The organism is Aureisphaera sp. (assembly GCF_059726885.1).
The window spans coordinates 383,530-844,902 of record NZ_AP041051.1 but is presented as its reverse complement, the minus strand read 5'-3'; the positions used below and the strand labels follow the sequence as shown (position 1 = coordinate 844,902).

The following is a 461,373-nucleotide window of genomic DNA, read 5'->3' as shown; positions in this document are numbered from 1 at the left end:
CTTCCTTGATGATTGCAAATGGGAATTCCCAACCTGAGTTAACCGTTAATTTTTTTGATGAAAATGGGGCCGCTATACCATCAGAATATTTCGATTATGAAATTCTGGCTAATGGTATATCGGTAGGAGATAATACGTTTACCACCTTGAATACTGGTCTACAAAGATTGAAGGTGCGGTATAATAATCTCTTCAGTAATGAAGTCACCATTTTGGCCCGGGAAGACAAGGCATATTCCAATGTTTCCATTCCCATTGTTTTTCACGTTGTGCATTTTAATGAGCCTGTTGGGCAGGGGTTTAATCTTAGTCAAGTAGAGGTACAGGAAACACTGAACATAATAAATGATGCCTATGCAAATAGAAATGGGAGCACTAATCTCAATGCTGTAGATATGAAAATTCAGTTTAGATTGGCATTGCGAAACCCAAATGGTGGGACTATGGGAGAACCCGGAATACATAGAATTGGTGGAGTTCCTTATGATATTTCCGGGGATCAAAAATTCAGCCTATCGGAAGTTGTGCCCATGTTCGACCATCACCAATGGAATCCCCGTGAATATCTTAACATTTGGCTATACCCAAGTAGCAATGGAAAATCCTATGGCCTATATCCTTTTGTTTATCAAAGTTACTCGCTAGAAGGTTTGGATGAAGTGCCAGATTCATGTATTTGCTCTCCAGAAAATTTTGAAAAAGGACATATCAGGGTGGATACGGAGAATCGGGATGGCATCATTGCCCATGAGATAGGTCATCGATTAGGAATGTTTCATAATTTTTCGGAAAACGGATGTATATCTGCCGATTATTGTTCCGACACCTATTCGTATGTGCTCGAGGGAGGGGAATGTCAGGATATGAATTTAGGAATAAAGGAATTGGATAATATCATGGATTACAACGGTATTTTTACCACATTTACTTATGATCAACGCGAACGGGCACGTCATGTGTTAGATCATGGCCTTTGGTTTCAGGAGTTGCGAAATTCGAATAAGTAATCCACTACGGTTAGACTATCAAGCCAAAATACTCTCATGCCCAGAATCCTTTACGAACAGACATGAACTGTTCGTCTTGTGAGTCATTTCCTTTACAAATTCAAATCGAAGATCGGCATCCATGCCAAAGATGTTAAGGTCTGCTCGTGGGGCTTGGGTTAATACAGTTCTGAATTCCCCCACATGGACTTCTGTTAACGTATTGGGCAAACGGGCCAGATTTATTAATTTATTGAGAAATCCAGTAGCATTTTGAAGTTCCTTTTCGTCTTCAATGACCATGATCAAGCGAATTTTGGCATTCCAGTTTTTCTTTAATTTGTAGGCTATTAAGGTAGAGAGGTCTAAATTGCCAATATCCCAGCCCAAATTCCAATTGTCCTTACGATCACTCAACCAAACATTAATGGTATTTCGTTGACCCAGTAAGGCGGTGGGATGCGACTGATAGACCAAACACCCGATCTCCAAACGAATGCATTCCCGAATTACGGGTCGCAGTTCGGTTTCATAATCATCATGCTGCTGTAGGTTTAAAAAGACAATATTGGGTCTAAAGAACGCTCCCAATAAAGCCTGATTGCCATAGTTAACGCCCTTTGCAAATTCTGTAGTATTAATGATGGTCCAGCTGGAGAACACACCTTTATCGCGAAAAGCCTGCGCCATGTTTTCCAATTCCAGGGGCATGGCGCTTCTGCTAGAATCAGGTTCAACCCCCAATAGTTTTATAGAGCCTTTCGGGTGTGCAATGTTCCGCAGGAAGTCAAAATTACCACGGGCTCCAGTAATGTCGCGTACCGGTACCATAAGGTTGGGTTTCCAAGCCCGTTGTTGCATTTTTTTCATGCCCCAGGTGTGTTTGGCAGCCCATTCTGCAAAAGAAACAAAGAGTCCGGAACGTACATCTTCAAAAGGTGTTTCAAGATTTTGACGTGACAAGTACCAATACACGGCCAGTACGATTCCAATGGTCACCAAACTAATGGTTGGATTAATAATAAACATAGCCAATACCGAGGAAATGAGTCCCATCCAAGGAATCCAACGCTTTACCTTGAATAGGGGCCTATAGCTTATAAGTCCTAAATTCTGTTCAATAATAACCACGATATTGATCATGGCATAGGTTACCAAAAAGAAAAGCGTAACCAGTGGTGCAACCGCATTAAGATTTCTAAGGAGCATGGTTGCAAAAATCAATATCCCTGTGACAATCATGGCGTTTCTTGGCTGTCCGTTTGCACTTTGACCCGCTAAAAATTTGGATTTGGGCAATACCTGATGCTGCCCCATTGCAAATAAAATACGAGAGGATCCTACCAAGGAGGCCAAAGCAGACGAAAATGTAGCGCCGAGAATGCCAGCTATGATTAAAGGACCTACATAGGCTTTTTCGACAATAATATTGTAGTTGGAAACCAATTCTTGTTCGGAGGCAGACCGTGCCAACCAAAATGCCAGTAACATATAGATTACGAAGCTTACGCCTATGGCCCAGAGTGTCCCAACGGGAATACTTTTGCGTGGGTCTTTTAATTCGCCAGACATATTGGCGCCGGCCATAATACCAGTGGCGGCAGGAAAGAATACTGCAAAGACCAACCAGAAATTACTGCCGTTGAAATTGTTCTCTGGTGACCCCGAAAAACTTCCCCAGCTTAATGCCTTATCCGTTGGGATGGCCATAGACCCATCGTAAGCGGCCAAGACAATAGATACCAAAGAAGCAATAATAATCACCATGATGAGGTATTGGATTTTGATGGCCAAATTGGCACTGATATAGGCAATTGTTAGAAGTCCGGCAAAAACACATATATCCACCAAAAATGGACTGTGGTCCGGGAAAATACCCAACCAACCTTCCCGAAAACCAAAAATGTACATGGTTACGGCCAAGCCCTGGGAGATATATCTGGGTATTCCTAGACTGCCTCCAACTTCTAAACCAAGCGATTGTGAAATGATAGCGTATGCTCCGCCAGCACCAATTCTAATATTTGTAGTGATAGCAGACATGGAAAGCGCAGTGCAAAGGGTAATTAAAAAGGAAATAATGATCACAAGCCACGCACCCAACAAGCCTGCATTCCCTACGACCCACCCCATCCTTAGGTACATGATTACCCCTAAAATGGTAAGCAATGTGGGAGTGAAAACACCCCCAAAGGTTCCAAATTTTTTGGCTTTTGCTAGATCTTGCTCCATGATTACTACAATATTAGCATTTTTAATGAACTATTTAAATAATGGGTATTTTTCTTATCCGAGGCATTTTAAAAGTGAAGTATTCATGTTGGTAAGAAAATATAGGAATGGACTAGGAATACAAAATTCAATAGGATGTCCCTTTAGTGTATAACCGTTGTTTCAGTAATTACTATCTTTAATTCCACATGGAAAATCCTTGTCATGGATCATATACTAGCGGTTCTTAAAAAAGTTTCTTTTTTCGAAAGTCTTCAGGACGATCAGTTAATGTCCCTTTGCGAAGGGCTCGACTTATTGAGCTATCACAAAGGTGAAGTTGTTTTTGAGAAAGGGAGCCAAGGGGATGCATTGTATGTAATTATTGAAGGGGAGGTAAAAGTACATCAAGGGAAGCATGTTTTTGCAACCCTTTCTGAAGGTCAGTATTTTGGGGAATATTCCATGTTCGATCAACAAGAACGGTCGGCCACCGTTACTGCAATCGAGTCCACTCAATTGGTGGGGATTTCTGCGGTTCGTTTTTCACAATGGATGCAAGAAGATGCTGGCTATGTAGATGCTGTGATTAAAGACCTGATACAGCGTCATCGCATGCTGGATAGTGTTCAGCAAGAGCTCGCAGGGTCCAAAACCGCTCTGCAGCGAACCAAAGAGGAGTTGGATGCACTTATCAATGGGGCAAGGGACCCTATTTTTATGATCGATCAAAAAGGTAAAATAATTCTTTCCAATCCAGCTGCCTATTCCATATTGGAGAATGATGATATAGTTGGCAGAAATTTTCTTTTATTTCTTTCCGATACCGGTAAGGAGCTGGTAGCATCGCACTTAGGTAAAGCAGACATTAAAAATGGGGTATTGGAAGAATGGATTGAGCTAATTGGTTCGGAAGGGCGTTCGACCAGGCATGAAGCTACCGTGAGCCAGGTGGAACATAACCAATCGGTATTGTTTGTGTTGATACTTCGAAATATCGAAGATCGTCTTCAGGCCGAGAAAACCATCGAGAAGCTTACTTCGGAGACCCAATACCTAAAATCGGAAATTGACCAGCTTACAACACGGAATGGAATTATTGCCGAAGCACCGGCAATGAAGAATGTTTTGCAGCAGATCGAACACGTAGCCGCAACATCGGCCACAGTATTAATAACGGGAGAGACGGGTACAGGGAAAGAACTTGTCGCTCGAGCCATTCACAATGCTAGCGAAAGGAGAACCCAGTCTTTAATTAGAATAAACTGTGGGGCCATTCCCGAAAACTTGATCGAAAGTGAACTTTTTGGTCATGTTAAAGGTGCGTTTACGGGAGCTGGACAAGATCGTAAAGGGAGATTTCTACTAGCCGATAAAGGAACCTTGTTTCTGGATGAAATAGGTGAGTTGCCCATTTCACTTCAGCCCAAGCTTTTACGGGTTATCCAGGAAGGGGAGTTTGAGCCCGTTGGAAGCAATGAAACTTTAAAAGTTGATGTCCGGATTTTAGCGGCTACTCACAGGGATCTTCTTGGGTTGTCAAAAAAAGGTCAGTTTCGAGAGGATTTATACTATAGGTTGCATGTCTTCCCAATCCATGTGCCAGCCTTACGGGATAGAGGTGGGGATGTTATCCATATTGCGGAATTTATGTTACAGCAAATGGCGATTAAATTTGGCAAGCGACCTATTTCATTGTCTCAATCAATCGAGGAACGACTCAAACAATGTCCTTGGAAGGGGAATGTGCGCGAATTGCAGAATGTACTGGAACGTGCAGTGATCCTTTCAAATCGGGGCAAAGTAGATTGGAATCTTATACTTCCCGAGAATACCGAAGCCATAAATGATGGAGAAACCATACAAACAAAAATCTACACACAGAAAGAACTTCAGACTTTAGAAAGGGAGAATATTGTAAGAGCCCTTAAGCAATGCCAATGGAAAGTGTCTGGTCCTAATGGTGCAGCCGAATTACTAGGAATGGTTCCTACCACTCTTCAATCCAGAATCAAAGCCTTGAACATAGCGCGACCTGTATAATCACGACATTTCGTAAAATACTTAACGATATTTCGGCATTTTACGATATTTCATTAGCTATTGATATTACTTAAATCATTTTAAATATTTGAAAATCAATTAGTTATACTTTTTGGCACAACAAATGCTTATACGTTGTTGTCAAAAATTGTTAACTATTAAAAACTATTGAAATGATTACAACAGACAAAATGAGAAACGGAGTAAACGTAGAACAATTAGGAGCGACTGTAGAAGCCGTTCAAAACGATACTTCATTAGCTAAATTTGAATTTAGGGCCAAGAACAATTGGATTACCGGTGGGCACTGTGTTTCTAGTGTTAAAGGATTCTATGGAGTGGGTCAAGAGGATGCTACCCGTAAAGAAACCTTTACAATGGAAGCAGATCACCCAGAAGTTCTTTTGGGAGAGGATCTTGCAGCGAACCCTGCCGAATTTGTACTTCACGCACTCGGTTCTTGCTTAACCGCTGCGATGACCTATCATGCTGCCGCACAAGGTATCGATATTGAAAGTATGGAATCCAGCCTTAAAGGAGGCGTAGACCTACAAGGTTTTTTAGGATTGGATCCCGAAGTACGTAAAGGATTCAAAGGAATCGAAGTAAAATTCAAGGTGAAAAGTGATGCCTCTGAAGACCAGTTGAGAGCACTTTCGCAATTCTCTCCCGTATTCGACATGCTTACCAATCCTACCCCGGTAAACATCGTTTTCGAAAACTAATCTTAATCTTCATTGGGCTACCTCATGAGGTAGCCCTTTTTTTATTCAACACCATGAGACTCCTAGATGCCAACCAAGCCGTTGCCCGTGTTGCTTATTTTATGAGCGATACCATTCCGGCCTATCCTATTACACCAGCAACCCCAATGATTGATTGGACGGCAAAATGGAGTTCGCAAAATGAAACCAACCTAGAAGGAATGGTGCCCGTGCAAACCTCTTGGCAAAGTGAAGGGGGTGTAGCGGGTGCTCTGCACGGCTCTATTCAATGTGGCGGATTGGGTACGACATTTACAGCCTCGCAGGGGCTATTGCTTATGTTGCCCGCTATGTACCGAATGGCAGGATCTCTATTGCCTAATGTAATTCATGTGGCCACTCGTAGCCTTGCCAAGCATTCGCTGAGTATTTTTTCGGATCATACCGATATCATGGCCGTTCGCGACAGTGGTTATGCTTTACTGGGAAGCACAACAGTACAAGAAGCCCAGGATATGGCATGCATTGCACATATGGCTACACTTAAGAGTAACATTCCATTTCTACACTTCTTCGATGGATTTAAAACATCCCATTCTATTGAAAACATAGATGAACTTACCGAGCAACAACTAAGGGACTTATGGCCCAAAAAGGAAATTCAAAAGCATAGGGTTCAAGGACTTTCTCCCAATAACCCAGAAATAACAGGTGCTGCCCAAAACGGCCCACAATTTTTCAAGGTTCGTAAAAGACATGCTGAATATTATAAGAAGTTGCCTTTGCATCTTGAGAAATGCATGAACGATTTTTATGAATTGACCGGAAGGGAATATCACCTTTTCGATTATTATGGTCATCCAGAAGCCACCCATGTATTCATCGCCATGGCCTCTGCGGTGGGTCCAACACGAGAAACTGTTGCCAAATTGAACAATGAGGGGCATAAGACAGGAGTGATTGTAATTAGGTTGTTCAAACCTTTTAGTCATGAACATTTTTTGAATGTGCTGCCGCTAACCTGTACGAATTTGTATACGCTGGAAGCTGGAGGCGATAATACGTTAAAGGGTGGGCCCGTTTTTCAAGAAGTCTGCGCTGCCGTATCGGAGGCCTTCAGTTCGCATAAATTGCTTGAATTTCCAAAAATGAACAGTATGAGCTATGGGCTGTCGGGTTATCCCCTATCTTCGGATATGTTACTGTCACATTTCAATCGTATTAACGAGGGAAAGAATTCAGTTCCTTTATTTTTAGATACCATGGTATCTAAAACCGAAGACCCCTTCAGCCCTATTTCTGAAGCTATTTTTGTTTCTAGAAAAACCTTTGACTTCGATGTTAAGGGGTTTATGAATGAACTTTTGAAGAATGGATACGACTATGTGCAAGGAAATACCCATGTCACCTACAAGAAGAACGATCCATTACAAAGAATGCAGATACGTTGGTCTAGCGATCCTATATTGCCAAATCATTTAGTTCAATCGACCCATGTCCTTTTTGCGCATTATGAAAGTCTACCATTTTTGGAGTCCGAAATGGAACAACTAAGAAATGAAGGAACCTTATTCGTAGTAGGACCTGGAGATACTAAGGATACCTATGGGAAAGAACTTCAGAAATTACAATCTGTATTGAACACCAAGGATTGTAAAATGATTTGGATTTCTATGCCGGAAACCACGGGCAAACCCATGTGGTCTGATGCTTTTCAGGAATTGGAGCAATATGATATTTCCCATAAGACCTTTGGTAAAACTCACGCCGAATTGTGGCAACCCGGCTATTATGTTCCGGATTGGGATTCTAATGCTTGCACCCAATGTGGACTTTGTAGTTTGGTATGTCCTTCAGGAGCACTGGAAGCCAAGGCATTTGAGCCAACATTTGGTATTATTGCCCCTTCAAAATTTCCTATATCGCGGGCAAACGATTCCATTGGTTTAAAGGAAGAAGGGTCTTTCAGTATTCAGGTCAGTGCCAAGGACTGTGACGGATGCTATAACTGTGTAACCAGTTGTCCCGAAAATGCACTGGGCAAATCAAGTCACTCTGAAGAAGAAAGAGCTAAGCATTGGAAGTTCTTTTCCAAACTTCCTTCTATGACAACAGATACCCTAGATAAAACACATTTGTTCCAACTTCAGTTAGCGCCTTCATTCTACAAATATCCAATGTCTGATAAGGGTTCGGCAGTTTCCGTGTATTTAAAATTACTGTCCCAACTTTTTGGTGATTCATTGGTTATTGCTAATGCAACTGGTTCTTCCTCTATTATTGCTGGAACTGAAGGGTATTCCCCTTGGAAAAAAAATAAAGAGGGAAGGGGCCCCGCTTGGTCTAATTCCCTTTTTGAAAATAATGCGGAGTATGGATTAGGCATGCGACTTCAGTATGATCAGGAGAAAGCCCGGGCTCAGAAATGGCTCAAAAAGTACCATCCAGATTTGCTGCATGAATGGGTGGAAAGGGACATGGACCAAAAACCTGCCGAAGAACAACGATTGCTTATTTCAGGATGGAAGTCAGTACTGAACACTAACGATGAAATTTCAGATACGACCGCGTACAATCTGGATGCATTGGTTAAAAAGACCATTTGGTGCGTTGGGGGCGATGGCTGGGCCTATGATATTGGTTATGGCGGATTGGATCATGCGTTAGCATCTGGAGCGAATGTAAACCTGTTGGTTTTAGACAATGAACTCTATGAAAATACGGGAGGGCAATTTTCTAAAGCGTCTCCTTTGGCGGCAAGCGGACTAAGGCCAAAGAAAGATTTGGGTCGAATGGCCATGATCTATGACCATGTGTATGTAGCTTCGGTATCTTATGGTGCCAATCCAGAACAATTATTGAAAGCTATGAAGGAGGCAGAATCCTATGAGGGACCTTCCTTGATATTGGCGTACGCCCATTGTGAATCGCACGGAATTGATATGAAAGAACCGCATAAATATCATAAGGCCATAGTAGATTCGGGGAGTTGGTTGCTGTATAGGCGCGACCCTCGTTTGCAGCATCCGCTGCAGTTGGATTCCCCTAGACCCAGCATTGCTGTAGCAGAGTACCTAGGCATGGAAGGACGTTTTCAAGAAATTTGTGATCCTTCTTCAAAAAAATACGACCCAGAAATAATGGAACAGTTGCAAAATAGGGTAGATAAGCGCTATAGGTCCTTCGAAAGTCAAAATGTGTCGAGTAGAATATTTGAAACAGCAGAGGTTTTGTAATGATTGGTTCTGGGAATATCCTTATTCTATTCCATGGGCTTTTAGCATTTCTGGATATCTGGGATCGTCGTGAATGCATTCGAAGAAATTGCCATGTTCACGCCTAAATAAGCTGGATCTTTTATTACGAAGTGTATCCAAGTAATAGAAAACACTATCCAGTTCTTTTATTCCAGCAAATGACATGGCTTGTAAGTAGCTTTTTCCATCTTCATCGGCCATATCCAAATGCTTTATGCGATTAATGATTCGGTACACATTGGCAGTATCTCCAATTTTTCCATAACTGTAAGCAAGAAACCTATTGAAAGCAGCTTCTTCCGAAGCCAATTTTTCGAGAGGAGGAATCACACTTTCATAATCATCCATGGCGGTATACAATCTGAAAAATGCACGGTTTATGACAAATTCATTGTTTTCAACATTATTCTGTTCAACCTGCATCATAAGTCGTTCTGCCTCTTCAAATTTGTAATTTTCTACAAGGGCGTTGAAGTATGCATTGGCGGTAACAAAGGAGAGAGGGTCTAGACGATACGCAATTTCTGCTTGTACAAGTTGCTCTTCGTACTGCTTGTTGTAGTAGAAGAATGTGGAAAACTGCCTTCTGGTGGTAACATCATTTGGAGAGATAGAAATAGCTCGTTCGAACGCAGCTTTGGCAGAATCATATTTTCCTTCGATATTATTGATGAGACCTCGAACGGAATAGATGCGGACCACCTTATCATTTATTTTTTCGGCCTTATCCAAATAGATTTTGGCGGTGGTAGCGGCTTCTATTGGATCGCGATCGGCATAATATGTTTCTAAGTAAATTGAATTTGCAATTTCTGCTAAGGCTTCCGCATAATTCGGATCCAGTTGCAATGCTTGCTCGTACAGTTGAATACTTTTAGCAATACTTTCCTTGTTTCGTTTATCAGCTTCTTTACGGCCCATTAGGAATAACTTATAGGCTTCGATGTTTTGTGTCTGAATTTCGGTTAGCTGGGATTGCTCGTCTGAGGTAAGGTTGATTTCCAAAGAATTTACGATCTCCTCCGAAATTTCGGATTGGATCGTGAATAGATCCGTTAATGTTTTGTCGTAGGTGTCTGCCCAAAGTTGTTCATCGTTTTGGGTATTGATTAAATGGGCGGAAACCCTAACTTGATCGCCTTGCTTGCGAATACTACCTTCTAAAATAAGGGAGACATCCAGTTCCTTGGCAATTTCTGCAATGGGTTTATCGGTATCTAAATAGCGGGTAACCGATTTCCTGGAAATAACGCGAAGGGTACTGAGTTTAGACAGTTGTGTAAGGAGGTCTTCTGTAATACCGTCCCTGAATAAATCGGAATCGGGTTCTGTGCTTAGATTTTCGAAGGGCAGTACCGCAATGGAAAGATCTTCGGGTGGTTCTGGACCAGTAAAGAATTGAAAATATAGAAAGAATAGAAGAATGGCCGAAATGGCTCCAATAGCAAACCAATGGCGTCTTCGATATGGCTTTTTCAATTCATTGTCATTCGGTTCTTTTAATTTTCCCTTTATGGATTTTGGGTCCGGAATTTTTATTCCTTCATTAGAAATGGCAAATAGTGGAATGGTGCCTTCTACATTTTTGAAATCATAAGCATCCATAAACTCGGTTGCAATATGAGGTCTGTTCCGGATTTGATCGTGTACCTTATCTGAAATCAGGATACTTCCGGCAATGGCGCACGATTCAATTCGCGAAGCAATATTTACGGCATCTCCCATAATATCCTCTTCAGAATATACAATATCGCCCATATGGATTCCAATACGCACCGGGAGGTTGGCCTCAATAAATGCCAGCTGCATTTCTAAGGCGCATTCTACTGCTTGAACAGCACTTCCGAATACGCTTAAGGTGCCATCGCCAAAATACTGTACTATCTTTCCTTCAAAGGCCGAATTGGTGTGTTCAAAGATACTTCGATGCTTGTTCCGAATGGAAATGGCTTGTTCTTCATTGTTTCCCATTAGGGCAGTATATCCTTCAATGTCGGTAAACATTATGGCTGCCAATTGTCGGGTTGAAGACATGCTGAGAATTTGGTTGAACGTTTTAAAGGTACATTTTAGATGTGTATTCAGCAAACAATAGGTTGATACCTAGTATTTTCCTCCCTTAAGTGCAATTGCAAAGCCATTAGAAATTTTAGATCAAATGACTAGTTGAAGGACTACCGATGTAGAAAGGTGAATCGACCTGTATTATCATTTGGGTTAAGATTGTGGAGGTAGCCATAAAACCATCACAACATTGGCATAGGTCTAAATAATCTTGACAATCCACTAATTATAAAATAATTGGCCTTACATTTGCACCAGTATTAGCGATTACCGTTTATGAAATCGCACCACATTCTGGACTGTAGTGTTATGTTCGTTTGGATTATTTGACAGTAGTATTTTTTCCTAGTAGTAGTTTTTCTTCCCTAGTTTATAGTAATATCCTTTCTTTTTTCCTTTTGATTTTAATCTAGTCTTTTTGAGGTTCAAACCGTCTAGGCGCGTTTTTACGGTATTCCAGATATCACATTTTAAGTGAATTACTAGGAATAGTATTCAAAATTTTAAAAAGTATTTAAATTTTAAAACGCAAACATTATGAAAAAAGGAACTGTAAAGTTTTTTAACTCGACAAAAGGATTTGGATTCATTACCCCAGAAGATTCTAACGAAGATCTTTTCGTACATCAATCTGGACTGATTGATGAAATCAGGGAAAATGATGTAGTACATTATGAAACTGCCCAAGGTCGTAAAGGATTGAACGCAATTAATGTACAATTAGCCTAATCTAAAATTATCGAGGAACTGTTTTAAGGTATTACTTCTTTGGCTCGCTGCTACCCAATTGGCATCAGAAGACCTCCGATTATAGGTATGGCTTCCAAAATCGGGAATGGATGATGAAGTAAAAGGGGAATGAGTATGGTAGATTTTTCAAGAAACGGTATGATTAGTAGCATTTATCATTTTGTTGGATACCTATTCTGTAAAAACCCCTTATCAGTAGGTAAGGGGTTTCAATTGTTTTTTTATGCCCATAGGATTAGTGACAATATCTGAGCAGCGAAAAGAGTAATAAAACTCAATAATACGGATATAGATATCAAGATATGCGTAATTTCCATTGCATGACGGACTGCTTGGACCGAAATGGTAAGCCAGACTGAAACCAGTGTAACTAATACCAGTTTTCACCAACCTCTTTTTTTAGGTTTTACAGTAAAAAAGGAGACCAACAATAATGCCATTGAGAACATATATGGCAGCCTGAGGGATGAAATTCGTCTTTGTAATTTCTCCGCTTGTTATGTACTCCAATACATTTTTAAAGTAATCCCTGTTGATCATAAATTGAAAGAATTTGTTTAAATTTTCCATGATTGAGTTGTTTTTTTGAATTCGAATACAGCTTACCATATAATCATTTAAATGTCAAGGGCGGTGTCTTCTGCATTTATGATATTTACCTTTGTGAAGGTATTTTTTGATATAAGGTCCGACAGTAGTTTTGTGATTCTAAAAATTAAGTTTCATTAAAACTATTTGTATGAAAAATTTTACTTTTAAAGAAGCGATGGGCCTTAAGGGCCTCGTTAGCCATGGCACTTATTCCGTTTCAAATGATACGTTTGAAATCAACACTGAAATACCCAAATTGAATTTGGCAGACGGATTGGGTAACACTTATTCTTTGCAGTATTTTAAATCCTATGATATCTCATCTAGCGGTGTCTCGTGTATTTTGAGTATTTTTAAGCATAACCATCCAACGCACCGAAGTGTGCTGAACTCTGAAAGCCTGATATGGGACAAGCAAAAAGGTAAGTTGTCGGATATAATCCCACCAATGAATTTATGTACCACCAAGATTCTGGTGATAAACATGCATGATGAGGATTTTGAAGAATTACAATTGGAAAAGTACCGGGGTTTTGTTGATGAGAAGGTTACCTTCGATGGACAGACATCAATGTTCAATTACGGTTGCACGGAACTACAACAGTACTTAGGGACAGGAACCGGATCAGGGACTTACAATGAAGAGCCACGAACCTGCGGTGGAGGGGTGTTGGACCCAATCTAGTAGTTTATGGTATATAAAGAGTTCAAGTCATTTTTTAGGGCTATCCATATTGTCTTTATAATGATGAATACCATGGTTTTTTCCCAAGACAAAACCATGGATTCATTATTGAGAAAAGATAATCTCAAATCCTTCGAAAAACACATGGATGCTTTTTTAAGCATAAAAGCTGACAGTAACTATCTTTATTACTATAAGGGCAAGTATCACCTTAGCAAAAGGGAGTTAGGCTTGGCGTTGGATAATCTCTTGAAAGTTGATACCGTAGCATTGAGTGCCCCTTATAAACCATGGTATTTTTATTGCTTGGGCGATGTATATCGCTACCTTAACAGGGAGGAGGATGCTTATCATCTCAAGATAAGGTCACAAGGACTGTTTGAAGAGAACAAAGATGTGAAATTAACAAATAAAGTAAACTATGACCTTCACTATACCCTGATTTCACAAGAGTTATTGGAATATGACGGCTCTTCATATCTGCAGGAATTCTATAAAAATGCCATGGAAATGGAAGACGATGAACAGCTTTTTGCAGCACATTTGGCACTCAGTATGTTAAAAATTGATCCTGATTTCAAGGAAGTTGCCAAGCATCACCTGAATATAGCAGGCGAATATGCTACTGAGCTCGGGACTGTCGAAGTATTCTATAAATACCAAAACTATCTTTCAGTGTTCCATCAGAACTTCACACGTGATTATGGGTTGGCAAGGTCACATGCAGATAGTATGTATTATTATGCCCGTGTTTTGGGTTCGCCAAATAAGCAGGATTCAGCTTTAAAGAACATGGCATACTCAAGCACTTTGGACGGTAAATACTCTGATGCTGTAGAATATTTGCTACGGGCGGATTCATTACCAATAACAGAATATGTTTTTAACAGAAAAAGGGGGCTTTATAAATACCTATCCAAAAACTACGAACACTTGGGTCAGATTGAAGATGCCTTTGGAGCATTAAAGAAGAAATCACAGTTTGATGACAGTGTTTCTATTGCTTCCCAAAATACATCTTTGATTATGTACGAGACCTTGGAAGTAGAGAAAAAAAACTTGGTTTTGGACCAACAACGGATTAGAAACAGGAACCTTCTCATTTTTTCCTTGGTTGCTTTGGCGCTTTTGGCCGTGCTTGCTACAATAGCGATATCAAACCTCAAGAAAAAGAAGCTCTTGGCTGAGAAGGAAAAAGAACTTAAAACAGCTAGGATTGAGAAATTAATCAGGGAACAGGAAGTCATGAGCATAGATGCAAGATATGAGGGAAGGGAGCGTGAGAGACAAAGGATTGCAGCAGATCTTCATGATGATCTTGGAAGCTTGCTTTCGACAATAAAATTGTATTTTCAAAACCTGAAGATAAGGAAAGAACGCTTACGGGAAGAGGAAAAAAAGCTGATGCGGAAAACCAATGAGCTTTTGGATGAAGCATACAAGAAAGTCAGAAATATTGCCCATCTTGAGGATGCTGCTTCCAGTGTGTCAGAGGGTTTAGTGGAGGCTGTCACTAATTTTGCAATTAAAATAAACTCCATTGAGAACACTATCGTGTCGGTCCAAAACAATGGGTTGGATAGAAAGCTTGATCCGATTATGGAAAGGGACTTAAGGAGGATAGTGGTGGAGTTGATAACAAATGCGATACGGCATGCGGATGCTTCCGAAATCAATGTGGAATTCAATTTAATCGATGGGGTGCTAAACATAGTGGTCGAAGACAACGGATGTGGCTTTGATACCAAAGATGCTGATTATACAGAAGGTTTGGGGTTGAAGAGTGCAATCAAGAAAATCAAGGCTGTGGAAGGGGAAATGGTTGTTGAGTCCGTAGGTAATAACGGCAGTAGTATAATTATTGATATACCATTAAAATGATAAGAGTCTTAATAGCAGAAGATCATAGAAGTTTTATTGAGGGGATAGAGCTTTTTTTCGAATTGGAAGATGATATTTTGATTGTGGGTACAGCTGTTTCTGGAAAAGAGACATTGGATTTACTGAAAAGAAAACACGTTGACATCCTAATAACAGATATTCGTATGCCCGATATTGATGGTATCGAGTTGACTAAACAGGTAAGTCAGGGATATCCTGGTATCAAAATAATCGCTTTAACGATGTTTGATCAGCCTGAAGCCGTCCTGAACATGATTCATGCAGGTGCAAAAGGATATATTTTAAAAATCTCCAGTTTGGAATACCTTAGGGAAGCCATAAGGATGGTGAATGGAGGGGAAACCTATTACGACCCGAGTTTGTCGTTCGCTGTGGATTCATTGCCAAGTATAAGTGTAGTCAAGAAGAAAGGGGTTCTTACCAAGAGGCAATTGGAGATATTGGAGCTTATCAGGCAGAGAAAAAGTAATGCGGAAATAGCTGAGATCCTATTTATAGGAAAGCATACTGTGGCTACACACCGTCGTAACATGATTCAAAAACTAAACCTGAGTGGTCCTAATGCACTTTTGAGCTACGCTAAGGAAAAGCGATATAATTTTGAACAGTAATTACCTTCGTGAAGGTATTGCCCACTGTCGTCCACAACCCTTTCTTTGTCAAAATATTTTAATTAAGATATTATGACACTAGAAGAACTTTTGGAAAAAGAAAATCTACGAAACACCCCTTTGGATGTATTCATCAGCTTGAGGGAGAACATAGATGACATCGAGATACTCAGTGAAGTATGTTCCCATATAAATTTTGAAAATGACAATACATTTTTTCAAAGCCTCAAGGATTTTTTGGTATCCTATGGGAAAAAGCTCAGTATGGTCGATGGGCGTTCCATGTTGAGGGATATCAATAATTCCAAATCGAACAAGAACACATATCAGAAGGCCAGTGAGAGTATTATTAGGACCATAAATAGGCCTGCATTTTTAATCCGAAACGATAAAATCGATAGCTCGATCGACATCATCTGGAAAAAACGCCTTGATGAGAGTGAGGCGAATATCAATTCAGCTATTCCGAGTGTGGGCAGGATAGAAATTGGAAATCACCCGCATTATAATTGGGTTGGTACAGGTTGGCTCATAAAAGGGACAAATATAGTGGTGACCAATCGACATGTGGCCTATAATTTTGCATCGAGGCAGGATGACTCTTTTGATATAAATTCCAATCACAAGGGAAAAACCCTTAGGGTTTCAATAGATTTTAAGGAAGAGTATAACGTAGACAATGAGAACACGTTCCGGGTAAGCAGGGTACTGCACATTGCGGAGAATGATGAGCCAGATGTAGCACTCATGGAAATCCTTTCAACAAGTTATGAGGGGAACCCCCTCCCAAAAGGACTCGAAATTGCTAAGCATGAATCCGATCCTAAAGATGCTGTTTTTACAATAGGATATCCTGCGAATTGTTCCATGTTGAACCAAAAAAACCTAGACCCTATTTTTAACGGAATTTATGATGTAAAGCGATTGGCCCCTGGTATCATCTACCCCTCCAGTGCGGCCCCTTTCATTTATATGCATGATTGTACCACCTGGTATGGGAATTCGGGGTCACCGGTCATTGAACTGACTACAGGGAAAGTAGTTGGGATTCATTATGCTGGCTCTAATGAAGAATATGGGGGGATTCTTACCAATTGGGCTGTCCGTTCTACGTATCTACTGGAACTTCTACAGGAACTCCAGATACGCGAAAACCATAAAATACCTTAACCAAGGTATGTTTTGGCTTACCCCTGAGAAATATTTTTGAAAAGAAATCCAAACAAAAATGGAAGAACAAAATCCAATAGGCGATCAGCTAATTTCCAATGCTAAGGAGGAATCCTTTGAAGCAGAAATTTTGGACGACAACCATTCTAATGAGATAAGTGAGGCTGAACCTGACCGGATTTCCCGTTGGGGGTTTTATACCACTATCAGCAATCCAAAATCTGCGGCAGAAGCGTTCAGCGAATTACTGAATCGCAGAAGGAGCCATCAGGAATATACAGCTAAATTAATTGAGGAAACATATAAGAAGGACTTGGAACGGTACAGCCATCAGATAGAAGATCTTAAATCAAGTATCGCTTACCATTCTGCAAAACTCGATGATTATGAAAGTGAGCTCGAACTTTATGAAGAGAAAAGTAAATTGATTAAAGAAGAAATTGAGTCACTTGAGGAGAAAATACTAAAGAACTTGGAGTTGCTGGGAGAAAAGAAAGCTACCCTTATTCAAGATCGTATACGTCAGGCTCGGTTAGAACTACATGAGCTTATCGAAACGCTTGATGGAGTTAAGCATAAGAAGAATGCAATAAACCAAAAGACATTTGATATTAATAAGGAGGCGTTAAAAGAAGAGTCAAAATTGTTCATTCGTATCGCTGAACATTATGAAAACACCTATCAGAAAATAGAAAAGGAATTAATCGGTCTAGCAGGAAAAGGGATTAACAATGGAGTTTCCAAATTCTTTATTTTTTCTGGGGTCTCCTCAACAGGTGTCGCAGGGTGGTTGTTTTCCATTTTTTCATCACAGAGGGGGCTCAACAGTGATGGATGGCTGTTTTTTATTTTGGAGGCTTTATTGAATTTCGGTTCGAATGTCAAAGGGGAACGAGGCATTCCCGAAGCTTTATGGGTGATTATTTTTATTGGGGGGCTCTTACTGATCTTCATAATGGTATTCCTTCTATCATGGGGGTGTCAGATTTTGATAAAAAAGTACTTAAGCGAATCAAAGGGTGAACAGCATATCGCATTGGATGGTTCTTGGGAAAATACCCTGAGGTTCAGTAAGAAAATTAAATCGACATCTTTTGCCGGGATGTGGTTGCAGTTACTCCCTTATATTTTCGTAGCAAGTATAATTTATGTGGTATTGCAATCAGGAAGTAACATATCTGATCTCAACAGTTTGGATGAAGCCCTTTCTGGACAGGTTGCCGGTAGTACACTTGCATTGATGATTGGAGGTATTGGATTTGCATATATAACTTACATAATGGCTCCCAGAAAATATAATGCTGAGAAGGAAAGCCAGGGCCAAGAAAGTTTACACATTACTGATATAGGTTTATTGAGAATGAACATTGAAGTCTTGATCCTTCTGGTTTTGTTCTTGGTCACATTGATAATCATGTATTTGTTCAATGAAAAAGGAGGGGGAGCTTTGGTCGGCTTTGCGATTTGCAGTTTGCTTTCTGGGTTTCTCTTGGGAACGGGACTGCGATATAGAAGTCTTTATCAAACAAGGGATCAGATCGAAAACAATCTGTTGTATCTGCAATATCGGATAAAAAACAATTCTAGGCCTATTCCACTCTATTTAACAAGCTCAGAGAATAGAGTTTTTAAGAGAAGGTTTTTGGAACTCGAAAATGAATTGCTCGAACTTTTGGTTTTGAAGACAGGTCATATCAAGAATCTTTGGCCCAAGCCACTTTGGCAATTAAATAGGTTAGGGAGGAAACTACCTAGGTGGTTGTTCAATCTATGGTTTTGGAACCCATCTCAAAGCAGGCACATGCGTAGTAAGGTTGCTTTGACTTCTTTTGAGGAAGTACAATTCCCATCCGAGAAATTGGTTCTTGACAATTTACAACAAAAATTGTTGCAAAAGGATTCTGAACTTCGAGATTATAAGAGAAACCTAAGAGAATTGAAGGAAGGGCAGACAGCTTACCAAAAAGAAAAGAACACTCTGATTAAGACCCTTAAGTATAGGATAGAGGTATGCAGAAAGTCATATACCGATAGGATGAAAGGGCATAGAAAACAACTGGAGTACCATAACGAAAAGGGAGTTCAGGAAGAGACCGAACTTCGAAAAGGTTATGATTTAGCATTATGGTTCATTAATCAAAATTCATTAAACATTAAGTGATGACAACAAAACTGAATCAATTGAAGAATTGGGGAAAAGGGATCATAGGTTCTGTATTCAAAAAAAAGGATGACAATGGGGAAACTGTAAAAAACCCTTACTCCAATATACCTAGTCCGGAAATGTTTTTCACCAAGACCTATACAATAGAGGCCGTGGATGAGGATATGGAAGCCTCCAAGACATTGAAGAAGATGTTGTCTGAAATTGCCCAGCTCGGAGAATATTTTAGGAAAGTGGGAGATATAGATGGACAGTATGGGGTCGAGGAGAAATCAATGCTGGATATAGTAAGGAATGCTGCCTTAAGGACAAGGGCATATATTGAAACCATTTTTTCGGGACAAAGAGATGGGGTACTCTCAAAACTTGAGAGCAAAAATGCGATCCTAGAGTATTCAAAGAGTGATTTCGAGAGGAATGACAGAAACCTGACCAAGATTCAGAAGGCTCAACAATGGAGACCCAATTCCTATTCCAGACCCTTGGGGTGGATATATACAATGGCTGGGTTGGCATTAATAATTGCTGACTTGATTTTGTCCGTACAGATTACCCAACAGGGGTTTGAACTTGAAACAGGTGTGGAAAAATGGGGGATGGCATTGGGAATTGCCATCTGTACCATTTACGTGAAGATCTATTTCGATATGTATATCCTTCCTTCCCTAGAGAGAAGCATTACTGCATTTAAAAGGGAAAACCTTCCCGGGGTAGAGGACAATGTCAAGGAATTAAAAAGGGTATTTATGGTGTGGAAATACAGGTTTGGCTTCAATACCTTCCTTTTGATCCTTTGCTTGTCTACGATAGTGGTTTTGGGACTGTTCAGGTTTCATCATTTCATATATTCCATCAAGACGGGCGCCTCCCTATTCGGTTGGGAAACAAAATGGGCCTTTATATTGGTATCCCTGTTGTTTCCATTAATTGGGGGTATTTGTTCCGCCTTCGGGATTTATAAGTTTAGTAATGCTGCCACTCTGAGCAAGGCGAAAGCGCGTTTTGAAGAGAGCAAACAAAAATTCAACAATGCCCAACAAGAGGTCAGTTTGATCAGCCAAAGGCTCAAGAACTATGGAAGTTATGTTTCATGGTGCAGTCTAGAAGGTACATTTATAAAGGAAAACACGGATTTCTTTTATGCATGTTACAGGCATGGATATGAATATGGTTTCCAAAAACAGACAGCAGAATTGGATCTTTTCGATAGGGCTAGGGAAATGCGAAAACAATTTGCAGCAAGGAATGCCCGAATCAAGACGATTTCCCTTAGTCAAAATAATATTGCACTAAACAATTAATGAATAATTATGAAAATGAGAAAGATAGTTTTGCCGGTATTGATTCTTTTACTTGTATTGTATGTATCATGCGAAGAATCAAAAAAGGATGATCATATTCCTGTTAAGGTCATTGCCTTTTGTGATATGACCTCGAGTTTGGATTCATTGAGCATATATGATGAATCCAATAAAGTTGTAAAGTTCATAAATGCTTTGCCCTGGGGTTCTGAATTAACTGTATATCCAATAAATGACAATACCTTTTCGAATAACTTTTTCCATTATGAAATTCCTCAGTGCAATACCAATATTGAAAGGAAGATTAAAGAGCTTGAGGATCAGAGGAGTAAATTTGCTGACAGTTTGGGGAGGTATATTGTTGAAAACCATGATAGGACGATTGAGGTCAGCGTTGATGAATTTAGAAGTTGTATAGTCTCAAGTTTAGAGACAGCGTATCAACTATTGAAGACGTTAAATAATCGGGGAAATATTCGATTGGTTTTCTTTTCGGATATGATTGAACAGTGTCCGATTTCCAGTTATGGAAAAATGTATATGTGTAGCAATAATGTTGAGCCGAAAAAAGAAAAGCTTATCAAGCAGATCGAGGACAACTACACACCTAATTTCAATTTGAAGAATTTAATAGATAATAGAATAAGTATTGTCATCAGCACCAATAAGAGGAGACAGGAGAACTGCCTGCAAGAGTATGAAAGAAAGGCCCTTTGGCAAAAGATTTTTGAAAAAATAGGATATTCAAAAGAAGATTTTGAATCATTTCACTACAATCAGGAACTTCCCAATTGGTAGGCGATTTCTGGATTAAGAAAAGGAAAAGGTTATGGAGAAAAATGTAATAGGAGTTAAGCCATTCACAATGGTTTTGGAAGGATCCAATTTCAAACTGGATGATTTTCCAACCCGATCCGTAAAGTTGGGGTTTGTTGATTTGGATGGAGATAGAAGACCAATGGCAAACAAAGAATACAAGATCATTTCTGCTGGGGATGAAAAGTTAGATACACTTGAAGTCCCAAAGACACAATATAAAAGGTTGGACATGGATCTTTACTCGTTTTATGTGGATGATCTCCCAGACTTTTGGTCCAAAAAGAATGAAGGGTTTTTAAAGATATCTGCAACCACGAATGACCCAAGTGACCTAAAGGGGTCCCAAAAGAATGCTACTCTTGCAACAAATTTTAGTGTCAGGGATGGAGATTACGCCCCTTCCTTTATGTACCGTGGTGTGTTCAGGAATATTATTTTTCAGGATTTTATTAACCTAAAATTTGACCTTTACGAACTTGATACGGATGCGAGTCAATATTTTAACCGGGTTAAAAGCGTTATTAATGGTGTGCCTGAAATCAAAAATCTTGATATCCTTAAAGGGATACCATACTTGACGCTTGCCACTCAATTATTCGAAAGCATTATTGCTACTTTTGGAAAAAACCCCGATGACCATGTATGGGGTGAAATACCTGTTATGGATATAAACCCAATAATAGGAGGAGCTTTTTTGAGGGATGGAGTTTATGTTTTGTTTGAGGATAAAAATAGTAATGGGGAATTGGTTTCCAATGCTGATTTTACATATGTTAATGAAAAACTAAAATTAAAAAAGGGCAATGTAAAAAAAGGTTTGCCGAATCATTTAATATTTGGATTGAAATTGAACTCTTATCATGTTTAATAGATTGAAAAGTATGGTTTGGTAGTTGACCAAACTAATGGAAAGCCTGTCCAATTGGACAGGCTTTTTTGCTTTTTGGAGGTAAAATTCACTCATTTCTGCAATATTTTAACCCCTCTAAAATTGCAGTTGTTCCCAAATACGCCCGCCTATTAACCTATACCCGCACTTGTTACTTTGTGCAAGTTTAATTCAAGTTTTTGACTTTACTTTACTTCAGATTTTCATAAAGGATCTTTGACAAATTGGTATAACCCAATGCATGATTTTTGAAGTTTGACGGCACTGTTTCTTCTTTAGCTCGACTGTATTCTAACAGGCCGATTACTTTTTTTAAATGGCATATGCATTTGACCTTACCCATTGGATCTTGGGGGAGTATCCTGGCCATGGGTGATTACACGGCCGTGGGTAAGGTCAAGGGTTATTAACATAAATTCTATTCCTTTCCATTACTTCTTCAAAAGGAACTAAATGGGGGTTTAGGTTCCTTATGGGAAACGGAATTGAATTTTACCGCGAATCGTTGTTTACTGCGATGAGTGTGTAAAGGGGGTGCTGGTTAATAGCACTCCCTTTTTTTATTGCACAGTCTTACATATAAAAGATGTAATGTTTGGAATCTGAAGATGCTAAGCCTGAAGTTATGGTTTATTTACGTAATGAAGTCATTCTTTGAAATGTTAGTATATTTAATGAGCCTAAATCTAAAATCTTTCACCATGAATTCGCCGAAATACTCCCTAAAATTGATCAGCTTAGTGCTGGCAACACTATTTCTTTTGCAAGGATGTACCGTATATAAGGGCTCTGTTACATTGGAGGAGGCTGTAAATGGACAAAAGAAAGTAAAGGTTATAACATCAGATAGCGATACACCCAAGGAATACGAAAAAATAAACTTAGTCGAAGGAGAATACCGGGGTGTTCCTAAAAGATACAGTCAGGGTGCTGAAGAAGTAATCGATGCCGATAAAATTGTGGAAATAAAAGAGCACGACAAAACCATGTCTAATATCATTTCGTTTTCTCCACTTGCCATCATAGTAGGTTTGGGAATTCTCCTTTTTTCCAACGGAAGTGATTAGAATAATCAGGCTCTTGTAGGACTTTTCTTTAAGGGATGATTTAAGAAAATCCTAACACTACTTCATTCTTTATTAAATACCTTCGTTTGTCTTATTTTCCTAATCATAAACATTTTATGAAAGGTAAAAAGGCCAAACTAACTAATTTTATTTATGAAAATCGGGAACCTTTTCTCCGCAGCCGCCCTATTTTTTTCTTTTTGTACCTACGCACAATCTTCTTTCTCCGTTTCGGGCGAAGTGGTCGATATAAATAACGAAGGCATAGCTTTTGCCAATGTACTTTTATTGACCTCGAACGATTCTACTTTAGTGAAGGGAGCTATCACTTCAGAAAATGGCAGGTACGATATTTCCAATGTGGAAGCAGGCGAATACTTCGTTCAAAGCTCTGTTATTGGATATCAAACGACCAGTTCTTCCCCGTTTCAATTGTCCGGTGATTATCGAGTGCCAACTTTGGAGCTAGTAGAAGGAGAATCCTTAGATGAAGTTGTAATTACGGCAGAAAAACCATTGTTTACACAAAAGGTGGATCGTTTGGTAATCAATGTAGAAAGCAGTATTGTATCATCTGGAGGCTCTGCTTTGGAGGTTTTGGAAAGGTCTCCAGGAGTAGTTGTAAATAGACAGAATAATAGTATTTCGGTGGTAGGGAAAGATGGAGTGGTAGTAATGATCAATGGAAAGACAAGTTACGTTCCTGCTTCATCCATTGTTCAGCTGTTGGAAGGAATGAGTTCGGACAATATTGAATCTATCGAGCTAATCACGACTCCACCTGCCAATTTTGATGCCGAAGGAAATGCTGGGTTTATCAATATTGTATTAAAAGAAAACCCCGATTTAGGACTAAATGGTTCCTACTCACTGTCCGGTGGTTATGGTAGGGGAGAGACCACATCGAACAATATTAACTTCAACTACAGAAAAAACAAAGTAAACCTATTTGGGAGTTATTCGTTTTCCTTGGACAAAAGGGAGCAGGTTTTCAAGACCAGTCGGGAATTCAGGGAGAATGACACTTTAAGGGGGACCAATACCCAAACAGATAGGGATCCCAGACAGCGTAACCATAATGCTAGAATAGGGTTGGATTACCAATTAACGGAGAAGACCATTGCAGGTGTTTTAATAAACGGTTTCGACAATAGGTGGTCTATGGATGCTTTTAATGCAAGTTTTGAAAGTGCTAATAATGTTCCCACATCCTTCGTAGATATTGTGAACGATGAAATAAACCAGCTAAAGCACTTTGGTGCTAACATAAATGTGAAGCACAACTTTAATGAGGACGAATTTTTGAGCTTGGATGTCGATTACCTTTTTTATGAGTTCGATAATCCAACAAATTACGCCAATTCATTTTTCGACGCCGATCGTGTTTTTCAGAACACCGAATTTTTACGAAGCGGAAAGTTTACTCCGATCACCACATGGGTAGGAAAGATCGATTATTCCAATAAGTTTGGCGAAAAGTTGAAATTGGAAGTGGGTTTTAAAGGTACACAGTCTGATTTTGAAAATGATGTCTCCGTCGAAAATCTCATTAATGAGGTTTGGGTGTCAGATCTAACCTTGACCAATAAAAGTAATTTAGATGAGTCCATTTTGGCCGGTTATGCAGCTGCAGACTATACGATAGACGATAAGACCAGTATGAAAGCTGGAGTGCGGTATGAGTATACCGATTCCAAATTGGATACCGATACCCAAGGTACCGTAGTGGATAGGGAATATGGGATATGGTTCCCCAGTGTGTTTTTACAGCGAAAGATTACTGAAGATCTTGGGATGAACCTTTCGTATTCGAAACGTATAACACGTCCTACATTTAACGATTTGGCACCTTTTGTCATATTTTTTGATCCCAATACCTTTCTTTCGGGGAATGCTTCGTTGCAACCCGCAATATCAAATACCGTAAAGTACGATATCAACTATAAATCTTATTTCTTGTCCTTTCAGTATACCGATCAGGATGAGTCTATTGCAAACTTTCAGGAGTCTATAGATGAAGAGACTGGCCGACTTATTTTCGAAGCGGCCAATCTTGATTATACGCGCACTTTTTCAATCATTGCCGGAATACCCGTTAAGATAGCGCCATGGTGGCGTACCCAAAATAATGTGAATTATTTTAAACAAAAGGTCAGGGCTTTTTACAATGGGGTTCCCGTTGAACAGGATTTGGGTAATTTTTCTGCGAATAGCTCCCATTCCTTTAAGATTTCCGATAGTTTCTCTGCAGAACTTTCAGGTTTCTATAATGGGCCGGGGTTTTTCGGAACGGCACGTTATAATGAGGTCTACGGTATAAATATAGGTCTACAGAAACAATTTGGAGAAAAATGGGGAACCCTTAGGGCTTCGCTTAATGACGCATTGGACTCGGTTGAGTTTGTGGGAGGAACCGATCTGCCAGACCAAAATATTAGAACCAGAAATACGTTCGACTTTAGCAATAGAACCTTTACCATTACCTATAGTAGAAACTTTGGTAATAGTAAGCTTAAATCTTCCCGAAATAGGGAAACGGGATCTGAAGATGAAAGAAGAAGGGTTAACTAAGGCCTAGTTATTCAATTTTCACATAATTCTCAGAATTGTAACGATTTCCGTCGGCATCGAATGAAATCTGGCTGTATGAATTTGGGCCCATTTCAAGTGCGAAACGAAATACTTGTACTGTATCAACAATTTTCATCATTTCGTTAGAGGCATATTCCAATTGCTCTTCCAAATACCCATCTACTATTTTATATGTGCCATAACCAAACCATTCATTGGTATCTTTTGGGTTAAACCGTGTCCACATGATTTTACCTTTGCTGTACATTTTTACCTGGCGATACCCTTCTAGATTAAATAGGGTATCCTGAATCTGATTGTCATCAAATAAATACTGATGCTGGAGTTCCCAAACGCCTTCAAGCGAAATGGTGTTTTCTGGGGAGTTGCTTTTTGTAGCCGAGCCAAGGAAAAGCAGGGCAATAAGACAACCTGAAATAAGACTAATTCTTTTCATGATGGTAAATCTTTTAGGTTGATTTTTAAAACATTAACACCAATAAGATACGAAAAAATCATGGCTTAATCCAGTGAAGTAATAAATCGACCTCAAGATATTAGCCGTTCATCTGTATTTTGTAGAATACTCTTGCCTTTAGACGAAAACACATTTTCTATGCATGCATATATTTTTTACTCCTGAAAAGTGTTTTTATTTTTGTGCTGTTAAAGAATTGATTACAAGAAAGATAATTGATTTTTTTTCATATTTAAAAATTGGTTAGTTTTTTAGCCTCCACATGTGTTAGCCTGTGGGGGCTTTTACTTTTCCATTAGACAGGGGTTAGCCTCATCTTTCCAAAAGGCAAAATTCCTTTTAATTCCCGATTTTTTGGGCACAGCACATCCATAAAAATATTTAGCCCTAAGGTCAAAGTGCGTGTACCAATTTCCAGAATATGCTGTTTAGACAAAGTCTAAATAATCTTCTTTAAGACTTTTGTGTAGTCTCCATAATTAATTTGGCATAAGCACATTCTAGAGCTAACCCCTTCTCCTTTAAGGTCTAAGAACCGGCATGTTGTTTGGGTGTGTAAAATATTATAAATGAGACTATTATGAAATATTAAAATTCTATTACGTCAAGTAAATTTTTGATAAACTTAAATTAGTTTTCATAACTTTTCCATTACGTTTCTTTTAAATACGGTTTAAGGTTTCATAACACTCCAAATTTACTTTTAAGTGTCTAAAAAATTAACTCGTAAACCTAAAAACGAAACAATGAAACGTACTTTACTTACCTTAGTATTATGTGTAGTCCTGGGGGTTGCCATGACCGCCCAGAATAACTTTCCTTCCCGTGTTGTGGATGTAGATTGGGAAGCCACAGAAGTGGTTATTCCTCCTTCACCATTCCAATTTCAGATCCTTTTTGTTGGAGGAGAAGATATGGTGCAAACAGGAGAGAACGAAGCAGTGCCAGCAAAGCAATGGCATGACTTTATTGGATTCACGCCTTTAACCGATGAAGATTGTGTGGACGATCCCAATGCTATCGGTTGGGTGTCTATTAACCATGAAAGAATCCAAGCGGACGATAAGATTGGTGACGGAGGCGGAATGACTGCCTTTCTTATGGGGAGACAGCCTAGTAATGATTTACTTTATGTAATTCCCCAAGAATTGAGCGACGGACGTAAAGGGGATTTTTTCAATGTAGATTTTAAGAATGTTGGAGAAACAGGGATGAATTGTGGAGGAATTAACTCGATCGTGGATGGTCGTATCTGGACTGCCGAAGAATGGTTTAGAACGGACAACGCCAGTATTTATGCAGATGGTAATGGAGTACGTGATACGACTGCCTATACTATTAAGTATACTGAGTTCGAAATGGCTAATTTCCAAACGATACCTAAGTACCAAAACTTTAACTGGATGGTTGAGATAGATCCTAAAGAAGCAAAAGCAGTTCGCAAGCAATACAATTGGGGACGCCAGCCTTTCGAAGGAGGAACAGTTGCTGCCGATAACAAAACAGTTTACATAGGAGCAGATGCTACACCAGGATTCTTCACCAAGTTTGTTGCCGAAACCGAGGGGGATTTCACAGTAGGGACCACCTATGTTTATAAGCATGATGCTGCAGGTGAGCCTTGGGTGGAGATCGATAATACAGACTTCTCAAAAATGTTGAACTTCAAAGATGAAGCCGTTGCGGCAGGGGCCACCATGTTCAATAGATTAGAATGGGTTACCATAAACAAAAATACGGGGAAGATTTATATGACTGAAACTGGCCGTGACAATCCCGGCGATCGTTGGATCGACGAAGCGGCCGAGGGAGCGGTATATGCGCCCCACCACATTCAAAGGGCGGCCGATCAGGGCGCCACGGGTCCAGATGATGAAAACTACTGGGATTACTACGGAAGAATCCTGGAATTCGATCCAGCTTCTGGTAATGTATCCATTTTCGTTGAGGCAGGTCCATTTTTCCCTGTGAGTCCAAGTGTGAACGATTATCCAACAAAGCACCTTTCAAACCCTGATGGATTGAATATGTTATATGTAAATGTGGCTGGTGAGGATAAAACCTATATGTTGATCAACGAAGATCTTAACGGAACTTCTTTTGGACGTACTCCCATCGAATACCCAGACGATAGAATGTGTGAAATGTACATACTGGATATGGAAGTTGCCAATCCTACGGTCGATGATCTAATTCGATTAACCCAAACTCCAAGAGGAGCAGAAATAACTGGAGCTTGCGCAACTGCAGATGGAAAGTCTGTATTGGTAAATTCTCAGCATCCGGATAGTTCCAATCCGTTCCCGTATAACAACTCATTGACATTTGCCATTACAGGATTCGATGATTCTGGAGCTTTAGAAACCTTAAGTGCACCGGATTTTGATGGGACATCTGCAGATAGTTTTATCATATATCCCAACCCAACCGAGCGTATCGTATACTTTAATAGAGTGACAGACGTAGCATTGTACGACATTACTGGAAAGCGAATCGCAGTATATCGTGATGTGAAGTCCATAGATATTGCTGGAATGGCTCAAGGAACCTACTTGCTGAAGACCAAGGAAGGTGATACCAAGAAACTTTTGGTTAAGTAATTTCTTCATTTCAACTGAAAAGTCGGGCTCCAATTTTGGGTCCGACTTTCTACCTTTTAAATCTAATTAATATGAAAAGCGACACCTTTTTTTTTCTTGGAAGCCTCTTTTTGGTTGGGATGCTTATTCTTGCCAGCAAACCTTACCAAAAATCGGCTCAATACAGGGATAAGGCCATTGGAAGCATTAACGATAAATTTCAAGAAGATTTATCCGGTTTTTATAGTACTACTTTACAATTCCATGAGGTGGCAACAGCTTTTGAAAATAGTACGGCCTCCCGAGAGGAACTGGACAATGTATACCGGAAACTAAGGGATAGCTTTAAAAAAATTGAATTTTTTGTGGAGTACCTAGACAAGGAAGCTTTCGACAAGACAATGAATGGAGCTCCCTTGCCAAAACTTGAGAAAAAAGTAGCAGATGTAAACGTGCTGAAACCGAAAGGAATGCAGGTCATAGACGAATTCATGGGATCTGACCTTGCTTCAAAATCTTCGAAAAGGGAATTGGCGGAAATGATCCTTAAACTGGAGAACGATCTAAAAAAGATTAGACAATTTTTGGGTGTTCGGCGCATCACAGACCGACAGTTTTTTGAAGCTTCCAGACAAGCTTTAATTCGTCTGGCCACCTTGGGGATCTCTGGGTTCGATACACCTGGAACACAAACAGGTATACTGGATGCCGACGTTGTCCTAAAAACACAACAGGAATATGTTCAATTGTACAAAGGGGAACTTGCAAATGTGAATGCAAAACAACTCCTGCATAAATTCAATGACACCATTCAACGGGGCATTTCACAAACCAAAAGTCAAAATTTCAGCAACTTCGACCGACTAACATTTTTAAAAAATGTGTTGCATCCATTGTACAAAAATATCAGGGAAATTCACCTTGCGCTAGATTATGAAACCATAGTGGAAGTTTCTCGATTCCCACTTGCCGTTAACTATGATGCAGATCACCTTTTCGAAAAGGATTTTCTGAATAAATTCTATTATGTTAGTATTGCGAACGACACCAATTTTAGTAAAGTTGCCCAGCTAGGCAAATTACTTTTCTACGATCCAGTACTTTCTAAGAATAATGCAGTTTCCTGTTCTAGCTGCCATGCACCCGAAAGAGCATTTACAGATGGACTCATTACCAGCAAATCTAACACAGGGAGTCCACTTAAACGCAATTCGATGACACTAAACTATTCGGTTTTTGCATCGGCCTATTTCCATGATCTCCGCGCCAAGCGATTAGAAGATCAATTTGAACATGTAGTGCTGGCCAAGGATGAATTCGATTCTTCCTATCCGGAAATCATTCATAAGCTGTATACAAGTGAAACCTACACCGACCTATTTTCTAAAGCCTTTCCAGAATATGATACGCCTATAAAATCTAATAATATCGATTATGCCTTAGCCGCGTACGTAATGCAATTTACCACTTTTGATAGCCCTATAGATGTTTATTTTCAGGGCAATTCAACCACACTTCCGGAAGAGGTAAAGAACGGATTCAATCTGTTCATGGGTAAGGCAAATTGTGCTACCTGTCATTTTCTCCCCACATTTTCAGGCTTAGTGCCTCCATTGTATAAAGAAACCGAAGCAGAAGTGCTAGGTGTGCCGGAGAGCAACCAAGAACCCTGGTTGTTAGATGATGATATGGGTAGGCTAGGAAATGGCATAACTCAAGATGTAGCTTCTTTTTATAAGAATGCCTTTAAAACACCGACTATTAGAAATATTGAGATAACTGGACCATATATGCACAATGGTGTGTATGATTCTTTAGAAGAAGTAATGGAATTTTATAATGTAGGAGGAGGGGCTGGCCTGGGTTTGGGGATGAGCCATCAGACGCTGGCTCCGGATCCTCTTAAACTCACCCAAAAGGAAATTGAGGAGATCATTGCTTTTATGAAGTCATTAAATGATCAAGAGGAATTTTTACCTCCTTCGGATTTACCCCGTGATTTCTCTGAAAAAAAGTTAAATGATCGTGAATTGATAAAATAAGCTGCTTCGGATTTAGTATTTTTCGGGGTATGATTATAGATCTTATCTCAACCCGAAGAGCCGTATTTCCAGTTCAGTATATGGATGAGCCTATCACTGAAAAGGAACTGAAAACCATATTAGAGGCCGCCAATTGGGCGCCCACGCACAGAAGAACAGAACCTTGGCGATTCAAAGTGTTCCATTCGGAGGAGGCACGCAAGAATTTGAGCGAATTTCTAGGAAGTACCTATCGTGAAATCACCGATCCGATTTCTGAAGTGAAATTCCGAAAAATTGTGGACAAACCATTGCAATCTGGTTGCGTTATGGCCATTTGCATGCAACGGGATCCGAAAGAAAGTGTGCCCGAGTGGGAGGAAATTGCATCAACCGCCATGGCCGTTCAGAATATGTGGCTTACTGCTATTTCCATGGGAATTGGATGCTATTGGAGCACGCCCAATCTAAAGGACCATATGGATAAACATATCACATTATCCAGAGGTGAAAAGTGCCTTGGCTTTTTCTATATGGGTAAATACAATGGTTCACTTCCTGAAGGAACCAGGAAAACCACAATTGCCGAAAAGACAGAATGGATATAGGACTATTCCTTTACAAACTGATGGGTTCCCAAGGTTTCATTGTTGCTCTTAAGTACTGCAAAATATATTCCCGAAGGTAGTGCATGTACATTCAGGGATTGGGTGCTGGTATATCCTTCGCTAATAACTTTACTTTGCACCAGTTGGCCATTGGAGGAATACACAAAAAAATCTGCAGTTTGCCAGTGGGAAGCATTCAATTGAATATTGAGCATATGGGTTACCGGATTCGGATACACCGAAAATACAGCACTGGTTTGTTCAGCGTTTCCCAATGTTCCCTCTCCTTCTACAATATCATGTGTGCTATTAATCGTATCTACCTCGAAACTTTCCGAAGTTCCGACAGGCCATTCTACTACTACTTCATCGATTGTAGAGGCATCGCCCAAACCAAAATGAACTACATAACTATTCTGGCTACAATAGCCTGAGGAAGCGGCAATTTTTCTCGTTTGCCATACTTCGTTCCCATTAATGGTAGCTCGTATTTTTACTTTTGCTCCAACGGCCGAGGTGTTCGAATCGGTCCCTACACAATTCAATTTTACCCAGTTATTTCCACTACCGGTATTTTGGTATAAGGAATTGGTCTGATTTTCACTTAACGTATTGGCCAGCACGATATCTAACCATCCATTATTGTCGTAATCCCCAAACGCACAGCCAAAAGTCCATCCCTGATGGTTGGCCAAATCACTACTGGTATCTTGTGTGAAGTTCCCATTTCCGTCGTTCATGTACAAGAAATTTGTGTTCTGTCCGGCTAGGAATGCATTGCATACAAATAAATCCAGGTCACCGTCATTATCCACATCGGCAAAAGAGGAACCAAACGAACTTGTGGAAGGGACGGCTATAGCGGAGGTTAGATCCTCGGTAAAATTGCCATTTTCATTAATAAAGAGCTGATTTGCCTGCCCACCCGTTCCGTAATTAGCTACAAATAGGTCGAAATCTCCATCATTGTCGATATCGCCCCACGAGCTCCCAGCCGAATTACGAAAGCTTAATGTAATGGCGGAATCGGTAATTTGTGTAAAATTATCGGGGCCATCATTTCTGAACAAGGAATTGGTTTGACCCTCTTCGTTGGTCACAAAAAGATCGCAATCCCCATCATTGTCATAATCTATCCAATCTATGGAACGAGAAGGAAGTACATCGTCGGTTATGGCAATGGCAGTAGATCCTTGAAAAGTGCCATCCCCTTGGTTTTCAAAATACATATTACGAAGGTTTCCAACGCTATTGGTGAAGTAGAGATCTAAATTCTGATCATTATTCACGTCTATCCATGTGGCCATTTCGGAATAAGTAAGTGGAATTCCCATGGCAATGGAGGGTTCATAAGTAAAGGAGCCATCCCCATTATTGCGATAGAAGTAATTCTTTTTTCCAACTCCGTTGGCACCAAAAGTCACCACAAAAGCGTCCAAATCCCCATCGTTATCTGTGTCGGCAAAACTGGCCCCGTCGGATCGATCCCCGTCCAGTACAATAGCCTCTCCAGACACTGTGGTGAACGTATTGTTTTGGTTATTGATATATAGCATATTGTCCTGCCCGGCAAATGGCCCATTCGTAATAAAGATATCATCCCATCCATCGCCATTTACATCTATAAAATTAGCACTTCGGGATGCCGAAGCAGTTGTAGTAAGGTCAGGAATAGCGGTCTCTTGAAAAGACTGAGCAATTACTGCAGTATGAGTAATGGTAAGCAATGTGGCTGCAACTAGAATGTTTCTGAAGATCATAGCAATAGGAGTTTATTGCACGAAATTCATCAAAAAAAGAATTTGACCCCATTTGTTTGATACCAAGTCTTCAAAAAATGATATGAATGTAAACTCAGGAACATGGGGATGTTTCAGATATAGGTGCAGTCATCTCAGAATTTATAGGACTGCTATCAATTTTTGGTACCTTGAAGAACATTTTCAGTATCATAGTAGTTTCATAAGAACTTGGAAGATAAACCACCCATAAAAATCCTTATAGCGGACGATGAGAATTTGGCTCGAAAACGCATCAAAAGTTTTCTTGCAGATATCTCATTCCCGATAACCCTATTGGAAGCTTCTAACGGGAAGCAAACGATCGACAAAATCATGAACGATGCCCCCGATCTTGTTTTCCTGGATATAAAGATGACAGATATGACGGGGTTTGATGTGCTTAAGCAAATACCCAAAACATCTATCCCAGAAGTTATTTTTGTAACGGCTTTTGATACGTTTGCAGTAAAGGCATTCGAGGTGCAGGCACTGGATTTTCTATTGAAGCCTTATAAGAAAACGCGCTTTATGGAGGCGTTGGAACGTGGGATACAGCGAGTAAAGCAAAGTCAGAATAAAGGATTTCGGGAAAAAGTGGACAAGCTAATGCACTACATTTCCGAGGGGGTGAACATAACCGACCATCCGCAGGAACATCTTGAAAAAATTGTACTCAAGTCTAACAAGAAATATATTTTCATAGAAACGGAAATGGTAAAATATATTAAGGCTTCGGGGTACTATGCAGAAATTTTTACACAGCAGGGAGACAAGCATTTGTACCGAATCTCTATGACGGCATTATCCCAAAAGCTCAATCCAGGCACTTTTTCAAGGGTGAATCGATCTGCCATTGTAAATCGAAATTTTGTAAAAGAGGTAATAAGTGAGGGTCAGGGTGATTTCAGTATTGTGATGACAGATCGCGAAGCATTTCCCCTTTCAAAAACACAAAAAGCAACTTTTCTAACACAAATGGGGATACGATCCTAATGAAACTGAAAACCCTAGATAGCGCTTTATTAAAATACCTATTGCTGTTCTACAGCTTTGCATTTGGTCTATCCGCATTCAGTGGGGTGCTGGCAAAATGGCAAGAGGTTGCCTATAAGACCTATAGTTGGTGGGGTCTTATATTAAACACCGTATTTCGCTATACCTCAAAGTTTCTATTTATCATCATCGCCTTATTGGTTGTGAGGTATCTATTGCAAAGGAAGAAAATCCCAGAATGGATGGGGTTATTGTTTCACGGTTTCTTTGGTATTTTGCTTACATTCTATTCGGTCACTTCTCAGGTACTATTTGGCAATTGGGTATACGGTTTTGAGGATCCCGTTACTTGGGAATACATTTATCCTAGGGCAATTTTGGGAACGGATTACAATTTCTTTCTGTACTTCTGCTCTGTAGCTATTGTGTATGCGTACTATTACTTCAAGAAACAGCAGGAGTATGCGCTTCAGGAGTCGCAATTAAAAACGCAGTTACTCGATTCTAAAATTCGCTCCCTCCAGAGTCAGTTACAACCTCATTTTTTGTTCAATGCATTGAACGATATTGCTGCTTTGGTAGATGAAAGCCCAGAGAAAGCACAGGATAGTATTGCAGATTTAAGTGAAATGCTTCGCAGAACATTACAGTTAAAAGATACAAAGTTCATTACGCTGGCCGAAGAGTTAGAATTGCTCCAGAAGTATCTGGGGATTGAACGGATTCGGTATGACAACAAGTTGATAGTAAATACGGCGGTTAGTGAAGAAGTACTGCAATTATTGGTTCCTCCTTTATTACTGCAACCCATTGTAGAGAATTCGCTAAAACATGGCTTTTCTTACGACCACGATCGTCTAACCATAGACATTGATATAAAAGAAAAAAGCAGAAAAGTGGTTATCGATATTGGAAACAATGGGCAACGACTCAGCCATGAAAGAGATCATTTTGGCATAGGTCTTAGCAATATACTAACACGATTGGAAACCCTATATCAAGGAGATTTTAGGTTCGAAATGAAAAATAGGGAAGACGGGAATGGCGTACAAACCAGTATCGAAATTCCAATGCGGAAAAAGTGAATACTTTCTAAAATGGGAAATCGAGTAGGCTCCAGTTTTTAATGACGTGGTAAACAAATATTCCGAGGTAGACACAGGTGGCGAAGAACTTCATAAAAGTAGAGGCTAAAAACCCGAAAAAAGAGCCAATAGCTGCTTTAAATGCTTGCGGTCCTTCAGTTTCATTAAATACAAGTTCACCAATTAGGGCACCCACAAAAGGCCCAATTAAAATGCCAAAGGGAATGGGAGCCAGGATTCCTACGATTAAACCAATAGTGGTTCCCCAGGCACCGGCCCTTGATCCTCCAAATTTTTTCGTCCCCATAGCAGGGATCAAATAGTCCAGAATATATATGACAATTGCCACAACTCCTGTAATGCTTATAAAAACCCAATCGAACTCTAGCGAAGGGGAAAGATAAAGAACTACAAGTCCTAGCCAAGAAATAGGTGTTCCGGGTATTACCGGAAGTATACTGCCCGCAATTCCCACGAGCATTAATAAAAGTCCAAAGAAGACAAAAAGTAAATCCATAATCGAACAGTAAGACGCTTTTGAAGATACGATGTTACATTTTTTAAACTAAAAAATTAGTTTAAACTAAATATTTAGTTATATTAGCAATCTAAAACGTGAACAAGTTATGAAACAACTTACGAAGGCCGAAGAAGATATCATGCAGATCCTTTGGGATCTAAAAGAAGGGAATGTTGCATCGGTAATCGAACACCTACCGGATCCTAAGCCTGCCTATAATACGGTGTCCACAATTATTCGCATTCTGGAGAGTAAGGGTTTTGTGGGTTACCGCAAGGAAGGTAGGGGGCATATTTATTTCCCATTGGTGCCAAAATCCGATTATAGTCACGAATCCATGAACAAGTTAGTGGATGGCTATTTTCAGGGCTCTTTTAAGAGTATGGTTTCGTTCTTTATGAAGAAAAACGATATCAGTATCACAGAATTGGAAGCGATTATGAAAGAAATAAATAAAAAGGAGAAATGATACATTATATTTTACAAGTGGTTGCCTGCCAATTGTTATTCTTGGCGGTTTATGATCTTTTCTTGAAAAAGGAAACCTTTTTCAATCTAAACAGGGCATACCTTTTAGCAACACCTTTGGTGAGTATCCTTATCCCGTTTATTGAGATTGCACTTATACGGGAAAGTGTTCCCGAAGTCTATCAAATAAAACTACCGGAAATAGTAATAGGCTGGACTGGAAATACGGAGGAAGTTGCTTCTGGAAGCCTCTCTTGGTTGCAACTTATTTGGATAATTGGGGTATTGGGAAGTCTTGGCCTTTTCGCATTTAAGTGGTTTCGCTACGTACAATTAAGGAAAAAGGGGAGAGCCAGTAAACAATTTGGGTTCACATTAATTGAAATTCCCAACACCACAATGGCTTTCAGTTTTTTTAAAAATATTTTTCTGGGTCAGGATCTTTCGGAAAAACAACGCAAAAGTATTTTGCAGCACGAACAGGTGCATGTAAAGGAAAAACACACTTGGGACTTATTGTGGTTCGAAATACTGCGTATCATCTTTTGGTTTAACCCGCTTATCTATGTATTTCAGAAGCGAATCACAGCTTTACAAGAATACATAGCCGACAAAAAGGCGATGGACCATCATGGTAAAAGGGACTATTATGAGAATCTTTTGTCGACCATTTTTCAAACGGAATCAATTTCATTCATCAATACATTTTTTAATCATTCATTAATCAAAAATCGAATCGTTATGTTACAAAAATCAAAATCTAAAAACATCGCAAAATGGAAATACTTATGGATCTTGCCTGTATTGGGCCTTATGCTCACCTATGTTTCCTGTGCAGAAGGTAATGCCATGGAAGAGGATTCCTCTTTAGATATGGTAGAGGTAGAATCCATAGATGAGCAAGGAACCGATAAGGATAAGCAAAAGACATATGCCTTTACAGAGTTAGATAAGATCCCTGTGTATCCTGGGTGCGAAGACTTGGCACCTGAGGATGCGAAGGGATGTTTTACAAAAAAAATTGCGATGTTCGTTCATGAAAATTTCAACACCAAAATTTCCAATAAGGAGATTAACGGGAGACAAAGAATTGCTGTTAAATTCAAGATTGACAAGTATGGAAATGTTACCGATGTAGATGCCAAAGCACAGTACACCGAATTAATGGACGAAGCCATCCGTGTTGCCAAATTATTACCGAAAATGACACCTGGCGAACATGAGGGCAAAAAAGTAGCCGTTCAATATGCCTTACCTATACTTTTTGAAATAGAATAGGCTAGTGAAAATTAAACTTAGTAAAGCCGAGGGTGATCCTTCGGCTTTATTTTTTGTTAAATTTTTTCAAAATTTCAGGAAAGGAAACCCATCAATTGTTTTATGATCAAGATAACGTATCTGTCAATTAAGCAGCCCTCCCCAAAATGTGGTTTTTTCTTTTACCTATCGAGAATGACCAGATAACATTTTGGGGAAGAGGCTCACAAAGGAGTATGGTATCACTACACTTATTAGAATGGTTCTTTGTGTCTAGTTGGACTTCAATAAACTAATGGATACTGTTGCAAAATCCGTATCTGGAAATTTTCTAAATGTATTCATGTCGGGAGTAAGGCCAGCTTCTCGGATTAATGTTAGAAATTCATCTACCTCTATGATATATTGGTCGGAGTACCCATGTGTGAGGTCATAGGCCGTTGCCGATGTCCTTCCTATGTTTTTAGCGGTCAGTTCTGGTTGTACTGTATGCAATTCAATAAGCAATAATCCAAATTTACCTACATATGGGGTCCACTTTTCAATATGTTCTTTCAGGGATTGTGCTACCAAATTGTTGTCAATTCTTTTACCTTGATGGGAATACGCTCCAGTAGACGTAGTGGTCCTTACAGGAGAATCAATGGGGTTTTCCCAAACCCTGTTGTGATCCAGAAAAGAACGTACGTTCAATAAATCCTCCAAATCGATATCATAATTGTCCTTTAGGTCATTGGCCAAAAGTTCCGGATTGCCAATATCGCCCCAGATTATCTTAGCCCAAATATCTGCTTGAATAAGTCTGGATCTGGACACCTTTAAGGCAGCCCTGTTATAGTCGACACCTATGATTTGCAATGGATACTCGTCGAGAACGGTTCCCCTAAAGGTGCGATTTTCAATTACCGAGAACAAATGCTGAAGAAAGGCCCCATTTCCACATCCCATATCCAATATGCCTTTGGGCTGTTCGTTTATGGGTTTGTTAAATAGATCGATTATAATTTCGTCTACCACCTTAAAATAGGAACTATGGGCACCTCCACTACCCCAAATGTTCATTTCCCTATCTACGTGTATTTCGTCAGACCCTTTGGCGTTGTTTTGTAATATTAAGGGATCCCCAAAAATAAGATCATCCAATTTTCTGAGGGTTGGAATATAAGACACAGTAACGCCATAGGCACTAGCCCTTTTAGCAAAAAACAACCCGTGGTCTGTAAATGCATAGGAGCCATTCTTTATGGTAAACCACCCAAGATCGGAAAGTATGTTCAGCAATCTGTCAAACTCTTGATAGTTCTCATGAAACTCTTCTGGCTTAAATCTAGATTCCATAAAATACTTGTGAAACATACCGCTCATTCCCAAATGGACAATAGTAGGCCCTACAATGATTCCTTCAATATGTGTTAACACCTGTTTTTGGATTGCACTATGAAACGGATCATCAGAACTAACAATACCATAATCATCCTGATATTTTTTGTAAATAGCCTCAAGCTTCAAAAACGGCTCCATTTCAAATTTTCTGGGATGGTAGTGTTCGGACATTTTCAATAAGTCGACTACATCTTTATAGACTTGAAAATAGCTAAAGGCAATTTCGGAACTTTCATTTACTTCATAACTCACAGTGCCATTGGTATTGTCTGTATGATGAACCAACCATCCTTGTGAACTCAATCCCCGGAGGGCTACATTTAAATACCCTTCGTTCGCCTTGAATTTTTGGCTGAGTTCACTAAGTGCGGCTTTTTTATGTTGAAGCAAATAATCGGTTACTCCATGATCTTGTAAGGTATATGCCGTAGGGGCGATCACTATGCCGTCCAGATGCCGGAATAGTTTATTTCTGAGGGTTGCTTTTTGGTTTGAATTCATAGAAATTTATATACAGTACAACGGTCTTGTTTTTATTGGGTTATACTACCCTTGTTTATAAATTGTTGAGGAGGATATTAGCATAAATGTACTATATATTTCGAACAAATCATCAGGATCCTATTCATTGACGTTGGATTTATATTTTATAACAACAAACTCCCGTTTCCCCAAAATTTGTACATTCGGTATCAGGAAACAATTGTATGAGACAGGCTTTTTTTTGGATGGTGTTACTCGGCTTAAGCTCCTGTCAGTGGTTTGAAACCGAGAAGATTTCTTCTGAAACATTTTATGAAGAGGATCTTAAGGCCATTGATTGGAAAGATGTAGACGAGTATCCCGCTTTTAAGGCCTGCGATCATTTAATTGATAAGGAAGCACAAAAGAAATGCTTCGAAACTGCTTTGGTAACCCCAATCTATAAAACCATTTCTTCCAAAAAGCTGGTTACACATCGCGATCTAAATGATACGGTATGGGTGCGATTCAGTATTACCAAGGACGGTGCTTTTTCAAATGTGGAGACTGAAATAGATAGTGCGCTAAAAGCACAAATCCCCCTTTTGGAATCTTGGATACATCAGGGCATCGATTCCTTACCAAAACTGGAGCCAGCCATTAAAAAGGGAATTCCGGTAGAAACCCGGTTCGGACTTCCTATTGTCATAAAAACGGAAAAGTCTAAAGGTTAATTTTATAACCTACCACAAAATCCATGGGGAACTCCCCATTATCATTCAAATTAAGGGCTAAAATGTCGTAATACCCCAAAGTGATATAACCATTGCCCAACGGAATATCTGCACCAATACCTAACGAGAATGGTGCTTGAAACTCACCTCCAGAATTACTAAAGGTTTCGGCCGTATCAGGATTCCCATCTGGGTCGGGGATATTTGGGGAAAGGTAGACGTAGTCTGCAATTTTTGTGTTAATGAAAATGTCCACACTTTCTGAATACACAAATTTGAAACGGTAATTCAACGAAAACTGCGAAGAGCTCACATCGTAATCACTAGAAGCAAATAGTTGACGGAATTGGAACACGATGCTATGCCGTTTAAGCCCTGCCTCGTCAATAAGTTCAAAATCGATACCCGCCTGCGGAAGTAGTGTATTGTCTGGATTAGGGATAAAGGGATAATTTGTCATACCCAGAAAACCACCCAATCGAGTCTTTAAAACGACTTTCTCTTCCTCCATATCGAAATTAGGATCTACTGCCCTATTGTAACGAATATAAAATTTACGGAGGCTAGGAAGGTTGAGATTTACCTTAGATTCGGTCAAGGATACATGATCCGAAGTCTGTTCGGCTAGCACAAGGATATATTCTTCTTGATATTTCTTCCCAGAACGGGTGTTGGTAAGTTCCTGTATGTCATTTCCTTTTTTCGAGAAATAACGGTATTCACCATCTATAATGTTCCAGAGCAATGTTAACTGCCCTTCCACTTCCGTTTGCAAGGAATAGGTGGTGCCATTTACCTCATAATCCTGTTGAGCGTATAGGCCTAAGGTGAGTAAAAAGGCCATTATTAAAAGTAAGCGCTTCATAATTATAGATTTGGATTAGTTAAAGGTAAAAAAATAATTGATACCCCTTATTTGCTGTGGGTTCTTCCCTTCCAGGTATAGGAACCGTTCAGGCCTTTAAATACAACAATCATAGTGATAAATGGATAGACCAAGATGGAAGCCAAGGAATGGAATATGGGCATGCGTTTCTTGAAGAAACTTGCCATTAGTGTTAAAACCACTACATCTAAGGCAAACTTTGAAAACATAAAGGAAATATAAATCGCCCCGCTTCTTGGAAAAAAAATGAAGCCCAACAGGGATACCAGAAATAGCAAGTTGGCTATAAATACAACTCCACCTATTCGTTTCACCCATGGGTTTTTTTGTTCGGTTATTTTAGAAGCCCATCGCACGCGTTGTTGTATGGCATTGGACCATTTGGATTCAGAATCGGTTGTTACTTCAGCGTCTGGATATTTCAGGAATTGAATTTCATCGGGGAAGGCTTTTAGCATCTTTTCGAGAAGGAACACATCATCACCGCTGGCAATATGGTCGTTACCTTTATAACCTTCCACCTCATGGAAGGCATCCTTATGATACGCCAAATTCGCACCGTTATTCAGTAATGGGGCTTTCCAGCCAAAACTTCCCATGGCCACCAATTGAAGACTGAACCCATCCAGCACCTGAAATTGCCCCAATACCGAGACCCCATTTCTATAGCCAATAGGGCCACAGATCATTTTGGGACGCGTTTCTCCTATACATTGATTATAATAATGAAGCCATTTTTTTGGAAAGATGCAGTCGGCATCGGTAGTAATGATCCAATCGTACTTAGCCCTGTCCAAGCCGATGGCTAGGGCATCTTTTTTTGGTGATTTGGAAACCCGATTGTTTTGAAGTAGCTGAAAACTGAACTTAACCTCCCTTTTGGAGGCATTCAATAACGCTTCTCCATTGTCCTCGGACGCATCATTAATAAAAATAACCTCGTACAGATCCTTAGGATAATCCAGGGCAGATAGTGAGCCCAATAATTGTGGAATATTTTTGGCCTCGTTTCTAAAAGGAATAAGAATGGTAAATCTAGTTTTGGGTGCTGTTTTTTTGGGTCGAAACCCTTGAAGCTTAAAGAACCCTTTAATGAGCCAGAGCAGTGTCACCAAATACAAAAACAATCCTATGGAAAGAACTAAGGTCATGCCGTTTTATATGTTAGTACATATGGACTGCCAAGCAATGCGGGTAGTACAAAATTAAGGAACCATGAGGCCATTACGGCGCACACTACAGTGACTTCATTTACCCCAGCCAAAGAAAAAAGCCAAATGGCAACACCGCCGCGAATAACTACATCTAACACTAAAAAAGAAGGTATGACCGAAACAAAAAGGTACATGGTAATGATAAGTGGAAATGCAGTTTCTATATCTAGTCCAGCATTAAAGTAATTGAGTAGCAGAAAGAATAATGTCCCAAAGGAAGTATATCGAATCACAGAGAACAATAGGGTTTTAGTCTTTACAATTGCGGCAAGATTCCTAAAATACTTTGCCACATTACTAAAGGTAAGTCCCTTAACAACCAATGCGCTCTCCTTGAAAAGGTAACCCAAAATAATTAGCGCCAAAACCGCAAGTAGAAGCATCACGATTTTAGTAACTGAAAAAGTGATTGTATCCCCTTGCAAAAGGATAACCATTCCTACAATTCCCATCACCAATGTAACGAACATCTGATTGAGGTTGGAAAAAAGGTTGAGTAATAGCACTCTTTTCCTTTTTTTTCTTTCGAAGAAATAGGCCTTGGCACCATATTCCCCAATGCGGTTTGGAGTAGCCAAGGAAACGGTGTGCGATGTCAAACTTTGTTTCGCTGCCTCGGCAAAGGAAAGTTGCTCTAGGGTATTGGAAAGCGTCCACCATTTTGCGATTTCGAACAACCAATTGCATATGGCAAGACCCAAAAAGAGAAGAATTGGGGTCCAGGGCTTTTCAGAGAGGATCGCAACAAAACTTGAAATGGATAGGGTCTCATTTCTTGAAAATTTCAAATATATGTAGGAGAAAGTGATGCATAAAACCAAAACTTTTAGGGCAATAAGGCCATATTGCTTAGATTTGTTGGAAAGGGCTACCATGAGTGGCTAAAATAACGAAAGTTTTAGACTGATTGGCTTCAGAAAGGATCATATTAGGGATTGACCCGGGAACTACAATTATGGGTTTTGGACTCATAAAGGTAATAGGGAAAAGCATGGAGTTTCTGCAGCTCCACGAGCTTCAATTGTCTAAATACGACGATCATTATGTTCGGTTGAAGCATATTTTCGAGCGTACGATCCACCTTATCGATACGTACCATCCCGATGAAATTGCCATCGAAGCACCATTTTTTGGAAAAAATGTCCAGTCCATGCTCAAATTGGGTAGGGCACAAGGTGTGGCTATGGCAGCAGGACTTTCGCGTGAAGTACCCATTACCGAATATTCCCCTAAAAAAATTAAAATGGCCATTACCGGCAATGGAAATGCTAGTAAGGAGCAAGTGGCAAAGATGCTTCAGAGTACATTGGGCCTAAAGGAACTCCCCAAGAATTTAGATAGTACCGATGGCCTAGCTGCTGCGGTATGCCATTTTTATAATGCTGGGAGAATAGATGTGGGGAAAAGTTACAGCGGTTGGGCCGCTTTCGTAAAACAGAATGAAGATCGGGTAAAAAAATAACTTGGAACCTTCAAACACATATTGCAAGAACTGCGAAACACTTGTAAAAGCCAACTACTGCGGACAATGTGGGCAAAGAGCCACTGTTCATAAAGTAACCTTCAAGGAAACGTTTACCGATCTGATCGCATCCTTATTTACCTTTGAAGCGCCATTTACTCGCACCCTGTACATGTTAATGTCCAATCCGGGCAAAATGTTCAGGGATTATTTAGAGGGAAAGCGGAAAAACTATTTTAAGCCGGTATCCTTCTTCATTTTGCTTACCGTGGTGCATATTTTGACACGTTCTTTGCTCAACTACAATCCCATTAATGATACGTCGTTTCCGAATTTCCCGGGTGCCGAAGCATTTAAGGAGGCGGCCGAATTTATGGTCCGGAACATAAATAACATCCTATTCGTGTTGGTGTTCACGTTATCGGTTTTCATGAAGTTGTTTTTTTTCAAAAGATATAGTTGGGCGGAGTACATGGCGGTAGCGTTCTACATGGCCGGGGTCTACATTCTTGTCGGAACACTTAACCTGTTCCTTATGAAGTTTTTGGACTCCAGTATTCAGTTTCTTTCCATGGTTATCATGCTCTTTTATTTTGTGTATGCCATGATCTCTTTCCTTACCAAACATAAGATTTTGGTGGCTATTGGATCCGTAATAGCCTATGTTCTTGGGATGTTTTGTTATGCAGTACTAGGGTATTTAATTTCTTTTATTATTGTTTCAATACGCTAAGATGGCAGGCATTTATCTACACATACCATTTTGTAAACAAGCATGTCACTATTGCGACTTTCATTTTTCAACTTCGTTAAAGAAAAAGGAGCCGTTGGTAAAGGCGTTATGCCGCGAATTGGTGATGCGAAAGTATGACATAGAGGAAACCATACAAACGATATACTTGGGAGGGGGAACTCCATCTTTGTTATCCCAAAAAGAACTGAACAAGATCTTCAAAACGATTTTTGATCATTATACGGTTTCCGAAACAGTAGAAATAACCTTAGAAGCCAACCCTGACGATTTAACCAAAGACTACCTCATACAATTGTCGCGAGGTATTATAAATAGATTAAGCATTGGGGTACAATCTTTTTTTGAAGAAGACTTGAAATTGATGAACCGTGCACATAGCGCAGAGGAAGCTATAAACTGTATAACAGATGCCAAGGATTTCTTCGAAAACATTAGCATCGATTTAATTTATGGGATTCCAGGGATGACGAAAGAACGTTGGCTAAAAAATTTGCGCAAGGCCATAGATTTAGACATTCCGCACTTGTCTTGCTATGCCCTTACGGTAGAGCCCAAAACCGCATTGAAAACCTTTATTGAAAAAGGCGTAGTTCCTCCAGTGAATGACGAAATGGCTCAGGCACACCATGAAGTGCTATTACAAGCTACAGAACAATCGGGCTACGTAAATTATGAATTCTCCAATTTTGGAAAACCTGGATTCGAATCCCAGAACAATATGGCCTATTGGATGGGGAAACCCTATTTGGGAATAGGTCCATCCGCCCATAGTTTTAATGGTCATACCCGTGCTTGGAATGTGGCAAATAATGCTAAGTACATTAATGAGATAGAAGCTGGAAACCTTCCTCAGGAGAAGGAATCCCTTTCAGAAAAAGATAAGTATAACGAATACGTTATGACCCGATTGCGCACGCAATATGGAATTAATCTGGAAGAGGTAGAAGAGGTTTTTGGGACCAATTACAAAGAATACATGATGCAACAGGCGCAAACACACCTAATTGAAAATAGACTTTTCCTGGATGGGGGTCGTATGCTCGTGACCAAAAAGGGAAAATTCTTAAGCGACGGTATCGCCAGCGATTTGTTCATGATACATTTAGGATGAATGCAATCCAAATACGACCGAATAGGAAAGAGTTATACTTCCCTAAAACAGGCACATCACTTTTAGGGCGATTTTAAAACCTTGTTTTCCCCTGAAACGGGAAAAAGGAATAATGCTATATTGCATAAGTGAAAAGTACTATAGTAATAGGAGGCAATAATTATGAGGTAGATTTATCCAATCCGTATGATATTTCTATTCCACTTCATGCCTCTTCAAGGAATCCCAATGCGTGGTATGTAGATGCACCTGTCATAAAACCTGTTGAATTAGAAGGTTGGGTAGGCAAGGTAAGTGATGGGGCTTCAGTCAATTTTAATGACATTTATTTTAATCCGCATGCCCATGGGACCCATACGGAATGTGTGGGCCATATTTCGGAAGAATTCCATTCGGTAAATAGAACCCTTACTGAATTCTTTTTTTTGGCTCAGGTCATTTCAATCGAACCAGAGAAAAGGGGACAGGATAAGGTAATTACATTAGAAAGCGTTCAGGATTTGTTACAAGGGTCCAAACCTGAAGCATTGGTTATAAGAACACTGCCTAACCCAATGTCTAAAAAGGAGAAACAATACTCCCATAGCAATTGGCCATATATAGACGAAGAATTGGCCAAGTATTTGTGCGAAATCGGAGTGCAGCATTTACTGATAGATCTTCCCTCGGTTGATAAAGAAAAAGACGAAGGCAAACTCTTGGCACATAGGGCATTTTGGAATTACCCCAGAGCCACACGCCCCAGTGCCACCATTACCGAATTTATATATGTTCCGGATAGCGTTGGTGATGGAATGTATGTCTTGAACCTACAGATTGCATCATTCGAAAATGATGCTACCCCGAGCAAGCCCGTACTTTATAAAATTGAATAGCATGAAAACAACACTCAAATTAGAGGAACTCGCACAATTGCTATTTGCAATTGGACTGTTCTCGATGTTGGATTATAAATGGTGGTGGTATCTTGTTTTGTTTTTGGCACCAGATATAGGTATGCTAGGCTATTTGGTAAATACCAAGTTTGGTGCATTCACTTACAACGTATTTCATCATAAAGGGATAGCCATTGGTTTTATGTTGGCTGGAATGTTTTACTTAGGCGATCTTTATACTTTTATTGGGACGTTATTATATGGTCATGCTGCCTTTGACAGGGCTCTTGGATATGGCCTTAAATTTTCGGATAGTTTTCAAAATACCCATTTGGGCCGTGTAGGGAAAGATAAATGAATAAAGGTTTTTTCATAATATGCCTATTGTCCTTCATTCCTTTTATGAATGCACAGGATTATGAACGCATTGATGCGACCATAGAATTGTACCCAAAACGGTTCAGTGCTGCAGAGGAACTTTCAGCGTTTATAACGCGCGATTTTCAAACAGAGGAAGAAAAAGTAAGGGCAATTTATACATGGATCATTCAAAACGTCGTGTACGATCCGGACGAATATAAAAAGTTCAATTTCAATTTTAAAAATTATAGGGAACGGAATCAAAAAGAAGAAAAGACGCGCGAAAAAGTGATTGCCCGAACACTGAAGGAAGGTATAGCAGTGTGTGAAGGCTATGCGATGTTGTTCGAGCGGTTATGCGAATTACAGGGCATTTCGAACTATTTGGTACGTGGGGATATTAAAACGCATTTCGATGATATTGGTCGCCCTTTCCGAAAAAGCCACATGTGGAATATAGCTTTTGTTGATGGCTCACCTTATTTGTTCGATCCTACCTGGGGAGCGGGTAAGTACCGCGAAAGATTTATAAAGGAACCTACCTATTTTTATTACAAAACGCCACCAGAGTTGTTTGTGAATACCCATTACCCACATCAGTCAGAAGACACTTTTTTAGACCCCTCGTTTACCAAGGATGTATTTGCCCAGATGCCTTTTATTATAGCCAAGAATGTAACAATAGAACAATTGAACAGACAAAAGAAAGGGGTGATTTCATCACAGCGGGAAGATGGAAGGATACCTTTTAGTATCGAAGTAGAAGGAATAACCAAAGTATCCTACTCTTACGATTTAGGAAAGGAAGTAAAGGAAATCCAATTTACAAATGAAGAATCACTGGACTTTCAAATACCCATAGAACTGGGAAGTGAAAACCTATTGATTTTTTTCAACGATACACCTGCCTTAGGCTATAAAATTAAGTAAGATGCATATTGAAGAATTCCGGGATTATTGTTTGGCGAAAAAAGGAGTGACAGAATCCTTTCCATTCGATGAACATACCTTGGTATTTAAGGTTATGAACAAGATGTTTGCCGTCTCTGGACTGGAAAGAACCCCATCTCAAGCCAACTTAAAGTGCGATCCTGAGCGATCCGAAGAATTGAGGGCCGAATACGATGGATTAATTATCCCCGGATGGCATATGAACAAGCATCATTGGAATACCGTTATCCTAGAAAGCAATCTTCCACATTCTTTAATTTTTGAATTGATAGATCATTCGTACGATCTTATTGTAAGTAAGCTTCCCAAAAAAGTAAAAGCCGAACTAGATAACCTATAAATGAAATCAAAACGCGAATTGCGGGAGTTCTATCAATCCGAACTTGAAAAGAACCAAATTGCCTCAGACGAATTAAGAAAGAAATTGTTCTTTTCGAGCCTGCTTAGATTTGGTGTTTTCCTGCTTGTAGCCTTTATGTGCTATATAAGTTGGGGCCACATAACAACGGTTGTGGTTTCCCTCGTTTTAGGAATAATAATCTTTATTTTGCTTATTAAAAGGCATGATAGGTTAAAAAAAGAACAACAATACCATAAAGCCTTAGTCGCTATAAATGATAGGGAACTCCAGGTTTTAGAGGGTGAATTTCATCATCTCCCTGAGGGGAATGTTTTTAGTGATCCCAACCATTTTTATAGCCAGGATATCGATCTCTTTGGAAAGGGATCCTTCTTTCAATATACAAATAGAACCGCCTTGGCTAGTGGGTATAACCGATTGGCTAGCTTGTTAACTGCCAATGACTGCAAGGATATTCCCTCAAAACAGAAAGCCATCACAGAATTGAAGGACCTTGCCCATTGGAGACAACAATTTTCGGCTTTGGCCTCCTTGGTAAAAGTGGAGGTAAGAGCAGAAAGAGTAGTGAAGTGGTTAGATCAGTACCAAGGATTCGTTCCTGAACGCATTCCTATTTTATCTGTGTTTTTCTCAGTGGTGTCTGTAGGGCTTCTCGGATTATTTTTTAACGGATCCATATCGGGAATTATAGTAGCTGTTTGGTTTTTCCTTGGCTTGGGAATTGTGGGCTTGTTCCTCAAGAAAATCAATAAATTGGTTTATGACACCTCTCATGTGCAAGCCACTTTCGAACAATTCTATCAGCTTTTATCCAAAATTGAAGAACAGGATTTTTCCTCAGAAATATTGCAGAATAAAAAGGCAAGTATCATCAATGAAACCGAAAGGGCGTCTTCCATACTAAAACGGTTTTCGAAATTGCTGGATGCCTTGGACCAAAGAAGTAATATGATCGTGGGCATTTTTGCTAATGGATTTTTACTTCGCGATTTATGGGTGGTACGAAACATTGAACGATGGATTATGGAGCACCACAAAAAGATCGAATCGTGGTTCGAAGTGATTTCCTTTTTCGATGCCTATAACAGTCTCGGAAACTATGCCTTCAATCACCCTAATCACACCTTTCCAATTATTGAGGAAGGTACTGTAGTGTTGAATAGTGAAAAAGCCGCTCATCCCCTTATTCAGGAAGAAGTGGCAGTAGCCAGCGATTTTCAAATTAACAAAGAACAATTCTTTATCGTGACGGGAGCGAACATGGCTGGAAAAAGTACATTTTTACGAACCGTTGCACTTCAAATCGTGATGGCAAATGTAGGATTGCCCGTATGTGCCACATCGGTACACTATTCCCCAATAAAACTGATTACAAGCATGCGGACCACGGATAGTCTAACGAACGACGAATCCTATTTTTTCAGTGAGTTAAAACGCCTAAAGTATATCGTAGATCGTATAGGTAGTGACCAATATTTCATTATCCTGGATGAAATACTCAAAGGGACCAATAGCACCGATAAAGCCATAGGCTCCCGAAAATTCGTAAACAAACTAGTGCGGTCCCATTCTACGGGTATTATAGCAACGCATGATCTAAGTCTATGCGAAGCTGCCGATCAATTGGAACAGGTGGAGAATTATTATTTCGATGCCATAATTAGGAATGACGAGTTATTTTTCGATTATAAACTGCGAAAAGGAATCTGCCAAAATATGAATGCCTCTTTCCTGTTGAAGCATATGGGAATTGTGGATGACTAGCGGACTATTTTATTGCGGTATTGAAAGGGTGTTTCCTGAATCATTTTTTTAAAGATTCGATTAAAGTTTGAAATATTCCTGAACCCACATTCCTCCGCAACTGCCGCAATAGGCATTTCTGGATGTTCCCTCAAGAGCTTGCACGATTCTTCTATACGTATTTCGTTTAGGAACGCCATATATGTTTTACGGGTGCGATTTTTGAAATATTTACAAAAAGCATTGGGGGTCATTGACGCCTCTTTCGCAATACCTTCTAGAGTTACCCTGTCTTTATAGTGCTCCATGGTATATTGAAATACCGCATTCATACGTTGGCCCTCATTATCTGTATATTTTGTCATTACCTCGCCGGAGTGAAATGAGGAAAGTGCTTCTTGCTTTCCCTTATTCACTTGTTTTAATAATTGCATGAATAGAAGGAAACGATCCAATTTTGGTGATTTAGGGAATCTTTCGAAAATGGAAATGATCTCCATGGAAGGATTTGTAATCTTAAAACCGTTTTGAGCTTTTCCGAAAAAAGAACGTAAGGATTTCATTTCTTCGATCGCAAAAAAGTCTTTCCCAAATGAGTCTGGTGTAAAGAAAATAGTGTTCATGTGGCACTTCGTACCTGTTTCGGAAATACTTCTGAATACATGAGGCAAGTTTCCGCCGAGGACTATAATTTCTCCAGGTTCGAACCTATTAAGGGTGTCACCCACAATCAAGGAACCTTTGCCTTTTTTTATATAGCTTATCTGGTACTCTTCATGCTGGTGTAGAAAGCCATAAAACGAATCGACATGGTCTTCCTGCCATAAAACCGTTTCCTTCCCGGATTTCACGATTGTAAAAGGTAAAACCTTCATAATTATTGAAATATTATTCAAATATCATGAATAATATCATAATATGGATAAAAAAGTATCATTATTGAATAAATCACTATTATCAGCTCATTCCTTTTTCAGATACTTTTGGAGTAAAATCTTATCCTTATGAAATTTGAATGGAAGGGTGTTATGCCCGCAGTAACAACAAAATTTACGGAGAACGATTCCTTGGACATTCCTTTGTTTCTCCATAATATCGATGCCCAAATCGAGGCAGGGGTTCACGGAATTGTGCTGGGCGGCACCTTAGGGGAAGCAAGCACTTTGGAAGATGAAGAAAAACGTGTGCTAACACGTGAGACCGTACAAAAGGTTTCAGGAAAGGTTCCCGTAATGATGAACATTGCCGAACAAAGTACCAAAGGCGCTATAGCAGCAGCCCAAAAAGCAGAAGAGGATGGAGCCTCAGGGCTCATGATGCTTCCACCTATGCGCTACAAGGCCGGAGATCGTGAAACCGTGGAATATTTTAAGGCCGTTGCCAACAATACCTCCTTGCCCATTATGGTGTATAATAACCCGGTAGACTATAAGATTGAAGTAACTTTGTCTATGTTCGAAGAACTACTGAAATGTGATAATATAGAAGCCGTAAAGGAATCTACAAGGGACATTTCTAATGTAACACGAATTAAAAACCAATTTGGAGATCGCTTAAAAATATTGTGTGGGGTAGATACTCTCGCTTTAGAAAGCCTATTGATGGGTGCCGATGGATGGATTGCCGGTTTGGTATGTGCATTTCCAGCGGAAACAGTCGCCATTTATGAGCTGCAAAAGGCAGGACGAATAAAAGAAGCCATTGCTATTTATCGTTGGTTCCTTCCTTTGTTAGAATTGGATATTAACCCTAAATTAGTACAAAACATTAAGCTGGCCGAAGTAGCCACAGGAATAGGCTCCGAAACTGTTCGTGCCCCTAGGTTGCCACTTTTTGGAAAAGAACGTGAACATGTACTAAAAGTGATTGCGGAGGGTATGGCAACCAGACCGAAATTACCAGAATATAAAAATTTATAATGCTAGAAATAAGACCCACATGCGAGCACTGTAATAAAGCACTTCCATACGATAGTAAGGAAGCTATGATCTGTACTTTCGAGTGTACTTTTTGTTTGGATTGCGTTGAGAATGTGCTTAAAAGTGTATGCCCAAATTGTGGTGGAAACTTTGAGAAACGACCCATTAGACCCCAAAACCTTTTGGAGAAGTATCCCGTTTCGGAAAAGGTTGTTCACAAACCAGTAGATGTGGAAGCACATTTAGAAAGAATAAAAAACAAAAGATGACAGGACATAATTATATAGGTTTTCAGCTAAGAGCAGAAGGAGATAAGGTGTATCGTACCTTCAACCCTAAAACCAACCAAGACAATGCTTCCACATTTACAGAAGCTACTGATAAGGAAATTGAGGATGCCGTTCAATTGGCGTCCGAGGCGTTTCCAGTTTATAAAAATTTATCAGGAGCGAAACGAGCTGAGTTCTTACGCACCATTGCAGAGGAAATCTTGGCATTGGATGATGTGTTGGTGCAAACCTATTGCAGCGAAACGGGATTACCCGAAGGCCGCGCAAAAGGAGAACGGGGTCGAACCGTAGGACAGCTTCGAATGTTTGCCGATCTCATAGAGACAGAGGATTGGAGACAGCCTACCATAGACAATGCGATACCAGATAGACAACCTATGCCCAAACCAGATTTGCGTCAGTTTTTAATACCGTTGGGTCCCGTAGTGGTGTTTGGAGCCAGTAACTTTCCGTTGGCGTATTCCACCGCAGGAGGTGATACGGCCAGTGCGCTGGCTGCTGGATGTCCTGTAATTGTAAAATCGCATCCCATGCATGCTGGCACAGGAGAATTGGTTGCCTCGGCCATTGTCAGGGCGGCCCAAAAAACAGGAATGCCAGAAGGGGTCTTTTCAAATTTGAATAGTTCTGGAATAGAGGTTGGACAAAAATTGGTACAGCACCCAAAAGTCAAAGCCGTTGGGTTTACCGGTAGTATTCGTGGAGGACGGGCCTTATATGATCTAGCAGGACAACGCGAAGAGCCCATACCCGTATTTGCAGAAATGGGTAGTATTAACCCAGTGGTAATCACTTCTGGTGCCATAGCTGCGAGAAGTTCCGAAATTGCCTCTACCTATGCTGGTTCCATCACGCTGGGAACCGGACAATTCTGTACCAATCCAGGTCTTATTTTAGGGATAGAAGGAAAGGGATTGTCAGAGTTCATAATGGATTTAGGTGAAAAAGTGAGTCAAATTGATGCACAATGTATGCTGCATCCAAATATCCAAAAGGCATATGCCGCAAATGGGGAAGAGGTGGCCGCTCAAGAGGATACAAAACTTGTGTCTGCCTATGGCGGTTCCGTTCCAGACAATTATGCCCAATCAAAAATTGCCACTACGTCTGGCGATGCCTTCTTAAACAATAAAAAGCTGCACCAAGAAGTATTTGGGCCTTTTTCTTTGGTGGTACAATGTAAAGATGAAGCACAGCTTAAACAGGTGATTTCAAGTCTGGAAGGTCAATTAACCGGGACGATCATAGCAGAAAAAGAGGAGTATGCAGGACTTAATGGAATTGTTGAAGCTTTACAAGACCGTGTGGGGCGAATCATTTTTAATGGGGTTCCCACGGGAGTTGAGGTGTGCGATGCCATGACCCATGGAGGTCCATACCCTTCTTCTACCGATAGTCGATTTACGGCAGTGGGGAATCACAGCATAAAACGATGGGTAAGGCCATTTTCATTTCAGGACTTTCCTGAGGAGCTCCTTCCTACTTTCTTAAAATAAAACTCATGAAGCACTGTTTAAAAATTGTCTTATCACTTTTCGTTTTCTGGGGTTTCGGTGAGCATATTTCAGCCCAAAACGCTTCAGAAGAATTAGCGTCAATCATTAAAACCGTGGAAGACCATAAGGGATATGACAACAAAGCCTATCCTCTGGGACTGTTCACTAGGGAGTATTTTAAAGCAGAAGCCGATTTTGCAGAGATACAACTCAATAAGTTAATGACGATTTCAACCAATGGTCTGTCCGAAACCGAATCCATTTCCCTTGAAATGCTAAAGTTCTTACTACAGGATCAGATTGAATATTATGAGTTCGACAGATTTTTGAACCCGCTATTATCTGATTCCGGATTTCATGTTAGCTTTCCCTATATGGTAAGACCCTTAACCAATTACAACCAGGTTATTTCCTATTTGAATAAATTGAATGCCATTCCTGGGGTCGTGGACAGTTATTTACCCCTACTACGCGAAGGATTGGAAAAGGGAGTATCTCAACCGCGGGTTATTTTTAAAGGATATGAGTCTACCTACGATACTCATATTGTTAATAGTTATGAGGATAGTTTTTTTTATGGCCCGTTTAAAAACTTACCGGAATCACTTTCAGAAACCCAGAAAGATTCAATTTTAAAAGCTGCTAGAACGGTGATTTCCGAGAAAGTGATACCCCAATTTAAGAGGGTGAAAAAGTTTTTTGAAGAAGAGTATTTTCCAAAGACCAGAAAAACCATTGGAGTTTCAGAAACCCCTAATGGAAGGGAATATTACCAGAATAGGATCAATTACTATACAACAAGTACGCAATATACGGCAGATGATATCCACGCCATTGGATTGCGTGAGGTAGCCCGAATAAAGGCAGAAATGAATAAGATCATTGAAGAACTTGAATTTAAAGGAAGCTTTGCCGAATTTTTGAATTTCCTAAGAACCGATCCGCAGTTTTATGTAGATACCCCAGAAAAATTGTTAATGCATGCACGGGACATGGCAAAAAGGGCGGATGCCCAATTGCCTAAATTCTTCAAAACATTACCAAGAAAGCCATATGGTGTGGCTCCTGTGCCAGACGCTATTGCCCCAAAATATACAGGTGGGCGGTATATTGGAACCAGTAAGAACAGTACAGACCCGGGGTATTATTGGGTGAATACCTATGACCTTCCCAGCCGACCCTTATATACATTACCCGCTTTGACAGTGCACGAAGCCGTTCCCGGACATCATTTACAAGGAAGCCTGAACAATGAATTAGGAGATAGTATACCTCAGTTCAGGAAGAACACCTATTTATCCGCTTATGGCGAGGGATGGGGGTTGTATACGGAGTATTTAGCAGCAGAAATGGGCATGTATACCACACCCTATGAACGATTTGGACAGCTTACTTATGAAATGTGGAGGGCTTGCAGATTGGTGGTCGATACGGGTATTCATGCCAAGAATTGGACTAGGGAACAGGTTGTAGATTTTATGGCATCCAACACTGCACTTTCCTTACATGAAGTAAATACGGAGACCGACCGTTATATCTCTTGGCCGGGTCAAGCCCTTTCCTATAAGATTGGGGAACTAAAAATTAGGGAATTGCGACAGAAGGCGGAAACCGAATTGGGATCCAAGTTCGATATTAGGGAGTTTCACGAGGTGATTCTTGAACAAGGAACTGTGACCCTTTCTATCTTGGAGGAAAGGATGAATGCCTATATTAAAAAAACGAAGGATGGGTCGTAGTACATTTCATTGTATAGACGGTCATACCTGTGGTAATCCGGTACGGGTTGTAACCACTGGTCACCCTCCGCTCAAAGGGGATTCCATGAGTGAGAAACGCCAACATTTTTTAAAAGAGTACGATTGGATACGAAAGGGATTAATGTTCGAACCGCGGGGTCATGATATGATGAGCGGGAGTTTCTTTTTTGAACCCCAATTTCCTGAGAATGATTTTGGAATCCTTTTTATTGAAACTTCCGGGTGCCTTCCCATGTGTGGCCATGGAACGATTGGAGCTATCACTATTGCCATTGAAGAAGGACTCATTGAGCCCAAAATAGCCGGTCAGGTGAGAATGGAAACCCCTGCAGGCTTGGTCGAAATAGAATATGCTGAAAAAAACGGAAAAGTAGTCTGGGTCAAACTGAAAAATGTCACCTCTTATTTGGCGGCCGAAGGGTTGACGATTGATTGTCCAGAACTGGGGGAAATTGTATTCGATGTCGCTTATGGAGGTAATTTCTATGCCATTGTAGACCCGCAGAAGAATTTTAGGGGAGTACAGGAGTATACAGCGAGCAAACTCATTCAGTATTCTCAAGTGGTTCGAAAGCGAATCAATGAAAAGTATCCAGATTATTTTATCCATCCCGAGAATGCAACCATTCGGGATGTAAGCCATATGGAATGGACTGGAACACCTATTCACAAGACATCTTCTGGACGCAATGCTGTGTTTTATGGAGATAAGGCGATAGATCGATCCCCTTGTGGAACGGGAACATCTGCAAGGATGGCTCAATTATATGCCAAGGGAAAGCTTAAAAAAGGGGAGCCCTTCATACACGAAAGCTTTATTGGGTCTACCTTTGAAGGGCGCATAGAAGAAGAGACCGAAATTCATGGAAAAAAAGCCATTATCCCGTCCATTAAAGGATGGGCAAAAATTTATGGGCGCAATAGTATAACCATAGACCCAGAAGACGATCCGTACGCCTATGGGTTTCAAGTAATCTAGATGAGCAAAAAAATTGTCGTCATAGGAGGAGGAATCATTGGGCTTTGTACCGCTTATTACCTGCATAAAGGAGGCCATGAAGTGATTGTGGTCGATAAATCTAAAATGAATGAAGGCGCCTCCTACGTAAATGCGGGCTATATAACCCCTAGCCATATTATACCTCTCTCAGCCCCGGGAATGATTACCAAAGGATTGAAGTGGATGTTAAATCCAGCGAGTCCATTTTACATTAAACCCCGTTTGGATAAAGAATTTCTTAAATGGGGATGGGCGTTTAAAAAATCGGCGACTAAATCAAAAATGGAGCAGGCGATTCCGGTGATTAAGGATATCAATTTATTGAGTAGGGAATTGTATGAGGAAATGAAATCTACCAGTGACTTCACTTTCCATTATGAACGTAATGGTTTATTGATGCTGTGCAAGTCTGAAAAAGCACTGGAGGAGGAATGGCAGGTAGGAAATAGAGCAATTTCTGAAGGCCTTAATGTGACGCGACTCACCAAGTCGGAAACACAGCAATACGAGCCAGAAATCGATTTGGATATTGCAGGTTCGGTTTACTTCGATTGTGATGCCCATATGACGCCTTCCGAATTTATGGGCGGGATGAAGGATTATTTGAAAAAGGAAGGAGTTACTTTTTATATCCAGGAAGAAGTAAAGGATATTAATTTTTCTGAAGCCATCATATCCGGAGTGATCACTTCGAAAAGAACGATTACTTGTGATGAGGTGGTTTTGGCTGCGGGTTCTTGGAGTCCCATGTTGGTTCAAAAGCTCGGCCTAAGTATTCCCATACAAGCAGGAAAGGGATATCGCATCAATGTAAATCGCCCAACAGGAATAAGGACTCCAGCTGTTTTGGTAGAATCAAAGGTGGCCGTAACCCCAATGAATGGTTTTACCCGTTTTGCAGGAACCATGGAAATTGGAGGCATAAACCACCGTATTAATCCGGTACGTGTAGATGCCATAGCTCAATCTGCTTCCAAATACTATTCAGGATTAACAATTACACCACAGGAAAAGCAATCCGCCGCTTGCGGGCTAAGACCTTGTACACCCGATGGACTGCCATATATTGGACGTTCTTCAAAATGTAATAATCTAACAGTTGCGACAGGTCATGCCATGATGGGCTGGAGTCTAGGACCTGCCACTGGCAAATTGATTTCAGAAATTATTGATAGTAAGAAAGTATCCTTGGACCTAACGCCTTTTAATCCGGATAGAAGATTTTAGTGGGGACTAAAAATCCATGTGTTCAATATTCATACGCATATTAATCAGGTTTTTTTCAAAACCTGCTTTTTCGTAGGCTCTTATGGCAGCAGGATTTTGGTCATATACATCCAATTTAATTTCGAATACCCCTCTTTCTTTGCACCACGCCAATAATCCATTCACAATTAGTTTGTTATAACCGTTGCCCCTATGCACAGGTGGAACAAACATAAACCCTAGATATCCTTGTTTGTGATGTTTAAGATAAGGCCTGTCATCCATGATTTTCGCATAACCCGAAGCAACAATTTCCCCATCTAAATCGACCACAAGAACTTCCGACTCTGGGTTTTCAATCAATTCTTCGATGTCATAATAACTCGTCGTATCCTCCTTTATGGTGGGATCCATAGGTAACTCTGCCTGAATAAGTCCCAGTTTAAACTCCTTTAAAACATCGATATCCAAAAGTGTGGCCTTTCTTACAATAGGAATTGGTGTATTGCTCATGTAGGGAATCTAATCTTAAGTTAGCTACTCATGTCTGCTACTATTTTCCATTCGCCATTTATCTTTTTGAAAATGATCAGGAAATTGCCATTGGCATCACCCACGCTTCTTTTTAAATGATATTGGCCCATCACCCAATAACTGTGGTCTTCAATTTTAGAGATATCATCAATTACAAAGGATAAGGTTCCACTATGTTCTTTGGTAGGATACCCTTTTTTATAGTTTGCCAAGGTCTGGTCCCAACCTTTTGTGAGCCCTCGGCTACCATAGAATTTTAGAGAGTCACTTTTCCAATAGCCCTGCATAAAACCTTCCAAATCATTGTTGGACCAAGCTTCTTCCTGAACTTTCATAACCTTCAGTATGGCGGCTTTATCCTCTTTTTCGGTAGTTTGTGAGGTACATGAAAAAAGGGCGGTGAAACAGCAAAGGATAAATAATGTTCTCATGATATGGTTGTTTTGTGATTAAAATCAATAGGTCTACATAAAATCCTCCGAAAAGACTTGATGGAGTCTAAAGATAAGCTCTTTTGCGTTTTCTTTACTGAAAACCATCGGCGGTTTTATTTTGAGCACATTGTGATCTGGTCCGTCTGTACTCATTAAAATTTGCAGCTCTTTCATTCGGTTGGCAAGGTAAGATGCATGGTTTGGAAGGGGTTGTCTAGATGGATTGACCAATTCGAATCCCAAGAACAAACCTTCCCCGCGAACCTCACCAATAATGGGAAACTCCTTTTGCAGTCTCTCCAACTCAGATTTCAAATAACTCCCGGTTTCCAACGCATTCTTCTGAAGACCTTCCAATTCAATAGTTTCCAGTACTGCTCGGCCAATAGCACAACTCACGGGATTTCCTCCAAAGGTGTTAAAGAACTCCATTCCGTTGGCAAATTGCTCCGCTACTTCTTTGGTACATATTACAGCGGCCAATGGGTGCCCATTACCAGCAGGTTTTCCTATGGTTACGATATCCGGGACCACATCATGCAGCTGAAAGGCCCAAAAGGATTTGCCGACCCTTCCGAATCCTGTTTGTACTTCATCCGCAATGCAGAGACCGCCCGCATTGCGGACATGTTGGTAGACTTCTTTGAAATAGTTCTTTGGCGGAACAATCTGTCCACCACAACTTAAAATGGGTTCGCCAATAAAAGCGGCAACCTCAATATCTTTGGCAAATGAGGCATAGCGGGATCCCGAGTCTGGGCCTCTTTCAATACCGCGATATGGGTCGGGCATAGGCAGGATATGGGTATTTTTTGGCTTACCTTTTCCGCCTTTTCCATCAAATTTATAACTGCTTACGTCAATGACCGCATTGGTGTTTCCATGGTACCCAATTTCCATTGCCATCATCGTATTTCTTTGGGTTACTGTTTTGGCCATTCGTATGGCCAATTCGTTGGCTTCGCTGCCCGAATTTACAAAGTGCGCTACACATAGTTCTTCGGGAAAAGTATGTAAAAGGGCCGTTGCGTAGCGATTTATTTCCTCATGTAAATAACGGGTGTTGGTATTTAGAATTGACATTTGTCGTTGGCCCGCTTTCACCACATTTGGATGTTCATGGCCCACGTGGGCTACATTATTTACGGTATCCAAATATTTTCTTCCCATGGAATCGAGCAAATAAATGCCATCTCCCCTTACAATGTGCAGGGGTTCGGCATATGAAATACTCAATCCTTTGCCCAGATGCTCATTTCGATAGGCAATGATATCTTCAGGATCCGCTTCATACTGTGTAACAAGATTTTCGTTTTTGAATAGGAGATTGGGGTCAGGGCAAATACTTTTCCATAGCGGTAATTGGTTAGGGTAACAAACACCCGGGAAATCGATTTCATAATCAAGGAGCGTTAGCATGACTTGAAAATGAAGATGAGGTGACCAATCGCCATTTTCATTCGGAGTTCCTAGCACGCCAACTTGATCCCCTTTCAGAATGCGATCCCCAACTTTAGAGGCATTTGCGCTTGCTACGGCAAGGTGCCCGTGAAGGGTATAGAAAGCAATATTGTTTTCTTCGTGTTTCAATATAATAAGTCCTCCATATTCTTTGTATCCCTTATCATTCACAGCGACAACAACTTCCCCGTCAAATAGTGCATGCACGGGAGTCCCAGCTGGCAGCCAGAAATCGACACCTAGATGAACCGCTCTGCTCTCTGGTCCATTATTTCCTTCTTTGTCATAAGTGGAGCTAGTATAAATGGGACGGGGTTCCAAATAGCCCCCAGCTATGAGGCTGTTAGGATGATCTTGTTGCAGTTTATTTATTTTGAATTCAAACCAATCTAAATCATTGAATTCATGTCGACTGCCTATCCAGGTACTGGAAAGTTTCAGATCCAGCAAATGAACTTCTTCTTTGCCTACTGTAGGGAAAAGACAGGAAAATTCGATCTTCTGTTCCGAGGCCCATATTGCAAAATCATTTTCATTGGGATGTGCGGTGTATCCGCAAGTTAGTCTGAAGGCATGTTCGGCAAAATCGGGATGAATGGCATACCATTTTTTCAACACATCCCAGGCTGGCTTCTCGCTAATTACATGATATTTATTGGTAGGGTCTTCGGCCTTCCGGATGGCCGCCTTGGTGATCGTAGTGACAAGTCGCATAGCAACCAAAGGGTATAAACAACTAAGTTCCTCTTCCGTAATTTTATGGGAACGAACATAGCCTTTTAAAACATCCAACGAGGCTTCCAATGGATCTGGAGTGTCCATGATGGCATAGGCAAGCATAATGGCAAGATCATTAATGGTCTGTGTATATACTGCATCGCCAAAGTCGATGATACCATTAACTTTTGGGCTTTTTAAGTCGTCCGAAACCAAGATGTTATAATCGTTTACATCATTATGCACAATGCTTTTCGGAAGGTTTTCATAGTAAGGTTGTATTTCAGAATAAAGCTTTTGAAAATAGGCGATGATCCCGCGGGCTTCGTCCTTAAAAAGGTCAATGTGGTCCGAGGTCCAGGAAGCATCCGCTAGGTTCCAATGAAACGATCTGTTGGCCATAGGATGTTGGAAGCCCTGAAGCGATGCTGTTAATAGACCAGCTTTTAAACCAAGGTCATATCGCATACTTTCCCTTTTCGGATTGCACTTGGCCCAAATCCTTCCGTCTATCCAGCTAAGAACCCGTAATGCCCTGCCAGTTTCATTTTCGGAAGGAGGGCACATGAGACTCCCTTTTATTGTAGGTATTACCACGGGAAGGTCAAGGTTTAGTTCTTGTGTCTGCAAATACCGCAACAGCTCATTCTGAAATTCTAAAAAGGATAGGTCTGATTCCTTCGGCGAGATTTTGAAAATGTATTGATCGCCAGATACTGAGGTGATCTTAAAATTCTCGTCTTCATCTCCAGGAAGGGTGCTGATCTCCCCTTGAAGACCAAAATGCAAATGGGCAAGTGTTGCGACTTTTTCTAAAGCTGTTTTTGAGGACATGATTGGCTACTTGGAGTAACAATATTAAAGAAAAAGAGCGAATGTAATAGCTTATTAAAAGGTCAAAATCTGGAAACTTTTCATAGGAGAGAAAGTTCTACCGTACATTCATTTGATGTCTCCGGTTTGAGAATCATTTTGCCAATACCATTATTAAATGCATTGGCCACGCAGGTCATGGGTTCTATAGCAATAGATTTTCGATCTTCGGGTATAAACAACTGAAGGAAATCGAAACCTGGGGTTTGCATTTTCAATTGATATTCTTTTGTCTTTAAAATGACTTCAGGATGATCTAGATGGAAAGCAGTATCCAATAGAGCGTCCTTCAATGGAAGTGATTGGATGGAGACATCTTGGGCTTCTTTAGGAATCATCTTGGCATCTGTAACATAGGTAGTGTTGGATTTGAAAAACAGGATACTTTCTGTATCGTCTTTCAAATTAAAATAGGGATGCCAACCCAATCCAAACGGAAAGGATTTGGGGTCAAGATTTGTTGCTCGGAACGTAACGGACATGCCTTTGAGGGAGAATTTATATCCTACTTGCAGGCTAAATGCAAATGGAAAGTCTGTGTTAAGCGTATGTTCGTATTCCAAGGAGATTGAAGTGTCCGAAACCTCCGAAACTGTGAAGGTGCGATTACTCACACAACCATGAATTGCATTCGCATGGCTCACTTCATTCATAGGAAGGTCATAACGATGGCCCTCATGGGAAAATTTCCCGTCTTTCAATCTATTGGGGAAGGGGAACAAGATACTGCTTGCGTAGAAGGCTTTATAATGATCATAACCCTCATCGCTAATGGGAAAAGGGGAGAGGATATGTGTTTCATCGTGGATCCATTCCAATAGACTACCTCCTAAATGAGGAAAAACCCTAAAGGAAGTTGCTCCATTTTCAAAATGATAGTGAGAAAGCTTGGGGTTAACGTGGGAAATAAAATGGTGGGTCATATATGTATTTAGACCCACCAAGTAACAAAAAATTTATGAGTTGAATGGCTATAGTATACTTTGTTGCTTTTTGTAAAAGGCGTTGGCCTGTTCCTGCATTAATTGTCGGGCAATGCGTCTTTTGTATTCGTATAATTCCTTTTCCTCAGCAATGTCTGCGTACACTCTGTTGTTTACATCGCGATCGGTCTCAACCAGGATATCCCTTTGGGTTTTTTGCTGCACGGTCCATGAAGTAATGGCTCCTTCCTGTTCGGCCAATTTAAGGTCGTACGCTCCTTTTGGAGATAGTAGTTTGGCAAGTATGGGAGAAGTTTCTATGGCTAAGAACAAAAGAAAGATGAAGAAAGAGGGCAGCCAGGGTAGTTTGCCAAGGGCATTTACACGGGCCATAAGACCATCAAAGCCATCAATGACCGGCTGGGTATTGGCGACTTTTGTTTTATAGTCGGTAGTTAATTGGGCTATTTGGGCTTCAGCAGCTTCAATTTTGCCTTTATTTTCAGTTCGCAGTGCTTGTAGTGCAGCCAATTCGGAATCGTGTTTTTCCCTTTTTTCCTTGTAAACGGGTCCTTTGCCAACGATTTCCGTCCCTTTTCTTCCTTCGGCTTCAGCGATATAGGTTTCGTACAGATCATTAACCGCCGTTTCTTTAGTGATAACCTCGTTTTTCAGGTTGTCAATTTCTGTATTCAATGCTTCTATGGAAGGAGTGTATTGCAAAGCCAACTGTTCTTGGTTTTCTAGGGTCATCTGGTTCTTTTCTTCTAAAAGTACCTGATCTATTTCCTTCTCAAAAATTTTCAATTCCAAGGGTTTCGAAATAACAATGGCAATGATAATAGCCAATAAAATTCGAGGGGAAGCCTGAATGAGTTCGTCGAAAAAATTATCTCTTTTTTTGATGGTAGATACAATGAAGCGATCTAGGTTAAAGATGAGCATACCCCATATGATTCCAAAGAAAACAGAGGGCAAAAGACTATCAAAAACAGTATAGAGCGCATAGGATCCAGCAATGGTGGCCATTACCGCAGTGAAGAAAACGGTAGCGCCAATGCCTGCATATTTTGTTTGTTCCCCAGGAGAACAATCGTCTAAAATGTCGGTGTCGGCTCCTGAGCAAAAAATGAAAAATCGTTGTAACATAACTAGTTGGATGAAGGATTGATGAGTTAGTTAGAACGTAGATTATCTGAATTTGTTACATAAAAAAGCCCCCAAATTGGTTGGGGGCTTGGCTTTTTCACAAAAGTTTAGCAACCATTAAGGTGTACTTCCATAGTTCCGTCTTCATTTTGTCGCAGGTCAAGCTGCAACACTTGATCTTCCCGAATCAACTTTTTGGCTTCTTCCCCCGAAATGGATTTGCCGCTCAAAAAGAACAAGGCTCCTTCCTGCATCATTTCGGAAATAATCTTGGCAGGATCTTCAGAAGGGCCAAAGGAAGTCTTTGTGGTCTTTAGGGTGCCTTTTTGAGCCTTGCTCCAAAAATAAACCTTGGGCTTTCCATCGTCCCCTTTTACCACACTTACCCGTTCTATGGCATCTGGCTTTTTTGTAAGCTCCACCGCTTTTTCTTGGCTAATTCGCTTGTCATTGAGAAAGAAAATAGCTCCTTTAGAGATCACATCTGTAAGATCAATAAGTGGATCTTGGGCTTGCTGATTTGGATTATGCGTGTTTAAATCGGTGAGTAGCACAGCATATTCTCCATTGCTATACTCTTTATTGGTCACCTGAATCGATCGGTTATTACTCAATAACTGATTGGCCTTTGCTGCAGATATTTTTTGCCCATTTAGGTAATATGTAGGTGTTCTTTTAGTGGGCTTAGCAAGGGGTTTTCCATCCGAATCTACAGGCTCACCATTTTGATTGAAGTAGCTCGTTACTCCATTTTTTGTAGTATAGAAATAGTCCTCTCCATTTATCTCAACATTGCCGGTTTTTAGGGAAAGGTTAGACGTTTGGATATTGATATTGACGGGCTTCCCCTTAATACTATTGCTCATTGATGGATTGGGACCATGTTCGTTCCCGTCCTCTTTTACCTCTTGTTTCCTCAGATAGATGGGTTCCTTTGATATCTTTACTGTCGGTTTGCTGGAATTGTATCCGCTTGACTGGATATTTAACTGATCATTATCCTGTTTTACTAGAGAAATGGCTTTACTTGCCGTTATCTTTTTCCCTTCATAGTAGAATATGGCTCCTTTTCCCGCCATCTTCTTAACATGCTCTAATGGGCTTTCGGGTGCTGGTGGTGGCGGTGGTGGCGGAATGTCTTTAACTGGATCCGGAACCCATGTGTTGGCCTCGGGAGCGTCAATAGCATCGGGTGCAGGAGGTGGTGGCGGTGGTGGCGGGATATTTGGAAATGGTTCGGCCGAAGCACGTTGTTTTTCCGTCATTTTATCGTAGATATACTTGAGACGTTTTATCTCTTCTTTTACAATAAACATATTATCCCTTGGCATCTCATTGTATTTCTTCGCCAAACGATTGTATTCCCTAATTTCCTTGTCTGTGGCTTTTAGGTTTTGTTCGGACACCAAGGTGGTGTTGTCGCCTTCATTTATTAGAACATCTTCAACATAGGAGTTTCGGGTATCGCTATTGGGTGGGGCAAAGGGTGTGTTGCCCTTTCCACGGACTACTTCTTGATTTGGAGCAACTAGCCTATAAAAACCATAGTCCCATAAGGTATCGAATATAAACTGCACCTCTTCATTAAGAACTTCCTTCGGTTGTACTATATGAATGTTTAAGATTCTATTCCGATCGGCCGCATTTATATCTTGATGAAAACCAGCGGCAACGGAGGCCAAGGTACTTCTGGTCGCTTGTATTCCGTCTACTAGATAGGTGCCGTCATCCAGAATGGCGATTTCCATACTGCGGGCTGTTAATTTTGAAGATTCTGTGTTTTCTGCAAATACGAAGTCGTTTTCTTTCTCTACTTGTTGGGTGCTGCTAAAACCATATACTAGCAACGCCAATAAAGGGATGACTACTAGACTGCGCACCCAAGTGCCTGTCTGTGATGTGTGTTTTTTCATAACTGTAATTCGTTTTTTGATGAATGAATAATTAATGGAGTTCGCCAAAGATGGGGAACAGGCATTTGATGAGAATGCCAACAATGTATTTTGATAGTCCGAAGCGTCGATACCGGTTTTCAACACTGCGCGGTCTGCCAAAAATTCGTGATTCAATTTTATGCTACGCCTAATAAGATGAAGTAGGGGATTGAACCAGAATACGATGAGTAATAGTTCAATAAAAAGGACATCCAAACTATGTAATTCCCTTGCATGTACCTCTTCATGATCCAGAACTTCCTTAGGAATTTCATTGGCCTCAAAGGCCGTCTGATTCAAGAAAATATAACTGAAAAATGTATGGGGTGTCGTAGGTGCCTTCAATAACACCTTAAAGATATTTTTGTCTTTAAATCTGGGGTTTTTCCGAATTTTTTGAATGATGGCAAAGATGTTTTTTCCAAACCTACCTCCAAAAAAGGTCACTCCCCCTATGAAAATAACCCACAAGGCCATCATGAGATAATTGGGCTGGGTTTCTTCAATAATAGTAATAGGGATATAATCACTGGTAATAATGGGTGTAGTGAGCACTGGCTGTGCTTCTACGTATTCTGTGAATGTAATAAAGGGGATAGTGTATGATACCACCAGGATTCCCAATAAATAGAACCGCTTTAAGGTATGCATGTTTTCACGCTCTAGGAATAACTTATAAAATGCGTACAGGATGGCAAGGCAGGCAGCCGATTTCAGCAGATACATTTCCATAATCACTTCTTTTTAATTTGTTCGTCAATTAAACTACGTAGGTCTTCCAACTCCTCCTTGCTCAGGTCTGTAGTTTCCGTGAAGAACGAGGCGAATTGAGAGGCACTATCATTGAAAAAATTCTTGATAAGCCCATTTACATGACGGGAAAAATAATCCTTCTTCTTTACCAATGGAAAGTACTCCCGGGATCGGCCAAATTGTTTGTAGTCTACAAAATTCTTGTCCTGCATACGCTTTAGCAATGTGGCTATGGTGGTAGTGGCAGGCCTAGGTTCTGGATAGCTTTCAATAAGGTCTTTCATAAAGGCCCTTTTCTGTTTCCAGAGGATTTGCATGAGCTGTTCTTCGGCATTGGAAAGTTGCATGTTCTTCTACGTTTTTAGAATTTACTCTACAAATGTAGAATAAATATTTTAATTCTACAAACGTAGAGTAAAAAAATAATTCATTTATTCTGCTACCTTTGCCGAAATTGCATACCCTATGAGTATTGAGAGAGCATTACATAAACGTGCCGAAAACAAATGTGAGCTTTGTGGAGCTGCAGAGAAGCTAATTGCCTACGAGGTTCCAAGCTCTCCATCGGTTGGTTTGGAAAGTCATATACTAACCTGTGAAACCTGTACCTCTCAATTCGATATAGAGGAAAGGGATGCCAATCATTGGCGGTGCCTTAACGATAGCATGTGGAGCCCCGTTCCCGCCGTACAAGTTATGGCTTGGCGTATGTTGCACCGACTAAAATCGGAAGGTTGGCCACAGGATCTGCTGGATATGATGTATCTAGATGAAGAGTTGGAAGCTTGGGCCGCAGCGGCTGGGGATGCAGAGGACAAAAGCAATGCTATTGTGCACAAAGATGCTAATGGCGCAGTACTCCAAGCTGGAGACAGTGTGGTGCTCATTAAAGACTTAAAGGTGAAAGGGTCCAGCATGGTAGCCAAACAAGGTACTGCCGTTCGACGGATTTCCTTAGATCATGAGAATTCTGAATATATTGAAGGGAAGATAGATGGTCAGCACATTGTTATTGTGACCAAATATGTAAAGAAATTGTAGTTTATTCTTTCGAAGAATTTCCACCTACAAAAATAGAAGCCACCCCTGCGATCATTCCCACAATCAATAGAATATCGCCATAGCCCCAATGCAGAATTTTTAAGATAGCTCCCAGTACGATCCCAACGCCCGCAACGGTATAGAGCAGTATCTCCAAGCCATTCTTTTTAGAGGATTTTTCATTTTGAGAAATATAAGCGATGATCAGTACGACCAAGGATAGCTGTGCCAATCGGGTAAACACATGGCCATAACTCCAATGAAACACTGCAAAAGCATAATGTAGGGTTGCGAATATGGCAAAGAAAAGCTTTGCATAATCCAGAAAGGACTTTTTACCCTTATTGAAAAAGTGCAAGGGATAAAGGATGAGTATTCCGGCCAAGCCTACCATTAGGACTTCCTCATCGTATGCCATATGAAGCAACTTGAGTAATATCCCTACCAAAACCACTGCCACTGCAATTCGCCATGGTTGATGGACACGCAGCCTAGCCATACCTTATTTGCTCATTTCAGTAAAGTAGTGATAGAACATGGGAATGGTTTCAATCCCTTTTAGGTAATTCCAAATCCCGAAATGCTCATTGGGCGAATGTATCGCATCGCTATCCAACCCGAAGCCCATAAGTATGGTTTTGCTTTTTAGTTCTTTTTCGAACAAGGCCACAATAGGAATACTTCCCCCGCTTCTTTGTGGTATTGGGGTTTTGCCGAAGGTAGCTTCGTAGGCCATAGAAGCCGCTTGGTAGCCCAAACTATCTATAGGTGTCACATAGGCCTGTCCTCCATGATGTGGGGTTACCTTTACTGTCACCCCTTTAGGGGCAATGTTTTCGAAATGGTTTTTGAAAAGTTCCGTGATCTGTTCCCAATTTTGATCGGGAACCAAGCGCATGGAAATTTTGGCATAGGCCTTACTGGCGATAACCGTTTTGGCACCTTCGCCTATGTATCCGCCCCAAATTCCGTTTACATCCAGAGTAGGGCGAATGGAATTTCGTTCATTGGTCGTATATCCTTCTTCCCCATAGACATCTTCAATATCCAAAGCCTTGGTATAGGCCTCTTTGCTAAAAGGCGCTTCCGCCATTTTATCACGCTCTTCCCTAGACAGTTCTTCCACATCATCATAGAATCCGGGAATGGTAATATGTTTGTTTTCGTCGTGAAGGGAGGCAATCATTTTTGTTAGAACATTGATGGGATTGGCCACGGCACCACCGTACAATCCGCTGTGCAGATCTCGGTTGGGACCGGTAACTTCTACCTCTACGTAGCTCAAACCACGGAGTCCAGTGGTTATGGACGGAATGTCGTTGGCAATCATGCCCGTATCGCTAATAAGGATAACATCGTTAGATAGTTTTTCCTGATTGCGCTCCACGAACCATCCCAGGCTTTCACTACCTACTTCTTCTTCACCCTCTATCATGAACTTTACGTTACAGGGAAGTTGCCCTGTATTGGTCATATATTCCAAAGCCTTTACGTGCATGTACATCTGTCCCTTATCGTCGCAACTTCCGCGGGCAAATATGGCTCCATCGGGATGCAGCCCTGTCGTTTTAATAACAGGCTCAAATGGCGGACTGTCCCATAGGTCTAACGGGTCTGGTGGTTGTACGTCGTAGTGTCCGTATACCAGTACAGTGGGTAGGTTGGGATCTATGAGTTTTTCACCATAAACGATGGGGTATCCCGGGGTTTCGCAAATTTCTACATGATCGCAACCAGCATGTATGAGACTTTCCTTAATCGCTTCCGAAGTTTTAATCACATCCTCTTTGTAAGCCGAATCGGCACTAATGGAAGGAATTTTAAGCAATTCGATCAGTTCGTTGATAAATCGGTCTTTGTGTTGGTCTACGTAGGCTTTTGCGCTGTTCATTAAAAAGGTATTTGTAATGTATAATGATAGAATGACGAAGGTACGAAAAGATGTAATTTTTGAATAAAAGTTTGTTTGTTAATTACAAATCTTCCTTATATTTGCCGTCCCTAAGAAGTACTATACTTTTTATCACGCGGCTGTGATGGAATTGGTAGACATGCTAGACTTAGGATCTAGTGCCGCAAGGCGTGGGGGTTCGACTCCCTTCAGCCGCACAAAGCCCTCGAAATCTCGGGGGCTTTTTTTTATTGGATTATAGCAAGGAAAAAATATCCATTGTAACCATTCCAGCCTACGGACGTACCGCATAGATCCCCACTTCGTCCTGTTTACCCTTAAGCGGGATATTGCCTAACAACTCGAATTGAAAGGCGCTATAGCTCAGGGCGTCTTTTAGGTTTTCCGAGATGAGCAGCTCCTGGCCATACTCATTGCACTTATTCTGTATTCGGGATGCCGTATTAATGGTGTCGCCATGATAGGCGATCTCCTTTTTGTACTTGCCTACCTCGGTGGCAATAACCACCCCTCCGTTTAACCCGGCCTTAAAAAAAGGCATGCAGTTGTACTTTTTTAGGTAATAGGCTTCCTTTTTCTGCAATCGTTTCTTGAAGTTATAAAAGGCGTGTATACAGTTTGCCTTGCGCAATCCTGTCTTCAAATTCCAGGTGAGGACCGCCTCATCGCCCACATATTGATAAATCTCTGCCTCATTTTCTATCACAACACCCAGATCGTTAAAACAATCCTGTACCAGCCTACTATACTTTATATGTCCCAATTGCTCGGCCAGTTTGGTAGAGTCCTTTAAATCGAGGAACATAAAAATGCGCTTCTCTTCGTGGGGTTCGTAAAACTTGCCTATGAGTATTTTCCAAAGATTGTTTCCTCCCAACATAAGGTTTACCTGCCATAGGGCCGCCATAAAAAAATCGGTGGTGAGGATAAAAAAGTAGATGGCACTGCTTCCCTCATCGAATATGAAATCGCGCAAACTAATATCTATTCCTAAAAGGGGAGGCACAATGATATAGGAAACGGTTATCAATAACGCTAGGATGACTACCGAAAGGGCCAAACGAATAATTAACAACCTTCCTGCAGAAATGCGTTTGTAGAATCGTTCGCCCGTAATGATTTGGGCATATCCCGAAATGGCCCCGAACACGGGTCCCATAGTGATACTATAGAATAAACTGGTGGCAATATCGAAATCTACAGCCCCGTCCTCCGTGGCTCCGACCCCACGTATAATGGTTAGGAACATAAAAGCCAGGGTCCACCCTGCGGAGAAAGTGGCAATAATCTTTAGTCTGCGAATGTTGGTAAAAGTCACCCGTTTTCTTGCTGGTTGTGTATTGTTATTCAAATGTAGGTAATTAAACGGAGGTCACCTCAATGCCCCAAATTAGGTCGCCGAGTGGTTTCCAGCAGGGAAATTGTATCGAGGGGACGAGTTCCCTTATGACCTTACTCCCTTTTATGGAGAATAGACGCGGCCAAGCTCCGAGATTCAGGTCTGTCATGGGCAGGCCGCGGAGTTGGCAAGTCGGTTTTCGGCGCAGCTGAAAAATTCCTTATAAAAGGCCTCGTTTTTTTCGTTCTTTTTTTGGAGGGGCAAAAAAAGGACAGGAAGAAAAATATATTGTTTCCAATGTTTTAATACACATTGCAAATTGTATCGAGGTGACAGCCATCCCGACACTTCGATACACTTCTCACTTTGTTCGAAGCACTCAGTGTCCCAAAGTAGGTCGCCGAGTGATTTCCCGGAGGGAAATTGTATCGAGGTGGCATGTTTCCCTTCGGGGATTTCCCTACATTTTGTTTCCCCTCGATACGTTTTGCTTCGCAAAACACTCGGGGAACAGCAAAACACTCGGGGACCCAAAAAACAAACCCTCCATCACCCAATTCAATCATTACCATAAAATCCCTACCTTTATACCACTCCCCAGCTTTTACTCCAGAAAATCCCGAACTGGAATGTTCTATAGCATAGTAAGAACATAATTTAAAAGCTATATACCCATGAAAACCAAACCCACACTCCGATCCGCAACCCGAGCGGTTAAAACCCTGTTGTTAAGTAGTATACTAGTTACCCTCTTCCTGTTCGCAAGCTGTAAGGACAAGGCCAAAACCCAGGAAAACGATAAGGATATCATATTGGCGACCCCAGAAGTGAGCCAGAAAGTACATGTGGCCTTTGCCGGAGGGGGTTGGAGAGCCCATACCGGACACTCTGCCTGGACCATTGGGCTTCTGGAAAACGGCACCTATTCATTGAACAACGTATTTGCCAATGTAGGAACCATGTCTTCCAACTCTGGAGGAAGTTGGTTTAGCACCATGCTCATGTATTCCAGCGATTTTGTGTCCGATATCGAAGCCAAGGATGCTTCCACCACTTGGGCTACTTCCAGTGGTTGGATTGGCAAGCAAAGAAAACTCTTCGATGCCGCTCCCTGCGGAAGTGAACCCGAGGGTATTTATTTGGAATGTGTATTCGATTATTACACCAATAAATCCTACACGGGCGGAACCTATTGGAAACTAATGGTCGAAAACCTAGTGTTTAAAAGTTATCCGTTGGGCAGTACCACACTCGGCGATCCACATCAGTCCTGGGCCGCGAACAAACCCCTTTTATTGGCCTCTACGCTACTCACCAATACCGTGGTGTTAAATAGTGAAGATAATGTTACCAATAACCATCGCTACTATCAGGCGTGCCTTGCCCCCAGCGAACCACAGTTAAATGGCGATTCCGGATCCAATTGTACCGATGGAAGACCAGCCGATGTTACCCCAGCCACCTTTTCCAGCATTCCTTCGGGCAGTAGTTACCAGCCTTCGCCCTTCTTTGCCGAATTGGGAACCAATACCCAATCCTGTACGTTTAACCTAGGGTACACGGCCGACTATGTCGTAGAAAGCGCCCCCAAGTTTACAGAACCATTAAAGTTACCCTTAAAAGACAGCAGTGTACCCGTAATGACGGCTGCTGCAGCGTCCAGTGCAGCCGCAGGATTTGGAGCCAGCGAGCATATTACGGGGGCTTTCGATCTTTCCTACCTGTTCCAGGACAATGCTGTAAGCTTTGGCATGTCTGGTGGTTCTGTGGACTATGTCGATACCGAAGGTTTGGACCTTCAAACATTGTCTAACCAGAAAGTAGTGCGTCTGGCCGACGGAGGTGCAGCCGACAATTCTGGAGTAGCCCAGTTGGTACGATCCTTACAACTGAACAACCAGGCAGATGGCTTTAACATTGTAGCATTCGACAATGTATCGGACATTACTGTCATCACGGGCGCGGCCAATGTGGGGGTAGACATTGCCAGTCTGTTTGGGTATAAAGATCCCCTTTGTGTAGATTTAAAACTCATCGAATACTGCATCACGACCCCCGATTTGCAAATCTTTGAAGCTACCCCCTTAACCAGTACTAACCACACCTGGGCCTATACCCCGAGTGCCAATCAGTTGGTGTATACACAATATGCGGTGACGACAAAAGCCAATCCAGCATTGGGCATTGCGGGAGGCACCAAGGGAACCCTGCATTCCTTTACCTGTTCGTATCCCAAGGCGCTTACCGCACCCATAGATGGCGATACCAATTTCGATGGGTACGCCAATATGTTCACCTTTATTAACAATGGTCTCAATGCCAACAATGGAGAAGGGTTAAAGTACTTAAGGACTGCGTTGGGGTTGTAGGTTGATTGCTTTTTGAACTTCGGTACTTTTTGCTTCCCCTCGATACTTTTTGTTTCACAAAACACTCGGGGGTCGACAAAACACTCGGGGAACAGCAAAATAATCAGTGTCCCAAATTAGGTCGCCGAGTGGTTTCCCGCAGGAAAATTGTATCGAGGTGACGAGTTCTCTCATGACCTTACTCCCTTTTATGGAGAATAGACACGGCCAAGCTCCGAGATTCAGGTCTGCCATGGGCAGGCCGCGGAGTTGGCAAGTCGGTTTTCGGCGCAGCTGAAAAATTCCTTATAAAAGGCCTCGTTTTTTTCGTTCTTTTTTTGGAGGGGCAAAAAAAGGACAGGAAGAAAAGTATGTTGTTTCCCCTCGATACTTTTTGTTCCCCTCGGTACATTTTGTTTCACAAAACACTCGGGGAGCAAAAAAAGGAATCCGAAAGCGGGTCGCCGAGTGATTTCCCGCAGGGAAATTGTATCGAGGTGACAGCCACATCCCGACACTTCGATACACTTCTCACTTCGTTCGAAGCACTCAGTGTCCCAAATTAGGTCGCCGAGTTATTTCCGCAGGGAAATTGTATCGAGGCGACAACCACCCCGACATTTCCAAGAAATGTATCGAAGCGACATATAGAAGGAACCAAAAAGCCAACCCTATGACAAAAATTTTTACACATGTAAATTATTTTGTCATTTCCCCAAACGCCCATCCCAACCCAATAGGTGATATGGTGAACGAATGAGGTTCTGAGCTTATCCTGTTGAGTTCCAAGCTGGTCTTTTGGAGCTCTTAACCCATTAATGGAGTCTCCCAACCTAACTCGCTACGTCCCGAACCAAGCCAGCTTCGTTCAAAGCTAAGTGCAATACGTTAGGCAACCTAGTTGACTTCCTACCGAAGCAAGCCGGCTTAGTAGCGCAACGTATCCAGCTTACTTCAGAACCCCACCAGCTTAGTCCTGCAACGTATTGAGCTTAGTAGTACAACGTATCGAGCTTAGTGGTATAACGTATCTAGCTTACTAGAGGAACGTAGTCAGCTTACTAAAGAACGCTATCGGCTTAGTAACACAACGTATCCAGCTTAGCGCCACAACGTAGTCAGCTTACTTCAATACCCTAGCGAACCCGCATCACTCATCACTTTTCACCCATCACCCATCACTTCCTACGGAAACCCACAACCTCATTCCCATATTTTTCCTACATTTATACCTCTCCCCAGCTTTTTATTCCAGTATTTGGTAGGTGATTCTAGTTGTAAAAAACTAAAGTAATGTCTTTAATCGATGCTTGAATAAAATGAATAATGGAAAAATAGAAAAAGGTTCTGAATGGAGAAAATGGGATTTGCATTTTCATACACCTTCATCTTATGATTATGAAGATAAATCGGTAACCAATCAAGAAATTATAGATACCCTTATTGCAAATAACATTTCGGTTGTGGCTATTACCGACCACCACGTTATGGACATTGAAAGAATTGCTGAACTTCAAAGATTAGGGAAAGCAGTGGGAATAACGGTTCTACCTGGAATTGAATTTTTATCTGATGCAAGAGGTAGAGCACCCATACACTTCATTGGAATCTTCTCAGAATATTGCAACTTAACTCATATTTGGGGACAAATTGAGAACAAAACTAACATCTCTAAAATTAAAGGCGAAGGCGCAAAAATCAATGAAGTTTATTGTAATCTTGAAACAACAATTGAACTGATTAAAGAATTAGGTGGACTTACCAGTATTCATGCTGGAGACAAATCAAATACAGTTGAAAACATCACTCATTCTTTACCACACGGAGAAGCTCAAAAAACGCTAATAGCCAAAACTGTTGATTTCTACGAATTAGGTAAACCAGATGATAAAGATGGCTATTTAGATGTAGTATTTCCTGCCATCAAGAAGCATATTCCTATGATTATATGCTCTGATAATCACAACATTAAAGAATACATTTTAAAAGAAAATTGTTGGATTAAAGCAGACACGACATTTGAAGGTCTGAAACAGGTTGTTTATGAACCAAAACAAAGAGTAAGAATTCAAGCATTAAAGCCTCACGAAAAAGCAGGTTACCAAGTAATTGATTCAATCAAAATATCACATAGCGACTTCAATTCTCAAACTATCTATTTTAATCAAAACTTGAACTCAATTATAGGTGGACGTTCAACTGGAAAGTCGATTTTATTGGGTGCAATAGCAAAGAAGTTAAATAGTGATAAAGAAGTAAAAACAGGAAACGAAGATTACATCAACTTTGTAAACGAGGTTGTAGAAAACTTAGTAGTAACGTGGAAGGATGGAACTGTTAATAATAAAAGAGATATTGAGTACTTTCCACAAAGCTATATGTACACATTGGCAAGGAACAAGAACAAAGAACTTGATAACCTTATAGAAAGCATTATAAAACAGGATAGTTCAAAAAATCAACTAATTTCTAAATATGAAACATTTAGTAGCGAGAACAATACTGATATAACAAATAAGGTCAACAAGATTTTCCACTTACAAGAAGACTTGGTCAAAAGACGTAATCTCTTAAAAGAAAAAGGAGACAGAAAAGGAATTGAGGCGGAAATTGAAAAACTCACAAAAGAATTAGCAGAATTAAAAAGTAAATCTCAAATATCAGAAGATGATTTGGAGAATTATTCCAAATTAAGAGCAAAAAAGGATTCAGTATCTAAAGCAAATGAGATTTTAGGAGATGAAATATCAAGAATTAACAATCTCAAAGAGAAGTTCTTCATCAACAAAGAGATTGATTTTGAACTCGTTTCAATTTCTGAAAATAACCGTAAAGAAATCAAGCTAAAATTTGACGAGTTAAGAGCAAAGTTTCAACGAGAATGGGAAGAAGAAATTGATAAAATTCAAGCCACCAACTCATCCGTAAGACAAGCGAATGAAAAAACAATTGATGAAATCAATAAAACCCCTATTTACATTAAAGGTTTAGAAGCCTTTCAGAATAACTCTCAATACCGAGATGTAGAAAGAAAATTAAAAGTTCAAAAAGATAAGCTTGCTGATATACTTGTAATTAAGACAGAAGTTGACAAGCTTAAAGAACAAATTGAATCTTTCAAAACATCTATTAAAGATGCTCATCGAGAATATTTGAACAAAATCGAGGCATTTAAAGAGGATTTAAGTGTTTCAAGAGAAAAACTCGAAATCAAGGCTTCAGCAAAACTTAGCAAGCGTGCCTATAAAGATTTGTTATACAGTAGCATTAACCAACAAAGCTCTCAAGGGCAAAACGTTGTTGGAGTTAAGTTAGAAACTAACGAAAACTATTTTAGTTCTGTCAATCAGCTATTTGAAAAGCTATTAGAGAAAAAAGTTACGCTTAAAGGACAATACAATCATAACTCATTATGTCAAAAGTTGATGGCAAGTAACTTCTTTGAAGTATCATACGATATAGTTTACGATGATATCTTTAATCAGATGTCTGAGGGTAAAAAAGCTTTTGTCGTTCTTCTATTGTTACTTGATTTTAGCAATAAAGATTGCCCAATATTAATTGACCAACCTGAAGATGATTTGGATAACAGAGCTATTTATAAAGATTTAGTTACATACTTGGTGAAGAAGAAAAAAGAACGCCAAATAATACTTGTTACTCACAATCCGAATATTGTGGTTGGTTCAGATTCCGAATTAATTATTGTGGCTAACCAAAACGGAAATGATTCGCCCAACAAAAATGGAATCAAATTTCAATATGTTTCTGGCAGTTTAGAAAATACTCGAGAATTTGACAATTCTATAGTGATTACTCTGGATTCTAAAGGTATTAAAGAACACGTTTGTGAAATACTTGAAGGTGGAAATGAAGCTTTCAAACAACGCGAAATGAAGTATAACATAAAATAATTTTAAGTTAAATGAGATCTGGAGAAAAGCACGAAAATATTTTAATGGAATTATTTGAAGAAGGAAGAAATTGGTTCTTTGAAAAGGAAATTGATAATATTTTGGCTGGAGTCAATGAAAGAAATTTATGTGGGAGGTTAGCAATGTATTTTGAAAAACTGCTTGATAAACATGGATTGTCGGAATATTATTCTGACCCCGAATATAACAGGAAGCAAAATGGTGAAATAAAAACTATCCTTGATAACGAAATGAGGGTTATAAAGATCAATTGTGACATTATAGTGCATAGTCGAGGTAAAAATATTGGAAGAGATAATTTATTGGCTATAGAAATGAAAAAATCTAATAGACCCGAACTTGAAAAGCTAAGTGATAAAATAAGATTGCGGGCATTGACAAAAGAAAGCTATGATAGTGTATGGTCAATTGATGGTAAAACTTATCCTGAACATGTTTGTGGATATGAACTAGGAATTTATATGGAGTTAGATATTGAGAGGAGAATATGTCTTTTTGAGAGTTATGAAAAAGGAACTAAAATTTTGGATTGGAATGAAAAATTTTAATGGTTACTAGAATGAATGGATTTTTACCAAAAGACATAACTCGAATTAAAAATATTACGAATAGGGAAACAGGGAAGGCTTATTTAGATCCCCTGCTAGCGCTCGTCTCCAGACGAGTGCTTCCATACGAGTAAGCGAGAAACCCGTCCCATTTTTAAGTAAATTGCAGGGATAGTAACCCCCCGCTAGCGCCAGTCTCCAGACGGGTGCTTACATCATTATAAGTAAGGACTTACAGTTCACGAGGCAACAAGAAGCAAGATTTACATTACTTTTATAGAGTGTTCTGGAAAAGAAAGAAAAAGAAACCCAACGAATTTACATGCACTACATGTGGGCAAGTACATACCGAATGGCCTGCTTTAGCTTTTAAGGCGCCTTTTAGTTATGCCTGTCTTTCGGATCAAGCCCAAAAAGAACGCGCAAAGTTAGATACAGACTTTTGTGAAATTCGACACGATGAGCAAACCGATCGTTTTATAAGGGTAATCTTAACCCAAAAAGTAAACGATCATTGTTCTAATTTGGAGTACGGAATGTGGGTTTCCCTAAGCAAGAAAAGCTTTTTCGATTACCTGGAAAATTTCGACAACCAAAACCACGAAACCACTTATTTTGGTTGGCTGTCTAATATGATTCCAGAATATGATGACACTCTACATATTCCCTGTAATGTAATGACCAAAAAGGGAAATACCCGACCAGAAATATTCCCGTATGATGACCATGACAATCCATTCGTTAAGGATTATTACAACGGTATTTCCAAAGAAGAAGCACAAAAACGGATTGACGCAATGCTGAACAATGTTGAGTAATGCTGCATAATTCCTTGATTCTATTTTATGAAATCACCCAGAAACAGAGGCAAAGAAGGCCGGGACGATCTATTGTTCGGTACTCAGAAGGTACAAGCTACTATTAAGGAAGCGGTGGCCGATATGCACTACCTGCTATCCCGTGGCTATGCAGAGAAATCTGCTTTGCAATTGGTAGGGAATCGACATCGGCTTAATGTTCGCCAACAAAAAGCGGTACAGGGCATGAGTGCCTCGGCAGCGCAAATTGCCCAACGAAAGCAAACCGAGCTGTCGTTGGAGCAATTAAAAGATCAGGAAATCGCTATCGATGGCTTTAATCTCCTTATCATTTTAGAGAGTGCCCTATCGGGCGCGTATGTGTTTAAGGGCTTGGACGACTGCTATCGCGATCTTTCCAGCGTACACGGTACCTACAAACGGGTACAACAAACCGAAGGCGCCCTGCTATGGGTGGGCGATACCCTCATGGAACTACAGACGGGGAATGTACTGTGGTATTTCGATCAGCCTGTTTCCAACAGTGGCCGCCTCAAAACCCTCTTGGGCCAACTTGCCCAGGAAAAGGACTACGATTGGACCATAGAGCTGGATTACAATCCCGACAAACTCCTGGCCGATAGCGACCGGGTAGTGGTGAGCTCCGATGCCTGGGTACTGGATCGCGCAGGACGGTGGTGCAATCTCGCCATGGAGTTAATTGAAAGTAAGATTTCAACGATGCAGGTGGTGTTTGCGGAGTGAGTAGTGAGTAGTGAGAGATCGTCTTAGCATTATACCGAACTCCGAGTGGACCGACCGTAGGGAGGTTTGTATCGAGGAGTGAGGAGTGAGGAGTGAAGTGTGATGGGTGAGAGATCGTCCTAGAGTTATACCGAACTCCGAGTTGACTGACCGTAAGGAGGTTTGTATCGAGGAGTGAAGGAGTGAAGGGTGAAGCGTGACAAGTGAGTAGTGAGTAGTGAGTAGTGAAAGATCGTCTTAGCATTATACCGAACTCCGAGTGGACCGACGGTAAGGAGGTTTGTATCGAGGAGTGAAGGAGTGAAGGAGTGAGTAGTGAAAGGTGAAGTGTGATGGGTGAGAGATCGTCTTAGCATTATACCGAATTCCGAGTGGACCGACTGTAAGGAGGTTTGTATCGAGGAGTGGCAAGTGAAGCATTAATTCATTAAAAAATTTGGAAGTATCCCACTAATTATTACATCTTTGCGGGAGTTCATTGAAATTGTTCTTTTGAAATTTTATGGGATATGTGGGTCAATAGTGGCTTACATAACGTATAAAATGAAAATTATGAATTGGAAAATTCAAAAATTAAGTAATGGCGAGACCATTATTTCAAAAGAACCCGGTAATTCTATGCTACCTGTCTTAAAATCGAAGCAACCTGTTAGGCTTGTGCCCATCTCATGGGAAGATTGCGAGGTAGGGGATATCGTTTATTGTAAAGTGAGAGGAAATTGCTTTACGCATCTGGTAAAAGGAAAAAACGATAAACGTGGCTTGCTTATTGGTAATAACCACGGTAGAATTAACGGATGGACAAAAAATGTGTATGGTAAAGTAGTAGAAATACTACCGATGTCGTAGACATTCCAAAATAAGTATAACTAAAACATATATATGAAGCTACGTAAATCACATATCGGGAACGCCTTAGGGGCATTTTTCTGTCGTGTGCATGGATAGTGGAACAAGAAAAATGATGTACCAAAAGGCGTTCAAGAAATTGAACGCTTTTTTTTTTGGACTTTTTTTCCGGTTCCCTCCATGGCCCGATGCGCCACCACAAAAAATGCAAATCGCTGCCCTCCAAGTGGTTGTGTTTTATACGGATATCCGCTTTAGCGCGGACAGGGAATAGTATGCCTTAAATGAAATATAAATAACTGATAATCAATTAATTAAATCAAAATTTTTGTTGTGTAATTCAAAAATTGGTTTCATATTTGCACCGAAATAATTACACACAAATTTTAAAACTGAAGTAAGATGAAAAATGACAATTCATTACAGATCGTAGGTATGAAACGCTGTTTCGTGGTACGATTGCTTCGGTCCTTCTTACCCATGTAATTTTCAGATTACATAAAGGAGTCCGAAGCCCGCCAAGAGTTTCGGACTTTTTTGTTGGTCCAAAGTAAGCCAAGGGTTCACATTGGGCATGGACAAATTCCATTTCGAAACTTCATTACAACATCACGGGAGCCATCCAGTATTGGACCACGCTACCGCAGTATTAAATTAATACTCCTAATCATGGGAAAGAAATTAAGCGGAAAGGACCTCATTAAACTAGGCTTTCCAAAAAACAATAGCATTAATATCACCTTGGGTCAGATAAATCGCTATCAGAAACGAAGAAAAAAAGAACAGATATTACAAGAGGCCAAGCAGGTACTCCTTAATCCCGAAGCCTATAAAGGCGACGGCGTTTGGGGCAAGATTGCCGAAAGTCTGTTAGATCCCGTAGTGGTGACCAGACAAAAGTTGAACTCGGTTCGTGCACCTTTCCAAATGTATGGGGAGAACGAAATCGATGAGCAGGCAAAGTTCCAACTGTACGATGCCCTTAAACTGCCCATTGCAGTTGCGGGAGCTCTCATGCCCGATGCGCATACCGGTTATGGTTTGCCCATTGGCGGGGTATTGGCCACACGCAACGCCGTGATTCCTTATGGAGTAGGGGTAGACATTGGATGCAGGATGTGTTTAACCATCTATCCTATGAAAACGTCCTACCTGAAAGGGAAAACCCATCAGTTGCAAAATATGCTTTCCGAGCATACCAAATTCGGGATGTACGAAACGCATAAAGTGAAGCATGATCATGAAGTCTTTAGCCGGGAGGAATTTAACACCATTCCCTTGGTGAAAAGACTGAAGGACAAGGCGTACAAGCAACTGGGGACTTCGGGAGGTGGAAACCATTTTGTGGAATTTGGCGAAGTGGCCATTACCGACCCTAGCAATGAGTGGGGATTAGAGGTAGGCCAATACCTCGGAATCCTTTCGCACAGTGGGTCTCGAGGGCTTGGCGCGAATATTGCAAAGCACTACACTTATTTGGCCACAAAGCAGTGTCCATTGCCGAAACATGTGCAGCAATTGGCGTGGTTAGATCTAAATACCCACGACGGACAGGAATACTGGCTCGCCATGAACCTAGCTGGGGATTATGCCCAAGCTTGCCATGACGACATCCACGCCCGTTTGGGGAAACTATTGGGATCTAAACCCGTGGCCAAGATCGAGAACCATCACAATTTCGCTTGGAAGCAACAAGTGAACGGTGAGGATTGTATCGTGCACCGTAAAGGGGCAACACCGGCGGCCAAAGGGGAACTGGGAATCATTCCGGGATCCATGACCGCACCGGGATACATTGTTCGCGGGAAGGGCAATGCAGAAAGCCTACAATCTGCTTCGCATGGAGCTGGGCGCCTGCATTCCCGAAGAAAGTGTAAGGAGCAATTTACGCGTAGTGATATCAAAAAAGCCCTAGCCGAAAAGGAGGTAACCCTAATCGGTGGTGGGATAGACGAGGCCCCGATGGCCTATAAGAATATAGAAACCGTGATGAACAACCAACGGGAATTGGTAGACGTAGTTGGGAAGTTCACACCTAAAATCGTCCGAATGGACAAATAAATTATGGGAGCAAATCACAACACAAATAGATACGGTGAGCTATGGCCCGAATATAGAATTGAAATGGGTATAGCCATCCTGAAATTGCTAAAACTATGGGTAACCCTCTCTGGAGGTTGGGCCTGGCATTTTATGTCGCCCGATGACCACCCCGAGTTTAAACACGCACACGATCATAAGGATATCGACATTTTCGTACATCCTGAAAATGTGCCCCAGGTAATGGCGATTCTTCAGGAAGAAGGGTTCCAGAAAGTTTGGACCCGATATGATCATTTACCGAACCCTGAAAATTTCAGGCGTTACGAGAAAGTAGAATGGCTTCCGGAAGGAAGACCGGTTCGCATCACGATCGATTTTTTTGAAGCGCGCGAATTGGATACGATTCAGGTAGATGGATGGAACCTGGTGGCTCCCAAAACTTTATTGGGCTACTATTCGAACATTCATTCAAGCGACAAGTGCTGGGCGGTAAAGGCCGCCAATGAACTCGTGGCAAAAGGATTGGATCCGGTGAAGCACGAATTGCTTATAAAAAGTCCAGTAGTGGCAAAATAGGTATAAACAAGAATGAAAACGATGGAAAGAATAGTCATAAACTTAGATACACCACCTTACGAGCGTTGGCTTTGCCTTGAACCTTATCGCAACGAGATAACGGTGTTGATACACACCTATCTTGCCGATTTGGAAGATGCCTCTTTCTTCGAAACGATCATCGACTACTACAAGGTAGCATGTATTGATGAAACTTATGTAGAAGAACTACGGGGAATCGCATCTTTTACAGGATTTACAGTCGATAATTTATTAATCGCCAACCTGTACTATGATGCCCTTAAGCTGGTCTTTGGCTGCACAGCCTTTTCGATACCTACGGCAGAAGGAAACCTGCATGCGAGGAATCTGGATTGGTGGAGCGACAATTACAGCCTGAGGAACTATTCCAAGATTTTCGATTACACAAGGAATGGAAACGTGGTGTTTTCCAGTGTTGGATGGCCAGGATTTATTGGTGTCTTATCTGGAATGAAACCTGGAAAGTTTGCCATTACATTGAATGCGGTATTGAGTGAGGATTCACCAGAATTGGCGCCACCAATTACTTTCAAGATTCGGGATGTGTTGGAGAAGGTAGACTCCTTCGATGAAGCCACTCGCATTTTGTCACAAGATTGTGTGGCTTCAGATTCCTTGCTTTTGGTTACAGGAACCCGGGATAAAGAACGCTTGGTGATTGAACGAACTCCTAAGCGTGCTGCTTTAAGAAGACCGGATGGCAAGAACAACCTTGTAGTAACCAATGGATATCTGGAAATGACTAATAAAGGTATTCCGGGAGATCTGCTTCAGGAGACTTCTTGCGGTAGGCAAAATAGAGCCTTAGAATTATTGAGTCGCAAGAATCCGGAGAACAGGGATGGTTGCTTCGCAATTCTAAATGATGACGAGATTAGAATGGACATCACTATGCAGCAAATGGTCTTTGCGGTAAGTGAAGGAGAAATTTATGTAAGATGAAAAAGAGATCACAAGTAATTCAGTTAACCGCCGGTCGTGGACCGGCGGAATGCTGTTGGGTCGTGGCCCAGGTGCTGAAGTTTTTTGTGGAAGAACTGAAGGCAAAGGGGCTTGCGTATGAAGTCATTCATAGGCAATTGGGTCCGGAGAACGGAACCTTGCAATCGGCTACCGTACAAATAAGCGGTGATATCCCATTGGGTTTTTTAGAATCCTGGTTGGGGACCCTACAGTGGATTGGGAAGTCTGAATTTAGAAAGTTTCACAAACGAAAGAACTGGTTCGTGGGTATGTTTTTGTTAGAGACCCTTGCGGAACCTACCCTTTTGGATAAGGATTTGAAATTTCAGGCCATGCGCAGCTCTGGACCGGGAGGACAGCATGTGAACAAGACCAATTCGGCCATACGGGTGGTGCATATTCCCACTGGGATCAATGTTCAGGTAATGGACAGTAGGTCCCAACATCAGAATAAGAAGATTGCCTTACAACGGCTTCAATTGAAATTGGCCGCAATGCGCCAGGAAAATGTACGACAACAGGTGGAACAACAATGGGAGAACCATTTGCAATTAACCCGGGGAAATCCGGTTCGGGTATTTACGGGATCCGATTTTAAACCGAAAAAGGTGAAGAAGACCAATAAGGCAAAACGCCAACAGGATAAGATGGAGTTGAAAAGAAGACTAATGGAATAAATGATGTTATAATACCCTTAAAGCTCTTTGTTGGCATAACCACGATGGTTACTTTTAATGCATTCATTCAATTCATCTTTCAAAAATGAAACCTATTTTATTACTTCCATTTTTTTTAGTGCTGCCCCTTGTAACTGGGATCGCACAAACCGAAGAAACAATCACCTCTATAGATTTCGTGGAGGTGCTCAACGACAATGTAGACGAGGCCGTGTATTACTACAAAAACAATTGGAACCTATTAAGAATACAGGCCCAAAAGGACAATGCCATACATTCGTACGAGTTGCAAATTAGTTTGCCCAATGAGGAAGGACCAACCTATATTACCTTAAGAACTTCCTATGCCAATAAGGAGCAATATGACAACCGGGAGAACTACTTTGGGAAATTGATCGAAGCTAGAACCCTTAAATTACTTAACGACAAAAAGCCAGGGGAATTCCGTAAAATAGTGCTGGGTTCAGATTTTAAAAAGGTAGAGTATGGGCCTCGCTAGGGTTATTTAATCCTGCGTATTTTAACCCTGTCATCACCTAATTGGTTACCAAAGGTGAGGTAGTGATCTACCTCTGTTACACGACCTTTTACGTCTTCGATCTCTACATGAACGGTAAAAATACCCCAGGTCCAAATAAGCAAACCACAGTCTAGGTTAGAAGGTCTTCGCTCTATGATCTTTACCCTGTTTTTGCCGAAAGTACTATGCAGGGTATACTTTACCTGCTTTACATAGGGCAGGTCGCGCCCTTCCAAGAAAATGCGGACTTTGTATAGCTTTTTCCCGCCACTTGCGGTTTCGCGGTAGTACACGACTTGTTCGGAATCTATGGATTCATCAAAATCGTCTAATGAATCCTTTACCCTGAGATTGTATGTTTTTAATTTCATTCGGTTGCTTCTATCCTACGGGTTCAATACTATCGTCATCTGTTTCTGTGGGATCTTCTTCTTCCTCTTCTTCATTTTCATTGTTTTCTTCAACCACATCTGGAACTACTTCAGGCGCCACGATATCACCCTCTGCAGCACTGTTCGCATTAGATATGACACCTGGGTCGGTGGTAATACCTTCGTTCTTACTTCTTGCAGCAGATTCTCCATAGTAATATCCAATGATCGATCCCAATAATCCGCCCAGTGATGCAATGACCAATTGCATGGCATCCATCATGTTGTCAAAATTCATCTGCGAGCTACCATTGCCAGCCCACATGGCGGCGATGATTAGAATAACAAACAGTAAGACAATCATAAGTGCCAGGAAATGTCGAAATTCCCCTACGATATCCACTAGGGACTGGGTTAAAATATAGGTGATGCTGGTGTTTTCGTCCTTTTGTTTCACTTTTACCACTTTCTCTTTTCCATTTTCATCCTTCACCTTATAATGGGTTTTGTATTTGCCCAAGGCGAAAATCTGGAACAACCAGCGAATAGCTATGACCACAGAAATAATGAGTACAACAAAAAGTAAAACCCCGGTTTGATGGTCTTCAAGAAATATCAAAAAATCTTTCATGGTGGCAGTAATTGGTTAGGTATGCCTTTTCAATAATTATTAGAATGTAGGTATGGGGAAATACCGAAACTAAAGATACTATAAAGTATTGAATTTACGGAATAAAAAACCCCCAGAATTCTGGGGGTTTTGTACTTTTTTTCTTTCTACGCCAACTTCTTATAAATTAAGCCGGCAATGAGACCAGTGACTCCAAAGAAGATCACATAAATAGCAAAATTGATTAGGGTTCCTTGCATATCCATCATATTGGCCGTGGCAAAGTCGATCAACTTTTCGCCCAAACCAATCATGATTCCGGTGAGGATTCCCATGTTGAGTCCCGTGGAAGCTCCATAGTTATCCATTCCGAATTTTCTGTAAATGGAACAGAATCCAAAGGCTTGAATTAAACACCCCAAGGCAAGAAATACCATATCGGGTTGTTCTTTTACGAGGTTTGGAATAAGCATGTTGTCTGCCATAAGGGGTTCTGCAATGATCCCCCATAACAGAAATCCACCACCCATGCCCCAAATTGCGGTAACAAGGGTACTCACAAGGTTCGCTTTAGAAAACATAATAATCTGGTTTTGTTGTTAGTAGATAGAAATGTACAAAATATTTCCCTGTAGGTACTTTCCCCTAAAAATATGGCTACTTTTGATGCGTGAGCACAGATTTTGATATCATTATTATAGGAGGCGGGGCTGCCGGTTTTTTTACGGCGATAAATGCAGCCGAAAATAACCCGAACCTTAGCATTGCCATTTTGGAGCGTGGTAAGGAAGTACTCACCAAGGTGAAGGTATCCGGTGGTGGCAGGTGCAATGTAACGCACGCCGAATTCGTGCCCTTGGATTTGTCCATGAACTATCCCCGAGGGGAAAAAGAACTCCTGGGGCCCTTTCATACATTCATGACAGGCGACACCATCGCTTGGTTCGAAGAAAGGGGTATCGAGTTAAAAATTGAAGAAGATGGCAGGATGTTTCCTATCAGTGATAGTTCACAGACCATTATAGATTGCTTTGTTTCCGAAGCCAAAAAAGCGGGTGTTACCCTGCTTAAAAACCATTCGGTAAAGGAAATACTAACTTCTCAAGATCGGTGGCGGGTAGTTACTGTATCTGATACGTTTTCAGCAGAAAAACTAGTGGTTGCCACAGGGAGTAACCCCAAAATTTGGAACATGTTACAAGGACTCGGTCATCGAATAATTGATCCCGTGCCGTCCCTTTTCACATTCAATATAACCGATGAACGAATTTCCGATTTACAGGGGTTGAGCACGGAAGTGCAGGTTAAAGTCCTTTCGGAAGCCGGAAAAGTCCTTTTAGAAAGTGCAGGTCCCTTGCTAATTACCCATTGGGGAATGAGTGGTCCGGCCATTTTAAAATTGTCTGCTTGGGGTGCACGAATGCTAGAACCGTTGAACTATCAATTTTCCATTCAAGTGAATTGGTTGGGCGACGCCACCGACATAGAGGTAATGCAAGCCTTGATGGAGTTGAAAAACCTACATCCCAAACAAACCTTACACAAGTATGCTCAATTTGAATTACCCAAACGCCTTTGGCAACGTTTTGTAAAGGCCTCGGGAATTGAAGTTTCAGAAATTTGGGCAGATGTGCCTAAAAAGAAGCTACAGCGATTAACTTCCGAACTTACCCAAGGGATTTACAGGGTTCATGGGAAAAGTACATTTAAGGAAGAGTTTGTAACCGCTGGTGGTGTTGATTTAAAAGAGGTTAATTTCAAAACTTTTGAAAGCAAATTGCTTCCCAATCTGTATTTTGCAGGGGAAGTACTAAACATAGATGCCATTACCGGAGGCTTTAACTTTCAAAATGCATGGACGGGTGGATACATCGTGGCCCAGGCCATTACCAACAGCCTATGAGAACAGTCATCGTATTTCTAAGGGGAATTAATGTAGGCGGTCACAAAAAGATAAAAATGGCCGACCTCAGGGATATGCTCACCTCCTTGGGTTTTGAAACCGTACAAACCTACATTCAGAGCGGGAATGTGGTCTTGCAAACTTCGGAAGCCAACCCTGAAACCATTATTGAAAATGGCATATTGGATACCTTCGGTTGGGAAGTGCCTGTGTTTGTTAAGACACCTTTGGAAATTGAAGCCGTATTGGCACAATGTCCTTTTTCTGAAGAAAAGAAGGAGAAAAGTTATTTCAGTCTATTGCATGCCGTTCCCACTTCTGAGAATATAGAACTGGCCTCTCAAATTTCCTATCCCAATGAAGAATTCCATATCACCGATCAATGCATCTATTTCTATTGTGCTACGGGCTTTGGCAAGGCCAAACTGAGTAACAACTGGTTCGAGAAAAAATTGGGAGTGTCGGCAACCGCTAGGAATTACCGGACACTCACCAAAATGCTGGAGCTTGCAAGAGCATTAAGTACCTAAAACTAATCTTTCAAAACTTTTAATGTCTTCTTACCATTGGGTGTGCTTACGGTTACGAAGTACATCCCCACGGGAACATTAAAGTCTAACTCCAGTCTTTTTGTTTGCTGTCTTTTTTCGGTCCAGATTATTTGCCCTGCCACATTGCTGACCACTACCGTAATTTCTTCCGAGATTACTTGGGTAGCAATGGTAAGTTTGCCTTGTGTAGGATTAGGATAGGCACTAATGGTATTGTGGGTTTCGAATTCTGAAGTCCCAAGTGTATCAAAGGTGTCTTCGATCACCTGTAGGGCATCCAATTTACCATATCCCCAATCATCGTTGGGAACGGTTCCGGTATCTGAATCCTGTCGGCTGGATTGTTGCAGTAAGGTTTTTATTTCCGAAGGGGTCAACGCCGGATTTACTTCTAGCATCAGGGCAATTACCCCGGTGGAAAGGGGGGCGGCGGCACTCACGGCATTCTGAATTCCGTAAAGGCCATTGCTATTCTGAAGTACATTGAAAGAGAAGTTTTCGTAATAGGTGTTGTCCGCATAAGCGGCATGACATACTTCTCCTGTAGCGGCAAAGTCGACTCCTAAACGGCCATCATGGGTTGGGCTACTGCTCGAACCTATCCAAAGTTCACCTGGATCCCCTTGTCCGGAAATTCCACGGGCAATTCCATCAATATCCGTCCATGTGCTTTGCACCACATAATCTGTCGGAGTAATGCCCAACTCAGAGCTTGCATAGTCGTTAATACTGTACCCTGGTACCACAAAACTAAGGAAGCGATTAGTGTTGGAGTAGGTAGATGGATTTAGGGTTGCGTGAAAACCTCCATCGGAAACTTGCGTGCCTTCTAGAATAACTTTGTATGTGCCTGTATTTCCAGAGAAGTCAATAAGCAATTCCCTTCTGTTGGAGGTAGCACCAAAAAACTCAGTATTTGCCCCACGATGAAACATGGCAATGTCACCTAGGTTTTGGTCTACTGCGCCATTGGGACCCGCTGGAGCTGCAAACGGACCTTCTACGACACCATTGGGTCGCTCGATGCTCACTGTAAACCGGTCGTCCTCACTATACCAGAGATCGAAACGTACATTTCCAGCTTCTCCTTTTTGTATTTCTACTTCGACCGTTTGTCCCTGGTTTATTGTCGTCGCTGCATGATTGTCATTTCCGCCATCGTCGCCTACACCAAGAACAAAGGTGTTTCCATTCATGACAAAATCATCAATAGCTTGACAAATAGTACTGGTTCCATCGGTAGGCCCGCCAATGGAGCCAATATTCATTAAGGTGACTGAAGGTAGTCCTAACTCAGCAATTTTATCGGAAGCGAACTGAAGTGCTACTGGAATGTAGGCTGGATTAAAGAAACCATCCTGACCGGGCTCTCCATTAAATGGTGGAAACGGATCGTGGGTGAGTTTAATGCTTATAAGGGTTGCTTCTGGAGCTACTCCCTGAAATTCCCCGGATGCAGTTCCCGAGCCGTTTCCGGCAGCTATTCCAGAAGTCGCGGTACCATGACCGTAGCGATCGGTAGAAAGTGGGGGGTCGTTATTGTCAATTGCTTGGTCAATTTGAGCTTGCGTAAATATGGTCCCAATACCATATGGGTTGTCGGGATCACCGGCACCTGTGGGATCCAGCATATCATATACATAGGCAAGGCGGGTATTTCCGTTTTCATCCAAAAAATCGGGATGGCGGTAATCAATTCCTCTGTCTATGATGACAACTACGACATTTTCACCAGTAAGATTGTACTGGGAGTAAACGGCATCTAAATTTGCTTCTTGCCTTGGTGGTATTCCTTGCGCCCAAGACGAAACAATGAAGGCCGTGATTGCGATAAAAAGTAAAGATTTTTTCATGACTAATAGGTACTTAAATGAGTATTCGCTTTAGAATACATCGTACCTATTCTAATTTGTCATCATAATTGCCGTTTTCGTTGCTTCAACAACAACCAAAGAAGGAGTATGCCTGCGACTAAGATTAGTGCCCACCCCCAAATCGGAAAACCAGAAGACAATTCTATCGATTGAGGATCTCCCATAAGAACTAGACCAGACCAATAAAAAGGAGCCTGTGTACGGCCTTGAGCATTGGCAATATAGTCTAGTTTCGCCTTCCTTAGTGCCACATCTTTCTGTAGGCCTTTGGCTAAATAGGCATAAAAGGAATCTACTATTTCATTGCTGGATTGTTCGTCTATTTTCCACAAACTTGTTAGAATGCTCTTGCTGCCTGCATAATTAAAGGCGTGTGCCAAAGAGATCATCCCTTCCCCTGGTTGAAAGCTGGGCTTCCCAGTTTCACAAGCAGTAAGGGTGGTGAGTTCCGAGGCTAGATTATGATTGTAAATCTCGTAGGTATGCAGGTAATTGGTAGCTAAGGAATCTGTTAAATCCTTAGCGAAAATCAATCGCGATAATTCGGGATTCAAGTTGTTCGATTCTGCATGGGTTGCAATGTGAATGATTTTGTGGTTTCGGGCATTTTGGGTAAAGGCATTTTTGGTAGAGGCACTGTTTAGATAGGTAACACCATCGAATTGAGAAGCGTATTTCTCTACAGTTTGTATGCTAAAGGGTTGCGGTAGTAGTGATACATAGGCTTTGTCTAAGTCAACGGAATCCAATAGGGTCCTTCTATAGTTATCTTTCATTTCGGCAGTGAATTCTGGCGCAAAAGACACAAAGTTGTCCCTTAATTCAGATTCATAGGGTTCATTCTCAATAAGGAATAGACTATAATTATATGCTAGATTATGCTTGGCTAAAAGGCTGTTTTCTGCAAGTTCCGTATAAGACGATATCTTATTTGGGGTTAGAATGTCGAAACTTACATTAAAAAGGACTTGGTCTGGAATGACTACTACGTTTTCGGTCGTGACTAAATGGGCGATAGGTTTCCAAAGAATATTATATAGGTGAGAGATGGAGGCGGCGACTGTGTTAAAATCACTGCTCGGACTATTCACATACTTAATGTGGTTCTCAATATCGGCAGCGTTTTCCAATGGAACCAAAGACTTTTGCGATGCGTTAAGCACAAAGGCATATAATGTTTCCTCCATGAACATATAGCGAATCACGGTTATTTTCTCGTCCAATTTTTCCTGAATACCATTTATGGGCTTTTGTATAGTGGCGTAACGCATTTCATGGTACAAAGGATAGTTGTTTTTTAAGGAATCTAAGAATCTATTCCATGAAGTCTGCGCTTTAAAAAAGCCATCTATAGATTCTGAGTCATCCAATGAGGAAGAAAGTACTTCCTTTAGTTGTGATTCCCTTTCCAGCACAGATACGGGGACATTTGAGAAAGTGATATCCTTTAGGTTTAATCGTGACCTAATTCGAGTATAGATGGCAGATTCGTGCAGTGAAATTAGATCGTCGAGATAACTTTCTTCTTGGGTGAGATTATAAAGGTCCCAATTTAGTTGCTTGGTGAAGTTGATAAGATCGCTATTGTCATTCAATAAAGTGGCTAGGTCCTCTTCGGTACTTATTCCCGTTTTTTGTCGTTCCAAAATGGATAGGGCATTTTGGGTTTCCTTCAATAGGGATAACAAGGAATCTTCGTCGTTAGAAGAGTTTAAAGAGTATGTCGACTTGGTTTTAAGATATAGTACACTTGGTTTCCGAATTTCATTTCGGATAGAATCCAATTCCGATTGTGCGGTAATGCGATCACTGGAATAATAGTCCAAGGCTTCCTCACTAAATACTTTTGCTTCTTCATAATTACCAAGGGTAAAATGTACTTGCGCCATGTTCTGAATGTGATAGAAAGCAATTAACTCGTTCGTAAAATCAATGCCTTGGGTAAATTGGTAACCTTCCTGAGCAAGTGCCACCGCCTTTTCTCGATTGCCAATTTTTGCGTAAAAACGGGACATCTCAATTAGTGCGTCCAAAAACACCAAGGAGTAGGTGCCATTGGCTCCTTGCCTATAAATGGTCTCACATTCTTCGTACGTCTCCTGTGCTTTTTCATAATCACCCACATTTTCATAGGTAGAAGCTCGAACCATTAAACCATAGGTCTGGAGATAGGGTGTTTTTTCAATGTGTGCCAATGCCTGATCCAAATAAGTGCCTGCCGCTTCGTAATTTCTAGCGATGAGGTTAATATGGCCTAAAATAAGTCTTGATATAGTGATGTTAGAGTCGTCCTCCTCCAAAAAAGACAATTTTTGGCGATAAGAGTATTCGGCTAATGCCATACCGCGTTCATTTTCGCCGATCCCTCGATAGAATCCGCCAAGATTGTCTACACTGGCGTATTGTTTTTTTAATCCGTTCAGTTTTTCTTCTTCATCTTGTACTGCGTCCACATAAAATTGGAAGGAATGAACGGCAGCTTTCATGCTTTGTATGGATGCCTTCATTTTTCCGGTATTGAACTCATTTAGGCCAATTCGGTTTTTCAGGATACCTGCAAAGTAGAATTCGTTCATAGGGGTTCTTTCCGTGCGGTCCAAATAGGTCAGCGCTTTTCGGAAATAGAAAGAGGAACTATCTAATTCCAATAACCGCTGCTTGGATATTCCTATTTCATTGAAGGCTTCATAGTGTCGGAAAGAAGCATCGGAGTGGGTACTGTCTATAGTGCTTAAAAAGAGCTTGAATTGAGTAATGGCATTTCTGTGATTTCCTTGTTTCTGGGCTTCTTTTCCCAATTGAAATGGATCTTCGGAAGGTTTTGAAACTCTGTCCTGTGCCTTGAGGGTACAACAGATTCCACAAAGCCATACCATTAGTGTAAACAATCGTATGCTTTGTATTGGATGTTTCATAGGCTATTCATTGAGTTCTGCCAATACTTTTAATGCTTGTGTGGTACCACTACTAGAAAGTGCTTTCTTGGCATTTTCAACATCTCCCTGTTTTAAATAAGCCATTCCCAAATAGTAGTACGTTTCTGTTCCAAAAGGATTGTCCGGCTTTTGGGATAGTCCCTTCAGATAGTCAATAGCCTGTGCTTCACTTTCATGGGCCAATTGTGCAACGCCCAGGAAATAGGTTAACGTATCGCCTTTGGTGCCTTCTGGCAGCGCTTCCCATTTAGTAATAGCCGACGCGAAGTCCCCTTTTTTATAATCTACCATGGCATCGTAAAACGAGAAGTCATTGGTTGCGCCCATCGTAGTGGGCAGTCCAGGATCTGGTTGAAAATTCCTATTGAATAGTGCTTCTGTTGAATTGTTGTTGGGTGATCCAAAATAGAGCATGGCTAAAATTGCTGCAGAAGCTGCGATGCCTGCAATCAAATAACGTTTTCCTCGATTGGATTTTTCTGGTGTTTCTGAAACAAGAGTATTCTGTGCACCAAGCGTGTCATGAAAATCATTCATTTTTTCTTTGAATGCAGCAGTTTCAATACCGGACAGCAAGGTTTTTATATCGTCTACTTTTTGCTGAAGTTTTGGATCGTTGTGCAACGATCCTTCAAATTCAATTTTTTTGGCATCTGAAAGTGTCCCTTGAAGGTATCCCTCTATGGTTTCAAAAAGTTCTTGTGTTATGTCGTTTTCTGTGCTCAATAGGTTACGAATTCGATGATTGGACTAAGGCCCTTAGTTTCTGTATACAGCGATATTTTTTATTACGTGCGGATGCTTCCCCAATATCGAATAGGGATGCAATTTCCCGCAGGGATTTTTTCTCGAAATAAAAAACTTCCAATAATTTCTTGCATTCATTGCCCATTTTGTGGAAGGCGTTTATGGCTCCTTCCGTTTTTCGTACGTCCTCTTGCTCAATCTCCTGACCATTTAAGGAAGACTCTTCCTTTATTTGAAAACCTTCGGGAATCTTGGTGGTTTTTTTATAACGCGAGGATCGCAAGAAGTCTGTCCATTTGTTTTTAGAAATTTGAAACAAATAGCCTTGTAGTGCGGTTTCATTCTTGGGCGCAAATTTATCTTCTTTTATGTTTTGGTACATGGCCAAAAACGCCTCTTGATAGATGTCTTTTGCTTGGGGCATGGATCCGTTATTCCTTAACACATGCATTTCAACCTTTTTGTAATTATCCTGATAGAGCTTTCTAAGGGCCATTTCATCATTTGATTTGATGGCTTTTACCAGGGCAAATTGTTGATCTATATGTTTTACTTCCCCCATCTTTTATTGAAGATAGTGGAAAGTTACTAATTTTTTATGGTCGTTAATCGTTGCTTTCTGGTGTTACATCGAGGGAATTTTCATTTATCATCAACACAGATTCAAAATTCATTTTGTGCTGCCTCTGTTTTAATGAACGAACACCTCCGAATTGGTTATATTTGTGCTTGAAATTCGAATCATGACCGAAAAGGATTTTATTCCACCCTCATATACCAAGACACTGGCAAATGGAAGTGTATCCTACAAATCTCCTAGTAATATTGCCTTGGTTAAGTACTGGGGAAAATACGGGGAACAACTTCCCAAGAATGCGTCCATTAGCTTTACCCTGAGCGAGTGTCATACATTGACCACCTTGAATTTTCAAAAGAAAAGCGGAGATGGGTATGATTTTGAAGTATATCTGGACGGAAAAAGGGAGCTTGGTTTCGAACCCAAAATCCAGAAGTTTTTTGAACGTATTGAAAAGTATATTCCCTTTCTGCAGGAGTATTCATTTAGAATTGAAACTACCAACAGTTTTCCACATAGCAGTGGTATTGCCTCTTCGGCAAGTGGAATGAGCGCTTTGGCACTTTGTCTTATGACTATGGAAAGACAAATGCAAACGGCAAAGGATGAAAGGTATTTCATGAACAAGGCTTCTTTTCTATCCCGATTGGGATCTGGAAGTGCCAGTAGGAGCATAGAAGGGCCCTTGGTGGTTTGGGGTGCACATGAGAATGTTCCAGGAAGCTCTAACTTGTATGGTGTAAGCTACCCGCATAAAGTGCATGCTAACTTTTCGCATTTTCAAGATGCTATTCTCTTGGTTGATAAGGGTGAAAAACAAGTGAGTAGTACGGTGGGTCATAATTTAATGCATGACCATCCGTTTGCGGAGCAGCGCTTTCAGCAAGCCAATGACCAGTTAGCGGCACTGATACCGGTGCTAGAATCTGGGGATTTGAATAGCTTTATTGAAATTGTGGAATCTGAGGCTTTAGCGTTACATGCAATGATGATGACATCTTCTCCCAATTTTATTTTGATGAAGCCCAATACCTTGGAAATTATTGAACGCATTCGAGGTTTCAGGAAAAACAAAGGTGTTCCCGTTTGCTTTACCCTGGATGCTGGAGCCAATGTCCATGTATTGTTCCCGAAATCGGTGAAACAGCAGGTGATGGAACTCGTGCAAAGCGAATTGGCACCATTTTGCAAGAATGGCGAGTTTATTGCAGATAAAACAGGTTCTGGAGCCACTGAAGTAACTGTTAAAGAATGACATAGGGTGATATTGGATTCTTTTTAAGAAATGACGAACAATATTGTCTTATCTTTGTAACGAAAATGTGGTTTTAGAGCCAAATACATTATCTTTAGAGAATTAAACCTAAATAATTTAGATGCGCGGTCCCCTTTTCTATTCAAAAATATTACTCTTTGGAGAGTATGGTATTATCAAAGACTCCAAAGGACTTTCCATCCCTTATAACTTTTTTAAAGGAGCTCTCAAGATCGACGAGCATAGTACAAATGCTACGCATAACTCAAATGATGCTTTGAGGCGTTTTAACCGAATATTTAGAGGAGCTTCAAGAAAGAAAGCCGGACTTGGTTTCTTTCGATTCTGATAAATTGAAAAAGGATGTTGCCAATGGTTTGTATTTCGATTCCAGCATTCCGCAAGGATATGGTGTGGGTAGTAGCGGAGCACTAGTGGCAGCAATCTACGACCAGTATGCGTTCGATAAAATTACGGTATTAGAGAATTTAACCCGGGAAAAACTATTGAAATTGAAGGAGATTTTCGGGGAAATGGAATCATTTTTCCATGGTAAGTCATCCGGTTTGGACCCGTTAAACAGTTATTTGAGCCTCCCGATATTGATCAACTCCCAAGATCATATAGAACCAGCAGGAATTCCTTCTCAAACGGAAAGCGGCAAAGGAGCGGTATTTTTATTGGATAGTGGACAAACAGGTGAAACAGCGCCCATGGTTCAGATCTTTATGGAAAATATGAAGCTGGAAGGGTTTAGGAATATGTTGAAAGAGCAATTTGTGAAGCATACCGATGCCTGTGTTGAGGACTTCTTGAAAGGCGATGTAAAGTCGCTATTCGGAAATATAAAGCAACTCTCTAAAGTTGTGCTGGATAATTTTAAACCCATGATTCCCAAAGAATTCCATACCCTTTGGAAGAAAGGAATTGAAACCAATGCCTATTATTTGAAATTATGTGGCTCTGGAGGCGGAGGTTATATGTTGGGCTTTACCGAAGACTTCAACAAAGCGCAAAATGCCTTAAAAGGGCATAAACTGGAAGTGGTTTACAGTTTTTAGTTCCATCTTTTCATTTATAGTATCTTCGCACAAGAACCTGTGCCCTTACTATGTTATTTAATTCCATAGAATTTGCCCTTTTCTTACCGGTCGTTTTCTTTCTGTACTGGTTCGTGGTCAATAGATCGCTAAAGGCACAAAATGTTTTACTCTTAGGGGCAAGTTATTTCTTTTATGGGTGGTGGGATTGGCGATTTTTAGGTCTTATTGTTTTCAGTTCTTTTGTAGATTATTTTGTTGGAATACTACTAAGTAAGGAGGAATTACCTAAACGAAGGAAGCTTTGGCTTTGGCTCAGTATATCGGTGAATATAGGATTCTTGGGCTTTTTTAAATACTACAACTTTTTTGCCGAGAGTTTTTCGGAAGCATTTACCTTACTTGGCACATCTATAGAACCTTCTCGATTGTCCATTATTCTACCCGTGGGAATTAGTTTTTATACTTTCCAAACCCTTAGTTATTCCATAGATGTGTATCGTAGAAAGTTGGAGCCAACGAAAGATATCATTTCATTTTTTGCCTTTGTAAGCTTTTTTCCGCAATTGGTTGCAGGCCCAATTGAAAGGGCAACCAATCTTTTGCCTCAGTTTTATACTAAAAGAAAATTCGATTATGACAAGGCAACCGACGGCTTAAGGCAAATCTTGTGGGGGCTCATAAAGAAGGTAGTGATTGCCGATAATTGTGCTCCTTTGGTGAACCAGATATTCGAAAATGCCGACGGTACCTCTGGAAGTAATTTGCTTTTGGGGGCCATACTGTTTTCATTTCAAATTTATGGGGATTTTTCTGGGTATTCGGATATCGCAATTGGTACCTCGAGATTGTTTGGTTTCGATCTCATGAAGAATTTCTCATACCCTTATTTTTCTAGGGATATTGCCGAGTTTTGGAGAAGGTGGCATATCTCTTTATCCACGTGGTTTCGGGATTATGTGTATATCCCTTTAGGTGGCAGTAAAGGAAGTCAATGGGTGCGTATACGAAATGTATTTGTCATTTTTTTAGTGAGCGGTTTCTGGCATGGGGCGAATTGGACCTTTTTGGTGTGGGGATTTTTAAATGCATTGTATTTCCTGCCTATTTTCATCCGGGGCAAGAACAGGGTCAATCTAGACGTAGTGGCAAAAGGGAAGTGGTTTCCCGATGCAAGGGAAATAGCTCAGATGCTAATGACTTTTGGATTAACGCTACTTGCTTGGATATTTTTTAGGGCGGCTACTGTTACAGATGCGTTTATTTACATAAAAGGGATGATTAGTAGATCACTCTTCTCAGTTCCCAATATTACGCATAATAAGCACTTGTTCTGGATAGGGTTAATGCTTATTCTTTTCCTGTGTTTCGAATGGATAGGAAGGGATAGGAATTATGCTATTGAGGGAATGTTACGAAAATGGCCGAGGCCTATTAGGTATGGATTTTACCTTTGTTTGGCCATGATTATAGTGCTTTATGGTGCTAAAAATCAAGAATTTATATACTTTCAGTTTTAGATGAAACGGTTTTTGCTACATAGCGTTGTTTTTTTGAGTTTGTTGGCCATACCCGTGTTTTGGTTGTTCTCCCAAGCAGATGGGCATACAGATCCATTTTATCTCAGGTTTACCTCTGCCGAACAGCAGTCATTGATTTTGGGAACTTCCCGGGCGGCTCAGGGCATTAGGCCAGATGTGTTAAACCGGCAATTCCCTGAAGCAAATTTTTATAATTACTCTTTTACCATAGCCCATAGCCCATATGGGCCCACCTATTTCGAAAGCATACAGAAGAAATTGGATCCCGATACCAGAAATGGGGTTTTTATACTTTCGGTAGATCCGTGGAGTATTTCTTCCAAAGCTCAGGACCCCAATAATGAGGAAGATTTTTTTGAGAATGAAAGGGCTTTGGCGAACACACCTTGGGTTTCCCAAAAGCCAAATATTCCTTATTTGCTTCAGAACTTCGATGGTTCTTACTATGAATTGCTGGAAGAAAAAACCGAAATGTTTTTACATGACGATGGTTGGTTAGAAGTAACAGTCAAAATGCTTCCCAGGATAGTTCGCAGTCGGGTAAGAAGAAAGGTGAAATCCTATAACAAACACGCAGAGGATTATCAATTTTCCCAAGTTCGATTGGATTATTTGAATAAGATCATTTCCTATTTACAGGAAAGGGGGGAAGTGTATTTGGTGCGTTTGCCCGTGAGCAGGGAAGTTATGGATATAGAAGAACGTTTTATGGACGATTTTAATAGGAAAATGAAGAAATTGGCACAACAAGGCGAAATCCCATATTTAGATTTAACTTCGGAGAATCATATACATCACTATACCGATGGTAATCATTTGTATAAGGAGTCAGCAACAGAAGTAAGTGAACAAATTGGATATTGGATACAAGGATTGAAAGATGTTAAACCGTAGACAGCGACATTTTCTGCTTAAGTTTTTTAGCCTTTTCTCTGTAGTAAGGGGCTACAATATCCTTATTATAATTATTGCCCAATACCTCACATCCATTTACATTTTAGCTCCGAACCTACCTGTTCGGGATGTGGTTTTCGATTTGAGTCTGTTGATGTTGGTTTTGGCCTCTGCGGCGGCCATTGCTGGAGGATATATCATCAATAGTTTTTACGATAGTGAAAAGGACTTGATAAATCGTCCCCATAAAACACGATTGGATCGCTTGGTTAGCCAGAACACGAAACTTTCGGGGTATTTTGTACTCAACTTTCTATCCGTCATTTTTGCCAGTTATGTATCCTTTAGGGCTGTAATTTTCTTCTCATTGTACATATTTGCAATCTGGTTTTATTCACACAAGCTAAAGAAGTATCTTTTTATAGGGAACCTTACGTCTGCAGTACTTTCGGTAATCCCCTTCTTTGCCGTATTTATTTACTACAAGAATTTTGACTTGGTCATTTTTGTGCATGCTACATTTTTATTCTTGCTTATCTCTATGCGGGAAATTGTAAAGGACCTTGAAAATTTAAAAGGGGATCTTGCACAGGGATATAAGACATTACCTATAGTACATGGTATTAGAATGGCCAAAATAATGCTTACCCTTCTTGCTATACTTACCTTAGTACCTACATTGCTGCTTATCTTTAAATTCTACTTAGGCTATATGCATTTCTATTTTTATGGAAGCATTTTAGCACTTATCGTATTTGTTGGATTTCTTTGGAGGGCCTCCAAAAAGCTGCACTATCTAATTCTTCATAGTATTCTCAAGTTTATTATTGTTATTGGTGTTTTCAGTATTGTACTCTTAGATGTAGATCTTTTGCTGAATCGATTCATGATGTATCTTTAATCTGAAGCTGTTTGCTGAAAGGTTTTCGATGTGACCCGACAGATTGTTATATCTTTAGATGATGAAAAAGACAAACGAACTGAACGTAGCACTGGCTCAAATTGCGCCAGTATGGTTGGACAAAGTAGCTACGCTCCAAAAAATTGAAGATCAAATTCATGAGGCAGGTAAAAATGGCTCAGATTTAATTGTTTTTGGTGAAGGATTGCTTCCGGGATATCCTTTTTGGCTAGCCCTAACGGGTGGTGCCGAATGGAATACTGAAGTGAACAAGCAATTGCACGCCCATTATGTTTCCAATGCTGTGACCATAGAACACGGAGATCTGGATTCTGTCTGTGGCTTGGCCAAAAAATATGGCTTGGCTATTTATCTCGGAATTATTGAACGTCCTTTAGATCGTGGGGGAAAAAGTGTTTATGCCTCATTGGTTTATATTGATAGGGAAGGAAATATTCAATCCGTACATAGAAAACTGCAGCCCACTTATGACGAGCGACTTACGTGGTCACCCGGTGATGGTAATGGATTAAGAGTGCATCCGTTAGGTAAGTTTACCGTAGGTGGATTGAATTGTTGGGAAAACTGGATGCCGCTGCCAAGAGCTTCGCTCTACGCGCAGGGCGAAGACCTGCACGTGGCCGTATGGCCAGGCAGCGACCACAATACCAAAGACATTACCCGTTTTATAGCGAGGGAGAGCCGAAGTTTTGTGCTTTCAGTTTCATCGTTAATGAAGCTAGAAGATTTTCCTCCCAGCACCCCTCATTTGGAGAAAATATTTGAAAAGGCACCAAAAGTACTTGCAAATGGGGGAAGCTGTATAGCGGGCCCAGATGGAGAGTGGATAGTGGGACCTGTGTTGCATGAGGAAGGGAACATTTACCATACCCTTAATTTTGAATGTGTTCTCGAAGAGCGCCAAAATTTCGATCCGGTAGGTCATTATTCGCGCCCAGATGTCACCCAGTTGGTGGTAAATAGAGCGCGCCAGTCCACGTTGAAATTCGACGAATAAACTTTGCTTTCAGTGCATTAAAGCTTATTGCTTCTTGTATCTTTGCAAAAATTTTAAAAAATGGGTAGACAAGATAGTGGTAGAAAAGAAAATGCATCAGGCAGAGGGAATAATCAGAAGAGAAAACCTGCCCGACCTAGTTCTCAATCCCGAAATCAGAAACCTTCCGGAGGACAAAAGAAAGCCAAAAGCCTTCCAGGAATCCGACTCAATAAATATATTGCTAATAGTGGAATTTGCTCACGCCGAGAGGCCGATATGTATATTGCTACTGGGCAAGTAACAGTTAATGGCAAGGTAATTAATGAGATGGGACATCGTGTTCAGTTAACCGATGAGGTGAAGTTCGATGGCCGCCGTATATCGCCAGAACCACCTACCTATGTGCTTTTAAACAAACCAAAAGGAGTAGCCACAACTACCAGTGAGACAAAAGGGCTTACAGTAATGGATATTATCGCCGGTGCAACTACTTCAAAGGTGAAACCTTTCGGCCGATTGGGAAGAAACGCAACAGGATTGTTGCTTTTTACCAATGACGATGCCTTCAGGCAAAAATTCAGCAAAAAGGGAATTGATCGGTTGTTTCATATTGAATTGGATAAAAACCTAAAAGCAGAACATCTTAAGCAAATTTCGGAAGGATTGAAGATCGATGGCAAGGAAGTTCATGTAGAAGAAGTGAGTTATGTACAGAATGCTCCTAAAAAGGAAATAGGGCTCAAGATAAAACATACGGGAAATAGCATCATACGTGCTATTTTCGAACATTTGGGTTATGATGTGGTGAAAGTGGATTGTGTGGCACTAGGCCCGCTTACTAAAAAAGACCTTCCAAGGGGACGCTATCGTTTTCTCTCCAATGAAGAATTAACGATTTTCAATAGGTTGTAAGCCTATTTTAGTTGTATTCCGAAGAAAGAGCTCCCAAATAAGAAAACCAGCAACTACTGTGTATTCCAAACCTACCAACCAAAGGTTTTCAGAAAAACCCTCTGCGCCGTAGGCCGAATAGCTTAGCAGAACCACGACACTCCAAACGATTGCAAATCTATACTTGGTGAATACAGACAGCACTAAGGGCGTTGCAATATACCAAGGGTGCACTGTGGTAGAAAGCAGGAAATAAAACGAAATTCCAAAAAGCAATGCGGTGATGAGGGACTTTGTTTTCGAATTCCTTCGGAAGAAGGACACAATGAGTAAAAACAAGATAATCACCAACGGAAGTATTTTACCCACACTCTCTATAATATTCCACCCAATTACCTTATAACCTATCCAACGGATAATGTAATAAATACTGGCGTTGAACTCGAACTTTTGGAACCAAAGACCAATGGTCGCCGCAAAATTTTCTAGAAAAGTCGTTGAAAGAAAAGGCAAAAAAGTTAATAACACCGAAAAAAGTGCAGTCGTATAAAAGAGCACCAATCTTGTTATTCGGGTTTTGTTGAAAATACCTTCTTTCTGAAAAGAATATCTAAAGAACAGTGGAAGGAAAAGCAAGGACAATAGCTTTACCGAAACGGAAATTCCCAAGAGTAAAGCAGCCCAAAACCATTTTCCCTTGTGGAGCAAGTACAGACTCCAAACTACAAAAAAGAGCATAACACCTTCAAAGTGAAGGTTGCCTGTTAATTCGATAATGATAAAGGGGTTCAGGAAGTACCAGAAGATTTGTTTTTCGGGGAGCTTTAGTGCTCGTAATAACTTCCTTCCAAAATATAGAATTCCAATATCCGCAAGAATAATCAGTATTCGAAGTACGATGGCCGAACCGATAATGCTTTTTCCCGAAAACAATGCAGCAAGGGCAAAACACAGCTGATTTATTGGAGGGTAATTACTGTAATGACTAGCATTTAATGCCCCCATACCTTTTACCAGTTCAGAATCCTGAGCAATAGTAATGGCATTCCATTTTTCCAGTTCCCAATGACCTAAAATAAACTTTGTGGGTAGATTTTCTATAAATTGCTCAGGGGTGAATAAATAAGGGTTAATTCCTTGAATTACCAATCTGCCATCCCAAAGAAAGCGGTAAAAATCTTGTGAAAGGTTTGGAATCGCAGGCAGGAATACCAATCGGAATAGGACTCCGAATCCAGCCAATAGCCAGAAATTCCAACCATACATTTTTATGAGTTGATAGGTGATTACGATTAGTCCGGTAAACATCGTAATTAAACGGGGGAAGTCGCTTCGCTCTAAGTCGTAGGCAAAAAAACCATAAAGAATTGAGACAACCACAGCAAGTAGAATAGCAAATCTATACTCGCGAAGGCTATGAACAATTCGGTTGGACATTAGTCTTGCCATTCGGCTATGAACAGGTTGGTATCCCTAGTTCCGCCATTGTTTCTATTAGAAGAAAACGCCAGATATTTCCCGTCGTTTGAGAAGACCGGAAATGCGTCAAAAGTCTCACCATGGGTAACCCTTTCCAAATTCTTTCCGTCTATATCGATCAAATAAAGGTTGAAAGGAAATCCTCTTTCTGCTTCAAAATTACTACTGAATAGTATTTTGTTACCACTTGGGTGAAAGAAAGGGCTCCAATTGGCATTCCCCAAATTGGTGAGCTGTCGCAACTCGCTTCCATCAGCATTGCAAATGTACAGTTCCATTTCGGTTGGTTGTACCAATCCTTGTGCCAAAAGATCTTTATATTCCTTAATTTCCTCTTCTGTTTTTGGCCTGGAGGAACGGAAAATTAATTTAGTGCCATCTGGCGAGAAAAAAGCACCACCATCGTAGCCAAGCTCGTCGGTAATTTGTTGTACATCACTACCGTCAATATTCATGGTATACAATTCTAGGTCCCCGCTTCGCATAGAGGTGAATACAATTTTGTCACCCTTTGGGGATACAGTGGCTTCAGCATCATAGCCCGGTTCATCCGTAAGTTGTGCGGTAATATTTCCTTCAAGATCAGATACGAATATGTCGAACGAATCATATACAGGCCACACATATTTGCCATTCTTCCGCAAAGGAACTTCTGGACAATTTTCATCTTTTAGGTGGGTGCTTCCGTACACAAAATGTTCGTTGTCTGGCAAGAAATAGGCACAAGTTGTGCGTCCTTTCCCTGTTGAAATCATAGGTGGCTGAGTGCCATTAAAGGTTTCATTAGCATTCATTAGGAACATTTGGTCACAACCAACACCCCATTCTGTATAGTTGGACTGAAACACCAACTGCTTATCATCAAAACTCCAGTAAGCTTCAGCATTATCCCCTCCAAAGGTTACCTGCCTAATGGATTTAAAGTGTTTTTCCTCCGGATAGATCAAGGAGTCTTTAACTGTCTCTACTTGGGTTTCGGAAGTTACTTCCTTGGAGTCTGTACTTTCTGTTTCAGAAGTATTTTTGCAAGAAATAAACAATGCAATGAATAGCAAAAGGGCTATAAGTCTCATAATAAGCGTAATTTTGTACAAAAATACAGATATGCGTTTAATTGTCCCCCTCTTATTTACTCTTATTCTTTTTTCATGTTCGGAAGAAGTAAAAAAGCCTGTCTCTATGAAAGAAGACGTGGTCTTTCTTTCCAGTGACGAAATGGAAGGAAGGGAAACGGGTACGGCCGGCGAGCTGAAAGCTGCCGATTATATTGCCCAACGTTTTGCAGATAATGGACTGGAGCCAAAAGGGAGTGATGGGTTCTTTCAAGATTTTACATTCAAACCAAGTAGCAATCCCCATGAAGAAACCGAATTTTTAACCGAAAGAAGCACAGATAGCACTGTTACAGGCCGTAATGTGGTGGCATATTTGGACAACGGAGGAGAACGTACCGTGGTAATTGGTGCACATTATGACCATTTAGGAGTAGGCGGATTCGGATCATTGCATAGGGGAGAAGAAGAAGTTCACAATGGAGCGGATGACAATGCAAGTGGAATAGCCATGATGTTGCGGTTGGCTCTCGATTTAAAATCCAACGATATAAAAGAGCAGAATAACTTTGTGTTTATTGCATTTTCTGGAGAGGAAATGGGATTACTTGGTTCTGCTTATTGGGTGAAGAATGCTACATTGGATATTAGCAAAGTGAATTATATGATAAATATGGATATGGTAGGGCGACTTAATGAGGAAAAAACCTTAGCAGTTCACGGAGTGGGTACCTCGCCCATATTTAAACAAACACTTTTTAGCAACAATAAAGACCTTACCCTATCGGAATTTGAAAGTGGTATTGGCCCTAGCGATTTTACCTCATTCTATGTGTACGATCTTCCCGTGCTGAGCTTTTTCACAGGACAGCACGAAGACTATCACAAACCAGGCGACGATGCCGAAAAACTGAATTATGAAGGGATGGATAGTATCTTGAGTTTTGTGTATGATATTGTCATGGACCTTGACGATAATGGGAAACTTGCCTTCCGTAAGACGAAAAACGAAAGCGAAGAAGTACCCGCTTTTAAAGTAGGATTGGGAGTAGTGCCGGACTATCTATATACTGGTAAGGGAATGCGTATTGATGGGGTGAGTGAAGATAAACCTGCACAAAAAGCTGGGCTTCTAAAAGGAGATATAGTTAAAAAAATGGGCGATAGTACGGTAGTCGACCTTATGAGTTATATGAAGGTCCTCTCCACCTTCGAAAATGGGCAGAAAACAAATGTAACGGTAGATCGCGATGGCGAAATGATAGAAGTAGAGGTAGAGTTTTAACTTGCCAAAAGGGTTCCGCAAATACCTAAACTTATAATGAGATAGATACCGCTAATGATCCAAAGGACTTTGGCGGTATTTTTTTTGCCATTTGTGCGCATGACAGCACCCACAATGGCAAGGATAATAGGGATGCCAAAACCTACAAATAGGATTCCTAAAATTAAGATCCCGAGACCGTCCATATTTCCTTCAAGAATAAATAAACTCATTGCATTTCTTCAAGTAAAGTAGTAAGATACGCTCTTTTTTCATCACGATAAAATAAATTCATTGTTTCGAAAGGGATGATATTGTAATCCTTATCCACAATATGGACGCAGGATTTCTTAATGGCCCGCACATCGAAATTGTGCGCATCAATGAACTGCATTACAATGATTCGGAATAAATTATCATAGCCCAATTCGGGTGCATCAATATTGGGTAGGCAACACATGATGGATTTTAAATTTTCCTCGGCCACTTCCACGGAATTACCTGTGCTAAAAAGTTCTATCATTTTACCATGCAGGGCTTCGTCCTGCTCATAGACGATGGTGTTTTTACTGTTATCCAACAAATCGTTGGGGTTAATGTACCGTGTTAACGGGAATACTTCCCCGCCTAATTTTAGGGCATACCCCATTACAAGGGCATCCGGATTGCATGGTACTGGAAGGAGATCATCTGTATTGAAAATAGGTGATTGCTCCAAAATTTTTCTTCGAACTTCTGTCAAGGTGATTCTGTCAGTATTCGTGTCAAAGTTTTCTAACCTTCCGGCAATTTGGGTAGGTTGAAAAGTGACACCCCTTACACATTTTTGCTGAAGGGCATAATCGATAATCTTACCCATTTCGTGGTCATTTTCACCTTTCTGAAGGGTAACTACGAGTGTTGTGGAGAGGTTCACTTCATTAAGATGTTGCAGGGCAGCCTCGCGAATACTGAATAGGTCCGCTCCCCTCATTTTTTGCAATACGCTGTTTTCAAAGGAATCAAATTGAAGATAGATTTCAAAATCGGGAGCATAGGTCCTAAGACGGGTAACAAAATCCTTTTCCTTGGCAATTCGGATTCCGTTGGTATTCACCATGAGGTGACGAATGGGAAGGGATTTTGCATAATCCAATATTTCAAAAAATTGCGGGTGCAACGTAGGTTCGCCACCACTAATTTGCACCACATCGGGTTCTTTTTCATATTCAACAATGGTGTCCAGCATTTTCTTTACTTCTTCCAAGGTACGGTGCCTGCCATAGGTAGGTGATGAGCCTGCATAACAGGTAGGGCAGGTTAAATTACAGCGGTCCGTAATTTCAATAATGGTAAGACAAGAATGCTGTTCATGATCGGTGCACAGCCCACAATCATACGGACAGCCATAATGTGTTTTTGTATTGAACTTATAGGGAGTTTCGGAGGGTTTGTTATAATTCCGAAGATTCTTGTAATATTCAATGTCATCTGCAATAAGCACTTTAGAATTACCATGCTCCTTGCATCGTTTTAGCATATATACATTGCCTTTTTCAAAAACAATCTTGGCGTCGACCCGTTTTAGGCATTCAGGGCAAAGACTCAAGGTGAAATCGTAATAGGTATATTTCCTAACGGGCATATGGTATCAGGTTTTAATGGACAAGATAGTTTTTCTGTAGTAAATAAGACAGAGCAAGCACAGGTATTGAATGCTACTTAATCCGAGAACGAGAAACTCATTGGGTTTTATGAATTCTATAAAGAATCGAAATAAAAAGTAGGAAATCATAAAGTACTTGAACAACTTGCCACTTTCTAATTCCGATTGTTTTTGCAAGCGTTTTAAAACAAAAAACAGCACGGCCAAGAAGATTAATTCGTAAAGGGCAATGGGATGCCTGGCAATACCATCGCCCAAATCCATTCCCAAAAAGGAACTCGTGGCAGACCCATAGGTAAATTCGTTGACGCCTGCCAAAAAACACCCTATTCTTCCAATAAATATGCCTACTATGATGGGAAGTGTAAAGAGGTCGCCGGACGACTGTTTTTCACCTATCCATTTTTTGGCGAGTTCAACGCCCAGTAGCCCACCAAACAATCCACCCATGATGGTTTTTGTGTTCAACAACTGTAACCAAATGCTTTCGGAGAAATCCATAAAGGGGTATTCTAGCCACCCTATGATTCTCGATCCGATAAGTGCTCCAAAGGTGGCTCCCAGAATTATGGATAATCTGTTGGTATATGAAATGGGATCCTTGCCTTTTCTTCTTAGGAATACATAATAGCGAAATGCCACAATGAATGCCAAATACTCGAGGATGAGATGAACATTCCATTGTATTCCGAGAAAGGTAGGTTCGAAAGGTATTTCCAATAGTTTGAGATAATTTATTTAAATGTACGCTATTTCAAAAACTACGCATGAATGAAAATACCATGTATAAATGTGGTTTGGTGCCATTGGTAGCGGGAGTCGCAAAATTGTAACCCAGTTTGTAGTTGTTTCTTTTGCTTCGATGGAATATTTCAAAATTGTACAGAAATAGGTTTTGGTAGGGCTCTTTAAGGAAGACCGAGAAATCTTCTACGATATTCCCTTCCAATAAGGCATCGTGGAAAATATACCGATATCCCACACGTACGGCGAAGAATAATTCTTTGGCAAATGCCCCTAGCTGGTTATAGGCAGCCGAGGTGTTCATGGAATTTCTTTTTCCAAAATAAAAGGCTACATCTTGTTGTAAATATATGTCCTTGGTGCCCAATGCCCCCATGGGGTTCAACGCAAAATGAACACTAAATGGATTGGGTTCCAATTTCCATTCCCTTACATATTGAAGGTAAACATTGGCATGGAGACTGTTCTTTATTTGACCTTCCCAAGTTGCCACCCGTGAATCTTCGGCAGCAGACTCGTGAAAATAGCTTTGCAAACGCTCCGCATTGGACAAGGGGCCCGAAAAACCAAATAAAAAACTAGCATCATACATGCGCTTATTATTGGTAAGCATAATACCATTGGAGATTCCTATAAACCCAGCATAGGGTCGGTCCAATCGCTTTATATCTGTCTCCAATAAATCTGAAGGGGTATATATTTCCTGCTGAATAAGGAAGCGGTATTGCCGTTTGTTAATGGAGTCGCTCTTTCTTGTATCGTTAGATCGAATCCCTATGAAAGTGCCCGTGGTATAGTATCGATCTGTAAACAATAGAAAATCGTTGTCATGACGCAGTTCGAAGGCATTCTTGAACTCACGCGAAGGTGGGTTAGGGGTGTCATTTTTTTGACCCTGAGCTTGGTATAAACAAGACAGTGCCCAAAAACAAATCCAAATCGATCGTATTCTAAGCTGCGTATTAATAAATTCGATATAGGAGGGCCTTTATGGTTCTGAGTGAAAGTTACTACAAATTTTGTAGCCTATCTGTTAAAAAACTAGGCCTTAGATACAAGACTTTTGAAGAAAACAAAGCCGAAACCAACAAATAGCATAAAGTGAAAAGGAAACAATCCAAAATCCCCACCTTGATCCCCAACAACGAAGGCAGAATACATACCAAACCCAAAGTAAGCCATCAACAATCCTTCAATGATTACGTTGGGAGAGATTTTCTTTTTCAAGTACTTATTGCCTTTCCAGCCATCTTTCAATGACTTAATATTGAACTTAGGTGTTCTAATGAATTCACTTTTCTTACCCATATGCCCCTCTAGAACAGCCAAGGAATTGTGCACGGAAAAACCCATTGCAATGGAGAAGAAAACAAAGAACATACCGACATACTCAAAGAAGCGGGATAAGCCACCACCGTAAATGTTCTTGTAAGTAAACCAATAGCAGATAAAGAAAATAATAGTGCTAACCACGAAGAAACTCATGACGATAAAGTACGTTTTTAAATGGGCGTACTCATTTTTTATGTAGAGCATTGGAATACTTAATATCGCAACAATAAGAATATTAAGGAACATGGTACTGTTCAACAAATGCAATATGCCATGAATTTTTGTCTTAAAAGAGGCATTCTTGTTTTTAATGACCTTCCAGAGCATTTTCTGAAAGTTTTCGGCACCTCCTTTGTTCCAACGGAACTGCTGAGAACGCGCAGCGCTAATAACCACAGGTAGCTCGGCAGGAGTTTCTACTTCTTCTAAATACTTGAACTTCCAGTTCTTTAGCTGTGCTCGGTAACTAAGGTCTAAATCCTCCGTTAGCGTATCGCCTTCCCAATTTCCGGCATCTATAATGCAGTCTTTTCTCCAAACCCCAGCCGTACCGTTAAAATTGATAAAATGGCCTTCACTATTACGTCCCACTTGCTCTAACGTGAAGTGAGCGTCCAATGCAAATGCCTGAACCCTGGTAAGGATGGAGTATTCCCTGTTTATATGTCCCCAACGCGTTTGCACAACACCAATAGCACTATTCTTGAAATAAGGTACCGTATTGAGAAGCCAGTCTTTTTTCGGAAGAAAGTCCGCATCGAAAATGGCAATAAACTCGCCTTTGGCCGTTTTAAGACCTTCTTTTAGTGCCCCTGCCTTGAACCCTACACGATTTTCACGGGTTACATGTTTAATGTCCAATCCCGTTTGTTGCAGCTTTTGGATATGAGTAGCCGTAGTTCCTAAGGATTCATCGGTAGAATCGTCAAGAACCTGGATTTCCAATTTGTCTTTGGGGTATTCAATTTGTGCAATATTATCTAACAAGCGCTCCATGACGTAAAGCTCGTTAAAGACGGGAAGCTGAATGGTTACATTGGGTATTTCGTCTGGATTGGAAAAATCGAATTTCGGACAATCCTCTTTCTTTTTTCTAGCCCTAAGATAATTGAATAATAGGTTTAGTTGAGCCAGCGCGTACATGAATATAAGCAGAAGGGCTATAGAATAGATGGTTATGGTGATGGTCTCCCAGAACATTATTTCACGCTGTATTTAAAAATCCAACCTAAGATTTTTACGCCTGCAAAGATAGCACCTTTTACGGTTCCTGAAACTTTTGAGACTCCAATTCTGTTTCTGTATTTTACAGGTACTTCCACGTACGAAAATTTTCTTTTCAACGCCTTTAATTGCATCTCTACAGTCCAGCCATACGTTTTGTCTTCCATGTTCAAGGACAACAGTTTATCATACTTTATGGCCCTAAAAGGACCGAGGTCTGTAAACTTGGAGCGAAAGAAAATACGCATTAAAGAAGTGGCTAGCCAATTCCCAAATAGTTGCGGGATCGTCATGGAACCGGATTCCCTTAGCGATTTTACCCGAGCACCTATGACCATGTCCATGTCTTCCTCAATTATGGGTTTTACAATTTCAGTTAACTGTTCCGGATAGTCACTATAGTCACCATCGAGAAACACAATAATATCAGGTTTTACCTCTTGTAAGGCCACGTATTCCATTCCCTTTAGGCACGCATATCCATAGCCTCTTCTTTCTTCCTTAAGTACTGTAGCCCCTGCATTTTGCGCAATGACTTCGGTATTGTCCGAAGAATTATTGCTCACTACAATTATTTCTGATACCGTATTTGGGATATCACCAATAACTTTACCAATGGAGCCTTCTTCATTGTAGGCTGGAATAATTACGAAAATGGTGGATTTCATCGAAGGGAAGCACCGGGGTTGTCACGTCTAAAGGAAGATATGGAAGTCCATTCCCCATCTTTTTGATCGTTTTTGTATCGCTCTGCTTTAATCAGTTTTTTCTTATTGTATCGCAAACAAAACCCGTTTTTTTTATTGTTCTTGTATTGAAACTTATTGGTTTTCTGGTTCGCAATATCGTAAAAAATCCACCAATTTTCGGCACTTCCATGTTTATAGTGACCTTCCTTAGTCAATTGACCATTTTCATCGTAATAATACCAATATCCGTTTTTCCTATTATTGCTGTAGTGACCTTTAGAGGCAATGTTGCCATTGCGATGGTAATAGATCCAATAATCCGTTTTAACGTTCATGAATTGCCAGCCCTCCGCTTTTAATTGACCATTGCTATAATAGGCCTTTTCATAAAACTTTTCGGAAACCTCATTGTGATTTCCGGCACTGATTTGTACAGATCCTGCTAGTAGGATGATGATTATGAATAAATGGGTTAGCCTTTTCATATGGGCTTAGACGCACCCGAAATTGAAACCTAACGACAGGGGCATAAAAAAAGCCTTTCAAATTAGTAAAACTTGAAAGGCCATTATCGTAGAGGGTTAATTCTTATTTGTTGTTGACCAAGCTCATTAGGTCTACATCATTACCCAATAGTACTTGATTTCCATCAATACGTCCTTCCAATGGACCATTTTCCAATTTCAACACACCCCTAGGACATACAGCAGAACAGATACCGCAACCCACACAACTGGCTCGAACGATATTTTCTCCTTTTTGGGCATAACTACGTACATCGATTCCCATTTCACAATAGGTAGAACAATTTCCACAGGAAATACACTGCCCCCCATTTGTGGTAATCCTGAATTTGGAAAACAAACGTTGTTGAATTCCTAAAATACCGGCCATGGGACATCCCATTCTACACCACACCCTATTTCCGAAAATAGGATAGAAGCCGGTTCCAATGACACCACTAAATACGGCACCAATAAGGAACCCATAAAAGGATCTTAAGTCACCAGCTTCGAACAAAAATAATTGGTTGTTCGAAAAGTAGTGAATGGCTATTAGGCCCAGTACAATTGCCAAATAACCAATGGCTCCATAACGTGCATCTTTGGCCAATTCCTGTCTTTTGTAATACCAAATAATGGCAAACAATAACCCTAAGAAAACGGCTACGCCAATAAGAAACATGTCTTTGGTAAGCCAATATTTTTCCGAATCATACCCTAAATAGGTGCTTATCACTGCGGTTGTCATTACCACCGAGAATACCAATACAGAATGGATAACCCAGCGCTCCACTTTCCAGGCTACCATGCGTTTGTCGCTTAGTTGACGGAAGGAATCACCAGCAGTTTCTGCCAATCCACCACAACCACACACCCACGAACAGTACCAACGCTTGCCATATTTATAGGTAAGAATCGGGGAAATCACGAATATGGAAAGCACGGCGAAAATTAAAAAGGCCAACCCAATGCTTTGCGCATTGATAAATTGGTCCACTCTCCAGCCATCAAACGCATAATAATTTAACGGCCACATATTTTTAAGGTCGTTGTAGGGCAATGAAAAGTTATCGGTATTTAAACGTGCCATTAATTCTGGAATTAAAAAGGCAAACCCCGTTTGAAAAAACATGACACTGAGCGTACGGAGTTGTTCGTATCGGTTATGGCGGTATTTCCAAATAAACTTAATTCCGAAGGCAAGAATGGCAATGGTGTACAATGTTCCGTACACAAACCATTGGCTGGCAGGATTCCCACTTAAGAATCTGCTTAAAGGGTCGAATAACCCAACAATTCCTGTGTTGCCATCAGGATTTACCCCCAAAAGTCCTTCGTAAAAGTAGAGGATCACATAGAAGCCCGTTAGGGTAATTCCAGCGATCCAGCCCCAGAAACCACGACTGGACACACTCTTAATCCATACGCCATGGTTTTTAATACCTTCTAACTTACCGCTATAGGAACCTTTGGCAAACAACACAATGCCGCCACCAATGGCTAGCAAAGAAATAGTAAGCCAAAGTGCTTTATTGGAAAATTCGTTGAATAGAGAAAAGAAAATGATTCCCAATCCAGCTAACCCAATTACAGTTGCAATTTTTTGAGTGGGGTTCAGGTAATTTGATGCGTCGCCAGTAAGCGACATATTTCGTTGTATCGTACTCATGATTTATGCGTTAACTGTTTGTTGTTGGGAATAGGATGAAAGAATTTGCGATTCGAAATGTTTGTAGAATTCTGGGTCGAAATTGGCCTCACGAAGGTGCTGCACAACATAATCTGTACTGCGTTCTTCTGTTAACCATCTGTCGAACACCTCATGTCTCATACGGATTCCAAAAGTGTTGATGCCCAAAAACTTTCCAGAGGACGTCTCCGTACAAACGGTAATGCATTTGGTATCGTCTTCATGTTTCCAATGGAAATGGGTTTCATTTTCCCTGGGCTTTGCAAATACCCAACCATAGGTTTGGTATTCTATATCGAAAAATTTGGCACTGTTAAACCAATGACCGGGTTTGTATTCGGTAGGATTGCCACAAAGGGTCTGAGCCAAAGTTTCTCCCATCATTCTGCCCGTATACCAAACGGCTTCGATGGGCCTTCTGTTTCCAATGGGTTCATGTTGTTCTGCACAATCCCCGATGGCGTAAATGTCTTTAATATTAGTTTCGAGCATTCGGTTAACCTTTATGCCACGTCCCAATTCGATACCGCTATCTTTCAGGAAATCTACATTGGGCGAAACCCCGGCAGTAAGCCCAACGACATCACAGGCAATTTCTTCGCCTGTTTCCGTAATGACCGCTGCACGTGCCCGTCCGTTTTCATCCGCTTTAATTTCTTTCAGATTAGAAGAAAGGCGTAAATCTATATGGTGGTTTTTAATGTGCCTGTTTATCATAGCGCTCTCACCTTCGGGAAGTACACCATTCCAGAAACTACTTTCGCGAACCAAGAAGGTAACAGGGATAGCTCTGGAAGCCAACATCTCTGCCAGTTCAATTCCTATGAGTCCGCCACCCACAATGACCGCATGTTTACATACTTTATTATTAGGGGCGTTCTTTTCCAATTTCTCTAAATCCTGATAGGAATAAAGTCCTTGAACACCTTTTAAATCCTGTCCAGGCCAACCAAATTTATTTGGCTTGGACCCAACGGCCAGAATTAACTTGTCGTAATCTAGAAGGGAATTGTCGGCAAACTTGAGACGTTTGTTTTCATGGTCTACAGTCTCCACATAGCCCCGTTTAAGGTCAATACGATTCTTTTTCCAGAAATAGTCCTCATATGGTTTTGTGTGCTCAAAATTCATATGCCCCATATAAACATACATGAGGGCTGTACGGGAAAAAAAGTGATCGGTTTCCGCAGAGACGATGGTGATTTTTTTATCCGAGAGCTTACGTATATGCCTAGCGGCTGTGACCCCGGAAATACCATTCCCTATAATTACAATGTGTTCCATAGAATTTCAATTGGTTGGCAAGTCTGTCGTCATTAAAGTTAAGTACATTACATGGAACATCTTATTTGGAATGAAAATAAATTTCGGATTAAGTGTAAGGTTTTCAGAATTCTAGTTCCGAAAAAAAATGGAAAAAGTTTGTAAGCAATGGTAAGTGATGTTCGACTTAGGCGACATCAAAAAATGAAAAAATGAAAAATCTAATTATCGCTTTTACGGCTTTTTTCGCATTCAATGTTTCTACTATCAATGCGCAATCCCTACAAGAGTTTTTTACCAAAACCGATACCTTTTTAAGCACTTATGTTTCTCAAGGGAAAGTAGACTACAAGGGAATTAAGGGCAATGTTGGGGAATTGGATGCGCTCTTGAAAATTGCCAAGAACGTTTCTGTATCAACCTCACAACCTAAAGACTACCAAGCCTTTTGGATTAATGCCTACAATCTCTCTGTGATTAAGGGAATAATTGACAATTACGGAATTAAATCCCCATTGGATAAAAAGGGCTTTTTCGATAAAACCAAATACGAATTGGCAGGAACGTCCATTACCCTAAACGATATTGAACACAAGAATTTGCGACCCAAATTTAACGATGCAAGATTCCATTTTGTATTGGTCTGCGGAGCCAATGGATGCCCTCCATTAATCGCTGAAGCGTACACACCCGCAAATCTTGAAAATTTGTTGGAACAGCAAACAATAAAAGCATTGAACGACAGTTCTTTTATCAGGGTTTCCGGAAAGAAAGTTGCTTTCTCCGAAATCTTTAAATGGTACAAAGAAGATTTTGTTACCAAGAGTAGCAACGAGATCGACTACTTGAACAAATACCGAAAGGAAAAAGTTCCCGAGAACGCTAAAGTCACTTATTATTCCTACGACTGGCGTCTCAATTCTAAATAACATTTCATCAGTCTTCCCGCTTGTCGAAGCAGTCCCCAAGGTTCGGCAAGCAGCGGAAGCACAATTCCTAATTTTTAAAATAACCAAAAAACAACAAGATGAATATTTCAAAAAAAATAATTGCTACAACATTGCTATGTTTTGTGTTCGCTTTTACCATGGCACAGGACGATGATGAAGATACTGGAGGGTCGGTAATTCAAACCCTTACCCCATCCAAATTAATAGGAAAGGGACAGTACGATATTAAGTGGTTCAATAATTTGTACACACAGACCGAAAGTACTTTCAGTGATGGGACAGAGCCAAGACAAACCTTTTTCACTTCCACATTGGAAGGATATACCGGAATAGGGGAGAACAAAAGGGTAAACCTAGGTGTCATCCTTGAGTTTAGAAGTAACGTAGTGGCCGATAGAGGTGCTTTAGATGTATTCAGTTTCGATGGGGAAAGGGGCACGGCCCGTAGTGGATTTACTTCCATCGCACCATCGGTAAAGTTTGTGCCCTTTAAGAACGTGAATAATTTCTCGGTTCAAAGTTCGTTTTTCATCCCTTTGGTTGATAATGAAACTGAAGAGGGCGTTTTTTTAGATCAGAATGGGTTCATTTGGCAAAATCGCTTCTTTTACGATTATACCTTTCCAGGGGATAAGTTTCAATTGTTCTCCGAAATTAATAGTGAATTGAATTTTGGAGACGAAGCAGATAGCTTTGCAAACAATAGTTTACGACTTACCCCAGGTTTGTTCTTTAGCTATTTTCCATCCTCAAAATTTACGGTGTTGGCCCTTGCACAACATTCACAGTTGATCGATTTGGGGAATGAATTTTCCCAAGACTTTACCGCCGTTGGGGGAGGAGCCAAATACCAACTTACAGACGAGTTGAATATAGAGGCATTGTATACCAACTTCGTTCGAGGGAATGATACGGGATTGGGAGAAACATTTAATATAGGTTTAAGAGCCGTCTTTTAGAAAAAAACTAATTTGTAGCAGTAAAATTGAATCTAAATGCGATTTCTAAAAATTCTACTGCTACTCGTTCTTTTACAGGGTTGCGAGGCACAAAATTCCCGAATTAATGGTGTGAGCTTTGTCGCTTCACCCAAAGAGGCTACACAATCCCATGTGGATCCCGTAGTAAGTGTAAAAGCAAATTATGCTGCGGTGATGCCCTTTGGTTTTATACGAAACCTGGAATCTCCTGAGGTAATTTATAATACCGATCGGCAATGGTTTGGGGAGACTAGGGATGGTGCCGAACAGTATATAGACCTTTTAAAGGCGAATGGCATAAAGGTGATGCTCAAACCACAGATTTGGATTTGGCGTGGTGAGTTCACAGGGTATTTAAAAATGAACAGTGAAGAAGACTGGAACACCCTAGAGGACTCTTATCGCACCTTCATTTTGGATTTTGCGCGTTTGGCAGGGGAAAAGGATGTGGCCTTGTTTTGCATTGGAACCGAATTGGAACAGTTCATAATGAACCGTCCTGAGTATTGGAGCCAATTGATAGGTGAGATCAAGGAAATATATAAAGGGGAACTCACTTATGCCGCCAATTGGGATGAGTACAAGCGGGTCCCGTTTTGGAAGGAGTTGGATTATGTGGGGGTAGATGCCTACTTCCCTGTATCCGATAGTGAGACACCTAGTTATGAGGAGGCAGTCGAAGGCTGGGAACCTTGGCTAAGCGAAATGGAAGGTGTTTCCAATAAAAGTGAAAAGCCGATACTTTTTACTGAATATGGCTACCGAAGTGTGAATTATGCTGGAAAGGAACCCTGGCGAAGTGACCGAAGTATGACCGAAGTAAACCTAGATGCCCAAGTGAACCTAACCAAAGCACTCTATGAAGTGATGTATGAAAAAGAATGGTTCAAGGGCGGATTTATCTGGAAATGGTTCATTGACCATCCCGGATCCGGTGGAAGTGAAAATTCACAATTTACACCGCAGAATAAACCTGCAGAGCAGGTCATTAAACACTATTATGAAAACAATAAGTAAAATTCTTATACTGCTACTAACATTGACCGCATGTTCGGAAAGCGATGATGCAAGCGAAATGGATACTGAGGTGCAAACCTTGGCGGAAATGGTCGCGTCTGGCCCCGTTGAATTCGAAGGTGTGATTTCTTGTGCTGCTGGAACGGAAAATGAAAACGAAGTAATTGTCTATGTATACCCAAGACCGGGAGTCACCAATATCCGCTATTTTGAAACAGCTACGGCAGATGTGAATCCAACAAACTATGAAAACTATATGGAGTTAGAGGTGAATGCCGAAGACTATTTCAATGGGTATCTCATGCAAATACCCCGACAGACCACAGACGAGAAATGGGTCATTGTTACCTTCGAGGAAGATGGTGTTTTGCAGGTTTCGAATCCCATTCGATTAAAGCATCGTACCCAGAACACCCAATTTAGGGACGGATTTCATGTAGGTGCGACGGCCACGGGTATGCCCCTATTTTCATGGGGTAATATAGCTACTCCTTTCGATGCCATATACTTTCAGATAGTGTCTAATGCTAATAATGATTTGCTTTCGGGAACCTACACACACGAAGCCACATTTCAGTATTATAAGACCGAAAATGTGGTATTGAATATTACACAGGACACCCCGCCGGATTTGGAAGCGGGAATGGAGTATAATTTCACTGTGCTCGCAGTTAGTGAAGATAATTGGGTGAATTTTATTGGACAAAAAGGGTTTTCATTTTGAAGAAATTAACACTTCTTGTTTTGTTATTGATTTCCGGAGCTGGAATGGCTCAGGAAATTAGTGAGTTGGTCATACAGGACAACAAAAAGACAAAGGAATCTTTTATTAGACGCTTGGTGAAGGTAAAGGAAGGAATGGTCCTGGACTCTACCAAGGCAGATGGGGATATAGCCCGGTTAAAGCGGTTGCCAGGTATTGCTCATGCGTATTATCAGGTGCATCCCAAAGAAGACGGGAGTTACAAAGTGATCTATGGGGTAGAAGAAAACTTTACCATTATTCCATCCGCAAATGTCTACACTACCAACAATGATGAATTCGCCTATAGATTGGGTCTGTACGAATTCAATGGGCTGGGAAGGAATATAAGCTTTGGAGGTTTTTTTCAGCGGGATATTTACAATTCCTTCGGAATCAATTTTAAAGCACCCTATCTATTTACCAACAAATTGGGACTGGCACTGAATTATCAGGACCTAACGACACAGGAACCTGTGTTTTTCAACAATACGTCTGCCGAATATCGTTACAATAATCGATCTATGGAGGCCTTATTGTTGTACGAGTTAACCTTTAATCATTGGTTCGAAGGTGGGATCAATTATTTTACCGAAATATACGAGTACAAAGAAGGAGCGACAGATCCAGCCGTACCCCAGGATTTGGAGGTGAAAAAGTTATTGTACAAGTTTTTATACCAATACAATAAGGTAGATGTGTATTATCAGTACGTGGACGGATTTAAGAGCACACTGAATTTTCAGTACGTAACGTCCACAGATGATGCCCTTCCCGAATTTTTGATCTGGTGGAATGATTTTGTGTATTACAAGCGAATTGGGGACCGTGGTAATTGGGCATCCCGCCTACGTTTGGGATTGGCCTCTAACGATGAGTCACCTTTCGCGCCGTTTTCGGTAGACAATAACCTGAATATTCGTGGGGTTGGAAATACTATTGACCGAGGTACGGGTGCCATTGTTCTTAACACGGAATACCGTCATACCTTGTACGAGAAGAATTGGTTTGTACTTCAGGGGAATGCCTTTGTCGACGCTGGTAGCTGGCGCAACCCGGGAGGGGATTTTGGCGATTTTGGTGAAAGCCAAAACTTACGCGTGTATCCGGGAATCGGTGTTCGGTTCATTCATAAACGCATTTTCAATACGGTTTTTAGGATAGACTACGGTCATGGCATTACCGAAAATGCCACCCGTGGATTCGTTTTTGGTATCGGCCAATATTTTTAGGGCGTCCAATCCTCTTCCAGTATGGCATACATATAGTTGTCCTGCCATTCACCGCGTATGGGTAAGATCTTTCTGCACAATCCTTCCCGTTGCATGCCTACCCGTTCCAAAAGTGTAATGGAAGCTTGGTTTCCGGTAGCTACGCCTGCTTCGATCCTATGCAGCTTGCGATCTTCGAAACCCCATTTTAGTAGAGCCATAACCGCTTCGGTGGCATAACCTTTTCCCCAATAATCGGGATGGAGTTTATAGAATATTTCAGCCTTGTTGTATTTGGGGATCGACAGGGTCATTCCCAATTCCCCTAGGAACCCCTTCGTTTCCTTTAGTCTAATGGTCCATCCCAATACGCCAGCATTTTCTTTTGAAGCATCCAAGGCCTTGGCCAAAATGCGGGTCATTTCCTCTTCACTTTTGGGAATACCTATGGTATTATATCGGGCTACTTCTTCAAAGGAGTTCATTTCAAGAATTTCCGGAATATCGTTTTCCGATACGGGAGTAAGAATGAGTCTTTGGGTTTGAAGGTTCATAGTTTTAGTACGTTTTTATTTTTCATTTTAATATTCAGCCCCACAATCCAAGAGAGCACCAATGCAAAGGTGATTTTCTGAATTAAAGGTAGATATTCTATATAATACTCACTGTAGTAAATGAGATTGTTAATTCCCAAAAGTACGATGCAGACTATCCCACTTATTTTGAAGACGTTCAAATCACTTTTATAAATAGCCCTAATTATTCCAACCACTACTAAGACTCCAAAAATGCTCGAAATGGTAGTCATGATGTCATGGTATTTTGTAAAAATCAAGACGGTTGAAATCATCGACAAAGTACCCAAGGTCTTAATGATTGATTTCCAAAATGTGCTCTCCACAAAATTCTTGGTGAACAGAAAGAAAAAAAGAGCTAAGCTGGAACAAAGAATGATTATACCCGAAATTGCGAAAGGTCTAGCCGGATTTTCCTGTCCATTCATTCCGTTTTCATTCATCAGGTTACACCAATAATTATGAATCCAACTAAACCCAATGGAGTTATTATCCATTTGCGATCCACCGGGGTATAATGTAGCGGAATAAAAATAAAGACCGCAAAAAACTATAATTCCTGCAGTCGGAAGCAAAGTCAATATGTCTTTAGAGTTTTTTATTTGTTAATGTGCTATACGTTCTTGTGGTAAGTGTTTATTCGTAGCCAAAGAATAGACTGTCACTTTTTATTTTCTCAATTAGTAATTTATTTTCAATGAAATCATATTCGATAATCATATCACGATGAGTAGTGTTAATGATAATACCTTTTTTTGAGTTTATGTAAAAAATATTAAAGCCATGAAATCCATCTCCATGATAATAATATTTCTCAATCTCGATGTCCTTCCCGTTTTCGGTAAAACTTTTTTTTCGAATAAACTCGAGTGTTTTACCCATCAGTTTCGTCTGTTTTTTCAAAATTAGTAGTGTGTCTATACTACCTTTAAAATTGTCATTGTCGTACCAAAACATGATTGAGTCAGTTCTACTTATGTTCTTTCCATAAATCGTATCTAGGTGTTCAAAATTATCTCTATGAGCCTTAATTAGTATTATTTTCGACTCCGTAGTTTTTTCTTTACATGACGTTGTGGTTAATATTAAAAAGGCAAGAATTAATTTTAATATGTTCATAATGACAGATGCATTTCCATAAGTACCATAAGCTGTTGTTAAACTAACTAAAGGTATTAAAGAAATATTATTAAACGGTTTACTTAATGAAGGGCCTTTCCCTCAGCACAAATTCATCCGTGATGAACAATCCAGACTGTTAGTAGGATGTCTTATTTTCGATTGAAAATTCTCTTCCACCAACTAATGTTGTTATTTGATTTGGTAATCTTCTCGCTATTTTCTATTTCTTCAAACGAGTTTTCTTTTTCTGGATTATCAATTTTTCCAAACCCATTGTCGGAGTCTGGAAAGAAAATATTTCCATTATTGGAGCTAACATCAAAAAAACCAACTTTATGTTTTTTAGCTAGTTCCAACATTTTTGGATAGGCATTTTCTGCTTCCGACCATGAAAAAGCGGCGTAGATCACATCTTTGCCTGTAGAATAGTCTGTCAATTTTGGGTTGTCGATATCGTCATGTGCGTAAGGGCCATTCATTGCCGGAAAGGTCTGGATCATTTCGAAAAACCAATTTCTCATTTCTTCAGAACTAACTTTTGGATCATCATAGCTATGTTGTTCTTTCCATTCTGATTGATTGTCGAACCAATCCATAAATTCATCCCTCTTTCTGGGGGCAGAATTTGGATTAAATATCATCAAGTCGTAACTCATTTTGTTTGATTTACCACTAACGGCAGCGCACAACCGTTGGTTAAGGATTGATTTTGGTTAATTGAGGTTATACATTTTTGGCAACAGTTTTATTTTTTATGAATAATAAAGAAACCCAATATACAGTTATGGTTAGCATTGTTCCAATTGCAATTCCATAGCTTAATCGCCAAAACCATCTCATTGCATCCTGTCCACCCTGAAAGGTTTCTTTTTCGGAAAATGAGAATGAAAGATTACCCGCAAGTAAATAGGATATTGGAACCCAAAGAATTCCTAAAATGATAATGATTTTAAGGAATGCGGAGAGTATTCTGTTCAAGTTGCTCGATGGTTTTCTCAGTTCATTTATTCCCCAATATATCGTTAAGGGTAATGAAATCATTCCAAGCCCAGTTATCAGGGTGCCAAGAGGAATTGATTTGTCGCCATCCAGTGCTATTGTGAGTACTGAAGAACCAGTAGCCAAAAGTATAATTACAGTTAAAGTCAAAATCAGGGCGCCGAAAAAATAGATCTTTCTTTTATTCATTTTTTAATTGTCCGCTGGCTTTGTCTCTTAATAATGAAGTCAAATTAGTTAAATTTTCATTCATTTCCCTATCAATATTCCATTCCAATATTTTGTTTCCAATCTTGAGTTGACAAAAAAGTCCGTCAAGAATGAATCCACTGACTTTATTTTTACTCAAATCCTTGTCTAGCAACGCTTGAATCTTTGAAAATTCCGGGTCACTGATTTCAATTTTCTTTTCATTTATTGCAATCCTATCTAGATTGAACCAACCATTTTCGAATCCTTTTCTGTAAAAATTTGTATTCCAATTTTTAATCCTCCATACGTTTTGGTTACCTATGGTCAGGCTAACTGAAAATGCATGATGCCATAGTTGACTAATTTGACAATAGGTAAATGCTATTGTCTCATTTTCGGCTACATCTAACCCGGTCAATTCCTTTTTAAGTTCATTGAATAAAGCGACTGTATCCCTAGTTATTCGTTCCATTTTGGGCTTGCGGACAACGTGTTCGTATATGGTTTCGTAGCGTCCTGAAAGGCGCTATGAACTATACACTGTGTTATCATTTTTTTATTTCAATTCGTTTATTTCTATCGTCAGCAATGGTTCGGCAGAGTTTCATTGTATTACAATCAAGCCCATTTGAAATATGCAGACAATCATTTATTCCATCAAATTCAAGTTCAAAGCCGACAAGATGGAAACTTAATTCTTGTCCATATTCAAGTCCATAAATTTTAGATATCGGTTTATTGAGTATTGAATTAATGTTTTCAAAAGTATTCTTTTTCCACTCCAGAGGCATTTCATCTCCAGATCCATACCAATCCAAGGGATCAGATAGATTAATTTTATCAATAGTTAGACTATATTCTAATTGATAAGCTGTGAATTCATATTGTTTTCCATCAATTAAAATAACAATAGGTCCGTCTTCATTCCATTTATTTTCATTCTTTTCCCATTGAACGAAATATGAATCAATTGGTTTCCCAATTAACTCATTAAAAATCCGTTTATGAAGTTTAATTACATCATCACAACTATTGAGATAATTCAATTCATATTTTTCAATTCCTAACATTCAAGTTTTGCTAATTAATGCCAACGTTTATGTATAAGAATAGTTGCGGGTTTGTATGCGAGGATTTTCCGAAGGAAAATCAGACGTTACAAACACGCAACGACCTTTGATTAAGCACTAAACCGCAATTATTTTTATACGGTGTTGTGCATAGTTTTTTATTCCGCAATATCTATTATCAGACCTTTGCGTGTTAATCTATAATTTTCGCCCGATTTAATCAGACTTTTGTTTTTAATCAGTTCGGTCAATTCAGTTTCATTAATTCCTTTAACTTCAATTGTTCCTTTCTTTTTGAATTCAGTTTTTAGTTTAATTAGCGATTCTAACATATTGTCATTGAAATATGCATTTCCACAAACAAACACTTTTTTATTCTTTTCAATAACAGATTCTAATTTCTTTACTAATCTCATTAAATTCAAAATCATTAAATGTAGATTAGAAGCTTTGTAGTACAATTTCATAAACTTTCCATTATATTCCACTTCCATAGAATTCAATCCATTTGTTATTGGTTTATTGTCATATTCTCCAACTAGAAAATTCAAGTCATTTTTAATTCCATCTACCAACATTTTTATTCCGTCCATTGGAATTTCGTTATCAGAAAAACTATTGAATTTCGTATCGAATTTATGTTCAATTTTCAGCGTATGATTTCGTAAAAAAGTATAAATATCAGAGGATTCATTCCAAAATATTCTGTCCTGAAATTGTTCATTTTCTATTATCTGTATGTAAATCCCTCTGTTCATTTCTCAAATTATGCACAACGGTCTTGTGTATGAAACGTAGCGTGTAAAAAGACACTAACTTTTCAGATTAACACAGAGCCGAATTTTTATATTTTGTTTTTAATTTTTCTCTTTTTAAAAGCCAAATTAAAAATTTGGCAGTCTTTGTAAATAAGTACAAAACTTTCGATTTAACACTTATTAGCTATGTTTTATACACGTTGTTGCCCACAGTATTTTATTCAATCTGCCAACTCCATTCACTTTCCAAGCCTGCAATTTCATCTTCAGTATAATTTAATTGGTCAATAACTCCATTATAGATTTCATTGGGATATTTTTTAAGGGCTAACCAGATAAATTCAGAATGATATTGTTTTGTGTAACCACTAGATTCTTTAATTGTTTTTTCTAACAATTCCCGAGAATTCTCATCTTTAAAACTGACGATACTTTGATAAAGTTCTCGCAACATTGCATAATTAAAGCTTGTTGGTTTTTTAATTTCTACTGAATGAATATTTTGTATTTGTTCAAATGATTTCTCATTTGGGAAGTTTTTCACAGCTTTTAATCCATAAAATTGAATGCCTGTATCTGAATTTTCAAGAAGATTATTTATTAGTTCAATGTCATTTTCTTTATGATATTTTGAAATAGCAATTATTGCTGACTTGTTCCCTTTGGAAGCTAATTCTCGTATTCTATCATAATAACTCTCTTGAGGCTCGATTCTTTCGATGAATCTGTCTTTGTAATCACTTATCAAGTTTGGTGTGAACAAAATCAAACTATCCAAAGTGTTTTTGTCAGATTCTGTTAGATATTCATTGTCAGGATTAGGTCTTAAAATTGACTCAATAAAATAGTCATTAACTCTTATCATACTTCCAATACATCCATATTGAGTTGAAACAGAAGTTGTGTCTTTTAAATTCTTTTTTAAAATATTGAAGCTGTTTTTATTTCTCTTATTAACAAGTAAGTCAAATGCGTAACACTTAACCACAGGATTTGGATGTTCAGTCAAGAGTAACAACTCTTGGTCACTAGCGTTTTTCTTTAAATCAGTGAAGTTATCCCATTGTTTTGGTTTTTTTCCAGAATATCCGACAGCTCTTCCAGTTATTTCTCCATACTCGATTAAATCACTAACAATATTTTTTGTTTTCTGGCTTAATTCGTTCGTATTAGTAAATTCAGTTTTCTTCTTTTCTTGAGAGCAAGAACATAGAATCAGGAAGAGGATTGATATTAGAACTGAAGTTTTTTTCATATTGTGGGCAACTCTTTGTTAATCGTAACTAAAGGTATTAAAGAATCTTTACTTTATTTTCTGGTATAGCCTGGGATTAGCAGGTTTTAAACGCATGTAAATATTTATAAATGCTTCTAAGTATTTATATTTCCTAATCTCGGGAAGCAATGCCCTGAGCTTGTCGAAGGGCAGGCGAGTACTAGCAATGAATTATATACGTTGTTAGCCTACGTTTTTTTTATTTGACTGTTTGTTTTAATTTCCGATTTTCGCCATTCAATTCAGTCAGTTCTCCTTTTTTCAAACAAAACTTCAAGTCATTAAATTCCATCCATTTTCCACTAGATAAAGCAAAACTTATTTCATCGTCCTTATTCAGATTCCTAGAATTTAAAATCAGCGTTTCATTAATGTTTTTCCACAAGCCTTCTGTAAAATCTGAACCGTGTCCTTTATCCACCCAATATTTAAATGTTCTGTCCTCTTTTAAAATTAATTTAATTTCAAATCGTTCTTTGTTTCTCCCTTGAAATTCGCCATAGAATAATTTTGTTTTTCTATTTGGTGGTTCAATTTTCATTAAAGAATACATTTTGCTATTAAATATTTCGATAAATTTCTTATCTCGATAAGAATCGGTACAAGTGTGGCAGAATTTTAAATTAACAATCTCGATGTTATTTAATTGAAGAGTGTCAATCATTTTATCTGGGCAACCAGAATAACCTCCAACTGCACTTACTAAAATTCTTTTTCCATCAAGAAATAATTGGGTTGCAATTTCATTAATTCTATTATCTAACCATCGATTGTCACTTTCAGTCAGTTTGAAATCTTTTCTAAGTCCGCTGTATATTTGAATACTGTTTATTGTATTCAATTCAGTTTGTAATAGTCGACTTTCAGGTTTATGAATTGAGTCAAATTCCAAGTTTTTCGGCACGTAATTTATTAAGTCATAATACTCTTTTTCATACAGAGTTGACGATTGAGGATTTTGAGCAAAAATTAATGTGCTAAAAATTAAATTTAATATGAAAACGGTTTTTTTCAAATGTTGAGTAACGGTCTCGTATTACTGTCAGTTACGGGTTTTAAGTTACTGTTTTTCGGTTTGGCACTGGCTTTCGTACTCCCGAGTGGATTCGGACGTAGTCGAATCCCCCAACACGAGCGTAGCGAACTGACGCAAGTAAATTGAGGTTATACATTGTTGCCAAACGGTTTTTATAATCCAATATCCTTAATATTCCAATAATCAATTTTACCTTTTTTCTCTGTTTGATAGAAAATAGCAAAATCAGTTCCAAGCGACCAATCAGTATCTGGAACATTAATATGCGCTTTAAAATAAAGTCGATTCGAGCGAATAAAATCATATTCCACATCTCTCAAAACAGAATATTTTAAAAAGTCTCCATTAAGACTATCTTTGAAGGTCGATTTTTTCACTTGAGATTTGAGTACGATTTCACTTCCTTTTCTCAATATTATTTCAGTTACATTATCGTGATATATGTCTTTGTAAATAATTGGTTTATTTAAATCGTTTATTCGGACAATTGAGCTGTCGTTTAGCGAGTATGTTTTTAATTCAAGTTGATGATTCTGATTCCCAATTTTCACTTCTTGGTTTTTTCGGATAGTATCAAAGTCCGTTCGCCAATAAACAATAGTTGTGTCTAATTTTTTGGGTTCAACTTTTGGTTGAACTTTTAATTCAGTTTTTGGTTTCGCTTTAGTGTTAAATTCAGATTGGTTTTTTTCTGATTTTTTTTGGTCGCAACTATATAGAAACGAAAATATTAATATTAAAGACAAAAGTTGTTTCATTATAAGGCTTTCAACTGTTTGCTAACGGTCTCGGCTATGAACAGTTGCGTGGTTCAACAACTAAATTAGCAAATACAAACTGAATAGAAAATTCGCGAGGATTTTCGTAAGCGATGCCCTGAGCTTGTCGAAGGGTAGGCGAGAACAAGCAATTACTTAGAGCCATTGTTGTGCATAGTTTTTATTTATTAAACTTCGATTTTGTTTTATTCCAGAATTAGCTTTTTTCAACGTAAAGTTTATTAATCGATTCAGCTATTTTTTCCACTTTTCTTGTTTCGTGATTCCAGAAATATAGGTCGTCAGTTAAATTCCCATTTCCATTATGAGTCAAGATTAGCTGATTCCCAAATCCGTCCGCGCCAATTGCGATTCCATTTTCAGGAAATCCATTCCATTTGCGAGCATTTCTTGTTTCAAGTCCGATGTGATTACAAGTCCGACTTATTCTTTTTCGGTCAGTTTTATCGAAAAACGGATGCAGTTCAAACTCAAATTCGTCCGAAACCAATAATTCTCCGCCATTTGATTTTATCATTCGGTTTTTAAATTCAGATGGAAATTTTACATTCAATTCCGATTCCGTTTCTGTTATATATTTTTCTTCTAATGGGAATGGCATTCTTTTAATCAGATATTAAAAATGAAACTATTAACATTGCGTAAGCAGTCCAATAAAATGATTGAAACCCTTTTGTGATTATACTTTGTTTGTCAGCTAACCAATTGTTGTTTGGATTTTTACGAACTACCTCCTTCACTAATTTAGTAACAGCATATTTATTCCACAAAAAAATGACTGCTCCTACAAATAAAATGAATGTGATTTTTTCTAAAACTGCCATTTTTTCAAGTTATGCACAACGTGTTTGTGTATGATTTCGTTGCGTGTTTAAGTAACCAATTTAGCAAATACAAACCGAATAGAAAATCCGCGAGGATTTTCGTAAGCGATGCCCTGAGCTTGTCGAAGGGTAGGCGAGAACAAGCGATTACTTATACACGTTGTTAGCCACAGACAGTATTTATTTAGCTAATTTCATTTTGCTTAAAAATAACAGAAGAGCGAAAATCGGAAGAATAAGCTTAGCAATTCTGTACCATTCACTCTGATATAAGTAGAACTTGCTCCAATTTTCAATTTTGATACCTTCAGTAAGTTCAGGCATAGAGTAGACCATCCCAGTTGCCAAAACAATCAGCAGAATCAATATTCCTATTAATTCCCATATTGACATGGTTTTTATCTTATTTACGTTTAAGTGACGATTGAATAGAAAGTTTAGAGCGAATAATGAAATTGTCACATTAAGAAGAATTAATATAACAAGAATTATAATATTATCTATTTGTAGCTTAAGGTGAATCCAAAATAATATCGTAGATAACAAATTAAAAAATTGAATAAAAATCAAGTATGATAAAACACTAATTAATGAAATTCGAATTACATTACTTTTTTCCATGTTCCATTATATTTTCGATTTTATTTAGAACGGGTCAATATTGTGGCTAACGGTCTCGTATAACAGTTTATTTTAATTGCGGTTATACATTGTTACCACACGTTTTTATTCTTTTGCAACAACCAAAACTTGATTGTCAATTTTATCTTCATAAATGTACTTTTTCCGATGATTCCATATCTCATTATCTAGATTAAGGTCAGATCCTGAAATCTCACCATTCTTAAAAAATAAAGCTTGTCCGTTTATAACAATCTTTTTTCCAAGACTGTCCTTTACAGTTACTGGATAAAATCCCATTCTCATCTCTTCGGCATCCCTTGCTTTTTCCCTGATTTTTTTTGAAATTCCGTAATTACTTGGTTCAATTTTCTCAATTTCGTCTATAAAGATGAGTCTTTTGAAGTGTTCAACATAGTAACCAATTGGAGGTTGATTTGAAACTCTAACTGTTGCGAAATCTAAAGTTTCTCCATTATTTAAAGTCACTTTTGCTGGTGCAAGCATGTTCATACTCCAATCAGAAGTAAGTCCGATTTTGTCTAATTCCGATTTTAGCTTTTCTGTTAGAACCAAATCCTTTTTTGAAAACACTCGAAGTGTTTCAATTTGTCCATCTATAAATCTTTGGAACATTTCTCCTTCTTTGTAAAATGAAGATTTGCAGATTGAGCATTGATAAGTCTGAATGCTGCCAATTTTTTCTGAGTCCGAAATTCTTGAATCAAATTTGGACTCTAAATAATCAGCTCCGAATCCCACAGTGTTCTTCTCGTGGCAAACAGGGCAACCAACTTTCTTCTTTTTTTTAAATACTTTAAACATTCAGTTCTAATAGTGCACAACGGTCTCGTGTAACCGTCAGTTAGGGATTAAATTAGCGTTTATTTCGTTTTAGCACTGACACGAGCGAAGTGAACAGGTGCAAGTAAATTGCGGTTATACATTGTTGGGCACAGTAATTTTTAATCCGTATACTATTTCCAGTAATGCAATGTTGTACCCATAACCATATCCATCGACAAACTCGGTTGGTAGCCTTTCGGTTTTAAATTTATCAGAAGCTTTTATATAGTCTTCTAATATTTTATTTGGCTCTCGATTCAAGTAGTTCGATAAATATTCTTCTGCCATTTTTCGTTTGTCAAAAGCTAGAAAATATTGGGTTGCGATTATTGGGCTAAAATCAAAACCTAACAAATTATTTTTGATGACTTGTTCGGAATTTTGAAAATCCTCAAAAAGTGGAATTAAATTTAAGCTGATTGACTCTGGGATTACTTCAGTTGCAATTTTTAAATCAGATTTATCTGCAAGATTTAGAATTAGTTTTCCTTTTTTTGGGTCAACTATATGTCCAATATCTCCTCCTATTAGAGTTTCACTAGTTTTGTTTATTAGCGGATTTCTTTTTGAAAACTGTTTTAACTTTTTTGAGTTTATATAAAAGTCAGCTTTACATTCAATATATTTTTCGGCAACATTATATCTACTTGAAGAAAACTTAACAAACAAAGAGTAATTTCCAGTTATATCATTCAGTTTGAGTTTATGTTGACTCGGAAAGTATTCAAATCCTAGTATGGATAATTTTTCGGCAACTTTTGAGCAAGTCTTTTCATAAATTTCTCTCGGTTTTTCAATAAGTTCAGAAGTAGATTTTCTTTCCGAAATTCTTTCTTTATTTCCGAAAATGTGCTCTTTAAAATCTTCTATGGTTTTTATCCATTTCATTTTGTTCTTATTGTGCCTATCGGTCTCGTGTACGGTTTGTAGTGTTAGGAGGTAAGTTATCAAAAAAGAATGAAGAGCGCGGAAATTCAGCAGAAATTCCCGAACCATCTTTAAACACTATGCACTATGCACTTTGTTATGGGCTTTTTAATTCATTTTAAATAATTCCTTATTCATATCAATATAGACTTGGTCCACTTTTCCCTTGTTGGATTTTGCCATTTCATTGGCATGGTCGTAAGTCATTTTCATTCCAAGTTCTACAAACTCTAAAGCCGAGTCACGTTTACCGAGAAAGCTGTTAATTTCCTTTAGTAACCAAGCTAGGTGGATTTCATTATGAATGTAATACTTGTCCAAGATTTTGACTCTTTTTTTCTTGCCATGTCCCAAGAACCTCGTTTGATTGAAATCTTGTGGTGTGATAGATAAAAAAGGCTCTGGAAAGTTGTTGAAGTCATTATAAAATCTCTGACCATATGTTTCAAACGCATCCCAGATTTGATTTATTGATTTGACATTATCTTCCTCTTTATCTCTAAATGTCCAATGATAGTCACCTTCACCTTTTGGAGATAGTCGTTCCCTAATAATACAACTTGCGTATGTTGCTTTGTCAAATGGTTTGCCTGCTAAATCTGGAATAAAGTCAAAGTGAATTGCTGTTTCGCAACATACCGAGCCACCGTCCCAACTTCCTTGTAGGCCAAAGATTTTAACAACATGATTGTCTTCGACTTTCCGAAAGTGGAATCCCGAGCCTTTCCAGTCAAGTTTTCTTATCCTTGGTGCAAAGTGCTTTGCAACTAATTTTTTAAATCCCGCTGCGTCCATTTATTCCAATCGCCCATAACGGCTCCGTATATGAAAAGTAGTGCTGAAAATAAGCTGTTACTTTTCGGATTAAGCACAAGTCGAATTTTTAAATTTTACTATTTGTTTTTTTTGGAAATCGTCAAATTTAAAAATTTGGCGGCATTCCAAAAATGCCCAAACCTTCGTGTTAGCAATGACTTGCGCTATTTTTTATATACAATGTTCTACACTGTTTTTTTTACTCTGTTTATTATAATAGCTTTTACAATTTGAATAATTCCGTAAATGCACAAATGTACGATTGGAAATAAAATCCCATAAAATAATACAACTAACGAGCCACCACCTTTAAAATTTTCTTCATCACTAAAGATGTAAATCATAAAAACCGTATAAACCAAAAACACGAACAGATGTAAATAAAATACTCTTTTTTGTCTGAACCATAAACCTAATAGAATTAGTAGGAATACAATTCCGTAAATCAAATACATCATCGAAAATTCACTATCCGTTGGAATCATTTAGTTTCGTTTTTCAAGTTCAGCTATTAATTCAATACGCTTTTGCTTAAAACTCCTTCGAGCTTTATTAAATTTTGCGCTCTTTTCGTCCGCTGTCAGTTCCGCAATTAGATGTTCAATTTTTCTAATGCTCAACTCGTTTGGCTGTTTAAAATATAAATCCGCACCAAATTCTGCCTGTTCATTTTTTTCGTTTTCGAGTTCGTTAATTCGTTCGATCGGTTTTTCAGTTTTGACTTCAGTCAGTTCATAATCAGCTTTCGGTAATTCGGCTTTTCCGATAATTTGCAGATACTCACTTAAAATCCGTTTTTCCACGTAGATTTTTCCTCCGCCAAATTTGTGTCGGTCAGTCATATCTTTTTTAACACCTGAAATCCAATATTCATCTCCGCTTTCCAAGTCAAAATAATTCCCCTTAATTCCCATTCCGTTCAGACTCTGAAATGCTTTTCCGTTAAAATGAATTGTCTTTCCGCTTTTTGAGAATGATACAAGTCCAATCCACGCATTTCCATTATCGGAAAATCCGCTTTTCAATTCTATGTATTTTATTTCTGCCCTCAATGTTTTTTCAAATGGTGTAGAACGTGTTTGTGTATGATTAGTGGCGTGTTTCAGCACTTAATTTAGCAAATAAAAACCGAATAGAAAATCCGCGAGGATTTTCGTAAGTAGGCGAGAACCAGCCATTAATTATACACGGTGTTAGCACCAGTATTTATTCCTTTTTTATTTCATTTATTGTATTCGGTGGAATAAATTCCCACTCTTTGTTTTTGTCTCCAATTATAAATTTGTGTTCAAATTCACGAACAATATTTCTTTTGTCGGTCTTATCGTAATAGAAAGTTTTTGAGTCCGCAATTCCAAATTTTTCATTATGCTTAAACACGTGATTTTTATCCGTTGCAAAAAAGAAAAATTCAGGACCATTAATTACTTTAAAAGTTCCTCCATCAGCATCAGGCATTAGTTCTCCTCTGAAGTAAACGTTTTCTCCGTCTGTCGCATATTCTTTTCCGAGATATTTAAAACTTTCAGGATTTGCTCTGTCCATTATAATTTTACTGAAATAGCAAACTCCGCAATCTTCATAGTCTACACAACCAACACTAATAGGATAGTAAACATTGTTTTTGTCTTTAGCATAACTTGTTCCAGCTAATACTACAAAAGTTTCTATATCTATTCCTTTTAGAGGCTCAATATTACAGGCTATTTCTCCGCCAAAAATAGAATCTCCAATTTTGGTATATCCATCAATACTTTCTTTGTCTTTTAGTGAAACCCAACTATTTTCATATTCAGCTGTTTTGTCAACTATTCCAGTCGGTTCGAAATATTTATTCTGTCCTCTACAACTTGTCAAAAAAAATGTAAAAGTCAGAATGATAATTAAGTGTTTCATCGTTGGTTTTATATTGGTGCTAACGTTTTGTGTAAGTTGCGTTTTAATGCAATTTACAAGTTGTTGGCAATGGGCTTTTACTTTTTTAGCATCTCAATAATTTTTTCATCTTGAAATGTTCTAATTCCATTTTCATAATTCGTCCGAAAATACTCATCATATCCAGTTTCATTGATTTTGTCCGCTATGATTTGTTCGTCCAAAAATTTCTTTGGATCTGGAACTGTCAATGTCGCGATTAAAAAATCAAAATCATCCATTTCCTCTGACCACGTGATATTTAGAAATCCATTTACATCAATTATCTCAGGCTCATTGTCTATTTGATAATCTGAATTATTCCAATTGTATTCTTGGTATATTTTACTCCACCTTTCTTTAATGATTTCAAGACTTCTGTTGTTCTTTAATTTTGGATTTATTAAAAGCCCCAAGGTTCCCCAAGTCTTGTTTAAAGAAGGTCCAGATTTTTTCCAAAGTCCTTCTGCAGCAGCCATAGCAAAGGCTTGACTTTCTAAATTTCTCGCATTTTTAATGGTTTCTTTAAATGGTAAGATATATGCAGTTCCAAAGTTGGTCTTTGGATGATTAGAAATAATCATTGTAAAAGTATCTTGTCTGGTACTTGATTTTCTTCCATAACGAATTCTAATTGCAATTGGCACTTTTTTGTCAACAGTTTCAAGATAAACTAGTCGCCACTTTGTTCGATTTGGTGTTTTCCCCCAGAATAAAGAACCAATAATTATTGCTCCTCCTTTAAAGTCCATTTTTGATCTGTTTCAGCTGGTTGCCAACTCTTTGTTAATCGTAACTAAAGGTATAAAAGAATATTCACTTTATTTGGAGGTATAGCCTGTGACTAGCAGGTTTTAAACGCATGTAAATATTTATAAATGCTTCCAAGTATTTATGAAACCGTAAACGCTTGTAAGTATTTACATTTCCTAATCTCGGGAAGCGATGCCCTGAGCTTGTCGAAGGGTAAGCGAGTACTAGCAATGAATTATATACGTTGTTAGCCACACGTTTTAATCCTCAACTTGAAATAAATAGTGGCAGTATATACGATACGTTTACTGGTTTTCCATCTTTCATCCCAGGTTTGAACTTTGGTAGAATAGTAATTACGTCAATGGCGTTTTGGTTTATAATTTCAGGGCCGCCACTTGCCGTTATATTTATTGGATTACCCTCAACATCAATGATAAATTCAATCATTATTTCAATTTTTCCAGAAATTCCTGCTTTACCAATGAGTTCAGTATTAAATTTTCTTTCTACGTGCCTTTGGATATATTTGGAAGTACACGCTTTTTCTTTACAACCAGGCGCAATTGGTGGGTTTTCTATAATAGCAAAAGGTATTAAATCTCTTTCGTTGATTTCTTTATCAGTTAGATTTTGCGCATTAACTGCAATTCCAAATAGTAATACTATAAATAATAATTTTTGTATCATATTTTTTCAAATGTGTGGAAACTCTTCGTTAATCATAACTAAAGGTATAAAAGATATTCCATTATTAACCCTACTTAAAAACCAACTCCCCTTTCAAAACAAAATCATCGGCTATGGCTTGATCCTTTAGCCGTTTAAAGAAGGAAGGCGAATTGTAAATTATATCGTAATCCGTGCGGTCCATGGTGTATTCAAAACGCAATTCAACTTTGCCCTCGGATAGATTTAGGGTCGCTTCAAGGGTTTCAGTGCGGGTCTTCCCTCGAATGGTCATCTGTCCCGTGAGTTGCGCCTTACCATCTTCAATTTGCGATGGGTTAGATAGTTGAAACGTGGCCGTTGGATATTTCTTAATATGAAAGAAATCCTTGTCCCGTAAATGATTCCGCAATTGGCTATTTTCCTGTTCCAGGGTGTTCATATCTATGGTGACCCTAAGGTCTTCAATTATATAGTCTGTAAGGGTCAAGGAAGCCGAAGCCGTTTTCAACGTGCCTTCGGGGGCATAACCGCCCACGGCTGCCTTTCCTTGCCACTGCAACGTTTGTGCTGTGTCTATGGTAAAGGTTTGCGCTTGTACAATAGTCGAAAATAATAGTGATAATAGAATAAGCCTTTTCATGATATTAGTTTTTAGTGATTAATACATTTGCTGTAGTGTTTATGGTTTCGTAGCCGCATACCCTTTCCCCATCGGCCGTTTCGCCAATGAAATACCATAATGCCCAACCACCAAAAAGGGATTCGCCCACACGCCAATTCTTATTCCAGGTGTAGGGTTCGGCTTGATTTAGGGTTTGTTTCTTGGTGCCGAATGTTTTGTCCAGCTCTTTCAATGCATACACCTGCCTAAGGTTCCATTGGTCATTGTAAAAAATGTAGGCACCATACTCTATGACCTTTATTTCACTTTCACGGCATAGGACAGAGGTAGCATGTTTCCAATAATAGGTGTCCTCGATTTTTATGGGATCGTTTTCCTTGGGAAAATGATGTACCTCGATCGCGCGACGTAGGCCTTCCAGTTTTTCGGGCAGGGGTTCATCGCTCGGAGTGCCATAATCTGCTTGTGCCAATAATGGGCTAATGCTACATGCCCAGATAAAAAATACAATTGCTTTCATGATTTCAGGTTTTTTTGATTTCGAAAGCAAATATGAAGGAAAGACCCTATGCGAGTCGTTGCGATTTGAAAAATGAAACGTTTTGAAGAAAAAAGGGAAGTTTCAATTTTAAAATTGAAACCTTTAATTAACTGTTTTTAAGATGTTTGGGAGATTTTCCTGTGATTCGGGTCACCGTGCGGTTAAAAGAGGCTTTGGAGTTGAATCCTGCTTCGAATGCAAGGCTCAGCAAGGTGAATTTCTCGTTTTCGGGCTGGGAAAGTAATGTTTTCAATTCCTGAAAGCGGAGCTCATTTACATAATCGGTAAACTTCTTATTAAAAATGGTCGATAAGGATTTGGTGACCAAATAGGGTTTGGTGCCAATAGCCTCAGAAAGCATGCCGACCGTTAATTCGGAATTCTTGAACAACTGCTCGTCCTGCATTTTCTGTGTAATCTTTTGAGCAATGACCTTCAATTGTTCCATTTCCTTTTCCGAAGGGACTTCCACTCTTTTGAAGGCAATGGTGTTTCGTCTGGAAAAACCTTCCAATCCCAACCAATAGGTAAGAACCGCCATAGTAGCAAAAATGGGATACCCAAAGAAACTGAAGGCATAATCGAAGAAAAAGTAGTGGGCTATGGTAAACAGGGTGAACAGAACGGAGAACACCACCAATGCCAGCACCACTCGCTTTATCCATTGGGTGTTTTGCGGGATAAGGCGATACCCTTCTATTTCGGGTGGGTGTTTAAGTACCTTCAGGGCTTTGTAGCCATATAATACGATAAGTGCCCCACCAATAACATACATGGTAGGGAAGTGCATCCAAACTACATATCCCCAATAGCCCAACCAAGTGAGGCTTTCGCGGGTTCCATCCCAATAAAAATTTTGGGACTTTATGAAGAAGCTCCAAATCACCTCGATAGTCACAGGCAAAAAGTGAATCCAATGCTTTCGTTTTACACGGAAGTTAGGATTGGTGTAGCTCAATGCGAAAAAGTAAATGAGTGTACCATAGATCCAATTAAACTCCAACAGAAAATAGTACCAGGTGTCGTAACGTCCCAACCCGAAAAAATAGAGTGTTTCGGCTAGAAGGCGGTACGAAAAGAAAAAGAGAATCGTCGCTAGAAACCTATTGGCAACTTTGTGTAGGGTATGGGTTCGCCAGAGGATAATCCCATATATGATGCCCTGTAAGGCACCCAGCACCAATAATACAATGAGCAATACGGTTTTGGTTTCCACTTCCCTAAGATACAGAAGAAGAATTAAGAGGCAATATTCTTTTTATAATAGCGGTACAATTCGTCGGCATCGGCCCCAAAGAATTTCTTTACATAAATGGCCCAGAAATGGTATTGTAAACGCCAAATGCCCTTTTTGCGGTAGAGTCGGCATGAGGTGGTCAATTCATTGCGAATGACCACAAATTCATTGCGGCGGTAGAGTTCGTTTATGAGAATATTGTCCTCGTAAATGGTATAGCGTTCATCGAAACCACCAATTTCATTGAAAAGGTCCTTGGTAATGTACTGACTCTGATCTCCACCACGACAGGCACGCCATTTAAAACGGGTGAGCCACCCGGCCAAACGCAGCCACCAATGATCACTATCAAATTTCATCTGAAAGCAACCGGCCCGATTTCCATTATCTACTTGCTCTAAAATAAAGACATCGAAATTCTCGGGAGGAAACGAATCGGCGTGCAAAAAATAAAGGATGTTCCCGAGTGCTTTTTGAGCCCCAATGTTCATTTGCTTGGCGCGCCCCTTTTCCGAAGAAAGAAGCAGCATAGGAATAGATGAACCGTTTTGGGAAATGAATTTTTCAACAATTTCTGGTGTCCCATCTTCGCTTCCACCATCTACCACAATGATTTCCGAAATGTGGTCAGGAGTGGCAGAGGCCAATAAGTAGGTCAATTGGGTTTTAATACCACTGGCTTCGTTCAGGACTGGGATTACGATCGAAATCATAAAACAAATATATTATTGCTTATTTAAATTCCAATCGTATTCCAAATATTCTACGGTAGCATTATCGTTAATTGGGTCATCAACATATTGATTTATGTAGCCAATTACATCTTGTTTTCCGTTTATCGTAAAATCCTTGGCATACCAATCGAAGATGGAAGAAAGCTTGGGGTTGCTGGCCGAAATTTCATTTTTTGGACCATCAATGAATGCCCGAGTTACCTGGTCCAGTTGTTCTTCAATTTTATTGGCAACGTAGGCTTCATTCAATAATTTAGGACAGGAAACTGAGGCGCAATTAATGGCAAAGTGAATGCGCGGTTCGTTCATTTTACGCAGGATGCCATTTTCTATGCCGCCCAAGGACAAATTTCTATTTCCAATGGGGACAATTCCCCGGGTCCAAGGGCCATTAATGTCCTTAATGCTCTCGGTAGGGTAGTGGTCTACAATTAATTTTACGGTATGGGCATTGTAAAGGTTGATGTAGTAAGCCAAAAGTTCTTGAACTGACCAGTTCTTTTTAGGGGCATTATTAGACAACAGTGTTAGATAATTTTCCAGGGTATTTTGTTCCTTCTGAAACCCTTCGTAATTCACCCAGCCTTCGTCGGTTACATATTTCTGAAGTAGTGTGTTCCATTGCGAATGGTCTACCAAAGAAGTATTTGCCGAAGTCAACTGCGGGGTAACCTGCTTTATGGGTTGTCCCTGGGTACTTAATCCAGCTGCGGAAAAGAGGGCGCAACTTTGCAAGGATACAAGGATGATCAATAATGTGACAATTTTGGAGAAAACGTTCATTTTATTTGTTTAGCGCCCAGTCATAGTCCATAAAACTTTTGCGGGCATTCGATTTAATGGGGGTTTCTGAATATTTATTGAGAAAGTCGATAAGACTTCCCTCTTTCTTAAAATCCTTTGCAAACCAATTAAAGATCTTTGAAATTTCAATTCGGTCACTGGTAATGGTGTTTCTCTGGGGATCGTTTACAAATTCCTTGGCCAAATCATCCAATTGGGTATCCACATTGGTAGCCGTAAACGCTTCATTTAAAAGTGGTGGACAGGAAAAAGAAGCGCAGTTAATGCCAAAATGAATTCGAGGGTCATTCATTTTACGTAGGATCTTATGTTCGATCTCGTCTAAATTGTACCATTTATCCCCTAGTTTCCATAGTCGTTGCTCCCAAGGTTTGTCAATATCCTTTATGCTTTCGAGCGGTAGGTTGCGCAGGATTAGGTCTACGGTCATGGCATTATAGGCATTCATCCAATAGGCCAATTGATCTGCTTTTGACCAGTTTTCTGAGGGCATTTGTACTCCCAATGACGTTATATACTCACGAAGCGCATGTCGGTTTTGCCGAAACCCTTCGTAATCTACATTGCCCTTTTTCGATACATGGGTCCTTAAGAGTGTATTCCAAACAGAATGGTTAAAGGCTTCTGTCATTTCAGAAGTTACCTTCTCTTCAACTTCATCGGATGCATCAATAACTTTCGTTTCTTCCACTGGAATCGAATCATCCACCTTTATAATAAGGGTATCTTTTACAACTTCCTGCACTACTTTCACAGTGTCTGTTTTTGTGTTCTTTATAGAAGTGTTATTAACCACCTTTTTACTTCCCCCACAAGAAGTCAGTAAAAAAAGCAGCACAATAAAATATAGGATATACCTCATGTTGTTTCGGTTAAGTATATGTACGTAAATAAGTATTGTTTGGATGTAGCTGGGTACAAATCCTGTTCCAAAAAACCATTCTTGGCTGTCATCGGATTGCATTCAACATATTCTTCCATGAGATCTAAAAATAATTAAAGCCTTGATATTAGTAGGATTTTAGCGCCAAACTTTCAGTAAATTGAAGAATATTTTTCAGAAAATGTAACCTTTTCAACGAACCTCGGTCTTCATACCGATACTAGCCAGCAAAGTCTTGAAACATCAGAGCGATGAAATACTAATGCAAAGTGTAGCCAACGGGAATTTGGATGCCATGAAAATACTGTTTGATAGGTATCATCAGTGGATCTATAATTTCTTCTTTAAGATGAAACCCGACGCTCCTTTTTGTGAGGACCTAACGCAGAATGTGTTTTATAAGGCATTGCGATATCGATCTTCGTATAAAGGTGGAAAATTTGCTTCTTGGATTTTCAGTATAGCAAGAAACCTTTTTCATGATCAGATTGAAAAGGAAAAGTACAGGTCTAATGTGTCGGTCGAACACTTAGCGATTGTAGATGATGATGGGAGGGAAGATAGGAGTGATGAGGTGAAGCGATTGCACGTAGTACTTAATAAATTGAAACAAGAAGAAAAAGAGCTTATTGTAATGAGCCGGTTTCAAGGAATGAAGTATCAGCAAATTGCCGAAGTTATTGGCAGTAACGAAACAGCTGTAAAAACCCGTGTACATCGGGTTATTAAGAAAATGAAAACATTGTATTTCGAAAATCAGATATCATGAAGTGTGAATTAGTTGAAAATAACATCATGTCTTTTGTTGAAGGCGACTTAGATGCCAAGCAAGCAAAAGTCTTAGAGGAACATATTGCATCATGCGACAAGTGTCACCAATTGTTGATTGAGACTCGCTATATGATAGAGGTGTTCAATGAAGTAGAAGAGGAAGTGCCAAGCCCACAGGTACGGGAAAATTTCATGGAATTTCTTGAAGAGGAAAAATCGTTGCAGAACTTTAATTTAGAAGGCAAAGGGAAAAATGAGTTCCCATGGAAAATGGCCTTTCAAGTCGCTGCCTCCATTCTACTGCTCATAGGCGGTTATGCCATGGGAAGTTTTCAGAAAGGCTCCCAAAATGACATTCAAATAGCCGAACTAAGACAAGAGGCTTCACAGTTGAAACAAGATATGATGTTGGCCATGATAGATAATAGATCTGCCAGTAAACGCATACAGGCAGTAAGTTACAGCGAGGAGATGACGGTGCCGGACAATGAAGTGCTGGAGGCTTTAATAGATCGTTTGCATTTCGATGGCAACGTGAATGTACGCTTGGCAGCAGTAGAAGCATTATCGAGGTATTCAAAAAACGAACAGGTGAAAGACGCCTTTATAAAATCACTAACCAATGAAAAGAACCCCAATGTTCAGATTGCAGTCATGCAATTCCTGGTAGCTATTCAGGAGAAACGCGCGCTTGCTCCCATGCAGAAGTTGTTGGAGCACATGGATACACCAGGTTTTGTAAAGGACCAATTGAATGATGGGATTATAACACTTATGTAAAACAAAAAAGCATCAATTATGAAACGAATAAGTATAAGCATTATCGCACTGCTCATTTCCCTTACGGCCTGGAGCCAGGAATACAAAGTGTCCCTTAGTGGCATAAATAAAGTAGTGCTGGAAACCAACACCACTGTAGATGTAAAAATAGGTTCATCTGGTGAGTTGATCCTTTTTGAAGGAAAAGATGGATCAGATTATTCCTATGACTGGGATGAAAAAGATGATGATAGAGCGAAGGGGCTTACAGCATTGTACGCTGGCGGGGTAGATAATACTGGTTTTGGAATGTCTTCCGAAAAGGATGGAGGCACTTTGCGATTAAAGGATTTAAAACCTTTTACCCAACGAGGCCGACTTACCCTCACCTTGCCCAGTAATGTAGACCTTACCCTTGATTGTGGTAATCTGGGTGGTGCTAACATTGAAAACTTTACGGCCGAATTGGAGATTGAAAGTAACGTAGGAAACATTAAACTCACGAATGTAACCGGGCCAATTACCGCCAATACAAGTACGGGAGCCATAGATGTGGTGTTTACCCAAGTAAATCAGGATGCGCCCATTTCTATTACCAGTTCTACAGGGGTTATAGACGTGACTCTGCCAAGTAGCACAAAAGCCGATATAGAAATGAGATCGACCATGGGGAGCGTTTACAGTAATTTCGATTTAGAACCTAAACGTGATGATGGAATGAAAGTGATAGGCGCCAATCGTAAAATAAAAGGACAGTTGAACAACGGAGGTGTCGATATTCGATTAATCTCCTCAGTGGGCAACATCTACTTGAGAAAGAAATAATTCAAAAAAAAATCAATCATGAAAAAATCAATCATTTGTATGCTCCTGGTACTGGCAGGGAGCCAACTGTTCGCGCAACGTGCGGTAGAGTTAGTGGAAAATGTGTCCAGTGGACAGGATGTGTTCTTGAACTTTAAATTCGCCAATGAAATTAAATTGGTGCAATGGAACAAAAGCGAAACGAAAGTGGAAGCGTCGGTATTAATCGATGATGGGGAAGGTAATGAATCGTTTAGCCTTAAAACCAAAGAAGTAGGATCCGAATTAAAGATTTATTCAGACTTTGGAGACTATTTTGAAAAGAAGAAACACAAAGACAATTGGTGCAATCACCAGACGGAAATCGATTACGTGGTGTATGTGCCCAAGAACACTAGGGTAGAAGTGAAAAGTATTTCTGGAAGCGTGGAGGCAGATGCCTATAATGGTACCTTAAAAACGGATTTAATTTCGGGAGATGTGACCATTAAGAAATACAGTGGCGACCTAAAATTGAAAACAGTTAGCGGGGATTTAGACGTCACTATGAATAGGGCCAAGATAGATGCACGAACGGTGACAGGTACCATTTACTCCGATTTGGATATTGAACAAAAAACCAAGAAAGGGAATTCCTATGGAAGTAATAAGGTTTTGGGAAGTGTGAATGGAGGAAGCGAACTAATCGTGCTAAATACGGTTTCGGGTAATATCTATATGAGAAAAGGATAAAATATCAGATTTTAACAAGAAAAAGAGAGCCTGTATGGGCTCTTTTTTATTAGAACTTGTAGGTGATTCCCAATTGCATTTTCCATCTCGAGTTTTCGCTATCTACTACCCATGCAACTGAAATGAAGCTTCATTGGATACAGAAATGAAAACCTAAACCTGCAAATACGTATTCCTAGCAACAGCCACCGCCGTCATAGTGGAAGGTAGATTCGCTTATGTAGATATCGTCACGACCCAATGCCGCAAGATTAGCTGCGGTTTTATCGCAGATGGCTATGGGTTGATTTTTCAATAAAATATGACCGTTGTTATCATCTAGGTATTCCTCTTTACCGAAGTAGATGGCTGCTTTTCCTGTAAAAATACAGGGGCCATCTTCTGGCATCGGGTCTTTAATGGCGGCCACTTCGATAGACTCGATATAAATGAGCTCATCGGTAGGATAGTTTTTCGGATCAAGAATACGGTAGGGTTTACGAGCCCTAATTTCTATGGTTCCGAACCCTACATCGGTCAAAGCTTTTACATACTCCTTAATAGGTAGACTTCCACTAAGGCAAAGCGCACGAAGGCGTTCATCATTGCGAAGTGTTTCGTTCATGGTTTGTTCGCAGGTAGGATCGCTCATTACCAAACGGCCATGCGGTTTCAATACACGGTACATTTCTTCGATGGCCCGTTTTAAATCGTCTTCCTTAAAAATATTGAACAAACAGTTCTGGGCAGCTACATCGATACTGTTGTCTGCCACAGGAAGGTTCATAGCGTCACCCTTCTTCAGGTCTACAAACTCACTTTTAAACCAATCATTCTGCGCTTCGGCTTCTTCAAAATTCTTGCGGGAAGCCTCTAGCATTTCATCTACAACATCTACTCCAATTACACCTCCTTTTTGTCTCGAAAAATAGGAGAACTGTAATAACTCCATGCCTCCACCTACACCAACATATAGGATTTTTGGATTGTTAATTAGATCTCGCGCATGAACCGTACTTCCACAGCCATAATTCATTTCCTGCATTATTTTGGGAATCTTTAAGCCTGGGAGTTCCCAAATTGGATTGGTGGTACAACAAAGTCCAACATCTGGGGTTAATGCCGCTTCTTTGTAAACGTCTATGGTAGTATCTAGATAACTCATGTGTATTATTTATGCCTTCAAGAATAAGTGATTTTGTCGGAACAAACCACTTTTCTTTACGGAATTTTATAATTGTTTTAATAATTCGGTAAAAATAGTGATCATATGGGGTTCCGCTTTTCCAGCCATGGCTATGATCTCCGGAATGTCCACTGGTTCCAGGTTGTCAGGGTCACATTCGTCCGTAAGCACAGAAATGGCCGATACCTTTAATCCAAGATGATTGGCGACGATAACCTCGGGAACGGTACTCATACCTACTGCATCTGCACCGATGATTTTCAGGTAACGATATTCTGCACGTGTCTCCAGTTGAGGTCCCACGACACTTGCATATACGCCTTTGTGCAGCGTGATATCCTTTTCGGATGCAATTTGTTCTATTTGTGCATTCATCGCTGCGTCATAGGGTGCGCTCATATCGACAAAACGTTCCCCTAATTGCTCCACTCCCTTAAAGGCTAATGGCGAACCACCTTGAAGGTTTATATGATCATCGATAAGCATAATTTCCCCTTTGTGAAAATCTAGGTTGATAGCTCCGGAGGCGTTGCTTACCAATAATGAATTTATACCTAATTCATGCATTACCCTTACCGGGAAGGTTACATCATTTAATGAGTACCCTTCGTATAAATGAAAACGTCCTTGCATTAAGATGACCCTTTTTCCAGAGAGATTTCCGTAGATCAATTTTCCCTTGTGAAACTCCACGGTTGCCGTTGGAAAATTAGGAATGTGATTATAACTTACCTCAGCGATGATATCTACTTTATCAACGATCTGTCCCAATCCGGTTCCTAAAATAATCCCGACTTCCGGGGAATCGAACCCCCTAGAGATTAAAAATTTAGCAGATTCTTCTATAAATTTTTTCATGTGTTTTTCAAATGTTTTAAAAAGGGCTGAAAAGCCTCAATGTCTTTTATATCGTCATAATAGTCCACATCGTTTCGTTCGGGAAGCATATGGACTTCTTCTGTTCCTAAATTAGCTAAAGTATCCTTTAAAACGGAAGCAGTGCCCCATTTTTTATTTTGAAATATATTGGGATTAAGCTGTTTCATGCCCAACAAATAATAGCCTCCATCCTCAGCCGGTCCGATAACGTAATTGTTTTCCTTTAGATTGTGAAAAGCATTTTCAAGATCAGTTTGGGAGAGATCGAACAGGTCACTTCCAATAATGATAATACGCTCATAACCGTCTTTGAAACCTTGTTTGAAAGCATGCATCATACGTTCACCCAGATCTTCGCCCATTTGTTGCTTTTTCTCATAAACCGCATCATCCCAAACATCATTATCCCGTATTTTGACTGAATAATGCACTTGTTTTTGAGCGGCAAGATTCGCGGTAACAGTTACGGTATGAATCAACAAGAACCTATAAACATCCAGCGCAGCCACATCACCAATGGTGGCAGCCAATCGTGTTTTGCATTTTCCTAATTCTGGATTACGGGTAAAAATGAGTAGAAGGTCCTTAGTCATATACTTTTATTCCTTTCTTCAGCCATTTGCCCCAAGATTTCGTGCAGGTATGTACACTATCGGTTTCTTTTTGAGATAGATTTAAAACGGGATACTCCTTGTTTTTCCATTCAAAAATACCTCCGTATAAATTCTTAACTTCGGTAAACCCCGCTTTTTTTAATTTTTCGCCGATTTCTTCAGAACGGATACCTAAGGAACAATAGACTACGATTGGGGTGTCTTTGTTTTCAATTTCGGATGTAACCTTGTCAATCGAAAAGTCTGAATACCCTACGTATTGTGCGTTTGCAATATGGCTTACATTGTATTCGGACAGCTCCCGGGAGTCCAAAATAACAACCGCTTCCTGGGATTGTTCCATTCTTAGTTCTTCCACAGATATATAAGGAATACTATGGGTGTTGTAGGTGTTAAGCAATTTGTCCACCGATTGTTGGGACCAACAAAAGGTGGTGATAAAAAACAGGGATATGAATATTAAATTCTTCATTGCTGAAAAATCCAGGATATTAGGCTACGGTTCCTTGACAACTGCTTCCAGCGCCAGCAGTACATCCATAACAATGTTGGGATATTACAATGGTACGATTGCTTAAAACCTCCTCATTGTACTCACTTATGTGCTTCACTTTACTGGCAACTTTTAGTCCTAGCATCTGATTGAAATCACAATCGTACAACCAGCCATCCCAGCTAATTGAGATCGTATTGGTGCACATAACATTGGCTACAGCGGCTGGATTATAGGCATCTACCAAGGAATACATATAATCTTCATAATTATCGCTGGCAATTAGATAATCTAGGAAGCGTGAAATTGGGAGGTTCGTAATGGCAAATAAATTGTGAAATTGAATGCCAAAGTCTTCCATAAGGGCCTTTTTAAAATCCTTTTCCATGCTAGCCTGATCTCCGGGTAAAAAAGCACCACTAGGATTATAAACCAAGTCCAATCGAAGGTCGCTATCCGGCATTCCGTATCCCACTGCATTTAATTCCTGAAGGGCTTTAATGGAAGCATCAAAAACACCATCTCCTCTTTGCTTATCTGTTTTTCCGCGAGTCCAGTGCGGCATGGAACTCACTACATGCACATTGTGCTTTTTGAAAAATTCGGGAAGGTCATAGTATTTTTTATTGGCCCTAATAATGGTCAAGTTACTTCGTACAATGAAATCCTTAATACCAGCCTTACTTGCTTCTTCAACGAACCATCTAAAGTCTGGGTTCATCTCTGGAGCACCACCGGTTAAATCTAAAGTATGTGCGCCCGTGTTACGAATAACCTCTAGGCATTGCTCCATGGTTTCCCTTGTCATAATCTCCTTGCGATCGGGACCGGCGTCTACATGGCAATGCTCACAAACCTGATTGCACATATATCCCACATTGATCTGAAGGACTTCCAATTTTTTTGGTTGAAGGGGAAATTGCTGTGTTTCCTTTATTTTTTCGGCAAAAGTGGGTAGTTCACCATCTTTGAAGATTCCATTAGATAGAATCTCTAGTTGTCTATTAGCATTGGCCAATTCGCTTTCCCTTTTATGAAGGGATTGTGTTTTTATTTTGGTCATACTTTATTTCCTAATGTATACTTTTTTGAGAGGTCCGGTTAACCGTCTAATTTGTTCACTTTGTTCATCATCATTACCCCATGAACCAATGTGGCGCCACTTTTAATAGCTGCTCCCACATGCACCGCTTCCATCATTTCCTCTTTGGTTACCCCACGTTGCAAACCATCCTTGGTATAGGCATCTATACAATAAGGGCATTGTTCCGTATGAGCAACGGCTAAAGCGATTAAGGATTTTTCGCGAGCTGTGAGGGCTCCCTCTTCGAAGACCTTACCATAATAGTCAAAAAATTTGGTTCCCAATTCTTCACTCCATTCGGTGATATTGCCAAATTTTCTGAGGTCTTTAGGATCGTAATACGACATAAATATTCTTTTAACTGCCTAATAGTAACAACAGTAGGGTTTAAGTATCGGGTAAAGATAGGGAAGTAGTCTTATTTGTAGGCGCACCCTTACGAAAGTTTTTGGAAAAAAATCAATCAAAAGAATAGCTAAAACCTGTTCTAAAATCGTACTGGGAATTTTGAATGCCCAATGCTGGTACCGCATCGTAAACAAATGTATAGGTGAGTTTAATGTCGAAGCCTCCAAATAGCTCGACGGCAAAAGAACTTTGGCTCGATATCCTGTAATCCGAAAACTCTCTTAGTAACGGTTGGTAATATGTAGTGCTAATCAATGAAATCCGTTCACTAGGATAGATGCTGAATGAAAGATAGGAACTTCCCCTGAGGTCACGCTGAATGGGGGTAAAATTATCGGCAATTTCTTCATATTCAAACATCACTAATGTTCCTAGATAGAACTTGTAGTTTTCCGAATTGGTTAACTTAAAACGAGGGCCAGTGCCCAATAATCCGCGAAAATCGATCAAGCTAACCTTGTTGTATTGTCCCTGTGTAAAAACCTCCCATGCGATTTTTTGATGAAAACGGTAATTATGCCGGACATGGGTAATACCGGCATTTTCAAACTTATCCCCTTCAATTTTGGTGAAGTTAATATCGTTTTTAAAGAGTAGTAAATGCTTATCCATTTTGTACTGGATGTGTATATCGCTCCCTAGAATCACAAAATCATTTACGTTTCTTTTAATGGCGAAATGTGCACTGGCAGATCCTGACCATCCTGAAGTGTCGGTTACTTTGCGAAGGGATTCTGCGTTTAGAATTTGCCCTTTTATTGGAATGGTAAATGCCACGAAACCAATAATAAAGAATAGCTTCTGCATGTAGTTAGTTTTCCTAAATATACATTTTTTGAAAAAAGTTTAACCGATTTTGCTTGCTTGTGTTAAAATTCTGTTTAAACAAAAGGCTATATACGCTCTAGAATGTATCTTTGCGGCGAACGAGGATGTATTTTCTCTAAGTTTAACCATAAGAAATAGGATTACATGGATATACTGGATCAAGCCTTGGAGTTCGAACAACGTAAAATGACGTTTAAAACAACGAGTGAACGAATTGAAGCTTCACGTGAGGTAAAAAGTTTAATTCTTGGAATTAACGAGATATATAAGAAAACAAAAGACGCGCAGTTAATGGATTTAATGAAACGCCTAACTGTGATTAAACAGAAAATTGAAAAACGATTGAAAGGTCGTTTGGCAGCTTAAAAAAAAATCCCTTGATGATCATCAAGGGATTTTTTTTGAACCTTCCTCAAATTATCTAAAATAGATATACACGCCTGTTACAATTACGATAATTGCTATTCCAACAGGTTTTGCAAATTTCCATTGCGTTATATCTACCTGTTTGGTGTACTCCTGCACATATGCTTCTTTCCTTGGCCTTAAGCGTCCAATAATAAGCATAATAATGACATTAAAGACGAATAGAATTGCCATTACATCCAAATAATGCAATCCGAAATATGCCTGCGATTCTATTGCCGCCAATTCCGCGGCGTCCGTGATCCCATTAGCTTTTGCTTCGTTAAGAGCATTCTTAATCATGTACGGTTGTAATACAAATTGGCTTAAGATGTACAATATAGAACCCGATAGAAGTCCAATTTTAGCCGCAATAGCAGGAACCTTTTTGGTGAGATAACCTACAATGATGATCGTTAAAATTGGAATACTGTAAATACCGTTGATTTCCTGTAGATAGTCGAATAAACTACCCGCATTGGCAATTAGGGGTGCAATGAACATAGAGGCAAAAGCTAGGAGCAAACCAAACCTTTTACCTTGTTTCACGACTAGTTTTTCATTGGCTTCTGGATTAATATGCTGCTTATAGATATCGATACCGAAAAGTGTTACCGAACTATTAAGCACACTATTAAAGGAACTCAAAATCGCACCAAACATAACCGCAGCAAAGAACCCTAGGAATGCAGGAGGCAACACTTCGGCTACCAATCTGGGATACGCCTGGTCTACACTATCTAGACCACCATTAAATACATGGTATGCTATAATCCCGGGCAGTACTACAATAATGGGTCCTAATATTTTGATGAAAGAACCGAGGAGTAATCCCTTTTGTCCTTCTTTCAAGTTCTTGGCTGCCAACGCCCGCTGAATAATCTGCTGATTGGTACCCCAATAGAATAACTGTACCAGCATCATACCTGTGAAAATAGTATGGAAAGGAACCGGATCTGAAGGCTTCCCAATGGACTTGAATTTATCTGGGTTTTCCGTGGTTAGAATATTAATACCATCCATTACACTACCGTCACCTATAAGCATAAGTCCGAACACAGGAATTAAAAGACCACCAATTAATAAACCAATGGCGTTAATTGAATCGGAAACCGCCACAGCTTTTAGCCCTCCAAAAACAGCATATATAGAGCCTATGATTCCTATGAGCCATACGCAAAGCCAAATGGATTGAGTTTCTGTGATATTCAATGCCTCGGGGATATTAAACATCCCACTTACGGCAACAGACCCTGAATAGAGGATAACTGGTAAAAGAACCACAACATACCCTGTAAGAAACAATGCCGAAGTAATTGTCTTGGTAGAAACGTCGAAACGTTTGGCAAGGAACTGCGGAACGGTTGTTAGTCCTCCTTTCAGATACCGGGGTAAAAGAAATAAAGCGGTGACCACCATTGCGATTGCAGCTAGGGTTTCCCATGCCATAACCGATAGTCCACTTTCATAGGCGGAACCGTTTAAACCAACGATTTGTTCGGTCGATAGATTGGTAAGCAAAAGTGATCCCGCAATTACACCGGCGGTTAAACTTCTTCCTCCCAAGAAATAACCATCGGAGGTACTTTCATTGGTTTTCCGGGTAGCTAGGTATGAAATTACCCCTACCAAGAGTGTAAAAGCTAAAAATGTAACAATTGTCATCATACAATTTGTGTTTAGTTGTTCAATATACTCGATATTATAAGGGCATAATCTGGGATCCTGCCGACATTTTGTAATTTTATGGCTGCCATTTTAAGGGCTGTTTCCATGCATACCCTATTAGATTTTCCTTTGATTCGCGCAAATAAAAATCCACTCCAAAAAGCATCACCCGCTCCTGTGGCATCCATGATTTGTTCAACTTTTAATGCAGAGAGTTCTAAAACGGGCTTGCCCATTTCGCTCAGCTTAGCCCCATTTTTTCCTAGGGTTAAACACACGAGTTTCGCACCCAATTGGTGTAAATTAGCGAATATTTCCTCGTGACTCATTCCCCTTCCGAACAAGCGATCCATGTCATCTTGGCTCACTTTTACCAAAGGCTTTAAAGCGCAATATTTTTTAATGGTGTGCAATGCTTCCTCTGTATTGGGCCATATTTTTTTAGAATAATTGATGTCAATACTCAATTGGCAACCTGCGTTATGGGCTATTTCGGCAAACTCTAAAATGGTGTCCCTTGCAGGTTGTTGGCTCAAGGCAAAGCAACTGGTGTGATAAATTTTTGTTGCTTCCAGGGTGCTACGCGTTATTTGTCCCTTTTCAATCAATCTGTCGGCACCGCGCATTGGGATAAACTCTGGCGTACCTGTGGTTCTATTTACAAAAATTACAGTAGAAGGAACTTCGTTGACTTCACGTACATCGGAAGTGTCGATTTCGACTTCATGCAAGCGTTTTAATATATAATCACCAAAGCCATCGTTCCCAACGGTGGCAACCATTTTTACCTTAAGTCCAAGACGTGCCATATTCATAGCAACGTTGGTTGGGGAACCACCAAGATACCGATGATAATCCTTGGTTTCCTTAATTGGTTTTTCCACTTGGGTGCCAATAAAGTCGATCAAGGCTTCTCCTATACTAAGGATATCTATTTCTTTCTGAGTTTCTTCCATTAATGATTGAATAGTGCTTCGGGTGAAACCAATTCATTTAGTTTTGCAATATATTGTTCATCTAAAAGGGACACCCCGTACTGAAATGAGGCGTTCATCCAACCAAATCCTTCGGTGGTAATGTATTCGAATTCAGTGCCCACGTTTCCATATTCGGCAAATACTTTGTGAGTGGCACTTACCACATCATATTTTTCAGGGATGGTTCCATTATAGTCTACTGCATTTTTGGTAATCATATAAAGCCATCTGTATATCAATTCTTGTTGTTCCTTATGAAAACCATAATTTTTGAGTCCCTTCCAGATCATCATTTGGTGTGGTGCCCATCCATTGGGGTAATCCCATTGTTTTTGGGGACGTCCTGGGCCAATCATGCCTCTACTCTCCATGTCGCAAGATGCAATTCCTCCTTTTTCAAGAAGTTTTGGCAACAATGCTTTTACTAGTTTCTCTGCCTGTTCTTGGGAGCATAGTTGTGCCCATAGGGGTGTTAATCCAGTTGCAGAATAAAATACGTGTGGTGCTTCCAATTCAAAGTTATAGTCGAAGTACATTCCTTCTTCTTCACTCCAGAGGTATTGATCTACTTTTTCTTTTCTCTCTTTGGCTTGGGCATGCCAATATTGCGAGGTGTATACGGTATTCCCAATTTTGAAGATGTCTTCAAATTCCTTTTCTATGAGTAGTGCAAAATCGGTTTCATACTTGTAGAGCATGGCATTGAGCTCAACGAGGTTTAGATGGGCACAGATACTCTCTAAGCGATAGGAAGTATCATGTCCAGACTCCCTAACGGATCTGTCATGGACGAAGTAATTGTCCAGCTCTTTATTTTGGATAGTACCCTGGGCATAAGCTTTTTCATAATCTTCAGGGGTCATTCCCGCTGCTTGTGAGTAGGCTTCTATTTCATGGCTAAAATGCCCTTCTTCCGCTTCAGGGGGCATGCCAATTCCTTCAGCCAAATACCGATTCAGTCCATTTGCTGAAAGTCTTTTTCCCTCGACCATCCAGACAGTTTCATATTCTTGAATTGCAGTTTCCAGATGATTCCTTAACCACTTTTTGTCTTTGCTTATTTCGAATATTTCCGAAATCATACTACTGTAAAATGGCGGTTGGGTTCTGGTTAGGTAGTAGGATCTATTGGCATTAAGGATTTTCCCGTAATGCTGAATCTGATACTGAAAATTATTAGCCATGCCAATGGCAAGATCTTCACGACCATCCAATAGCAAACCGACGGCTTCAAAATAACTATCCCAGCCGTACATTTCGTTGAATCTGCCACCGGGAACCACAAAGGGTTCTCCTCTAATGGCACCGTTTTTCTCTGAAAGTTTTAGCGAGAGAATGCCACTATTCTTGTTGAGCCCTTGCACATATTTGGGCGTAATTTCTAGAGGAAGTTGAATTACCTGTAGCGGTAATTGCCGTTGTAATTCGGTGTAATATTTTAATGCAAGGGTATCTTCGTGGGGCACATATACCGTAAGCATTTTGTTCTCGATGGTCTCGTTTTTTGTGTCTGCCAAAAGGGCCTCAATACCATGGGCATCCATGGTGCGGGTTAGGCCATTCCAATAGTAATCTCGAATCATACGGGAAATACGCTGAACAGGTTTTTCCTCAATTTTGGATGGGTCTATTTCCAGTTCGGTTTTTCCTTCATTCTTTGCGATGACTAATTCTTGCAATAGATTAGACAGACGATAGGTACCTTGAATCAAGTAGGAGCCTGATTCCGTGGTAATGGTAAACTCTTTTGGACCCTGATCCTCGATGGTTATTTTTTTATCACCATCGGTGTCTTCTTGAGCGAGTAGCCATTGTAAAGTTTCAGCGATATTAACTTTCATTGGACTTTCGGATTAACCTCTTAATAATAATTACCGTTACAATGAGAAGAACTAAAGGTATCACCAAGAAATAAAATGCATTTACTCCGCCAATTTTTTCGAATAGTATTCCCACAATTCGAGATCCTAGAGTTCCTCCCAGAGCCGAAAAGATGATAATTAATCCGCTCATGGGCGAATGTAAACTCTTTGGCAAATTGCTAAGTACAGTCGAATTTAGCAATGGGTAAATAGGTGCGATAAATAAACCGATTAATGGCAGGATGAATCCTAAGAAGGGAATATCCTTTATACTGATGAGGACTGAGGCCTCTCCTTCTTCTCCGATATTTAGTTGGGGTAGAACCGCCATCAAAATTCCTATAGAAATCAATGAGCAAAGGATGATGATAGTAGACCAAGAGATTTTCTTCGAGGCCCAACCGGCGATGAATCTTCCTAAGGCCAATGAAATGGCCAAAATTGATGCCATTTGTACACTTAACTTTTCAGAAAAGGCAAATATCTTTGCATTAAAGTGGGGTAACCAAGTCATGATTCCCTGTTCGATCATCACAAAAAAGAAAGCCGAACAAATAAACACAAGAACCAACGGAATCACCAATAGACCAAAAGAGTTTTTTATGTCGTCCTTTAAATTGCTTCCAGCAGTTTCTACAGAAAAATCGGCTTTGGAAACTAGAAGGAATATAAATGATAGTGCAATTAACACACAAAGTACAGGATACACACTGAGCCAAGCATTAGGATCTGTATCGCTATAAAAGGCAGGGAATAGGAAGTAAGCACTTGCAATACCTACCATAAAGAATCCCTCTATAGAGCTCATTAGAGCTGAGTGACCTTCTGGTGAATCTGTGATTACACCTATGAGGCTGTACACCGAAAGCTTTATTAAAGCAAAACTAACACCAATAGAAAGGAATAATATTTTCGCAGTGTCAAAGGAATTACCAAAGTACATTCCCAGACAACCAAAGAAGACAATTACTAGTCCTAAAAGCATTGCTTTTTTGTAACCAAATCTTGGTAAGAAAGAGGCTACTAAAAACGAAACGATGGCTATGGGTAAATCCTTAAAGGCCTCAAGAATTGAGGCACTGGACTCTGTTACACGATAAACATCTATGGATTTCTTGATTACAATCCCCACACTATTCAGTAAAATTGCAAATACGAAATAGTTGATATAGAGCGAAAGCTTTATGCCGAAGTTTTTCATGTCTATGCTGTTTCTTGAGTCTTTGGTACCTTAAGTCGAGTAGCCAGAATTCCTGCGATTATGAAGAAAACCCCAGCAAATAACATGGCATTAATTGCGTTATCCCCTAAAAGATATTTATATATAGGACCAAAACTTAAGGTCTGAATAAACATAGGTATTACAATCATCATATTTAAAATCCCCATATATACCCCCCTTCGTTCTTGCGGGACCACTTTTGAAACCATGGTATACGGAATACCCATCATGGCTGCCCAACCGATCCCGAATAATACCATAGGGACCAAAACAAGGTTTGGGTCGGATATATGCGGTATTAAGAATAGGGCCACAGCAGTACCTATCAGACTTAAGGCATAGATCTTCTTACCGCCAAATTTTACTGTCAATGGTACTAGGGCAAGAGCCACAAGCATAGTAACTGTATTATAAGTTAAGCTCATTTTGGCAGCTTGTGATGCTGCTTCGGATGTTGAATAATCCATGGTGAGTTTGAATAGCGGCGTAGTAAACTGCCAGTATATAAATAGGGCGTACCACTGAAACAAATATACCGCACCAATTTTCCACATAAACTTGGGCATATCTTTTATAGATTCAGATATTTCCTTAAATGGTTTCATCAAACGTTGACCAAATGGTAGACTATTTATCTTCTTGATTTCATCTAGCTCATCCTCAGATGGAGGTATCTCAGGAGTCTTAAAAACAGACCACAAAATAGTGGTCAAGGATAAGAATGCGCCAATATAAAAGGAATAATAAAGCCATTGTGGGATTGTGCCTGTTTGCTCAACCGATTCACCACCGAATAGATATTGAAATAAAACAATGGATCCATTTGCCAATAGAATTCCAGCTCCAACAAATAAACTTTGCATTTGGTATCCCAGACTTAGTTGCTTTTCAGGTAGTTTATCTCCAACAAATGCGCGGTAGGGTTCCATTGCCATATTATTACCAACATCCAAAATCCATAATAGACCCACAGCAAACCAAAGAACGGGGCTATGTGGGAATACAAATAGACATAGACTCCCTAATAAAGCTCCGATTAGGAAATATGGTTTACGTCTTCCCCAACGATTAGACCAAGTTTTGTCAGACATTGCCCCTATAATTGGTTGCACGATAAGCCCAGTAACTGGCCCAGCAATATTCAGGATAGGAAGCATGTCCTCTGGAGCACCTAAATAAAGAAATATTGGATTGATAGCAGTTTGTTGTAAACCAAAACTGTATTGAATTCCTAAAAACCCAACATTCATATTAAGAATCTGCCAAAACGATAAACTTGGTTTTTTAATCATACAAGAAGATTTAAAAATGGTTAGTCCCGTGTTAATTCCTATGATTGAGAATTTACACCCTAATATCTGTAATTTTTAAGAAAAAATGATTTTTTGAAATGCTAATCCACGAATTCCTTAACGAAAACGTTATCGATTTACGAAGTTGGTATTTTATCTAGCGCCAATTTCATAAAAACAATACCGGAGGCGGTATACCCCATCTTGGTTTTACCCCCTAATTCGAGGGATTTTCCATGAATGTATTCCTGAAAATCCCAATGGGAATGAGAGCGCACCGTTTCGGTAAAAGCACGAACTATCTTTTCTACCTCTTTATACATGCCGTTTTTTGCTAGTCCCATACAGAAAAGCCCCATCCATACTGGCCATACGCCCCCATTGTGAAAGGATCCGGGGTAATTTTTGAAGTCGAAGGAAAAGTTGCCTTTCAATAAGTGCCAGTCATCACTTTCTTTAGTAATTATCGGCCAAAATGCTGGTATTAAAGGCTGCCCCATTTCATTTTCTAAAGCATCGATATACTTAGAAAGCGCCTCTTTTTGAACAGGGTTCAATTCTTTCTGAAGTAAGGCAAGGGCGTTTCCAGCAGCATCGAATCGGGTATCATAAGAGCCTGGAAGAATAAATGCGATGAAGTGAGATAGCCCTTCTAGATTCAATTGCTGATAAGCACTTTTATGGTATATTAAATCTTCATTGGTATCGGTCGAGGGCCAAAAATTTTGAAAGGTCTTTTCCGTTTCTGGTTTCTCATTTTCTTCGACGAGATTCCAAATGGATTCACCCCATATTCGAAGCATATTGTCATAAAGTGTGTACCCATGAACGGGATATTCATCAGCCCAATTTCCGCTCAATGGCGTGTAAAGCCAGCCTTTGCTGTTGAATTCCACGGCCTTTAGAAAAGCTCGACATTTGATTACTTTGGGTTTCAATTGTTGCCAAGTATGTTCATCCCGGGTTTTTTGGTAGTACATACAACTTCCCAGTATAAACCACGTATTAGCATCGATGCGTCCCACCAAACTTCCGAAGGAAACATCATTTTCCTTGGGAAGTACATTGGAAGGGATCATTCCCAACCCATTTTGATGGGCTGCCAATGAAAGGAGTGAGTTTTTTAATCCGTCTATTACTTTAGCATCACCTACCATTAGGCCTGCATAACCACAGACAATGCTGTCCCTTGCCCAGATACGTTTATAATTGTCCGCTTCAATAGAGCTCGCAAGAATACCTTCTTCGGTGCAAAGTTCTTGTAGCAGCTTTAATGCGTCTTCAAAAAGTTTTGAAAATCCTTCAATCATTTTATTGTACCATAAGACTCATGGCAAAACCGCCACCAGGGGCCAATTCGACTGTAATTTTTGACGATGCATCTATATCCATGAATTCGATTTCATGGGCTTCTGGGTTGTCATTCCAATGGGCATCAGCAGCATCTTTGTAAATAGCTGCTTTGTATGTTTTTCCTTGTGGGAGAAAGCTCAAATCGATGGTTTGGGTTCTGGCTTCTTCATTGGTAATACCACCTATAAACCAATTTCCCGTATTTTTTTCTTCCCTTGCTATGGTTATATAATCCCCGATTTCACCATCCAATACTTTAGATTGTTCCCAATCTACCCCTACATCTGCAATGAACTGAAAAGCTGGATGTGTTATGTCGCCAGTGGTATAATGCTCTGGTAGATCGCAGGCCATTTGCAACGGACTATATATCACCACGTACAGTGCCAATTGATGCGCCAAGGTGGTGTTTATTTGATTTTCCTCTTTGTACTCATTGAATTTTATATTGAAAACACCAGGCGTAAAATCGATAGGACCTCCGAGCATTCGGGTAAAAGCAACTATGGGTAAATGATCGGGAGGATTGCCCCCATCTGTGGCCCAAGCATTGAATTCCTGTCCCCGTAGTCCTTCACGGGCTATGGCATTGGGATAAGTCCTTCGTTTTCCCGTAGCTTTTATAGGCTCATGGGCATTAATGGCTATTTTTTTTGCAGCTGCTTCCTTCAGTACTTTTTCGTAGTGGTTCACCATCCATTGGCCGTGATGGTATTCTCCTTTTGGAATTATTTTACCAACGTACCCAGTTTTAACGGAATTCATTCCATTTTCCTTCATAAAATCATAGGCGACGTCCATTTGCTTTTCATAGGTTCTGGGAGCAGCGGAAGTTTCATGATGCATAATCACTTCTACCCCTTTTTCTTTTGCATAGGCCATCACTTCTTCAAAATCATAATCGGGATAAGGCGTCATGAAATCGAACACACCTTCACGGTCTTCGGTATTGATCCATTGATCCCAACCTGTATTCCAACCTTCAACCAAAAGACCCTTGATGCCGTTGGCCGAAGCAAAATCGATATATTTTTTAGCGTTATCCGTAGTGGCGCCATGCCTACTGGAGTTTTTGGCCCCATCTATATAAGTATTCATGTCTTGACTTCCCTCCATGTCCCAAGTGGATTTGCCAATATGCATTTCCCACCAAATACCCACGTATTTCATGGGGGTGAAATAGCTTACGTCCCCAATTGCATTGGGTTCGTTGAGGTTTACCAATAGGTTAGATTCGATAAGATCCCCTGCCTTTTCTCCCATCTGGATGGTACGCCATGGGGTAGCAAATGGTAAGGATACTTGTGCTTTGCCTCCAAGAATTTCGGAACCAACCAACTCACTGGTCATGGTTAGATTGGCTGGATCTATCTTAAGGGTCATCCCCGAATAATTGGTAAGGTCTGCTTCGTGAAAACTCAAGTAAAGCCCATCTGTGGTTTTCATGGTTACAGGAGTGTTTACAGCGTTTTCCGGAATATAGGTGGCCAATAGGTTCGGGTGATTTGCCTTTGAAAGGGCATCTATTTCGGAGAACTTAGATTCGTTGTACAGGTGTTCATAGATGTCCCAATCCCCGGGTTGCCACCATACATCGTGATCACCTGTAAGATTGAATTCAGTATTTTCATCGGTAATCAATAACTCAGATAGTCCTTCCTGCTCAGGGAATTCGTACCGAAAACCTAAACCATCATCGTATACACGGAAGACCAGATTCATTTTTCTTGGGGTTACTGTGTTTTCTTCCAGTGCGATGTGTAATTCATTGTAATGATTAGATACCTTTCGTTGTTCGCCCCATGGCATTTCCCATTCCTCATTGGTAGTGCTGGTTTCAGATGAAACAATGGCAAATCCGTTTTTAAAACTAGGTCGATCCTTTACATCGAAGCTCATATACGAGGTATCTATAATAGTTGTGCCATTTCGCATGACCATATAGTAGGGTTGTCCAGTTTGGGAAAGACCCACTTTGGCCGTAATGGACCCATTGGGAGAGGTTACGTCTGTTTTAAGGCTTTCGGATTGGCATGAAAAGAGGAAAACCCATGTTGTTGCCAACAACAGGGTTGCTAAACGATTCGCAGTCATAATGGTATAAGTTTCTCTACTTAAAGATAATGAATTAATATGGTATCTCCCCAGGGCGAATATTTCTTTACTCTTTAATGGGAAGGAATATTTCAGCCTTCCAATTAAGTTCATCCCCACCCATATTGGGATTGTTGTAAAATATCTCAATAGGGGTTAATTCTACTTCTATTCCTTGGGCTTCAGCATATTCTTCTAAGGCATACCATGCACGATCCGATGTAATATAATTTCCATTATAAATGGCTTTCAGCGCTTTTTCGGGGAAGAACTTCTTGTACTTAATTTCTGGATGCTCGGGCAATTTTTCAGTTCTGCCAATGGGAAAACAGAAATTATAGGAAATACTATCGGTTGCTTTATCCCAATGGGTAATTTCAACAAATGGTGTTCCCCTGGGTTCTAATTCACCTGTAATCATAAAGTTGGTCAAAGAATTATAGGTGTTCATCATGCCCTTCGCCTTTTCTATTTGCAACCCTTTCATAGGAATGTAGGCACAGAAACTTGCTTTTGTCTCATCCTCTCCCTCTATAGTAATCCGAATCTTTTTAAGGTGTGAATTCAGAAGTTGATAAAACTCCTGCACTTTGGCTTTGGATTCCTTTTCGAATGGAGTATCTGAAAATGGAATGGCCAAGCGATGTTGTAAGCCATTTTCTTTATCGATAATCCCAGCACTTATTTTTACTTCGGCATTGGTTACTTTTTCTATCGTCCAAATATAGGTCCTGATCGTATCACCTTTTACAATGGTCTGTTCTAATTCCCCTAATCCTCTCTGAACAATAGGCTGCGAATTGGGCAGGGATGAATTCCATGATTTGATGGATTGGTTCACAGTACCGACCGAAGTATCTGCCTTGAAATTTACCTGATAGTCGTAACTCTTAATAAATAGATACCAAACCGCAGCTATTACGGAAATACCTAGTAAAGTGAGTAAAACCTTTTTTATCATAGTACAAATAAGGGTTATTTGGATTTATTCGTTGCGCATGTTTAAATTCTTGATAAAGTGCTGGCCAAGTGCTCTTCCTTGATCTAGGCCATTGTCAATAGCTGCCCTATAATGAATACCCCCGTACAATCTACTTACAGCGGCTTCTTCTGCAGCCAATCGGAATGATTTGAAGTTTCTTATAGGAAGACCATAGGGAACTTCTGTATTGTCATTGAAGGAAAAATTGTCCCCGAAAATACCTGTCAATACCTCAGAGGCCGCACCAGACACTACCGAATGACCGCTTACATATTCCGGAAAGGGAGGTGTTTGCAAAATAGGTTGCCAACTATCGTCCATATGCTCATTGATAAGTGTTTCGGGTCGAACCAAATTACTTCTGTATTTTTCGTCCCAACAACTAATAAATGCATCGGCAATGGCCAACGAAGTATGGGTGTAGGTATACACTGTTTGGGTAACATCGTAGTTTGCTTTTTTGGTAGCAATTTTAGCAATTCCAATCCAATGGGCACCCGGGGTTATTTTTTTGGTAGCAAACATGAGATGTCCCCTTGTAACCGACACATAAGGATTGCAATCCCAGAATTGAGCGATTTGAATTTCTTCACTCTCATCCCCGTTTTTGGTAATTTCCTGGCTTACCGCATACACTTCTTCCAATTCCTTGTAGAAGTCACTATCCTTATCCATTGAATAGGGAGGAGGAGCCACGGGTTTGAATTGTGAAGCCGAATCCAATAGAAACGGTCTAATTTTATTCCAGTGGGGTTCTATACCATCCATATAGGAAGGTGGCGTGGGTTGCCAACGTGATGGGTCATCGGTCTGAACCGTAAATTTTGGCATGGTACGGGTCTGTTTGTAGTTGTCTTTGTCCAACCATGCAGCAATATGATCGGCTACTTGCATGCCGTATTGTTTAGAAGCTTGAAACTCTGCGTCATTGGTCTTGCTCCAAACACCATACAAACTATCTTGAAATGCTTGTATTCGGTCTTCAGAAAAGATTAATCGTTTGCTAACGTCCATATGGGCAATAAGTGCAGCCAATTCATGATTTACCAGCTCATCTGAAGTCGAAGGAATTGCTTCGAGGTGATCAATTTGTCCAGCAAGGGAGCTGAACTCATTGGATTGACTGGCCAATATTTCGTATGCAGCCACATTGGGGTAAGCATAAATTCGACTAGCCACTGGTGGTGAAAAAATATCGTGAATCATCACTTGGGTTACTTTATCGACCGAATTATGAAAATCGTCCGGTGATATTGAAATGGGCTGGGGTGGTTCGCTACAGGATGCCATAAAGGCTAGGGCAAGTCCTGCTATTATTCCGTTACGCATCATCATCTTAGGCATGTTTTATGGTTTTTTGATTAGGTATACTTGTGCTTTGTCGTTATTGAATGTCACCACTAGGTAGTGTTTCCCTTGGTACTGGATGGTATGTAAGTGCCGCACCGATTTTTGAGCCAAATCCAATCCGAGGAAATGACCCAATACGGGTGAAGATTCATTTTTAATTAAGGCTCCAGAAAATGAATCCATTCGGCCATGGTAAGGTTTTACCCCAAAATAGTTTCCACCGGCAAGGACCTCTTCGTTGCCATCATTGTCAAAATCAAAAGTGCAAAATGCAAGTATAGGGGCCACTTGCAAACGTGGATCGAATGAAATGAACTCAAAGGTTCCCTCATTATTTTTTAAGTAACCGGATTGTAGTGTATGTACCTCTAGTAAATCACTCTGGGAACGTATTTCTTGGTCAAAGATATCCTCAATGGTTTGCCCGGCAAAAGACTTATAATCTGGATATTTCTTTTTCAAAAAAACCATTTGGGAGGCCAGTTCATCAAAATCTTCTAATGGATAGTAATTGCCATTTTTTTGAGTGGCTATGATGGTTTCAGTTTGGCCGTTTTTGTCGAAATCATTCAAATACATTCTCATGGGGGCTTCTTTTGAAGCTTTGAACTTGGAATTTCCTCCCCAGTTCCCTAGAAGGTAATCTTGGTCTCCATCACCATCTATATCGAATTCTGTAATGGACTGCCAAAGGCCATTTAATTTATTTGGTGCAAAATCCTTTCTAAGGAGTTTTCCGTTTGTATTTTCAAATAGTACAGGTGACATCCATTCTCCAATTATCACGAGGTCCTGCGTACCGTCATTATTCGTATCGGTCCAAATGGCATCGGTTACCATTCCCAGTTGTAATGGGGGATTATTGGGATCTATTTCGAAAGTACCACCCTTGTTTTTCAGAAAATACGACTCGGAAGTAACCCCAAAACTGTTGGTTACCGACTGGTTGCCGATAAAAACATCGATATCTCCGTCATTGTCATAATCGTTTGCTGCTACCACAGATGCATTTTGATACATTTCTGGTAAGTCTATTTTCACATAGGAGGTATCACTTTTTTTATAAAACGCATCCAATAGGGCAGAGGCTTTGTTGGAGAAATCCCCTCCGCCTGTTCCCACGAAAATATCAACCTTTCCATCTTGGTCGAAATCTGCTACCGCTGCATCTACATCTTCGGTAACCTTATTATCCTCGAAAACGGTATAGTTTTGGGAAACAAAAGAAGTGTCTGCTTGCAAGTGAATTTGCGCATTATTGAACTTAGAACCTCCAAAAAACAGATCGTCTTTTCCATCCGCATTAAAATCACCAACAACTGCGGCAGGCCCACGATCCGACACCTGATAAGGCATTAATTTTTCACGGTGAAAGTCGATATAGGCATCTTCTTGGTGTGTAAAGTCTAAATAAAGATTGTTCTCCACTTTTTCGAATATCACTTTTTCTGATGGTCCAAAAGAACTATAGTCGAAGGCCTGGGGACTTTCTGGTGTAAGATTTACTTGTTGATTTACAGCAATATCGCGAACCATTTGATAGGTGCCATTGGGCCAAATAATTTTTAGGGAATCCACTTTAGTGGAGGTGCCATACCCAAAGTGAACCATAGGTTCTGAAGAAGCCTGAAAGCCACGAACGGTATATAGTTCTTTGTACTGCTTTATCCCGTTATGATACGAAAAGATTTTTGTGCCAATGCCAAAAGGGTTTTTGTCTGAATAGTCCAGAGTAATTATTAAGTAATTGGCGCTGTCATCGGTTTTGTTCTTATAAATAATTGGGCTTCGATCTAAATTGTGCGTAATGATGTCGATATCGCCATCGCCATCGAAATCGGCCAGGGCAGAGGCACCAGAAATTAATGAATCGTTTTGCATCCATCTTTTGGATTCGTCTTTGAACATTGTATTGCCCATTCCCCTGAACACATAATTAGGGACTTTGCCACTAGGCATTAACTCTAAGGCTTCTTTATCCATGAGCCTTGTGGATTCCATTTTTTTCTGGATTTGTTCGTTTGAAACGAAATTGATGTAATCCAAGTCATTAGGGCGTTTGGCAATGCCGTTGGAAATAAAAAGATCCTGTTCACTATCCTGATCAAAATCTGCGAATAATGCACTCCAGCTCCAATCGGTAGCCGAAACCCCACTCAGGGGAGCTGTTTCGGTATAGTCGTATCCTTGCTGGTTCAGGAAAAGCATGTTGCGTGTATATTGGTAATGGTATCCGTAACGCTCGGTTCGAAGTTTCAGAATCTGAAAATTATCATCGCCTTCAGACGATTTAAGAACCTTTTCATCTTCAGGGAGCATATCCAAAGAAATAAGATCGGGCCAACCATCGTGATTAATATCGGCTACATCATTTCCCATAGAAAATCGTGAAGTGTGTCCGAAGTATTCCTTCATTTGTTCGGAGAAAGTACCATCTTGATTGTTCAGGTAGTAATAATCGTCTTCGTGAAAATCGTTGCCAACATAGAGATCGGGCCAGCCATCTTGATTAAAATCGGATACGGCCAATCCCAAACCATAGCTATTTACGCCACCATAAATACCAGCTTCTTCACTAACGTCGGTAAAGGTGTTGCCGTCATTTCTAAGTAGTTTGTCCCCTGTTTCATAGTTCCTTTTGTAGCGTAAGTCGGACTTCCCAAAAGATTCTTGGGTATGTACGGCATGATTCAGCAAATAAATATCCAAATCCCCGTCCAAATCATAGTCTAGAAAAGCAGCGTTAGAACTGTAGGAGTCATGGTCCAATCCATATTGTTCGGACTGCTCGGTAAATGTAGCATCGCCATTGTTTATAAACAGTTCATTGTGACCATCGAATCCAAGGATTCCCACTACTGCACAAACGTAAATATCTAAAAGGCCATCTCCATTTACATCGCCCATTACGGCACCGGTATTCCAAGTGCTATTACCCCCAACACCTGCTTGTTCGGTGATATCTTCAAATTGAAAATTCCCTTTATTCAAATAGAGTTTATTCTGAACCTGATTTCCTGAAATGAAGATGTCTGGCAGGGTATCGCCATTTATATCTCCAACAGCTATACCACCTCCATTATAAAAATAGAGGTAATCTATAATGTTGAGGTCATCTGTTTCGGTAATCTTATTTTCGAAAGTAAGCCCAGTATCTTCTGCCTCCAGTGTCTCAAAAAGGCTCGCCTTTTCTTTACACCCAAAGAATGATAATAATCCTAAGAGAAGAATACAATTTTTACTCATTTCGGGTAAAGATTTTGGGTGCACCGTCGTTAATTGCAGTAATAAAGAAGCTTTCCCCGTCTTTATCTTTAAACTCGGCCAAATATTTCATTTCCCCTTTTACGAAGAACCCACTTTCGTTGTAATCCTTCCATTCAAAATTGAAATCTCCCTTATTCAACAGTACATTTCCATAACTGGCATCGAGCTGGGAGTACTGGGGTTTGAATTCAAAATTATTACCGCCCATGATAAGATCGGTAAGACCATCGTTGTTTACATCGGAGCAAGCAATACCGCATACACAGGACAACTGTACGCGAGCAGGTAACTTCTTGATACTAAAGTTTCCGTTGCCATCATTAATGGCTACCACAGATTCTGGAGTACGTACCTCCCGAACGATGGACCGGTCTATTATTTCCTTGGGGAATAGCTCATCGATAGCTCTTTTGGAGTATTCTCTGGCTTTCAGGTTTTGTTTCTTTAACGAAACCATTTGGGCAGTCAGTTCTTTCTTCTGATGAATGGGGTAATCTTTGCCGTTTTTCTGAAGTGTGGTAATTTGTTCTATTGTTCCGTTATTATCAAAATCATTGATAAACATCTTCATGGGATTCTCATCTGAAGGCAAGTAGTGTATATTATTGCCTTCATTACCGAGCACGAGGTCCAAATCCCCATCTTTATCCAAATCGGATGCTGCTACTGTTTTCCACCAACCAGTTAAACTGTCTAGCGACGAGGTTTTATGGCTGAGTCGTTTACCTGAGTTCTTTAATATTTTAATTCCACCCCAATCCGTGGTAGTTATCAGGTCTTTTTTGCCATCACCATCCACATCAACCCATTCTGCATCTGTTACCATTCCCAAGTCTTTGGTATCGTAGGCCAAACGCTGTGTGGCATCATCGAATGTGCCATCTCCCTTGTTTTCCAGAAATAGGTGTTTTGGGGTAACACCATAAATTCCAACGACACTACGTGAGCCAATAAATAGATCTACATCACCGTCTCCATCGAAATCATGGGGCGCAATAGAGGATATATTCTGAAATGCCGAGGGCATTGCCTGCTCCGATTTCTTAAAATTCCCATTCCCATCATTTAGATAAAGTCTGGGGACATATTTGTTTTCGAAACCTACTTGGTTACCACCCGACCCCACAATTAGGTCTAAATCCCCATCGGTGTCCGAATCGAAAAAGGCGGCCACTACATCTTCACAGGAAATATCAGCTGTAAAAACCCTTTGGGGTTTGGGGCTGAGTTTCCCTTTACCAGAATGTAGATAGATTTGAGCCGATTGCCCTTGTGCGCCTCCAATGAAAATATCATCATTTCCATCCCCATTAACATCTCCTATAGCCATTGCTGGACCTTCTTCCGAAAGTTTGTGAGCGATTAAGCCTTCGTAATCGAAATCGTTGTATGCGTTTTCCTCATGCGCAACTAGCGAATGACTCACCTCTTTTAGCATGGGCGAGTAATTGGGTCTTTCGGGGGTGTAAACCACTGATGCATTGCTTTGTTTTAAATCATGTGATTGGTTTACTTCAAGATTTGTAAAGAGTTCTGTACGGTCATTAGGCCATATAACCCGAAGTGAATCTATTTTGGAAACCGAACCAAGCCCAATGGTCATATCATATTCCATAGAGGATTGAAATCCTCGGGATGGTACTAACTCTTGGGTAATTATTTGGTTGGAATGGTATAAAGCTACTTTGGTGCCAATAGCGAATGGGTTTTGCTCACCACCTTCAAATTTCAATTTTATATAGTTGTTTTGTGAAATTTCGTTGGTGTTATTTCTGTATAGAAAAGCTTCCATGTTCACATTATTCACTACTAAATCCAGATCCCCATCATTATCTAGGTCGCCATATGCTGCACCATTTGACATACTGGGTGTTCCCAATCCCCATTCGGCAGAAAGATCCGTAAAGGTGATATCTTTATTGTTGTGGAACGCATAGTTGGGTAAAGGTTTTACAGGCATTTTGTCGATAATGGAATCGATGGCTTGTTTCTTTCCGGTCAATGCCATGTTCTGAATAATTTCATTGGCAAAGAAATCGACAAAGTCCAAATCTGTTAAGTCGTGATTAATACCGTTGGTCACATAGATATCCCGGTACCCATCATTATCCATATCGAACATTAGACCAGCCCAGCTCCAATCCGTTGCCTCTACACCACTGTGGTACGCCACTTCGGAGAAGGATCCGTTTCCATTGTTAATTTGAAGGGTATTCTGGATGTATTGCTGGTAAAAGTCTTTGCTTTGTTTCAGTTTGAACACATTGTAACCATCAAATTCCATGACGGACTTAACACGCTCTTCTTCTTCTGGTAGCATGTCTGTAATGAAAATATCCTGAAGCCCGTCGTTATTTATGTCCGAAATATCCACTCCCATCGCAGAAAGGCATAGTCTGGAGGTCCAGTTTTTGATATCTTCGGTAAACGTTCCATCTTGATTGTTGATGTATAGATAATCCCTTTCGTAGAAATCATTGGATACATAAATATCTGGATAAAGGTCATGGTTTATATCGGTAACCATCACTCCAAGCCCAAATCCGATAAGGCTTCCGTATATTCCAGCTTCTTCGCTTACGTCTGTAAATACACCACCGTCATTTCGCATGAGCAGATCTCCCACACCCCTAAAAATATCGGGGACATTTTCCCAATCTTGAGCCCTTTTCTCACGTTGTTCGGCATATCCCAAACTACTAACCGGAATATTGCTATTATTCAATATATAGGCATCGAGGTCTCCATCTTTGTCATAATCGAAAAAGGAAGCGTGCGTAGAGAAACCGGTTTTTGCCAAATTGTATTCGTTGGCACTTTCTGTAAAAGTAAGATCGCCGTTGTTTATATATAAATCGTTGTCATGATTGTTGCCTTCCATATTTCCGGCATTACTCACATAAATGTCTAAATGACCATCTGCATTAACATCTGCCATGACCACACCTGTCGACCAAGGCTTATTGCCTACCACTCCGGCGCTTTCAGAAATGTCCTCAAACTTCCAGTCCCCTTTGTTTAGGTACAGTTTATTGGGACCCATGTTGGCAGTGAAATAAAGATCGGATAGTCCGTCATTATTAATATCGCCTATAGCCACACCACCCCCATTATAAAAGTTACGGTATTTGAAAATATTGAAGTTCTTTTGGTTCTCGACGAAATTGAGAAAGGAAACTCCCGTTTCGGAACCTGGAAGTAAGGTAAACACAGACTTTTCATCGTTACTGGAAATGTCCTTTTGCTCTGTGTTCGTCTCGCCGCACGAAGCCATTAATAGAATGGCTAGGGCGATGATATAATATCTTTTGCTGGGGATGTGATACTCGCGCATATATTATTGTTCTTTTTTTAAAAATAGGGGCGTATTATTGTTTCTTCCCACTACATAAAACTGTTCATTTCCAATGGTAATGGTTTCAATGCTTCTACAAGCACCATTAATGGAGAAACCTCGATTTTCTTCGGGCGTAAAAAAGCCACTTTTGTCATTTATTAAGAGCACACCATGAGAGGCGTCCAATCGACCAATTTGGGTGCTTACTTCGAAATTATTTCCAACCAAAAGTACGTCTAGATAGCCATCATTATTCATATCATCTACCATTACATCGTTCACTGTAGAAACTTGGGCTTCCATAGGAAGTGAATGCGAAATATAAGTATTATCGCCTTGGTTTTCAAAATATGTGGAGCCTAATTGAAACACTTTTTTAACACCCGATTCGGGGGTGGTTTTTAAGGGAAGCAAGTCATGTACATTGGCTGATGCGAAATCTTTATAGGAAAGGTATTCTTTGTTGATAATGGGAAGCTGTTTTGCCAATTCATCCTTGGTTGCCAAAGTGGTTTCTTTTCCTTGATAGTAATAGGTTAGAATGGGATCGATTTTTCCGTTTTTGTCAAAATCATCTAAATAGAGCGTTATGGGTTCCGATAAAGATGCATGTAGCCTTGTGTTAAAACCCCAATTTCCGGCAATCATATCAAGATCACCATCCTTGTCAAAGTCGGCAACATTAATGGTATTCCACCAACCATGAGTACTGTCTAATCCTTCCATTTGGGTTAGCGTAAGTGTATTGCCATCGTTAAGAAAAACGGTTATGGGCATCCAATAACCTACAACCACGGCATCCCAGTAACCATTTCCGTCTAGGTCCACCCAATGCACCTCTTTTACATTACCAATGCTTGAAAATTCTGAAGAAAGCTCATTTGTTTTATCGATAAAGTTACCGTTGCCGTCATTTTTAAAAATATACTGCCGCGGCGTTACGCCAAACTGATGAGACGCTACATTAGATGTAATACAAACGTCCATATCTCCATCATTCTCTATATCTACGATTGAAATGCTGGATGCATGAAGTTCGATTTGAGCAAATTGAGAGGTATCCCTTACCAATTCACCTTCCTTCTGAAGGTATAAACGTGGTTGCAATGCCATGCCACTTTTAAATTCGTTGCCTCCACTAACCACCAATAAATCGTTCTGGGAATCATTATTGGCATCGAAGATGACACCATGAACATCTTCACTAACTGAGGTGTTTTCTGCGTCGAATAATGGGCCTTTTTCGAAACTGCCTTCTTGATTTTGATACCAAACCTCAGTGACTTGTAATTTAGCGCCAAGGGCTACAAGGTCGTCGAGTCCGTCATTGTTCAAATCTCCAGTAAGTATACTACCGCTATCATTGGTGCTGGCAAAAGGAATAAGGGGATCTCTACTGAATTCTATAGAAACATTGTCTTTATGCTGAAAAGGAATTGGGCTTTCACTATTAGAAATAGCACCTGAAACACCATTGGAAAAAATGTCGTAATAATTGCCCGATGCATTTTCTTCATTCAGAGTGAGAATTGTGTTGGCAGTAAGGTTTTTTAGGAATTGATAACTACCATTAGGCCAAATGACCTGCAAGGAATCTACAGAAGGCTGATTGCCCAGTCCGACAAAAACTTCTGGTGCGATGGCAGATAAGTAACCACGTGTGGTGTAATTTTCGAAATATTGGATATGGTCTTCTGTAAAAATCTTGACTTTAGCTCCAATTCCTAAACTGTTTTCTTTCGTTCCCTTAAAGCGTAAAGTGAGGAAATTTGTGGATCCATCATTTCGTTGTGTGTTATTTTCAATGATATAGGCTTGTTCATTTACATTATTGACCACTAAATCTAAATCGCCGTCATTGTCCAAGTCTCCATAGGCACTACCATTGCTAAACGAGGGCATTTCTTTAAACCACTCTGCCGTTGTATTTTCAAATTTCGATCCCGTATTGTTGAAGAAATAATTGGCTGTTTTTTTCTGTGGAAGTATTTCGATGAATTTGAGTTCTTCTTGGGTCATGCCAGCTCCTAAGCGCTGCTGAATCTTGTCGTTCGCAATAAAGTTCACGAAATCCATGTCGTTGGTGGCGCCCAAAATACCATTGGTAATGTATAGGTCTTTGCGGCCATCGTTATTTAAATCTGCTAGTAAGGGAGCCCAAGACCATTCCGTGGCTGCGATATCATAAAGAAATGCGCTCTCCGAAAAATGATGATCCCCAAAGTTGAGATGTAATGTATTTTGCATGAATTGGGGTTCATAGCCGTATCGTAATTGATTCTGATAAATAGGGTAATTATATTCTGTTCCAGCCGATTTTAGGGTTTCTAAGTCCTCGGGAAGCATATCCACAGAAATAATATCGGGCAGGCCATTATTGTCTATATCTGCAATATCATTTCCCATAGAGAAATGGGTGGTATGCCCAAGTAAGGATTGGGCAGAATTCATTTCTTTGAAGGTTCCATCCTTCTGATTGATATAGCAATAGTCATTTTCGAAAAAATCATTACCAACATAAATGTCAGGATAACCATCTTGATTTAGATCGCTTACGGACAGGCCAAGACCAAAACTTATTTTGTTTTGAAAAATCATCGCTTCCTTTGAAACATCAATAAAGACCCCGTTTTGATTCTGTAATAATTTATCTCCTATAATTGAGTCGGTTTTGAAACGAAGGGAACCTCTTCCGAAGTTATTGTTCGGATTCAGTGTATGGTTCATTACGTAGGCGTCCAGGTCACCATCTAAATCATAATCGAAAAATGTGGTTTGTGTACCTAGGCTGGATAGGTTTAATGCGTAATCTGATGCCTGTTCCCTAAATTGGGGAACACCGTCTTTACTGCCTTGGTTAATGTATAGTAGATTTTCGCCGCTTAGATCTAAATGCCCGCTAACTTTTGTAATATAAATATCTAAAAGACCATCTGCATTAATGTCTACTGTGGTAACGCCAGTGGTCCAACCAGAGGAATTATCAATATGTGCTTCTTGAGTAATGTCCTGAAACTTTAGATTCCCTTTGTTAAGGTAAAGTTTATCGGCCTCTTGATTAGAAGTGAAATAAATATCCAGCAATCCATCGTTATTGAAATCGCCAAGGGCTACACCACCGCCATTGTAGAAATATAAATAATTGAGGATGTTTAACTCGGGAGTATTGGTTAGGGTGTTGCCGAAATGGATGCCTGTATCCTTTTTGAGTACAAAACGTTTTTCGTCTGTTTTTTCAGAACAGGATACGTGCAGTAATAGTAGGAGTAATATGGGGATAAAACTTTTATTCACCTAAATAATTCCTTTTGTTGAAAGGTAAAATAAATATAAAAGAGGATTAAAAAATTAATCCTCTTTTATTAATAATTTGAATATGGATCGTTTAGTATCCTGGATTCTGAACCAAGTTAGGGTTAAGAATCAACTGACTTGCTGGAATTGGGAATAGATTTCTATTTGAATCTCCCACAGCAGATGGATCTTTAAACTCCCAGTCTCTTGTATACTGTCCGAAACGGATCATATCATTACGTCTCCAGAACTCAGCATAAAGCTCACGTCCTCTTTCGTCTAATAGATCAGATTCAGAAACAGAACCTAATGGCGCAGCACCACGAAGTACACGTAGCTCATTTACCATTCCGGTTGCGTCTCCGCCACTTCGCATCATAGCTTCCGCTTTCATTAGGTGAGCATCAGAATATCTGAAAAAGATCTCGTGCTCAGTAAATCCACCATAACGAGGGTTGTACTTCATCATACGGATACCAGTACGCTCATTATTGTTAATTAAGCTTGGCTGTCCGTTGTTATCCAAAAACTCTCTAGAGAACACCAATGGTGCACCAGCTCTATCAGTTAATGGAGTACCGTTAATCTCGTACTGCTGTCCTACCAAGAAACCGAATCCAATGTTAGATCCTTTTACAAAACCAGGGAAGTCATCAGACTCTTCGGTTCCTGCTTCGCCAGTGAAAGTTTCACCAGCCGTAGGAACATAACCGCGACGTTCTTCTTGTCCGTTACCTAATTCATTGTTGTTAGGATCACCTTCGAAAAGGTCATAGTATTCTGCAAGTGTAGAGAAACCATTCCAACCACCTCCAGTAATTTCTGGAGCTTGGTTGTAGTGAAGACCATTCCAGATACGGTTACCAACAGCTGTTGGAACATACCAGATAGTTTCATTGTCCAAATCATTTCTGAAAATATCGAAATAACCACTTTCTAGGCCATATCCTTCAGCAGCAATTTGATCTACCAAGGAAATTACTTCAGACATATCCGCATTATTTGGAGAACCTCCAATATACACGTGTTTGTTAAGAAGTACTTTTGCTCTAAGGTATCTAGCAGCAGATTTTGTTGCACGATCGTTTCCAGATGCAGGTCCTTCAGCAGGAAGATTGGAAATGGCAGTAGCCAAATCGGCAAGTATAAAGTCTACAGCAGCTTGTCCAGAAACAACAGATGGTGCTTCCAATGAAGGCGCCGTGGTATCACGGAAAGGAACTTGTCCGAAGTTATCTAAAATAACGAACATTCCTAACGCTCTTAAGAAGGCAGCATGCCCCTGTTCTTCGGGCGTTGCGTTACTTCTAGAATCCAATAACTGAGATCCTGCTAATTGTGTATCGTTCCATTGGTTCCATACATTCAGGATAAACTGATGACTTGGCGTCCAGTTGTGCTGGTGCAATTGTCTCCAAATACCATTATCCCCCCAGTCGGTACCACGGGTTGGGATCAAGGCAGCATCGGTAGTAACCTCACTCAAAGCGAAAAGGTTAGCTTGATCTCCGATACGTCCAAGAAGGTTGTTGTAAGCACCAGATAAAAACGATTCTGTGTCTTCTACTCCGGTAAATCCTTCAGTGATTTCCGAGTCGGTCTCTTCAATTTCCAAATCAGTACAGGCGAAAAAGGTACCAAAAGCTAGCATCGCAAGTACAAATTTGAACTCTCTTTTAAACATTGTTTGTTTTCTCATAGTAATTTTTATTAAAAAGTTGCATTAACTCCAAAACTAAATGTGCGTGGTCGCGGGAAAGATGCATAATCGATCCCTGCAGATGGAATACCATCTCCAAAATCTCCCGTGTTCACAGTAACTTCAGGGTCAAGACCACTGTAGTCTGTAATTAGGAAAAGGTTCTGTCCCGACACGCTTAATCTGAATGACTTGAATAAGGAGCTGTCTTTTAAAGGGAAGTTGTAACCAATAGAAGCAGACTGTAATCTAATGAAGTCTCCTTTTTCCAGATATCTGGTAGAAACCTCAGCAGAAGTACCAGGTGCTTCACCACTAGTAACAACATCAGTGATTACGTTACGAGAAGTCGTAATAGATCCAGATGTAAAGAATGCATTGGCGGTTGCGTTATACACATAGAATCCGAACTGTCCAGCGAAGCTGGCGTTGAAATCTAAATTCTTATATCTCATATCCAATGATAGACCTGTATTGATATCAGGTAAAGCGTCTTTACCAACAAATTTCTTATCTAATGCTGGATCCCCAACACCGTCACCATCTACATCGGCATAGGTTGGAAGGCCATCGGCATCCAATCCAGTAAATTCAGCCATATAGAAAGAGAACAATGGTTGGTCTGCAGCCAATCTTTGAGCGAATGCGTTGGTTAAACCTGCACCTCGAACGATTCCGATATCAGCAATACGATTGGTGTCTTCAACAATATTATCGTTATAAGAAATATTGAAAGATGCCCCGATAGTGAAGTCTTCGGTATCCACAAAGTCATAGCTAAGTCCTAATTCTACCCCTTGGTTCACTACCGTACCATCTTCTAGGTTTTGGAATACGAAGAATGGCGGTACAGCTGGTGCAGCCTGTTGAGAGAAGAACAATAGATCACTTGTTTCTTTACGATATACATCAAGACTACCACTAAAACGGTCGTCTCCGAATCCGAAGTCAAGACCTACGTTTAAGTCTAATGTTTGCTCCCACTTTAAGTCTGGGTTGTCATTGGAAACGAATATAGTTCCTGGTCTGTTGATAGATCCATCATTATCGATGATTGGAGCAGCAAAACGTTGTCTTAGTACATAGTTTGCATACCCTAGACCATCTTGGTTACCTACGATACCAGCACCAACTCTCAATTTGAAAGTGGAAACGCTCTCACCCAAGAAACCTTCTTCTGCCATTTTCCAGGCGAAGGAACCAGAAGGGAAGTAACCGTACTGATTATCCGGACCGAATCTAGAAGATCCATCCGCTCTCATTGTAGCAGTAAATAAATACTTGTCCGAAATACTTACTACGGCACGTCCAAAGAATGATTGTAGCTCATCGGCGTTGTCGAAAGAGTCTACCCAGAAAGAGTTAACTCCTCTGAAAGTTCCGAAAGGAAGCTCTGCAGTATCATCAATTTCTGGAAGTAGTGTATTAATGAAAGAACCATTTTGATCAAATCCAGCTTGTTGCGCTCCACCTAAAGCAGATACAACTTCATCGAATGTGTTTTTCAAAGATCCTTCCTGCTCACTTAAAAGGTCGTTTCCGAATCCCCATCCTTGAGAGTTGAATCCTTCCCTGGCAAATTCTTGGTAAGAGTAACCTGCTATAAAGTCTAAACTAACATTTCCAAAATCCTTTTTGTAGTTAGCGGTGATCTCCATAAGTTGGTTTTCACTGTCAAGAGTATTAAATGCACCCTGTCCATTATCCTGTACTCGGTTAATACCGTTAACACCTCCGTTGAATATGGCCAAAGTTTCTCCTTCAGACTTGTCATAACCGATACTTACTTTAGCACTTAACTCAGGAATAAACTGATAATCCGCAGATAAGTTTACTAAATATCTGTTCGTGTTAGTGAAACTTCTGTAGTTTTCTAAAAGGTTAGCTGGGTTCAAGGCTCCACCTCCTGGATCGAAACCAGGTCTGTTAGGCCAAGTTGGATTCGCTAAGTAAGCAGCTCCAATTAAATCCCCATTAAATCCAGCAGTCGCACTTAATGGCGGTGCTTGATCGTTTACACGGGAAACAGATCCCTGTAATCCAAGCGTTAATTTATCTTTTAAGAAACGATGCTGTGCATTAATACGTCCAGTGATACGTTCTTGATCAGAGTTTTCAACAACCCCGAATTGTTTACCGTATCCGAAAGTACCACGAATATTACCCTGAGCATAACTCTGGGAATAGCTCACATTAGTATTTACTGAAGCAGCCGTACGCAAAATAACGTCTTGCCAGTCTGTATTGCTTCTAAAGTTCAATGCGTTAGCATCTCCACCAAATTGTGTGATGGCATCCAAATAAGCAGGACCATCTAATAGGTCATAGTTTTCACGTGCCTTAGAGATACTTAGGTTTGTAGAAACTTCAAAAAGTCCTCCACGGTTACCTCTACCACTTTTAGTTTTAATGATAACCACCCCGTTTGCACCACGAGAACCATAAATGGCAGTCGCAGAAGCATCTTTTAGGATGTTGATACTTTCGATATCATTAGGGTTCAAGAAGTTCAATGGGTTTCTTGCTGCTCCTCCTCCAAAGGCAATGTCTCCAGGAGCCGCCGCTGTACCGTCTCCGGCAAGTGGCACACCATCAACTACGAATAACGGATTGTTATTCGAACGAATGGAGTTGGATCCACGAATACGGAAGGCAACACCAGCACCAGGTTCACCCGAGGTCTGTGTAATTTGCACCCCAGCAGTTTTACCTTGAATCAACTGTTCTGGTGAAGAAATCACACCTTGGTTAAAATCATCTGAAGTTACCGCGCTTACCGCACCTGTTGCATCCTTTACGGTAGTCGTACCGTAACCGATTACCACAACTTCTCCTAAAGACTCAATGTCTTCTTGAAGGGTAACATTTATCGTGCTTTGACCGCCCACACTTATTTCTTGTGTAGTATAACCTAGGTAACTAAATACCAGTACAGCGTCATTGGCTACATCGTTAAGTGTATAATTACCGTCAAAGTCAGATTGTGCTCCATTAGAAGTTCCTTTTACGATGATATTTACCCCAGGGACCGGTCCCGTTGCATCGGAAACCGTTCCGCTCACGGTAAGCTGTGCGTAAGCCGAACTACCCATCAACAATAGGACGGGGAGCAACAAAAGTTTAGTTAGTAATTTGTTTTTCATATAGTTTTCGGTTTAAAGTTAAATTTCAATAATTGCTAATTGTTTGTAGTTAATAATTCAGTTGTTATTGTGTCAATGTTTTGGTCTTTCTTTTTTATCCCCGAATACTCTATCTAATAAATGGGAATATACAATATTTTCTTCATATTAAGTGATTGGTCACAAGCCAAATGGCCTACACTAATTCCTAATATAAATAGGTGCTAAATCTACTTTTTTGTTTGAAAAATAAAGAAAATCAACCCCCGATCCATTATGGCTAATTCCTTGACCCTTTACCGAACTGTTCAAGATGCCCAATGCAATTCCATTTCGTATGGCACTTAATATCATTCTAGGGGATTGATTTACTTTTATTCTATAGTTCGCAATTTGTTTTAACCATTTTAATTGTGGCAACGAAAGGTCTTGCTTTTCAATGAAAAACAGGCATACTCTTGAAAGGGTACATTTCAAAAGTACTGCGCATCGCAAGAGCCAGACAGGAACCAAATAGTTAATTTTCAAGGTTGGTAACTATTAGAATATCAAACACTTAATTAATTATGAAACTAATTTTGCTATTGTTGTAACAAAAGTTGTTAGGCACTAATTTCAATTAAATTTTTTAATTTTATAAAAAAACCTATCCAAAAACACGAATTTAGCAACCGAAAACGTTTTCGATTTTCGTTTTCGAAAATTGCCCGTATTTTTTAAGTTTCTCATTTTTTTGCTTAATATCGTAGCTCTTTACAAAAAGGATTTCTTTTATGAAACAAGTAACTTTGAAACAAATTGCAGAAAATCTAGGGATTTCTATTACAACCGTTTCAAAAGCATTGAAGAATTATCCCGATGTAAGTAAGAAAACAAAGGCTCTTGTAAAGGAGGAGGCCAAAAAATTACAGTACAAGCCAAACGTATTTGCCGTAAACTTACGGACGAAGCAATCGAAGACAGTTGGGTTAATTATACCAGAGGTCGTACATCATTTCTTTTCGAGTGTCATTAATGGCATAATCGAGCAAGCGGAAAAGAAGGGGTATTTAGTAATTATCCTCCAGTCCAATGAATCTTACAAACTTGAAAAAAAGCAAATAGATCTCCTTATAAGTAAAAGGGTGGATGGTATTATGATTTCCCTGGCTAGTACTACAGTAGATATTTCCCATTTACAAGAAGTGCAAAGTTTGGATATCCCTCTTGTCATGTTCGATAAGATCTCCAAACTAATCCCTTGTTCCAAAATAATTATCGATGATCGCAAAGCGGCCTATGAAGCCACCAAGGTTCTTATTGATAGTGGATGTAAACGAATTGCCCATTTTCGAGGAGCATTGCTGCCCCAAAACTCGATTGACAGATTTTTGGGATATAAAAAGGCATTAGAAGATCATGGCCTTACCTATGATCCCTCATTAGTATATATATGTGAAAATGTAAATTATGAGGAAGGGAGAGAGGCAGCAGATAAATTATTGAAGGAACACGACGATGTAGATGGAATCTTCACGATTACGGATTTAGTGGCCGTAGGTGCTATTGCAGTGTTTAATGAGCGTGGAATAAAAGTTCCGGATGATATTTCCATTATGGGCTTTAGTAACTGGTTTGTTTCCCAAGCCATTACACCTTCACTAAGTACCATAGACCAGCCCGGTTATGAAATGGGGAAAAGAACCTTCAAGCAACTATATAAAGAAATGAAGGCCAAAAAGGAAGGGAAAATTTCCCCTCCTAAAATTAAAACGTTAGATACTTTTGTGATCAAACGAAATTCTACAAAATAGTTGTTGTAAGGCTCATTCCTAATTAGGAATCAGATGACTCTTTGATTTTTTTCTTTCTATATTTAGCATTCTCAAAATAAAAGCCATGACCAAATTTTCGTGCCTTTTTGTGGTCCTATTGCTGTTTTCCTGCAAGGATAAGGATGCAAAAGAACCAATCAAAACCGAACCAGAGGCATTAAATTTTAGTTATAAGGAAAAATTTCGTCCACAGTTTCATTTTTCGCCACCACAAAAATGGATGAACGACCCAAACGGTTTGGTGTATCATGATGGAACATATCATTTGTTTTATCAGTATTATCCAGAGGATATTGTTTGGGGTCCTATGCATTGGGGACACGCAGTGAGTCCAGACATGATAAAATGGGAAAACAAACCAATTGCATTGTTTCCAGACGAACATGGTCTCATTTTTTCCGGAAGCGCAGTTGTGGATACAAACAACACTTCTGGCTTTGGTAAGGATGGTACGGTGCCTTTGGTGGCAATTTTTACCTACCATTTAATGGAAGGTGAAAAAGCCGGAAGAAAAGATTTTCAGACGCAAGGGATAGCATTTAGTTTAGATAATGGGGACACTTGGGAGAAATATAGCGGCAATCCTGTTATTGGTAATGAGGGGATCAAAGATTTTAGGGACCCCAAGGTTTTCTGGCACGAAACCTCGCAGAAATGGATTATGGCCCTAGTGGCCGGAGATCATGTGAAATTCTATAACTCGGATAACCTGAAGGATTGGAATCTTATAAGTGAATTCGGAAAAGATGTTGGAGCACATGGTGGTGTTTGGGAATGTCCAGATTTGTTTAAGTTGAAAGTTGATGGAGGGGAAGAAGAAAAATGGGTGTTATTGGTAAGTATAAATCCGGGCGCACCCAATGGAGGATCGGGCACCCAATATTTTGTGGGTGATTTTGATGGTACTTCATTCTCCACTTCCCAAGAAGAAACAAAGTGGATAGATTATGGTATGGATAATTATGCGGGTGTAACATATAACAATGTGCCAACCGGTGAACGGGTTTTTATAGGGTGGATGAGTAATTGGAATTATGCAAGGAATACACCTACCGAGGTTTGGAGAAGCGCAATGACCTTACCACGGGATATAACGTTACATAAGGATGAAGGAAGTTATTTTATTAAAAGTATGCCTTTGCCTCAGTTTTCGGATTTGCAAGAGACAACAGAGGTCATGGATTCTATTGTATTGAGCGAAACCTTTAGACTGGAAAAACCCTCTTTCAATGATTCAGATATTTCGTTTAGGGTGAATCTTTCCGAGCCATTGGAAGTACATTTCATGAATGATGCTAATGAGAGTATATCCTTTTCAATGAAACCGGAAGAAGGAATGTTGTATTTCGACAGAACAAATTCAGGTATAGTAGCTTTCGAAGAAAGTTTTGGAAAAGAAATTCAAAAACAACCTTATATTCCTATGGATAGGGAAGTTGACATTCGTTTCATTATGGATGCATCGTCCGTAGAAATATTTATGGATGAGGGGTCTTTTATTTTTACCAATCAGATATTCCCTGAAAAAGAGTACACTATTTTAGAAATAAAGGGAGATTCTAAAGCCGTATTGCGGCAATTCACGTATCACAGTATAAATTCAATCTGGAATTAGTATGAGTAAAATGTTTACTTGGTCCGTCACCGTTGCGTTGGCCGGATTTTTATTTGGATTCGATACCGTTGTCATCAGCGGAGCTAACCAACCGCTCAAAGAACTATGGGACACCTCCCCTTTATTTCATGGAACCTTTATTATGAGTATGGCCTTATGGGGAACGGTCCTTGGCTCGCTTTTGGGAGGATTTCCGACTAAGTTATGGGGGCGTAAGAAAACCCTTTTCTGGGTTGGGGTGTTATTTTTCATTTCGGCTGTAGGTAGTGCGTTGGCCCAAGATCCTTATATATTTTCAATATCCCGATTCATAGGAGGAATAGGGGTAGGGGTGTCTTCTGTTGCTGCTCCTATATATATATCGGAAATCACTTCTTCCGAAAAGAGGGGAAGGCTAGGGGCATTGTATCAATTTTGTTTGGTCTTTGGAATCATGGTTGCTTTTATATCTAATTGGTTGCTCAAGGGTGTGGGCGGTGAAAACGATTGGAGATGGATGCTGGGTGTAGAAGCGATTCCCGCCTTGGCATATACCCTCATGGTTTTACGAGTTCCCAACAGTCCTCGGTGGTTGGTGTTGCAACGTAATGATGAAGGGAAGGCACTGTCCATCTTGGAGATCATCTACGCCAATGTAGACATGGCCAAACAGAAACTATCAGAAATTAAAGTGGACCTTGATTTGAAAGGCACAGGCGAAAGTTTGTTTCAAAAGAAATACAACCGTGTACTTTGGCTCGGATTCCTCATCGCTTTTTTCAATCAGTTATCAGGAATTAATTTTGTATTGTACTATGCGCCGGAAATTCTAGAGAAAGCTGGTCTTGGGGGTTCCGACTCGCTTTTTAATTCAATTGCCATCGGTATTGTTAATCTGTTGTTTACTTTGGTTGGTGTACGCCTTATAGACAGACTGGGAAGGAAACAACTAATCATCATAGGTTCATTCGGCTATATCTTTAGTTTAATAATGCTAGGGGTGAGCAATCAGTTTGAATTGGGATCGGTCTCAATATTAACGTTTATGTGTTTATTCGTTGCTTCTCATGCCATTGGTCAAGGTGCTGTGATTTGGGTGTTTATTTCAGAAATTTTTCCAAATCGTGTACGCTCCTATGGTCAAAGTTGGGGAACGGGAACCCATTGGGTTTTTGCCGCGATCATAACCTTAGTCACTCCATTTTTTATAGATAAACAAGAAGGTATTTTTAAGGACTCCATGGAGATCATCTATTACTTCTTTGCAGCCATGATGGTCCTTCAATTGCTATGGGCACTATTTAAAATGCCAGAAACCAAGGGAGTCTCTTTAGAGGAATTGGAGAAACAATTAACGGGAGAGGATGACTAATCTCCAGGTCATTTGTTTTGGTGAGATCCTTTGGGATATTTTCCCAGAGTACAAAGTAATTGGTGGCGCTCCATTGAATGTGGCACTGCGCTTGGCTTCATTACAGGTAAATGTGGGCATTGTAAGTTGTATTGGGAATGATGAAAGTGGCGATACTGCTGCCCGTTATATCAATTCGGAAGGTGTTGTGACCGATTTTGTTGCCCGCCATAAGGAACTGAAAACCGGAGAGGTGTGGGTAGTTTTAGATAAAAAGGGGAGTGCAAGTTATACCATAAGTGACCCCGTCTCTTGGGATGCCATTCCGCCTGCGCCCCATATTGTGGAAGCCGTTGGTAAGACCCCATATTTCATTTTTGGAAGCTTGGCGTTTCGCAATGAGTTCAATAGAAATACGATGAAAGTATTGCTGCCCAAAGCCAACACAAAAATATTCGATGTCAACCTACGAGCGCCTCACTATAATCTATCCATAGTGCATGAACTCATGCAACACGCAGATTTCATTAAACTGAATGACGAAGAACTGGTGGAGGTGTGTGACGGCCTTGGTTGTGAAATGAATGGTTTGGAAGAACGAATCCGATGGTTGCAACAAGTGACCCAGACAGAAACCATTTGCGTAACCCAAGGGGATAAAGGAGCCACGTTGTTATGTGAAGGATCATTGTTTTATCACCCAGGGTTCAAAGTTAAGGTGGAAGATACTGTTGGTGCCGGGGATAGCTTCTTAGCAGCTCTGGTCAATACCTTGTTAATAGAACAAAAATCTCCAGAAAATGCTTTGGCAACCGCTTGCGCAACAGGGGCGTTGGTAGCATCGAAAAGTGGGGCGAATTGTTCGGTTTCCGATGAAGAAATTTCAGCTTTGCTAATGGCCTAATTCCACGAAAACGGCTTCATTGTTTTGTACTTTTCCTTTAAAACGAACCTTGCCGCCCGTACGAACTTCCATATGTAGTTTGCCCTTTTTTCTTTGAATGGAAATATCTGTGTTCATGCCAAAAAGCTGAATCTTTTTTACTTCCAAAAAATCCCAGCTTTCAGGTAAAGAAGGCTTCAGTTTTATTCGGTCGAACCCCGTTGGTTCCATCCCTAAAATGCCTTCTGTGAAAATTCTGCAATAGAGAGCGCTTTCTGCCGATAGATGTTTTTTGTTGTTTTCTGGGTAGGCTTCAATCACATAAGGAACATGATCGCCCAACAATCGCTTTTCAGAAAAATCCTTGAGTTTTTGAAAACCTCGATCCGTGGCACCAACCTTGAAGGCACCACGGAGGGCATATAGTGTTGCACGATCCCAAAATGTTCGAACTTCTCCCGCTTCTTTGGGGCGTAGCTCAACCAGTATACCATCATCTGTCCATAATTCATTAAAAAGAGCTTCGAGTGTTCCCTCCTTTCTTTCGGTTATATCCATACACAATGGCAAGCAAATCCAATGCCTAAGGTGAGTGTTTTCTTCAAAGTATTTATAGGTGTTCAGGCCTTCAATATTGGCGGTGAAGTAGGTATTGATTACTTCCTTCATTTCGGCGAGTCGTTCGCTATACACCTGAGCTTCTCCTAACTTACCGAGTCTTTCGGCCAGTATCCAGCTGTATTTTAAACCTCCATAATAAAGCGATGAGGTAGATAGGTTAGCGGTCCCTGTTTCAATACGCCCTTCCATTTCATCACTTTCCGAAATGACTGCGCCGGATTCATTCCTATGATTGTGGCAATAGTTGAGGCTCCATTCGATCAGGGGCCAAAGTTCTTCTGCCGTTTCCTTGTTTCCGTTAGCAAGTGCGTAATGTGAGGTGCCATAGGCTATCATTGCGGCGTCCCCACGATCCAGATGTTTCATAGGGAAATTGCCATCTACCTCAAAGGCATATGGGATATGGGAACCATCATCAGGAATATTTTTCAAGAACCATTTGTAGGTATTGTAAGCGGCCATAGATCCTTTTTCATAACCTAAATATGGGAAGAAAGGACCGCTGTATTCTACCTGATCATTGGCCCAAATGCCTAGGTAATAGTTGCCGCCTCCTGGAGAGTGAACCAGCCCCATTTTTGATGATTCGAATATGCTTTCTGAAGCGCGTATTTTTGAAAAATAAAACAACTGATTCAAAACAGGATCTGGAGTGTTTAGTACAAGACTGTTCGCCATTTCATCCAAAAACTGTTGGCGTTCTTTTTTCGCTTTTTCAAAATTGAAGTCTTCCTTTTTCTCATTATTAAGTGTGGCTCCATAATACACCGGGAATATATAGGATTCGCCTGGGGCCAAGGAGATATTCTTTTTGGCAGTACTTAAGACTTCAATCGTATAGTTCCCCTTATACCCTTTTTCCGATTGGGAGGAAGCAACGTTGGAAATTTCAATTTTCAATGGGTCTTCTTCTAAATTGAGGAGTTTCCATTCTTCGACCATAAAACGATCCTCCATTGAAGGATAAATTGTTCGGATAATCTGAAGGCCATCCATAGGGGTGTGGTAAATCTTAAGATTGCCATGAATGGATAAGGAGTCTGCCTTTGTAGGCTTCAGGGTTTTGGTGTTCAGATGTATACTGGGCGAGTGATCGTCTGTAAGGGTTCTGCGGAAATAGGCACGGTACTTCTTCCAGTCGGGCTCCCAATACTTGTTGTAGGTTCTAAGCTGTGGAAAAATGACATCCCGCGATATCGAAATTTCTTTATCCTTATTGATGGAATAGTAGATAATCGCCGACACGTTCTTTCCCGACATTTCAATGTTTTCTTCATGGGGCAAGCGATCTTCTTGCAATAGATTCCATGAGATACTCTGGTCGGGTTGAATTCTCCAATAATTCCTTTCCTGAGCAGGGCTTAAAAAACAAAGAAAAAAGATGAGGAGGAATAAGGTGATTTTCATAGGATGGCCATCTTGTAACGTGATTAAAGATACTTATTTTATAACGATCCTTTGACAAGCATGGGGTTACGCGGGTAAGGTCTTTTTGTAGTGTAAGCCATCGTGATGTGTTTGTTGGTTAAGGTTGAATAATGACCTATATGTTTGATTTCTTATGGTTTAGTCCCCTTTTTTATGTGGATAACCAACAGCTAAAAGAAAGGGATCTTGTCTATCTTCATACCAACAAACCTTTAAAACAAAATTATTATGAAAAAATTCATTTATGTATTAGCACTAGCAGTATTGGTTTTAACCGTGTACAGTTTCACCAATTCTTCGAAAGACATGTACCCTGAAGACTTAGCATCGGAATATGTGGAAGTTCTTAAAAGGGATTTTGTAAAAACAATGGATAATGAATCGTTGTATGCTACCCTAGAAGCAAATTTTATTACCCTATTCGATGCCATAGACCAAGTGGATGCTCAGTTCAGTGAAAGTTATGGGTACTACTATACCGTTATAGGTAAGAAGGATGGTAAGGAAAAAGTGGAAATTCTTAAAATCGATGAATCCGACGTTATCAATGAAACCTACAGTTATATTGATTTTTCCAATTTGGATGCCATGACGGTCACGTATTGTACTTCGGGACCAGATAGTTCCCCATTCCCGTTTGTGTGCTTGGGTCCTTGTCAGGTAAGAACAGAAACTTGTTTAGGAGCTGTTTGTGGGGTCGTTGTTTTTGGAGTTTGCGTTCAGCAATAACCAAACTTCCTTGATATGTATAAACTCCTGTTGCAAAACGGGAGTTTTTTTATGCAAGACCATTAAACAAAAAACCCGAACGGATGTTCGGGTTTTTATGTGGTGCCTCCAGTACTAAGTAGTTGTTTCAATCTGAAACATATTTAATGACAAACGCTAATATGTCAGTTCTACCAGTAAGAGAATCTATCTCTGTCATTAAATAACTTTTAAAATAATTCAGAATTATTCAAACGAAAAACACACTCTAAAGCACACCGCTTTGGTACGTAATTAGCATTTGAAGTAGTATTAAAAACAGAAACAATGAATTCAACATTAGAAAGTACTCACGGAGTAGTCAGATTTAGCTTAAAAGAATCAATTAGAAGCTTAGAAAAGAATCCCAAAAAGGAAAGCCTTATTTTAATGCACTTTTCGTCAAAAAACAGAAGGTTCAAAAAAAGTATTGGATATAAATGTCCATTACTCCATTGGGATGTAAAAAAACAGAAGGTTAAAACTGGTAAAGGGATGATGCAAAATGCTTATAAGATTAATAAACGCATTGATGATATTAGAGTCTTTACTGAAAAAGAACTTTCTAATATGGTTAGTGATGTGGGAACTATAGATTTAGAAAAATTATCACAATTGGTTTCAAGTAAAATTAAAAGCAAGGATAATGAAGAAGATACCATAAAATCTTATGTAGTTAATTACGCTAAGAATTTGATTGAATCAAAAAGAAATAGGATTAATGTTACTACTTTCCGTTCATATAACCAGACTATAAAACTGCTTGAACTCTATGAAAAGTCATATTCAGACAAACTCAAATTTGATCATATAAATCTAACTTTCTATAGGTCATTTGTGGACTTATTAGAAGATGAAGAATATAGCCTTAATAGCATTGGAAAGCATATTAAAAATCTTAAAATCTTTTTGAATGATGCTCTAGTGAATGGTATAACTAGTAATACTATATTTAAACATAGAGCCTTTAAAGTACTTAAGGAAGTCACAACAGAGATATATCTTACTGAAGATGAGATTAGAATATTAGCGAAGAAAGATTTTGAGAATAGACCCGAGATAGAATTGGCTCGAGATATTTTTTTAATTGGATGTTATACAGGTCAAAGGGTTAGTGACTACAATGGGTTAACAGATTCCAACATTGATGTAATTGACGGTCACAAATTTATTAAGATACATCAGAAAAAAACTGGCACAATAGTTCATGTTCCTATTACAAAGGAGATTCAAGGGATTATGAATAGATATAATGGCAGTTTTCCAAGAAAATTGAGTGAACCTATTCTGAGAAAAAACATAAAGACAGCATGCAGTGCAGCAGGTTTTAAAGAGGATATAGAAATTTCTTATGTTAAAGGTGGAAAATTGGTCAAAGAAACCATTCCTAAATACAAAATGGTAAAAACTCATACGGCTAGAAGGTCATTTTGCACGAATTATTACATAGCTGGTAAACCAATACAAAATATCATGCTCTTTTCAGGTCACAAAACAGAAAGAGAGTTTTTAAAGTATATCCGTATTGTGAAAAAACAAGAGGCGTTGGCAGTCCTTAAAAGTGGATTTTTTGAATAAGTCGTGATTTGTAGTTTTAATTAAAATAAAACCCGAAACCTAAGTTTCGGATTTTTTAGAGTGGATATCGCTCACGGTTGTTAATTAATCAGTTTGATCTAGCACCTGTAGAATATGTTTGATTTTTTATTGAACAATTTCTACTTCCGACATTACTAATTTTGCATCTGGACAACTTATTTTAAGAATTTTAAATATAATTTCTAATATATATTGATTTTCACTGTGATCTGTAATAGGATTACCCATGCACATTATAAAAACTTCACTTGTTTTTTTATCAACTTTGTACAGATCAGAATCAATATCTCTCTTACCCATCCAACATAAAATACCGTTATCATCTTTATAAATAAGATCATTCGGTTTTACTTTTTTTTGAGAGTTTCTGAACATGGGTATAATGGTTTCATGATCAGATGCTAAATCAATTTTAATATCAGACTTAATCTTATTTGCATCATGTAATCCAATTGGGTAACCATAGAGTGCAGAAACTATATTATAGCTGTCTACTAGATTATTTATACTTTTAAAGGGTTTTTTTGTGTACTGCTCTATAAGTCGATCAGCAGCAGTTTGCTGGTTTGGATAGCCAAGTGCCGTAAATAATTGTTTAAAACCTCTGTAATACTTAGAATTTACTATCTGTTCTTTGTTCGATGCGATGTATTGCAATTTTGTATTGATTTCATCCATTAAAATCATAGGACTTTCAATCACACTGACATTTTCGATTACACCAGAAATAGGGTTGCTAACTCCTTTATCGAGTACCGATTTTGATATTTTTAAGTTAACCATTAGAATAAAATATTTAAAAAATTGGATACTTTTCTTTTTACTTGTTTAAACGGGCATTTGCTTTCTAAATAATTGCCGTTAATACAATCTGAAATTTCAAATACTGGCTGGGTGTCCGACGATGTCATTACATTCGCCTGACTTACCTCGCCTATTTCCCCTTGATATGCATTAATAAATCCTAATTTTTGTTGTCTCTCTCTAGTAAATTTTTTGAATTTTTTATAGAGATTTATCTCCCTTAAATAGTCAAATTGTCGCTGAGGATTAATTACAAATGTTGTGAACGGGAAACGTCTATCAACATATTTTGCACAGGGGTGACTGTAATTCACAAAAATTGCGTCAAGGCCTATACTTAATGTGAAATTTTTGTCTTTAGGGTTTGTACTATATCCTTCTGGCCATCCGTAATTTGTGTAATAATAATCTGCTATTTCTTGCCAAATGGACCAAAATTTCAAATCGGCCTCTCCAATGCTACTAAAGGTTTCGTCTTTAAATATGACTAAAAGAGTAAGGTCATTGCCTTTATCTGTGTCTAAGGACTTATATTCATTTATAAATTCGATTAAGTCTAATTGAATTTGGTTTTCATATAAAGCATCATCGTAGCTTTCGTAAATCAAGTATCTAACCTGATTTTTTATAATAGTCCCAGGGGCACCAACACAAGGGAAATTTTTGTTCTTTATAAAGCTAATGATACTTTCTGCACAATAGTCCTCATAATCTGCAACTGGTGTTGGATTAATACCTAACCTTTGCAAGTCCTTAAATTTGTTCGATTTTTTATCAAAAAATTTAAAAGAATATCGACTTGCAAAAGGTTTCGGATGGTTCTTTGACGCCATGATATCCATCTGCGATCTCGCACTGCTGACTGGTAAAGCAATTTTACTATTTCCGAATTTTTTATAATAATCTTTCATAACGTTTATTTTTTATAGTTACTTGTTTTTTGTGTCCACCTGTTGCTTTACCGAGAGTAGAAGGCGAAAAGCTCCCGGCTCCATCTCCGCCCTTGGCGGTTTTGGAGTACTATTCTTTTGTTTCATTCTTTTCTAAAGAGAAGTCCGTTAGGGTCAACCGACGGTAGATTTTCTTGTATGCTACGAGCAGTGCTCCGCAGTCATTGTTTTGATTTTGATGTTTGCTTAATTCCTGTATTATAGCAGCCAGTTTTTCACCTGGCCATAAAATGCTCATTGCATTACAGGGTGAAAATTGTGAAAGCCATGGACCAGAAAAAAAAGGAAGATTGGCGACAGCATAGCTTATTAAGGAAGACGCTTTACTGCCTTCTTGAAACTCAGAACTTGGTTGATAAAAATGAAAACCCATAATCTTAACTTATTATTATGGGTGCAAGTTCTATCTAAACAATGGTGCGTCAAGATAGATTGTTTGACTCGGGTTAGCCATGTCAAATCAGGTTATACAAGTTGCTTTAAATTATGGGGGTTATTTTGAATTATAGGGGTTACTTTCAGTTACACCCCAAAATGCATCTAACCTAAATTATTTAGTTCGCTTTTAAATGATTCTCTGTCAAAAGTCTCGAAGTTGCATTCTAATGAATCAATTTCTGAAAGAAATTCATTACCGATATTTTTGAGTAATTTCTTGTCATAAGGAAAAAGCTGATTCCTTACCAAGTGGTATGTTTTTTTTCTTCTTGAAATTTCTGGTAACGCACTTGTTTTAAATAAAAAGTAAGAGTATCGAAAACCATTTTCAATAGTTTTGTCACCTGGGTCGTCTTTCGTTCCTTTTAATAACCAGTATATATTTTTCTGACTATAATTGCACACCAGGTATAGAAAAGCAATTAACCTTCTTGTGTTTAGTCTTTTAATAAATGTAGGGATTGCATTTCCAGAAGTATTAAAGTTTTTCACAATTGAAGTATCCCAAACTAACAGGGAGTTTGCCACAACATGAGCAAAATTATCATCCACATCAGAAGAGATTTCACAATAACTAGACAGTAGATATGCTAGGATTAAATTACGTAATCTTTTTTCCCATTTCTTTTCTTCTTCCCTCCATTTTGGATTTCCAATCAATTCTTTAAAATACTCTCCTAAATCCAGTTCGAATTTAAATTTGTCATCTTCTTTGAGATTAGGAATCTCATGAAATATACTATAGTATTCTTTGGGGCTAATATGAGAAAATAAACTCGAAGTGATGTAATTTTCACCTGCAATGGAAATTTCAGAGTTCCCCATAGATACATCCTCTCGGATACTGTGAATTTCATCGTAAGAACAACCAGCAATTTTTGATCTCACGAACCTGTCATAATGGTGCATCAAAAACTTTTTGATTACATTTTGATTGGCGTTTTTATCTATTATAGGGACACCTTGAACGGTCAGACTATCACTTCGATTTCCTCCATCTTTTGAAAGTATTAAAAGCAAAATATCCTTTTCAACAGATTTCAATTTAATCAATGCTTTATCGATTACACCATCTTTCTCATCTTCCTCCTGAATTCCTTCCGGGATAAAATTTAAATCGAGAAATACAATATCGTAGTCAAAATCATTAGGGTCTATAGACATGAATGGTATACCCTTATCTTTTGGGGCCAACTCAAAAAAGTAAAATGAATCAAGATCCACATTATCCTTAAAAAAGGTATTCTCAATGAAATTAAGCTTGACCAGCATATGGTCTGCTTCTTGGTCATCACAGATTAATATTTTAATTTTCTTCATTCTCAATCTCTATTTTGATCTTAAATACTTTGGTGAGGTCAATGTTCTTCAAATCATCTATTTCAATTGCAAAATTCGTAATTTTTGAAAGACGAGAAATTACCCACCATCCAAACCTATTGGAGATACGTTCCTTGTTTTTAAGAGCGGCATAATTTCTCATCACCTTTTTAAATGTGAAATCAGATATGCTGTTTTCTATTTCGATAATCGTATTGCCTTCGGCCTGCTTGACATTAATTGCAAGGTGGGGGTTCGTTACGTTAATATTTTCAAGCGCATTAACCAATAACTCTTTTAATATGATCGTCAAAATGTTTTGATAACTACATAAAGTATATTCCTCTGATTGGTAAGCACTTTTAAGAAGGCGTGGTACCTTAGATTGATATGTTTCTTTATCACATGGAAGAATATTCTTTAAAATTGTGTAAAACGATTCTTGTCTTGTTATCTCATAAAGTATACTGATATGATCATTGATTGTTTCAGTAACCGAAAATTCAGTAGGTTCTTCTGGCAACTCCTCACGATTATCATCATTGACCACAGCGAGCAGTTCCAATATATCAAAATGACCTTTTAGTATGGAAGTGCTTAAAGTTGCAATGTTACCGACAGCTTGTTGTTTGAAATCTAAACTTGAAAGTGAACTTTCTAATGCATTTAAGTAGTGCTTTTGTGTATGCTTGAGCAATTTGAGAATAGAATTTTCAGTTTGAATTTCCTCTTTAGCGGTAGCTTCGACGATTCGTAGCTCATTGTATATCCATCTTAGCCAATTGGAGCACTTCATCAGAAACTCTGAATCATATTCTTCAGATGTTAAAAACATAGCTGTTCCTAAATCTACATCGTCACTATAACTTTCTAAGAAAGTAGTATACCAATTATCGTAATAAACTTCACATAAATCAGATTTTTGATGGTATTCGTTTCGGTAAGCATTGAATGGCTTTATTCTCTGAGCAATTTCCTCATAACCATTTTTTGAAAATTCATTTTTAATAGTAACATAATTCTGATTCCGAAACTTTTTGTTGCCTAATGATTCTGACAGCCAATATGTATACGACAGGACTTGTAGTTTAGTCTCATTTGACTTATTTCGATCAATGGACTCAGAATTACGACCTGTTTTGTCCTGGAACTGCTTTGGCCATTGTATATAATTTTTCTTGTGGTACTCTTTTACCCAATCAACCTCGATATTCTCAACTGCCAAAGCATTTTCGACAATTTCTCCTGATTCATTAAATCGATTCTGTGGGACCTCAATAGTTATTCTATTTGGGGAATAGCTTATACCTTGATTGCCAACTTTGACATGTAAGATTCTTAATTCGGATCCATCTTTTTCTAATGGCATAGGAATGAACTCCAATTTATCATTCTCCCCTAAAATCTTTTGAGATGACTTCCAATAATGAGTGGAGGCCACATTGAAGTCAGAACCATTTAAATCGTCGTCTAAGTATTTTTGGTTGAGAATATTATCGAATGCCACGACACTTGGAATATTCTTTACCCAAAACGATGAGTTGTACCCTCCGAAAGACACAACATGATTTGTGTCAGTTAGAAATACATTCAATTCTTCCTTTAAACTGGTACTATAAATTGTGTTAGGATTATTTCCGATACCAGTAAAATATCTTTGTGTTTTAAATTCACCTCTTTGTGCACCATTTATGAAGATTCTTTTGTTGTCTAAAGTTGTATATCCTGGCCAGAAATAGAATCGGAAATTGTGGATTAAATTTTCAATATCAGCCTCTGCGTTTTCATTTAGTTGTTTATTTATGGAGTGGTATAGGAATAGTTTGTAAAATTGTTTCCCAATATCCTCCAATAATTTCGGAATTGCTTTTGAATCAGTTACTGGATTAAAATATTTCAATCGCCTTCCTCCATCGTCTTGGTTATTGATCTTCCTCATGGTTTCATTTGCCTTACGCTTTAGATTATCCCACAAGGTTGCTTCACTGATATTTAGGAAATCGTTAGGCATAAATTGATAGAAGAATTGACAACAGAATGATCAAGGTAGAAACCACCAAGTATGGATTAACTTGTTTTAATTTCCCACTAAAAAGGTTACCTAGAATAAAGAATCCAAAACCGACAAGCATAGCCTTATCAAGTGCAAAAGTTGCTACAGTGACAAGTATCATCAAAACAACTGCCAACAGTTCAACTGTAGTAATTTTTTTAATACGTACCAGCTTTGGCATAAGTTCTATACCCACCCATAGCAATGCACCAGTGGTAGCAATAACAGGAACTAAATTTACTATGGGGGCAAGAGGAATAAACAATAACATCATAAGCCCACAAACTACTGCGGTAAAACCAGTTCTTCCCCCAGCTCCAATACCCACACCACTTTCTACAAAAGTGGTTAAGCTTGTTGTCCCTACTGTTGATCCAACAATAGTGGCTGCACCATCTATAAGTAATGCTTCTTTTTGATTTGGTAACTTACCTTCTTCATCAAGAATAGTAGTGTTTTGTGTAAGTCCGATAAACTTGGCAATACTGCCATAAAAGTCAACAACAAACAAAATAATAATGGCTGAAAACATTTTTGGATTTGCAATTATCCTTATATCCAATGCTCCAATCGCAGAAAACATTTCTCCGTTCAGTGCTATTGAATCAGAGTTTGATTCATAAAATCCAAGTAAATGACTGATCACAGTACACAATATGATGCTTACAAGAATGAAACCTTTCACCTTTAGACGATGGAGAATAATGGCGATTGCAAAACCTAGGACAAGAACGAGTGCTTTTGAAGAGAATACATTGCCAGTAGCTTTGATGCTGGTTTCTTCATAAATCAATACATCACTAAGTCTAAAAGCAATGATTATTAAAAATACTCCCACTGATGCCGCTAAACCAATCTTCAGTGAATCTGGAATTGCCTCAATTATTTTTTCACGGACTTTGGTAATGGTTAGTACAAGAAAGAGAATACCCGACCAGAATACCGCACCTAATCCAGCTTGCCACGAAACTCCAAGTCCAATTATTAAAAAGTAAACAACGTAAGAGTTCATCTCTAACCCAGGAGCAAGAGCAAAGGGTTTTTTAGCCCAAACCCCCATAACAAAAGTAGAAATGGCAGAAATAACTATAGTAGCAAAAAGAGCAGCTGATTTATTAATCCCACCTTCGCTTAATATTGCTGGATTGACTACAAAAATGTAGGACAAAGCAAGAAATGTGGAAACCCCTGCAATGACTTCTGTTCTAAAGTTGGCCTTATGTCGAGCAAATTCAAAATATGTCTTTATCCGTTCTATCATTTCTTTAATTCAAAAATTATAAAGTCTCTTAAATCGAAACCTTTCAGTTCATATTCAGGTGTGAAAAGTATGTCTACTACTTCTAAGTCAGCCTCTTCAATTATTTTCCGATACCATTCTATAGGTCTGTGCTTCTCGATAATTTCGTAATTCCCTTCTTTCTTAATTTTCTTGTATTCGTGATTAAGTAAATAGTCTTCACCAGTAGGAAACCGATAATCAAGATTTGATTCTTTCACATCAAATATTTTAGGATTACAAAAACCAATGTAAATTTTACCAGTTGGAGCAATTTTACCTCTCAAAGTCTTGAATATAGAAATCACTTCCTCTTCTTCCACAATACAGACGACCAGATTGCATAAGATAACATCAAAGTAGTTCTTTGGAATACTTTCCACCTTATCAAAAACTGCTGGCCTTCCCAGCTTCTCAACTGCTATCTCTCTCATTTCTTTACTTATATCATAAACCTTGACTTGTGCGCCCAAGTTCTGTAGTAAATTTGCTAACACAGCAGGACCAGCACCATAATCCAAGATTTTAGTTTTAGAAACATCACCAAGGTGTTCAACTATAGTCCTGTCATACGATTGAAGCTTAGCATACTCCGCTTCAAGCTCTGAAAGAACCTTCGCCCATTGATCTTGATTGCTTATAGATTTTCTCATATCATTTCCTTTAGCATTTCTGTTGCCACTTGATCGTTTATGAAATTATTCTTGCCAGTATAACTTTCAAGTAACGGTATAATATTTTTATGTTTCCAATTTTCAGCAGTAGTATAACTGAGTAAGTATATCCACGCTTTATGTTTTGGATACTTTTCATTCGAAAGTCTTTCTCGAATGTACAAATCCAATTTATCCCAGTACATTTCATGATTACTTCTGATATCTAACCATTTTTCCAAGTCACTTTTAAATTCTGAAAAATTATTCCTCACAAATTTGTATACATCAGTCAACACTTCATTACTTAAGTCTTCTTGGTCTAAAATTCTGTAGATAAGACGCAGTTTGTTGTTTACATCTTTCGATTCTCTATATTCCTTATATGGATCTTTGATAATTCCTAACACCCCTTTTGTAACATCTTCTACTTTAGGGTTGTCTGCGTTTAAAATGATACCTCCAAGACTTAGTAGAAAATCCTGCAATTTCTTAGTTCCAGGACTTATCATTATATGCTTGGTTCCTTTTTCTATTAATTTACCTTCTGAAATAAAGATTATTTTATCTGCGACATTCTGGGCAAACAATAAGAAGTGGGTAATGATTAATATTCCTGTTCCTTTGTTTTTTAGCTCAATTAGGTATTTGAAAAGTGTAGCCACTAATTCTGGGTCTAAAGCGGAAGTAATCTCGTCTAAAAAAAGAAACTCTGGTTTTAGCATAACAGCTCGCACAAATGCAACCCTTTGTTGTTCGCCTCTGCTGCATTGATGCGGTAATTTGTCAATAAAGTGTTCCATTTTAAATAGCTCAAGTAAGTTTTGTAGTTCACTTTGCTCCGACTCAGATATTTCTTTGCCAATTGGTCTAAGGATGTTTTGTCTATTGGTCCAGTGTGGTATTAAATCAAGGTTTTGAAAAACAACCCCAATTGTTTGTTTTCCGTCATAACTAAACTGCTTGCGCACTTTTCCCCTAGTATTGGGAAACTCAAATGAATCACCATCCAGACTCACCGTTCCTGAGCTTGGGTTTTCAATTAATGAAAGTGATTTTAGAAAAGTAGTTTTTCCGCTGCCACTTGGACCTATGAGCACTGTTACTTCACCGCGTTCTATTTCCGCATCTATTCCATTCAGAATAGTTAAATCACCATAGGTCTTTGTTATGTTTTTGCAACTAATCATTTAATGAAGGAGAATTTTCGTTTCAAAAAATACGCTGCACCTGTAATGGGTAAACTTATGACTAAGAAAAAAATAGCCAAAGTTGAATAGACTTCTACGGGTTTATAAACTTCTGAATTCACCCTGCTTGCGATGCGAAATATTTCATCAACAGATATAAGGGAGCCAAACAAGGTCGAGTGCATCATAACAACTTGAATGAGAAGAATTGACGGTAAGATCTGTCTTAGGATCAGAGGGATCTGAATTTGTTTTATAATTTCCAATGATGAAAATCCACATACTTCTGCTGAGATGATATACTCTTTCGGGAAGCCATCTACAGAGTTTCTCACTTGCTCAGCTACAAGAAATGTATTTAAAGTCGCTAAAGTGAAAACTGTTGTCACAAAGCCGTCAACCTGTATGCCTAATATTGTTTGAGCAGGGTAATGCAACCAATAAAGAAACACTAAGACAGGTATTCCGCCCAAAAGAAAGGTAAGTGCTTTAGTAGGGATGCCAATTACCTTGGGGTATCGGGAGGACAAAACGCCTAGTAAAATGCCAAAGACGATTCCTATTAGCCATATAAGAATCGTCATTTTTAGTGTAACTGTTATACCAACTAAAAAATCACCTTTGTACTCAACCAGAATTTTGAAAATTTCTCCCATATCTTACTTGATATTATTTGCAGCATATGGTTTTGCTACCCTGTAGAATAAATTAGGTGCAGGTTCGTATTTGGCTATCGTCTTTTCTACAAAACCACTGTTTATCAAATCTTGAATAGCGACATCCAACATATGCTTCATTTGGAATTCGTCCTTGCGAAACATGTAACAATTCCCAAATAACCGAATTGGACTTTCTGCTGCAATGTTCTTTATCGTACCAGGATTGTTTTTATCATACTCATAAGCATAGTATGGTTCGGCAAAAACGACATCACACTTTTTGGATTCCAAGTCCAAGAACTTCTGAGAGATATCAGTAAGCTGAACCGATGAATATTTCTGAGCATTTGGGAAGTCTTGTGCGGCTATGACTGAAGAAGTTTCGCCATCTATAATACCAACTTTTACGTCAGGACTATTTATTTTACTCCAATCGTTATCAAAACGATTGTCATCTGCTCGAACGTACATTCCAATTCCGCTGTAATAAACTGGTGAGGACATTGTTGTTTTGGTGCCTCTAACAACATTTGCCCAAACAGGACTTCCAACTATATCATAACGGTTAGCATCTAATCCCTCGATTTGAGAAGCCCAACCAACTTCTTCTGTCCATTCGAGTTCCAGTCCCAGGTTCTCGCATGCTTTCTCAAGCACTTCCACAAAAATTCCTGACATTTCCCCCGTTTCGGTATCTTTCATGCATGCAGGAGGATAATTTATAAATGCTGCTTGAATCTTATCTTGCTGTATAACTCTTTCATACACCGTAGTTGTAATCGGAGTAATGGGGTCGTTCTTAGTTTGCTTGCAACCTGATAGAAATACTATTAGAATTGAGAGCATTAGTACTCTTGAAATACTCATAATGTTTTTATTTTTATTTCAAAGTACTTAATTCTTAAAGTTACTTCAAGTTATTTTTTGAGGAATCTCTTCCATTTCTTAATCTCGCATTCTTTAGCTATGGGTAAAATGGGGAAGTCTTCAGGATTCCTGAAATGATTTACTGTATACTCCATACACAGTTTGCCTGTTACATTAAAGTCCTGGAATATTCTACACCAAGCATTGAACAGTATTCTGCCTCCTTCATTTGTTTCTGCTGTAATTGTATGTATTCGTCTGTTCGCCCTTTCAACGTAGGGAATATAAGCCTTCAATAGTTGATCGAGCATGTTTTTGTTGAAATTATTCTTCATTAGGGAAATATGAAGATCACATTTTTTGTAAGATCCAATTTGAACTTCATCAAGTTTCAATCTGGGAATGTCATATTCATTGACTTTGGCATTTTCACTTCTTTCAAATCTTCTTAAATATTTTTTATCAATTTTCTCCTGCTCTATCGTTCCTATTATGCCATCGTTTCTTCTAATTAAATCGATGATATTATTCCATAGAACAACCGATGGTTCATCATTAAGATGCAATGTTCTACGATAAGATGCTATTTCAACTCTATACTGGTCATCAAAACGGTTATCTTCAAAACCAAACTTATCAATTTCATTGGCAACAGCGTTTGGGACATTGTTTAAAGCCAAATGTATTTCATGTAAAAATTCCATAAATCTAAAGGTGCGAAGGTTAAAAACAAAAAAGTTACTTCAAGTTATTCTTCGAGAAAACCCTTCTTCTTGTTTGTTCCTATATTCTAAGTAAATATATGTTCTTTTATGAAATACTTAGTTTACATAACATGAAGTGCATTTCGAATTGATGTAAGAATGTTGTGGATTTATTATTTGCTACAAGACGAAATTTTAATTGCTTAGCAAATAGAACGAAATTCGAATTCATGAAAATTTATCGTTATCCAGAAGAGCTTAGAGGCGTTGGCAGTATAAAAGTGCGGTTTCTTTAATTCATAGTCTTAATTTCCTTGGGTTCTTATAATCTCACAAGTTCCTTGTGTGTTCATTGGGATAAGATCAAAAAAGTTCTTTTCATCATCTGGATGAATTGTAAGACATCCTGCAGAACCTCTAATGTATTGGGTAAAGCCTTTATGTATTAGAATAGTCGTAGCGTAGAAAAAAGGATAATTTGGGTCTTGGACATTTAGTTCGCTCAAAAGTTCATACACCAATTTATATTGCTGTTTATCCCAAGAATCCATATCATTTTTGAATCTTTCACTACTTATATTTATAGCTGGGACTTTTCCATTTTGATTAAAGCGTAAACAGGCGTCGCCGTTGCTTCTTTTCTCTCTTTTCCATAAATAGTATCTATCCTCAGAAACACTTTGGTACATGTCTGACTTTGACATAACGATTGTATAAATCCAATCATCAGGTCGGTTTGAAGAAGGCGTAGAATTCGGAAATGTACTGCCCCTAAAAGTGCCTACTAAATTGTCATTCACAAATAACTCAACTTTAGCAAAGTAACCTGAGTCCTTCTTTTTGTCAGCAGTTTCTTGAAAAACTACATGATAACTTTTTTTCGTTTCTGTCGTTGCGGAAATAATGTTTTTCTGCAGTTCTGTTAGCTCTTGAGAAATAAGCGTGTTACAGCTAAGCAAAAGCAATAATAAGGTTATTCTTTTCATCTTGATTTTAAGTTTGGCTATTTAATTCTTTAAGTGATATCGATTTGACACCGAAGTATTTCAAATAAAATTCATCCATATTTTCACTTATTACCTCAATGCGTTGCCCTGGCATCTGATCGTTTTTGGTATCGCTTGGTTTGTCACTTCCAAATAGACCTCCATTTTTGCCTGGATCAACTGTTAGTTCTATACGATTCAAATTTTGCATATTTGCTCTCTGATAATCATTTTCAATAAAGTAAACGTCATATTCAATTATACCTCCAATACCCCCATTTCCTCCTTTACCAGAATTCCCTTGCAAACCGACATCTTCCATAACGGTCCTGTTGTTCGAACCTCTAACTAATGTGTATTTGAACTTCCTACCTTGGCCCCCTGGTCCACCGTTGCCTCCGTTTTGTCCGTTATTGTATATCCGTATACCACTATTCCCTAAGTAGTTAATACCACCTATTAAACGAATTTTAAATTGTTTTTCTGATTCTCCACTGTTACCAGTAGAGCCTGGCGACCCTTTAGCCTCTTGCTTTGTGGAACTCAAAGCTCTGTTTTTCGAAGTGTTATTCCAGTTCGCATTAATTTCTATGTCGGTTTTGTCTAATGGGCTTAAATTATTGGGAGTCACATTATTTAGATGCGAAGCGGTTCCAGCGTCATATTCTACTAACACATTGTCTTCAATAATTATATTTTTTGCTTGAATTTCTAACCCTAAAAGCCCTAAATCTTCATTCAAATAGATTTCGGTTCCCTCTTTTAGAACTATTTGATCTGCTGCTATTTTTAAGATGTTATTGTCAACAGAAATAAAACTCTTGTATCTATTTAAAACCTCATTTAAACTTTCCCTACTCGTAATCTTTAATTCAACATTTTCATCTGTAAACGTGATACATTTTTTTAAATCTAGAGGAATAACCTCAATATCTCCGATCCCTGTGTTATTTCCCTTTCCTTCCCAATTGGAAATATATTCATTGACATAATTATTTGCATTTTGCAATGAGGCTAAATCGTTTATTTTTTTCAATAACCTAAGTTGCTGAATCTTCGTGCTAAAATATTTTTGAAGGTTTTGAGCTAGAAGGTAAAACTTGGAAGACTGATTCAAAGCGGCAAAGGCCTTATTAATATCTGATTCGCTCGCACCTTGGTCCTTATTCACATAGCATAGAGCCAGAGTTTCATAAGCTTCAGCGATACTATTCGAATATAAAATACTATTGAACATATGATCCTCAATATTCGTAACTTTTTTTACATGTTGTTCTAACTTTCCGATACACTTTAAATATTCACCGTTACTCTGATACAATTTCCCCAATGAAAGATTTAGTATGTCAGAATTCGAACTCACCTTTGTTGATATATATTCTAATGCTTGGATTTTACTCGATTCATCCATCGTATCGTCAGGCAGTTGGTTAATACTGTTTGTTAGCAATGTAGCAACCTCTGGGCCGTATACGGAAATAAACCTATTATCTAACCACTTTGATATATTCTCCGATGTAGGGATTGTTCCTGTCTTGTTTAAAAATTCTTGGAATTTTACTAATCTTCGCTCTAGATTGATTTTTACTTCAATTTGGTATTCAGTGTAACTCTTTAAACGAGTTGCTTTTTTTCTAATAGATAATTCATCATCTCGAACTAGCGTTTGAATATCAAGACCATCTTCCTTGTTAAACGAAGAGCTGTTTGCAGGTACTGAAATTGTTTTTGCTAAATAATGAGTGTTTGAACTCCTGTCAAATTTTACGTCTTGTTTATCAAAGCCTATATATTTAGATCCAATTTTTAGCTCAATTAAATTAGGGACTTCAGTTGCTTTTTTAAACTGATCCTTCCACCTTATATCAGTTTCGTTGAAAATGACATATTTTTTTCTTCTCTTAGGGTATTTATAGGGAGATAGGTTGGCTTCACCAAAAATGAACACTGAAACCTCTTCATATGGGTAGATTTTAGTGTCAATGGAATGATCACCTGCTTTCACTGGGGTAAAAACCGTTGACGAATATGAGTTTCCTTCTACTGGAATATTGCCAATAAGTCCAGCCTCATTTGAGCTGTCAAATTTCATAACTCTCTGAGCAAAACAGGTTTTTGCGCATATTGAAAGTATTATGAATAACAATAAATTAAATTTCATATCTATTAATTTTTAGAAGCTGAAATTACTTCGTAGCTAGGGTTAAAATCGTCTTTAATATCTTTGGTACTAATAGGCTCGAACAAATTATCTACATCTCCAAGAAGCTCAATCGGATTGTTCAAATAATTGGGTTTTGCAAGTCCCTTTTCCCTTTTAGTCAAGACGTATCCGTTGTGAACAATCCGAACTCTACTACATAAATCTGTCGATATTCCTTCAGGTAATTCACTACAGCTTTTATAAGGAGCTATTTCACCGTTAATCTTGTAGTCCAATTCAACTAAAAATGGGTCATTTTTATATGCATTCTTGTCGAATTTATATAGGAACGCTATTTCAATTTTACTAATATCATCAAGTTTAACTTCATCGAGGTCAATGATTAGATTCCATTTAGCATCTAAAGGGTATGAGAAAAAATCAAGTCTTGAGGGATAATATGGCTTCTTCTCTATAGACTTTATAATGTTTTCAATTTCTGGGTTTTGCAAACATGTACTAAGCCCCGAAGGGCTATCGCAGGAGACTAATAAATTGGAGATAATTCTATCAGTTGGTCCTTTAGCAAATGACCGATTAAAATCAATTTCTTCCAATGTTTGCGGTTCAAATATTGTCCCAGAATTTCTTAATAAAATACCTGTACCGCTCTGATACCGTTGTCCATTGTTATCATAAACTAGAATAAATGTCTTTAGAACTTTTCTCAGTTTATGTTCTTTTTTCATGTATTGGGTTTGAATGTTGTTTATGCTAATAGGAATATTTATTTGATTATTCTTGACATCACCGCTTGCTTCTTTAGGCATGATTTGCACCACTTTTGAAAATGCAAAGTCTTGGCCAAGTGCTGTGGTAGATTTTTCAAGACCATCAACAAGAGTATTAATGTTTTGCCAATCCGCAATCAAATCATAAACATCAGTTCGCTTCCCAACATTATTCAATTCTAGCCATTGATATAATCGGATATCTGGATCAATCGCAAGCCGAATATTTTCAGGATTGGAATCTACATATTCATAGAAAGAAAATCCTTTCCATTCCAACATTGCTCTGTTGAAGCTTGCATATCGCTTTCGCAACAACTCACTTAGATAAAATAGTCTTGGAAGTATTTTTTCAATCAAAGCCCGCTTTTTTTCGATACTCTCTGAAATAGCCTCAGACTTTAAATGAACATACTCCAACTTTTTTTTAGCAATATTAGCTCTTATTTCAACTAGTTTTTGCTCGGACCTAACAAGATTGATTTCTCTAATAATGTTTTTCTTTTTATAACTTAGGCCAGAAAGTTGCTTTTCTAAATTTCTGATATCATTCAAAATTCTTTCATAATTTTGAATGATATCATCAATGTCTACCATGCTTTTCACACTATTGAAAACATAGCCTGATCCAGGTAAATAGTAATTCAAACCTGAGACTAAAGCCTGTTCGAAGAAGGCGGAATCTGAAGAGTAATCATCGCTATCTAAAGAGACCTTAAGCTCATTGATAATATTTCTAAAGTCCTTAGATATAGTATTAGCATCAGAATAGAATTTATTCTGGTTGTAGTATTCAATTCCTACAGCTATTTTTGTTGCATAATCTATCAGTTGCCGTCTTTCTGAACTTTTGATGTTGTCGTAAATTTTATCATAAAAAAGTTCTTTTGTACGGGGCTCTGAAGAATTTATAATTCCAGATATTTCATTTTTTAACCTTGCTTCAAATTCTTGAACTAAACTGTAGTAATTCTCACGGATATACTTAAAGTTATCCGCTACAAAACGAGCCAAAGAAGCATCGTAAATTTTAGAGTTATTAATAAACTCTTTAATCAATAAATTAAAGGATAGTTCTGTTTTCCATGATTGGGGAAGACGTCTAAAAGTTCCATTGTTTCGTTCTTTAAAAAGGTTGATTTCAAGTAATTCTTGATTTAGAGGAGAAAATACAATCCTACATTTCTTAGGGTTTTCATAGCAACGATTACGTAGGTAATTTTTAATTTCTTCAACGGAGTCCAGTTCTATGCTACCGTTTCCTATAATTCTAGATGTGTGATCATCCCCCAGTCGATTGATTAAAGTTTCTACGCCATAGGAAAGTAGAAACCTAAATAAACGTAAGTTCAATTCTTCATCTTCTTCAAGTAGCAATTGCTTTAAAACATCTGAAGCAATTGATTCAAGTTTACCCTTTTCTGAGTTATTCATCTCATCAAAAAGTATCAAAGCTAACTCGTTGTCTAATGTAAGCCTGTCACCAAATTTTTGATATATAATACCTAGAGGTTTGATATTACGAGAAAAGTCAATCCAATCATCGGAGACTTGCTGGAATTCCTTCGAATTGACGAATACGCTTTCGCCAATTTTATAGTATCTTTCAAACGGCACATCGTTTTTAATTTGTGACAGGGAGTCTATAACATCAGTGTATTTTGAGTTGATATCCAAATCTGTATACTTCGAAATTGTTTTGAGAATTTTGGCCCCTGAGCTAATATCTATTTCGCTTAGAATGTTGTTTGTTTCTTCAAAGAATTTAAGTTCTTTCCCGAATTTCTCTCGTATTTCAGTTTTTAAGCTATTCCATTGTTTGTTATATCCACATAGATCTGAGCTAATTCTACAGATCTCATCAAGTTTTGTTTCTACCAGGTTATTAATACAGTCTAGATCTTGATTCTTCAGACAATTTGAGAAATTGTCAGAGATTCCGAGGGTTTTTGAGAAGAGTTTTAAATGGTTAAGAGTTTCTAACTGATTATCAACTTTGTCTCTTAATTCTTTGACCTTTAATGCTAATTCTTTATCTATTTCAACTTCTTGCTCCAACGCATCTAAGACATTCGCTCCGAAACTTATTAAATCGTCAAGGTTAGTTGTCTGTCCCGTCAAAATTTTGTTCGCAGCCTCTCCAATTTTTACCGTATTTACAGCCAAGTTGTAATATTCCTTAGCTTTTTCAAATGAATCCGCCATTTCATATAATCCGTCACTATCTCCTATTAATTCAGATACACCTTCTAAATCTTCCAGCTCAAGACTTGATATTATTTTTAAACCGTCAGAAAGAGTTAAGTCTTCTGTTAAATCAGGCAGCCCAACAGAATTAAAAGCCCCTTTTTTCATGTTTTTGAAAAGAGAATTTTCTGCTTTTTCCAGTTTTCCAAGCTCCATGAGAAGATTATTACTTTCTACCTTTATTTGTTGAAAAGCATGATCCATTTCAGCATTAATGCTCTGTAAATCGGACACATAAATTTTTTCACGTTCTTCCAGGTATTTTTGTTCTAACTCATAACTTATAACTCCTCCAAGAAACCCAATTTTTCCTATTTCTGCTTCCAATCGATCAATTGTCTTTGTATCTTTCCAAGTATCAATTTTGATATAGTCGTTTGCGGTCTCATTAAAGGATTCAAACGCCTTCTTAAAATTATTCATTGCAGATTCTGGTGTTTCATATGGTTCAGAGGATCCTTCCCAAAACATCTTTTCTGCTTCTAGCAAAGAAATTCTATAGTCGATATCAGCACGTACTAATTTCACGAGAACGTCATCCGTTAAATAATTCTCAAAATAATAGTTGGTTGCGGTTATAGAATTGTTATTATAATTGATCTTCTTTGCCTCCTTATAGAGTGAATAAGCTTTTTCTAAGGTCTTTATAGTTCTTTGGTCGTCTTTTCGTTCAAAGGAAGAAGCTTCAATAAAATATTCATCAGCAAGATTTTTTAGAATCCATTGTTTCTCGAATTTAATATGGTCAATTCCCAACTTTCCTGAATCTTGAGAATTAGCCGATTTGAATAAAAACAACGCACAGAAAATGGACAGAAATACCTTTTTCATACTTTGATAATTAAAATAAAATTAAGGGGAGATTTTTCTAAGATATAAAATTTCTACGAGCTAACAAATTCATTATCAAGAAATAATAAAAAAATTCGAAATCAACACTTAATGTTCGAGCATTTAATTCTGAAGGCAAAATGGTTAGATAAAAATAGAATACTTCATTTGAATTCGGTTGTCTTTCAGAATATTGAACAACCATATTTTATTTACCTACCAATCCCGCTCTAAGAACCTTCGCTGACGTTCTCGATCTGCACTTTTAAGTGCATATTGGACATTTCTTTTTATTTGATTGTTAATTGGGATTAACTCAGGTTTAATAGGAGCTTTTTCAACTATAGCTTGAATATTTCTCCAATCTGCGGCTTCAATATCTCCAATGTTAACATTTCCAGAATATGTCCCTCCATTGCCTCGCCACCATATCCTTGAAAAGGTATCGATATCTGTGTTCAAAGAAATATGTTGTAATAGAATTTTTTCAAACAGATGATTCATTGAGCCCCTCACAATATCGACAACAATGTTCATTCTCTTATAATCACCATTATTCTCACGGGCATAGTGAACTATAAATTCTCCCGCTCTTTGTTTGGTATCTTCATCCTTGATGTCATCAAAAAAAGTATTGCAGTAATGATTTAGAATTCCGTAATATGGCTCACTTTGGGCACATAAGTTAAATACCTCAATCAAATATTTTTCAATACCGTCTATTTCCCATATTAGACTTAGCTTTCGACTTTCTCTCGAGAGACTCAGTCTTCCCTTTGACATAAGTCTTTCAACATACGTGACTAAAAATCTTGAATCAGATTTTAATATATTTAGTAGCCCTTTTCCTTCATAGTCGAAATTCTGTTGAAAGGCATCTTGTTGAAGATATGCCTCTTGAATTAGAACGGAATTTTCTCCCAAGTCAATAAAATAATCATTGAAAAAATTAGTCCACATCTTAATTTCTCCACCATCTTTATTACGTTCTACTATAGTTTCTAGGAGGACTTCAAAAAAATCAGGTTGGATCTTTTGAAACCTTGCTAGTTTTTCAAAATGATTTATGTATACATTTTCTGTCTCTTTTATCATTTCTATGAACATTTGGAGGTGCTCCGATGATATCGAATTGTCATCCAGGCTGTCAAAAAAGGCTAATTTCCACAAAGAACGATTTTCAAAACGATTTGAATCTATCAATGACCAGACTTTTGATATTCGATCACTTTCATTTAGTTGACCAATTAGCGCTCTGTATGGGATAAATTTTAGATGATTCTTCGAGCTAATTATTAATTCTAAAAACTTTAGGCCAATGTTAAAATCCCGACTGATATTTTCATGAATTACTATATCCAATACTTTATTATAATTCCAATCGTTCTCTGCACAATTTCGAATCTCCTCGTAATTCTTATAAAATGAAAATATTTCCTCTTTGGAATTAAAAACAAACGAATCTCGAATCTCGCTTTCCTTTAGTCGATCATATTCACGATGATCGGGGAAATCATAAAACTCTTTATCTCGAAACCTATTCCAATCAATCTTGAGAAATGTTTTATAAATGTCATTGGTAAAAGCTAATTGGAGATCTTCAAAATCCTCATGCGAAATATTACTTCTTTTGAGCCACCTTATTTTTTCGTGAACATATTTATCATGCATTAAAGATTCTCTATCTAAGTATTTGTAGATAATTGGTACAAGAAATGTGAGGTCATGCTCCATCAATCCTTTATTTATATCTCGACGTGAATCTTTTAAACTAGTTAGCAAGCTAAAAGCTCGGTTTGGGAAACTAGAATATTTTTCTTCAATGGTTACCCATAGTTTTTTTCGGAAAGATCTAACTTCAATGCTGTTCTGAATGGGGTAGTCGTAATGTATAAAAGAATTTTTCCTACCACCCTTGAAATGATGAAACTTATACTGAAGAAACGTTTTACAAAGTTCGAAGAATATGGGGCCATAAAAAGCTTCGTCTGATTCAATCCCATCTACTATAAAATCAAACAGAGTGTTCTGTTTATAATACCTTATTTGATAATCATTTTTGTCAAAAGCTAATAAACCAACGATTTTGTGAATTAATTCTGGCACATGTTCAGGTTTTTTTCTAACATACAAGAAGCTGAGACTAATGGCTTGTTTCAAATTTTTTGTATGGTAAAAAAAGTTGCCAAGGAGACTAATTATCTTATTCTCATTATGTGGTGAGGAAAATTCATTATTCTTATAAGTCACTTTGAGTTTAAAGGAATAGGGAGTCTCTATGTCCTTTATTTGGTCATAAACAAACTCTAAAGTCTCATCTTGTAAATAAAACCAGAACGTGTTTAAAAACTTATAAATTCTCTCAGAATCTACGGATTCTAACTTCCTGAGGAATGATTCCAAAAAAGGGGTTAGCTTATGCATTACCCTTTCAGGACCAAAGGTATTGTTCGCTGGAATTACTGAATCTCTAAACCTGAACGTATTACTAAAGAAATATTCTTCTAGTAATAATTCAAAAGACAACAATTCGTCTTTAATAAAGGCTCTATAAAAAAAATAAGTAGCTAAGTTTTGTTCGGGGATTTTGACATTTTCATATTGAATTTCTACTAATTCCAAATTGTCTAACTTATCAATTGTTGCAATAAAATCGCTGTAGCTAACCTCAAATTTCCCCAAAATATTATCTGTAACTTCCCTATCCTTAAATGGAATAGTGAAGAAGAATGAAATCAAACCAAGACACTTCAAGTTCAAGTCAACCGAAAACTGTTCGTCATCATTTATGAAAGTAGAAAAATAAGTTTCAAACAGATCGGAGACGTCATGAAGAACACTAATATCTTGTTCCTGCTTAGCTAAAAGAGAGGACATTATCGCAATTCTTGGATTGCCGTCCGATATACGTATAATTTCTTTTTGGTAGTCTGGATTTAGTATCTCGAAAGGCTTTGATTCGATTATTGCCTTGATCTGGTCATCGTTGAATTTTTTGACTTCGATTCTGTCGAGATTTAAATTGTTAGAAAGCTTATAGATTTCTTGAAAAGCATAATCTCTGACGGTTATTATAACCTTGAATTGCCCTTTCTTTCTTGACCTATAAAAGCTAATTATCTGTTGAAATGTATCAATTCTATTCGCATCATCAACAAATAATATATACTTGCCTTTGCTGTCAAATTGATGATATAAGTCTTCAAGTAAAGGATGATGTTTGTTTGAAATGCAATATGCTCCGAAAGAATCGTTCTCCTTTATGAAGCTTTTAATTCCTTCTAATGCAAGTCTAGTCTTTCCAACGCCTGGAGCACCAGTAATGATAATCAAATCATTGCTCTGCATTGAATTTTTAAGTTCTCTGGTTTCCGCCTCTCTATAGAAAAAGGTATTGTCAAGAGGAGTAGCGATTCCATTGGACTTTGAATTGTACTCCCGGATAAATTTTTCAATCGAAACTACTTGTCCAGAATCAAATGGTAAATTCAAATAATTGTGAACTAAATCCCTATGTTGAAGGGTCAATTCAAGTGCTAGGCGATCAACTGTGTAAATTGTAAGGGTAATCCTGAAATCAGAAATCAAACTTCTTAAAGACTCTATTTCAGTCGCTTTAAGCTTAAAATTGACGCACAAGATTATTTCAGATATTTGATCATTTTTAATACCTGTTTTTTCTTCGTCTAAACATTTATTAACATCGTCTTTTAATTTCTGAAGTCCCTTTGACTTATTAGTAGAATACTCAACAAAAATGTACTTTCCATTTGGGAGTAATAAAAAAGTATCGGGTGTACCCTTTATCGTTTTTTGATTTCCTAGTTGACTTCCAGACCTAGAAAATGCAGAATAATTTTCATTTCTCAGAATCAGAAAGCTATCGCATAGTTCCTGAAACAAGGCCCCATTCATTGATGATAACGCTTTCTCGACTGACAGAAGTCTACTCATTCCTTTCGACAATATTGAATAATTCTTCTCTAACTAGTTCTCGAAGTTCGTCGTCGTCTTTATATATTAAGAACCTCTTCGATTTAATATCAATAGGTAATTTTTCTGGCTCCTTTGAAATTAATATAACGGGTTTGTCTAAGGCTTGGGCAATCCCGAGTTCATAAAGCACATTGGGGTTCCTGCCGTTAATATTAGCAATAATTAAATTAGCCTTTACTATAAGTTTCAACATCTCTGGGAAAATATCACTTTTAAAGTAATTCTCATCACCTCTATATGCCTTAAAACCTATCGATGAACATACCTCTCTAATAATTTGATAATCTTTTAAATACTTTTCATGAAAGGGTGTGAGAATAAAAATAAGTTGTTCATCAACAAGTAAGTCGTTTTCTTGGATTCCATTTGATCTGAGAAATTGTGATAGTCTAATAGCGGAACGATTCATTAGAGGAGAATCATTCTTCAAATATTCATCTCTCAAAAGAAGATGATTTACATCCCTCCATCTTTCTTCATTTAGAACTAGTCTATCATTAATCCCATACATTTGAGTTTCTAATGATCTTCTGATGCTTTCCAACATGGCCTGATTCTTTTCATAATCGTATTTGGCTCGCTTAGATCTTAGGGTAAGTATGTAAACGAAAATGGCAATCGCCAAACTTAAAAGAATAATTATGATATGAGGTATGTACTGGTTTAACATGTTTCTGGTAGATTAAAGGCTTGATCATTGAAGTAATTATTGATAATCTCCATTTGGCTTTGATTTACTAACTGGATCGACTTGTGAATACAAAAACCCGAAATAGCAAGATTTATGGCAAGTATAATCACGAACCAAACTTTCCTCCCTTTTTTGTAAAATAAATCTAGCGACAGCCTCCAAAGAACAACTACTAAAACAGCTATTGCAATACCAGCAATTGCATAAACGAAGCCCGTACTTTGACTTTCGAAATCTCCAACAGTTGCTGTATAGCCAATTGTGAATGAAATTGCTAAAAAAATGAGATCTACAGGTAATTCACATGACGCCTCCCCAAGGGTTTTTTTGGCAAGAGGTCGAGCAATAAATAGCTTCAAGAGAACGCCAATTAACAATAGCAAAGATGGCAAGATAATATTGAGGTTTTCCATTGTTTTCAATACGTACTTAGGTAAATTGATTCAATCATTTATTAACTTTTTGATCAACCATACAGCTAGCAAAACACCGCCAATCGTAATGGCAGCTTGCAGAATATCGTCTGCATTTTTATTAGACATATAATTTTCATATTGTTCTTCGGAAATTCTATTTCCAGAGTACATTAGATCTATAAACTCTCTCTCTTCTTCTTTAGATGCCTGCTTTCTATCAATCAATTTTTTTAACTCCAACAAGCGATTGTAATCATCAGTCCTGCTCATTTTCTTGCCTTTTTGTTTTGTAAAGCATCAATTAATTTTGGAATTAATCCGTCCATCTGTTTGCCAATTTGATCAATAACCTGTTGTTGCAAATTGTCCTTTTCTTGTTGATCTTTAAGAGCTAATTTGAGATCATTTATTTGACTCTTGAGGTCATCGTTTTTATCTCGAACGTAATCTTTTATTTTGTGTCTAGATGTTATAAAAGTTATGACGGCTGACAAAACAATACCTCCTATGTATAGAATATCTCTTAATCCAAATTCCATGGTTTATCTTATTTGTTAAGTCTGATACTTCGTTTTCTTCTGTGAAACCTCTATCAATTATTGATTTCGAAATATGTGATCGGTTTTGTCAAAAGCATAAGCATATCTCAATTCTATCAAGATATTTAGTAAACTCTTTGGCTTTAACGATCAAAAAATTAAGTGGGGAGATAGTAAAAATACTAAAAAAAGCTGATAACGATGTCAATTAATTGTTAGTTAGATATGATCCCAAATGAGATATCAAAACATCGTCTGTACGAAGATATATTGACAGAGACTTTTAATATGTTACGCTATATTATTCTAACAGTTCGTCGAAGGACACATTAAAGACTTTGGCAAACTTGATGATTGTTGAAAGCTTCGGTTCCTGCAGACCCTTTTCGTACTTTCTAACATTTTCTCTGTCAATATTCAATGCTGCACCCAGATCCATTTGAGACATCTTACGTTCAAGTCTCAATTTCTTTATTCTCTTACCGAAATTAATTACTTCTTTTGGAATTGGAGTTTTTCTTGATCTTGACATAAAACAAAAGTCAAGAAAAAGGGTTGTTTACTAGGGATTGTTTGCTAGGGGTTGTATGCAAGGCAAATTTTGTATATTTGAACTATCAATAGTTATAACAACTCAACCATAATTATCTTACAATGAAATATATCGTAAGTATTGTAAAATATTTCTACTCGAGTTATCCTTTTTTATCAATAGTTTATATTATATGGGTTTCAGTCAATTTTGTCGTGCTATTCGTTTCAGACAAAGAGGGAGGGTCATACTTCTATCCATTCCAAAAAAATGAGGCCACTTCTGGTACTTTCATTTATTATCACGATGGTTCAAGACCACATTCCATTTTTCATGCCTATGACTATAGCGAATTTTTGGTATACGTTGTTTCTCCACTTTTGTTGATTTTAATTTATATCTTGATAAAACAAACTTTTCAAAAATCATCTTAAATGAAAAAGCTCTTAGTTTACTTTTTACTCATTTCTGCAAGTAGTGCCTTCTCTCAAGAAATAAATGCAATAACTGAAAACGGGAAAAAGGTGATACTAAATGAAGATTTCACATGGAAGTATGCCAATAAGAATGAATCTTCCAAAGTCTCCTGTACCATTCAAAATGATTTTAAAGAACCGAAATGGAATAAGAGTAAAACTTGGAAGAAGATGGGAACCAGAGTGGACGACCTAAAAAAACACATATCTATTGATCTATCTGTTGACGAAAATAAAATAATTCTTTTACAGTTGTCAGAACAACTTGGTAACGCTGTTTATGTACTCTGTGTCGATGGTGTTAAAATGAAATATCGAAGAACTGGTTCTGTTTTCAGAAAAGACGGAGAAGATGTACTTAAAATGGATTAGTTGATATGGATAGTATGTTTCAGTTTTGTGTTGATCTTTTGAGAGAGTCAGCAAACTTTATTGGTATATCCTATGAAGCAATTAATATCTGGTTATTTGTGATTATTCACCCGCTAATTACTTTGTATTTCTTTTACCTATATCGAAAGTATAGGCGACTTCTTAAAAAAGTATAATGAACGGCAACAGCAAAAGAAATAGGATCACAGAGTTGATTTTTTGTCTATAAAGATTTTTTTCCTCTCAAATTTCTCAATTTGACATAGGGGGGCATAATTTTAAAAAATCTATAAATACTTTTAAGAATAAGCAGTGCTTTGATTAAAATTTATTTTGTTTCCTCGCTTCGCTCGGTTGAACCTAACAATATTTTTCTAGGAATTAGTTTTTACTAAACTAACTTTGATAAATCAATTAACTTAGATTTTGCCTGCTAATTGGCATTTGGTTTAAATAAGCCGTCTGCTTTAGAAAATGATTTATGTGATTTTCTTTGATGATTTCATGCGCTATCTAAAGCAACATTTTATTCTACTAATGGCTTAATTAAATATGGCCTTTGGAGAATGGGTTTTTGCTTAGAGAACCCCCAAACCCCCTTACTCAGTATCTAATACCAGTATAAGTAGTTTGGTGATCTATAAAAGAATGCTCTCCCACAGGAGGAAAAACCCCAAATCCGTCGCCCTGTGTAGATTTTTTTGATCTATTACTGAACCACCCCTTCTTACAATCTAGTAGTATTCGAAAACTTGTTTTACTTAGTTTTCTACATGCGTAAAATTAGCAGGAATCATAAAACCTGCTATCCTCTGGCGGTTATTCCTATATAGGTCCCTTTTCCGTTGAGATCTTCCCTACGATGTAATTAAACACTCCCCGTAGCATTAAATATTTAAAAAGATAATTGAAATTATAGATAGATACGCAAAGATAATCGTATCATCAATAGATTAAAAATCGGTCATAAAAACAGATGATCTAATTTATTTGTTGATTTGAAAAATTAAGTAAATCACTTTTTAAATAAAGTACTTTTCCATTAAGTCGCTTTGCAGGAAGAACTTGTGTTTTGTCTAAGTTCCATAATGTTGTTTCTGAAACCTTTAAAAATTCTGCTGCTTCTTTCCTTGAGAAAAATTCATCAGAACTACTTGAACTTATAATCTTCAATAGTTGTTTGAACTCTTCTTTTAATAATGCTTTTAGCATTTGAATTAATGCATCTGGATCTATATTGTGCATTTGAATAACTCGTTCCATAGTTATGATATTTTTTAATCAAATACTTCATTGTATTGACAGAGCAAAATCACGAAAAGGGAGTAAAGGGAAAGTTTAAAGGGAGAATTAAAGAGATTTTTTTAATTCTTCTGGAAGGTTAAGCTTATCTAAATTAATATGTAATTCTAATTCAATTTGCCGTAAAAGTTTTTTGGCATTTTTAAAAGGGTAACGTTTATGGGGATTTTCGTAAGATATTATTGTGTCATTTGAGTGGACATAATATTTCTTGTAATCATTTTTGTTTATAGTTTTGCTAAGAGGCAAGAAATCAAAGTCCCTCTCATTATCGAATTTTAAACCTTCCTTTTCCTTTAAAAATTCAAACCGATAAAAAAAGTAGAATAATCCAAAATAGTCAACCTGACTAAGGTTCCTTATATTCCTTATGCCACAAGAGTTAAATTGATTTAAAGAAAAACAGTTGAGAATAATATTGACTTCAGTATTATTGAAACCCATGCGTTTCAAATAAAGAATTTGTTTTTCATTATCCTTTTTTAGAGTTTCAAACTGAGATTTAAGTTTTTCTTCCTCTTCTATTGTAGTATTTGTTTTTTTACCTTCAATCTTAAAGGAATAATACTCATACTTAATTAACGCATAATATTGCTCTAACTCAATTTCAAAATTAATTTTAGAATACTTAGAATTATGAGCTTTAAGAATTGTTTTTAGTGTGTTTTCATAATTAAGTATGAACCCATTATCATCGAACCCTCCTTGAACTTGGAATAATGTATTTTGAGTGCATCTCAATAAGTTATCTAACAATTGGGATTCTAGCTTATCTTTTAACTTCGTGTATGTCTCAATAGGGGTGCTAATTTTATTATTATGGACGTTGTTAATCTCATTCATGGCAATCTGCATTATCTGATTTGATTGGCTTGCTAGAAAATTAAGATACTGTATGTAATAGGTTATGTATTGACTCGGGTTTAGTTTTCTTAGATTAATATAATCTTTGAAATAGGAATTGATATCACTTAGAGTTAAATTCAAATTATAAGTCGGCCCCCAAGCAAAACCATCTTCATTTATTTCATCTGGATACCCAAAATAGAACTCAGTATTAATGTATTCCTGAAAAAGTTCAATTTCTTTTTCGGATATAAGTTCATTGAACGTTCTTATTTTTGAAACAGGTTTATTAATATCAGTATCCCAAAGAAAGCCTTCAACATCAATAAGCTTATTGATGGCAATGACATAGTATTCATAGCTCACCTCAATTTTTTCCCCAGTATGGAACAATTGAAGCTCATGATTATGGAATTCATCTCCAAAAAGCAAAAGATAAATGGAAAAGTCAATTAAAATATCTTTTTTATTCAAATCGTGAATGGTTTTGTGTAGGACTACCTTAAAGCCCTAAAAATAGCTAAATTATACCCGACTCATAAAAGTAAAGTATAATATTGAATTCATCTCGACGCACATGTATACCAATTTTATAGGTAAGGCTCTGCTTATTTTTAAATAGAAACTCTCTTTAAATTATGGCCTTATACTTTGATTTGCTCCAGATTGATTTCTTTTATAAAATCTCCAATAAACTCGAAATAACGTTTGTGACTAATTTTGGTCTTGAATAGTTTGAAAGTATAGGCTTTATAGTACTTTGAGAGATTTCTTCTTTTAAGAATTAAAAATATAATGTATACCTAAAATGTAGGTTTTAAACAAAAACACAAAAGAGGTATTGTTAGGTTTACCACTATGGGAAAATTTTTAAAATGCAAAGCCATTTTTTTGAGCACCCCCCGACTTTCTTTAAAAAGAAAATTTTATTGTGTATTTGAAAACTAAAAAAATAGTCTCAAATAAAGTGAAGATTCGAACTAAACTAACTTCAGAATTCTCTAGGCTTAGAATTTAAAAATTAGTATCTTAGAGTTATAAATCAGATGATTTTTTCTTCAAAGTTCTTTATTAGCACACTGTCAAGCACCCTCTATAATAAAAAAACTCGCAATAGCACTGTTTAAAGTGTATTACGAGTTTTAAAGGTGGTGCCTCCAGGAATCGAACCAGGGACACACGGATTTTCAGTCCGTTGCTCTACCAACTGAGCTAAGGCACCTCGCTAATGCGGCTGCAAATATAATCCTATTTTGGCTTTTGCAAAACATATATTCGAAAAAAAATACTTTTCCCTTTCACCTTACTTTAATAGTGTGTTAACAATCACAATTCATCCGTTATTGTATTTTTAGCGCCTCACTACGTGACATGAACCTAATCATAGATGTTGGAAATACTTCAATTAAGTTGGCGGTCTTTGCCAATGAACAGCTTCTAGAGCGTATCGTGTCAACTGTGAAATCCTTTTCCAATGACTTGTCAGAGTTAGATAAAAGATATCCCAATGTAAAAAGGTGTATTGTTTCTTCGGTAGGAGGGTTTGGTAAAAAGGAATACGGCCTACTGAAAGAGAAGTATAGGGTGATGGAATTGAACCATACTACTTCAGTCCCTTTTCAAAATTTATATGGAACACCCAAAACCCTAGGGGTAGATCGTATTGCATTGGTGAGTGCAGCAGCAAGTCAATATCCGGATTCAAATGTGTTGGTTATTGATGCAGGAAGTTGTATTACCTATGATTTTATAAATGAAAAGAACGAATATTTGGGAGGAGCCATTTCCCCAGGTCTTCAAATGCGGTACAAAGCGATGCATACTTTTACCGCGAACTTACCGTTTTTGGATACGGAAACCCCTGCAAATATGATTGGCGAATCTACTTACGAGTCCATGCACATTGGAGCCGTAAAAGGAATAGCACATGAAATAGACGGCTTCATTGAAGAGTATCGGGAGGAATTTTATGATTTAACGGTTATTTTAACAGGCGGAGACACTCATTTTTTGCGAGATCGCATAAAAAATGACATCTTTGCCAACTCAAATTTTTTGTTGGAGGGTTTAAACCACATTTTGGAACATAACAAGGATTCATGCTGAAACGTCTTTTTATAATTATACTACTGCTTATCAGTAGTGCTGCAATTGCTCAAGAGGGAACCATCTCACCTTATTCATTCTTCGGTGTGGGTTCACTTAAATTTAAAGGGACCGTAGAGAACAGAGCGATGGGAGGAATAGGTGTGTATGCGGATAGTATACATCTTAATCTTCAAAATCCGGCGAGTGCAGCTGGCCTGCGCTTGGTAAATTATTCGATTGCTGGTAGCCACCAATATGATAGATTGGCTACAGAACAAGAATCTCAAAATGCGACCACTACTACATTGGACTATATTGCATTGGGTATACCCATGGGTAAATTTGGGGCCAATTTTGGATTGGAGCCCTTAACATCTACGGGATACAAACTCCAGAATGAAGTGGGAGGTAGCCTTACACAGTTTGAAGGAAGTGGAGGATTGAACAAGGCTTTCTTAGCGATCGGATATCAGGTTACCCCTAATTTTAGTATTGGGATAGACGCTAATTACAATTTCGGAAATATTGAAAACGTGGCTACCAATACACAGGAAGACGTAGAGTTGGGGAGTCAGGAAATTAACCGTTCTACATTGTTGGGATTCAATTTTAACCTTGGAGCCTTCTACAAAACAATGATTTCAGATAATTTGGAAATGATGGCGAGTGTTACCTATACACCCGAAACAGACCTAATTTCAGAAAATGAACGTGTGGTAGCAAGTATTCAACAACTTCCTTCGGGTGCAATTCGTCCGTTGGATATTCGTGAAATAGATATAGAGGACACCGATTTAACTTTTCCTTCCCAGTTCACTTTGGGTTCGGGAATTGGGAAGCCAAAAAAATGGTTTTTGGGAGCCGAGTATACTTCGCAAAAAACCAGTAACTTTACCAATCGATCATTCGATCTCCCAAATGTGGTTTTCGAAGACGCTTCCCAATTTAGTGTGGGAGGATTTTATATCCCAAATTACAATGCTTTTGGAAACTACTTTAAACGAGTGGTTTACAGGGCTGGATTCCGTTTTGAGGAGACAGGAATCAATATTAATAATGAATCAATAAATGAATTTGGCATATCTTTTGGTATGGGATTACCTGTAGGGGGAAGATTCTCCAATATAAACCTCGGTTTTGAGTTCGGACGACGTGGAACGAAAAATGCAGGTTTGGTGCAAGAAACTTTCTTTAACACATTCATTAGTTTGTCACTGAACGACAAATGGTTTGAAAAAAGATATTATGATTAATTACAAAAATACTAACACGATGAAAACGAAAGTTATTTTATTAGTAGCAGCTTTAACGCTTACTTTTAGCAGTAACATGCTGGCCCAAATGGACGAATGCGTGGTAACGGCCTCCTTGTTCATAGAGCCTGCCAAGGCTAAAAATTACGATGCAGCTTTGCCGCATTATGACAAGGTTGTGAAGGAATGTCCTACCTACAGTTTGGCTACCTATCAATATGGTGCTAAAATGTTTGAGCACTTTATCAAGAATGGTGATACCGATAAAATTGCCAACTATGAGAGTAACTACAATCTTATGAAGACCAACTATCCTGCTAAAACCAAAGTAGGTAAGGAAATGGCTAAGATTGCCCAGATTAAATTCGATAATGGTATTGGTGCCAAAATGGATCAGTTCAATGCTTTCGATAAAGCATACAACACCGATGAGAATACATTTACAAGCCCAAAAAGCTTATATACGTACTTCTCTTTAGCCAAGGATCTTTTCGAAGATGGAAACAAGGATATCCAGGAAGTGTTCGATCTATACGACATCGTACAGGAAAAAATAAATAAGGAAGAAGGAAAATATGCGGGAAAATTAGCAAAGCTAATTGAGAAAGAAGAGGCTGGAACTGCTTTATCCTCAAAGGAAACCAAGAGAATGAAAGGGTATGAGAAGAACTTGGAAAGTTATGGAAAGATCAGGGGGAGTATTGATACTAAATTAGGTTCAATCGCCGATTGTACCAACTTGGTTCCTTTATATGAAAGACTATGGGAAGAGAAGAAAAATGACGTAAGCTGGTTAAAGAGTGCCGCTGGTAAGTTGAACTCCAAAGACTGTGATACTCCAATGTTCTTCCAGATGGTACAACAACTTCATACATTGCAACCTTCTGCGGCTTCTGCTTTCTACTTAGGAAGATTGGCTGAAAAAGAAGGCAAGGCAAGCGAAGCTTTAGATTACTATAACCAAGCAATCTCTTTGGAGTCAGATCCAAACCAGAAGGTAAAGTACTACTATAGCTTGGCGGAGAACTACAGAAAAAAAGGAAGCTATGGGCAGGCTAGAAAGTACTACAGAAATATGTTAGAGCTTAAGCCAAATGCAGGATCTGCTTACCTAAAAATTGCAGGAATGTACGCTAAGAGTGCCAACAATTGCGGAGGTACTGTGTTCGAGAAGAGAGCCATTAACTGGTTAGCGGCTCAAATGGCAGATAAGGCTGCACGTGTAGATCCATCTATTGCAAGTTCTGCTAGAAGTGCAGCAAGTAGCTATAGACAAAGAGCTCCTAGTAAGAGTGATATCTTCAGCGAAGGAATGGCAGGAAAATCTGTTTCCTTTAGCTGTTGGGTTGGAGGAAGCGTTAGGGTTCCTAATCTATAAGGATGATATCCATAAAATATATGATTAAAAGCGTGGTGGTTGTTTTGGCAACCATCACGTTTTTTTCTTGTGAAGGAAATTATAAAAACGTCCAGAAGTTAAGTCAGCAAGATGATCTACCTGCCGGAGAGGGATTAGGCATAAAAATGGTCTATACCGACTCAGGGAAAGTAGTTACTACCTTGAATACGCCTAAACTCCTCAATTATGAAAATCTGGAATTTGGTTATCAGGAATTTCCGGAAGGTGTTGAGGTTAACTTTTTTGAAAACGGCGAAAAGAGCACGGTTACTTCAGACTATGCCGTTCGATATCCCTTAACTGGAATAGTGGATCTAAGAAAGAACGTGGTGCTGGTCACTTCCGACGGAAATGTGCTCAATGCAGAACAACTCTATTGGGACCAGAGCAACAAATGGGTGTTTACCGATAAGCCCTATAGAATTACTTTTGAGGACGGTTCCTATAATGATGGTGCCCGTTTCGATGCGAATGAAGATTTTACCGTATTTTTATCCCGCAAAAATGATGGTATCCAAATGATTGACCAAAACCAAGAATCTGATGAGTAGTACTATTTACCGATTTTTCGAATATGCCTATATAATCATGGCGGCCTTTGCTGCTTACATTGTAGTAACCAATTGGGAGTCTGACAGGGGAAGGGCGTATTTGTTTGGCTTTTTTGGGGTAGTGGCTATATTCATGTTCATTTTCAAAAGATGGTTTAGGAAACGATTGGAGAAGCGTAACCAAGACCAGTAAATGGAATTTCAGATTCTGATTATTGTCCTTTCCTTAGTATTATCCGCCTTTTTTTCTGGGATGGAAATTGCGTTTGTCTCCGCCAATAAGATTCATATCGAAATAGAGAAGAAGCAAAGTAATTTTCTCGCTTTAATTCTTCAAAGGATTACCAGAAGACCTTCAAAATTCATAGCCACCATGTTGGTGGGAAATAATATTGCCCTCGTTGTTTACGGATTGTTCATGGGTGACCTGCTGGTAGATTGGTTTCAAACCTTTTTGCCGTCGGAACATGCTATTGTCAACTATGCCCTTGGCGATTTGAGTTTGCTCACCCAGACAGTGATTTCTACCCTGGTTATCCTATTGACGGCTGAATTCCTTCCAAAGGTATTCTTTCAAATTTATGCCAATAGACTGGTAAAGGTATTTGCTTTTCCCGCTTATCTATTCTACCTGCTCTTTTCCATTATTTCGGAATTTGTAATATGGATATCGGACCTTGTGCTTAAAGTGTTTTTTAAGACAGAGGGCGATGCCGTACAGTTAAGTTTCAGTAAAGTGGAGCTAGGGAATTATATAAGCGAGCAAATCGAGACATTAGAGCAAAAGGATGAAATAGATAGTGAAATCCAAATATTTCAGAATGCGCTGGAATTTTCGGAAGTAAAGGCTCGGGAGGTCATGATTCCGCGAACCGAAGTAGTGGCGATCGAAATCCATACTACACCCAAGGAACTTCAAAAACTATTTTCCGATACTGGGTTTTCCAAAATATTGGTCTACAACGAAAGCATCGATGATATTCTGGGGTACGTTCATTCATTTGAACTGTTCAAAAAGCCCTCGGTCATAAAAAAGATACTAATGCCCGTGGTTTTTGTGCCCGAAACCATGTTTGCGAAAGATGTGTTGAATATCCTGAGTAAGAAGCGTAAAAGTATCGCAGTGGTGATCGATGAGTACGGCGGAACCTCTGGAATCATTACAGTAGAGGATATTATCGAAGAACTTTTTGGGGAGATTGAAGATGAGCACGATTCTATCGCCCTTATCGAAACCGAACTTGCCGATGATCACTATCAGTTCTCTGCCCGGCTGGAAGTAGATTACCTAAACGAAACCTATAAACTGGACCTTCCGGAAGACGATGCTTATGAAACATTGGGTGGGATGATTGTTAATTTTACCGAGGAAATACCGAAGCAGGATGAGACCTTGGAAATTGAGAATTTTACCATTCAAATCGTCGAAGTATCCAATACCAAAATAGAATTGGTCGAGGTGATCAAGAAGAACGAAGAATAATTTTCGTGAATCCCTTGTTTTTTTAAGCCTATCCTTTTTATAAATCGAGGGAAAATGGTATTTTCGCCCACTATTAAATTTCAACAGAAATGGCAATATTAAACAGTATTAGAAAAAGAGGTGTATTCCTTATCATAATCATTGCACTGGCCCTATTCGCATTCGTGCTGGATGGAGTAATAAACAGTAAGACCGGTGGCGGTGGTGAAATAGAGAATACCGTTGCGGTGATTAATGGGAAAGAACTTTCCAGAGAGGACTTCATGGGCAAGGTAGAGAATCAACAAAGATCATTAGGGCCTGGTTCCAATACTGCACGTGCCGTACAAATGGTTTGGGATCGCGAATTGCGCAGTGTCCTTATGGAGCAACAAACAGATGCTTTGGGTATGACTGTTAGCCAAGAAGAGATCAATGCGCAATTAAGTTTGGTGTTGGCTAATAACCCAACATTCTTAGATGACAATGGTTTGTACAGCGAAGTGAAGATGCTTGACTATGTACAGAGTATTCAAGGGAACGAGCCAGCACAAATACAACAACGTCAGGCGTGGAATGATTTTATTGAAAGTACCCGTCAAAGTATTCTTCAGTCCAACTATATGAATATGGTTCGTGGAGGATTGGCTTCTACCCTTACCGAGGGAGAGCAACAATACCGTTTCGAGAACGATAAGATCAATGTAGAGTACGTGTATGTTCCATATACAAAAATTGCGGATGAAGATGTAGCAGTATCTGAAGCTGAAATTACACAGTACATAAAAGCAAACCCTAAGCAGTTCGAAGTAGATCCATTGGTAGATATTCAATATGTGACTTTTAACGAGGAGCCATCGGCCGAAGATATTGAAGAGGCAAAAACAAGTATGGCTGCTAAGGTAAGTCTGTTCGACGCTGCCGAAGATGCAGGTGCTTACGTGAATGAAAATTCGGATGTAGGTTACAACGACAATTGGATCAAAGAGGCGAATTTATCTCCTGCCCTAAAGGATACCATTCTTACACTAGAAGAAGGAACAGTGTATGGTCCCTACCAAGTAAATGACTCTTGGAATCTTTCTAAGGTTATCGCAAGAAGACAATTACCGGATACGGTTAGTGCACGTCATATCCTTATTCCAATAGGATTGAGCAGAACGGATAGTATTACAAGAACCCTTGACCAAGCTAGATCATTAGCCGATAGTATTTTAGGCGTTGTTAAAAGAAACAAGTCTAAATTCGGGGATATGGTTAAAGAATTTTCCGGGGATCTTGGAAGTGTAGAAAACGGCGGAAGATACGAGTCATTCGCTTACAATAGAATGGTTGCTCCATTCCGTGATTTCTCTTTTGAAGGAAAAGTTGGTGACATGGGAGTAGTGGAAACACAATTTGGTTTTCATGTAATTGAGATCGAAGAACAGGAATACTTCCAACCAGCAGTTAAAGTGGCTACCGTTACTCAGAATGTGGAAGCAAGTGAAACTACCCTAAGTGATATTTTCTCAAGAGCTGCTAAGTTTGAAGATGCTGCCAGAAATGGAGACTTCAATGCTTTGGTAGAAGAAGGTGGGTTAGAGTCCAGACCCGTAAACAAAATTGGGGAGTTGGATGCCAATATACCTGGTATAGGAGATAATCGTTCCATTATTAATTGGGCGTTTGGTGATGAAAGTGAAGTGGGTGATGTAAAACGTTTTGAAGCCAACAACACGTATTATGTAGTTCAGTTAACGAGAAAAAGTACCGAAAAGGCACTTCAGAGTGTAGCTGAGGCATCAAGTATCGTAACCCCTATTTTGAGAAACGAGAAAAAGGCGCAAAAAATCCGTGAAGGAATAACAGGAAGCACCCTTCAAGATGTGGCTTCTAGCCAAAACGTTACCGTTAAATCGGCAAGTGCGCTTACACGTGCAAATCCTACAATTGCTGGAGCCGGAACGGAACCAGCCGTAGTGGGTGCTGCTTTCGGAAAGGAAGCTGGAGAGACTACAGGTCTAATAGACGGTGAAAATGGAGTGTATATGGTAAGGGTTACTACCGTAAATAAAGCTCCAGACTTAGACAACTATGCAACATTCGCCAATACGCTTAACACACAAGCAAGCGGAACCATTGGTAATAGAATTTTCGACGCACTTAAAAATGCTGCCGATATAGAAGATAATAGAGCTAAGTTCTATTAATAGAATAATGGCTAATTCTACTAAAAACCCTCGAGATTTCTCGAGGGTTTTTTTATAATATCATATCACTGAAAGGAATAATGGTGGTAAACCTTTTTTCTTTAAAATAATTGAGTGCTTGCCCGTTCTCGGCAACCACCAATACGAAATCACCACCCCATGCGCCAAGGCTTTTCACAGTTCCCTTAAAGTCTGGAAATAATTTTTCTTTAATCGTTGGAATTTCGATAATCTCCGAAATTCGTGCCTCATGAATGGAAAGGAGGCGGGAAAATTCGGTGAGTGATGTGCAGGTAATGATATCTGAAGTGATTTCAGAAAAAGAATCCAAGTCTATTTTGTTATTGGACTTTGCTTTTTTATATCGTGAGATTCCTTCTTTACTATCTTGTTTTTGGTTTAGGTGAACAAAGTATAAATGCTCAGTGAATTCCCAGTGCAAGGATACAGGAGTCACAATAGGAAGGTGCTGCTTTAATTCATACAAAATAGGTGTTCTATGTGCAGCAACTGCAACATCATAACCGCTTCCGCCAAAACTTTTTTGAAGTAGTAAGTGCGCATCAATTCCCGCCCATGATGCGATATTATAAATAAGGGTTGAAGAAGTTCCCAAACCCCAATCCCTCGGAAAATCCAATACGGTGGTTATTTCATAGCCAAGATTGGAATCCAGGAAGTTTGGGTTAAGAGCTTTTGCTGTAAGCAATATGTCTTGAAGCGTTTGTGAAAAAGAGTTTTCAGTGCCCTCATAGTTCAAATCTTTAATTTGAAATGTTTCTTGAAACCAAGTATTCCCTTGATGGTCAATACTGTTCCATTTCAATATAGCTGAAGTGGCGGTAGACACCCGCACTTGCATGGATTGACCATATTTTGTGGGTATAGCCAATGCTTTTGCCCCATCCAATACGACATATTCTCCAGTAAGGAGTAATTTTCCAGGACTATGAAATGTTTGGGTAGTCACTAAACACGAAGGTTTTCAATGAATTCAACAACAGCACTATGCGATACGGTTTGTTCTTTAAAATGATGTACGGCCTTCTCTTTCTCGCTTGCATTTGCTTCCATCTGATTTAGGATGTTCATTAGGTGCATTTTCATATGCCCTTTCTGAATACCTGTGGTTACAAGGGAACGTAGTGCCGCAAAATTCTGTGCCAATCCAGCTACGGCAACAATTTGCATAAGCTCCTTGGCATTTGGTTTTTGCAGGATTTGAAAGGCCAGTTTTACCAGTGGATGAAGTGATGTAAGACCACCCACGGTTCCAAGGGCCAACGGAATATCTATACTAAAACGGAATTTGCCGTTTTTAATAGAAGCATTTGTTAGGCTTCTGTATTGTCCGTCCCTAGAGGCATAGGCGTGTATACCTGCTTCAACAGCCCTAAAGTCATTCCCAGTGGCTAAAATAACCGCATCTATGCCGTTCATGATGCCTTTATTGTGTGTTACTGCCCTTCTTGTTTCCATTTGTGCAATTTGGACAGCACGGACAAAGCGCTCAGCAAAATCCTGTGCTTTTTCCCGATCTGGATGCAATGCTGCAACGTCACAATTCACTTCGGCACGAACGAGGCACTCTGGAACATAATTTGAAAGTATGCTCATGACCACTTCAGGATACACATTGTCCTCCTTGAAAGTGGGATTTGTTTCTGCCTCTTTTTCAAAAGTTTCTGCTATAGTCTCTAAGCAACTATTTATAAAATTGGCTCCCATGGCATCTAAGGTCTCGAATGTGCAGTGCAATTGATAGAATCCATCCAAGGCATCGGTGCGGTCTACCAATTCTATATCCAGTAGTCCACCACCACGTTTTTTCATGTTTTTTTCAATGTCCTCGATACTTTTTTTGAGCGTGTTGCGCACACTATGGAAAAAGGCTTCCATCTTTTCTGTTTTTCCGAAGTAATTGAAATAGACCTGTCCGTTTTTTGTGGTGCCTAGGATTTTAGTGGTAAAGCCACCTTTGTCCAACCAAAATTTAGCGGCATTACTCGCTGCGGCTACCACCGAACTTTCCTCTATTACCATGGGGAGGGTATACAGGGTATCGTTGATTAGAAAGTTGGGCGCAATCCCAAACGGGAGGTAATAATTGGTTAAGGTGTTTTCAATAAAGTCATCGTGTAACTTCTGAAGGGCAGTGTCCGTATTCCAGTAGTTTTTCAATACCGAAATAGCAGAAGGATCATCCTGCAAATAATGGGAGGCAAGCCACTTTATTTTTTCTTCTTTGGTCTTTTTCGAAAATCCTGAGACAGGGTTGGCCATCACATTTTTATTTTGACCACAAAGATAGCGTTAAAATCTTCATTGAGGAATTGGTAGCGATTGATGACAAAGGTGTCGAAAAGTTCTTGTTTTATGCTATTTTTAAAGAGAATCAGTCTGTATTTAACAGAAAAAACAGGTGAATTTTCAGGAAATTTTAGTAAAATTGGCATAACAAAATTTTAACAATTTGAAAAAAGTACTTTCACTTACTGTGCTTGCATTTCTTGCAACGTTTACTTCAACTCTCACAGCACAAGAAAAGAATATTACATTAGAAGAAATTTGGGGTGGTTCCTTCCGTACAGAACGCTTGGATGTTTTGCGGTCCTTGAAAAATGGAAAGGAATACTCGGTATTAAATTTTAACCGTTCTAAAGGGACTTCTGCCATAGACGTCTACGATTATAAAAGCGGTAAAAAAGTAAAAACACTTGTAGACAGTGAGGATTTGAGTGACATAAATCGTTTTATCTCGTATGAGTTCAGTAGCGATGAGTCGAAAATCCTTTTGGCCACACAATTGAAACAGGTGTTCCGTAGATCGGCACTGGGCACTTACTATGTCTATGATGTGAATTCTAAATCGATCACATTGCTGTCCGACGATAAGGTTCAGGAGCCTACTTTTAGCGAAGATGGAACCAAAGTTGCTTATGGGTTCAATAATAATATTTACATCAAAGACCTTTCTAGTGGTACTGTTACCCAGGTGACCACAGATGGCGTAAAGAACAAGATCATAAACGGTATAACGGATTGGGTGTATGAAGAAGAATTTGCCTTTGTGCGAGCTTTCGATTGGAGCAAAGATGGAAGCCATATAGCGTATATTCGTTTCGATGAGTCGAAAGTGCCTGAATTCTCAATGGATGTCTACGGGGAAGATCTGTACCAGACCCAAACGGTATTTAAGTATCCGAAAGCAGGCGAAGTGAATGCCGAGGTGTCACTTCATCTCTACGACGTCAACTCTGGTAATTCTACCGAAGTGGATGTTTCTGAATTCAACAGTTATTACATCCCACGAATTAAATGGACCAACGACAATGATGTGTTGAGTGTTCAATTGACCAACCGACATCAAAACATTTTAGATTTGGTATTTGTGGATGCTTCATCTGGAGAGGCCTCCTTAATTCATCAAGAGAAAGATGATGCCTATGTGGATGTAACAGATAATTTGACCTTCTTAAATGATAATAGCTTCATTTGGACGAGCGAAAAGGATGGATGGAACCATATCTATCACTATAGCAAAAAGGGGAAGTTGATCAATCAGATTACCCAAGGTGAGTGGGAAGTAACCAACTACTATGGTTTTGATCCTAATACTGGCCGTGTGTACTATCAGAGTACCGAGAATGGAAGTATTAACCGAGATGTATATTCCATAACCAGTACTGGAAAGAATAAAATTCGTTTAAGTCAAAAAACAGGAAATAACAGTGCTGCTTTTAGCGCCGATTATACCTACTTCATCAATACTTTTTCTGATACGGAAACACCGTATGAGTTTACGTTAAAAGAAGCTCTTTCTGGGGACCAAGTAAGGGGAATTAAGGATAACAGCGCATTAAAGGCAAAAGTGGCCGAATATAAAACCTCCAAAAAGGAATTCTCTACGATTAATATAAATGGTGAGGATTTAAACATGTATATGATCAAGCCTAAGGATTTCGATCCTAACAAAGAATACCCTTTGTTTATGTATCAATATTCGGGTCCTGGGTCGCAAAGTGTGGCTAATCGATGGGGAGGTTCCAATGACTATTGGCACCAGATGTTGGCACAGGAAGGTTACATAGTTGCCTGTGTAGATGGAAGGGGAACTGGATTAAAAGGACGGGAATTTAAGAAAATGACCCAGAAGGAACTCGGGAAGTATGAAGTGGAAGATCAGATTGCTGTAGCGCAAGAGTTAGGCAAACTACCTTACATAGATGCTGAAAGGATAGGTATTTGGGGTTGGAGTTATGGTGGATTTATGTCCAGTAATTGTTTATTCCAAGGTGCAGATACCTTTGCCATGGCCATTGCTGTCGCTCCGGTGGGCAGCTGGCGTTTCTATGATACAATTTATACCGAGCGTTATATGCAAACCCCACAGGAAAACCCAAGTGGTTACGATAACAATTCCCCTATTACTCATGTAGATAAATTAAAGGGGGATTTCCTATTGGTTCATGGTACGGCAGATGATAATGTGCATGTACAAAACTCAATGCGCTTGGTCGAGGCTTTGGTTCAGGCTAATAAAGACTTCGACTGGTTGATGTACCCCGACAAAAATCATGGAATCTATGGAGGGTATACACGACTTCATTTGTACAATAAAATGACCAATTTCATAAGGGAAACTTTGGGTAAGCCTAAAGGGGGACTTCTAGAAATTCGTGATTAACTAACCAATAAAATACTAACTAATATTTAAATCTATGTCAACAACTCTCCAAAATCAAAAACAATTATTCGGTCACCCAGTGGGTTTATACGTACTGTTTTTTACCGAAATGTGGGAGCGTTTTTCCTACTATGGAATGCGAGCTATTTTGGTTCTTTATTTAGTAGCGGAAGCCACAGCAGATAATGCGGGGCTCGGATGGTCTAATGGAGATGCTCTTTCTTTATATGGAACATATACGATGCTAGTCTATGTAGCTTCTATTCCAGGTGGTTGGATTGCTGATAAGTTTTTAGGTCAGAAAAAATCGGTTCTATACGGTGGGATTTTACTAGTGGCTGGACATAGTATTTTAGCTGTGGAAGAATTGTGGGCATTCTATACAGGTTTGGGCTTAATTGTATCCGGAGTAGGAATGCTGAAACCAAATATTTCTACTATGGTTGGTGGATTGTACCAACAAGGAGATATTAGACGGGATAAAGGATTTACAATTTTCTATATTGGGATCAACATTGGAGCATTTTTGGCGGCCCTAATCGTGGGGTATGTAGGTGAGGTGCATGGATGGCATTATGGTTTTGGATTGGCCGGAATTGGAATGGCACTTGGTCTCATTCAATATCTTGCAGGTCAGAAGCATTTAAAATTAGTGGGTAATTTCTTAGGAACCTCTGAAAATCTAGAAGAGAAAGAAGCCATGAAAAAGCCATTGACGAAGATTGAAAAGGACAGGGTTGTCGTTTTGTTTATTTCATTCTTATTGGTTATCGTTTTCTGGGGAGCTTTTGAGCAGGCAGGAGGTTTAATGAATATCTATGCTTCAGAGAAAACAAACAGAATGTTAATGGGATGGGAAGTTCCTGCTTCATGGTTCCAGTCTCTGAATGCCATGTTTATTATATTTTTGGGAACTTCGGTAGCTGCTTATTGGGCAATGCGAAAGCTAAAGGGGAAAGTTTCCACTTCTTTATTTAAGATGATCATAGGTCTAATTATTATGGGAACAGGATTCTTTTTTATGACGGCTGCAGCTGGACAATATGAAAGTAATGGTGCTTCTGCTATGTATTGGCTAGTGCTCGCGTATTTATTCCATACCGTTGGAGAATTATGTATTTCTCCAGTAGCACTCTCCTATATCACGAAATTGGCTCCTTTAAAATATGCTTCTTTAATGATGGGGGTATATTTTGCGATGACTGGATTTGGAAATAAATTGGCAGGTCTATTGGGAGAGGCTTCAGAGTCTCTAGGTGAGTTTACAATATTTACCGGGATAGCTGTATTCTGTGTGTCATTTGGATTATTAGTAATGATATTTAGAAAGAAATTGGAAGCACTAACTCACGGTGCGGAGGATGATGAAAGGGATCTTCGAAATGAAGAAGCGGAAGGTTTCGAATTAGCAGATAATTAGAAAAAACATTGAAAACAAAGCCCTGGTCTCAATTGATTAGGGCTTTGTTGTTTTTATATTTCAACTAAAATCAGTTTTATGAATTCTACTACTAAAGAAAACTTTTTTAAAGATAAAGTGCTAGGCCATCCTGCAGGACTTTTTGTCCTGTTTTTTACAGAAATGTGGGAACGTTTCTCTTATTATGGAATGCGCGCCATATTAGTAATATTCCTTACCGGAGTGGTTACAGGAGAAAACCCGGGCTGGGGTTGGGATAAGACAGCAGCACTATCATTATTAGGGACGTATGCTATGTTTGTTTATTTAACGCCAATAGTTGGTGGCTGGCTGGCAGATAATAAAATTGGTTATCGCATGGCAGTTGTAATAGGAGCACTATTAATGACCTTAGGACATGCATCTATGGCTATTGAAACCCCAACTTTTCTTTACATTGGAATTACTTTGTTGATTTTAGGGAATGGCTTTTTTAAGCCTAATATGACATCCATAATTTCTAAGATGTATGAAGGACACGACGACAAGAAAGACGGGGCATACAATATCTTCTATATGGGTGTAAATGCAGGTGCATTTCTGGGAATTATGTTATGTGGTTGGTTGGGTGAAAATGTTGGATGGAGCTGGGGCTTTGGATTGGCAGGGATCTTCATGTTTTTGGGGATGATTCAATTTTATTATGCGCAACCCTTATTTGGAGATGTTGGAACTAAGCCTACTAATGAAAGAGAAGATTTGATAGACACATTGGTTGACAATGTTGAAACTTCCAAAGAAAAAATAAGTGGTAAATTAAATAGATTTATTACCCTTGATTATGTCTTAATCGGTGTTTTTATAATCTCAGCATTGATTTTTATTATTAATGATCCTCTTAGTAAGATAGGTAACATTAATACCTTGAATTTCAAAGTAGCCGGAATGGGCGATTCACTGTTTTTTGCTTTGCTGTCCGCTATTATATTTATTTTGATTCTAATTGTAAGGATTCCGCGTTATGAAAAGATTGTAAGGGATAGGATGATTGCCTTTACTATTTTTTGCATTTTCACCGTATTCTTTTGGGCAGCTTTCGAACAAGCAGCAGGTTCTCTTCCTTTATATACAAGAGATTTTACGGACAGAGTTTTAGAGGGAAATGCTGCTTTGATCTTTAAAATAATAGATTTAATAGTGACTGTTGTACCAATTGGAATAATCACTTATGTGCTAATTAAGTTATTTCGAAAGACTTTTAGTAGAATAAGCTTATCCAATATAGTTTTGGCTTTGAGCTTTGTTGTTATTTGGATTTTGGTAATCTACAAATTGTACATCAATTTTAGTGTTGAGGCTAAAGAAGTGGAAATCACTTGGTTTGCAATTTTGAACTCACTATTTATAATAATTTTTGCTCCTTTATTCACAAAATGGTGGGATAGTAAGTACAACCCACCGGCTTCTGTTAAATATGGTTTAGGGCTTATTATCATGGCTATAGGCTTTGGATTATTGGCTTTTGCAGCCAGGAATGTCCCGTTAGGTGCAGAAACTGCCAAGTTAAGTATGATATGGTTGGTTCTTGCCTATTTATTCCACACATTGGGAGAATTATGCTTGTCCCCAATGGGATTATCATATTTAAGTAAACTGGTTCCCGCAAGAATGGTAGGTTTTATGTTTGGGGTCTATTATTTAGCCATTGCAATAGGTAATAAAATGGCACACTATGTTGGGGGTGATATAGAGAAAATTACAGAAGAAAGTGGATTGTCTCATTTCTTCTTAATATTTACCATAGTTCCAATTGTATTGGGTTTAATTTCATTTGGCTTACACCCATTATTGAAAAGACTTATGCACGGCGTAAGATAGAAACAACAAAAACGCCCAAAAAACGTTCCCATTGTGGAACGTTTTTTGCTATATTACAACCTGTTATATTTAAGTCCCATGAAAAGAATTGTACTCTTACTTTCCTTATTGGTAGTTTCGGTCGCTTCGGCCCAGAAGATTAATTGGATGTCCATGGATGAGGCCCTTGCGGCACAGGCCAAAAAACCCAAAAAGATTTTTATAGACATGTACACCAATTGGTGTGGGCCCTGTAAGATGTTGGACCGTGATACTTTTAGTAATAAGGACGTGGTAGCATACGTGAACAAAAATTTCTATGCGGTAAAGTTTAATGCAGAGGGAAATGAATCCGTAAATTATCAGAACAAGGCATATACCAACCCCGGTTTCGATCCTGCAAAGGCCATGAGACGAAACAGTCAGCATCAGTTTGCCCGTTTTATGGGCGTACGAGCCTATCCCACGGTGTTATTCCTAGACGAAGAAGGAAACCTTATTAATCGTGTAAAGAGCTATAAGAAACCACGACAAATGGAATTGTATCTCAAATTGTTCGGAACAGATCTTTGGAAAGAGATCACAACCCAGGAACAATTCGATGAATATTTTAAAAACTTTAAACCCGAGTTTAAAGTATAATCTTACTTGTTATGAAAAGAATTGCCCTAATATTCATTTTATTAATTTCTGGCATTGCCAAGGCCCAAGAAATTGAATGGATGACTATGAATGAAGCGCTAGCAGCTCAGGAAAAAGAACCTAAGCATATTTTTATGGATGTCTACACCAAATGGTGTGGCCCATGTAAACTTTTAGATAAGCGAACTTTTAGTGATAAAAATGTGATTGCTTTTATCAATGAAAATTACTATCCCGTAAAGTTCAATGCAGAAGGAACTGAAGAAATTACCTATCAAGATTTCACATACACCAATCCTAACTATCAACCAGAAAGAAAAGGGCGCAATGCAACCCATTTTTTTGCGGATGCCCTTAAACTAAGGGGATATCCAAGTCTGGTATTTTTTGAGAAGGATGGTGCTCTTATTCAAGCAGTAGCGGGATATAAAAGTCCAAGGGATTTGGAGATTTACCTGAAAATGATTGCCAATGGGGACTATAAAAAATTGACCACCACCGAGGCTTGGGAAGAGTATAGGGACAACTTTAACCATACCTTCAAATAGGTCAGAAATTATTCTATGATATAGGCTCCCATTTCACTGGTATTGTGAAATGGGAGCTGTCGTTTCTTACAGGTTTTTTCCCACCGTTGGGTATAGCTTTTATAATTACTACCATCGGCAATAATAAGTCGTGGCTGTAGACTTTCAATTAATCGCTCCAAGTGAATTTTCGGGCTTTCCGAAAGAATGACGATGTCGGTTCTTTTATTGGAATAGATTCCCACACTATCCAGACGAATAATACTTCTTCCTTTAAATAAAAAGATATCTGGAATAGCACTCACCTTATTTTTGGAAATATGGTTTTCGGTCACATACCCTTTTATTGGGTATGACCTTAAAGGGTTTAAAGAATCATTTGTAAATAGGGTTATATGATCATTATTTTTATATGCTATAAGACTCGTTCGAGGTTTGTGCAGTACAATTAATTCCTCATGGGAATGTATTTTCTGTTCCCACCGGTGAATACTCAGAAATAGTGCGATTAGGAGTAAGCTTGACAACACCAATCTCTTGTTTTTTGTTCTCCATAGATATGCAAGGGAAAACACGAAGGCATAAGCTATCAGCATTTTCGGTAGGGAAAAAGCAATATTGCTAAACAAAAAGGACTCCTGCGATGCGATCCATTGTACAAAGAGATTTAATAAGCCTATGGCCGCGTCATATACAAATACCATAGATTCAGGGACGTTTCCGAGTAATGACCATATCACGGTCACCAATCCAAGACCCAGTAGAACTCCTAGAAATGGCAATACCACCATATTGGTTAAAAGAAACAGCCCCGGGAATTGATGAAAATAATAGAGGCTTAATGGGCCCACTCCAATTTGCGCCGATAGGGTTACTGTAATCAATCCCCACAAATAGCGATCAACCAAGGTTCTTGGGCGATATAAACGATATAGATTGGGTTGCAACCATAGAATGAAAAATACCGCCAAATAACTCAATTGGAACCCTACGTGAAATAGCCATCTGGGTTGTAGCAACAAAAGGATGAAATAGGAGAGGGCGAGGGTGTTGAACCCATTGGTAGGTCGGTTTATCATTTTGGCAAGTGCGAAGCAAGAAAACATCGTGACAGCCCTTACTACCGATGGGGATAATCCAGCCAAGAACGCAAATCCCCAAAGCAATAGCACAATGCAAATAGCTTTAATTGATTTCCCTTTGCGAAAATAATCCAACGGCTTTAGGAGCCATGAGAAAAGTAGGAACAGTATCCCCACATGCAACCCAGATACTGCAAGGATATGTATAGCGCCAGCTGCCGCGTAATTGTTGTACAATTCTTTGTCCAATGTCCTGCGTTCCCCCAATACCAAGGCCTTTGTAATTGCCTTGGCATCTGTACTAAGACAAACCTGATCAAGTTTAGAGGTAATGTTAGATCGCAGATTTTCGGAGAATCCTCTAGCCGTAGTTTCCCCCGTTTCAATTTTGAGAATTTCACCTTTAGCAATAGTGATTTTTCCATAAACATCCAATTTATGCAAGTAGTCCCGATAGTCAAACTGATGGGGATTCAAAGATGTTGGGATTTCATCAATTTTTGAAGATAGTAGTAATAGGTTGTCAACTTTCAATTTTGGGTATAAGGCGTCATTTCTAATAGTAAGGAGCAACTTCCCTTTAGCAGCAAACTGATTCCTGCTAAGTAATTCAGCGTAGTACTTATGATTGTAGCGATCGGACTTAAGTATTTCAATTATTTTCACCTCTAGCATTTGATCATCGGAAGTATGCTGTTGGTGCACAAAGTGCCCTGATTGAAAATGGGGCTGTCCCTTTTGTAGATTAAGATACCCCAATGCGATAAATACCAGAAAAGTTAGCAATCCAAAAAAGGGACCTTGCTTTAGTTTTCTCCGTTCCCTTAACCAGGCTATAAGCAGTAGTGCAAACAGGAACATGAAAATGGCAGTGCCAATATGTGAAGGAGTGGGAAAGTAGTGACCCAAGATAATTCCCAAAGTAAGACAGGCTGCCAACTTAAGGATAAGAAAATTAATAAACCTCATATTTCAAGCACAGTAAAGTGCTATTAAAATTGAGGGGAGTACTTAAAATTAGAAAATTTAAATGATTCTTCTAACCTCCACGAAGGCGTTTTTCCAATATTTTTCGTCAAGGGAGGAAACAATCACCCCGCGGGAGGAAGTAGAATGTATAAATTGGATATCCCCACTACGGCTCTCCACTACTAATCCAACATGGTTAATCACATTTCGGTTCTTGTTGGTTTTAAAGAAGACCAAATCGCCTTTTTGCACCTCTTTTAATTTGATGCGGATTCCTTTTTTGGCCATATCCCTAGATACCCTGGGTAATTCTATATTCTCACTTTTGTAAGAAGTATATACCAATCCAGAACAATCCATGCCTCGTTTATCCGTGCCGCCAAATTTATATCGGGTGCCTTTAAAGGTTTGGGCATGGTTCACCACTTTGGAGATCCTTTTGGAGGATACAGCAGTGGTACCTTTTCCAATAACAACGGTTTCGGTAGTTTTACGGGAGGAGCCACAAGAGGCTAAGAATAAAGATAGTAAGGAGATAAGTATTAATTTTTTCATGTAAGAAAAGTAGATTCGGTTTGCTAAATTTACTAGATTTGAGTTAAATAAGAAAAAGAATGCGCATTCCAAAAGAGTTTGAACCCCTTCCATTTTATGAAGACCCCATAATTATTGAGGTAGCTGTTTATATGTTTCTTATGTTAATGATGGTATTTATAATTAGAATGGCAGCCTTTTTTAATCGGGGTGGTTGGCTTACGGATTCGGATCCGTTGAATTTCAAAAACCGAAATAGGATTGTGTCTCCATTCCTTATCAAAGAGCAGGTATCTGGTGATGTCATAGTGCAGTATGGAGGTAAGCAACGGGCCTTAAGGGTTTTCGCCCTGTTTTTAATCGTAATTTTTGTTTCAATACCGCTATCGGAGCTAATGAATGATAGCAATTTTATTATTAGTTCCCTTTGGTACTAGCATTTACCATTAAGGCTGCAGCCTTCTTACTTGCCCCTTTTCCACCCAAAGCATTTTCAAGGTCGTAGTAGTCTAAGAAAAGCACTGCGCGGTGATAGTCATCCAGAATTTTTGATAGCTCCTCTTTAAGTTGTTTGGTGTTGAATTCTCCTTGGATCAGTTCCTTAACTGCAGGCTTATCTAAAATTAAATTGACCAAGGAAATGTATTTAAGCTTTATGATACGCTTGGCAATTTCATAGGAAATACGATTGCCTTTGTAGCAGACTACTTGAGGAACTTTGTAAAGTCCGGTTTCCAAAGTAGCGGTTCCCGAAGTAACCAAAGCAGCCGTGGAAAGGCTTAGTAGGTCGTAGGTTTTATTTTGGATAAAGGTGGCATCAGAATCTTGGGTAAATTGTTTGTAAAATTCTATTTCCTGGCTGGGTGCACCTGCTATTACGAACTGATAGTCTGGGAAATCCTCTGTCACGGAAAGCATGACTTTCAGCATTTTAGAAATCTCTTGCTTGCGACTTCCAGGTAGTAAAGCAATAATTGGGCGATCGTCCAAATGGTGTTCTTTGCGGAAAGTTTCCGAATCTACCTGCTGTCTCTTGGAGATGGCATCAATAAGGGGATGGCCCACGAAATGTACAGGAAAATTGTGCTTCTTTTCATAGAAGTCTTTTTCAAAAGGGAGTATGACATACATTTCATCCACATCCCTTTTTATGGCTTTTATACGCCCTTCTTTCCAAGCCCAGATTTGAGGTGAAATATAATAGAGGGTCTTGTATCCCCTTTGTTTGGCCCATTTCGCAATTCGCAAGTTGAACCCAGGGTAATCTATAAAGATGATCGCATCTGGTTGATAACCTTCAATATCATCCTTGCAAAAAGAAATATTGCGCAAAATGGTTCGGAGGTTTTGAAGTACTTCAACAAATCCCATAAAGGCAAGTTCCCGGTAATGTTTTATAGGATCGCCAGCTTCTTGCGCCATAAGGTCGCCTCCCCAAAACCTGAATTCCGCATTGGTATCTTCGGCTTTAAGTGCAGCAATGAGATTTGCTCCATGCAAATCGCCCGATGCTTCCCCTGCAATGATGTAGTATTTCATTTTAAACGAAATAGATTAGATAGGCTGTAATGGCAGCTAAAAAAGTAGCCAATAACACGCCTCTTGCCCTATAATCCCTATTGATCCTCAGAAAACCAAAAAAGGCCGCCAAATTAGGTAAAGCCCCTAAAGTAAGCAGCATCCAAAGGTTGCCGGAACCGTTATATAATCTAAATGTACTTTGAAAATCCAGATTCTTAACTTGGGAGACAATGTAGGTGCAAATAATAACTCCAATTGCATTGCAAATGATCCCTACTAAAAATCCGATTCCAATTTCTTTTTTCATTAAATATCCCAATTGTTTATGTCCTTAATTGCGTGGTGGGCAGTGAGGTCGAACTGTACAGGTACTACCGAAACATAACCATTCTGTAATGCCCATTCATCTGTATCCTCACCTTTGTCTTCATTTACAAATTCGCCCGAAAGCCAATAATAGTCCCTTCCCAACGGATTGGTACGCTTGTCGAATTTTTCAATCCAATGCGCATCTGCCTGCCGGCAAACCCTTATTCCCTTAATGTCTTGTTCTTTCAATTTAGGAAAGTTCACATTTAGCACCACACCCTGTGGCATTCCGTGTTCTAGAGCTTGTTTGGCCAATATCCTTACATAAGATTTTACAGGCTCAAAATCTGCCGTTAAGGAATAATCCAATAATGAGAAACCGATGGAGGGAATACCCTGTGTTCCTGCTTCGACCGCTGCACTCATGGTGCCGCTATAAATAACATTGATTGAAGAATTACTTCCGTGATTAATCCCGCTTACACATAAATCTGGCTTACGACCAAGGATTTCATTTACGGCCAGTTTTACGCAATCTGCAGGAGTGCCACTACAGCTATATTCCTTTTGCGCGGCCTCTTTGTCTATAACTACTTCGTCACAATACAACGTATCATTTACGGTAATGGCATGTCCCATTCCACTTTGTGGTGAGTTGGGCGCTACCACACAAATATCACCTAACTCCTGCATTACCTCTATGAGGGTACGTATCCCTGGAGCGGTGATTCCATCATCATTGGTAATGAGTATTAAAGGTTTTTCGCTAGACATTGATATGGTTTTTCTTCAAAACAAAAATACGTTTATTTCATTAGGATTCGGAACCAGCTGGGAATTGAATTTTACACTTGGCTGTTTAACAAAAAATTAGTATCATGATACCTATTTGGCACGGTTTTTTATCTATTTTAGGTGTTCATAAAAAATGAAGATATGCGATTAATGAAAAAGAATCTCCGAGTGTTGCTACTCGCTGTTTTTGTGGCTGCAGCTTCTTGCAGTTTTACCACTAAAGAATTTAATGATCCTGATAAAGATAAATTACTTATCGACCTTATTACCTATGTATTGGAAAAAGGTCATTATGACGCCAAGGATATGGACAATGTCTTTTCTGCCGGTGTCTACAAGGACTTTATCAACACTATGGATCCTTTAAAACGATATTTTTTGGCTTCGGATCTAAACGAATTTAGTGTGTATGAAACAGAGATCGATGATCAGATTAGGAATAAGGAACTTACCTTTTTTAACTTAGTCTATGATCGCTACATCGAGCGTTTGGAAGATTCAAAAAAATACTATTCCAGCGTCCTAAGTTCACCTTTCGATTATACAAAGGACGAGACCATAAATGTGGATTATGAAGAATTGGAATATGCCAAAAACAAAAAGGAACTTAAGGAACGATGGAGAAAGCAGCTAAAGTTCTCGGCTATTTCTAATTATTATGACCTTGTTGAAGAGAAGAAAAATGTTGAAAAGAACAAAAAAGAAGCACTAGAGAAAGGCGAGGAATATATTGAGTCCGAGAATGCCAAACTTTCTACTTCGGAAATGGAAGAAAAGGCACGAAATACTGCCATGACCTCGTTGGACGAGTATTATGAGTTTATTGAGGACTTAGAGCGTAAAGATTATTTTGCGCAATTTCTAAATGTGGTAGTAGAGGAATTCGATCCGCATACAAATTATTTTGCACCACCGGACAGGGATCGTTTCGATCTTCGTATGAGTGGTAAGTTGGAAGGAATTGGAGCACGATTGCAGAAGAAAAACGACTACATAAAAGTGGTTGAAGTTATTAGTGGTGGTCCTGTCTGGAGAGGGGAACATTTAGAAGTAGGGGATCTTTTAATGAAAGTAAAACAAGAAGACGAAACAGAACCGGTAAGCTTGGTTGGTATGCGGGTAGATGATGCGGTAAAGCTTATTAAAGGCCCTAAGGGAACCAAAGTTACACTTACTGTGAAGCGCGTGGATGGAACGATAGAAGAGGAAACTATTACGCGCGATGTGGTAGAGTTGGAGGAGACCTATGCAAAGTCAACACTTATTGAAAGAGAAGATAAGAAGTACGGCTTGGTGAACCTTCCTGCATTCTATTTCGACATGAAGGATTATGGCGAACGCAATGCGGCCAGTGATGTGAAAAGGGAAATCGAAAGCCTTAAAGAAGAAGGAATGGAAGGTCTTGTATTGGATCTAAGGGGTAATGGCGGCGGATCGTTAAAGACTGCTGTGGACATTGCTGGATTATTCATAAAGGAAGGCCCAGTAGTGCAGGTGGCATCTGGTGGGAAGCGCAAGGAAGTGCTAGAAGATAAAAATGAAGACGTTACTTGGGATGGCCCTCTGGTGATTTTGGTAAATGAACTTTCTGCTTCAGCTTCCGAAATTTTAGCAGCAGCTATGCAGGATTACAAACGTGGAATTATCATAGGTAGCAAACAGTCTTATGGAAAAGGAACGGTGCAGAATATGATTGATCTCAACCAGTGGTTACGGAAAAATGATATGGGCGATATGGGTGCTTTAAAGCTGACCACCCAAAAGTTTTACCGAGTTAATGGCGGCTCTACACAATTAGAAGGTGTGAAGAGTGATGTGGTCATGCCAGATAGATATAGTTATATAGATATTGGCGAGCGTGACTATGACAATCCATTACCTTATGACAAAATCTCTCCTGCAGAATACGAACATTGGGATGGCTATATTGATTACGAAGGAACCATTCGAAGAAGTAAGGAACGAATGGCAAAGAGCCAACAGTTACAATTGATCGAAGAGAATGCGCTTTGGATTAAGAAAAGTCGCGATGAGAATGAAGTGAATCTTAATTTCGATAAATACCTTGCTGAAATTGAAAGAAGAAAGCAGGAAACGGAAAAATTTGACGCCATAGGCGATTATGACAATAAGTTGAGTTATAGATCCCTGCCCAGTGAAGTTGCTTTGATGAAGCAAGACACTACACTTAGGGAAAAAAGGAAAAGATGGCATAAGAATCTAGCTGGTGACATCTATGTAGAAGAAGCAGTAAATGTATTGCAGGATCTAAAAATGAACAATATTAGAAGTGGTAAGGTAGCAGAGATTAAAAACTAATTTTAGCTACATTTACCATGTGAAAGCTTCGACCTCATTAAGTAAACTAGCGCTCCAAAAGTTTAAGAAGAACTTTTGGGGCGTTTTCAGTTTTATATTCCTCCTTCTTTGTACGTTGATAGCCATTTTTGCCTATGCATTGGCACCGGATAATTCACAAAATGCGAATCAGATGCATTTGTCCATCCACTCAAAAGCCCCAGGGTTTACAGTGCAAGTACTCACTATTCCAAGTGAAGAAGAAGATCAGAATGCATTTTCGGAATTCTTTTTTGGCAAAAAAACCACCAGCACTGAAATTCCTATATCCAGTCACACCATAGTAGAAAATGGAATTGAAATTGTGGAATATACCCCAGATGGTTCTGCGGGATTATCCAAGGTGTATCCACTTTCTATGTTTCCAAATGCAACGAGCATCAATGATGCGAAGGCAACATATGTTACCACAAAGAAGTTTCTTCTAGGAACAGACAAGTATGGAAGGGATTTGTTAAGTCGTATGCTTATAGGGATCCGGGTTTCACTTGCCATTGGATTTGTAGCAGTATTTATTTCATTGGTGATTGGTATCTTTTTTGGAGCATTGGCAGGCTACTTTGGAGGTAAGGTAGATGCAGCCATTATGTGGTTGATAAATGTTACATGGTCCATTCCTACGTTATTATTGGTTATTGCCATTACCCTTGCCCTAGGAAAAGGATTTTGGCAGGTCTTTATTGCCGTAGGACTTACTATGTGGGTTGAGGTGGCCCGTGTGGTTAGGGGACAGGTGTTGAGCGTTAAGGAACGTCAATATGTGACTGCCGCAAGGGCTTTGGGGTATAATCACTGGAGAATTATTACCAAGCATATTTTACCCAATAGTTTGGCCCCAGTAATCATTATATCTGCAGCAAATTTTGCAGGAGCCATCCTTATAGAAAGCGGACTGAGTTTTCTGGGAATAGGTGCACAACCACCCATGCCAAGTTGGGGAGGGATCATAAAGGATCATTACGCATATATCATTCTTGGTAAGCCTTATTTGGCCCTTATCCCAGGACTGGCTATCATGAGTTTGGTTACGGCATTTATGCTTATGGGAAACGCTTTGCGTGATGTGCTGGATGTGAAAAACTAAATATTAAAAGGCCGCTCCATTCGGAGCGGCCTTTTGCTTCATAACAATTTATATGTAATACCTAATCTAGGAAAAGGGTAAAGTCTATTCCAGGGTATTGCGGGTACAAACAAGGATCTGAAGGCGATCCTTCAAATGTAGTTCTTATAGGTCTAGCCATAATGATACTTGCATTAGTAGCAGCGTATTCGTCATTAACGATAGTTGGAGGCCAAATATAGCTTTGGGTTAGAGCATTATAATAGAAGTGTCTACCTTCATTGGAACTTGCCGTGGTCAACGGATGTGATGTTGTTGTAATTTCAGGATTCACGGTTAACAAGTTAAGTGATGTAGGCAGGAATAACTCCACGCAGTTTTCAGTAAGAATTGCTTGATAATACAAAACAGTTAGCATAACTCCATTGTCGTCAGGAAGTCCACCAATTACTGGAGGAATTGGAGGTGGGTTATTATTGGTACTCGGCCATCCGCCACCAGCATCTATATATGCAGCCATACGATCCTTGAACTCTTGGTCAAAACTAGGGATTAGCGCATTGGAGCCAATTAGGTTTTCGGCAGGAATGGTACTATTGCTCGATGTGTTAAATTGTAAAGCGAATGCTGAACGAATACTGGGTTCATCGGTTAAAATTTCTGCAGTAAGGAAAGAGAGCCAATGTAATTGTCTCTCGAAGATGCCCTCTTCATGGCAGCATTGATTATTTCCACCTAGGCCAGCGTTGGCATCTACGGTAAAGTTTAATTCTGTTTGTAATTCATTTGAATCGGCTTCTTCTTGTTCACATGAAACGAAAGATGCCATGAGCAGGAGTAAAACTGCAAGGGGGAAAACTGTCTTTTTCATAGTTTCTATTTTTACGATTAATAATGGTACAATGGTAGTCTTAATTCTTGAAATTTGGAACAGTGTTTACGTATACAGCCCCTAATATTTCATATCCGTAGTTGTTTAATTCAAAAGCGTTTTAGCGGAAAATGCGTTTTTAATCGAAAATTCGCTTTAGGGCATAATCTTTCCTTCTGCTGGAAACTGGGACCTTAAAATCCAGATTCACCACAAGAACGCCTTGTTTGCTGTATTTTAATACATGCTTCTTATTCACAATATAGGATTGATGACAACGTATAAAGACGTCATCGGAGAGAATTTCCTCAATTTGTTTTAACGCTTTGGATACCACGATTTTTTCCATTTGTTGGGTGTAAAATGTGGTATAATTTCCATCGGAACGACAATAAATAATATCGTCTTCATAAATGGCATAAACGGTATCTGAAGTTTTTAATATAACCCTCTTTTTCTCGACCCCTCTAAAGTATTCACTGGAGATTTCGATAAGTTTCTCGAGGTTATTGTCTTTTTGGTAATTGTCAATGGCCTTTTGAACGGCCATTTTAAATTCATCTTCATCCACGGGTTTAAGAATGTAATCCAAGGCACCTACTTTAATAGCCTTAATGGCATGTTGGTCGAAGCCCGTGATAAAAACCACATCGAAATTTTTGGTAGCGCATTGTTTTAAGAGATCGAATCCTGTACCATCCCCCATGTTAATGTCAAGGAACAACAAATCGGGCTGGTGGTTTTGGATGGCTGCAAGTCCTTCGGCAACGCCATTGGCTTCGGCAACAACCAATATTTCATTTCCAAAATAGTTGTTCACCATTTCCCTAATTTCTTCGCGTACGAACGCCTCGTCGTCAATAAGTAGTGCCTTAATCATGTTCTGTGAGTTTAAATGGAATGAGGAATCGAACCAATAAACCACTTTTCTCGGGGTTTATTGTACGCTTATCTATGATTTCGAGGTCTTTTTTTGTGGATTTTTTAAGGAAGTCGGAGATCAATTGAGTAGATGCCGACTCCTTACTGATGTTTTTACCCTTTCGAATTCCACTACCGTTGTCCTCTATTTGACACGCTATAAACTTTCCTTCTAACGTAAGTGAAATATCAATTTTTCCATGGTAGTCAATATCCGAAAAACCATGCTCTATGGCATTCTCCACAAAAGGCTGAAGCAGCATCGGAGGAATAAACAACAGTTCATCTTCTTCCATATGGGTATAATGGAACTCGTACTCAAATGGTTTAGGGGCACGCAACAATTGCAAATCCATGTATTTCTTTAAAGACTCAATCTCCTTTTCCAAGGCTATGTAATCTCCCATAGAGTTTTCTAGGAAAAGACGTAACAATCTAGAGAATTTTAAGAGGTATTTTCCTGCTTCTTCTGGCGCCTTTTTTATTTGAGACTGAATGGCATACAGAGTGTTGAACGTAAAGTGCGGATTCATTTGCGATCGCAGCAAGCGCTGTTGATTCTGTAGACTCTGTTTCTCGAACTTTAATCTACGGCTTTGATAGAATAGGAACCCAATAATACTTAGTAGTCCAATCGAAATAAGTAATAAAATAGAACGGTTTTGTAACTGCAGGTTTTCAATTTCAGTGGCCTGTTTTTCTAGTAATAGTTGCTTTTCTTTTTCATTGGCCTTTGTGAGTGCCAAGAGTTCATTTTCTGACTTTTGCCTGTAAACTTCGTCCTGGTGATCATTTATTTCATTTAGTAGGTTGGTGATTTGCGAACTGCTTTCTCCACTTTCCATGGCTAACCGCAATTCGTAATTGAGCAATGATTTTTGCTTATCCCTTGCCAAATTTGCAATACCAAGCAATTTCACCGAATCAAGATACTTACGGGCATCTGCGTAGCGCTTAAGGTCTATATTAACCTCTGCAATATTGTTATAGGCATTGGCGATACGGTTGGTTTTGTCCAAAATTTCACTCTCTTTGGCTACCGCAAGACCTTTTTGGTAATAATTCAGCGATTTTTCGAAGTCCCCGGCATAGTACATTAATACTCCATAATCTCCATAAAGCACATTTTTATCTGAATTGGATAGGCCATCGGACTGGCTTACAAGATCTTCGAAAATTTTAAAGGTTTCTTGTTTATTGGGGGAGTAATAATATATGGACCATGCCTTGGAGATCCTTGCTGCGGTAAGGCTGGCAGAATCTTTTTCTTGGGCAATTCTAATACGCTCGTCGATACTCTCTAAGGACTTTTCGTGATCGCCCATCATTTGATAGGTATACTGATCCCAGTAGTATGCCCAAGATAATGACCTAAACTGCTTTTCAGGATTCAATAGGGATTTGAATTTTTGACTCACAACAAAACAATCGCCAGAAAGGCCAAGGTTGTAGTATGCGTCCCAGGCCGATTGAAAGTAATAGCCTTCAATTTCCTTAGTGATGGAATCGTTTACGAATTCCGTGGCATTCTGAAAATAGACCGCCGCACTATCCAGTTGTTCGGTTTGCTTAAAATGAAGCCCCAATAAATAATTATTGTGCGCTTTCAAAGAATCTGGACTGGAGGGTACTGATAAATACTCCTTCTCTAATTTCTTTAATAAAGGGAACACAGAATCCTTCGATATAGAATCGATCCTTTGGTGTAAGGAATGGATATCCTGTATCGTAAGGGATTTGCTCTTTTCCTGCTGACAACCAATGAATAACAGAATGGAACATAAGGCAATGGGGAAACTTCTTCGCATTATTCAAATGTAACAAAAACATTAACACAGTCTTGATTCTTGAAAGTGTTAGTTCTTCGTATTCATAAAAACAGACCATATAATAATGAATCGGATATAGGTAAAAAGACCGCCTCGAAAGGCGGTCTAAATTCATCTATAATTCCTCTTTTTCTTAATCTAAGAAAAGTGTAAAATCTACATCTGAATACTCTGTGTAGAGGCATGGATCTGTCGGAGTAGGAGGAGATGTGCTCCTTACAGGACGAGCCATGATGATCATATTTCCGGTACCCGCATACTCATCGTTTACAAGTTGGGGGAATGTTGAAATACCATTGGGGTAATCTTCGTTTACGATGGGGGTGTGGATTCGTAAAATCCCCGAATTTTCCAATGTAGTATTAAGTGGGTGCGCCGTACTTGTAATACTATATTGGCCCCAAAAGTTTATGCCATTAGGAAAATAGAATTCCATGCAATTGTCCTGAAGCAGATAATCCATTATTTGCTGTACCAATACCTCTGGATCTGGATCTCCGCCTCCAAAAGGTGGTGTGCCCGGTGGTGGTGGTTTCTGCGTCTCATCATCAGGGTCTGGACAACAATTTATGTAATAGAATAATCTCGACTTAAACTCTTTGGCGAAATTATAGGGTCCAGCCGAAATACTATGCTGGAATACATCGTCAAAATCAACCACATTACCAGCTCCTAGTTTGTGCTGAAAAAGTGATTGTGCATCTGGAGAATAACGTAACAAATAACTAGTGGTAAATGCAGCCCATTGAGAGTAGTTTTCCAATGTGTACGGATCGCTTTCGGGAGATGGGTTGTCAGCAATGACTTTTACGTCCGCAGTGGTGAAAAGTTGTGCGTCTGCAGCCTTTTCCGTTTCACACGAATGTAAGGTGATTATCCCGAATAGCAGGAGCAATAATTTTTTTGTGAATTTCATAAGAATAGGGTTTTATGTTAATAATAGCGCAATAATACTCTGAATTCATGAATACTGAAAGCTTACTTATATATATGCTGTTTCTGGATTCATATTCGTCAGTGTTTTTTTCATATTCGTTTTTTTGCAAATGCCTCGATATCTTCAAATTTTCAATTTTATCCTTCCTCAGTAAGGGTAAAGGGGATGGAAAATCGAACTAGTGTGCCAGAAGCTTGAGAATCGGTTTCACTCTTATCAATAATTTGTAATTCCGTGCGTGTTAGCTTTTTTAGAAAATCGGAAATCAATTGAGTGGAAGCCGATTGTTTTTCCATATTGTTTTTAGCAGTAAGACCAATTCCGTTGTCCTCTATGGTACAATGAATGAATTTCCCTTGTAGGTCCAATCGAATATCGATCCGTCCTTTGTGATCTATCCCAATAAATCCATGTTGAATACTATTTTCAATAAAAGGTTGGAGTAACATGGGAGGAATGAACAGAAATTCGTCTTCCTCCATATTATTGAAATGAAAGTGATATTCGAATTGTTGAGGCGAACGCAATTGCTGCAGATCCATATATTTCTTTAGGGAGTCTATTTCTTTTTCCAACGGGACATAATCTCCCATAGAGTTCTCAAGGAATAGACGAAGCAATCTTGAAAATTTAAGAAGATAGTTAGTGGCTTTTTCGGGCTCCTTTTTTATTTGGTTCTGAATGGCATGCAGGGTATTAAATGTAAAATGCGGGTTCATTTGCGAACGCAGCAAACGTTGTTGCAATTGAAGGCTATTGCGTTCAAATTTCAACTTACGCCTGAAATAGAAGAGCAGCCCAAAACTAAAGAGCAAACTCACTAGAACTCCCACAAATAAGAGGGATGTTTTAAGGTTGGCATTGGCTACTTCGGTTTCCAGTTTTTCCCGCAGAATTTGCTTTTCCTTTTCATTGGCCTTGGTCAGTTCTACCAACTCATTTTGGATCTTGTCGTTGTATGACAGCTCTTGGTACTTCGCGATGGTATCTAAGTGATTGTATAAAGTTGAAAGATTAGAGTTCGTAGCATTGGCCCACTTTAGCTCGTATCTCAAGGCACTTTTGCGTATCCTTCTGGGAATGTTGTGAATTCCCAATTGGGCTAGGGTATCTAAGTAGCGTCGTGCCGAATTTAACTCATTCAATTCAATACATACTTCGGCCAAATTTGCATAGGAGGTAGCCAATAATGGAATTTTGTCAAATTCTTCCGGGAGTCTTTTTTTAATTTCCAATCCCTTTTGGTAGTTGTCCCTCGATTTTGTGAAGTTGCCTTCATAAAACTCGTACACACCATAATTGCCATACAATTGGTATTGGCTCACTTCGGGGATCTCATCCAGGTGGCCCAACAAACTATCTAACAAGTGAAAGGATTCTTCTTTATCTCCCTTATAATAGAGCTTTTGTGCATAGAAAATTAACGTTCCATATAGCCCTTTCTTGTCTCCAGATTTTTTTAGCAGTTCTATTTGTTTCTTGTTGTGACCGTTAGCAATTTCGAGGTTGCCCAGTTTGGTATGCGCATCGGATAAAATCACATATGCCAATGCCCGTTCCTTGAAGGCAGTACTATCTAATCGGTCTATCAATTTTTCACCAATAGCAATACAATCGCCGTATTTGCCCAAGTTGAGATAAGCCTCATGGGCATTAAAGAAATAGTTGTACGCCTTCTTATAGGTAATTGGGCCTTTTACCTGATCTACCGTTCTTTGGTAGTAATACGCACTACTGTCTAGGGCACCTCTAATGCCAAAGTGCTTTCCTAACCAATAGTCGTTTTTAATAGAGAGTGTGTCAAATCTTTCAGGATTGTTTTTAATTTCCTTTTCAGCTCGTTTTAATAAGGAATAGACCGAATCCTGGGGTAATGAATCAATTTGTTTATGGATTGAAATTACACGCTCTGCTGACCATGAAGTGTCTTTTTTCTGGCAGCTGAGTAAAATCAATAAAAAACAGAAGAAAACAGGGAAAAATCTTCGCATTGTTCAAATGTAACAAATTCTTTAACATACTCTAGTTTCATGAATCTTATGCCCCAGACAATTCATAAATTTCGAGAATAATTTTACATTGCCCTCATGAACCGAAAATACACTTACATTGTTCTTGTCCTATTAGTTACCACAGCACTTTTTTTCCTTGAAAAGTATGTGGGCCGAACTTCTCTAAACGATTATGAAACAGTTTCTGTGGAGCCATCGGGTTCCTCAGAATTTGGTAATGAATACTTGCCCGGTTCTACTACGGGAGTCATTGTGCGTCATGTTCATTATGCACTTTCGTATTCGGAAGCACATGAACAAGCGGAATGGGTGGCCTACGAAATTCAAAAAAACCATTTGTCCGATAATGATTTTGATCGGCCGTATTTCATTCAGGACGATAAAGTGAAAAGTGAATCGGCAGATTGGCGCAATTACAAACGATCAGGTTACGATCGTGGCCATCTATGTCCTGCAGGCGCCAGGCGATTTTCTTATAATGCCTATAAAGAAACATTTCTTACCAGTAATATTAGCCCTCAAGATCATGATTTCAATTCAGGTATTTGGAACCGATTGGAACAAAAAGTGCGCCGTTGGGCGAATGAAAAGGACGGGGTGTTTGTTATTACGGGCGGAGTCCTAAAAGAGGGCTTAAAGACGATTGGAACGGAGCGTGTTTCCGTTCCTGAAGAATTCTATAAAATAGTGGTAGATGCTTCGGGTAAGGAGCCCAGAACCATTGCTTTTTTAATTCCGAACAAAAGTTCGAGTCAATCATATTTCGATTATGTAGTATCCATAGATGAAATTGAAACTGTAACGGGAATCGATTTTTTGCAAGGTCTGCCCGATTCTGTTGAAATGAAATTGGAAAGCCAGGTAGAAACAGACTTCTAATGATTTATAGGCAAGGCATTTAATGTGCTGGCTTTACCGCTAACGATTGCGATTTCAAATCCCAATAGAGTCGATGCGAATTCTTGGCGTACCACTCCCTTAAAATAGCAATATGATGTAAGGTGCCCAAATGAAATGATTCTTCATCTTCATCGCATGTGCATTGTGTCGCGTAATGTGCTTTTCTGTAATGGGTCAACGGATCCAATACCCCTATAACATGCATGGACAGGTCCCAATTAAAGGAGCCATTCAGGACCATTAGTTCCATTTCATTCACTAAGGAAAGGAAGTAGTCGTTGGGCTCTCGTGTAATTGGTATAGGCTTTCCTATTGTTTCTAACACCCCTGTTTCCTGGTTTACGATGAGCTGGTGTTTGTTTAATTGAAACCATTGGGTCCAATCTTCTAAATTGTATGAAACGGGAATTCTAGTGTAACCTGTCCAGCAGGACCCATCGTCATTCGACATAATTCCGGTAACATTTTCTAGGGATTTAACCCTATATGGAAATTCCTTAAAGTCTTTAGAATAGCCTTCATTGCCTTCAATATAATCCTGTACAGACCTAAGGTAACTTCTGTATATCACAAAAGCATGATGTGTATTGTCTATTTGGGAAACCGTAAGTGCAGGTGTGCAAAGAAGCGCTAATAGGAAATAGGTTTTTTGGGGTGTAAGCATTCAGGGAGGTTTCTAGATATAACTACCTAACCCCGATATTTATTTTACACACAATTTAAGTGTAATAATAATTTGAACCATCTAATCGAACAAAAATGAACACTAAGATAGTAAAGCCCCATAGTCCAGATCCGCCATAGCTAAAAAAAGGCAATGGGATTCCGACGGTAGGCAGCAATCCCGTAACCATCCCAATATTTACGGCAAAGTGAATAAAAATAATGGCTGCCACACTGTATCCATACACACGGCTAAATTGTGTTTTTTGTCGTTCGGCTAGTATTAGGAGGCGAACAATAAGGAATACAAAAAGGATCACAACCACGATGGATCCCAAAAACCCCCATTCTTCACCCACTGTGGTAAAGATATAGTCCGTTTGTTGTTCTGGGACGAAGTTTCCTTTGGTCTGCGTACCTTGTGTCCAGCCCTTGCCAGTCCATCCACCACTTCCAATGGCAATTTCACTTTGGTTGGTATTATAGCCGATACCTTTAGTGTCTGCTTCTTTGCCCAGTACGATATTGAAGCGATCCCTATGACGTTGCTCGAATACATTGTTGAATACATAATTCACCGACAGGGTGAACCCTATACAAGTAGCTACTATAATTCCATATGGGATCCAACGCGTTTTTCTCTTCCTTCGTTTGAATAAAAAAACCAACAGCGCGATTAAAATGATAACCAAAGCCATTCCGGGAACACCAATGAGCAATGTACCTACGAATAGAGCAGCGGCAAAAAAGCCCAATAATAAAAATATAAAATGCAATCCTTCCCGATACATAGGAAATATAAAGGCTGCATAAACCAACGCACTTCCGGGGTCGGGTTGTGGAATAATGATCAGTGCTGGGATGGCAATAATAAGAAATGCCTTCAATTGGTGGCCAAACTCTTTCATGTTGGTCTGGATATCACTTATGTATTTGCCAAGCGCCAGTGCCGTGGCCGCTTTTGCAAATTCACTGGGTTGTAGGCTTGCGCTGCCAATGGCATACCAGGATGTGGCTCCGTTTATATTTTTTCCGAAGAGAAAAAGCCCTAAAAGGGAGAGCAAGGCGATCAAATAAATGACACTGGAAAAGCGCTCATAGAATTTCGAATCGATAGCCAAAATGAAAATGATGAGTACCACACTTAAGGCAATCCACAAAAGCTGTTTTGCATAAACCTGGGTAAAGTCGAAAAAGCCTGCCGCAGTATCATCCAGGGAGGCCGAATATATATTGATCCACCCGAACCCTACCAACAAAACATAGAGTAATATGGTAAGCCAATCGAATTTTACGTATCGGGTAGTGGTATTCATTTATTGGTTAATGGTGAAGGGTTCGCCCGTATAGGGTTTCGCATATTCTTCTTCCAAGCTTCCTTCCATTACAAATCTTTCAAGGTCTGTTCGTGTAATTTCGCCCTTTATGTATTTCTCTATCATTAAACTGGCAATTCGGCCGGCCCAACGCGAACCCCAATACCCGTTTTCAACAAAAACCGCAATAGCGATTTTTGGATCATCCTTGGGAGCAAAAGCCACAAATACGGAGTGATCTGTAAGTTGTACCCGTTCTCCGTTAATTTTGGTGTAGTTTTCTGCGGTTCCTGTTTTTCCGCAGATATCGATTCCGGGGATTTTTAAATGGGAGGCTGTTCCGTAGTTGTATACATCGAAAAGGCCATCGATTACAGGCTCAAAGTTAACAGGATCTATAGTGGTCTGATTTCGTTGGGTATAGGCATTTGGAATGGTGTCTACATCCGATATTTTTTTTATAATATGTGGCTTGTAGTAATAACCCCTGTTAGCTATGGCGGCAGTAAAATTAACCATTTGCATGGGTGTCATTAAGACCTCTCCCTGACCTATGGAATTAGAAATTGTCGCCGGGGTATACCAATTATACTTTGGGTATTGGTAGTATCTATTGTAATATTCCGAATTTGGGATTAAACCCCTCTTGCCAACGGGAAGATCATAGCCTAAATAATTACCTAGGCCAAAACTCGTAAGGTGTTTGCGCCAATTATCAATTCCTTCCTGTGCCGTTGAATATTTGTCTATGGTTCTACGATATACAGTAGCGAAATAGCTGTTACAGGAATTCGCAATTCCTCCAATCATGGATAGTGGGCTTTTATGATGGTGACAGCCCAAGGGCTTCTTTCCACCATAATTATAACCACCACGACAGGATACTTTTTCATCTATATCTATGACACCCTCCTGAAGGCCGATTAATGAAGTAAGCGCTTTAAAAGGAGATCCTGGAGGATACTCGCCTTGCAAAACCCTATCAAAAAGTGGTTTGGCAATGGTATCGTAATACAATTTTGTAAAGTTCTTGGAACGTTCCCTTCCAACTAACAAGGCAGGATCATAATTGGGAGCGGCTACCAAAGCCAGTATCTCTCCCGTTGAAGGTTCCAAAGCAACAATTCCACCCCTTTTATTGACCATTAGCTCCTCTCCATATTGTTGAAGGACCGCATCTATGGTTAAGGTAATGTCCTTTCCACGAGTGGGTAGGGTATCGAACTTCTTCTCCTTATAAGGGCCAATGTCGCGATTAAATTTATCCTTCTGGATATACCGAACACCCTTGTTACCCCGAAGTATATCTTCGTATTGCTGTTCCACTCCACCAACACCGATCAACTCACCCATCTGGTAGTAGGGATTATTCTGAATAATTTGCTCGTTTACCTCCGAGATGTTGCCCAATACATTGGCAGAGTGATTTACCTGATAATCCCTTAATGATCTCTTCTGAATATAAAAACCATCGTATTTATACATTTTTTCTGAAAGTGATGCATATTCAGATTTTGTGAGCTGAGGTATGACAGGAGAAGGTAGCCTAGGGGAATACGTCCTGGCTTTCTTCATAATAGAGATAAAATCTTCCTTCTCTATTTTTAGTAGATTACAGAATTCCAATGTATCCAGGGGTTTCACGTCCTTAGGGATAACCATGACATCATAGGATGGCTGATTAGACACCAATAGGGTTCCATTACGGTCAAAAATATAACCCCGTTGAGGGTAGTCATACATGATCTTTACCGCATTATTTTCGGATAGTCGTTGAAAGGAATCATCATAAATTTGAAGATAAAACAACCTTCCCGCGAAAATGACGCCGGTAATGAGTACCACAAATAAGAGTAAAAATTTTCTCACGTACTTTTTCTACTGAACAATAAAACGGAAAACACCATTAATATTCCACTGAATATACCACAGAATAACGTCGACTTTAAAATTAAAAGTATCTGGTTAACGTTAAAAATTTCCATGGAAAACAACATTAAATGATGTAGGAATACCATACTAAAAATATAGATTAGCTGTTGCGAAAACGGAGCTGTACTAATCTTCAGGGTATTTAATTGATAACTCACGCCAAAAGAATACTTTAGGGCAACGGGGCGTATCCAAGCTATAAATATGGAAGCCGCTGCGTGAACCCCTCCCGAATCGGAGAACATGTCTATGGTGAGTCCTAAGACAAAGCTCAGAAATATGAGCCAACTTTTATTTCCTGTCAATGGAAATACCAAAATGAATAGGGGATAGAGGTAAGGGTTTATGTATCCTCCTAGGTTAATTTGATTTAGGATAAATACCTGAACCAACACCAAGGAAAGAAACCTCACTATATTAACAATCGTGGCATTACTCTGCATCTTCTACTTCTTTTTCCAGTTGCTTTATTTCTGCCGCATCCTTGTGCGATATTATATAGACATGTTTTACACTGGTCATATCTGTAAATAACCTAACATCGATGGTGTAATAATCCTGATCGGGGTCCCTTTCAAAATTGGAAACCACACCAATTGGAATGCCTTCTGGAAATATGGTTGATCTTCCATCGGTTACAATCGTATCCCCTAACGCCACAGGTGCCAATCGTGGGATTTCCACCAATTGTAAAATGTTGGCTTCCTGTGCATTCCATTTAAGGGTTCCATAATGGTCCGATTTTTTGAATTTGGCGACCACTTGACTATTGGTGTTCAACACCGATTGCACAGAAGCGTATTTATTTGAAGCAGCGGTTATAATACCAACAACCCCGTGGGAGGATATAACACCCATATCCACTTGTATACTATCTCGAATGCCTTTGTTTAATGTGAGGTAATTTTTAGAGCGCGCATAATTGTTGTTGATCACCTTGGCGCCGATAAAATTGAAATTTGTATCGAGAATAGGAGAAGTTAATCTCTCTTCTTCATTGGAGTTGGCAATAATTGTTCGAAGCCTTTGATTTTCCTGGGTTAGGATCTCATTTTGTTCTTCCAAATCAAAATAATCGGTAATACTGCTCCTAAACGAATAAATGCCTCCCGAAAGGAAATTCGATGAAGTCACAAACTTGTTTTTGTGATACGAACGCGAATTGATGGTGAGCGCAAACGAAATAACAAATAAGAAAAGGAACAACAGGAAGTTTTTATTCCGAAGGAAAAAGAATATGATCTGCTGCATGGCCCTCTATCTGTTATTTAATCAATACACTTTTATACTTGTTGAGGTTTTTTAAACAAATTCCTGTTCCCCGTACCACTGCGCGTAAGGGGTCTTCGGCAATGTATACAGGTAAATCGGTTTTTTGGGACAATCGTTTATCCAATCCTCTCAACATAGATCCTCCTCCGGCAAGATAAATCCCGGTATTGTAGATATCGGCCGCCAATTCGGGCGGGGTTTGTGATAAAGTTTCCATTACGGAGTCTTCTATTCGTAAGATGGACTTGTCTAAAGCCTTTGCTATTTCACGGTAGGACGTTTGAATCTGCTTCGGCTTTCCAGTAAGAAGGTCACGACCCTGCACCGCCATTTCATCTGGTGGCAATTCTAGGTCTTCGGTCGCAGCCCCTATTTGTATTTTAATTTTCTCTGCAGTTCGCTCCCCAATGTAAAGGTTGTGTTGGGTGCGCATATAATAAATGATATCGTTGGTAAAAACGTCTCCAGCAATTTTCACCGATTTATCACACACGATTCCACCTAGGGCTATTACCGCAATTTCGGTAGTACCTCCTCCTATGTCTACTACCATGTTCCCTTTTGGCTGCATGATGTCGACACCAATACCAATAGCCGCCGCCATTGGCTCATGGATAAGATATACTTCCTTACCGTTTACACGCTCTGCACTTTCCTTAACTGCACGCATTTCAACTTCGGTAATTCCACTAGGGATACAAATTACCATGCGCAATGAAGGGGTTAACAATTTCTTTTTTAATGCGGGGATATCCTTGATGAACATATTGATCATCTTCTCACTAGCATCGAAATCGGCAATTACCCCATCTTTTAGGGGTCTAATGGTTTTGATGTTTTCGTGTGTTTTTCCCTGCATGCGGGCAGCTTCGCGGCCAACTGCAATTATTTTTCCCGTAGTACGGTCCCGAGCTACAATGGAAGGGGCATCTACAACGACCTTATCATTATGAATGATTAAGGTATTTGCAGTTCCAAGGTCGATAGCTATTTCTTCGGTTAGGAAATCAAAAAATCCCATAAGTAGTAGATATGATGTAAATTATAGTGTTCGTGGTTTGCTATTCCTACAAATGTAACAAAATTTAGTGCTTAAAATGGCGTACCCCAGTAAATACCATGGAAAGGCCATTTTCATTACAATAATTAATGCTTAATTCGTCTTTTATGGATCCTCCAGGCTGAATCACAGCAGTAATCCCTGCGTTGTCCGCTATCTCCACACAATCGGGAAAAGGGAAGAACGCGTCACTAGCCATAACGGCTCCTTGTAAATCAAATTCGAAGGATTTCGCTTTTTCAATAGCCTGCCTCAATGCATCAACTCGTGAGGTTTGCCCAGTTCCACTGGCGCAGAGTTGCTTTCCTTTGGCGAGTACAATGGTATTGGATTTAGTATGCTTACAAATCTTGGAAGCGAATAAAAGATCCTCCAATTCACTTTCGGATGGCTTATGGCTAGTGGCCTGATTTAAAATATCCTGGGAATCTGTTACATTATCACGATCCTGAACCAAAGCACCATTTAAGCAGCTTCTGGTAATGGTTTCTGGTAACTCATGTAGTTTTTGAACAAGTAGAATACGGTTTTTCTTTCCTTTCAAGATCTCGAGCGCAGCTGTGGTATAGGAAGGAGCGATAACTACCTCGCAGAAAAGCTTGTGAATTTCTTCGGCCGTGGAAGCATCAATTTCGGTATTCGAGATTAAAATACCCCCGAAGGCAGAGACTGGGTCCCCTGCAAGGGCATCCACATAGGCTTGTAATACAGTGTCCCTTTGGGCAATACCACAGGCATTATTGTGCTTTAAAATGGCAAAAGTCGGTGCTTCGCCTGTAAATTCATTCATGAGGTTTACAGCGGCATCTACATCCAACAAGTTGTTATAGCTTAGTTCTTTTCCGTGTAATTTGTCGAACATGGCATCGAAATCCCCAAAGAAGAATCCTCTTTGATGCGGGTTTTCGCCGTAGCGCAACACCTTTCCTTGGGTTTCACTAATCTTAAGACTGGCTATAGAGTGGTCGGCATTGAAGTAGTTGAAGATTGCCGTGTCGTAATGAGACGATACATTGAATGATTTTGCTGCAAATCGCTTTCTCTGATCGAAGGTAGTACTTCCATTTCCTTCAGAAATCATTTCAAGAACTTCTGCATAGTCTTCCATAGAGGAAACACAAAGGGTGTCCTTGAAGTTTTTGGCCGCGGCACGGATTAATGAAATCCCACCAATATCTATCTTTTCAATAATATCTTGCTCGGATGCACCAGAAGCAACCGTTTTTTCGAAAGGATATAAATCTACAATGACCAAATCCAGTTGGGGAATCTGGAATTCCTTCATTTGGGCTACATCACTTTCATTGTCTTGTCGGTTTAAAATCCCACCAAAAACCTTAGGGTGAAGTGTTTTTACACGACCTCCCAAAATAGACGGATAATCGGTTACACTTTCTACCGGAACCACATTGATTCCAAGATCATTGATGAACTTTTCCGTTCCTCCTGTTGAATAAATTGTTACACCCAACTCATCGAGTTTCTGAACAATTGGTGCCAATCCGTCTTTGTGAAATACCGAGATGAGAGCCGAAGCGATTTTCTTAGAGCCTGCCATTGAAAGTTTGTTGCTAGATTTAAAGTTGCAAAAGTACATAATTGAGACCTAAATTTGTAACTTATCGCCTACCAAAACGTCTTATTTTCAATTTGAAATAAGGAATGTCACAGTACATTCCCGAAATATAAAAAAACAGCCGCATGGTTATCTATCTTCGGGTACTGAAAGAGAGCTTTAATTTTGCCATAAGTGCACTTGTTAATAACAAGTTGCGGACCTTTCTTTCCTTGTTGGGAGTGACCATCGGAATATTTTCAATTATTGCCGTCCTTGCTTCAGTAGATTCATTAAAAAAAGAAATAGAGGGAACGATAAGCGGATTGGATAACAGCACGATTTTCCTGTGTCGCTTTTCGTTTGGTCCGACGGAAGTTCCCGAATGGAAAAGGGACCAGTTTCCCGATGTGAATTACGATGAGTATATGCTGGTTAAGAAAATGATGCCAGACATGAAAGGGATTTCCTATCAGTTAAATGTGCAAAGGGAAACAGTGAAGTTCGAGGACAAGTCGGTGGAAAATGTTGAAATGATCGCAGTAACGCACGAACAAACCAATATCGAAGATGTGAAACTATCCTTCGGTAGGTTCTTCAACGAGTCCGAATCCAATCGTGGAGCCACCGTGATTGTAATTGGCGATGAAATTGCCCAAAGCCTCTTTGGGTCAGCACAAAATTCAATAGGGAAGAAAATTCGTGTATATGGTCGTAAACTTACCGTAATAGGAACGATGGAGAAAGAGGGTAGTGGACTTTTTGGGGATAGCAAAGATGTGGCCACTTTTTTACCCGTCAATTTTATGCGACGCATTTATGGGGATAACAACAAAGCCACATTTCCTTTTATCCTTATTAAACCGGAAAGGGGAGTTGACAATGAAGAGTTTATTGCCTTGCTAACATCGAAAATGAGAATTATACGGGGGCTCAAACCTGAGCAAATGGACAATTTCTTCATCAATCAGTTACAAGGTTTTACCGATGCCATCAATAATATGACCGGGACCATGAATAAGATAGGAGGGGTCATTAGCCTGTTTTCTTTGCTGGTTGGTGGTTTCGGAATTGCCAACATTATGTTCGTGAGTGTAAAAGAGCGAACCAACTTAATTGGAATTCAAAAATCATTGGGGGCGAAAAATAAGTTTATCATGCTTCAGTTTTTATTCGAAGCCATGATTTTGGCCATTATTGGAGGGCTTGTAGGTTTATTTTTGGTTTTTATTGGATCCTTGATTGCTTCGAGCTTATCGGGCGATTTTCAGTTTGTCCTTTCCCCTTGGAACCTATTTTTGGGAACGTTGATTTCTGCCATTATTGGGCTTATCTCGGGTATAGTACCTGCGTACTCGGCTTCACGACTCAATCCGGTAGAAGCTATTAGATCTGGAATGTAGCTAGAGGATTTCGGCTACTTTTTCATTTACCCATTCTAAAAACTGCTCATCTTCCTTGGTAAACGGATTGGGTGTATGGGAGTCGATATCTATTTGTCCAATATTTTTTCCATCCTTAAATAATGGAATCACGATTTCAGCTTTCACGTAAATACTACAGGCAATGTAATTGTCTTGGGCTTTCACATCCGGGACCACAAAATTGGCATTGCTTTCAGCTACCTGTCCGCAAATACCTTTGCCAAATGGGATTACGGTATGATCGGTTGGCTCGCCAGCAAATGCCTTCAAGTGCAGGGTTCTTTCGGTTTCATTAGCAAAATAGAACCCCACCCAGTCATAGGCAGGCAAGGAGGTTTGTAATAGTTCACAAACTCCTGTAAGCTTTTCATTCACGCTTGTTTCTGGAGTCGTGAGAATGGTATTTATCGGGGATTTTAAGGCTTCAAAAATCACGGTAATCAATTTTTTGGTAAAGGTATTTTAAAAACGTTTTATCTCCCAAGATCTATTTCTATATTTTTGTATGTAACCAAGGTCTAATACATTAGTTTGAAAGACATCTTTAAAAGATATAAATCGGTCATACGGTTTGTCGTTCTCTTTTTGGGAACCTATCTCGTACTTACCTTTTTATATTCTTGGTATCTCCAAAGTGCAAAAGGAACCCAGTACCCTCCAGATTTTATAACCCATTTAGTGGCCAAACAAAGTAGTGATGTGCTAAATGGTTTGGGATATAATGCCATGGTTACCCCTCACGAATCGCAACCTACCATGAAGTTATTTGTTAACGATATGTATCTAGCACGCATTATTGAGGGGTGCAATGCAGTAAGCATCATTATTCTTTTTATGGCATTTGTTATTGCGTTTGCCCAAAAACTAAAAAAAACACTGTTATTTATACTAGGAGGGACGGTACTTATTTACGGAGTTAATATTCTTCGAATAGCCATTTTAGCCATAGCACTCTATAAATATCCGCAATACGATGATCTGCTTCACGGCATTGTTTTTCCGGGGATAATCTATGGAATGGTCTTTTTGCTCTGGATGATCTGGGTAAGGGGCCTCAAACAGAAAAAAGAAACAAAGGTATGAACAAGGGGACGCAATGGTTTGTCGTTATAGTATTGTTTGGGCTTTTAATCCTTATTAGGGCATTTGCCGCCGACCTTTTTTACGATCCCTTAATAGTATTTTTTGAGACAACCCATAGTACAGACGTTTTACCCCAAATGGACATAGGGAAACTTCTTATGCATACCTCATTTCGTTTTTGGCTGAATACATTTCTTTCATTGCTTATACTTTGGGTCATTTTTAAGAGAAAGGATGTGCTAAAGGTATCACTGTTGCTATATGTGTGTGTTTTTGTACTATTAATGATATTTTTCTCTATTCTCCTGGGATCGGATCAGGAAGGAGGACATATGGCCCTTTTTTATGTGAGACGATTCCTTATCCAGCCCTTGTTCTTATTGCTATTAATTCCAGCCTTTTACTTTCAGAAAAACCTGTAGTAATGTATCTTTGCCTAATACTGTAAATCTATCCCAATGAAAGCACGAATTCTTATTTCCCTTATGTTCATAGCTGTATTTTTTTCCTGTAAAGACAATGCAAAATCACCTGAAATAGAAACAGTTGAAGTTGAACCAGTCAAAGAAGTCTACACATCGGCCGAAATGGAAGCCGAATTCAATGACCCTAAAGTAGCTGAGGTATACAAAGCGTATAATGCCTTGAAAACGGCCCTGGTAAATACCAATGCAACTGAAGCTCAGGAAAAAGCCTCTGTACTGCTTACAGCTTATTCTAACCTGGGTGTGGACGAAGAGGTGTTTAGGGCGGCTCAGGCTATTTCCGAAAGTGAGGATGTAAAAACGCAGCGAGCTTCATTTTCCGATGTTTCAGCACATGTGGAAGCCATGCTGGAAGGAGCATTGATCTCTGGTGCGGTGTATAAGCAATACTGCCCGATGGCATTCAATAACACAGGTGGGTATTGGCTAAGCAACACAAAGGAAATTCGCAATCCTTATTTTGGGGATGTTATGCTTAAATGCGGTAGGGTGTCTGAGGAAATCAAGTAATTTTAACGAAATTTTACTTCCAAGGCTCATTTTTTGACTTAATTTTGTAAAGTGAAGCAGATCATTTCTATACTGTTATCCCTTTTATTGCTCATTAGTAGTACTGGAGTTACCTATGCCCAACATTTTTGTGGGGAGTACGAAATGATGGCAAAGGTAACCTTAGGTCAAGAGGTCTTGTCCTGTTGTATGGTTGCTATGGATTCGGGCTGCGAAGATGAGTCGGCCGAAGATCATGGCTGTTGCGATAATAAGTACACCCAAGTTGATATTGATGACAATTTTGCCGATGCATCTTTCGATATTCAATTGGAACCTGCATTTGTTGCCTCTTTTGTAGCCGTTTTTGTGCTTCAGCAGGACCCAGATCTTGATAATAACCCAGACTTTTTTAAAGACTACAGCCCACCTCCCTTGGAGGACAATCTACATGTGCTGTACGAATCTTACCTAATTTGATGTAATTCCGCAGGGATAACCAGATCCCGTAAAGTCCTTTGTTAGGACTTATAAGCAATGGAATTAACCTAACATCAAATGATAATTCATGATAACTAAAACATATGCGGTATCGGGTATGACCTGTGATGGTTGCCGAACTACCGTTCAGAAAAAAATAGAAGAACTCCATGGGGTTGACTCGGTGACGGTCAATCTCCAGAAGGGTAAGGCCTCCGTTCAATCGGAACACTTGCTCGACATTGCTCAATTGCAATCGGTTCTTGGTTCCAAATATCAAATTACACCATTGGGTGTTACCGACGGGGAAAGAACCAAATCGAAGTTGCAGCAGCTCCAGCCTTTATTCCTAATTCTAGGATATATATTGGTAGCATCCGGACTGCTTAATTATAAGGAATGGCAATTATCATCCTTTATGTTCGATTTTATGGGATTGTTCTTTATTGTGTTCAGTTTCTTTAAGTTGCTGGACCTAAAAGGATTCCCCCCTTCGTTTAGAATGTATGATCCTTTAGCTAATGCGGTGCCCATATATGCATGGATATATCCTTTTTTGGAAGTGTTATTGGGAGTGCTTTTCCTAATGAGAATAGAGCTTAACTTAGCACTTATTGCTACTATCGTTATTCTGGGAATAACCACAGTTGGTGTAACTAGGAGTTTGCTGGATAAACGAAAAATAAAATGTGCTTGTTTGGGGACCGCGCTTAATTTACCCATGACAGAAGCCACTTTCATAGAGAACACTTTAATGATTGCCATGGCCATTTTCATGCTTTTAAAACCAGCTGGAGTATGAAAAATTGGATAGTAATAATACTGTTGTTGCCACTGGCACTTATGGGCCAGGAACAACTGGAAGGTAGAATTTTGGATGGAGCTAGCAATTCGGAGGAAGGGCTCTTAGGAGCGAATGTTGTTTGGATGAATACCAATATCGGGGCAGCCACGGACATCGATGGAAATTTCAGTATTGACTATGACCCGTCCTACAAGGAATTGGTCATTAGTTATGTTGGGTATATTACCGATACCATCACAGTTTCGAATAGTAGACGGATAGAACACACCTTACAGGCAAGAAGCAACCTAAATGAAGTTACTATATCGGCGCGAAAAAAGGCATCTGCTAGATCTTACATTAAGGCCGAGAATACTATTTTGGTAAGTAGTGATGAGTTGCTGAAAGCAGCCTGCTGCAATCTTTCGGAAAGTTTTGAGACCAATCCATCGATCGATGTAAATTTTGCCAATGCGGTAACGGGTACCCGACAGATACGAATGTTAGGGTTGGAAAGCCCCAATATTTTAATTGCCACCGAGAACATCCCATCAATTAGGGGAGCATCACAAGCCTATGGTTTGAGTTTCATTCCAGGGACTTGGGTGGAAAGTATTCAGATAACCAAGGGTGCCGGTAGTGTGGTGAATGGCTTTGAGAGCATTGCTGGGCAAATTAATACCGAACTACAAAAACCCACCAAGGACTTTTCCTTTTATCAAAATTTATATGCCGCTAATAGTGGTAGAAGGGAGCTCAACACCCATCTGAATACTAAGGTAAGCGACAAATGGGACGCCGGTTTTTACCTACACGGAAATCTTCGGGACGGACATCACGACAAGAATAATGACAATTTTTTGGATATGCCCCAAGGGAAACAAGTTAATATATTGAATCGTTGGCAGTACACTAATCCAGAAAAAGGATTGGTGAGTTTTATCAATATTAGATTTATGGATGATCTTAATGAATCTGGGCAAATACATTCAAATCAAAATGATGAGGATACAGGTGGTCATGGCCATGGGGGGACAAATTCGAGCGGGGAGCCACTTTGGAGAAGCGAGATAGAGACACAGCGATTTGATGTTTCTGGTAAATTAGGATGGGTAAACCCAAAGATTCCCTATCAGAGTGTGGGGATACAGTCGGCCTTTAGTTTTCATGAACAGGAGTCTTTTTTTGGATTGAATACGTATAACATTATTCATAAGAGCTTTTACGGAAATGCCATGTACAATTCTATTATTAGCGATTCACGGCATAAAGTGAAAACAGGCGTTAGTTTTACGTACGATCATTATGATGAAGATGTGAATGCAACGACTTATGAGCGTACCGAAAACTCGGTAGGAGCTTTTTTTGAATACTCCTATGATAACCTGGATGCATTGTCCTTACAGGCAGGGATACGGGTAGATAATCATAACCGATTAGGCTTTTTTGTGACCCCGCGTCTCCATGTTAAGTATACACCTTGGGAAAAGTCGGCATTTCGTTTTTCTGCTGGTAGTGGAAGGAGAAGTGCGAATATATTTACTGAAAACCAGAAGATGTTTTCAAGTAGTAGGAATATAAATATTCTCGACACCAATGGAAAGGTGTATGGTTTGGATCCAGAAGTGGCTTGGAATTATGGGGTTTCCTATTTACAGGGATTCAATTTATTGGGAAGAAAAGCCGACGTCACCTTCGACTTTTATAGGACCGATTTCCAGAATCAAGTAGTGGTCGATTGGGAAAACCCGCAAAATGTGCGCTTCTATAACCTTAGGGGAGAAAGTTTTGCCAATTCTTTTCAGACCGAATTTAATTATAACCTATCAGAACAAATAGATCTGAGGTTAGCCTACAAATATTATGATATACAAACCGATTATATATCGGGTAGGTTGGAGCGACCCTTGACTCCAAAAAACAGGCTGTTTGCCAATGCAAGTTATGAAACACACCAGAAGGAAAACGGATCGCAATGGAAGTTCGATATTACTGCCAATTGGCTGGATTCACAGCGATATCCATCTACGGCAACAAGTCCAGCGGATTTTCAATTACCAGATCGTTCTCCAAGTGTAACGACTTTGAATGCCCAGATCACTAAGGTGTTTTCTCCGCGTTTTGAAGTATATTTGGGAGGCGAGAATATGACCAATGTAAGGCAGGACCAGCCTATAATTAATGCTGAAAACCCATTTGCAACCTATTTTGATACTACATTTGTTTATGGTCCGATATTTGGTAGTATGTATTATGCAGGATTGCGATATAAAATAAAATAACATGAAAAACGTATTAGTAATTGCTTTGTTAATTGTGGGAACAGGACTTTGGGCCCAAGATAAAAATGCAAAAGCCACCTTGGAGGTTGATGGTGTTTGTATGATGTGCAAAAAGCGCATTGAGTTGGCTTCCTTAAAAACCAAGGGTGTAAAGTCGGCTGTTTGGAATGTAGAAACCCATGAGCTGAGCCTTATATATGATGAACGAAAAGCGGACTTAGGTAAGATTCAGGAGAATATCGCTGCTGTGGGTCATGATACCAAGGAAATAAAGGCAACCGATGAAGCCTACAACACCGTGCATGCCTGCTGTCGTTATCGCGACGAAAAAGTAAGGGATGATCATGAAGACGATGAGGACGGCGGGAAATAGCCGATTATCATAACGAATATATGGCCTATAGGATTTACTTCTTATAGGCTTTTTGTATTTTGCTGCGCCAAAAACAAACCCATGCGTACCTTTTTTCTTTTATCCCTAGTGCTATTGTACGGTTGTGCAAACGAAGCGGAACCTACCCCTGAAGAAATTATTGCCAAAAGTGTTGTAGCCCATGGAGGCCAAGAGGCTATGGCGAACCTTGATGCCATTGAGATTCGAAAAATCACAAAACTGTTCGATGCAACTGGGTATTTGGAATCTCAAGATCGGCAATATCAAACGTTTACTTTCAAGCCTAGTTACACCACTAAAATTCACGGTATTTGGGATGGAGCGGTTCGTGAAATCTCATATGACGGAAGTAAGGTATTCGTTTCGGTGAATGATTCCGTTGTTACAGACCAAAGTGTCCTAGAGCAATCTTTGAAGACAATTCAATCGGCCGAATTCGTGTTCATGCAACCCTTTAAATTAAAGGATGCAAATGCCCAAATGGAATATACAGGAAAGAGGATTTTGTTTGATAGTGTTCCTGTTTCAGAAGTAAAGGTTGTTTATCCAGGTTCGGAAGATATATGGTGGTTTTATTTTGACGAAGAAGATCGCTGTGTAGCGAATAGGGTCTTGCACAATGACAGGTATAGTCTTATTGAAAATTTGGAATTTCAGAATTACCAAGGATTGTTGCTCCATAAGCACCGCAAAAGTTACTTTGTGGATTCTTTATTGAATAAGCAACAATTAAGGGCAGAGTATTTCTATGATCTTGAGTGAAAAAGGGGAGATATATCAACTCTTTTTTGGAATGCGAATTGCTATTGGTTTTCTGCCTTGTAGGATATAAAAAACACATTATGAATTTTCCTACATAACCTATAGAGAATGCATTAAAAATGCATTTCATCTATAATATTCGAACTTCATCCGATTATTTTTGGTGTTTTAGGATTTCAGCTTTCTGATAATCTCATTTATTTTGGGTTAATCGAAAAGTTTTGGAGCCGGTCTAGGGTCGAACATATATTTGTTCAACACTTAACCTACGCTTACGATGAAATCTTTTTTGCCCTTATTAATCATTGTTCTCTTTGCGGAAGGCATCTACGCTCAAGTCGGGATTGGAACCACCGATCCGCAGAGGGAACTCCATGTGGCTGGGGAAACATCTTCGATTAGGATAGATGGCCTTAACGCAACCAATAACCCAGATAATTTCGGGGGGACAGGCCTCTATAACCTAAGGGTCGACTCAGATGGTGATCTAACCTTGGGTTCGGGAAGTTCTCAACTGGTTTCTGTTGTGAATACCATGAGTCCAACAAATTTGCAGACCACAGCAAATTCTGATTTCGTAGATCAGGAATTGTACATAAGAACCTTCACCTTAAGCCAGCGTTCCATAGTGTTCATTTCTTACATCATGTCGGCCGAGGTAAAATCGTACGATAATACGTCCTTTGTGGAAGATGGTAGGGCCAAAATGATTTATAACTATTTCTATTTGGGAGACGGGACGACCTCAAGCTATACGAAACCCTATGGTATGGAAAGTACGGTGTATAATAATTCCGACTGCGATGCTGCCAGTGGCTATATCATGAATAGCCAAACCGCCATTTTGATTTTGGATGCAGGCACCCATAGTGTGCATTTCATGGGGGCGGTTTATGGAGGGGGCTTGAACTCAGACGCTGCTTTCAGTACCAACTTCGGTGACCGGGAGCGTCTCGAAGTGTCAATTTTAAATCTTTAACCTTAAACCTATGTGCCTGGGAAATCTTTTAACAAACCGTATCGTGATTTTTTTAGCCTTTGTGCTCATTTCATCGACAGGGCTAATGGCCCAATCCTATGTGACATGGTCAACCACAGCTCATCAACCCTCTATGACAGGAACCTTTCCAGGGGGAACCGTCACAGTCACTAATACGGGCGGAGCGGGCACGGATGTGTTCTTAACTTCACCTGCACAAAACCAACCCAACCTTGTGGCGACTGGAAACCAGACGTTTCATAGTTTCGGTCCAAATAATATGCCTCCAGCAAGGCAACTTACATTTACATTTTCAACACCTGTAATGATAAATAGGCTTAACATTGCCGATTTTGATTTAGTTGCTGGCGGATGGGATGATTCCCTGCTTTTTAATGGGGTTGCGTTCACCTCTTTCACGAATGTACAGTGTAATGCAACAACCACTGGGGCAACTCCTATTGGCGAAAGCGGTAGCAATGCAGAGTACGTTCATTGGTTCGACAGTGTAGCTCCTGTTACTAGTTTTACAATTCAATTTTTTACTATTAACAGTGTTACCACTGCCCATCTTGCTTATTCGATACGAGTAAGTCTACCTTGTCAAGCAGGTAAAGATGGCCCGGAATTAAATTAATTTTTTTTGGTAAAAGATTATATAGACGGTATGCCATCATATCTACTGGGTTCGATCTTTTCCCCATTCTCAAAGTGCTCTTATTTTTTCGAGATAACCACCTTTTTTCCGATCAGTTCAACTTGGGAAATACTTTCCACTAAATATTTTGCTACGCTTTTACGACTAATAGTCAAACTTGGCCTGGATGTATTATCTAGCGTTTCCTTGATTGATTGTGATTTAACGGAATTGGTGAGTCCAACTGGTCTTACAATTGTCCAGTTTAGATTGGATTTTTCCAATATCAATTCTTGCCGTTCATGATCACGATATGCCGCTCCAATGTTACTATTATTGATAAACCAACGAAACCATCCCGGAATATCCTTTTCAGTCTCTAATACGCCCCAAGCAGAACATACGACTATTCGGTCAATGTGATGGTTTTCTGCAATAGGAACGAGATGTGTCATTACATTGGAAAGAAAATTGATTGGAGTCTTTAACCCGGACCAAGGAAAATCAGATTTCCTGGAAACATTCAATGTGCTTATTACGAATTGACACCCATCAATTGCTTTGGATAGGTGTTCTGGTTGTGTCACATCACCTTCAAAAACAGTAAGTCCTTCTTTTAGGGGTATCCTATCTGCATCACGGGCCAAGCAATGAACCTCATGCCCTTTCTCAAGTGCCGTTTCCAACACCCACTTGCCGGTTCGGCCAGTAGCTCCCAATAAGAGTAGTTTTCCTTGTTCCATACGATACTACTAAAATACCGCTTTCTTGCCCAAACAAAAACCCCCGCAATTAGCAGGGGTCTTTCAGGTTCCGGATGAACCAAAATCTATTTATGGTTTGTGCCAATGTGCATTACATCATACCTGGCATTCCACCGCCACCCATTGGAGGCATGGCTGGAGCATCTTCTTTAATGTCTACCAAAGCACATTCAGTGGTAAGGATCATTCCTGCAACAGAGGCTGCATTTTCCAAAGCGATACGTGTTACTTTCTTGGGATCAATGATTCCTTCTTTCAACATATCTACATAGGCATCGTTCTTGGCATTGTAACCATAGTTCTTTTTGCCTTCCATTACTTTGTTAATTACTACCGAGCCTTCTCCACCAGCATTTTCAACTATGGTTCTAAGAGGGGATTCGATGGCGCGCGCTACAATCTGGATCCCAGTGGCTTCGTCCATCGTTTCGGTAGTCAATTTTTCCAATACTTTTTTGGCGCGAACCAAAGCTACACCACCTCCGGCTACAATTCCCTCTTCTACCGCTGCACGAGTGGCATGAAGTGCATCGTCTACACGGTCTTTCTTTTCCTTCATTTCTACTTCGGAAGCAGCACCTACATACAATACAGCAACACCGCCAGCCAATTTGGCTAAGCGCTCTTGTAGTTTCTCTTTATCGTAATCGCTTGTAGTAGTTTCTATTTGTGCTTTTATCTGTCCCACACGGGCTTTAATATCGCTTTTGTTTCCAGCACCATTTACTACCGTCGTATTGTCCTTGTCTATGGTTACAGTTTCGGCTGTACCTAACATGTCAACCGTTGCATTCTCTAAGGTGAAGCCTCTTTCTTCAGAAATTACGGTTCCTCCCGTTAGGATAGCTATGTCTTCTAACATGGCCTTACGGCGATCCCCGAATCCTGGAGCTTTTACAGCTGCAATTTTAAGTGCTCCCCTTAATTTATTCACCACTAAAGTAGCTAAGGCTTCGCCTTCAACATCTTCGGCAATGATTAGTAAAGACTTTCCTTGTTGTGCGACGGGCTCCAATACAGGAAGTAGGTCTTTCATATTGGAAATCTTCTTGTCATATAACAAGATCATTGGGCTTTCCAATTCGGTTTGCATTTTATCGCTATCGGTAACAAAGTAAGGGGATAGGTACCCACGATCGAACTGCATTCCTTCTACCACATCTACATAAGTATCGGTTCCTTTGGCTTCTTCTACAGTGATCACTCCTTCTTTACCTACTTTACCAAAGGCCTCGGCGATTAGATCACCGATCTGGATATCATTGTTCGCAGAAATGGAAGCTACTTGCTGAATTTTCTCAGAAGAGTTCCCCACCTTGGTCGATTGTTTTTCCAAATCGGTAACGATGGCTTCCACAGCCGTGTCGATACCGCGTTTTAGATCCATAGGGTTGGCTCCAGCAGCCACGTTTTTAAGTCCTTCTTTTACAATCGCTTGTGCTAATACGGTAGCAGTGGTTGTACCATCTCCGGCAAGATCGTTGGTTTTGGAAGCTACTTCCTTTACCATTTGTGCTCCCATATTTTCCAAGGCATCTTCCAATTCGATTTCCTTGGCTACGGAAACCCCATCTTTGGTTACTTGGGGTGCACCGAAGGATTTACTAATGATTACGTTTCTACCTTTAGGTCCTAAAGTTACTTTTACTGCGTTTGCCAATGCGTCTACACCACGTTTGATAGCGTCACGTGCTTCCACATCAAATTTTATATCCTTTGCCATTTTGTTTATTGCTTTTGGGCCAACAGCGAATTGCTATCGGCAGTTTGGTTTAACTTTTTTCTAAAAATTAGATTATTGCGAGTATGTCATCCTCTCGCATGATGAGATAATCTTTGCCGTCTAATTTAAGCTCGCTACCAGAGTACTTTCCGTACAATACGGTGTCGCCAACTTTTACGGTCATGTCATGGTCTTTTTTACCCTTGCCAACGGCTACAACTTTTCCTTGTTGTGGTTTTTCTTTTGCAGAATCTGGAATGTACAGTCCTGATGCAGTTTGGGTTTCGGCGGCTTGTGGCTCTACCAAAACGCGATCTGAAAGTGGTTGGATTTTCAATGCCATTTTCAATTGTATTTTATGAAGTTAATTTTTAGTTTTTAATTGTATGCTTTCCCTGTTTTCAGAAATTATGCCATTTGATAATTACTGTCAAATTGAAACAAAAAATGCCAACTTGTCACAAGTTGGCATTTCATATATCGTATGATTCTTTCTTTACTCTGGAGTATCCGTACCGCCACTACTTCCGTTTCCTCCTGTATTATCATTGGTAGCATCGCTTCCTGTATTGGTATCAAGAGGGCTAACGTTTTCAGTTTGTTCTTGGAACAGATTAGGGTTTCCTTGTTCGTTGAATAAAGAGATATTAGACAAAAGGATTAAGGCCAATAAAATAATGGCTAGTGTCCAAGTACTCTTATCTAAGAAATCGGTTGTTTTCTTCACTCCTCCCAATTGTTGACCACCGCCACCACCAAAAGTAGAAGATAATCCTCCTCCTTTAGGGTTCTGCACCATGATCACTACCACTAGCAAGAATGCTACGAAAACGATTAGAATTAAAAATATGGTAAATTGCGTCATTGTTCTTCTGTTTTTATCAGTTTTTCTATCGCCCGAATTTGGTCTGCAAAGAAACCACTTTTTTCGGGATTTTTCAAAATTAAAATTTTATATGCCTGAATGGCTTTTTTATAATTTTTTTGTTGAAGGTATACCTTAGCCAAAGTCTCTGTCATTAGCTGCTCAGGAGCCTGTGTGTAAGGCTTGGCAAGATTCTTGTTTTTCTTTGGAGTCTGTTTGGGCTCAATTTTGGGACGTTCCTGAATAAATTTTTCAATCAGCTCAAACTTACGTTGACGGTCCTCATGAAGGTTAGTCTGGTCCTCATCAACTTCTAATTCTTCGCGTTCAATAGGTTGTGCTTGTGTTAGCTTTAACCATTCGCCGAAGGAATGTGTGTCGCTTTTGGTGAATGTAATAGGTTCATTTATCTCAAGCACTTCTTCCGAAGTGGCCTTTTCTTTTTCTTCTGAAGGGGTAATGGCAACAGGAACGGATTTGCGTTCAAACAGCTCTGGATTAAGAATGGCCTCTGCCTTCTTCATCTCAGTTTGCAATTGCTCATGAATTTCCCGGCTTACCGTTTCCGAAACATTTTCGGAAATTACTTCGATGTCCTTTATGGCATCACTCTGTTGAAGGATTGCTTCTGAAATGTCATTCTGAATAAATTCTTTTGAAGTGATGTATTCGAAAAGAATATCCCTATCGGTGGTATGGGCCGCTGCTATTTTTAGGGCATCATTGTATAGATAGCTGTTTTGGTTTTTCAGGCCTTTTAATTGCAATGCACGGGCACTTTGAAAATACGGGTATTTCTCCAATAGTGTATCCAGTTCCTTCACCTGTTCCGGATGGATGGTTTGAGGATTTGCCAACAAATATGTGAAGGTCTGAATGTTCATATTACCAGTCTGCCAATGATTTATTTATGATATCCTGTGTTAATCGTTCAAAAATGATTTCCAAAGCTTCATCCAATTGCGATCCAATTAATTGTGCTCCTCCTTCGTAGTCGAAGTAAAACGAAAACTTTTCTTCAAAGTCCTTTTCGGAATCCAAGGTATTCGTGTACCTCACGTTTACTTCCATGGTCAATCGGTTTTGGGCAGCAGTACTTTGCGAAGTTGCCGTAATAGGGGACACGTAGTATCGCGTTATTTCACCTTCGTAAATGAGGTCACCATTGGTGGGTGTAAGGCCCAAACTGGTTTGGGTTAGGATGATGTCCTGGAGTGCCAATGTAAAATCCCTTGCAATCCTTGGCTCTACCAGGGCTGCATTGTTTACAAAGTTATTTACCTGAAAGGTCTGTGCATTACCCACACTAACTCCGGTGAAGGAATATTTTACCTTACATCCTTGGGCTAGGAGAATGAAACAGAAGCATAGTGAAATCTTAAGGATTCGATTCATATAGAGGATAAACTACAGGTTGTATTGTTTTATTTTACGGTAAAGGGTGCGTTCGCTAATACCCAGTTCTTTGGCAGCGTCTTTTCGTTTACCATCGTATTTTTCCAACGACTTTTTAATGAGCTCCAGTTCTTTTTCATGCAAAGAAAGGTTTTCTTCTTCCTGAATCTCCTCTGCAAAGTGATATTTGTCTTCGGTAATTTCTGCCACAGCAGCTTCTGGGGTTGAAGGGACCACTTCTACATCGTATGCCTGCGGACTTTCTTCTTCTGCAATAGCCGCCAATTGTGCTTCGCGATCTGTTTCTTCGGAATAAATCTTATCGATGAGTGTAGAATTTTCTTCCCGAACCTCGGCTGTGTTTCCACCCTTCATCAATTCCATCGTCAGCTTTTTTAGGTCATTAATATCCCGTTGCATATCGAACAATACCTTATAAAGGATTTCCCGTTCGTTGCTAAAGTCACTTTCGGGTTTTTTAGTGCTAATGACAGCTGGAAGATTACTTCCCACATCGGGGAGATAGTTCTTCAAAGTTTCATAAGAAATCGTCCTGTTTTGCTCCAAGACAGAAATCTGTTCGGCGACATTACGTAACTGACGGATATTTCCACCCCATTTATATTGTAGTAAAAGCCCAACTGCTGCATCATCCAACCGAATGGTTGGCATCTTGTATTTTTGGGCAAAATCTGAAGCAAACTTTCGGAATAACAAATGAATATCTTCGTGGCGTTTCCGAAGCGGGGGCAACGCAATTTCTACTGTGCTCAAGCGATAGTATAGGTCTTCACGAAATTTACCTTTTTCGATGGCCTCTGCCATTTTCACATTGGTGGCTGCTACAATACGCACATCGGTTTTTTGTGCTTTGGAGGATCCTACTTTGAGGAATTCCCCATTTTCCAAAACACGTAATAGGCGAACTTGGGTTGGTAAGGGTAGTTCCCCTACTTCATCCAAGAAAATGGTTCCGCCATCTGCCACCTCAAAATAACCGCTTCTCGTGGCGGTGGCTCCCGTAAATGCTCCTTTCTCGTGGCCAAACAATTCGCTATCAATGGTTCCTTCCGGAATCGCCCCGCAGTTTACGGCGATATACTTTCCGTGTTTTCTATGGGAGAGCGAATGAATGATCTTTGGAATACTTTCCTTCCCTACACCACTTTCTCCAGTAACCAGTACCGAGATATCCGTTGGAGCCACTTGAACGGCTTTTTCAACGGCACGGTTAAGTCCGGGATCGTTCCCTATAATTCCAAAGCGTTGTTTTACGGCTTGTACGTTTTCCATAGGTTAGTTGTTGTGAGAGTATTCAACGGCCTTTCCAATTAAAGTAGCACTGGTGCAATCTTCAATTTTTACCATAACAAAATCACCCACTTTATAATGTTCTTTCGGAAATACCGCAACGGTATTTTGTTGTGTACGTCCGCTCCATTGAGCGTCGCTCTTGCGCGATTCTTTTTCAATGAGCACTTCCACGGTCTTCCCAACAAATTCTTGCGTTCTATAAGCACTATGCTTTTGCTGAAGATCCACTATTTCCGTTAGTCTACGTTTCTTTACGTCTTCGGGAACGTCATCTTCCATTTTTCTAGCGGCCATGGTTCCTGGTCGTTCAGAATACATGAACATAAACCCAAAATCATACTTTACGTATTCCATTAAAGACAATGTGTCTTGGTGGTCTTCTTCCGTTTCGGTAGGGAAGCCAGTGATCATATCTTGTGAAATGGCACAATCTGGAATGATTCGCTTTACGGTATCGATAAGCTCAAAGTATTCCTCCCGAGTGTGAAGGCGGTTCATTTCCTTCAATATTCTTGTACTGCCACTTTGCACGGGTAGGTGGATGTAATTGCAAATGTTATCATATTTGGCCATGGAGTGCAGCACATCCTCGGTCATGTCCTGTGGGTTACTGGTTGAAAAGCGAATGCGCATTTTGGGTTGTGCCAGCGCTGCCATTTCCAGTAGTTGTGCAAAATTTGTAGCCGTCGCTTTCTGTATTTCGGTAGCGTTTTTGAAATCCTTTTTCAATCCGCCACCATACCATAAATAACTGTCTACATTTTGTCCTAGTAGTGTGATTTCTTTATAGCCTTTTTCTGCAAGATCGTTTACTTCGTCAATAATGCTCTTGGGATCCCGGCTACGTTCTCGCCCTCTTGTGAACGGAACTACACAGAACGTACACATATTGTCGCACCCACGGGTGATACTAACAAATGCAGTAACCCCATTTCCTCCCAGTCTTACAGGGGAGATATCGCCGTAAGTTTCCTCTTTTGAAAGGATTACATTCACGGCATCCCGACCTTCTTCCACTTCTTTTAAAAGATTTGGTAAGTCTTTGTAGGCATCTGGTCCCACTACCATATCTACAATCTTTTCTTCTTCCAGGAATTTACTCTTAAGGCGTTCGGCCATACACCCCAAAACCCCAACCTTCATTTTTGGGTTGATTCGTTTTACGGCATTGTATTTTTCCAAACGTTTGCGAACGGTTTGTTCTGCTTTGTCTCTAATGGAGCAGGTATTAACAAGAACCAAATCGGCTTCTTCCAATTTTTGAGTAGTGTTGAAACCCTGTTCTGTCAAAATAGAAGCGACAATTTCACTATCGCTAAAATTCATTTGACAGCCGTAGCTTTCAATATATAATTTTCGGGCATTGCCTTCTTTGGCTTCCAATACCAAGGCCTCACCCTGTTTGTTCTCATCTATAATTTTTTCTTCCATGGTTGCAATCCGTCTGCGATTTAATATAGCAATGAACATGCAAAGATAGGAATAAAATGAGGTTTATGACAAAGTGGCAGTTTTCTTTTTAGTACATTTACATCAATAATTAGCTAACCAAAATATTTCTTCTATGGAACACCCTATTTTTAAAAAGATTGAAAATTCTCAGTCCCCGGACTTTGGGGATATTTTCAGTAAAAGTTTCGAATTGTATAAACAGGTATTCACTCAAGGAATGGTACACGTGCTAGTAAGTCTGGTGGTTATTATTCCATTTGTATTGGTAATATATATTCCTATTTTACCCATGTATATAGATGCCATTTCCGGTGGGTACGATCCTTATTATGGAGATACCATGTTCGATAATTATTCTCCGGTCATCATTATACTATGGTTTTTACTGGTCCTTGTTCTTTCTTTCCTAATGCAAGCAGTCAACTATTCGATCTATGGCAATTTCCTAAAGATGCTAAAGAATGAAGATATGGGATTGTCGGAAGAAACTGGCGGATATTTTTCACTACTTAAAAAACACTTCAGTAAGTTGGTTATGTTAACATTGGCTACAATGGGTATTGCAATATTGGCTGCGCTTCTATGCTATTTACCATTGTTGTATGCAATGGTGCCGCTTCAGCTTATGCTGCCAATCTTTGTGTTTAACGAAGACCTAAGTGTGGGCGATATTGTCAAGGCGGCCTTTAAACTTGGTAATAAACATTGGTTCATCATTTTTGGGCTTTTATTTGTAGGGAGTTTATTGTCTTCTTTAGGTGCTATACTTTGCTATATCGGGATGATTGCTACCTTGTTCTTTACCTATATAATTTTATATTATATTTATAAGGAAACTGTTGGTTTTGAGGATGATAATGCGATATCCAATATTGGTCAATCTGAAGACGAATAGAGCGTATTGCCTAGGTAAACATTTCTAAAATATTTTGAGCCGGAATTACTTTTTTCCGGCTCTTTTTTTGGTGTTAAGGGAAGCTTAAATCTTGACTGCGTTCGGAGCGTATTAAAAAAATCATATACTTTTGTACTCCAAATTTACGGACTATGGCAAAGAATTTAGTGATTGTGGAGTCGCCGGCAAAAGCCAAAACCATTGAAAAATTTCTAGGAAAGGATTTTAAGGTTGCCTCTAGCTTTGGACACATTGCAGACCTTCCCGCAAAGGAGTTGGGAGTAGATGTGGAAGGCGGATTTGCACCTAAGTATATTATATCGAGTGACAAGAAAAGCTTGGTCAAGGAATTGAAACAATTGGCCCAAAAAGCTGAAATGGTCTGGTTGGCTAGTGATGAGGATCGGGAAGGAGAAGCCATTGCATGGCACTTGGCGGAGTCGCTAAAATTAGACAAAGAAAAGACCAAGCGGATTGTTTTTCATGAGATTACAAAATCGGCCATACTAAAGGCGATTGAAAACCCGAGACAAATAGATTATAATTTGGTGAATGCCCAACAAGCGAGACGTGTATTAGATCGTTTGGTAGGGTACGAATTATCCCCTGTGCTATGGAAGAAGGTGAAAGGAGGGTTGTCCGCGGGTCGTGTTCAATCGGTAGCGGTACGTTTAATTGTTGAACGGGAACGTGAAATTGAAAAATTTAATCCTGTAGCTTCCTATCGTGTGGTTGCAGAGTTTACTACCGAGAAAGGAAATAAGTTTAAGGCGAAGCTGCCCAAGAACTTTTCTACAGAAGAAGAGGCGAGAACTTTTCTTCAAAAAAATATTGGAGCTTCCTATAAAGTGGCCGATCTTGTAAAGAAGCCGGCTAAAAAATCGCCAGCACCTCCATTTACCACTTCTACACTTCAGCAGGAAGCATCAAGAAAATTATATTTTTCCGTAAGTAAGACAATGACCATAGCCCAGCGTTTATACGAGGCAGGTTTAATTACTTATATGAGAACGGACAGTGTAAACTTATCCGATGATGCCCGTAAGGCCGCTCAGGAGGAGATTTCGAATTCCTATGGTGATAATTACAGTCAGCCAAGAAATTATAAAGGAAAATCAAAGGGCGCCCAAGAAGCTCACGAAGCTATTCGACCCACCGATATGTCTAGGCATACCATAAGCGGGGATTATGATCAGGAGCGTTTGTATCACTTAATTTGGAAGCGTACCATTGCTTCACAAATGAGCGATGCCCAATTAGAACGTACCAATGTGAAGATCGATATTGCCGGAGCTCAACCAGTTAGCGAACAATTTGCAGCAAATGGTGAAATGATAAAATTTGATGGGTTTTTGAAGGTGTACCTCGAAGGAACCGACTTTGAAGAGGAGGAACAAGACGGAATGTTGCCTAAATTACAGGTTAGCGATCCGCTTACCAATAATTATATTACCGCTACCCAAAGATTTACTAGACCACCATACCGTTATTCGGAAGCTGCTTTAGTAAAGCAGTTGGAAGAGTTGGGAATTGGTAGGCCCTCTACCTATGCTCCAACCATTTCTACCATAGTGAATAGGAATTATGTGGAAAAAGGAACTGTGGAAGGTGTAGAGCGCAATTATGTTCAGCTTCAGTTGCAAGAAGGTCAGATTGAAGATAAAAAGCTGACAGAGACTATCGGGAGCGACAAGGGGAAAATGGTTCCAACGGATATTGGGATGATTGTAAATGACTTCTTGGTAGATCATTTTGATGATATTTTAGATTATAACTTCACAGCGAAAGTAGAGGAGGATTTCGATGCTATTGCCGAAGGGAAGGAAGAGTGGACCTCTATGATGAAGGACTTCTATACCAAGTTTCATCCACACGTCGAGGATGTACAAGAGAATGCGGAACGTGAAAGCGGTGAGCGCATATTAGGGGAAGATCCTGAAACCGGGAGACCTGTTTTGGTTCGATTGGGGAAATTTGGCCCCATGGCTCAGATTGGAAGCCCGGACGATGAAAACAAAAAATTTGCAAGCTTGCGTCCAGATCAGCAATTGCATTTGGTGACTTTTGAAGAAGTCTTGGATTTGTTCAAGTTACCTAAATCATTGGGTGTGTATGATGGAGAAGAAGTGGAGGTAGCCAATGGTAGGTATGGACCTTATATCCGATTTGGGTCCAAGTTTATTTCCCTGCCCAAAGGGATGGATCCACTAGATGTGGCTATGGATACGGCAGCTACCCTTATTGAAGAAAAGAAAAAAGCCGATGCACCTATATATACGTATGAAGGGATGCCGGTACAGAAAGGAAAGGGAAGGTTTGGGCCATTTATTAAGTGGAACAACATGTTCATTAATGTGAACAAAAAATACGATTTCGATAATCTTTCCGATGCAGACATCATACAACTAATCGAGGATAAGAAGCAGAAGGAGATTGATAAACTGATCAATGAGTGGCCTGAGGAGGGCATTCGTTTGGAAAAAGCAAGGTGGGGACGTTTTAACCTTATCAAGGGAAAGACGAAAGTAGAACTTCCCAAAACCACCAAGGCGGATAAGATGACACTGGAGCAAGCACAAGAACTACTGGAAAAGAATGCCCCAAAAAAAACGACTAGAAAAAAGAAAGCGACCGCCAAGAAAAAATAAATGATAGAATTTCTTTCCCCAGTTTCAAAGAAAGTAGTAGCCCATAGGGAAGTATTATCCTTAGGAGTGCTAGGAAAAGAAATAGAAATTCATCATAAGGTTGGGGAATTGCCTGCACTAAAGGATGTCCGATTTGCCATTCTAGGCGTTAAGGAGAACAGAAACGACATTAATTATATAGGTGCTGACATTTCTTTTGATGCCGTTAGAAAATCACTCTATTCTTTATATCCTGGAAATTGGTCCTATCCCATAGTGGATCTTGGCGATATTGAGAAAGGGGCAACGGTAGAAGACACCTATTTTGCATTGAGAACCGTATTAGAGGCTATTTTATCTAAAAACATTATACCTATTGTTCTAGGGGGCAGTCAGGATTTGATGTATGCGCAATACCGCTCGTATGATACATATGGTAAAATGATCAATGTTGTGAATGTAGATCATCGTTTCGATTTGGGAGATGCAGAGCAGCCTATTTCAAATGTGTCATATGTGGGTAAGATCATTGTAGATAAACCTTACAACCTATTTAACTATAGTGTGCTAGGATATCAATCCTATGATAATCCACCTGCGGAGATTGCTTTAATGGAAAAATTATTTTTCGATGCCTATCGCTTGGGTAAGGTTACTGGAGACATTACATTGGTGGAGCCCATCATGAGGGATGCGGATATGGTAGCCATAGACACATCGGCAATAAAAGCATCGGAATTGAGTTATAATAGTAGTTCAGGCCCCAATGGATTCGATAGTAGAGAAATCTGTGCTATTGCAAGATATGCAGGAATAAGCAATAAAGTATCTTCCTTCGGGATTTACGAACTGAAAGAGTTTAATGCTGAAAGTGCCTCCATGCTTGTGGCACAGATGATTTGGTATTTCATAGAAGGAGTAAACTTTAGGATAGACGATGAAGATTTCGATAATGAACAGAGGTTTACTACGTATAAAGTACCGGTAGATGACGAGGTTTTAGTGTTCAAAAAGAGCAGTAAAACGGGTCGTTGGTGGATAGAATTACCATTTATTTCAAATGTTAATAATAAATTAAAAAGACATACGTTATTACCTTGCACTTATGGCGAATATTTGAGTGCAACAAATCAGGAAATTCCTGAAAGGTGGTATAAAGCCCGCCGAAAGAATGAAGTATAATCAAACAAACTAAGAAAAAAAGGTTTAAGGGTTTTTTAAAGAAATTGTTGTTTTTTTAAAATTTTATAGATAGGTTTACGCCCTTAAATCTTACATAATTTAACCTAAATACCTATGAAGAAGTTAATTGCATTCACTGCGATGGTAGCCTTTTTGTTTAGTTGTAACTCTGGTGACAGAGGGGAACTAATCGGCGCAAAAGGTAAAAAATGGTACCCTCAAAAGCCTTATGGTATGACACTTATCCCTGGTGGTTCTTTCATCATGGGTAAAGCAGATGATGATTTTGTAGCAGTAAATGATGCTCCTACAAGAACAGTTACGGTGCGTTCCTTCTACATGGACGAGACCGAGATAACCAATTCTGAATACAGACAGTTTGTAAACTGGGTTCGCGATTCTACAGTTCGATTGAAATTGGCCATCCTTGCTGATGAAGTAGGGGCTGCCCCCGGAGACGGTGGTATTGGTGATTTTGCCTTTGTAGATCAGGAGAACGAAGAAATGAGTCCTTACGAGCAATACATGTACGATAATTACTATGGTATGGGAGAAGATTTCTATGCCGGTCGTAAAATCAACAACGATGTAGATCTTATTTGGGAAACAGGTGAATATCCCGATGAGTATTATACAGAAGTGATGGACACTATGTATATTCCTGCAGAGGAAGCATATAATGGACAAAGAACAATCGATGTGTCCAAATTATTGTTCCAGTACACGCACATGGACATTCAGGCTGCTGCGCGTGCTAAAGGACAACGTAGAAAGGATTTCATCAAAAAAGATACAGTTTCTATCTATCCAGATACAACGGTATGGATCAAAGATTTCAATTACTCATACAATGAGCCAATGCACAACGATTACTTCTGGCATGAGGCGTATGGGGATTATCCTGTTGTGGGGGTAAGTTGGAAACAAGCCAAGGCATTCTGTGCTTGGAGAACTTTGTACAAAAATTCATATCAAAAATCAAGAAACCGTCAGCACGTTAACTCCTTTAGACTTCCAGGTGAGGCCGAGTGGGAATATGCTGCACGTGGTGGATTGGAATCTGCTACTTTCCCTTGGGGAGGGCCGTATGCCAAAAACGATAGAGGTTGTTTTATGGCCAACTTTAAGCCACTTCGAGGAGACTACGCAGCAGATCAGGCATTGTATACGGTAGAGGCCGATGCATATGAGCCTAACGATTACAACCTATATAATATGGCTGGAAATGTGAGTGAGTGGGTAGCCTCTTCTTACGATCCAGATTCTTATGAGTATTCTTCTACAATGAACCCTAACGTAAATGATGACAAGAACATGCGTAAAGTAGTTCGTGGGGGATCATGGAAAGACGTAGCGTATTTCTTGCAAGTGAGTACTCGAGATTATGAGTATGCAGATTCTGCAAGAAGCTATATTGGTTTCAGAACCGTACAGGATTATATGGGAACCGATGTAACGCTTAACAATAACTTTGGAGACGCCCGATAATCTCCTTTAAAAAGCTTGAATCTTAACCTAAATAAAACTTAACTTAACTTAAAAATTGTATTATGGCACAGTCAAAATCATCTAAGAAATTATTTAACATGGCCTACGGGCTTGGAGCTTCCATCGTAATTTTGGGAGCGCTATTTAAGATCCTTCACTGGGAGTTGGGTCCACTTAATGGTGGTCTTCTTTTGGCGATTGGTCTTATTACAGAGGCAATCATTTTCGCTATCTCGGCTTTCGAACCAGTAGATGACGATTTAGATTGGTCTTTGGTATATCCTGAATTAGCAGGAGGAAAAACAAAAGATAAAAAACAACAGCCACAAGACGCTCAAGGTATCCTTTCCCAGAAGTTGGATGAGATGCTTAAAGAAGCACGAATTGATGGCGAGTTAATGTCTAGCTTAGGAGAAAGCATTCGTTCTTTCGAAGGTGCTGCCAAAGGAATGGCTCCAACAGCAGAGGCTATGAACTCTACTAAGAAGTATAGTGAAGAAATGGCATTGGCTGCTGCCCAAATGGAGTCATTGAACAGTCTTTACAAAGTACAAGTTGAATCTACAAGCCGTCAGGCAGAAGTTAATGAGCAAGTAGCAGAGAATGCAGCTCAGTTGAAAGCTCAAATGGAGCACTTGGCCAGCAACCTTTCATCATTGAATGGGGTGTATGGAGGAATGTTATCTGCAATGAGCAATAACTAGAAAGTTATCTAACTGTAATATTAATCTTTAAAAAAGAGAAAAGATGGCAGGAGGAAAACTATCCCCGCGGCAAAAGATGATTAACCTAATGTACTTGGTTTTCATCGCGATGTTGGCATTAAACATGTCCAAAGAAGTATTGTCCGCTTTCGGACTACTTGACAAAAAGATCGACCAAGCTAATTTAGCTGCAACAGAGCGTAATAACAATTTCATGGAAAATTTGGCAGTTAAAGCTTCCGAACAACCTGAGCAATATGCTGCTGTAAAAGCTCAAGCCGACAAGGTTTCACAAATCTCTGCTGATTTGGATTCCTTTTTAGCTGACCTGAAAGGCCAGATGATGACTACGGTTAAATCTGATGAGCAGGAGAATTATGAAGTTCAGGATAAGCCTGATTTCTTAGATCAGCGCTTTTTCCAAGGTGACAAGTTAAAGCCAGAAGGTCAAGAGTTCTTGAGTGCGATTAACACATATCGTACTGAAATGCTCGAAGTACTTTCTGATACAGCTTTGGCAAAAGTTCAAGGAATTGAAGATATTAAGAAGACAATTGAAGCTAACTTCTCTACTACTCCGGTAACTAGATTGAAGGATGGGAAAAAAGTGGATTGGTTAAACTATAACTATGAAGGATTCCCGCTTATTGCTTCTAAGACAAAGATGACTTCACTCCAAAACGATATTAAAGTAACTAAGAATGAATTGCTATCTAAGATGTTGGCTGGACAACAAGAAAGGGTTGCATCATTCACTCAGTACAATACATTATTGGAGCAGTCTAAATCTGCATTCTATGCAGGAGAGGCATTCGATGGAGGTATTGTTTTGGGACGTAAAGATCCTAACACAAAACCAAACAGGGTAGAGCTTACATTAGATGGAAGACCTTTAACTGAAAATCAGTACACCATCGAGAATGGTAAAGTGAAACTGAACATTAGTGCAGGTGCTGCTGGAGATCACAAGATCGAAGGTAACCTTATCTTCCTTCAAGATGGAAAGGAAGTTGAGATTCCAGTAAGTAGCACATTCGCAACTATCACTAAGCCTAATTCTGCTGTTATCGCTGCAGATAAGATGAACGTGGTGTACCGTGGGGTAGATAACCCAATGACAATTTCTATCCCAGGAATTCCAGATAATAAGGTTTCTGCTTCTGCAACAGGTTTAAGTAAGTCTGCTGGAAGTAAGTATGTGATGCGTCCTGCACAAGGTAGAACCGTTAGTATTAATGCTAGGGGTACGTTGCCTGATGGAACAGGAGTTAATACAACTACCGAGTTCCGTATCAAGGATATTCCACGTCCAGTAGGAACCATTCGTGGGGAAACTGGAGATGGAGCATGTGTACGTATGCAACGTCAAGGATTAGAGATCTCTAGTGTAGGTGCTCTTTTAGAGGATTTCGATTTCGATCTTAACCTTAATGTAACTGGATTTAAGTTCAAGGTTTCTGGTCAACCTACTGTAGCGGTAAGTGGAAGAAAACTGGACGGTCCAGCTAAAAATGCATTGCGAAGAGCAAGGCGTGGAGAAACTGTACAGATTTTCGATATCAACGCTAAAATTGCAAATAACTCAGGATACAAGTTGAAGAAAATTTCTCCGGTTTGTATTGAGTTAACAAACTAAAAAGTAAAATTTCGTTTTTATGAATTTTAAACATGTTGTTTTAAGTGGAATTGGCCTTTTAATGGGTGTGAGTGCTGCTGCACAAATCAACATCCTTAATGCCAAAACTCCCGACGAGATTGGAGTCAAGACAGAAGCACAAATCGCTTATGATAACGACGAGCCACTTCCATATGGCTACGTTGATGAGCGCGATGTTCTTTGGTCTAAAACGACTTGGGAGTATATTGATCTAGATGAGCGAGTAAACTTCCCATTGTACTACCCAATCGATACCAACAACATTGGATCAGAAAGGCGTTCGCTATATGACGTTTTGGTGAGAGGAATCAAAGACGGTGACATTGAGCATGTTTATGCCGACTCTTACTTTACCGAAAAAAGAACCTTGGACCAGCTTGGTGCTTCGCTAGTGTATCGCGATACTACAGATTTGGGTATCGAGCAGTACAATGCCGAGGGAAGGGTAGATCCAGAATACATCCGTGAATTTACTTTGGATGCTGGAGATATTCAAGCCTGGAAGGCAAGAGGTTACTGGTATTTGGATAAGCGTCAAGGAGAATTGAGATACCGTATGTTAGGTATCTGTCCTGTTGCCAATGAGGCACGTTCTAAGGCGTTCGATGATGAAGGTGTAGATGCTTCTGTAGATTTATTTTGGGTATGGTTCCCTGGAGCCAGGAATGTATTGCACAAAGCAAAAGCATTCAACCGCAAGAATACCTCTCAACCAATTTCCTATGACCATCTTCTTAATTCAAGAAGGTTCCACGGAGTGGTATATAAAGAAGACAACGTTCAGGGTGACCGTAGTGTTTCAGACTATATAAATGATAATGCATTAATGCAGTTGCTGGAATCGGACCGAATCAAAGAACAAATTCGTAATATCGAAATAGATATGTGGAACTATTAATAGTTTCTATTAGATGATATATTGCCCTCCATTGCGTAGCTTTGGAGGGTTTTTTTATGAAAGAGGTTGACTACATAGTCGTTGGGCTTGGTATTGCGGGCGTTTCTTTTTGCGATCGGCTCATACGGTCCCAAAAGGATTTTGTGGCCTTAGACGTCCCTAATACGTCTGCTACAAGGGTTGCCGGGGGTATAGTGAATCCTGTCGTGTTAAAACGAATCACTCCTGTCTGGAATGCTATTCCGTTTTTGGAAGAGGCAAATTCCTTTTACGCATCGATCCAAACTAGATTACAATCCCAGTTCTTAAAGGAAACAGAAATTCTAAGGATACTGGCAGGTGCTGAGGAACAGAATGAATGGATGATTGCAAGCGGCAAAAATAATCTTGCGGGTTTCCTCACATCCAAACTAAAGCCAAATACATATGCTTCCTTGCAAGCACCATACGAATTGGGAAAAATGAATAGGGCCTTGCAAATCGACACCAAACTTTTGCTCGATAATTATGCTGACTTTTTAATGGAATCGGGAAAGTATAGCCCCCAAGAATTTCAATACGACCAGCTTACTTTAGAAGGAAATAGAATTAGGTATGGAGATATAGTGGCCAAGCAAATTGTGTTTGCCGAGGGTGCTGCAGTCGTTGAGAACCCCTATTTTACTATAGAAGGCCTAATTCCTAAAAAAGGGGAGTACATAACAATTAAGGCCGAAAAACTACAATTGGACAAGGTGGTTAAAGGACCTTTCTTCTTGATTCCGCTTGGTAGCGATTTGTATAAAGTTGGCGCCACTTTTGCGCATGGTGATGTCTCCCCGGAACAGACACTAAAAGGAAGGGAACAGTTAATTGCAGCTTTACATAAAATGATAGACTGTCCGTTTCAAGTGGTAGCTCAAGAAGTAGGGATGCGACCAACCGTAAAAGACCGAAAACCTTTGTTGGGGAGTTTGTCCCACAAACAGTTGTATTTTTTTAATGGCCTGGGTACCCGTGGACTACTTATGGCACCCTTGCTTTCAAAAATGCTTTTCGATCACATTGAAAAAAACCAAGGACTGCCTTTAGAAATGGACATTAAGAGGTTTTCTTCCGATCGAACTTAAAAAAGAAGTTGATCCAGATGTTTCTTGAGAGTCGGAGTATAATTGGCAGTAGTACTACCAAGGTACCGACAATTACAAGAAACGATTCGAAGCGTCCAAGATCCAGAACAAAAAAGGATATAAGGAAAGCGGCAATCGCAAAGACAATACCGACACCGTAGCTTACATACATAGCCCCGTAGAAAAAGGAAGGCTCAATTTTAAACTTGGTGTTGCAGTGGGAGCAACGCTCATTCATTTTAAGGGTTCGGGAAAAATTATAGGCATTTGCGCTTTCGTACATTTTACCATTTTGGCACACTGGACATTTTCCGGTAAAAATACTGTAGATCTTAGTGCCTTTTAAGAATGACATAGGCCGTTTTTTTGGTACTGCAAAATTAAGCATCTTTGCAGAAATTATATGTTCAAAGAATGCTAAACATTCATAATATATCGGTTTCTTTTCAAGGGGAATATTTATTCCAAGGAATCACCTTTATGCTCACCCCTGGCGATCGTGTAGGGTTAGTGGGTAAAAATGGTGCCGGTAAATCCACATTATTGCGTATCATATCCAAGGAACAGGAGTATGACGAAGGAGCCATTGCTATGGATAAGGAAATTTCCATAGGGTTTCTGAAACAAGATATTGACTTTGTAAAGGGAAGAACGGTATTGCAAGAGTCTTATGAGGCATTTTCCCAAATAAAGGATCTGGAACAGCAACTAGAGTCCATTAACATACAATTGGCCCAGCGTACGGATTATGAAAGTGAGTCCTACAACCAGCTTTTGATCGACTTAAATGAGACCCAGCATCAGTATGAAATTCATGGGGGCTATAATTATCAGGGCGATACCGAACGTATTCTCCAAGGGTTGGGTTTTCGACGGGAAGATTTCAATAAGCTTACCGACACCTTTTCTGGAGGCTGGCGTATGCGCATTGAACTTGCCAAATTACTTCTTCAGAACCATGATATTCTTCTACTGGATGAGCCAACCAACCATTTGGATATTGAATCCATCCTGTGGTTAGAGGACTTTTTGAGATCTTATCCGGGAGCCGTCATGTTGGTTTCGCATGATAAGATGTTTTTGGATAATGTGACCAATAGAACCATTGAGATTTCACTGGGCAAAATTTATGACTATCCTAAGCCATATTCGAAATATTTAGAACTAAGAAGAGAGCTCAGGGAGCAACAACAGGCAGCACAAAAGAACCAGCAAAAACACATTGAGCATACGGAGAAGCTCATCGAAAAATTTCGGGCTAAAGCCTCTAAGGCGACCATGGCGCAATCGCTCATTAAGAAGTTGGATAGGATGGAGCGTATAGAAATTGATGAAGATGATAATGCGGTAATGACCCTTCGTTTTCCTATTTCCGTTACACCCGGAAAAGTGGTAATCACTACCGAAAATGCCTCAAAGAATTATGGGGATAAAGAGGTACTTAGGCAAATTGATCTTTTGGTAGAACGAGATAGTAAAACTGCCTTTGTCGGGCAAAACGGACAAGGAAAATCTACCCTGGCTAAAATGATCGTTGGTGAAATTGAGTACGATGGTGAAGTGCAATTGGGGCACAATGTTCAAATAGGGTATTTTGCCCAGAACCAAGCAGATTATTTAGATGGTTCCAAGACTGTTGAAGATACGATGCTGGACGCAGCAGACGAGAAAACCAGACCTAGGGTTCGGGATATTTTGGGAGCGTTTTTATTCCGTGGGGAAGAGGTAGATAAATACGTTCGTGTATTATCGGGAGGAGAGCGAAATAGGTTGGCATTGGCTAAATTACTCTTGCAACCCTTCAACGTATTGGTGATGGATGAGCCTACCAACCACCTGGATATTAAGTCTAAAAATGTATTGAAAGAAGCCTTAAAGAACTTTCAGGGAACGCTTATTGTCGTTTCTCACGACCGTGATTTTCTTCAGGGACTTACCAATAAGGTATACGAATTCAAGGATCGAAAAATAAAAGAATACCTGGGCGATATCGATTTCTTTTTAGAGCAACGTAATCTACAGAACTTACGGGAAGCCGAAAAACGGACGCAGATCGAGACAAAGGAAGAGAAGCCTACAGAACGTTCGGGGAAACTGAGCTATGAGCAGCAAAAGAAACAGAAATCGCTTAACAATAGACTGAGTAAGGTTGAAGCATCCATTGGCAAACTGGAAAGGGAGATCAAGGAAATTGATGTAGAGCTTTCCATTAATTATGAAGAGACCATTGCCAAACCCAATTTTTTTGACGAATACCAAAAGAAGAAAAAAGATCTGGAACAATTAATGGAGCAATGGGCCGAGATTACCGAAGAAATTGAAATGAATTCTTAGGCATGTTAGAACATTATTTCCAATGTCCCCACTGTTGGGAGTCTATTTCTATGTTACTGGATCCTTCGGTGAGTACTTCCTATATAGAGGACTGTGAGGTGTGCTGTAACCCGATACAAGTCACGACACATTTTCAAAATGGTGAATTACAGGGATTTGAAGCGAACAGCATTCAACAGTAATTTATATCTTTACCCGTAACAAACCTTAATAGAACTTTTCGTGTTTTTAAACTTCAATCTGGGAGATGATGTAGTTGGCTACATTGTAGATGGGGTTATGGATACCCCTTCCATAGAATATCTTCGCGATGAGATCCTGAAGCGATTGGATGAGCATGAGACCATCTGTGTCTATTTAGAGGATGGTGGGGTAGAGCACTTCTCCTTAAATTCTATTGTCACCACAACACTCTTCCCGCATAAGCATAGAAAACGTATCCGAAAGACGGCCATGGTAACGGATCGGTCATGGATTCACCTCATTGCCGGATTGAATAATATTTTTGTGGATACCAAGATTCGAAATTTTAAGATTAAAGATCGGATGAAGGCGATCGATTGGGTTTCAAGTTGAAGAAAGATGTCTCGTAGTTAGTTTTTTTGAAGTAGTAGAGCGCAAGTACTTTCTGTTAAATTATTATCATGAGTCGTATGATGAAATTAAATTATTCGTAACTTTTATCCTTCAACAACCCCAAATATGTTTTCAGGCTTTAGTTTTGCGCAAGACACCATTGGTTATATCATTGATGGTAAGATGAATACCGAGGCTATAAATGCCTTGCGTGCGCAAATTTTGGAAAAGTTTGAAGAGCATGATAAGATCAATTTGTACTTGGAGGATGCTGGAATTGAAAGTTTCTCCCTTAATGCTGTTTTTATTGCTACCCTTTTTCCCATAGAACATGCTGGGAGGTTTAATAAGATTGCATTGGTTACCGACAGAAAATGGATTCATCTTTTGGGAAATTTGGATACGCTGGTTGCTAAGGTAAATATCAAGAATTTCACCACCGAAAAGCGGATGGATGCTATGGCTTGGATCGCTAGACATAAGAAATAAAAACACTCAATTTATTTTCTATTCAACTTGTAGGGTTTAAAACTCTGTTGTATCTTTGCCGTCCATATCGCGGGATAGAGCAGTAGGTAGCTCGTCGGGCTCATAACCCGAAGGTCACAGGTTCGAGTCCTGTTCCCGCTACAACGAAAGCCTCTTGATTTCTCAAGAGGCTTTTCTTTTCAATAGATAACCCAAACTTAACTATCACCTTGCCATACTTTCAATATCTTCGCAAAAATCTTTTTTTGAATGATACAAGCCGTTTTGTTCGATATGGACGGGGTAATTATAGACACGGAACCCCTGCATAGAAAAGCCTATTTCAAAATGTTCGATGAAGTCGGGATTCAGGTATCTGAAGAGCGTTACTCGGGCTTTACGGGAATGGCAACCCTTCCCATATGCGAAAGGTTATGTGAGGAATTTCAATTGAACCTTGACCCTGGGGAGCTGGTTAAGATAAAGCGGAAGTACTTTAAGGATCTTTTTCAATCCGATCCCAGTCTGGAATTACTGCCGGGAGTATTGGCACTTATTCAGGAGTATACGGCTAACGCTATAACCCTAGTGCTAGCGTCATCTGCTTCTATGGAAAATATTAATAGGGTGTTCGATAGGTTCGATTTAAACAAGTACTTCAAAGGAAAAATAAGCGGCGCGGACTTAGCACAATCCAAACCACATCCGGAGATTTTTGAAAAGGCGGCCCAAATGGCAGGCGTGCCCAAAGAACATTGTATGGTGATAGAAGATGCCACCAATGGCATTAAAGCAGCTCATGCCGCGGGTATTTATTGTGTGGCATATCGAAGTGCGCATTCCACCCTTCAAGACTATTCCTTGGCAGATAGGGTAATCGATTCCTTTTCCGAAATAGCCTTTAATGAGTTATTGAAAAAATAGATGTGGTTCCCCTAATCTAATTTTTCTTTCAACACGGCATACTTCGAATCTTGTCCTATAATACTATAAATGTTCAAGAGTGTTTTGATCACATCCCTATTATTGGGTTGTAATTCTACAATACTCTCCAAATACGGCAGGGCTTCATTATATAGATTGTATCGCTCTACCTTCAATTCTTCATAACGCTTGTCGTCGGCATCGGACATTCCCAAACCATTCATTTCATCCAAAATAGCCGTTTCCTGATCCAAAATCAAAATGGATAGGTTCATTTTAGCATTGACATGTTTCGGATCTATTTCAAGTGTTTGTTTGTAAAATTCCTTGGCTTTTTCAATATCACCGCTTTGTGTGCTTGAAACACCAAAGTTGTAGTATAGGTTAGGATCATCTGGCGATTCGGCGATGAGTCGATCTATTACGTTGTTGTATTTGTCCTTTGCGCCCAATTGACGGTATAGGTGGAATACCTGATTTAATAGTTTCTTGTCATTTGGCGATTTAGACAATGCCTTGTCTATTGCCAGTACCGCAGCGTCCTGTTGATTTATCTGAAGTGAAGAGGTTGTTATACCCCTTAGTAATTCTGGCACTTTGGAGCTCGATCTTATAATTTCCGGATTTTTATGTGAGCCTTGTGCTATGGCCGTACTCCTGGCACCAGAGGATGCAAATGCTTCCTTTTTTTTAGTTTGAACATTGGTTGCCACATAACGTACTTTCGAGTTGGTGAAACCCATATCTATAAGGCGTTTGTACGCCCTATGGGCCTCTTCGTATTCTTTTGCCAGTAAGTGGCTTTTGGCCGCTTCGAAGTACAGCAGGGTGTCCTGAGTAGATTGGTAGGCCACATTGTAAAGTGTTGCGGCGGCGGAGTAGTTTTTTTTCTTGAATTCACCTGCTGCAGCTCTTGCAGACATGTTTTTAAGTTTGGATTTAATGGCAGCAATTCTACTTTTCAGCGTGGCATTCAATTCATAATTGGTGGCTCGTTCCACGGAGTTGGAAATAGATTCCATTCGCTCCATGTCCATCTCCGAATTGGCGAGCTTCATTTCCGCTTCCACAACATAGAAGTGAGCACGTGTTTCACTATCGGCTGCGGCAAATATTTGTTTTGCCTGTTCCAAATAGGTAAAAGCAGTAGAGATATCACCGGAATTAACGGCTTGTTCCGCTTTCTTAATTTCCTGTTTCTGCGCTTTTAGGGTTGGGATTGTTAATAGCAATGCAGCCAGAATCGTAACTGTTTTCATGGTAGTGTTTGTTATAGGTTAGTTCTAATTTGTCGGTTCTGTTTTTAGTTGGGGACCACCGTTTTATTCCTCATTTTGTTCTTTTTGGCTTAGATTAAAATGTTAAATATTTATTAAAATACGTGTGTAAATGAGTAAGCGATAAGGGGTTAATGGTTAGCAATTTATAAAAAAAATCATACGAAATAGGAAAATACCTACATAAATTTTACATTTTTTATACACTTTATCGATGTTAATTGTCAATAAACGATGAAATAATGAAATTTGTAAGGTAAATCGTCAATTATAATTTCGTATGCTCCCTAGTGTTTTAGCTTTCTGAATAGGGCAACTTCAAACGTCCTTTACATGCCGTTTTTTTGAAAGGGATATGATGTATTCAGGTTAGGATGAATCATAACTGCTTTTCAAAATTCAAATTTGTCAAAACATGAAAGGTGTGTTTAGGTATGGTTTTTAGATTGTAGGCTTCCATATTCACATGTAGCATGATTTAGTAGTATCGAGGGAGGTACTTAATGATTTATAATCGCTTACCTTTGCACAAAGAATTTCTATGGCGCATAAAGCAGGTTTTGTAAATATTATCGGAAATCCCAATGTGGGGAAGAGTACCCTAATGAATGCTTTTGTGGGAGAACGCCTATCCATTATCACTTCCAAAGCCCAAACAACACGTCACCGTATTTTAGGTATTGTAAATGGTGATGATTTCCAGGTAGTGCTTAGTGATACCCCAGGCATTATTAAACCAGCGTACCAGCTTCAGGAGAGTATGATGGATTTTGTAAAGTCGGCTTTCGAAGATGCCGATGTGCTGCTTTATTTGGTAGAACTGGGGGAAAAGAATTTGAAAGACGAGGCATTTTTCAATAAAATTACCAATGCCAAAATTCCAGTACTGCTGCTCATAAATAAAATAGATACTGGCGATGAACACCGATTGGTAGAAGCCGTAGAGCTTTGGCAGGGAAAAGTGCCTAATGCTGAGGTTTTTGCTATTTCTGCATTGGAAAACTTCGGGGTTTCCCAAGTATTTCAAAGAATTCTCGAATTACTTCCAGAGTCCCCACCATTTTATCCGAAGGACCAGTTAACAGATAAGCCAGAACGTTTTTTTGTAAACGAAACCATTCGCGAGAAAATCCTAATGCATTATAAAAAGGAGATTCCGTATGCTGTGGAAATCGACACCGAAGAGTTTCATGAAGATGAGAAGATCATTCGTATCCGTTCCGTAATCATGGTTGAGCGCGACACCCAAAAAGGAATCATTATTGGCCACAAAGGATCGGCACTGAAACGGGTGGGTGTGGAAGCCCGAAAGGATCTGGAAAAATTCTTTGGAAAACAAATTCACTTAGAACTCTACGTAAAAGTGAACAAAAACTGGCGTAGTAATGAAAAACAATTGCGGCGTTTCGGTTACAATAACTAATGTTTCAATACATTTTTCATGAAATGATGTAGCTCGAGCATTTCGTCATGCCCCGTGGCTTTACCCATTCTTCCCGCAAAGTACAACACAAACCATAAGATAACCAATAGCCCCATAACGGTGAGCTGTACTGCGAAAGGCGCATCAAGCGAAATTTGTGTGTAGACCCAGATACCCATTCCAATAAACAAGGTGGCCACCAAAAAGTGAATGAACATAAACAGGGTCCATACACTGGGTTTTGGTCCAAACAGACCATGCAGTGTACAGTGGTTTTCTTCAAAACTAATGACTTCAATGTCCAATTGAGGCGACCAGAAATGCTGTTTCGCTTTGGGAATTTTAATGAAAACGTGGTCGTCTATACAATGAATCACATACTCCTTGGTGTTCTCTTTGGCTTCTTCAAACCATGATATTACCCGTTCTTTTGGATGATCCAATTCCATTTGAAAACGAGGCCTAAGTACAATTTCATTAGCTATTTCCTTGGGTTGCTTCATGTTTCCAATGTACACAGGTGATAACGCCCTGAAAATGACAAAAATCACATTTACCAATATTTTAGGTGAAAAGGAGTGTAGCTGTCACGGAAATAGTATTTTTGCAGTCAATTATTGAATTATGAGTATTGTAGCCATTGTAGGAAGACCCAATGTGGGAAAATCCACCTTTTTCAATCGTCTCATTCAGAGACGTGAAGCCATTGTGGATTCGGTGAGCGGAGTTACCAGGGATAGGCATTACGGGAAGAGTGATTGGAACGGAAAGGAATTCTCCCTGATCGATACTGGGGGCTATGTAGTGGGAAGCGACGATATTTTTGAAGAGGAAATCGATAAGCAGGTTGAACTGGCTATTGATGAGGCAGACGCTATCATCTTTATGGTCGATGTGGAAACGGGGGTCACAGGAATGGATGAAGAAGTGGCGCAATTGCTTAGAAAGAGTAAAAAACCCTTTTTCTTGGCTGTAAACAAAGTAGACAGTGCCAATAGACAGCATGATGCAGTCGAGTTTTATTCGTTGGGTGTAGAAAAGTACTATACTATTTCCAGTATTAATGGAAGCGGAAGCGGGGATCTTTTAGATGATTTGGTAAAGGTATTGCCCGAAGAGCTTCCAAAGGAAGAGGAAGACCTTCCCAGATTTGCCGTTGTGGGACGTCCTAATGCGGGAAAATCATCTTTTATCAATGCACTCATTGGGGAAGATCGTTTTGTAGTAACCGATATTGCTGGAACTACCAGGGATAGTATAGATACCCGTTACAACCGCTTTGGTTTCGAATTCAATCTGGTTGATACCGCTGGGATTCGAAGAAAAAGCAAGGTAAAGGAAGACCTTGAGTTTTACTCGGTAATGCGGAGTGTTCGCGCGATAGAGCATTGCGATGTCGTGATTCTCGTATTCGATGCAACCAGGGGATTCGATGGGCAGGTACAGAATATTTTCTGGTTGGCGCAGCGTAATAATAAAGGAGTTGTGATCCTGGCCAACAAATGGGATTTGGTGGAGAAAGAGACGCATACCGTGAAGGAGTTCGAAACCTATATTAGAAAGCAATGTGAGCCCTTTACCGATATCCCCATTGTATTTATGTCGGCACTTACAAAGCAACGAATTTACAAGGCGATTGAAACAGCGGTCGAGGTGCATAAAAGAAGGAGCAAAAAGGTTAAAACTTCGTTGCTCAATGACACCATGTTGCCCATCATTCAGGCAACACCTCCACCGGCATACAAAGGAAAGTATGTAAAGATTAAGTTCTGTACACAATTACCTACCCCACATCCATGTTTTGCCTTTTTCTGTAATCTGCCGCAGTACCTTAGGGATCCATACAAGCGATTTATAGAAAATAAGTTGCGGGAGCATTTCGATTATACTGGGGTGCCACTTACCATTTATTTCAGAAAGAAGTAAAAGGCTATCCCTGCAATAGAAAACTTCCTTTTTGACAGGATAACTGTAACCTTTGGAATATAAAACCAGTCTATTCAAATAATCGGTTTGGGGGATGTACTAAATTCTCCTTATCTTTTTAAGATTGTTATGAAAAAATGGGTGCTCATCATATTTCTTTGTGTGAGTGCACAGGCTGTTTCGCAAATCACCATTAATGAGGATTATACCACTCAGCAAATGGTGGAAGATATTCTTATAAATAGCCCCTGTGCAGAGGTATCCATATTTTCTTCGAGTACCGGAACCGATTATAACGAAGTAAATGGTATTGGGGTGTTCAATGCCAATGGTACGGTATTTCCTTTTCAAAATGGAATTATCCTTAGTACAGGAGATGTGCTAAAAGCCAGTGGGCCCAACGATAGCATTCCCGACAGTGACGGTACCATCGCATGGCGTGGGGATTTAGAACTCGAAGAGATTACCAATGTGCAGGAGACCCATAATGCGTCCTCCATAACGTTTCGTTTTGTTCCGCTCTCAAATCGAATTAGTTTCGATTTTATTTTGGCATCCGAAGAGTACAACCAAGATTTCGAATGTGACTTTTCAGACGCATTTGCCTTTATCCTTACCAATATAGATACGGGAGAACGACAAAATTTGGCAGTATTGCCAGGAACCAGCACTCCCATTGCCGTTACCAATATACGCCCTATGGTGGAGGAAGGACCCAATACAAGTGGGTGCCCCGCTCGTAATGAAATTTATTTCGACACCTATAACTTCCCACCGTTTCGGGCTAGGGAAGATTCCCCAACCGATTTTAATGGACAAACAGTCATCCTAACGGCACTGGGCGATGTAATAAGGGGCGCTCGGTATGAAATAAAACTGGTAGTAGCAGATTCTGGGGACACCTTGGTGGATACTGCCGTGTTTCTAGGTGGAAGTACTTTTAACATAGGAATAGAATTGGGGCAGGACCTCACTCTGGAAAATGGCAATGCCCCCTGCGAAGGAGATCAAGGTATCGAAATTGGTGTGGAACCAGATGACGCTATTACGTACCAATGGTATGAGCTTAACCCTTCGAACATGACGTTCGAAATTGTTGTGGGAGAAACCTCAAGCACTTTGTTCGTAGATGCTCCCGGTACTTATAGGTTACAGGGCTCACTTAGTTCGGGTTGTATCATAGAGGATGAGATTATTGTAGAATTTGGCCCCATTCCAGTGGCAGGAACCCCGCAAGATTATATCCTATGTAATATAGAGAACGATGATACCCCAGTCCTTTTCGACTTAACCAATCCTACATTGATCGAAAACATTTTGGACGGGCAAGATCCATCCATATTTACGGTAACTTTTTATGAAACTTTGAGCGATGCCCAAGAAGGGATAAACCCTTTGCCAGATTTGTATGAGAATGTTTCGAACCCTCAATTGATTTATGTGCGCATTGCGGCTGGAAATACAAATTGCTTCGATATTACTACCCTACAATTGGAGGTAAGGACCATTCCTTTTGTTTCCTTGGAAGATGTATATCGTATCTGCGTAGATGAGGAAGGAAACGTAATTTCTGAAGAAGAAGGCGATCCGTCACCAACACTTATAGAAACAGGATTGGGATCAGGTAGCTTTCAGTTTCAATGGTTTTTGAATGGCCAATTATTAGAGAATGAAACAGCTTCCAGTATTTCCCCTATGCAAGAAGGAAACTATAGTGTGGTCATAAGTGATGTGGTAAATGAATGCTCTGCTACATTGAGCACCAATGTGGTAGCCTCTTCCCCTCCCTTTGTATATACTGCTGAGGTGACCAGCGATTTTTTTGCTGCCACCAGCAATATAGAAGCAAGCGTCGAAGGATTGGGGATTTATGTATTTCGTTTAGATGATGGAGCTTTTCAGGAAGATGGGTTGTTCGAAAATGTGGCTTCGGGAAGCCACACAGTGTTAATTAAGGATACCACGGGCTGTGGAAGCGTCTTGGTTCCCTTGCTCATTGTAGATTATCCTAGGTTGTTGACCCCCAATCAGGACGGATATCACGATACTTGGAATATTTTCGACCTTGCTGAAATCGATCCCAGTGCAAGGGTTTATATTTTTGACCGCCTCGGAAAACTACTGAAAGAGTTACGTCCCACTTCCCAGGGTTGGGATGGTACTTACCATGGTAATCCGCTTCCCTCCAGCGATTATTGGTTTCGGATAGATTATACGGAAGAAGGAGTGGGAAAAACATTTAGGGGGCATTTCACGTTGAAGCGATAAAAACCACTTTTCTTTTTAAAAAAACATAAAATTTAAAGACAGCTTATTGGAATATTTCCTAGTTTTGGAATAATTCCAATAAACTATGTCTAATCGTACGATCCTCCATCTCGATTTGGATACTTTTTTTGTCTCCTGTGAGCGCCTACTAGATACACGTCTAATGGGCCGCCCCGTTATTGTTGGGGGAACAGGGGATCGTGGAGTAGTGAGTGCTGCTAGTTATGAAGCAAGGGTATATGGGGTGCACTCGGGTATGCCGATGCGGATGGCGAGGGAACTTTGCCCCATGGGGACTTACATTCGTGGCAATGCAGGGACTTATACCAAATTCTCCAAAATGGTTACAGAGATTCTTCAGGAGGAAGTTCCGGTGCTGGAAAAGTCTTCTGTAGATGAGTTTTATGCCGATCTAAGTGGCATGGACCGTTTTTTCGGTTGCTACAGGTTTTCGAGCGAACTGCGCAAACGTGTTATTAAGGAAACAGGCTTGCCCATTTCCTTTGGTCTTTCACAGAATAAGACGGTTTCAAAAGTGGCCACCAATGAAGCCAAGCCTAACAATCAATTAAAGATAGATACTGGATACGAAAAACCTTTTTTGGCTCCACTGTCCATAAAAAAGATACCTATGGTGGGCGAAAAAACCTTTCGTACTTTTTGTAACCTAGGGGTAAAGCGTGTAGCCACCGTACAGGAAATGCCATTGGAGATGATGCTATCGGTCTTTGGAAAAAATGGAAAGATCATTTGGCAACGTGCTAATGGAATTGATACAACGCCTATCATTCCATATCACGAGCGTAAGTCCATTTCCAGTGAGCGTACCTACGGAAGGGACACGACCGATATCACCAAGATAAAGACTACCATTACTGCCATGGCCGAGAACTTGGCTTTTCAACTGCGCCGAGGGGAGAAACTTACTTCCTGCGTTACGGTGAAGATTCGGTATTCCGATTTCCAGACCTATTCAAAACAGGCAAAGATTTCCTATACTTCTGCAGATCATAACCTTATTCCCAAAGTGATGGAACTCTTCGATAAGCTATACAACCGTAGGTTGCTCATCCGCTTGGTCGGGGTACGATACAGCAGCCTTACCGCAGGGAATTATCAGATCGATCTGTTCGAGGATACCAAAAAAACAGTAAATCTCTATCAAGCAATGGATAGAATACGCCTTAGGTATGGAGATAGGAGTGTTGTGCGGGCAGCTACTTTAGGCGAAGGTGCGCGTACGGTAGGGAATTTTACGAATCCGTTTAATGGCGAGCCTCCCATTGTGCTTGCCCATAGGCATCAATAATGTACCTGAACAATCACACATATTACAGTTTACGGTACGGAACCCTTTCAGAAGAGGAGCTATTATCACTTGCCCAGAAGTGTGGCTGTGCAAAAATACCCATTACCGATATAAATAACACTTCGGGCTGTCTTAATTTCGTTCGTAAAGCTTCCGAATTTAATATAGAACCTATTTTAGGGGTTGACTTCAGGAACGGTGCAGATCAACAGTTCGTAGCCTTGGCAAGGAATAATGAGGGCTTTCAGGAGATCAATAATTTCCTTTCCCATCATTTGCATGAAGACATTCCCATTCCACAGGAACCCCCGCCTTTTAAGAATGTGATTGTTATCTATCCTTTCGAAAAAGTACTGTTATTGGAAAAAACAGAATTCCGGGATAATGAATACATTGGGATACACGAGCGGGAACTGAATAAGCTCCGTTTTTCTAGATTATCGGGATATCGCGATAAATTGGTAGCCCTACATACGGTAAGTTTCCGCAATAAACAGGACTATAACATCCATAGATTGCTAAGGGCTATAGGGAACAATACCTTGCTGAGTAAATTACCCGAAGAGGAGCAGGGAAACAGGGAGGACAAAATGATTCCCTTACACGATTTTGAAACACTCTTTTCTGAACATCCTTATATAAAAGAGAATACGGCAAAGATCATTTCTCAATGTCGTATTGAATTCAATTTTTCACGTGAGCAGAAACCACAGAACCTCCGTGCCTATACAGGTTGTATGGAGCAGGACTTCGAATTGCTGAATAAACTCTGCCATAGCGGGCTTCCCTATCGGTATCCCGATGTTACTGAAGAAATACTAACACGTTTATACAAGGAACTTGACCTGATTCAAAAGAAGGGTTTTGTCTCTTTTTTCCTCATCAATTGGCGCATTGTGCAATATGCCAAAGAGAATGGATATTACCATGTTGGACGTGGCAGTGGCGCCAACAGTATTGTTGCCTATCTCCTAGAAATCACCGATGTGGACCCTATAGAACTCGATCTGTATTTTGAACGTTTTATGAACCTGTATCGTTCAACACCGCCCGATTTCGATATCGATTTCTCTACTTGGGACCGTGAGGATGTGACCCGATTTATTTTCGAATTTTTTGGCGGAAAGGGGCAAGTGGCACTTTTAGGGGCTTATGTGTCTTTTAAGCATAGTGGTGCGGTTCGTGAATTGGGCAAGGTGTTCGGATTGCCCAAAGAGGAGATCGATAAATTAAGTAACGGTAAGTTTAAGGTGAGCGATTTGGACGACCTCTCCAAGTTGGTGCTGAAGTATGCAAAGTTGTTTCATGGTCGCCCCAACTATGTAAGTATCCATGCGGCAGGTATTCTTATTTCGGAAAAACCTATCCATTATTTTTCAGCTACTAATTTTCCGCCTAAGGGATTTCCCACGGTACAATTCGATATGCATATTGCCGAAGATGTGGGTTTGTATAAGTTCGATATTTTGGGGCAACGGGGTTTGGGTAAGATCAAGGATGCCATTGCTATCATTAAAGACAATCATCCTAAGGTTAAGTTACTGGATATTCACAATGCTAAGCCCTTGTTCGAAGACAAAAATATTAACAATATGATTGCCCGTGCGGAGTGCATAGGTTGTTTTTATGTAGAATCCCCAGCAATGCGGATGCTACTGAAAAAGATTGGGGTAAACGATTACCTGACGCTGGTAGCTGCCAGTTCCATTATCCGTCCGGGAGTGGCAAAGAGTGGAATGATGCGGGAGTATATTCTTCGTCACAAGGATCCAAAGAGGAGGGCGCAAGCCCATCCAGTACTTTGGGATCTCATGGAGGACACCTATGGGGTGATGGTGTACCAAGAAGACGTGATTAAAGTAGCACACCATTATGCTGGTTTAACCTTAGGGGAGGCCGATGTGCTTAGAAGGGGAATGAGCGGAAAATACCGATCTAGGGAGGAATTTCAGGCCGTTCGACAAAAGTTTATCGATAATTGCCGGAATCGGGGAGAGGAGGATGCCATGATTTTTGACGTTTGGAGGCAGATAGAAAGTTTTGCGGGTTATGCCTTTGCCAAAGGGCATTCGGCTTCCTATGCAGTGGAAAGCTACCAGAGTCTGTACCTCAAATGCTATTATCCACTAGAATATATGGTGGCAACCCTTAACAATGGCGGCGGATTTTATCGGGTAGAAACCTATGTGCACGAAGCACGTCGGTACGGGGGAGCAATCCATCCGCCCTGTATTAACAAGAGTGAGATTCAAACCACGATTTATGGAAAGGATATTTATCTAGGGTTTCAACATCTGAAGGGATTGGAAAAAGGGACCATGGTAAAAATTGTCAATGCTAAGGACAGTGGGGTTTTTGTTTCCCTCGATGATTTTATTGAAAGGGTACCCATGAGCATTGAACAGATGGATGTCTTGATACGGATCGATGCATTAAGGAGTTTAGGGAAGGATAAACGAAGCTTCTTGTGGGAAGCTTATATGAAGGAAAATAAATCGTTAAGCGATGATGCACAACAGCGAATGTTCCGATTATCGGGGAGGGAATTTTCGCTACCAAGTTTTGAGATTACCGATCTTGAAAACGCTTTCGAGCAGATGGAACTTATAGGGTTCCCCTTATATGATCCCTTTATTCTGCTGGAAGAACCACCACATAACCATTTAACCGCAAAGGAATTGCCTAAATTCTTGAATAAAACGGTAACGATCTACGGATATTTGGTCACGATAAAAAACACAAGTACCTCTAAAGGTTCAAGAATGAATTTTGGGACTTTTTTGGATCGGGAGGGGGATTGGATCGATACGGTACATTTTCCGCCTGTAGCGAAAAAGTACCCTTTTCGCGGAAAGGGTATTTATAAGATTACCGGAAAAGTAGTGGAAGAGTTCGATTTTCTTACCATTGAAGCTTCAAAATTGGAACGAATGAACTATATCCCCGATCCTCGATTCGATACGTCTTTTGATAGAAAACCTGTGAAAGGTCCCAGCCTTCTTTTACCAGAGACTATTTAATGGGTTGTTATTACATTAAGTTGTTTACTTCGCACGAATACGATGACTGGTTTGGATAATTTCACCAGCACCAAGGTCCCAACTAAACAAAAGCACTTCGGATTCCGCAATATTTTTGGATCTACAAGCGATGCCTAAATGACTTGCTACATGTTTGCGGAAACCCTTATAATGATTGAATCCCTTGTATATTAGTTTTAACACATAATCCCCTTTGCCTTCCGGTAAATCTTGCTCATGGATGACCGTTCCGTTTTGATCGGCATCAAACTCGAAAATAACGATACGCTGGAGACCCGTATCAACATTTTTTAGAATAAAAGCAGCGAATTGATCTATGGTTCTATTGATGTTTGCGGTAATACCAATTTCTCGTCCGAAACGCCAAACCGATCTATAGCTTCTGTCGTACTCTCCTGTAGAGAGACGTTCCTTAAAAAAAATACCCTTTTTGTTTTCTGAAGACTGTACACCTTCAAAATTCCATCGCTCTAAAGAATCTTGGGTTTTCCCAAATCTATTTAAATCTGCTTCCGAAAAGTTTCCCCCTATATAGCCTCTACTCTTATAATAGCTTATTAGGGCCTTTCGCATCCAGGAACCATCTATACTGATGTTGTCTAATTCTCCACGACTTAACAGCGAATTGTAAATTAAAAACTCCTCTTCACTTACCAGATAAAAACTGCTTGCGTCACCTGTTTTTGAACCAAAGAAATCTTTGGGATTGCTAATAACAGTGGCAAAACCTGTTCTCGTGTCAATTCCTTTTATTTTAACTCTTTGACCAAATGTGAAGGAATCCAGTAATACATCCTTAGCTTTTGGATCCCTTAGATATAGTTTGTTGGGAAGTGCGTAATGGTATTCATACACTTTTCCTGGGATTCTATTCTTGCTGTCTAGATAGGCGTAAGCACCCCAGCTCAATCCTCCCATTAAAAGAATGATTCCCAATATCCATATTATTTTTTTGTTCCTCTTTTGGGTCCTTGGGGCTGTATAAGTCTTTAGATGCTTCTGTAAAGGCTTCTTCAGAATCCTTTCTAGCGCCTCTAGAAACTCTGCTTCTTCGTTATTAATCTTTGCTTTTTGGTAAACCTCATTTATTTTACTTTCAGAAATAGTACCCCTTCCATAGGTTTTCAGAAAGTCATCAAGTTTCCCCCAGCTTTTTAACTTTTCGAGTATGTTTTTGTATTTCTGATGATTGGCCATAATTCAGCTATCTGGTTAGTTACTTGCCTTTTGTCTTCCGCGCTCGTCGGTTATTCCCAAAAGAAACTCGAAGGGAATCTCTGCATAGTCCACTTCATTTTTTTCTACGAGCTTAACAGTATATCCATAGGTGTCATCTGTGTCGTGCACGGTAAATAGAGGCGTAGGTGTTTCAAACTCACGGGAAAGTAGTATGTCCATTGCCATGTCATTGAAAAAAATCCTACGATACGCATCTTTGTTTTCCAATGAAACCAACAGAAAAGAAACTGCATCTCCATCTGTTTCGATTTCAACTTTATCGTTCCATCCAATATCTGCAATAAGTGCTCTTAGTGTATCGAGTCTTACAAGGCCCATATGTCGTTCTTCGATGATGACCGAATCATTCGAATTGAAATTTTTATCGGTCTTCTCTTCTACTTCATTTTCAGTAATTTTTACGGTTTCGGTTTTATACAGCCATAGCCCAATCCCTGATAATACTACCAGTGCTATAATGGGAAACAGTATTTTCTTTACTACTTGCTTCATGGATTGATCGTTATTTCTGTTGGGGTCTCATTAAAATATTTTTCGAAGCTCTCACTGTTGGTCTCAACTTCCTTAATGATTTCCTTGAGTAGATCGTGTGGAAGATTACCGCATTCGTAACAGGCAAAATAGAAGACGTAGAACTTGTTATCCTTAAGCTCTTCATACCTCATATTATTAATTCTGTTTTTGCTTATAACAAACAACAATAATTTATCACTTTGCCGCCTACCCTGTCGGGTCTCGAAATTGATGGTACCGGTTTTAGCATAATAGAAGTAAGGAGACTCCCGCTGCAAACTACTCATGCTTTGTAGGGTACCTCTAGAAACTACCTGTTCCAGACCTCCGAGCAATTGAGGTCGGTAGAAATTCTTATAGTACCGTTCACGGCTTCCCCAGGATTCTTCATCTACACTGAAAGGAGTATAATCCTTTGTTTCCTTTGAGTCGTCCAAGGTGATTTTAAAATCACTGTTCATGCTAATTAATCGACCTCCCATTTCAGACATTTTTAAAGGAGTAATAACAATGGGGGATCCACCTAGAGTACTTTGCTTTAAAGCACGGCCAAATCCCTCCTTTTGCTCCCTATTGTCATGAATGAAGGAAGACCGTTCAGGATAGCTGAAGCTTTTGAACTCCGTTTCATTATCGGTGTATATACTTTTGGAGACCTTAGGGTCAAAATTCACATAATTGTTTCTTCTCCGTTCTTTGGGTAAGGATACCTTTAAATCGAAGTTAGCTTCCAGTCCCTTTGCCAGAATAGAATTGGTGTTACCAAAAAAGTCGCTATCGCCTTCTCTAGAACGGGGCCAATTTTCTGGATTGAATGTTTGGTCATAGTTTCTGTTTCTATGGCGAATTACAGGATAACTCATTGAATCCCTGTCAAAAGGTTTTAAAATGGTGCTGGAGTTATATTGAAGGGCAGATTTGTTATAAGACCCTAGGAACATTACGAGCGAATGATATGTGTTGGATGATTGTACAAGATAATCCACGTTGTTGCTAGGGTACGTGTCCACCCCTGTAAGGGTCCAAGGGGTGATTTTTTTACCTCCATAGGTTTTTAATTTTCCTTCTTCATTCAGCACTTCTTCCGAAACTTCTTGACTCAGGCCTCGTAGTTGCAAGGTGTTCCAATCAAAATTAAATTGAGACGTTGTAGCTGCATACATGATGGGTTTTACTGAAGATCCTGGCCCGATCCTCACCTGGAAAAGATTTAGATTCCCTTTTTCGTCCCTACCCGAAGATGGACTTTGAACGGCATAGGATTCTTTTCTGAACTTTAGCAAGCCTTTTATATCGTTAGGGTTAAGACGTTTGTTTTTGGTGTAGTCTACCATAGCCCTAATCCTACCGTTGCCATCAACAACCGAAACAGCAAAACTCTGCTTATTCCAACGTTGTCGTTTGGTGTATTTCTTAATAATCTCGTTAAGGTTTTTGGTAAGGTCATAGTCGATACTTACCCTAACACTGTCATTGGTATTTTCCTTGTTAGAATATTTAGCTTTTACGGCATTGGCATAATTATACGCCCAAATAAAGTCTTCTCCCAGTGGATAAAAGAAACGCTGTTTACCATTGAGCCATAAATTGCGCATGAGATAATCATTGTTGTTTTTAACCAATTTATATTGGCTCACACGATTTCTTGGATCGTAAACATTGATGAAGTCATTTGGGGTAAACCGAAGAGCAAAACTATTATATGCTTGCTCATAAGAAGTGTAGTTCCCGGTGTTGTTTATCATTTTAAACTTCCCCATTTCTTCTTTGATATTGGTAGATTTTTTTCGGAGCAATAGGGCCATTTCATCATTAAGAAGCCAATTTCCAGGAATTACGGAAACTTCATAATTACGAATGTTTTTATTTTCCGTCATCCAATCGAAATCGGGCACGAATTTGTTGTTTTCAATGATGGTGAATTCAGAATCATTGTTAGTGTTTTCCAAGGTAAAAGACAATTCCTTTTGGGCCGCATACAAATGTCCCATCCATTTGTTTTGCTGGTGGGCAGGAGGCTCTATGAGGTAGTATTGTTCATTAATTGCTAGTTGCAGATATTCATTTTTTACAATTAGATGCAATATCTCGGCAGGATTCCTTTTATTTTTTAAATCCTCACAGAAATACTTATAAATACTGTTTACAAAGAGTTTGTCACTTATGTTATTTGGGTTTAACCTGTCTTCCTGTGCTTCTTGTATTAAGTACCCATTAAAGTTGTCGATAAAGATGTCCAGTCCATTAAGGTTGCCATAAAACTCTACAATACGATCCCTGTCAAAATCTTCATCGTAATATTCACTATCCCTATCTGAAAGCTTGTTTTGGTATACCTTGAGGTGCTTGTTAAGAAGGATGACCCGATTCTTTATTTCCGTTATGGTTGGTTTTATATTGAACAGTTTGTCTTCAATGATGTTGTTTCTAACTTTTTGAAGCCCCGCAATAATTAGGAGAACCCCCAATGTGGCGACCACCACTCTCATTTTGTGCCTTTTCTCTGCACTCGATTCCTTCACATCGCTCTCCCTTTTCTTAGAAAGGATTCCAATAAGAAAGAGCAAAAATGGCATATAAAGAGTAAGCTTACTGGTTGTACTCAAAAACGGGAAGTCTTGCCCAAAAAAGATAAATCTATTGGTGGCGGTGAGCCAAACGAAAAATGCAATGGTAAAAATTAGAATTATGGCATTAAGTCCAATAAAATTATAACTGGACGTCTTTCTGTATTCCAGAATATAGATGAATAGCAACGCCACAATGAGTAAGATAAGGCCAATCACAACAAACTCATTATGTTCTGCGATAACATATCGAGTTACAACAACATCTCTCGTTTGGGTAGTATATCCAGACCCTTTATTGAAGTGTGGTTTTAAGGAAAAGAATCCCTGTGTCGAGCCTTCAGGTTCGAAAAGCTCCTTCTTTAAATAGGCATTTATAAACCATTGGTTTTGCCCTGCTCTCAGAATTTGACTTACCTCTGAAGATTTAAACTGCTCTTGCTGTATAAGTTCGTCTATGGAAGTATGATGTATCTGTGCTCGGTACTTCACATAATTAAAGCTTTTTAGAAAGTCTGGAGCTCCTTTTGCAAAACCAATTATAGATGCTAAGACAATCAAACCAAGAATGGCGCCCGAATAGAGTTTGATTTTAGGAGGACTAATTTTAAGGGAATCCAAGTTCCTAATAGACCATAAGATCCCTGCAATTACTAGTAATCCTGCCAAACAAACCAAAATATACGTCACTTCACGGTAGGTTATAGCCAAACTAATAAGGTTGCTGCCTAAAAAAATGAAAATCAAGAACAATAGCGCAAATGTAATTGCCCGTAAAGTGCTTCTCTTCGAGGTTTTTCCTATAAGTGCAATTAAGAATTCCCTAAGGCAAACGAACAAAAAGAAGATGATTCCGAAACCAGCGTCCGCTATGAACATCCATCCCATAATCAATAGCGTGTTGAATGCATTAAATGGCTCTATATTAAAAGGGGAAATTGGCGGGCGTTTTATAGATAGGTTCAAGAAGGTTACTAAAAAATAAAGACTGATGGGTAGAAAAATATTCAAAACACGCTCTAAAGCATCAGAACCTACGAAACTAATTACTATTGCACTACAACAGATAAATCCATAAACCAAAACATAACCCCAAAACGGGACTTTTCTCCATAATGCCTGAATACGATTTCCTAAGCCAATAAGCATGCGCATCTCCTTGACATAGAAGATACCAATTCGGATAACAAAAAAAGCCAGCATCCACAGAAAGGTAAATACGAACCAAGTATCACTTCGTAAGGTATTTTCATATTCGTGTTTAGAGATTTCTTCAATGGGAACAAAGGTGCTTATGCGCCAATGTAGAAGAATGCGAAGCATAAGGAAAACGAAAAGAACGATATAGGTGCAGATCTCTACCAAATGTATTTTTTTGTGACCAACGAGTTTAATAACCAGTAAGATCAAGAAGATGTAGGTAAGAATGAAACCGTAAAGCTTGAAATTGGTAAGGGCATTAGAAGCCCTTAGATTGGTAACTTGAAGACGCCAAGCTACATTCTGATCCTTGTTTTTGGTAGACAAAACAAATTGCTCATCCGCTTTTACCTCTATAATACTATTGTCGGTAGATCTGTCGATCGTAGGAACGCTTTCGTTATATTGATCGTTTATCTGAAAGACCATGGCGCGCTGGCTATCACCTTTGTCGTAACGTATACTTCCCAAACAATGATTTTTGTTGGAAGCACTTTCAAATAATGGGAAATAATACCCTCCATCCAAGGTGTTTTCAATCACTTCATCCAATGATGAAGAAATAAACATCAGATTTTTTGGGTCGTCCTTGAGTTTGAATTTTTGTGGGAAATCCAATTTTAACGTTCGTTCATTGTTCTTTCTCTGAAGACTATCGGGAGGGAGGATCACTAATTTCTCCGTTGCCTTTTTCCCAAGGCCAACATAAAACTGGGTATTATATGCCAGTGTAAAATCGAACGCCCTATTGGCTTCATTGATTTCTATACTTGAAATACCGTTCGAAATAGTGAGGCCGCTTTCCTCAGCAAAGCTCTTCCCTGGAAAAAAGAAGAGCGTATTGTCTGAAACTGGTTTTCTTGGGTTTGTACTGTAAGCCTTCCTTATGAGATAACTGTCCTGAAAAAGGAACAACAATCTATCCAAGTTTGGAAGGTTACTTTGTAAAATCAAATCTGAAAAGGGATAACCAATAGAAAGCTTTCTGTTAAACTCAATACTTTCCATGCCATCCGAGTCCAAACCTAATTTGTAAATGGCTCTGTTCTTAGAGACATTCCCATCTATTAATGAGTCGCCAATTTCAAGCCTAAGGATAACTTCTCCATTGTGCCTAACAGCAAAGCCTTTTGAAATGTCTAATTCGTATATGTTGTTTTTTAGGGAATAACGGCCAGGTTCTTTTACGTAAAAAGGTTCGTAAAAGTTTTCTACGTTTAACCGAGTCTTATCTTCATCGGTATTACTTAGGGTAACACGTCCTTCTTTTCCCTCCCACAAAGCAAACAGGGAATCCTGTTCGTTTACCAAATGGAGGGAGTTTTCGTAATCGAATCCTATGTGTTCTAGAATGTGATAATCCGTGTTACTGAAAATATGCTTATTGGCATCGGGAAAGGTGTAGTTGTTTATCGTTCTCATGCCAATAACACCCAAAATGAGAAGTGCCGGTAATATAAATTTTGAAGTATTAGTAGGGAACCTACGGAGTGCGATAATAAATGCCAACAACAAAAGGCAAAATATAATTAACGACGTAAAAGTGGTTACAAAAAAAGCACCACATAGAAGGAAAAGCAACCATACGGACGCAAATATAGTTTTGCCGTTAAGTGAAATTAAATTCCTTTTAACCATTCAACTCGTCTTTTAGATGATCCGGTCCTATATAAAAACCATAAAACAATATCTCGTCAAGGGTCTCAATGTTTACTTCATGAGCCAATTCCAGTATTTTTCTAACTTCCATAGGCGTTTCGATAGCGCTTTTGGTCATTCGCTGATATTGATTTTCATTAAGCTGTTGTAAGGATTCGTTGTTTAGTATCATATTATAGTTGAGGTCGGAACCATCTGTTTTTGGAAGGCTTAGCGTAACTTTTACATAGTCCAATATGTGGAAAGCCATGGTAAAAAGTTGTTGAAAAAGCCAGGATTTGTCCGCTTGCGATAAAGGCTCGTACTGCTCGAGCCTTTCGGAGAACCCCTTAAAGCGTTCATGGAACTGATACAAATAGCGATTCTCTTGACTGAAGTTCCGCTCGTATTGCGACAATAAATCCAAATAGGGGCTAATTTCTCTACTAATGAAAGACTCTACATCGAATTCTCGAATCAATTTGTTTTCAGGTGTAAGCTGTTGATAGGCTAATTTTATGTTATTGATAATTTGAGGTTTTGCCTCGCTTAACAAAGAAGTTTCCCGTTCTTTTATAGAAGTAAGAAAGGCATTAAACAAGTGGTCGCCAATCAAGCTACGGGACTGTGCTTTAAAATCGAATCGGTTTCCGGGAACAATGGATTGCAGACTTTCGCTAAGTTGATGCATCTCTTCGATATTACTCAGCGGAGTCTGCCCTTCAGATAAGTTGGGACGTTTTAGAAATGATAACAGTTTATCTATTTGTTTCGAATCTCTGAGAATCTCCTCTCCTTGCGATATTAGCGAATCGTCTATTTTGAATAGCTTAAGCAATTTAGCCAATTGTCCTGCATTCTTTTCAGTATTTGCCTTATGCAAGGTGTTGCTCAATATGTCCAAAAGTTCACTGTCGCTATCAACCGTAGAACGCTCTAGAAGGCCTTTCATATTAGCTTCCGTTTTGCACAATTCTTCGAGGCGGTTCTTGAACATTTGTTGCTTTTGATTGGAGTTTTCATCCAAAAGGGTAAGAAAGTTGGATAAATGACTGTCTATATTACCTACCGTAATTGTTACATCGTTTAATTCTTCCCTTTTATTCAAAAAGGTTTGAAGGTTCCCCAATTTTTTTAAAACACCGTTATTACTCTTAAAGTAGTTCAAAAGGGCTCCATTTATTTCTTTTAAGTTGGTAGCGCTTAGTATGTCTCCCTCCAATTTTCTATGCCCCACAACAATGCTTTCATGGTTCGAATTTGGGCCGTCTTTGGATTCCTGTTGAAATTTAAGTCGTTGAAAGATGGCTGCGAGGTAACCTTTGTCATTCTCACTCAATGCTTTTGGAGGGGGGGTATTATTGCTTTCTAAATAATTTTTGAGTTGATTTACCGAAATGTAATGCTTCTTCATACGAAGATACCCTAGAACACTAGCAATTACCACTACCAGCAATAGCGATATCCATTGCCAAGGGAAGCCCTCTTTTTCTGGATCAACTGTGGTTGAAGAAGAAGTGTTGTCACTCTGCTCTTTTCGAATAATAAATCCCTTATTGGATTTATCTATTTCATATTCATCATTTCCTATTTCAACGCTACTTAACTTTCCGTCTTCAATAAAAACATGGCTTTCTGAATTCTTTTTCGCAATAGCAATTAAAGAAGAGCCAAGGGCATTTTTAAGAGCCAAGGATCTCCATTGCATGTCTATACTATCTTGGGAGGCACCAATATCTGCAAGGAGTGTTTCGAATTTCCAACCGTGAATGGTGTCTTGTAATTGGACATAATTTTTCCCTTCGTTGAATACAAGGTTGGGGAAATACTTTTCAACGGCTTTTTGGAAGGTCTCGGCACCGATGATAGAATCATAGGTAAATTCTAAATTTTCATTTTTAAAAGTCTTCTCATCGAATTCTATTAGAAATTCCCCAATAGATAATTCGGTATTATCCACTTCAATAATGGGTAAAGGATTCCTAGGTAAAGCCATTCCTATGATGGTAAAACCTATCACTAGAAGTACATATACTTGGGAGAGTTGTTTGTAGCCGAAAAAGAACCGTATCATATTCTATTTGTTATCAAGGCGTTTGTAGTAGTTTAATGTATTTCTGTACAATATTTTCATGCCGCATTAAACGGCTTGTAGAGCTCTCAGTATTGTTTTTAATAATGGGAATATCTTCCCCTGCAGGAATATTCGGGAACAATGATCTAATGGCATCATCATCTTTTTTATTTATACTCTTTTCTATTTCCAGTTTTGTACTCTCATCTGCAGATCTCACCAAAAAAGCATCTCCAGTATAGATGAGGTTAAAGGTGTCCTCTTGGGTATTAAGAAGGCTTTCGTTTTCAAGGATGTATTGATATCCGCTAATGGTAATGGTCTTGATGTCCTCTTTTTTAAGGTTGATTCCCGACAGGAAAAAATTATCCGAAGCTGCTACAAAATCATCATTTTGAGGTTCTTCAGATTCACTAAACCCAATACTTTCCAGAAAATTACTGCGATTGGTAACAGATCCTTTAGATGTAACTGGGATTCCTACTAGATTCGAATTTTCGCTAATTCTTATTCGCTTGTCTAGGCTGTTTTCCAAACACTTTTCCTTTGGCCGTTCGAGATGATCGATATCCCTGGAAAACTTTTTGAGTTGTTTTTCAAGTTTTTCCCGCAAAGGTGAAAAAAGAAAGGCCCTACCCGCAAAACGGATGTTGTAAAATTTCTTTTCCTGAGTGTTTTCCAATTCATGCATCAATTTTTTTACATATGAATCGATCGACTTGTCAATGATTCCATAGTAATCCATGATACGCTTGTTTGCATCGGTAAATTTTTTCAAAAAATCATTCAATTCCCGTAACCCTAAATCCTGAAGGGTGCCGAATGAGATATTGAGATACTCATTTTCTTTATCCAGTAATTTTTCGGCAGTGATTTCGTCTAAACTGTCATAACTCTTTTTAATCTTTTCTATCAGGTAAAAGAAATTAAGTTGTCTGTAAGCATCTGCTTTTAAAATCTTCTCCTCGATGAACATTTTGCTTTTTTGAGGATTGTTGTTGGTAATGGTGGCGACAATTGCTTCCATAATTGCAAAAGTCATGAGGTTTCCGGCACCTGCAATACCCGATCTATGGCTACTTATATATCGATTAGGGTTTTGCAAACATTCTATGATTGAAAAATCGGTGGTTCCTTTGCCGGCATCGATAACCAGACAATAATCAGGGCTACTAGCTCCGTTTCTGTCATTTCTTCCTTGCTCGTATTCCTTGTAATCGAAGGAGGCGTCACTTTCTGAGGAGGTAAGAAGCTCTATGCCTTTAAAATCGTTTTTAAAGTGATCCTGTTGAAAAATGGCACTTGTATTTTCATTCAAACGTTCCAACATATTGAAAACCTTATGCTGGGAATAAATATTGGGAACAAGTAAATTAAGCCTAAGATATATATCGGTTTTTTGGTTCGGGTTTTTGGTGGTGTAATAGTTGTCTATTCGTTTTAGTAATAAATGGACAAACTGACTCATGATGATTTCAAAAATCTCATCCTTTACTTCCTGATTGTCGAAATACTTGGTTTCGCCATTCTTACCATCATACTTTATATTGGGAAAATCAACAACATCCGCAAGCTTTAAATTGGGTAACAAAAAGTGTCCCATATCATTGTTCTTGTTAATGTTGTTGAAAAAAACAGGGTCTGTGTGTTTGGCTAGAATTTTTATCAAACTGTTTTTTCCAGCCTGGAAAGGAACACCTAGTTTATTGGATATACCTTCCTGGGTGCGTAAAAAGAAATAAGACAATAGAACGTGGTTGTGGCCATGTTCATATTGGTAAAAATCGGCATTTGTGGTGTCTGTGTCTGCAAATTTTCTCTTGTAAAAATGATCGTAGGCAAGAGAAATTAAATTGAGTAATTCAATATTTTCTGCATCATTAAACATTACGCCAATTTGTGAAGCTTCGGATCCAAAATCAAAAACAGCGTTTACTATTTGGGTATTAGGGACAATATCGAAAGTCAAATAAGACGTAAAAGATCTATAACTTATGTTACAAGCTAAAGTCCTGGGAGTGGTAGCCGTATTTTCAAGAACCAACCCATCATCTTTAAGGCGATATCTTACGTCCATTTGCTCCAGAACATCCTCTCCGTCAACTTCCAATATTCCAACTTTCTCTGGAAGTTCTTCCAAAACTAAATTTAGGGTATTATCATGACTTTCAAATATAATTTTGAATGCTGAAGTCCAATTTTCTCCGTTATGGTCTAATACTAAACGGTCATCATTCGTGCCATCTTCGGACAAAAGTTGGGTTCCTTTTTTGAGGGTTAGAAAGGTGTTTCGGGAGGCATGGGATACAACAAATTCTGAAGAAGTATTGTTTTGTCCTTTCGTGAGTTTACAAATATGAACTCTACGGCTTTCAATATGAATGGGTAAATAGTACATAATAGACTAAAAATATTGCTGGCTAATAAATTAATCTTATTAGAAAACATCAAAATACGGAAAACCGTATTTTAAGAACATCTTTTGGGGAGTGTAACCAGGTGAGTAAAAAGTAAATATAGAAATTTTTATAAAACTATTAACTCAAATAGAACGTATTTAAGCAGTGGCATCACCATCCACAAGAAGCACCACCTCCTCCAAAGCCACCACCAAAGCTCCAGCCTCCACCGGAGAAACTGCTGCTTCCTCCATAGGTAGAACGTCCCATATTGCTAAGGATGATAACATCCAGTAAACTGCCGCCTCCACCACTATAACTTAAGGTGACGAACAATATGATAAAAATGAGAATGATAATGAGTTCTTTTGGGTATTCCTTTATCGCTAAGGCCTCTGTCTTTTTTATAAGTGCCACTCAGCAAGGCAATCATAGTATCGGTACCTTGATCGAGTCCTTAAAGGAACTGTCTATTCTTGAAGCTGGACACCATATTGCCGTTAATGACCAGATTTGTATCTCGATTACAAGTGGTGTACTCAGTACAATACCCAGTATTGATATCCACTTTCCACCCGTAGCGAAAAAGTATCCTTTTCGCGGAAAGGGTATTTATAAGATTACCGGAAAAGTAGTGGAAGAGTTCGATTTTCTTACCATTGAAGCTTCAAAATTGGAACGGATGAACTATATCCCCGATCCTCGATTCGATACGTCTTTTGATGCAAAAGCGGTGAAACGACCAAGTCTTTTGTTATCAAGAAATTAAATAGGGAAGATAAAAAGCCCTTACAGACCAAACCCCTGATGACAATTAATGAGTACGTATAAAAAGATTTAGACATACCCCAGACATTTTGTACTTTTCAAGTCCTTACCGTTTCAACATGGCAAAACAGAACAAACGAAAAGTATCTAGATCTAAAAAGAGAAGAACCTCGCAAAGTGCGGGGCAAGTGCCAGGTGCAGTTGTCTACATTGGGGATAAAGAACACCTAGAAACCTCTTTGGAGGTATTCGACTACTCGGTAGATAGCTGTAAATTCTTTGAAACCAATGCTATTAATGAGGTTTTTACCTTTAAAGGGAATGATCATATTTCATGGATTAATGTAAATGGGCTGGGTCATACCGCAGAAATTTCTGCCCTTGGTAACTATTTTAAACTTCATCCGCTTATCCTTGAGGATATTGTGAATACGGATCAGCGACCTAAGATCGACGAATACGAACATTACTTGTTTATTGTGCTCAAGATGTTGTATTTCAATGAAGCCAAGGAAGTGGTTATCGAACATGTTTCCATGGTTCTTGGTGAAGGCTATGTGATTACTTTCCAAGAATCTGAAGAGGACGTATTTGAGGTTATTAGGGAACGATTAAAGAACCCGAAAAGCCGTATCCGCAATTCCGAGGCAGATTATTTAGCGTTTAGTATTCTAGATGCCGTAGTGGATAATTATTTTGTCGTAGTAGATAATATTGAAGAAGGGGTAGAACGTATGGAAGATCTTATCTTTTTGGAAGGTCAGAAAGATTCTATACCTCATGACATACAAAGCTTAAAACAAGAAATATTGAGGATACGCAGAAATGTAATTCCTGCGCGAGAGGTGATTTCGAGAATTGTGAAAACTGAGTCTGGGTTAATTCAAGAGAAAACGGTCGATTACTATAGGGATCTACAAGACCACATTCTGCACATAAGTGAAAATATTGATGTGTACCGAGAGATGACTTGGGGGCTTATGGACATGTATCAGACGACCATAAGCAATAAGATGAATAGCATCATGAAGGTACTTACCATTATTGCGACCATATTTATTCCGCTGACATTTATAGCTGGAATCTATGGGATGAATTTTGATAATATGCCCGAGTTGCATTATAAATATGGGTACTATATTCTTTTGGGCGTTATGGTACTGGTATTTTTTGCCTTAATTCTATATTTCAGGCGAAAGAAGTGGTTGTAGATTTGTAGTTTATATTAAGCTATTCAAGAAGTAAACTTTAACTAATCTTAATTGCTGCGAAACTGTTGCGCTTTCTCAATTGCGCCTTGACAGGATTAAAGACTATCTTTAATCTTCAGCAATTCTGCCTTTACCGACTCTAATTTGCGAATGATTCCAAAGTTGTCCAAAGTGCCTTTTTTGTTTTCTTTTAAGTGTATTTTGGCACCGTCCAAGGTAAAGCCCCGTTCCTTTACCAAGTGGTAAATCAATTCGAGGTTTTTAATATCTTCTTGAGTGAACTTACGATTTCCCTTGGCATTTTTCTTGGGTTGCAATACATCGAATTCCTTTTCCCAAAAACGAATAAGAGAGGTGTTTACCTCAAAAGCACTGGCTACTTCGCCAATACTGTAATATCGCTTTTCTGGGAGATCTACGTGCATTAATCTAAGGATTGATTTTCTTGTTCCGATTTTTTGAGCAACTCGGCAAACTCCTCGGCACTTAAGTTCCCATAATAAAAATTGATGGGATTGATTCGTTCATTATCCTTGAAAATCTCATAATGAAGGTGAGGCGCTTCACTTCGACCGGTACTTCCCACAAAACCAATTAGGTCACCACGCTTTACTTTTTGCCCTTTCTTTACATTGTATTTGTATAAATGGGCGTATAAACTCTGGTATCCAAAGCCATGATCAATTCTAATATGCCTTCCATAGCCCGAGGCTGAATTATCCGCCCTAATAACCTCACCATTTCCAGAGGCATAGACCGGAGTTCCCCTTGGAGCGGTAAAATCCATTCCCCAATGAAATTTTCTAGCTTTGGTAAACGGATCCGTTCTATAACCATAACCTGAAGCCATGCGGGTTAGATCTTCGTTGTTCACAGGTTGTATTGCAGGGATTGCTTCTAGGAGTTTTTCTTTTTCTTCTGCCAACTGGGTAATCTCATCCAGGGATCGGGATTGTACCACAATTTGTTTGGTAAGGATATCCAGTCGTTGGCTCGAATTAATAATCAAATTGGAATTGTCATACCCTTCTAGTTCCTTGTACCTGTTTATACCACCAAAACCAGCCTTTCGCTGTTCTTCTGGAATAGGATTTGCTTCAAAATAAACCCGATACAAGTTGTTGTCACGATTGGCAAGGTCTTCCAATACGGCTTCCGCTTGCTCCATTTTGCGATTTAAGATGTCGTATTGAAACTCAAGGTTTGCCATTTCCCGTTTCATGGATTTCTCCTTGGGAGTTTCAATCCCAGGAATATTGTAGATCACCAATAGTCCGAGTAGACCAAAAAAAGCGGCTGCCACAAAAAAGAGCATCACATAACCGAATTTCCTTCCTTTTTTCGGTTCAATTTTTCGGTAGGAAAGCGTATCGCTATCGTAGTAATATTTTACCTTAGACATAAATAAAAAGTCCTATTTTTGCGGTTGATGGAGCGCGTTACCAATTGTGTAACGCTGGGCAAATTTAGAAATTGTTTGGCCATCACAATATACGTAAATTCAATTAATCGATTTTTATGACTTCTTCCGAGATACGAAGCCAGTTTTTGAAATTTTTCGAATCGAAAACACATTCCATTGTTCCTTCTGCCCCTATGGTGGTTAAGGATGACCCAACTTTAATGTTTACCAACGCCGGAATGAACCAGTTCAAGGAGTTTTTCCTTGGAAATAAAGAAGCAAAAAACAAACGTATTACCGACACCCAGAAATGCCTACGTGTTAGTGGAAAGCACAACGATTTGGAGGAAGTGGGTATGGATACCTATCATCACACCATGTTCGAGATGTTGGGGAACTGGAGTTTTGGGGATTATTTCAAAAAAGAAGCCATTGGATGGGCTTGGGAGTTGCTTACCGAAGTGTTCGGAATTGATAAGGACATTATTTACGTAACCATTTTTGAAGGGGACGAATCCGAAGGGCTGGAAAGGGATACGGAAGCCTACGATTTTTGGAAAGATCACATTGCTGAAGACCGAATTCTTAATGGGAGCAAACATGATAATTTCTGGGAAATGGGAGAACAGGGCCCTTGTGGACCTTGCTCCGAAATTCATGTAGATATCCGTTCTGCAGAAGATAAGGCAAAGATAGATGGTGCCACCTTGGTGAACCAAGACCACCCACAAGTAGTGGAAATTTGGAACTTGGTATTCATGCAGTTTAATAGAAAGGCCGATAGGAGTTTGGACAAACTCCCAGAGGAACATGTAGATACCGGAATGGGATTCGAACGCCTGTGCATGGTATTGCAGGGCAAACAGAGTAATTATGATACCGATGTGTTTACTCCGCTTATTCGTGAAGTAGAAGCTATTACGAATACCAGCTATGGCAAAGACGAAAAAGTAGATATTGCGATCCGGGTTATTAGTGATCATGTGCGTGCCGTGGCGTTTTCTATTGCCGATGGCCAATTACCTAGTAATTCTGGAGCGGGTTATGTAATTCGCCGAATCCTTCGAAGAGCCATCCGTTACGGGTTTACTTTTTTAGATAAAAAAGAGCCTTTCATTCACAAGTTGGTACCTACCTTAGTGAAGCAAATGGGAAAGGCATTTCCGGAATTGGTTTCAGAAAAGAACCTTATTACCAATGTTATTCGCGAAGAAGAAGCTTCTTTTTTACGGACCTTGGATCAGGGGTTGGTGTTATTGGAAAATGTGATAAACAACACTTCAGGAAAAGAAGTTTCGGGCGTTAAAGCCTTCGAATTATATGATACCTATGGTTTTCCAATAGATTTGACCGCTCTTATTTTGAGGGAACGAGGGTATGATTTGGACGAATCTAGCTTTAAGGCAGAACTTCAAAAACAAAAAGATCGATCCCGAGCAGCTACCAAGGTAGAGACCGGGGATTGGGCAATTCTTTTGGATGATGCCGAAGAAGAATTTGTAGGTTACGATTTATTGGAGACCAATGTAAAGATTACGCGTTATAGAAGGGTCGAGAGTAAAAAAGAAGGAGAACTCTATCAATTGGTGTTTAACATTACACCTTTTTATCCAGAAGGGGGTGGACAAGTAGGGGATAAAGGGTATCTGGAAGCTTCCAATGGAGAAGTGGTATACATAGTGGATACAAAAAAGGAGAATAACCTAATTGTTCATTTTGCCAAAAACCTTCCACGTAATCCTCAAGAAATATTCAAGGCCGTAGTAGATAAAAAGCAGCGTTCCAGAACCGCTTCCAATCACACGGCAACGCATCTATTACATCAGGCGCTTCGAAATGTACTGGGTACGCATGTAACCCAGAAAGGTTCTATGGTACACAGTAGAAATATGCGTTTCGATTTTTCACATTTCAGCAAGGTAACCGACGATGAGTTGCGCCAAGTAGAAGATTTTGTGAATGCCCGAATCCGTGAAGGAATCGATTTGGAAGAAAGAAGAAACATTCCTTACCAGCAAGCCTTGGATGAAGGTGCACTGGCTTTATTTGGAGAGAAGTACGGTGATACCGTTAGGGCAATAAAATTTGGAAAATCCATGGAGCTGTGTGGAGGAACCCATGTGGTAACCACTCAGGATATCTGGCATTTTATCATTACTTCCGAAAGTGCAGTGGCAAGTGGAATTCGTCGTATTGAAGCTATTACCGGCGATGCGGCCAAGGACTATTTCATGCAAAGAAGCGAAAGCCTTAAAGGGGTACAAAAGGTGCTGAATAACCCAAAGGATCCGGCTGCTACCATTCAGAAGTTACAGGATGAAAACAATGAGCTTCAAAAACAGATACAACAGTTATTAAAAGACAAGGCAAAGAACTTGAAAGGAGAGCTGAAGTCTGATATTATCGACCTTAATGGGGTGCATTTTCTTGCCAAGGAATTAGACTTGGATGCCGGAGGACTTAAGGACTTGGCATTCGAATTGGGAGGTGAAATAGACAACCTTTTCGTCATATTTGGCTCTAATGCAGGTGGTAAAGCACTGCTAACGTGCTATATTTCGAAGGATTTGGCTGTGAACAAAGAACTGAACGCCGGACAGATTGTTCGGGAATTAGGGAAACACATTCAAGGCGGAGGTGGTGGACAGCCATTTTTTGCTACCGCTGGGGGAAAGAACCCAGCCGGAATCCCAGAGGCGCTAGAAGCCGCAAAGGCATTTATAAACTAAATTGAACTTACAGACCCAAATACGGTTAAGTGCAGAAAAGAATCCGTTGGATTACGATTCTAAAGTGCTGTTATTGGGTTCTTGTTTTACAGAACATATAGGAGGTAAGCTGGACTATTTTAAATTTCGAAGTCTTACAAATCCTTTTGGTATTCTCTTTAACCCTGTGTCGATGTTTAAATTGATTCATAGGGCACTTTCTGATGAATTCTTTACCCCAGCGGATATTTTCGAGAAGGATGGTGCGTGGTACTGTTTGGAGGTCCATTCATTGGTTTTCAATAGTGAAAAGGAAGACTATATCCATCAATTGAATACGTTGCTTGTAAGGTTGAAAAACGAATTGATGGAAAGTTCTCATATTATTTTCAGTTTTGGAACGGCTTGGGTACATCGATTCCTAAAAACTAACGAGATCGTTGCCAATTGCCACAAGATTCCGCAAAAGGAATTCTCGAAGGAACTGCTCTCTGTAGAAATGGTTGCTACCTGTATCGAAGGGATGGTTGCCAAGGTGAAAAAGGTAAATCCAAAAGCTACTTTTTTGTGTACCGTTTCCCCAGTAAGGCATATTAAAGAGGGACTTCCAGAGAACAGTCTGAGCAAGTCTCACCTAATTGCAGGGGTACACCAGGTGGTGGCTTCTTCTGAGGCTACTTATTATTTTCCTTCCTATGAAATTATGATGGACGAACTAAGGGATTATCGGTTTTTCGAAAAAGACATGATTCATCCTAATGAAACGGCCATCGATATTATTTGGGAAAAATTCAGATCTGTTTGGTTAGCACCGCAAACCGCCCCATTGCTCAAGGAAATTGATGCCATTCAGAAAGGATTGTTACATCGACCCTTTAATTCGGAGGGGAATGAACATAAAACCTTCCTGAAAAATCTTGATGCCAAGATACAACACCTAAAAGAGCATCTTCCGCACGTATCTTTTTCATAATACGGCAATTGTCGTATTGAATCTCCTGTTGGGTCATCGCACCTTTGTGCCTGTACTAACTACAAAACCCAACAATTATGAAAACGTTCAAGACTGTATTATTACTATTCTTATTTTCTGCCGTCCTTATCTCGTGTAGTAAAGATGATGATTCTGGCGATTCTGAAGCCACTTCTGGTGGAGGAAGCGAGTCATTTTCTGCCTCTATCGATGGAGCCGATTTTGCGGCTTCTACGGATCCAGCTACGTTAATTGGAGCGACCCTAAGTACCAATAATGGGATTACTGTACTTACCGCACAAGGAAGCACAAATAATGGAAGTTTCATCAATTTTACCATTATGAATTATGACGGCACGGGAACCTATACCACAGGGGACAACCTTTCCAATCCCAATCTCATTCAATATGGAGAGCTAAACGGGACCACCGCTAGTGCTTGGGGATCAAATTTGGCTACGGCTGCAGTAGGAGGACTTCAACCCGGTGAAATAAATATCACCAAACAAGATGATGATGGAGCCGAAGGCACATTTTCTTTTGAAGGTTATAATGCGAACGATACTTCTACCAAAATGATAACGCAAGGACAATTTAAAGTGACCTTCGATAACTAATACTTAGGCATTCAAAAATCTCATACGTTGAGGTTTTTATGCGTGACCGGGAGTGGAACCTAGTTCTGCTTTCGGTTTTTTTATTCCTGAATATAGGCGCTCTGGTAGGGAATATACGTCAATTGCCTTATTGAATTGAAATCGATGGTTTTACACCTTTGAACCATCAACTTAAAAACCGCAATTATGAAATCTTCAACGTTACAAAAAATGATCTTTCTTTTGGCGATTATGTGCTTTTCCTTAGTGCAGGCGCAAAGGGCCGAAACACCTGACTTTAGATACGATGTAGGAGCTAAGATCAATGAAATGACCCTTACCGAAGGAGGCACCATGGTGGTAGCCACCAATGACGGGTTGGTAGGAATTAAGCCAGGAAGCAACGAACTACTTTTTAATTTCACCGATTATGGACGGGTAAAACCCGAGGAGTTGTTTTTTGTGCCACGGGCACCTTATGTAGTGGTAGGTCAAACAGGGTTTGGTGCCATGACCACCAAAAAAGCAGTGATCGACTATATGTCGGGTAAAAAACTGTTCAGTACCGAAGACAACGGATGGAAAATGATTATGACATGCGATGTTATGATGCCACAAAATAAATTGGTTGTAAGCGGACAGCGTAGGGCCAAAGAAAAATATGCGATGGCAGTGGCGGTATACGATCTAAATTCAGGTCAACAGGATAGTTTTTTCACTTTCAAAGGTTCTGAGGCCGTCAGCGGGAGACCGTTAATGCTACAGAGTGGTTTAATTATCCCTACCACCAAGTCCTTGAAAAAGGTAAATATGGAGACTGGCTCCATAGATTGGACCATTAAAGCAGACGATATTAAATGGATGGTAGCCGATGATTCTGAACAGGAAATCTATGGTTTCGAAGTATCCCAAAATGGCAGTAATACCAAGGTGCACAAAATAGGTGCCAACGGCAGTTTACTTTGGCAAGACCCACACAAAGTGAAAGGAAAAGTAGTAAACTTTGAAATCCTTCCACAAGGTTTGGCTATTGTGAGCAATGTGGATAATTCGGGTAAATCGAAACTTATGAAATTGGCATCGGGAAGGTCTGAATCTAAAATAGCATTCCTAAGTGCAGAAAATGGGGAAGATCTTTGGGAAAAAGCACCTAAAACCAAAGGGTATGTGCAACATTTTTATGTGATGGAGGACGGTATATTATTTGGAATATATGAAGGAGGGATCAATAAAATATCATTCGATGGAAAGACCTTATTCAAAAAACCACTAAAAACTGGGGAAAACATTCTTACCATGGCCAATACACCACAAGGATTGATCTATATTACCTCAGAAGATGCAAATATTGTAAATTTAGATACCGGGGAGCAGGTGTGGAAAAAACCGCTCAAATACAAAAGGGCCGATGCAGTCGCCTCCGATTACGATGAAAAAAATGGACGCTATCTAATTAGTGCAGATGAAAAACTATTTGCTGTAGATGCAAGTACGGGCGATGTTTCCACTTTGGCAGAATCAAAATTCGATGGTAAGGAGGATCCAACAGGCGTGGAAGTAAGGGATGGTGGTATTTTGCTGTCCAGCGATCAGAATATGATGTTATTGGATTGGGACGGAAATGCGAATTGGCATGAGTATCACCGAGCGCCCGGTAAGAGTGCCTTTGGAGCCATTTTAATGGGAGCTTTAGCCGTTGCAACTGCGGCCACTGCAACTGCATCTTACGCCGAGGCCAACCGAAACCGCAATCGTCTCGGGTATTATACGTCCCGAGGTGAAGCCTATGCCAATATGGGCGATAGCATGGCGGCTGCATCGGGAGCATCTGTTGCCGAAATGTTGAAACGCTTTAAAGCGACTTCGGCCACAGCAAATGCTCAGTTTGTGTTGACAAAATTGGACGATGGTGTTGGTTTGGTGAAACTAAACAAGGATACCGGAGCCAAGGAGAAAGAGATCATTCTTAAAGATAAAAAACCTGAATATACTGTAGATGACTTTGGAGGCGTGCTCTATTACAAAGCCGATTCCAATTCCATTTACGCTTACGATTTAACTAACTAGCCAATGTTAGGACATCACAAATGAGAGGAGTATTTGTGGTGCTTGAAAGGGGTCGTCTATGGCGGCGGCCTCTTTTCTTTATGAAACGCATTAAAACTTTAGACGATGAAAACATGTATTCAATTTTTAGCAGTAATGCTCCTTTTGCCAGCTATGGCAATGGGACAGCATAAAAGGAGCGATAACGCTCCCCTAAATCCCTTTTCAGTACGTTATCATAAAAGTCAATTCAATTTAAAGGGACCCCTTAAGGAGTATAAGGATTGGTTGGGAACGTACCATTTCAATAAAGAAGGATATCTGGTTAAGGATGAAAGTCTTTTGGGCTTGACGACAGACTACCTCTACGACGCATCCAATAATCTTTACCAAATCGTAAGTACCTATGCGGGTACACCGGTTACGTACAATGTAATATTAGATCAGAGTAAGAACGTTCAAATTAAGGCCACAGCCCTGAACATAGGCGAAAAATACATCTACGATTCTAATGGAAACCTTCTTGAAAAATATAGGATTGACGGCAATGAAATACAGAATCGCTACGCCTATGATAGTCAGAACAGATTAATTAAATCAGAGGGATTCTACAATTCCATAAACGAAACTTCAACAACGACCTATAGTTACGCAAAAGAGGGAAGTTACTTAAAGATCAACTCGCATTATACATCTTCAAATCCATCGAAGGAAGAAAGCAGGTATATCAGTTATTACAAAGAAGGGGAATATTGCGGGCAGACAAAGAATTCGAATATGAAATATGATAAGTACGGAAACCCTCTACATTCCTTAGATAAATTTGGTAAGGTGAGCACCGACAACAGTTACGTCTATTTTGGAGAGGAAAACACATCATCAACCGCTGCCGTTAGCGCTCCCCAGGTAAACACACCATCAAGTACTTCTACTGCCAGCACCAAGACCAGTGGATGCACTGGGGACTGTCAAAATGGATGGGGCCATATGGTCTACGGGGACGATTACTATGAAGGCTTCTGGAAAAACGGGAAAAGGGACGGTTACGGGATGTACTTTTGGACCGGAACGGGGAAACATATAGGTTTCTGGAAGAACAATAATCAGGAGGGTTTTGGAGTCTACCTTTCCGATAATGGCGATAGTAAAACCGGCGAATACAAAACAGGCAAAATGAACGGTAAGGGATACAGCAAAATTAATGAGGTTTGGGAACGCGGAATCTATGTCGGAGGTTCATTAACCACTGCCCATAATTTTTATGACAACAAAGTAGAGACGGGGTGTGTTGCAGGGGATTGCCAGAATTCTTACGGCCGCTATAAATGGGAAAATGGTGATGTATTTACCGGATATTTTAATAATGGGGTTATGAATATGGGATACTATTCTTTTGCAAATGGAGATGCTTATGCCGGTATGTTCAATAGCAAGGGACAATTTCATGGCGACGGACGCTATTTTTTCAAGGATAAGGCCTATTACGGAGGACAATGGGAAAATGGAAAGTACCATGGTCGTGGATATTTTCATGATAAGGATTTGAAACAACAAATAGGTGAATGGAGTCGCGGTACACTTACCAGAAGTCTCAAGTAAATAGCTTGTTACAATATTTTTGTACATTTCGAGTACAACTAATTAACCCACTCAAGATGACCCCTAAAGCACTCGGCATTGTATGTGCTATGCTGTTTTGTTGCCAATTCGTGTCTGCACAGGATAAGGTAAATCACATCGATAGCTTAAAAATTAAGCTTCTGGAAACAGCGAAACAGAATGATAGGATCCCTATTATAAATGAGCTTGCAAAACAGTACTTAGAAGTCAATTTAGACTCCTCCGTAGTGCTATATCGGGAATTGGAGGCTATAGCAAATCAATCGAGGGATGATGCGTTAAAGGCAAAATCCTATTTGGGATTGGCAAGGGTATATGATGACAAAACCCGGTTCGATTCGGTACAGCATTATTTAGAACTTGCCCAACCTTTAATTGATCATGAAAAGGACTATGAATTGCATAGCACGTTTATGATTTTGCAAGGTCTTCGAGCAATGGGTCTTTCCGATTTCGAAACTTCTGAAACCAATTTCAAGGATGCCATAGCCTATATAGAACCCAAAGGATTTAAGGAAGATCTTGCCATTTGCTATAACAACTTAGCCATTATATACGACTACTGGGGCAAGTTTGAGGATGCAATTCAGATGCATATTCAGTCAGCCAATATATCCGAAGAAATGGGCGATTTAAATGGAGTGGCAAAATCGTATAATAATATTGGTCTGGTACATCACGGTCTCAGGGATTATGATAGCTCAAAAAAGTATTTTTTGAAATCCCTTGCGATAAAACAACAAGTGGGAAACATAACGGGAACCGTGGCTTCCTACCATAACCTTGGAAATGTATATCGCAGGCATGGCATAAAACTGTTGAGCATGGAGAAATTGGACAGTGCCAAAATGTATTATGAAGAAGCCTTACGTTTAAGTGAAGTTTCCAATTATGATAGGGGCATTACCATTTCCTATATAAATCTTGCTCTTATCTATACCACTGTAGAAGAATTTGATGAAGGCATCAGATTCGGAAAACTTGCCCTGCAACGAAGTGAAGAACTGAGCGATATTCATTCGGTAATGACAGCTTCAATAAATTTAGGGGACACCTATTTCTTCAAAAAACAATATGATGAAGGTGAAAAATACTTGCTTAAGGGACTGGAGATTGCAACACAGGTAAAGGATGTTAATGTAAGGAGAAGAACCCTCTATTTATTGAGTCGATTAAAGCAACAACAGGGAGATTACAAATCTGCATTGAACTATTACAAAAAACGTGTGTCATTGGCAGACTCCGTGGCATCCGTAGATGTTAAGAATCGGGTAAATGAACTGGAGACGAAATATCAGACCGAGAAGAAGGAAAAAGAAATCCTTGCCCAACGTGCTGAACTAGCCGAAAAAGACCTTGAGGTGAGAAGAAAGAATACCTGGATAATAGGAGGTTTTGGTTTGGCGATGATACTGGCCTTGCTTGGATATTTGTTATTCAATCAACAAAAACTTAAGAACCGTCAGCTTAAAAAAGAAGGGGAGTTAAAGGCGGCACTTGCCAAAATTGAAACACAGAACAAGCTTCAGGAACAGCGTTTGCGGATATCCCGGGATTTGCATGATAATATTGGATCGCAGCTCACATTTGTTACCTCCTCTGTAGATAATCTAAAATTCAAAATGAAGGATGAAGATGAAAAAGTAACCCAAAAATTGGGTGATATCAGTGAATTTACGACCCAGACGATCTACGAGCTGAGAGACACCATCTGGGCCATGAACAAAACGGAAATAACCTTCGAAGACCTTCAGACACGTATCGCTAATTTTATTGATAAGGCAGGAGGAGTAAGCGATCGGGTCTCTTTCAATTTTAACGTAGAGGAGGGTATGGGAGTAGATACCGTGCTTACTTCCATTCAAGGGATGAATGTATATCGAATTATACAGGAGGCGGTGAATAATGCCCTGAAATATGCAGATGCCAAAGAGATAAAAGTTGCCATTTCCAATGGTGATGCAGATGATATGAACGTAGTTATTAGCGATAACGGCAACGGCTTTAATGTAGATATGGTAGAAATGGGCAACGGACTTACAAACATGAAGAAAAGGGCACGGGACTTAGATGGGGAGATAAAAATCGCTTCCGAAGAAGATGTTGGGACCAAGGTTCATCTTAGCTTTAAATACGGCAAATGACGTATAAGTGCTTGACGATAGGTTGTCTATCTTTAAAGTATGAAAATAATTTTGGAAGGTTCATTTTTAGTGCTGATGACCATTGTTGTGTTAGCATTGATTTTAGTGGCATGCTTTTATTATCACAATCAGAAATTGAAGCATGTTTTTGCCAAAAATATCAAAGGAATGGATGAGTTGATGGTGTCGCACGAGCGTCAGTTGGAATGTAGGCTTGAGGCATTGAATAGGTATGATTTTTTGTTGTATAATTTGAGGGAAGCGTTAAAAATTCAAAAGGATATCGAATTATGAGTGTACGGGTTGCCATAGTTGACGACAATACTTTTTTGATCCATGCGATCAAGGAAAAACTATCTTTTTTTGAAGATGTGCAAGTAAAACATACTTCAACGAATGGGAGTGAATTACTCACCAAGCTTGAGGATAATCATCATTTGGATGTAATTCTTATGGATATTGAAATGCCAGTTCTCAACGGTATTGAAGCCACACAGGTTGTGAAACAAAAGTATCCTCAAATTAAAATCATTATGCTCACCGCTTTTGATAATGATGAGCATATATTCAATTCCATTAAAGCAGGCGCCGACGGCTACTTACTTAAAGAAATTGATCCTGAAGGATTGTACAATGGGATAAAGGAGACATTGAATGGAGGTGCCGCCATGAATCCTTCCATTGCCTTGAAAACCCTAAAGTTGCTACGCAATCCTTTGAATATCGTTAACCAAGAGGACAAGGAAGAAATATCCCTTTCAAAACGTGAAATTGAAGTGCTTGAACAATTGAGTACGGGTCTTAGTTATACCAGTATAGCCAGTAATCTGTTTTTGTCGCCGAGTACCGTTCGCAAGCATATTGAGAATATTTATAAAAAGCTTCAGGTGCATAGTAAGATTGAAGCCGTTCAGAAGGCGAAGAACCACAACATTATATAAATAAAAATCCCCTGCTTTTCAGGGGATTTTTAGTTCTTTGGAAGGACTACCTAGATTTGAAAGGCATTCTTCACAGTATCTACATAATCCAGTTTTTCCCAAGTAAACAACTCTACTTCCATAGATTTGCTCTCTCCATAAGGTGTCGCAAAGGTTTTGGTAACCACTTCATTGGTACGGCCCATATGTCCGTAAGCAGCCGTTTCAGAATACATGGGTTGGCGAAGTTTTAATCGTTCTTCGATAGCAGCAGGTCGCATGTCGAAAATTTCAGATACTTTTCGAGCAATCTCACCATCGGTTAGGTCTACCTTAGAAGTTCCGTAGGTGTCTACAAAAATACCCATAGGTTCTACGACTCCGATAGCATAACTTACCTGTACCAAAACTTCATCACAAAGCCCAGCAGCCACAAGGTTTTTAGCAATATGTCTTGTTGCATATGCCGCAGAACGATCTACTTTACTCGGATCCTTTCCGCTAAAAGCACCACCACCATGAGCACCTTTTCCACCATAGGTATCTACGATAATTTTACGTCCAGTAAGTCCAGTATCCCCATGAGGTCCGCCAATAACGAATTTTCCCGTTGGGTTAATATGATATGTAATGTCGTCATTGAATAACGCCTGAATTTCGGGTTTGGATTGCCCTTTAATTTTTGGAATCAGGATGTGTATAATATCACTCTTAATTTTGGCCAGCATAGCAGCATCATCGGAATCGAATTCGTCGTGCTGGGTGGATACCACAATAGAATCGATTCGTACAGGTTTGTTGTCATCGTCATATTCTATGGTCACCTGACTTTTAGAATCAGGTCTTAAGTAGCCAATTTCACTTCCATCATGGCGCATGGCTGCCAATTCCTTTAGGATGCGATGCGAAAGATCTAAAGCGAGCGGCATGTAGTTGTCCGTTTCGCGGGTAGCATAACCGAACATCATTCCTTGGTCCCCGGCACCTTGTTCCTCTTTGGTCTCCCGATCCACCCCACGATTAATATCATCGCTCTGTTCGTGGATGGCAGAAAGAACCCCGCAGCTATTACCGTCGAATTGATATTCCCCTTTGGTATAACCAATACGGTTAATCACATCACGGGCAATTTTTTGAACATCTAAGTATACATTAGACTTTACTTCACCAGCCAATACTACTTGTCCTGTGGTAACCAATGTTTCGCAAGCCACTTTCGATTGGGGGTCGAAAGCCAGAAAATGATCAATTAAAGCATCACTTATCTGATCTGCTACTTTATCTGGGTGTCCTTCAGAAACACTTTCCGAAGTAAATAAATAAGCCATAAAAATGGTTTTAAAATGGTTTGTATTTGGAAGTAGATTTGACGAAAACGTCTCAGGAAGTTAACACTGCCTTTAGCATTTTTTCTCGAGGTTGCAATCAGTCAAATTTGTCCTCAATTCCGTCGGCAAATGTAAGCATTCTCTAAAAAATACAAAAGGTTTTTACTGTTTCTGAAGCACCGCTCTTTGCACTGTGGTAATTGGGTAGGAGATGACCTCGGTTTGCTCTTCATCTTTAGCGTAAGTACTGTTCTTTTTGTTCTTTGGAGCGAAAACAATTTCAAAAGTCATATGATCCTTTTCAAAAGTGATAAAGGTGGTCAATAAATTACCTCCTACCTCAAATAAAGCATACATTCTATTGTCTATGACCTTGTCATCCAATACAATTCCGTTGTTTTCATCCACCACAAAATGCCCCCTTTCTAAATCTTTTTCAATCAAGGTATAGTTTCTTTCCTGTCTTTTTTCACCTTCGCCATAGACAAGGATATAATTATAGGATCCTATAGAATCGGTCGAAGTGAGATGAAACTCCATGGGAATGTTTTGCTCTCCCCTTTCAGAGTCTATGTGCAGGATTCCCTTGTAGATACCTAGATAATCATCCGGGAATTGCAGGTTTTCTTGGGATTGGGTTTGCCAGATGGATATGAATGTAAGTGCAAAAATGGCAATGAATCTCATAAAATGTTCCTTAGGTAAATTAAAAATAGCGCTTTAAATTTTGAATTCTAAAAAACTTTTCCAAACATTTGTAGAGATGAATACTCAAAATATTATTACTGTCATTCACAACATTGTCATTCCATGACGATGCGGGACGGTATTCATTAAATTGATAGTATTTATCAAGAAAGCCTTCCCAGAAACGGGAAGGCTTTTTTTATTGAAACAAACATGAAGCATATTATTGTCATTTCTGTCATTCGTATTGTCTCGCCACCTTGGCGCTGATACAGACGGTCATGAATCAATGAGAGACCTGTATCAGTGCGATACAGGTCTTTTTTTTGAATAAAATTAGCATGTGGACATCGGAATGAATAATGATTTAAATAACTGAAAATCAATAAAATAAATAATAATCGAATGAAATTAGGCATAGCTCAAAGTGTAAATTGGAAAAACCTTTAGCTGTAAGTATGGTCTACTTTCGAACTAATTTAAAATATAATGTATTACGATCAGGAAACACAGTTGTATTTAGACGGAGCTTGGCTGAAGGCTAGCGAGGCACAAACAGGGCTTTACGCCCAAACACTTCATTATGGTAATGGGGTCTTCGAAGGAATCCGGGCATACAAAACCAATGATGGAGCTCAAATATTTAAAGCGAAAGAGCATTTCGAGCGCTTTTTATATTCTGCCGAAGTCATGCACATACCTTGTCCATATACTGTGGATGAATTGATCCGACTGAGTTACGAATTACTCGAAAAAAATGATTTTGAAGATGCCTATATCCGTCCATTATTATATCAAGGCGAAATGATGTCCTTGCAACCAGCAGAGACTTCGCATTTATTATTATGTGCATGGGAATGGGGTAAATATTTGGGTACCAAGGAAATTGAGGTGATGACTTCATCTTACCAAAGACCCAATCCAAAATCTACCCATATACAAGCCAAACTGGTTGGGCATTACACCAATTCTATTATGGCGACAACCGAAGCAAAGGCAAAGGGATATGACGAGGCTCTATTGTTAGATCAATATGGTTATGTGGCTGAAGGACCAGGAGCCAATTTCTTTTACGAAAAGAACGGTGTGTTGTTCACCTGCCCGTTAGGCAACATTCTTTCGGGAATCACGAGACAGACAGTTTTTGAAATGGCTGAAGAGTTAGAAATAATGATTTTGGAAAAACACTTTACACCTAGCGATGTGTATAAAGCCGATAGCGCGTTTTTCACGGGAACTGCGGCCGAAATTGCACCCATAAAATCCTTGGATGGAAAGAATTTTGAGAAACCATGGCGGGAAACCTTGGGTTATAAACTTTCAGAACATTACCAGAAACTTGTTCGGGCACATACCACTCATTTTTTTGAACCAGCATACTAATGAAACTAAATAAATACAGTAAAACAGTTACTCAGGATCCAACCCAACCTGCTGCACAAGCCATGTTGCATGCTATTGGTCTTACACGCGAAGATTTCGACAAAGCATTTGTTGGCATTGCCAGTACAGGATATGAAGGGAATCCGTGCAATATGCACCTAAACGATTTAGCCAAATTGGCAAAACAAGGAACCAAAGAGGCAGATTTGGTGGGCCTCATTTTCAATACCATTGGTGTAAGCGATGGTATTTCTATGGGCACACCGGGAATGCGATATTCATTGCCCTCTCGGGATATCATTGCCGATTCCATGGAAACCGTAGTGCAGGCTATGAGTTATGACGGGTTGATTACCGTGGTAGGGTGCGATAAGAATATGCCCGGCGCCTTAATGGCTATGATTCGTTTAAACAGACCTTCCATTCTGGTCTATGGAGGAACCATAGATTCTGGTTGTCATAATGGAAAGAAATTGGATGTAGTTTCTGCTTTTGAAGCTTGGGGAAGCAAGATGGCGGGCACTATGACCGAAATTGAATATGAACAGGTGGTTCAGAAGGCATGTCCTGGCGCAGGCGCATGTGGTGGAATGTATACAGCAAATACTATGGCCTCGGCAATTGAAGCCTTGGGAATGGCATTGCCTTACAACGCCTCCAATCCTGCACTTAGTGAAGAGAAGAAAAAAGAGTCTGTAGCGGCTGGTGAAGCGATGAAAACTTTGTTGGAAAAAGACATCAAACCCAGCGATATCATTACCAGAAAGTCATTGGAGAATGCCGTGCGATTGGTTACGGTATTAGGGGGATCCACAAATGCGGTATTGCACTTTTTAGCTATAGCAAGAGCTGCTAACATTTCATTCACCTTAAAAGATTTTCAGGCAATTAGCGATAGCACACCATTTTTGGCCGATCTAAAGCCAAGCGGCAAATACCTTATGGAAGATATTCATGCGCTGGGCGGGATTCCTGCCGTCCTTAAATATTTGCTTAGAAATGGATTACTTCATGGCGATTGCCTTACGGTAACAGGTAAAACCTTGGCCGAAAATGTGATCGATGCACCCAATCTTCCAGAAGGTCAGGATGTAATTCACCCCATTGAGAAGCCCATTAAACCTTCTGGGCATTTGCAGATGTTATTTGGCAATCTTGCAAAAGAGGGATGTGTGGCGAAGATAACTGGTAAGGAAGGGCTGTATTTTTCTGGAACTGCAAAAGTATTCGATAGTGAAGTTGAAGTGAATAAAGGAATTGCCGAAGGCAAGGTTGAGAAGGGCGATGTGGTTGTAATCCGCTACGAAGGACCTAAAGGAGGCCCGGGAATGCCAGAAATGTTGAAGCCGACAGCTGCCATTATGGGAGCTGGATTGGGTAAGGACGTGGCGCTCATTACAGATGGTCGTTTTTCCGGGGGAACCCATGGATTTGTGGTTGGGCACATTACACCGGAAGCGCAAGAGGGAGGAACCTTGGCTCTGGTAGAAAATGGCGATACAATAACTATCGATGCAGCACAAAATACCATTCAATTACATATAGATGATGCTGAACTAACCGCTAGGAGGGAACGGTGGACAGCTCCTCCGCTCAAGTTTTCAAAAGGGGTTTTATACAAATATGCTAAAACGGTTTCATCGGCTTCTTATGGCTGTGTTACCGATGAGTTTTAATTGTCACATTATAAAATGAAAACCATGGAATTACAAACGATATCCAAAACTAAGATCACGACCACTTCTTCAAAGCCTATGACCGGGAGTGAAGCTGTCGTTCATTGTTTGCTGGCAGAAGATGTGAAAACGGTCTACGGATATCCTGGCGGGGCCATTATGCCCGTGTATGATGAGTTCTACAAGTTTCAGGATAAGTTGCAACATATATTAACCCGGCATGAACAGGGAGCAACACATGCTGCCCAAGGCTACGCCAGAATTTCTGGAAAAGTGGGTGTGGCCATAGCTACCTCTGGCCCCGGTGCAACAAACCTAATCACAGGAATTGCAGATGCCATGATCGATTCAACACCTATGGTGTGTATTACCGGACAAGTGGGGGCTCATTTATTGGGGACCGATGCTTTTCAGGAAACAGATATCATTGGTATTTCAACACCCGTAACCAAATGGAATTACCAGATTACCAAAGCTTCCGAAATACCGGAAATATTTGCCAAGGCCTTTTATATAGCTCAAAGCGGCAGACCGGGCCCTGTATTGATAGACATCACCAAAAATGCACAGTTTGAAAGTTTCGATTTCTCCTATGAAAAATGTACAGCAATTAGGAGCTACCATCCCGTTCCAACCTGCGAACCCAAAGCACTGGAGTCCGCTGCGACTTTAATAAATAACGCCAAAAATCCCTTGATTGTTTGGGGACAAGGGGTGATTTTAGGAAAAGCGGAAAACGAACTCAGAACGGTAATCGAAAAAGCGGGTATACCATCCGCATGGACCATTTTAGGAGCCTCGGCTATTCCCACATCCCATCCATTAAATGTGGGTATGGTGGGTATGCATGGAAATTATGCTCCAAATATCCTAACCAACGAATGCGATGTCCTTATAGCTATCGGGATGCGTTTTGACGATCGTGTGACAGGAGATTTAAATTCCTATGCCAAACAAGCAAAGGTGATTCATTTTGAAATCGATCCTGCCGAAATCAACAAAAATGTGCATGCAGATGTAGCAGTTCTGGGCGATGCCAAAACAACACTTTCAGGGCTTATTCCTTTATTGAAATCTAATAGTCACGACGCTTGGTTGCAAAGATTCATAGACTTGCGATCCATAGAGCAAGAAAAAGTCATTCAGCATGATTTATATCCATCGAAAGAAGGGCTCACAATGGGGGAGGTAATGGTTGCCATTAATCAGGAAAGTAAAGGAAAGGCTGCCATTGTAAGCGATGTGGGACAACATCAAATGATTGCTTGTCGCTATGCGCAATTCAGTCAAACCCGAAGTAATATTACGTCAGGAGGATTAGGCACAATGGGCTTCGCACTCCCAGCGGCAATCGGTGCTAAAATGGCCGCCCCAGAAAGACAGGTGGTTGCCGTAATTGGCGATGGTGGGTATCAAATGACCATTCAGGAATTAGGGACCATTTTTCAAAATAGAACGCCTGTAAAAATTGTAGTCCTAAATAATGAATTCCTAGGAATGGTAAGGCAATGGCAACAGCTGTTTTTTGAAAAGCGCTACGCCTCAACAGAAATGACCAATCCCGACTTTGTTAGCATTGCCAAAGGGTATCATATAGAAGCACAACGAGTAACCAAGCGGGAAGAATTGCAAACTGCGGTTAAGGATATGATGCAGTTTGACGGACCTTATTTCCTTGAAGTGTGTGTCGAAAAAGAAGATAATGTATTTCCAATGATTCCTTCTGGGGCTTCTGTTTCAGACATCCGATTGGAGTAGATAAACCATATCAAAAGAAAACGAGATGAGTTCAGAAAACAAATTATATACGGTTTCCATTTATACCGAAAACAATGTGGGATTACTGAATCGTATTTCAGCTATTTTCCAAAGAAGGCATATCAATATTGAAAGCATCAATACCTCCATATCAGAGATTGAAGGAGTGTCCCGATGGACGATTATTGTAAATATAACTGAAGAACAGATTCAAAAAATAATTGGGCAAATAGAGAAACAGGTCGATGTCATTAGGGCTTTTTATCATACAGATGAAGAGACTATTTATCAGGAATGTTGCCTTTTTAAAATACAGAGTGATCTCTTTTTTGAAGATGCCAATATTCAAAAGATCATTTCAGAAAGTAATGTCCGGATAGTCACGGTGGAACGCGAGTTTTTTGTGCTAGAGAAGTCTGGAAGAAGAAGTGAAATTGAAAGTCTATATCAACAACTGAAGCCCTTTGGAATCATGCAATTTGTGCGATCGGCGCGCATTGCCATTACCAAGGAGTCATTAAACATTAGTCCATTATTAACAACGTTTTAAGCGATATCATAAAATATACATCATGAAAAATTACTTTAACACATTATCCCTAAGGGAACAATTGTCACAATTGGGTCAATGCCGCTTTATGGAGGCCTCCGAGTTTAAGGATGGTATTGAAGCCTTGGAAAATAAAAAGGTGGTCATAGTTGGATGCGGTGCGCAAGGTCTCAATCAAGGAATGAACATGCGCGATTCCGGATTGGATGTATCCTATGCATTGCGGGAAAGTGCCATTGCAGAACAACGTGCTTCCTATCAGAATGCCACCTCGAATGGTTTTGTTGTGGGAACGTATGAAGAACTTATTCCAACGGCCGACTTGGTCTGTAATTTAACACCAGATAAGCAACATACTAATGTGGTGAAGGCGGTAGTGCCGCTTATGAAAAATGGAGCTACACTGTCGTATTCGCACGGATTCAATATTGTAGAGGAAGGCATGCAGATTCGTGAGGATATAACGGTGATCATGGTGGCACCAAAATGTCCGGGTAGTGAAGTTCGCGAAGAATACAAACGAGGATTTGGCGTACCCACACTTATCGCTGTACATCCACAGAACGATCCCCAAGGAAAAGGGATGGATCAGGCGAAGGCATATGCCTTTGCAACGGGTGGTCACAAAGCAGGAGTATTGGAATCTTCATTTGTTGCCGAGGTAAAGAGTGACCTAATGGGAGAACAAACCATCCTATGCGGGGTATTGCAAACAGCATCTATTTTGTGTTTTGACAAGATGATCGGTTTTGGTGTCGATAGAGGGTATGCATCCAAATTGATTCAATATGGATGGGAGACCATCACTGAGGCATTAAAGCATGGCGGGATTTCGCACATGATGGATCGCCTTTCCAATAACGGAAAGATTCGGGCCTACCAACTTTCCGAAGAATTAAAGGAAGTGCTAGCACCATTGTTCGAGAAACACATGGACGATATCATGAGTGGGGAATTCTCCAAGGGCATGATGACCGATTGGGCTAACGGGGATGCCAATTTATTACGTTGGAGAGCTGCGACAGGTGAAACGGCTTTTGAAAAAACACCCATAACCGCCGAGCACATTTCGGAACAGACCTATTTTGATCATGGAACCCTCATGGTGGCATTTGTAAAGGCAGGGGTAGAATTGGCTTTCGACACCATGGTAGCTTCAGGTATTATTGCCGAATCGGCTTATTACGAATCACTTCATGAGCTTCCACTCATTGCCAATACTATAGCACGTAAGAAACTGTTCGAGATGAACCGGATAATTTCGGACACTGCCGAATATGGCTGCTATCTTTTCGATCATGCTGCTAAGCCAATGCTCACCGAATTCATGGAACAGGTTACTTTAGAGGATATAGGAGGATATCCAGCGTCAAAAAATGTGGATAACGCAGAGTTGCTTCAAATTAATGAAGCAATAGCCGCGCATGAGATTGAGGCCATTGGGAAAACATTACGCGGTGCCATGACCCACATGAAGGCAATCAACGTGGCAGCACAAGAAGAGTTGGTAGCAGTAGTTTAATGGAGGTTCTTTCTGAATATAGACCGAAGATTGCCGATATAAAATCGGCCGCCAAACAATTGGATGGAGTGGTGGTGAGAACCCCTTTGTTAAAAAATGATCGGTATTCTCGTAAATTTAATTGCGAGATCTATCTAAAACGGGAAGACTTACAGCCAGTAAGATCCTATAAAATTCGAGGTGCCTACAACAAAATGGCTTCGTTAGCACCTTTGAAAAGGGACCATGGGGTGGTTTGCGCCAGTGCAGGAAATCATGCACAAGGCGTTGCCCTTTCCTGTAAACTTCTACAGGTACATGGAACCATTTACATGCCAGCTACTACCCCATTCCAAAAGGTGGAACAGGTAAAGCATTTTGGTGAAGGGTTTGTAAAAGTTTGCCTTGAAGGGGATACTTTTGATGATGCGCATGCCATTGCATTACAAGCTTCTGAAGCACATCAACAAATTTTTGTACACCCTTTCGATGACGAAAAGGTTATTGAAGGTCAGGGAACTATAGGTTTGGAACTTTTGGAGCAAATGGAAAGGCCATTGGATTATGTCTTTGTTCCGATTGGAGGCGGAGGATTGGCAGCAGGATTAAGTACGGTTTTTAAGCAATTGTCTCCCAAGACCAGGATCATTGGGGTCGAGCCAGAAGGGGCTCCGGCCATGAAACATTCCCTGGAAAAAGGGGAAAATGTATATTTAGATACAATAGAGAAGTTTGTGGACGGCGCTGCAGTGAAACAAGTTGGCGAAAGGAACTTTCAGATTTGTAAAGATACTTTGGATGCCGTAATTACGGTTCCCGAAGGCAAGATTTGCCAAACACTATTGGACCTATACAACAAAGAAGGATTAATAGTGGAACCTGCCGGCGCATTGAGTGTATCGGCTTTAGATTACTATGCTTCTGAAATAAACGGTAAAACCGTTGCCTGTGTCATAAGCGGCAGTAATAATGATATTGTTCGTACAGCAGAAATCAAGGAGAGAGCCCTTCTTTACACTAATTTAAAGCACTATTTCATAGTAAAATTTCCACAGCGTGCCGGAGCTTTGCGCCAGTTTCTTACCCAAGTACTGGGGCCGGAAGATGACATTACTTATTTTGAATATACCAAGAAAACGAATCGATCTACTGGATCGGCAGTGGTAGGGCTGGAATTGAAATCGTCCAGTGATTTTACTCCTTTGGTTGAACGTATGAAGGCCCATCAGTTTTATCAGGATTATCTGAATGACAAGCCTGAATTGTTTCAATTTTTGGTTTGATTCAGAAAAATTTGAGAAATAACCTATTTAATTTTGAATTGTTATTTTCTTTTCAAACATTTGTAAGGAACAATGAAACACAGTATTACTAATACCACGACCACAGTAACCGGCACAAGTTGACGGCAGGGATGGTATTATATGATATATAAATAGAAGACCTTCCCAAAACGGAAGGTCTTTTTTTATGCAGTAAAAAGAAATTAAACGATGAACCATCAAATAAGATAATCATGGAAGTTCTAAAGTTTGGGGGGACTTCTGTCGCCAATGCAGAAAATATAAAAAAGGTCATAGCTATTCTTGAAGCTAAAAGCAAGAATAGTAATCTAGTTGTTGTGGTTTCCGCCCTAGGAGGTGTTACCGACGTACTTCTCGAAGTGGGTGAAAAGGCAAATGCAAAAGACGATGATTATAATGCAGTGCTAAAGCAAATAAAAGACCGACATTTACGCACCGCAAATGAATTGGGGTTAACCTATGATGCTCTGGAGCAACTGCAGCAATTGCTTCAAGAATTAACCAGCATCGTTCAAGGAATCTACCTTATCAATGAGTTCTCCGATAAAACCAAGGATAAAGTGCTTGGCTTTGGGGAAGTGCTTTCCTCATTCATGATAGCAGAAGCGCTGAAAGTCAAGGTCACTGATTCGAAATTAAAGGACAGTCGCGAATTGATTGTAACCGATTCCAACCATACACAAGCCACTGTAATTTCGGATAGTACAACTAAGAATATTCGTGACTATTTTAATAATAATAACACCAAAGTTACGCTCATGCCAGGTTTCGTTTCCCGAAATGAGGAAGGGGAGGCCACAACTTTGGGTAGGGGAGGTTCAGATTATACCGCTGCTATAATTGCCGGAGCATTACAAGCCTCCGTATTGGAAATTTGGACAGATGTTAGCGGAATGTTTACAGCAAATCCGAAATGGGTTAGACAAGCGTTCCCCATTGAAAAGTTGTCCTATCAGGAAGCTATGGAACTTTCCCACTTTGGGGCTAAAGTGTTGTATCCACCTACGATTCGCCCAGTTCTGGAACGGCGTATACCCATTGTAATTAAAAATACTTTTGATCCCGAGGCTAGTGGTACGTTTATCCATGAACAGACCCAGACCGACAACGGACCTGTGAAAGGAATAAGTCACCTGCCGGATATCGCCTTGCTTACCCTCGAAGGAAATGGAATGGTAGGCATTCCAGGTATCTCAAGGCGCTTGTTTGAAGCATTATCATCGGCAAAAGTAAATGTAATCATGATTACGCAGGCATCTTCAGAACACTCGATTTGCCTGGGGGTAAAGAGTGAGGATGTACAGGCTGCAGTGCAGGTCATTGATTCCGAATTTGCGTTTGAAATATCATTGGGAACGGTAGATCCGGTTATTTCCGAAGTGGATCATGCCATCATCTCCGTAGTGGGAGATGGGTTAAAAAGCTATCAGGGCGTAAGTGGAAAGATGTTTAGTGCTTTGGGGAAGAACAACGTAAATATAAGGGCCATTGCCCAAGGAGCTTCAGAACGGAATATTTCGGCAGTGATCGCTCAAAAGGATGTAAAAAAAGCCTTGAATACACTTCATTATCGCTTCTTCGAACGACAAGTCCAGACGTTAAACCTGTTCATTGTAGGCGTTGGAAATGTAGGACATCGTTTGTTGGCACAAATCAAACAACAACAGGAATATTTGTACGAAAATTTATTTTTGAACCTTCGTGTGGCTGGGTTGAGCAACTCTAGGAAAATGATCTTTAATGAAGATGGAATTGACCTTTCAAATTGGGATTCCACATTGGATCAAGGGGAACCCAAAAATGAAAAAGCTTGGCAAACCAGAATCAAGGAGCTCAATTTAAGAAACAGTGTTTTTGTTGATATAACAGCCAATGCCGAAGTAGCCGGAAGTTATGATTTCTATTTAAAAGAAAGCATTGCCATTGTTGCCTGCAATAAGATTGCTTGTTCCTCAGAATATGCCAAATACAAAGAATTGAAGATGTTATCCAGAAAGTATAATGCTCCTTTCCTTTTTGAGACCAATGTTGGTGCAGGATTACCCATAATCAATACTTTGAAGAATCTTATCAATTCGGGTGATGCAATTACCTCTATACAAGCTGTACTTTCTGGAAGCCTTAATTTTGTATTCAATAACTTTTCATCTCAAACTACTTTTTATGAGGTGGTGAAGCAGGCACAGGAAGAAGGCTATACAGAACCTGACCCGAGAATTGATTTAAGCGGAGTGGATGTGGCCAGAAAAATACTGATCTTGGCTCGCGAAAGTGGAAACCAAGTCGATATGGAAGACATACAGAATGTGTCCTTTCTGCCCAAGGCATCTCAGGAAGCAGATACGGTTCAGGATTTCTATGAAACCTTGAAAACAGAAGCCAAGCATTTTGATGCCCTATTTGAAAAGGCAGACAGCGCGGGAAAACGATTAAAGTACGTAGCCCAATTTACGGACGGGAAAGCCTCAGTTGGGTTGCAGGAAGTAGCTCATGACAGCCCATTCTATAATTTGGATGGCAAGGATAATATTGTGCTTTTTTATACCGAACGATATGCGGATCAGCCACTTATCATAAAGGGAGCCGGAGCTGGTGCCGATGTTACAGCTTCTGGATTATTTGGTGATATAATTAGTTTAGGAAAGAAATAGGATGGATAGATTACACATATTTTCTCCAGCGACGGTGGCCAATGTTTCCTGTGGATTCGATGCCATGGGATTCGCCTTAGAACATTTGGGAGACGAGATGACCTTTCAGAAAATTCCAGAAAAAAGGAAAGTTACCATCACTAAGATAGAAGGAGCTAAATTACCGTACGATACCGAAAGAAATGCAGCCGGATTTGTTGCACAGAAAATGCTCGAAGATGCTAAGGTGGATTTTGGATTGGAAATAGAAATCGTAAAGAAATACAAACCCGGAAGTGGTCTTGGTAGTAGTGCAGCTAGCAGTGCGGGATCGGCTTTTGCAGTGAACCAGTTTTTGCATGAACCTTTTTCACAATTGGAATTGGTAAAGTATGCCATGTTAGGTGAGGAAGTGGCTTGTGGCGCTCAAATTGCAGATAATGTGTCGGCAGCCCTTTATGGCGGCTTTGTTTTGATACGTAGTTATGATCCGTTGGAAATTGTTTCCATTCCTACCCCAAAGGATTTGTTTGTTACCGTTTTGCATCCGCAAATTGAATTAAAAACCGAAGATGGCCGTAATGTACTTCCCAAAAAAGTACCGTTGACAGATGCAGTTAAACAATGGTCTAACGTTGGAGGGTTAATTAGTGGTTTATATACCAGTGATTATGGACTCATTGGTCGGTCATTGGAAGATATTATCGTAGAGCCTGCCCGTAAATTGTTTATCCCGCATTTCGATCTTGTAAAGGAACGAGCTATTGCCAGTGGAGCCGTTGGCGCAGGAATATCGGGATCGGGACCATCTATTTTTGCCTTGTCCGAAGGAAAAGAACAGGCGCAGAAAACAGCTCATTTTATGGATGAGGTATATAAGAACAAAGGAATTGAGTATAACATCTACGTCTCCAAGATTGGAGATCAGGGAACAAGAATCATTTCAGCATGACCTATTACAGCTTAAATAACAATGCGCCAACGGTATCATTTAGGGAGGCCGTAGTTAATGGATTGGCACCCGATAAGGGGTTGTATTTTCCTTCAAAAATAACACCATTACCAGATGTTTTTTTTGAAACTATAGAAGAATTGGATAATGCAACCATTGCATTCGAAGCTATTAAGCAATTTGTTGGAAATGACATTCCTCACTCGGATCTTAAAGGTATTGTTAGGGAAGTTCTTTCTTTCGATTTTCCTTTAATCGAAGTAGAAAATGGAGTTTATGCCCTAGAGTTGTACCATGGCCCCACACTTGCCTTTAAAGATGTGGGGGCACGATTTATGGCGCGCTGTCTTGGATACTTCAACCAGAAAAAGAAGACCCAAGAGAATGTGACTGTTTTGGTTGCTACGTCCGGAGATACTGGTGGCGCTGTAGCTAGTGGGTTTTACGAAGTGGATGGCGTAGACGTAGTCATTCTATATCCTAGTGGTAAAGTGAGCGATATTCAGGAGAAGCAATTAACCACTTTGGGAAAGAATATATCGGCTATTGAGGTCGATGGCACTTTTGATGATTGCCAAGCGATGGTAAAAAAGGCATTTATGGATCAGGACTTTCAAGGTAAGCGCACCCTTACATCTGCCAATTCAATAAATGTCGCAAGATGGCTCCCTCAGATGTTCTATTACTTTTTTGCTTACAAAACGTTGAAAACCCATGACAAGGATATTGTTTTTTCCGTACCCAGCGGAAACTTTGGAAATATCTGTGCGGGAATGATGGCTGAGCAATTGGGGCTACCGGTCCATCACTTTGTAACAGGAACGAATGCAAATAATATAGTTCCCAACTATCTGCGATCCGGGGATTATATAACGAAACCTTCAGTAGCCACCATTTCGAATGCAATGGATGTGGGAGCTCCGAGTAACTTTGTTCGAATACAGGAGATATATAATGATAATCTTACCGAATTGAAGGGTCATCTTTCTGGATATAGTTATTCAGATGATGAAAACAGGGAGGCGATGCAATTCCTTTTTAAGAATTACAAATATATTGCAGACCCACATGGTGCCATAGGTTACTTAGCTTTAAAAGAACATTTGGGCCATACCAATAATACGCTAGGGGTCTTTTTGGAAACTGCTCATCCTGTGAAGTTTTTGGATGTTATTCCAGAAAATATAGCCAAGGATATTAGATTACCCAATGCAATTGAAGCCTTGCTTCATAAAGAAAAAAAGGCCGAGAAACTCTCGACCTATCAACAATTAAAAAGTTGGCTGTTATCAGACTAACCTATTATTTTTTTGGAAAACCTTCCCAAGATCACTTAATAGTTAAATGATGGTGGATTGTCCTAAATGGATGTTCATGAAGTTTAGATTTGAATCTTCAGGGTTCAAAAGAAAATCTTCAATAAAATCTCCTACACGTTCTGTAGTAATATTTACATTTTGAGGGTTCAGGTCTGGAGTGGTAATATCTAATTCCAATGCCTTTTCTACGGCCTGTGTAATAGCATTGGCTTCTTCATGAAGACCAAAGTGCTCCAAGAGCATTCCAGCGCTTAAAATGGAAGCAATGGGGTTGGCAATGCCCTTCCCGGCACCTTGAGGAAAGGAACCATGAATGGGTTCGAACAGACCGATCTCCCCTCCAATTGAAGCAGATGCCAATAGGCCAATGGAACCGCCAATAACACTAGCTTCATCGCTAATAATATCTCCAAACATGTTTTCGGTAAGGATTACGTCGAACTGCTTTGGATTTAAAATTAGTTGCATGGCCGCATTATCCACAAAAAGGAAGTCCAATTCCACATCCGGATAGTGGGTTCCTATTTCGGTAACCACCTTACGCCAAAGACGTGAGCTTTCCAGCACATTGGCTTTATCCACCAAAGTTACTTTCTTCTTGCGGCTTTGTGCTGCTTTGAAGGCAAGGTGCGTGATACGCTCAATTTCTTCACGGGTATACAAACAAAGATCGGAAGCTTCTGTTCCTTCCTTGTTCATCTTTTTCTCGCCAAAGTATATACCGCCTGTTAACTCACGGTATATACTGATATCGGTTCCCTTGATGTTCTCAACTTTAAGGGGTGATTTATCCAATAAAGTGCCATAGGCTTTTACTGGGCGAATGTTGGCAAAAAGTCCTAATTCTTTACGCAGTTTCAATAAACCCTGTTCTGGACGAACGGGAGCTGAGGGATCGTTGTCATACTTAGGGTCTCCAATCGCACCAAATAAAATAGCGTCACTCGCTTTGCATAGTGCTAAGGTTTCATCCGGAAGGGGAGCCCCTTTTTCATCTATCGCAATGGCTCCAACGGCAGCGGTTTTGAAAACAAACTCATGGTCAAAAGACATCGCTATTGCCTTCATGGCCTTTATGGCTTGCTGGGTGACCTCTGGACCAATGCCATCTCCTGGCAATACTGCTATATTTAATTTCATACTTTTCTTTTAATGATTTTATATCCTTTCGGTTTCAAATGCTCTAATGTTTTCTAATTTGCTCATTAGGAAATCGATATCGTCGTATCCATTCAACAAACACGTTTTTTTATAGGGATCAATCTCAAAAGTTTCCTCCAAATCATCTTCAATGGAAATGACTTGTGCCTTAAGATCTACTTGAATGATGGTTTCGGGATTTCGCTTAACAATGGTGAACAGCTCTTGAAGAAATTCTTCAGAAACTTGAATCGGTACTAGTCCATTGTTTAGGGCATTGCCTTTAAAAATATCTGCAAAAAAACTTGAAACCACTACTTTAAATCCATAACCTACCAAAGCCCAAGCCGCATGTTCCCTACTGGAGCCGCATCCAAAGTTGGTGCCCGCGATTAAAATACATCCCGAATAGCTTGTATTGTTTAGCACGAAGCTTTCATTAGGGTTTCCATCTTTATCGAAACGCCAATCCTTAAATACATTGTCACCAAATCCTTTTTTGTCAGTAGCTTTTAGGAAACGCGCAGGAATGATCTGATCGGTATCCACATTTTCTATCTCCAATGGGATGGCTGTTGAATGCAATCTGTTGAATTTTTCCATTAGTTCAATTGATTTGTAACGTCAATAATTTTTCCTTCAATTGCCGTTGCTGCAGCTACCAAAGGACTGGCCAATATGGTTCGTGCGCCTTGTCCTTGGCGTCCTTCAAAATTTCTGTTCGAGGTAGATACGCAATATTCTCCCGAAGGAATTTTGTCGTCATTCATGGCGAGACAAGCAGAGCAACCTGGTTGACGCAATCGAAATCCGGCCGCTTCAAAAATATCCCGTAATCCTTCATCTATAATTTGGGCCTCCACCTGCTTACTCCCAGGGACCAGCCATGCAGTTACGTTTTCAGCTTTCTGTTTGCCTTTCACATATGAGGCCGCAACCCGAAAGTCTTCAATCCTTGAGTTGGTGCAACTTCCTATGAATACATAATTAATAGGGGTGTCCAAAAGTTGACCCCCTGCTTCAAACCCCATATAGGCTAAGGATTTCTGAAACGAAGTATCTTCTTGTTGAGGTATATGACCATTAATCTTGATTCCCATACCGGGGTTGGTGCCATATGTAATCATGGGTTCAATATCCTGGGCTTCGAAGACATACTCCTTATCAAAAGTGGCTCCTTCATCTGTTTTCAATGTCTTCCAATAGGCCACTTTCTTATCGAATTCGGCACCTTTGGGTGCAAATTTGCGACCATTTACATAGTCGAAAGTGGTTTCGTCTGGAGCAATCATACCGCCACGTGCTCCCATTTCAATACTCATATTGCACACCGTCATACGACCTTCCATGCTCATGTTTTCGAACACTTCCCCTGCGTATTCGCAAAAATAACCAGTTCCTGAGTTAGTGCCTATTTGTGAAATTATATAGAGGATTACGTCTTTGGGAAGCACCCCATTTTTTAAGGTGCCATGAACCGTTACCCGCATTTTTTTGGGCTTTTTAAGCAGTAACGACTGACTCGCAAATACCTGTGCTACTTGGCTGGTACCAATTCCGAAGGCAATACTGCCAAAAGCCCCATGGGTTGAGGTATGACTATCGCCACAAACCATGGTCATACCAGGTTGGGTAATGCCCAATTCGGGAGCCATAACGTGAACGATTCCATTGTATTGATGGCCTAATTCGTATAGCGTAATCCCGTTCTTTTTACAGTTTTTGGATAATTGTTCTAACTGGTGGCGTGATAAAGGATCCTTAATGGGCTTATCCTGATGTATCGTCGGTGTATTGTGATCGGCTGTAGCAACAATTTGATTTGGACGAAATATAGGAATGTTCCGGTCTTCCAGGGCTTGAAATGCCTGTGGACTCGTTACCTCGTGAATAAGGTGTTGATCTATATAAAGAATTTGGGGCCCATTTTCAATGGTATCCACCACATGGGCATCCCAAACTTTGTCGAATAGTGTCTTTTTCATGGTTTGCGGATCTCTGTACTACTAAGCACTAAGCTCTTGGTATATGTTTGATGTTTCAATGATCTCATGAATATCGTTATCCTCGATTTCCTTTTTTCTATCAGCAAAACTTAAAAAATTGTCGTACACTTCGTCTAGTTGAAGCTTTGTTAGCTCATAGCCTACTTTTCTAGCACGGTACGCCAATGCAGCACGTCCACTACGGGCGGTTAATACAATAGCAGACTCGGTTACTCCAACACTTTTTGGGTCAATAATTTCATAGGTTTCCCTGTTCTTAATTACCCCATCCTGATGTATTCCCGAACTATGGGCAAAGGCATTAGATCCTACAATGGCCTTATTGGGCTGTGTATATATCCCCATATGTCTGGAAACCATTTGACTGGTTTCGTATAGCAATGGTGTTTGTACGTGGGTGTGCAAATCTAAGTATGGATGCTGCTTAAGGATCATGACTACTTCTTCTAAAGCCGTATTACCAGCTCGTTCCCCGATTCCATTTATAGTGCATTCAATTTGTCTAGCCCCATTTATGACTCCTTCAATAGAATTGGCAGTGGCTAAGCCCAAATCGTTATGGCAATGGCAGGAAAGAATGGCCTTCTCTATGCCATTTACATTTTCTTTCAGGTATTTAATTTTCGCACCATATTCACTGGGAAGACAATATCCTGTGGTATCTGGAATATTAAGTACCGTAGCACCAGCTTTTATGGCAGCCTCACAAACTTGAGCTAGATAGTCATTATCTGTACGTCCCGCATCTTCTGCATAAAATTCAACGTCCTCCACGAAGGATTTGGCATAGCGAACTGCTTCATACGCTCTGGTTATTATTTCTTCACGAGTTGCCTTGAACTTGTGCTTTATATGTGAATCGGAAGTACCTATCCCCGTATGGATTCTTGGTTTTTTTGCACTTTTCAGTGCTTCTGCAGCAGTTTCAATGTCTTTCTTAACCGCTCGGGTAAGGCCACAAACAGTGGCATTTTGTACCACTTCGGAAACGGCCTGCACACTTTTAAAATCGCCCGGACTCGAAATTGGAAATCCTGCTTCTATTACATCTACGCCAAGCAAATCTAACTGTTTAGCAATGATGATTTTTTGATCGGTATTCAATTTACAACCGGGAACTTGTTCCCCGTCACGAAGTGTTGTATCAAAAATTTGAATTTGTTGTTGCGACATTTTTGAAGGATTAATTTTCTATTTGTAATACGAATTTATATTTTGGATTGCTGAAGACGGGATTTTTACGGTTTCGGTTTACGGTGTTAAAAACACTTCTTAATTTTGTAAACAACTGAAAACAAATTAATTACAACATAAAGTTTTGCTATGCCCAAAACCCAAAAAGATAATTTGTTCGATCTGGTGAAATCGCTATCCAAATCCGAAAAACGACAATTTAAACTGTATGTGGGGCGATTGGGTGTAAATGAAGATGCCAAGTTCATGCAGCTTTTTCAAATTTTGGAAAAGCAATCTGCCTACAATGAAACCCAGATTTTAAAGGGAGGCACCATTACCAAAAATCAGCTTTCCAACATAAAGGCACATTTGTACAAACAAATTTTGGTGAGCCTTCGGTTAAACCCATCTCACCAGAATGTGCGAATTCAACTTAGAGAGCAGTTGGATTTTGCCACTATTTTATATCATAAAGGGTTGTATAACCAAAGCCTCAAGATTTTGGATCGAGCAAAAAGCAGTGCGCTTCAAAATGAAGAAAAGAACATTGCTTACGAGATCATTGAATTGGAAAAGGTAATAGAATCTCAGTATATCACCCGAAGTATTAGCAATAGGGCCGACGAACTCACTGTTGAGGCCAAGGACATTAGCCGTCTAAATGTGATCGCCAGTAAATTGAGCAATTTGTCCCTTCAGTTGTATGGGATATTCTTGAAAAAGGGATACGTAAAGAATGATGAGGAGTATCAGATAATCACCAATTACTTTCACGATCGCATGCCCAAATTGGAGGATGAAAAATTAGGGTTTCGTGAAAGATTATGGCTTAACAAAGCATATCTGTGGTATAGTTTTTTAATTCAGGATTTTAAGTCGTGCTACAAATATGCGCTGAAATGGACCGATCTTTTCCATGAACAACCTGGTATGATTACTTTGAACCCAGTGTTCTATTTACGAGGTATGCAATACTTGCTCGAAGCACTTTTTTATATCAAAGATATAGGACGTTTTAAGGAAGCTCTTGAAAAAATGGAAGGTACGGTCGCCTTAGGAACCTTTCCAAAAAGTGAGAACATTGAGAGTCTTATTTTCTTGCATATATACTCCCATAAAATAAACCTTCATTTCATGGAGGGAAGGTTCGAAGAAGGACTACCATTGGTTAAGGAAGTACTTGCTGGGATAGAGGAACACAAAGAGACCATAGACGAACACCATATCATGATCTTGTACTATAAGATTGGGTGTCTGTATTTTGGTGCGGGACGCAATAGGATGTGTATAGAATACCTTCAGAAAATTATCGAGAATAAATCATTGCAAATGCGGGAGGATTTGTTGTGTTTTTCGAGGATCCTAAACTTGGTTGCCCATTATGAAGCGGGCGATGATTATCATTTGGAGCGATTAATAAAGAGCACCTACAAATTCTTGATAAAGATGGAAGATCTCTATCAGGTTCAGAAGGAAATGATCCGATTTTTAAAAGGCCTTGGTGATATTTATCCTCATCAATTGAAAGGTGAATTCCAAAAATTATATGATCAATTGAAGCAGTACGAAGACGATCCCTATGAGCGCCGAAGCTTCTTGTACCTTGATATTCTGTCATGGTTGGAAAGCCATATTACCGGCAAGTCCATTTCCGAAATTATTCGTAAAAAAGCGGGGGCGATAAAATAAAATTTCAAAAATTATTTGGAGAATTCAATTTTGTGTTGCAATCTTTGTACTCACAAAGTTCAAATCTTTATTGAAATGTTATCAAGAAAGGTGGAGGGAATAGACCCGATGAAACCTTAGCAACCCTTCGTTCTATACGGAGAAGGTGCTACATTCTACAACAGAGCAATCTGGAGATAGATAACGATCCACTTATTTCCCTCGGAAATAAGATGGCAAATTCTTAATAACATTTTTCTATAGAAGTACGTCCAAGGACGCATTTTGACTTTTTGGTTTAATCAATTTATTAACTCAAAAAATTAGAAAAATGAGTGCAACAAAAATTATTCATTCAATTCCCAGTGACCCACTAACCGGAGCCATAAGTGTTCCTGTGTATCAAACATCCACTTTTATTCAAGAAGCCCCAGGGGTAAATAAAGGGTTCGACTATGCCAGAAGCAATAACCCGACCCGAGCGGCTTTAGAGAAAGTGGTAGCCCAATTAGAAGGTGGGCATGGGGCCTTTGCCTTCGCTACAGGTCTTGCAGCTATCGATGCCGTTCTAAAACAATTGTCTGTTGGTGATGAAATTGTCGCTGTAGATGATATCTATGGAGGCGCTTACCGCTTATTTACGTATGTGTACGAAAAACTCGGAATATCCATAAAGTATGTTGATACCACCGATGTGGAAAATGTAGCCAATGCAGTGAGTAGCAATACCAAATTTATCTGGATTGAATCCCCAACCAATCCTACGCTAAAAGTCTCGGATATAGCTGCCATTTCTGAAATTGCCAAGAGTGTGAATGCACTTTTGGTGGTGGATAATACTTTTGCGAGTCCCATTGCACAGCAACCAATTTCATTGGGTGCGGATATTGTAATTCATAGCGGGACCAAATACATTGGAGGTCATAGTGATTTGGTGGCTGGATTGGTGGTTACCAAAACCGCTGAGCTTTCGGAAAAGATCAAGTTCATTCAGAATGCATCCGGTGGAATTTTAGGGCCATGGGATTGCTTTCTTACCATTCGAGGTATAGAAACACTTGAAATTAGATACAAACGACAGTGCGAAAATGCGCAGAAAGTTGCCGAATATTTACTGCAGCACGATGCCGTAGGGGAAGTATATTTTCCAGGATTGGTTTCGCATAAGAACCATGAAATTGCGAAACGCCAGCAAAATGGTTGGTTTGGCGGTATTGTGTCCTTTACCTTAAAGGAGGATACGGTAGAAGCGGCCAATACGTTTGTTACTTCTACCGAATATTTCAAATTGGCTGAAAGTTTGGGCGGGGTAAAAAGTTTGCTCTGCCATCCACCACAAATGACCCATGCCTCTGTGCCTGGGGAAAAGCGATTGCAAGCAGGAATCAAGGATTCCCTTATTCGTTTATCCTGCGGGATAGAAGAGGCCAATGACCTTATTTATGATCTCGAGAATGCTTTTGAGGTTGCCAATTCACGCAAACATGTACAACTCGTTTAATTCAGGATCATTATGAGCGCACATATAGAAACTCAGGTCCAAACAAAAATCGACCTTAAACAGATTAAGAAAAAGAAAATAAACATTGCCATTTTTGGTCATGGTAACGTAGGAGGGAAACTAGTGGACCAGATAATACAGGAAAAGACAGAAATTTCAAGAAGAAGAAATCTGGACATCAACATATTTGCTGTGGCCAATTCAACGACTGTATTACTAAATAAAGATGGTGTTTCCCCTCAATGGAAATATGATAAATTAGAACAGGGCGAGGAGTATCCCATCTCTAAAATTATCAACTTTGCACAAGAATTTGGCTTGAAAAACCTTATTGCTATAGATAATACGGCGAGTAAGGATTTTGTGGAAAATTACCCCTTATTGGTACAGAATGGGTTTCACTTGGTATCTTCAAATAAAATTGGCAATACAAAATCCTTGGATTTTTATCAGAATCTACGCCAGGAGTTAAAAAGATACGACAGGGAATATCTATATGAAACCAATGTTGGTGCAGGATTACCTCTTATAGACACTATAAAGCTTCTCCATCTTTCAGGTGAGAATATCACGCGAATAAAAGGGGTGTTTTCTGGCTCTCTCAGCTATATTTTTAATATCTTTTCCGATAGCGAACTATCCTTCAGCAAAGTATTGCGAAGTGCTATAGCCAATGGACTTACGGAGCCGGATCCAAGAGAAGATCTTTGTGGTAACGATGTGGGAAGAAAATTGCTAATTTTGGCTCGTGAATTGGATCTTTACAATGAATTTGAAGATGTGACCATTCAAAATCTAATTCCGAAGGAACTAAGAAAGGTTACAAAAGAAGATTTTCTGGAGCATATTTCCGAATTGGATGTTCCTTTTCACATAAAGAAAAAGAACCAAGCCAAAGATCATGTGTTACGTTATGTAGGTGATTTGCACGGAGATTTATCTGAAGAAAAGGGTGCCAAATTAGATGTACAATTGGTTTCGGTTCCAAAAAATTCGGTGCTGGGACAATTAAAAGGGAGTGACTCCCTTTTCGAAATTTATACCGAGAATTATGGCTCCAGTCCCATTGTGATTCAGGGAGCAGGAGCTGGTGCTCAGGTGACAGCGAGGGGTGTTTTTGGTGATATATTGCGATTAAGTGAAAAATTAAATTAGTTTAGAATATATGGGAAATGTGGCGATTATTGGTTGTGGAAACCTTGGTAAATCCATTCTTAACGGACTGTTGGAAGGCAACTCCTTTGCACCAGAACAAATAATTGCAACCAAACGAAATTTGAAGGGTTTGGAGAACTTTGAAGAAAGTGGAATTACAATTACTTCAGACAATGCCTATGCAATTACCAACTCTAAGGTAGTGGTACTTGCATTGAAGCCTCACCAAATGCTCCCTTTTCTAAATGAATTTGAAAACACTTTTACCAAGGATCACATTGTTATTTCCCTAGCTACTGGAATTACCATTGCTCAATTGGAATCAGGGCTTAAAAACCCCGGTACTGTGGTTAGGGCCATGCCAAATACTGCAACGACTATTTTGGAGTCAATTACATGTATTTGTATGAACAATGAGGATGAGGGGCATCGACAATGGGTCTCCAAAATATTCGATGAATTAGGGGAAACGGTATTTATTAATGAAGATTTAATGGAATCTGCTACCGTATTGGGAGCCTGCGGAATTGCATTTGTGCTTCGGTTTATGAGGGCCATGGTGCAAGGTGGGATTCAAATTGGTTTCAGTGCCGATATAGCAGGTAAAATTGTTAATCAGACGGTAAAAGGAGCTGCGGAATTGTTGATGCAGAATGGAGAGCACCCCGAATTTGAAATTGATAAGGTAACCACGCCCAGGGGATGTACCATAGCGGGTTTAAATGAAATGGAACACAATGGATTTAGCTCTGCCCTCATAAAAGGGATTGTAGCTTCCTATGAGAAAATTGAAAAGTAAGTAGATATGAAAATAGTTTTGGATCGTGTAAACAATGATTATTTGTTCGAAGGAAAGGGTAAAACAGGTGTGCCCATCCCAATAGATAATACTTCTGCAGATGGAGCAGCGGGAGCCAGTCCTATGGAGCTCTTGCTAATGGGAGTTGGTGGGTGTAGCGCAATCGATGTAATCGCTATTTTGAAGAAGCAGAAACAAGAAATAACGGGCTATCACATGGAAGTGGAAGGGTTTCGCAAGGAGGTTAGACAGGCCAAGCCATTCGATTCTATCTTGGTTCGGATTTTTCTAGAAGGAACTATAGACCCCATAAAAGCGAAGCGAGCTGCAGCCCTTAGTTTTGACAAGTATTGTTCGGTATCCATTACATTGGAAGGATGTGTAGGGGTTTCTCATGAAATTCTCATAAACGGCGAATCCATTGGGTAGTTTTCCATTATATTTATCAAGTAAATAGAGTATATATGTTATCTCGTAAAACGAAATACGGACTTAAAGCACTAAGTTATCTTGCAAAACAGGACGACGAGAAGCCAGTACAGATTTCTGTGATTTCTGAAGCTGAGAATATTTCCCAAAAGTTTTTGGAAAGTATACTCCTTAGTCTGAGAAAAACGGGTTTCTTAGGCTCTAAAAAAGGAAAAGGGGGAGGGTATTACCTACTTAAGAACCCAAGTGAAATTTCAATAGCCGGGGTATACCGTGTACTGGAAGGGCCTATTGCCATGGTGCCTTGTGTAAGCCTCAATTTTTATGAAAAGTGTCATGACTGTCCTGATGAACACCAATGCAGTGTGCATAAGTTAATGATTCAAGTTCGGGATAACACGCTATCTATCCTTGAAAATACTACACTCAAAGACTTTGTTGCAGAGAATTAATTAGGGAGCTATTGTTTATCTAAAACAAGATCGTATTTTTGTTTAATCTATTAAATCTATAGGATAAATATAATATGAAGCAAATTTCATCGAAGAACATTCAATTATTCAACCAAAACCTTAGGTACGAATCTCCAAGCGATATCATAGCATTTGTCCTCGAAATTTCGAATAGTCCTATTGTTAGTACAAGCTTTGGAGCGTATTCCTCTGCTATATTACATGCCTGTGTTCAAAAGAAACCGGATATTCCTGTTGTTTGGTGCGATACAGGCTATAATACGACAGCGACCTATACTCATGTCCAAAATCTCACCAAGCGTTTTAATCTCAACTTGGACATATTTACTCCAGATGTCACAACAGCTTTTTTGGATCATACGCTAGGAAGGCCTGAATTGGATAATCCTAATCACCAACTCTTTTCCGAAAAAGTGAAACTAGAGCCTTTTCAGAAGGCGCTGAATAAATACCAACCAGATCTTTGGTTTACGAATGTTAGAAAGGGACAAACCGAGTTTCGGGATTCTTTGGATATCTTGAGCTTTTCTGAAAATGGAATACTCAAAGTGAGCCCATTCTACCATTTTAGCGATGCTGCTATACTGGACTATATGGACCAATACAATTTGCCAGTAGAATTCGATTATTACGATCCTGTAAAAGCCCTTGCCCATAGGGAGTGCGGAATTCATTTAGGAAAATAATGCCAGCAGGGTTGCGTATAAAAATTATATGCCGTTACTTTGTCTGCAGTTCATTAATAGATTGATATGTTATCAAGAAAGGTGGAGGGAATAGACCCTGTGAAGCCTTAGCAACCCTTCGTTCTGTGCGGAGAAGGTGCTACATTCTATCCCTAATGGGTATAGATAACACCAACTGATTTTTTCATCTTTCTTGATAGTTTTATAATATGATATAGCTTAACCTATGTCAAAAATTGCTATGAAAGAGAAATTATATAAAGCACTCGAAGAACGTATTTTAATATTGGATGGCGCAATGGGCACCATGCTACAACGGTATGAATTTACCGAAGCGGATTTCCGTGGGGAACGGTTTGTGAATTTTCACAAATCGGTAAAAGGAAATAATGATCTGCTTTCAATTACACAGCCCAAAGCCATTGCCGAAGTACATGCTAAGTACTTTGAGGCTGGAGCGGATATCGTTGAAACAAATACTTTTTCTGGGACTACAATTGCCATGGCCGACTATGATATGGAGGATCTGGTGTATGAACTCAATTATGAAAGTGCCAGAATTGCCAAGGAAGTTGCCACGCAATTTTCAGAAAAGGAGCCGGATAAACCCCGATTTGTAGCAGGTGCCATGGGACCAACGAACAAAACGGCCAGTCTATCTCCAGACGTAAACGATCCAGGATTCAGGGCTATATCATTTGATGATCTTCGAATTGCATATAAACAGCAGGCAGAAGCGCTCTTGGATGGCGGTGCCGATATCCTTTTGGTAGAAACTATTTTCGATACACTCAATGCCAAAGCAGCACTCTTTGCAATTGAGGAAGTTAAAGAGGAACGGGATATCGAAATTCCCATTATGGTAAGCGGTACAATTACCGATGCTTCCGGAAGAACCTTATCTGGGCAGACGGCAGAGGCATTTTTAATTTCTATTTCCCATATTCCCATTGTGAGTGTTGGCTTTAATTGTGCTTTGGGTGCCAAGCAATTAACTCCTCATCTTGAGGTGGTTGCCAATAGAACCCCTTTTGCTATTTCGGCATATCCCAATGCCGGTTTGCCTAATGCTTTTGGGGAATACGATGAGAGTCCGGAACAGATGGCGGCTCAGATCCAGGAGTACCTCGATAAGCAACTTATTAATATCATTGGTGGATGTTGCGGTACGACTCCACCCCATATAAAGGCTATCGCTGAGATGGCAAAAAAGTATAAGCCCAGACCAATAATACAATCCGTGATATGATTCCAACAAAGAGTGACATAGAAGCCGCTTGCAGTCAAATCTGGCCCTTTGCACACAGAACCCCGGTATTGCAATCCACCTTACTTAATGAATTGGTTGGATGCGAGGTGTTCTTTAAATGTGAGAACTTTCAAAAAATGGGGGCCTTCAAAATGCGTGGGGCACTCAATGCAATTGGCAATCTATCACAAACACAAAAAGATGCTGGAGTAGTAACACATTCTTCAGGAAATTTTGGCCAGGCAGTAGCTTTAGCCTCTAAAAACCTTGGGGTGACTGCATATATAGTCATGCCAAAAAATGCTCCGGAAGTGAAGAAAGCTGCAGTAAAGGCATACGGAGGCATTGTTACCGAGTGCGAATCTACATTGGCAGCAAGGGAAACCGCTTCGAAAAATATCCAACAGGAAACAGGTGCTACTTTTCTGCACCCTTCCAATGATATGGATGTAATTCTAGGGAATGCCACTGCCGCAGTCGAATTATTGGATGAACAACCGGAATTGAACATACTTATGACCCCTGTAGGAGGGGGTGGATTAATAGCGGGCACTGCATTGGCCGCCCATTATTATGGGAGTCATTGTAAAGTGATTGGAGGTGAACCGTTCAATGCCGATGACGCCTATCGTTCCCTTAAATCGGGCAAAATAGAAACCAATGAAACCGCAAATACGGTAGCCGATGGATTGCGAACTCATTTGGGAGATAAAAACTTCCCAATTATACAACAATTGGTTTCTGAAATAATTCGGGTGGAGGAAGAAGAAATTATTGTTTCCTTGAAACTCATTTGGGAGCGTCTTAAAATTGTGATAGAACCTTCCTGTGCAGTTCCATTTGCAGCGTTGCTTCGCGAAAAAGAAAAATTCAAAAACCAGAAGATTGGGATCATTCTCTCTGGGGGAAATATTGACGTCAAGAACTTACCTTTTTAAAGGGTTTACCATGGAGAGAGATACTAGATATTTAAAACTATCAGGCCTTGAGCCTTTGATTATAACCCCCGAGAGTAATTTCATAAATGTGGGTGAACGAACCAATGTGGCGGGTTCGCGTAAATTCTTACGATTAATAAAAGAGGAAAATTATGAAGAAGCCCTTGCCGTTGCACGAAATCAGGTAGAAGGAGGAGCCCAGATTATCGATATAAATATGGACGATGGCCTCATCGACGGAAAGGAAGCCATGGTCAAATTTTTGAATTTGGTGGTTGCCGAGCCCGATATCTCCCGTGTGCCCATTATGATTGATAGTTCTAAATGGGAGATCATTGAAGCTGGACTTCAGGTAGTGCAGGGAAAATGCGTGGTGAACTCCATAAGTTTAAAAGAAGGAGAAGATGAATTTATACGCCAGGCAAAGCTTATAAAAAGATATGGTGCTGCCGTAATTATTATGGCTTTCGATGAAGTGGGTCAGGCAGATACTTATGAAAGACGAATAGAGATTGCCGAACGGAGCTACCGGGTTTTGGTAGATCAGGTCAAATTCCCACCAGAAGATATCATATTCGATCTCAATATCTTCCCAGTGGGAACTGGGATGGAGGAACACCGGAAAAATGCCTTAGACTTCATAGAAGGCACGCGTTGGGTTCGTAAGAACCTTCCATATTGCAGTGTAAGTGGAGGTGTTAGTAATGTATCGTTCAGTTTTCGAGGAAACAATACGGTACGTGAAGCCATGCATTCCGCTTTTCTGTACCATGCAATTGAAGCCGGAATGAATATGGGTATCGTTAACCCAGCCATGTTAGAGGTCTATGACGATATCCCTAAAGATCTATTAGAGCATGTAGAAGATGTGCTATTGGATAGAAGGGAGGATGCTACCGAACGACTTTTGGACTTTGCTGAAACGGTAAAGGGAGTCAAAAAGGAAAAGACGATAGACCTTTCTTGGCGAGAAGAACCCATACAGGATCGAATTACAAGGGCTTTGGTAAAGGGAATTGATCAATTTATCATTGAGGATGTGGAGCAGGCTCGAAAAGAGTCAGAAAAACCTATCCAGGTGATCGAAGGTCATTTAATGACTGGGATGAATGTGGTAGGGGATCTTTTTGGTAGTGGGAAAATGTTTTTGCCACAGGTGGTAAAATCTGCTAGGGTAATGAAAAAAGCGGTTGCTTATTTAGAACCCTATATTGCCGCCGAAAAGGATGAGGTCACTTCCTCAGCTGGGAAGATTTTGATGGCAACCGTAAAAGGGGACGTTCATGATATTGGAAAGAATATTGTATCGGTCGTGTTGGCCTGTAATAACTACGAAATAGTTGACTTAGGAGTCATGGTACCTCCAGAAAGAATAATTGCTGAAGCTAAAGCGCACAATGTCGATATTATTGGATTAAGTGGACTGATTACTCCTTCTTTAGATGAGATGGTTTTCTTAGCCAAGGAAATGCAACGGCAGGATTTTGAAGTGCCATTGCTGATTGGAGGTGCGACTACGAGCAAGGCACATACAGCGGTAAAAATTGACCCTCAGTACAAACATGCCGTGGTACATGTAAATGATGCCTCAAGGGCCGTGACAGTTGTGGGCGATTTACTTCAAAAAGATAAAAAAGCAGTCTATATCGATACCTTGAAAAAAGACTATGCACACTTTCGGGAAGGCTTTTTGAATCGCCAGAAAACGAAAAATTATATCAGTATTGAGGCAGCAAGATCCAATAAGTTTAAGGTAGATTGGAATTCTGCAGAAATAATCAAGCCCAACACTTTAGGGATTCAAAAGATTGAAAAATTTAATATAGAACTTCTGAAGGACTATATAGATTGGACCCCTTTTTTTAGAAGCTGGGATTTACACGGTAGATTTCCAAATATTTTGAATGACGAGGTGGTAGGACAACAAGCTACGGACCTATTTCTGGATGCAGGAAACATGCTTCAAAAAATTATTGATGAAGAATTATTGGTGGCTCAAGCTATATTTGGTTTGTTCGAAGCCAATACAATAGGTGACGATGATATATCGGTAAAGTATAACTCTGAAGAATATCTGTTCAGAACGCTTCGACAACAAGGTAAAAAGGCAGCGGGAAGACCCAATATCGCCTTGGCAGATTTTATAGCCCCTGAAGAATCTGGCAGACAAGATTATATAGGCTGTTTTTGTGTTTCGGCTGGTTTCGGAACAGAGGAATTGGCTCAATCCTATGAAAAAGAGAATGATGATTACAATAGTATTATGGTAAAGGCCTTGGCAGATCGTTTGGCCGAAGCCTTTGCCGAATACTTGCACAAACATGTTAGAAAGGAGTTTTGGGGATATGCTAGCGATGAAAACCTGACCAACGACTCCTTAATTAAGGAAGAGTATCGAGGAATTCGTCCTGCTCCAGGATATCCTGCCTGTCCAGATCACTTAGAAAAGCTGACCATTTGGGAGCTGTTAAAAGTGGAAGAGGAGATTGGGGTGCAACTTACCGAAAACCTGGCCATGTGGCCTGCAGCTTCCGTTTCGGGTTATTATTTCGGAAGTCCCGAATCCCGTTATTTCGGATTGGGAAAGATAAAAGAAGACCAAATAACTGATTTTGCCCAGAGAAAGGGAATCTCGGTACATGAAGCCACCAAATGGCTTCGAACCAATATAGCAGATTAAATGAAAGTAACCGAACATATTGCAAAGGCAAACGGGAATACACAATTTTCCTTCGAAATTCTACCCCCATTAAAGGGTCAGAATATTACATCTATATTCGAAAGTATCGATCCGTTAATGGAATTCAACCCTCCATTTATCGATGTCACCTATCATAGGGAGGAATATGTGTATAAAGAAGTAGAAAACGGATTGTTGCAAAAGCAGGTAGTAAGAAAACGTCCTGGAACCGTAGGGATTTGTGCCGCTATTCAAAATAAATACAATGTAGATGCCATTCCGCATATTCTGTGCGGTGGGTTTACCCAAGAGGATACGGAAAATTTCCTAATCGATTTAAATTTCTTGGGAATCGACAATGTAATGGCACTACGGGGAGATGCGGTAAAAAGTGAAACATATTTCACCCCCGAAAAAGAAGGACACAATTATGCAAGTGAGTTAGTAAGCCAGATTACAAATTTGAATAATGGGGTGTATTTAGATGAGGATATTCAAAATCAGGCACAAACCGATTTTTGTATCGGAGTAGCTGGATACCCCGAAAAGCATATGGAAGCCCCTAGTTTGGATAGTGATATTCACTTCCTGAAAAAGAAAATAAAAAAGGGGGCTACGTATATAGTTACCCAGATGTTCTTCGATAACAAGCGGTATTTCGATTTTGTGAACAAATGCCGTGCAGAGGGAATAACGGTTCCCATTATACCTGGATTAAAACCCATTGCCACCAAAAAGCAACTAAACTTAATTCCACATCGTTTTAGCCTTGAATTACCAGACGAACTTATTATGGAAGTCGTTAAGTGCAAGGATAACAATGAGGTGCGTCAAGTTGGTATCGAATGGTGTGTGGCCCAGAGTAAGGAATTAGTAGCATCTGGAGTTCCAGTATTACATTATTATTCTATGGGGAAAAGCGATAATATCAAGTCTATTGCCTCCCAGATTTTTTAAATTGTTATTTTTACCTGCATGCTACGGTATGTGATATTATGCTGTCTTTTCCCCGGGACACTTTTTTCACAAGAACACGTAGGGGAAACTAGCTATTGGGATGGCCAGTACTACTATGGGGCCATGTTAAGGCACAATAAGAATGTGGCACATTTGGTGACCAATCAGCCACAAGGATTCATCCTTTCCTACAATCGAAAGACTTTCGGGGAAAAATATTGGCAGCGTGCCTACAATTATCCGGATTGGGGTGCTTCTTTTATATACCAGGATTTTAATGGAGTGTCCCTCGATAGAAATTTTGGACTGTATGGCCATTATAATTTTTATTTCCTGAAAAGGAACCTTCAATTCCGCTTAGGCCAAGGAATAGCTTATACCACAGATCCCTTCGATATAGATTCCAATTTTAAGAATACGGCATACGGGAGTTCGTTTATGGCCTCCACTTATATGATGATCAACTTTCAGAAACAGGACATTGTGCAAGGATTGGGCCTTCAGGCCGGTCTTGTCTTTGTACATCATTCTAACGGAAGTTTTAAGGCACCCAATACGGGAACCAATGTGGTGGCCTTAAATGCCGGAGTTACTTACAATTTCAGTTCAGATACACCTGTGGAATATGTAGAGGATTCCATTGAGGAGGATTTTTCAGAAAAAGTCACATACAATTTTCTGATCCGTGGGGGAGTAAACGAAGGGGATATAATTGGGTTGGGGCAGCATCCATTTTGGGTGCTCACGGCCTTTGCAGATAAGCGGTTAAATTACAAAAGCACCCTTCAATTTGGAGTGGAAGCCTTCTTTTCGAAGTTCCTGGAAAAGGAAATTGAATACCGGGCACTGGCTTTTAATAGCAGTACGCTAAATGGCGATGAAGATTACAAACGGGTAGGTGTCTTTGTAGGGCATGAATTTAGGATGGGAACCATTGCAATTCCTGCACAAGTGGGGTACTATCTTTATTGGCCTTATGAATATGAAATACGGGTGTATTCCCGAGTTGGGGTAAAACATTACTTCACTAATAAGTGGTTTGGTGTTGCGACTGTGAAAACACATGGAGCCAATGCAGAGGCTATAGAATTTGGAATAGGTATACGATTGTAAATGAAAAAATTTGTCCTTTTAACGATGTTTTTTAGTGTCCTTGGTTGTAATAGTGAGGATGCTTTGGATTGCTTTCAGACCAAGGGGGATGCCATAGTGACTCAATTTACGCTTCCGGTATTTTCAAAAATCCGTATCGAAGACGATGTTTCCTTACTCATTCGCCAAGGCGATGTGCAAGAAGTACTCATTGAAACTGGCGAGAACCTTATCAATGATGTGGTGGTTACGGTAGAAGGTGAAACCCTTGTAGTGAAGGACAATAACCGTTGTAATTTTGTTCGGGATTTTGGAATAACCAAGGCCATTGTTACCACCCCAATACTCACTGAAATTAGAAATAGTAGCGAGTTTCATGTTGTGGGGGAAGGTGTACTTAGATTTCCCTTCCTGGAACTTATCAGTAATACTTCGGGCGGAATAGAAGGTTCAAGAAAAAGTGGTGATTTCACCATGACTGTTGATTGTGAAGACTTCCGGGTAGATGCTAACGGATATAGCGGTTTTTACATAGATGGTGTTACCGAAAATCTTAGTATTGCGTTTCAGGATGAAGCGCCTAGGTTCGAAGGCCCAAATCTTATTGCGAACGATGTACGTATCCTTCATAGAAGTGCGAACAAAATGATTGTGAATCCACAGGAACGAATAAGGGGGCAAATTCTGAGTACGGGAGATGTTATTTCGTTGAACAGGCCGTCTATAATAGATGTAGAAGAAATTTATACTGGCCGCTTAATTTTTCAAGATTAGTGTATATTTGCGCCATTCGATTCATTATGAGAAAGACCTTTTTCGTTATAGCTTTTCTTTTGTTGGGGATGGTGGCATACTCACAGGATAAACCACAAAGACCATTTGAGATTGAAGCGGACGTGTTCTACGGAAGTATTTTGGAACATAATCCAGATATAGCCCACCTTATTACCGAACACCCCCAGGGAGTAGTACTTAGTTATAATAGGAAGACCTATGGTTTTAGGGAGGTAGAACGTCGCTATAATTACCCAGATTGGGGGTTTACCTTTGCCTATCAGGATTTTAATAATCCAATCTTGGGCGAAAATTACAGTTTGTATGCACACATGAACTGGTATTTCCTGAACCGCAACCTAGTGTTCCGTATGGGCCAGGGAATTGCTTATGCGACCAATCCTTATGATCCCGAAACGAATTTCTTGAACAACGCCTTTGGTTCAGATATTTTGAGCACCACCTTTTTGAAGTTGAATTATGTAAAGGAAAACATTTGGCAAGGCCTTGGGTTTCATGCAGGTTTCAGTATAATCCACTACAGTAATGCAAACTTCAGGGCACCAAACAATAGTACCAATACTTGGGCCTTTAATGCAGGGTTAAGCTACCTGATAGATCATGAGAATTTCCCAGAATACATCGATGTGGAAGATCCTCCCAGCAAAAGTCATGCAGAGCGAATTAAATATAATTTGATATTCCGTTACGGATGGAACGAAAGCGATGTAGTGGGTCAAGGGCAGTTTCCGTTTTGGGCTGTTTCTGCCTATGCGGACAAGAGAATTAATTACAAGAGTACGTTGCAATTGGGAGTCGATTATTTCGATTCCAAATTTCTGGAAGAATTCATTCGGTACAGAACCGTGGCATTTCCAGAGGAAGGTCTAACGGGTAATGAAGATTACCGAAGGGCTGGGATTTTTGTGGGTCACGAACTAAATTTCTACAAAACAGCATTTGTTTCACAAGTTGGATATTATGTGTATTGGCCCTATGAGTTCGAAAATAGGTGGTATAACCGTCTTGGGTTAAAACGTTATGTATATAAGGATAACGTATTTGCAATTGTAACGGTAAAAGCCCACTGGGCTAAGGCAGAAGGTGTTGAATTTGGAATAGGCGTACGATTATGAGAAAGTTCATTGGTTACATAGTGGTAGTCATGCTCTTCTGGGGCTGCGATAGTGAGGAAGGTCTTAATTGCTTTCAGGCTGCAGGCGATATCGTCCAGGAGGAGTTTGAAGTTCTCCCATTTGAGAAAATATTGGTGCGGGAACGCGTTCAGTTAATTTTAAAAGAAGGGCCTTTTCAGAAGGTGGTTGTAGAAACAGGAGAAAACCTGCTTAATGATATCGTGGTTGAATCGCGCAACAATATGTTGAGTGTAAAGAACGACAACGGTTGTAATTTGGTTCGGGATTATGGCCTTACAAAGGTGTATGTTACTTCACCCAATATCTCTGAAATACGAAATAGTTCGGGATTGGCTGTGGTATCTGATGGTGTGATAACCTATCCAGAGCTTACCCTTATATCTGAAGATCAGGATAACGAAGATGAGTTTCATATAGATGGGGATTTTCATCTTCAGTTTGAAGGAGGTATCCTGAACATTGCTGCAAGTGGTCTATCCAATTTTTATCTTAGCGGTACTGCAGATGAAGCCAATTTCAACCTATTTGATGGTGACGGTCGAGTGGAAGCGGAAAACTTCTTCATCCAAGATCTAAATATCTTCCACAGAAGTACCCAGAAAATGATTGTACATCCTATCAACTCTATCCAAGGTGAGATTCGAAGCTTGGGCGATGTGATTGCCAAAAATCGTCCAGTAATTGTTTTGGTAGAGGAATTCTACACAGGAAGATTGATTATTGAGGACTAGTTAATTCTACGAATAATTTTTCGAGCGTTGTATTTTTTTGATGCAACTGTAGGATTTTAAGCCCATTGTCATGTGCAAAATCGAATACCTTTCCACGCATATCTTCTTGGGTGCTGAAGTATAAGTGATATACAAATCCTTCTTTATTTTCTACTTTGTCAATATGGCCCAGACGTTGTAAGGCAACTTCCTCGACGCGATAATCGAATTCAACTTCCACGATCTGTTGTTTGCCTTCCTTGAGGTCTTTCAAGGGCTTATCCAGAACAATTTCACCTTTGTTGATAATAATGACCCGATCGCAAATAGCCTCAACCTCTTGCATGATATGAGTAGACAGTAGCACTGTTTTTTCTTTGCCAACCGTTTTTATCAATTCTCGAATTTCAATAAGTTGATTTGGATCCAATCCCGTGGTGGGTTCATCAAGGATGAGAACATCCGGATTGTGTAATAAGGCATTAGCCAATCCTACACGTTGCCGGTACCCTTTAGAGAGTTGCTCTATACGTTTATGGGCTTCTGTAGCAAGACCAGTAAGCTCAATTACCTTTTCAACCTCGGTTTTATTAGCCCCATAAACTTCAGCATTAAAACTAAGGTATTCCCTTACGTACATTTCTAGATACAATGGATTGTGCTCTGGGAGATAACCAATACTTTTCTGCACCTTTTGGTTTTGCTTGTCAACCGAATATCCATTAACGGAAGCTTGTCCTTCCGAAGCTTTCAAATAGGTAGTCAGAATTTTCATTAAAGTCGATTTCCCAGCACCATTAGGTCCTAGGAAGCCTACAATCTCCCCTTTGTTAATAGAAAATGAAATCTCATTGAGCGCTTTTTGCGCCCCGTAAAACTTAGTGATATTAGCTACTTCTATGGACATAGGTTACGAAGATAATGTTAGATATTCAGAAAAACGTAAAAAAATATTGCATGTTTTAAAACAATGTGTACATTAGCATTAACAAATAAGAAATGAAACGATTTTTTACATTTTTCAACTTTTGGTTTTTTTATTTCCGCGGAAATGACCGGGTTGTTATGTAATTGATCTAATCGATACAAAAATTCAAAACCCGGACAGTTGTTCCGGGTTTTTTTATGGTGTTAAATTAAATGATACGATTATGAAAATTGCAATTCAAGGAATAGAGGGGTCCTTCCATGATGAGGCCGTTCAGAAACTCTTCCCAAATGAAGAAGTAGAGCTGGTAAAATGCGATAGTTTCGATGCCGTAACCCAAAGTGTGAAACATAGCAAGGCACAGCTTGGGGTATTGGCCATTGAAAACAGCATTGCCGGTTCAATCTTACCCAATTACAACCTCATTGAGGCAGGAGGCTTCGAAATTTATGATGAGGTTTTCCTGAACATTCAAATGTATTTGATGGCGCTGGAGAGCGAGTCAATTATCGATGTGTTCGAAGTACATTCGCATCCTGTGGCATTATTGCAGTGTAAGGATTATTTGAGAAAGTTCCCTCCGCAATTTAAGATCATTGAAGGAAAGGATACCGCAAGTGAAGCCAAACGTATCAAAGAAAACAATTTGAAAGGGGTCGCTGCCATAGCGGGAAAACAGGTCGCAGATAGATATGGACTGAAAATTTTGGATAGCAATATTCAGGATATCAAAGAAAACCAGACACGCTTTGTGCTTGTTGGCAAAAAGGGGGAAACATTTAGTAAAAAAACACCGAACAAAGCGAGTATAAAATTTGTGTTGGGGAGTGAAGTGGGAACCTTAAGTAATGCATTGCAAGTAATGGCGACCAACGATCTCAATTTAACGAAAATACAATCACTGCCATTATTGGGAACTCCTTGGAAATATGCGTTCTTTGTGGACGTTATTTTCGACCAGCCACAGCAATTTTATAGTGCTATGGATAACTTAGAAGGAGTGGTAAAGGAATTAAAAGTTATAGGTACTTACACACAAAACAGGAACAATGTGCCTAGCGAATTGACAAATGTATTAGCACATGGAAAATAAGAAGGAATTACGGAACTGGTTAAATGATATGGAGCTTGCACACCCATTGGTGATCGCAGGACCATGTAGTGCCGAAACCGAAGAACAAGTCTTAAAAATAGCACATCAATTAAAAGATACGGATGCAACCGTTTTGCGAGCCGGAATCTGGAAACCAAGGACCCGTCCCGGAAATTTTGAAGGAGTAGGGGCGTTGGGCCTTAAGTGGTTGCAAAAAGCCAAAGAAGAAACAGGAATGATGACGACGACCGAGGTGGCCAACGCCAATCATGTAGATTTGGCCCTGAAGCATGATGTGGATATCCTTTGGATTGGTGCACGAACCACTGTCTCTCCGTTTATAGTCCAGGAAATTGCAGACGCCTTGCAAGGTACCGACAAACCTGTGTTGGTGAAAAACCCGGTGAATCCAGATTTGGCTTTGTGGTTGGGTGCTGTTGAGCGTTTCCACAGTGCAGATGTAAAAAACCTTGGGGTGATTCATCGAGGGTTTTCTACCTATGAAAAAACGAGGTACCGTAACAATCCAGAATGGCAAATCCCGATTGATCTACAAAATCGTTTTCCAGATTTACCATTGATTTTGGATCCCTCGCATATTGCAGGAAGAAGGGATATCATTTTCGACCTTTGCCAAACAGCCTTGGACCTCAATTATGATGGGCTAATGGTAGAAACGCATTACGATCCAGATAATGCTTGGAGTGATGCCAAACAGCAAATTAAGCCACAGGTATTGGACCAGATGACGGTAGACTTACGTATTCGGGAAGAAGAAGGTGATGCGATCGAATTTCAAAATAAACTAGCCACCGCGCGAACCAAAATTGATGTAGTGGATCACCAACTTATCGAAATGTTGGGTAAACGTATGCGCATTAGTGATGAGATTGGACAATTGAAAAAGAAGAATAATGTGGCCATTCTGCAAACCAAAAGATGGAATGAGATATTGGGCAAGATGATCCTTCAGGGGGAGGAGCAGAATTTAAGTGAAGAGTTTATTCTCAAAGTATTTAAAGCAGTTCACCAAGAATCGATAAACCATCAGAAGAAAGTGATTAGCGAATAAGATATAAGGCCTCCAAATGGAGGCTTTTTTTATTTCCCTCAATGAATGCTAGGGTTGACTCAATAGTGTTTTTTTGAAAGTGATTCTCTTCATAGGTTTGAATGTATTTAAAATTCAATCATATGAAAACACTACTACTAACCACCGTCCTATTCGCACTCACTTTTAATGCACTAGCCCAGGAATGGGTTCGTGGTAAAGTAACCGATAGCTTCGATAAGAAAGGTCTCACAGATGCAAATATTGTGAACCTAAAAACGAAAAAGGGTGTTGTAAGTGACAAAGAAGGAAGTTTTAGAATTGAGGTAACCAAAGGGGATATATTGGAAGTCTCCTATGTAGGTTTTAAATCCAAAATAGTCGTTGTTGAAGATAACAAACCCGTAGATGTTTCTTTAGAGGTTGATACTCTGGATGAAGTTCTGGTACTTGCTGAGGCAGCTAAATGGGAGAAGGTGCATGTTGCCTGTATGTTCATTTCTTGTAGCTTGGAATCATCCAATGAGGAGAGTGAAGATATTGATTTGCAAAACAATATAAGTTCTTTAAATAGTCAACAGGTTCGTTTGTTCCCAAATCCATCATCGGGTATATTCCACATAGGTTTTGTAAAAGAGTATCGAACTGTGAATGTGCATGTCCATAACATTTTGGGCCAGCAAATTCATTCCTCAGAATTTAAAAATTTCGGTAAGGAAGTTAAGGTTAACCTTTCAGCTCAGCCCACAGGCATTTATCTGGTAAATGTGCTGGCAGATGGAGAAAAACTGAAAACCCATAAACTGATTAAGAGCTAAAAAAAGGAGGTCATTGACCTCCTTTTTAATTGATATTAGGGCTGTATTTTCCGTTTAAATATATAGCGGGTAATGAAAATACCACTATTGTCCCCTTCTCCAGCATCACTCTCTACGGCGCTGGTCACATGAGCAAGGTCCCATCCATTAGCCAGCATGGTATTAATTTTGGACTCTATCACAGCATCATTGGCCGCAATATTCTGAAATCGGATTCCACCTAGATTGTAAAAGTTCAACAATTTGGTTTCGTCGAAATCCTTCACGCGGATGTCTTTTCTTTTAGATTTATTCCTTTTGTTGTCATCTTCGGTTTGAGTAGAGGTGAATTCCTCGAAATTACGCTCAACATTGGCAGAAATAAGACGAGATCTCCCCAAGCCATTTGGAACAATAGATTCTACACTGGTTACGACTTTTACTTCGTATTCCTGTGCATTCATGGCAAAGGCCATGAGTCCTGTGAGTGCTAGCGTTAGAAATGTTTTTCTCATAATGATATGGTTTTTGAAATAATTATAACAAAAGAAAGACCTTTTCCGCAGAATGAAATGAGCAATATCATATTCATTCAAAAATTGGCTTAATTGGCCCTTCTAGTGAACAAGTTAAAAAAAGGTTTCCCGACACTTGAACAAGTTTCTTGCCAAAAGTGGTTATTTTTGTTTTTCCTGAAAAATTATGCGAGGAACCGTTTATAAATCAACTGGAAGTTGGTACAATGTAAAAGCCGAGAACGGCACCTTTTACGACTGTCGTATCAAAGGACGTTTCCGCATACAAGGAATTAAGAGTACGAATCCCATTGCGGTGGGCGACCATGTGGCTTTCGACGTGGAAACCAAAGGTGACGAAACCGTCGGGATTATTCACCGAATTGAGGAAAGGGAGAACTATATCATCCGAAAAAGTGTAAACCTCTCTAAGCAAACCCACATCATTGCTGCAAATATAGACGTAGCATTCCTTCTGGTAACGTTAAATAATCCGCCCACATTTACCACCTTCATTGACCGATTCTTGGTCACGGCAGAAGCCTATGATGTAGAAGCAGTGTTACTTTTCAACAAAAGTGATGCCTACACGCAGGAAGAACTAATAGAAATTAAGTTTTTGGCAGATCTGTACAGAAGGATAGGGTATACTTGTATTGGGGTGTCGGCGACAGAGAAAAAGAATATAGAAAAAATAAAGGCACTAATGGAAGGCAAGGTAAGTATGTTTTCCGGGCATAGTGGAGTGGGTAAATCTACTTTGGTAAATGCTTTGGAGCCGGGCCTTGACCTTAAGACGTCTTCCATTAGTGAACAGCACCAACAAGGGCAGCACACCACTACGTTTGCCGAAATGTATGATCTTTCTTTTGGTGCCCAAATTATCGATACCCCAGGGATTAAAGGATTTGGGGTGGTAGAAATGGACAAAGAGGAATTGGGAGACTATTTCCCTGAATTTTTCAAGTTGAAGGAACACTGTAAATTTAATAATTGCCTGCATTTAGAGGAGCCCAAATGTGCCGTAAAGGACGCGTTAGAAAAAGGGGAACTCGCTTGGTCGCGCTACAAAAGCTATCTTCAGATATTGGAAGGCGATGAAGAACAATATAGAAAGGATGTTTATGGGGAGGAATCTTAATCTAATACTGTTATGAGAGCTGTAATTCAACGTGTAAAGGAAGCATCTGTAACAGTGGAAGGGGGAATTATATCCAAAATTGATCACGGATACCTTATACTTTTGGGAATTGAAACCAATGATGGTCTGGAAGATGTTGAGTGGTTAACATCCAAAGTTGCCGGGTTACGGGTTTTTGGCGATGCCGAAGGAGCGATGAATTTGTCCATCCAGGATGTGGGTGGGGATGTAATCGTGGTAAGTCAATTCACCCTTCATGCCAGTACCAAAAAGGGAAAACGCCCCTCTTTTATTAAAGCAGCAAGGCCAGAACAGGCCATTCCTTTGTACGAAACGTTCGTTTCTGAAATGGAAAAGCACCTAGGGAAGAAAGTGCAAACAGGTAAATTTGGGGCCATGATGGATGTACAATTAATTAATGACGGTCCCGTGACCATTATTATAGACACAAAAAACAAGGAATAGTTTTTGAATTTTCATCATTTTTTATAGATTCGCAATACTTCCCTCTTATTAATTTGCAGCTTATTTTATGAAATTCTTACTTTTCCTAGTATTCGGTCTGATATGCACCGTAGGCTTTACACAGAATCTATATAACACGGCGGATATATCCGATGAGTTAAAAGAAAATTCCAATAGTGTGGTTCGTTTCGAGTCCGTGGCTATAGATATTCCCCAACCAAAGAAGATGAGCGTGCAATATAAAGTAGCAATGACTATTCTTAATAAAAATGGAAATAGTCATTTGTCTCCAGTGGTGCACTATGATAATGTTTCGAAAGTGAAGAGGGCAGAGGCCAAGATTTTAGATGCTTCTGGAGAGGAATTGGAAAAATTTAAGAAGAAAGAATTTTTAGACATTAGTGCGGTTTCGGGAGGAACTCTTTACTCCGATAGCCGAATGCTAGTCTTCGATTATACACCTACAGAATATCCATACACGGTTATATTTGAGTACGAATGGGAAACAGGAAATACAGCCTATATACAACCTTTTATTCCTCTCGGAGGGTATAACAGAAGTGTTGAGGAAAGTCAGTATTCCATTACGTATGGGGAAGGAATACAAATAAGGCAAAAAATTACCGACCCTAACAGTAATTTAGTTAAAACTGAAAATCCTGGAAGCATTTTTCTTTCTACTAAAGAGCTTCCTGCTATTGAAAGCGAGTTTCATGGCCCCGGTTTGAGCAATTATACACCCAAGGCAGTTTTTGCTATGAACAATTTCTATTTGGAAGGAGTGCCTGGAAGTGGTAAGAACTGGATGGAATTCGGGAAATGGATGAATACCGCATTAATGAATGACGTAGGTGACCTACCCGAAGCAACCAAAGCAAAAATGAGGGGACTTGTTGCCAATGCTAGCACCAATGAGGAAAAAGCAAGGATAATCTATGAGTATGTACAAAATAATACAAGATACATTAGCGTACAAGTAGGAATTGGAGGGTGGAAACCTATGTCCGCCTCCGAGGTGGATAAACTGGGTTACGGAGATTGTAAGGCCCTAACAAATTATACCAAAACACTTTTGGATGTGGTGGGTGTTCCGTCCCATTATTCTGTAGTTTATGGCGATCGGCAGAAAAGAAACATAGATCCTGATTTTGCCTCCTTGCAAGGAAATCATATCATTTTAGCAGTGCCTAATGATGAAGAAACCATTTGGCTGGAATGTACCAGTCAGACAGTTCCATTTGGCTTTGTAGCCAACTTTACGGACGATAGGGATGTTCTCATGATAACCCCAGAGGGTGGTGAGATTGCGCATACCACCGCGTATCCGTATCATGAGAACACTTTAAAGACTAATGGTAAGTGTGTCCTGCATGAAGATGGGACCATAGTAGTAGAAGTGAATTTGGAGTCCATGGGAACCCAATATAGTATGAGGCATGATATAGAATCAATGACTTCGGATGAAATTGATGAATACTATAAAGAATACTGGGATTATGTCGATAATATCACTTTGAAATCGAATACGTTCAAAAATAATAAAGAAGACATTAGGCTTACCGAAACTGTTGCCTTCGAAGCAAGGTCCTATACGAGCTCTGCAGGTGAAAACCTAATCTTCCCAGTGAATGTGCTGAATAGATATACCTACATTCCTAAACGATATAAGAATCGAAAATTTCCACTTTATATTTCTCGGGGCTTTGTAGACGAAGACCAAATTTCTGTGGAATTACCTCCAGGATTTGGTGTAACCTCTTTGCCCGAACCAATCCAATTAGAGACAAAATTTGGAAAGTACGAATCTCAAATTCGAGAGAAATCACCGGGTAAATATGAATACTTAAGAAAATTCGAAATTCATGAAGGGGAATTTCCAAAAGAAGAGTACGAGAACTACCGAAAATTCATGAAAAAAGTAGCTAGACACGATAACCAAAAAATAATACTAACTAAACTATAGATTTATGAAGAACATACTTCTTTTATTGATTTCCTTAATTGCCATTAGCTCTGCATTGTTAGGACAGGATTATAAGCCTGGAAAGGGTATTGAAAAAGATTTATTAATGGAACAGGACGTAAAGTTTCCTGAAGCCGAAGCACTAGTGCTTTATAGGGAGGTAAACACTGTTCTCGGGTCAGAGGTGGAAGTCTATGAGCGAATTAAAATTTTTAACGAGGAAGGGTATAAATACGCAACCATTAGTATCCCTTATCGTGATGTAAAAAGGGTAAAAGGGGCGACTTATAATTTGGTGAATGGGGCTGTGGAAAAGACAGAACTGGATAGGGATCTGATTTTTACGGATGAAGTGGTGAAAGATGTTAAGATTAAGAAGTTTTCTTTCCCTAACGTAAATCCGGGTTCTGTACTAGAGCTTTCTTATAGGACAGATAAAGGTACTTTCAATGATATCTATTTACAATACGATATTCCCATACGAAAAGAGAAAATTCATATTGTGAACAACACAGGGTTGGGAATAGAAATACTTCAGAATCCACGAGCGTTTTTAAGAGTGGCAAGGGTAGAGGAAGGTAGGTCTACAAACTTCATTGTAAACGATGTGGCTGCATTAGAACCGGAAAACTATGTGTATGACATGGATGTGTACCGTTCTTTCCTTAAGATTAATGTTACCACTTTGGGAGATACCTTTAAATTCAATAACTGGAAATCCCTTGGAAGTAAAATCATCTCCGTAGATTATTTCTCAATGGGTATGAAGCCAAAGAAGTTCTATCGGGAGGATCTGGAAATTGCGCTTAATGGTGAAATAGACCAGTTAAAAAAGGCACGTATTGTGTATGATTATTTAAAGGAGAAAGTAGAATGGAATGAGAATTACGGCTATGTTCCCAATCAATCGGTTCGGGAAACTTATAAAAAAGGTGAAGGAGGCTTAGATGACATCAACATTCTATTGGTTTCCATGCTAGAAAGTGTGGGTGTTGACGCCGCTCCTATTTTAGTGTCCACAAAACGCAACGGAATTCCCTTAAGCGCTAGTAGTAGTGCCTTTAATGGAGTGCTGGCTTCTGCTGTAATTCGAGGAAAAACATATTTGCTAGATGCTGCTCACCCTAAATCAAGTTTCGATTTCGTAGCCCCTCATTTTCTTAATTGGCAAGGAATGCGCATTTTTCAAGACCATAGTTTTGATTGGGTGAACTTGGAAAATCCGAACATCTCTACCAAAAATATTATGGGACAGGCGGCCATAGATGAAGATTTAATGATTTCTGGAAAATTAAGGGAGAGGCATAGTGGTTATTACGGTATACAGAAGAACCGAGAAATAAAGGATTTAGGAGAGAATAAAATGGAAACCATTTTAGATTATCAGGTGGATGGATTGGAAGTAGACGAAGTGAAAGCGGGATCCAAAAAAGGGGATGAAGTGGATGTTTCGTTCGCTTTTGAAATGGAAAATGCAGTTGATGAAATTGATGGTAAGCTTTACTTTTCTCCATTACTTTTCACGGCACTTCCAGAGAATCCATTCCTAAAAGAAGAGCGTAAGTACTCCATAGATTTCGAGTATTTACTGAAAAATCAAATCATGATGACAGTGACCATTCCAGAAGGGTATCAGGTTGAGTCAATGCCGGAACCCATAAAGTTTTCGCTGCCGGACAATATGGGCTCATTTACTTATAGAATTTCAGCACAAGGTCAGAACATTCAGGTACAGTGCGCTTTTCAGATTAATATGCCATTAATGCCTTACGATGCTTATGATAGTTTAAAAGAATTCTTCATGGTCCGCATTGAAAAGGAAACAGAGAAAGTGGTTCTTTCCAAAGTCTAATTTGTGGTGAAGTGTTGACCGTAAGAAACATATTCGTTTTATGCTGTTTTTTCTCTGCATGGGGTCTTTGGTCCCAGCATAAAAAGATGCCGGAGATCACCAAGGAACAACTCTTGGAAAAGCAGGATGACGTTTTTAAGGAAGCTTCGGCTAAGATTATTTACCGAGATATTTTCCTCGAGTTTGGAGATGTTCTTAAGGTAAGGGAGGCCCGGAAAATCTATACTAAGGAAGGACTGGAGTATTCTGATTTTGAAATACCTTATGACGACGCAGAAATTTTAGAAGCAAAAACCTATAATTTAGAGGATGGAAAAATAGTTGTTACTGAAGTCCAGAAAAAGGAGATCATAGAAAATGAAGTATCTAAGGATGATACCGATTATATTATTCCCTTCCCGAATGTAAAAGAAGGTTCTATTATTGAAATATCCTATGTGGTAAAAGATATAGGGATGTGGGTCTTGTATTATCAAAGTATTTTACCCTTGGAGCATTTTCATTTGGCATTTACCAATCCTACACCTGTAGAGTTGACCCTTTCTCGAAATGGATACTCTCCTATTGAGTTAGAAGTAACTAAGAAAAATGGATTTCTTTATTATACCGGCAAAAATATTCCAGCCCTTAAGCAGGAAGCGTACCTAGGTAGTTTGAACAATTATCGAGGTCGTCTTTTTATTGAGGTTTTGTTAAATTATAGGAGATATAAACTAAAGGATTGGGGCGATATAGCCCAATATTTCAATAATATATCGTGGGCAGGTGGGAATTTTAAGGATTCATTATCCAAGAGAAACTTCCTTCGAAGTGAAACAGTTCGTGTAATAGGAGAGGAAACCGATCCTTTGCAAAAGGCTATTAAAATATTTTCCTACATACGGGACAGCATGGAATGGGATGGCTATTATTGTGATTTTGGCTTTTCGATTAAGAAAAATTTCAAAACGAAAAAAGGAAGCGCTGGGGCCATTAACGTCCTTTTGGCCATAATGTTGAGAGAGGCAGGGTTGGATGCAAACATGGTAATGATGGCTTCCAAGGATAGGGGGTTTATTCATTTTGTAACGAAAAGCCTATTTAATTACATTGCGGTTCATATAGATATTAACGGTACTTATTACCTTTTGGATGCTTCAAGGAAAAATTCAGGATTTGGGGAACTTCCAATTCATTTTGTAAATGGTGATGCATTGTTGTTATATAATGGTAGGGGACATGCTATGATCTCTACACAATCCAGGGTAAAATCCCAAAACTCTTTAGTTGTAGATGTAAAATTGGATGCAGAGAATTTGGGTCTTATAGGAGGTGTTAAAAAGCGCCTATCGGGCTATTATGCTTGGGGTCATCGCGAAGACTATCAAGAGTCGGAAGAAGATGAAGGATATCAAAAGGATTTAGAAGAGTCAAATGATTTTCTTTCCATATCCAACCTTGTTGTAAAAGAAATGGATAATCCAGATCGCCCATTAAGTTTGTTTTATAGCTTCGATTGTGATGAGTGCGTGGAAGAAATAGATGGTAACCTCTATTTCGAACCTTTACTGTACTTTGGTTTGGAAGAGAATCCGTTTACACAGGAAACAAGATTGTATCCAATGGATTTCGGATTTCCTTCTTCAAGAAAAGAAAAAATTAAATTCAAGTTACCCCCTGGCTATAAAGTAAAAAGTCTCCCGGATCCAGTTGCGGTTGCTACTCCCGATAATTTGGTTTCATTAAGTTTTCAAACAACACTGATCGATGATCAAATTGAAGTATCTTTGAATTTAAATATTAACCAAGGAATTATACCGCAGGGTTATTATCAAAGTATAAAGGAGATTTTTGCAAAATACACAGAAGTGTCGGATTCAAAAATCGTTCTAACAAAAGCCTAAAAATGGACTTAAAAGATGCTCAGCTAGTAGTTGATAAATGGATTAAGGAGCATGGTGTTCGTTATTTCAACGAACTTACCAATATGGCTCAACTTACTGAAGAAGTAGGCGAAGTAGCCCGTATTATTGCCAGACGATATGGCGAGCAGAGTGAAAAGGATAGCGATAAAGATAAAGACCTAGGGGAAGAGTTGGCCGATGTGGTTTTCGTGGTGCTTTGTTTGGCAAACCAAACAGGAGTAGATCTGCAAACAGCGTTTGATAGGAAGATGGATAAAAAAACCAAAAGGGATCACGATCGTCATCATAATAACGAAAAGCTCAAGTGATGTTCAAAAGAATAATTACCCATCCGGGTTTTTGGAAATCGGTGGCATTTCTTAGTGTCATGTACCTTTTAATTCTGTTGGTGATTCAATGGTTCGTTTCAGGGTTTTCTTCAGAATTCATAACCCTTTTGCTGCAATCCAGTAAGGTCTGGATGGTCCCATTTGCTGGGCTAATTGCTGGATTCATGGTCAGTTATGGTAAGTTTTGGGCGAAGCTCAAAAGACAGGATCAACGCAAATGAAAGCCGTCCTAAATAGATCATCTAGTTTGGTGCATCAGGCCACCATAAGAGTGACAGGTTCTAAAAGTGAATCCAATCGCCTTTTGGTGCTAAAAGCACTTTTTCCTTCCCTTACTATTGAAAATCTTTCCCAGAGTGATGATACGGTAGCATTAGGGAAAGGATTGGAAATTCAAAAAGGCGAGGTGGATATTCATCATGCGGGTACCGCCATGCGTTTCTTGACGGCCTATTTTGCCTCTCAGGAAGGCAAGGAAATTCTATTAACCGGAAGCCAACGGATGCAAGAAAGACCTATTGGGGTATTGGTGGATGCATTGCGTGAGTTGGGTGCAGAAATCAACTATGCTGGGAACGAAGGGTTTCCACCATTAGAAATTAAGGGTAAGGAATTAACCCGAGACCAGGTATCTATCGCGGCCAATGTTAGCAGTCAATACATATCTGCCCTCATGTTAATTGCACCATCTTTACCTAACGGACTAAAGATTTTCTTAGAAGGGAAGGTTACTTCAGTTCCCTATATAAAAATGACACTTTCCCTATTACATGAATTGGAGGTAGAAGGTTCTTTTTCCAATAATACCATTTCCATAGCGCCAAAAACAAGTAGTGATGCATTTACTGTAATTGTGGAAAGTGACTGGAGTTCGGCATCCTACTTTTATAGTATTGTAGCCATGTCCGAGAACCTTTCCGTTACGTTACATAGCTACAAAGCAAACAGTTTGCAAGGGGATTCTGCCCTAGCAGAATTATATAAGAGTTTTGGGGTGGTCACAACCTTCGATGAAGCCAATTCGGCGATAACAATCTCCAGGAATGAGGAAACTATCCCTACCGATGTTTCTTTCGATCTAGTGAAAACACCGGACATTGCCCAGACAATTGCGGTAACATGCTTCGGACTGGGAACTGGTTGCGAATTAACGGGGTTGCATACCTTGAAGATTAAAGAGACAGATCGTTTGGTAGCCCTAAAAAATGAATTGGAAAAACTGGGAGCAACCATAGAAATTACAGACAATTCATTAAAACTCTATCCAGCAACTTTAATAAGACAAAATATATCTATAGAAACCTATCACGATCATCGCATGGCAATGGCTTTTGCGCCCCTTGCTTTAAAGGTTCCAATTAACATTCTAGATAGCGGGGTAGTTAGTAAGTCTTTCCCAACTTATTGGCAAGACCTTTTAAAACTGGGCTTTAGGGTGCATTTCGAAGAATAAACCACTAATTACTTGACAACCCCTATGTCGAGATCGTATATTTGCGCTCTTTAAAAATAAAACGATACGAAATATGGGAATGAAATTATCCAACTTCAATTTTGATCTGCCACCCGAGTTATTGGCAGAATATCCAGCCCCAAATAGGGACGAAGCTCGTTTAATGGTTCTGAATCGAAAGGATCAGACCATTGAGCACAAAATGTTCAAGGATTTAATCGATTATTTTGAAGCGGATGATGTGTTGGTCTTGAATAACACCAAAGTATTTCCTGCCCGCCTTTTTGGGAATAAAGAAAAAACAGGTGCCCGCATAGAAGTATTCTTGTTGCGGGAACTGAATAGTGAAACCCGTCTGTGGGATGTGCTTGTAGATCCTGCTAGGAAGATCAGAATTGGGAATAAACTGTATTTCGGAGAGGATGAATCCCTTGTAGCCGAAGTTATTGATAATACGACCTCAAGAGGAAGAACCTTACGCTTTCTTTTTGATGGTTCCTATGAAGAGTTCAGAAATAAATTGACTGAGCTAGGTGAGACACCATTGCCGAAATACATTAAAAGGGATGTGGAACCGGAAGATGCAGATCGATACCAAACCATTTTTGCTAAAAATGAAGGTGCCGTTGCTGCTCCAACCGCTGGATTGCACTTTTCTAAGCACTTGCTGAAACGCCTTGAAATTAAAGGAGTGGATTTTGCTGAAGTTACTTTGCATGTAGGACTCGGAACGTTTAGCCCTGTGGAAGTGGAAGACCTTTCAAAACATAAGATGGATAGTGAAGAGATTATTATCAATCAAAACGCTGTAGATGTTATTAATAATGGGATAGACAAGAAAAGAAGGGTGTGTGCTGTTGGAACTACTGTAATGCGTTCTTTAGAGAGTTCAGTGTCTTCCAATAACACGTTGAATGCCTATTCTGGCTGGACGAACAAATTTATCTTCCCACCTTACGATTTCAGTATTGCAAATTGTATGGTAACTAATTTTCACACTCCGAAATCAACGTTATTGATGATGGTGTCGGCGTTCGCAGGGCATGAATTTGTAAAGGAAGCGTATGCAGAAGCCATTAAGGAAAAGTATAGATTCTATACGTATGGTGATGCCATGCTGATTATCTAAAAAAAGAATTGAAAAATATGGGAAAAGCCTCTGTCCACTTGGATAGGGGCTTTTTTAATACGCTATTTTATTTTTCTATCTAAGAATAATCCTGTATTTTAGTGTGTTATAACGGCTTAATCAATTGTGTATAGGTGAAAACAGTACGCCTTTTAATGTTGTTGTTTTTGATTCCCTCGCTTTCTGTTTTATCACAGGAAAGAGACGGGGACAAGCCTGTTAGTTGGGATTTAAACCTTAATGGGATCGCTCCTATTGAACTTCCCCCTATTGATCTGGAAGCCATCCGGCTCGAAGATAGTATCAATGATCTTGATAAGAGTTTACCATGGCGCTACGGTGTGGTACGCCCTATTGTTGTTAATCTGGAAACTGATGGGGAGTGGACCTATCTTGACAATGGGGATAGAATTTGGCGGGCTGCCATTAAGTCCCCCGAAGCTATTAACATGAGCCTTAATTTTAACGACTTCCTACTTCCGACTGGGGGGCGTCTGGTTTTCTATAATTATGATAGAAGTGATATCTCTAAAACTTATTCCCATCAGAACAATCGGGACTCTCAAAAATTGGGTTCTTGGTATATAAATGGGGATACGATTTACATGGAGTATTACCAAAAAATTGGCACCCAAGAACCTGTAGAGATAGAAGTGGGTAGTGTTATTCACGGGTATCGATTGGGAAGGGTTAATGATCTGGTCGAAGGGAATTCTTCAAGGGGAATTAATGATTCAGGGGATTGTAATTACGATGTAAATTGCCCTGTTGGTGATGATTTTGACGATAAAAAAGAACTTCTAAAAAAGGCAGTCGCACTGCTTAATCTAGGTAACGGATATCTATGTTCTGCTGCGCTGGTAAACAATACAAGAGTAGATAAAACACCCTACTTACTCACCGGAAATCACTGTTTGGAAAATTCAGATCCTTCCTTGTGGTCCGTGCGGTTTAATTGGGTAAGCCCAACTCCTGTATGTGCCGAAGAAGATGAAAGTATAGATGTTCAAACGAACTTTACTATGAGTGGAGCGGAACTAAGGGCGAATAATGCTCTGAGTGATTTTGCCTTGGTAGAGTTGGTCAATGATATACCCGCATCTTGGGATGTGGCTTTTGCAGGTTGGGATAGATCGGATGATATACCTGAATTTCAAGTAGGGATTCATCACCCAAATGGGGATATCATGAAAATATGCCGGGACGATGACCCAGCTGTCAAGGAAAATGCCAATGGTACAGAAGTATGGCTCATTAAAGGGGTGTCTGCAGGTAATGGTAACGGCTGGGAAATGGGGACTACCGAAAGTGGTTCCTCAGGATCACCTTTGTTGAACCAAGATGGAAAGATTATTGGTCAATTGTATGCCGGCCAGTCCTTTTGTAATGGTACAGAAAATAATGGTGATTATGATGTGTATGGTAGATTTGCGATCTCATGGGACAGTGGTTCTTCACCTGACACAAGATTGATGGATTGGTTAGACCCCTCTGGCTCTGGACAGGTTACCTTAGATTCGCATGCCAATGCTCTTAATACCCCAGAATTTGAGTTGACAGGTTTATTGCGTGTGTACCCAAACCCTGCAACTACCCATATTTCAATCATGAATACACGCTTCCCTAATTTAAGCTATCGGCTTTACAATGTGTTAGGACAGGAGATGTCCTCAGGGAATGCGTCAACCTCAGAAAATAGAATAGACGTATCTGGTTTTCAAGAAGGTATTTATTTCCTTCATTTGGTAGATGAAAACAGTCAAAATGATATTACAAAGAAAATCATTGTCAGCAACTAACCAACCAACTAAGACAATGATTGGAAAACCTCTTTTGTATGAAAGAGGTTTTTTTGTGCAAAGCATTTAAATATGTGGTAATTTTGCAGTCGATGGAGCAAGTAAAAAAGGACATTAGGGCACTTTCTAAGGAAGAATTAAGAAACTTCTTCGTTTCTATAGGAGATAAGGCCTTTCGGGGTAATCAAGTATATGAATGGCTCTGGAGCAAAGGCGCACATACCTTTGAGGAAATGACTAATATATCTAAGGAAACCCGGGTCCATCTGGAAGATAATTTTACCATCAACCATATTAAAGTAGATCACCTTCAAAGAAGTAAGGATGGTACTATTAAAAATGCGGTAAAGCTGTTCGATGGATTGGTGGTTGAGTCTGTACTAATTCCCACCGAAACCAGAACCACAGCCTGTGTATCATCTCAGGTAGGTTGTAGTTTAGATTGTAAATTCTGTGCAACGGCCCGTTTAAAGAGAATGAGGAACCTAAACCCCGATGAAATCTATGATCAGGTAGTAGCGATTCATAGGGAAAGTATGCTCTATCACAACAGGCCACTTTCCAATATCGTTTTTATGGGAATGGGAGAACCGCTCATGAACTATAAGAATGTCTTACTTTCTATCGATAAGATTACAAGTGATGAAGGCCTGGGGATGTCACCTAAGCGTATTACGCTATCTACCTCTGGGGTGCCAAAAATGATAAAGAAATTGGCCGACGATGAAGTTCGATTCAACTTGGCTGTTTCCCTGCACTCTGCAATTCAGGAAACCAGGGAAAAGATTATGCCCTTCGCAAAGAGTTTCAAATTGGACGACCTTCAAGATTCGCTAGAGTACTGGTACACCAAGACCAAGAGAATAATTACCTATGAATACGTGGTTTGGGAAAATATAAATGACAAGGAAGAAGATATAAAAGCCTTGGTCAGATTTTGTAAGTATGTACCCTCTAAGGTAAATTTAATTGAGTACAATCCTATTGACGACGGTGAATTTCAACAAGCGTCAGATTCCGCTATCGAAAGATACATTCAAGCCTTGGAAAGGAACAGGATCCCTGTTACGGTAAGAAGGAGTCGTGGTAAGGATATAGATGCTGCCTGTGGTCAGTTGGCTAACAAGCAATAAAAAACGGCCCTAGATTTCTCAAGAGCCGTTCTCATTTCAGATAATATCAAACTAAACTAAACTTATCTCTTAACGAATTTGAAAGACTTAGTCTGTCCTTCAACAGTAACTTTAGCAATGTACATACCTGCATTCAAGGCAGCAATGTTAAGTGTCTCATTGGAGCTTGTAAGCTTCTGAGCCAATACATTTTGTCCTAGTACATTGAAAATCTCTACATTCTGGATTGGGAATGCTGCGCGCAAAGCCATCTCATTGTTATTAACATAGTGAGTTAGTGTTCCAACTGCACTTTCATCTGTAATTCCCAAAGCGCTATCAACAACAACGTTATCAATAAGTACGGAGTTGTGGTCAAACGTATCGAAGTGTCTAAAAGCAATATAAACCTGCATTCCAGCATAAGCAGAAAGGTCAAGGCTAATGTTTACAGCCGAGTTCTCACCTCCATTATCGGCAGGTGTTTGGTTTCCAATCTGATCGTCAAATACAGGAGTTTCAGTGATAAGGGTTACCGGGTCGTTAGATGTAGATACATATACGGCCAAACGGTCTTCCAAGAATGTCCCATTAATTTGGTACGTACCAAAGGTAAAGTTCAAAACAGCATCGTTAATTCCAGTTAAATCAATTGGATTCGTAAGAACTAGGAAGTTGTCTGGAGTCATTGGGCTATTTGGGTTTCCATCTTCCCAAGAATCGGAGTCTGCAACCATGCCATCTAGGGGAGAAGCAGAAGCATCTGAAGCTGAAATATCAGAAACTTCAAAGAACTCTCCGTCATTATCAAAATCCACAGAAGTCCAATTTGCAAATGTGGTTGCATCTGGAGTTTCGGCATTAAAGTCATCAGAAAAGATCTGAGCACTTGTAGTAAAAGTAGCAAAAACCGCTACTAGTAATGTAATCTTTTTCATAGTATAAGTTATTTAATTTATTAGGTAGAACAATGATAGGTATAAATGCAGAATTTGAGGTATCTCCTGATCAGGTTTAACATCAATTTGTAGCTTTTGTGAGAAAAAATGTAGATTTTCTCCGATGTATGAGAAATGCAATTAAGTCATTAACAAAAGAATACTAATGCAAAGCAACCATACCTTATAATTGGCCGGCTCGTTGCCTGTCCGTAGAAAAAATAGCTTTGCCCAATTTATTACACTGTTTTCTACTATTTTTGATGGCATAAATGAAAATTGTTTCCCAAATAAAAGAACCCATTGAAAAGGAAATGGAACACTTCGAAAAGAAGTTTTCCAATTCCATGACTTCACAGGTTTCTCTATTAAACAGAATTACCCATTATGTGGTAAATAGAAAAGGGAAGCAAATGCGCCCCATGTTTGTTTTCCTTATAGCCAAGATGTGCAATAATGGGGAAATCAATGAACGCACCTACCGTGGTGCATCTGTGATAGAATTAATTCATACTGCAACATTGGTTCACGACGATGTGGTAGATGATAGTAACCGAAGGCGCGGTTTCTTTTCCATAAATGCACTCTGGAAAAACAAAATTGCCGTTCTAGTGGGCGATTATCTGCTCTCAAAGGGGTTGCTTCTTTCTATAGACAACGACGATTTCGATTTACTTAAAATCATATCTGTAGCTGTTCGAGAGATGAGTGAGGGCGAATTGTTACAGATAGAGAAAGCGAGACAATTGGATATTACGGAGGAAATCTACTTCGAGATCATACGACAAAAAACGGCCACATTAATTGCCGCTTGCTGCGCCATGGGGGCGAAATCCGTAAATGCCGTAGAAGAAGAGGTTGAAAATATGCGACTTTTTGGGGAGTTAATTGGAATTGCTTTTCAAATAAAGGATGACCTATTCGATTATGGAGAGGAAAAGATCGGTAAACCCACGGGAATTGATATTAAAGAGAAGAAAATGACACTTCCTTTAATCTACGCACTTAATCACGCCGCTCCAAAAGATAGGGCCTGGCTCATCAATTCGGTTAAAAACCATAATTTAGATAAGAAGCGGGTAAAACGGGTGATCTCCTATGTGAAGGAGAATGGTGGGTTAGAGTATGCCATTGCACAAATGAAAGATTACCAACAACGTGCCCTCGATATTCTTAAAACATATCCTGAATCGCCATACAAAGCGGCACTGGAATTGATGGTGAATTACGTAATAGACCGAAAAAAATAATTTTTTTCACACCCCAGACAACCATTTTTCAAAAACCAATGTCTATATACATAGAAAGCGTTGTAAAATAAATCTATGCGAGTTGTATCCTTACATAAAAATTATGTGAGACTTATTGGTAAAGCCAAGAAGGGGAATCGAAAAGCCCAGCATGAGCTATTCGAATTGTTCGCTCCAAAAATGATGAGCGTTTGTAGGCAGTACCTAAAGAAGGATGAATTGGCCGAGGAAGTTATGCTTAACGGTTTTTTAAAAGTGTTTACCCGGTTGGATTCCTTTAAAAATGAAGGGAGTTTCGAAGGTTGGGTGCGCAGAATCATGGTTAACGAATCCATTTCGCAATTGCGAAGGAAAAGCAAGCTCGACTTTAACGACAATAGTACGGTAGAAAATTCTATGGACCATGTGGCGTACATAGAGACCGAATTGGAAGTAGAGGACATTCAAAGAATGATCGATTCATTGCCCGAAGGTTATAAAACGGTTTTTGTGCTGTATGCAGTAGAAGGGTACAAGCACAGTGAAATCGCAGAATTGCTCCAAATTTCGGAGAATACATCAAAAACACAACTCTTCAAGGCTCGGAAGATGCTGCAGAAGGCTGTGACAAAACAAAATAATAAATTGAGTTATGGCACCCATTAAATTTGAAGAAAACATACGGGAAAAATTGCAGGATAGGGAAATCCAACCCAGCGATGGTGCCTGGGAAAAATTGGAGGGGCAATTGGGAGCTTTGCCTAATCAAAAGAGGCCGGCCTATTTTTGGATGGCTGTTGCTGCAAGCTTTGTAGGCGTCCTATTAATTGGGAGTTGGTTGTTTTTCGGAACCGACTCTAGTACAGAACAGCTAGTAGAAGATAATAGTGATAAAGTACAGGAAGAAACCCCATACATTGAGGACAAAAGAGAAGAGATCGTCGCACCCCTTAATGATAATTCGGAAGAAGAGCTCGCAGTTTCGGAAGAGATTCCAGAAGATTCAAGTGAATCAATTATTCCTTCTGAAGAAAATGTCAACACAGAATCGGATAAAAAAGCTATTGCAAGCATAGAAATTACCCAACAGAAAGTCGAGAAAAAGGTTGTAGAGAACACTGCCCTTGATGCTAAAATGAACGAGACGATGGCTTTTAAGGATATAGAGGAGGAAGAAAAAGCTCAAGTAGTTACAAACAGTGGTGAAGAAGCATTTATCCAGCAAAAGGTAGATCAAGTAATCGAAGAGGTAAAGAAGATACAAGAATTGAATAGCACGGTAAGTGCAGAAGAAATCGATGCGCTATTGGCCAAGGCGCAGCGAGATATTGCAACCAAAAGAATCCTAGATTCCAGCCATCAAAAAGTAGATGCGCAAGCTTTGTTGATGGATGTAGAGGTAGAGCTGGAGCGTAGTTTTCGAGATCGCGTCTTCGATGCCCTGGGAGAGGGATTCAGCAAAGTAAGAACCGCAGTAGCAGAGCGGAACAATTAAATATTCATCAATCACGCTTTCTCCGAAAGCAAAATAAATCGAACAAATATGAGAACCATTACCTATTGCATCGCACTTGTGATGTGGGTGCTAGCTATGACCCAATGCCATGCGCAAGAGGTGTATACCTTAACCCGCTTGGAAGTGCTAGAACAGAGTAAAGAACAAATCGTAAATGAAGAAAAAGAAGCCCTTAAATATGAGGTCCAAGGCATTAATGAACGCGTCGAGCGAGGAGAATTAACAGAGGAAGAGGGTGAAAGGCTTAAAACAGAAGCCGCTGAAAAACGGGCATTAAACATTGAAAACCGTTTGGCCATTGTAGATAACAAAATTGCCTTGCTAAAAAGAAATGGTGATGCCGATGATATATTGGAAACCGACAAGTTAGAAATACAGTTTTTTGGTGAAGGCAGAATCTTTGGACTCAATTACACACCCAAGAAACGCAAATATGACCGGCGTACCACCAGCGACTTTGTGCTTGCTGTGGGTTTTAACAATGTAATTACCGAAGGGGAGTCTCTAGAAGATAGCGACTTTAAAATTGCAGGAAGTCGTTTTGCAGAAATTGGTTGGGCATGGAAAACAAGGGTTTTCAAGGAAACCAATTGGCTACGAATTAAATATGGTTTCTCGTTTCAATTCAATGGTTTAAAGCCTACCGATAACCGATATTTTGTGGATACCGGTGCCCAAACCGAATTACAGACTTTTGATCGCGATTTGGATAAATCTAAATTTAGGGTAGATAATTTGGTGTTCCCAGTACATTTTGAGGTAGGACCATCAAGAAAGGTTGAAAGAGAAGACTATTTCCGCTATTACACGCACAACAAGGTAAAGTTTGGCTTTGGTGGTTATGCAGGCTTACGTCTTGGGACACGCCAAAAGTTAAAATTCAACGATGGAACCGAGGATGTGAAGCTCAAGGAAACGGGTAACTTCAATACCAACAATTTTATTTATGGGGTTAGCGCATACCTGGGTTGGCGCGGTAGTGCTCTTTATGTAAAATACGATCTAAACCCCATCTTTAAGGACAATCTTGTGGAACAACGAAACCTTTCACTTGGACTTCGTTTCGATATGGACTGATTTTGCTTTAGGTTATTTTTTTGAATATGCCGATTGTTTAATGAAAAGGCCTCCCTTTGGAGGTCTTTTTTGTTTTCCTATTTCGTATTTTGATACATAAGAAAAAGTATATTTGTTGCTAAGGATATACTTCAACCATTTCCAATATTGATTTCTCGAATTACCATAGACCAAGTTTTTGATACCGCCCGCGTAGAAGAGGTGATTGGCGATTTTGTTCAATTGAAGAAATCCGGTAGTAATTTTAAGGGGCTTAGTCCCTTTTCAGATGAGCGAACCCCTAGCTTTATGGTGTCTCCTGTAAAACAGATTTGGAAGGATTTTTCCAGCGGTAAAGGAGGTAATGTGGTAGCGTTCTTAATGGAGCACGAACACTTTTCCTATCCAGAGGCCATTCGGTACTTGGCTAAGAAATATGGGATTGAGATAGAGGAAACCGAGCAATCCGATGAAGAAAAGGAGAAAGCCAGCGAGCGCGAAAGTCATTATTTGGTTAGTGAATTCGCCAAAGATTATTTTCATGATACCTTATTGAATAGTGAGAAGGGAAAGGCCATTGGTAAAACCTATTTCAAAGAACGGGGATTTACGGATGAAACCATTCAAAAATTCGCTTTAGGATATTCACCCGATGAGTGGGATGCATTTACCTCCCATGCCCTTAAAAATGGGTACCAGCTCAGTTATTTGGAGAAAACGGGACTTACCATTGTAAAGGGAGAGAAGCAATTCGATCGCTTTAAGGGTAGAGTCATGTTTCCCATACTAAGCATGAGCGGACGAGTGCTTGGTTTTGGGGGCCGAATCCTAACCAATGACAAGAAGGCTGCAAAATACCTTAATTCGCCCGAGAGTGATATTTACCATAAAAGCAAAGTGTTATATGGTATTTATCACGCTAAACAAACCATTGCTAAGGAGGATAATTGTTATTTGGTAGAAGGATATACCGATGTCATCCAAATGTACCAGCGGGGTATCCAAAATGTGGTTTCCTCATCTGGTACCGCATTGACCCCAGAGCAAATACGGCTGATTAATCGCCTTACCAAAAATATTACCTTATTATTCGACGGGGATGCGGCAGGATTAAGGGCCTCCCTACGTGGCGTCGATTTAATTTTAGAGCAGGGAATGAACGTGAAGATCTGCACTTTTCCAGAAGGAGAAGATCCAGATACGTTTTCCAAACATAATTCCTTGGAAGAGGTAACGCTGTATTTGGAAGAAAATGCTCAGGACTTCATCAATTTTAAGGCTTCATTATTAGCTAAGGATGCAGAAAATGACCCCATAAAAAAAGCCGAAACCATCCGGGATATGGTGACTAGTATTTCTAAAATCCCAGACGGAATTAAGCAGGAGGTCTATATTAAGGAATGTGGGCGCATTATGGATATTAGCGAGGAGGTGCTTTTTAGTACCCTTGCTCAAATGTTGGAAAAGGAGAAACGGGATGCTTCCAAAAAAACAAGGCAAGAAGCTCCACAGCCCATGGAAGTCGTTTCAGAACAAAAGGCCTCCATCGAAAAGGTAGATGTTCAATACGAGTTAGAGCGAAAAATTATCGAACTGTTGCTATTATACGGTCATATTGAAGAGGATTTTGAAGATTTGATCCTTGAGGCTTCAGATGATGGAACCATTAATTTTAAGCCTGAAAAGATAAAATCAAAGGTGTTTGAAAAGGTGTATCTCGATCTGCAGGAAGATGAGATCGAATTTGCAAATGATAGCTTTAAGGAACTGTATTTCGATATTATTGATACACTCAATCAACAGCAAGAAATAAAAATGGAAACCTTTGTGAATCAATTGCCACCCAAATCTGCCGAGGCTGTGACCCATATCTTAATGGATGATGAAAAATATCAATTGGCCTCTTGGGATCGAAAGGAAATTTACGTGAAGCTTAAGGAATATACCATTCCACAAATGGTAATGGAGACTATTTTAAATCTAAGGCGTCATTTCGTAAATATGAAAATCCATGAACTGGCAACCACCATTTCAGAAAAAGAGGAAATGGAAAAGCAAGATATATTACAGGATGTACAGGATTACAACACGCTACGTATGGTGCTCTCAGAAAAATTAAGAAGAGTGGTGTAACCTACCCGAATTGAAACATTCTTGATTGGTGGATTAAATCTGCCAAGTTATCCACCTTCAATTTCTTCAATAATCTTGTTTTGTAAGTGCTTACCGTTTTTTCATTGATATTAAGGGCATTGGCAATGTCCTTATTTCTTTTTCCACTGGAAAGAAGGTTCAATACTTCAATTTCGCGCGAAGAAAGTTTCTTATATCGGCTAATAGCACTTGCTTCACCTACATTACGACTGGTAAAGGTAGTGGTAAGTTCTTCATTTAAGAAGATACCGCCTTTAGCAATTTGTTTGAGGGCTTTCAAGAATACTTTTGTGGAAGCAGTTTTAGGAACATATCCGGCTGCTCCAGATTTAATGGAGCGCAGCGCATAAATCTCTTCGGGATGAGTAGAATATATGAGCACGCGAGTTTCTGGAAATTCCATCTTTATATTCCTAAGCGCATTGATGCCATTTATTTGCGGCATGTCTATCTCCATAATCAAGATGTCCGGTCTTAGCTCATTCAAGTTCTTGAATAACTCATCTCCATTGTTGGCTTTTCCTACAATGGTGTAGTTTTCATTTTTCTTAATCATACAAGCTATACCCTTACGGGTTACCGGGTGATGATCTGCAATAACGATTCTTTTCATTTCTTGGTCCGTTTTTTACGTTTCACTCAAAACGGGGATACTAGTTTTAATGTGTGAGGTTTTTGTAATACTTCTACTACAAATTCAAAACTATAAAAAGAAAATACCGTTCGAGCGATTTTTCGTTCAACTTCAAGAAAATTCGTTAAAAGCAAAAATTATTTGAATTCTTGGGGGATTTCACATACTGGGATAGGTACCATTTTGTGCTGATTGGCACGATTAAGCCTTAAGTAGATTTCAAATACCTCTTTTTCCCTGCCACTAAATTCTGCTGGTTCCTTACCTGCATCCTGCATGCTCATGGCCCATTCTAATTCATCATAGCTTGCCCCGATTTGGTCTTCGTCGCTTCTACTATCCCCAAACAATCCGTCGGTTGGAACCGCATTTAGGATGGCTTCAGGAACATCTATATGGCGTCCAATAGCATAAACTTCACTTTTTAGAAGATCGGCAATCGGACTTAGGTCAACACCTCCATCTCCATATTTTGTAAAGAATCCAACTCCAAAATCTTCCACCTTATTACCGGTTCCGGCAACGAGATAGCGATGTAATCCTGCAAAGTAATAGAGCGTAGTCATTCGTAGCCGAGCACGGGTATTGGCCAAACTTAAATCTAATGTTTCTTGTGAGGTTTCTGGGACTTCTGTTTTAAACTCTTCAAATACAGGAGTTAGGTCAACCCTAGCGTCACTCACATTGGGAAAACGCTTTTTTAATTGGGCAATGTGCTCCTGGGCACGCGTAACTTGAGAGGGTGCTTGGTGAATGGGCATTTCGACACATAGCGTCTTTAATCCTGTCATGGCACATAGGGTAGAAGTCACCCCAGAATCGATTCCACCGCTTACACCCACAACAAAACCATTCATCTTAGCTTTCTCTGCATAATTCTTTAACCAATCTACCAAGTGTTGCGTTACTTTTTCCGTCTGCATTTTATAAGGGTTTAATTGTGAATAGTGATACCTTTGCAACGCAAAAGTAAGGGAAATGCAAAATTAATAAAAGACCGTTCCGTTACTATCTTGTAAAAATATGTGTATGAAGAACTATTTTTGGGCCCTTGTTATCCTAATGAGCGCTTTTGGATGTAATTCCAAATCCGAAATTGAAAAGGAAATTGAACAGATTCCTGTAGATTTCGAATTAGTACGTTTCGACAAAATATTCGGAAAAGCATCTGTTTCCGATCTACAAAACCTGAAATTGCAATACCCTCAGTTTTTCCCAAGGCAATTTCCAGATAGTATTTGGGTAGGTCGAATGACAGATACGCTGCAGCAGCAGCTAAATGAAGCTGTGGCCGAGGTATTTCCCAATGAGACAGCATTGGAAGACGACCTAACCCAACTGTTCCAGCATATTTCCTACTACTATCCCAATTTTTCGATTCCGAAAGTTTATACGACAACGTCCGACGTAGATTACAAAACCAAGGTCATAGCTCGAGATAGTGTGTTAATTATTGAATTGGATACGTATTTAGGATCAGAACATCCATTTTACGAAGGGATATCAAAATATATTACCAAGAATATGAAACCCGAGGCTATTCTGCCGGATGTGGCTATGGCATACTCGAAAAAATATATAATGGTTCCTAGGCAACGTTCCTTTTTAGCCCAAATGGTGTATTTCGGAAAAGGACTTTACCTTAAGGACAAATGGCTGCCCCAACTCAATGATGCCCAGAAAATTGGTTATACGGATGTTGAGTTGAATTGGGCCCAGACCAATGAAACTGATATTTGGCGCTATTTTGTGGAAAATGAACTGCTGTACAGCACAGATATTAAATTGCCTTCCCGATTTATAAACCCTGCACCGTTCTCCAAATTCAATTTGGAACTTGATAATGAGTCACCTGGAATGATAGGCCGTTATGTAGGGTGGCAAATAGTAAGGTCTTATATGGACAATAATAAGGTGTCCTTAAACGAACTAATGCAGATTGAACCAGAAGAACTTTTCAGGAACTCTAAATACAAACCGAAAAAATGAGTGCGCACACCTCCGAAATTAAAATAGAAGTCCAATTGGACGAGAATAAAATTCCAGATAAACTGAATTGGTCTGCCCCAGATGGTGGGGTAAATAATGAAGAGTCCAAGGCCATGCTTTTATCGGTTTGGGATCACAAAGCTAAAGAAGCCCTGCGTATCGACCTTTGGACCAAGGATATGCCTTTAGATGAAATGAAAGTTTTTTTTCATCAAACACTTACGGCAATGGCCGATACTTTTCAAAGAGCCACCAGCGATGAAAAAATGAGCGATACTATGCGCGATTTTTGTGATTATTTCGCTGAAAAACTGGAGCTTACCAAAAAATAGCCTGTTAAAATATTGTAAATAAATGATGAATGTAAGCTAGCTTACATTTTCTGATTTCATCGCTTTATAAGTTTGTTGTATTAACAAAAAATAAATACGATGAGAGAAAAATTATTTAAAAACACTACCCTGCAAAGTAGTATAGGAGCTTTCCTATTTTTCTTTGTTTGGAGCTTTGCCGCTAATGCTCAATGTACAGCAGACGCAGCGGCAATCGAAATTACCGGAGCCGGAACTACGGCCATTGAAATTTGTGCTGGAGACGGAACTGGAGATCCAATAGATGTGACTGTTGTTGGAACCGGAGTAGGTGCTAACAGTGGTTGGGTAATCACAGATAATACGACCGGGACCATTTTGGGACTCCCTCCCGGACCTCCATTCGACTTGGACGGAGCTGGCGATGGCGTTTGCGATATCTGGTATATCCGTTACGAAGACGGTCTTACGGGGCTTACAGCAGGTGAGAACGTGGCCAACCTCATGGGATGCTACGACCTTTCCAATGCAATAACCGTAACCCGAAACGACCCAGATGCTGCTGCCATTGAAATTACCGGAACCGGAGCTACGGAAATAGATATTTGCGCCGGTGATGGAATTGGCGATCCAATAGATGTGACTGTTGTTGGAACCGGAGTAGGTGCTAACAGTGGTTGGGTAATCACCGATAATACGACCGGGACCATTTTGGGACTCCCTCCTGGACCTCCATTTGACTTGGACGGAGCTGGCGATGGCGTTTGCGATATCTGGTATATCCGTTACGAAGACGGTCTTACGGGGCTTACAGCAGGTGAGAACGTGGCCAACCTCATGGGATGCTACGACCTTTCCAATGCAATAACCGTAACCCGGAACGACCCAGATGCTGCTACCATTGAAATTAGTGGTACGGGAGCCACAGAGATCGAAATCTGTGCAGGGGACGGAACTGGAGACCCGATCGATGTAACATTGGTGGGAACCGGAGTAGGTGCTAACAGTGGTTGGGTAATCACAGATAATACGACCGGGACCATTTTGGGACTCCCTCCCGGACCTCCATTCGACTTGGACGGAGCTGGCGATGGTGTTTGCGATATCTGGTATATCCGTTACGAAGACGGGCTTACGGGGCTTACAGCAGGCGAGAACGTGGCAAACCTTATGGGATGCTACGACCTTTCCAATGCAATAACCGTAACCCGGAACGATCCCGATGCTGCTGCCATTGAAATTACCGGAACCGGAGCTACGGAAATCGATATTTGTGCCGGTGATGGAATTGGCGATCCAATAGATGTGACATTGGTAGGTACTGGAATAGGTGCTAACAGTGGTTGGGTAATCACCGATAATACTACCGGGACCATTTTGGGACTCCCTCCAGGACCTCCATTCGACTTGGACGGAGCTGGCGATGGCGTTTGCGATATCTGGTATATCCGTTACGAAGACGGTCTAACAGGGCTTACAGCAGGCGAGAACGTGGCCAACCTCATGGGATGCTACGACCTTTCTAATGCAATAACCGTAACCCGGAACGACCCAGATGCTGCTGCCATTGAAATTACTGGTACAGGAGCCACGGAGATCGAAATCTGTGCAGGGGACGGAACTGGAGACCCTATCGATGTAACATTGGTGGGAACCGGAGTAGGCGCCAATAATGGTTGGGTTATTACCGACAATGCTACAGGAGATATTTTAGGACTTCCCCCGGGGCCACCATTCGACTTGGATGGAGCTGGTGACGGTATTTGCGATATTTGGTATATCAGATATGCAGATGGCTTGGCTGGGCTTACAGTAGGACAAAATGTTTCTGGACTAGACGGATGCTTCGATTTATCCAACCCAATTACAGTAACAAGAAATGATCCTGATGCGGCCGCCATTGAAATTAGTGGTACGGGAGCAACGGAAATCGATATTTGTGCCGGTGATGGAATTGGCGATCCAATAGATGTGACATTGGTAGGAACCGGAGTAGGTGCCAACAACGGTTGGGTAATTACTGATAATGCCACCGGTACCATTTTGGGATTACCCCCAGGACCTCCATTCGATTTGGAAGGAGCTGGTGATGGCGTTTGCGATATCTGGTATATACGATATGAGGATGGCCTAACGGGATTAAGTGCGGGTCAAAATGTAGCTGATCTGGCGGGTTGTTTCGATCTTTCCAATCCTATTACCGTGAATAGGGAAGGTGTAAGTGCCCCTCCAATCTTTATCACAGGGTCACCAGGAAATACTGAAATAACCATCTGTGCTGGAGATGGTATTGATAATCCAATTAACATTACCATAGATGGAACCGGAATTGGAGCCAATGGTGGTTGGATAATCACCGATAATGCTTCGGGTGCTATTTTGGCCTTGCCAGCTGCCCCTCCATTCAACTTGGATGGTGCTGGCCCCGGTGTTTGTGATATCTGGTACATTCGATATGCGAATGGACTTTCAGGATTGGAAGTAGGAGAAAATGTGACAAATCTTGACGGATGTTTTGATTTGTCCAATCCAGTGACCGTAAATAGACAAGGTGTGGATGCTGCTGCTATTGAAATTACAGGCAGTGGTGGTGCTACCGAAGTGGATATCTGTGCTGGCGATGGAGTTGACGATCCAATAGACGTTTCTGTAGTCGGTCAAGGACAAGGAAGTTTTAGTGGCTGGGTAATTACCGATAATGCTACCGGAACCATACTTGGTTTGCCACCTGCCCCTCCATTCAACTTGGACGGTGCTGGCCCTGGCGTTTGCGATATCTGGTATATCCGCTACGAGTCTGGACTCATTGGCCTGAATACTGGTGAAAATGTAGCTGATTTGGTAGGGTGTTATGACCTTTCCAATCCCATAACAGTGAATAGGGAAGGTGTAGATGGTGCTGCAATTCAGATTGCAGGGACTAACGATACAGAGGTTTCCATATGTGCTGGTGACGGTGAGGCCGATCCTATAGACGTAGAAGTAGTGGGTGCAGGAATAGGTGCCAATAGTGGCTGGGTAATTACAGATAATGCAACAGGTGAGATCCTCGGATTACCAGCTGCCCCGCCTTTCGATTTGGAAGGAGCAGGATCTGGTGTATGCGACATCTGGTACATTCGATATGCAGATGGACTTACGGGATTAGAAACTGGCCAGAATGTGGCCGATTTGGACGGATGTTACGATTTTTCCAATCCAGTAACCGTTACAAGACTTACAGGTGATGATTGCGAAATCCTGTCTATCGGAGAGTTCTCGAATAGTTTTGAGTTTTCTATGATTCCAAACCCTGCTAATAACAGTGTTAGCATTTCCTATTTGGGTGACCAAACCGTAAATGCACAAGTTAGTGTATACGACATTACCGGTCGTCTTGTCCTAGGTAAGGAACTTGCAGCCCAAAGTGAGGTGAGGCTGGATATTTCTTTCTTGAACAGCGGTACTTATCTGGTTCAGATTGTTGACACTGAAACAGGAGGTAATACCACAAAGCAACTAATAAAGAGATAATAGATAAAAGAATTTTTTGTTAGTTACGTTGTCGAAAAGGAGTGAAGCCCTAGTGCTTTGCTCCTTTTTATTTACTATGTATTTTTGAAGTACATTTACTGTGCGATGAAACTCATATTTGTATATAATGCCGATTCGGGGTTTGTTGATAGGCTTCTGGACAATGTCCATAAGATAGTTAGCCCTGCCACTTACGATTGTAATCTATGTGCGATTACCTTTGGGAGGTTTGTCGAAGATGACCTGTGGAAATCCTATAGGGAATCATCAGATAATGAGATGGTGTTTTACCATAAGGATGAATTCCTCAAAAAATATAAGTCGAAATGGTTGCCTAAATACGATTTTCCAGTAGTGCTCTCTAAAGAACAGGAGTTAGAAATTATCATTGACTCCAGTACATTAAACGACATGAAATCTTCAGAGGAATTAATCGAGGAAATTTCAAAAAGAACTCGTTAAGGCCTAGCGCAATTGATCGTTTATGGCAGCAATATAGGTGAGCAATTCATCCCGTCCATGCCCTTTACTGGATGAAGTGACAAAGTAGGTGGGCATCTCCTCCCAAGTTTCCAACATCTTTTCCGTATAGGCGTCAATATTTTTAGAAAGTGCGTTAGGTTTTAATTTATCCGCCTTGGTGAAAATAATATTGAATGGGATCTGGCTTTCGCCCATCCATTGCATAAACTCCAAATCTATTTTTTGAGGTTCATGGCGGCAATCTACCAATACAAAGGCCAACACTAATTGCTGCCTTTTTTCGAAGTATTGAGTGATAAACTTCTGAAATACCTTTTTGGTAGATTTAGACACCCTTGCATAGCCATATCCGGGCAAATCGACCAAATACCAATTATTATTGACGATAAAATGGTTGATAAGCTGCGTTTTTCCCGGTCGTCCAGAGGTCTTTGCCAAATTTTTGCGCTGCATTAGCATATTAATGAGGGAAGATTTGCCCACATTGCTACGTCCAATAAAAGCATATTCTGGCAATGCATTTTTTGGGCATTTGGCAACATCGCTGTTGCTCATCACAAACTCTGCAGATGCTATTTTCATGTGATTAGAATTAGTACCCTCGCTTTTGAATCCAGGCGTATAACAACTCGTTAAAGGTGTCGGGATGCTCCATCATGGCTGCATGTCCACATTTGTCGATCCAGTAAAGATCTGAATCTGGAAGTAATTCGTGGAATTCTTCAGCTACTTCAGGAGGTGTAACAGTGTCATTTTTCCCCCAGATTATACAAGTAGGGTTCGGCATATGTGGTAAATCCTTTGCCATATTATGTCTAATTGCACTTTTGGCAATAGATAGCGTACGAATCAATTTGTTTCGGTCATTGACCGACTCATAAACTTCGTCTACAATTTCCTTAGTCGCAATAGCTGGGTCGTAGAAGACATTCTCCGCTTTTTTCTTGATATAGTCGTAATCACCCCGTTTCGGATACGTTTCTCCCATCGCACTTTCGTAAAGACCAGAACTTCCAGTAATTACGAGTGCCTTCACTTTCTTGGGGAATAGTTTGGTGACCATTAGGCCAATGTGTCCGCCTAAGGAATTTCCTAATAAAATGACTTCATCATACCCTTTATGTTCTAGGAAATCAGAAACATAGACCGCAATGTTCTTGACATTGGTCTTCAGGATAGGCATACTGTAAATAGGTAGTTCCGGGATGACAACTTTGTAGCCTTTACTAGGAAAGAAATTGACGACCCCATCAAAATTACTAAGCCCACCCATGAGCCCGTGCATGATAATAATTGGAGTTCCCTCACCAATTTCTAAGTATGAAAACTTGCCTTCTTTCTTAAGAGGATGCGTCATTTTGGGTTAGCGAATTACAAAACAAAAGTACATAAATTTTAATGAAAGGATGAGTCGTAAACTATTGTTGAAAACTTACATTTTAAAATTTTCATAAATGATTGATTCTCAGAATAAATATCCCGCTCAAGGCGTTTTTATAATTAGGTGGTGGTAAAACTTATCAACAAAGTGGTAAAATGTGGTAAAATGTGGTAAAACTTATTTATATTTGATTCAACGAATTCGATAAAAATCAGTACTGAGTGCTCAATCTCATTGGGACATACGAATGTAAAGCAGACGTCAAAGGGCGGGTTATGGTACCGGCCGATTTGAAAAAGCAATTAGCTCCTGTTTCAGGGGCTGGCTTTGTTATTAAGCGTGCTGTTTTCCAGCCTTGTTTGGAATTGTATCCTATGGAGGAGTGGCAAAAGCTCATGGAAAAAATGAGTGGACTGAATAGGTTTAATAGAAAGAACAACGATTTCATTCGTCGTTTTACTGCTGGGGTTCGCACGTTAGAGATGGATGCAACCGGTAGAATCAATATCCCGAAGGACTTGATGTCTTTTGCTGGTATTGGTAAAGAGTTGGTCGTGTCTTCGGCCATCAATATCGTTGAGATTTGGGATAAGCAGAAATACGAACAAGCCATTAATGATGCGGCCAACGATTTCGCCGATCTGGCCGAGGAAGTAATGGGAGATGCAAATGATGCTAATGGAATATCATAATCCGGTCTTGCTTCATGAAACGGTAGCGGGTTTACAGGTAAAACCTAATGGTGTTTATGTAGACGTTACGTTTGGTGGAGGAGGGCACTCCAGGGAAATTTTAAAACAATTGGGGGTCGATGGAAAGCTCATCGCCTTTGATCAAGATAAAGACGCTTTAGAAAATGCTATCGATGATCCGCGTTTTATGCTCATCAATGAAAACTTCAGATACCTCAAACGATTTCTTCGCTTTTACGGCCATAAGGAAGTCGATGGAATCCTAGGGGATTTTGGAGTTTCTTCACATCAGTTCGATGCGCCGGAACGCGGATTTTCAACAAGGTTCGAAGCGGATCTGGATATGCGGATGAATCAAGATAATGAGTTATCTGCTTTTCAGGTGGTTAATGGGTATGCCGAAGCCAATCTTCGGAAGGTGCTTTCCCAATATGGGGAATTGCGCGCTGCTGCGGGGATGGCCCGTGTGATCGTAGAAGCGAGACAGACAGGTCCCATTAAGACTAGCAATCAATTAAAATCGGCTTTGGGTCGATTTCTTCCCAAACACAAGGAGAATAAAATATTAGCACAGATATACCAGGCTATTCGGATAGAAGTGAATCAGGAGTTGGAGGCATTGAAGGATTTTCTCATGCAGACTCAGGAGGTGTTAAAACCTGGAGGGAGGCTTAGTTTAATTTCCTACCACTCCTTAGAGGATCGATTGGTAAAGCGCTATATGCGCAATGGAATGTTTGAAGGTGAGCCGGAAAAGGATGTCTTTGGTAGGGTAGAAGTGCCTTTTAAGCCAGTAGGCAAGTTTGTAATCCCTTCGGATGAAGAAATAAATGAAAATAGCAGGGCTCGAAGTGCAAAGCTTCGGGTAGCAGAAAAACTATAAATGAAGAAGAGCTTCTACAATATTGTGAAAGGTAGATTCTTGGTGAGCGATGATGCGTTCAAGAATTGGCGTTTTATCATTTTCCTGTCCTTCTTGGCATTGGTGATGATAGGGAGCTCGCACAGTGCAGATCGCAAGGTGCATGAGATAGCTAGGCTCAATAACGAAGTAAAGGAACTAAAAAGCGAGTATGTAGATGTAAGGATGCAGCTCATGCAAGCTAAAATGGAAAGTAAAATTATTAGGGCGATGGAGCAACGAGGACTGTTCCCCTCGGAAACGCCGCCCAGTAAAGTGGTAATAAAGACAGAGAGGTAAAGCATGTCGGTTGAAGAAAAGAGCATATTAAACCGTTTCTACTTTATCGCCGGAGGTATGTTCATCTTCGCGGCCCTTATCGCATTTAAACTGGTGAGCATTCAGTTTGTAGATGGGGATAAATATCGCGACTTGGCTCAAAAGAACACCACCAAGAATTTTACCATTGCTGCCAATAGGGGAAATGTGTATGCTGACGACGGAAGTCTTTTGGCCACCTCGGTCCCCAAATATGATATTCGCTTCGATGCAGTCACGGTGTCTTCAGATGATTTCAAGGAGTATTTAGCACCTCTATCAAAGGAATTAGGAAAGCTTTTCGGTAGATCACCTTCCTATTATGAAAACCTTTTCAGAAAAGCACGGGCCAACAAAAACCGCTATTTATTGGTGGCTAAAGGTCTTGGGTATTCCGATTACGTAGCAGTGAAAAGTATGCCATTGTTTGAAAAAGGTCCTTACAAAGGTGGAATTATTGTAGAACAGCGGACAGTGCGTGAGCATCCTTTGGGCAAAATTGGGGAACGCCTCATCGGTAATGAAATGAGAAATGAACCAGGCGTATATGAAGTGGGTTTTGAAGGTGCTTTCGACAAGTTTTTAAAAGGAAAAAAAGGACAGCGCTTAAAGCAAAAGATCGCCAAGGGGCAATGGAAACCCGTGTACGATGATAATGAGATTGAACCGGAAGATGGCTATGATATCATTTCCACTATTAATGTGAACATTCAGGATATAGCCCATCATGCTTTGTTAAAACAGATGGAGCATTATGAGGCAGAGCACGGTAGTGTTATTGTAATGGAAGTGAAATCTGGAGAAGTGAAAGCAGTATCAAACCTAGGTAGGACCTCAGATGGTAAATACTATGAAAAACTAAACTATGCTGTGGGGGAAAGTCATGAGCCTGGATCTACATTTAAGGTAATGGCGCTCATGGCGGCATTGGAAGCAGGGGTGGTAGATACCTCGACTGTTGTGGATACTAAAAATGGAGCAAAAAGATTTTATGGGCGAACCATTAATGACTCTAGGCATGGTGGTTATGGCGAGATTTCAGTTGCTAGGGCATTGGAGGTTTCGTCTAATATTGGCTTGGCAACAATTGTCGATGAAGGGTATAAAAAAGACCCTCAGAAGTTTATTGATCAGTTAAAAAAATGGAAACTGAACGAGCCGATAGGTATTCCCATTATTGGAGAAGGAACGCCTGCGATTTACGAACCGGGCCATAAGCTTTGGAGTCGGAATGCACTGCCTTCTATGGCCTATGGATATAATTTATCCCTTACGCCCCTTCAAACACTAACCTTTTACAATGCCATTGCCAACAACGGTGTAATGGTGAAGCCAAGATTTATTAAGGAGATTCGAAGAATGAACGTAGTCGTTGATGAATTTGGAACGGATATTATCAATTATAAAATCTGTTCTGATGAGACTTTGAAACAGATGCAGAATATATTGGAGAATGTGGTGAAACGCGGAACGGGAGAATCCTTGTATTCGGAGTATTTTTCCATGGCCGGTAAAACGGGAACGGCGCGTACTGAATATGCCGCAGCCGATTGGGCCGAGAATAAACGATACATATCTTCTTTTGCGGGTTACTTTCCAGCCGACAACCCCAAGTATTCTTGTATTGTTGTGATACACAAGCCCAGCACCAAAAAGGGATACTACGGAGCCGATGTAACGGGTCCAGTTTTTAAAAGAATAGCACAAAAGATTTTTACCGACAGCCCATTGATTGATTATGTCATCGATCCGGACGAGAATGATCCCGAGTTGGGCGGTGATTATCAAGAATTTTACGCCCAGGTTCAGAACCGCTATGAAAAGATGCCCAATGTAATGGGTATGGCGGGAATGGATGCGGTATCCCTGCTGGAAAATTCAGGTTTGAAGGTGCGCTTGGTTGGAAATGGATCGGTGATTTCCCAATCCCTCAAAAAAGGAGAAGCTTTTAAAAATGGACAACAAATAACATTGCACCTAAAATGATATTGTTGCGCGACATATTGTATAAAGTAACCCTAGAAAAAGTAGTAGGGAATACAGCTGTGCCCATCACCGACATTCAATTCGATTCTAGAAAGGTGCAATTAAATGATGTGTTTGTAGCGATTAGGGGAACCCTTTCCGACGGTCATGAATATATTCAGAAAGCCTGTGAAAATGGAGCACTTGCCATTATTTGCGAAGAATTACCCCAACAGATTATTAATGGCATCACCTATGTTCAAGTAAAAGATAGCCAACATGCGCTGGCATATATGGCAGCCAACTTCTATGATAATCCGTCAGAGAACCTAAAACTGATTGGTGTCACGGGAACCAATGGCAAAACTACTATTTCTACGCTGCTATATGACTTATTTACGAAAGCTGGATATGAAGTTGGATTATTATCCACAGTAAAGATATTGGTGGGATCGAAAGAGTATCCTGCCACACATACTACACCGGACAGCGTAACTATTAACATGCGGTTGAAGGAGATGGTAGAAGCTGGGGTGGAGTTTTGTTTTATGGAAGTTAGCTCCCATGGAATCCATCAGAAGAGAACAGAAGGCCTTCATTTTTCCGGAGGCATTTTCACCAATCTTTCTCATGATCATTTAGACTATCATAAAAGTTTCAAGGAGTATCGAGATGTGAAAAAGACCTTTTTCGATCAGTTGCCAAAAAGTGCCTTTGCCCTAACCAATAACGACGATAAAAATGGAGCCTTCATGCTTCAAAACACAAAAGCCAAAAAGTATACCTATGGGTTGAAAACTTTGGCCAACTACAAAGCACAAATTCTTGAAAACCAATTCTCTGGATTATTGCTTAAAATAAATAATAATGAGTTGTGGGTAAAGTTGATAGGTGGGTTTAATGCTTATAACCTATTGGCTATTTATGGTACGGCAGATTTGTTGGGTATGGAGACCATGGAAGTGCTACAACTTATTAGCACGCTCGAAAGTGTAGGCGGAAGATTTCAGTATTCCGTGTCCGAAAATAGGGTGACCTCCATAGTAGATTATGCCCACACACCAGATGCCTTAAAGAATGTTCTTGAGACCATAAATACCATTCGAACTGGAAATGAAACGCTGATTACCGTAGTAGGTTGTGGAGGCGATCGGGATGCAGCAAAGCGACCCAAGATGGCTCAAATTGCGACCCAATTAAGCAATAAGGTTGTTTTTACCAGTGACAATCCAAGATCCGAGGATCCGGAAGAAATCATCGAACAGATGGAAGCTGGGGTTCCTCCTGAAAATTATAAAAAGACACTTTCTATCGTAGATCGAAAACAAGCAATCAAAACAGCTTGCCAAATGGCCGAGGAAGGAGATATCATTTTGGTCGCTGGAAAAGGACATGAAACGTATCAAGAAATAAATGGTGTGCGAAATGATTTCGATGATTTCAAGATCGTAAACGAACTACTAACCGCCCTCAACAAATAACTATGCTGTACTATCTGTTCGACTATCTAGACAAAACATATGATCTCCCAGGTGCTGGCTTGTTTCAGTTTATCACGTTCCGGGCGGCTATGGCTACTATTTTGTCCCTTATAATAGCCACGGTGTATGGTAAAAAGATTATTCGCATCCTTCGAAGAAAACAAATGGGGGAAACGATAAGGGATTTAGGTCTGGAAGGGCAAAAGGAGAAGGCTGGAACGCCGACAATGGGAGGGATCATCATTATACTCGCCACCATTATCCCAGTACTGTTATTTGCCAAATTAGAAAATATCTATGTCATCATGCTTTTGGTTACTACCGTGTGGATGGGCGCCATTGGTTTTATGGATGATTATTTAAAGAAATTCAAAAACGACAAGGCGGGCCTCCCCGGAAAATTCAAAGTTGTTGGACAGGTAGGTTTGGGAATCATTGTAGGTGCGACCATGTTCTTTCATCCAGACATTACCGTAAAAACTGAAAAGGTAAACCCCATAAATAACGAAGAGATAGTGGCCGAAGGAGGGGTGCAGGAATTTAATGAGGCGGAAAAGACATTGCTTACCACTATGCCATTTGTGAGCAGAAATGAAATTAATTATGAAAAGTTGGTGACTTGGGCAGGTGAGGACTATAAAAAATACGCTTGGCTCGTGTTTATACCAATTGTCATTTTCATTATCACAGCGGTCTCCAATGGAGCCAACCTTACGGATGGAATTGACGGTTTAGCCGCAGGTACCTCTGCCATTATTGGGGTAACATTGGCAATTTTCGCTTGGGTTTCTGGTAATGTGATCTTTTCAGATTATCTGAATGTTATGTACATACCCAATACAGGAGAGCTTACCATCTTTATCATGGCTTTTGTGGGTGCGCTTATAGGGTTTTTATGGTATAACGCTTTCCCCGCACAAGTGTTCATGGGCGATACAGGGAGTTTAACCATTGGAGGAATTATTGCGGTTATCGCCATTGCCATTAGAAAGGAATGGCTCATACCCATCCTATGCGGAATCTTTCTCATGGAAAACCTTTCGGTGGTCATGCAAGTGAGTTGGTTTAAATACACTAAGAAGAAATTTGGTGAAGGCAGGCGGATATTTAAAATGTCGCCTTTGCATCATCATTATCAAATGAAGGGTTATCACGAAAGTAAGATTGTTACCAGATTTTGGATTGTGGGGATCGTATTGGCGGTGCTCACTATAGTAACATTGAAAATACGGTAGTTATGAAGCGTCTGGTGGTGCTTGGTGCTGGAGAAAGTGGAGTAGGAACGGCCCTATTAGGTAAGAAGAAAGGATATGAAGTTTTTGTTTCCGACTTCGGAAAAATAAAGGAATCGTACAAACAAGTTCTTATACATCATGAAATAGTTTGGGAAGAAGGAGGACATTCCTTGGAGCAAATGTTAAACGCCGATGTGATCATGAAGAGTCCTGGGATTCCTGATACTGCAGCTATAGTAAAGAAATTGATAGAAAACGAAATATCTGTCATATCCGAAATTGAGTTTGCAGGACAGTTTACCACAGCAAATTTGGTTGGAATTACCGGTAGTAATGGAAAAACCACCACCGCCAGTATTGCGTACCGATTGCTTGCAGATGGAGGTTTAAATGTAGGCCTAGCTGGTAATATTGGTGAAAGCTTTGCCCAAAAAGTGGCCGAAGGGAACTTCGATCACTTCGTGCTGGAACTAAGCAGTTTTCAGTTAGACGGTATAAAAGATTTCGTGCCGCATATAGCGGTACTTACCAATCTAAGTCCAGATCATTTAGATAGATACGATGGCAAATACGAAAATTATATCGCTGCTAAGTTTCGAATTACGATGAACCAAACAGAGGAGGACTATTTCATTTATGATGGAGATGATAAGGAAATATTAAAGTGGGTAGCCAACTATCCAATCAAGGCCCAGAAGTTACCATTTTCATTAACGAAAAATATTGAAAATGGAGCCTGTTTAAAGAACGAAGAAATACATATAACCATAAAAAACAAAAAAATAACTATGCCAATCGCCACACTAGGATTACAAGGAAAACACAATGTTAAAAATGCCATGGCCGCATCCACGGTAGCAACATTGTTGAATATCCGAAAAGAAACGATACGACAATCCCTTGAACAATTTCAAGGTGTTGAACATCGTCTTGAAAAAGTATTGAAAATAAATAAAGTCATGTATATCAACGACTCTAAAGCAACTAATGTAAATGCTACATTTTACGCGTTAGATAGTATGGAAGTACCAACTGTCTGGATCGTTGGAGGAGTAGACAAAGGAAATGACTATTCCGAATTACTACCCTTGGTAAATGAAAAGGTGAAAGCCATTGTTTGTCTTGGGGTAGATAATGACAAGATAGTAAGATCATTTAGTAATGCGGTAGATATGATTGTTGAGACACAAAGTATGAGGGATGCAGTGCAAGTTGCCTATAGATTGGCCGAACGTGGTGAAAATGTGTTGCTTTCGCCTGCTTGTGCAAGTTTCGATTTGTTCGAGAACTACGAAGAGCGCGGGAGACAATTTAAAAATGCAGTAAGGGAATTATAGAATAACAAAGTGCGAACTATTTTTAGTAACATAAAAGGAGATAAAGCGATTTGGGCCGTTGTGGCGTTGTTGGCCCTCTTTTCCTTTTTGCCCGTCTATAGTGCCAGTAGCAACTTGGCCTATTTGTACGGAGATGGAAACACGTTCAAGTTTTTACTGAAACACCTCGCACATTTGCTATTGGGATTTGCCATTCTATATGGAGTGCATCGCATTCCATACAACTATTTCAAAGGACTTTCCATAATTGCCTTACCAGTTGTATTGGTGTTATTGTTAATTACCCTAAGTCAGGGTACAACTATAGGTGGCGCAAATGCCAGTCGGTGGATTCGGGTACCCTTTGTGGGTGTAACATTTCAGACGTCTACATTAGCCGCAGTAGTATTAATGACCTATGTAGCCCGGTATCTTTCAAAGATCAAGGGCAGGACAATAACCTTTAAGGAAACCTTATTGCCGCTATGGCTACCCGTATTCGTAATCTTGGCCCTTATTTTACCTGCCAACTTTTCGACTACAGCCATCATCTTTGCCATGATCTGTGTGCTAATGTTTATAGGTGGTTATCCCATAAAGTATTTGGGGGTCATTTTAATGGCAGGTGTCATCGGTTTGGGTGTTTTCTATGGTTTTGCTAAAGTGGCAGGCATAGAATCCTTAACCGTGAAAGTGCAGACTTGGGAAAACCGTATCAAAAACTTTGTGGATAATGAGGATACAGAAGCAGACTATCAGATAGAAAAGGCCAAAATTGCCATTGCCTCAGGAGGACTAACAGGTCTTGGACCAGGCAAAAGCGTTCAGAAGAATTTTTTACCACAATCATCTTCTGATTTTATATATGCCATTATAGTTGAGGAATTTGGTCTTGGTGGAGGATTGTTTCTGTTGCTGTTGTATTTGCTGCTCCTGTTTAGATTAGTAATCGTGGTGCATAAAAGCGATTCTCCATTCGGAAAACTTATGGTCATTGGGGTGGGATTACCCATCATATTTCAGGCATTGATAAACATGGGAGTTGCTGTTGAGTTGTTCCCTGTTACGGGACAAACCTTGCCGCTAATAAGTAGTGGTGGTACCTCCATATGGATGACCTGTTTGGCCATGGGAATGGTGTTGAGCGTAAGCGCGAAACGCGAAGTACAAATAAAAGAAACAGAAGAAGAAAACCCGTTGGATATTTTAAGCGAAACCATTTGAGTAAACAGCAAGCATATCGATTCATAGTAAGTGGTGGAGGAACCGGTGGACACATCTACCCTGCAATTGCTATTGCCAATGAATTAAAATCAAGGTATCCAGAATCGGAGTTTTTGTTCGTGGGAGCAAAGGACAGAATGGAAATGGAAAAGGTCCCGCAAGCTGGCTATGAAATTGAAGGTTTGTGGATTTCAGGAATTCAAAGGAGCCTTAATTTAAAGAATTTGATGTTTCCCTTCAAATTGATTTCCAGCCTTTGGAAATCAAAGGCCATTGTACGAAAATTTAAGCCCGATGCTGCCATTGGTACAGGCGGCTATGCGAGCGCCCCTTTGTTGCGTGTTGCATCCAAAAAGGGCATCCCAAGTTTAATTCAGGAACAAAACAGTCATGCAGGGATCACTAATAAATGGTTGAGCGGACGTGTACAAAAAATATGTACGGCTTATGAAGGGATGGAGCGTTTCTTCCCGAGGGAAAAAATTGTGCTAACTGGCAATCCTGTGCGTCAGGATTTGCTTGACGTATCCTCAAAAAAGGAAGAAGCCATAACATTTTTTAAGCTGAACCCTTCAAAGAAAACCTTGCTGGTTTTGGGAGGAAGTCTAGGAGCCGGAAAAATAAATGAGCTCATTTATCGCGAATTGAATTATCTAGAGTCAACAAATGTTCAGGTGATCTGGCAATGTGGGAAATATTATTTCGAACAATACAAGGACCAAGAAAAAGGGAATGTTCAGGTGCACGCGTTTTTGAACCGAATGGATTTGGCCTATGCAGCCGCGGATATCATCATTTCCCGTGCAGGAGCGCTATCGGTTTCAGAACTGTGTTTGGTAGGTAAGCCCGTGCTTTTTATTCCATCGCCCAACGTTTCCGAAGACCATCAAACCAAGAACGCTCAAGCTATAGTGAGTAAGGAAGCTGCTGTAATGCTAAAGGAAACAGAATTGGAAGCAAAGTTTCAATCTGTGTTTTCCGAAATCATGAATGACGCCCATAAGAATAAGAAGTTATCTGAAAATATAAAGAAGCTGGCCAAGCCCAATGCTACTACAGATATTGTGATCGAAATTGAAAAACTCCTACGTCCTTGAAAGATTTGAAAGACATACATAACATCTATTTTGTCGGTATTGGAGGCATAGGGATGAGTGCATTGGCTCGGTATGTATTGCGATTGGGGAAAAGTGTCTGGGGATATGATAAAACACCCACCAGGCTAACGAATGAACTCATCATTGAAGGCATGGAAGTCACCTTTACGGATGCGGTTACCGAATTGGATCTTGAAAAGTTGAATCCAAAAGATACATTAGTGGTGTACACACCAGCTATCCCAAAGAACAACAGCATTTTGAATTATTTCAATAAGCATGAGTATTCTGTAATGAAACGTGCGAAGTTCTTGGGCGAAGTAACCAAGGATACACTTTGTTTGGCGGTTGCTGGAACACATGGAAAAACGACCACTTCCGCAATTCTGGGACACTTATTGGCCGAATGCGACATGCCGGTCACGGCTTTTTTGGGTGGAATCGCAGAAAATTATCATTCCAACTTCATTAGCAAAGGAACCGAAATAACTGTGGTCGAAGCGGACGAATTCGATCGCTCTTTCCTTCAACTAAGCCCAGACATAGCCTGTGTAACCTCGATGGATGCCGATCATTTGGATGTGTATGGAGACAGTACATCGATCGAAGCCTCCTTCAAGGAATTCGCTGGGTTATTATCCAGAAAAGATAATCTGCTGTATAAAAAAGGACTACCATTAGAGGGTAAGTCCGTTGCTATAAATGAGTCTGCCGATTTTGAGGCTCAAAATATTAGAATTGAAAACGGAACTTATGTTTTCGACCTAAAGACCCCTAGAGAGACTATTAAAAACCTAACGTTTTTACTCCCTGGACATCATAACCTACACAATGCGGTAACAGCTTTGGGTATGGCAATCTTCGCGGGAACCCCAACTTCCTGCCTGCCCAAAGCTTTATTAAGTTTCAAAGGTGTCGAAAGGCGCTTTACCTATAAAATTCGGAGGGAAGACATGGTGCTCATAGATGATTATGCACACCACCCAACCGAAATTGATGCATTGCACCAAGCCGTTTCAGAAATGTATCCCGAGGGAAAGACACTTATTGTTTTTCAGCCACACTTATTCAGTAGAACTAGGGATTTTGTGGATGGTTTTGCCGAAAGTTTGGGACGATTCGATGAGGTGGTTTTGTTGGAAATTTATCCAGCAAGGGAGGAGCCTATTCCAGGTGTCACATCGCAATGGCTAAGTGATAAAATTTATAAAAAAGAGGTTAGGGTGATCTCAAAAGAAGGCTTGCCTGAAGTGGTCCATAAATCTACCTGTAAAGTGAAATTACTGGTTGGGGCGGGCGATATTGGCGCCGAGGTTGAAAAAGTAACCAAATACGTGCAAGATGAAGGGTAATTGGAGCGTTATTAGAATGGTATTGGCCCTTGTATTGGTGGGGCTTTTGTATGGTTTTACCCAAACACGGAATAAGAGTAGGAAACTAACAGGTTTGGAGGTGCATTTTACAGATGAGAACAGTCCATTTATAACCCTTTCTACGGTTAATAAATTGTTAATACAAAATGAGGATAGCGTTACGAGCATCACTAAAGAAACTTTAGTTTTGAAAGAGATGGAATATAGATTGTTGCAAAACCCTATGGTGCGTGAAGCTCAAGTGTTTGTAACGGTTGATGGGAAATTGGGTGCAAAAATTGAACAGCGCAATCCTATCGCTCGGGTCGCCGATAACCCTGGTTACTATGTAGATGAAGATGGAGAAAAAATGCCGCTTTCCAGTGTGTATGCGGCACGGGTTCCAATAGTAACGGGTACGTCCAAAACGAATTTTACCGAGTTAACTTCCTTGCTTCTCCAGATTCGGGATGACGAATTTATGAAAAGAAGCGTAGTGGGGATTCATAAAAATAGAAATGGAATGATCGATTTCGAAATGCGGAAAATGGATTTCAATGTACGGTTGGGAAATCTTGAGGATGTGGAAAGGAAGTTTCAGAATTTTAAGGCTTTTTATCAAAAGGCAAAACGAGACAATAAGCTTACAAGTTACCGTCTTGTAGACTTACAATTTGGAAGTCAAGTGGTAGCGACAAAAAAATAAATCATGGAAAACAATAGTATTGCTGTAGGGTTAGATATTGGTACCACGAAAATCGTGGCCATGATTGGGCGGAAAAATGAATATGGTAAAATGGAGATCCTAGGAATCGGAAAATCCAAAAGTCTAGGGGTTCATCGCGGAGTGGTAAATAATATTACCCAAACCATTCAGTCCATTCAGCAAGCAATTCAGGATGCAGAAACTTCTTCAGGGATGAAGATTGAAGATGTTGTAGTGGGTATTGCCGGACAGCATATACGAAGCTTACAACATAGTGATTATATAACAAGAGCCGATAGTGAGGTAGTGATTGACGATGAGGATATAGATCGTTTGTGCAATCAGGTGCACAAATTGGTCATGCTACCCGGCGAAGAGATTATACATGTACTTCCACAGGATTTTAAAGTCGATGGACAGGCAGAGGTGAAGGAGCCCATTGGGATGTATGGAGGACGTTTAGAAGCCAATTTCCATGTGGTGGTAGGGCAGGTTTCCTCCATTCGAAATATTGGCCGTTGTGTAAAAAGTGCTGGGATTAAACTCTCAGGAATAACATTAGAACCACTTGCTTCTGCTAATGCGGTATTAAGTCAGGAGGAGAAGGAAGCAGGAGTAGCACTTATCGATATTGGGGGTGGAACTACGGATTTGGCGATTTTCAAGGACGGTATTATTCGTCATACGGCAGTAATCCCTTTCGGTGGAAACGTAATTACTGAAGACATTAAAGAAGGTTGCTCCATTATAGAGAAGCAGGCGGAACTGTTGAAGATTAAATTTGGTTCGGCTTGGCCAGGCGAGAACAAGGATAACGAGATTGTGTCTATTCCCGGATTACGTGGAAGGGAGCCAAAGGAAATAACCCTTAAGAATTTATCCAAAATCATTCATGCACGTGTGGTGGAAATTGTGGAGCAAGTGTATTTGGAAATCAAGAATTATGGCCACGAAGAACAAAAGAAAAAATTAATTGCGGGTATCGTACTAACCGGAGGTGGCTCACAGTTACGTCATTTAAAACAATTGGTAGAATATATTACAGGCATGGATACCCGTGTGGGATATCCCAACGAACATTTGGCGGGCGATAGCGATAGCGAAACCACAAGCCCTATGTATGCTACTGCCGTTGGTTTGGTAATGAATAGTCTGGAAGCCCAAGAAAAGAACACCCAGTTGGAGAAAGTAAAAATAACTCATGAAGCAGTTACTTCTGGGGAGGACTCGGAGGAAATTATTCCAGAAGAGAATGAGATCATGGATGAGACACCGAAAGAACGGAAACGCTTTTTCGATAAATGGGCAGAAAAGTTCAAAGAATTTTTGGACAACGCCGAATAAAACATAACAGAAGACAAGAATCAATACAACTAACTAAACAAGAATCCTGAGAAGGATTGTTAACCTCACAAATAAGAAATATATGAGCAGTAACACAGAATTTGAGAATATTTCGTTCGATCTGCCCAAGAATCAGTCCAATGTCATCAAGGTAATTGGTGTTGGAGGTGGTGGTAGCAATGCCATTAACCACATGTTTAGCCAAGGCATAAAAGGGGTAGATTTTGTGATTTGCAATACAGATGCGCAAGCATTAGAGAATAGCCCTGTGCCCATAAAAATTCAATTAGGGGTATCCCTTACGGAAGGATTGGGAGCAGGTGCCAACCCATCCATTGGTGAACAAGCGGCAGTGGAGAGTGTTGAGGACATCAAGAATATGTTGATGACCCACACCAAAATGATTTTCATCACAGCCGGAATGGGAGGTGGAACAGGAACAGGAGCCGCTCCAGTGATTGCTAAAATGGCTAAGGAGTTAAATATCCTTACGGTAGGAATCGTTACTATTCCCTTTCAATTTGAAGGTAAAATAAGAAATGATCAGGCGCAGATTGGAGTGGAAAAACTGCGTCAGAATGTAGATTCTTTAATTGTAATTAATAATAATAAACTTCGTGAGGTATATGGAAACCTTGGTTTTAAAGCAGGTTTCTCCAAAGCCGATGAAGTGTTATCTACTGCTGCTCGTGGAATAGCCGAGGTAATAACGCATCATTATACGCAAAATATTGACTTGCGTGATGCGAAGACCGTATTGGCCAACAGTGGAACGGCTATAATGGGTAGTGCCAGTGCTAGTGGTGCCAATAGGGCACAAGAAGCCATCACCAAGGCATTGGATTCACCATTATTGAATGACAACAAAATCAAAGGAGCGAAGAATGTATTGCTACTAATAGTTTCTGGAACCGAAGAGATCACTATCGATGAAATCGGTGAAATTAGTGATCACATTCAGGCGGAAGCTGGTCACAGTGCAAATATCATCATGGGTGTTGGAGAGGATGAAGCACTGGAAGGTGCGGTTTCCATTACCGTAATTGCTACAGGTTTTAATGCCGAGCAACAAGACGAGATTGTTAATACCGATCCAAAGAAGATCATACATACCTTGGAAGAAGAGCAGAAGGCAGAGCACGATTTAATGCCCAAGCCAACCGCTATTGAAGTGCCTATTGCAGAGAAAGAGGAAGAGAAAGTGATTCGTCATACCTTACTTTTCGATGAAGAAGAGGAAAAGCCAATGGCTAAGAAAGAAGTGCAGAAAGAACTTCCCTTCGAAGGATATATAGAGACCACCGAATTGATCAAGAACATAGAGGTAGAATCTACACTTATCGATATTCATTATTTGGCAGAATTCGAACAAATTCAGATCAATCAGATAGACGTAAATGATTTTGTAATTGTATCTGCCGATAGCGCTGAAGAGGTTCAAGAGGAAGAATCGACAATAGTTCGTAGCGAGCAAAATGAGATCGAAGAGCAAATGTTAATGTTCGACCTTCCAATTAACGCGAAGCCACCTGCAGAAAAGCAAACGGCGACTACAGAAATGAAATTGGAGGAAGAAGAACCTGAGTTATTGGTAAAACGAATTGAAGATATTGAGGTAAAGGATCCTATCGAGGTAGTTCCAGTAACCGAAGTGACCGAAGAGGGAATTAAGCGATATAGTTTAGACGATTACCAAGAAAAAGAGGACGAGTTGTTAGGTGCAAAGCCAAATTCCGTCCAAGATGAAGAAGTGGCATTCGAAACAAGAACGGTAGAACAGCCTGATACCAAGGAAGATGTAGATGAGTCTGCGGACCCGTTGAACTCTCCTATTTCCAAATTGCTAAAAGATAGAACTGAAGAACGCAAGCGGAAAATGAAAGAGTTCAATTATAAATTCAGGAATAGTGCTTCCAAAATCGAAGACATTGAAAAACAGCCTGCCTACAAAAGAGCAGGAATAGAATTGGAGGAAATTGATTCTAGCGAATCGAATATTTCGAGAACATCGGTGAATACTGATGATGACGATATCGATCTAAGAAGCAATAACTCTTTTTTACATGATAATGTAGACTAACGGTTTAGCTCCTCAAGACCGCGATGTCTGCGGACCTTTCAGGTTGAATGACTTGGAAGGTTTTTTCTTGAGAACTATCCATTTGTTTCCATATTAAAAAGCTAGGTACCATGGTGCCTGGCTTTTTAAGTATTTATACGTATGAGATTTTGTAAATGAGAAGGTTAGCTTTACAACTGTTTCACAATAACCATCCATAACCATGAAAGAATTCACAACTATCTCAAGAATATGTGCGCTAATGGCAATGGGAGCTATTCTATTTGCTTGTAAGGGGAATGGAAATTCCAATGATTCAGACAATGATTCTTTTGAAGACAATGAGGAAGAAGCGGACATAGACATTTCGGTTAATCCTACATTCATGACTATTTCCGACATTCATTTGGACGATGCGGTTACCGATGTTATCTATGGTTGTGATACTGGGACAGCCCTCTGGAATTCGGCGCATGCACAAATTGTGTCGTTAATTAAGAGCAAAAAGCCCAATTTCATTCTTTACCTAGGCGATTTGCCCGTTCATTCGAATGATAAGTGCTTAGAAAAGGCCGTTCCTTCACATTCCATTTCGTCCAAAATACATGATGATATTGGATTGGTCTTAAAAGGATTGCGCAGTATTTCGGATACGACAGATGTTCCTTTACTATACCTTCCCGGTAACAATGATGGATATTCGGGGGATTATGCCTCATTTGCCTATATTCATAAAACAGATACCATTACCCCGTTTACTTTAGACACCACCGGAACCAAAGATTGGCCTATTATAAGGGGCACTAAGTCCGATAGTTACTTTCAAAGAACAGGAAACAAAACACTAGGCTACTATAGTGCGTATCCTATGGGTAAGGATACAACGAGGGCGTCAAATCTTAGGGTGTTGATGTTGAATACTGTTATACTTTCCAGTAACTATTTCAGTATGGATCAAATCGATAAATATGACGCCGCCCAAGATCAGTTTGATTGGATGGGCACTCAATTGGCCGAGGCTAAAACGAATAATGAGAAAGTAATTATTGGAATGCATATTCCTCCTGGTAGGGATGGCTATTCTAAAGACGCAATGTTTTGGAGAAATCATCCTGCAGATACCTTAAAAAATGGGAATACCTATGTGGGGGAATTTGTATCGCTAGTAGATCATCATAAGGATCAAATCACGGGTATTTTGACCAGTCATACGCACATGGACGAATTGAAACGAGTGTTTAATGACAAGAATGAGTTAATTGAATTGTGTATATCTACTCCAGGAATTAGCGTAAACCATCATAACAACCCTGGAATGAAAATATTCGAATATGACTCAAGTGGCTACGAATTGCTTAATTACACTACGTGGTACGCCGATAGCGCAGCAAGCGGATTCACTTTTTCGCCCGGTCAGCATTATTCATTCAATTCTACCTATGGCGGCTGTACAGGTGCCAAAACTATGCTGGATTGTATTTCTGGAATTAGCTCCGATGCAACTCCAGCAGGGAGAAAGGCAATTGTCGATCTTATGGAAGAAAATTACAATGTGAGACACGATGTCCCAGCGACCTACAATTACGATTCGGGGTTGGACGTTTTACCAAATATGTAATCACTTCTGAAATAGGAAATCCTTTTCATTAGTAAGGTTTATTGATTATCTTCGCGGTCTGTTTTAATTTTCAATTATGAGTTTACAGAAGGAGATTATGGAGGCTATGAAAATGGCCATGAAGGAAAAGAACACGACGGCTTTAGAGGCTCTTCGTGCTGTTAAGAGTGCGTTGCTATTGGCCCAGACTGAAAGCGGTGCTAAACAAGAACTTTCTGAAGATCAAGAAATTAAACTTTTACAGAAATTGGTAAAGCAACGTAAGGATAGTGCAACTATTTTTACCGAGCAAGGACGAGATGATCTGGCAGGACCTGAAATTGACCAGGCTGCGATCATTGAACAGTTTTTGCCAGAACAAATGAGTGAAGAAGATGTGGCCAAAGTAGTAGATGCTATTATAGCCGAAACGGGTGCCTCTTCTATGAAAGATATGGGAAAGGTCATGGGAATGGCCAATGGGAAACTCATGGGTAAGGCAGATGGTAAAACCATTTCTACTATTGTAAAACAACGCTTGGCGTAAGCCAATTATTGGCCCCGTAGTTCAACTGGATAGAATATCAGATTTCGGCTCTGAGGGTTGGGGGTTCGAATCCTCCCGGGGTCACATCAAGCAGAAAACCACGCCATCGGCGTGGTTCTTTTTTCTATGGAGAAATCTAGAAGCCAAAAGCTTCAAGGTTTCGGAAAAAAAAATAAGGAACCAGAGCGGTAGCTTGTGGTTTTCTATTTGCAGCAGTGAGTTTGTAAGGATCAACGCTAGTTAATCCTCCTAGGGTCATAAAACAAAAAGGTGCCATTTTAATGGCACCTTTTTTAATTAATAGCAATTTGTGCTGCATTCTAGCCGCCATAAACCATTATTTCGTTTATGAATAATTGTCCAGTGGCGTTATCATCCAAACTTAGCTCAATTATATTGGCTCCCGCTTTTAAGGAACTAGCTGGGATGGTTTTGGAAAATGGACCAAAATTTCCACTTTTCGGGTTTAAATTCCAAAAAGTAGTTCCATTTACCGTAACGGTACTTGGGGAATTGGCAACACCATTCACCAACGCAGAACAAATATTCAGTGTTAGCGCTACATCTATTGGGTTCGAAATGTCTAGCTGAAAACGCATGAAACCATTATCTACCAATAGTGACCATGTGCGATAGTCTGCTCTATAACCAGCGCCTTGATATAACGGCATAGACAATTGTGCGGACTGGGATGGGTTAGGAATAGAAAGGTCGATAGATTGATTAGACAGTACTGCCTGATCTACGCCTACAGCTTTAATAAATAATTGTGTAGTGGCCGACGAATCTAGTATTACCCTAACTTCGTTATCTCCCTTTTGCAATAAGGAAGAAGGAATTACCCAACTTACGTCATGGAAGTTGGCATTATGCTCACTGTAAGAATTTACAAAGCTCTTACCGTTTACTGTAATACTAATTGGGTTATTTGCCTTTCCATTCACCAAGGCAGCGCAGATATTCATAGTCCATTCTACTGGAATTGCTTCTGAAAGTGAAAGGTTGAACTTCATGAAACCACCGCTCTGTATTAATGACCATGTGTCGAAATCGGCTCTATAAGCCGCTCCTTGGTATAACGGTAGTGATAAATTTTTTGTTGCTTTAGGATTGTCAACAGAAAAGTCGATTGTTTGTTTTTTTAAAGTACTCATAATTTTGTTTTAACAAGTTTAGCCTACTCTTTGGGTTTTCGGCATCTCCCCTAACAATTAAAACAGACGGTAGCTACTTAATCGAAATATTGTTTTAATTGTATTTCAAATGTCTGTATTTAAGTAAGTTGAGAATAGAGTGAAATAGCCTGAATTTAAAAACAGGTAGATTGACCTATTACAGTTTCTTTAGGATTTTTTGAAAAACATTTTCCAAATGAAAATTGGAAATGAGTTGGGTCGGGCAGATTAGTTGGGAGATGAATCTTTTTTGAGGTTTAAAAAAACCTTAACTTTATAGGAATCATTAATAATTAAAATTCATCAATCATGTTTGCACCCTTTTTATTTTTAGTAGCAGCTCTGTTCAACCTTAATTTTGTGTCCCCGGATACCCATCAACCCTCAAATCTGGATGATGGTCAACCATTAATTGTATTAGACGACCCACCTTGCGATGATTGCTAGAGCGATGCATTAGTAGAATACACTTCTAAATCGAATTATGGTATTTTGAGCATGAATCCTTTCATATGGAACATGCTAAATGGCTTTCAATTTTTTTCATTGTATTTAATTATTTCATTGCATCCAATTCGAATTACTTAGTATCTTGCTTAAAAATTAATGAGCATTTATGAATAAGATATTAGGAATTGGTTCTCGAATTAATCACCCAGAATATGGTAAAGGTGTGGTGACCAATGTGGATTCCAAAATGTATTGGGTCACCTTTATTGATAGTGGTCTGGAAACAATTGAGATAAATGACGATTTCGAAGTTATCGAGGCTTCGGACGATGATTTGGATACCGTTAGCTTTTATGAAGTAGAGAGTAGCTTAAGAGCCATACTTAAAAAATGGAGCGACGTTAGTGAAATTGTTCCCATTGCAGATAAGTACAAAGGAGGAACGATCATCCTTCAGCCCAAAGATCCAGGGTTGGCGAATAAGGAAATCCCAATTAACACTTTCTTTCATAAGATTGTGATGCTACGTGACCGATTACGGGTAATGGAGCAGAAAATAAATTCTAGCAAGGTCCTTGACGAGCAAGAGAAAATAGATTTACAGCAATATATTACACGGTGCTATGGTAGCTTGACTACTTTTAATGTGCTGTTCAAAAATAATTCTCAGCATTTTAAAGGGGAATCTTCAAAAAAATAGTTGAGACAATTCAATAATAAATACGTTAAAGCATAAGAAATGAGTGAAATAAAATCTCCAGAAATACCTAAAGTTGCAGGATTGGATTCTGAAGCAAGAGTTGCCTTTTACCGCAAAACATACACACATTTGGCATTGGCGGTACTTTTGTTTATCGTGGTTGAATCGATCTTTTTTAGGATTCCAGCCGTAGTTCAGCTCGCTTTTTCCTTAACCCAAGGATCGTTGTGGCTTATCATGTTAGGAGGGTTTATGTTGGTTACGACCTATGCTGAAAAAATGGCGGTTAAGTCACACGATAAAAACCAACAATATTTAGGGCTTTTGTTATATGTAGTTGCCGAAGCATTTATTTTTGTTCCACTTCTTTTATTCTCATTAGAGTATGCAGGAAGCGGCATTTTATATCAGGCCGCAATTATTACCATATCACTTTTTATGGGGCTTTCGGCAATAGTATTTATTACTAAAAAGGATTTTTCCTTTTTAAAATCTGCCTTAATGATTGGTGGGTTCGTCGCCATAGGTCTAATTGTAGCTGGTATCCTTTTTGGCTTTAACCTAGGACTGGTATTTAGCGTGGGCATGGTAGTGCTGGCTGGAGGATCCATTTTATATCAAACCTCCAATATGATTCACAGGTATGAAGAGGACCAGTATGTGGCCGCCTCTTTAGGGTTATTTGCTTCCTTGATGCTATTATTCTGGTATGTTTTGAGTATTCTGGGCAACGATTAGGGTTTACATATAATTTAAGGGAACTTCTTCCGTTACTATACTAAATTACTGGGGCATAGTAAAATAATCGCTATCTTGTTCCTTCCAAATCGAAAAAATGTTACTAATCCAAGCCGAAGAGAATGCTCCATGGTTGGCACCTTATGCCTATGCCATAGTATTGCTTGGATTCGCCTTTTTCCTCTTTAGGGTGTTCGAAAATTGGTATGCCAGTAGGTATGACCGGCCATTGTATAGAAACTATTTCATTTATCGCAAATTGAGGCCAACTCAAGTTGCTGTGCTGGAAAGCGAGGTTTCCTTTTATAATCTACTTTCGAAAAAAGAGAAAAGACAATTTCAGCATCGGGTCGCCACCTTTATAAAGGATAAAAACTTCATAGGAAGGGATGGATTGGAGATTACGGATAGAATGAAAACCTTAATTGGTGCCATTGGCTGCATGCTGAGTTTTGGAAGGAAGAATTTCGATTATGGGCTTATTGAACACATCCTGATTTATCCTAGCGAGTTTTATAGCACTATGAACGGAGCCATGCATAAAGGTGAATTTAACCCCAAGGGGAAAGCATTGGTGCTTTCATGGGAAGACTTTGAACGCGGGTATAAAATTCAGAATGATAACCGAAACTTGGGAATACACGAGTTTATGCACGCAATGCAATTGGAAGCTCGCAAAAGCAGGGATCTGGATTCAACGCGCTTTGCAAAGCAATTTCAGAATATTTTACGACGCCTGACCCACCAAGAGGTGAAGGACAAATTAGACGAGACCCAATATTTTAGGTCATATGCTTTTACGAATCAGTATGAATTTATGGCGGTGTTGTCCGAATATTTCATAGAATCACCCAACGATTTTAAGACACACTTTCCACAGCTATATACCTATACCCAAAAGTTACTGAATTTTAGGTTTGCAGGATATTAGGGGAGTTAACAATGGCATTTGCGATGATCTTTGCATGTACCCTTGAGTTTTCTATAAACCATTTATGGGTTTGTGTTCCACCGCAAACAACTCCTGCTAGATAAAGTCCACTTACATTACTTTCCATGGTATTCTCATTGTAACTAGGCGCTTTATTGTCACCGGTTATATCAATACCCAAAGATTCTAGGAAGGCAAAGTTGGGCAGGTATCCGGTTAAGGCGATGACAAAATCATTTTCCATTTCAACCAATCCGCTTGGGGTGTTCACAGTGACTTTTGTAGGTTCTATATTTTTTATTTCAGCATTGAAAAGAGCTTTAATACTTCCCTCTTTAATTCTATTGTCAATATCAGGTCGCACCCAATATTTTACCCGTTCCCCAATTTGCGGTCCACGAACCACCATAGTTACATCACCACCTTTTCTCCATATTTCCAGCGCGGCATCTACGGCGCTGTTGCTGGCACCTACCACAATGGTTTTTTGCATTACATAAGGATGCGCTTCCTTAAAATAATGGGAAACTTTCGGCAGATCCTCTCCCGGTACATTTAGAAGTTTGGGGATATCATAAAAACCCGTGCATATAATAGTATTTGTAGAACGATACTTGCTCTTTTCTGATTGTACATGAAAAAGACCATCCTTTTTTTTCACCTGTAATACCTTTTCGAACAAATGAATGTTTAGGTTATTAGAAGTGGCTACCCTGCGGTAATATTCCAGTGCCTCATTTCTATTGGGTTTGGCATTGTTGCTAATGAAAGGAATGTCATCTATTTCCAATTTTTCTGAAGTAGAGAAAAATGTCATGTTCAATGGATAATTGAACAAAGAATTACACAAGGCACCCTTTTCTAACACCACATAGTCCAGGTTTTTCTTTTTGCATTCCAGGGCACAGGCAATACCTATAGGCCCTCCTCCAATGATGACAACGTCTAGTTCTTTTAGCATATTCAAAAATACTACTTTACAGGGTAATTAACTTCCCATAGGATAGGACGGAAACATGTAAACCCATTACCGAGATACGGCAATGGGCTTACAAAAACAAAAACTCAGTAACCTGAACCTTCAGTCTACCAAAATTTTTGGATCAAGGAATTATCGTTTAACAACTATTTTCTGTGTTCCTTTTTTGTTGTTCTCCAAGGTTATCATCAAGAAATAGATGCCTTCTGTTAGGGCAGAAGCATTCCAGACTAAAGTGTCCGAAACGGGAATGTCAGCAACTCTCTTACCATCCATGGAAATTACTTCCAATTTCTTTACGGGAACATTATTCATTCTTATTTCGAATTCGTTTCCCATGGTGGGAGCGACTTTTACTTTTTCGAACTCAACATCTTCCACTCCTGCAATTACATCTTCCCTAATAATTACGGCATTGGGTTGCATAAGACCTCCAGAACCGGAAGGGACGATATTTTCGATAAAATTTCCGTCACTATCGTATTTTTTTACCGACCCGTCACCGCCATTTCCAACAAGTAAATCGCCATTGGCATCTTGTGCAATTCCCTCCGGTTGGGACAGTCCGCTAATGAACTCACCGATATAATCACCTTGTGGATCGTACAATTCGGCATTTCCGCCACTCCAGTCAAGTACCACCCAATTAAAATTGTCCAATTGATGTATGTTCGTAGGTCCCTGCAATTCGACGGTATCTATGAACTCACCGGCATCAGTTCCCGATGGATTGAACTTACGAACGGTTCCTCCACCATAAGAGGAAACAAAAAGGCCTCCGCCCATATCCCAATCTATGCCAATACTCTGTTGCACCCCGATTTCAGTAAATTCATCCACAAAAGTGCCATCTTGTTCATACCGAAGTACTTTGTTGGTAGTGTTGCTCCATTGCAATACATAAATATAACCATCGGTAGGATGGATTTTCATTCGAGTTGGACCTCCAGCAATGGCTGCGAAATCTTCGATATACTCTCCTGTATTGGCGTCGTGTTTTGTAATTCTATTACCGACCAAACATGAAATGAGTACCACTCCTTGGTCCTCTAGGAAAAGAATGTCCTGTGGCCACCCCACGTTATTATCTACAAAAAAGTCATTGTCAATAAATACGAGCGGATTGCTGCCATCGGCATCATAGCGCATAATTTGCCAAGGTTGTCCATTAAAATTACCAGCATCACTTACGTAGATGAAGTCTTGCTGTGCATGAAGGAAACTTACGCTGCATAGCAGTGTTAGTAGTAAAAAAAGTTTTAGATTTTTCATAGGAATTGGATTTTAACGTTATCTGATACGAAGAACCAAATTCCTATATAATAACCCGTTCAATTTTATAATTGTAAACTCTTTATTTAAGTTTTAAGACCTTCTGCCCGGGCATTTCTGTATTGCGTTGGGGTACAATTGAATTTCTTCTTAAAGGCATTGTAGAAAGTAGCCTTGTTGTTGAAACCAACTTCAAAGTAGATGCTTTTAATACTGGATTCATCGCCTTCACTTAAAAGCTGCTGAGCCTCAAGCAAGCGATATTCATTCACAAATTGATTGAAATTTTTCCCCGCTTTTTTATTAATGACTTTAGAAAGTAAATGAGTGGAAAAACCTAGTTGATCTGCTAAATGAACCAATCGAAGTTCATTATCTATAAAAGGTTTCTCCTGCTCCATGTGTTGGGTTAATCTTTCGAAAAGCTCACTCATTAAGGAGGATTCCAGTGACTCATTCTTGTTCTTAATAGGCAGGAATAATTGTGAATATAGCTCACCATTAAAAACCTGGGGTTGCATAAAAATAAAGTACCCAATAGTGTAGATGCCTAGGCTCATCATGATAGAAATCATATAATCCCATTGATCGTTGAAAAAGGAAAAATTCACGAGGACATAATAGGAAATATAGGCCAGCACGAATAGGAAATATAGACTAGCGAGTACGCGGGCCCAGCGATTTCTTACAGTTGAAAATTCGGAGATGTTGTCTTTGTCCGCATTTTTATATACCAGCCGAAAGAATAGAAACGTGTACACTAACATATGGGCTGCAATAAACCAATGCTGTTGTGCTAATTTGAGGAATACTATCCGGCTTTCGGTGAGGCCTAAGTATTTCATCCAAAGAACAACATTGGGAATAAGCATAATGGCAGCTGGCAGAAAATGCAATCCGTAATTGAATGAAATATCTTTTTTGTAAAGCCGTAAGAGGTATAAGTAGAGTAGGGGTCCAGTAAGGTAATAACAAAAAGGAGGCAATAATACAAGATAGGGAAATGTCTCCTCGTACCGTGTCCAATACAATACATACTGAAATAGAATAACAGAGAATGCCAAAATTAGGAATGCAATGGGAAGATTCTTTTTGTTTTGACTGCTAATCAGTAAGATGAACAAAAATAAACCTAGGGCCACAGCTAGCAAAAACCCTGATGTCCAGGTGTCTAAAGAAGGTATAGTCTGCATCTATCCAATTTTAATTTCAAGATACAACATTTACGTCCTAAGGGGTAAAAATTTATAAGATTAGACCTTTTAGGCTGTTAATTGCTTGAGTCCAGCTACTGTTTTTATGGGATCATCAGATTTAAACACATAACTTCCAGCTACCAACACATCGGCTCCAGCCTCTTTTAGTTGAAGTGCATTCTTATTGGTAACACCACCATCGATCTCAATTTTGGTTTTGGCACCCTTATCATCTATAAGTTTACGCAAGGCGCGCACTTTATGATAGGTGTTTTCAATAAAACTCTGACCTCCAAACCCTGGGTTCACACTCATAAGGCATACCAAGTCTATATCCTGAATGGTATCCTCTAACAGGCTAATATTTGTGTGCGGATTTAATGCGACTCCTGCTTGCATCCCTTCAGCCTTTATGGCTTGCAATGTTCTGTGCAAATGCGTGCAGGCTTCATAATGGACGGTAAGCACATTAGCACCTAATTGAGCAAACGTCTTTATATACCGATCTGGTTCTACGATCATAAGGTGCACGTCGATTGTCTTTTTCGCATGTTTCACAATGTCCCTAAGCACGGGCATACCGAAAGAAATATTGGGAACAAAAACACCGTCCATGATGTCAATGTGAAACCAATCTGCTTCACTATCGTTTATCATTTCAACATCTCGTTGAAGGTTGGCAAAATCGGCTGCTAATACGGAAGGTGCAATGAGTGTATTGCTCATGAGTTTTCAGGTTTGCACAAAAGTACGGATTATGGGAATACCAAACTAGGCCCCTTTTTAGATGAGTGCCAAAAATTTTTGGGTTAGGTAAGCGACTTCAGAATATCCTTCTGGATTGTATTCCTTTTCCTGTTTCAGATAATTGTATACTCCCTTAATTTCGGATGGATTCAATAATACTTTAAAAGAGGAACGGTACGTTTCGAATAAGCGTGATCTATTGTGGCGTTCAATTATTTTAATAACATTGTAATGCCTGGGATCATTCTTGATTTTTTCGAATAGAGACACCAAGTTTTCCTTTTCGGCTATAGGGCATTCCAAAATCTGAAAGAAATTACCGTCTTTAAAAACTAAAATACCACTAATGTTCCTGGCATTATTAGAGGTTTCCGTATGTTCCAAGAGTTGTTGGATATCGGTCTCTTCCATATAGGGCTGAGCGGTGCTATAGTAAATAATAGAATACAGAACAGTGGTTTTATATATCTAAAGTGAAAAAACCGAAAATAACTTTGTTTAACCTTTTAGGCGATGAAGTAATTGAGCTTTTCGGCGACTTCTTTGTGCTCTTTTTTGTCGAGCGCTTGTTGTATTAATAATTTGAGATTCGTGATATCATCCTTTTCGGTAATGATGCTAAATCCCGTTTTGTACTTTTCAAAAATCCTGTTCCCTTTTTCCGTATCCACCAATTTTACTAAGTGTTCGTGGCGAGGGTCTTCTGCGATCGTCTCGTAAAGACTACTAATGATAGGGTATTCGCCTTCTAAAACCTGAAGAAAGGTCTGCTCGCTGTATAAAAGGATACCGGTGATTTCGAGATCACTATTGTTGAGCTCGGTACTTTTGAATAAGGTTTGTAAGTCATTTTCTGAAATGGTTGATACGGCTCGACTTACGTACACAATGGTACCAATTCCTTCTTGTAGCATTGACACAGGGGTTTATGAATTAGTCTAAAAAATTTTGAGTTGAAAAGTTAAACAAAAATCTTAGAATATACCCATTATGCCATAAAAAAACCTCCGGGAATCACTCCGGAGGCCATTCATCAATCAAAAAACGAACAGTTATGTTTTGTAACTGTTGTTGCTTTCTTTGGGGTTAACCCAAATATGTCTTTAAGATCTTACTTCTTGAAGTATGCTTTAATCTACGGATTGCTTTTTCCTTGATTTGACGTACTCGCTCCCTAGTAAGGTCGAAAGTTTCACCAATTTCTTCAAGTGTCATTGGGTGTTGATTCCCCAATCCAAAGTACAAGCGAATTACATCGGCTTCACGTGGTGTAAGCGTTTCCAAAGCGCGCTCAATTTCGGTACGCAAAGATTCATGCAATAAGGTACGGTCCGGATTTGGAGACTCTCCACTACGCAATACATCGTATAGATTAGAGTCTTCCCCTTCTACTAATGGAGCATCCATGGAAACGTGACGTCCAGAGTTTTTCATAGACTCTTTAACATCGTTGATCGTCATATCCAATTCCTTTGCAATTTCTTCTGCAGAAGGTGGACGTTCATGGGCTTGCTCTAAAAAGGCAAAGGTTTTATTGATCTTGTTAATACTACCAATTTTGTTCAGTGGTAAACGAACAATACGCGATTGCTCTGCCAATGCTTGTAGGATAGACTGTCGAATCCACCATACGGCATAGGAAATGAATTTAAATCCACGGGTTTCGTCAAAACGTTGTGCAGCTTTTATAAGCCCTAGGTTCCCTTCATTGATAAGATCTGGAAGGGTTAATCCCTGATTTTGATACTGTTTTGCTACCGAAACTACAAAACGAAGATTTGCCTTAGTTAATTTCTCCAACGCACGCTGGTCACCCGCTTTTATGCGCTGTGCCAATTCTACTTCTTCGTCTGCGGTGATTAAGTCAACTTTTCCAATTTCTTGAAGGTACTTGTCCAAAGATGCAGTTTCCCTATTGGTAACCTGCTTTGTTATTTTAAGTTGTCTCATGTAAGGTAATGTCGCTTTAAGTTATTTTCCTTTCGTACTGAGTTATACGTAAAAGATTACCAAAAAGTTACATTATTGTAAATGTTTTTCGGTTTAATTACAAAAATTATCGATAAATGACTAGCTTTGAGCTACTTGAAATCCCTTCGAAATTTTCAGTTTCAAAGGGATATTTTAATTTTTATTGGACTATTCCTTTTTTGGACTGCCTGAAATTGGATCGCAGGGAATGGCTTCAACCTCGAATTGCTCGATTTCGAGTAGTTCTTCATCCTCCAGTGTTTCTATTCTGAAGTAAATGGTTTGTGGATTGGAAATCGTGCTATACTCAATAGGGTCAATTTCGTTTACATCATCTATGGCATCCTGTTCCGTTTCAAAATAGGTAAGTAAAAGAGAACTAGAACGATCATGGCCCGATGGGATTTCTGCACACAGACTATAATCTTGAAGATCTAGGATAGCTGAACCAGGGTTGTCTTCCTCCTCACATACCTGATACACCTGTGTGCTGCATATCCATTCACAATTTTGTACGATGCGAATGCGTTGAGCGCCTTTTTGTATTTCTATGAGGTTTGAGGATAAGGTAATGACTTCCCAATCGAAGTTCCAGTATTGCCCTGTTTCATTTTCTTCCTCAGTAATAAAACTGATGTTCATGTGGAGTTCATCCCCAATATGGAAAGTAACCCAAGAGCCAAAGTAAATTTCCTGACCAGAATGCAATTGCAAAATATCATTATCATTTACGGCAATATAGTCCCCTTCGAAATCATTAGGAAATCCATCCCATTCCTGAATTTCCCAATAGCAGGTTCTAAATGTGCCATTACAATTTCTAATTTCTTCATCCTTTTCACAGGCTTCTAAGGCCGCTTTCAATTCTTCATTATTGGTTATTTCCAATAGCTCTCCGTTAGATTGGGTTCCTTTTATAGGGTAACTGATACTTATGGAATAATTATCTGGCATGGCTTCCAATAGTCCAACAAACTGCTCGTTGTCGCCTATGGAAACGGGTTCTATATATTCTAGGGATTCATTGAAGATGAAGATGACAAAGGAATAATTGAATTCAATGCATTCTAAAGGGTTTTCCGCTTCATCACCAGGGGTGCGCTCTAAAAGGGAATAGAGTTCAGATGTGGCTTCAATAGTGTCATAATTAATGGTAGCCTCTCCTACGGGTTCGCTTTCACAACTTATTAAAATAAGGCTTAGTAATCCTATGAATGTTAATTTTTTCATGCGAGGTTTTTTTATTTGTTAAATCTAATATTTGCTTGTCTAGGCTAAAAGAAAAGGCAGTCGTAATACATGAAGCATGGCAAGCTTCTAGCTACGGTACTACTGAGGTGCGTCTTTTGAATCTTGCCTTTTTCTATTGTTAAACACATAACGAAGTCCAAAATTTATACCGAGTGAATAGCTTGTACTCCCCAAGGATTGAATGTTCTGGGTATTGAAATGGTACTTGTACATGGGCCGAATCTCGGCATAGAGATTACGGGTAAGGGCACCATAGAATCCAAGTCCTACATTAAAACTGAAATTTGTTTTGGAGAGGTTTTCTGCCATACCCAATAAGATAGAATCGCCGCTTTCATTTTCGATGAAGACTTCATTATTGGTTAAAAAATAGGTGCTGAATCCCCCCAAAATGTTCAGGCCTATCTTTTCCTTCCCTAGAATGGTGTAATCCAGTGTAATGGGAACTTCTATGTATTCTATTTGCTGTTTTAGTTTTACCGCTGTCGAATCACGAAAGAAAATGGTGTCGCTCGTAACAGGATTGTTAACTTTCAGGCCTTGGAGCGAGAATAGCCCAAATACTTCTCCAGCGGTAGAAGTCGGTATATTATCGATTTCATAGGATAACTTTGTCTGCATTACACCTGCACTCAAAGACATTCTTTCATTTAATTTCCGGTTTAGCTCAACCCCATAGTTAAAATTAAATTCCCCATTTTTCTTTCTGTTTTCTAAACCAGTCCCGATAATGGATTTGTTTCGGGGTATATTATAATAGGTAGGTCCACCAAGCACCCGAACCCCCCAAGGTGATCTTTCGTCATTTTGGTTTTGTAAGCCCAGGGAATCCTGGATTTCCTCCTTTATGGCGGTTTTAAAACCTCCCTTCTTAAGATGGGTTTGTACCGAATCATTTTTGCTTGTTCCGTCTACCTGTTCTTCCAAGTATGAAGGGGAATCTGAATTCTGCAATGCTTTATTGGAAGTCCTTGAATGTTTGTTGAGCTCATTTCCTTCCATACCTGGAGATTCTCCGTCAGCATTCATATCTTTTTCAAAATTTGTCTTAGAGCTTTCAAGAATGCTGTCTATCACCTTCTTGTTTTCAGTTTTAATTTCGATGTTTTGGGAACTGTTGTAGTAATAATAGGCCGTTTTGGTGGTGGCGAATGAGTCCAATTTTTCTTCTTTTTCAGTCTGTTGAGCGTCTTTCTTCTGTTTTGTGTTTTCTCTAGTTACGTTGAGACCCATCTTATCTTTTGATGGATTTTTTACTGAACCTTTAACCTTGCCAATAGGCGCAGCGTCTGTAGGATCGATAAAACCCTTTATTGAATCCTTTATATAATCTGGATTTCGTTGGGTATTCTCCTTACTGAGCTGTGGCACCTCCGAAAGTTTGCCCTGGTGCGATATTGAAAGTGTTGATCCTTCTTGAGGTTGTCGATGGTTAGTGTAAGCAGGAACTTTGCCCAAAGTATCTTGTTTCTCATTTTGTCCCAATGTATCTTCATTATAGGTGTCCGTTATAAGTAAGGACTTGTCTTCATTGAGGGGAGTGGTATTTTTTTTATCCACTACAACGGTGCTTTTTTCTTTATCTGAAGTATTCGTTGGATTTTTCTTGAAGGGACCATTTACAACCAAGATGGACACGAGTAGTACCGCTAGGCCGCCAAAAAGTGAAAACAAAAGGAATTTGCGTCTTCTCTGTTTTCCATCTAAAGTGGTTTCAATTTTATTCCAAAGATCTTCGCTTGGTTCAATTTTAGAACCTTCGAATTTATCTTTTATTAGATTTCCTATGTCGTGCTTTTGCTCGCTCATTTATTTTTCTTTAACTGGCTTATTTTGTCACGCAAAATTATCTTAGCTCGATGCAAGTTAGATTTAGAGGTTCCCTCGGAAATGGATAGTTTCTTCGAGATTTCCTTGTGAGAAAAATTGTCTAATTGGTAAAGGTTGAAAACCATTCTATACTGATCTGGTAGCTCTTGAATGGCTTTTAGAATAGCTCCTAAGGGAACATTCAGGTCTTCTTTCGCAATTTCGGCAGTGTGTTCATAGTGCTCTTGATCTGGGGTGTTAATCAGTTGTTTTTTCGATTTAAACTTTGTGATTGCTTGGTTAATCGCAATTCGTTGCATCCATCCTTCGAAGGAGCCATTTCCCTTAAAGGTTTTAATTTTTCTGAAAATCGTAACAAAAGTGTCATGAAGGTTGTCCTCTGCTTCAACTTCGTTTCTGCAGTATTTTAAGGAAGTGACAAATAAAGTATCCTTAAATCGCATAAACAGTTCCTTCTGTGCAACTCTATCGTTTTTCTTGCATTGTTCAATAAGTTCTTTTATCTCCAATTCGACGGATTCACAAATTTTTTAGCTAGCATTAATTTATGACTTTTTCAGTCTATTCAATTATAATGTATGCGATATGCAAAAAGGTTGCGTGTATAATTTAAAGAAATGCGAATTTTTCTGGGTCATTATATTGCGCCAAGCCAAGGAAGTCCTACCGCTATGGGATAAAAAAAGCCTTCCGAACTGGAAGGCTTTTTTTTATTAGACAAAGAAGGGATTATTCACTCTTCTTGTGGTCCCTGTTTCTGTTGTCCCTATTTCGGTTATCCCGACCTCGGTTTCCTCCACTTCGATTTCCATCGCGTTTAGGACGGTCCTGATATCCCTCAGGTTTAGGTAAAATGGCTTTCCTAGACACTTTTTCTTTTCTTGTTCTAGAATCCACACCAAAATATTTCACGTCGAAAACATCTCCCATGTTTACCACATCGGTTACATTTTCTGTGCGTTCCCATGCCAATTCGGACACGTGTAACAAAATTTCATTACCCGGTGCTTCTGTATACTCTACTACTGCACCGAAATCTAGAATCTTAATTACTTTGACTTCATATACACTTCCAACTTCTGGTTTGAAAGTAATGGACTCGATCTTTGCCAATACAGCATCGATACCTGCTTGGTCTGTTCCAAGAATCTCCACAATTCCTTCTTCAGTCACTGGATCTTCATTGATTACAATCGTGGTTTTGGTCTCCTTCTGAAGTTCCTGGATTACTTTTCCTCCAGGTCCAATAAGTGCACCAATGTATTCATTTGGAATAACAGTAGTGACCATTTTTGGAGCATGAGGCTTCACATCGGCATTTGGAGTGGAAATCGTATCGGTTAGTTTCTCCAATATATGAAGACGTCCAGCACGCGCCTGTTGCAATGCCTTGATCAAAATCTCATAGCTTAAGCCTTTGATTTTGATATCCATTTGACAAGCGGTAATACCATCGGCTGTTCCTGTAACCTTAAAGTCCATATCCCCAAGATGATCTTCATCACCTAAGATATCACTAAGTACTGCGTACTTTCCAGTTTCACCATCACTGATTAATCCCATGGCTATTCCCGAAACGGCTTTTTTCATTTGAACCCCAGCATCCATAAGCGCCATTGTTCCACTACATACGGTAGCCATAGAAGATGAACCATTAGATTCTAATACTTCACTTACCACACGAACGGTATAAGGACAATCGTCAGGAATCATTCCTTTTAATGCACGTTGTGCCAAGTTACCATGTCCTACCTCACGACGTGATGTACCACGAATTGGACGGGCCTCACCAGTCGAGAAAGGAGGGAAGTTATAGTGTAGATAGAATGTTTCTTCACCTTCAAAAGAAGGCATGTCAATTACATTAGCTTCCCTAGAAGTTCCAAGGGTTACTGTAGCCAAGGCTTGAGTTTCCCCACGTGTAAAGATTGAAGATCCATGGGTAGAGGGTAGGTAGTCTACCTCGCACCAGATAGGACGAATCTCATCTGTTTTTCTACCATCCAAACGCAAACCTTCATTTAAGGTAAGGTCTCGTACTGCAGCTTTTTCTGCCTTGTTGAAATATTTGGAAACCAAGCCTCCAATGTCTTCCAGTTCTTCTTCGGTAAACGTAGCAAGGATTTCTTCTTTTATTTCAGAGAAAGCCAATCCTCGTTCTTTCTTTGAGGATCCTTGCTTTGCCACAGCATATACTTTGTCATATGCCATGTCATGTACTTTTTTCTGAAGGTCTTCATCTTCTCTTTCACCCTCGTACTCACGTACTTCTTTCTTTCCAAATGCCTCAGCCAAGCGTACTTGTGCTGCACACTGAACCTTAATGGCTTCATGGGCAAATTTAATGGCTTCGGTCATTTCTTCTTCGGAAATCTCATCCATTTCACCTTCAACCATCATAACGCTGTCGGCAGAAGCACCAATTACCATATCGAGATCGCTCTCTTCCAATTGTGCTCTGGAAGGGTTAATGATGAACTCACCATTAACTCGTCCTACCCTAACTTCGGAGATAGCACATTCGAATGGGAAATCCGAAAGCTGGATAGCAGCAGATGCTGCCAATCCTGCCATGGCATCTGGCATTACATCTTCATCATGAGACATTAATTGGATCATTACCTGGGTCTCACTGTGATAATCCTTTGGAAATAAAGGACGCAATACACGGTCTACCAAACGCATGGTTAAAACCTCACCATCACTGGGTCGCGCTTCCCTTTTGAAGAACCCGCCTGGGTAACGCCCAGAAGCGGCAAACTTTTCACGGTAATCTACAGTAAGTGGCAAGAAATCCACATCACTTTGCCTGTAGTTAGAAACTACAGTACATAGCATCATACATTTTCCCGATTGAACCACTACGGATCCATGGGCTTGTTTTGCTAATTTTCCGGTTTCGAGCGATATTTCACGTCCGTCACCAAGGTCTATGACCTCTCTAAATACTTTAGGTATCATTTGTTTTTCATTATCCCCAATGGAATGGGGTATTTACTAATGGTCAACGATCGTTTTTCGATCGTGAGTTGTGTTGTTGTGGTTTGACCAATGAAAAACTAAGGGTAGCTTTTTATGTATGCTAGGGCACTGCCCTAGGTATTAAAAAAAGAGGGGACAAACTGTCCCCTCAATATTCTTATTTACGTAGTCCTAATTCTTTAACAATCGCACGGTATCTCAAGATGTCTTTCTTCATAAGATAGTTCAATAACGAACGACGTTTACCTACTAGTTTTACCAAAGAACGCTCTGTGTTGTAGTCCTTGTGGTTTTTCTTTAGGTGTTGGGTTAGGTGCTCAATTCTGTGTGTGAATAAAGCGATTTGTCCTTCAGCAGAACCGGTGTCGGTTTTTCCTTTCCCGTGTTTTGCGAAAAGCTCTTCTTTCTTTTCTGGTGTTAAATACATGCCAATATTATTTAAATGATTTTTATGTATATGATTACGATTTTCATAATCAAGGTGCAAAGATACCATTTTTGACTGTATTGCAAAGAGTTATAAAAAAATAATTATTCTATTAAACCTTTTTCATTTTGTTGGGTCATAAGGGCATAAAACTCTTAAATACAAACACGATGAAAACAAACGTATTAAACAAGGGAATGTTACTCCTTATGAGTGCCGGCTTACTTTTCACTTCTTGTAGCCAAGATGATAATGATTCAAGCGAAGAAAGTGTAAGTGCTGATATTACTGCGGAGAATACCCAAAATGCTACGCAAGCAGAGATTGCGGCCGATGAGCTTTTTAATGTTATGGATATTGCCTATTCCGAACAGGAAGAGGAAGCTGGAAGGAACGCAAGTTTCTTTCCAACCTGTGCTACCATAACCATAAGCATGCAAAACGGGATAAAGTTCGTCACCCTGGATTTTGGACAGGGCTGTCAGCTTCAAAATGGTGCCGTAGTATCCGGAATCATTTACTTAACTTATAATCCTTCCCAAGCAGGTACAGTGACCATTGACTATGACCTCGAAAACTTTGCCCACAATAATAAGTTTATTGAAGGAGGGGGATCGTTATTCCGGGAACGGAACAATGCCAATGGCAACCCCCAGCATACAGTAAACCATGAATTGGAAGTTACCTTTCCCAATGGTCTGGTAGTGGATGTCGATGGTACACGAGTTGCAGAATGGATCGAAGGATTTGGCAGTGGAACATGGGAGGACAATGCATTTTCAGTTACAGGAAACCGTGACATCCAATTCAGTAATGGGTTTTCACACTATGCTATTGTAATAGACCCTTTGCGTAGGGAAGCAACCTGCCAGCATTTTGTGAGTGGGACGGTAGAGATTACTCGAAACAACGGAACCGGGACTTTAGACTTTGGAGACGGTACCTGCGACAATATTGCCACTCTTACGGTGAATGGCGAAACATACACTATTATTCTCAATTAATAATAGTTAAGTTGGTGGTTTTTGTAAATGGAATCGGCTCCTCTCGGAGCCGATTTTTTGTTTTATGCGTTGGTAGCAATTTCTCGCAACGGTTGATTTTGAATAAGATCAAGATACAAGTTGATCTTTCGTTTTAAATCTTTTCTATGACTTATAAAATCCAAGAACCCATGTTCCTGAACAAACTCGGCAGTTTGGAATCCTTCAGGGAGTTCCTTTCCAGTTGTGTCACGCACAACACGCGGACCTGCAAAACCAATTAAAGCTCCAGGCTCACTTATATTAATGTCGCCTAACATAGCGAAAGAAGCTGTGGTCCCTCCTGTGGTTGGATCGGTACAAAGTGAGATGTAGGGCAGTTTTGCTTCGGCCAATTGAGCCAATTTAGCACTGGTTTTAGCAAGTTGCATTAAAGAAAGGGCAGCTTCCATCATTCTTGCTCCACCACTTTTGGAAATCATTAAAAAAGGTAACTTTTTCTTTAAAGCATAATCAGCAGCACGGGCAATCTTTTCACCTACCACACTTCCCATGGATCCTCCAATAAAACTGAAATCCATGCAGGCAACCACCAAATCTTTACCCATTGATTTTCCTACGGCAGTTCGCACTGCATCATTGAGCCCGGTTTTTTCCTGAGCACTTTTTAAGCGATCCGTGTATTTCTTGGAGTCCTCAAATTTGAGTGGGTCTTTTGAAGTAAGGTTACTGTCTAATTCCTTGAATTTATTATCGTCGAAAAGGATCTCAAAATATTCCTTACTTCCAATTCGCACATGATAGCCGTCTTCAGGGCTTACATAGAAGTTTTTCTCGAGTTCTTCGGCATCCACAATTTTCCCAGTAGGGGATTTGTACCAAAGCCCCTTAGGAACATCTTTCTTCTCTTCGGTGGGAGTCTGTATTCCTTTTTTTGTTCTTTTAAACCAAGCCATAATTGAGGAGTAGTTAGTTTTCTGTTAGGAAAGTGTGTTCACATTATTTAGATCTTCGAAAGCCTGAATTAGACGCTTCTTAAAAGTAAGCTCTCCTTCCCTAAGCCATTTTCTTGGATCGTAATATTTTTTGTTGGGAATATCACCACCATCAGGATTCCCTATTTGGGTCCTAAGATAATCAATATTATTGTTCATATAATCCCGGATGCCCTCGTTAAAGGCAAATTGAAGGTCGGTATCGATATTCATCTTTACAACACCATAACCTATGGCTTCACGAATCTCTTCCAAGGTAGAACCGCTTCCTCCGTGAAAAACAAAGTCGATAGGGTTGTGCCCCGTTCCATACTTTTCCTGAATGTATTCTTGGGAATTCTTCAAGATTTTAGGGGTCAATTTTACATTTCCTGGTTTGTAAACACCGTGAACGTTACCAAAGGCTGCTGCCACTGTAAATCGATCGCTAACCTTTTTCAATTCTTCATAGGCATAGGCGACTTCTTCTGGTTGCGTATATAATTTAGAACTGTCAACATCGGTATTATCCACTCCGTCTTCTTCACCTCCGGTAATTCCCAATTCTATTTCTAATGTCATATCCATTTTGGACATGCGCTCCAGGTATGTTTTGCAGATTTCAATATTCTCTTCAATAGGTTCCTCGGAAAGATCGATCATATGCGAACTATATAACGATGCCCCTGTTTTTTGGAAATGCGCTTCACCAGCATCTAAAAGTCCGTCTATCCAGGGTAATAATTTTTTTGCACAATGATCTGTATGAAGTATTACAGTGGCACCATAGGCCTTAGCCATTTCGTGCACATGAAATGCACCTGCTATGCCACCTGCAATTGCAGATTTTTGTCCTTCATTCGATAGGCCTTTACCGGCATTGAATTGCGCCCCACCATTCGAAAATTGAATAATCACAGGAGAGTTTAGCTCTTTTGCAGTTTCAAGAACGGTATTAATACTGTTCGACCCCACAACGTTTACGGCGGGCATGGCGAATCCTTTTTCCTTAGCAAGTTGATGTATTTTTTGAACATCCTTTCCAGTGGCCACACCGGGTTTTATGTCGTAGCTCATGAGTTGTATTATTTAGGCGGTAAAAATAAAAAAAAATGATGGTTTAGAAGGGATAGTTGATACCAATGTTCAAGACAGAATTTTTGAAGTTGTAATCCTTAAACCATCTTTGACCTTCTAACCTAGCTGGGTCGTAGGTTTTAAAGCCTACATCGAAACGCAATACAAAGAATCCGAAGTCATATCGAATACCCATTCCTGATGCAACTGCCAGTTCTGAGAGATCTTGAAGGCCATCGAATCGAAACGCAGGAATTTCCACATTGTCTTCTACATTCCAAATGTTACCTGCATCAATGAAAAAAGCTCCCTTGAAACTTCCCAAGATGGTATACCGGTATTCTGCATTAAAGGCAAGCTTAAAGTTCGCTTCATTAAAATCTAAAAGGCCACCACTACTTCCAGGCCCCAGATCATAGGCCCTCCATCCTCGGTTGTCATTGGCACCACCGGCAAAATAACTTCGGGTAAAAGGAATACTGTTACTATTGCCATAGGGCAGGGCAACGCCCCCAAAGGCTCTAATGGCAAATATTGAATTATTAGGTAGTTCCCAGTGTTTAATGTAGTCTGCTTCCAGCTTCACATATTGCGAAAAGGCGACTCCGAAAGTTTCGAAGTTTCCATTTTCATTTTTTTCAAGACCAATAGAAGAGGCGATGGTAGAGAGCAAGTTACCTGCGGCTTCCACTTTCCATCTAAAAATGGAAAAACTATTGTCGTATATTCCTTCCCGGGTATCCCTGGACCAATTATAGATAGACGCGAAAATTAAGTTGTTCTCGGTCAGTCTTACTTTTCGCTGCGCAATACCAATGACTTCTTCCCTAATTTCAGTAGATACGTCTAAACCACTGTTCTCTGTAAATACAAGTTCGATGAATTGATCTGCTTCTTCGGGAATTCCTAGCATGCTGCTCTCTTGGTTCTCAAACTGATATCCTGTTTCTACGGCTATTTCATTCAATCGGTCATAAGAAGTTCGGTACACATTAAAATAGTTATCCGTATTCAAATTTCGAACATACTGCACATTTATGAGGTCAAACTGATTGGTCCGAATGGTTTGGGGTTTCCATCGATAGCTAAAAATCCCATTGAAATTCTGTCGGTCCAAACCAATATTATTTTGGGCATTTAGTCCCAAACTCATACTAGTGAAAGGCGACATGTATTTTGGGATGATCTTGTTGGTATTGGCCGGAAACAGAATAGAAGGTACCGTTAGTTTTACGTCGCCACCCACATCGGATGTATTAAAAAAACTACTGTCGCTATCTGCATTGTCTTTTGAAGAACCCACACTACCCGAAGCTGATATTTCTAGGTTTTCAGCACCACGAAATACATTTCGGATCAAGAAACTACTACTGAACCCAATCCCAAACTGTTGAATGGTCGAGGTATACGCATCGAAATCCACACTGGCGGTATACTTCTTTTTCGGGGTTAAAAGAACCGTTGCGATAAGACCGGTACCCGTTGAATCCCTCGGGTCTTCCGTGTAACTAATATTGGGATAGCGGAAATTACGTAATTCCCTAAGTTGGTTATAAGTTAAGGTTCGATCTATATCCCTGAAAATTTCACCAGGGACAATGGAAATCGCATTGGTAATGGCCTTGGGACGATATTTTAATTTGTCATACCCAAATAACTTATATCCTGCATATGTAGCGGAGTCGGTTATAGTGCTATCCCTATTCGTATAGGAGTAGTCTGTAACGATACGCACTTCATTTATTTTGTGAATTTGAAACGGAACCGTTCGGGTTGAGTCCCCTTGGGTTATTCTTCGGTTGGGGATGATATAATCAATATGTACCTTATGTCCTGTATTGTTGGTGTCTGCATCGAAACCTATGTACTCCTGATCGAAATAATACAAACCCGAATTACGAAACTGAATAGTAAGTCGGTCCCTTTCATTCTCAAAATCGTAGGCGTTGTATTGTTTTTCCGGAATAATGAACGTATTGCCCTTAGTAAGCTGAAACAAGGAGTCAACTATTGGGGAGCTTATTTTTTCTGAAATGGAGTCGATTACATAAGGTTTATGTTTTTTGATGGAGTACGTAATACTTCCCCTTTTGTCTAATGTAGAGTCCTTTTCAACTTTATAGCTGCCTTCCACATTAAACCATCCTTGGGTAAAATAATACCGTTTCAATTCCCTCAAAGATTTACGGCTTTTACTTTCATTGATGGTTACCGGGGCGCTCCCGGTACGTTTAATCCATTCATGTATCCCAATTTTGGTCTTTCCAATTCCCTCCACCTGCTTACGCGAAATGAGTCGGCTCCATCGTTCTAATCTTTTGGGTTTCCTGTGCAGCCAGTCTTGGAAAGTGGAATCTGGCTTTTCCTCCGCCATATTGTAAAAATGAAGACCAAAGGGAACACCCAGCAAAGGAACCTTGGGGTTTGGCTTCTGGTTAATTAAGCTATTTAGCTCACTATCGTTAACTTCTTCACCATCAACAACGACAGTGTTTTTTGTTAGTAGGAGTTCGTTTTCCTTAACGTGCTTGACGGTATTGCACGAGACAAGAAGCGTTACAGTTCCTAAAATTAATGATATTTTTGTGAGGATTTGAGCCAAAGAGTTCGAGTTTCTCAACTTCAAAAATACTATATTTTGATTAGCAAAAATCAAATTAAACTTATAACGGGACTTCATCAAAAAAAGTACCGCAATAAACATGGCTTATTTATTGCCGAAGGACCCAAGATTATTAAAGATCTCTTACAGGCAGGAATGGACTTGCATTCTGTCTATACCACCGAAAATACCTCAGAGGTCACTGCAAATTTTGAAATCATCTCTGCTGCCGAGATGCAGAAAATAACGGCATTAACAAACGCCAATACTATTTTGGCTATTTTTCATATTCCCGATTCCCAAGAACTAACTTCCCATGGATTGACGGTAGTATTGGATTCCGTAAGGGATCCTGGTAACCTTGGAACCATTATTCGTCTGTGCGATTGGTTTGGGGTAACACAAATAGTATGTTCCAAGGACACTGTAGATTGTTTTAACCCTAAAGTGGTGCAAGCCACAATGGGCTCGATAGCAAGGGTTGCGGTTCATTATCTGGAATTGGATTCCTTTCTTGAACGTTCGAACCTTCCTAAATATGGTGCTGTCATGAATGGAAACGAAGTATATAAAGAGCGCTTAGATCAGGACGCTTTGTTAATCTTGGGAAATGAAGCCAATGGAATATCTTCGGAAATTCAAGCTATGGTTACACATCGTATCACAATTCCTTATTTCGGTAATCCAGAAACTGCCGAAAGCCTTAATGTAGCATCGGCTACTGGAATTCTTCTGAATGAATTTAGAAGAACTATTGAAAAGTAAAATTGATGAATACTCCCCGTGTCGCTAAATTGGAAATATTTGATGTCCAAGGACTATCGGGGTCATCATCGGGAACCAATTCGTTGCTCATCGCAAAAACACCCCGTATAGATGGCGTGAACTTGAAATAATAGAGATAAAAGTCGATTCCAAACCCCAATTCAAAATAATTGGTACCCCGCGTCATTCTAAATTGCCCTACATTGTTGTCTTCAGGGTTCTTCTCATTACTACTTAAATTAATGGACCTAGAAACACCGCCTACAATAAAAGGCCTGAAGTTATTTAATCTCTTGGTAGAAAATTTCACCAAAAGAGGCACATGGATATAGGTGGACTTCACTTCACGCAAAGCATCATTTTCTTCTACAAAATTTGGAAATCGCAAATTTCGTTGCGTAAAATACAATCCAGGCTCTAAACGAAGGTTAATGTATGGGCTAATACGCATATCACCAATAAGTCCCACATTGAACCCAGCTTGGGTTTCCACGGAAATATCGGTTAAGTCATCATTAATTTGATTGTTGTACTCAATTTTAAAATCGTAGCTATTAAAACCCAAAAAGTAACCCCATGACAGGAATCGTTTGTCAAAGTTTTCAATATTGGTAAGGCGCTCCTTGCTGAAAAGCTGTGCATTCGCACTTTGCCCCAACAAAAGAAAACCAATAAATAAAATAATATGTCTCATCATTTCGTAGCTAAATAAATAGTGGCTACACCCAGCGTTTGCGGTTTATTTTCAACCTCTATAAACCCAATTTTCCTTAAAATATTGTTGAGTTTTTCACCAAATGGGAAAACGGATGCACTTTCACACAAATACTTGTATGCAACTTTGTCTTTGGAAAACAATTTACCAATAACAGGTAAAACACCTTTTGTGTAAATGTAGTAGCCTTGCTTCCAGGGAAATCGCGTTGGAACACTCGTTTCCAAGATCACAAATAGACCGCCTGGACTAAGAACCCTCAGAATTTCGGACAATCCTTTTTCAAGATTTTCAAAATTCCTAATGCCGAATGAAACCGTAATGGCATCGAAGGAGTTGTCCTCAAATGGAAGTGCTTCACTATCTCCTTTTACAAAAGTTACGTCAGTTGCACTATTGGTTGCTTTTTTACGAGCTACTGAGAGCATTCCTTCACTTAGGTCTAGGCCAACTACCTTGGCATCTGGAATGTTTTTTGAAAATTGAAGTGCTAAATCCCCAGTACCTGTTGCAATGTCCAGAACGGCTTTCGGATTGTGAGCTGCTATCATTTGTACAACTTTCTTCCGCCACTTCACATCCGATCCAAGGGATATTACCCTATTAAGCCCATCGTAATTCCCAGAAATAGTGTCGAACATCTCTTCAACTTGCTGTTTCTTGGTATTTTCAGAGTCTTTGTATGGAGTGATTTTTTTGCTCATAATCTAAAACGGATGCAAAGCTACGGACTTTTTGAATACTTTTTCACGAATGGATTTACTTTCCTCTTGGAAGGGGAATTCATGAGATGTTACGCATTAGTATTTTACTAACGTAATGAGTGTAGGTAAATTTGTACCTTTGCCGCACTTATCGTTTACGGTTATTTATGAAAATTATTATTGCCGGTGCCGGTGAAGTAGGATTTCATTTAGCAAAACTCCTTTCTTTCGAGTCCCAGGATATTACACTTATCGATACCAATCGAGAGTCTTTGGCGTATGCAGATACCCATTTAGACATCCGCGTAATTCGCGGGGATGCTACTTCTATTTCCGTCCTAAAAGAGTCTAGGGTAGATGGTACCGATTTGGTCATTGCCGTTACCTCTTCGGAGACCACCAATATTACTGTTTGTGTATTGGCCAAGCAATTGGGTGCCAAACGGACCATAGCGCGTATTTCGAATACCGAATTCCTTGAGAACAAGGAAGAAGTGCAGTTCACCAAATTTGGTATCGATGAATTAATTTCGCCCGAGTCATTAGCATCATCGGAGATTGAATTACTGCTTAACCAAAGTGGGTTCAATGATACCTATGAGTTCGAAGATGGAGCACTTACCATGATTGGATTGCAATTGCCTAGGACTTCGGCTTTTGTGGGCAAAACGGTAAAGGAAGTAGGTCAGCAGTATCCAGAATTGAATTATGTACCCATCGCTATACAGCGAGAAGGTACCCAATATACACTCATCCCTAGGGGAGACACTATGTTTAAGGAAGGGGATCAGGTATATTTTACTACAACCCAAGAAGGGGTAGATCATATCTTTCAGCTTTCTGGAAAGGTGAAGGAGCCTATTAAAAATGTAATGATTCTTGGTGGAAGCAAGATTGGGTATAAAACGGCAAATGATTTATGCAAGAGTAAGTTCAATGTTAAATTAATTGAGAATAGTAAGGAAAAGGCATTTGAGATTGCCGATGACATTCCCAGTTGTTTAGTGATTCATGGAGATGGACGAAATGTTGAGCTTCTGGACGAGGAATCCATTCAGGATATGGACGCCTTCATTGCGGTTACAGGAAATAGCGAAACCAATATCATGTCTTGCCTAATGGCGAAGTCTAAAGGTGTTAAGAAGACCATTGCCTTGGTAGAGAACATGGATTACTTCCAATTGTCCCAGTCTATCGGGATTAATACCCTTATCAATAAAAAACTGTTAGCTGCGAATAATATTTTTAGGCATGTTCGCAAAGGAGAGGTGGTCGCAATGACCATGCTCAATAATATGAATGCCGAATTATTGGAGTTCATTGTATCCCCGTCTTCGCAAGTATGCGATAAAGTTGTGCGAGAAATTGATTTTCCTCGATCGGCAATTATTGGAGGAGTAGTTAGAAACGGAATTGGGATGATTGCCCTGGGTGATTTTGTGATCGAAAGTGGTGACCGTATCGTAGTCTGTTCCTTGCCACAATCCATAAACAAGGTCGAAAAACTGTTCGTGTAATGCATTCGGTCTCAAAGCTCAATTACAAGATTATTTTTCATCTTTTAGGGATCCTCTGGTTGTTTAATGGAGGTTTCATGCTAATAGCTTCTATATTCAGTTTTATTTACAAAGATGGAGTAGGGGTGCAAATGGTGTTGGCAGGATTCCTTACCCTTCTTATGGGTGGAGGACTCATGCTGTCCACTAAAGGACATCGAAAGGAAATTAGCAAAAGGGACGGTTATGTAATTGTGACTTTTGGTTGGATTTCCATGTCGCTAGTTGGAACTTTGCCGTATATCCTTACGGGAGCCATACCGAGTTTTACCAATGCCTTTTTTGAAACCATGAGTGGTTTTACCACTACGGGAGCCTCTATTTTAAATGATATTGAAAGCTTACCGGAAAGTGTATTGTTTTGGAGGAGCATTACACATTGGATTGGTGGAATGGGAATCATTGTATTGGCGATTGCCATACTTCCGTTACTAGGGATTGGAGGGATGCAGTTGTTTGCAGCCGAAGCTCCAGGGCCAGGAGGAGATAAATTACACCCTAGGATCACCGATACTGCCAAGCGATTGTGGTTAATTTATGTGGGTTATACAATTGCCGAAACCATTTTACTGAAAATTGCGGGAATGAGTTTCTTCGATGCAATCAATCATTCATTAAGTACCTTAAGTACAGGAGGATTCTCTACGAAAAATGCGAGTGTTGCCCATTGGAATGATCAGCCGCTCATCCAATATATAATCATGATTTTCATGTTTTTGGCAGGTACTAATTTTGTGTTGAGCTATTTTGCTTTCAAGACTAAATTCAGTAAAATATTTAGGGATGAAGAATTTAAAGCGTACGTATTTTTTATCGTTGGGTTAACGATTACCGCTGCTTTGTTTATCTATTATAAGGCTGATGTTTCCACAACGACAGTCGATCATCCGATGGTCTTGGGTGAATTTGAAAGTGCCGTTCGTCATGGATTATTTCAGGTATTGGCGGTGGTTACTACCACAGGGTTCGTAACGGCCGATTTTACTGCTTGGACTCCTTTTCTTACCATCTTTTTCTTCGGATTGATGTTCTTGGGAGGTTCGGCGGGCTCTACTGCTGGAGGAATAAAAATTGTGCGCCACCTGATCATGATTAAGAACGGACTTTTAGAGTTTAAGCGAACGTTGCACCCCAATGCTATTCTTCCGGTGCGCTACAATACTAGGGGAGTACAACAACCTATTGTATTTAATATCTTAGCATTTTTCATCCTATATATGCTTTCCTTTATAGTAGGAGTACTTGTTTTTTCCATGTTAGGACTGGATTTTGAAACAGCTCTGGGTGGTGCTGCTTCCAGTTTGGGAAATGTAGGGCCTGCCTTGGGTGATTTAGGGCCTGTCGAGAACTATGCTGCACTATCTGGCCCAGCCAAATGGTGGTCATCGTTTTTAATGTTAATAGGGAGACTTGAGCTATTTACAGTATTAATTCTCATCACTCCGTTCTTCTGGCGGAATCGATAATTTTCTGTAATCTTCTCGTACGGGATTGAAGACATCAAAAATTTTGCAAGCTGTGATGGCACGACCCGAATGTGGCACGTGAGATTTAATAAGAGCTACATCCCCAACATTACATGTACGTGTTTTACCATCAACGGTCAATTCAAAAGTACCTTCAAGTACTTTAGAGAACTGCTCGTGTACATGAGAATGTTCTGGTAAAATAGCACCTGCTTCTATTTCAACCAATGAAAAAGTTTGTGTGTCCGTATGGATGAATCGAGCGGTAAATCCTGGCAACAAATCTACCGGAGGACTGTTTTCGAATGATGTGAACATAGATTGGGTCTTGTGTTAATCTACAGATGTAATTTCTATTTCAACGCGCCTATCAAACTCATCCCCTTTACCAGTAGGCTGCATAAATGCCATACCCAAATAGCGCATACGCCGCTTATCTATGCCTTTTTTGGCCAAATAATTATGCAAAGCTTGCGCCCTGGCTTCCGAAAGGTTACTTTTTCCCGTGCGTACATTTTTCACATCCTTGTAAGGTTTCATAGGGTCCCCACAGCAGATGTGACCTATGAGTTTAAATTTAACATTGGGATTGGTCTTTAAAAAAGCCACTAGATCATCCAATGCCTCACGGCTTTCATCCATAATTACATCCCGGTCCGCATAGAACCTAATACCTTTCAATATAAGCTTGTCCCCTTTTTTGGGATTGGACAATGCTATAATGGTGGGCTCAACTTCAATAATGGGCTCCTCCACTATTTCCCCTACCTCTGGAATATGATCTTTTTTAAAATGTACCAGAATATCTACCCTGCGATTGTCCGAAGCGGCACTTCCCAATTCACCATAGCCCTGAGAGGATATAATGGTAAAAGCACGTAATTCGTTCTTTACGTTTTCGGCGCGCTTTCGAGAAAGTTCTAGATTGTAGTCTTCGCCGCCAATGCTATTGGTATATCCTTTAATGTGCACATCTAGGGAGTCTTTATTAGGGAGTTTTTTCAAACTGTCCAATAAGGCTTGGTGCTTCGAAGTAAGCTCATACTGGTCGTTGGCATAGTACAATGAAAATCTTTTCTCTGTTTCCTGTGCAGTAAGAAAAGAGCAAGTGAGCAGTGCGAAAAGGACTGTTATTCTCAAAGGTTAGGTTTCAATACCTTAAAAATAAGGCGTTTTGTGTTTCCGAAGTATTATTTTATTGAAAAAATAAAAAATCGTTGAACCCAATTAGAGAAACTGCAAATTTAAGCGAGTGCCTTCTGCATTCTTGAAACCGCTTCTTTTATGTCACTTTCTGAAGCCGCATAGGAAATACGAATACAGTTGGGATCTCCAAAAGCCTGTCCGGTTACGGTAGCCACATTGGCTTCTTCTAACAAATACAGGGCAAAGTCACTTGCATTTTCAATGGTTTTGCCACGTAGCGTCTTTCCAAAGTAATAGGAGATATCAGGAAATACATAAAAAGCACCTTCTGGTTCATTGGTTTTAAACCCAGGGATTTCCTTCAACAAGCCCAAAATTAGTTTTCTTCTTTCCTTGAAAGCATCGATCATATACTGAATGGCACTGGGCGATGCTTCCAATGCAGCAATGGTTGCACGCTGTGCGATACAATTAGCACCACTGGTAACCTGTCCTTGCATTTTATTACAAGCTCTTGCAATATACTCTGGGGCACCAATGTACCCAATTCTCCAGCCGGTCATGGAGAATGCCTTAGAAACACCGTTTACTGTAACGGTACGGTCGTACATATCATCAAACCCAGCCATAGAAACATGGGGTCCTGTAAAATTGATATGCTCATAAATCTCATCACTTACTACAATAATATCTGGGTGTTTAACCAAAACATCGGCCAGCGCCCTTAGTTCTTCCTTAGAGTATACCGAACCGCTTGGGTTACAGGGAGAACTGTAAACAATCATCTTGCTTTTAGGAGTAATGGCGGCTTCAAGCGCTTCTGGGGTAACTTTAAAATCGCTTTCTATAGAAGTGGGAATTTCTACTGGGATTCCCCCTGCAACCTTGCTTATATCACTATAGCTAACCCAAAACGGTGCAGGTAGTAGCACTTCGTCTCCAGGATTCAGGATCACCTGTGCCAAATTTGCCAACGATTGCTTCGCACCCGTAGATACCACAATCTGCGATGGATTATAGGTTAACCCATTGTCCCTTTTAAATTTTTTGATGATGGCTTGTTTAAGATCACCATACCCATCAACCGGCGTATACGAATGGTAGTCATCTTTTACTGCCTGTACAGCAGCATCTTTAACAAAATCTGGAACCGTAAAATCAGGTTCTCCTAAACTTAAGCCAATAATGTCTTTTCCTTGTTCCCTTAGTTCGCGTGCCTTGGCTGCCATGGCAAGTGTGGCCGAGGTGGCCATCTCGTTGACGCGGTCGGATAATTTTGGATTCATAATGAGGTTAGGTAGTTAGGGCAGCAGGTTTCATGCCCATTTGTTTCAAATATCTAAAGTGTGCAATAATTGCTTTACGTGTGGTTTTATATTCGTTGTAAGGCAAATTGAATTCCCTTGCCGTGTTTTTTACAATTTCCGATATCTTGGTATAGTGCACATGGCTAATATTAGGAAAAATATGGTGCTCTACTTGATGATTCAACCCACCGGTAAACCAATTTACAATTCGATTTTTGGTAGAAAAGTTAACCGTTGTAAACAACTGGTGTATGGCCCAGGTATTTTTCATGTTTCCTGTAGCATCCGGCAACGGCATTTCGGTATCCTCAACCACATGGGCTAGTTGGAACACGACACTTAAAATAACCCCAGCCACATAGTGCATAATAAAAAATCCAATTAATACTTGCCACCAAGCTATTGGGAAAAAAATAATAGGTAAAACAATCCAAACAACAGCGTACAATGCTTTGGTACTTATCAAAATACTCCATTGTGCCGCTGGTTTAGGTAATTTACCGTAGGATAGCTTTCTGGCCAAATAGCGTTTGGTTTGCTGGAAATCTGCCGTCAGCACCCAATTTATGGTCAGTAAGCCATATAAGAAAATACTGTAAATATGCTGAAACTTGTGAAAACGATTCCATTTGGAATGTTTGGTAAAACGCATGATACGACCCGCTTCCAAATCTTCATCATGCCCATGTATGTTGGTATATGTATGGTGCAGTACATTATGCTGTACCTGCCAATTGTACACGTTACCGGCAAGGATGTACATGCTACTTCCCATCAATTTATTTACCCATTTCTTTGATGAATAGGAACCGTGGTTAGCATCGTGCATCACGTTCATCCCTACACCAGCCATTCCAACACCCATAACGATACTTGCCAACAAAAGTAGATACCATGGCATATCCAATGTGAGAATTAAGAAATATGGCCCAAGGTAAAGGGCGAACATAACTATGGTTTTTATGTGCAGCTTCCAATTCCCTGTTCGGGAGATATTATTTTCCTTAAAGTAACTGTTGACACGTTTGTTGAGAGTTCTGAAAAACTTTGCCGAATCAACCCTGGAAAATTTTATTTGCTTCTCATTCACAATAAGTAGTATTTGGTTTTGGGGGGTCCCAAAAATTAAGCCACTAAAATACGCATCTTAAACCAGATAGAATGTAGCGAAATCTTAAAATTTATTAAGGAAGTGCTACTTTTGCGGTTCATAACTCATTATGGAATTACTTGAGACATATTTCGGTCAATTATCCGAAAACCAAATTTCCCAGTTTAGGGCCCTTGAAGATCTTTACAAAGATTGGAACCTTAAAATCAATGTGGTTTCCCGGAAAGATATAGACGAGCTCTACTTGAGACATGTATTGCACTCCTTAGGTATTGCTAAGGTACAGGCATTCTTACCTGGGTCAAAAATACTGGATGTAGGTACGGGTGGAGGCTTTCCAGGAATACCTTTGGCCATACTTTTTCCAGAAAGTCAATTCCATTTGGTAGACAGTATAGGCAAAAAAATAAAAGTAGTAGAAGAGGTGCGTGACGGATTGGGTCTTGAGAATGTTAAAGTGACCAATGCAAGGGTAGAAACGGTGACAGATCAATACGATTTTATAGTGAGCAGGGCTGTTGCTCAGATGGAAACGTTTGTTCGATGGGTAAAGGGAAAGGTGCTAAAAACCAGTCAGCACGAGCTCAAAAATGGAATTCTGTATTTAAAAGGAGGGGACCTGTCAGAAGAATTGGCCAATTACAAAACGGCTAAGGTCTATCCGCTTTCAGATTATTTTGAAGAAGATTTTTTCGATACCAAAAGTGTAGTGCATCTACCCATGAAATACAAAGGATAGGACATCTTAGATAAAAAATAAGCCCTTCAGAGTTAAATTCCGAAGGGCTTTTTTCTTTCTTTCAATTAATGATTTATCCTAGGAAGGGATATCTATAGTCCGTTGGGGTAACAAAAGTTTCCTTAATCATTCTAGGCGATACCCAACGGTAAAGGTTCAGTTTGCTTCCCGCTTTGTCATTGGTTCCACTAGCACGAGCCCCTCCAAAAGGCTGTTGCCCTACAACTGCCCCTGTTGGCTTGTCATTTACATAGAAGTTTCCTGCTGCATTTTCCAAGATTTTCACACCCATTTCAAGGGCATAGCGGTCCTCGCTGAAAACGGCACCTGTTAAAGCATATTCACTGGTTTCATCAACCAAATGCAAAGTTTCCTCCCAGGCATTGTCATCAAAAACGTAAATAGTTACCACAGGTCCGAAAAGTTCAGTACACATGGTAGTGTATTTTGGATCCGAAGTTTTGATCACAGTCGGTTCAATAAAATACCCTTTACTTTTGTCATAATTTCCACCAGCAACAATCTCGGCATTTGCATCCGATTTTGCCTGATCAATAAAACTCGCAAGTTTATCGAAGGACCCTTCGTGAATCACTGCAGTAATGAAATTGCCCATATCTTCTGGCGATCCCATTTTGAATGAAGCCAAGTCTTCTTTTAAGTATGTTTCTACATCGTTCCAAATACTTTTTGAAATATAGCAACGACTTGCCGCACTACATTTCTGACCTTGGAATTCGAAAGCGCCACGGGCAATTGCCGTGGCTACCTGTTTTGGGTTAGATGTTTTGTGGGCCACGATGAAGTCTTTTCCACCGGTTTCACCAACAATGCGTGGGTAAGTCTTATAGTTATGGATATTGGTTCCAATTTTTTGCCAAATATCCTTGAATACATGTGTGGAACCCGTAAAGTGCAATCCGCTAAAATCTGGACTTGCCAAGACGGTATCGGTGATCATAACAGGATCTCCCATGACCATATTGATAACACCTGGAGGTACCCCAGCTTCCTGAAATACATCTAGAATTACTTTTGCTGAATACACCTGGCTGTCACTAGGCTTCCATATAACCACATTACCCATTAAAGCCGCACTTGCTGGAAGGTTAGCAGAAATAGCTGTAAAATTGAAGGGAGTAATGGCGTAAATAAAACCTTCTAAAGGCCTATATTCTAAACGGTTCCAAGCCCCAGAAGTAGATTCTGGTTGTTCATGATAGATTTCGGTCATGAACTGAACGTTGAATCGCAAGAAATCGATCAACTCACAGGCCGCATCTATTTCCGCTTGATGAATGGTTTTAGATTGCGCCAACATAGTTGCTGCATTGATCTTGGCACGGTATGGGCCCGCAATAAGCTCGGCCGCCCTTAAAAAGATGCCAGCGCGTTGTTCCCAAGGCATTTGAGCCCATTTCTTTCTCGCTTCTAAGGATGTTGAAATTGCTTGTTCAATATGGGATTTTTCCGCTTTATGATACGTTCCCAAAACATGCTGATGATCATGTGGGGGAGACATGGTTGACGTATTTCCCGTAGCGATATGTTCACCATTAATATATAAAGGTACATCTACCGTACTATTGAACATTTCCTTGTAGGTTTTTGATACAGCTTCTCGTTCTGGAGAGCCAGGAGCATAGCTCCAAACAGGTTCGTTAACAGCTATTGGAACTTCAAAAAATCCTTTTCCCATGGTGTCGATTTTTGGTTTTTTTAATTTGAGTTGCAAAGGTACAAATTTAGCAACAGTAAAAGAGAATGCTTGAGGTATCTTATCTGGACTTTTAGACATGGAATTTTGTTACCTAGGATATACTTATTTTTGTAGTGTTAGGTTATTTCATTTTAATTGATATTTATGTGTACCCTTACCTTTTTTCCCAACACCGAAACGGGCTTTATTCTAACGTCAAACAGGGACGAATCGCCTGTAAGGAGAACGTTGCCTCCTGCCGAATACATGGCAGAAGATGCTAGGATGATTTTTCCAAAAGACGAAGTGGCTGGTGGGACATGGCTTGGGGTAAGCGATAGGAATCGATTGGTATGCCTGCTTAATGGTGGCTTCGAACCTCATGTTCGAGAAGCAAGCTATCGAATGAGCCGCGGAATTATAGTGACCTCACTTTTAACCGCCGAAAATGCAGTTCATGAAATTGAGCGATTTGATTTTGAAGGAGTCGAGCCATTTACCGTGGTTACGATAGACTGGAGCACTTCCCTGAAAATTCATGAATTGGTATGGGACGGAAACACTAGGCATTTTTCGGAAAGACCCATTAAGCCCAGTATTTGGTCTTCTTCATTATTATATAACACGGAGATGAAGAAGAAGAGAGAGCATTGGTTTTCCAATTTCCTTAAAACAAGCAATTATATTGATAGCAAGGCACTTTTAGATTTTCATAAAAATGCGGGTGAAGGCGATCCTGAAACCGATCTTGTAATGAATAGGGGTTTTGTTAAGACTAAGAGCATTAGTCAGATCGAAAAAAATGACGATCTTGGTACTTTCTTGTACGAAGATTTGCAAACAATGCGATCGAAAAAACTTGAATTTTGAAGCATACAGGAACTCTATTCGTATTAGCGTACCCAGATACATTCGTTACCATGAGCGATGAATGGATATGCAATGTATTGCCACTGGTAGGTCTAGGAACCCGCGAGTACATTAAGGCGGGGCATGCTGCTCTTATGCTGGTTGAAAATAAAACCGGAAATGTACAGTATTTCGATTTTGGAAGATACGTTACACCAAAAGGCCATGGGCGTGTAAGGGGTGCAAATACGGATGCTGAACTCCATGTGCCATTAAAAGCAGAGTTTTGTGAAAGGGGAAGAGTGAAAAATGATCACGAGCTTTTACTCTGGTTAGATGCCCACCCACATAAAACACATGGGGAAGGAAGGCTCTTGGCTTCCATTTGCTACAGTATAGATCACGAAAGGGCGCAGCGCTATATTTTAAGTCTTCAGGAAAGGGGCAGTATTCCCTATGGGGCTTTCAATAAAAATGGAAGCAATTGCTCCCGTTTCGTAACCGATACCATTTTGGCCTCTACTAGTGATTCTAAAATTGTAAAATCACTAAAATTCAATAAAAAATTCACCCCCAGTACCGTAGGTAATGTGGAAAAAGCAGCTTCATTTGGTGAGGTGTATGAAGTTTTTAATAAAGAGGTTAAGCCTTTCCTAGGCTCGGCATTTAAGGAGAATCTTACTAATTACTTCGATAAAAAACGCTATCCTTCCAGTTCTATGGTTGATTCTAGCGTCCTTCCAAAGAATGCTCAAAAATTGACAGGTACTGGAAGTAACGCTTGGTTTGAATTGATATTGGATGAAGAGCTTCCCAAATCTCATTTCAGGATACGTAGGTATAACGACTTGATGGAGGTGGATTATGACGGGATATACCTTTCTGAGGAGTTTAATGCCTCGACATCCTTTGAGTTTATATACGATTCCCATTGCGGGTTTTGTCACGTGCTTCAAGATGGGAAAAAGCTGAAACTTGAGGGTCTGACGACTTACATGGCCTTTAGTTCATCGCGAAAGGTGCGTTCAGCTTAAACAACGGAATTCCTACTTTTATTTTTTTGCTTTGGGAAACTATATTGTAGTGTCCCTGCATTGATCCAAAAGGTGAAAGAAGCGCACATCCACTTTCATAGGTGTGGGATTTTCCTGGGCCAATGATGGGCTGTAGTCCAATTACGCCATTGCCTTCAACCACTGCGGTATGGTTCAAGGAATCTTTTATAAGCCAATACCTGGAAATTAATTGAATGGATTCTGAACTATTATTTTCAATAGTGATACGATACGAAAAGGCATACTGCTTCTGCTGCTTGTTGTAAAAAGCATCTTCGAACTGGCTCTCGACAGAAACCTTAATCCCTTGTGTAGTTAATTGTATCATATCAATACATGGCCGCAGTAACGGTAAAAAACAGAATGGCACTTATGGTAGCGCTTATTCCAAAAACGAAATTTAGGAAAATAAATTTTATAATGGTAATGAATCGGTTTTGCTTGTAAAAATTACGCAATGCTTTGTAAAAATAGAAGGGGCCAATAAGCAAGAAAAGTGCGGCAACGAAAACCTCCTGGCCAATGAGGTAATCCGGAAGTAGGGCAATAAGCATGGCTAGGAAAATGAAACTAAAGATATGGAAGATGAAAATCATGTGTTCCATATAGGTGTATTTCTTCTTGGAGTAGATAAGCCAAAAGAACAAGGCATAAAAAGGGGTAAAAAAGAAAACAAAGAATGGGGTCTTTTCAAATAAATAGGTGGCAAATTCGGCCGGATGCTCCTTTATCTGCTCAAATACTTCATTCTTTTGGTAGGCCCATCTGTTATAACTGGTATTCTTGTGCTTTAAGCTGTCGAGGGCCCTTACGGGGTCTTCAATTTTTGTTGCATCGTAGAAATCGTAGTACAGGCTAAATCGCTTTACAATTTTATTCAACCTGTTCAAGGTGTCCAAGCTTTCTTCAGAAATGTACTCGTAAGTGTTGAGGCTGTCTTGCTCCTTTTTCGAATTGATTTGATCATTAATCAGCGAATCCAGTTTTTTGGTACTCCCAATTTCATTGTGAGCTAGAATCGAATCCAAGGGGATGGCAGCAGTTGGAATTCCCTGTGCTTCTAAGATGGAGTCTATACTAATACTATCTGGCGTTTGGGGGATCAATTTAAAGTTGTCGTTTTCGTCTTTTTTCAATTCAAAATTAGGTCCGGAATTACTGGAATCGTTTATAAAACTATTTTGACCTGTTACGGAAGCTATGATGCTCTGAACCAAAAAGTATATAATGGAAACGCTTAGGAAAAACCGGAATGGATTGGCGTACTTAAGACGTTGCCCTCCCACATAGTTACGTGTAATTACACCGGGTTTGAACAATAAATCCTTTAGGGTATACCTAAAACGCGAATCGTAAGTAATGATACTGCCAATAAATTCTCCAAAAAAGTCCTTTAACGCAAGGCTTTTAGTAGTGTTCAGTTGCCCGCAATAGGAGCAATAGACATCACTCAATTCTAAAGGGGTGCCACAATTCAAGCATTTGGGCCCTCTGTATTTGGTGGCTTTCCGCCCTTTCTGTTCTGCGGGGAGTTGGTCAGACATATCGTAAAGTTAAAAAACTTAACGAAAGTAGCACGTCTGTTTTGTCAAAACGGAATTAACCCTAGAAAAGAATATAGGTCTGCACCGAAGGATTAATTGTTATTTATATTGGTAGAACTTGCCCTTCCATAACCAATCACGCGATCGAACCGCTCCCCAGGTCCACGGTAATAAACAATAACGGTATAATTATTTTCCGTTTGCCAGAAATTGCCCCCAATTACACCTTGATCGATAGAGCCGTCCCGATCTACCAATACAAATCGGTAGTTATAGAACCCTTGCTTAAAGAGTCGGGTATTTTGAAATGAATCAGTTGCCGGATTATACTTCATATAGGTGCTTTCATCGATTGCCCAATTGTTGAAGTTTCCATACATGTGGATTTCCTTATTGCCGATATCCTCATAATACTGGAGGTTGAAATGCATGCGAATGTATTCGGCTTCGATATTGGGGTTTCTATCAGAGTCGATTCCAAAGGTGCGAACCACAAAATTCCCGTTTATGTCCGGGAAGAAGGTGTAAGGTCTATCTGCCCGTGATAGCTGGGTGTAGAGGTAATGGTCGAATAAGTCATTAAGTTCAATACGTCGTATGGTGTTATTTGCCCCTCGCACTTCTTTACTATCAAAGTTCAGGAATTCATTCCCTGCCCAAAATGCACTTTCTTGATCGTATCGGTATATAAGTTCGCTGCCAATAGTATATTGTGGGACGAGGTCGGTAATGGCTGTTTTTAAATTACTGTTCTGAAGAACGAGTGTCTTTACATTTTTCTTTGGATTGATCAGTATCCTTTCAGGGGAGTCTATTGTAAACTGAACACTCTGTTTGGTTTCAATAAATTGGATGTCCCGAGAGCGCTTTACTTCAACTGCCACTTTAACTTCCTGCTCCATCACCATGAATTTTCGCGTAAATACCAATTCGCCATCATAATCGTAAATGCTTAAAAGGTAATTTCCGCTTTTCTTTATGCGGCGTGTTTCGCGATTAGGAATAGTAAGGGTATAATGCGAATACAGTTGAAGGGAATTCAGTGAATTTTCATAGGTCTCTATCCGAACATCGTCGAAACCGTCCATGTATTCGCCTTTGGAAAGATCACTTTCGGTCCAATCGAAGTCATGGTGCGTTATTACATAATAGTAATCTTCTTCGGTGCCATTTATATCGTCGAAAGAAAGTTGAAGATTTTCTCCCAACCGAATAATTGGTAGTTGACTGAATTGGGAATTACCTTTAAACTGGATGGTTCGAATGTATTCCGGTTCTATTTTTTCAATGATCTGGGCTTGCATCTGTAGTGCCATTCCCAGTAAACCGAAAAAGAAAAATGCTCTTCTTAGCATGAATTGAATGGTTTTGTGCATAAAGGTAAACAAATTTTGTGCCTAAATCTTTTTCGAAAACCTTACCGTTGCCAGAGGGTGAAAATTATTTCCTTTTATTATGAAAAGCAGCTTTTAGTTCGTAAATTTGCCGTCGCAAAATCTGAACAATTCGATGTTCTGATTTTTACGAGAACTTTAACACATATATCCTATGTCCAAAGACATTAAGATTAGAAAAGGTCTTACGATTAATTTAAAAGGCGAAGCGGATAAAACCCTCTCCAAAGCACCACGCTCCCGTACTTTCGCCATAAGACCTCAAGATTTTCATCTCGTTACCCCTAAAATGATACTGAAAGAAGGAGCCAAAGTTCAGGCAGGGGATACTATTTTCTATAGTAAATCCAATGAGGAGATCAAGTTTGTTTCACCAGTAAGTGGAACACTTACCGAGATTGAAAGGGGTGCAAAGCGAGTCATAACCAAAATTACCATAGAAGGTGATCAACAAGACACCTACAAGGATTTTGGGATTATTAACCCGGATTCAATGAAGCCAGAGGACCTCAAAAATCATTTGTTGTCTTCAGGATGTTGGCCTTTTATTAAACAACGTCCGTACGATGTGGTGGCCAATCCAGCAAATGCTCCCAAAGCAATCTTTGTTTCTGGATACAGTACTGCACCTATGGCGGCAGACCTTGACTTTACCTTAAAAGGTAAGGAGTCTGAATTGCAAGCTGCACTCACTGCATTGAGCAAATTGACCGAAGGACAAGTACATGTTGGGATAGGTAAATCTGGTGCTTCTCCCTTCGATGGAATAAAAGATGTTACCATACACCGGGTAAGCGGACCACACCCTGCAGGAAATGTGGGAACCCAAATTGCTAAAATAGATCCAGTAAACAAGGGAGAGGTAGTTTGGACCGTAGCCGCACAGGACTTGGTAATTATTGGGGAATTGATCCTCACTGGGAAGTTCAATGCGGAACGAGTAATTGCCCTAGCGGGTTCTTGTGTAAAGACACCTAAGTATTATACCACCAAGATAGGATCTGAGGTAGCAACATTTGTCTATGATTCTGGTCTTTCTGAAGAGAATGTACGAATCATTAGTGGTGATGTACTAACAGGAACACAAATTTCGCCAAAAGGACATTTGGGCTTTTATAGTAATACGGTGAGTGTAATTCCAGAGGGAGATGATTACGAATTCTTTGGATGGAACAAACCTATATTTAATAAAATTTCACCTTCTAGGGCATTGACATTCTCATGGATGATGCCCAAAAAGAAGTATGACCTTAACACCAACACCAATGGTGAACACAGGGCTTTTGTGGTTACAGGTAATTACGAAAGCGTATTCCCACTAGATATTTTCCCATTGCAGATTTTGAAAGCCTGTATGGTAAAGGACCTAGATCAGATGGAGGCACTCGGGATGTACGAGGTGGCACCAGAAGATTTCTCACTAACCGAATTTGTATGCGTATCTAAACAACCGCACCAGCAAATAATAAGGGAAGGGTTGGATTTAATGTATAAAGAAATAGGATAACGCTATGGGATTGAAACAAAATTTACATAAGCTAAAGGAAAAGTATAAAGGGAAAAAAATGGCACCGGCGTTTAACGCCTTGCATACGTTCCTTTATCTGCCGAATGAAATAACTCACAATGGAACTCATGTGAAAGGTGCGGACGATTTAAAGCGTACCATGAACACGGTGATCATGGCATTGGTTCCATGTTTGATCTTTGGAATTTTTAATGCAGGTTACCAACACCACCTAGCCACTGGAGAGATTACAAAGGCCGCTGGGTTTTTATCTCCAGAATTCTGGAATATGGCAAACTTCGGTATTGGCGCATGGAAGGTATTGCCTATCGTAGTGGTATCTTACGCTGTGGGATTGGCGGTAGAATTTCTGTTCGCTGTCATAAAAGGTCACGAAGTAGAAGAAGGTTATTTGGTTACGGGTATGCTAGTACCACTTATCGTTCCAGTAGATATTCCACTATGGATGTTGGCTGTAGCTGTTGTATTCGGTGTGGTTATCGGAAAAGAAGTATTTGGGGGAACAGGTATGAATATCCTAAACCCCGCTTTGACTATCCGTGCTTTCCTATTCTTTGCCTATCCAACTTGGATGAGTGGTGACAAAGTATGGGTTCATGGAGCAAAAGATTGGGTTTCAACTAATGGAGTGGATGCTATTTCAGGGGAAACGATTCTCGGTGGATTGGCACAAAACAAACCCTTGGATTTTGACCTTATGGATATGTTCTACGGTCTCATTCCTGGGTCTATTGGGGAAACCTCGACCATGCTCATATTAATAGGTGCACTCTTCCTAATCTTTACGAAGATTGGTAGTTGGCGAATCATGGTGTCTGCCGTAGTAGGTGCTTTGGCCATGGGATTGATCTTCAACGTAGTTGTAGACCAAGGATGGATTGGAGAAGGAAGTAAGTTCTTTAGTTTAATGAATACCGAATTCTGGCATCACTTATTGATTGGTGGACTGGCCTTTGGTATTGTCTATATGGCTACGGACCCTGTGACTGCCTCTCAAACCAATAAAGGTAAATGGGTTTATGGATTCTTAATAGGATTCATTTCGGTTACCATTCGAGTGTTTAACCCGGCCTATCCGGAAGGGGTAATGCTTGCAATTCTATTAATGAACGTATTTGCACCAACCATTGATCACTATGTGTTACAAGGAAACATAAAGAGAAGGGCAAAACGTCTAAAAGTTAAAACCGCATAACTATGGCTATAAATACTGATAAAAATAGTTACACCGTCATCTTCGCCATTGTTATGGTGATTGTGGTAGGATCCATTTTGGCGGGATTTGCCAGTGGGTTAAAACCTACCATTAAGGCGAATGAAAAATTCGAAAAGAAACAGAACATTTTATACGCCATGGGTGTTAATGAGAACGAAGGGAATAGCGTGAACTTCGTAAGCACTGAGGTGGTAAATGAAGAATTCGGAAAATTCATTAAGAAGCAGATAGTGCTTCAAGATGGTAAGGAAACCGAAGATACTTTGGCCTACTTAATAGATATTAAGAAGGAAAAGAAATTGGCTAAGGATCCTTCCTATGCTAGACGTCTCCCTTTATTCATTGGAGAGAAAGATGGCAAGACCTATTACATTGCCCCAGTTCGCGGAAAAGGACTTTGGGATGCAATATGGGGATACGTTGCCATGGACGAAGATATGATTGTTCAAGGAGCGTTCTTCGATCACAAAGGGGAGACCCCAGGATTGGGGGCGAATATCAAGGAGCGATTTTTTATGGATGATTTTGAAGGAGAACATCTTTTCGATTCATCAGGTAATTTCAAGGGAATTACAGCATCGAAGAGTAATGCCGATCCAAAGAATGAAATTAAAGATGATAACGAGGTAGATGCCATTGCCGGTGCTACGATTACTGGAGATGGGGTTTCTGCCATGTTGCGAAGTGATCTTAAGCTATATGTGCCTTATTTCAAAAACTTAAAAAACTAAGCAGATGGGATTATTATCAAAGAAAGATAGCAAGCTAATTTTAGATCCTTTGGCAGATAACAACCCAATTACCATTCAGGTATTGGGTATCTGTTCGGCACTTGCGATTACAGCCCAGTTAAAAGCTTCGATCGTAATGTCTATTTCTGTACTCTTTGTATTGGGAGTAGGTAACGTGGTTATCTCATTAATGAGAAACATCATTCCATCTAAAATTCGAATCATCGTACAGCTAATTGTAGTTGCGACTTTGGTGATTATCGTAGATCAGGTGTTGAAAGCATTTGCCTATGAGTTAAGTAAGGAACTTTCGGTATTTATTGGATTAATTATTACGAACTGTATCATCATGGGACGTTTTGAGGCCTTTGCTTTGGGTAATGGTCCTTGGAGGTCTTTCCTTGACGGAATTGGAAATGCCTTGGGATACGCTGTGATTTTGATCATCGTTGGATTTTTTAGGGAACTTTTAGGTTCTGGTACATTATTGGGAATCCCCGTTTTGGGAGACCCAATCGAACAAACAGGATTATATGCCACGGGATATGAGAACAACGGTTTTATGTTGTTATCACCAATGGCATTGATCGTGGTGGGAATCATTATATGGGTTCAACGTTATAAGAACAGGGCATTAATCGAAGAAAACTAGTAGGTCTAGTATAGAAACAAAAGAGTTATGGAACATCTTGAGTTATTTTTTAAATCGATTTTCGTAGACAACATGGTATTTGCCACATTCCTTGGAATGTGTTCCTACCTAGCCGTGTCTAAAAAAGTAAGCACAGCTGTTGGGTTGGGTGCTGCGGTAATTTTTGTACTTACCGTTACCGTACCCCTAAACTGGTTACTAGATCAATATATATTACAAGAAGGAGCGCTAACATGGTTGGGCGCAGAGTATGCAGATTACGACCTAAGCTTCCTTTCCTTTATCCTATTCATCGCTACTATTGCAACAATGGTACAGTTGGTGGAGATTGTAGTAGAGCGCTTTTCGCCTTCCCTATATAATTCATTGGGTATTTTCTTGCCACTTATTGCCGTTAACTGTGCAATTTTGGGAGGATCGTTATTCATGCAATCCCGAGAAATAGAAAGTTTTGGGTTGGCACTTAATTATGGGTTCAGCTCTGGGATAGGATGGTTCTTGGCAATTCTTGCCATTGCTGCCATTCGAGAAAAAATCCGTTATTCCAATGTACCGGCACCTTTAAGGGGATTGGGAATTACGTTTATTATTACTGGTTTAATGGCGATTGGATTTATGAGTTTTGGAGGAATGCTAACCGGTGGGGATGATGAAGCCAAAGAAGGTGAGACTTCTGCCGCACAGGTAGAAGAAAAAGTTATTGAAGTTGAAGAAGATACAGAAACTGCCCAAGCGGTGGTTTCAGAAAAAAACAATTAGACTATGATCTTAGCAAGTACATTGGGTGTAATTGTAGCCACCGTGGTTGCATTTTTAGTGTTGGTTCTCCTTTTGGTGGCACTGCTATTGTTTACAAAACAAAAGCTTTCTCCATCTGGCCCCGTTACTATAACCATTAATGACGAAAAGAAAATAGAAGTACCTTCTGGTGGTACTTTGCTTTCTACTTTAGGAAATCAGAAAGTATTCTTGCCTTCTGCCTGTGGTGGTGGTGGAACCTGTATTCAGTGTGAATGCCATGTTTTAGATGGAGGAGGGGAAGCATTGCCAACAGAAACCCCTCATTTCACGAGGAAGGAACTAAAAGAAGGTGCACGTCTGGCCTGTCAAGTAAAGGTAAAGCAGGATATGAATATTCATATACCTGAAGAAGTTTTCGGAATCAAGAAATGGGATGCTACAGTGGTTCGTAACTACAACGTAGCATCGTTTATCAAGGAGTTTGTAGTAGAGATTCCTGAAGATATGAATTACAAAGCAGGGGGATATATCCAGATTGAAATTCCTCCTTGCGAGATTAAATACGAAGATATTGATATCACTGCCCACCCTGAGGAGCATGAGACTGCAGATAAATTCCAAGCGGAATGGGACAAGTTTGGTCTTTGGCCTTTGGTAATGAAGAATACAGAAACAGTGGAAAGAGCCTATTCTATGGCTTCTTACCCTGCTGAAGGACGTGAGATTATGTTGAATGTACGTATTGCTACTCCACCATGGGATCGAGCTAAGAACCAATGGATGCAAGTAAACCCAGGAATAGCTTCTTCCTATATATTCGCCCAGAAACCAGGAGACAAAGTTGTGATTTCGGGACCTTACGGTGAGTTTTTTATCAACCCTTCCGAAGCCGAAATGCTATATGTAGGAGGTGGAGCTGGAATGGCGCCAATGCGTTCGCATCTATACCATTTATTCAAAACATTGAAAACAGGACGTAAAGTGACCTATTGGTATGGTGGGCGTTCTAAGAGAGAGCTGTTCTACATAGAACACTTCAGGGCATTGGAAAGAGACTTCCCGAACTTTAAATTCTATATGGCGTTATCAGAACCACTTCCAGAAGATAACTGGAAAGTAAAAGAAGGAATTGAAGGAGAAGGAGATGGTTTTGTTGGGTTTATTCATCAGGTTGTAATAGATAATTACCTAAACCTACACGATACTCCAGAGGATATTGAATTATATTTCTGTGGCCCACCATTAATGAACCAAGCCGTTCAGAAGATGGGAGAGGATTTTGGAATTCCGGATGAGAATATTCGATTCGATGATTTCGGAGGATAATTCTTCAAAAAAAACAAAAAAAGCTTCGTGGAAACATGGAGCTTTTTTTATACAATAGAATTACGTTTTATCGTCTAAAAGTTGTTTTTTATCGATAAAAATGTAAATTTGGAGATCGTCGAATTAATTGGGATAGATGGCTTCAATAACCCTATTTGGCCATTGCGAGCATAAGTTATAAGCTTTCGTTCTCATTGGACTTGGCGAAATTTTTGGACCTGATAAAATCTGATTTATGAGAAGAAGAAAACCAACCTTACTTTTGCTCATGCTGTTCATGGTAACAGCAATTGTAGCGCAAGAAAAGACAAGTGAGAAGAGTGATACCTATAAAACAAGTAAGTATCCAACCAAAATTATTTATCCAAAAAACTTCTACGTTTCCAAGCCCGTTAGGGATATGCCGGTCTGTGATGATCTTGTCACTTTCGATGGCTATTATGTCCCAAAAGATGGGGTGAATACCACGAGCGAAATGAGCCAAAAGAGGAAAAGAAAATTAGCTTATTTAAATGCAGCCGGAAGTAGTAGTACATCAGTAGATCCATTGATGCAGGGACCAGAAGGGCATCACAGAACTTCTTCAACTAGAGCCCCTTTGGTGAGTTTTGAATCAATAGGTCTTAATGTTTCCCCTCCAGATCCGTCAATGGCCGTGGGCCCAAACCATATTGTAACTATGGAAAATGGGCAATGGGCGGTGTATGATAAAACTGGGGTAATGGCCTCAGGTTTCCCAAAATTACTTACAGACCCGCTTTCCGGTCCTACACATGCAGATAATGCAGGTGACCCAGTGGTAATGTATGATAGGGAGGCAGATCGCTGGTTCTTGTCTCAATTTCAATTATCTGGAAACCCATCCCAAAGTGACGATGTGTTTCTTATCGGTATTTCCACAACGCCAGATCCAACGGGATCCTATAATGTATATGAATATGAATTGACCGCAGGTAATGACTATCCGCATTACGGAGTTTGGGGAGACACGTATGTGACCGCCGGTAATTTTACAGGGGCACAGAAGGTATATACTTTTAATAGAAATAAAATGCTCGCTGGGGACGGAAGTGCTGAGATTGCTGGTTTTTCCCCTTCAGGATTGGGGTCAGCTGGATTTGCAGCTCCAATTCCCGCACATTCTGAAGGAGCAGGTGCTGCTACAGGCGATGCTAAAATATTATTCTATCAGGATGACGCATTTTCTGGAGTAACCTCCGATCATATTGGATTGTGGAATATTGATATGGATTGGACGAATGCAACAACCATTGCCAATTCTACTATTTCAGGAAAGATTCAAATTCCAACAACGGCATTCGATGCTGCCATTGCTGGTGGATTTGCTAATTTACAGCAGCCTGGGGTTAGTCAGAGGATTGATGCAATTGTTGGCGCTGTAATGAATATGTGTCACTGGTACAAGTTTCCAACCTACGAGGTTATATTGCTGAATTGGGTGGTTGAGATTCAGAATGGAACTCAAAAATCGGGAATCCGTTGGGTGGAATTAAGAAGTACAGATGCGGGTGGCACTTGGACCGTGCATCAGGAAGGAACCTTTACAGATCCTACCCAAACTACAGTGGCACTTAAAGAATCTGTATTTATGGGTTGTATGTCTATGGACGATCAAGGGAATATTGGATTAGGATATACCAAAACAGGATCGTCTACTTTCCCATCTTTATATTACACGGGTCGTTTGGCTAGTGATACCGCAGGGGATATGACTTTTGGTGAAAACCTTGTAATCTCAGGAACCAATTCGGTCACAGGTAACGACCGATATGGTGATTACGGCCAGGCGGTAAGGGATCCTAGCGATGATCAAACCTTTTGGGTAACTTCGGAGTATTCGGGAGATGGCGGTACTAATGGCAGACAGGTTAGGGTGTATTCCTTTAAATTGGCTCCTGATACCCCAGAGATTAGTTTTTCAAGTGCCACGGGTGATGCAACGGAAGATGCGGATGCCTGCTTTACAGATATTAATGTACCATTAAGTATTGCTTTGGCGCCATCTGCGGACGCCGATGTCAATTTTGTGATCAATGGAAGTTCCACAGCTACTACAGGAGTAGATTTCGATTTACTAACTTCAAGTGTCACCTTTAACTCGGGTAGTTCTGCTGGACAGAATATGATGCTGCGAGTTTACCATGATGGTTTGGTTGAAGGTGATGAAACAGTAACCATAGATTTTACCGTAAATGCAAACGGCGGGGATGCTACGGCAAATACAAGCGCAGATTCATTTACTTTAACAATTTCAAGTCCGGATACAGTTCCGGTGGCAACACAAACTGCCACCTTGTTCACAGAAGGTTTCGAAACCTATTCTGATTTCGATATTAACCCTGTGGGTGGGTGGACTATGTTTGATGGTGATGGGGATTCCACTTACGGTTCTACTGCTTACGATTTCATCAATGAGAACTATACAGGGACATTTATTGTGTTTAATCCAAGTCAAACATCTCCCTCGGCGGCAGGAAGTGATTTCGATCCGCATACCGGTGATAAAGGTTATTATTGCTTTAATGAAAGTCAGACTCCATTCCTTAATGATGACTATATTTTTACCCCCCAGATTTCCTTGAACGGCACAAATAGTGAATTGAAATTTTGGGCCAGATCTGTAGTGGATACCTATGGTTTGGAACGTTTTCAGGTAGGGGTTTCCACCACTGATACCGATCCAGGAAGTTTTACTTTCATAAGTGCCAGCCCTTATGTTGAGGCGCCAATTACGTGGACAGAGTATACCTATGACCTGTCCGCATACGATGGCCAAGATGTTTATATCACGTTCCGTTGTGTTTCTTCCGATGCCTTTGTTTTCATGTTGGATGACGTGTCGGTATCGGCAGTAGTTTCTACCGATGTACAAACTGCAGAAAACTCAGCTACACAAAATCAAATGGAGGTGAACGGTACCGGTACGAGGTACAGTACAGATAGTAGTTCGGATGATATCATGATGGGAATAACCAATAACAATAGCTTCGATTATGGTTGTGTAGATTCATATGTATCCCGAGCGGGTACAAGTGCACAATCTTATAACGGTAGTGTCGCACCAAACTTGGTAATGGATAAAACATTTACCATTAGTCCAGCAAATACCACAGTTTCTGGCGATAACACCATTACTTTTTATTTCACTGAAGCCGAAATAGCTGGTTGGGAAGCGGCTACTGGCCAATTACGTGCAGGTTTAGTAGCTGCAAGGGGATCAGCGAGTAATGTAGTCGAAACTTCTGCTTTAACTATTGGTAATTTGGGAACAAATGTCACCCTAACGGGAACTTTTACCGGATTGGATGGTAACTATTACTTCGGCCCAGAAGCAGCTTTTGTGTCTTGTGGAGGTGTTGCTAAAACATGGGACGGTACGAATTGGAGTCCAGCAGGTGCACCAGATGCAACCAATGAAGTCACTTTAGCAGGCAATTATAACACCAATACTCACGGTGACCTTAATGCCTGTAAACTAACTATTAATGCTGCAGCAACACTAACCGTTCCTGGTGGTACGTATGCCAGCGTTAATGCAGATATTGTCGTAAATGGTTCATTAATTGTAGAACATGAAGGTAGTGTGGTACAGACCAGTACCAGTCCGGCAGTTCAAAATAATGGAACTATTAACGTAAACCTTACAACACCTAATCTGGCTTCTCGGGATTTTATGGTAATGGGTAGCCCCATGACTACAGAAACTCGTGAAAGTGTTTGGAATACGGCTTTCCTTGTACTCGATGCGGAAACTTCCAATTTTGTACCGCATCCAGATGTGGCAATACTGTTTCCGGGAGCAGAGAACTTTGCGGATGATAATAATGACTTTTGGATTCCCGTGATAAGTGGAACGGTAACGCCTGGTGAAGGTTATATTGTACGTCCACAGGCTGGTTATGGCCAACCCGGAGGGATTTTTAATTATACGTATGATGACGGAACGTTGAATACAGGTAATATAAACTTTACCGTGGTACAGAATACCCCTGGTCCAACAGCCGCCGATAATAAAAATGCGAGCCCCAATGTATTGGCAAACCCATACCCATCAGCAATTTTTGCTGATGATTTCATAAATGCCAATGCCATGGTGGAGGAATTGTATTTTTGGGAGCATCTTACCCCTCCTAGTTCATCGTTACCCGGGGCAGGCAGCATGAATTTTTCTATGGAAGACATCTCCATGTATAATCTTTCTGGAGGTACAGCGGCGGCATCCGATCTGTCTGGAATAGATACCCGTCCCAATGGGTATATTTCAACTGGGCAAGGATTTGGGATAAAGGCCACGGCAGCGGGAACCGCAACCTTCACAAACGCCATGAGAAGAACCGATAATAATAACACATTGCGTTTGCAGGATGATAAGGAGCGTATGTGGTTGAACATATCCACAGCTCAATACAGCATGCAGAAACAAGCCTTGTTGGCTTTTAGCGAGGATGCCGGAGAAGGTATGGACCCAGGATACGATAGTAGAAGACTTGCTACGGTTCTATCTATTTATACGCACCTTCAGAATGGAATGGAACAATTGGGCATTCAGACCCTAGGGACGTTCGATAATTCAATTACGGTACCAGTTGGTTTTTCAACCTTAATAGATGCCGATACCGAATACAAGATTTCGATTGCGGACCTAGAGGGTGTTGAATTGACCAATACAGAAGTATATCTTGAAGATAATGTAACTGGTACAATTCATGACCTAAGTGCAGATTCTTACGGATTTGTAAGCGGAATGGGAACATTTGATAATCGTTTTACATTACGTTTCAGTAGGGTGCTGGGCACAGAAAGTTCAGTAATTGATTCCATTGCGTTATTCCCGAATCCAACGTCTGGCGAATTGAATATTTCGTCAACCGAAGCTGTAATTCAAAAAGTGGAAGTATTCGATATAATGGGAAGAAAAGTAATTGAATTGGAAGGATCAGGCAATACTGCACTTCGACTGGATGTTTCTGGATTTGCTAGTTCAACTTACTTCCTAACTGTAACAACCGACCAAGGAAAGTTTACTAAGCGGATCGTGAGAAAATAATCCGTTTCTAAATACCCTCTTATAAATGCCTCGATAATCGAGGCATTTGTCTTTATATTCCTGAGATTACTTTATCGTTAAAAAGTTGCTTTTTGCCGATAAAATGTTATTTTTGACAATTGGTTTAGGAAAAAATAAACTTGACGTAAGAATTAACTTACTGTAATTTTAGCATATTGTTTTCATAAGTGCATTCTAGTGCTATGAATTACTTATAATGCTATTATTTGTTTAGCTTAAAAGTTCTTTAATCATCTGGAAAATAATACATTTATACAATAAATAATCTTTAGTTACCATCAATAAATAGTTACCTATGCGAATGAAAATTACATCAACGGTATGCATACAGGTTCTTTGTTTCACGATGTTGTGTTTTGTGTCCAACCTAACCACGGCACAGAACAACTCGAATGGAAAGAGTCAGATCACTGCATTAAACACAAATGAGAAGAAGGAAAGCAATCAAGTTTCCATTCAAACATTCTTAGCGAATCAGGACTCACCAGACTTCGTAGTGACGGCAAGTCACGTAAGTAGCGTAAGTGGGATTGAACATACCTATATTCGCCAAGCAGTCAATGGAATTGGTATTATAGGTACCGAATCCAGTGTTCATAAGGACAAAAATGGAAACATCATAAAGGAGCACAATAATTTTGTTCGCAATATTCAGTCTACTGTGCGCTCAAATACTCCGGGAATTTCAGCATCAGAAGCCATCAATTCGGTGGCACAACAAATGGGATATGCGATTTCAGGACTTCAAGAATTGGAGAGAAGTGGAAGTAATACTCAAAAAGCACTTTTTAACAAGGCCGGTATTTCTGCCACAGATATCCCCGTAGAGTTGGCCTACTTCTATCAAGAAGGATTGGGAACTACACTTGTTTGGCAACTATCTGTTGAAGAATTGGATTCTTCGGACTGGTGGGAGTTTTTGGTGAATGCTAGTACAGGAGCTATAATTAGCCAAATGAATTATACGGTTTCTTGTTTCAATGAAGGTAATGATCATAACCA

Annotated in this window: 396 protein-coding genes, 4 tRNA genes, 2 pseudogenes and 2 riboswitches (2 of these 404 cut by a window edge); of the genes and pseudogenes, 214 read left to right on the top strand and 188 right to left on the bottom strand. The window is 39.8% G+C overall.

Annotation, left to right across the window (positions count from 1 at the left end; all coding sequences use genetic code 11):
* Positions 1-1,007, top strand: partial view of a M43 family zinc metalloprotease gene (locus tag AC6JAD_RS03895; protein WP_461302455.1) — the 3' portion only. The gene continues 115 nt to the left of window position 1, outside the view; only the last 1,007 of its 1,122 coding nucleotides appear in the window; the start codon falls outside the window, past its left edge; its stop codon occupies positions 1,005-1,007.
* Between the two features lie 18 nt (positions 1,008-1,025).
* On the opposite strand, the gene AC6JAD_RS03890 is transcribed toward AC6JAD_RS03895, so the two are convergent.
* Positions 1,026-3,218 carry an amino acid permease gene (locus AC6JAD_RS03890; RefSeq protein ID WP_461302456.1) on the bottom strand — a complete coding sequence of 731 codons (2,193 nt, stop codon included), beginning with the start codon at positions 3,216-3,218 and terminating at the stop codon, positions 1,026-1,028.
* 204 nt (positions 3,219-3,422) lie between these two features.
* On the opposite strand from AC6JAD_RS03890, the gene AC6JAD_RS03885 reads away from it, so the two are divergent.
* The 3 genes from AC6JAD_RS03885 to AC6JAD_RS03875 all read left to right on the top strand — a co-directional run bounded on the left by AC6JAD_RS03885 (position 3,423) and on the right by AC6JAD_RS03875 (position 9,180).
* On the top strand, positions 3,423-5,240 hold the full coding sequence (locus AC6JAD_RS03885; protein WP_461302457.1) for a sigma 54-interacting transcriptional regulator: 1,818 nt from the start codon (positions 3,423-3,425) through the stop codon (positions 5,238-5,240).
* A 173-nt stretch (positions 5,241-5,413) separates the two neighbouring features.
* Positions 5,414-5,965: an OsmC family protein gene (locus AC6JAD_RS03880; RefSeq protein ID WP_461302458.1), complete on the top strand. Its 552-nt coding sequence runs from the start codon at positions 5,414-5,416 to the stop codon at positions 5,963-5,965.
* A 53-nt stretch (positions 5,966-6,018) separates the two neighbouring features.
* Positions 6,019-9,180, top strand: coding sequence for a 4Fe-4S binding protein (locus AC6JAD_RS03875; protein WP_461302459.1), 3,162 nt, complete (start codon positions 6,019-6,021; stop codon positions 9,178-9,180).
* A 21-nt stretch (positions 9,181-9,201) separates the two neighbouring features.
* Here AC6JAD_RS03875 and AC6JAD_RS03870 read toward each other — a convergent pair whose 3' ends face one another.
* Positions 9,202-11,235, bottom strand: coding sequence for an adenylate/guanylate cyclase domain-containing protein (locus tag AC6JAD_RS03870; protein ID WP_461302460.1), 2,034 nt, complete (start codon positions 11,233-11,235; stop codon positions 9,202-9,204).
* Between the two features lie 567 nt (positions 11,236-11,802).
* On the opposite strand from AC6JAD_RS03870, the gene AC6JAD_RS03865 reads away from it, so the two are divergent.
* A complete protein-coding gene (locus AC6JAD_RS03865; protein ID WP_461302461.1) occupies positions 11,803-11,994 on the top strand; it encodes a cold-shock protein in 192 nt (63 codons plus the stop codon).
* Positions 11,995-12,414: 420 nt separating this feature from the next.
* On the opposite strand, the gene AC6JAD_RS03860 is transcribed toward AC6JAD_RS03865, so the two are convergent.
* Positions 12,415-12,585: a hypothetical protein gene (locus AC6JAD_RS03860; RefSeq protein ID WP_461302462.1), complete on the bottom strand. Its 171-nt coding sequence runs from the start codon at positions 12,583-12,585 to the stop codon at positions 12,415-12,417.
* 169 nt (positions 12,586-12,754) lie between these two features.
* Between AC6JAD_RS03860 and AC6JAD_RS03855 the strand changes: the two genes are divergently transcribed.
* The 10 genes from AC6JAD_RS03855 to AC6JAD_RS03810 all read left to right on the top strand — a co-directional run bounded on the left by AC6JAD_RS03855 (position 12,755) and on the right by AC6JAD_RS03810 (position 25,785).
* Positions 12,755-13,291 carry a hypothetical protein gene (locus tag AC6JAD_RS03855; protein ID WP_461302463.1) on the top strand — a complete coding sequence of 179 codons (537 nt, stop codon included), beginning with the start codon at positions 12,755-12,757 and terminating at the stop codon, positions 13,289-13,291.
* Between the two features lie 96 nt (positions 13,292-13,387).
* Positions 13,388-15,172, top strand: a complete 1,785-nt coding sequence (locus AC6JAD_RS03850; RefSeq protein ID WP_461302464.1) for a sensor histidine kinase — start codon at positions 13,388-13,390, stop codon at positions 15,170-15,172.
* Entirely contained in the window at positions 15,169-15,804 is a 636-nt protein-coding gene (locus AC6JAD_RS03845; RefSeq protein ID WP_461302465.1) for a response regulator, read from the top strand. Before AC6JAD_RS03850 ends, AC6JAD_RS03845 begins: the two co-directional genes overlap by 4 nt.
* 72 nt (positions 15,805-15,876) lie before the next feature.
* Entirely contained in the window at positions 15,877-16,974 is a 1,098-nt protein-coding gene (locus AC6JAD_RS03840; RefSeq protein WP_461302466.1) for a trypsin-like serine peptidase, read from the top strand.
* Between the two features lie 58 nt (positions 16,975-17,032).
* Positions 17,033-19,135, top strand: coding sequence for a hypothetical protein (locus tag AC6JAD_RS03835; protein ID WP_461302467.1), 2,103 nt, complete (start codon positions 17,033-17,035; stop codon positions 19,133-19,135).
* Positions 19,135-20,439 (top strand): hypothetical protein, encoded by a 1,305-nt coding sequence (locus tag AC6JAD_RS03830; RefSeq protein ID WP_461302468.1) that lies wholly within the window; start codon positions 19,135-19,137, stop codon positions 20,437-20,439. Before AC6JAD_RS03835 ends, AC6JAD_RS03830 begins: the two co-directional genes overlap by 1 nt.
* A gap of 15 nt (positions 20,440-20,454) precedes the next feature.
* Positions 20,455-21,237 carry a hypothetical protein gene (locus AC6JAD_RS03825; protein ID WP_461302469.1) on the top strand — a complete coding sequence of 261 codons (783 nt, stop codon included), beginning with the start codon at positions 20,455-20,457 and terminating at the stop codon, positions 21,235-21,237.
* A 31-nt stretch (positions 21,238-21,268) separates the two neighbouring features.
* Entirely contained in the window at positions 21,269-22,126 is an 858-nt protein-coding gene (locus AC6JAD_RS03820) for a hypothetical protein (protein ID WP_461302470.1), read from the top strand.
* A gap of 722 nt (positions 22,127-22,848) precedes the next feature.
* Entirely contained in the window at positions 22,849-23,214 is a 366-nt protein-coding gene (locus AC6JAD_RS03815) for a hypothetical protein (RefSeq protein ID WP_461302471.1), read from the top strand.
* Positions 23,215-23,367: 153 nt separating this feature from the next.
* Positions 23,368-25,785 (top strand): TonB-dependent receptor domain-containing protein, encoded by a 2,418-nt coding sequence (locus tag AC6JAD_RS03810; protein WP_461302472.1) that lies wholly within the window; start codon positions 23,368-23,370, stop codon positions 25,783-25,785.
* A gap of 7 nt (positions 25,786-25,792) precedes the next feature.
* Here the strand turns inward: AC6JAD_RS03810 and AC6JAD_RS03805 are convergent, their stop codons facing one another.
* Positions 25,793-26,242, bottom strand: a complete 450-nt coding sequence (locus AC6JAD_RS03805) for a hypothetical protein (RefSeq protein ID WP_461302473.1) — start codon at positions 26,240-26,242, stop codon at positions 25,793-25,795.
* A gap of 767 nt (positions 26,243-27,009) precedes the next feature.
* On the opposite strand from AC6JAD_RS03805, the gene AC6JAD_RS03800 reads away from it, so the two are divergent.
* The 3 genes from AC6JAD_RS03800 to AC6JAD_RS03790 all read left to right on the top strand — a co-directional run bounded on the left by AC6JAD_RS03800 (position 27,010) and on the right by AC6JAD_RS03790 (position 31,471).
* A complete protein-coding gene (locus AC6JAD_RS03800) occupies positions 27,010-28,863 on the top strand; it encodes an alkaline phosphatase PhoX (protein ID WP_461302474.1) in 1,854 nt (617 codons plus the stop codon).
* 71 nt (positions 28,864-28,934) lie between these two features.
* The gene (locus AC6JAD_RS03795) at positions 28,935-30,884 is read left to right on the top strand and encodes a cytochrome-c peroxidase (protein WP_461302475.1); all 1,950 of its coding nucleotides are present in this window, start codon (positions 28,935-28,937) and stop codon (positions 30,882-30,884) included.
* A 29-nt stretch (positions 30,885-30,913) separates the two neighbouring features.
* Positions 30,914-31,471 carry a nitroreductase family protein gene (locus AC6JAD_RS03790; RefSeq protein WP_461302476.1) on the top strand — a complete coding sequence of 186 codons (558 nt, stop codon included), beginning with the start codon at positions 30,914-30,916 and terminating at the stop codon, positions 31,469-31,471.
* 2 nt (positions 31,472-31,473) lie between these two features.
* Here the strand turns inward: AC6JAD_RS03790 and AC6JAD_RS03785 are convergent, their stop codons facing one another.
* Entirely contained in the window at positions 31,474-33,231 is a 1,758-nt protein-coding gene (locus AC6JAD_RS03785) for a T9SS type A sorting domain-containing protein (protein WP_461302477.1), read from the bottom strand.
* Positions 33,232-33,441: 210 nt separating this feature from the next.
* Here AC6JAD_RS03785 and AC6JAD_RS03780 point away from each other — a divergent pair, with 210 nt between their 5' ends.
* The gene (locus AC6JAD_RS03780) at positions 33,442-34,245 is read left to right on the top strand and encodes a LytR/AlgR family response regulator transcription factor (RefSeq protein ID WP_461302478.1); all 804 of its coding nucleotides are present in this window, start codon (positions 33,442-33,444) and stop codon (positions 34,243-34,245) included.
* Entirely contained in the window at positions 34,245-35,330 is a 1,086-nt protein-coding gene (locus AC6JAD_RS03775; RefSeq protein WP_461302479.1) for a sensor histidine kinase, read from the top strand. Before AC6JAD_RS03780 ends, AC6JAD_RS03775 begins: the two co-directional genes overlap by 1 nt.
* Before the next feature lie 7 nt (positions 35,331-35,337).
* Here the strand turns inward: AC6JAD_RS03775 and AC6JAD_RS03770 are convergent, their stop codons facing one another.
* Positions 35,338-35,847 carry a DUF456 domain-containing protein gene (locus AC6JAD_RS03770; RefSeq protein ID WP_461302480.1) on the bottom strand — a complete coding sequence of 170 codons (510 nt, stop codon included), beginning with the start codon at positions 35,845-35,847 and terminating at the stop codon, positions 35,338-35,340.
* A 109-nt stretch (positions 35,848-35,956) separates the two neighbouring features.
* On the opposite strand from AC6JAD_RS03770, the gene AC6JAD_RS03765 reads away from it, so the two are divergent.
* Positions 35,957-36,319, top strand: coding sequence for a BlaI/MecI/CopY family transcriptional regulator (locus AC6JAD_RS03765; RefSeq protein ID WP_461302481.1), 363 nt, complete (start codon positions 35,957-35,959; stop codon positions 36,317-36,319).
* Positions 36,316-37,596 (top strand): M56 family metallopeptidase, encoded by a 1,281-nt coding sequence (locus AC6JAD_RS03760; protein WP_461302482.1) that lies wholly within the window; start codon positions 36,316-36,318, stop codon positions 37,594-37,596. Before AC6JAD_RS03765 ends, AC6JAD_RS03760 begins: the two co-directional genes overlap by 4 nt.
* 252 nt (positions 37,597-37,848) lie before the next feature.
* Here AC6JAD_RS03760 and AC6JAD_RS03755 read toward each other — a convergent pair whose 3' ends face one another.
* Complete coding sequence (locus AC6JAD_RS03755) at positions 37,849-39,459, bottom strand: class I SAM-dependent methyltransferase (protein ID WP_461302483.1); 1,611 nt, start codon at positions 39,457-39,459, stop codon at positions 37,849-37,851.
* A gap of 206 nt (positions 39,460-39,665) precedes the next feature.
* On the opposite strand from AC6JAD_RS03755, the gene AC6JAD_RS03750 reads away from it, so the two are divergent.
* Complete coding sequence (locus tag AC6JAD_RS03750; protein ID WP_461302484.1) at positions 39,666-40,154, top strand: hypothetical protein; 489 nt, start codon at positions 39,666-39,668, stop codon at positions 40,152-40,154.
* Here AC6JAD_RS03750 and AC6JAD_RS03745 read toward each other — a convergent pair.
* From AC6JAD_RS03745 to AC6JAD_RS03735, 3 genes are read right to left on the bottom strand one after another with little or no spacing between them, the layout of a single operon-like run.
* The gene (locus AC6JAD_RS03745) at positions 40,144-41,019 is read right to left on the bottom strand and encodes a hypothetical protein (protein WP_461302485.1); all 876 of its coding nucleotides are present in this window, start codon (positions 41,017-41,019) and stop codon (positions 40,144-40,146) included. The two genes, AC6JAD_RS03750 and AC6JAD_RS03745, sit on opposite strands and share 11 nt — an antisense overlap.
* Positions 41,020-41,066: 47 nt before the next feature.
* Entirely contained in the window at positions 41,067-42,191 is a 1,125-nt protein-coding gene (locus tag AC6JAD_RS03740; protein WP_461302486.1) for a glycosyltransferase family 2 protein, read from the bottom strand.
* Positions 42,188-43,042 (bottom strand): hypothetical protein, encoded by an 855-nt coding sequence (locus tag AC6JAD_RS03735; protein WP_461302487.1) that lies wholly within the window; start codon positions 43,040-43,042, stop codon positions 42,188-42,190. Before AC6JAD_RS03735 ends, AC6JAD_RS03740 begins: the two co-directional genes overlap by 4 nt.
* Positions 43,043-43,161: 119 nt before the next feature.
* On the opposite strand from AC6JAD_RS03735, the gene ruvC reads away from it, so the two are divergent.
* The 8 genes from ruvC (at position 43,162) to AC6JAD_RS03695 (ending at position 49,892) form a co-directional block, all read left to right on the top strand.
* The gene (gene ruvC, locus AC6JAD_RS03730) at positions 43,162-43,716 is read left to right on the top strand and encodes a crossover junction endodeoxyribonuclease RuvC (protein ID WP_461302488.1); all 555 of its coding nucleotides are present in this window, start codon (positions 43,162-43,164) and stop codon (positions 43,714-43,716) included.
* Position 43,717: 1 nt separating this feature from the next.
* Positions 43,718-44,449: a DUF3667 domain-containing protein gene (locus AC6JAD_RS03725; protein WP_461302489.1), complete on the top strand. Its 732-nt coding sequence runs from the start codon at positions 43,718-43,720 to the stop codon at positions 44,447-44,449.
* A 1-nt stretch (position 44,450) separates the two neighbouring features.
* The gene (gene hemW, locus AC6JAD_RS03720) at positions 44,451-45,581 is read left to right on the top strand and encodes a radical SAM family heme chaperone HemW (RefSeq protein ID WP_461302490.1); all 1,131 of its coding nucleotides are present in this window, start codon (positions 44,451-44,453) and stop codon (positions 45,579-45,581) included.
* A 128-nt stretch (positions 45,582-45,709) separates the two neighbouring features.
* Positions 45,710-46,456: a cyclase family protein gene (locus tag AC6JAD_RS03715; protein ID WP_461302491.1), complete on the top strand. Its 747-nt coding sequence runs from the start codon at positions 45,710-45,712 to the stop codon at positions 46,454-46,456.
* Between the two features lies 1 nt (position 46,457).
* The gene (locus AC6JAD_RS03710) at positions 46,458-46,814 is read left to right on the top strand and encodes a DUF4260 domain-containing protein (protein WP_461302492.1); all 357 of its coding nucleotides are present in this window, start codon (positions 46,458-46,460) and stop codon (positions 46,812-46,814) included.
* A 26-nt stretch (positions 46,815-46,840) separates the two neighbouring features.
* Positions 46,841-47,746, top strand: coding sequence for a transglutaminase domain-containing protein (locus tag AC6JAD_RS03705; protein ID WP_461302493.1), 906 nt, complete (start codon positions 46,841-46,843; stop codon positions 47,744-47,746).
* Between the two features lies 1 nt (position 47,747).
* Entirely contained in the window at positions 47,748-48,107 is a 360-nt protein-coding gene (locus AC6JAD_RS03700) for an MmcQ/YjbR family DNA-binding protein (protein WP_461302494.1), read from the top strand.
* Positions 48,108-49,892: a MutS-related protein gene (locus AC6JAD_RS03695; protein ID WP_461302495.1), complete on the top strand. Its 1,785-nt coding sequence runs from the start codon at positions 48,108-48,110 to the stop codon at positions 49,890-49,892.
* Here the strand turns inward: AC6JAD_RS03695 and AC6JAD_RS03690 are convergent.
* Positions 49,889-50,722 (bottom strand): AraC family transcriptional regulator, encoded by an 834-nt coding sequence (locus tag AC6JAD_RS03690; protein ID WP_461302496.1) that lies wholly within the window; start codon positions 50,720-50,722, stop codon positions 49,889-49,891. The two genes, AC6JAD_RS03695 and AC6JAD_RS03690, sit on opposite strands and share 4 nt — an antisense overlap.
* Positions 50,723-50,875: 153 nt before the next feature.
* Between AC6JAD_RS03690 and AC6JAD_RS03685 the strand changes: the two genes are divergently transcribed.
* Genes AC6JAD_RS03685 through AC6JAD_RS03660 form a run of 6 tightly spaced genes read left to right on the top strand, consistent with a single transcriptional unit; the run spans position 50,876 to position 57,563 of the window.
* Positions 50,876-51,790 carry a dihydrodipicolinate synthase family protein gene (locus tag AC6JAD_RS03685; protein ID WP_461302497.1) on the top strand — a complete coding sequence of 305 codons (915 nt, stop codon included), beginning with the start codon at positions 50,876-50,878 and terminating at the stop codon, positions 51,788-51,790.
* On the top strand, positions 51,790-52,059 hold the full coding sequence (locus AC6JAD_RS03680) for a DUF1272 domain-containing protein (protein WP_461302498.1): 270 nt from the start codon (positions 51,790-51,792) through the stop codon (positions 52,057-52,059). Before AC6JAD_RS03685 ends, AC6JAD_RS03680 begins: the two co-directional genes overlap by 1 nt.
* Positions 52,056-53,576: an aldehyde dehydrogenase (NADP(+)) gene (locus AC6JAD_RS03675; RefSeq protein ID WP_461302499.1), complete on the top strand. Its 1,521-nt coding sequence runs from the start codon at positions 52,056-52,058 to the stop codon at positions 53,574-53,576. The genes AC6JAD_RS03680 and AC6JAD_RS03675 overlap by 4 nt, the downstream gene beginning before the upstream one ends.
* Before the next feature lie 5 nt (positions 53,577-53,581).
* Entirely contained in the window at positions 53,582-55,315 is a 1,734-nt protein-coding gene (locus AC6JAD_RS03670) for a DUF885 domain-containing protein (RefSeq protein WP_461302500.1), read from the top strand.
* A complete protein-coding gene (locus AC6JAD_RS03665; protein WP_461302501.1) occupies positions 55,305-56,315 on the top strand; it encodes a 4-hydroxyproline epimerase in 1,011 nt (336 codons plus the stop codon). Before AC6JAD_RS03670 ends, AC6JAD_RS03665 begins: the two co-directional genes overlap by 11 nt.
* Positions 56,316-57,563 (top strand): NAD(P)/FAD-dependent oxidoreductase, encoded by a 1,248-nt coding sequence (locus AC6JAD_RS03660; protein WP_461302502.1) that lies wholly within the window; start codon positions 56,316-56,318, stop codon positions 57,561-57,563.
* 6 nt (positions 57,564-57,569) lie between these two features.
* Here AC6JAD_RS03660 and AC6JAD_RS03655 read toward each other — a convergent pair whose 3' ends face one another.
* The 7 genes from AC6JAD_RS03655 to AC6JAD_RS03625 form a co-directional block, all read right to left on the bottom strand.
* On the bottom strand, positions 57,570-58,055 hold the full coding sequence (locus tag AC6JAD_RS03655) for a GNAT family N-acetyltransferase (protein WP_461302503.1): 486 nt from the start codon (positions 58,053-58,055) through the stop codon (positions 57,570-57,572).
* Between the two features lie 20 nt (positions 58,056-58,075).
* Positions 58,076-58,507, bottom strand: a complete 432-nt coding sequence (locus AC6JAD_RS03650) for a YybH family protein (protein ID WP_461302504.1) — start codon at positions 58,505-58,507, stop codon at positions 58,076-58,078.
* Between the two features lie 33 nt (positions 58,508-58,540).
* Positions 58,541-61,522, bottom strand: a complete 2,982-nt coding sequence (locus AC6JAD_RS03645; protein WP_461302505.1) for an aminotransferase class III-fold pyridoxal phosphate-dependent enzyme — start codon at positions 61,520-61,522, stop codon at positions 58,541-58,543.
* Positions 61,523-61,602: 80 nt separating this feature from the next.
* Positions 61,603-62,484, bottom strand: a complete 882-nt coding sequence (locus AC6JAD_RS03640) for an aldose 1-epimerase (protein WP_461302506.1) — start codon at positions 62,482-62,484, stop codon at positions 61,603-61,605.
* A gap of 48 nt (positions 62,485-62,532) precedes the next feature.
* Positions 62,533-63,633 carry a DUF4407 domain-containing protein gene (locus AC6JAD_RS03635; RefSeq protein ID WP_461302507.1) on the bottom strand — a complete coding sequence of 367 codons (1,101 nt, stop codon included), beginning with the start codon at positions 63,631-63,633 and terminating at the stop codon, positions 62,533-62,535.
* 107 nt (positions 63,634-63,740) lie between these two features.
* Positions 63,741-66,299 carry a M56 family metallopeptidase gene (locus tag AC6JAD_RS03630; RefSeq protein ID WP_461302508.1) on the bottom strand — a complete coding sequence of 853 codons (2,559 nt, stop codon included), beginning with the start codon at positions 66,297-66,299 and terminating at the stop codon, positions 63,741-63,743.
* Positions 66,300-66,301: 2 nt separating this feature from the next.
* The gene (locus AC6JAD_RS03625; protein ID WP_461302509.1) at positions 66,302-66,667 is read right to left on the bottom strand and encodes a BlaI/MecI/CopY family transcriptional regulator; all 366 of its coding nucleotides are present in this window, start codon (positions 66,665-66,667) and stop codon (positions 66,302-66,304) included.
* A gap of 118 nt (positions 66,668-66,785) precedes the next feature.
* Between AC6JAD_RS03625 and AC6JAD_RS03620 the strand changes: the two genes are divergently transcribed.
* Positions 66,786-67,361, top strand: a complete 576-nt coding sequence (locus AC6JAD_RS03620; protein ID WP_461302510.1) for a PhnA domain-containing protein — start codon at positions 66,786-66,788, stop codon at positions 67,359-67,361.
* A gap of 1 nt (position 67,362) precedes the next feature.
* Here the strand turns inward: AC6JAD_RS03620 and AC6JAD_RS03615 are convergent, their stop codons facing one another.
* Together AC6JAD_RS03615 and AC6JAD_RS03610 are read right to left on the bottom strand one after the other, a co-directional pair.
* Positions 67,363-67,860, bottom strand: a complete 498-nt coding sequence (locus tag AC6JAD_RS03615) for a hypothetical protein (protein ID WP_461302511.1) — start codon at positions 67,858-67,860, stop codon at positions 67,363-67,365.
* A 3-nt stretch (positions 67,861-67,863) separates the two neighbouring features.
* On the bottom strand, positions 67,864-69,252 hold the full coding sequence (locus tag AC6JAD_RS03610) for a dipeptidase (RefSeq protein ID WP_461302512.1): 1,389 nt from the start codon (positions 69,250-69,252) through the stop codon (positions 67,864-67,866).
* 136 nt (positions 69,253-69,388) lie between these two features.
* Between AC6JAD_RS03610 and AC6JAD_RS03605 the strand changes: the two genes are divergently transcribed.
* Positions 69,389-69,470, top strand: a tRNA-Leu gene (locus tag AC6JAD_RS03605).
* Between the two features lie 77 nt (positions 69,471-69,547).
* On the opposite strand, the gene AC6JAD_RS03600 is transcribed toward AC6JAD_RS03605, so the two are convergent.
* A complete protein-coding gene (locus tag AC6JAD_RS03600; protein ID WP_461302513.1) occupies positions 69,548-70,624 on the bottom strand; it encodes an adenylate/guanylate cyclase domain-containing protein in 1,077 nt (358 codons plus the stop codon).
* Positions 70,625-71,286: 662 nt separating this feature from the next.
* Here AC6JAD_RS03600 and AC6JAD_RS03595 point away from each other — a divergent pair.
* The 11 genes from AC6JAD_RS03595 (at position 71,287) to AC6JAD_RS03545 (ending at position 84,633) form a co-directional block, all read left to right on the top strand.
* Positions 71,287-72,981: a hypothetical protein gene (locus AC6JAD_RS03595; protein WP_461302514.1), complete on the top strand. Its 1,695-nt coding sequence runs from the start codon at positions 71,287-71,289 to the stop codon at positions 72,979-72,981.
* A gap of 1,298 nt (positions 72,982-74,279) precedes the next feature.
* Positions 74,280-76,874, top strand: coding sequence for a TrlF family AAA-like ATPase (locus AC6JAD_RS03590; RefSeq protein WP_461302515.1), 2,595 nt, complete (start codon positions 74,280-74,282; stop codon positions 76,872-76,874).
* 11 nt (positions 76,875-76,885) lie between these two features.
* Positions 76,886-77,443, top strand: a complete 558-nt coding sequence (locus tag AC6JAD_RS03585; protein WP_461302516.1) for a hypothetical protein — start codon at positions 76,886-76,888, stop codon at positions 77,441-77,443.
* A 281-nt stretch (positions 77,444-77,724) separates the two neighbouring features.
* Entirely contained in the window at positions 77,725-78,261 is a 537-nt protein-coding gene (locus AC6JAD_RS03580; protein WP_461302517.1) for a DUF2199 domain-containing protein, read from the top strand.
* Between the two features lie 27 nt (positions 78,262-78,288).
* Positions 78,289-79,005: a DUF434 domain-containing protein gene (locus AC6JAD_RS03575; protein ID WP_461302518.1), complete on the top strand. Its 717-nt coding sequence runs from the start codon at positions 78,289-78,291 to the stop codon at positions 79,003-79,005.
* A gap of 552 nt (positions 79,006-79,557) precedes the next feature.
* Complete coding sequence (locus AC6JAD_RS03570; protein ID WP_461302519.1) at positions 79,558-79,854, top strand: S24 family peptidase; 297 nt, start codon at positions 79,558-79,560, stop codon at positions 79,852-79,854.
* 669 nt (positions 79,855-80,523) lie between these two features.
* Positions 80,524-81,915, top strand: coding sequence for an RtcB family protein (locus AC6JAD_RS03565; protein ID WP_461302520.1), 1,392 nt, complete (start codon positions 80,524-80,526; stop codon positions 81,913-81,915).
* Between the two features lie 3 nt (positions 81,916-81,918).
* On the top strand, positions 81,919-82,473 hold the full coding sequence (locus AC6JAD_RS03560) for a nucleotidyltransferase family protein (RefSeq protein WP_461302521.1): 555 nt from the start codon (positions 81,919-81,921) through the stop codon (positions 82,471-82,473).
* 21 nt (positions 82,474-82,494) lie between these two features.
* On the top strand, positions 82,495-83,436 hold the full coding sequence (locus AC6JAD_RS03555; RefSeq protein WP_461302522.1) for a C45 family autoproteolytic acyltransferase/hydrolase: 942 nt from the start codon (positions 82,495-82,497) through the stop codon (positions 83,434-83,436).
* The gene (gene prfH / locus AC6JAD_RS03550) at positions 83,433-84,134 is read left to right on the top strand and encodes a peptide chain release factor H (protein WP_461302523.1); all 702 of its coding nucleotides are present in this window, start codon (positions 83,433-83,435) and stop codon (positions 84,132-84,134) included. The genes AC6JAD_RS03555 and prfH overlap by 4 nt, the downstream gene beginning before the upstream one ends.
* A gap of 85 nt (positions 84,135-84,219) precedes the next feature.
* Positions 84,220-84,633: a hypothetical protein gene (locus AC6JAD_RS03545; RefSeq protein WP_461302524.1), complete on the top strand. Its 414-nt coding sequence runs from the start codon at positions 84,220-84,222 to the stop codon at positions 84,631-84,633.
* Between the two features lie 2 nt (positions 84,634-84,635).
* Here the strand turns inward: AC6JAD_RS03545 and AC6JAD_RS03540 are convergent, their stop codons facing one another.
* From AC6JAD_RS03540 to AC6JAD_RS03530, 3 genes are all read right to left on the bottom strand, one after another.
* A complete protein-coding gene (locus tag AC6JAD_RS03540) occupies positions 84,636-85,025 on the bottom strand; it encodes a pYEATS domain-containing protein (protein WP_461302525.1) in 390 nt (129 codons plus the stop codon).
* A gap of 10 nt (positions 85,026-85,035) precedes the next feature.
* The gene (locus tag AC6JAD_RS03535; RefSeq protein ID WP_461302526.1) at positions 85,036-85,656 is read right to left on the bottom strand and encodes a hypothetical protein; all 621 of its coding nucleotides are present in this window, start codon (positions 85,654-85,656) and stop codon (positions 85,036-85,038) included.
* 146 nt (positions 85,657-85,802) lie between these two features.
* On the bottom strand, positions 85,803-86,216 hold the full coding sequence (locus AC6JAD_RS03530) for a hypothetical protein (protein ID WP_461302527.1): 414 nt from the start codon (positions 86,214-86,216) through the stop codon (positions 85,803-85,805).
* A gap of 89 nt (positions 86,217-86,305) precedes the next feature.
* On the opposite strand from AC6JAD_RS03530, the gene AC6JAD_RS03525 reads away from it, so the two are divergent.
* Both AC6JAD_RS03525 and AC6JAD_RS03520 read left to right on the top strand, forming a co-directional pair.
* A complete protein-coding gene (locus AC6JAD_RS03525; RefSeq protein WP_461302528.1) occupies positions 86,306-87,538 on the top strand; it encodes a BaiN/RdsA family NAD(P)/FAD-dependent oxidoreductase in 1,233 nt (410 codons plus the stop codon).
* A complete protein-coding gene (locus tag AC6JAD_RS03520) occupies positions 87,535-88,068 on the top strand; it encodes a DUF1697 domain-containing protein (protein ID WP_461302529.1) in 534 nt (177 codons plus the stop codon). Before AC6JAD_RS03525 ends, AC6JAD_RS03520 begins: the two co-directional genes overlap by 4 nt.
* Positions 88,069-88,070: 2 nt before the next feature.
* On the opposite strand, the gene AC6JAD_RS03515 is transcribed toward AC6JAD_RS03520, so the two are convergent.
* The 4 genes from AC6JAD_RS03515 to AC6JAD_RS03500 form a co-directional block, all read right to left on the bottom strand.
* The gene (locus AC6JAD_RS03515) at positions 88,071-89,942 is read right to left on the bottom strand and encodes a S8 family peptidase (RefSeq protein ID WP_461302530.1); all 1,872 of its coding nucleotides are present in this window, start codon (positions 89,940-89,942) and stop codon (positions 88,071-88,073) included.
* A 62-nt stretch (positions 89,943-90,004) separates the two neighbouring features.
* Entirely contained in the window at positions 90,005-92,878 is a 2,874-nt protein-coding gene (locus AC6JAD_RS03510) for a CHAT domain-containing protein (RefSeq protein ID WP_461302531.1), read from the bottom strand.
* 3 nt (positions 92,879-92,881) lie between these two features.
* Positions 92,882-93,625, bottom strand: coding sequence for a tetratricopeptide repeat protein (locus AC6JAD_RS03505; protein ID WP_461302532.1), 744 nt, complete (start codon positions 93,623-93,625; stop codon positions 92,882-92,884).
* Positions 93,626-93,629: 4 nt separating this feature from the next.
* Positions 93,630-94,208 carry an RNA polymerase sigma factor gene (locus AC6JAD_RS03500; protein WP_461302533.1) on the bottom strand — a complete coding sequence of 193 codons (579 nt, stop codon included), beginning with the start codon at positions 94,206-94,208 and terminating at the stop codon, positions 93,630-93,632.
* 181 nt (positions 94,209-94,389) lie between these two features.
* Between AC6JAD_RS03500 and AC6JAD_RS03495 the strand changes: the two genes are divergently transcribed.
* The 7 genes and pseudogenes from AC6JAD_RS03495 (at position 94,390) to AC6JAD_RS03465 (ending at position 101,766) form a co-directional block, all read left to right on the top strand.
* Positions 94,390-95,478, top strand: coding sequence for a diphosphomevalonate decarboxylase (locus tag AC6JAD_RS03495; RefSeq protein WP_461302534.1), 1,089 nt, complete (start codon positions 94,390-94,392; stop codon positions 95,476-95,478).
* Positions 95,479-95,599: 121 nt separating this feature from the next.
* Positions 95,600-96,539: pseudogene (locus AC6JAD_RS03490) on the top strand (mevalonate kinase family protein).
* A gap of 50 nt (positions 96,540-96,589) precedes the next feature.
* The gene (locus tag AC6JAD_RS03485; RefSeq protein ID WP_461302536.1) at positions 96,590-98,038 is read left to right on the top strand and encodes an MBOAT family O-acyltransferase; all 1,449 of its coding nucleotides are present in this window, start codon (positions 96,590-96,592) and stop codon (positions 98,036-98,038) included.
* On the top strand, positions 98,039-98,953 hold the full coding sequence (locus AC6JAD_RS03480) for an SGNH/GDSL hydrolase family protein (protein WP_461302537.1): 915 nt from the start codon (positions 98,039-98,041) through the stop codon (positions 98,951-98,953).
* Positions 98,940-99,854, top strand: a complete 915-nt coding sequence (locus AC6JAD_RS03475; protein WP_461302538.1) for a geranylgeranylglycerol-phosphate geranylgeranyltransferase — start codon at positions 98,940-98,942, stop codon at positions 99,852-99,854. Before AC6JAD_RS03480 ends, AC6JAD_RS03475 begins: the two co-directional genes overlap by 14 nt.
* A gap of 61 nt (positions 99,855-99,915) precedes the next feature.
* On the top strand, positions 99,916-100,872 hold the full coding sequence (locus AC6JAD_RS03470) for a carbon-nitrogen hydrolase family protein (protein WP_461302848.1): 957 nt from the start codon (positions 99,916-99,918) through the stop codon (positions 100,870-100,872).
* Between the two features lie 60 nt (positions 100,873-100,932).
* A complete protein-coding gene (locus tag AC6JAD_RS03465) occupies positions 100,933-101,766 on the top strand; it encodes a pseudouridine synthase (RefSeq protein ID WP_461302539.1) in 834 nt (277 codons plus the stop codon).
* Here AC6JAD_RS03465 and AC6JAD_RS03460 read toward each other — a convergent pair.
* Together AC6JAD_RS03460 and AC6JAD_RS03455 are read right to left on the bottom strand one after the other, a co-directional pair.
* Positions 101,743-103,194, bottom strand: a complete 1,452-nt coding sequence (locus AC6JAD_RS03460) for an MptA/MptB family glycosyltransferase (protein WP_461302540.1) — start codon at positions 103,192-103,194, stop codon at positions 101,743-101,745. The genes AC6JAD_RS03465 and AC6JAD_RS03460 overlap by 24 nt on opposite strands.
* Positions 103,182-104,297, bottom strand: coding sequence for a TolB family protein (locus AC6JAD_RS03455; RefSeq protein WP_461302541.1), 1,116 nt, complete (start codon positions 104,295-104,297; stop codon positions 103,182-103,184). The genes AC6JAD_RS03460 and AC6JAD_RS03455 overlap by 13 nt, the downstream gene beginning before the upstream one ends.
* A gap of 106 nt (positions 104,298-104,403) precedes the next feature.
* Between AC6JAD_RS03455 and AC6JAD_RS03450 the strand changes: the two genes are divergently transcribed.
* Complete coding sequence (locus tag AC6JAD_RS03450) at positions 104,404-105,561, top strand: M20/M25/M40 family metallo-hydrolase (RefSeq protein WP_461302542.1); 1,158 nt, start codon at positions 104,404-104,406, stop codon at positions 105,559-105,561.
* On the opposite strand, the gene AC6JAD_RS03445 is transcribed toward AC6JAD_RS03450, so the two are convergent.
* The 9 genes from AC6JAD_RS03445 to AC6JAD_RS03405 all read right to left on the bottom strand — a co-directional run bounded on the left by AC6JAD_RS03445 (position 105,558) and on the right by AC6JAD_RS03405 (position 114,651).
* Positions 105,558-105,773, bottom strand: coding sequence for a hypothetical protein (locus tag AC6JAD_RS03445; protein WP_461302543.1), 216 nt, complete (start codon positions 105,771-105,773; stop codon positions 105,558-105,560). The genes AC6JAD_RS03450 and AC6JAD_RS03445 overlap by 4 nt on opposite strands.
* On the bottom strand, positions 105,770-107,164 hold the full coding sequence (locus tag AC6JAD_RS03440; RefSeq protein WP_461302544.1) for a radical SAM protein: 1,395 nt from the start codon (positions 107,162-107,164) through the stop codon (positions 105,770-105,772). Before AC6JAD_RS03440 ends, AC6JAD_RS03445 begins: the two co-directional genes overlap by 4 nt.
* Before the next feature lie 6 nt (positions 107,165-107,170).
* Positions 107,171-107,905 (bottom strand): prolipoprotein diacylglyceryl transferase, encoded by a 735-nt coding sequence (locus tag AC6JAD_RS03435; RefSeq protein WP_461302545.1) that lies wholly within the window; start codon positions 107,903-107,905, stop codon positions 107,171-107,173.
* 34 nt (positions 107,906-107,939) lie between these two features.
* The gene (locus tag AC6JAD_RS03430) at positions 107,940-108,848 is read right to left on the bottom strand and encodes a lipid A-modifier LpxR family protein (protein ID WP_497866287.1); all 909 of its coding nucleotides are present in this window, start codon (positions 108,846-108,848) and stop codon (positions 107,940-107,942) included.
* 122 nt (positions 108,849-108,970) lie between these two features.
* The gene (locus AC6JAD_RS03425; protein ID WP_461302546.1) at positions 108,971-110,461 is read right to left on the bottom strand and encodes a cellulose synthase family protein; all 1,491 of its coding nucleotides are present in this window, start codon (positions 110,459-110,461) and stop codon (positions 108,971-108,973) included.
* Positions 110,461-111,153 (bottom strand): glycosyltransferase family 2 protein, encoded by a 693-nt coding sequence (locus AC6JAD_RS03420; protein ID WP_461302547.1) that lies wholly within the window; start codon positions 111,151-111,153, stop codon positions 110,461-110,463. Before AC6JAD_RS03420 ends, AC6JAD_RS03425 begins: the two co-directional genes overlap by 1 nt.
* Entirely contained in the window at positions 111,150-111,659 is a 510-nt protein-coding gene (locus AC6JAD_RS03415; protein WP_461302548.1) for a toxin-antitoxin system YwqK family antitoxin, read from the bottom strand. The genes AC6JAD_RS03420 and AC6JAD_RS03415 overlap by 4 nt, the downstream gene beginning before the upstream one ends.
* Positions 111,660-111,762: 103 nt before the next feature.
* Complete coding sequence (locus AC6JAD_RS03410; protein WP_461302549.1) at positions 111,763-113,346, bottom strand: 4Fe-4S binding protein; 1,584 nt, start codon at positions 113,344-113,346, stop codon at positions 111,763-111,765.
* 3 nt (positions 113,347-113,349) lie between these two features.
* Complete coding sequence (locus tag AC6JAD_RS03405; protein WP_461302550.1) at positions 113,350-114,651, bottom strand: NAD(P)/FAD-dependent oxidoreductase; 1,302 nt, start codon at positions 114,649-114,651, stop codon at positions 113,350-113,352.
* Between the two features lie 191 nt (positions 114,652-114,842).
* On the opposite strand from AC6JAD_RS03405, the gene AC6JAD_RS03400 reads away from it, so the two are divergent.
* From AC6JAD_RS03400 to AC6JAD_RS03380, 5 genes are all read left to right on the top strand, one after another.
* Positions 114,843-115,559: a DUF547 domain-containing protein gene (locus AC6JAD_RS03400; RefSeq protein WP_461302551.1), complete on the top strand. Its 717-nt coding sequence runs from the start codon at positions 114,843-114,845 to the stop codon at positions 115,557-115,559.
* 98 nt (positions 115,560-115,657) lie between these two features.
* A complete protein-coding gene (locus tag AC6JAD_RS03395; protein ID WP_461302552.1) occupies positions 115,658-116,539 on the top strand; it encodes a hypothetical protein in 882 nt (293 codons plus the stop codon).
* A gap of 36 nt (positions 116,540-116,575) precedes the next feature.
* Entirely contained in the window at positions 116,576-117,577 is a 1,002-nt protein-coding gene (locus AC6JAD_RS03390; protein ID WP_461302553.1) for a glycoside hydrolase family 113, read from the top strand.
* Positions 117,561-118,301 (top strand): hypothetical protein, encoded by a 741-nt coding sequence (locus AC6JAD_RS03385; RefSeq protein ID WP_461302554.1) that lies wholly within the window; start codon positions 117,561-117,563, stop codon positions 118,299-118,301. The genes AC6JAD_RS03390 and AC6JAD_RS03385 overlap by 17 nt, the downstream gene beginning before the upstream one ends.
* Positions 118,298-119,551, top strand: coding sequence for a POTRA domain-containing protein (locus tag AC6JAD_RS03380; RefSeq protein ID WP_461302555.1), 1,254 nt, complete (start codon positions 118,298-118,300; stop codon positions 119,549-119,551). Before AC6JAD_RS03385 ends, AC6JAD_RS03380 begins: the two co-directional genes overlap by 4 nt.
* Here the strand turns inward: AC6JAD_RS03380 and AC6JAD_RS03375 are convergent.
* From AC6JAD_RS03375 to AC6JAD_RS03250, 26 genes are all read right to left on the bottom strand, one after another.
* On the bottom strand, positions 119,548-120,084 hold the full coding sequence (locus AC6JAD_RS03375) for a GNAT family N-acetyltransferase (RefSeq protein WP_461302556.1): 537 nt from the start codon (positions 120,082-120,084) through the stop codon (positions 119,548-119,550). The genes AC6JAD_RS03380 and AC6JAD_RS03375 overlap by 4 nt on opposite strands.
* Complete coding sequence (locus AC6JAD_RS03370; protein ID WP_461302557.1) at positions 120,081-120,602, bottom strand: hypothetical protein; 522 nt, start codon at positions 120,600-120,602, stop codon at positions 120,081-120,083. Before AC6JAD_RS03370 ends, AC6JAD_RS03375 begins: the two co-directional genes overlap by 4 nt.
* Before the next feature lie 139 nt (positions 120,603-120,741).
* Positions 120,742-121,008 (bottom strand): hypothetical protein, encoded by a 267-nt coding sequence (locus AC6JAD_RS03365; RefSeq protein WP_461302558.1) that lies wholly within the window; start codon positions 121,006-121,008, stop codon positions 120,742-120,744.
* Between the two features lie 368 nt (positions 121,009-121,376).
* On the bottom strand, positions 121,377-121,883 hold the full coding sequence (locus tag AC6JAD_RS03360; protein ID WP_461302559.1) for a hypothetical protein: 507 nt from the start codon (positions 121,881-121,883) through the stop codon (positions 121,377-121,379).
* A gap of 67 nt (positions 121,884-121,950) precedes the next feature.
* Complete coding sequence (locus AC6JAD_RS03355) at positions 121,951-122,415, bottom strand: hypothetical protein (protein ID WP_461302560.1); 465 nt, start codon at positions 122,413-122,415, stop codon at positions 121,951-121,953.
* Positions 122,408-122,890 carry a hypothetical protein gene (locus tag AC6JAD_RS03350; RefSeq protein WP_461302561.1) on the bottom strand — a complete coding sequence of 161 codons (483 nt, stop codon included), beginning with the start codon at positions 122,888-122,890 and terminating at the stop codon, positions 122,408-122,410. The genes AC6JAD_RS03355 and AC6JAD_RS03350 overlap by 8 nt, the downstream gene beginning before the upstream one ends.
* A 76-nt stretch (positions 122,891-122,966) precedes the next feature.
* The gene (locus tag AC6JAD_RS03345; RefSeq protein ID WP_461302562.1) at positions 122,967-123,488 is read right to left on the bottom strand and encodes a hypothetical protein; all 522 of its coding nucleotides are present in this window, start codon (positions 123,486-123,488) and stop codon (positions 122,967-122,969) included.
* 158 nt (positions 123,489-123,646) lie between these two features.
* Positions 123,647-124,246, bottom strand: a complete 600-nt coding sequence (locus AC6JAD_RS03340; protein ID WP_461302563.1) for a hypothetical protein — start codon at positions 124,244-124,246, stop codon at positions 123,647-123,649.
* Between the two features lie 217 nt (positions 124,247-124,463).
* Positions 124,464-125,501 carry a hypothetical protein gene (locus AC6JAD_RS03335; RefSeq protein ID WP_461302564.1) on the bottom strand — a complete coding sequence of 346 codons (1,038 nt, stop codon included), beginning with the start codon at positions 125,499-125,501 and terminating at the stop codon, positions 124,464-124,466.
* A gap of 220 nt (positions 125,502-125,721) precedes the next feature.
* Positions 125,722-126,537: a hypothetical protein gene (locus AC6JAD_RS03330; RefSeq protein ID WP_461302565.1), complete on the bottom strand. Its 816-nt coding sequence runs from the start codon at positions 126,535-126,537 to the stop codon at positions 125,722-125,724.
* A gap of 173 nt (positions 126,538-126,710) precedes the next feature.
* Entirely contained in the window at positions 126,711-127,316 is a 606-nt protein-coding gene (locus AC6JAD_RS03325) for a DUF4738 domain-containing protein (protein ID WP_461302566.1), read from the bottom strand.
* Between the two features lie 217 nt (positions 127,317-127,533).
* Positions 127,534-127,938 (bottom strand): SMI1/KNR4 family protein, encoded by a 405-nt coding sequence (locus AC6JAD_RS03320; protein ID WP_461302567.1) that lies wholly within the window; start codon positions 127,936-127,938, stop codon positions 127,534-127,536.
* A 4-nt stretch (positions 127,939-127,942) separates the two neighbouring features.
* Entirely contained in the window at positions 127,943-128,161 is a 219-nt protein-coding gene (locus AC6JAD_RS03315; protein ID WP_461302568.1) for a hypothetical protein, read from the bottom strand.
* A 726-nt stretch (positions 128,162-128,887) separates the two neighbouring features.
* Entirely contained in the window at positions 128,888-129,607 is a 720-nt protein-coding gene (locus tag AC6JAD_RS03310; protein ID WP_461302569.1) for a hypothetical protein, read from the bottom strand.
* A gap of 114 nt (positions 129,608-129,721) precedes the next feature.
* A complete protein-coding gene (locus tag AC6JAD_RS03305) occupies positions 129,722-130,516 on the bottom strand; it encodes a hypothetical protein (RefSeq protein ID WP_461302570.1) in 795 nt (264 codons plus the stop codon).
* A gap of 147 nt (positions 130,517-130,663) precedes the next feature.
* Positions 130,664-131,350: a DUF4304 domain-containing protein gene (locus AC6JAD_RS03300; RefSeq protein WP_461302571.1), complete on the bottom strand. Its 687-nt coding sequence runs from the start codon at positions 131,348-131,350 to the stop codon at positions 130,664-130,666.
* Positions 131,351-131,856: 506 nt separating this feature from the next.
* Positions 131,857-132,480, bottom strand: a complete 624-nt coding sequence (locus AC6JAD_RS03295) for a hypothetical protein (protein ID WP_461302572.1) — start codon at positions 132,478-132,480, stop codon at positions 131,857-131,859.
* A gap of 97 nt (positions 132,481-132,577) precedes the next feature.
* The gene (locus AC6JAD_RS03290; protein WP_461302573.1) at positions 132,578-133,267 is read right to left on the bottom strand and encodes a DKNYY domain-containing protein; all 690 of its coding nucleotides are present in this window, start codon (positions 133,265-133,267) and stop codon (positions 132,578-132,580) included.
* A gap of 77 nt (positions 133,268-133,344) precedes the next feature.
* Positions 133,345-134,037 (bottom strand): hypothetical protein, encoded by a 693-nt coding sequence (locus AC6JAD_RS03285; RefSeq protein ID WP_461302574.1) that lies wholly within the window; start codon positions 134,035-134,037, stop codon positions 133,345-133,347.
* A gap of 268 nt (positions 134,038-134,305) precedes the next feature.
* Entirely contained in the window at positions 134,306-134,728 is a 423-nt protein-coding gene (locus AC6JAD_RS03280; RefSeq protein WP_461302575.1) for an energy transducer TonB, read from the bottom strand.
* Positions 134,729-134,798: 70 nt separating this feature from the next.
* Positions 134,799-135,350, bottom strand: coding sequence for a YceI family protein (locus AC6JAD_RS03275; RefSeq protein WP_461302576.1), 552 nt, complete (start codon positions 135,348-135,350; stop codon positions 134,799-134,801).
* Between the two features lie 4 nt (positions 135,351-135,354).
* Entirely contained in the window at positions 135,355-135,852 is a 498-nt protein-coding gene (locus AC6JAD_RS03270) for a hypothetical protein (protein WP_461302577.1), read from the bottom strand.
* A gap of 127 nt (positions 135,853-135,979) precedes the next feature.
* Positions 135,980-137,089 (bottom strand): helix-turn-helix domain-containing protein, encoded by a 1,110-nt coding sequence (locus AC6JAD_RS03265; RefSeq protein WP_461302578.1) that lies wholly within the window; start codon positions 137,087-137,089, stop codon positions 135,980-135,982.
* Between the two features lie 23 nt (positions 137,090-137,112).
* Complete coding sequence (locus AC6JAD_RS03260; RefSeq protein ID WP_461302579.1) at positions 137,113-137,823, bottom strand: TIGR04283 family arsenosugar biosynthesis glycosyltransferase; 711 nt, start codon at positions 137,821-137,823, stop codon at positions 137,113-137,115.
* Between the two features lie 12 nt (positions 137,824-137,835).
* A complete protein-coding gene (locus AC6JAD_RS03255) occupies positions 137,836-138,627 on the bottom strand; it encodes a DUF547 domain-containing protein (RefSeq protein WP_461302580.1) in 792 nt (263 codons plus the stop codon).
* A 1-nt stretch (position 138,628) separates the two neighbouring features.
* Positions 138,629-139,510 (bottom strand): DUF547 domain-containing protein, encoded by an 882-nt coding sequence (locus AC6JAD_RS03250; RefSeq protein WP_461302581.1) that lies wholly within the window; start codon positions 139,508-139,510, stop codon positions 138,629-138,631.
* A 256-nt stretch (positions 139,511-139,766) separates the two neighbouring features.
* Between AC6JAD_RS03250 and AC6JAD_RS03245 the strand changes: the two genes are divergently transcribed.
* From AC6JAD_RS03245 to AC6JAD_RS03230, 4 genes are read left to right on the top strand one after another with little or no spacing between them, the layout of a single operon-like run.
* Complete coding sequence (locus AC6JAD_RS03245; RefSeq protein WP_461302582.1) at positions 139,767-140,300, top strand: RNA polymerase sigma factor; 534 nt, start codon at positions 139,767-139,769, stop codon at positions 140,298-140,300.
* Positions 140,297-141,082 (top strand): HEAT repeat domain-containing protein, encoded by a 786-nt coding sequence (locus AC6JAD_RS03240; protein WP_461302583.1) that lies wholly within the window; start codon positions 140,297-140,299, stop codon positions 141,080-141,082. The genes AC6JAD_RS03245 and AC6JAD_RS03240 overlap by 4 nt, the downstream gene beginning before the upstream one ends.
* An 18-nt stretch (positions 141,083-141,100) precedes the next feature.
* The gene (locus AC6JAD_RS03235; RefSeq protein WP_461302584.1) at positions 141,101-141,886 is read left to right on the top strand and encodes a DUF4097 family beta strand repeat-containing protein; all 786 of its coding nucleotides are present in this window, start codon (positions 141,101-141,103) and stop codon (positions 141,884-141,886) included.
* A gap of 18 nt (positions 141,887-141,904) precedes the next feature.
* The gene (locus tag AC6JAD_RS03230; protein ID WP_461302585.1) at positions 141,905-142,597 is read left to right on the top strand and encodes a DUF4097 family beta strand repeat-containing protein; all 693 of its coding nucleotides are present in this window, start codon (positions 141,905-141,907) and stop codon (positions 142,595-142,597) included.
* Positions 142,598-142,772: 175 nt separating this feature from the next.
* On the opposite strand, the gene arsM is transcribed toward AC6JAD_RS03230, so the two are convergent.
* From arsM to AC6JAD_RS03195, 7 genes are all read right to left on the bottom strand, one after another.
* The gene (arsM, locus tag AC6JAD_RS03225; protein ID WP_461302586.1) at positions 142,773-143,741 is read right to left on the bottom strand and encodes an arsenosugar biosynthesis arsenite methyltransferase ArsM; all 969 of its coding nucleotides are present in this window, start codon (positions 143,739-143,741) and stop codon (positions 142,773-142,775) included.
* A gap of 66 nt (positions 143,742-143,807) precedes the next feature.
* Positions 143,808-144,620, bottom strand: coding sequence for a purine-nucleoside phosphorylase (locus AC6JAD_RS03220; RefSeq protein WP_461302587.1), 813 nt, complete (start codon positions 144,618-144,620; stop codon positions 143,808-143,810).
* Positions 144,617-145,234, bottom strand: a complete 618-nt coding sequence (locus tag AC6JAD_RS03215; RefSeq protein ID WP_461302588.1) for a TIGR04282 family arsenosugar biosynthesis glycosyltransferase — start codon at positions 145,232-145,234, stop codon at positions 144,617-144,619. The genes AC6JAD_RS03220 and AC6JAD_RS03215 overlap by 4 nt, the downstream gene beginning before the upstream one ends.
* Positions 145,227-145,727 carry a rhodanese-like domain-containing protein gene (locus AC6JAD_RS03210; protein ID WP_461302589.1) on the bottom strand — a complete coding sequence of 167 codons (501 nt, stop codon included), beginning with the start codon at positions 145,725-145,727 and terminating at the stop codon, positions 145,227-145,229. The genes AC6JAD_RS03215 and AC6JAD_RS03210 overlap by 8 nt, the downstream gene beginning before the upstream one ends.
* A gap of 19 nt (positions 145,728-145,746) precedes the next feature.
* Positions 145,747-146,802, bottom strand: a complete 1,056-nt coding sequence (gene arsS / locus AC6JAD_RS03205; RefSeq protein WP_461302850.1) for an arsenosugar biosynthesis radical SAM (seleno)protein ArsS — start codon at positions 146,800-146,802, stop codon at positions 145,747-145,749.
* A gap of 47 nt (positions 146,803-146,849) precedes the next feature.
* Positions 146,850-147,179: an arsenosugar biosynthesis-associated peroxidase-like protein gene (locus AC6JAD_RS03200; protein ID WP_461302590.1), complete on the bottom strand. Its 330-nt coding sequence runs from the start codon at positions 147,177-147,179 to the stop codon at positions 146,850-146,852.
* A gap of 112 nt (positions 147,180-147,291) precedes the next feature.
* On the bottom strand, positions 147,292-148,047 hold the full coding sequence (locus AC6JAD_RS03195) for a DUF481 domain-containing protein (RefSeq protein ID WP_461302591.1): 756 nt from the start codon (positions 148,045-148,047) through the stop codon (positions 147,292-147,294).
* Positions 148,048-148,212: 165 nt separating this feature from the next.
* Here AC6JAD_RS03195 and AC6JAD_RS03190 point away from each other — a divergent pair, with 165 nt between their 5' ends.
* Entirely contained in the window at positions 148,213-148,434 is a 222-nt protein-coding gene (locus AC6JAD_RS03190; protein ID WP_461302592.1) for a hypothetical protein, read from the top strand.
* Positions 148,435-148,485: 51 nt separating this feature from the next.
* Here the strand turns inward: AC6JAD_RS03190 and AC6JAD_RS03185 are convergent, their stop codons facing one another.
* From AC6JAD_RS03185 to AC6JAD_RS03120, 14 genes are all read right to left on the bottom strand, one after another.
* A complete protein-coding gene (locus AC6JAD_RS03185) occupies positions 148,486-150,141 on the bottom strand; it encodes a solute:sodium symporter family transporter (RefSeq protein ID WP_461302593.1) in 1,656 nt (551 codons plus the stop codon).
* An 11-nt stretch (positions 150,142-150,152) separates the two neighbouring features.
* Positions 150,153-151,097: a carbohydrate kinase family protein gene (locus tag AC6JAD_RS03180; RefSeq protein WP_461302594.1), complete on the bottom strand. Its 945-nt coding sequence runs from the start codon at positions 151,095-151,097 to the stop codon at positions 150,153-150,155.
* Positions 151,097-152,959, bottom strand: coding sequence for a trehalase family glycosidase (locus tag AC6JAD_RS03175; protein WP_461302595.1), 1,863 nt, complete (start codon positions 152,957-152,959; stop codon positions 151,097-151,099). Before AC6JAD_RS03175 ends, AC6JAD_RS03180 begins: the two co-directional genes overlap by 1 nt.
* Complete coding sequence (locus AC6JAD_RS03170) at positions 152,949-154,181, bottom strand: MFS transporter (protein ID WP_461302596.1); 1,233 nt, start codon at positions 154,179-154,181, stop codon at positions 152,949-152,951. Before AC6JAD_RS03170 ends, AC6JAD_RS03175 begins: the two co-directional genes overlap by 11 nt.
* A gap of 2 nt (positions 154,182-154,183) precedes the next feature.
* Complete coding sequence (locus tag AC6JAD_RS03165) at positions 154,184-155,494, bottom strand: MFS transporter (RefSeq protein WP_461302597.1); 1,311 nt, start codon at positions 155,492-155,494, stop codon at positions 154,184-154,186.
* A 137-nt stretch (positions 155,495-155,631) separates the two neighbouring features.
* Entirely contained in the window at positions 155,632-156,804 is a 1,173-nt protein-coding gene (locus tag AC6JAD_RS03160) for a glycoside hydrolase 100 family protein (protein ID WP_461302598.1), read from the bottom strand.
* A 1-nt stretch (position 156,805) separates the two neighbouring features.
* On the bottom strand, positions 156,806-158,941 hold the full coding sequence (locus AC6JAD_RS03155; RefSeq protein ID WP_461302599.1) for a glycoside hydrolase family 97 protein: 2,136 nt from the start codon (positions 158,939-158,941) through the stop codon (positions 156,806-156,808).
* A gap of 67 nt (positions 158,942-159,008) precedes the next feature.
* Positions 159,009-159,902: a GyrI-like domain-containing protein gene (locus tag AC6JAD_RS03150; protein ID WP_461302600.1), complete on the bottom strand. Its 894-nt coding sequence runs from the start codon at positions 159,900-159,902 to the stop codon at positions 159,009-159,011.
* Between the two features lie 24 nt (positions 159,903-159,926).
* Positions 159,927-161,267 (bottom strand): vanadium-dependent haloperoxidase, encoded by a 1,341-nt coding sequence (locus tag AC6JAD_RS03145; protein WP_461302601.1) that lies wholly within the window; start codon positions 161,265-161,267, stop codon positions 159,927-159,929.
* A gap of 3 nt (positions 161,268-161,270) precedes the next feature.
* Positions 161,271-164,519, bottom strand: coding sequence for a VCBS repeat-containing protein (locus AC6JAD_RS03140; protein ID WP_461302602.1), 3,249 nt, complete (start codon positions 164,517-164,519; stop codon positions 161,271-161,273).
* Complete coding sequence (locus tag AC6JAD_RS03135) at positions 164,512-167,874, bottom strand: VCBS repeat-containing protein (RefSeq protein WP_461302603.1); 3,363 nt, start codon at positions 167,872-167,874, stop codon at positions 164,512-164,514. The genes AC6JAD_RS03140 and AC6JAD_RS03135 overlap by 8 nt, the downstream gene beginning before the upstream one ends.
* A gap of 3 nt (positions 167,875-167,877) precedes the next feature.
* Entirely contained in the window at positions 167,878-171,171 is a 3,294-nt protein-coding gene (locus AC6JAD_RS03130) for a VCBS repeat-containing protein (protein ID WP_461302604.1), read from the bottom strand.
* A 91-nt stretch (positions 171,172-171,262) separates the two neighbouring features.
* Positions 171,263-172,870, bottom strand: a complete 1,608-nt coding sequence (locus AC6JAD_RS03125; protein WP_461302605.1) for a RagB/SusD family nutrient uptake outer membrane protein — start codon at positions 172,868-172,870, stop codon at positions 171,263-171,265.
* Positions 172,871-172,881: 11 nt separating this feature from the next.
* Positions 172,882-176,013 (bottom strand): SusC/RagA family TonB-linked outer membrane protein, encoded by a 3,132-nt coding sequence (locus tag AC6JAD_RS03120; RefSeq protein WP_461302606.1) that lies wholly within the window; start codon positions 176,011-176,013, stop codon positions 172,882-172,884.
* A 752-nt stretch (positions 176,014-176,765) separates the two neighbouring features.
* Here AC6JAD_RS03120 and AC6JAD_RS03115 point away from each other — a divergent pair.
* The 4 genes from AC6JAD_RS03115 to AC6JAD_RS03100 all read left to right on the top strand — a co-directional run bounded on the left by AC6JAD_RS03115 (position 176,766) and on the right by AC6JAD_RS03100 (position 181,655).
* On the top strand, positions 176,766-177,785 hold the full coding sequence (locus AC6JAD_RS03115) for a LacI family DNA-binding transcriptional regulator (protein ID WP_461302607.1): 1,020 nt from the start codon (positions 176,766-176,768) through the stop codon (positions 177,783-177,785).
* Between the two features lie 85 nt (positions 177,786-177,870).
* Positions 177,871-179,421 (top strand): glycoside hydrolase family 32 protein, encoded by a 1,551-nt coding sequence (locus AC6JAD_RS03110; RefSeq protein ID WP_461302608.1) that lies wholly within the window; start codon positions 177,871-177,873, stop codon positions 179,419-179,421.
* Position 179,422: 1 nt separating this feature from the next.
* Complete coding sequence (locus tag AC6JAD_RS03105) at positions 179,423-180,772, top strand: sugar porter family MFS transporter (protein WP_461302609.1); 1,350 nt, start codon at positions 179,423-179,425, stop codon at positions 180,770-180,772.
* Entirely contained in the window at positions 180,765-181,655 is an 891-nt protein-coding gene (locus AC6JAD_RS03100; RefSeq protein ID WP_461302610.1) for a carbohydrate kinase family protein, read from the top strand. The genes AC6JAD_RS03105 and AC6JAD_RS03100 overlap by 8 nt, the downstream gene beginning before the upstream one ends.
* On the opposite strand, the gene AC6JAD_RS03095 is transcribed toward AC6JAD_RS03100, so the two are convergent.
* Complete coding sequence (locus AC6JAD_RS03095; protein ID WP_461302611.1) at positions 181,644-183,662, bottom strand: six-hairpin glycosidase-like protein; 2,019 nt, start codon at positions 183,660-183,662, stop codon at positions 181,644-181,646. The genes AC6JAD_RS03100 and AC6JAD_RS03095 overlap by 12 nt on opposite strands.
* Positions 183,663-183,911: 249 nt before the next feature.
* On the opposite strand from AC6JAD_RS03095, the gene AC6JAD_RS03090 reads away from it, so the two are divergent.
* Both AC6JAD_RS03090 and AC6JAD_RS03085 read left to right on the top strand, forming a co-directional pair.
* Positions 183,912-184,412, top strand: coding sequence for a hypothetical protein (locus AC6JAD_RS03090; RefSeq protein WP_461302612.1), 501 nt, complete (start codon positions 183,912-183,914; stop codon positions 184,410-184,412).
* A 306-nt stretch (positions 184,413-184,718) separates the two neighbouring features.
* Entirely contained in the window at positions 184,719-186,008 is a 1,290-nt protein-coding gene (locus AC6JAD_RS03085) for a site-specific integrase (RefSeq protein ID WP_461302613.1), read from the top strand.
* Positions 186,009-186,134: 126 nt separating this feature from the next.
* On the opposite strand, the gene AC6JAD_RS03080 is transcribed toward AC6JAD_RS03085, so the two are convergent.
* From AC6JAD_RS03080 to AC6JAD_RS02985, 20 genes are all read right to left on the bottom strand, one after another.
* Entirely contained in the window at positions 186,135-186,812 is a 678-nt protein-coding gene (locus AC6JAD_RS03080) for a phenylalanine--tRNA ligase beta subunit-related protein (RefSeq protein ID WP_461302614.1), read from the bottom strand.
* The gene (locus AC6JAD_RS03075; protein ID WP_461302615.1) at positions 186,812-187,744 is read right to left on the bottom strand and encodes a YqcI/YcgG family protein; all 933 of its coding nucleotides are present in this window, start codon (positions 187,742-187,744) and stop codon (positions 186,812-186,814) included. Before AC6JAD_RS03075 ends, AC6JAD_RS03080 begins: the two co-directional genes overlap by 1 nt.
* A gap of 109 nt (positions 187,745-187,853) precedes the next feature.
* A complete protein-coding gene (locus AC6JAD_RS03070) occupies positions 187,854-188,156 on the bottom strand; it encodes a hypothetical protein (protein WP_461302616.1) in 303 nt (100 codons plus the stop codon).
* 167 nt (positions 188,157-188,323) lie between these two features.
* The gene (locus AC6JAD_RS03065; RefSeq protein ID WP_461302617.1) at positions 188,324-189,541 is read right to left on the bottom strand and encodes a hypothetical protein; all 1,218 of its coding nucleotides are present in this window, start codon (positions 189,539-189,541) and stop codon (positions 188,324-188,326) included.
* Positions 189,528-191,552, bottom strand: coding sequence for a hypothetical protein (locus AC6JAD_RS03060; RefSeq protein WP_461302618.1), 2,025 nt, complete (start codon positions 191,550-191,552; stop codon positions 189,528-189,530). Before AC6JAD_RS03060 ends, AC6JAD_RS03065 begins: the two co-directional genes overlap by 14 nt.
* Positions 191,545-192,855, bottom strand: a complete 1,311-nt coding sequence (locus tag AC6JAD_RS03055) for an NCS2 family permease (protein WP_461302619.1) — start codon at positions 192,853-192,855, stop codon at positions 191,545-191,547. The genes AC6JAD_RS03060 and AC6JAD_RS03055 overlap by 8 nt, the downstream gene beginning before the upstream one ends.
* Positions 192,852-193,526, bottom strand: coding sequence for a class I SAM-dependent methyltransferase (locus tag AC6JAD_RS03050; RefSeq protein WP_461302620.1), 675 nt, complete (start codon positions 193,524-193,526; stop codon positions 192,852-192,854). The genes AC6JAD_RS03055 and AC6JAD_RS03050 overlap by 4 nt, the downstream gene beginning before the upstream one ends.
* Positions 193,523-194,716 (bottom strand): amino acid ABC transporter ATP-binding protein, encoded by a 1,194-nt coding sequence (locus AC6JAD_RS03045; protein ID WP_461302621.1) that lies wholly within the window; start codon positions 194,714-194,716, stop codon positions 193,523-193,525. Before AC6JAD_RS03045 ends, AC6JAD_RS03050 begins: the two co-directional genes overlap by 4 nt.
* A complete protein-coding gene (locus AC6JAD_RS03040; protein WP_461302622.1) occupies positions 194,713-195,372 on the bottom strand; it encodes an ABC transporter permease subunit in 660 nt (219 codons plus the stop codon). The genes AC6JAD_RS03045 and AC6JAD_RS03040 overlap by 4 nt, the downstream gene beginning before the upstream one ends.
* A 3-nt stretch (positions 195,373-195,375) precedes the next feature.
* Positions 195,376-196,221: a substrate-binding periplasmic protein gene (locus tag AC6JAD_RS03035; protein WP_497865976.1), complete on the bottom strand. Its 846-nt coding sequence runs from the start codon at positions 196,219-196,221 to the stop codon at positions 195,376-195,378.
* A 71-nt stretch (positions 196,222-196,292) separates the two neighbouring features.
* Positions 196,293-196,946 carry a hypothetical protein gene (locus tag AC6JAD_RS03030; protein WP_461302624.1) on the bottom strand — a complete coding sequence of 218 codons (654 nt, stop codon included), beginning with the start codon at positions 196,944-196,946 and terminating at the stop codon, positions 196,293-196,295.
* A 305-nt stretch (positions 196,947-197,251) separates the two neighbouring features.
* Positions 197,252-197,932, bottom strand: coding sequence for a hypothetical protein (locus AC6JAD_RS03025; RefSeq protein WP_461302625.1), 681 nt, complete (start codon positions 197,930-197,932; stop codon positions 197,252-197,254).
* 7 nt (positions 197,933-197,939) lie between these two features.
* A complete protein-coding gene (locus AC6JAD_RS03020; protein ID WP_461302626.1) occupies positions 197,940-200,093 on the bottom strand; it encodes a hypothetical protein in 2,154 nt (717 codons plus the stop codon).
* A 5-nt stretch (positions 200,094-200,098) separates the two neighbouring features.
* The gene (locus tag AC6JAD_RS03015; RefSeq protein ID WP_497865975.1) at positions 200,099-203,944 is read right to left on the bottom strand and encodes a hypothetical protein; all 3,846 of its coding nucleotides are present in this window, start codon (positions 203,942-203,944) and stop codon (positions 200,099-200,101) included.
* A gap of 216 nt (positions 203,945-204,160) precedes the next feature.
* Positions 204,161-207,898 (bottom strand): nSTAND3 domain-containing NTPase, encoded by a 3,738-nt coding sequence (locus AC6JAD_RS03010; protein WP_497865974.1) that lies wholly within the window; start codon positions 207,896-207,898, stop codon positions 204,161-204,163.
* Positions 207,891-208,610 (bottom strand): hypothetical protein, encoded by a 720-nt coding sequence (locus AC6JAD_RS03005; protein WP_461302629.1) that lies wholly within the window; start codon positions 208,608-208,610, stop codon positions 207,891-207,893. The genes AC6JAD_RS03010 and AC6JAD_RS03005 overlap by 8 nt, the downstream gene beginning before the upstream one ends.
* The gene (locus tag AC6JAD_RS03000; protein ID WP_461302630.1) at positions 208,604-209,044 is read right to left on the bottom strand and encodes a hypothetical protein; all 441 of its coding nucleotides are present in this window, start codon (positions 209,042-209,044) and stop codon (positions 208,604-208,606) included. Before AC6JAD_RS03000 ends, AC6JAD_RS03005 begins: the two co-directional genes overlap by 7 nt.
* A gap of 30 nt (positions 209,045-209,074) precedes the next feature.
* Positions 209,075-209,317: a hypothetical protein gene (locus AC6JAD_RS02995; protein ID WP_461302631.1), complete on the bottom strand. Its 243-nt coding sequence runs from the start codon at positions 209,315-209,317 to the stop codon at positions 209,075-209,077.
* On the bottom strand, positions 209,314-209,586 hold the full coding sequence (locus tag AC6JAD_RS02990) for a hypothetical protein (RefSeq protein WP_461302632.1): 273 nt from the start codon (positions 209,584-209,586) through the stop codon (positions 209,314-209,316). Before AC6JAD_RS02990 ends, AC6JAD_RS02995 begins: the two co-directional genes overlap by 4 nt.
* 301 nt (positions 209,587-209,887) lie before the next feature.
* Entirely contained in the window at positions 209,888-210,118 is a 231-nt protein-coding gene (locus AC6JAD_RS02985) for a helix-turn-helix domain-containing protein (protein ID WP_461302633.1), read from the bottom strand.
* A gap of 434 nt (positions 210,119-210,552) precedes the next feature.
* Between AC6JAD_RS02985 and AC6JAD_RS02980 the strand changes: the two genes are divergently transcribed.
* The gene (locus AC6JAD_RS02980) at positions 210,553-210,966 is read left to right on the top strand and encodes a DUF3157 family protein (RefSeq protein WP_461302634.1); all 414 of its coding nucleotides are present in this window, start codon (positions 210,553-210,555) and stop codon (positions 210,964-210,966) included.
* 981 nt (positions 210,967-211,947) lie between these two features.
* On the opposite strand, the gene AC6JAD_RS02975 is transcribed toward AC6JAD_RS02980, so the two are convergent.
* The 3 genes from AC6JAD_RS02975 to AC6JAD_RS02965 all read right to left on the bottom strand — a co-directional run bounded on the left by AC6JAD_RS02975 (position 211,948) and on the right by AC6JAD_RS02965 (position 214,336).
* On the bottom strand, positions 211,948-212,229 hold the full coding sequence (locus tag AC6JAD_RS02975) for a helix-turn-helix domain-containing protein (RefSeq protein ID WP_461302635.1): 282 nt from the start codon (positions 212,227-212,229) through the stop codon (positions 211,948-211,950).
* Between the two features lie 87 nt (positions 212,230-212,316).
* Positions 212,317-213,588, bottom strand: a complete 1,272-nt coding sequence (locus AC6JAD_RS02970) for a hypothetical protein (protein ID WP_461302636.1) — start codon at positions 213,586-213,588, stop codon at positions 212,317-212,319.
* 675 nt (positions 213,589-214,263) lie between these two features.
* Positions 214,264-214,336, bottom strand: a tRNA-Phe gene (locus tag AC6JAD_RS02965).
* A gap of 149 nt (positions 214,337-214,485) precedes the next feature.
* Here AC6JAD_RS02965 and AC6JAD_RS02960 point away from each other — a divergent pair.
* The 7 genes from AC6JAD_RS02960 to AC6JAD_RS02930 all read left to right on the top strand — a co-directional run bounded on the left by AC6JAD_RS02960 (position 214,486) and on the right by AC6JAD_RS02930 (position 222,059).
* On the top strand, positions 214,486-215,220 hold the full coding sequence (locus AC6JAD_RS02960; protein ID WP_461302637.1) for a type III pantothenate kinase: 735 nt from the start codon (positions 214,486-214,488) through the stop codon (positions 215,218-215,220).
* Positions 215,214-216,455, top strand: coding sequence for a BamG family beta-barrel-assembly machinery protein (gene bamG, locus AC6JAD_RS02955; RefSeq protein ID WP_461302638.1), 1,242 nt, complete (start codon positions 215,214-215,216; stop codon positions 216,453-216,455). Before AC6JAD_RS02960 ends, bamG begins: the two co-directional genes overlap by 7 nt.
* A gap of 19 nt (positions 216,456-216,474) precedes the next feature.
* A complete protein-coding gene (locus tag AC6JAD_RS02950; RefSeq protein ID WP_461302639.1) occupies positions 216,475-217,833 on the top strand; it encodes a hypothetical protein in 1,359 nt (452 codons plus the stop codon).
* A 2-nt stretch (positions 217,834-217,835) separates the two neighbouring features.
* Positions 217,836-218,405, top strand: a complete 570-nt coding sequence (gene lptC, locus AC6JAD_RS02945; RefSeq protein ID WP_461302640.1) for an LPS export ABC transporter periplasmic protein LptC — start codon at positions 217,836-217,838, stop codon at positions 218,403-218,405.
* Positions 218,398-218,598 (top strand): hypothetical protein, encoded by a 201-nt coding sequence (locus AC6JAD_RS02940; protein WP_461302641.1) that lies wholly within the window; start codon positions 218,398-218,400, stop codon positions 218,596-218,598. The genes lptC and AC6JAD_RS02940 overlap by 8 nt, the downstream gene beginning before the upstream one ends.
* Positions 218,599-219,888, top strand: coding sequence for a hemolysin family protein (locus tag AC6JAD_RS02935; protein ID WP_461302642.1), 1,290 nt, complete (start codon positions 218,599-218,601; stop codon positions 219,886-219,888).
* Between the two features lie 89 nt (positions 219,889-219,977).
* Complete coding sequence (locus AC6JAD_RS02930; protein WP_461302643.1) at positions 219,978-222,059, top strand: peptidylprolyl isomerase; 2,082 nt, start codon at positions 219,978-219,980, stop codon at positions 222,057-222,059.
* Between the two features lie 52 nt (positions 222,060-222,111).
* On the opposite strand, the gene AC6JAD_RS02925 is transcribed toward AC6JAD_RS02930, so the two are convergent.
* Complete coding sequence (locus tag AC6JAD_RS02925) at positions 222,112-223,029, bottom strand: GYDIA family GHMP kinase (protein WP_461302644.1); 918 nt, start codon at positions 223,027-223,029, stop codon at positions 222,112-222,114.
* Positions 223,029-224,357: pseudogene (locus AC6JAD_RS02920) on the bottom strand (hydroxymethylglutaryl-CoA reductase, degradative); the annotation flags it as partial. The gene AC6JAD_RS02925 and the pseudogene AC6JAD_RS02920, both read right to left, overlap by 1 nt.
* Positions 224,358-224,532: 175 nt before the next feature.
* Between AC6JAD_RS02920 and AC6JAD_RS02915 the strand changes: the two are divergent.
* The 5 genes from AC6JAD_RS02915 to AC6JAD_RS02895 all read left to right on the top strand — a co-directional run bounded on the left by AC6JAD_RS02915 (position 224,533) and on the right by AC6JAD_RS02895 (position 231,192).
* Entirely contained in the window at positions 224,533-226,746 is a 2,214-nt protein-coding gene (locus AC6JAD_RS02915) for a S9 family peptidase (protein ID WP_461302645.1), read from the top strand.
* Positions 226,747-226,780: 34 nt separating this feature from the next.
* Complete coding sequence (locus AC6JAD_RS02910; RefSeq protein ID WP_461302646.1) at positions 226,781-228,166, top strand: peptide MFS transporter; 1,386 nt, start codon at positions 226,781-226,783, stop codon at positions 228,164-228,166.
* 78 nt (positions 228,167-228,244) lie between these two features.
* Positions 228,245-230,023, top strand: coding sequence for a peptide MFS transporter (locus tag AC6JAD_RS02905; protein ID WP_461302647.1), 1,779 nt, complete (start codon positions 228,245-228,247; stop codon positions 230,021-230,023).
* 78 nt (positions 230,024-230,101) lie between these two features.
* Positions 230,102-230,644: a thioredoxin family protein gene (locus tag AC6JAD_RS02900; protein WP_461302648.1), complete on the top strand. Its 543-nt coding sequence runs from the start codon at positions 230,102-230,104 to the stop codon at positions 230,642-230,644.
* A gap of 11 nt (positions 230,645-230,655) precedes the next feature.
* Positions 230,656-231,192: a thioredoxin family protein gene (locus AC6JAD_RS02895; protein ID WP_461302649.1), complete on the top strand. Its 537-nt coding sequence runs from the start codon at positions 230,656-230,658 to the stop codon at positions 231,190-231,192.
* Between the two features lie 8 nt (positions 231,193-231,200).
* Here AC6JAD_RS02895 and AC6JAD_RS02890 read toward each other — a convergent pair whose 3' ends face one another.
* Positions 231,201-233,222, bottom strand: a complete 2,022-nt coding sequence (locus AC6JAD_RS02890) for a ComEC/Rec2 family competence protein (RefSeq protein WP_461302650.1) — start codon at positions 233,220-233,222, stop codon at positions 231,201-231,203.
* A gap of 57 nt (positions 233,223-233,279) precedes the next feature.
* Complete coding sequence (locus AC6JAD_RS02885; RefSeq protein WP_461302651.1) at positions 233,280-233,777, bottom strand: C40 family peptidase; 498 nt, start codon at positions 233,775-233,777, stop codon at positions 233,280-233,282.
* A 59-nt stretch (positions 233,778-233,836) separates the two neighbouring features.
* On the opposite strand from AC6JAD_RS02885, the gene AC6JAD_RS02880 reads away from it, so the two are divergent.
* Complete coding sequence (locus tag AC6JAD_RS02880; RefSeq protein WP_461302652.1) at positions 233,837-234,193, top strand: hypothetical protein; 357 nt, start codon at positions 233,837-233,839, stop codon at positions 234,191-234,193.
* Here the strand turns inward: AC6JAD_RS02880 and lpxB are convergent.
* The 3 genes from lpxB to surE are packed head-to-tail and all read right to left on the bottom strand — an operon-like array spanning position 234,174 to position 236,360.
* Positions 234,174-235,295 carry a lipid-A-disaccharide synthase gene (lpxB, locus tag AC6JAD_RS02875; protein WP_461302653.1) on the bottom strand — a complete coding sequence of 374 codons (1,122 nt, stop codon included), beginning with the start codon at positions 235,293-235,295 and terminating at the stop codon, positions 234,174-234,176. The genes AC6JAD_RS02880 and lpxB overlap by 20 nt on opposite strands.
* Before the next feature lies 1 nt (position 235,296).
* Positions 235,297-235,584, bottom strand: a complete 288-nt coding sequence (locus AC6JAD_RS02870) for a hypothetical protein (protein ID WP_461302654.1) — start codon at positions 235,582-235,584, stop codon at positions 235,297-235,299.
* Positions 235,584-236,360, bottom strand: coding sequence for a 5'/3'-nucleotidase SurE (surE, locus tag AC6JAD_RS02865; RefSeq protein WP_461302655.1), 777 nt, complete (start codon positions 236,358-236,360; stop codon positions 235,584-235,586). The genes AC6JAD_RS02870 and surE overlap by 1 nt, the downstream gene beginning before the upstream one ends.
* 171 nt (positions 236,361-236,531) lie before the next feature.
* Between surE and AC6JAD_RS02860 the strand changes: the two genes are divergently transcribed.
* Together AC6JAD_RS02860 and AC6JAD_RS02855 are read left to right on the top strand one after the other, a co-directional pair.
* A complete protein-coding gene (locus AC6JAD_RS02860; protein WP_461302656.1) occupies positions 236,532-238,700 on the top strand; it encodes a carboxy terminal-processing peptidase in 2,169 nt (722 codons plus the stop codon).
* Between the two features lie 19 nt (positions 238,701-238,719).
* Entirely contained in the window at positions 238,720-239,823 is a 1,104-nt protein-coding gene (locus tag AC6JAD_RS02855; RefSeq protein WP_461302657.1) for an ABC transporter permease, read from the top strand.
* A 61-nt stretch (positions 239,824-239,884) separates the two neighbouring features.
* On the opposite strand, the gene AC6JAD_RS02850 is transcribed toward AC6JAD_RS02855, so the two are convergent.
* From AC6JAD_RS02850 to AC6JAD_RS02830, 5 genes are all read right to left on the bottom strand, one after another.
* The gene (locus AC6JAD_RS02850; protein ID WP_461302658.1) at positions 239,885-240,673 is read right to left on the bottom strand and encodes a hypothetical protein; all 789 of its coding nucleotides are present in this window, start codon (positions 240,671-240,673) and stop codon (positions 239,885-239,887) included.
* Between the two features lie 139 nt (positions 240,674-240,812).
* Positions 240,813-241,553, bottom strand: coding sequence for a LytR/AlgR family response regulator transcription factor (locus AC6JAD_RS02845; protein WP_461302659.1), 741 nt, complete (start codon positions 241,551-241,553; stop codon positions 240,813-240,815).
* A complete protein-coding gene (locus tag AC6JAD_RS02840) occupies positions 241,546-243,402 on the bottom strand; it encodes a histidine kinase (protein ID WP_461302660.1) in 1,857 nt (618 codons plus the stop codon). Before AC6JAD_RS02840 ends, AC6JAD_RS02845 begins: the two co-directional genes overlap by 8 nt.
* Positions 243,403-243,556: 154 nt before the next feature.
* Complete coding sequence (locus AC6JAD_RS02835; protein ID WP_461302661.1) at positions 243,557-244,339, bottom strand: hypothetical protein; 783 nt, start codon at positions 244,337-244,339, stop codon at positions 243,557-243,559.
* A 158-nt stretch (positions 244,340-244,497) separates the two neighbouring features.
* The gene (locus tag AC6JAD_RS02830) at positions 244,498-246,351 is read right to left on the bottom strand and encodes a histidine kinase (RefSeq protein ID WP_461302662.1); all 1,854 of its coding nucleotides are present in this window, start codon (positions 246,349-246,351) and stop codon (positions 244,498-244,500) included.
* A 96-nt stretch (positions 246,352-246,447) separates the two neighbouring features.
* Between AC6JAD_RS02830 and AC6JAD_RS02825 the strand changes: the two genes are divergently transcribed.
* Positions 246,448-247,251 (top strand): DNA/RNA non-specific endonuclease, encoded by an 804-nt coding sequence (locus AC6JAD_RS02825; protein ID WP_461302663.1) that lies wholly within the window; start codon positions 246,448-246,450, stop codon positions 247,249-247,251.
* A 19-nt stretch (positions 247,252-247,270) separates the two neighbouring features.
* On the opposite strand, the gene AC6JAD_RS02820 is transcribed toward AC6JAD_RS02825, so the two are convergent.
* The 7 genes from AC6JAD_RS02820 to purH form a co-directional block, all read right to left on the bottom strand.
* Entirely contained in the window at positions 247,271-247,936 is a 666-nt protein-coding gene (locus AC6JAD_RS02820; RefSeq protein ID WP_461302664.1) for a hypothetical protein, read from the bottom strand.
* 55 nt (positions 247,937-247,991) lie between these two features.
* Positions 247,992-249,251, bottom strand: a complete 1,260-nt coding sequence (gene rodA / locus AC6JAD_RS02815) for a rod shape-determining protein RodA (protein WP_461302665.1) — start codon at positions 249,249-249,251, stop codon at positions 247,992-247,994.
* Positions 249,252-251,120 (bottom strand): penicillin-binding protein 2, encoded by a 1,869-nt coding sequence (mrdA, locus tag AC6JAD_RS02810; RefSeq protein WP_461302666.1) that lies wholly within the window; start codon positions 251,118-251,120, stop codon positions 249,252-249,254.
* Complete coding sequence (locus AC6JAD_RS02805; protein ID WP_461302667.1) at positions 251,117-251,626, bottom strand: rod shape-determining protein MreD; 510 nt, start codon at positions 251,624-251,626, stop codon at positions 251,117-251,119. Before AC6JAD_RS02805 ends, mrdA begins: the two co-directional genes overlap by 4 nt.
* Entirely contained in the window at positions 251,616-252,434 is an 819-nt protein-coding gene (gene mreC / locus AC6JAD_RS02800; protein WP_461302668.1) for a rod shape-determining protein MreC, read from the bottom strand. The genes AC6JAD_RS02805 and mreC overlap by 11 nt, the downstream gene beginning before the upstream one ends.
* Positions 252,435-252,447: 13 nt before the next feature.
* Entirely contained in the window at positions 252,448-253,476 is a 1,029-nt protein-coding gene (locus AC6JAD_RS02795) for a rod shape-determining protein (protein WP_272861288.1), read from the bottom strand.
* A 64-nt stretch (positions 253,477-253,540) separates the two neighbouring features.
* Positions 253,541-255,073 (bottom strand): bifunctional phosphoribosylaminoimidazolecarboxamide formyltransferase/IMP cyclohydrolase, encoded by a 1,533-nt coding sequence (gene purH / locus AC6JAD_RS02790; protein ID WP_461302669.1) that lies wholly within the window; start codon positions 255,071-255,073, stop codon positions 253,541-253,543.
* Positions 255,074-255,216: 143 nt separating this feature from the next.
* Between purH and AC6JAD_RS02785 the strand changes: the two genes are divergently transcribed.
* The gene (locus tag AC6JAD_RS02785) at positions 255,217-256,473 is read left to right on the top strand and encodes an ABC transporter permease (RefSeq protein WP_461302670.1); all 1,257 of its coding nucleotides are present in this window, start codon (positions 255,217-255,219) and stop codon (positions 256,471-256,473) included.
* Here the strand turns inward: AC6JAD_RS02785 and AC6JAD_RS02780 are convergent, their stop codons facing one another.
* Positions 256,474-256,929: a GAF domain-containing protein gene (locus AC6JAD_RS02780; RefSeq protein ID WP_461302671.1), complete on the bottom strand. Its 456-nt coding sequence runs from the start codon at positions 256,927-256,929 to the stop codon at positions 256,474-256,476.
* Between the two features lie 96 nt (positions 256,930-257,025).
* On the opposite strand from AC6JAD_RS02780, the gene xrtF reads away from it, so the two are divergent.
* From xrtF to AC6JAD_RS02730, 10 genes are all read left to right on the top strand, one after another.
* Entirely contained in the window at positions 257,026-257,577 is a 552-nt protein-coding gene (gene xrtF, locus AC6JAD_RS02775; RefSeq protein WP_461302672.1) for an exosortase family protein XrtF, read from the top strand.
* Positions 257,574-257,999, top strand: coding sequence for an exosortase F system-associated membrane protein (locus AC6JAD_RS02770; RefSeq protein ID WP_461302673.1), 426 nt, complete (start codon positions 257,574-257,576; stop codon positions 257,997-257,999). The genes xrtF and AC6JAD_RS02770 overlap by 4 nt, the downstream gene beginning before the upstream one ends.
* 36 nt (positions 258,000-258,035) lie before the next feature.
* Entirely contained in the window at positions 258,036-258,572 is a 537-nt protein-coding gene (locus tag AC6JAD_RS02765; RefSeq protein WP_461302674.1) for a DUF3347 domain-containing protein, read from the top strand.
* A 51-nt stretch (positions 258,573-258,623) separates the two neighbouring features.
* Entirely contained in the window at positions 258,624-259,031 is a 408-nt protein-coding gene (locus AC6JAD_RS02760) for an HYC_CC_PP family protein (RefSeq protein WP_461302675.1), read from the top strand.
* Between the two features lie 88 nt (positions 259,032-259,119).
* Positions 259,120-259,833, top strand: a complete 714-nt coding sequence (locus AC6JAD_RS02755; protein ID WP_461302676.1) for a heavy-metal-associated domain-containing protein — start codon at positions 259,120-259,122, stop codon at positions 259,831-259,833.
* On the top strand, positions 259,830-262,097 hold the full coding sequence (locus AC6JAD_RS02750; RefSeq protein WP_461302677.1) for a TonB-dependent receptor: 2,268 nt from the start codon (positions 259,830-259,832) through the stop codon (positions 262,095-262,097). Before AC6JAD_RS02755 ends, AC6JAD_RS02750 begins: the two co-directional genes overlap by 4 nt.
* Position 262,098: 1 nt before the next feature.
* Complete coding sequence (locus AC6JAD_RS02745) at positions 262,099-262,470, top strand: heavy-metal-associated domain-containing protein (protein WP_461302678.1); 372 nt, start codon at positions 262,099-262,101, stop codon at positions 262,468-262,470.
* Between the two features lie 81 nt (positions 262,471-262,551).
* Positions 262,552-263,253 carry a hypothetical protein gene (locus tag AC6JAD_RS02740; RefSeq protein WP_461302679.1) on the top strand — a complete coding sequence of 234 codons (702 nt, stop codon included), beginning with the start codon at positions 262,552-262,554 and terminating at the stop codon, positions 263,251-263,253.
* A gap of 277 nt (positions 263,254-263,530) precedes the next feature.
* Positions 263,531-264,232, top strand: a complete 702-nt coding sequence (locus AC6JAD_RS02735; protein ID WP_461302680.1) for a hypothetical protein — start codon at positions 263,531-263,533, stop codon at positions 264,230-264,232.
* A 43-nt stretch (positions 264,233-264,275) separates the two neighbouring features.
* Positions 264,276-264,869 carry a hypothetical protein gene (locus AC6JAD_RS02730; RefSeq protein ID WP_461302681.1) on the top strand — a complete coding sequence of 198 codons (594 nt, stop codon included), beginning with the start codon at positions 264,276-264,278 and terminating at the stop codon, positions 264,867-264,869.
* A gap of 80 nt (positions 264,870-264,949) precedes the next feature.
* Here AC6JAD_RS02730 and AC6JAD_RS02725 read toward each other — a convergent pair whose 3' ends face one another.
* The 8 genes from AC6JAD_RS02725 to miaB all read right to left on the bottom strand — a co-directional run bounded on the left by AC6JAD_RS02725 (position 264,950) and on the right by miaB (position 272,361).
* Positions 264,950-265,612, bottom strand: a complete 663-nt coding sequence (locus tag AC6JAD_RS02725) for an NAD(P)-dependent oxidoreductase (protein ID WP_461302682.1) — start codon at positions 265,610-265,612, stop codon at positions 264,950-264,952.
* A 112-nt stretch (positions 265,613-265,724) separates the two neighbouring features.
* Positions 265,725-267,356 (bottom strand): chaperonin GroEL, encoded by a 1,632-nt coding sequence (gene groL, locus AC6JAD_RS02720; protein ID WP_461302683.1) that lies wholly within the window; start codon positions 267,354-267,356, stop codon positions 265,725-265,727.
* Positions 267,357-267,423: 67 nt separating this feature from the next.
* Entirely contained in the window at positions 267,424-267,699 is a 276-nt protein-coding gene (locus tag AC6JAD_RS02715) for a co-chaperone GroES (protein ID WP_461302684.1), read from the bottom strand.
* 153 nt (positions 267,700-267,852) lie between these two features.
* Positions 267,853-268,221: a preprotein translocase subunit SecG gene (gene secG / locus AC6JAD_RS02710; protein ID WP_461302685.1), complete on the bottom strand. Its 369-nt coding sequence runs from the start codon at positions 268,219-268,221 to the stop codon at positions 267,853-267,855.
* Positions 268,218-269,105: a DUF8458 domain-containing protein gene (locus tag AC6JAD_RS02705; RefSeq protein ID WP_461302686.1), complete on the bottom strand. Its 888-nt coding sequence runs from the start codon at positions 269,103-269,105 to the stop codon at positions 268,218-268,220. Before AC6JAD_RS02705 ends, secG begins: the two co-directional genes overlap by 4 nt.
* Position 269,106: 1 nt before the next feature.
* Positions 269,107-269,616 carry an LptE family protein gene (locus AC6JAD_RS02700; protein ID WP_461302687.1) on the bottom strand — a complete coding sequence of 170 codons (510 nt, stop codon included), beginning with the start codon at positions 269,614-269,616 and terminating at the stop codon, positions 269,107-269,109.
* Positions 269,617-269,628: 12 nt separating this feature from the next.
* A complete protein-coding gene (locus AC6JAD_RS02695; protein ID WP_461302688.1) occupies positions 269,629-270,909 on the bottom strand; it encodes a sigma-54 interaction domain-containing protein in 1,281 nt (426 codons plus the stop codon).
* Positions 270,910-270,912: 3 nt separating this feature from the next.
* The gene (gene miaB / locus AC6JAD_RS02690) at positions 270,913-272,361 is read right to left on the bottom strand and encodes a tRNA (N6-isopentenyl adenosine(37)-C2)-methylthiotransferase MiaB (RefSeq protein ID WP_461302689.1); all 1,449 of its coding nucleotides are present in this window, start codon (positions 272,359-272,361) and stop codon (positions 270,913-270,915) included.
* Positions 272,362-272,494: 133 nt separating this feature from the next.
* On the opposite strand from miaB, the gene AC6JAD_RS02685 reads away from it, so the two are divergent.
* The 8 genes from AC6JAD_RS02685 (at position 272,495) to AC6JAD_RS02650 (ending at position 282,942) form a co-directional block, all read left to right on the top strand.
* The gene (locus AC6JAD_RS02685) at positions 272,495-273,277 is read left to right on the top strand and encodes a hypothetical protein (RefSeq protein WP_461302690.1); all 783 of its coding nucleotides are present in this window, start codon (positions 272,495-272,497) and stop codon (positions 273,275-273,277) included.
* A 152-nt stretch (positions 273,278-273,429) separates the two neighbouring features.
* Positions 273,430-275,925: a type I DNA topoisomerase gene (topA, locus tag AC6JAD_RS02680; RefSeq protein WP_461302691.1), complete on the top strand. Its 2,496-nt coding sequence runs from the start codon at positions 273,430-273,432 to the stop codon at positions 275,923-275,925.
* Positions 275,926-277,086 carry a formimidoylglutamase gene (locus tag AC6JAD_RS02675; protein ID WP_461302692.1) on the top strand — a complete coding sequence of 387 codons (1,161 nt, stop codon included), beginning with the start codon at positions 275,926-275,928 and terminating at the stop codon, positions 277,084-277,086. It abuts the gene before it with no gap.
* 114 nt (positions 277,087-277,200) lie between these two features.
* Positions 277,201-278,574 carry a T9SS ring complex lipoprotein PorK/GldK gene (gene porK / locus AC6JAD_RS02670; RefSeq protein WP_461302693.1) on the top strand — a complete coding sequence of 458 codons (1,374 nt, stop codon included), beginning with the start codon at positions 277,201-277,203 and terminating at the stop codon, positions 278,572-278,574.
* A gap of 62 nt (positions 278,575-278,636) precedes the next feature.
* Complete coding sequence (gene porL / locus AC6JAD_RS02665; RefSeq protein ID WP_461302694.1) at positions 278,637-279,278, top strand: type IX secretion system motor protein PorL/GldL; 642 nt, start codon at positions 278,637-278,639, stop codon at positions 279,276-279,278.
* A 43-nt stretch (positions 279,279-279,321) separates the two neighbouring features.
* Positions 279,322-280,914 (top strand): type IX secretion system motor protein PorM/GldM, encoded by a 1,593-nt coding sequence (porM, locus tag AC6JAD_RS02660; RefSeq protein WP_461302695.1) that lies wholly within the window; start codon positions 279,322-279,324, stop codon positions 280,912-280,914.
* Between the two features lie 19 nt (positions 280,915-280,933).
* Complete coding sequence (porN, locus tag AC6JAD_RS02655) at positions 280,934-281,833, top strand: type IX secretion system ring subunit PorN/GldN (protein ID WP_461302696.1); 900 nt, start codon at positions 280,934-280,936, stop codon at positions 281,831-281,833.
* A gap of 56 nt (positions 281,834-281,889) precedes the next feature.
* Positions 281,890-282,942 (top strand): NAD(P)/FAD-dependent oxidoreductase, encoded by a 1,053-nt coding sequence (locus AC6JAD_RS02650; protein WP_461302697.1) that lies wholly within the window; start codon positions 281,890-281,892, stop codon positions 282,940-282,942.
* Here AC6JAD_RS02650 and AC6JAD_RS02645 read toward each other — a convergent pair.
* Positions 282,914-283,297: a DUF983 domain-containing protein gene (locus AC6JAD_RS02645; RefSeq protein ID WP_461302698.1), complete on the bottom strand. Its 384-nt coding sequence runs from the start codon at positions 283,295-283,297 to the stop codon at positions 282,914-282,916. The genes AC6JAD_RS02650 and AC6JAD_RS02645 overlap by 29 nt on opposite strands.
* A gap of 59 nt (positions 283,298-283,356) precedes the next feature.
* Here AC6JAD_RS02645 and AC6JAD_RS02640 point away from each other — a divergent pair, with 59 nt between their 5' ends.
* The 6 genes from AC6JAD_RS02640 to AC6JAD_RS02615 all read left to right on the top strand — a co-directional run bounded on the left by AC6JAD_RS02640 (position 283,357) and on the right by AC6JAD_RS02615 (position 287,244).
* Entirely contained in the window at positions 283,357-285,276 is a 1,920-nt protein-coding gene (locus AC6JAD_RS02640; protein WP_461302851.1) for an ABC-F family ATP-binding cassette domain-containing protein, read from the top strand.
* Positions 285,277-285,278: 2 nt separating this feature from the next.
* Positions 285,279-285,458 (top strand): CPXCG motif-containing cysteine-rich protein, encoded by a 180-nt coding sequence (locus AC6JAD_RS02635; RefSeq protein ID WP_461302699.1) that lies wholly within the window; start codon positions 285,279-285,281, stop codon positions 285,456-285,458.
* Positions 285,459-285,498: 40 nt separating this feature from the next.
* Positions 285,499-285,852 (top strand): SpoIIAA family protein, encoded by a 354-nt coding sequence (locus AC6JAD_RS02630; RefSeq protein ID WP_461302700.1) that lies wholly within the window; start codon positions 285,499-285,501, stop codon positions 285,850-285,852.
* A gap of 126 nt (positions 285,853-285,978) precedes the next feature.
* Positions 285,979-286,341: a SpoIIAA family protein gene (locus AC6JAD_RS02625; RefSeq protein WP_461302701.1), complete on the top strand. Its 363-nt coding sequence runs from the start codon at positions 285,979-285,981 to the stop codon at positions 286,339-286,341.
* Positions 286,342-286,409: 68 nt separating this feature from the next.
* A tRNA-Met gene (locus AC6JAD_RS02620) sits at positions 286,410-286,482 on the top strand.
* A gap of 108 nt (positions 286,483-286,590) precedes the next feature.
* Positions 286,591-287,244 (top strand): HAD family hydrolase, encoded by a 654-nt coding sequence (locus tag AC6JAD_RS02615; protein WP_461302702.1) that lies wholly within the window; start codon positions 286,591-286,593, stop codon positions 287,242-287,244.
* An 11-nt stretch (positions 287,245-287,255) separates the two neighbouring features.
* On the opposite strand, the gene AC6JAD_RS02610 is transcribed toward AC6JAD_RS02615, so the two are convergent.
* Positions 287,256-288,503 carry a tetratricopeptide repeat protein gene (locus AC6JAD_RS02610; protein WP_461302703.1) on the bottom strand — a complete coding sequence of 416 codons (1,248 nt, stop codon included), beginning with the start codon at positions 288,501-288,503 and terminating at the stop codon, positions 287,256-287,258.
* A gap of 559 nt (positions 288,504-289,062) precedes the next feature.
* On the opposite strand from AC6JAD_RS02610, the gene era reads away from it, so the two are divergent.
* Positions 289,063-289,944, top strand: a complete 882-nt coding sequence (gene era / locus AC6JAD_RS02605; RefSeq protein ID WP_461302704.1) for a GTPase Era — start codon at positions 289,063-289,065, stop codon at positions 289,942-289,944.
* On the opposite strand, the gene AC6JAD_RS02600 is transcribed toward era, so the two are convergent.
* Entirely contained in the window at positions 289,941-290,447 is a 507-nt protein-coding gene (locus AC6JAD_RS02600) for a GTP-binding protein (protein WP_461302705.1), read from the bottom strand. The two genes, era and AC6JAD_RS02600, sit on opposite strands and share 4 nt — an antisense overlap.
* A 118-nt stretch (positions 290,448-290,565) precedes the next feature.
* On the opposite strand from AC6JAD_RS02600, the gene der reads away from it, so the two are divergent.
* From der to AC6JAD_RS02580, 4 genes are all read left to right on the top strand, one after another.
* Positions 290,566-291,870 carry a ribosome biogenesis GTPase Der gene (gene der, locus AC6JAD_RS02595; RefSeq protein WP_461302852.1) on the top strand — a complete coding sequence of 435 codons (1,305 nt, stop codon included), beginning with the start codon at positions 290,566-290,568 and terminating at the stop codon, positions 291,868-291,870.
* Between the two features lie 129 nt (positions 291,871-291,999).
* Positions 292,000-294,138 (top strand): T9SS type B sorting domain-containing protein, encoded by a 2,139-nt coding sequence (locus AC6JAD_RS02590; protein ID WP_461302706.1) that lies wholly within the window; start codon positions 292,000-292,002, stop codon positions 294,136-294,138.
* Between the two features lie 85 nt (positions 294,139-294,223).
* A complete protein-coding gene (gene dinB / locus AC6JAD_RS02585; RefSeq protein ID WP_461302707.1) occupies positions 294,224-295,447 on the top strand; it encodes a DNA polymerase IV in 1,224 nt (407 codons plus the stop codon).
* Positions 295,447-298,467: a DNA polymerase III subunit alpha gene (locus AC6JAD_RS02580; protein WP_461302708.1), complete on the top strand. Its 3,021-nt coding sequence runs from the start codon at positions 295,447-295,449 to the stop codon at positions 298,465-298,467. Before dinB ends, AC6JAD_RS02580 begins: the two co-directional genes overlap by 1 nt.
* Positions 298,468-298,491: 24 nt before the next feature.
* Here AC6JAD_RS02580 and AC6JAD_RS02575 read toward each other — a convergent pair whose 3' ends face one another.
* From AC6JAD_RS02575 to AC6JAD_RS02550, 6 genes are all read right to left on the bottom strand, one after another.
* Positions 298,492-299,685, bottom strand: a complete 1,194-nt coding sequence (locus AC6JAD_RS02575; RefSeq protein ID WP_461302709.1) for a hypothetical protein — start codon at positions 299,683-299,685, stop codon at positions 298,492-298,494.
* Positions 299,686-299,700: 15 nt separating this feature from the next.
* Positions 299,701-300,219 (bottom strand): hypothetical protein, encoded by a 519-nt coding sequence (locus AC6JAD_RS02570; RefSeq protein WP_461302710.1) that lies wholly within the window; start codon positions 300,217-300,219, stop codon positions 299,701-299,703.
* Positions 300,216-305,429, bottom strand: coding sequence for an SLC5/6 family protein (locus AC6JAD_RS02565; protein ID WP_461302711.1), 5,214 nt, complete (start codon positions 305,427-305,429; stop codon positions 300,216-300,218). The genes AC6JAD_RS02570 and AC6JAD_RS02565 overlap by 4 nt, the downstream gene beginning before the upstream one ends.
* Before the next feature lie 208 nt (positions 305,430-305,637).
* Positions 305,638-307,719 (bottom strand): hypothetical protein, encoded by a 2,082-nt coding sequence (locus tag AC6JAD_RS02560; RefSeq protein ID WP_461302712.1) that lies wholly within the window; start codon positions 307,717-307,719, stop codon positions 305,638-305,640.
* 13 nt (positions 307,720-307,732) lie between these two features.
* Positions 307,733-310,117 carry a hypothetical protein gene (locus AC6JAD_RS02555; RefSeq protein WP_461302713.1) on the bottom strand — a complete coding sequence of 795 codons (2,385 nt, stop codon included), beginning with the start codon at positions 310,115-310,117 and terminating at the stop codon, positions 307,733-307,735.
* 172 nt (positions 310,118-310,289) lie between these two features.
* Positions 310,290-310,535: a hypothetical protein gene (locus tag AC6JAD_RS02550; RefSeq protein ID WP_461302714.1), complete on the bottom strand. Its 246-nt coding sequence runs from the start codon at positions 310,533-310,535 to the stop codon at positions 310,290-310,292.
* Positions 310,536-310,563: 28 nt separating this feature from the next.
* Here AC6JAD_RS02550 and AC6JAD_RS02545 point away from each other — a divergent pair, with 28 nt between their 5' ends.
* Entirely contained in the window at positions 310,564-310,887 is a 324-nt protein-coding gene (locus AC6JAD_RS02545) for a hypothetical protein (protein ID WP_461302715.1), read from the top strand.
* 118 nt (positions 310,888-311,005) lie between these two features.
* Positions 311,006-312,097 carry a magnesium/cobalt transporter CorA gene (gene corA, locus AC6JAD_RS02540; protein WP_461302716.1) on the top strand — a complete coding sequence of 364 codons (1,092 nt, stop codon included), beginning with the start codon at positions 311,006-311,008 and terminating at the stop codon, positions 312,095-312,097.
* A 95-nt stretch (positions 312,098-312,192) separates the two neighbouring features.
* On the opposite strand, the gene AC6JAD_RS02535 is transcribed toward corA, so the two are convergent.
* On the bottom strand, positions 312,193-312,522 hold the full coding sequence (locus AC6JAD_RS02535) for a MerR family transcriptional regulator (RefSeq protein ID WP_461302717.1): 330 nt from the start codon (positions 312,520-312,522) through the stop codon (positions 312,193-312,195).
* Entirely contained in the window at positions 312,522-313,499 is a 978-nt protein-coding gene (locus tag AC6JAD_RS02530; protein ID WP_461302718.1) for a M23 family metallopeptidase, read from the bottom strand. The genes AC6JAD_RS02535 and AC6JAD_RS02530 overlap by 1 nt, the downstream gene beginning before the upstream one ends.
* A gap of 116 nt (positions 313,500-313,615) precedes the next feature.
* On the opposite strand from AC6JAD_RS02530, the gene alaS reads away from it, so the two are divergent.
* The 8 genes from alaS (at position 313,616) to AC6JAD_RS02490 (ending at position 324,527) form a co-directional block, all read left to right on the top strand.
* Positions 313,616-316,228 carry an alanine--tRNA ligase gene (gene alaS / locus AC6JAD_RS02525; protein WP_461302719.1) on the top strand — a complete coding sequence of 871 codons (2,613 nt, stop codon included), beginning with the start codon at positions 313,616-313,618 and terminating at the stop codon, positions 316,226-316,228.
* Position 316,229: 1 nt separating this feature from the next.
* Complete coding sequence (locus AC6JAD_RS02520; protein ID WP_461302720.1) at positions 316,230-317,180, top strand: GSCFA domain-containing protein; 951 nt, start codon at positions 316,230-316,232, stop codon at positions 317,178-317,180.
* A 77-nt stretch (positions 317,181-317,257) separates the two neighbouring features.
* Complete coding sequence (locus tag AC6JAD_RS02515; RefSeq protein WP_461302721.1) at positions 317,258-317,797, top strand: DUF6252 domain-containing protein; 540 nt, start codon at positions 317,258-317,260, stop codon at positions 317,795-317,797.
* Between the two features lie 186 nt (positions 317,798-317,983).
* Complete coding sequence (locus AC6JAD_RS02510) at positions 317,984-319,843, top strand: outer membrane protein assembly factor BamB family protein (protein WP_461302722.1); 1,860 nt, start codon at positions 317,984-317,986, stop codon at positions 319,841-319,843.
* A 105-nt stretch (positions 319,844-319,948) separates the two neighbouring features.
* The gene (locus tag AC6JAD_RS02505) at positions 319,949-321,421 is read left to right on the top strand and encodes an MORN repeat-containing protein (RefSeq protein ID WP_461302723.1); all 1,473 of its coding nucleotides are present in this window, start codon (positions 319,949-319,951) and stop codon (positions 321,419-321,421) included.
* A gap of 56 nt (positions 321,422-321,477) precedes the next feature.
* The gene (locus AC6JAD_RS02500; protein WP_461302724.1) at positions 321,478-323,586 is read left to right on the top strand and encodes a tetratricopeptide repeat-containing sensor histidine kinase; all 2,109 of its coding nucleotides are present in this window, start codon (positions 321,478-321,480) and stop codon (positions 323,584-323,586) included.
* Between the two features lie 39 nt (positions 323,587-323,625).
* Positions 323,626-323,880 (top strand): hypothetical protein, encoded by a 255-nt coding sequence (locus AC6JAD_RS02495; RefSeq protein ID WP_461302725.1) that lies wholly within the window; start codon positions 323,626-323,628, stop codon positions 323,878-323,880.
* Positions 323,877-324,527 carry a response regulator gene (locus AC6JAD_RS02490; RefSeq protein ID WP_461302726.1) on the top strand — a complete coding sequence of 217 codons (651 nt, stop codon included), beginning with the start codon at positions 323,877-323,879 and terminating at the stop codon, positions 324,525-324,527. The genes AC6JAD_RS02495 and AC6JAD_RS02490 overlap by 4 nt, the downstream gene beginning before the upstream one ends.
* A 50-nt stretch (positions 324,528-324,577) precedes the next feature.
* Here AC6JAD_RS02490 and metK read toward each other — a convergent pair whose 3' ends face one another.
* Together metK and AC6JAD_RS02480 are read right to left on the bottom strand one after the other, a co-directional pair.
* Complete coding sequence (metK, locus tag AC6JAD_RS02485; protein ID WP_461302727.1) at positions 324,578-325,834, bottom strand: methionine adenosyltransferase; 1,257 nt, start codon at positions 325,832-325,834, stop codon at positions 324,578-324,580.
* A gap of 162 nt (positions 325,835-325,996) precedes the next feature.
* Positions 325,997-326,521, bottom strand: coding sequence for a hypothetical protein (locus tag AC6JAD_RS02480; RefSeq protein WP_461302728.1), 525 nt, complete (start codon positions 326,519-326,521; stop codon positions 325,997-325,999).
* A gap of 489 nt (positions 326,522-327,010) precedes the next feature.
* Here AC6JAD_RS02480 and AC6JAD_RS02475 point away from each other — a divergent pair, with 489 nt between their 5' ends.
* The 9 genes from AC6JAD_RS02475 to thrC all read left to right on the top strand — a co-directional run bounded on the left by AC6JAD_RS02475 (position 327,011) and on the right by thrC (position 339,573).
* Positions 327,011-327,904, top strand: coding sequence for a branched-chain amino acid transaminase (locus tag AC6JAD_RS02475; protein WP_461302729.1), 894 nt, complete (start codon positions 327,011-327,013; stop codon positions 327,902-327,904).
* Entirely contained in the window at positions 327,904-329,580 is a 1,677-nt protein-coding gene (ilvD, locus tag AC6JAD_RS02470; protein WP_461302730.1) for a dihydroxy-acid dehydratase, read from the top strand. The genes AC6JAD_RS02475 and ilvD overlap by 1 nt, the downstream gene beginning before the upstream one ends.
* 24 nt (positions 329,581-329,604) lie before the next feature.
* The gene (gene ilvB, locus AC6JAD_RS02465; RefSeq protein WP_461302731.1) at positions 329,605-331,338 is read left to right on the top strand and encodes a biosynthetic-type acetolactate synthase large subunit; all 1,734 of its coding nucleotides are present in this window, start codon (positions 329,605-329,607) and stop codon (positions 331,336-331,338) included.
* A gap of 25 nt (positions 331,339-331,363) precedes the next feature.
* Positions 331,364-331,888 (top strand): acetolactate synthase small subunit, encoded by a 525-nt coding sequence (gene ilvN / locus AC6JAD_RS02460; protein ID WP_461302732.1) that lies wholly within the window; start codon positions 331,364-331,366, stop codon positions 331,886-331,888.
* A 22-nt stretch (positions 331,889-331,910) separates the two neighbouring features.
* The gene (ilvC, locus tag AC6JAD_RS02455; RefSeq protein ID WP_461302733.1) at positions 331,911-333,410 is read left to right on the top strand and encodes a ketol-acid reductoisomerase; all 1,500 of its coding nucleotides are present in this window, start codon (positions 331,911-331,913) and stop codon (positions 333,408-333,410) included.
* Positions 333,410-334,672, top strand: coding sequence for a threonine ammonia-lyase IlvA (ilvA, locus tag AC6JAD_RS02450; protein WP_461302734.1), 1,263 nt, complete (start codon positions 333,410-333,412; stop codon positions 334,670-334,672). Before ilvC ends, ilvA begins: the two co-directional genes overlap by 1 nt.
* Positions 334,673-334,905: 233 nt before the next feature.
* The gene (gene thrA, locus AC6JAD_RS02445) at positions 334,906-337,344 is read left to right on the top strand and encodes a bifunctional aspartate kinase/homoserine dehydrogenase I (RefSeq protein ID WP_461302735.1); all 2,439 of its coding nucleotides are present in this window, start codon (positions 334,906-334,908) and stop codon (positions 337,342-337,344) included.
* 1 nt (position 337,345) lies between these two features.
* Positions 337,346-338,275 carry a homoserine kinase gene (locus tag AC6JAD_RS02440; protein ID WP_461302736.1) on the top strand — a complete coding sequence of 310 codons (930 nt, stop codon included), beginning with the start codon at positions 337,346-337,348 and terminating at the stop codon, positions 338,273-338,275.
* Positions 338,272-339,573, top strand: a complete 1,302-nt coding sequence (gene thrC, locus AC6JAD_RS02435) for a threonine synthase (protein ID WP_461302737.1) — start codon at positions 338,272-338,274, stop codon at positions 339,571-339,573. The genes AC6JAD_RS02440 and thrC overlap by 4 nt, the downstream gene beginning before the upstream one ends.
* Before the next feature lie 42 nt (positions 339,574-339,615).
* Here the strand turns inward: thrC and leuB are convergent, their stop codons facing one another.
* From leuB to AC6JAD_RS02415, 4 genes are read right to left on the bottom strand one after another with little or no spacing between them, the layout of a single operon-like run.
* The gene (leuB, locus tag AC6JAD_RS02430) at positions 339,616-340,734 is read right to left on the bottom strand and encodes a 3-isopropylmalate dehydrogenase (protein ID WP_461302738.1); all 1,119 of its coding nucleotides are present in this window, start codon (positions 340,732-340,734) and stop codon (positions 339,616-339,618) included.
* Positions 340,735-340,752: 18 nt separating this feature from the next.
* On the bottom strand, positions 340,753-341,337 hold the full coding sequence (gene leuD, locus AC6JAD_RS02425) for a 3-isopropylmalate dehydratase small subunit (protein WP_461302739.1): 585 nt from the start codon (positions 341,335-341,337) through the stop codon (positions 340,753-340,755).
* Positions 341,337-342,719, bottom strand: a complete 1,383-nt coding sequence (gene leuC / locus AC6JAD_RS02420) for a 3-isopropylmalate dehydratase large subunit (protein ID WP_461302740.1) — start codon at positions 342,717-342,719, stop codon at positions 341,337-341,339. Before leuC ends, leuD begins: the two co-directional genes overlap by 1 nt.
* A gap of 21 nt (positions 342,720-342,740) precedes the next feature.
* Entirely contained in the window at positions 342,741-343,913 is a 1,173-nt protein-coding gene (locus tag AC6JAD_RS02415) for a 2-isopropylmalate synthase (protein WP_461302741.1), read from the bottom strand.
* Positions 343,914-344,063: 150 nt separating this feature from the next.
* Here AC6JAD_RS02415 and AC6JAD_RS02410 point away from each other — a divergent pair, with 150 nt between their 5' ends.
* From AC6JAD_RS02410 to AC6JAD_RS02340, 15 genes are all read left to right on the top strand, one after another.
* Positions 344,064-345,605, top strand: a complete 1,542-nt coding sequence (locus AC6JAD_RS02410) for a hypothetical protein (RefSeq protein ID WP_461302742.1) — start codon at positions 344,064-344,066, stop codon at positions 345,603-345,605.
* A 75-nt stretch (positions 345,606-345,680) separates the two neighbouring features.
* Positions 345,681-345,792: riboswitch (SAM riboswitch) on the top strand.
* Positions 345,793-345,915: 123 nt separating this feature from the next.
* Entirely contained in the window at positions 345,916-347,085 is a 1,170-nt protein-coding gene (locus AC6JAD_RS02405; RefSeq protein ID WP_461302743.1) for a trans-sulfuration enzyme family protein, read from the top strand.
* A 12-nt stretch (positions 347,086-347,097) separates the two neighbouring features.
* Positions 347,098-348,240: a homoserine dehydrogenase family protein gene (locus AC6JAD_RS02400; protein ID WP_461302744.1), complete on the top strand. Its 1,143-nt coding sequence runs from the start codon at positions 347,098-347,100 to the stop codon at positions 348,238-348,240.
* A gap of 10 nt (positions 348,241-348,250) precedes the next feature.
* Complete coding sequence (gene proC, locus AC6JAD_RS02395) at positions 348,251-349,039, top strand: pyrroline-5-carboxylate reductase (RefSeq protein ID WP_461302745.1); 789 nt, start codon at positions 348,251-348,253, stop codon at positions 349,037-349,039.
* A 6-nt stretch (positions 349,040-349,045) separates the two neighbouring features.
* Complete coding sequence (locus tag AC6JAD_RS02390) at positions 349,046-349,468, top strand: OsmC family protein (RefSeq protein WP_461302746.1); 423 nt, start codon at positions 349,046-349,048, stop codon at positions 349,466-349,468.
* A 35-nt stretch (positions 349,469-349,503) separates the two neighbouring features.
* The gene (locus AC6JAD_RS02385) at positions 349,504-349,920 is read left to right on the top strand and encodes an RrF2 family transcriptional regulator (protein ID WP_461302747.1); all 417 of its coding nucleotides are present in this window, start codon (positions 349,504-349,506) and stop codon (positions 349,918-349,920) included.
* 74 nt (positions 349,921-349,994) lie between these two features.
* Positions 349,995-350,627, top strand: coding sequence for a phosphoadenosine phosphosulfate reductase domain-containing protein (locus AC6JAD_RS02380; RefSeq protein ID WP_461302748.1), 633 nt, complete (start codon positions 349,995-349,997; stop codon positions 350,625-350,627).
* 66 nt (positions 350,628-350,693) lie between these two features.
* A riboswitch (SAM riboswitch) is annotated at positions 350,694-350,799 on the top strand.
* A 69-nt stretch (positions 350,800-350,868) separates the two neighbouring features.
* Positions 350,869-351,876, top strand: coding sequence for a homocysteine S-methyltransferase family protein (locus AC6JAD_RS02375; RefSeq protein WP_461302749.1), 1,008 nt, complete (start codon positions 350,869-350,871; stop codon positions 351,874-351,876).
* Positions 351,873-352,814, top strand: coding sequence for a threonine ammonia-lyase (locus AC6JAD_RS02370; protein ID WP_461302750.1), 942 nt, complete (start codon positions 351,873-351,875; stop codon positions 352,812-352,814). Before AC6JAD_RS02375 ends, AC6JAD_RS02370 begins: the two co-directional genes overlap by 4 nt.
* 10 nt (positions 352,815-352,824) lie before the next feature.
* A complete protein-coding gene (gene metH, locus AC6JAD_RS02365; RefSeq protein ID WP_461302751.1) occupies positions 352,825-355,494 on the top strand; it encodes a methionine synthase in 2,670 nt (889 codons plus the stop codon).
* Positions 355,495-356,451, top strand: coding sequence for a methylenetetrahydrofolate reductase [NAD(P)H] (metF, locus tag AC6JAD_RS02360; protein WP_461302752.1), 957 nt, complete (start codon positions 355,495-355,497; stop codon positions 356,449-356,451).
* 18 nt (positions 356,452-356,469) lie between these two features.
* Positions 356,470-357,564, top strand: a complete 1,095-nt coding sequence (locus tag AC6JAD_RS02355) for an acyloxyacyl hydrolase (RefSeq protein WP_461302753.1) — start codon at positions 356,470-356,472, stop codon at positions 357,562-357,564.
* Positions 357,565-358,317: a head GIN domain-containing protein gene (locus AC6JAD_RS02350; protein WP_461302754.1), complete on the top strand. Its 753-nt coding sequence runs from the start codon at positions 357,565-357,567 to the stop codon at positions 358,315-358,317.
* A gap of 26 nt (positions 358,318-358,343) precedes the next feature.
* The gene (locus AC6JAD_RS02345; protein ID WP_461302755.1) at positions 358,344-359,453 is read left to right on the top strand and encodes an acyloxyacyl hydrolase; all 1,110 of its coding nucleotides are present in this window, start codon (positions 358,344-358,346) and stop codon (positions 359,451-359,453) included.
* Entirely contained in the window at positions 359,450-360,205 is a 756-nt protein-coding gene (locus AC6JAD_RS02340) for a head GIN domain-containing protein (protein WP_461302756.1), read from the top strand. Before AC6JAD_RS02345 ends, AC6JAD_RS02340 begins: the two co-directional genes overlap by 4 nt.
* Here the strand turns inward: AC6JAD_RS02340 and gldA are convergent.
* Positions 360,192-361,091, bottom strand: coding sequence for a gliding motility-associated ABC transporter ATP-binding subunit GldA (gldA, locus tag AC6JAD_RS02335; RefSeq protein ID WP_461302757.1), 900 nt, complete (start codon positions 361,089-361,091; stop codon positions 360,192-360,194). The genes AC6JAD_RS02340 and gldA overlap by 14 nt on opposite strands.
* A 244-nt stretch (positions 361,092-361,335) precedes the next feature.
* On the opposite strand from gldA, the gene AC6JAD_RS02330 reads away from it, so the two are divergent.
* The 3 genes from AC6JAD_RS02330 (at position 361,336) to AC6JAD_RS02320 (ending at position 364,074) form a co-directional block, all read left to right on the top strand.
* The gene (locus AC6JAD_RS02330) at positions 361,336-362,205 is read left to right on the top strand and encodes a prephenate dehydratase (RefSeq protein WP_461302758.1); all 870 of its coding nucleotides are present in this window, start codon (positions 361,336-361,338) and stop codon (positions 362,203-362,205) included.
* A complete protein-coding gene (locus AC6JAD_RS02325) occupies positions 362,195-363,277 on the top strand; it encodes a chorismate mutase (RefSeq protein ID WP_461302759.1) in 1,083 nt (360 codons plus the stop codon). Before AC6JAD_RS02330 ends, AC6JAD_RS02325 begins: the two co-directional genes overlap by 11 nt.
* 122 nt (positions 363,278-363,399) lie before the next feature.
* A complete protein-coding gene (locus tag AC6JAD_RS02320; RefSeq protein WP_461302760.1) occupies positions 363,400-364,074 on the top strand; it encodes a T9SS type A sorting domain-containing protein in 675 nt (224 codons plus the stop codon).
* 35 nt (positions 364,075-364,109) lie between these two features.
* Here the strand turns inward: AC6JAD_RS02320 and AC6JAD_RS02315 are convergent, their stop codons facing one another.
* Positions 364,110-364,568 (bottom strand): hypothetical protein, encoded by a 459-nt coding sequence (locus AC6JAD_RS02315; protein WP_461302761.1) that lies wholly within the window; start codon positions 364,566-364,568, stop codon positions 364,110-364,112.
* A 187-nt stretch (positions 364,569-364,755) separates the two neighbouring features.
* On the opposite strand from AC6JAD_RS02315, the gene rsgA reads away from it, so the two are divergent.
* From rsgA to rlmN, 11 genes are all read left to right on the top strand, one after another.
* Positions 364,756-365,709: a ribosome small subunit-dependent GTPase A gene (gene rsgA / locus AC6JAD_RS02310; protein ID WP_461302762.1), complete on the top strand. Its 954-nt coding sequence runs from the start codon at positions 364,756-364,758 to the stop codon at positions 365,707-365,709.
* 12 nt (positions 365,710-365,721) lie between these two features.
* On the top strand, positions 365,722-366,174 hold the full coding sequence (dtd, locus tag AC6JAD_RS02305) for a D-aminoacyl-tRNA deacylase (RefSeq protein ID WP_461302763.1): 453 nt from the start codon (positions 365,722-365,724) through the stop codon (positions 366,172-366,174).
* 67 nt (positions 366,175-366,241) lie between these two features.
* Positions 366,242-368,137, top strand: coding sequence for a DUF3858 domain-containing protein (locus AC6JAD_RS02300; RefSeq protein WP_461302764.1), 1,896 nt, complete (start codon positions 366,242-366,244; stop codon positions 368,135-368,137).
* A 4-nt stretch (positions 368,138-368,141) separates the two neighbouring features.
* Positions 368,142-369,989, top strand: coding sequence for a DUF3858 domain-containing protein (locus AC6JAD_RS02295; RefSeq protein ID WP_461302765.1), 1,848 nt, complete (start codon positions 368,142-368,144; stop codon positions 369,987-369,989).
* A gap of 86 nt (positions 369,990-370,075) precedes the next feature.
* Entirely contained in the window at positions 370,076-371,872 is a 1,797-nt protein-coding gene (locus tag AC6JAD_RS02290) for a DUF3858 domain-containing protein (protein ID WP_461302766.1), read from the top strand.
* A gap of 2 nt (positions 371,873-371,874) precedes the next feature.
* A complete protein-coding gene (locus tag AC6JAD_RS02285) occupies positions 371,875-372,201 on the top strand; it encodes a nucleotide pyrophosphohydrolase (protein WP_461302767.1) in 327 nt (108 codons plus the stop codon).
* Positions 372,201-372,443 carry a hypothetical protein gene (locus AC6JAD_RS02280; RefSeq protein ID WP_461302768.1) on the top strand — a complete coding sequence of 81 codons (243 nt, stop codon included), beginning with the start codon at positions 372,201-372,203 and terminating at the stop codon, positions 372,441-372,443. The genes AC6JAD_RS02285 and AC6JAD_RS02280 overlap by 1 nt, the downstream gene beginning before the upstream one ends.
* Positions 372,440-373,675, top strand: a complete 1,236-nt coding sequence (locus AC6JAD_RS02275; protein ID WP_461302769.1) for a 3-phosphoshikimate 1-carboxyvinyltransferase — start codon at positions 372,440-372,442, stop codon at positions 373,673-373,675. The genes AC6JAD_RS02280 and AC6JAD_RS02275 overlap by 4 nt, the downstream gene beginning before the upstream one ends.
* Before the next feature lie 79 nt (positions 373,676-373,754).
* Positions 373,755-374,804, top strand: coding sequence for a tRNA preQ1(34) S-adenosylmethionine ribosyltransferase-isomerase QueA (gene queA, locus AC6JAD_RS02270; protein WP_461302853.1), 1,050 nt, complete (start codon positions 373,755-373,757; stop codon positions 374,802-374,804).
* A 134-nt stretch (positions 374,805-374,938) separates the two neighbouring features.
* Positions 374,939-376,603: a T9SS type A sorting domain-containing protein gene (locus AC6JAD_RS02265; RefSeq protein ID WP_461302770.1), complete on the top strand. Its 1,665-nt coding sequence runs from the start codon at positions 374,939-374,941 to the stop codon at positions 376,601-376,603.
* A gap of 92 nt (positions 376,604-376,695) precedes the next feature.
* Positions 376,696-377,736 carry a dual-specificity RNA methyltransferase RlmN gene (rlmN, locus tag AC6JAD_RS02260; RefSeq protein ID WP_461302854.1) on the top strand — a complete coding sequence of 347 codons (1,041 nt, stop codon included), beginning with the start codon at positions 376,696-376,698 and terminating at the stop codon, positions 377,734-377,736.
* A gap of 62 nt (positions 377,737-377,798) precedes the next feature.
* Here rlmN and AC6JAD_RS02255 read toward each other — a convergent pair whose 3' ends face one another.
* Positions 377,799-378,653 (bottom strand): T9SS type A sorting domain-containing protein, encoded by an 855-nt coding sequence (locus tag AC6JAD_RS02255; protein WP_461302771.1) that lies wholly within the window; start codon positions 378,651-378,653, stop codon positions 377,799-377,801.
* A 272-nt stretch (positions 378,654-378,925) separates the two neighbouring features.
* Here AC6JAD_RS02255 and AC6JAD_RS02250 point away from each other — a divergent pair, with 272 nt between their 5' ends.
* The 5 genes from AC6JAD_RS02250 (at position 378,926) to dnaG (ending at position 384,587) form a co-directional block, all read left to right on the top strand.
* A complete protein-coding gene (locus AC6JAD_RS02250) occupies positions 378,926-379,903 on the top strand; it encodes a polyprenyl synthetase family protein (protein ID WP_461302772.1) in 978 nt (325 codons plus the stop codon).
* 75 nt (positions 379,904-379,978) lie between these two features.
* Positions 379,979-380,548 (top strand): RNA polymerase sigma factor, encoded by a 570-nt coding sequence (locus AC6JAD_RS02245; RefSeq protein WP_461302773.1) that lies wholly within the window; start codon positions 379,979-379,981, stop codon positions 380,546-380,548.
* Positions 380,535-381,377, top strand: coding sequence for a hypothetical protein (locus AC6JAD_RS02240; RefSeq protein WP_461302774.1), 843 nt, complete (start codon positions 380,535-380,537; stop codon positions 381,375-381,377). The genes AC6JAD_RS02245 and AC6JAD_RS02240 overlap by 14 nt, the downstream gene beginning before the upstream one ends.
* A 48-nt stretch (positions 381,378-381,425) precedes the next feature.
* Positions 381,426-382,475: a hypothetical protein gene (locus AC6JAD_RS02235; protein WP_461302775.1), complete on the top strand. Its 1,050-nt coding sequence runs from the start codon at positions 381,426-381,428 to the stop codon at positions 382,473-382,475.
* Between the two features lie 147 nt (positions 382,476-382,622).
* Positions 382,623-384,587 (top strand): DNA primase, encoded by a 1,965-nt coding sequence (gene dnaG / locus AC6JAD_RS02230; RefSeq protein ID WP_461302776.1) that lies wholly within the window; start codon positions 382,623-382,625, stop codon positions 384,585-384,587.
* A gap of 1 nt (position 384,588) precedes the next feature.
* Here dnaG and AC6JAD_RS02225 read toward each other — a convergent pair whose 3' ends face one another.
* Together AC6JAD_RS02225 and nadE are read right to left on the bottom strand one after the other, a co-directional pair.
* A complete protein-coding gene (locus tag AC6JAD_RS02225; protein ID WP_461302777.1) occupies positions 384,589-385,221 on the bottom strand; it encodes a response regulator in 633 nt (210 codons plus the stop codon).
* A 158-nt stretch (positions 385,222-385,379) separates the two neighbouring features.
* Positions 385,380-386,165: an NAD(+) synthase gene (nadE, locus tag AC6JAD_RS02220; RefSeq protein WP_461302778.1), complete on the bottom strand. Its 786-nt coding sequence runs from the start codon at positions 386,163-386,165 to the stop codon at positions 385,380-385,382.
* Between the two features lie 106 nt (positions 386,166-386,271).
* On the opposite strand from nadE, the gene gldB reads away from it, so the two are divergent.
* The 4 genes from gldB to AC6JAD_RS02200 all read left to right on the top strand — a co-directional run bounded on the left by gldB (position 386,272) and on the right by AC6JAD_RS02200 (position 391,517).
* Positions 386,272-387,231 carry a gliding motility lipoprotein GldB gene (gene gldB / locus AC6JAD_RS02215; protein WP_461302779.1) on the top strand — a complete coding sequence of 320 codons (960 nt, stop codon included), beginning with the start codon at positions 386,272-386,274 and terminating at the stop codon, positions 387,229-387,231.
* Complete coding sequence (gene gldC, locus AC6JAD_RS02210; protein ID WP_461302780.1) at positions 387,228-387,563, top strand: gliding motility protein GldC; 336 nt, start codon at positions 387,228-387,230, stop codon at positions 387,561-387,563. The genes gldB and gldC overlap by 4 nt, the downstream gene beginning before the upstream one ends.
* Before the next feature lie 99 nt (positions 387,564-387,662).
* Positions 387,663-391,055: a T9SS type A sorting domain-containing protein gene (locus AC6JAD_RS02205; RefSeq protein WP_497865939.1), complete on the top strand. Its 3,393-nt coding sequence runs from the start codon at positions 387,663-387,665 to the stop codon at positions 391,053-391,055.
* Between the two features lie 105 nt (positions 391,056-391,160).
* Entirely contained in the window at positions 391,161-391,517 is a 357-nt protein-coding gene (locus AC6JAD_RS02200) for a GTPase (RefSeq protein ID WP_461302782.1), read from the top strand.
* A 3-nt stretch (positions 391,518-391,520) separates the two neighbouring features.
* Here AC6JAD_RS02200 and yihA read toward each other — a convergent pair whose 3' ends face one another.
* Positions 391,521-392,120, bottom strand: coding sequence for a ribosome biogenesis GTP-binding protein YihA/YsxC (yihA, locus tag AC6JAD_RS02195; RefSeq protein ID WP_461302783.1), 600 nt, complete (start codon positions 392,118-392,120; stop codon positions 391,521-391,523).
* A 10-nt stretch (positions 392,121-392,130) separates the two neighbouring features.
* Positions 392,131-392,895 carry an alpha/beta fold hydrolase gene (locus AC6JAD_RS02190; protein WP_461302784.1) on the bottom strand — a complete coding sequence of 255 codons (765 nt, stop codon included), beginning with the start codon at positions 392,893-392,895 and terminating at the stop codon, positions 392,131-392,133.
* A 245-nt stretch (positions 392,896-393,140) separates the two neighbouring features.
* Between AC6JAD_RS02190 and mraZ the strand changes: the two genes are divergently transcribed.
* From mraZ to AC6JAD_RS02110, 16 genes are all read left to right on the top strand, one after another.
* Positions 393,141-393,611, top strand: a complete 471-nt coding sequence (gene mraZ, locus AC6JAD_RS02185) for a division/cell wall cluster transcriptional repressor MraZ (protein ID WP_461302785.1) — start codon at positions 393,141-393,143, stop codon at positions 393,609-393,611.
* Positions 393,598-394,494, top strand: a complete 897-nt coding sequence (gene rsmH, locus AC6JAD_RS02180) for a 16S rRNA (cytosine(1402)-N(4))-methyltransferase RsmH (protein ID WP_461302786.1) — start codon at positions 393,598-393,600, stop codon at positions 394,492-394,494. Before mraZ ends, rsmH begins: the two co-directional genes overlap by 14 nt.
* The gene (locus AC6JAD_RS02175; RefSeq protein ID WP_461302787.1) at positions 394,495-394,812 is read left to right on the top strand and encodes an FtsL-like putative cell division protein; all 318 of its coding nucleotides are present in this window, start codon (positions 394,495-394,497) and stop codon (positions 394,810-394,812) included. It abuts the gene before it with no gap.
* 3 nt (positions 394,813-394,815) lie between these two features.
* Positions 394,816-396,816: a penicillin-binding protein gene (locus AC6JAD_RS02170; protein WP_461302788.1), complete on the top strand. Its 2,001-nt coding sequence runs from the start codon at positions 394,816-394,818 to the stop codon at positions 396,814-396,816.
* Entirely contained in the window at positions 396,813-398,276 is a 1,464-nt protein-coding gene (locus AC6JAD_RS02165; protein ID WP_461302789.1) for a UDP-N-acetylmuramoyl-L-alanyl-D-glutamate--2,6-diaminopimelate ligase, read from the top strand. Before AC6JAD_RS02170 ends, AC6JAD_RS02165 begins: the two co-directional genes overlap by 4 nt.
* 2 nt (positions 398,277-398,278) lie before the next feature.
* A complete protein-coding gene (gene mraY / locus AC6JAD_RS02160; protein ID WP_461302790.1) occupies positions 398,279-399,511 on the top strand; it encodes a phospho-N-acetylmuramoyl-pentapeptide-transferase in 1,233 nt (410 codons plus the stop codon).
* 2 nt (positions 399,512-399,513) lie between these two features.
* Positions 399,514-400,848, top strand: a complete 1,335-nt coding sequence (gene murD, locus AC6JAD_RS02155) for a UDP-N-acetylmuramoyl-L-alanine--D-glutamate ligase (RefSeq protein ID WP_461302791.1) — start codon at positions 399,514-399,516, stop codon at positions 400,846-400,848.
* Positions 400,849-400,857: 9 nt separating this feature from the next.
* Entirely contained in the window at positions 400,858-402,051 is a 1,194-nt protein-coding gene (locus tag AC6JAD_RS02150) for an FtsW/RodA/SpoVE family cell cycle protein (RefSeq protein WP_461302792.1), read from the top strand.
* Positions 402,048-403,148 carry an undecaprenyldiphospho-muramoylpentapeptide beta-N-acetylglucosaminyltransferase gene (murG, locus tag AC6JAD_RS02145; protein WP_461302793.1) on the top strand — a complete coding sequence of 367 codons (1,101 nt, stop codon included), beginning with the start codon at positions 402,048-402,050 and terminating at the stop codon, positions 403,146-403,148. The genes AC6JAD_RS02150 and murG overlap by 4 nt, the downstream gene beginning before the upstream one ends.
* A complete protein-coding gene (locus AC6JAD_RS02140) occupies positions 403,145-404,500 on the top strand; it encodes a UDP-N-acetylmuramate--L-alanine ligase (RefSeq protein WP_461302794.1) in 1,356 nt (451 codons plus the stop codon). The genes murG and AC6JAD_RS02140 overlap by 4 nt, the downstream gene beginning before the upstream one ends.
* A complete protein-coding gene (locus tag AC6JAD_RS02135) occupies positions 404,490-405,206 on the top strand; it encodes a cell division protein FtsQ/DivIB (protein WP_461302795.1) in 717 nt (238 codons plus the stop codon). The genes AC6JAD_RS02140 and AC6JAD_RS02135 overlap by 11 nt, the downstream gene beginning before the upstream one ends.
* Before the next feature lie 3 nt (positions 405,207-405,209).
* Positions 405,210-406,550, top strand: coding sequence for a cell division protein FtsA (gene ftsA, locus AC6JAD_RS02130; RefSeq protein WP_461302796.1), 1,341 nt, complete (start codon positions 405,210-405,212; stop codon positions 406,548-406,550).
* An 82-nt stretch (positions 406,551-406,632) separates the two neighbouring features.
* On the top strand, positions 406,633-408,630 hold the full coding sequence (gene ftsZ, locus AC6JAD_RS02125) for a cell division protein FtsZ (protein ID WP_461302797.1): 1,998 nt from the start codon (positions 406,633-406,635) through the stop codon (positions 408,628-408,630).
* A gap of 202 nt (positions 408,631-408,832) precedes the next feature.
* Positions 408,833-410,227 (top strand): metallophosphoesterase, encoded by a 1,395-nt coding sequence (locus AC6JAD_RS02120; protein WP_461302798.1) that lies wholly within the window; start codon positions 408,833-408,835, stop codon positions 410,225-410,227.
* A gap of 76 nt (positions 410,228-410,303) precedes the next feature.
* Complete coding sequence (locus tag AC6JAD_RS02115; RefSeq protein WP_461302799.1) at positions 410,304-410,753, top strand: GatB/YqeY domain-containing protein; 450 nt, start codon at positions 410,304-410,306, stop codon at positions 410,751-410,753.
* 10 nt (positions 410,754-410,763) lie between these two features.
* Positions 410,764-410,837: transfer RNA gene (locus AC6JAD_RS02110), tRNA-Arg, on the top strand.
* 236 nt (positions 410,838-411,073) lie between these two features.
* Here AC6JAD_RS02110 and AC6JAD_RS02105 read toward each other — a convergent pair.
* Positions 411,074-411,907, bottom strand: a complete 834-nt coding sequence (locus AC6JAD_RS02105) for a hypothetical protein (protein ID WP_461302800.1) — start codon at positions 411,905-411,907, stop codon at positions 411,074-411,076.
* A 637-nt stretch (positions 411,908-412,544) separates the two neighbouring features.
* Between AC6JAD_RS02105 and AC6JAD_RS02100 the strand changes: the two genes are divergently transcribed.
* The 3 genes from AC6JAD_RS02100 to AC6JAD_RS02090 all read left to right on the top strand — a co-directional run bounded on the left by AC6JAD_RS02100 (position 412,545) and on the right by AC6JAD_RS02090 (position 414,747).
* Entirely contained in the window at positions 412,545-413,078 is a 534-nt protein-coding gene (locus AC6JAD_RS02100) for a DUF8685 domain-containing protein (protein ID WP_461302801.1), read from the top strand.
* Between the two features lie 39 nt (positions 413,079-413,117).
* Positions 413,118-413,816 carry a Bax inhibitor-1/YccA family protein gene (locus AC6JAD_RS02095; RefSeq protein ID WP_461302802.1) on the top strand — a complete coding sequence of 233 codons (699 nt, stop codon included), beginning with the start codon at positions 413,118-413,120 and terminating at the stop codon, positions 413,814-413,816.
* A gap of 97 nt (positions 413,817-413,913) precedes the next feature.
* Positions 413,914-414,747: a zinc-dependent peptidase gene (locus AC6JAD_RS02090; protein ID WP_461302803.1), complete on the top strand. Its 834-nt coding sequence runs from the start codon at positions 413,914-413,916 to the stop codon at positions 414,745-414,747.
* On the opposite strand, the gene AC6JAD_RS02085 is transcribed toward AC6JAD_RS02090, so the two are convergent.
* The 12 genes from AC6JAD_RS02085 to rpsO form a co-directional block, all read right to left on the bottom strand.
* The gene (locus tag AC6JAD_RS02085) at positions 414,728-415,708 is read right to left on the bottom strand and encodes a YpdA family putative bacillithiol disulfide reductase (RefSeq protein ID WP_461302804.1); all 981 of its coding nucleotides are present in this window, start codon (positions 415,706-415,708) and stop codon (positions 414,728-414,730) included. The genes AC6JAD_RS02090 and AC6JAD_RS02085 overlap by 20 nt on opposite strands.
* Positions 415,709-415,858: 150 nt before the next feature.
* Positions 415,859-416,998 carry a T9SS type A sorting domain-containing protein gene (locus tag AC6JAD_RS02080; RefSeq protein WP_461302805.1) on the bottom strand — a complete coding sequence of 380 codons (1,140 nt, stop codon included), beginning with the start codon at positions 416,996-416,998 and terminating at the stop codon, positions 415,859-415,861.
* 86 nt (positions 416,999-417,084) lie between these two features.
* Positions 417,085-418,191, bottom strand: a complete 1,107-nt coding sequence (locus tag AC6JAD_RS02075) for a helix-turn-helix domain-containing protein (protein WP_461302806.1) — start codon at positions 418,189-418,191, stop codon at positions 417,085-417,087.
* Between the two features lie 69 nt (positions 418,192-418,260).
* Positions 418,261-418,920, bottom strand: coding sequence for a ribulose-phosphate 3-epimerase (rpe, locus tag AC6JAD_RS02070; RefSeq protein WP_461302807.1), 660 nt, complete (start codon positions 418,918-418,920; stop codon positions 418,261-418,263).
* Positions 418,921-418,977: 57 nt separating this feature from the next.
* Positions 418,978-419,379, bottom strand: coding sequence for a BLUF domain-containing protein (locus tag AC6JAD_RS02065; RefSeq protein WP_497866284.1), 402 nt, complete (start codon positions 419,377-419,379; stop codon positions 418,978-418,980).
* A gap of 68 nt (positions 419,380-419,447) precedes the next feature.
* Positions 419,448-419,855: a BLUF domain-containing protein gene (locus tag AC6JAD_RS02060; protein ID WP_461302808.1), complete on the bottom strand. Its 408-nt coding sequence runs from the start codon at positions 419,853-419,855 to the stop codon at positions 419,448-419,450.
* Between the two features lie 172 nt (positions 419,856-420,027).
* A complete protein-coding gene (locus tag AC6JAD_RS02055) occupies positions 420,028-420,891 on the bottom strand; it encodes a sigma-70 family RNA polymerase sigma factor (RefSeq protein WP_461302809.1) in 864 nt (287 codons plus the stop codon).
* Positions 420,892-421,080: 189 nt separating this feature from the next.
* Positions 421,081-422,142 carry an FIDD domain-containing protein gene (locus AC6JAD_RS02050; protein WP_461302810.1) on the bottom strand — a complete coding sequence of 354 codons (1,062 nt, stop codon included), beginning with the start codon at positions 422,140-422,142 and terminating at the stop codon, positions 421,081-421,083.
* A 99-nt stretch (positions 422,143-422,241) separates the two neighbouring features.
* The gene (locus AC6JAD_RS02045) at positions 422,242-423,972 is read right to left on the bottom strand and encodes an outer membrane beta-barrel protein (protein WP_461302811.1); all 1,731 of its coding nucleotides are present in this window, start codon (positions 423,970-423,972) and stop codon (positions 422,242-422,244) included.
* Positions 423,969-424,502, bottom strand: a complete 534-nt coding sequence (locus AC6JAD_RS02040; RefSeq protein WP_461302812.1) for an RNA polymerase sigma factor — start codon at positions 424,500-424,502, stop codon at positions 423,969-423,971. Before AC6JAD_RS02040 ends, AC6JAD_RS02045 begins: the two co-directional genes overlap by 4 nt.
* A 220-nt stretch (positions 424,503-424,722) precedes the next feature.
* Positions 424,723-426,954, bottom strand: coding sequence for a polyribonucleotide nucleotidyltransferase (locus AC6JAD_RS02035; RefSeq protein WP_461302813.1), 2,232 nt, complete (start codon positions 426,952-426,954; stop codon positions 424,723-424,725).
* Between the two features lie 178 nt (positions 426,955-427,132).
* Positions 427,133-427,402 carry a 30S ribosomal protein S15 gene (gene rpsO / locus AC6JAD_RS02030; protein ID WP_461302814.1) on the bottom strand — a complete coding sequence of 90 codons (270 nt, stop codon included), beginning with the start codon at positions 427,400-427,402 and terminating at the stop codon, positions 427,133-427,135.
* A 170-nt stretch (positions 427,403-427,572) separates the two neighbouring features.
* Between rpsO and AC6JAD_RS02025 the strand changes: the two genes are divergently transcribed.
* On the top strand, positions 427,573-428,406 hold the full coding sequence (locus AC6JAD_RS02025) for a hypothetical protein (RefSeq protein WP_461302815.1): 834 nt from the start codon (positions 427,573-427,575) through the stop codon (positions 428,404-428,406).
* A 62-nt stretch (positions 428,407-428,468) separates the two neighbouring features.
* Here the strand turns inward: AC6JAD_RS02025 and accD are convergent, their stop codons facing one another.
* From accD to tamL, 3 genes are read right to left on the bottom strand one after another with little or no spacing between them, the layout of a single operon-like run.
* A complete protein-coding gene (accD, locus tag AC6JAD_RS02020; RefSeq protein WP_461302816.1) occupies positions 428,469-429,341 on the bottom strand; it encodes an acetyl-CoA carboxylase, carboxyltransferase subunit beta in 873 nt (290 codons plus the stop codon).
* 24 nt (positions 429,342-429,365) lie between these two features.
* Entirely contained in the window at positions 429,366-430,436 is a 1,071-nt protein-coding gene (gene fbaA, locus AC6JAD_RS02015; protein WP_461302817.1) for a class II fructose-bisphosphate aldolase, read from the bottom strand.
* A 43-nt stretch (positions 430,437-430,479) separates the two neighbouring features.
* Positions 430,480-433,038: a translocation and assembly module lipoprotein TamL gene (gene tamL, locus AC6JAD_RS02010; protein WP_461302818.1), complete on the bottom strand. Its 2,559-nt coding sequence runs from the start codon at positions 433,036-433,038 to the stop codon at positions 430,480-430,482.
* A 36-nt stretch (positions 433,039-433,074) separates the two neighbouring features.
* Between tamL and AC6JAD_RS02005 the strand changes: the two genes are divergently transcribed.
* Complete coding sequence (locus AC6JAD_RS02005) at positions 433,075-433,803, top strand: TrmH family RNA methyltransferase (RefSeq protein ID WP_461302819.1); 729 nt, start codon at positions 433,075-433,077, stop codon at positions 433,801-433,803.
* Here the strand turns inward: AC6JAD_RS02005 and porT are convergent.
* Positions 433,790-434,497 carry a type IX secretion/gliding motility protein PorT/SprT gene (gene porT / locus AC6JAD_RS02000; protein ID WP_461302856.1) on the bottom strand — a complete coding sequence of 236 codons (708 nt, stop codon included), beginning with the start codon at positions 434,495-434,497 and terminating at the stop codon, positions 433,790-433,792. The genes AC6JAD_RS02005 and porT overlap by 14 nt on opposite strands.
* Positions 434,497-435,222: a bifunctional demethylmenaquinone methyltransferase/2-methoxy-6-polyprenyl-1,4-benzoquinol methylase UbiE gene (ubiE, locus tag AC6JAD_RS01995; protein WP_461302820.1), complete on the bottom strand. Its 726-nt coding sequence runs from the start codon at positions 435,220-435,222 to the stop codon at positions 434,497-434,499. Before ubiE ends, porT begins: the two co-directional genes overlap by 1 nt.
* Positions 435,223-435,389: 167 nt before the next feature.
* Between ubiE and trkA the strand changes: the two genes are divergently transcribed.
* A complete protein-coding gene (gene trkA / locus AC6JAD_RS01990) occupies positions 435,390-436,739 on the top strand; it encodes a Trk system potassium transporter TrkA (RefSeq protein WP_461302821.1) in 1,350 nt (449 codons plus the stop codon).
* On the top strand, positions 436,739-438,244 hold the full coding sequence (locus AC6JAD_RS01985; protein WP_461302822.1) for a TrkH family potassium uptake protein: 1,506 nt from the start codon (positions 436,739-436,741) through the stop codon (positions 438,242-438,244). The genes trkA and AC6JAD_RS01985 overlap by 1 nt, the downstream gene beginning before the upstream one ends.
* Here AC6JAD_RS01985 and AC6JAD_RS01980 read toward each other — a convergent pair.
* The 4 genes from AC6JAD_RS01980 to AC6JAD_RS01965 all read right to left on the bottom strand — a co-directional run bounded on the left by AC6JAD_RS01980 (position 438,206) and on the right by AC6JAD_RS01965 (position 441,646).
* Positions 438,206-438,562 (bottom strand): cupin domain-containing protein, encoded by a 357-nt coding sequence (locus AC6JAD_RS01980; protein WP_461302823.1) that lies wholly within the window; start codon positions 438,560-438,562, stop codon positions 438,206-438,208. The genes AC6JAD_RS01985 and AC6JAD_RS01980 overlap by 39 nt on opposite strands.
* 15 nt (positions 438,563-438,577) lie before the next feature.
* The gene (locus tag AC6JAD_RS01975) at positions 438,578-439,384 is read right to left on the bottom strand and encodes an OmpA family protein (RefSeq protein ID WP_461302824.1); all 807 of its coding nucleotides are present in this window, start codon (positions 439,382-439,384) and stop codon (positions 438,578-438,580) included.
* A gap of 104 nt (positions 439,385-439,488) precedes the next feature.
* A complete protein-coding gene (locus tag AC6JAD_RS01970; protein ID WP_461302825.1) occupies positions 439,489-440,676 on the bottom strand; it encodes a pyridoxal phosphate-dependent aminotransferase in 1,188 nt (395 codons plus the stop codon).
* A 7-nt stretch (positions 440,677-440,683) separates the two neighbouring features.
* Positions 440,684-441,646, bottom strand: coding sequence for a fatty acid desaturase family protein (locus AC6JAD_RS01965; RefSeq protein WP_461302826.1), 963 nt, complete (start codon positions 441,644-441,646; stop codon positions 440,684-440,686).
* 271 nt (positions 441,647-441,917) lie between these two features.
* Between AC6JAD_RS01965 and rsmG the strand changes: the two genes are divergently transcribed.
* Positions 441,918-442,547 carry a 16S rRNA (guanine(527)-N(7))-methyltransferase RsmG gene (gene rsmG, locus AC6JAD_RS01960; RefSeq protein WP_461302827.1) on the top strand — a complete coding sequence of 210 codons (630 nt, stop codon included), beginning with the start codon at positions 441,918-441,920 and terminating at the stop codon, positions 442,545-442,547.
* A gap of 73 nt (positions 442,548-442,620) precedes the next feature.
* Here the strand turns inward: rsmG and pruA are convergent, their stop codons facing one another.
* Entirely contained in the window at positions 442,621-444,246 is a 1,626-nt protein-coding gene (gene pruA, locus AC6JAD_RS01955; RefSeq protein ID WP_461302828.1) for an L-glutamate gamma-semialdehyde dehydrogenase, read from the bottom strand.
* A 165-nt stretch (positions 444,247-444,411) separates the two neighbouring features.
* Between pruA and AC6JAD_RS01950 the strand changes: the two genes are divergently transcribed.
* On the top strand, positions 444,412-445,116 hold the full coding sequence (locus AC6JAD_RS01950) for an NRDE family protein (protein ID WP_461302829.1): 705 nt from the start codon (positions 444,412-444,414) through the stop codon (positions 445,114-445,116).
* Positions 445,113-446,129, top strand: coding sequence for a DUF6695 family protein (locus tag AC6JAD_RS01945; protein ID WP_461302830.1), 1,017 nt, complete (start codon positions 445,113-445,115; stop codon positions 446,127-446,129). Before AC6JAD_RS01950 ends, AC6JAD_RS01945 begins: the two co-directional genes overlap by 4 nt.
* Here the strand turns inward: AC6JAD_RS01945 and apaG are convergent.
* The 3 genes from apaG to AC6JAD_RS01930 form a co-directional block, all read right to left on the bottom strand.
* Positions 446,098-446,478: a Co2+/Mg2+ efflux facilitator ApaG/CorD gene (apaG, locus tag AC6JAD_RS01940; RefSeq protein WP_461302831.1), complete on the bottom strand. Its 381-nt coding sequence runs from the start codon at positions 446,476-446,478 to the stop codon at positions 446,098-446,100. The two genes, AC6JAD_RS01945 and apaG, sit on opposite strands and share 32 nt — an antisense overlap.
* A gap of 1 nt (position 446,479) precedes the next feature.
* Positions 446,480-447,694: a DUF3667 domain-containing protein gene (locus AC6JAD_RS01935; RefSeq protein WP_461302832.1), complete on the bottom strand. Its 1,215-nt coding sequence runs from the start codon at positions 447,692-447,694 to the stop codon at positions 446,480-446,482.
* A 92-nt stretch (positions 447,695-447,786) separates the two neighbouring features.
* Positions 447,787-449,049, bottom strand: coding sequence for a type IX secretion system plug protein (locus AC6JAD_RS01930; RefSeq protein WP_461302857.1), 1,263 nt, complete (start codon positions 449,047-449,049; stop codon positions 447,787-447,789).
* A gap of 193 nt (positions 449,050-449,242) precedes the next feature.
* Between AC6JAD_RS01930 and AC6JAD_RS01925 the strand changes: the two genes are divergently transcribed.
* The 8 genes from AC6JAD_RS01925 to AC6JAD_RS01890 all read left to right on the top strand — a co-directional run.
* Positions 449,243-450,595: a Na(+)-translocating NADH-quinone reductase subunit A gene (locus AC6JAD_RS01925; protein ID WP_461302833.1), complete on the top strand. Its 1,353-nt coding sequence runs from the start codon at positions 449,243-449,245 to the stop codon at positions 450,593-450,595.
* Between the two features lie 4 nt (positions 450,596-450,599).
* A complete protein-coding gene (locus AC6JAD_RS01920; RefSeq protein WP_461302834.1) occupies positions 450,600-451,811 on the top strand; it encodes an NADH:ubiquinone reductase (Na(+)-transporting) subunit B in 1,212 nt (403 codons plus the stop codon).
* 2 nt (positions 451,812-451,813) lie between these two features.
* Positions 451,814-452,563, top strand: coding sequence for a Na(+)-translocating NADH-quinone reductase subunit C (locus AC6JAD_RS01915; protein ID WP_461302835.1), 750 nt, complete (start codon positions 451,814-451,816; stop codon positions 452,561-452,563).
* A gap of 4 nt (positions 452,564-452,567) precedes the next feature.
* Entirely contained in the window at positions 452,568-453,215 is a 648-nt protein-coding gene (locus AC6JAD_RS01910; protein WP_461302836.1) for an NADH:ubiquinone reductase (Na(+)-transporting) subunit D, read from the top strand.
* A gap of 27 nt (positions 453,216-453,242) precedes the next feature.
* On the top strand, positions 453,243-453,974 hold the full coding sequence (gene nqrE / locus AC6JAD_RS01905; protein ID WP_461302837.1) for an NADH:ubiquinone reductase (Na(+)-transporting) subunit E: 732 nt from the start codon (positions 453,243-453,245) through the stop codon (positions 453,972-453,974).
* 3 nt (positions 453,975-453,977) lie between these two features.
* The gene (gene nqrF, locus AC6JAD_RS01900) at positions 453,978-455,282 is read left to right on the top strand and encodes an NADH:ubiquinone reductase (Na(+)-transporting) subunit F (protein WP_461302838.1); all 1,305 of its coding nucleotides are present in this window, start codon (positions 453,978-453,980) and stop codon (positions 455,280-455,282) included.
* A gap of 235 nt (positions 455,283-455,517) precedes the next feature.
* The gene (locus AC6JAD_RS01895; protein WP_461302839.1) at positions 455,518-460,350 is read left to right on the top strand and encodes a DUF8693 domain-containing protein; all 4,833 of its coding nucleotides are present in this window, start codon (positions 455,518-455,520) and stop codon (positions 460,348-460,350) included.
* A 322-nt stretch (positions 460,351-460,672) separates the two neighbouring features.
* Positions 460,673-461,373, top strand: the 5' portion of a protein-coding gene (locus AC6JAD_RS01890) for a M36 family metallopeptidase (RefSeq protein ID WP_497865915.1). It continues 3,991 nt past the right edge of the window; only the first 701 of its 4,692 coding nucleotides appear in the window; the start codon lies at positions 460,673-460,675; its stop codon lies off the right edge, out of view.

Coding starts and splice junctions, on each gene's coding strand:
- AC6JAD_RS03390 (WP_461302553.1), top strand. CDS start 116,576: ATGCGATTTCTAAAAATTCTACTGCTACTCGTTCTTTTACAGGGTTGC.
- AC6JAD_RS03450 (WP_461302542.1), top strand. CDS start 104,404: ATGAAAGAAGACGTGGTCTTTCTTTCCAGTGACGAAATGGAAGGAAGG.
- AC6JAD_RS02935 (WP_461302642.1), top strand. CDS start 218,599: ATGGAATTTCAGATTCTGATTATTGTCCTTTCCTTAGTATTATCCGCC.
- AC6JAD_RS02890 (WP_461302650.1), bottom strand. CDS start 233,222: ATGAGGTTTATTAATTTTCTTATCCTTAAGTTGGCAGCCTGTCTTACT.
- AC6JAD_RS02440 (WP_461302736.1), top strand. CDS start 337,346: ATGGATAGATTACACATATTTTCTCCAGCGACGGTGGCCAATGTTTCC.
- AC6JAD_RS03050 (WP_461302620.1), bottom strand. CDS start 193,526: ATGAGAAAATCTATAAGCAATCAAGATCAATGGGCGAAGGTTCTTTCA.
- AC6JAD_RS02570 (WP_461302710.1), bottom strand. CDS start 300,219: ATGAAGCAAGTAGTAAAGAAAATACTGTTTCCCATTATAGCACTGGTA.
- AC6JAD_RS02225 (WP_461302777.1), bottom strand. CDS start 385,221: ATGAAAAGAATCGTTATTGCAGATCATCACCCGGTAACCCGTAAGGGT.
- AC6JAD_RS03590 (WP_461302515.1), top strand. CDS start 74,280: ATGAATAATGGAAAAATAGAAAAAGGTTCTGAATGGAGAAAATGGGAT.
- groL (WP_461302683.1), bottom strand. CDS start 267,356: ATGGCAAAGGATATAAAATTTGATGTGGAAGCACGTGACGCTATCAAA.
- AC6JAD_RS03300 (WP_461302571.1), bottom strand. CDS start 131,350: ATGGACGCAGCGGGATTTAAAAAATTAGTTGCAAAGCACTTTGCACCA.
- porK (WP_461302693.1), top strand. CDS start 277,201: ATGAAGAAGTTAATTGCATTCACTGCGATGGTAGCCTTTTTGTTTAGT.
- AC6JAD_RS02200 (WP_461302782.1), top strand. CDS start 391,161: ATGAAACTCATATTTGTATATAATGCCGATTCGGGGTTTGTTGATAGG.
- AC6JAD_RS03125 (WP_461302605.1), bottom strand. CDS start 172,870: ATGAGAAAACAAACAATGTTTAAAAGAGAGTTCAAATTTGTACTTGCG.
- AC6JAD_RS02880 (WP_461302652.1), top strand. CDS start 233,837: ATGCGCATTCCAAAAGAGTTTGAACCCCTTCCATTTTATGAAGACCCC.
- AC6JAD_RS02375 (WP_461302749.1), top strand. CDS start 350,869: ATGAAAGAGAAATTATATAAAGCACTCGAAGAACGTATTTTAATATTG.
- AC6JAD_RS02115 (WP_461302799.1), top strand. CDS start 410,304: ATGAGTTTACAGAAGGAGATTATGGAGGCTATGAAAATGGCCATGAAG.
- AC6JAD_RS02475 (WP_461302729.1), top strand. CDS start 327,011: ATGTATTACGATCAGGAAACACAGTTGTATTTAGACGGAGCTTGGCTG.
- AC6JAD_RS02105 (WP_461302800.1), bottom strand. CDS start 411,907: ATGAGTACTTTAAAAAAACAAACAATCGACTTTTCTGTTGACAATCCT.
- AC6JAD_RS02785 (WP_461302670.1), top strand. CDS start 255,217: ATGGTTATCTATCTTCGGGTACTGAAAGAGAGCTTTAATTTTGCCATA.
- ubiE (WP_461302820.1), bottom strand. CDS start 435,222: ATGAGCAAAAAAATCACTCCATACAAAGACTCTGAAAATACCAAGAAA.
- AC6JAD_RS03680 (WP_461302498.1), top strand. CDS start 51,790: ATGCTAGAAATAAGACCCACATGCGAGCACTGTAATAAAGCACTTCCA.
- AC6JAD_RS02245 (WP_461302773.1), top strand. CDS start 379,979: ATGCGAGTTGTATCCTTACATAAAAATTATGTGAGACTTATTGGTAAA.
- mraY (WP_461302790.1), top strand. CDS start 398,279: ATGCTGTACTATCTGTTCGACTATCTAGACAAAACATATGATCTCCCA.
- AC6JAD_RS03845 (WP_461302465.1), top strand. CDS start 15,169: ATGATAAGAGTCTTAATAGCAGAAGATCATAGAAGTTTTATTGAGGGG.
- AC6JAD_RS03685 (WP_461302497.1), top strand. CDS start 50,876: ATGAAATTTGAATGGAAGGGTGTTATGCCCGCAGTAACAACAAAATTT.
- lptC (WP_461302640.1), top strand. CDS start 217,836: ATGATATCCATAAAATATATGATTAAAAGCGTGGTGGTTGTTTTGGCA.
- AC6JAD_RS02050 (WP_461302810.1), bottom strand. CDS start 422,142: ATGAAAAAATTAACATTCATAGGATTACTAAGCCTTATTTTAATAAGT.
- dtd (WP_461302763.1), top strand. CDS start 365,722: ATGAGAGCTGTAATTCAACGTGTAAAGGAAGCATCTGTAACAGTGGAA.
- AC6JAD_RS03825 (WP_461302469.1), top strand. CDS start 20,455: ATGAGAAAGATAGTTTTGCCGGTATTGATTCTTTTACTTGTATTGTAT.
- AC6JAD_RS03190 (WP_461302592.1), top strand. CDS start 148,213: ATGGATATACTGGATCAAGCCTTGGAGTTCGAACAACGTAAAATGACG.
- AC6JAD_RS02830 (WP_461302662.1), bottom strand. CDS start 246,351: ATGCGAAGATTTTTCCCTGTTTTCTTCTGTTTTTTATTGATTTTACTC.
- AC6JAD_RS02635 (WP_461302699.1), top strand. CDS start 285,279: ATGTTAGAACATTATTTCCAATGTCCCCACTGTTGGGAGTCTATTTCT.
- AC6JAD_RS02400 (WP_461302744.1), top strand. CDS start 347,098: ATGAGCGCACATATAGAAACTCAGGTCCAAACAAAAATCGACCTTAAA.
- AC6JAD_RS03650 (WP_461302504.1), bottom strand. CDS start 58,507: ATGAGAACATTATTTATCCTTTGCTGTTTCACCGCCCTTTTTTCATGT.
- AC6JAD_RS02910 (WP_461302646.1), top strand. CDS start 226,781: ATGTCAACAACTCTCCAAAATCAAAAACAATTATTCGGTCACCCAGTG.
- AC6JAD_RS01950 (WP_461302829.1), top strand. CDS start 444,412: ATGTGTACCCTTACCTTTTTTCCCAACACCGAAACGGGCTTTATTCTA.
- AC6JAD_RS03100 (WP_461302610.1), top strand. CDS start 180,765: ATGACTAATCTCCAGGTCATTTGTTTTGGTGAGATCCTTTGGGATATT.
- AC6JAD_RS02575 (WP_461302709.1), bottom strand. CDS start 299,685: ATGGCCAATCATCAGAAATACAAAAACATACTCGAAAAGTTAAAAAGC.
- AC6JAD_RS02300 (WP_461302764.1), top strand. CDS start 366,242: ATGAAATTCTTACTTTTCCTAGTATTCGGTCTGATATGCACCGTAGGC.
- AC6JAD_RS03445 (WP_461302543.1), bottom strand. CDS start 105,773: ATGAGTTTATTTATTCTTGAAGGAAATATGGACGGTCTCGGGATCTTA.
- AC6JAD_RS02975 (WP_461302635.1), bottom strand. CDS start 212,229: ATGGAACGAGTTATTCAAATGCACAATATAGATCCAGATGCATTAATT.
- AC6JAD_RS03025 (WP_461302625.1), bottom strand. CDS start 197,932: ATGAAAAGAATAACCTTATTATTGCTTTTGCTTAGCTGTAACACGCTT.
- AC6JAD_RS01970 (WP_461302825.1), bottom strand. CDS start 440,676: ATGAATCCAAAATTATCCGACCGCGTCAACGAGATGGCCACCTCGGCC.
- alaS (WP_461302719.1), top strand. CDS start 313,616: ATGACTTCTTCCGAGATACGAAGCCAGTTTTTGAAATTTTTCGAATCG.
- AC6JAD_RS02515 (WP_461302721.1), top strand. CDS start 317,258: ATGAAAACGTTCAAGACTGTATTATTACTATTCTTATTTTCTGCCGTC.
- AC6JAD_RS02235 (WP_461302775.1), top strand. CDS start 381,426: ATGAGAACCATTACCTATTGCATCGCACTTGTGATGTGGGTGCTAGCT.
- AC6JAD_RS02555 (WP_461302713.1), bottom strand. CDS start 310,117: ATGTACTATTTACCCATTCATATTGAAAGCCGTAGAGTTCATATTTGT.
- ftsZ (WP_461302797.1), top strand. CDS start 406,633: ATGAGCAGTAACACAGAATTTGAGAATATTTCGTTCGATCTGCCCAAG.
- AC6JAD_RS02055 (WP_461302809.1), bottom strand. CDS start 420,891: ATGAGACAACTTAAAATAACAAAGCAGGTTACCAATAGGGAAACTGCA.
- AC6JAD_RS02315 (WP_461302761.1), bottom strand. CDS start 364,568: ATGAGAAAAACATTTCTAACGCTAGCACTCACAGGACTCATGGCCTTT.
- AC6JAD_RS01985 (WP_461302822.1), top strand. CDS start 436,739: ATGCATTCGGTCTCAAAGCTCAATTACAAGATTATTTTTCATCTTTTA.
- AC6JAD_RS03375 (WP_461302556.1), bottom strand. CDS start 120,084: ATGAACCTTCAAACCCAAAGACTCATTCTTACTCCCGTATCGGAAAAC.
- AC6JAD_RS03835 (WP_461302467.1), top strand. CDS start 17,033: ATGGAAGAACAAAATCCAATAGGCGATCAGCTAATTTCCAATGCTAAG.
- AC6JAD_RS02900 (WP_461302648.1), top strand. CDS start 230,102: ATGAAAAGAATTGTACTCTTACTTTCCTTATTGGTAGTTTCGGTCGCT.
- AC6JAD_RS03045 (WP_461302621.1), bottom strand. CDS start 194,716: ATGATTAGTTGCAAAAACATAACAAAGACCTATGGTGATTTAACTATT.
- AC6JAD_RS02355 (WP_461302753.1), top strand. CDS start 356,470: ATGCTACGGTATGTGATATTATGCTGTCTTTTCCCCGGGACACTTTTT.
- AC6JAD_RS03750 (WP_461302484.1), top strand. CDS start 39,666: ATGAGACAGGCTTTTTTTTGGATGGTGTTACTCGGCTTAAGCTCCTGT.
- AC6JAD_RS02940 (WP_461302641.1), top strand. CDS start 218,398: ATGAGTAGTACTATTTACCGATTTTTCGAATATGCCTATATAATCATG.
- AC6JAD_RS03055 (WP_461302619.1), bottom strand. CDS start 192,855: ATGATAGAACGGATAAAGACATATTTTGAATTTGCTCGACATAAGGCC.
- AC6JAD_RS02490 (WP_461302726.1), top strand. CDS start 323,877: ATGAGTGTACGGGTTGCCATAGTTGACGACAATACTTTTTTGATCCAT.
- AC6JAD_RS03320 (WP_461302567.1), bottom strand. CDS start 127,938: ATGCCATTCCCATTAGAAGAAAAATATATAACAGAAACGGAATCGGAA.
- murD (WP_461302791.1), top strand. CDS start 399,514: ATGAAGCGTCTGGTGGTGCTTGGTGCTGGAGAAAGTGGAGTAGGAACG.
- miaB (WP_461302689.1), bottom strand. CDS start 272,361: ATGGAAGAAAAAATTATAGATGAGAACAAACAGGGTGAGGCCTTGGTA.
- AC6JAD_RS02280 (WP_461302768.1), top strand. CDS start 372,201: ATGTTCAAAAGAATAATTACCCATCCGGGTTTTTGGAAATCGGTGGCA.
- AC6JAD_RS03250 (WP_461302581.1), bottom strand. CDS start 139,510: ATGAGGTATATCCTATATTTTATTGTGCTGCTTTTTTTACTGACTTCT.
- AC6JAD_RS02685 (WP_461302690.1), top strand. CDS start 272,495: ATGGAACACCCTATTTTTAAAAAGATTGAAAATTCTCAGTCCCCGGAC.
- AC6JAD_RS02385 (WP_461302747.1), top strand. CDS start 349,504: ATGTTATCTCGTAAAACGAAATACGGACTTAAAGCACTAAGTTATCTT.
- AC6JAD_RS02645 (WP_461302698.1), bottom strand. CDS start 283,297: ATGTCATTCTTAAAAGGCACTAAGATCTACAGTATTTTTACCGGAAAA.
- AC6JAD_RS02325 (WP_461302759.1), top strand. CDS start 362,195: ATGGAAAATAAGAAGGAATTACGGAACTGGTTAAATGATATGGAGCTT.
- AC6JAD_RS03340 (WP_461302563.1), bottom strand. CDS start 124,246: ATGAACAGAGGGATTTACATACAGATAATAGAAAATGAACAATTTCAG.
- AC6JAD_RS02025 (WP_461302815.1), top strand. CDS start 427,573: ATGAAAACAAACGTATTAAACAAGGGAATGTTACTCCTTATGAGTGCC.
- AC6JAD_RS03840 (WP_461302466.1), top strand. CDS start 15,877: ATGACACTAGAAGAACTTTTGGAAAAAGAAAATCTACGAAACACCCCT.
- AC6JAD_RS03230 (WP_461302585.1), top strand. CDS start 141,905: ATGAAAAAATCAATCATTTGTATGCTCCTGGTACTGGCAGGGAGCCAA.
- AC6JAD_RS03360 (WP_461302559.1), bottom strand. CDS start 121,883: ATGAGTTACGACTTGATGATATTTAATCCAAATTCTGCCCCCAGAAAG.
- AC6JAD_RS02380 (WP_461302748.1), top strand. CDS start 349,995: ATGAAGCAAATTTCATCGAAGAACATTCAATTATTCAACCAAAACCTT.
- AC6JAD_RS03305 (WP_461302570.1), bottom strand. CDS start 130,516: ATGAAATGGATAAAAACCATAGAAGATTTTAAAGAGCACATTTTCGGA.
- accD (WP_461302816.1), bottom strand. CDS start 429,341: ATGGCTTGGTTTAAAAGAACAAAAAAAGGAATACAGACTCCCACCGAA.
- AC6JAD_RS03085 (WP_461302613.1), top strand. CDS start 184,719: ATGAATTCAACATTAGAAAGTACTCACGGAGTAGTCAGATTTAGCTTA.
- AC6JAD_RS03095 (WP_461302611.1), bottom strand. CDS start 183,662: ATGAAAATCACCTTATTCCTCCTCATCTTTTTTCTTTGTTTTTTAAGC.
- AC6JAD_RS02870 (WP_461302654.1), bottom strand. CDS start 235,584: ATGAAAAAAGAAATTGGAATCGGATTTTTAGTAGGGATCATTTGCAAT.
- AC6JAD_RS02135 (WP_461302795.1), top strand. CDS start 404,490: ATGAAGGGTAATTGGAGCGTTATTAGAATGGTATTGGCCCTTGTATTG.
- AC6JAD_RS03665 (WP_461302501.1), top strand. CDS start 55,305: ATGGGTCGTAGTACATTTCATTGTATAGACGGTCATACCTGTGGTAAT.
- AC6JAD_RS03150 (WP_461302600.1), bottom strand. CDS start 159,902: ATGATAAAAAAGGTTTTACTCACTTTACTAGGTATTTCCGTAATAGCT.
- AC6JAD_RS03500 (WP_461302533.1), bottom strand. CDS start 94,208: ATGGGGGAAGTAAAACATATAGATCAACAATTTGCCCTGGTAAAAGCC.
- gldA (WP_461302757.1), bottom strand. CDS start 361,091: ATGTCCATAGAAGTAGCTAATATCACTAAGTTTTACGGGGCGCAAAAA.
- AC6JAD_RS03175 (WP_461302595.1), bottom strand. CDS start 152,959: ATGAAAGTTAATATCGCTGAAACTTTACAATGGCTACTCGCTCAAGAA.
- porM (WP_461302695.1), top strand. CDS start 279,322: ATGGCAGGAGGAAAACTATCCCCGCGGCAAAAGATGATTAACCTAATG.
- purH (WP_461302669.1), bottom strand. CDS start 255,073: ATGGCAGGCTCTAAGAAAATCGCTTCGGCTCTCATCTCGGTATTTCAC.
- AC6JAD_RS02860 (WP_461302656.1), top strand. CDS start 236,532: ATGAAAAAGAATCTCCGAGTGTTGCTACTCGCTGTTTTTGTGGCTGCA.
- metF (WP_461302752.1), top strand. CDS start 355,495: ATGAAAGTAACCGAACATATTGCAAAGGCAAACGGGAATACACAATTT.
- AC6JAD_RS03850 (WP_461302464.1), top strand. CDS start 13,388: ATGGATTCATTATTGAGAAAAGATAATCTCAAATCCTTCGAAAAACAC.
- AC6JAD_RS03235 (WP_461302584.1), top strand. CDS start 141,101: ATGAAACGAATAAGTATAAGCATTATCGCACTGCTCATTTCCCTTACG.
- AC6JAD_RS02770 (WP_461302673.1), top strand. CDS start 257,574: ATGAACAAGGGGACGCAATGGTTTGTCGTTATAGTATTGTTTGGGCTT.
- AC6JAD_RS03695 (WP_461302495.1), top strand. CDS start 48,108: ATGAAATCAAAACGCGAATTGCGGGAGTTCTATCAATCCGAACTTGAA.
- AC6JAD_RS02100 (WP_461302801.1), top strand. CDS start 412,545: ATGAATAAGATATTAGGAATTGGTTCTCGAATTAATCACCCAGAATAT.
- metK (WP_461302727.1), bottom strand. CDS start 325,834: ATGGCTTATTTATTTACTTCGGAAAGTGTTTCTGAAGGACACCCAGAT.
- AC6JAD_RS03625 (WP_461302509.1), bottom strand. CDS start 66,667: ATGCAACTTTCCAATGCCGAAGAACAGCTCATGCAAATCCTCTGGAAA.
- porL (WP_461302694.1), top strand. CDS start 278,637: ATGGCACAGTCAAAATCATCTAAGAAATTATTTAACATGGCCTACGGG.
- AC6JAD_RS03520 (WP_461302529.1), top strand. CDS start 87,535: ATGAGAACAGTCATCGTATTTCTAAGGGGAATTAATGTAGGCGGTCAC.
- AC6JAD_RS02765 (WP_461302674.1), top strand. CDS start 258,036: ATGAAAGCACGAATTCTTATTTCCCTTATGTTCATAGCTGTATTTTTT.
- AC6JAD_RS03635 (WP_461302507.1), bottom strand. CDS start 63,633: ATGTTACAACGATTTTTCATTTTTTGCTCAGGAGCCGACACCGACATT.
- surE (WP_461302655.1), bottom strand. CDS start 236,360: ATGTCTAGCGAAAAACCTTTAATACTCATTACCAATGATGATGGAATC.
- AC6JAD_RS03480 (WP_461302537.1), top strand. CDS start 98,039: ATGAAACGGTTTTTGCTACATAGCGTTGTTTTTTTGAGTTTGTTGGCC.
- AC6JAD_RS02705 (WP_461302686.1), bottom strand. CDS start 269,105: ATGAACATTCAGACCTTCACATATTTGTTGGCAAATCCTCAAACCATC.
- AC6JAD_RS03140 (WP_461302602.1), bottom strand. CDS start 164,519: ATGAGTAAAAATTGTATTCTTCTCTTAGGATTATTATCATTCTTTGGG.
- AC6JAD_RS02985 (WP_461302633.1), bottom strand. CDS start 210,118: ATGTCAAGATCAAGAAAAACTCCAATTCCAAAAGAAGTAATTAATTTC.
- AC6JAD_RS03800 (WP_461302474.1), top strand. CDS start 27,010: ATGAAACGTACTTTACTTACCTTAGTATTATGTGTAGTCCTGGGGGTT.
- AC6JAD_RS02750 (WP_461302677.1), top strand. CDS start 259,830: ATGAAAAATTGGATAGTAATAATACTGTTGTTGCCACTGGCACTTATG.
- AC6JAD_RS03410 (WP_461302549.1), bottom strand. CDS start 113,346: ATGAGTACGATACAACGAAATATGTCGCTTACTGGCGACGCATCAAAT.
- AC6JAD_RS03035 (WP_497865976.1), bottom strand. CDS start 196,221: ATGCTCTCAATTCTAATAGTATTTCTATCAGGTTGCAAGCAAACTAAG.
- AC6JAD_RS03740 (WP_461302486.1), bottom strand. CDS start 42,191: ATGACCTTAGTTCTTTCCATAGGATTGTTTTTGTATTTGGTGACACTG.
- AC6JAD_RS02895 (WP_461302649.1), top strand. CDS start 230,656: ATGAAAAGAATTGCCCTAATATTCATTTTATTAATTTCTGGCATTGCC.
- AC6JAD_RS03000 (WP_461302630.1), bottom strand. CDS start 209,044: ATGGAAAACCTCAATATTATCTTGCCATCTTTGCTATTGTTAATTGGC.
- queA (WP_461302853.1), top strand. CDS start 373,755: ATGAAATTATCCAACTTCAATTTTGATCTGCCACCCGAGTTATTGGCA.
- AC6JAD_RS03545 (WP_461302524.1), top strand. CDS start 84,220: ATGAAACCTATTTTATTACTTCCATTTTTTTTAGTGCTGCCCCTTGTA.
- AC6JAD_RS02095 (WP_461302802.1), top strand. CDS start 413,118: ATGAGTGAAATAAAATCTCCAGAAATACCTAAAGTTGCAGGATTGGAT.
- AC6JAD_RS03790 (WP_461302476.1), top strand. CDS start 30,914: ATGATTATAGATCTTATCTCAACCCGAAGAGCCGTATTTCCAGTTCAG.
- AC6JAD_RS03535 (WP_461302526.1), bottom strand. CDS start 85,656: ATGAAAGATTTTTTGATATTTCTTGAAGACCATCAAACCGGGGTTTTA.
- AC6JAD_RS03785 (WP_461302477.1), bottom strand. CDS start 33,231: ATGATCTTCAGAAACATTCTAGTTGCAGCCACATTGCTTACCATTACT.
- pruA (WP_461302828.1), bottom strand. CDS start 444,246: ATGGGAAAAGGATTTTTTGAAGTTCCAATAGCTGTTAACGAACCTGTT.
- AC6JAD_RS03885 (WP_461302457.1), top strand. CDS start 3,423: ATGGATCATATACTAGCGGTTCTTAAAAAAGTTTCTTTTTTCGAAAGT.
- AC6JAD_RS02285 (WP_461302767.1), top strand. CDS start 371,875: ATGGACTTAAAAGATGCTCAGCTAGTAGTTGATAAATGGATTAAGGAG.
- AC6JAD_RS03560 (WP_461302521.1), top strand. CDS start 81,919: ATGGGAGCAAATCACAACACAAATAGATACGGTGAGCTATGGCCCGAA.
- thrA (WP_461302735.1), top strand. CDS start 334,906: ATGGAAGTTCTAAAGTTTGGGGGGACTTCTGTCGCCAATGCAGAAAAT.
- AC6JAD_RS02350 (WP_461302754.1), top strand. CDS start 357,565: ATGAAAAAATTTGTCCTTTTAACGATGTTTTTTAGTGTCCTTGGTTGT.
- AC6JAD_RS03275 (WP_461302576.1), bottom strand. CDS start 135,350: ATGAAAAGGCTTATTCTATTATCACTATTATTTTCGACTATTGTACAA.
- metH (WP_461302751.1), top strand. CDS start 352,825: ATGGAGAGAGATACTAGATATTTAAAACTATCAGGCCTTGAGCCTTTG.
- AC6JAD_RS02170 (WP_461302788.1), top strand. CDS start 394,816: ATGTCGGTTGAAGAAAAGAGCATATTAAACCGTTTCTACTTTATCGCC.
- AC6JAD_RS03315 (WP_461302568.1), bottom strand. CDS start 128,161: ATGGCAGTTTTAGAAAAAATCACATTCATTTTATTTGTAGGAGCAGTC.
- AC6JAD_RS02295 (WP_461302765.1), top strand. CDS start 368,142: ATGAAGAACATACTTCTTTTATTGATTTCCTTAATTGCCATTAGCTCT.
- mreC (WP_461302668.1), bottom strand. CDS start 252,434: ATGCAGCAGATCATATTCTTTTTCCTTCGGAATAAAAACTTCCTGTTG.
- AC6JAD_RS02275 (WP_461302769.1), top strand. CDS start 372,440: ATGAAAGCCGTCCTAAATAGATCATCTAGTTTGGTGCATCAGGCCACC.
- porT (WP_461302856.1), bottom strand. CDS start 434,497: ATGAGACATATTATTTTATTTATTGGTTTTCTTTTGTTGGGGCAAAGT.
- AC6JAD_RS03765 (WP_461302481.1), top strand. CDS start 35,957: ATGAAACAACTTACGAAGGCCGAAGAAGATATCATGCAGATCCTTTGG.
- AC6JAD_RS03425 (WP_461302546.1), bottom strand. CDS start 110,461: ATGTTCTGGGAGACCATCACCATAACCATCTATTCTATAGCCCTTCTG.
- nqrE (WP_461302837.1), top strand. CDS start 453,243: ATGGAACATCTTGAGTTATTTTTTAAATCGATTTTCGTAGACAACATG.
- AC6JAD_RS03510 (WP_461302531.1), bottom strand. CDS start 92,878: ATGAAACATCCAATACAAAGCATACGATTGTTTACACTAATGGTATGG.
- AC6JAD_RS02950 (WP_461302639.1), top strand. CDS start 216,475: ATGAAAACGAAAGTTATTTTATTAGTAGCAGCTTTAACGCTTACTTTT.
- gldB (WP_461302779.1), top strand. CDS start 386,272: ATGAAGAACTATTTTTGGGCCCTTGTTATCCTAATGAGCGCTTTTGGA.
- AC6JAD_RS02415 (WP_461302741.1), bottom strand. CDS start 343,913: ATGTCGCAACAACAAATTCAAATTTTTGATACAACACTTCGTGACGGG.
- AC6JAD_RS03470 (WP_461302848.1), top strand. CDS start 99,916: ATGAAAAAGACAAACGAACTGAACGTAGCACTGGCTCAAATTGCGCCA.
- AC6JAD_RS03640 (WP_461302506.1), bottom strand. CDS start 62,484: ATGACCCACCATTTTATTTCCCACGTTAACCCCAAGCTTTCTCACTAT.
- AC6JAD_RS03010 (WP_497865974.1), bottom strand. CDS start 207,898: ATGAGTAGACTTCTGTCAGTCGAGAAAGCGTTATCATCAATGAATGGG.
- porN (WP_461302696.1), top strand. CDS start 280,934: ATGAATTTTAAACATGTTGTTTTAAGTGGAATTGGCCTTTTAATGGGT.
- AC6JAD_RS03220 (WP_461302587.1), bottom strand. CDS start 144,620: ATGAAAAAATTTATAGAAGAATCTGCTAAATTTTTAATCTCTAGGGGG.
- AC6JAD_RS03270 (WP_461302577.1), bottom strand. CDS start 135,852: ATGAAAGCAATTGTATTTTTTATCTGGGCATGTAGCATTAGCCCATTA.
- AC6JAD_RS03655 (WP_461302503.1), bottom strand. CDS start 58,055: ATGAGCAATACACCAATTCCTATTGTAAGAAAGGCCACACTTTTGGAT.
- AC6JAD_RS02175 (WP_461302787.1), top strand. CDS start 394,495: ATGAAGAAGAGCTTCTACAATATTGTGAAAGGTAGATTCTTGGTGAGC.
- AC6JAD_RS03455 (WP_461302541.1), bottom strand. CDS start 104,297: ATGAGACTTATAGCCCTTTTGCTATTCATTGCATTGTTTATTTCTTGC.
- AC6JAD_RS02735 (WP_461302680.1), top strand. CDS start 263,531: ATGAAATCTTTTTTGCCCTTATTAATCATTGTTCTCTTTGCGGAAGGC.
- AC6JAD_RS03745 (WP_461302485.1), bottom strand. CDS start 41,019: ATGAAGCGCTTACTTTTAATAATGGCCTTTTTACTCACCTTAGGCCTA.
- AC6JAD_RS03215 (WP_461302588.1), bottom strand. CDS start 145,234: ATGACTAAGGACCTTCTACTCATTTTTACCCGTAATCCAGAATTAGGA.
- AC6JAD_RS03865 (WP_461302461.1), top strand. CDS start 11,803: ATGAAAAAAGGAACTGTAAAGTTTTTTAACTCGACAAAAGGATTTGGA.
- AC6JAD_RS03610 (WP_461302512.1), bottom strand. CDS start 69,252: ATGAACAGCGCAAAAGCCTACGTAGACCAACACAAAGACCGATTTATC.
- AC6JAD_RS03630 (WP_461302508.1), bottom strand. CDS start 66,299: ATGGAAATGTATCTGCTGAAATCGGCTGCCTGCCTTGCCATCCTGTAC.
- AC6JAD_RS02290 (WP_461302766.1), top strand. CDS start 370,076: ATGCCGGAGATCACCAAGGAACAACTCTTGGAAAAGCAGGATGACGTT.
- AC6JAD_RS03555 (WP_461302522.1), top strand. CDS start 82,495: ATGGAAAGAATAGTCATAAACTTAGATACACCACCTTACGAGCGTTGG.
- lpxB (WP_461302653.1), bottom strand. CDS start 235,295: ATGAAATACTACATCATTGCAGGGGAAGCATCGGGCGATTTGCATGGA.
- secG (WP_461302685.1), bottom strand. CDS start 268,221: ATGACGCAATTTACCATATTTTTAATTCTAATCGTTTTCGTAGCATTC.
- rpsO (WP_461302814.1), bottom strand. CDS start 427,402: ATGTATTTAACACCAGAAAAGAAAGAAGAGCTTTTCGCAAAACACGGG.
- AC6JAD_RS02330 (WP_461302758.1), top strand. CDS start 361,336: ATGAAAATTGCAATTCAAGGAATAGAGGGGTCCTTCCATGATGAGGCC.
- AC6JAD_RS02510 (WP_461302722.1), top strand. CDS start 317,984: ATGAAATCTTCAACGTTACAAAAAATGATCTTTCTTTTGGCGATTATG.
- AC6JAD_RS03285 (WP_461302574.1), bottom strand. CDS start 134,037: ATGGACTTTAAAGGAGGAGCAATAATTATTGGTTCTTTATTCTGGGGG.
- rsmH (WP_461302786.1), top strand. CDS start 393,598: ATGGAATATCATAATCCGGTCTTGCTTCATGAAACGGTAGCGGGTTTA.
- corA (WP_461302716.1), top strand. CDS start 311,006: ATGGCAAAACAGAACAAACGAAAAGTATCTAGATCTAAAAAGAGAAGA.
- leuD (WP_461302739.1), bottom strand. CDS start 341,337: ATGGAAAAATTCAACAGATTGCATTCAACAGCCATCCCATTGGAGATA.
- AC6JAD_RS03465 (WP_461302539.1), top strand. CDS start 100,933: ATGGGTAGACAAGATAGTGGTAGAAAAGAAAATGCATCAGGCAGAGGG.
- AC6JAD_RS03795 (WP_461302475.1), top strand. CDS start 28,935: ATGAAAAGCGACACCTTTTTTTTTCTTGGAAGCCTCTTTTTGGTTGGG.
- AC6JAD_RS02960 (WP_461302637.1), top strand. CDS start 214,486: ATGAACCTAATCATAGATGTTGGAAATACTTCAATTAAGTTGGCGGTC.
- AC6JAD_RS03335 (WP_461302564.1), bottom strand. CDS start 125,501: ATGAAAAAAACTTCAGTTCTAATATCAATCCTCTTCCTGATTCTATGT.
- AC6JAD_RS02675 (WP_461302692.1), top strand. CDS start 275,926: ATGATAGAATTTCTTTCCCCAGTTTCAAAGAAAGTAGTAGCCCATAGG.
- AC6JAD_RS03585 (WP_461302516.1), top strand. CDS start 76,886: ATGAGATCTGGAGAAAAGCACGAAAATATTTTAATGGAATTATTTGAA.
- AC6JAD_RS03395 (WP_461302552.1), top strand. CDS start 115,658: ATGAATATTTCAAAAAAAATAATTGCTACAACATTGCTATGTTTTGTG.
- AC6JAD_RS03880 (WP_461302458.1), top strand. CDS start 5,414: ATGATTACAACAGACAAAATGAGAAACGGAGTAAACGTAGAACAATTA.
- AC6JAD_RS03710 (WP_461302492.1), top strand. CDS start 46,458: ATGAAAACAACACTCAAATTAGAGGAACTCGCACAATTGCTATTTGCA.
- AC6JAD_RS03770 (WP_461302480.1), bottom strand. CDS start 35,847: ATGGATTTACTTTTTGTCTTCTTTGGACTTTTATTAATGCTCGTGGGA.
- AC6JAD_RS02320 (WP_461302760.1), top strand. CDS start 363,400: ATGAAAACACTACTACTAACCACCGTCCTATTCGCACTCACTTTTAAT.
- AC6JAD_RS02885 (WP_461302651.1), bottom strand. CDS start 233,777: ATGAAAAAATTAATACTTATCTCCTTACTATCTTTATTCTTAGCCTCT.
- AC6JAD_RS03110 (WP_461302608.1), top strand. CDS start 177,871: ATGACCAAATTTTCGTGCCTTTTTGTGGTCCTATTGCTGTTTTCCTGC.
- rlmN (WP_461302854.1), top strand. CDS start 376,696: ATGGAGCAAGTAAAAAAGGACATTAGGGCACTTTCTAAGGAAGAATTA.
- AC6JAD_RS02990 (WP_461302632.1), bottom strand. CDS start 209,586: ATGGAATTTGGATTAAGAGATATTCTATACATAGGAGGTATTGTTTTG.
- AC6JAD_RS03815 (WP_461302471.1), top strand. CDS start 22,849: ATGAATTCGCCGAAATACTCCCTAAAATTGATCAGCTTAGTGCTGGCA.
- AC6JAD_RS02745 (WP_461302678.1), top strand. CDS start 262,099: ATGAAAAACGTATTAGTAATTGCTTTGTTAATTGTGGGAACAGGACTT.
- AC6JAD_RS02205 (WP_497865939.1), top strand. CDS start 387,663: ATGAGAGAAAAATTATTTAAAAACACTACCCTGCAAAGTAGTATAGGA.
- AC6JAD_RS02755 (WP_461302676.1), top strand. CDS start 259,120: ATGATAACTAAAACATATGCGGTATCGGGTATGACCTGTGATGGTTGC.
- AC6JAD_RS02045 (WP_461302811.1), bottom strand. CDS start 423,972: ATGAGCGAGCAAAAGCACGACATAGGAAATCTAATAAAAGATAAATTC.
- AC6JAD_RS02820 (WP_461302664.1), bottom strand. CDS start 247,936: ATGCTTACACCCCAAAAAACCTATTTCCTATTAGCGCTTCTTTGCACA.
- AC6JAD_RS02410 (WP_461302742.1), top strand. CDS start 344,064: ATGCCCAAAACCCAAAAAGATAATTTGTTCGATCTGGTGAAATCGCTA.
- AC6JAD_RS03165 (WP_461302597.1), bottom strand. CDS start 155,494: ATGATTAAAAAACCAAGTTTATCGTTTTGGCAGATTCTTAATATGAAT.
- nadE (WP_461302778.1), bottom strand. CDS start 386,165: ATGCAGACGGAAAAAGTAACGCAACACTTGGTAGATTGGTTAAAGAAT.
- AC6JAD_RS03460 (WP_461302540.1), bottom strand. CDS start 103,194: ATGGCAAGACTAATGTCCAACCGAATTGTTCATAGCCTTCGCGAGTAT.
- AC6JAD_RS02850 (WP_461302658.1), bottom strand. CDS start 240,673: ATGAAAAAGACAGTTTTCCCCCTTGCAGTTTTACTCCTGCTCATGGCA.
- AC6JAD_RS02480 (WP_461302728.1), bottom strand. CDS start 326,521: ATGAGATTCATTGCCATTTTTGCACTTACATTCATATCCATCTGGCAA.
- AC6JAD_RS02090 (WP_461302803.1), top strand. CDS start 413,914: ATGTTACTAATCCAAGCCGAAGAGAATGCTCCATGGTTGGCACCTTAT.
- AC6JAD_RS02615 (WP_461302702.1), top strand. CDS start 286,591: ATGATACAAGCCGTTTTGTTCGATATGGACGGGGTAATTATAGACACG.
- AC6JAD_RS03670 (WP_461302500.1), top strand. CDS start 53,582: ATGAAGCACTGTTTAAAAATTGTCTTATCACTTTTCGTTTTCTGGGGT.
- AC6JAD_RS03475 (WP_461302538.1), top strand. CDS start 98,940: ATGTTAAACCGTAGACAGCGACATTTTCTGCTTAAGTTTTTTAGCCTT.
- AC6JAD_RS02795 (WP_272861288.1), bottom strand. CDS start 253,476: ATGGGATTTTTTGATTTCCTAACCGAAGAAATAGCTATCGACCTTGGA.
- AC6JAD_RS03515 (WP_461302530.1), bottom strand. CDS start 89,942: ATGAAAAAATCTTTACTTTTTATCGCAATCACGGCCTTCATTGTTTCG.
- AC6JAD_RS01910 (WP_461302836.1), top strand. CDS start 452,568: ATGGGATTATTATCAAAGAAAGATAGCAAGCTAATTTTAGATCCTTTG.
- AC6JAD_RS02905 (WP_461302647.1), top strand. CDS start 228,245: ATGAATTCTACTACTAAAGAAAACTTTTTTAAAGATAAAGTGCTAGGC.
- AC6JAD_RS03700 (WP_461302494.1), top strand. CDS start 47,748: ATGCATATTGAAGAATTCCGGGATTATTGTTTGGCGAAAAAAGGAGTG.
- AC6JAD_RS02190 (WP_461302784.1), bottom strand. CDS start 392,895: ATGACGCATCCTCTTAAGAAAGAAGGCAAGTTTTCATACTTAGAAATT.
- rodA (WP_461302665.1), bottom strand. CDS start 249,251: ATGAATACCACTACCCGATACGTAAAATTCGATTGGCTTACCATATTA.
- bamG (WP_461302638.1), top strand. CDS start 215,214: ATGCTGAAACGTCTTTTTATAATTATACTACTGCTTATCAGTAGTGCT.
- AC6JAD_RS02715 (WP_461302684.1), bottom strand. CDS start 267,699: ATGGCATTGAAAATCCAACCACTTTCAGATCGCGTTTTGGTAGAGCCA.
- AC6JAD_RS03620 (WP_461302510.1), top strand. CDS start 66,786: ATGAGTATTGAGAGAGCATTACATAAACGTGCCGAAAACAAATGTGAG.
- AC6JAD_RS01965 (WP_461302826.1), bottom strand. CDS start 441,646: ATGTTCGCCCTTTACCTTGGGCCATATTTCTTAATTCTCACATTGGAT.
- AC6JAD_RS03660 (WP_461302502.1), top strand. CDS start 56,316: ATGAGCAAAAAAATTGTCGTCATAGGAGGAGGAATCATTGGGCTTTGT.
- AC6JAD_RS02740 (WP_461302679.1), top strand. CDS start 262,552: ATGCGTACCTTTTTTCTTTTATCCCTAGTGCTATTGTACGGTTGTGCA.
- AC6JAD_RS01915 (WP_461302835.1), top strand. CDS start 451,814: ATGGCTATAAATACTGATAAAAATAGTTACACCGTCATCTTCGCCATT.
- AC6JAD_RS03210 (WP_461302589.1), bottom strand. CDS start 145,727: ATGAAGAATTTAATATTCATATCCCTGTTTTTTATCACCACCTTTTGT.
- AC6JAD_RS03310 (WP_461302569.1), bottom strand. CDS start 129,607: ATGTTTAAAGTATTTAAAAAAAAGAAGAAAGTTGGTTGCCCTGTTTGC.
- AC6JAD_RS02650 (WP_461302697.1), top strand. CDS start 281,890: ATGAAAGAGGTTGACTACATAGTCGTTGGGCTTGGTATTGCGGGCGTT.
- AC6JAD_RS03020 (WP_461302626.1), bottom strand. CDS start 200,093: ATGAAATTTAATTTATTGTTATTCATAATACTTTCAATATGCGCAAAA.
- topA (WP_461302691.1), top strand. CDS start 273,430: ATGGCAAAGAATTTAGTGATTGTGGAGTCGCCGGCAAAAGCCAAAACC.
- AC6JAD_RS03805 (WP_461302473.1), bottom strand. CDS start 26,242: ATGAAAAGAATTAGTCTTATTTCAGGTTGTCTTATTGCCCTGCTTTTC.
- AC6JAD_RS03040 (WP_461302622.1), bottom strand. CDS start 195,372: ATGGGAGAAATTTTCAAAATTCTGGTTGAGTACAAAGGTGATTTTTTA.
- AC6JAD_RS03810 (WP_461302472.1), top strand. CDS start 23,368: ATGAAAATCGGGAACCTTTTCTCCGCAGCCGCCCTATTTTTTTCTTTT.
- AC6JAD_RS03280 (WP_461302575.1), bottom strand. CDS start 134,728: ATGATACAAAAATTATTATTTATAGTATTACTATTTGGAATTGCAGTT.
- AC6JAD_RS01930 (WP_461302857.1), bottom strand. CDS start 449,049: ATGCTAAGAAGAGCATTTTTCTTTTTCGGTTTACTGGGAATGGCACTA.
- AC6JAD_RS03570 (WP_461302519.1), top strand. CDS start 79,558: ATGAATTGGAAAATTCAAAAATTAAGTAATGGCGAGACCATTATTTCA.
- yihA (WP_461302783.1), bottom strand. CDS start 392,120: ATGAAAATAGCATCTGCAGAGTTTGTGATGAGCAACAGCGATGTTGCC.
- AC6JAD_RS03075 (WP_461302615.1), bottom strand. CDS start 187,744: ATGAAAGATTATTATAAAAAATTCGGAAATAGTAAAATTGCTTTACCA.
- AC6JAD_RS02060 (WP_461302808.1), bottom strand. CDS start 419,855: ATGCTACAAGAAGGAATTGGTACCATTGTGTACGTAAGTCGAGCCGTA.
- AC6JAD_RS02610 (WP_461302703.1), bottom strand. CDS start 288,503: ATGAAAACAGTTACGATTCTGGCTGCATTGCTATTAACAATCCCAACC.
- AC6JAD_RS03195 (WP_461302591.1), bottom strand. CDS start 148,047: ATGCAGAAGCTATTCTTTATTATTGGTTTCGTGGCATTTACCATTCCA.
- AC6JAD_RS03325 (WP_461302566.1), bottom strand. CDS start 127,316: ATGAAACAACTTTTGTCTTTAATATTAATATTTTCGTTTCTATATAGT.
- AC6JAD_RS03420 (WP_461302547.1), bottom strand. CDS start 111,153: ATGAAATCCACCATTTTCGTAATTATTCCAGCCTACAATGAAGAAGGC.
- AC6JAD_RS02530 (WP_461302718.1), bottom strand. CDS start 313,499: ATGTCTAAGGTAAAATATTACTACGATAGCGATACGCTTTCCTACCGA.
- fbaA (WP_461302817.1), bottom strand. CDS start 430,436: ATGAGCTACGACATAAAACCCGGTGTGGCCACTGGAAAGGATGTTCAA.
- AC6JAD_RS02640 (WP_461302851.1), top strand. CDS start 283,357: ATGCTAAACATTCATAATATATCGGTTTCTTTTCAAGGGGAATATTTA.
- apaG (WP_461302831.1), bottom strand. CDS start 446,478: ATGATACAATTAACTACACAAGGGATTAAGGTTTCTGTCGAGAGCCAG.
- AC6JAD_RS03540 (WP_461302525.1), bottom strand. CDS start 85,025: ATGAAATTAAAAACATACAATCTCAGGGTAAAGGATTCATTAGACGAT.
- AC6JAD_RS03760 (WP_461302482.1), top strand. CDS start 36,316: ATGATACATTATATTTTACAAGTGGTTGCCTGCCAATTGTTATTCTTG.
- leuB (WP_461302738.1), bottom strand. CDS start 340,734: ATGAAATTAAATATAGCAGTATTGCCAGGAGATGGCATTGGTCCAGAG.
- AC6JAD_RS03645 (WP_461302505.1), bottom strand. CDS start 61,522: ATGTCCTCAAAAACAGCTTTAGAAAAAGTCGCAACACTTGCCCATTTG.
- AC6JAD_RS02250 (WP_461302772.1), top strand. CDS start 378,926: ATGAAAATTGTTTCCCAAATAAAAGAACCCATTGAAAAGGAAATGGAA.
- AC6JAD_RS03065 (WP_461302617.1), bottom strand. CDS start 189,541: ATGAAGAAAATTAAAATATTAATCTGTGATGACCAAGAAGCAGACCAT.
- AC6JAD_RS03675 (WP_461302499.1), top strand. CDS start 52,056: ATGACAGGACATAATTATATAGGTTTTCAGCTAAGAGCAGAAGGAGAT.
- AC6JAD_RS02930 (WP_461302643.1), top strand. CDS start 219,978: ATGGCAATATTAAACAGTATTAGAAAAAGAGGTGTATTCCTTATCATA.
- rsgA (WP_461302762.1), top strand. CDS start 364,756: ATGCGAGGAACCGTTTATAAATCAACTGGAAGTTGGTACAATGTAAAA.
- AC6JAD_RS01925 (WP_461302833.1), top strand. CDS start 449,243: ATGTCCAAAGACATTAAGATTAGAAAAGGTCTTACGATTAATTTAAAA.
- AC6JAD_RS02825 (WP_461302663.1), top strand. CDS start 246,448: ATGAACCGAAAATACACTTACATTGTTCTTGTCCTATTAGTTACCACA.
- AC6JAD_RS03595 (WP_461302514.1), top strand. CDS start 71,287: ATGAAAACCAAACCCACACTCCGATCCGCAACCCGAGCGGTTAAAACC.
- trkA (WP_461302821.1), top strand. CDS start 435,390: ATGAAAATTATTATTGCCGGTGCCGGTGAAGTAGGATTTCATTTAGCA.
- AC6JAD_RS02255 (WP_461302771.1), bottom strand. CDS start 378,653: ATGAAAAAGATTACATTACTAGTAGCGGTTTTTGCTACTTTTACTACA.
- AC6JAD_RS03860 (WP_461302462.1), bottom strand. CDS start 12,585: ATGGAAAATTTAAACAAATTCTTTCAATTTATGATCAACAGGGATTAC.
- ilvC (WP_461302733.1), top strand. CDS start 331,911: ATGAAAAATTACTTTAACACATTATCCCTAAGGGAACAATTGTCACAA.
- ftsA (WP_461302796.1), top strand. CDS start 405,210: ATGGAAAACAATAGTATTGCTGTAGGGTTAGATATTGGTACCACGAAA.
- AC6JAD_RS03185 (WP_461302593.1), bottom strand. CDS start 150,141: ATGATGACAATTGTTACATTTTTAGCTTTTACACTCTTGGTAGGGGTA.
- thrC (WP_461302737.1), top strand. CDS start 338,272: ATGACCTATTACAGCTTAAATAACAATGCGCCAACGGTATCATTTAGG.
- rpe (WP_461302807.1), bottom strand. CDS start 418,920: ATGAGCAATACACTCATTGCACCTTCCGTATTAGCAGCCGATTTTGCC.
- AC6JAD_RS03030 (WP_461302624.1), bottom strand. CDS start 196,946: ATGGAATTTTTACATGAAATACATTTGGCTTTAAACAATGTCCCAAAC.
- AC6JAD_RS01895 (WP_461302839.1), top strand. CDS start 455,518: ATGAGAAGAAGAAAACCAACCTTACTTTTGCTCATGCTGTTCATGGTA.
- dinB (WP_461302707.1), top strand. CDS start 294,224: ATGTCTAATCGTACGATCCTCCATCTCGATTTGGATACTTTTTTTGTC.
- arsM (WP_461302586.1), bottom strand. CDS start 143,741: ATGAGTTATCTAGATACTACCATAGACGTTTACAAAGAAGCGGCATTA.
- AC6JAD_RS02405 (WP_461302743.1), top strand. CDS start 345,916: ATGAGTGCAACAAAAATTATTCATTCAATTCCCAGTGACCCACTAACC.
- AC6JAD_RS02495 (WP_461302725.1), top strand. CDS start 323,626: ATGAAAATAATTTTGGAAGGTTCATTTTTAGTGCTGATGACCATTGTT.
- AC6JAD_RS03135 (WP_461302603.1), bottom strand. CDS start 167,874: ATGCGCGAGTATCACATCCCCAGCAAAAGATATTATATCATCGCCCTA.
- AC6JAD_RS03200 (WP_461302590.1), bottom strand. CDS start 147,179: ATGTCGTATTACGATCCTAAAGACCTCAGAAAATTTGGCAATATCACC.
- AC6JAD_RS02120 (WP_461302798.1), top strand. CDS start 408,833: ATGAAAGAATTCACAACTATCTCAAGAATATGTGCGCTAATGGCAATG.
- AC6JAD_RS02240 (WP_461302774.1), top strand. CDS start 380,535: ATGGCACCCATTAAATTTGAAGAAAACATACGGGAAAAATTGCAGGAT.
- AC6JAD_RS03155 (WP_461302599.1), bottom strand. CDS start 158,941: ATGACTGCGAATCGTTTAGCAACCCTGTTGTTGGCAACAACATGGGTT.
- AC6JAD_RS03875 (WP_461302459.1), top strand. CDS start 6,019: ATGAGACTCCTAGATGCCAACCAAGCCGTTGCCCGTGTTGCTTATTTT.
- rsmG (WP_461302827.1), top strand. CDS start 441,918: ATGGAATTACTTGAGACATATTTCGGTCAATTATCCGAAAACCAAATT.
- AC6JAD_RS02370 (WP_461302750.1), top strand. CDS start 351,873: ATGATTCCAACAAAGAGTGACATAGAAGCCGCTTGCAGTCAAATCTGG.
- AC6JAD_RS03370 (WP_461302557.1), bottom strand. CDS start 120,602: ATGGATAATAACTCCATTGGGTTTAGTTGGATTCATAATTATTGGTGT.
- AC6JAD_RS02580 (WP_461302708.1), top strand. CDS start 295,447: ATGTACCTGAACAATCACACATATTACAGTTTACGGTACGGAACCCTT.
- AC6JAD_RS02600 (WP_461302705.1), bottom strand. CDS start 290,447: ATGAAGCAACCCAAGGAAATAGCTAATGAAATTGTACTTAGGCCTCGT.
- AC6JAD_RS03830 (WP_461302468.1), top strand. CDS start 19,135: ATGACAACAAAACTGAATCAATTGAAGAATTGGGGAAAAGGGATCATA.
- AC6JAD_RS01980 (WP_461302823.1), bottom strand. CDS start 438,562: ATGTTCACATCATTCGAAAACAGTCCTCCGGTAGATTTGTTGCCAGGA.
- leuC (WP_461302740.1), bottom strand. CDS start 342,719: ATGAAAAAGACACTATTCGACAAAGTTTGGGATGCCCATGTGGTGGAT.
- prfH (WP_461302523.1), top strand. CDS start 83,433: ATGAAAAAGAGATCACAAGTAATTCAGTTAACCGCCGGTCGTGGACCG.
- AC6JAD_RS03240 (WP_461302583.1), top strand. CDS start 140,297: ATGAAGTGTGAATTAGTTGAAAATAACATCATGTCTTTTGTTGAAGGC.
- AC6JAD_RS02075 (WP_461302806.1), bottom strand. CDS start 418,191: ATGCAGACTATACCTTCTTTAGACACCTGGACATCAGGGTTTTTGCTA.
- AC6JAD_RS03090 (WP_461302612.1), top strand. CDS start 183,912: ATGAAAAAATTCATTTATGTATTAGCACTAGCAGTATTGGTTTTAACC.
- ilvB (WP_461302731.1), top strand. CDS start 329,605: ATGGAATTACAAACGATATCCAAAACTAAGATCACGACCACTTCTTCA.
- AC6JAD_RS03260 (WP_461302579.1), bottom strand. CDS start 137,823: ATGATTTCGATCGTAATCCCAGTCCTGAACGAAGCCAGTGGTATTAAA.
- AC6JAD_RS03160 (WP_461302598.1), bottom strand. CDS start 156,804: ATGATTGAAGGATTTTCAAAACTTTTTGAAGACGCATTAAAGCTGCTA.
- AC6JAD_RS02835 (WP_461302661.1), bottom strand. CDS start 244,339: ATGAAATTCACAAAAAAATTATTGCTCCTGCTATTCGGGATAATCACC.
- AC6JAD_RS03530 (WP_461302527.1), bottom strand. CDS start 86,216: ATGTTTTCTAAAGCGAACCTTGTGAGTACCCTTGTTACCGCAATTTGG.
- AC6JAD_RS03575 (WP_461302518.1), top strand. CDS start 78,289: ATGAAATCACCCAGAAACAGAGGCAAAGAAGGCCGGGACGATCTATTG.
- AC6JAD_RS02505 (WP_461302723.1), top strand. CDS start 319,949: ATGAAAACATGTATTCAATTTTTAGCAGTAATGCTCCTTTTGCCAGCT.
- AC6JAD_RS03855 (WP_461302463.1), top strand. CDS start 12,755: ATGAAAAATTTTACTTTTAAAGAAGCGATGGGCCTTAAGGGCCTCGTT.
- AC6JAD_RS02995 (WP_461302631.1), bottom strand. CDS start 209,317: ATGAGCAGGACTGATGATTACAATCGCTTGTTGGAGTTAAAAAAATTG.
- AC6JAD_RS02695 (WP_461302688.1), bottom strand. CDS start 270,909: ATGGAAAACGTACAAGCCGTAAAACAACGCTTTGGAATTATAGGGAAC.
- AC6JAD_RS03015 (WP_497865975.1), bottom strand. CDS start 203,944: ATGAAAAAGGTATTTCTGTCCATTTTCTGTGCGTTGTTTTTATTCAAA.
- AC6JAD_RS02560 (WP_461302712.1), bottom strand. CDS start 307,719: ATGATACGGTTCTTTTTCGGCTACAAACAACTCTCCCAAGTATATGTA.
- AC6JAD_RS03120 (WP_461302606.1), bottom strand. CDS start 176,013: ATGAAAAACAAATTACTAACTAAACTTTTGTTGCTCCCCGTCCTATTG.
- AC6JAD_RS03355 (WP_461302560.1), bottom strand. CDS start 122,415: ATGAATAAAAGAAAGATCTATTTTTTCGGCGCCCTGATTTTGACTTTA.
- AC6JAD_RS01935 (WP_461302832.1), bottom strand. CDS start 447,694: ATGTCTGACCAACTCCCCGCAGAACAGAAAGGGCGGAAAGCCACCAAA.
- AC6JAD_RS03440 (WP_461302544.1), bottom strand. CDS start 107,164: ATGCCCGTTAGGAAATATACCTATTACGATTTCACCTTGAGTCTTTGC.
- AC6JAD_RS02565 (WP_461302711.1), bottom strand. CDS start 305,429: ATGAGAACGATAAACAACTACACCTTTCCCGATGCCAATAAGCATATT.
- AC6JAD_RS02805 (WP_461302667.1), bottom strand. CDS start 251,626: ATGCAGAGTAATGCCACGATTGTTAATATAGTGAGGTTTCTTTCCTTG.
- AC6JAD_RS03775 (WP_461302479.1), top strand. CDS start 34,245: ATGAAACTGAAAACCCTAGATAGCGCTTTATTAAAATACCTATTGCTG.
- ilvN (WP_461302732.1), top strand. CDS start 331,364: ATGAGTTCAGAAAACAAATTATATACGGTTTCCATTTATACCGAAAAC.
- AC6JAD_RS02085 (WP_461302804.1), bottom strand. CDS start 415,708: ATGCTAAAAGAACTAGACGTTGTCATCATTGGAGGAGGGCCTATAGGT.
- proC (WP_461302745.1), top strand. CDS start 348,251: ATGGGAAATGTGGCGATTATTGGTTGTGGAAACCTTGGTAAATCCATT.
- AC6JAD_RS03080 (WP_461302614.1), bottom strand. CDS start 186,812: ATGGTTAACTTAAAAATATCAAAATCGGTACTCGATAAAGGAGTTAGC.
- AC6JAD_RS03180 (WP_461302594.1), bottom strand. CDS start 151,097: ATGGAAGAAACTCAGAAAGAAATAGATATCCTTAGTATAGGAGAAGCC.
- AC6JAD_RS03170 (WP_461302596.1), bottom strand. CDS start 154,181: ATGAAAAACTTCGGCATAAAGCTTTCGCTCTATATCAACTATTTCGTA.
- AC6JAD_RS02535 (WP_461302717.1), bottom strand. CDS start 312,522: ATGCACGTAGATCTCCCAGAAAAGCGATATTACAGTATTGGCGAAGTA.
- AC6JAD_RS03890 (WP_461302456.1), bottom strand. CDS start 3,218: ATGGAGCAAGATCTAGCAAAAGCCAAAAAATTTGGAACCTTTGGGGGT.
- AC6JAD_RS03400 (WP_461302551.1), top strand. CDS start 114,843: ATGAAAAATCTAATTATCGCTTTTACGGCTTTTTTCGCATTCAATGTT.
- AC6JAD_RS02845 (WP_461302659.1), bottom strand. CDS start 241,553: ATGATTAAGGCACTACTTATTGACGACGAGGCGTTCGTACGCGAAGAA.
- AC6JAD_RS03290 (WP_461302573.1), bottom strand. CDS start 133,267: ATGAAACACTTAATTATCATTCTGACTTTTACATTTTTTTTGACAAGT.
- AC6JAD_RS03565 (WP_461302520.1), top strand. CDS start 80,524: ATGGGAAAGAAATTAAGCGGAAAGGACCTCATTAAACTAGGCTTTCCA.
- AC6JAD_RS02500 (WP_461302724.1), top strand. CDS start 321,478: ATGACCCCTAAAGCACTCGGCATTGTATGTGCTATGCTGTTTTGTTGC.
- AC6JAD_RS03005 (WP_461302629.1), bottom strand. CDS start 208,610: ATGTTAAACCAGTACATACCTCATATCATAATTATTCTTTTAAGTTTG.
- ilvA (WP_461302734.1), top strand. CDS start 333,410: ATGGAGGTTCTTTCTGAATATAGACCGAAGATTGCCGATATAAAATCG.
- AC6JAD_RS03115 (WP_461302607.1), top strand. CDS start 176,766: ATGAAACAAGTAACTTTGAAACAAATTGCAGAAAATCTAGGGATTTCT.
- AC6JAD_RS02035 (WP_461302813.1), bottom strand. CDS start 426,954: ATGATACCTAAAGTATTTAGAGAGGTCATAGACCTTGGTGACGGACGT.
- AC6JAD_RS03105 (WP_461302609.1), top strand. CDS start 179,423: ATGAGTAAAATGTTTACTTGGTCCGTCACCGTTGCGTTGGCCGGATTT.
- AC6JAD_RS02340 (WP_461302756.1), top strand. CDS start 359,450: ATGAGAAAGTTCATTGGTTACATAGTGGTAGTCATGCTCTTCTGGGGC.
- AC6JAD_RS02390 (WP_461302746.1), top strand. CDS start 349,046: ATGAAAATAGTTTTGGATCGTGTAAACAATGATTATTTGTTCGAAGGA.
- AC6JAD_RS02590 (WP_461302706.1), top strand. CDS start 292,000: ATGAAAAAATGGGTGCTCATCATATTTCTTTGTGTGAGTGCACAGGCT.
- AC6JAD_RS03070 (WP_461302616.1), bottom strand. CDS start 188,156: ATGGGTTTTCATTTTTATCAACCAAGTTCTGAGTTTCAAGAAGGCAGT.
- AC6JAD_RS02980 (WP_461302634.1), top strand. CDS start 210,553: ATGAAAAAGCTCTTAGTTTACTTTTTACTCATTTCTGCAAGTAGTGCC.
- nqrF (WP_461302838.1), top strand. CDS start 453,978: ATGATCTTAGCAAGTACATTGGGTGTAATTGTAGCCACCGTGGTTGCA.
- AC6JAD_RS02725 (WP_461302682.1), bottom strand. CDS start 265,612: ATGGAACAAGGAAAACTACTCTTATTGGGAGCTACTGGCCGAACCGGC.
- AC6JAD_RS02840 (WP_461302660.1), bottom strand. CDS start 243,402: ATGCGAAGAAGTTTCCCCATTGCCTTATGTTCCATTCTGTTATTCATT.
- AC6JAD_RS02165 (WP_461302789.1), top strand. CDS start 396,813: ATGATATTGTTGCGCGACATATTGTATAAAGTAACCCTAGAAAAAGTA.
- AC6JAD_RS02080 (WP_461302805.1), bottom strand. CDS start 416,998: ATGAAAAATCTAAAACTTTTTTTACTACTAACACTGCTATGCAGCGTA.
- AC6JAD_RS03870 (WP_461302460.1), bottom strand. CDS start 11,235: ATGTCTTCAACCCGACAATTGGCAGCCATAATGTTTACCGACATTGAA.
- era (WP_461302704.1), top strand. CDS start 289,063: ATGGCGCATAAAGCAGGTTTTGTAAATATTATCGGAAATCCCAATGTG.
- gldC (WP_461302780.1), top strand. CDS start 387,228: ATGAGTGCGCACACCTCCGAAATTAAAATAGAAGTCCAATTGGACGAG.
- AC6JAD_RS03345 (WP_461302562.1), bottom strand. CDS start 123,488: ATGTTAGGAATTGAAAAATATGAATTGAATTATCTCAATAGTTGTGAT.
- AC6JAD_RS03820 (WP_461302470.1), top strand. CDS start 21,269: ATGGAGAAAAATGTAATAGGAGTTAAGCCATTCACAATGGTTTTGGAA.
- AC6JAD_RS03485 (WP_461302536.1), top strand. CDS start 96,590: ATGTTATTTAATTCCATAGAATTTGCCCTTTTCTTACCGGTCGTTTTC.
- hemW (WP_461302490.1), top strand. CDS start 44,451: ATGGCAGGCATTTATCTACACATACCATTTTGTAAACAAGCATGTCAC.
- AC6JAD_RS03060 (WP_461302618.1), bottom strand. CDS start 191,552: ATGCCTAACGATTTCCTAAATATCAGTGAAGCAACCTTGTGGGATAAT.
- AC6JAD_RS03385 (WP_461302554.1), top strand. CDS start 117,561: ATGAAAACAATAAGTAAAATTCTTATACTGCTACTAACATTGACCGCA.
- AC6JAD_RS01920 (WP_461302834.1), top strand. CDS start 450,600: ATGGGATTGAAACAAAATTTACATAAGCTAAAGGAAAAGTATAAAGGG.
- AC6JAD_RS03615 (WP_461302511.1), bottom strand. CDS start 67,860: ATGGCTAGGCTGCGTGTCCATCAACCATGGCGAATTGCAGTGGCAGTG.
- AC6JAD_RS03255 (WP_461302580.1), bottom strand. CDS start 138,627: ATGAACGTTTTCTCCAAAATTGTCACATTATTGATCATCCTTGTATCC.
- AC6JAD_RS03415 (WP_461302548.1), bottom strand. CDS start 111,659: ATGAAAAGGCTAACCCATTTATTCATAATCATCATCCTACTAGCAGGA.
- AC6JAD_RS03405 (WP_461302550.1), bottom strand. CDS start 114,651: ATGGAACACATTGTAATTATAGGGAATGGTATTTCCGGGGTCACAGCC.
- AC6JAD_RS02700 (WP_461302687.1), bottom strand. CDS start 269,616: ATGAATCGAATCCTTAAGATTTCACTATGCTTCTGTTTCATTCTCCTA.
- ilvD (WP_461302730.1), top strand. CDS start 327,904: ATGAAACTAAATAAATACAGTAAAACAGTTACTCAGGATCCAACCCAA.
- AC6JAD_RS03495 (WP_461302534.1), top strand. CDS start 94,390: ATGACCGAAAAGGATTTTATTCCACCCTCATATACCAAGACACTGGCA.
- AC6JAD_RS03145 (WP_461302601.1), bottom strand. CDS start 161,267: ATGCCTAAGATGATGATGCGTAACGGAATAATAGCAGGACTTGCCCTA.
- AC6JAD_RS03755 (WP_461302483.1), bottom strand. CDS start 39,459: ATGAATTCAAACCAAAAAGCAACCCTCAGAAATAAACTATTCCGGCAT.
- AC6JAD_RS02625 (WP_461302701.1), top strand. CDS start 285,979: ATGTTTTCAGGCTTTAGTTTTGCGCAAGACACCATTGGTTATATCATT.
- AC6JAD_RS02345 (WP_461302755.1), top strand. CDS start 358,344: ATGAGAAAGACCTTTTTCGTTATAGCTTTTCTTTTGTTGGGGATGGTG.
- AC6JAD_RS03350 (WP_461302561.1), bottom strand. CDS start 122,890: ATGGAACGAATAACTAGGGATACAGTCGCTTTATTCAATGAACTTAAA.